Source organism: Streptomyces sp. NBC_01537, assembly GCF_045040445.1.
Taxonomy (GTDB): domain Bacteria; phylum Actinomycetota; class Actinomycetes; order Streptomycetales; family Streptomycetaceae; genus Actinacidiphila.
In genome coordinates this window covers 6,749,970-7,211,342 of sequence record NZ_CP109392.1, presented here as the reverse complement: position 1 = coordinate 7,211,342, position 461,373 = coordinate 6,749,970, and the positions used below count along the sequence as shown (strand labels likewise).

Here is a 461,373-nt window from a genome sequence, read left to right as displayed (position 1 = left end):
GTCGCACCGGGGTGGCACCGATGTGCCAGATCTGCGACATGCCGTACCGGTACGGGTACGGGCCGTGGCCACACCTGCACGATCATATTCCGCGCTCGCGATGATGATTACGTAGTGAGGTTGCGTAGAAATACCTAATCTCCGACGGGCTTCTGGCCGGCAACTCCGCTCACGAGTCGCATCGGGCAGGCGCAAGCTCCATTCCGGACATCGAGCGGGCTGTCACCGTACGCGATGGAGCATGTACGAATTCCGAAGCTCCGCTCTAGCCTAACTGCCCGTGAGATATCGCCCGCGCTCCGCACATCGATGAAGCCGTCAGCCGCTGGTAGCCCGCCACAGGAAAGAAGTTGATGGCATGTCCGCCTTCAGACGACGCAAGGGCAACCTTCCTCGGCTGGCCCCCGAACTCGACGACATGGTCCTCGGTCAGGTCCGGCGACGCCTTGAGATGAGCTGGGCCCGGGGCGAACTCGATACCTCGGTCATCGCGTTGATGGAGAAGGTGATCCTGGACGCGGGGCAGGACTGGGACCGTAAGGCGCACCGCTTGGGGGTGCTCGCCCAGGCCGCCGGGCGGGCACTGCCAGGGATCTGGCGGCGTCAATCCCCGCAGGACCCCGGAGCACTCCTGCTCCACGCCTGGTCGGAGGTGGCGCACACGCGGGCGCAGGGAACGCACGTGGACCTGAGCGGCATCCGCGAGACCTGCCTGCGCGCGGCCGAGCTGACACCCGCCGACCCCACCCCCTGGATCGTGCTCCTGGCCGCGATGCGATGGGAGCGGGAACCCTACGGCGAGGTGGGGCCGGTCTGGCGGGAGGTCAAGGCCCGGGATCCGTGGAATCGGGAGGCGCATCTTCAGGCCCTGGGCTATCTGTCACCGGACGAGTGCGGTTCCACCGGACAGGTGCTGGACCTGCTCGACGGCATCCGTTCCGTGATGCCGGCCACGGCTCCCACGGTCGGTCTGGAAGTCACCGCGTTCGTCCACGGCTACCACCGTGCCGTTTCCGCCGGCGGCATGGCGGCGCTGAACGCCAGGGATTACTGGAGACGACCTGATGCGGCCTCGGCACTGAGCCGAGCAGCGCGTGACTGGCCGCTCCCCGGATTCCTCGGCCACGCGGCGGCACTGGCGGATCTCAACGTGCTGGCCTACGCGTTGGTCAAGGCCGCCCTGATGGACGAGGCCGCCGTCGTGCTGCGCGCCACGGACGGCATGGCAACGTCTTGGCCGTGGAGCGCGGAGGGAGACCCCTTGGAGCGCTTTTCGCACTGGCACGGCGCGATCTCCCGCGCCCGGCCCGCGACCAGCCGGCAATGACCACGCGGGTGGGCTTGACAGGATGGACAAGCCACCGCGCATGGGAAGTCGCCTTCGGCGACTTCGACCTCATGGGGGTCGGCTTCGCCGACGGGCTGCTGAGCGAGCGGGCCGACGGTCGGCGCCTGACTCGGTCGATGGCGACGAGGGGACCGAGGGGGCGGCGGCATGAGCGCGACGAGTGCCTGGGACCATCTCGACAGCGCCCGCGTGAAGAGGCTGGGGCAGCCAGCGATCGTAGTTGCCCTCCTTGACGTCTCGGACCCCACCGTCGCCGTCGTCACGGGCCACGCGTTGATCTACGCCTTCGTGGCCAGTCACCGGCGCATGGCGAACGTCGGATCTCAGATCGACTTCGAGGCCGACATCGCGGGGGCGCAGATCGACGGCATCTGGCAACCCGGCCAGCAGGAGTACGACCAGTTCGAACGTCTCCCTCGTGCCTAAGGAGTGGGGCGGCCACGTGCCGGTGCATTCACTGATCCAAGCGGCGTTTTCGTGTCCCCGGTGACCAACTGCCGGTCGATGAAGTGACCAACTACGAATCGTCGCGTGGCGGCGACCTGCGGTTTCACCTGTGGAGCTGGCCGGATACGGTTCGAGGTCATACCTGATGTGACCGCAGCCGATAGGTAGCCGTCCCGATCGATATTGGCCAGGTGGCCGTGGGGACGATCAGGGTGCGCAGGTTGCGGACAGCTCGGCATCGTTCTCCATGGCGATGTCACGGCCACGTTCACCCATGCCTCGGCCGCGTGGCGGATTCCACGCGGGGCGCCTGTGGTGTGCCATGACCAGATGCTGAGGAATCTTGACCTGAAGCGGCTCCGGCTCATCGCTCGTCGTCGAGACGCTCGGCGACCGACAGAGGGAGGCACCCATGAGTGGGAGCCGAGTCGCGGGAAGAGCGCGAGCCGGTCGCAGAAGTGGGCGTTTGTGGCCTCGACCCTGCCGGGGGTGGCTGCGCTGATTGCTGTGCTGTTCACCTGGATGCAGGTAGGGCAGGCCAGCAGGGAGTTGCGCATCTCGGAGCAGGGACAGATCACCAGCCGGTTCAACGCTGCGGTCACCAACCTGGGAGCGCAGTCCATGCATGTGCGCCTTGGTGGAATCTATGCCCTTGGCCGGATCATGCAGGACTCGTCACGCGATGAGCCTGCCGTCACGTCGGTGCTCTCGGCCTACGTTCGTGAGAGAGCGCCTCTGCCACCGAAGGGCTCACCGCGACGTGGCGGGAACGCCCAGCCGCCCGCGGACGTGGAAGCGGTACTCACCGTTTTGGCCAATCGCCAGGCCGTGAAGGTCCGTTTCTTGGCCGATCTGCACGCAGTCGACCTCCGCGATCTTCCTAACGAGGCCGTACCGGTCTTCACCGAGGACGTCCTGGCCAAACGCAACCTCCAGTATGTGAGCCTGGCTTCCTCCGACCTCCGTGACGCCAACCTGTCTGGCTACGACCTGCGTGGCGCGGACTTTGAGGAGGCGAATCTGGCCTACGCCACGGTGCTCGAGTCCGACCTCAGGGGGGCCTCTCTCAACCTGGCCAATCTGACTGACGCAGTCCTGGTCGGGTCGAACTTCACCGGCACGAACTTCGCGTTCGCTAACCTCCATGGGGTGGTTTTCAGCAAGGCTGACGAAAGCACTGGCAGTCAGCGCAATGCAGACCTCACTGACGCCCTCCTTTCGGACGCGAACCTGGCTGCAGCAGACCTGCGCGGCGTTCATCTCACTCGGGCGTTCCTGGATTCAGCCAACCTCACCAACGCCAACCTCGCCGGCGCCAGCCTCCGTGACGCGAATCTGAGCTACGTCCAGGACTACGCCGCGACCAGCGCCAAGGTCACTGGCACCAACCTGACTCGCGCCGACCTGCGAGGTGCGGACCTGCGAGGAGTGGACTTCAGTCACGCGGACCTGCGAGGCGCTGACCTGCGAGGCGCCAAATTCGCTGGTGCGCGTTGGAAGGGCGCGAAGGTGGACGGACAGACGCGAGGCCTACCTGCGTCAACCAGCGTCCGATGAGCCGTCGACTGCGCCGTTGGAATCCTGGCACGGAGACCCGGCGGACGGCGGCTACGGAGCCGTAGCGCGCGGCAGAGGTCCCGCCAGTGGGTTTCCTGCCTGCCTAGACCCGCCGTGTTGTGACTGAGCGCGCTATCTGTCACCCCAGCCACGACCTGGTGTTCTTCACCGTCGTGAGCACGGCTGCGTCACTGAGCCGTGACACGCTAGTTGGAACCTGGTCACGAGAGTTGGAACCAGTGCGGCTGGCGCCAACTAGGCTCATCCCCGTGTCCGATCCAGCCCCTGACCCTCGCGTGCAGTCCTTGATCAACCAGCTCCGGCCGGGGGCCGTGAGAACGGTGAGGGTCGCCGGGTTCGACGGAGCGGACGTCTTGGTGCAGCTCGTAGATGTCGAAGGTGAGAACGCCGAGATCGCTCGGATTCCTCGACAGGAGGCGTCGATGCGTCGGATGGAACATCCATCCGAGCTGTTTGAGGTCGGCCAGGAGATCAACGCCGAAGAGATCGGGCGTTGGCGCGAAGGTCAGCTTCACCTCTCCGCCAGGGCATGCGAGATTCCAGCCTTGCGGTCCTTCCTCCTCGCATTTGAACGAGGGCAGGTCGTCGCCGGGACGGTCTCCGAGGTTCACAACTTCGGGGTCTTCGTTCACGTCGATGGCGAACCGGACGGCCTCTGCACCGGCTTCATCCGGGTGCCGGACCTGACATGGGGCTGGATCAACCACCCTTCCGAGGCAGTCGAAGCAGGCCAGCGGATCACCACTGAGGTGATCATTGCCGAGACTCGAACCGGACAGGTCACGCTCTCGCTGAAGGCTCTGCAGGATGATCCACTCATTCGGTTTGCGGATCAGGTCGGCCGGGTCCTCACCGGGCCGATCATCAAGATCGTTCCTTTTGGTGTGTTCGTGCAGCTTGCTCCCGACGTTGTGGGGTTCCTTCACCTCTCAGAGCTGGCCGACGAGTCGGTCGAGACCCCTGACAAGCTCGTCGACGAGGGCGAGCTGATCACAGTGGAGGTCACCGAGGTCGACCTCCAGCGTCACCGGGTGCGGCTGAGCGCCGCCGGTGGAGCGGACAGAACCTAGCGAACTGGTGCCAAGAAGACTGTCAACTCGCGGTTGGTTGCAAGAAGCGTGACCACTGGGTGCCAACAAGCGTGTCCCACCGTCCACAAACCACCAGCTCGCCGAGCCTCGCTGGTTCCAACTAACGTGTCCAGGCTCAGCGGGTGAGCCGATGCACGATAGGTGTCACCAAGGCAGGCTTGTTGTCACCGACATCGACGTCGCAGCGTCGCGAAAGCCGGGCCCGGCGGTGCAAACCCGTCGGAAGCCGGGGAACTGATCTCCGATTGCGGGGCGTGAAAGGAAGTAGATCGCTCCCCTTCGGCAGCCGGTTGGGGGAGAACGTTGGTGATCGGGGGCGTTGTGGGCGGGCAAATACTGAGACGGGGCCGTCTGGTGGGCCTGGGTGCGTTGCTGCTGGTGGGCTCTGGGGCGGTGTGCCTGGGCATCGAGGTCGGCGTCGGCATCCTGCTGCACGTGACGCAGAGCGTCTGGGTGGCGCTGCTGGTGTATCCGGGGCTCTATTTCCTGGCGGTCTACCTCCTGTTCGTGATGGTGCCGAGTATTGAGGAGCCCAAGGGGTGGGCCATCCTGGCTGTGCTCGTGCTGCCCGTCAGCGCATTGGTCGTGATGCACGTGACCTACTCGGGCCTGGACCAGCGGGCGATGCACGCTCGGGGCCGGGAGGTGCGGGCGACGGTGACCGACGTGTACTGGGTCGATCAGGGGGCGGATGCCCCTCTCTTCGTTGCGGAGCTGACGGATCTGTCGGGACGGCTGGTACCGGGCAAGGTGTACGGAGCCAAGGTGAAGGTCGGCCAGACAGTCACCGTCACCGTGGACCCCAAGGGGAAGATCCCGCTGTCACTGGGCGGGCGCCCGACGGGTTCCGGGAAGCTTCTGGTGGCTGGCATCGCGGCGGGCGTGGAGATCCTGCTCCTGGCATGGGCGGCCTTCCGGGGCACCGCGGATCGACTGGCCGCGAAGACGACGCACAAGCCGAAGCGAACGCAGGAGCCCCAAGACGCTCCGGTATGACGTGCCCGCAGCACCTGCCTCGACGGCATCTCCACCGCTGCCGAAACCGTCGCCGCGACAGGCCACGGCGGCAACGTTCTGCGCCACCGCTGGCGGCGGGCCGCAGCCGATCGAAGGCGCAGTGCGGTTGGTGACAACCACCGTGCTGAACCTGCGGGCGGCGACAAGCAGCGCGCCGATCCGGTGACAACCACCGTGCTTCGTCCCTGCGAACCCACAGGTCAGTGCCGATCTTGGTGACACCTGTCGTGCGTCGGCACAGCGGGTCGGACACAATCAGGAGCTGTGTCCATACCTCCTGACCCTGCTGTCCTTTATCCCGACGTTGCGGCCTGCGGCAGTCTCGCCGTAGCGCTCCGGGTCGCGGCGGAAGGCTGCCTCGACTCCATTCCCGTCGAGTCGCCCGGCTCCGGTTCGCTGCTCCACGAGAGCGTCGCGAGCACCCTGCCGCACCGCGAGCCGCTGCAGATCAGCGCATGGAAACACGAGCGGCAGTGGTCGATCCGCGGCGAGGAGCCGTTCCAGGCCTCATGCCTCATCGACGGTGAGACGGACGACCTGGCCCAGATCGCCAGGGCGGCCCGGGCCTGGCACGACGGAGAGTCCCTCGGAGACATCCGCCGGGCGGCACCGTTCGTGCACCTGACCGGCCGCTTCGAGGTGCCCGACCTCGATCCCGTGCGTCTGGTGGAATCCGAGTGGCAGAGCATGCTCCAGCAGGCGCGCGAACTGGAGTACTCCTGGCAGGAGCAGTACCAAGCCCTGATCGAGGCGGCGTACGCTGAGCCGACTTTGCGCGCCCTCTACCCGTTCACGAGCCACTGGGCACTGCGCTTCTCGATCACCACCCGCCCGCGCCTGACTCTCGGCAGCCCGTGCCTGACCGCGGGCGGCGACGGCACGTACGGGGTGGGAAACGGCTTCATCACTCCGAACCTCGGTGTGTTCACCACGCCGCACGAAGCCATAGCACTGGCCGTGCACCATCTACCGGCCGGCCTCGGCCCGATCTCGCTCGGCCTGCCGCTCTAGTGCTCTGACCGGGAAGGTTCACCGGGTTGGCGGGTGCCGGACGACGTGGCGCTGATCGGCTTCGAGGACTCGCCGCTGACCAGCGTGCGGCAGCCGATGGCGGAGGTGGGCCGCACGCCAGCGCGAGTACTGCTGGAGGAGATAACCGCCTCCCGACGGCATGCGGTGCGGCGAGAGAACGGGTTCGGTGGGAGTGCGCGTAGGGCGGGGCTGGTACGTGCTCGGCCAGGCGCTGTCGTACCCCCGGTGTAGCGTCCAGGCCGGAGTCAGGTTCATGCTCGGCGGTTGACGGAGGCGCGGGGATGACGAGTACGACAGGCGAGCCCGTGGTGGTGGTGTCCCGGCGCATCGGTGCCCCGGCGGGAGACATCTTCCAGATCCTGACCGACCCCGGACGGCACCCGGACCTCGACGGCTCGGGGATGTTGCGCGGTGGCGTCTCCGACGCCGTGGTCTCGGGCGCAGGGGACGTCTTCGTGATGCGGATGCACTACGAGCGCTACGGCGACTACGAGATGAACAACCACGTCGTCGAGTACGAGCCGGGCCGCCGCATCGGCTGGGAGCCAAGGCCCGGTCGCGGGCACCCGGACGCCACGGCGCCCGGGGCCGTGTGGGGCCACCGGTGGATCTTCGTCCTGGTCCCGGACGGGGCCGGGGTGACGGTGGTGACCGAGATCTTCGACGGTTCGCGCATGCCGGAGGACAAACGCGCGGAAGTGGACAGCGGGCGCGCCTGGTGGCAGGCGCAGATGGCGAGCACTCTGGAACGCCTCGCCGAGCTGTGCGCCGCCCGGTGAACGCCGAACTCGACGCCCTCAAGGGCGCCCTGGACCGCCAGCGCGAGCACGTCCTCGGGATCCTCGCAGGGCTCTCGGAGGAGGATCTGCGGCGGCCGGTGCTGCCCAGCGGCTGGAACTGCCTGGCATTGCTGCGCCACCTCACCCTGGATGTCGAACGCTTCTGGTTCCCCGGGGTGATCGCGGGCGAATCGGATGTGGCCGGACAGCTCACGGCGGGCACGGAGGCGCACTGGTACGTACCCGAGGGGATGAGCGCCGAGGAGGTCTTCGCCGACTACCGGGCGGCCATCGCGCGCGCGGACGCCGTGCTTGCCGCCGCCGCGCCCGAACAGGAGCCCGCCGCCTGGCCCGTGGAGATCTGGCCGACCTGGCGGCTGCCTGACGTGCGGCACATCCTGATCCACGTGCTCACCGAAGTCGCCTGCCACAGCGGCCACTTGGACGCGGCGCGCGAACTGATCGACGGCACCACCTGGCTCGGCGGCAACCCCTACGCCGGCTAGTTCTGTGACCGTGAAGGTTCGCCGGGTTGGTGGTCGTGGCGGTTGGATGTGTGGCGATGTCCGATCCGACTGTTGGAGGTGCGGTGGCCGAGCCTGTCCGTGTGCGCAGACTGACCGATCAGGAAGGGCAGAAGCTGCAGCAGATCGTGCGTCGGGGCAGTACTAGTTCGGTGCGCTATCGACGCGCGATGATGCTGTTGGCCTCGGCCGGTGGCAGCACGGTCCCGGTCATCGCACGGCTGGTCCAGGCGGACGAGGACACCGTCCGCGACGTCATCCACCGCTTCAACGAAATCGGGCTGGCCTGCCTGGACCCCAGGTGGGCGGGAGGCCGTCCCCGCCTGCTCAGTGATGACGACGAGGACTTCGTCGTCCAGACGGCCACCACACGCCCGGCCAAGCTCGGCCAGCCCTTCACCCGCTGGTCGATCCGCAAGCTTCTGATCTACCTGACCCGTGTCCACGGCCGGGTCATCCGCATCGGCCGCGAGGCGTTACGCCGCCTGCTCGCCCGCCGCGGCGTCACCTTCCAGCGCACCAAGACATGGAAGGAGTCCCCCGATCCCGAGCGCGACGCCAAGCTCGACCGTATCGAGCACGTCCTGGACCGCTTCCCGGACCGGGTCTTCGCGTTTGACGAGTTCGGCCCGCTCGGGATTCGGCCCGCCGCGGGCTCGGCCTGGGCCGAGCAAGGGAGCCCCGACCGGTTGCCGGCCACCTACCACCGCACCCATGGAGTCCGCTACTTCCACGGCTGCTACTCGGTTGGCGACGACACGTTGTGGGGCGTGAACCGCCGCAAGAAGGGAGCCGTGAACACGCTGGCCGCGCTGAAGTCGATCCGCGCAGCCCGGCCCGACGGTGCCCCGATCTACGTGATCCTGGACAACCTGTCCGCGCACAAGGGCGCCGACATCCGGCGCTGGGCGAAGAAGAACCGCGTCGAACTGTGCTTCACCCCGACCTACGCGTCCTGGGCCAACCCGATCGAAGCCCACTTCGGACCGCTGCGGCAGTTCACCATCGCCAACTCCAACCACCTCAACCACACGGTTCAGACCCGGGCCCTGCACGCCTACCTGCGCTGGCGCAACGCCAACGCCCGCCACCGAGACGTCCTGGCCGCCGAACGCAAGGAACGCGCCCGCATCCGCAGTGAGAAGGGCGTCCGCTGGGGTGGACGAGCACAGGTAGCGGCCTGATCAATCGCTGATGCTCAAGGTCGCGCACTTTGTGACTCCGAGTTCGGACAGCACGCCCCGGAGTCGCTCCAGGGCCGAGGTCTTGTCCAAGCCCGCCGCAATTTCAAGGTCAAGATGACAGCGCCCCATGCCGCTGCCCGCGCCCGTGACCTCGCCGTCGACGCCGAATGCCGCTTCCAATGCCTCTTCGACCTCGTCACGGTCGATCGGCAGCCCCACGAAGACGATCTCTACGAACAACACGGTCCTCCGTCTCAACCCGGCGAACCATAGCGGTCACAGCACCAGCCAGCACGCGCCCCTACCCTAGTACGGCCATTCGGGGAGGCGCCGAAGTACGCCGGCGACAAGAACAACGACGTGAACCCGCCGCCGACATTGTCGTGCTGCTCGGTCTGCTGGCGGCCGGCGGGAAGTTCCCAGCGGGTGAGCAGGACTGTCGAAGAGGTACAAGCTCACGAGACTTCGCGCCCTGCCCAGGCTTCGCAGCCGGACCATCCAGATCATGCAGGGCAGCGGCCTCTTGCCGCAGGTCAGAACCCGCCGCTGCCAATCTCCGCCCTCGGGGCCGTGGCTACTTTCGTGGCTACGTACGTAGCCGTGCGACCCCGTTTGAACCGGTGCGGAACGGGTTCTGGCTAAGTCTCAGATTCGACAAAAAAAGAGCCCCTGACCAGCACTTTCACTGGTCAGGGGCTCTTGGAGGCAGACGAGTCGAGCTGTACGCCGGGTATTTTTGCCCCACCCTTTTGACCTGCACCTATGCGGATCGAACCGGCTGTGACCTGCTAGGACGGGTTGCAGAGGCGATCGGAGGCAATCAGAGGAAGTCGCTCTGATTCGACCCCGATCCGACCCTGACGCTCAGAGGCAATCAGAGCCAACCGCTCCGATTCGACCCCTGATCGTCGTCCCTGGTCAAGCCGCGATGGGGACGCCTGCCTCCCCGCGGAGCCAGGCATACGAAAGCCTCCAGGACGCCAATCCTGGAGGCTTCGCTGGCACCGATTGGAGGTCGGTCCGGACACCACCGCTGGTTTTAGCGGGCCTCGGCGGTGTCCACGTCCTTGCGAGACGACTCCACAGTGCCACACAGCACCCACCACACAGGCCCAACTCAACGGGTTTCTCACCCGCTCGGAGGACTGGGACTCCACCAGCTGCCTCGGGCTGCCGCCGATCTCATCCTGCTCGGGGACCTCACCGGCCGCTACGCGACGGGCAGCTACAGCAGGCTCGGCACCGACGGCCGAACACTCGTCCCGCGCCCGGACCGCCAGGGCGCCGCCGAGCACGGGCACCGGGTCACCGCAGCCATCGCCTGCCACGTCGCCCGCGCCGGCGGAACCCTGGACCAGCTCACGCACCTGCTGCTGCACCCGGACCACGAGGGCGGGCGGCACGCCCGCAGCATCGAACTGCGCTCCGGCCAAGCCCGGGCCCGCGACTACCTGCACCGGGTGTGGATCAGCGCCACGGCCGCGGTCGGCACCACCGTGGCGGTGGAATCCCGCCACCACTCGTACGAAGGCCTGGCCGCCCTGCGCGACCGCATCGAAACCACTCCCTGGTACGGCGAACGCGGCCGCAGCGCCCTGCGAGTCCTCCGGGCACACCTGAACTTCGCCGAGACCGCAGGCGGCCGTCTGCACCACGCCAGCGAACGGCAGACAGCCGAGGAAGCCGGGATCTCCCGACAGACCCTCCGCAACGCCTACGAAACCATCCTCAAACCCGGCGGATGGCTCCGCCGACTGCGGGTCGGGCACAGTCATGAGGGCTCCACCTGGTATCTCGGCGACGGCGATACCCACTCCGCTGGCCGTTTGCTGTCCCGTATCCAGACCACTCAGTTCCCCCCCAACCGGGACCTTGAGGAGTGGCCTCACCCTGCGACAGCCACGACGGCAGACATCGACTCCACCGTCATCAGCCGCTTGATGGCCCACGACGCCTTCGCCCACCACGGCCTCGGCAGTTCCGCCCTCGTGATCATCGGCGCGCTACAACTTCGGCCCGGCCAGACCGTGAGCGAGCTCGTCGCCTCTTCGTCGGTGTCCCGCGCCACCGCCTACCGCGCCCTGCAACGGCTCGCCGTCCACGGACTGACGCACCGCACTGGCCATATCTGGAGCCTGGCACCGCGAGCCCTGGAAGGCTTCGGCCAGACCGACACGGATGGCTCGCCCTCCCCCGGCATGACCCCGCGGGGCTGGGACGACGTCGCCGACCGCTGCGGCACAACTGGCACCGCCGCAGCGCGCAAAGCCCTGCACGCGCTTGAGCGGGCGGCGTACCGGGAGGCCTTGGCGCGCCGGGCCGAGCACCGTAGCAAGGCCGTGGTCATCGTCCACAACGGCCACCAGGTACTGGTACCCGCATCCCGCGCCGACGAGATCCCGTCCGAGTGGCACGCACCCGGTGGACAGATCCTCAACCCGGACACCGGGCGGATCGATCCGCAATGGCAGGTCGCCACCGACGGCCGCCTGATCCTAATCACCGCCAGCGACCAGCGCACCTACGACGAACTGGCCGCCGCCCACGCCCAAGCCCTCAGCGAATGGGAATCCGCCGTATGAACACAACCTCCCCTCCCCCGGGTACCGAAGCACGGCGCAAGCACGCGCTGGAGCTGCGCACCCGCTACGACGCCGGCGCCACAGTCGACGAACTGGCGCAGACCACGGGACTGTCCCACGGCACCATCGTGAACCGGCTGCACGCGGCGGGAACCACCATGCGCACGCCGCAAGAGACCCGCCGGCTGCGGCTCGACGAGAGCCAGGTGGCGGCCCGGCGCCGCCTCGCCGCCTCGCTACGTGTCCGCTACGAGGCCGGAGCGACGGTGGAAACCCTGACCGCCGGTTGCGGGCGCTCCGCGCGGACGGTGCGCCGTCTGCTCATCGAGGCCGGAGCCACCCTGCGCTCCCCGCACCAGACCCGTCAGCTCCGTGCCGACAAAGACGAAGTAGCACCCGCCAGCGACTCATGGACAGGCTCCGGACCCGTTACGAGGCCGGGGAGGTCGTCCCTGCACTGGCCGCTGACTGTGGCTGCTCCGTGAGCACGATCTACCGGCTGCTCCGCAAGGCCGGGACGACGATGCGGCCCCAGCACCAAACCGGTCCCGCGGCCCGTCGCGCCGCCCGGCCGCCGTAGCGGCCCTCGTCGTGCAGACCAGCACCGCCCACGCGTCCTGGCCGACAGCACTGCCGCGATCGGCTCAGTAGCGCCCCCGGCTCCCAACGGATGTGCTGACAAGCCTCCTTCCCCGAGGCAACACCACTAGCAGAGAGAGCAGAGAAATGATCATCGCGCACATCAGCCCGCGTACCGGCGGCAAAACCACCTCCGCCGGATGGCAGGCCCACGCCCTCCACGAGCGCGGCTACCCGGTCATCGCTTTCGAGGCCGACTACAGCAGGCAGCTCACGGAGTGGGACACCCAGGCCGACGGCTTCCCCTTCCCCGTCCAACAGCAAGCCTCCCCCCTGTTCTACAAGAACGTCCCGCCCACCATGGCCCCCGGTCAGATCGGTGTCGTGGACTGCGGTCATGCCGAGGACCACCGCACCATCGTCCAGTCCGTCCTACGCGTCGCCGACCTCGCCATCCTCAACACCGCCCCCACCGCCGCCGACATCGACCGCATCGAACGCCTCCCCATGCGCAAACTCATCAACGACATCGCCGTCCTACGCCCCGACAGCACCCCGCCACCCACCTGGGTACTGCTCAACCGCACCGTCGCCAACGCCAAAGCCACCAGCCAGTACCGCGACTACCTCCAAGAGGACGGCTGGAAGGTCTTCACCACCACCATCCCCCATCGGCAGATCTACGCCCAGTCCATGCTGGAACCCGTCACCGCCACCGGATCCGCCTACGACGAACTCGTCACCGAAATGATCGACCGCGGCCTCCTGCCCAAGCCAGGTGCCCGCTGATGAGCAGCAGCGACCGCACCGCCGCACTCCGCGCCCGGCGCTCTCAACAGCAGAGCACTCCGGCCAACCGACAGCCCGCCCCGCACCACCACGCCACGGGACGTCCGGCCGACCTGGTCATCACCTCCGACATGATCCCCAACCCGGTCCCCGTTGAGACCGCCGGCGACCTCACTCACGACGAGATCCACCAACTCGGTGTCTGCGAACAAGCCGTCGAGAACCTGGCCACCGCCACCTGGCTCGCCGGCAAGGCCCTGCAGGCCATCCGCGACCGCAAGCTCTACCGCCAGACCCACACCCGCTTCGACACCTACATCACCGAGCGCTGGGAAATCAGCGAACGCACCGCCTACCAAATGATCGAGGAATGGCCACTCGCCGAACGCCTCAACCAACTGTTGGGCAGGCCCACCACGGCTTCTCACACCCGAGCCCTCATCCAGGTCTCTGACCTATTCGGACTCGACGCGGCAGCCGACCTCTACCAACAACTCCAGGTCCGCGCCGGCGCAGAAGACCTCCGGCTCACGGCCACCATCGTCAGCCAGATCGCCAAGGCCATCATCGCCCGCACCGGCAGAAAGGCCGGAATCGTCGACTTCCGGGAAGCCACGCACGAGATCGTCGCCTCCAAAGCACTCACCCTCACGACAGCCCCGGCCCAGCCCCAACGCGCCCTCGCCGCAGCCTCCGAGAACCCAACCTCCCCGCCTACAGACAAGAACGCCCCGATGCCGGAGCCGGAGCCGGAGCCGACGAGTCTGCAAAATTTCGCAGACAATCACGGAACGGTAACGACACCTGATCACCCGACGCAGCACACCGCCGGACCACACCTCGCCTTCCCTGCCGGCCCGGCCCAAGAACCCGCAGCGACGCAGCCAGCCGACGGGACACGCGTCCTTGCCCTGCTTGAACGCATCGTTGCCCTCGCCGCAGCGATGGATAAGGAGGCCGCTCCTTTGGAAGCTCTCGCCACGATTGACTGGGAGCAGCCTTCCGACGCGCGAAGAGCGTTCAACCTGCGCCTGGAGGCGATTGCCGAGTTGAACAGCGCCATCGTCAGCTTGAAGAGAGCCGCGCCTTTCGACCAAATACACTGAACCTGCCCCCCATCCGTGCCGCCCGACCTCTGCGCCAGCCCGGCCAGCCCGTCCCATGAACCGGCCGGGCCGAGCGCTGCGACAAGCGGTCGGCGAGCAGATCAGTGACGGCTGCGGTGTAGACGTTTGCCGCGCCTATGGAGATGGCGGAGCCGGCCGCAAATCTGCTCGAGCGTGTCGTGCCTGCGCACGTAGAACCAGACCGGCCAGGGCGCGCTGGTGGGGTGGGAGCTTGCAGCGCCGGTCACCCTCACGGGTGACGATGAGCATGGTGACCCACTCGACCAGGGCGTGAGCCAGGTCGAGTGCGGTAGGACAGGGTGCCAACGAGGATCATGTGCCGGTGAGTTGAGATTTCGAATATCTCACCCACCGGCGCCGGAGTCTCGTGCGTTGCGGGCACCGACGACGTCACCCGACGAGTGGCCACGCTGAAAATACTCAAGGCACCCTGGCGACACAGGCAGATACGGTCCTGTCCTCCGCCGCACTCCGGCCCGACCGCCGAGCAGCAAAGGGACGGGGTTGGAGGGAGAAACCCGCCAGAGCTGGGACAGTCGAGTCTTCGACTTTAATCCTCGCGGCAAGCCCGGAGGACATGCCACTATGTGACTGCGCCACAATACCCGAGCCCGGAGGACTGCATTGACTTTTCCCAGCGACCGCCTGCATCACCTTGTCGGAGCGCTCACCCACATAACTTCTCGACTCTCCGACCATATCCAGAGAGTCGATCAAGGCAACGTTGCCGCAGTGGATGATCTCGCCGTGACGCTTCGATCCCTGATCGCGTCCGGACGGGGTAATTCAATACTGCAAACAACCTGCCGTAATTTCAAAACAGCTCAGCCGGAATTGCAAATTTCGCGACCCCCGGCTCATGGAAGCACCTATTTCTCCGTCGGGTCCATCCCAGTAGAAGAGCCCGGAGCCGTAGCGCACGGGGCAAGAACAGTCACTTTCTCTAAGTGGACCCAGGAACCAGTTCTGCGATTTGCCACGAAAAGCGGAACGATGACCTACAGTTGGGACAAATTCATCCGGGAGTACGCAAATAAGTGGGGTGGGGCACATCTTGACGCCTCCGTTCCCGACGAGCTGTGGGTGGTCGAGCGCCATGCTGCGGCTGGTCTCGTACTGAGCAACTACTTGCTTCGGACTGCCGGCGTGGCGGTATGGAATATGGCCCAGGAGACGCTTCGAGCCGTGCTGCCCTCTAGCCCGAGCAACAGCTGCCCGCCGGAGGACTACGCGAGAAGGGCCTACCAGGCACCCGGCTCAACCTCTCCCGCCCCGGAACACCGAAGAGAGCTAGGCCAAATTCAATGGCTCAGCCTATCCAAGTCCAACATGGATTTTGGTTGGTACGTTGATGGGTATAGCTCAAAGAATTCATTGCGACTTTCCTTTGGCGCGATCCCCTACGATGTCCACTATCGACCGCAACGAGAAGATGAAGCGATTGGCCAGGTACTGGATCCGGCTTTCGTATCGCCTTCACCTCAAGGTCCGCGCCATGAAGCTACACCCGCTAGGGTGCAGATCGAGGAAATGCGTACAGGCCAGGCTACGGGGATAATTCTGCCGATCCAAGTGTTGAATCATGATCCCAGCAATCCGCCATCGGTGACGTGAAGTGTCCAGCAAAGGTCAAACGGACTGCCACGAGGTCGCACCGGGGCCGCCGCTACCTCCGTACTCCTCGACTGAGAAGCCCTCGAATCCGCCCGCTTCTTCGCACTCGAGCACCTGCTGAAGGGCGGCCTCGGCTTCCGATGTTCGGAGGTTTGCAAAATAGGCCTTCGTCTCGGCGAGTCCCTGTCCGCAGAGCAGTTGGACATCGATCGAGCAGGCCGCGTCCATGCTTGCGGTCTTGGCTCTCCAGATGAGGAGTGTGTCATCGAGGGTGCTGCCGTTGAACAGTTGGACGCAGCAGAGCTTCATCAGCTCCGTGTCGCCCGCACCTTGGGAAGGTAGTTCATGCCCAGTCTGGACTCTCAGGAGCTCGCGCACCTCGTCGAGGTCGGTGCCCACGGGGTGGAGCCCGTAGCGGTCGATGCTCGCTTCCTCGTCCACAGTGCTCTTCCCTGTCTCTCGCTCTCAGCCGAGCACTCTAGCCTCGATCTTTCGTGACGGTTTGCCGGTTCATCTGGTGGGCCGTTTCGGCTTGTTGGGTGGGGTGCAGGCAGTCCAGTGGCCCGGCTGTCGCGTCGGGTGGGCGCCGGGTTCCACGGCTCCGGCGTGCGGGTTCTGGTAGCAGGGATGGGTTGTCGCTGCTGGTCAGCCGGGGTTCGGGAGAGCCTGCAGTCGCTCGATCGCGTCGGTGATCACGTCGGTCCAAGGCCAGTGCGTCGCGAATTTCAGGTGCCGGCGGCGGGCTGTGGTGACGAGCTGGGCGGCGGCGGAGAACAGACGGATCCGCAGGCGGCGGGGCTCCCAGAGCCGGGCCCGGCCGGTCAGGGCGAGCATCGGCATCCAGGCGAGCAGGTCCAGGGCGATCTGGACGATCTCCAGCCAGATCTGGTTCTGCGCGGTGTCGCGGAGGGCAGGTTGCGCAGGCCGGTGGCGCGGGCGGCGCGGATGCGGTCCTCGGCGCGGGCCCGCTGACGGTGGCGGAGTTCAAGTTCGGCGATCTGGCCGGTGGTGTTGGTGGCGAAGCAGGTCAGCCGCAGTCCGTCGGCGTCCATGAAGCGCAACTGGGCGCCGGGGTGCGGGCGTTCTTTGCGCACGATCAGCCGCATTCCCTTCGGCCAGCCCTTGAGGCAGTCGCCGTCGAGTTCGGCGACCCAGGCGCCGTCGCGGATCTCTCCGTCGGGTTCGGTGGCCGCCGTCCAGGCCGAGGCGGGAACCTTCAGGACGGCGTGGTGGACATGCTCGGTGATGGTCATGCCGACCGAGTACGACAGCCACCGGCCACGCTGGGTCAGCCAGGCCACGAACTCGTGCGTGCCGCCGCCGGAATCGGTCCGGATCAGGGTCTGACGTCCGCGCCGGTACTTCTTCGGCAGCTGGGCCAGGGCGAGTTGGGCGGTGGTGATGTGGTCGACGGCGGTGTTGCTGCCCGCGTTGCCGGGCCGCAGCAGGCCCGCGACCGGCTCTCCACTGCCGCCTCGGCCGTGGTCGACGAAGGCCATCAGCGGGTGGTGTCCGAACGTCTTCTTCCAGGTCGCGGCGGCGTCCTGTTTCTCGGAGTGGGCCAGGACGAGCACCCCGTCGATGTCCACGATCACCTGTCCGCCGGCGTCCGGTGCCGTTTGCCCGGCCAACTTCCAGACGTGTTCGCGGACATGGGCCCGTGTGGTGCGGATCGCCGCCAGGGCCTTTGGCCCGGCCGAGGCGAGGGCATCGACGAGGCGGGAGACGGTGGGATCGGAGGCCACCGGACCGAATACGGCCGGCTCGGCCCGCAGGATGCCCACATCGGCCAGGCAGTCCCCGCCGAGCGCGACCGCCAGGGCCACATCCAGCAGGATCTTCCCCGGATCGTGCACCGCCCGCCGCTTTCGCCACGGTGCCAGAGCCGCCGATATCGCCTGGTCCAGCCCGGTCTTGCGGGCCGTTTCCACCAGCAGGACGCCTCCCGCCTGCGAGACCACCGCCCGGCCACCACCCTCGACGCGGACACGCGGGTAGGACCCGATACGCTTCTTCACCTGGGAAGTGCCTCCGGCGGTGGCAGGAACAAGGACCTCGACAATCCTCATTCTTGCTGGTCAGAGGTACTTTTCGTTTATCTGACCACCCGTCGGACACCAGGCTTCATGAAAGCCCGAGGCTAGTGCTCTGACCGCATGGGTTCACCGGGTTGGCGGTCGGTGACGTCCATTCCGACCGCTTGCTGGTGTGGTCGGAATCCTGTGCGGGGTGCGCAAGCTGACCGCCTGCACAACCGCAGCGGGTACCCGGTGCGCTCATGCGGTCACAGTGCTAAAGGTGGATGAGGATCCGTCGTAGGGGATGCCCGAGGCACGTCCATGATGGAGGCCAGTTCCTCATCGCTCAGCCATGCCCGGTTCGGATACAAGGCCTCGATCCTGAACTGCGCGAACCCACCGGCCAGTCGTACACCAGCTCGTAGAGCGACGTCTCAGCGTCACAACAGGGAACCGTCAGCATGAGCGTTGAGAAGCTTTCGCTGTTGCGCTCCGAGACCCACCACCACCATGGTGCGCACTCCGCACCGCAGTGCGGGCAGGAAATCTTCTCCAGGTTAGCGCCGCAGACGACTACCTCAACGCTGACAACCATAGAGGGGGTGATACTGCGCAGACGGCAACACCACGCAAAGGATCTCGCAGTTTCGACCGACGGGGGGGATGGCTCATGGTTCTCACCGCGCACCGCCGGATCTGCAAATACCACGGAAGGTCGCGCGCCACCACGCTTACTCTACGACTCGCGGTCAAACGCGGAAACCACTGCGACCTGCGCAGGGGCTGCCGTAAGGGTTCTTGTGCGGATTGAGGGTGGTAGACGGGGTAGTTCGATCGAAGACCTTGTGACAATAGGCGCACTGAACGCGGTAGCGGGGGCTTGTGGGAGTGCGCCTCGCCCGGGGACGCGCACGGAAGCCACTGCCGAAGGTCGTGCGGTCGGCGAACTCTCCAGCTTTGGCCAGTTCGACCTCGTAGCGGGGCTCGAACTTCTCCTCGGTGGCTTCCAGGCCATCGACCTTGTAGTTGAGCAGTGCTTTGATGCCGGGTCCGGAGCGGCCGCCGGTCAGGTCGTACACGTAAAGGTATTCCTGGGCCACACCGTCCTTGCGGCGTATGAAGCGCAGTGAGTACGGCTCTACCATCCGCGCAGTACCGCTGTACGTCAGGCGAAGCAGTGTGCGGTTGGCTCCGGCCTCCATGATGGGAGTGCGCAGCTCGGCAGGAAAGAAGGCAAGGTGTCCGCGCTCGCCGTAGCGGAAGGTGGAAAACAGTGAGCCGAGCTCGTCCTTGAACCGTGCGACTGCCGTAGGGAAGTCCAGCAAGCTATCCGCAACGCAGATGATCTTATTCTCCCAGAAGTGGCGCATCGCGTCGAACGGCACAGCCAACAGCAACGACAGGGCAGCCGTGGGGCTTGACTCGAAGATGGTCTTCTTCAAGAACGTGGCGACAACGGCCCGCTTGTCTACGTCGATCTCGTTGTTGACGAAGATGGAGTACACGAGGTCGAACAGGTCGAAGGATGACCTGCGCTGCAGCAGACACTTGAGCTTGTCCGCGAGGCCCTCCTCCAGACTGACCGCGAGGACGTCGGCCGCGCAGTCGTCTCGGTCGCTGTACGGATGGATGAGCCGACGGCGCTGCGGCGGCAGGTAGAGGCGGCCGAACTCCGTGACGTCCATGCGCAGGCTGATGGTCACGTTGCGGCGGGCACCGTAGAAGTCCGTGAAGTAGAGCTTGTACTTGTAGACAGTCTTCGTCTTGTCGATGGCCTGCTCGCCAACCTGGCGGTTCCCTGAGGTGTCGAATACGATGCCGGTCCGCGCCTGGATAAAGCGGCAGACGTCGTTCAGCCCAGCCATGAGCTGATCGGCGTTCACGGCCTCGGGCGCTATGAAGTCCAAGTCGTCGGAGTAGCGGGTCGCACCGAAATAGGCCTTGCGAAATGCGTTGCCACCCTTGAGTACAAGACGGTCGGCAAAGGGGCTATCGCCGTACAACCCGGCCAGCAACCAGCCGAAGACATAGTCTCGTTGGACATTGGAGACGTGGACGCCAAGCGTGGCTGCCATCTCGTCGATCTCTTCGCGGCTGATCACCCGACCATTGTCGCCGACAGCGGAGTTGGGCGTCATACCGTTTCCGATCTCTACCGGACGCTGGCACGCCGCGGCAGCGGCAGTCGGACGTGCGCCGGTCCTTGAGGCGGTCACATCCGGCCCGAGACGTTCTGGATTCCGCTTCGGATAACCGCTCCCGCGTGTGCTGCTTCGATCTCATCTGCTCACCGGGGTTCGTCGTGGGAGTCTTCGGCGAGGTGTCCGTGGTGGCGGTACACCATTTCGTCGGGATGGCGTGTCACCCGAGCCAGCCGCCACGCCGCGTCGTAGGACATGCGTCGGGGTTCTTGAGCACGTAACCGCAGGGCTAAGAGGCTGGTTGCCGGGTCGAGCAGCCAGCGCAAGGCAGTGAGCCTCATCGAACTGCAGCCGTCTCAGCGGCTGAATCGAACTCTGCCTCGCCGGCATCGCTTTCGGGCGAGCCAGTTACTGCTGACTCATCCGATGCTGGCCAGGGAGCATCGCCCCATCCCATCTGTTCCAGGACGGTGCGCGCGGTGGTGGCGAAACGTGCGTGCTGTCCCGGGTCGTTGCCGAGTTTCTCCCAGAAGTACAGGAGGGTTTGGGCCATGCGTTCGGCCTTGGACTGTATGTCGTCAGCCGCGCCGACCAGCGGAAGGATCTTTTCCTTGAAGACGTCCCAGTTGAGGGATTCCAGATCGTCCAGGTGGCGGTCGAGCCACCAGATGCGCGTGGCGTCCGGCTTGTCGAAGACCGCCTGCCTGAATCGTTCTCGGCGTTCGTGCTCCTGCGCGATCTGTAGCGTCACCTCGCGTAAGGCGTCTTGGTATCTCTGGGCTCGGTCCGCGTCTTGCTCGGTGAGCATCAGGGTGATGCGTGCCTTCAGCCAGAGGCCAGGGGTGTCTTCAGCGTTGTGCCAGCAAGCTGCGGCGAGCGTGAGGCGTTCCTGTGCGGTGTTGAGCTGTTCGGGCATGTGAAGCTGGGTGATGCCGCGGCCGAGTTCGTCCAGGGCAAGTCGTGCGGCGGCTCGGGCGGCGGCTGTGCCACCGGCCTTGACGTGGGCGTGTGCCCGGTAGGTGAGTGTGCCGCGGGCGCAGAATCGGATTCCGGGTAGACGTGTGGGCCACTGGGCCCGGATCCGACTGCGCCGACGGCTCCACAACGGGCCGGGTCCATCGATCGTCAAGAGGCCGATGCCTCCTTGGACGCCTGGTAGCGGTTGGCGGCCTGCACCAGGACCTCCCGCCAGAACGGGTGGATAGCCGATTGTTCGGTCACCATGAGCCGGTCGAGACTCGAGCGGAGGCTGGGTGGGGTGAAGATGTCGGCGAGTGCGTCCACTACGGCTTCCCGGCGGTCGGGGTCCTCTTGGAATCGCTCATGCCATCGCGACAGTTGCGTGACGACCGCCTCCACGGCGTCGTCGGTGGAAAGCAGCTTCTGCCATGCGTGGATGATGCGCAGCCGGGCCTCGGGGTCGTGTGTGTCGTCCAGGATCAGGTCTGTTCCCTCGTCGCTGGAGACGAGGGCTAGAAAGGCTCCCAGAGTCTGGCGGCGCAGGGTCTCGTCGTCGTGGCGGTTTTCAGCGTCGCTGAGCCATTGGTCGACGGCCTTGCGCACCGCTTCCGGCCGTCGCAGGGTGAGCTGCCGGAAGGCGTGGATAACGGTCGCGGATCCGAACTCCTTGTGGCCTGCCGCCTTGCCGAGCCGTGTCAGCGCGAGGGCTGGCTGATGGATTCCCCAGGTGCCGCCGCAGATCTCGATGACGAGTTCCACTTTGTTGTCCGAAGGGGTCTTGGCATCCATCCACTGGCGCAGGCGATCCCTGACATAGCGGCCGAACTCGGCATCCCCGGCTGCTTCAGTCAGGGTTTCCACGGCCAGGATCCGTCGAGGGCCTTTGAGGTCACTCGCCAGCCCGTCGAGGATGGCCCGGTCGTGGCGGTGCACCGCCAGCTTCAACAGCGCAGTGGTGACCAAGCGGGCGTCCTCTTCCGGGACGGTCCGGTCTGCGGCGATGCCGATGGCCCACCTGCGCAGAAGTTCGTGCTGGGTGGGGAACTCGTCCCACAGGTGACGCAGGATGGCTGCGGGCAAGCCTTCCTTCGTCGTGTCGTGGAACGCCCGGTCCCCGTTGCAGGCGATTTCCGCGGCGTCCAGTCGGCTCGATGTGGTGGCGTCGGTCAGGACGTTGGCGGGTTTGCGTTCGAGGCCGAGTCGGGTCAGGAGGTCATCGGCTGCCCTGATGACGGAGCTGCGCTGTCCTCCGTCCAGGAGGGCGCCGGCCCAGACCGTGACCCGGGTGGACAGCAGCTGCGAGTCGTTCCCCCTCGCCCGATCCTTGCTGAGCAGGTTCTCGACTTCCGTGTGCCAGTCGCCGAACTCATCGACGATCTCCTGGATCTGCTCGGCGCCGGATGTCTGGATGAGACGGTCGGCCAGGCGCCACGCCGCGCGGGCGGACGGGTTGGCCTTCCAGATGTCAGCAAACTCTTTCCCGTCCAACCAAGCCACACGTTCGCCACGATGGTGCGCCTGGAGTTCCGCCGCGACGAGGGCCCTCGCCTCAGGAGATTCCAGCCGGACAGTGAAAGGCAGCGTGGGTTCGGCCCAGTGGCCGTACCAGTCAGCGGGCGTGGCCAGGATGACGAGGAAGGAGTCTTTCTTGCGCAGTTCCTCCCCGTGGCGGGCCAGGTCGGTGCCCAGCCGTTCGCTGGGCTGCTCCGGGAGGTCGGAGAGATCGAGAATGTATCCGGTCGCTGCCTCTTTCGGCAGCGGGCGGACCGAGGGCTTGGACCATTCCGGGTCGAGATCGAAGATGGCCGGCGAACTGTTTCTGACCGTACGCAGCAGGCGTACGGCCGCCGTTCTCCGGCCGGTGCCCAGGGCTGCGCAGAGCACGAGGATTCCGTATTCGTCCAGCTGTTTAGCAGCGGCTGCCCACTGGTCCGTGTTGCGGGGCGGGACAAACCGGCCGTCCTGGCTTGCCTTGTAGGCGGCGTCGGTCTCGGTGATGGGGGTGGGGATGGCTTGATCGCCGTTGAGGTGCAGGTTGTAGGCCTGGATGCCTTGCTCGCCGTAGTGACTGAAGTTCACCGAGTCGGGGGGCCGCTGGCCGTTCGGCTCGCCCGCTGGCGGTAGAGGCGAGCCTGCGGGCCCGTGGGGCTCGGTGAGCTGCGTCGATGGTGAGGTGGGCTCCGTTCGGTCCTGTCCGGCTTGCTCGTGGTCGATCACTGCTGCCCCCGTCCAGCACCGAAGTGGTTGTAGGCCTGGATGCCGTGCTCGCCGTGGTGGTTGAAGCTCACCGCGCCGGGGGTCGAGGAGTCCGCCTGAGGTGATGTTCCGGGCGCAGGGGCCTTCGGATGCTCAGTGACCGTGTCCGTGGCGTCGACCGGTTCGAAGATGTCCGGGTCCGCGAGCCTCCAGTCAAACCCGGGGATGTGGATCCAGGCAGGCTGCTGGAATTTCTTCACCTTCGCCAGGTGCCGGGTGAACTGGCTCGGCAGTACGTCGCCGTTGACGCAGCCGCTTTCGAAGACGTCCTCGTACACACGCTGCGAGATGATCACCACGGTGTTGGTGATCTCCGGGTTCGCGCGGTTCAGCACGGCCCGCAGCGCGTCGTCGTCCAGGAGTCTGTGGGTGTGCACCATCGGCACGCCCAGTCCGCTGGTCGGCAGTGGGCCGACGTGAATGCTGACCCGCAGTTGCAGGGGCGGGCCTGCCGGGGTTTCGGCACGTCGGCGGGCGAGAGCTGCCCGAAGGGCATCGGGGAAACAGCCGACCAGTGCGGGCAGGACTTCCGGGTCCACACCGGCGACGTAGCCGTCGCCGCTGTGCTGGCCGAACATGCGCCGCTCCCAGTGAGCACTCACGTTGCTGGCGCTGAGTGCGTGCGCCAGCAACGGCGGGATATCGGCGTTCACCTGCTGCATACCCTTGCTGTCCAGCGCACTGAAGTTCCGGGCATCCACGGCCAGGACGGCCCGATAGGGCCACAACGGCTCCCATGACGGCAGCACGTGCCACTCCTCTCGTCGCGTGTGTTTCGCCGCGGATCACGGCGAACGCCACCCTCGTAGAGAGGCAGGGACGAAATAGTCCAGCGTTGGACGGTACGGGCGTGCGGTGAGTCACACCGCGGGTGGTGTCGTCCTTGCTGCCGATGCCGCCGGGACCTCATGGCAGGGCAGGGAGGGAGTGTCCGTTCTCGGCCAAAATGCCATAAGTGGGTTTTCCGCCTGGTTGTTCTGCCCAGACTTCAGCCCGGGGCCGGCGAGTGAACGCCTGGATGACAGCTAGGGGGATGGCTTGATGGCGGTTGAGCCGACGGAGACTGCCTGGCGGATTCAGGCAGCTGTTGCGGATTGGACAGCCAAGGCTGATTCGAAGGCGTCGTTTGCTCTGACGATGCAGTCGACGGCGTTGGCTGTTTTGGGTCTGCTGGCGAGTTCCAGGCGAGCGGCTGGTGATCTCGACGACACCGTGCCGCAGATGTTGTTGTGGATGGGTGTCCTCCTCATGGTGGGCGGCGTGAGCTGCGCGGCCTGGGCAATCTCGCCCAACCTCCGCAAGGAGCGGCGAGGGCCGGAGAGCGACGACGATTTCCTGTATTTTGGGCATGTTCGGCACTTGGACCCGGCGGTCCTGGAAGCAGCGCTTCGGGACAAGGACCCATTACCGTCGTTGTCCCGGCAGGTGGTGGTGATGAGCGAGATCGCCTGGAACAAACACCGCCGAGTGCAGTGGTCGCTGATGTTGGCTGTCGCAGGATGTGCCGCATTCGGCTTGGCAACCGTCGTCGGATGACACACCCGGAGGGCACCGCGATGAACTTCCGCCCCCTGGCATCCACCGACGTATGGCGTGACTTGATCGACCGCGGACGTCGACGGATCTACCCCTGCAAATCCGTGCTACTCGCCCAGGGCGAGTCGCCCGACTGCGTGATCGCACTGATCGATGGCCTGGTAAAGGTCGTGCAGAGCAGTGAGTGCGGAGACGAGCTGACTCTGATGCTGCGTGGACCGGGCGAAATCCTCGGGGAAATGGGCGCCTTACTCGGTCGTCCACGCTCAGCCACCGTCACAGCAGTGCACCGCTGCACCACAGTAGTGCTGCCTTCTCATGCCTTCCGGGGCTACGTGGAGCGTCATAGCCTGGGGACGGTCATCTACCAGCTGACCGTGGAACGATTGAACAGCCATGAACGCCTGCGAGCAGACCTACTGCACCTGCCCCCTGCAGGACGCGTGGCCCGAGTAGTGAGCCACATCGCGGACGAAGTCGGCCACCCCCAGGGACCGACCGGCCTGCTCGTGGAGTTGGGCATGGCCCGGACGGAGCTGGCCACCATGGCGTCCATGAGCCGATCGTCAGCACTTGCGGCTCTCAGCGAGCTTCAGTCGGCCGGCATCCTCGCACTCGGTCGTCGACGCCTGATCATCAAAGACGTGGCCAGCCTCAGGGCCGTCGCCCGGGGCGAACAGATCCCCAACGGCATCGGCTGCAAGAACGGCACACCCGCGATGTGACCCGCCGCACGCGCGTACCGTCCAAGGCTGGACTATGTCGTCCCTGCCTCTCTACGAGGGTGGCGTTCGCCGTGATACGCGGCGAAACACACGTCATTTGATGAGAGGAGCGGCACACCATGGAGCCCAACTCGCCGCCGACGGAGCCGGCTAAGCCGCACGAGCCCGCACAAGCGCGGCCTCAGCCGGAGGACGGCGAGCCGAACGGGCAGCCGCAAGCCAGCACGGTGAACTTCAGGCACTCCGGGGAGCAGGGCATCCAGGCTTACAACCTGCACCTGAGCTGCGACCGAGTCTTCCCGGTACCCTTCACCGACACCAGTCCTGCCCTTCCAGCAAGCGAGGACGGCAGGTTCCACCCGCCGCGAAGCAGAGCTCAGGCAATCCCGTGTCTCCCCAGAGAACTGCGTCATCTGCTTGGGCGCGAGGCCGAGATCGCCGAAGGCTGCAGGCTGCTGGGAGAGCCGGTTGGTGACGGCATGTCGGCGGTCGTGGTGACCGGGCCGCCAGGCATCGGCAAGAGCGCCCTCGCCCTGCGGTTGTCGAAGCTCGCCGCAGACGCCTACCCGGACGGACAGTTCCACATCGATCTCGCCCTGTCTACCAGCGAGGGGAACTCCGCCGATCTGGTGCTGGGGCTCCTGCACACGCTGCATTCCGGAGGTGACCCGCTTCCTGAAAGACGTGCACAGCAACTGGCGCTGCTGCGCAGGACGCTGTCCCACCGCAGAGTGCTGCTGCTCGTTGACGACGTCGCCTCGGAAGAAGCGCTCCTCGAAGTCCTACGCATGGAGGGGCCCTTCGCCCTCGTGTGCACGAGTCGCGCAAAGCTCAGCGGGCTCACCGGCCTGGTTCGCCTCATCGAACTCGAACCGTTACCCGCGCAGCACAGCGAAGAACTGGTACGAGACGTTGCTGGCCCCAACCGACTTACTGACGCGCAAGTGTCCTCCCTGGCCGAAGCGTGTGCCGGACATCCGCTCGCCCTGCATATCGCAGCCGCTCACTTGGCACGCCGCTCCAAGATCAGTGTCGACCGCTACCTCAACGACATCACCAGCCCTGATCGCGGGGTGCGGGCCCTCAAGGCCGGTCAGACCACCCTGGAACCCGTACTCGAACGAAGCTTCGACGCCCTCGGTCCTGAACAAGCGGCCCTGTTCACCACGCTCGGCGCCCTGCCCCACATGTCACTCACCACGGACGTCATAGCTGCCGCCGCAGCCGCCTCATTGGAGGAACTCGATGACGACCGCATCGACGCGGTGACGGACCTGTTGGACTCGCTGTTCGAACTCAGCCTCATCGAGCAGATAGACGAGGATCGGTTTGTCCTGCATGAGATCCTGCATCGCTTTGCCCGCCTCAAGTCAGCCTCCACCTCAACGGAGCGCCGCGAAGCCATTATCCGCCAGACATGCCTCATGCTGGCCGTCCGGGCACGGTCCTCGACCGAGTCGATCGGTTTCATGGACAAGGAAGCAACGGTTCCTGCGCAGGGCAATGCGGACGCCCTGCGCACTCTGAACGCGGACCGCCCAGGAGCCGTTGCCATCACCGAAATGGCCCGGCAGCACGAGGTGTGGGAACCGCTGGTTCTCCTCGCTTCGGAGCTCACGGCCTTTCTGTGGCACGGGAGCCACTGGACCGATCTGGAACGCGTCTACCAGTGCGTGTTCGAAGCTGGCACCCGCGCCAGCAAGCCCGATTGGACGGCGACAGCTCAGCACAACCTGGCCACGGCTGCCAGCCATCTCGGAGACAGCCAGCGTGCCACCGACCTGTTGCAGCACAGTGCCAAGACAGCGCACGAGGCCAGCAATCCGCACCAGATGTTCCTGGCGCAGCTGGCACTGGGCACACTGCTCATCAACCTCGGACGCGCCCGGGACGCCATCCCGTTCCTGCGCCGTGGACTACCGTTCTGGCGAATCATCGACGATCGCCATGCTCTGGCCACTGCCCTGGGCAATCTCGGCCAGGCGCACATGGCCATCGGCCAGCTACGCCGGGCCGAACAGTACCTCCGCAACAGCAAGAACTTGTCCCAGGCGGGAAGCCCTGCCGACTTGTCCAACCGCGGGGCGATCGCTGCGCTGCTACGCCGCACGGGCCGGATGGCTGAGGCTGCCCAGGAGGCCTACCAGGACATCGAGCGCGCACGTGCCGTCGGCAGCCGGGAATGGGAAGCCAAGGCACTGACGGAACTCGCGGAAACACCTGTCGAGGAGCACCCGGACTCGGCGCCCGTCCAGCCTCTGGAGGCCGCGCTTGCCATCTACCGGGACACAGGCGACGTTCAAGGCCAGGTGCGGTCGCTGTTCCGGCTCGGTGATCGGGCGGCAGACCGGGCAGACATCCAGCAGGCTGCCGACTACTTCCGGGACTGCGCCAACCTGGCGTACCAGATCGGCGACTACGAGCACGCCGCGCGTTCACTTGGCTACCTAGCTACCTACCACGGAGGCATCGGCCAGCTCGACGAAGCAGAGGCGTACTTCGCGGACGCTCTGGACATGGCTCGACAGATTGGGAACCCCGGCGTACTGGCCGAGACGCTACAGAAGAGGGCCCAATACGTCTGGCATCTGGGTTATACCGGCCAAGCGGTCAGCCTTCTGACCGAGGCTGCCCGCCATCTGGAGACCACTGAAGAGAAACGCGCCCTGGCCCAGATCAGGGCAGCCCTGGGGGAAGCCCTGATCGTCTCGGGGCGATGGCAGGAGGGTGCCGAAACCCTGGAATCCGTCGTTTCCGTGATGTCTGACCACGCCTCCCCCGCCACCAAGGCCCGAGCCTTCCGTGCGCAGGCCGTCCTCTACTCACGCCGGGGCCTGCACTCGGAAGCCATGTCCACCATCACCAAGGCGCTCGACCAGTGCGAGCGTGCCGGCGACACCTCGGGGGTCCTGCAGTGCCGGATGGCTCTGGGCAACGTGCACGCCCGGAACGGGGAATGGACTGAAGCACTCGACCAATACGACAAAGCCGCCGAGCTTGCCGGAGAGAAGCGGGACCTTCACGTGGCTCTCACCGCCCGCAGCCAGGCCGCGGTGTGCCGACTCCGCAGCGGCGAGGATGAGCAGGCGGCCGCCGCGATGGCCAAGCTCATCCCACTGGCCGAGCAGTTGGGGATGCGATCCGCTCAGGCTGCCCTTCATTCCAACATGGGTGTCCACCACGCCAGCTCCGGTGACTACGAAAACGCAGCCACGGAATTCCGTACGGCCTTGTCCCTCAGCGAACAACTCGACGATAAACCGACGCGCGCCACATGTCTGCTCAACCTGGCTCGCGCCTGCCACAAGCTCGGCGACATCGACAGCTCCCGCACGAATGCCCACCAAGCCTTCGCTCTCCATCACGACCTCGGCGATTGGTCAAAGGCAAGCGAGGCACTGCTCCACCTGGGCGTGCTGCACCAGGAGACAACACTGGACGCCGGCGTGCCCACCTTCACGGAGCTGCTGGGTGAGGGGCAGCGAATCGACGACCGCGTCATAGAAGCCCTCCGAACCCGCGTCTACCGATCTGCCCAGGACTCCGTCGTCAGAGCAGAACCCCAGGGCGGTGCCGCGAACGCTCTCGTCAGCATGAGAAAGATCAATGCCTCCGACGTCGTACTGGAGGCACTGGCCGGGGTCGACCTCAAGCCACTCATCATCCGCCTCGGAAATTCGCGACAGACCTGTGCAGCCTGCAATCTCTTGATCGACGAGACCGGAGAAGCCGAACTTCTCTTCCTGCACCACCCACAGATGGTCCACGTCCTACTGCGGCTGGCACACCCTCACTGCGTCCTCTCCAGGGTGATCCAACTGAACGGACCCGTGCTTAAACAGCCGGGAGAGAGCGCCGAAGTCGAGTGCATCCTGTTCGGACAGGACAGAGCAGGGATCATCGCAGACTGCTATGGCGGATGGGCCTCACTCAACGGTGGCGCGGTCGAAGACCTCGTCCTCAAGAGCTACCTCGATGCGGGCTTCGCCAACCTGCAGAGCATGCTCACGCCGGAGGACGGTCGGCCGCTCGACTTCCGTGACATCCCAGCCGTCGACGGTGGCGGTGTCGCCGCACGTCTCGAAGACAACAGGCTCTCGATCACCGGCCCCCACGGCCCGCTCCTGCCCCCCATGCCACTCAACTTCTACCCCCATTGGTACGGGAAGGCGCTGGAGGGGTCGTTGATCGTCGTGCTGGGCAGGAATTTGCAGGGAATGACGGCCGACGATCCCTCCTACCTCCTACGTGCCATGGCCTTGGGCCAAGCGGCAGGCGCCACTGTGCCCCTGACCGTCGTACGGCCCGGCAGAAACAGCCCCTGCCCGTGCATGATGCGCACTGGGCGCAAGTTCAAGCACTGCTGCGGGAGGGGCCGCCGCTAGCCTCCCCGACTTGGCCGGGAATGTCACTGATCCGACGCAGCCTCATCGATCGTTGCGTGCTGAGGGTCATCGAACAGCCGGCCTGGAGAAACTTCCAGCCCTGAGGCGATGCGCAGGAGGGTCAGCACACTGGGGTTGCGTCGGCCGTGTTCGATGTAGATCAGGCCACGAAAACTCAATCCGCTGCGTTCGGCGAGTTGCTCCAAGCTATATCCGCGTTCCTCTCTGAGTCGGCGGATTTGCATACCAATGGACAGCAGCCGCGGATCGGGCAGCGATTGACTTTCAGACACACGGCGACTTGACCGCCGCAACAGCACGAGGACCATGAACAGCTGTGCATAATCACGGTCGGTAGTGGAGAGAATGTGACCAAGCGCACGGCGAGCAGGCCGGCAGGTATCCGGCCAAGCGACTGGCCAGCGACTTGGTGCGCATGTTGCGAATGAAGTACCCGCCAGGAGGCGAACACAGAGGCCACCCATCCGGCTTCGTCATGCCGCTCGGCCAGGCCCATGAACGGCAGCGCCCGTTGGGGGCAACAGATAAGCGAGTCTTCGACCCCGTAATGGAGGATGCGTGAGCACATCACACGTACCGTTTGACCGTTGGCACAAGCGGTATCCGAAGCCCAACCGCGGGGACACACCGTGCCGCTGCGGCACCAAGCAGCGCCCCCTGTATCCCTCGGCAGATCACGAGCGAGGACGCCGTTGGCAGGCACGTTACACGGATTCTGCCGGCACACAGTGTCGACCGGCATTCAAAACATGGCAAGAAGCCCTCGATCACTTGATTGACGCGCACACTAATTCACACGACAATACCCACTACGATCTCAACGCAGACCACGCGAACATCGAATCATTCGCAGCACAGATAATTGCGAGAAAGCGAAAGAGAAAGAAGAACGCGAATACGACAGACACCTACGAGAGTCATATCCGCAACCACATCGTTCCGTTCGCCGGGCGTCGCCTCGCACGGACGCTACGCCGTCGAGACTCCATGGCCTTCGTCGACTACCTGATCGACAAGCCCAGCGTCTCGCCCTACACCGCAGTCCAGATCTTCAAAACCTGGCGCATCCTCGTGAACTACATGGTGGATGAAGACGTTCCCCTGCCGCCCAATGTCGTCGCCCGGATCGATCTTCCTGAGATCGACGACCGCGTCACGGTCGCCCTGTCTGCCCAACAGGTCGCCGCAGCCGCTGAGGCAATGCGGATGGTCGCACCGCGATACGAGATGCTGGTATGGCTCGGAGCCTGTGCTGGGTTGCGCGAGGGCGAAGCCTTCGGGCTGAAACGTACGGGGGTGGTGTGGACGGAGGATCACCTCTACATCGAGGAGCAGAGGCAGCGCGGCAAGGCGGTGAGGCTCAAGACGAAGGCCAGTTTCGCGACATTGCCCGTGGACCACTTCCTGACCGAGCGCCTGGCTGAGCATGTCTCACACTTTTCCGGACCGGAGGCAGTCTCTCCACGCACCGAGCGACGGCGTCGGGCCTCCGGTTACGTCGAACCGCTGGACGAAGGTCTGATCGTCACGAACCGATTCGGGAGGCCGGTCCAGCGCAGCGACTTCCACCAGAAGTGGCGCAACGCCGTGAAGCTGGCCGGACTGCCGGAAGGCATCCGGTTCCACGATCTCAAGCACTTCTACACCTCCACGCTCGCTGCCTCCGGCAGACACGATCCGAAGACCGTTCAGGCGCTCTCACGACATGCCGAGTTCTCCGAGACCTGGGACACCTACGCGCATCCCCCGCTCGCTGTGGAGGGCGTGAAGGTGACGGTATTCAGTAACGCTTTCACGCCCGTCGAGACACCGAGAGTCTCATCGCTGGAGGAGACGTTTCCGGGACCGAGGGGCTCGTCGGGCTGTGTCCAGCCCGTTGCCGCAGACTCAAGGATCGCGACGCACTCCACGTGATGGGTCATCGGAACGACCTCACACAGAGGGGGGAACTGGAGAAAGGGCAGGTCAGCATTGGTTCGCAGTAGACTCACCTGCGGCGACACCTGCGATCTGTCATGGTCTTAACCACTATGGGACCCCACGGCGCTTCAGTGATGCGCTCAGTCCAAGGGTCGTGTGGGTTCAGGTGCCCACCCTGGTCCTAACGCCCTTCCGGTTCACCCTCTCGCCCCTAAAGCCGTGAGGCGGGAGAGAAGAAGTTGAGTGGACTCGAACCGGCACTACACAAGGCCGTCGTCGCTACTGGGAGCGCTCTGGGACTCTTCTGGGACTTCCGGCTGCATCAAGACGTCCTGGCGCGCTCGCCCTTCTCCCGCGTCAACACCGCACACTGGGACCGCACCCTCACCCGCACCCTCGACGAGGTCATCGGCCAGCAGTTCTCCACAGCTTCAGCAGTCCCGCCCAGCTCGGCCCCAGCAAAGGCACCTTCGAGCACCTCACGCGCCACTCGCGTCACACAGGACGGCCGCACAACCGAATAGGGCAGTACCCGTCAGAACAACATGCCCTACGAGGCCTGTGCGGCCGACCGTTTGAACACCTGCCGGCCGTGCCAGAACACGAACCTGGGATCGACGAGGGGCCGGCCGGGCCGGGGCGCAGCCAGAAGCTGCCCGTGCAGGGCATCGACGGCCTGTCCCGCCGGGCTGCGGGCCACGTACAGCCGGGAGACCTGAATCCGCAGATCGGGCATCAGCCCGAGGACGCCGAGATCGAAGAGCGTGTGGTGCAGGGAGCACAGTGCCAGGCCGTTGTTCACATCGTCCGGTCCGTCCTGGCTATGCCACCGCACGTGTGCGGCCTCCAGACCGACCGGGTGTCGGCCGAGAGCTCCGTCGTATCCGCACATCGCGCAGGCGTAGGCGTAGGCCTGAAGGACCTCCTCCGCGAACCCGGCCCGTCGCGCCCGGCGCTTCTTCGCCGACGGCCGGTAGACCGCGTCCTCCACATCGGCCAGGTCCAGACCCACGGCATCACAGATGGCCGCTTCCAGCCCGGGCGTGAAGTGCAGGTCCAGCAGCAGCCGGGCAGCCGCGGCGAGAGTGCCCGGATCGGCCAGCACCTTCTCGATCCGCGGATGCAGACGGCCGTGCGCACCCCGCGCGCGCAGCCACCCCCCACGCGCTGGTACGTCCGGACCGATGACGCTGCCATCGCGGCCCCGCAGCTCCCACAGATCGCGCTCCAGATACACGAACGGCATCGCCGCCCTCTCCCGGGCCCTCGACCGGCTCAGTACCGCTGGGCCGAAGTCGTTGATCAGGCGGCTGACCGGCTCCTCGGCCTCGTCGTACGCGACCGCCGTGCTTCCACAAGCGGCGAGCCGACCGAACAACCACAGCATGAGCAGCGGCTTGTGCGGGGCCCTGCGATTACCTATCTGCGCGCGCCGCAGCGTCGCCAAGGCGTTCATCAGTTCGTCACCCGTCACCCGGTTCACTCTGCCATCCGACGGGCAACGAGACGACGCCGGATACCTGGTACCCGATCGGCTGAATTTCGCGGGAGGCTTCGACACGGGTGGCGACGTAGAGCAGTGTGCTCTTGACCATGCGTCATACCAACTGATCCGCTTGGGTAGTCAGGTCGTCAACCTGGGGGGTTCTTTGTGCGCTGGTCGGATCCGCGTGCGCTGTTGCGGTCCAACAGCCGTGATGTGACAAGTCTCGGCCCCTCCTCCGTGCCCGCACGCGCGCAGCCACCCTGGAACCTCGGCGAACAGCACGAGGACTGTGGCGACTGGCACGGTCCCAATGGCCGGGTGGCCGAGATGGGGCTGGCGATGCCCGTCTGCACCGCGAGGACCGGGCAGGCCACGTCCGAAGCGAAGGCGCGCTCATGAGGTGGCGGCGGGGCATGGCGGTCGCCGTTGTCGCTGGGGGCGGCGCGGCGACAACGATGCTGATGGGTCTGGTCACGAACGCGGTGTCGGAGCAGTCGCACTGGCCTTCGTGGCTTGGCTGGCTGCAGCGCCACGCCTGGCTGTCGTTCATCCTGCTGGGAGTGGCTCTGGTCGGTCTGACAGCACTGCTCGCCGCCTTGGCAGAGCCCCGGACACCCGACAGCAGCCCGGATCCGGCCGTTCGCCCGAACGATGAATCGGGGCCGCCGGGTGCGGCCCTCGTCCTGCGTTCGCTGCCCCGGGATACCGCTGCGTTCACCGACCGCTCCGCGGAACTTGAGCGGTTGACGCGTTCGGTGGAAGCCTCGCAGGCCGGTGGGGAGTCGCTGCCCGTGCATGTGATCGACGGGATGCCCGGGGTCGGGAAGACGACATTCGCGGTGCATGCCGGGCATGTGCTCTCTGCACGGTTTCCCGACGGGCAGCTCTTCGTGAACCTGAATGGGCACACGCCGGGCCGCAGCCCGGTCCAGGCGACAGACGCCCTCGCCTCGCTCCTGGCAGCCATGGGAGTGCCCACCCAACGGATACCGGTCGGGGACGACCCCGGTGCGGTCACCGAGGCACGAGCCGCCTTGTGGCGGAGCCAGCTGGCCGACAAGAAAGCGCTGCTCATCCTTGACAACGCCGCCAGCTACCAACAGTTCGAGCCACTGCTCCCCGGCGGAACCGACTGCCTCGTCCTGGTGACCAGTCGCAAGCGTCTTGCGGCAAACGAAGAGGTGGTTCTGCCAGTCGAAGCCCTACCACCCGATCACGCCATCTCGCTGTTCAGACAGCTCAGCAGACGGCCAGCCGAAAGTTTCGACAGGACGGTACTGGAAGAATTGGTTCAGCTCTGCGGCTACCTGCCACTCGGGGTGTCACTTCTCGCCGCCCGACTGCGGCACCATCCGACCTGGAGCCCCGAGGACCTGCGCGGGCGCCTTCTGGCGGCCCGCGACCGGCTCGGGGAAATGCGCGCTGGAGAGCGCGCGGTGGCAGCAACGTTCGATCTCTCCTACACGGATCTTCCGTCCGAAAGGCAGCGGTTCTTCCGCCGGCTCGGCTTCTTCCCCGGAACAGACATTGACGCATATATCGGAGCCGCGCTTGACTCGAATACGTTGGCGGAGGCGCGCAGGCACCTCGATGCCCTCTATGACGACCACCTGATCGATGAAAACCCAGGGAACCGCTACCGGCTTCATGATCTCTTACGCGACTACGCCCGCGGTCTCGCCGACGAGGGGGACAGTATGGACCACGCTCAGGCCGTGGCGAACGTGTGCATCTACTACCTGGTCGCCCTCGCCAGCGCCAACAAACACCTCGTCCGTAGCGGCTCGGTCATGAGCGCTCCGCCATCGCCCGAGGCGCCCGTAGAGATTCCCACAATGGAGACACGCACCGTCGCCCTGGAATGGCTGGAGGACGAGCGGCCCAACGTGCTGGCCTGCATTGAGCAGGCGGACTCACTGGCAATGCACTCGATGGTCATCCGTCTCGCCGCGGCCATGGCCCCTTTTCTCCGGCAGGCAGGTCCCTGGGATCAAGCTGTCGACCTCCACCGCGCTGCCGCAGAAGCAGCCCGGCACACCGGCGACCGGCAGGCATTGGCCGATGCGCTCGCCGAGCTGGGAGTCGTACGTCGCTTCATGGCCTGTTACGCGGAAGCCGCCGAAATACTGAGCGAAGCAGTGACCCTCTACGACGCCGTCGGTGACCTGCGCGGCAAGGCCAATGCCCTGAACCAGGCAGGGATCGTCAGCTACATGACGGCAGACAACGAAGCAGCCGCCCAGGCACAGACGGACGCACTCGCGCTCTACCGAGGGCTCGGAGACCGGCTCGGGCAGGCCAACGCGCTGGCGGATCTCGGCATGGTGCGTCGGCAGACCAGCAGGTTCGACGCGGCGATGGAGACACAGAGCGAAGCCTTGTCGATCTACCGTGAACTGAACGACCGCTACGGGGAGGCGAATTCGCTGCGGGACCTCGGCGTCGTGCACTACCTCACGGGGCAATACGACCGAGCAGCCGAACGGCATCGCAAGGCGTACGACATCTACCGGGACCTCAACGACCGGGTTCACCAGGCCTACGCCCTCAACGAGATGGGCACGGTACGCCGGCTCACCGGCGACATCTCCGGCGCGCGCGAAGCCCACACCCAGGCACTCGACTACTACACCGAGCTCGGCGACCAGTTCGGGCGAGCCAACAGCATCCGGCACCTGGGCACACTTGAGCGGCTGGCAGGACAGGCACCGGAGGCGATCCGCGCCCAGGAGGAGGCGCTCGAGCTCTACCGAGACCTCGGCAGCCGCGGCGGCGAGGCAGACGCGCTGAGCGAACTGGGTGCGGCACGAGGTAGCGCTGGCGACACGGCCGGCGCCACGGACGCATTCGCGCAGAGCCTGGAGATCCTGCGGCAGCTCGGCGACCGGTGCGCGGAAGCAGAGGTCCTGAACCACTGGGGCAACTTGCTGCACAGCGACGGGGATCCCACCGCCGCACGGTCACGCTTCACTCAGGCGCTGGACATCGCGCAGGAGATCGGGTGTCCCCTGGAGGAAGCGCGCGCTCTGGAGGGCATCGGCCGCTGCGACCTGCTGGCGGACGAGCGCAGCCAAGCCGTGTCCTCGCTCCGCGCAGCGCTTGCCGTCTACGGCCGACTGGGCGTGACCGGCGCAGCCGCCGAGGTCGAGCGGCTGCTACTGGCGCAGGCCGGATGAGCCGGAGCATTTGTCGTGGTACCACGTCGACCGTGTCATCAGGTCAGGCACCGTGACCGGTTTCGGTATGCCGTCACGCCCGGCGCGGCTGATACGTTGCAAGCCGATCAGTCGCACCAACCATCCCCTGCGCCGTGCCGGTCGCCCGGCACGCACACAATGAGGAGCGTTGAATGCAACCACGCACGACTGTTCCCTCATCGCCCGACGCGGCACGTCCCGGACCGGCGGCCTCGAACACGGCGCACGGCTCCGTCGTCCTGGACCGGATCGCCGCCCGCGTGCAGCTCCGCCTGGCAGCCGAACGAACCGAGTCAAACGCCATCGGCGACGGCAGCCACGCGGCATCGCTCATCTGGCCATGGCCACTGTGATCCCTTCCGCTTGATGACGCCACCCCACACGCCCTTCCGAACATTCATCCTCAAGGTCGCGAACCGCTGCAACATCGACTGCGACTACTGCTACGTCTTCAACTCCAAGGATCAGGCGTGGCGGAACCTGCCCGCGCGAATGAGCCTGGACGTTGCCCGAGCGGCGGCCCTCAGAATCGCCGAGCATGCGACGACGTACGACCTCCGCGCCATTCACGTCGTGCTACACGGCGGCGAGCCGCTACTCGCCGGCCCGCGACACCTGTCGGACCTGCTTCGCACCTTCCAGGACGGCATTCCTCCGGACACAACCATCCGCTTCGAGCTCCAGACCAACGGGACGCTCCTGTCAGAGGCCTGGCTCGACCTCTTCGAGCAGTACGCAGTCACCGTGGGCGTCAGTCTCGACGGGCCGCCGGACGCCAACGACCGGCACCGCCTCACTCACACCTCCCGCTCCAGCGCCGCCTCGGCCGTACGGGGTATCCAGCTGCTGCGATCCAGGCCCCATCTGTTCGCCGGTCTGCTCGCCGTGGTCGACCTCGCCAACGATCCTGTAGAGGTCCACAACTACCTCGCGTCCTTCGAGCCACCAGTAATCGACTTCGGCCTGCCCCACGGCACCCACGACACGCCACCCCACCGCAATGACCCCGCAGCTCCCGAATACGGGCTTTGGATGAGCCGCGTCTACGACGCCTGGCTCGCCCAGCCCCAGTACAGCCACAGCATCCGCATGCTGGAGGACATCGTGGCCCTCACCTCCGGCGTTCGTGGCGCGGTAGAAACCCTCGGACTGGCCCCGCCAGCCAGCATCGTCATCGAATCCGACGGCACCATCGAGGGCGTGGACACCCTGCGCTCCGTCGAAACCGGCGCCTCCTGGCTGGGCCTCGACGTCTTCGACGAATCCTTCGACGCGGCCATCCACCACCCCAAACTCCTGCACCGGCAGCACGGCAAAGCCGCCCTCGCCGAGCAGTGCCAGGCTTGCCCGCTGGTGGAGGTGTGTGGCGGAGGCTACCTCCCGCACCGCTACAGCACAGCCCGCGGATACCAGAACCCTTCCGTCTACTGCGCCGACCTGGAGTACCTCATCCGACACGTCCAGACGTCGCTCCAGCAGCACGACTGGAACCCGCACACGCCTGCCCCAGCGGCCCCATAACCCAGCTGCACCACGACGATGGAAGCGCTCACCGGCGCAAACGCACAACGAACAACAGGAGACGCCGATGAGCGTGACGATCCGCCCCGCCGAAAAGAGCGACGTCCGGGCCGTTGCCGAACTGATCGAAGAGATCGAGCGCTTCTACGGATCAACCGGGATCCAGCCCCTCGACGAGCGCCAGTCCCAAGTGGAGGAGGCTCTCTTCGGCTCGCCACCGCTGGCCTCCGCCCTCCTGGTCCAGGACGAGACCGGAGACGTTATCGGCATCGCCGCCTATTCCTTCCTGTGGCCGGCAGCAGGGTCCTCCCACAGCCTCTTCCTCAAGGAGCTCTACGTCCGCAGCACCCTCCGTCGACAGGGGATCGGCGCCCGCCTCATGAACGAGCTCCGCAACATCGCTGCAGCACGGCCAGGATGCAGTCGCGTCGAGTGGATGACCGACCGCGACAACCCCATCGCCCGATCCTTCTACCGGACCCTTGGGTTCGCAGAGTTCGACGGCAAGATCGTCTACCGGGTCGACACCAGTGGACCGCGCCACCGGCCCACAGCGTGAGGCGTCGCGCCCAACTGGGCGGCCACGTCTTTTGTTCGAAGCCCCGGTCGCACACGCCAGGATGATCCGGCAGCGCAGCGCCCACGACTGCGGCGTCGACCGACGCCGCACCCACCCCTCCAGGGCAGCCCGCTCATCGTCCGACAACACCAACTCGGCCTTCGGCCGACCCGTCCGCGCCACAACAGCAGTCTAAAATTATGGACAGAATTCCTGACTCAGAAGACTAGAGGTGGTTGCAATACGTGCCCCTCGGGGGTGTTGCGATGGCCAAGTCGTATCGAACGGCGCATTCCAGCGATCATCGCAACACGGTGATCATTCCAGTGTTGCGACGAGCTCGACGAATGGCTCACCGTTCTGTCCCGCTCAGCCTCCATGCCCGTCACATCACCATTCACGGCCACCTCAAGGTCTGGCGCCGCCGCCAAGTCCAGGGCATCACTCTCCCCTACGACTAAGACGGCCTCCCCTCGGCGACCTCGTCCTCCTCTGGAACGCCGATGACCCCACCTTCATGGCCGTCGACCTCGGCACCTCCCTCGAACGCCTCGCCTGGACCCGCACCCGCCGCCCCTGGCACCATCTCGTCTTCGGCCCTCTTGCCGGAGCAGCCCCGCCCGCGACCTTGGATGCGATACGCACAGCCACGCTCCTGCTGGGCCATGGCATCACCTCAGCGCCTCACGGCGCGGGTAGCGTCACGCGCCGCATCCTTGGGGTGGCCTCTCGTCCAACCGCCGCCCTGGGCGTCAGCCGAGCCGTGCGAGAGTGCTACTCGTTCTGGAGCCATACGACCATCCTCCCGGTCCCTTAGCCCGTGGTCAGCCAGCAACTGGATACCGCTGCTTCTCGGCCCGCCTCGCCCTGTTGCTCACCGTCCATGAAGCAGGGACCGTCGCCGCGTCTGACCTCCCTGTAGGACAATCGATGCGATCGACGGTGCTGTTCCCGATGGGCGGGAGCTTGGTCTTTGGAGATCGGGTGTTCTGTCAGTGGCGTCTGTCACGCTGGGATACAACTGGCGACGTGGATCTCGGGCGGGACTCGGGCCCGTTCCGGGGTGCAGGGACGACAGGCGATCCGGGAGCAGGAAGTTGACGCGGGTGAGCATCGAAGAGGTCGACGAGGCGGACCAATTCGTACAGGACACGGCGGTGCCGACCGTCGGCCAGTTGGTTACGGTACGTAATCGGAATTGGGTCGCCACGGCGGTGGAGCGCTCCTCGATCGCGGTCGAGGAGCCGGGTAGTCCGCTGCTTGCCGAGGCGCAGCATCTGGTCTCCCTGGTTTCGGTGGACGGCGATTCCGGTGACGAGGAGTTGCGTGTCCTGTGGGAGCTTGAGCCCGGTGCTACGGCCCGTGAGCAGCATGCCCTGCCCTCCCCGGCGAGTGGGTTCGTCGACCCGGCGAAGTTGGACGCCTTCCTTGATGCGGTGCGCTGGGGTTCGGTGGCAACGGCGGACAAGACGCTGCTGCAGGCGCCGTTCCGCTCCGGGGTGAAGCCGGAGGACTATCAGCTGGACCCGGTGGTGCGGGCGCTGCAGATGCCGCGTACGAACCTGTTGATCGCGGATGACGTAGGTCTCGGTAAGACCATCGAGGCGGGTCTGGTGATGCAGGAGCTGATGCTGCGGCACCGGGCGCGGACGATGCTGATTGTGTGCCCGGCTTCGCTTACGCTGCAGTGGCGCGATGAGATGCGCGACAAGTTCGGCCTGGGTTTCAAGATCGTGGATGCGGAGCTTCTGAAGGAGCTGCGCAGGTCTCGCGGGCTGTACGCGAACCCGTGGACGCACTACCCGCGGTTGATCGTCTCGATCGACTGGCTCAAGCGGGAGCGGCCCATGGCGCTGCTGCGTTCGATCCTGCCGTCGGCGCCCCAATATCCGCGTGCCTTCGATCTCCTCGTCGTAGATGAGGTGCATACGTGCGCGCCTTCGGGGTCCGGGAAGTACGCGGTCGACTCGCAGCGCACCGACGCGATCAAGACTTTGGCCCCGCACACCGAGCACCGGCTGTTCCTGTCGGCGACCCCGCACAACGGCTACCTGGAATCGTTCACCGCCCTGCTGGCCCTGTTGGACGGCCACCGCTTCGCCCGCACCCTGGAGCCCTCGGAAGAGGCCAAGGCGCAGGTGATGGTGCGGCGACTCAAGCGGGATCTGCCGCCGAACTGGGACGGCAGCCCGCGCTTCCCGGAACGTGACCTGGACCATCCCCTGGAGGTCGTTTACGACGCCGCCACTCGGGACGCCTACGCGAAACTCGACCAGTACGCGCAGTCCCGCCGCGAGACGATCTCCGGGCAGCTGACCTTGAGGGGTGCCGCGCCGAGCCGGGCTGCGGACTTCGTCGTCACGCTGCTCAAGCGCCGCTTCCTGTCCAGCCCGAAGGCCTTTGCCAATACGGTGGAAACCCATCTGAAGACGATGCTCGCGCGGGAGCGGCACAACGAGGCCGAGCGGGACTACGACCGTGGCGCGTACACGGTGGCGGAGAAGGTCCTCGCCAAGATGATCGGGCAGTTGGAGGAGACGGCTGAGGACGACGCCGCTTTCGAGGAGACAGCGCAGGAGGCCCTTGCCACAGCCCGCCGGTTCGCCCCGGCGCTTTCCCCGGCCGAGCAGAAGCTGCTGGAGGACCTGCGCGACTGGGGGGACCGCAACTCGGAGAAGGCCGACGGCAAGTTCACCGCTTTCCTCGGCTGGCTGCGCGGCATTGTGCAGAGAAACGGAACTGATGGGGTGAGCGGCAGCTGGGACGGTGAGCGGGTCATCGTGTTCACCGAATACCGCGACACCCAGCGCTGGCTGCATGAACGGCTCATCAGCGCCGGTGTGCCGAACGAGGCGATCGCCCAGCTCTACGGCGGCCAGGACCGTGATGAGCGCGAGCGCGTCAAGAACGTCTTCCAGGACGACCCCGACATCGACCCAGTGCGGATCCTGCTCGCCACCGACTCCGCGAGCGAGGGCATCAACCTGCAGAACCACTGCCACCGGGTCCTGCACTGGGAAATCCCGTGGAACCCCAACCGTCTTGAGCAGCGCAACGGCCGAGTGGACCGGCATGGACAGACTGCGGCGAAGGTCGAGATCGTCCACTTCGTGCCCCAGGGCTGGGACCGGCAGCGCGAGGAGGACACCGGATTCACCGAGGGCACCTTGGAGGACGCGATGGCGTTCCTCGGCGTCGCAGTGCGTAAGGTCGAGCAGATCCGCACCGACCTCGGTAGTGCCGGAGAGGTGATCGCCAGCCAGGTCGAGCAGAAGATGCTCGGCAAGCGCTCCAGTTGGCAGACCACCGACAGGGAGATCCAGAGCCTGGCCGGCAAGGCCGTACTGAAGATCGAACGAAATCTGGCGCACGACCTTCAGCAGGCTCAGGAACAGCTCACCCGGACCCGCACCGAGCTGAACCTGAACCCGGACACGATCGAGCGGGTCGTACGCACTGCGCTCCGCCTGGCCCACAAGAAGGATCTGATCGAGACTCCGTCACCCAGGGGAGTCAAGGCGCGCTGCTTCAAGCTCCCGGAACTGAAGGAGGGGTGGGCGCAGGCACGCAACGACGGCCTGCGGCACCCGGTCAGCGGCAAGGAACGCCCCGTTACCTTCGACCAGGACTACGCCGGACGCACCGACGTCGTGCTGCTGCACCTGAATCACCGCCTGGTCGACCTGTGCCTGCGTCTGCTGCGCGCCGAACTGTGGTCCCAGGGCGAGCACGGCGCACATCTGACCCGCGTCACCGCACGGATCGTCCCCGGCGACCTGCTGCGCAACCCGGCGGTGATCGCACACGGCCGCGTCGTGCTCACAGGCAACCGCGGAGTGCGCCTGCACGAGCAGATCGCCCTGGCTGGCGGATCGATCGAGCACGGCAAACTGACCGTGGAGAAGAGCCCCGAGGTCCTGGAACACTGGCTCGCCGCCGCGTCGCAGGACGCGCCGCCGCCCGAATTCCTTGACCGGCTCACCGCGCTGTGGGGCGCGCTGGAGACCCCGCTCGGCAGAGCGCTGCAGACCGAGTCCAACAAGATCGCGCGAAAGCAGCGCAGAGTCCTGGACAAGCGCTGCGAGGAAGACGTCAAGGCGATGCAGTCGGTACTGACCGATCTGGAACGCAACATCCGCGAATCTCTGAACTCCAACCCGCTCTGGCGCCAGGACTCCCTGCTGACCCCTGATCCGGAACGCGAACAGCTCAAGAAGGACCACACGGAACTGGAGGCACGCCTCGCCGCCGTTCCCGAACAGCTCGTGTCCGAGGCAGCGGCTCTACGCCATCGGTACGCGGACCCGGTCGCGCGCCGCTTCCCCGTGGCGGTCACCTTCCTCATCCCCGCCTCCCTGACCGTAGCCACTCCTTCACACCAGGCAGGCCACTGATGCCGACGCGTACCCGCTTCCCGAAACCGGAGCAGCAGACCCCGATCGAGCAGCACGCGGAGTGGCTCAACCTGCTGCGCCCGGACGGGCCTTTCCTCACCGCGAAGATCCTCGCGGAGGCATTTCCACAGGGCCTTGACGTTGTCGACACCCCACTGCGCGCCCGCCTCCGGCAGGCGTGGGCCGAACTCCAAGCCGAACCGGCGACCCTGTGCAGCGCATGGCAACACCTGGTCCTGGAGGAACTGCTCGGCTACCGGGGCCAGGCACTGCGCCAAGGCTCGATGCTCCCCCGCGAACTGACCGACCACCCCGGCACAGCCCCCGACGCACTGCTGATGGGTCCGCCCGACCCGACCACCGGCCTGCCCGGCGCGGCCGAACGCGCCCTGATCTACCGCCGCCCCTGGGGCGAATCCCTCACCCGGGCCATGAAGGGCCTGCCATCGCTGGCCGAGCAGGCTGCCGAACTGTGCCGGCGCCGTGCCGTCTCCCTCGCGCTGCTCACCAACGGCACCCTGTGGGTCCTCGTCCACGCCCGACCCGGAGCGCCGACCTCCGTGGCGGTCTTTGACGCCGACACCTGGTTCGAAGAACCGCTGCTGCTGCGCGCCTTCACCTCACTGCTCGGGGTCCGCTGCGCCGCGATCGCGGCCAAGGACCGAGAGGGCAAGGACACCGATTCCCTCGCCGCCCTGTTCACCCGCACAGCCGACGACACCACCGCGGTCACCAAGACTCTCGGCAAGCAGGTACGCGCGGCTGTTGAACTCCTCGTCGCGGAACTCTCCCGCCTCGACCGCGAGGCCGACGGCACCGTGCTGGAGGGCGTCGCCCCGCGTACCGTCTACCGCGCCGCGCTGACCGTCATGATGCGCATCGTCTTCCTCCTCTACGCGGAGGAACAAGGTCTGCTCCCGGCCGACGACGAGCTGTACGCCGACTCGTACTCCGTCACGAAGCTCTACGACCGCCTCGACCAGGACGACGCCGACATCGCCGACCGCTGGAAGGCTGCCTGGCCCACGCTGCTCGCCACGTTCCGAGCCGTCCACGGCGGTGCCCGGCACCCGGACATGTGGATCCCCGCGTACGGCGGATCACTGTTCGACCCGAAACGGTTCGCATGGCTCGAACGGCTTAAAGTCACCGACCGCGTCGTCTTCGCCATGCTCGACGCACTGATCAAGCTCAAGCGCACCACGCCAGCAGGCAAGGTCACCTCGACGGAACGCCTGTCCTACAAGGGCCTTGACGTCGAACAGATCGGCCATGTCTACGAGGGCCTGCTCGAACACTCCGCCATTCGGCTCGACGAAACCCGCCTAGGACTCAAAGGCAAGGCCGGTGCTGACGCCAAGCTCGCTGACCTTGAAGCATGGAGCGCGGCGGGCCATCTTCAGGCCGAGACCGTCAAGCTCGCCGGACTGACGGCGAAGCAGTTCACCTCCGCGATCGTGACCGAGCCGACCGGTGCACAGATCGGCACGCTCGACGCTGCCTGCGACAACGACCCCGAGCTCGCCGCCCGAGTCCGGCCGTTTTACGGTCTGTTGCGCTCCGACCTGCGTGACGAGCCGGTTGTTCACCCTGCCGGGACGGTTATCGTCACCCAGGTCGGCGACCGGCGCGACTCCGGCACTCACTACACACCGCGCGCCCTCGCCGAAGAGATCGTCCTGTACACCCTCGACCCGCTGTGCTTCTCTCCCGGCCCCCCGGACGGCATCCCGCGACCCTCCGATGGGATCCAGCCGCCCGAGTGGCAAGTGCGTCCAGCGTCAGAACTCCTGGCACTCAAGGTCCTCGACCCCGCGATGGGTTCCGGCGCGTTCCTCGTCTCGGCATGCCGGTACCTGTCGGAGCGGGTCGTTGAGGCATGGGACCGTGATGGGCTGCCGGACAAGGTCAGCGCGCGTCTCGGCGAGCATCGCGAGGACCGTGACGCGAAACTCCTCGAAGCCCGTCGCATGGTCGCCGACCGCTGCCTCTACGGCGTCGACATCGACGAGATGGCGGTGGAACTCGCCAAGCTCTCACTGTGGTTGGTCACCCTCGCGAAGGGCCGTCCGTTCAACTTCGTCGACCACGCCCTGCGCTGCGGCGACTCCCTCATCGGTTGCTTGACGGCGGACCAGATCGAAGCCTTCCACCTCACCCCAAGCGAAGGCCATCGCCTCAACGCCCGCCTCAGCGGCGAAATCGACAAGATCACTGGTCCACTGCTCGCCCAGGCCGCGGAACTGCGCCGTGACATTGAGCAACACGAGGTCATCGACATCCGAGACGCTCGGGCGAAGGCTGCGAAGCTCGTCGAGGCCGAAGCGTTGACCGAACAGCTCCGCCTCGCTGCGGATGCTGTGGTCGCGGCGAAACTGTCCACCGCGACGACCAAGTCCGATGACGCATACGACAACCGTCTCGCTTCCATCGCCGAGCTCGTCGAACAGGCACTACTGGGAGACAAGGCCGCAGCGGCCGAGGCCCGTGCCATCGTCGACGGCTGGCTCCTCGGCCCCAACGGCGGGTCGCGCACTGTACCCCTGCGTCCCTTGCACTGGCCTCTCGAATTTCCCGAGATTATCGCTGATCCCCTTCGCGGAGGCCATCGATTCGACGCAGTGGTGGGGAACCCACCCTTCATCGGCGGCACTGAGATCAGTGGCCGAATTGGCAGGGACAATCTCAGCTACGTGGGACAGGTAGTCTCCGGTGGCTTCACTGCTGGGGGTCGCGCTGACCTCTGCACGTACTTCCTATTGCGCAACTTGCAACTGGCTCGGGGAAAGAGATTCGGGCTCATCATGGTCAACACGATCGCACAAGGAGATTCCCGAGAGGTCGGACTAGTTCGAGCTATCGGCACTGGATGGATGATCTACCGGGCAATCAAGTCAAATCCATGGCCTGGTGGAGCTGCCGTTCACGTATCGCTAGTTTGGATGAGCAAAGCCTTGGAGAGAGATCAAGTCGTACTTGACGGTGATTATGTTTCTGGAATTAATGCGAGTTTGACGAGGCCGTCGCGAGTAACTGGGGACCCTCGCAGCCTCAAAACATTCTCCGGGCAGTATTCCGAAGGCTGCAAGACCACTGGCACGGGATTCCTGATCGATCCTTCCGAAGTGCAAGCACTTATCGAAAGCAATGAACGGAACGAGGATGTCCTATTCCCGTATTTGAGCAGCAGTGAGATCAACAGTCGACCTGACATGTCGGCGACGCGATGGGCCATCGACTTTAATGATATGTCTGAGGATGAGGCGCGGAGGTATCCGGAACCCTTCGAAATCATCGTCGAGCGCGTCCGCCCAATGCGCCAGCGTCTGAAGTCCGACGGCAGCTTTCAGTTGCGAAAGCCACTGCCGCAACGGTGGTGGCAATATGGCGACAATCGGACCGCCATGCGTAAAGTAATCGCCAATTACGAGCGAGTGCTCGTAATTGGCACTCACACCAAGTATGGAATTCCATGCCTCGTTGCTAATGATCAGGTTTTCTCTAATCGATTGTTTGTATTCTATTCGGCTGATCAGTCGGCAATGCTTGCCCTTCTCACCAGCGCATGGCACTTCAACTGGTGGACAGTCAAGGGCGAGGCCACGTTGGTAGATCGACTCATCTACACCCCCTCCGACGGCTTCGACACGTTCCCGCAACCAGATCTCACCCCGCGCATCCGTGCCGCCGGCGAGGACCTGGATACTTACCGTCGTAGCGTGCAGCTGACGCGCACACCGCAGCTCGGCATGACCGACCTCTACAACGAGGTCCACAACCCGGCGAACCTCGACTCCGACATCCAGCGTCTGCGTGAGATCCACGTAGAGATCGACGAGGCCGTCACCGAGTCCTACCTCGCCCATCCCCTCGCGGCGCGGTTCAGTTGGACACCGCTCGTGCTGAACCACGGCTTCCATGACACTGTCCATGGCCTGCGGTGGACCGTAGACCCGGATGTCCAGATCGAGATGAACGACCGCCTGCTCGAACTCAACCATGCCCTCTACGCGGACGAAGTCCGCCGGGGTCTCCACAACAGGAAGGGTTCCGCCAAGCCCAAGAAGGCCGCCGCCCCCCAAGCGCCCCATGACCCGGGCGATGTGATCTGGTAGCGCCGTCCGCCACCGGAGGTCACGTGTAGCCCGCGCCTTGGCCGCGATCCGTCTGCTCTGTCAGCGCCTCGCCCTATCGTTGTGACCTATGAGCGATAAGTTGCCGTCCGCGACGTCGAACAGCCCGGTCCTGGCTGTCCCGTCCCCCGGCGTGGTACGTGACGAGCTGGCCGAGCTTGTCGTGCTGGACCTGCTTGGACCGGTGGGCGGCCACCTGGAGGAGGTCGCGGACTCCCCGACGGACTGGTACGTGCTCGGGCGGCTCGCACCGAACGGCACCACGATTGTGCCGGAGGAGCTGGACGCCTCGCTCGGCGACAGTGAGCTGCCAGCTGCGGATGAAGGTTCACCGGACGCGGACGCGCCGAATGTGCCGAGCTTGGCTCCGTCGTCGGTCGGTTTCACCGCGCGAGTGTGCGGCGACGCCGACCGTCTGGAGGTGACCGGACGATGGGCGCGTTATATCCGCTCGCATTCGACGGATCCAAGCATCGAGAAGCTGATCTGGCGACGCACCCCCCACACCGGCTGCGTCCCGGTCAAGCTGGTCGAGGGCCTGGTGGAAGCCGTTGTGCTCGATTCCGAGGACGAGAAGGTGGTGCTGCGCGGGCGGGTGCGCCGTTTCCACGACGATTGGCTGGTCACGCTGTTTCTGGTCAACGCGACCGAGACCGACTCCAACTCAGCGCTGCACTGGGTGTTCCAGGCCGAGCTCTCGGCGACCGGTGCGGACGGTGCGGCGGTGTTCCTGCCCCGGCATGAGCCCGGATCCGGTGGCGATGCCGTCGACCAGGGCGAGCAGCGACGGTTGGCGATGGCCTACCGGTTCAGCCCGGAATTCGCGGTGGGGCACGCGACCGGGGTGGGCGCGACGGCCAGCGGCACCGACCCGATGAGAGCGGTCGCGGTTCAGACGAAGGCCGCGCCGGAGTACGACATCGCGCAGACCGACGCGCCGTCGTTCGACAGCGATCCGGACCTGCCGGAGCTGGTGGACCTGTTGGTCGACATGAAGGAGCTGGGTGAGTGCGAGCCTCAGAGACTGCGGGCGGGGCTGGTGCCGCTGGTGGTCGGCTATCGGGCGTGGATCGAGCGGGCCGAGGCGCGGATCGGACAAGGCGGCCAGTATCTCGACGAGTACGCGGATCAGGCCAGGGAGGCGCTGACCGAGGCGAAGCGGGCGGCTGACCGGATCGAGGCGGGGATCGAGCTGGTGCTCGGTGACCCGGACGCCCTTGCCGCGTTCCGCTTCGCGAACAGTGCGATGCACTTGCAGCGTGTCCATACACGGGTCGCCGCTGCCCGGCGCCGTGATGGATCCCGTGACCCCGACGCGGTGTTCCGCGACGAGGACAAGCCGGTCAACCGCTCCTGGCGTCCGTTTCAGCTCGCGTTCCTGTTGCTGAACCTTCCCGCGCTGACCGATCCGGCGCACCCGGAGCGCGCCACGGGAGCCGATGCGGTGGCGGACCTGCTGTGGTTCCCCACCGGTGGCGGCAAGACGGAGGCGTACCTCGGCCTGACCGCCTACACCCTCGCCATCCGCAGGTTGCGGCCGGACCTCGGCGGTCTCGACGCGGGCCACGGGGTCGCCGTCCTGATGCGCTACACCCTGCGGCTGCTGACGATCCAGCAGTTCCAGCGTGCCACCGCGCTGATCTGCGCGTGCGAGGTCCTGCGCCGCAGGGACGAGCAGCGGTGGGGTGAAGAACCGTTCCGGATCGGCCTGTGGGTTGGGGGAAAGGTGTCCCCGAACACGACCGACAAGGCCGTGGACTGGGTCAAGGACGTCCGCCGGGCGAGCGGGAAACCCAATCAGAACTCCGGCACTCCCTATCAGCTCACCAGCTGCCCATGGTGCGGAACGAAGATCGAGAAGGGCCGGGACGTTGATGTCGACAAGACTCTTCGCCGCACCTTCCTGCGTTGCCCTGAGCTGTTCGGTTGCCCCTTCGGCGGCGGCGACCCGAACGGTGAGGGCTTGCCGGTCGTCGTCGTCGACGAGGAGATCTACCGACTGCTGCCGAGCCTGGTGATCGCGACCGTCGACAAGTTCGCGCAGCTGACCTGGAACGGGCGCACCCAGGCTCTGTTCGGACGTGCCTCGCGGCACTGCTCCCGGCACGGCTACGTCACCGCCCAGATCGCCGAGGAGGACTGGGAAGCCACCAGCCATCTCGCGGAAGGGCGCTATCGCGCCGCGACGCTCACCGCGGCCAGGCCGGTGCGTCCGCCGGACCTGATCGTGCAGGACGAACTCCACCTGATCTCCGGTCCGCTCGGCTCGCTGACCGGCCTGTACGAGGCCGCCGTGGACCGCCTTGCCACCTGGGAGTACGCGCCGGGCAAGACGGCGCGGCCGAAGGTGATCGCCTCGACGGCCACCGTGCGGCGCGCCGAGCGGCAGATTCATGCCCTGTTCGACCGGCGCACTGAGGTCTTCCCGCCGCAGGGCCTGGAGATCGGTGACAGTTTCTTCGCCAGGCAGCGGTCCACGGACTCGCATCCCGGCCGCCGTTACATCGGGATCTGCGCCCAGGGGGTGCGCACGAAGTCCACGATGATCCGGGTGTACGTCGCTGTGCTCGCCGCCGCGCAGACCGTGCACAAGAAGTACGGGCACAACCCGGTGACCGACCCCTATATGACCCTCGTTGGCTACTTCAACAGCCTGCGTGATCTGGGCGGCATGCGTCTGTCGGTCGAGGACGATGTCTCCACCCGACTGGAGCGGATCAACGAACGCGGCCTGTCGCGGCGTTACGACCTGCGGCTTGAGGAACTCACCTCGCGCCTGACCTCGGAGAAGATCCCGGACATCCTCCAGCAACTGGAGTACACCTTCCCCCGGGCGAACAAACTGACGCCGATCGACGTGCTCCTGGCCACCAATATGATCGCCGTCGGAGTGGACGTCTCCCGGCTCGGCGTCATGGTCGTTGCCAACCAGCCCAAGTCCACGGCCGAGTACATCCAGGCGACCAGCCGCGTCGGCCGTGCCGCCCCCGGCCTCGTCTTCACCGTGTTCAACTGGGCTCGCCCGCGTGACCTGTCCCACTACGAGACCTTCGAACACTTCCACGCCACCGTGTACCGACATGTCGAAGCGCTCTCGGTCACCCCGTTCGCGGAACGTGCCATAGACCGCGGCCTGACCGGGGTACTGGTGGCGCTGGCCCGCAACCTGGAGGCCGGCGACAACGGCAACCTCGGCGCGCAGACCTTCGATACGCACAGCAGCAAGGCCGACCACATCGTGCGCTACCTGGAGCGCCGCGCGGGCGAGGTCGCCACCGACCGGGCCGTCGCAACCCGGGTACGCGAGGAACTCGACAGCATCCTGGACCTGTGGGCGCGCGAACAGCGCCGCCCCGCCGCACGGCTCGCCTTCGACGCCAAGGGCAAGGCCGACGACATCGTCGGCCTGCTCCACAGCCCGGATTCCGGCCCGTGGAAGCGCACGACCTGTCCGACCTCGCTGCGCGAAGTCGAGCCGGGCATCCGGCTGGTACTGCGGACCGCACCGGGCAATGCCGACGACCACGAGCAGCACCCGTTCCTCCCGCGCCCGAACCCGGACGCCGACGGCGCCGGACACGAAGAGGACCCATCATGACCATCACCGCGCCCGGTTCGCGCCCGGCAAGCGACCTGCGAGTCGGGGAGCTGAGGCCCAGTCAACTGCTGCACACCTACGGTGTGGGCGCGGTCGCCGACCTCCCCAACCTCTCGGTGATGATCCTCGGGCTCGACGAGTGGGAGCTGGAGAAGGCCGCGATCGTGCCCGAGGAACGGCTCCTGGCGGCAGTGCGCAGCAAGCTCGGCGCCCAGGTGCAGAATCTGCGGATGCCGCCGTACACACCGGAGGACCCGAGCGATTTCACCGGTGCCTGGTCCCGGATCGGTGTGCCGGTCGCGGTGTTCCCGGGCTGGCTGCGCTGCACCGACAACCGGTGCAACCGGCTCGCCCCGGCCGACTCAGGACTCTTTCACCTGCTGCCCAACAGTGTCGCGCCCGACCAGACCCGCTTCGTCCACTCCTGTCGCGAGACCGGCCGCAAACGGCCGACCGCGGTGCCGGCCAGGTTCGTCTCCGCCTGTCCGGCCGGACACGTGGACGACTTCCCGTGGATGTACTTCGTCCACCGCGGTGCACCGTACGGGACGGACCACACACTGAAGCTCGTCGAGCGCGGCACCACCGGCGAGGCGGCGAACATCTTCGTCGAATGTTCCTGCGAGGTGAAAGCCCGGTCCATGGCCGAAGCGATCGGCACCCGCAGCGAGCAGGTACTCCCAGCCTGCCGGGGCCGGCACCCGCACCTGGGAACCTTCGAACCCTGCACCGAACAGACTCGGACTATGGCGCTGGGCGCGACGAACGGTTGGTTCGCCATGCAGCTGCGGGTCTTCTCCATCCCGCATGCCGACAATCCGGTGGACAGCGCCGTGGCCGAACACTGGGCCGGGCTGCGAGTGGTGGCGCAGCTGCCACGTGAGACCGCGCGCCTGGTCCTGCCCACCCAGGTGATGTGGCCACAGCTCGAACGCTTCGGCGCGGACGAGGTGTTGGACGCGATCGCCCGGCGTCAGGGCGAGAACCAGCCCAGCGCCGCCGAAGACACCGACGCACTGGACATCGCCGGACCGGAATGGCTCGCCTTCATCGGCAGCCCGCAGAACCACCCCGACTTCAGCGTCAGCAACGAGCCCGTCCCGGCCGCACACCGCAGCTGGCTCGGGCAGGTACGTCTGGTCAAGCGCTTGCGCGAGGTATCCGCCCTGTACGGGTTCAGCCGGATCGACGCGCCAGAATGGGGCTCCGCGACCAGCGGCGGCGAGGCCCTGGAGGAGAACCGCGCACCCCTGTCCAGTTCCGCGCCGATCTGGCTGCCATGCGCGGAAACCCGCGGCGAGGGGATCTTCCTGCGCTTCGACGAGAAGCGGGTCACCGCCTGGGAACAGGACCCGAACGTCATCCGACGCACCAGAACCCTGATGAAGGCACACCAGAAGTGGTGCGCCCAGCGTCGCACCGACGCGGACTGGCCGGGCATCCGCTATCTGCTGCTGCATACCTTCTCCCATGTCCTGATCAGAGAGTTCGCCCTTGAGTGCGGGTACGGCGCCTCTGGAATCGGCGAGCGGATCTACGCGCGCTCCGGTGCCGATCCAATGGCAGGGATCCTGCTGTACACCGCAGCCCCCGACAGCGAGGGCACCCTCGGCGGACTGGTCACCCTCGGCGGACAGAACCGACTCGGTACGTTGATCGACCAAGCGCTCGAAGCCGCGCGGCTGTGCGGCTCGGATCCCCTGTGCGCCGACCACGACCCAGTCGCCCACGGCCGCCTGCACGGTGCCGCCTGTCACGCCTGCCTGTTCGCCGCAGAAACGTCCTGCGAACGGGGCAACCACTTCCTCGATCGCGAACTGCTCGTCGAAACATTCAGCGGCCGACCGGGCGGGTTCTTCTGTGCATGAACGGCCACAACGCTCCCGAGACCGCGCCCAGCCTGCCCGAAGTACTCTCCAGTCTCGTCGCCACTCTCCCCGCGACGCACCTCGCTGCCTGGATCAACGTCCTGCGCACGGTGCCTACCCCCGACCGACGCACCGAATCCCGCCTCATCGCCGCGCACCCGGGCGTCGGACTCGGACCGCGCGCCAGCGTGCTGCTGTCCGCATGGCGCTCCACCGATCCACAACTGCCAGGATCCGCCCTGGCCCTGGCCCTCGAAACCGCCGGCCACCGATACGAGCAGGATCTCGCCACCCACCACGTGGAAATCGCCGTCTCAGGACCGGTGAGCGACGCGGTGCCGATCAGGCTCACCGCATCCGTCGCAATCCAGGTAATCCGGGCCGCCAGCACCACGCTCCTGGTCACCAGCTACGCCGCGTTCGGCATCCAGGAGATCGTCAGCGAGATCAGAGCAGCGGCGGACCGCGGCGTAAGCGTGGACCTGGTCCTGGAGACTGCCCACGCTTCCGGCGGCAGGCTGCACGGAGACAGCGACGGACGCACCGCGTTCCACGAACTGCGCTTCCACCCGGACGTGCACCTGTGGCAGTGGGCGAACGACGAACGACACGGCCCCGGCGGCCGACGCGGCAGCATGCACGCCAAGGTCATCGCCGCCGACCGGAACACCGCCTTACTCGGCAGCGCCAACCTCACCGACAACGCATACAGCGACAACCTGGAGATCGGTGCCGTCATCCGCGACCCCACCGCCGTCGCCAGTCTCGTCGATCACTTCATCAACCTGATGCACTCAACGGACGGCCCATTGATCCCACTGCCCTGGCAACCAGTCTCATAGGGTCGTGCGCCCTGGGTTGGTTCCGGATCAAAATGCGTTCCCGCAGCCCGCATGGTCTGCAGGCGACGGGCCCCGCTCTATCGCACAGTGCCCGGCGGATCACAACCGGTGGCGGGTGGGTAGGGTGCGAGTCTGTGACGGTTTCCGAGCAGGGGGCGGCGGCAGGTGGGGTGGCGTGAGGAGATAGTTGCAGCGCTGGGCGAATGGATCGCGATCGAGGGAGGCGCTGGAAAGCCAGCCCGCTGGCAGCGCATTGGAAGGGCGGTCCGCACGGGCGGACCCGGTACCTACGCGGTCGATCTGCGCGGCTCTGACATCGGACCTGACCAGCTCGACGCACTGAAACTCGCTGGCCCGGAGTCGGACAGCATCGAGGCAAATGGATTCTCCGTCTCCGAAGTCGTTCAGAACGGCTCGTTACTCACGCTGAAGGTCGCCGAGTTCGCAGACATCGTGGACCCGTACTTGTGGATGCTGAAGCAGCCGCCGACCTTCCTGATCGAGGCCCTTCGTGACGGCATCGCGGGGCTGGGCGAGGCCCCGCTGGCCAGCGCCCTGGCCGCCGGAACAATCGGAGGTGAGTCCTCGCAGGCGCCCGGACCCCCTGGCTTTCATCTTGCCCAGGGAGATGCATACCGCGCCTGTCTGGGCAAGGGCGTCCGGCTCGTGTGGGGGCCACCGGGCACAGGAAAGACGACCGTACTCAAACGCGCCATCGGCGACCTCATAGCCCGGGGCGACCGGGTGTTGCTGGTTTCCGCCACCAATGTCGCCGTCGACAACGCACTGCTCGGGGTGGTCAAGGAGCAGCGGCACGGCCCCGGTGACATCGTCCGGGTCGGGCCCCCGCAGCTGCGGGAGGTGGCCGACAACCCTGAGGTGTCGCTCCCGCTCATGGTGCGTGAACGCCTTGCCGAGACCGCCGAGCGCCGCCGCAGGATCGAGAGCGAACTCGTGGCGATCAGAGCCCGCACCGCGGAACTGGCAGCCGTGGGTGCCGAGCTCGTTGGCTTCGACCCCGCCGCGTACTTCGCCGCGCTGAAGCTGTTGCGCACCCCGGGCCAGGATTTGAAGTCGGCTACCACGAGGGCGGCTGACGCGGGCGCACTGCTGTCGGGGGCGATACAGGCGCTGCAGCGGACGGAGACAGCCGTGGAGGAGACGAGCTCGCGCGTCGCGGCGACGGAGCCCTCCCGCTTGCGATGGGCCCAAGTCGACGAGATGCGGACGGAACAGGCCCGGGTCCTCAAAGCAGCGGAAAGGAAGGAAGCCGCTGCCCTGCTGAGTACTGACCACTGCCTGGAACTGCAGGCGGCATTGCAGGAGCTGGAGGGCAAGGGCGCCATGGCCAGATGGCGCGCGAAAGAGAGCATGGAGCAGCTCCGGCGACAGCTGTATGACGCCGAACAGCAAGCCGCCCGCGAGCGCCGCGAGGCAGTGAACGCCCGCGTCACCGCCAACGCCCGCCACGGCACCCTTGATACGCAGCTGGCGGACCTGAGCGCCAACATCCCGTACACGCGCGAGCACATCAGCGGACTCGAAGCAGCACTCGACTCAGCACAGTCCGCCCAGGCGGCGGCCGAGCATCAGGTGCGCGCAGTCCGACGCGAGGCTGACCTACGCGAGCAGGCCGCGCGGAGCGCCCGGGAGGCGGACGCTCTGACAGCGCACGCCGAGCAAAGGGGCTGGCCGGCCCGTCACGCGAAGGCCGAACGACTGCGGCCTCTGGTAGCTGCCGACGGGAAACGGCGCTCCGAGCTGGAGAAGCAGTTTCAGCAGGTCCAAGAGGAGTACGAGCGGCTCGCCCGCAACGCCCAGGGCGAGATCATCAAGAGCGCCAAGCTGGTGGCCACCACCCTCGCCAGGTTCCGTACGAACAAGGCGGTCTTCGAGGGCCCCTACGACGTCGTCCTGGTCGACGAGGCAGGAGCCGCGACACTGCCAGAGGTAATCCTCGCCACAGCGAAGGCCGCCCGCGCCGCCGTGCTACTCGGGGACTTCATGCAGCTCGGGGCTGTCATCCCGTCGGCGCTCAAGGACCGTGACCGGCCGGACATCAAACGGTGGCTGCTCCCTGATGTCTTCCAACACTGTGGCATCAGCGACCCGGAGGACGCGGGGCGGCATCCGGCCTGCGTCACCCTGGTCGAGCAGCACCGTTTTGGCCCCGCGGTCATGCAGCTCGCCAACGAACTGGCCTACGGAGGTGTGCTGCAGGGCGGACGTCAGATTCTGGCGCCGAGACCGCCGGACGACCCCGAGATCGTCCTCGTCGACACTGACGGGCTGCACGAACTGGCGCGGGCCCACCTGACCGGCAGCCGCAAAGGCTGGTGGGCGGCCGGCTCGCTGATTTCCAGGGCTCTGGTCGAGCTGCACCGCGAGGGCGGCGAGGAGGCCGGCATCGTCACGCCGTACGGCGTGCAGGCTGAAGCCACCCTGGAAGCCCTCCGGGACGTCGAAGCCGAAGGCCGGCCGCTGGCCGAGGTCGGTACAGCGCATCGCTTCCAGGGGCGGGAGTTCCCCATCGTCATCTTCGACACCGTGGAGAGCGCGGACAGCCGCGAACTGTGGATGGCCCGCGCCCACCGTCAGCCGGGCGCAAACGAGTGGGAGCGCAACGGTGTCAGGCTCTTTAACGTCGCTGTGACCCGGGTTCAGACACGTCTGTACGTCATCGGCAGTGGGCAGCGGATTTCCGAGGCCAGGCGCGGCACGGCACTCGCGCATCTGGCCGCCATGGTCGGCACGCCCGGCGTGCGGCGCCTCCAGGCCAATCAGCTGATCACCCCGCCGCAGGCCCCCTGCCCCCAGCTCGGCGAATTCGGCTCCGCCCTCGCAGAGGTCCTCAGCCGACATGTGGAGGTCACAGACGTCGATGACGAGCTGGCCTTCTACACCACCTTCGAGGACCAGATCCGCGGGGCGAAGGCTTCCCTGTGGCTGTGGGCGCCGTGGGTGGCGAACAGGGTCCGCAGCATCCTCCCCCTGCTGCGGGACGCGGTGCAGCGCGGAGTACGGGTCACCGTCTTCATCCGTGACGACACCGACAACCTCCAGCGCAGACCTGCGAACCAGGATCTCATCGTGGATCTGCGAGCCGTGGTGCACACGGTCGTCCCTATCAACTTCATGCACCAGAAGGTCGTGGTGATCGACGAGCGGACGGTGATGCTCGGCAGCCTCAATGCGCTCTCGCAGAGCTGGACCCGGGAGGTGATGCTGACCATGCACGGCGCGTACTTCGCTCGCAAACTATTGGCCCAGCTCAACGCCGAGGTCTTCGCCCGCCCGCCTAAATGCGCCAGGTGCGGAGGCGCAAGCATCGAGATCCGGCGCCGCACGAACGGCAACTGGTTCTGGCGCTGCTACGACACCGTCTGCAAGACGACTCCGACCGGCAGGAGCGACGCCTGGAACCGTGACATCCGACTGAGGGGGACCGGTTGAGACGGCGCTCGGGCATGGCATGCCGGTACTCCTGCGATCGGCGGAGGCTGCGGTGGCCGGGTGGCGCGGCGCGCAAGGTCATCGATCCGGTAGCCGGGAGAGAGCACCCAAGGGGTGGCAGCAGAGGCCACGACGCTGGGTATGCCCTCCCTGTTCGCCTTCGAACTACTACAGACCGCTTTGGCGCTTCAGGGCATGGGTGCGCTGGTCGATTGCGTCTCGATCTACCGACGAGAACACGGAGGGCCCGGCAAGGAGCAGCACAGGTTTTTGGGCGATCGGCATGTCAGGCACTGACTGAGCTTGGCTGATCATGTGGTCGGTGCTATGCCGTATTCATGGGGACGGGACATGGCACCGGGGACTTCCATCGGGCACGGGAGCAGATGCGCCTGACTGCGGGTCAGTTATTCGAACAGGGTGGCCGGACGGACGCAGAGATCGCACGACTGCTGGGGGTGAGCGCGCAGGCGGTACACAACTGGCATCACGCCTGGACCGCAGGCGGTTCGGACGCCCTACGGGGGCACGGGATTGCCGGCGCGCAGTGCGCCCTGGATGATGTCCAGCGCCGGGACCTGCGGGAACTCCTTCGCCGGGGAGCCAAGGACTACGGCTTCTCCACCGACGGCTGGACCTTGGCTCGGGTCCGCCGGGTCATCATCGAACGGTTCTCGGTGGTCTACGACTCGCTGTCCTGATCTGGGACAACCTGGCACGCCACCACAGCCGCTGGATGCAGCGTTCCATCGACGGCCGGGACTGGCTGACGGTCCACTACCTGCCCGCCTACGCCCCCGACCTCAACCCCGTCGAGCAGGTCTGGTCCCACCTCAAGCGCACCGCCCTGACCAACCTCGCCGCCCTCACCCTCGACGAACTGACCAAAGCCGTTCGAACAGCACTACGCCGCATCCAGCACCACCCCGCCCTGCTGACTGCATTCCTCACCCACACCGGACTCGAAATCCAGCCAGCACCAACCCGATCAGCAAACCTCAGTCAGTCGTGGCGATGATTGCGCATTATCTCCAGGAATTTATCTCCGTCAACGTGCAGCATTAGTTGCTCGCGACTTGGTAGAGAAGATCGAGTATAGGCTTCCTTGCTTCTCAGGTTACTCATCTCTATGATTGCATCCATCGACCGCACGCCGTGTTCATAGCTTGGTACCGTCAAAAATGCCTGCAGAACTCCAGGGTCTACATCAAAACCAGCACCATCTTCCGCTATGCCCTTTTTCTTGAATAGCGAATATAGGATGAGCGCCCGCCGTAGGGACACAGATGCTTGAGGGCCACCACGAGATCCGGATGAGGCATTTATTCCATATATGTCTACGTAGCCCCGTAGGCGACTTAGGAAGTCATTGCCTTTAACACCCTCCCCCTGAGTTTCTTTCGCTGATTTCTTGAAGCTTTCGAATGTTTCACTAGTGCCTCCAGCGAATACAAATATGGAGGGGCCGATCAGATGAGTTTGCTCCTCCTGTTGAAACTTGCCATCCTGTATGGGGGCGAGGAAGTATCGCAGCCAGCCCAATGACTGCTTTCGCAATGGAGAGTCGAATTCATCCCACAGCACTAGGGGAACTTGACCGTCGAGGGCGATATCACGTACCTGATGAAGGGCTCCGATTAGCTCGGATGCTGAGTTAAGTTGTGAGAGGTTGAACTCCAGAGGAGTGAGAAGGCCATTCTCCCTATCCTCGCCCTTCATCCAAGGCTCAGCGAGTTGCTTAATGGCATAACCCTTGCCAGCTCCGGGGGCGCCGAAAACTGCAATCGCAAGCGGTTTGGCATCAAAGCGCGGATTCCTACAGTAAGTGTCGATTAGATTGTATATCTCATGAAGAGACTCGATTTCCTCATGGTCGACAGTAACTAGCTTGCCGAAGCATCCGACAGGTATGTAGTCTGGAAGCCCGGACTTCCCCTTTCGAGCGACCTTATGCCCGTCAAAATCAGACGCGGACAGTATCGGCGGATAGTCCTCCTTTTTGATTCGCGGCGGCCAATTCCTCTGCTCCGGAGGCGTTACACACAATTGACTATGCAGCTCATGTTCTTCCACCTTCTCGAAAGTAGTATCAAAGAAGGAGAAGTGTCGCGATTTTTCATTCGGATGGGGGACATTGAATCCCGTCTCGTAGATTTTTTGCATTGCGACAAGGCCCCGCTTTATTGCCCGCCCGTGATCCGGATTGCTTCCGTATTGTGTCAGCTCGCTGGCAACAGCAGCACAAAGCGCACTTCCATACCCGAACATCATGCCGTCGTTATGTGAATTGATCCACTCTCGCTCCATGAGTTCACGATTATAGACCAATTGCCAATTAAATGCATCTTCGCCCAGGTGCTCATCATGCTGGATTAGCATCACGCCACTAGGCCCAAAGGAAACAAAAAGACGCGGGCACGCCCTAAGCGTCCGTAGCTTTTCATGATTCCCGACCTCATATAGAACATCTTGCGCCGATTGGTCCCAAGACAGACCCCTGCCAATCTCCGCCTCCGCATCGCGCATCCTCGCCACAGAGGTAACGACGATCAGTTTTTCCTTCAGCCATCTTTCATTTGACTCAAGGAGCCTCCGCACCTTGTGCCAAAGCGTGCCGTCTTGGCCGTCCTTGAGGTCGTGACTCATCTTCAGTACAACCCACTTGCAGGAATCGCCTCTTGCCAGTTGGAGCACCTCACCCCAATGGCGTTCGTCTTCACGGAAGCCGAGGTTCGCATCATCAATGACGATGACACTGGCATTGTCATCATCATTGATCGGCGTGAATGTCAAATCTCCTGGCTTCGGTTGCTTGCTTTGGCGTCGGAAGCCCAAGAATTGATCAATACGAGAGACGCCAGAGTCATACTCGTGAAGGTTCGCAAACGAGTGATTGTATTGACTCTTGTAAGCAGTAATTCTGTCTTGTCTCGGAAGTGCCCGACACTTCACCTTTATATCTTGTCCCGCGTATTTCAAGGCCGCCCTGGTCAGTGCAGCCAACTGAAATACGCCACCAGCGTGCCAATACAGTCTGACGTCGACGTGGAGGCGCTCATCCGGACTTCGAGTGACGTACTTGCCCTCTGGCTTCACGGCCCAGTCAATGGTTTGATCGCCAGTCACCCATACGCTTTGGGTTGGGGTTATTGGAGCAAACGGAACTACCACGGACCCTCACCTACTCCAGGCTGGACTGGGAAAGGGAAACGCGCCACAGTGCACGCCCTACTTCCAGTCAACGATGCCTAGTACGGCCTGTCAACTCAGGACGTTGATGCAGCCGATGAGCAGTGTCCGCAGGCGGCGCGCCAGCTTATGCGTACTCAGCCATGATGAGAGCGTAGGGGTCTGAGGTTTGCTGATCGGGTTGGTGCTTGCTGGATTTCGAGTCCGGTGTGGGTGAGGAATGCAGTCAGCAGGGCGGGGTGGTGCTGGATGCGGCGTAGTGCTGTTCGAACGGCTTTGGTCAGTTCGTCGAGGGTGAGGGCGGCGAGGTTGGTCAGGGCGGTGCGCTTGAGGTGGGACCAGACCTGCTCGACGGGGTTGAGGTCGGGGGCGTAGGCGGGCAGGTAGTGGACCGTCAGCCAGTCCCGGCCGTCGATGGAACGCTGCATCCAGCGGCTGTGGTGGCGTGCCAGGTTGTCCCAGATCAGGACAGCGAGTCGTAGACCACCGAGAACCGTTCGATGATGACCCGGCGGACCCGAGCCAAGGTCCAGCCGTCGGTGGAGAAGCCGTAGTCCTTGGCTCCCCGGCGAAGGAGTTCCCGCAGGTCCCGGCGCTGGACATCATCCAGGGCGCACTGCGCGCCGGCAATCCCGTGCCCCCGTAGGGCGTCCGAACCGCCTGCGGTCCAGGCGTGATGCCAGTTGTGTACCGCCTGCGCGCTCACCCCCAGCAGTCGTGCGATCTCTGCGTCCGTCCGGCCACCCTGTTCGAATAACTGACCCGCAGTCAGGCGCATCTGCTCCCGTGCCCGATGGAAGTCCCCGGTGCCATGTCCCGTCCCCATGAATACGGCATAGCACCGACCACATGATCAGCCAAGCTCAGTCAGTGGATAAATGCCTCTGTTGACGCAGCTCAACCTGGCATAGGATCCGCATGGCGACCGTGAGTGTCTGTCGGCACTGCATTGCGCCGCTAAGGGGGGAAACACGCTCGATGTCAGCGGAGTTCGCTGGTGAGCCCGATTTCGAGACGCTTCGGCGCATCGAGCTAGAGCAGCGCGAACGGCGCCGTATCGCTCGGGAGAGCGGTGAGATACCGGGACTTCGCGCGCGCCGAAGGGCTGTCCTGCCGGTGGCCGTTGCCGCGCCTGTGCCCACGCCCGCGCCAGTGGAAGTGCCCGCGCGGATCGCCACGATCCTGGACCGTGTTGCCGAGCAAGTCGGTGAGCCAAACCTGTTTGCAAAGGCTTTGGCCAGTGCCGACAGGCGGACCGACCCTCTGTCCGTTATCGCTGAGACCATGCGGGAACACGTCTCCGGGCTTGCTCCACTCATCGCACTCGGCCACGTTGCCGACCTCACCGCAGCCGGGGTCCCCCTGCTCAGTGAGAACGCCTGGGAGCGCGCTGAAGCCGTCCTCACGGCTCGGCTCCCCGGGCCTCCGATGGATCCGATGCACCTTGATGCGTGGCAACTCCACCTGGAGGCCACGGAGGCGGCCGGGACACCTGCCGCGCTTTCCACTGAGGCGTGGCAGCGGCTCGTACACGCACTCCCTCTGCCCATCGTCGACGACCTCATCGACAACGGCACGCTCAGCGAGAAGGTGCACCCAGCCGACTGGCCTGACAGGGACGCCCGTACGCGCTACGTGGTCGCCCGACTGGCCCCCGACAAACTTGATGACCATGATGTCGAGGCGTTGGAATGGACTGACGAAGCGCGCAGACGTGTCGTGGCCTCCAACACGACCATCGCCCTGATCAACGGTCGGCACGACCAATGGAGTCTGCGTGCGGCGCTGTTGGAGGGGGAAATCACCGCACTCGACCACGTCCAGTCTTTTGCGGACGAGGACTTTCCCTTTGAAGTCGCCCAACTGGTCCGGGCTCTCCAGGCCATCCGACGCGGAACGCCTGTCGAGCGGCAACTCGGCAACGACCGGGGATTGTTCGGAGTGCTGGAGGACTGCGTACCGCAGGACCGGCTGATCTCCGGTCGGACTGCATTCCATTACTGGGCCGGGACTCGACGCATGTACCGGCTCCTTGACGAGGCCCACTGGGCGATGGCTGCGGAGCCTGTCACGGCCCCGGACGTGCTGCGCGGAGTCATCCAGCAGGCCACTGCGCTGCGCAACGAACAGGACAGCGCAACAGCCGGACGCGCCGACAGGGAAGCACGTGCCGTCATCGCGTATGTCTACTTTCTGACCGCTCGCCCAGGTGACCGCGACCGGCTCGACCAGGGTGTCGGGCTGCTCGAAGAGATTCTCAAACGTGGCGCTGGGAGGCGCACCGGGGTGGATCGCGAGAGCCGCCGCCGGATGAACCGTCTCAGCCAGTTGTTACAGGCTCTGCGCCACAAATCCAAGCCGCACGATGTACTCAATCCGTATCTGGCCCTGTCTGTCGAACACGGCTCGACCGAGTGGCCGCACGGCTGGCGGAACCTGCGCACCCAGGTCCCCACAGAGCAACTGGAGTACATCAACGCAGCCAAAGACCGTATCCGACGGCTGGAGACGGCCCGGCGACTCGGTAACGAGGCCGAAGAGCTGTATGAGCTGCCCCTCGACAAGCGCTTCCTGTGGGTTCCTCGCGACCAGTCACCGTTGCTTCAGCCCCGAGCGCACCCGTTGGAACGCCGCACAGACGCCAGCACTCCAGAAGACCAGCAGTGGACCGCCTCTGAGGCGGCCCGGGAAATCATCGACCGAGCGCCAGAACAATGAGGAACAACCGCTGATGGCCAAAGGGCAGAAGCAGCAGGGCACTCCGATTCCCCTCTTTCAGGGGCTTCGTGATCGGCCGAAGCCGCGCGTGACGCGGCCGGGCAGCGGCCCGGACCTCCCCAACAGGAGGACGGACAACCGTCTGCTTGGGACGGGTGCCGAGGATGGAGACGACGGTGCCAGTCACGACGGCGAACGCACCCACATGCCAAGCGACGCTCTGGCCGACCCAGAGGTGTTCTTCGAGAGGATCAGCGAAAAGCTTGCACTGCGGGTGGACAAGGCAGCGTCCAAGGCGGGTTTGAAGGCTTCCCAGGAACTCTCCCTGAAGCTCAGGGAAGAACTGGATGACGCTATTCGCGAGGCCATGTCCACGGCCGACAAGGTAGGCACTCTGGTGCGCCAGGCAGTCCAAGCGGCCGTCGACGATGCCCTCCGCACTGCCGTGCTGGAGGCGACACGCGTACGGGAGCAGCAACTCTCGCAACTCGCACTCATCGACCGCACTGCTGCCGCCGCACAAGACCTCGCAGCCGTGCGCTTGCGCATCGATGCGGAGCTGAAGCGGTCCGGTCTGGAGCGCGTCTTGACGCTGGACAACCTCGCGCCATTCGACGTCGTGAATCCCGGAGAGCACAGCGACAGCAGCGCGTTCGAGCTCCTTGTACCTGCATACGTTGAGACGTCGAGCGGCCGTGTCGTGCAGCGTGGCGAAGTACGACAACTTCCGATGGATCGCTCGGACGAGGTGAAGGACAACGCATGACGTTCGGCATCGACTTCGGTACCAGCAACTCGGTCGTCGCCCGGTGGACGGGCCACGGGACTGAGGTGATCCGGGTGGACAGTGAGGGGCTGCCTGCCGAGTGGAACCGGCCGGGCTTCGATGAGCTCTTCCCCTCCGTCGTCTCGCTGCGCGACCTGCAGAAGACCTTGTGTTTTGGGTGGTCTGCGAAGTGCGGCACCGCTGCGCCGCAGGACGCCGTAAAACGCATGCTCGCCTCCAAGCCCCGCGCCACAGACGACGAGGAAGAGCGTGTGCGGAGCACGCTGCCCGAAGAACATGAGGTCTGGTTGGGTGAGGAGCCCTACCGCAGCACGACGGTCGCCGCCGCCCTCTTCGACCAGATGCGGGCGGGCGTCCGTCGGAACCTGCGCGAGATGGACGAGGCGGTCGTCACCGTCCCTGCCAACGCGACCGGAGCGGCTCGCTACCGGACCCGCGCCGCCGCGCGCCTCGCCGGCATCAAGGTCAAGGCCCTCATTAACGAGCCGACCGCAGCCGCCATCAACTATGCACACGACTACCCAGGCGAGGGGTGCTTCCTCGTCTTCGACTGGGGCGGTGGCACGATTGACGTCACGGTGCTCGAACATTACGACGGTATCTTCGACGAGATCGCTTCCCGGGGCATCACAGCGCTGGGCGGCCTTGAGTTCGACGAAGCCCTGGTGCGGTTGGTCCTCCCGAAGCTTGGGCAGCGACCCGAGCATCTCACGCGCGCAGAAGCCCGCCGCTGGCGTCGCCATGTCGAACTCACCAAGATCGCGTTGTCCCATCCCGGCACCTCCGAAGTCCTCTTCGAACCTCCTGGCGGGCTGAGACCTGTCATCATCCACCGCGAAGAGTTCGAAGCAGCCGTGGAACCTCTCGTCCGGCAGGCACTGATCCCCTTGGAGGAATGTCTCCAAGATGTCGGGCTGTCCCCTGAGGCGCTCGATGCCGTACTGATGATCGGTGGCACGTCCCAGATTCCCCTGGTACGTCGGGAGGTCGAGCAGGCACTTGACCGCAAGGTCGTGGACGCTCGGCTATGCAACCCAATGACAGCCGTCGCCCGTGGTGCTGCCATCACGGCCGCCGAGATCGACGGGCTCGTGCCCGGAACCACGATCTCGGTCGCTGCCAGCCATGATCTGGGCCTGGCTTTCCAAGCTGGCGGTCGCCGCGGCTTCGCCACTCTGATCCCCCGATATTCGACCCTTCCTTCGCGAGGCAGCCGCAGCGCCATGCCGACCGTCCGTGGCGCCTCCAAGGTTGTCCTTGAAATCGTCGAGGGCGACAGCGCAAGGGCTGCGGACGACGAACGAACCTTTCCCCTGGCACGCCTCGAACTGCCAGTGCCGCAACCGGACGCCGATCCCACCGCCAACCTCTTCGACGTCGACTACCGCTACGACCGCAACGGCATCCTGAAAGTCCGGGTCGTTCTACGGCATGGCGGGCGCGAAATCCTCAACGAGGAACTCGACTGCTTCGGTCCTGACGGAACGCCGATCGAACGAGGACTCGACCGCGAGCTGGAGCGCTTGCTGCGACGCGTAACGGAGCCGGCCTACTCTCCTGGACCAGCGGTCACAGGTACGGCCAGCGACATCACGGCCGGAGGCCATGAGGCGGGGCCCCCTGCCATACCCTCCCTCGTCATCGACGGTAGAGGCATCATGACGGCGGGCCGGAGTGCAGCCTCGCCGCGCCCTCCGAGCTATGCGCTACTCGGCTCCGCACTCGCTGTAATCAGGAAACGATTCCCAGACCGTCGGCTGGTCACGGTCATCGGCACGGACGTTGCTGACATGGTCGAGCACCACGAGCGGGACATACTCGACCGAGCTATCGCAACAGGTCACGTGATCGCTGTGCCGTCCATGTCGGCACAGGCGGTCCTCAACGTCGCGGGTCAGCTCAGTGCCCCCGTCGTATCGATGGAGAACCTAATGCGGCTCCGCACGCCGTATCCATGGCTCGCCGAGAAAGGTCGCTTCATCCAGCTCGCGCGTGTGGAAAAGGAATGGCTGTTTCCCTGATCGGTCGGGGCAACCCGATCCCCTCCAAGCTTCATCACCCGTGCGGCCAGCTTCTGGGTCGCTCAATGGGTACGAGAGCCCGAGCTTGCGCGGAGTCGCTCTTTGACAGGACCGGGGCGAAGGGGTTGGGCCGCACTGCTCCAACGCGGAGCCGACCGTCACGTCGTCCAGGATTTCCACGGCATCAGACCGGCGGCGAGGAGACGCCGGGCCGCGGCGATGTTGAGGTGGTCGTAGAGGTGCTGCGGGCTGGCGAGCGATTCGCGCTGCGTGCGTATTCGGTCTGCCACCAGGATGCGGCCCAGGGACCGCAAAGAACGGCCCCATCCGACGAGCCGCCCGATCATGTTCTGGGGCTATGTCGGTGCCTGCGCATAGCGTTGTCCCTGTCCACCCCGAGAGCAGGGAGCAGGAATGTTCAATCGCGACGTGAACTACCCATGCGCTGTCGCCAGCTATGACGCCGAGGGGGTGGGCGCGGCCATCGACTGGTGCCGTGAGCACATGGAGGACGGTGACACGCTCACCGTGTGGACCAGCCTCCAGTCCAACCTGCGCAACTGTTCGGAGTTGGAACAGCTCGTAAACCGGCGCTCCAACGTTGAGCACATCACCGGCAGAGGTGGTGGGTTCATCCGTGGGAGCGGTCCTGTGATTATGGCCTGGCCGGACATGGCAGACATCGGGAAGCTGGTGCAGTACGGCGGCCATGGCATCCGGGGGCTTTGCATCATCACGTACAACGAAGATGAGATGAGGCCATGGGTGACAGCCGTGAGGCCTTCGATCCTGGGCGACGGCTCGGCGTGGGAAGAGTTGACGCCTGTGCTCGACTCTGTCGTCGTCGAGGCATTGAAGAGCCTCACGTTGACGGTCAATCACAACAACACCATCTCGGCGGGTTTCGAGAAGGACCTGGTCGTGAGCAGCCTCCTTGCGTTGCACGATGCCGGCCTACGGATGGACGGTGAGGCCATGCAGGGGTGGGCGCTCGCAAATGGGTGGTCGGGGAAGAACCCCGAGCGATTGGCCAAGTATGTGGAGGACATCAACGCAGGAAAGCGTCCGCGATGCAGCCGAGTGCTCCGTCCGGACTACGTCGACGATCTTCGACGCCGAGCCGCAGACGGCGCATAGGGCCGCTTACTTGACCTCCCGGTGCTGACGAATGAGTGCAAGTGATGAATGGCCCACGCGGCAGTGCAGCGGATCTGTGGCGACTTCCGCGTACGCATCTTGTAGCCCCCTGTGAAGGCCCGATGGGTCGCACTGATACTCGGCTACCAGGTACCAGCGCAGCGGATCAACACCGGATCATTCACCCACCCACAAATACATCGGAAGTGCCGAGGCGCCAGTGCTGCCGAGGCGTTTGATGGATCATCGGCGGTTGGGTGGTGCCGTTCTGCCGCTCTACATGTAGTAGGCGTAGCGAGTGGCGATTCGGGCGTCGGTCGGCACGTGCTTGAGAATGGAACCGACCCGGTAGGCGGTGCGCAGGGTGAGCGGGTCGCGTTCGTCGAGCTGGGCGTTGTTCCAGTTCATCTTGGACAGGGCGAGTATGTCGGTGCCGGCGACCAGCAGATCGGTGCCCTGCGATGCGGGCCGGATCAGCAGCGGCTGGGGGACGTACATACCGGGATAGGTACGGAAGTACGGCACCGAGCCGCGGGTGTACAGCAGCAGCGAGCGCGCGTCCAGCTTGACCGTGGTGCCGCGCAGCGGTGGGAGTTGCTCGGTGCGGTAGAGGTGTGGGGCGCCGCGCCGCTGAATCCACAGCATGTCGACATGGTCGATGTCGCGGTTGTCGGCGGCTTCGTGGAAGCCGCCGATCTCGCCGGGGGTGAAGTTCGAGGTCTTGTGCACGACGATGCGCGCGGGCTGGTGGCCGTGAGCGCTGCGGTACTCGGCCAGCGCGTCCAGCAGTAGCCGGCGGGCGTCGGGGAGCTCCAGGTGGGGCTGGAGGTCGTTCTTGGAGATCTGCGCGGTGCCGCCACGTACGACGACGCCGTCGCCGCGCTCGTTGAACACCTGGGCGACGGCGGTGTGCAGTTCCTGTCCGTTCGCGGTGCGGTAAAAGCTGACGCCGACGTAGCAGGTGGCCAGGTCGGAGCTGTGGCGCTGCATGCGCCAGGGTGTCCCGCCGGCCTTGTAGTACAGGGCGGTGTGCAGGTTCCAGGCCCTGGTGGCCTCGTCCTGCAGGGGCCGGGCGGCCTGCCCGCCGGTCCTGGCCGGGATCCCGGTCCAGGTCTCCTTGCGCATCAACTGCAGCGGCGCAGGCAGCGTGAGTGCGGTGGCTTTGAGCAGGTCGTGAAAATCACCTCCGGCCTGACGCTCGTCCTGCTCCTCCCCGTGTTCGGCCGCGCCCTCAGTCGACGGCGGGCGGTCTTCACGGTCGTTGAGCTCGTCGGGGCGGGCGCAGATCACGACCCGGCAGCGTCCGGTCTCGGCCAGCGACCGGGCGGCGTCGGAGTAGATTTCGACCGCCTCGGCAGTGGCGGATGCGATGTCGGCGCGGGTCAGGCGGCGCAGTTGGCGTTCGGGGATCTCGCGGACAAGGGCGTCGTCGAAGACGAGTTCGGCGCCGAAGGGGGAGTCAGCTCTGAAACCGGGAAACGGCTGGTGCAGGTTCTCCTGCCCGGGTTTCGTGTCTTTGGCGTCGATCCGATCCTGGCAGCGCTGCAGCCAGCGCCGGATGCCATCGACTGCCTGGGCTGGGCCGACCAGGGCGATCGGGATCTGGTGTGGCGCGGTCGGGGAGTCGGCGTCGGCAGGGCCGTACACGCTGATGCCATAGCGGGGGTCGATGTGCCGGTTTCCGGCGCGGAACTCCAGCTCCGGCTCGTGCAGCACGTGCGCTCTCATCGCGGCAGCTCCCACAGCCCCTCGGTCAGCCCGTTCACGCTCGGCTTCGGGGCGGGCTCTTGCGGAATCCAGACCGTCTCGTCGATCGCGGCATCGCAGTCCAGCTCCAGGAGCTGGCCGAACCGGATGCGCTCATCCCGGCTGTTGAACAGGGTGTCCTCGCCTTGCAGATAGTCGGCCCAGGCGCGCACGAGCTGGTAGACGGCGTTGTTGCGCTCGATGCGCTTGATCTTCTTGACGTACTCGGCGTCGTACAGCGAGTCGCGTCGGCCGTCGATGGTGAAGTGGTAAGTGGGGTTGATCTCCAGGAACCACTGCTCGGCCCAGCGGCGGAAGTACAGGCTGGCGGCGTAGTGACGACAAAAGCTGATCTTGGTTTCGTCGTCCTTGCCGAAGTACGGGGTGAAGAAGCTGCGCCCGCGGCTGCCTCGATAGCGGCCCTTGATTCTGCGGTTGGAGCGGTCCGGCGGGGCCTGCATGTAGACGACCTTCTTCTTGGGATGCCAGACCAGCTTGGGATGATGCGCGGAACGCAGAGTGAAGTTCAACAGGGACACAAAGCGCCGCTGGAGGTCGGGGTCCTCGGTGGTCGCCCAGGTCTCGGTCGGGACGGAGGTCACCGGCCCGTTGCACAGCACGGCCAGCGGGCCCTCGTCCAGTCGGCGCAGTGAGAAGATCCGCCCGGCGGCCAAGAGGAAGCCGCTCTCGAATTTGTTGCCGTTCGAGCGCATCCGCTCCCAGGCATCGCCCCGGTCGCGGCACGGCGTCGACGCCTCGTAGATAAGCGGGGCGAACTCCTCGACAGGGAGCAGGTTCGAGACCAGCCGCTCGCTTCCCTCAAGCCGCGGCAGCGGCTCCCCGACCGGCACGCCCAGGGCCGACAACTGGCTGAAGGCGTCGGGGTCGAAGCGGTCTGCGGTCTTGTTGAACTGGACGACACGCCGTGCCTTGCGTTCGGGGTCGGCGAACCATGTGTCGACACGCTTCCACCACGCCTGCTGGCTACGGAGGTCCACGCAGATCAGCACGACCGGTCGGCTGAGGCGAAGCCAGTAGGCGATGTGGTCGGCCTTACAGGTGAACTTGAATTCGGTCGCCGTCTCGCCTGCGAATCCGACCTCTGTGGCCTTCACCTGGGCTACGACGGCGACCCCGGTGACTTCCCTGTCCGTGTCCACGAACTCGATCTGTCCGTCGATCGCGAAGTCGCGACGGGTGTCGTTCCACACGTGGCCGACATCGGAGACGGCCTTGTCAACGAATGCCTCGCCCCGGTAGCCAGCCCGCTGCTGAACGCTGCGCTTCGGCATCCGATCACTGCTCCGACAACGGCACAGGCGTGTGCGCCGCAGCCCGGTTGTACCTGGTAGGCCGACGCCGTGCGCCTTTGTGCCCCGCCATGCAGTGATCCTTCGCTGTCAGCTGTGGTGCGAGTCAACCCAGCATAGGAGGGCCCACCGACAACTCCGGCTGAGCGGCCAGACGCCGGACAGCTCAGTGAGCTGGGGCCAGCCGTATGCGGCGACCTGGTGACAGAGAAGAGGGGGCAGACGAGTCGAGTCGTACGCCGGATTCTGTGGCCCGGTCGGCCTCGCGGCCGGCCGGCTGACGGCCATCCATCTAGGACCGGCGTTGCCACCGGCCTCCTGCGGTCTACCCGCGGACTCGGGCGGGCAGCCCTCAAATGTCCGCGCAGGGCCGCCTGACGGTGGCCCCTTCTTGACCTTGCTCCGGGTGGGGTTTACCTAGCTGCCCAGGTCACCCTGGGCACTGGTGGTCTCTTACACCACCGTTTCACCCTTACCGGAGGCCTCGCGGCCCCCGGCGGTTTACTTTCTGTGGCACTGTCCCGCGGGTCACCCCGGGTGGCCGTTAGCCACCACCCTGCCCTGTGGAGTCCGGACGTTCCTCGGCAGGACCTGGGTCCTAACGCGGCCGCCCGCTCGGCTCGTCTGCCGTGCTGACCATGGTAGCCGACCCTGCAGAGATCTTGATCTCGCCGCCGTGTCATCGTTCGGCCGGGCTGACGCCCACCCACTGCGCCGCCGGTCTTCGGCACCTGCCCAGGCTGCCGCCCGCGCTGGGGGGCCGGTCCGGACTATACGAAAAGTATCGTCACCCGCATGCCTCATCACGGGAGTTTATGCAGGTCACAGCCCCGCTACTGGGCGGTGACGCCACCGGGCACGAGGTCTGATTTTTTGTGGTCAAATTCGACCCCGATTCGCCCCGGACGAGAATGTCCACACCCAGAGACACGGTCTGACCTGCGTCAATTCCACACAAAGGACACTATTGGTGGTTACGCCGGGTTCTGTCGCCGGTCGGCCTCGCGGCCGGCCGGGAGACGGCCATCCATCTAGGACCGGCGTTGCCGCCGGCCTCCTGCGGTCTACCCGCGGACTCGGGCGGGCAGCCCTCGAACGTCCGCGCAGAGCCGCCCTGGGGCGGCTCCTTTTGACCTTGCTCCGGGTGGGGTTTACCTAGCTGCCCAGGTCACCCTGGGCACTGGTGGTCTCTTACACCACCGTTTCACCCTTACCGGGCGCCTCTCGGCCCCCGGCGGTCTGTTTTCTGTGGCACTGTCCCGCGGGTCACCCCGGGTGGGCGTTACCCACCACCCTGCCCTGTGGAGCCCGGACGTTCCTCGCCGGGACCGAAGTCCCGCCGCGGCCGCCCGCTCGGCTCGTCTGCCGTGTCGACCATGGTACCGGTCAGACGAAGTCGTCCGTCTCCAGCGCGAAGGAGAAGGGGGCAGGAAGATCGACCGGCTTGCCGAACGGCCGCCTGTCGGTCCGCTGGTAGTCGTTGCCCTCGGGTTCGCTGAACAGGACCACGGTCTCGTTCTCGCGGTCGATGAGCAGGTACAGCGGAACACCGCCCATGGCGTATCCGTGCCGCTTGGCCACGCGATCCCGCTCGGGTTTGCCCGACGTGACCTCGACGACCATGGCAATGCCGCCACAGTGCATCCACGTGTTGTCGTCGTCGAAGAGATCGAGCTCAAGGGGCGCGAAGGTGACGTCCGGGATCAGATGATTCTTCGGGCACAGATCGCCGCGCGGAACCTCCAGGCCACAGTTGCCGGAAAAGTCCATCTCAGTCACCGACTTGCGCAGCACCTGCCGGACGAAGCGACTGATGTTCTTCTCATGCCGTGGCGACGGCGGCGGACTCACGACGATCTCCCCCTCGATCAGCTCGGCCCGGAACCCCTCCGGGGTCCCCAGCGCCAAGAAGCCCTCCAGGAGCAGTTCCTCCTGCGAAAGCGGCTCGTGTGCCATGGCGGTCATCTCACGCCCCTTCCTGGTCCAGCCGCGAGCGTACGGATCAAGGGCTGCACTACCGGTCGGTAAAGAAGCCTCTCACCCGATCGTGGCACACCGCCGCTACGCGGGAGCGAAAAGCACCGCATGCCGCCCCACGTCCGCCTCCACCAGCCGCACCCGCAGCCGCTCGCCCAGCGGCAGGGGCCTCGCGCCACGCACCGGGGCGACCACGGCGGGGTCGGTGAGGTGGACGGTGCCGGACGCGGGGTCTGAGTCGTGGAGGTCGATGACGAAGGCGTCGAAGGTGCCGCCGAGGCGGTCGCGGAGGAGGAGGGCCTCGACGAGGTCGAGGCAGGCCCGCTCGGCGTCGTTGGCGTGGTGGGTGCCGGTGCGCATGGTGGCGGGGAGTCCGTCGAGGGCGGCGGCGGCCCAGTCGGGCGGGGGCTGGCCGGCGGCGGCTGCGAGGCAGAGCTCGGAGGCGTAGCGGTCGACGAGGCGGCGCAGCGGGGCGGTGCAGTGGGCGTACGGGGCGGCGACGGCGGCGTGGAGGGCCTGCGACGGGGGGTGGCCGGGGTGGAAGGGGGTGTAGTCGGCGCCCCGGAAGAGGGCGGTGGCCTCCTGGAGGAAGGCGGCGTGCGCGGGGAGACGGGGGTCGAGGGTGCGCAGCAGGTCGGCGTACGAGGTGTGGTGCGGCCAGTCGATGCGCAGGGCCTCGGCCACGCGCCGGAGGCGGGCCACCGCGCCCTGCGGGGCGAGCGGGAGGGTGCGCAGGATGCCGGTGCCGGAGCTGAGCATGAGGTCGGCGGCGGTCATGCCGGTGAGGAGGGAGATCTGGGCGTTCCAGGCGTCGGCGGCGAGCGGGGCGCGGTATTCGAGAACGTAGCCGCCGTCGGGGCGCTCGACGACCTCCTGTTCGGGGGCGTTGAGGGAGATGCCGCCGCGCTGCCGCTCCTGCTGCTCGCGCAGGAGGCCGATCGTACGGAGAAGGGCCACCGGCTCCTCCGCCGTGCCGCTGTCGATGGCGTGCTGGACACCCGCGTAGTCGTAGCGGGCGCGGCTGCGGACACGGGCCCGGCGTACGTCCGCGTCGGTCACCGCCCCGGCCGCGTCCAGGTCGATCCGCCAGAGCACGGCCGGCCGCTCCTGGCCGGGGAGGAGGCTGGCGGCTCCCTCGCTGAGGACGGGCGGGTGGAGGGGGACGCGGGTGTCGGGGAAGTAGAGGGTCGTGACGCGGCGGTGGGCCTCGGTGTCGATCGCCCCGCCGGGGGTGACGAAGGCGGCGACATCGGCGATGGCGTAGTGCACGCGGTAGCCGGTGCGCCCGGCGGTGTCGCGGCGCGCCAGGTGCATTGCCTGGTCCAGGTCCTTCGAGCCGGGCGGGTCGATCGTGAACAGCGGGATGTCCGTCGCGTCCGCCTCCGGCATCCGTGGGTCCGCCGCGGCGGCCTCCGCCTCGGCGAGCACGGCGGGCGGGAAGGTCTCCGGAATGCCGAGGCCCGTACGGAGGGTGCGCAGCGCGGCGCGCAGCTCGGTTCCGTCGGCGGCCTTCACGCTCATGTGGCGACGGGGCATGAGGCGAGCGTAAGCCGGGGCGCCGTTAGAGGCCTCGCGGATGGGTGGGGCGGGTGAAGGAGCGGGGTGAGGGGCAAGTCTGGCAAGGCGGAGGAGGGAGGCGACGCGGAGCGTCGTGGACCGACGACAACGCCGCCAGGCGCCGCCCATCGCCCCGCGACGCCGCCCCACCCATCCGCGAGGCCTCTATGCTGCATCGTCACCGATTGCGCCAGGCTGTGTGAGGGGAATCCGCTGTGCTCGTCCTGCTTCCGCCGTCCGAGGGCAAGGCCACCGGGGGCACCGGTCCGGCCGTGAAGCTCGACGCGCTCTCCCTGCCCGGGCTCACCGCGGCCCGGAGCGCGGTCCTGGAGGAACTCGTGGCCCTCTGCGACGGCGGCGACGAGGACAAGGCCGCCGCTGTCCTCGGGCTCAGCCCCGGCCTGCGGGGCGAGGTCGCCAAGAACGCGGGGCTGCGCGATGCCCCGACCCGGCCGGCGGGTGAGGTCTACACGGGGGTCCTCTACGACGCGCTCGGCCTCGCGACCCTGGGCGCAGCCGCGCGACGGCGGGCCGAGCAGTCGCTCGTCGTCTTCTCCGGGCTGTGGGGCGCCGTCCGGATCGGCGACGTGATCCCTTCGTACCGCTGCTCCATGGGCGTCAGGCTTCCCGCCCTGGGCGGACTGGGCGCGTACTGGCGGCCCTTCATGGCCGAGGTCATGCCGGAGGCGGCCGCCGACGGGCTGGTGCTCGACCTGCGGTCGGCGGCTTACGGGGCGGCCTGGAAGCCGGCGGGCGCGGTCGCCCGCCGGACCGCGACGGTGCGGGTGCTTCAGGCTCAGACCCGGAAGGTCGTCAGCCACTTCAACAAGGCGACGAAGGGACGGCTCGTGCGGGCCCTGCTGGAGGCCGGCGCGCGACCGAAGGATCCCGCCGAGCTGGCGGCCGCGCTGCGCGACCTCGGCTTTGTCGTCGAGGAAGCGGGCGCGGGCAGGCTGGACGTCCTCGTGGCCGACGTCCACTGACTCAGCCGAAGGTCACCGCAGGTGCGACGTGTCGTTCAGCAGCCGCACCGACGCGTTGCCGTCCCCGTAGTACGCCACCGCCGAAACCGCCGCGGCGGAAAGCTCCATCCGGAACAAGGACTCCGGCGGGGCCCCGAGCGCGAGCCGTACGAAGGTCTTGACCGGGGTGACGTGGGTGACGACGAGAACCGTCTGCCCGGCGTAGCTCGCGAGCAGCTTGTCGCGGGAGGCGGCGACCCGGCGGGCGACGGAGGCGAAGGACTCGCCGCCGGGAGGGGCGACCTTGGCGGAGGCGAGCCAGGCGTCCAGTTCGGCGGGGTAGCGGTCCTTGGTCTCGCCGAAGGTGAGGCCTTCCCAGGCGCCGAAGTCCGTTTCGCGGATGCCTTCGTCGATGTGCACGTCGAGACCGAGGCGCGTGGCGACGGCGGCGGCGGTCTGGCGGCACCGGGCGAGCGGGGAGCTGACGATGGCCTGGATGGTGCCGCGGGCAGCGAAGGCGTCGGCGGCGCGCTGTGCCTGCCAGTGGCCCTTCTCGGAGAGCTCGGGGTCGGTGCCGCCGCTGCCGGAGAAGCGCTTGGAGGGGGTGAGGGGGGTCTCGCCGTGGCGGAGGAGGACGAGGGTGGTGGGGGTGCCGAGGTCGCCGGACCAGCCTGCGGAGGTTTCTTCCTTGGCACCGGCAGGCTCAGCCGGGGCGGCGGAGCGGCCTGCCGCCAGGGCGGCCCGTGCCGACTCCGCGCCACGCGCCGCGGCCTCGCGCGCCGTGGCGCGGTCAGGGGCTCCGGCGGGGGCGGGGACCGTCAGGGCGGCGCGGGACTGGGAGGCCTCCCACTGCTTGCCCTTCTTGCCCGCGTCCATGGCCTCGTTGGCGAGGCGGTCGGCGTGCTTGTTCTTCTCGCGCGGGATCCACTCGTACGTGACCTGGCCGACGGGAAAGATGGTGCGGGCCTCCGCGGCGAGCGGACGCATGTCGGGGTGCTTGATCTTCCAGCGGCCGGACATCTGCTCGACGACGAGCTTGGAGTCCATGCGGACCCGGATCCGGGCCTCGGGGTCGAGGGCGTGGGCGGCCCGCAGCCCGGCGATGAGGCCCCGGTACTCGGCGACGTTGTTCGTGGCGGTGCCGATGTATTCGGCGGCCTCGGCCAGAGTCTCGCCGGTGGCCGGGTCGAGGACACAGGCGCCGTAGCCGGCGGGGCCCGGGTTGCCCCGGGAGCCGCCGTCGGCCTCGACGATGAACGAACGGGACGTACCGGTCACAGGCCGGACTCCGGGGTGCGGACCAGGATCCGGCTGCAGTTCTCGCAGCGGACGACGGAGTCGGCGGGGGCCGCCCGGACCTCGTTGATCTCGGTGATGTTGAGCTCCAGGCGGCAGCCCTCGCAGCGCTTCTGGTAGAGCTTGGCCGCGCCGACGCCGCCTGACTGGGTGCGGATCTTGTCGTAGAGCTTGAGCAGGTCGGCGGGGACGGCCCCGGCGATGACCTCACGCTCCTTGGCGGCCTTGAAACCGTCGGAGTCGAGCTCGGAGAGGGAGGCGTTCTTACGGGCCTCGGCCTCGGTGATCTTGGCCTGGAGGGAGTCGACCCGGCCGGTGAGCTCGGTGACGCGCTCCTGGAGGGACTCGCGGCGCTCCATGACCTCGAGGACGACGTCCTCCAGGTCGCTCTGGCGCTTGGCGAGGGAGACGATCTCGCGCTGGAGGTTCTCCAGGTCCTTCGGGGAGGACACGGCGCCGGAGTCGAGACGCTGCTGGTCGCGGACGGCGCGCTGGCGCACGAGGTCCACGTCCTGCTCGGCCTTGAGCTGCTCGCGGGCGGTGTCGCTCTCCTGGGTGGTGGCGGCGACCAGGAGGTCACGCTGCTGCGTGACGTCTGCGGTGAGGCGCTCGATCTCCTGGTGCTCCGGGAGGTTGCGGCGCTTGTGGTCCAGCTGCGCGATACGCGAGTCGAGGGCCTGGACTTCGAGGAGTCGGATCTGGTCGGCGGGCGCGGCGTTCAGCGGGGGGCTCCTGAGGTGGTGAGGGGTTCAGCGGGAAGTGCGTGTGCCGTCCAGGGGTCGGTGACCGTGCGCGACACATACGTGCGCAGGGCCCAGCCGTGCCGGTCGGAGATCTCGTCGAGCTGGGCGGCGGCCTGCTCGCACCAGGGCCACTCGGTGGCCCAGTGGGCGGCGTCGATCAGTGCCGGCGGCCCGGCCTGCTGGGCCTCGGACACCGGGTGGTGCCGCAGGTCGGCCGTCAGATAGGCGTCGACCCCGGCCTTGCGTACGTCGGCGAAGAGGCTGTCGCCGGAGCCGCCGCACACCGCGACCGTACGGACGAGCTGCTGCGGGTCGCCCGCGATGCGCAGCCCGGTGGCGGTGCTCGGCAGGCCGCGCGCGGCCCGGTCGGCGAACTCGGCCAGTGTCAGCGGGACATCGAGCTCGCCGATCCGGCCCAGGCCCCGGCGGCCGGCGGGATCCGTCGGGTCGGGGACGAGGGGGCCGGTGATGCGGAGCCCGACGGCGGCGGCCAGGGCGTCGGAGACGCCGGGGTCGGCGCGGTCGGCGTTCGTGTGGGCGACGTGCAGGGCGATGTCGTTCTTGATCAGGCCGTGTACCACCCGGCCCTTGAAGCCGGTGGCCGCGACCGTGGTCGTACCGCGCAGGTAGAGGGGGTGGTGGGTGACGAGCAGATCGGCGTCCAGCTTGATCGCCTCGTCGACGACCTCCTGGACCGGGTCGACCGCGAAGAGCACCCGGCTGACCTGGGCGTCCGGGTCTCCGCAGACCAGGCCGACCGCATCCCACTGCTCGGCCCGCTCCGGGGGCCAGAGGGCTTCGAGCGCGGCGATGACGTCGGACAGTGTGGGCACGGGTGGAAGGTTACCTCCGATCCCTTGCGGGGACTCAGTCGCGAGGTTCTGCAGGGGTTCAGGGGCTTTCAGCACACCCGGCTTCCGGACTCCGGCGGTTCGGGACAATCGCCACCCTTACGTGTGAAGCACACCAACTCATGTCGGTCGGGCGAAGGTGCGAAAACTAGCGTCTGGGGGCGGAGGTGAGCTCACACCATGACGACCTGCGCCACCGAGACCGCCACAGAGACCGTGCGGCGGGCGGGTTTCACGACATCCGCGGACGGCTCGTACGCCGCCTGCCTCACCACGGTCGGAGACGACGACAGCTGGTATCCGGAGCGCTGGACGCTCGACGGTCCCGAGCCCTACACCGTCCCCCTGCCCGGCAACCAGCCCGAGGACCCCAGCTCCCAGCTGGTGCCCCTGCCCGACGGCCGGGTGCTCATCCGCCGCCGCGTCGCCGACCGGCACGACTTCGCGCTCCTCTATCCCACCGGCCCCGGCACCGGCGAACTGCCGCTCGGCTCGCTGCGGGGGGAGGACGTACGGCTGCTGCCGCCGCCCGGCTCCGGCGACGGCGTACTCGCCCTGACGTACGACGGCACGGCCAGCGCCGTATGGCTCGTCCACTCCACGGACTCCACGGACTCCACGGCGAGCGGCGGCCCGGGCGAGGGCGGGCCGCGCAAGCTCGCCGAGATCCCCGGCCATTGCTACGGCGGCGCCTGGCTGGACCGTACGGGCCGGATGCTCGCCCTGGACCGCGAGGCGGAGAGCGGCGGGCCGGTGAAGACGGTCGCGGTCGACCTGCGGCGCGGCGGCGAGACCAGCCCGCTGCTGCAGATCACCGAGGACAGCGACGACCGGCTGCTGCTCGCCGAGCCCGACAGCGGTCTGCTCGTCGTGCGCAGCAACGCCCCCGGCGAGGACCGTCTCGGCTGGGGCGTCCTCGGCAGCCGGGACCCCGTGCGCTTCCCCGAGGCCCTGCGTCTCCCGGACTCCTTCCTCACCCCCTTCGCCGCCCAGCCCGGCCAGATCATCAGCCCCGAGGCCTGCGGCATCGCCCTCACCGCCGAGGGCCCGCACGGCACCTCCCTCGCCATCTGGCGCCCCGGGCAACGCCACGCCCTCTGGCTCACCGGCCCCCAGGGCTGGCTCCCCGGCGCCGGCCTCTGGACGGCCGGCGGGGTGCTCCGGCTGCCGTACGCCTGCGCGCACTGCCCGTGCGGGATCGTGGCGTACGAAGCGCCCGCGGCGGAGCCGGAGCCGGTGCCCGTGTTGCCGGACGAGCCGCAGCCCAGCGCCGTACTGCCGCTGCAAAAGGCCCCGCTCGCCGCGGCGGGTCCGGTTCCGGCGGGATCTTGAACTCCGATAAGATCACGCGGGGGCACCGTCGGGCTCGTTCGGTGAGCAATCGACGTGCGTGGATGTTTCGTTGGGCTCTGCCCTTTCCGCCGACCCCCGAGCGCAGCACCGGTAAGCGATCGACGGAGAGAATTCCCACCATGTCCGAACCCCGACACGACACCGCTGAGGACACGGCAGCCGCGGCCGCCGCGGCAGCGGGCCGCCACCGTGGTCCGTCCTCACCGGAAGACAACGAAACCCCCGCGCACGGCCGCCACCGCAGGGCCGCCGCGGAGTAGCAGAAACGATTCGTACATACGACAGACCGCGGTCGGCCGCGCCCGGGTCCTCCCGGCGCGGCCGTACGTGGCTACTCGTGCTTCAACGCCAGCACTTCCGTCGCGGCGAAGGTCTCCTTCGGGTCCCGGCCCTCGTAGTACGGCGTCAGCAGGTCGTCCAGCTCCTCGTACGTGAAGGCCTCCTTCGCCGTGTCGAACTTCGCCGCCACACGCGGCCTGTCGATCACCGCGACCATTCCGCCGTGCACCACGAACAGCTGCCCGTTCACCCGCCCGGCGCCCGGCCCGGCCAGATACCCCACGAGCGGCGCCACATGCTCCGGCGCCATCCTGTCCGCGTCCTCTTCCTGCAGGACCGCGAACACGTCCTCCGTCATGCGGGTGCGGGCCCGCGGGCAGATCGCGTTCGTCCGCACCCCGTACTTCGCGAGCGCCAGCGCCGTCGAGGTCGTCAGGCCGACGATGCCGCCCTTCGCGGCGGCGTAGTTCGGCTGCCCGGCGGAGCCCGCGAGGAAGGCCTCGGACGAGGTGTTGACGATGCGGCCGTAGACCGGCGCCCCGCCGGACGCCTTGGCGCGCTCGCGCCAGTGGGCGGCCGCGAAGCGGGTCGTGTTGAAGTGGCCCTTGAGGTGGACCCGGATGACGGAGTCCCACTCCGCCTCCGCCATCGAGAAGACCATGCGGTCCCGGAGTATGCCCGCGTTGTTGACCAGGATGTCCAGGGCGCCGTACGTCTCGACCGCGAGCCCGATCAGGGCTTCCGCCTCGGCGAAGTCGGCCACGTCCCCGTGATGGGCGATCGCCCTGCCGCCCGCCGCGCGGATCTCCTCGACCACGGTGTCGGCCGGCGCCGCCGACGCCTCGCCCGAGCCGTCGCGGCCCGGCTGCCCGAAGTCGTTGACCACGACATTCGCGCCGAGCCGCGCCAACTCCACCGCCTCTGCCCGGCCGAGGCCGCGGCCGGCGCCGGTGACGATTGCGGTTCTGCCGTGCAGGGGGGCGGTCATGGGGTTCCCTTCGGGGCCGGGGTCCGGGGGGCTCAGACGGTGATGCAGGTCCTGAGTGCCTCACCGGTCCGCATCTGGTGGATCGCCTCGTTGATCTCCTCCAGCCGGACGCGGTGCGTGATCAGCCCCTCCAGGTCGATCCGCCCGGCTCGCCAGAGCCGGATGACGCGGTCGTAGGAACGGCGCACATCGCCGCCCCCGTACAGCGACGGCAGTATCCGCTTCTCGTCGAAGAAGAGCTCGAACATGTTGACCTGGAGGAAGTCGTCCATGGCCCCGGCGCCCACGACGCACAGCGTGCCGCCGCGCCGGGTGGTCTCGTACGCCGTGCGGGCCGTGGCGGCGCGGCCGACGACCTCGAAGACGTAGTCGAAGCCCTCGCCGCCGGTGAGGCGGGCCTTCACCTCCGCGAGGTCCTCCGGGGCGACGGCGTCGGTGGCGCCGAAGCGCAGCGCGGCGTCCCGCCGCCCCTCGACGGGGTCGATTCCGACGATCTCGGCGGCGCCGGCGGCCCGGGCGCCCTGGATGGCGCTGATGCCGACGCCGCCGCAGCCGATCACGGCGACGGAGGAACCGGGCTCGACCCGCGCGGTGTTCAGGGCCGCGCCGATGCCGGTGGTCACGCCGCAGCCGATGAGGGCGGCGATCTCGTACGGGACGTCGTCGGGGATCGGCACCGCGCAGGGGGCGGCGACGACGACCTCCTCGGCGAAGGTGCCGGTGCCGGCGAAGCCGAAGACATCCGCGCCGCCCGTACGGCGGAAGTTGGGCGTGCCGGCGTTGACGAAGCCGGCCAGGCACAGATGCGACTGGCCGCGCCGGCAGGCGGCGCACGCACCGCACGCGGGAAGCCAGCAGACGAGGACGCGGTCCCCCACCTTGAGGTTTTCCACCCCCTCCCCGACCTCCACGATGTCGCCGGCGCCCTCGTGCCCGGGCACGAAGGGCGCGGGCTGCGGGAGGACGCCGCTCATGGCGGAGAGGTCGGAGTGGCAGAGCCCGGTGGCACGGATGCGTATCCGCACCCGGCCGGGGCCGAAGCCGACCGCTTCCATGTCGTCGACGACTTCGAGCTTGTCCTGGCCGATCTCCTGCTGCAGAGCTGCGCGCATGTCTTACGGCTCCCTACTCGACTTCCTCTACGGACATGTCGGCGAGGACCGGCGCGTCGTCCCGTTCGACGGCCGTGGCCGTCACCCGGATACGTCCACGTCCGCCGGTCCGCCACATACGGATGCGCATCGTCTCCCCCGGGAAGAAGACCCCGGCGAAACGGGTGGCACAGACCCGCACCCGCGCCGGATCGCCGCCCAGCAGCGTGTCGACGACGGCCTTGAGCACGATCCCGTACGAGCACAGCCCGTGCAGGATCGGCCGGTCGAACCCGGCCCGCTTGGCGAACTCCGGGTCGGCGTGCAGCGGGTTCCAGTCGCCGGACAGCCGGTACAGCAGCGCCTGGTCCTCGCGGGTGGCCTGCAGCACCTCGAGCTCCGGGGCGCCCTCGGGGGCCGGTTCCCGTACGGAGGAACCGCGCCCGCCGCCGAAGCCGCCCTCGCCCCGGACGAAGATCTCGGTGTCGGAGGTCCACAACGGACCGTCCGCGTCCGTCACTTCACTGCGCAGTACGATCACGGCCGCCTTGCCCTTGTCATGGACGGCGGCGATCCGCGAGGCCTGAACCGCCGTGCCCTCCACCGGAATCGGGCGGTGCAGCTCGATGCGCTGGCCGCCGTGCAGAACCGCGGCCAGGTCCACGTCGATGCCGGGCATGGACAGCCCGCCGGCCGCCGCCAGTGCCCCGCCCGCGACCGTGCAGAAGCTCGGCAGGACCTGCAGCCCGGGCCCTTCGAGGGCGTACCGCAGTTCGGTCGCGCCGATGCCGAGGTGGTAGAGCAGGACGTCCTTGAATCCCCAGGAGAGCTCGGTGCTGCGGGGCTCGGCGGCGAGGGCCTTGGCGACATCGATGGGCATGTCCGGGACGGCTCCTTCTAGAACGCGTTCTAGTGTGGCGGTGGTCTCCTGTATAACGCATCGCCCATGCGCCGGGAAGAGTTGACGCACCATCAGCTACGGCATCGGCCCCCGGACCGGTGACATTTGTCCCGCCGAGTCGCTGACATTCGCATCTGCCCTGGCCAGCGCCCCACTTCATACGATGACGGCAGTCGTTCGAACGGGGAGGAACAGCATGAGGAACTTCGAAGAGGAGATCGAGAATCTCAAGCCGCCCAACAAGTTCACCTTTCTGCCGTGGCTGCTGATGGGCGCCGGGGGCTTCTCCAACATCTTCACCGGGCGGGCCCCGATGCCCTGGCTCGGCGGCATCGGGCTGCTGGCCTTCAACTCCCTCTACGTCGGCATCGTCTTCACGACCTTCGACAGGCGACGCGACAAGGACAGCACGCTCCCCCAGCGCATGTGGGTGGGGCTCGCCGCCGTCACCTTCGCCCTCGCGATCGGCTACGGCCACAGCTGGCTGCTGCTCTTCCCGCTGCTCTCGCTCGCCCTCGGCGTCGCGTCGCGCACCCGCCGGATGGGCACGCTCCTGTTCCCGCTCAGCATCGCCGCCGGGGTCGTCGCGGCCTTCCGCTCCGACGACCCGTGGGACGCCCTGTCGGTGGGCTACGGCACGATGATCTCCGGCCTGGTCACGATCACGATCCTCACCCTCTTCGGCGCCATCTCCCAGTTGAAGGCCACGCGCCAGGAGCTGGCCCGGCACGCGGTCGCCGAGGAGCGGCTCCGCTTCTCCCGCGACCTGCACGATCTGCTCGGCCACACCCTCTCCGTCATCGTGGTCAAGTCCGAGGCCGCCCGCCGCCTCGCCCCGCGCGACCTCGACGCCGCCCTCGCCCAGGTCGCCGACATCGAGGCCGTCGGCCGCCAGGCCCTCACCGAGATCCGCGAGGCCGTCACCGGCTACCGCGAGGGCAGCCTCGCCACCGAGCTGGACCGGGCGCGCTCGGCTCTCGCCGCCGCCGGCATCGAGGCGGTCGTGGAGGAGTCCGGGCCGCCACTGCCCTCCCAGACGGAGGCGCTGCTGGGCTGGGTCGTACGGGAGGGGGCCACCAATGTGATCCGGCACGGTGGCGGGGCGACGGTCTGCCGCATCCGCGTCACCGGGGCGGACTGCCGCGTACGGCTGGAGATCACGGACGACGGCAGCGGCGTAGGCTGCGAAACCCCGGGCTCCGGACTGAAGGGTCTCGGCGAACGCCTGGCCGCGGCGGGCGGCTCCCTGGACGCGGGCCCGGCACCCCGGCCCCGCCAGGGCTTCCGGGTCACAGCCGAACTGCCGCTGGAGGAGGGCCACACCTCGTGATCCGAGTGCTTCTCGCCGAGGACCAGGGCATGATGCGCGGCGCCCTCTCCCTCCTCCTCGACCTGGAGGACGACATCGAGGTCGTCGCCCAGATCGGCGCCGGCGACCGCATCGTCCCCGAGGCCCTCGCCGTACGCCCCGACGTCGCCCTCCTCGACATCGAACTCCCCGGCCGCAGCGGCCTGGACGCCGCCGCCGAACTCCGCGACAGCCTCCCCGGCTGCAAGGTCCTCATCCTCACCACCTTCGGCCGCCCCGGCTACCTCCGGCGCGCCATGGAGGCCGGCGCCTCCGGCTTCCTCGTCAAGGACGGCCCCGTCGAGGACCTCGCCACCGCCATCCGCCGCGTCCTCGCCGGCGAGCGCGTCATCGACCCCGCCCTCGCAGCCGCCGCCCTCAGCTCCGGCCCCAACCCCCTCACCCCCCGCGAGCAGGACGTCCTCAACGCCGCCGCCGACGGGGCCACCGTCGCCGACATCGCCGCCAAGGTCCACCTCTCCGAATCGACCGTACGCAACTACCTCTCCGCCGCCATCGGCAAGACCTCCGCCCGCAACCGCATGGAGGCCCTGCGCACGGCCCGCCACAACGGCTGGCTGTGAGCCCGGCAGGCACGGGAGACGCACGTCACATCCGTACGTGTCACATCGTGCCGAGCCGTTCCGTCAGGGGTGTGTAGTCACCGACAACGGCAGAGGAGCTCACCATGACCATGGGTGCCCGTTTGAACATCTTCGGCAGCCCCACCGCGGGCAAGTTCCTGAAGCACATCGTCTCGGCAGGCAAGGTGCTCTCGGACTCGGCACTGCCTCTCGCGACGCAGGAGCTGGTGAAGATCCGCGCGAGCCAGATCAACGGCTGCGGTTTCTGCACCGACATGCACACCAAGGAGGCCACGCACGCCGGTGAGACCTCGGTGCGCCTCAACCTGGTCGCGGTGTGGCGCGAGGCCACCGTCTTCACCGAAGCCGAGCGCGCCGCCCTGGAACTGGCGGAGCAGGGCACCCGCATCGCGGATGCCGCCGGCGGGGTCACGGACGAGGCCTGGGAGAACGCCGCCAAGCACTACGACGAGGAGCAGCTCGCCGCGCTGGTGTCCCTGATCGCCGTCATCAACGCCTTCAACCGGCTGAACGTCATCGTCCAGCAGCCCGCCGGCGACTACCAGCCCGGCCAGTTCGGATAGCCGGAGCGCCGTGGCGAGAGCGGCTGCGTGTCCCAAACCGACCGCGACGATCTGCTCTCCGACGTGGGCGACGAGCGTCAGGCGCTCCGGCACGGCGAGGTTCTGGCGGAAGCGCTCCGGCCCGTGTTCGCGGGGCCAGTTGACGTTGACGCCGCCTGGGTCACGGGTTCCGGCGTCTTCGGCGAACGGGCCCGCACTGCACTCGACGAGGCCCGGCAGGTCTCGTTCCTCGGCTCGGCGGATCCCGACCGGGGGCAGCCGGAGATCGATGAAGGGCACGCTGTCACCCGGCAGCACGTACCGATCGGACTCGACGAATCCCTGCGCCAGGGCGAATCGCAGGCCGTCCTCATTCGACTCCAGGACGACCGTCTCGATACGTCGGCGCCGAGTTCGAGGGCCTGGGCGAGCCCTCGGGCGTAGAGCCGGCCGCCGAAGCCCTGGCGGCGGTGAGGGGGAGCACGCGGGCGATGACGGTGGTGCAGCCGATGAGGACGTCGCCGAGGTAGGCGACCTCCAGGTGGTTGCGCCGGGCGCGCTCACGCACGTCGTCGAGGGAGAGGACGGAGGAGGGGGCGGGGACGATCAGGTTGTGGACGTGTTGCCAGCCTGTGAGCAGGGCGGCGGCGTCGCCGTCCACCGGCTCGATGCGAAGGTCGGGCACGGCATCAGGAAACCCTTGGGCGGCAGGGGCGTCAACCGGAATCAGCGGGCCGCGCGGGGCCCGGGCACCGGCCCCGTGCGGAACGCCGCCGCACCTGTACGGCACGATGAGCAGCATGACCGCACCCTCCCCCGCCGCACCCTCCCCTGCCGTACTGGCCGCCTTCGAATCGGCGAAGGGCTTCATGCCGGCCCACGAGGGCCTCGCCCTCTACGCCGCCGCCGACGACGCGGCCCGGCGCCTGCCCGGCCTGCCGCTGCTGGAGGTCGGCACGTACTGCGGCCGCTCGACGATCCTGCTGGCGGCCGTGGCACAGGAGGGCAAGACGCTCGCCGTCACCGTCGACCACCACCGCGGGAGCGAGGAGCAGCAGCCCGGCTGGGAGTACCACGACCAGGACCTGGTCGACCCGGCCGTCGGCCTCATGGACACCCTCCCCACCTTCCGCCGCGCCCTGCACGCCGCCGGGCTGGAGGACCACGTCCTCGCCCTGGTCGGCCGCTCCCCGCAGGCCGCCGCCGTCTGGGGGAAGCCGCTCGCCCTCGTGTTCATCGACGGCGGCCACACGGACGAGCACGCCACGAACGACTACGAGGGCTGGGCCCCGCACGTCGCGCCCGACGGCCTCCTCGTCATCCACGACGTCTTCGCCGACCCGGCCGACGGCGGCCAGGCCCCGTACCGCATCTACCGGCGGGCCCTGGCCTCCGGCGCCTTCACGGAACTCTCCGTGACCGGCTCGTTGCACATCCTGCGCCGTACGGGCCCGGGGATCTGAGCCGGGCCCAGGGCCTGTCCGGACGATCATGAATGGCCCCTGCGCCGCCGCCGTGACATCAGCCGCTGGCGCGGCGGGCGGCACCTCGCCGCGTTGCCGGAGTGCCCGCAGGAAGCCACCCTGCGGGCATTCCGGCGCCTTGCGATGCACCGCACCAGACGACGCCGCTGTGACATCAGCCGCTGACGCGGCGGGCGCCCCTGATGGCCCGGACAGGCCCTAGCATCGCTGACATGTTCAGCAACAAATCGGGCGTGCTCGCGATCGCTGTGGCCGCGCTGCTGCCGACGTGCTTCGCGGGCTGGCTGGTCTGGGACTCGCTGCGCGGCCCCGGGGGCGGGGACGAGCCGCAGCGGGTGCTGCCCCTGCCGTCGGTTTCCGCGTCCACGTCGGCGTCCACGTCCACACGTACGGACGGCAAGGCCGCGGCCGGAACAGCCACGCCGTCCGCGCTCCCCCTCACCGGCAAGGTCATCGTCCTCGACCCCGGCCACAACCCGACCGACCGCGACCACACCGCCGAGATCAACCGCCTCGTCGACATCGGCAACGGGCGCAAGGCCTGCGACACCACCGGCACGGCCACGAAGGCCGGTTACACGGAGGCCGCCTTCACCCTCGACGTCGTCCACCGCGCCCGGGCCCTGCTCACCGCGCGCGGCGCGACCGTCAAGCTCACCCACGACACCGGCGGCCCCGCGTTCGGGCCGTGCATCGACGAGCGCGCCCGCATCGGCAACGAGGCCGGGGCCGACGCCGCGATCTCCGTCCACGCGGACGGCTCCGCGACGGGCAACCGCGGCTTCCACGTCATCCTCCCGGCCTCCATCCACGAGGGCATCGCCGACACCCGCTCGATCGTGGCGCCCTCGCGGCGCCTCGGCACCGCGGTCAGGCAGCACTTCGCGGACGCGACCGGCTCCGCCCCCGCCAACTACCTGGCCGGCGGGACAGGCCTGGTCACCCGCAGCGACCTGGGCGGGCTCAACCTCACCACCATCCCCAAGGTCTTCATCGAGTGCGGCAACATGCGCGACCCGAAGGACGCCGCCGAGCTCACCGACCCGGCATGGCGGCAGAGCGCGGCGGAGGGCATCGCGGACGGCATCACGGCGTTTCTGCGCGGCAAGACGTGAGCAGGCGGTAGAGGGTCGGTCCCGATCGTGTACCAGACGCAATCCCCGCCTGACCGGCCCTTGATCGCACCCGTACGATGGGGCTTCGCCCCGCGTCTGGCCGGCTGACCGACGACTGACGACTGACTAAGGACCCCACTGGTGAATATCCGCTCCCTCACCCGAGGAGACGGCGCGGTGATCGGCGCAGCGGTGCTGCTGCTGATCGCCTCGTTCCTGACGTTCTACAGCGCCAAGGGCTGCACCGTGGACGGCTGTGGCGTCAACGCCTGGAAGACCGAGCTGTTCCCGCTGTTGCCGTCCGTGCACCTGCTCGGGATCATCGCCGCCGGTCTGACCATCGCCTCGCGCTTCCAGCCCGAGGGGCGCAAGGTGCTCGGGGTCGCCCTGAACCAGTGGGGTGCTGTGCTGGCGATCGCCGCCACCTGGGATGCACTGTGGTCTCTGTTCAACGGCAACGACGCCTGGGAGTTCGGCGCCGGCGCCTACCTGTCGTTCGTCGCCGCCGCCGCGCTGGCCGCCGTCTCCGTGCTGAGCCTTCAGGGCCTGGCCGCCTTCAAGGCCCCGCTCCTGCCCGCCCCGCGCCCGCAGCCGCAGCCCCAGCCCGGCATGTACGGCCAGCAGCCCTACCCCGGCATGGGCGGCCCCCAGCCCCAGCAGCCCGGCGGCTACGGCTACCCTGCCCCCGGCGCGCCCGAGCACTCCTACGGCGGCCAGCCCCAGCCGCACCCCTACGGTGCCCCCGCCCCGCAGCCGCAGCCGCAGCCCATGCAGGCCGCCCCCCAGCCCGGCCCCGCGGCCCCCGCCGCCCCCGAGTTCGCCGCCTTCTGGTTCGCCGTCCCCGTCGCCCGCCCCCTCTTCGCCGAGGACGGCTCCCCTTCCCCCATCGCCGAACTCACCCCCGGCACCTGGTACCTCGCCGTCGACCAGCGCGGTCCCGCCCTCATCGCCCAGACCCAGGACGGCCGCCGCGGCGTCCTCCAGGACACCAGCGGCATCCAGCGCGGCTGAACCACCACCGCCGCCGCCCACCAGCAGCCGGCCGACGGCCCCACCCCTTCCCGGGCGGGGCCGTTGCCGTTGCCGCCACCGACCGCCGGACGGAGTCCGGCGCAGCCGCCCGAAGCAAGCGAAGCGCCCGCGAGGGCGGCAAAAAGAGGATTCTGCACGAGCGGCATCCAGCGCGGCTGAACCACCACCACCGCCGCCCACCAGCAGCCGGCCGACGGCCCCGCCCCTTCCCGGGCGGGGCCGTTGCCGTTGCCGCCAGAGGCCCCTGGGGCCGTTGCTGCGCAAGGGGCGGGGCCGGAGTGGCCGATTCCTGACTGGTCGTCACACCGTGGACTCGTCACCCTGTGCGCATGGCCGAACCTCACTGTTCCAAATGCTGTCCGGTAAAGCCGCCGGCACCTCCTGCGCCGTTTGTCCCGCCGATCGGCGTGTACCTGTGGGGTGCCGCGACGGTGGTCGGGGTGGTGGGCGGGTGGGTCCTGATCGTGTGGATGGGAAGCGTCATCTGGCCATGAGGCCGGAGGGGCCGTACAGTCCTCCCGTGGATCGAATCTGACGCATCGTCAGAACGGTGGAGGGAGGGGACCCGGCATGCGGCTCGGCCTGGCACTGGGCTACTGGGGGCGCTCCCCCGCCCGCGATCACGTCGCGCTCGCGCAGACCGCGGAGCGCCTGGGGTACGACTCCGTGTGGACGGCGGAGGCCTGGGGCTCGGACGTCTTCACGCCGCTGACATGGATCGCGGCGCACACCAGCCGTATCAGACTCGGCACGGGGATCGCGCAGATGGCGGCCCGCTCCCCCACCGCCACGGCGATGCACGCGCTGACCCTGGACCACCTCTCCGGGGGCCGGGTGATGCTCGGCCTCGGGCTGTCGGGCCCGCAGGTGGTGGAGGGGTGGTACGGACGGCCGTTTCCGGCCAGCCCGCTCACCGCGACGCGCGAGTACGTAAACGTGCTACGCCAAGTGCTGCGCCGGGAGGGGCCGGTGGAGCTGGACGGCCGCTTCCACAGCCATCCGTACGGCGGCGAGGACGGAACCGGTCTCGGCAAGCCGCTGAAGTCGATCACGCACCCGCTGCGCGCCGATCTGCCGGTCCTGCTGGGCGCGGAGGGCCCCAGGAACATCGCGCAGACCACCCGGATCGCGGACGGCTGGCTGCCGCTGTACTGGTCGCCGTTCCGCAGCGCCGCCATGTACGGGGCGACCCTCGACGCCGCCCCGAAGGACTTCATGGTCGCGCCCATGGTCCGGGCGAAGGTCTGCGAGGACCCGGCGGAGGGCCTGATGACCGTCAAGGCGATGCTCGCCTTCTACATCGGCGGCATGGGCGCCCGCAGCCGCAACTTCCACGCCGACCTGATGGCCCGAATGGGCTACGAGGACGCGGCCCGGCGCGTCCAGGAACTGTTCTTCGACGGACACCGCATGGACGCCGTCCAGGCCGTCCCGGACGCCTTCGCCGACGAGATCTCGCTCGTCGGCCCCCGCGAACGCATCGCCGAACGCCTGGAGGCCTGGCAGTCCGGCCCCGTCACCGACCTGCTCGTGACCGCCCCCGACCACGAGACCCTGCACGTGCTCGCGGAGCTCAATCGCCGGACGGGCTGAGTTCAGCCGCGCAGCTGGGACAGCGACGGCACCTGGTTGGTCACTTCCGCCCCGGCCTGCTTGCCGGCCGACTTCACGTTGTTGACGGCGTCCTGGTAGCTGTTGACGACGTCGCCCGTCGAGTCGCCGTTCTTGAGCTTGGCCGGCAGGCCCTTGAGCGCGTCGATCGCGCCGGTGAGCGGGGCGATCAGCTTCGACAGTGTCGGGTCGCCCTTCGCGTTCGCGGCCGCGTGCTTGAGCCGGTTGTACGCGAAGGTGCCCGCGAGGCCCGCCTTGACCAGAGCGAAGGTCCGCCCGTCGGCGCCCTTCTTGAACTTGCCGTTGCGGTAGGGCTTGACGATCCACTGGTACGTGGCGCCCGCCGCGAGCCCGGCGTTGGCGACGAAGCGGGTCTTGGCGAGCTTCTGCTTCTGGACCGAGGAGGTCGGGCTGGCGGCACCGCTGCCACTGCCGCTGATGTCGGTGGAGGAATCACTGCCGCACGCGGGCAGGACGAGGAGAGCGCCCGCGAGCAGGAACGCGGTGAGGAAGCGGCGCAGGGGCATGGCTGCTCTCCAGTGGGGCTCGTGTGGGGCTCGGGCGACGGCGCGAAGGGCACAACGCTCGAATCCTCACCCCGCCGACGGCACCCGGCCACCCGGGCGGGGTTTTGATTCGCCCATCCGGGCAACCCGCTGTCCATGTCCAGATACGGCGGCAAACCGGCCGCGTCGGTGATCGCCATCCTCGCCGACGCCGCAGCCTTCATCCTCGCACTGTGGATCTTCCTGCATGTCTTCGACGCCAACACGGGGAACAGCGCTGTCGACTTCGTCCACCGCACGGCGAACTGGCTCTCCAGTTGGGCCCACGACCTGTTCCGCGCACACGCGGACTGGCTACGCACCCTGCTCAACTACGGCCTGCCCGCAGTGATCTACCTCTTCGTGGGGCACGCCCTCGCGAACCGATTCAACAAGGCGTAAGCCGTAAGGCCTCAGCAGCAGCCGGTCTCGTCCGGCTCCAGCCCGACCGGGAGGCGGTCGCCGCCGAAGACCGCGGTGGTCGCCTCGTCGCCGCCCAGCGCGGCGACGGCCAGGAGAACGGCGCCCGCGGTCCAGGTGGTCCGCTCGGCGGGCCACACGGCCTCGTCGTCGAAGACGTAGCCGGTCCAGTACATGCCGTCGTCGGCCCGCAGGTGCTGGATGTCGGCGAGGATCTGGACGGCGCGGTCGGACTCGCCCATCGCCCAGAGCGCGAGGGCGAGTTCGGCGCTCTCGCCGCCGGTGACCCAGGGGTTGGGGACGACGCAGCGCACGCCCAGCCCCGGCACGACGAAGCGGTCCCAGCCGGAGTCGATGCGCCGCTCGGCGGCGGCGCCGCGCAGGACGCCGCCGAGGACCGGGTAGTACCAGTCCATCGAGTAGCGGTCCTTGTCGAGGAAGAGCTCGGGGTGGTGGCGTACGGCGTGGCCGAGGGTGCCGACCGCGAGCTCCCAGTCGGGCTGCGGGTCCTCGCGGGTGTCGGCGGCGGCCAGCGCGCAGCGCAGCGCCTGGTAGATGGAGGAGGAGCCGGTGAGCAGGGCTTCCGGCGCGAAGGTGCCGTCGTCCTCGCGCTTCCAGGCGATCTGGCCGCCGGGGAGCTGCAGCGCGAGTACGTACTCGACGGCCGCGTAGAGGGTGGGCCACAGGCGGTCCAGGAAGGCGTCGTCGCCGGTGGACAGGTAGTGGTGCCAGACTCCGACCGCTATGTAGGCGCAGAAGTTGGTCTCGCGGCCGCGGTCGCCGGGCTCGCCGTCCTGGCCGTCGGCGTACAGATACGAGGCGTACCAGGAGCCGTCCGGGTTCTGGCGGTCGGCGAGCCAGCGGTAGGCGGCGTCGGCCCGCTCGTGCTCGCCGGCGGCGTCGAGCGCCATGGCCGCCTCGATGTGGTCCCAGGGGTCGAGGTGGCCGCCGGTGAACCAGGGGATGGCCCCGTCGGGGCGCTGGATCGCGGCGATGCCGGCGACGGTCTGGGCCGCCTGTTCGGCGGAAAGCACCCCGGGGAGAGTGAGGTGCTCGGTGCGCTCGGGGAAGCTCACGCGCTCGCCCCGGTCACCTTCGAGGGGTGCGGCTTGGTGGCGTACGCGACGAAGCTCTTGCCGATGAGCGGGTTGAGCGCGTTCTCGGCGAGGCGGGTGGCCAGCGGTTTCTTCATGATGTCCCAGACCAGGAGCTTGTGGTAGAGCTTCACCGGCAGTGCCTGGTCGTTGTCGACGCCGACCGCGCACTTGATCCACCAGTACGGGGAGTGCAGGCCGTGCGCGTGGTGCGTGCCGTACGGGTTGAGCCCCGCCTCGCGGATCCGGCCGAGCAGTTCGTCGGCGCGGTAGATACGGATGTGGCCGCCCTCGACCTCGTGGTACGCGTCCGACAGCGCCCAGCAGATCTTCTCGGGGCCGTAGCGCGGCACGGTGATGGCGATCAGCCCGCCGGGCCGCAGGACCCGGACCATCTCCGCGAGCACGCCCTTGTCGTCGTGGATGTGCTCCATGACCTCGGAGATGATCACGCGGTCGAAGCTGTCGTCGGGGAAGGGCAGTTGGAGCGCGTTGCCCTCCATCGCGACGGCCGAGGCGGTGGCCGGGGCCTCGCCGGCCTCCTTCATGGCCGCGAACCACTTGGCGACCTCGCGGATCTCCTCGCCGTTCTGGTCGAGGGCGACGACATCGGCACCGCGCCGGTAGCACTCGAAGGCGTGGCGGCCCGCGCCACAGCCCAGGTCCAGGACCCGGTCGCCCGGGGCGAGCGGGAAACGGGAGAAGTCGACGGTCAGCACGGGAAGGGCTCTCTCTTATCCGGCGATGGGGGCGGCGGTACGTACAGCGGCGGCGGGGTGGCCGCCCTGGGCGGCGATCGCGGCCCGGTAGTGCTCGGCGGTGCCGATGGCGGCCTGCCGCCAGGTGAAGCGGGCCAGTACGCGCTCGCGCCCGGCCAGGCCCAGGCGGCGGCGCAACTCCCGGCCCCCGTCGGGGTCGAGCAGCCGGCCCAGCGCGCCCGCGAGGGCTCCCGCGTCACCCGGGGGCACGGCGAGGCAGGTCTCACCGTCGGGTCCGGCGACCTCGGGGATCGCACCGCCGGTGGTGGCGACCAGCGGGGTGGCGGTGGCCATCGCCTCGGCGGCGGGCAGTGAGAACCCCTCGTACAGGCTCGGTACGCAGGCGACCTGGGCGGAGCGGACGAGGTCGACGAGCTCGGCGTCGCTGATGCCCTTGACGAAGTCGACGGCGCCCACGAGCCCGTACCGCTCTATCGCGGCGGCCACCGGCCCGTCGTCGGCGCGCTTGCCGACGACCACGAGGTGGGCGTCGGGCTGCTCGGTGCGGAGCTTGGCCAGCGCTTCTATGAGGTGGATCAGGCCCTTGAGCGGCACATCCGCGCTGGAGGTGGTGACGATCCGGCCCGGCACCTCGGCCACGGCCGGGTCGGGCGAGAACAGGTCGGTGTCCGCACCGATGTGCACGACATGGATCCGGTCCCCTGCCACGTCCAGGTGGTCGATGATCTCCTGCCGCGAGGTCCCGGAGACGGTGAGCACGGACGGCAGCCGGCGGGCGACCCGCTTCTGCATCCGCGTGAAGCCGTACCAGCGGCGGACCGACGCACGGCGCCGCCAGCCCTGCGCGGCGTCCAGCTCCAGCTGCCGGTCGACGGTGATGGGGTGGTGGATCGTCGTGACCAGCGGCGTATCGAAGCCCAACTGCCCGTATCCGAGCGTCTGGTTGTCGTGGACGACGTCGAACTCGCCACTGCGGGCGGCCAGATGGCGGCGCGCCCGCAGGGAGAAGGTCAGCGGCTCGGGGAAGCCGCCGGTCCACATCGTGGCCACTTCCAGCGCGTCGATCCAGTCCCGGTACTCGCCGGGCCCCGGGGTGCGGAAGGGGTCCGGCTGCCGGTAGAGGTCGAGGCTGGGCAGCTCGGTGAGGACGACACCGTCATCCAGTACGGGATAGGGCTGCGCCCCGATGACCTCGACACTGTGGCCCAGCCGGGCGAGCTCGCGGGACAGATGGCGTACGTAGACACCCTGGCCCCCGCAGAAGGGGTTGCCCTTGTAGCTGAGCAGCGCGATCCGGAGCGGCCTGGCCTCTGCGGTCACTCACGGCCCCCTTCTCACTGCACTTCAGCCGGAGCGTAGCCGGTCGCGCTAATCTAGAACAAGTTTCAGACCGGATGGTCCGAACCACGAATCTACCGGCCCGTAGCCCCGCCCACAGAGCCGGACCAGGTGATTCGCACCACGGCGCGGGCCCTGCCATCATGCAGCCTGCGAGCAGCACGTGATCACGGAACGGGGGACCGGCAGGCATGACAACGAGCCCCAGACCGTCCAGCCCACGGCCGTCCATCTCCACCGCCCCGCCGCTCACCGAGCGCCAGGAGGCCAGGCGCAGCCGCATCCTCCACACCAGTGCCCAGCTCGCCTGCCGCGGCGGCTTCGACGCAGTGCAGATGCGCGAGGTCGCCGAGCAGTCCAACGTCGCCCTCGGCACCCTCTACCGCTACTTCCCCTCCAAGATCCATCTACTCGTCGCCACCATGCAGGATCAGCTCGGCCACCTCCACGAGGCGCTGCGCAAGCACCCGCCCGCCGCCGCCACCCCCGCCGACCGCGTCGCCGACACCCTCATGCGCGCCTTCCGCGCCATGCAGCGCGAGCCCCACCTCGCCGACGCCATGGTCCGCGCCCTCACCTTCGCCGACCGCTCCGTCAGCCCCGAGGTCGACACCGTCTCCCGCCTCACCACCGCGATCATCCTCGACGCGATGGGACTGGACGCCCCGCCCACCGCCGAGCAGCTCTCCGCCGTCCGCGTCATCGAGCACACCTGGCACTCCGCCCTGGTCACCTGGCTCTCCGGCCGCGCCTCCATCGCCCAGGTCAAGATCGACATCGAGACCGTCTGCCGCCTCATCGACCTGACGGCCGAGGACCGCCCGCAGACCTGAGCGTCCTCCGGACGTGTCCTCAAGCGCCGGACGGGCTGAATTCATTGACTCCGGCCCGTAATCGGTTCGACAGCCCGTAGGGCCCTTCGGCAACATCCCGTCATGGACCCCCGCTTCTGGCCGCTGTACGGCCTTCGCATCACCACCCCCCGCCTCGAACTGCGCCTCCCCGGTCTCGACCTGCTCGACGACCTCGCCTCCGTCGCCGCCGACGGCGTCCACGACCCGGCCGAGATGCCGTTCTCGCTCCCCTGGACCGACGCGGCACCGGAGGACGTCGGCCGGGCCATCTTCCAGCACGTCCTGCGCACGGTCGCCGAGTGGCAGCCCCAGAAGTGGTGCCTCAGCCTCGCCGTCCTGCGCGACGGCAAAGTCGTGGGCCGCCAGGACCTCTTCGCGACAGACTTCGCCGTCACCCGCCAGGCCGAAACCGGCTCCTGGCTGGGCCTCGCCCACCAAGGCCACGGCATCGGCACCGAAATGCGCGCCGCCGTCCTTCACCTCGCCTTCGCCGAGCTCGACGCCGACTGGGCCGTCTCCGACGCCATGCTCGACAACCCCCGCTCCCTCGGCGTCTCCCGCCACCTCGGCTACCGCCCCGACGGGCTCGCCCTCGCCTCCGCACGGGGTCAGTCCCGCACCTTGCAGCGGCTCCGGCTGAGCCGGGCCGAGTGGGAGGCGCACCGGACGGTGCCGGTGGAGGTGGCGGGGCTGGACGAGGGGTGCCGGGGGCTGTTCGGGCAGACTCGGTCGGATCGGTCGGATTGGTCGGATTGGTCGGAGCAGGCCGGGGTCACCGCGTAGCCGCGTCGCGGAGGGCGTCGAGGAGGCCGCGGAGGGCGGGCTGGGCGAGGGACACCTCGCGTACGGCGGCGTGGATGGAGCGTAGGGGTTCCGGGTTGCGGACGGGGCGGACGGCGACGCCGGGGTGGCGGGTGCCGGTGCCGAGGGTGAGGCGTGGCATCAGGCCGATCCCGAGGCCGGCGGCGACGAAGCCCTGGGCGGTCGCGTAGTCCTCGCTCCGTACGACGAAGTCCGGGCTGAAGCCGGCGGCGGCGCAGGCGTCGAGCACGGGGTCGAGGCAGGGGCCGGGCGGTTCGCTGCCGACCCAGGGTTCGGCGGCGAGGTCGGTCAGGTCGAGGATCCGCTTCGCGGCGAGGGGGTGGCCCAGGGGGATAACCGCGCGGAAGGGGTCGTCGAGGAGGTGGACGAGGCGGGTGCCCTCGCCGAGCGCGGCGGCATCCGCGTCGCGGGGGCGGACGACGAGGGCGAGGTCGGCGTGGCTCTGTTCCGCCGCCGCCCCGGCAGGGTGGTCTTCCGCGTCGTTGAGCTTGAGATCGATCCGTACGCCCGGGTATTCGCGGCGGAGCCGGGCGACGGCGGGCGCGACGAGCGTGGCGCCCGCCGTGGTGAAGTAGCGGATCGCCAGCAGGCCGATACGGCCCGCCCGCAGGTCGGCCAACGCGGTCTCCGCTTCGGCGACGTTCTGGCTGATGACGGCCGCGTGCTCGGTGAGCAGCCGCCCGGCGGCCGTCGGCCGCACGCCCCGGCCGACCCGTTCGAGCAGGGCGGTCCCGGCCTGCTTCTCCAGCGCCGCCACCTGCTGGCTGACGGCGGAGGGCGTGTAGCCCAGGTTCGCCGCCGCGGCGGTCACGGAGCCACTGGTCACGACGGCCCGTAGGACCTGCATGCGTCTGACATCAAGCATGTAGGAGAGCTTAAAGGTTGGTGCGGTTTCTTTTGCTTGTCCTGTCGGGTTGCTCTGCGGCACGGTTCATTCGGGATGACCAACGGCCAAGGAGATGAAGAGCGTTGATACGTGTGGGCGTGCTCGCCCTGCTCTGGGGATCGACCTTTCTGTGGATCAAGCTCGCTCTCGACGGGCTGTCACCCGTCCAGGTCACCCTCATCCGCTGCGCGCTGGGCGCGATCACCCTGATCGTGTTGTGCTGTGCGGCCGGTCAACGCCTCCCGCGCGGCCGCGCGATCTGGGGTCACGTCATCGTGGCCGCCCTCTTCTGCAACGCCCTGCCGTTCGCCGCGTTCAGCATCGGTGAGCAGAGCGTCGACTCCGGAACGGCCGGCGTTCTCAACGCGACAACTCCCCTGTGGTCCTTGGCCGTCGGCATCGCCAACGGCACGGAACGCGGACTCCGCCCGGTCAGGCTGGGCGGGCTCCTGCTCGGATTCGGCGGCACGGTGCTGATCTTCGCCCCCTGGCACCGGACCGGGATCCTGAGCTGGGGCGCCCTCGCGATCCTCGCGGCCGCGGCCAGCTACGCGGTGGCGTTCGCGTACATGGGGCGCCATCTCGTCGGGACCGGCACCCCGACAATCTCCCTGGCCGCCGCCCAGCTCATCGCCGCGACGGGACTGACCGCGCTGACACTCCCGGCCGGCGGCCTGACGGCGGTGCGGCCCGGACCGACGGCCCTGATCGCGGCCGCAGTACTCGGCGTCTTCGCCACCGGGGTCACCTTCTACCTCACGTACCGGATCATCGCGGACGAAGGCGCGACCAACGCCGCCACCGTGGGATACCTGCTGCCGGTGGTCTCGGTGGCGCTGGGGGCCGTGGTGCTGGACGAGGAGCTCAGCCTCCGGGTCATCGGCGGAATGGCGGTCGTACTCATCGGAGTCGGCATGACGCGCCGGCCGAAACCGGCACCAGAGCCAGCACTGAAGCTGAGCTGAGCTGAACGGACGATGCAGACCAACTCCCCCTGGCGGGCGCCCGACTTCCGCACCCTGTTCACCGCCACCGCCCTCAGCCAGCTCGGCACCAACATCGGCTACGTGGCCGTCCCCCTCATCGCCGTATCCGCTCTGGACGCCGGTCCCGGCCAGGTCGGGGCGCTCGCCACACTGAGCACCGCCGCATTCCTGCTCATCGGGCTGCCGGCCGGGGCGTGGCTGGACCGGATGCGCCAGCGCCGGGTCCTGATCGCCGCCGACCTGGCCCGGGCCGCGCTGTTCGGTTCCGTCCCGCTGGCCTGGTGGCTGGACGCCCTGACCCTGGGCCAGCTGTACGCGGTCGTGCTGCTCAGCGGCTGCGCCACGGTCTTCGCCGACGTGGGCGCGCAGAGCGTGCTGCCGCAACTGGTCGGCCGCGACGGCCTCGTCCAGGCGAACGCCGCCGTGGTCAGCCTCATGGCCGCCGGCAACGTGGCAGGCCGGGGCGCGGGCGGCGGGCTCGTCCAACTGCTCACGGCCCCGGTCGCCGTGGCCTGCACCGCGGTCAGCCACCTGGCCTCGGCCCTCCGCCTCACCGCCCTGCGCGCCACGCCGCCCCCACCCCCGCCCCTCCCCGGGCAGCGCACCCCGCTGCGAGCCCAGATCGCGGAGGGCCTGCGCCACGTCTTCGGCACCAGGGAACTACGGGCCCTCGTGCTCACCGCCTCCCTCAACAACCTCGGCTCCCAGATCATCAACACCATGCTCCCGGTGCTCTTCGTCCGCGAACTCGGTCTCTCCGCAGGCGTCCTGGGCCTCTTCTGGGCAGCCGGCGGCGCCGGTCTCTTCCTCGGCGCCCGCTGCGCCCGCCCCGTCGCCGACCGCCTCGGCCACGGCCGCACCCTCGGCCTCGCCGGCCTGTGCATGGCGCCGTCGGCGCTGCTCGTTCCGCTGGTCGACCGTGGGCCGTGGCTGCTCCTCGCCGGGACCGGCTGGCTGCTCTGCCTGTTCAAGACGGGAATGGACAACGTCCTCGGCGTAAGCCTGCGCCAGCGGATGACCCCCGACGCCCTTCTCGGCCGCATGAACGCCACCTTCCGCTTCCTCCTCACCGGAGCCCTCGCGATCGGCGCCGCCCTCTCCGGCCTCATCGGCCAGCTGGCCACCGTCCACACCGCGCTCTGGACCGGCGGCGGAATCCTGGCCGTCGCCTTCCTGCCCGTCTTCCTCTCCCCGGTCCGTACGCACCGCGAACTGCCGCAGCAGGCCGTCGCCTTCCGGTGAGGCACGGCCTACGATTCCGTGGCCGCGTACCGCCAGAAGTCCCGCATCACGGCGGGCGGGGTCGGTCCGGTCATCTGCAGCTGCGTGAGCAGCACGGATACGGTGCCGGTGGAGGGCACGATGTGCCCCGCCGTGCCGGTGCCCCCGACCCAGCCGTAGCGTCCCGGCACATTCCAGGGGTCCACGGCCGCTACGTCCACCGAGCCGCCGAAACCCCAGCCCTGGCCCTCCAGGAACAGGCGGCCGGCCTCCCGCTGGGCCTGCGTCAGGTGGTCGGTCGTCATCTGCCGCACCGACGCGGGCGACAGCAGCGCCCGGCCGTTCACGGTCCCCCCGGCGAGCAGCATCCGCCCGAAGGCGTGCCAGTCGTCGGCGGTCGACACCAGCCCACCGGCGCCGGACGCGAACGCCGGGAGGCCGCTGCTCCACTGCCCGTCGGGGGCGTCGACCAGCTCGGTACCGCCGTCCGCTGTGGGGCGGTAGCAGCTGGTGAACCGGTGCCGCTTGCCGGCCGGCACCTCGAATCCGGTGTCGGCCATGCCCAGCGGCTCGAACAGCCGCTCAGCCAGAAACTCGGGCAGCGTCCGGCCTGAGACCCTGGCGATCAGCACGCCCTGGATGTCGGAACAGGTGTTGTACAGCCACGCCTCTCCCGGCTGGTGCAGAAGCGGAATGCGGGACAGCGTCGCCATCCATTCGTCCGGCTCCGGGACGAGCTGCGGGTCCAGGACGAACTTCTGCAGCTCGCTGAACAGCAGCGCCACCGCCGGCAGCGAGAAGTCGGCCGGAAATCCGTACCCGGCGCGGAAAGTGAGCAGATCCTCCACCGTGATCGCCCTGGCAGCCGGCACGACATCCCCGACCGGACCGTCCGGCGTACGCACGACCCCCGGCGACCCCAGCTCCGGCAGCCACTCCCCCACCGGGTCCTCCAGCCCGATCCGGCCCTCCTCGACCAGCATCATCACCGCCGCCGCGACGACCGGCTTCGTCATCGAAGCGATCCGGAAGATCGAGTCCCTTGCCATCGGCGACGCCCCCTCCGCATCCGCCGACCCGACGACCTCCACCTCGACCCGATCCCCCCGCGCCACCAGGCCCACCGCCCCCGGCGCCGATCCCTTGCCGACGTGCGTCTCCAGGACGTCCTTCAGTTCGGTCATCGCCCGTGCCCACCTTCGCTGACTCTGCGGCTCTACGTATCCGGTCAGAGGTAAGACTCCCGGCCCCGCCCGGAATCATCGGTCCCACCGACCAACTTGAGAACCACCTCGTCGATCTCCTCGCCCCGCGCGTTCGCGAACCCCCGCTCATGGCCCGTCACCACGAACCCGCACTTCTCCAGAACCCGGATCGACCCCCCGTTGTCCGCCGCCGCCCGCGCATACAGCGGACGCTCCCCCACAACACCCAGCAGCCCCCGCAGCGCGGCCGTAGCCGCCCCCCGCCCCCAGTACTCCCGCCCGATCCAGTACGTGACCTCCCGCTCCTCCGGCGGACCGAACACCGCCACATGCCCGACGATCTCCCCGCTCCCGCCGACGACGGTCCGCATGACGACCGCCATGTCTGCGCGGTTCCGCGCCCAGTGGGCCTCGAACCAGCCGCGGTCCGCCGGGTCCTTGGCGGTGAACGCCGCCATCCAGATCCCCTCGGGGTCGTTCGACTGGGCGTAGAAGACGGGCAGGTCGCCGTCTCTCACTTCTCGTAGCGTCACATCCATCAGTGCCTCCCGGGTGTGGTGATGGCCACAGGGCCACCTCAGTATCAAACCGGATTGCACTGACAGGACCCCGCATGGATCGTGGCTGTCCGGAGGTGATGAGGATGACCGGCATCGTCCTGGAACTCTCGGCCCGTGACCTGACGCCTGGCGACCTGGCGTCGTGCGGCTGGTCGGGGTCGGCGCTTCATCTGGAGTCTGTCGCCGAGCAGTTGAGGCGCGCCGGGTTCGGCGAGGTCGACTACCTGGCGATCTGTCCTCCGTCGGGGATACCTGTGGCGATCGGCGGCGTGGACTACCAGGTCCGGGAGGGAGCCGGCCTGCTGTGGCAGTTGTCGGTGCATCCGGCGTTGCAGTCGTGCGGGATCGGGACGGTCCTCATCGGGGCTGCGGAGCTGCGTATCAGGTCCCGTGGTCTCCGGCAGGCGGAACTCGGTGTGGAGGAGAGCAATCCCCGGGCGCGGGCGCTGTATGAGCGACTCGGGTACGTCGCGTACGGACGCGGCGCCGAGGCATGGGACGAGCTGGACTCGGACGGCTCGATTCGCCGCCACGAGACAATGTGCACGTGGATGCGCAAGGAGCTGGGACAGAGACCGTGAGAGCGACCAGCTTTGAGTACGTCTGTCTCGCGCGGCATGGTCAGACCGAGTGGAACCAGCAGGGCAGACGCCAAGGGCACCTGGACTCCCCGCTCACCCCCGCCGGTCTGCTGCAGGCGGAGCGCAACGCCGACCTGATCGCCTCGCTCCCCGTGGACAGGGTGTTCAGCAGCCCGCTCGGCAGGGCGCGGGCCACGGCCGGCATCATCGCGGCGCGGATCGGGTTGCCGGTCGAGGTCGTCGAGGAGCTGCGGGAGGTCCATCACGGCCGGATCGCGGGCCTGACGGACGCCGAGATCGAGCGGGACTTCCCGCATGTGGCGGCCGGCCGGGCCCGGGACAAATACGGCTACCGCTTTCCGGAGGGGGAGAGTTACGCCGATGCCGACCGGCGGGCCGGGGAGGCGTTGAGGCGGATCGAGGCGACCGGGGCTCGACGGCCGCTGGTGGTGTCACATGAAATGGTCGGCCGGATGCTGCTGCGGAACCTGGTGGGCCTGGATGTTGGGACCGCGCTCGCGTGGAAGCACCCGCACGATGTTGTGTGCAGGGTCCGGGTCGGTGAAGCGCGATACGAATGCCTTCCGGCCGAGGACAGGACGACGACAGGAGAGACGCCTTGAACCCATCGCCCTTCGACGCGTTGCTGTGCGACATCGACGGCGTTCTGCGCCTGTGGGACCCGGCCGTGATGCCCGGGCTGGACCGGGCGTACGGCCTGCCGCCCGGGACTTTGGCCGGGGCGGCCTGGCGGGCGGAGCGGGTACTGCCGGCGGTGACGGGGGCGGTGACGGATGAGGAGTGGCGGGCGGCGATCGCGGAGGATCTGGCCGAGGCATGCGGGTCGTTGGGCAGGGCCGGGGCGCTGGTGGCCGACTGGACGGCCCGGGGCGGCCGGATCGATGACGAGGTGCTGGGCCTGCTGACGGCCGCGCGGGAGCGGATGCCCGTGGTGCTGGTGTCGAACGGGACCACGCGGCTGGAGGCCGATCTGGCGGCACTGGGGGTGGCCGGGGCGGTGGATGCCGTGGTCAATTCGGCGCGGGTCGGGGTGGCGAAGCCGGAGGCGGCGATATACCGGCATGCCGCCGAGGTTGCGGGAGTTGACGTGTCGCGGTGCCTGTTCGTCGACGACCTTGAGGAGAACGCCATCGGGGCGAGGGCGGTCGGAATGACCGGGCTGCACTATCGGCAGGTACGGGATCTGGCAAAGGTGCTGGTGGCACCGGATCGCGGGAATTGACGACGCGGTGAGCGGCGACGCGGTGAGGCCCGATGTCCTCTTCTAGTACTGGGGAAATCACCCGTCCAATCCCCTCCAACTCCCCACGTCGCTCATTTAGGTGACGGGGTGGCAGGTCTTCGGACAAACGGTGTACGGTCGCGCCAACAACACCACACAGACGACGGCCCCCGGCCGGGACGGACATCCCGATCGAGGGCCTGATCATCAGGAAGCAGCAACTTCCCAATGACTTCAGCGCAGTCTAGCGCGCGCGTTTCCGCGCGCTCGGGCGTCCAGCACGTCCGCCATCGTCATGCCGAACGCTTCACCGTCGTCGGCAACCACCTCGCCCAGAACCGCAGGCTGTCGCTGGTCGCGATCGGCATCGCGGTCCACATCCAGTCGCTCCCCGATGGGGTGCCCGTCGGCATCCGTGAGTTGACGGCACGCTTCCACGAGGGCGAGGTCGCCATCGCTCGCGCCCTGCGGGAGCTGGAAGCCGAGGGCTACCTCGAGCGCGAGCGCCTGCGGCTGCCCGACGGCCGGATGGTGACCCGTACGACCTACTTCGAGCGGCCGGGCGCGGCCCCGGCAGCCGTACGAAAGACGACGCCCCGAACCGACCGCGCCCGTCGAGCCGGTCGCTTCCGCCGTACTGGGCAGGCTGCGGCTGCGGGACGAGCGGATGGTGCTGTCGGAGCGCTCCGTACGGCGGCTCGCGCCCGGCGTGAGTACGTGGCTGCAGCGCGGGGTCACCCCGGACCGGATCTCGGCGACGCTCTGCGGCTCGCTGTCGAACGGAGAGATCTCCAGCCCGGAGCGGCTGGTGGAATGGCGGCTCAAGGAGCTGATGCCGCCCGCACTGCCGACCGCACTGCGCGGTCCCGCAGGACCGCCCCCGGGGCCCGCACGGCCGGATCCGATGCAGTGCTGCCAGGGATGCGATCGCGGCTTCAGGGCACCGGGGCCGGGGTACTGCCGCGGCTGCCGGGAGGCGGAAGCCGCCGCTTAGCTTCGTCACTTTCAGCAGGCAAATCGTCACCCATTTGAGCTAACACTCATGTTACTAACTTCAATGTTAGTAACATGAGTGTTAGCATGCACCCATGGCTGATTTTGTCGGCAGGCAGCGTGAGCTGGAACTCCTCTCGCTGGAGCTGGGGCGCGTGGCATCGGGAATCGGCGCAGAGCGTCCCGGTCGCTGCCTCCTGTTGCGCGGTCGACGCCGGGTGGGCAAGTCCCGACTGGTGGAGACATTCGTGGAGCGGTCCGGCGCACCGTTCCTGTTCTTTGCCGCCACGGGAGCCTCCATGGCCGCAGACCTGCGACGGTTGGCCCAGGACGCGCGGTCGTCCACACTCCCGGCGGGAAATCTGCTGAGTGCAGCACGTCCGGAGAGCTGGGACGCGGCATTCGAAGTTCTCGCAGCGGCATTGCCCGATGATCGTCCGAGCGTGGTCGTGCTGGACGAAGCACCGTATCTGATGGACCCGGAGCAGGCGTTCGAGGGAATGCTCCAGCGGGCCTGGGACCGTGAGCTCGAAAAGAAGCCGGTACTCCTGGTCCTCATCGGATCGGACCTGTCCATGATGGAGGCGCTGAACGACTACGAGCGCCCGTTCCACCAGCGAGGGCGGGAGATGGTGGTGGGGCCGCTCAGCCCGGCCGAGGTCTCCGAGATGCTCGATCTGGATGCGGCGCAGGCGATCGACGCCGCCTTGGTCACTGGCGGGCTTCCGCTGATCTGCGCGGACTGGGCGCCTGGCGCCGGGCTCTGGGACTTCCTCTCGGCGTCACTCAGCAATCCTGTGTCGGCGCTGCTGGTCTCCGCCGAAAGGTCACTGGCCGCGGAGTTCCCGCAGCATGTCCAGGCACGTGCGGTATTGAGCGCAATCGGCAGCGGCGAGCGCACCTTCTCCAACATCGCGCGAGCAGCCGGCGGCCTGGCGGCCACACCGCTACAGCGCTCGCTTGAGGTACTCGGCGACAAGCGTGTGGTGGCGGGAGAGCTGCCGATCTCCACAAACCCGTCCAAGGATCGTCGTTACCGCGTCATGGACCCCTATCTCCGCTTCTGGCTGCGCTTTCTCCAGCCGTACATGAACGAGATCGAACGAGGCCGCTCGGATCTCACCCTGGACCGCATCCGGGAAGGCTGGACCAGTTGGCGAGGGCGGGCGGTGGAGCCGCTTGTGCGTGAGGCTCTCGCGCGGCTGCTCCCGGACGATCAACTGCCGGGCGCCCGAGCTGTCGGCGGCTACTGGACACGGACGAATGACGTCGAGATTGACATCGTCGGTGCGGACCGGGCACCGGTCGCCAAGGAGTTGTTGTTCGTCGGGTCGATCAAGTGGCTGGAGAGGGATCCGTTCGACCGTCATGATCTGGCCGCCCTGCACCGGCAGCGGACAGCCCTCACCGCAGAGCCGGTGCCTCTGGTCGCGGTGTCCCGCAGCGGTGTCTCCTGCGACGGCTTGGACGCTGTCTACGACCCGGACGACCTGCTCCAGGCCTGGCATAGATGACACCCGTGAGTCGGAGTGCGGCCTCAGGGCGCCGGGGCCGGGGCGCCGGGGCCGGTTGCGGTCAGCTGCAACCAGGAGGCCAGGTCCCGCAGTTCGTGGTGCACCGCCTCGGTCGTCTCCGGCTTGAACGGGACGTCCTCGTGGACGGCGTGCACAACCAGGGTGCCGGTCTTGCGGTCCGCCACGGCGTCCACCTTTCCGACGAGGCTGTCGTTGTGCAGGACCGGCAGGGCGAAATAGCCCCAGCGCCGCTTGGCCTTGGGCTTGTACATCTCCAGTACGTATTCGTACCCGAACAGCTCCATGAGCCGGCTCCGATCGTGCACCAGCCGGTCGAACGGCGACAGCAGAGCGGTGCGCCCTGAGAACGGCTGCCCGATCGCGGCAGGGTCCACCCGCCAGGTACCGGGGATGCCCTCCACGGTGGCCACTTCCCCCGCCTCGCCGACCTCTCCCGGTTCGCTCGGGGAGCCGACCGCGTTCTCGCGGACGATGCCCAGCGAGCGCAGCCGCCTCTCGTGCCGCAGCCGGCGTGCCTCCTCCGGCGTCACCTCGGGCGTACCGGCCGGATACACCCTGCCGGCCAGATCCCACAGCCGCTGCCGCCCACGGCGGCCGGCGATGGCGACCTCGCCGCGCATCATGAGGAACTCCAGCATCTGCGTGACGTTGCGGTTGTTGGTCCACCCTGTGGACGGCCACGCCACCACGCTGGTGTCCGGGATGTCCCGCGACAGCAACGGACCGGAGCCGCCGAGCCGTTCGAGGACGTCCCGGCGGAACGAGTCGTTCTGCCGCAGCCACTCCTGCTCCCTCTTCCGGCTGGGCCAGATCCTCATGCCCGGGAGGAGGAACACCAGATCGTCCGCCGGACGCACCATCGCGTTGTGCTCGATGAGCATGCGGCTCTGCTCCAGGGCCTGCCGGAGCTGCTCCGGCCGGTACGAGGACCCGAGCCGGCTCCAGGCGATGAGGTCCGCGCTCGGTGCCACGGCGGCCGTCGGGTCGATCTGCAGCAGCGTCAACTGGCCTATCACCGCCAGCAGATCGGTCGGTCGCGGGGCATCCAGCAGTTGGGCGCGAACGGCGATGCGCCGCGCCTCCGCCAGGTCGAGTCGATGTTCCACCATGCGCCGAAACTACCGAACACAAGGCTCGGCCACGGACAGTTCCAGCGCTGTTGGCGGAACTGTCCGTGGCCGCACGGGAAGCCGGGGCCTCAGGGTCTAGCCGACCCGCTGGATGAGAGCTCGGCGGATCAGGAACTTGCCGGGTTCGCGGACCTGTTCGAAGGCGGCGTTGTTGAGGAGGGCGCAGCTGCCGGAGACCGAGGTGACGGTGACGGTGATGGATTTGTTGTTGTCGAGGTTGGTCACCTTGAGGCGGGTGCCCTGCGGGAACTGGTTGCTGGAGGCTGCCGGGGCTCCGGATTCGCCGGAGAGGGTGACGGTGGAGCCGGGGCAGACGACGGATCCGGCGGCGGGGGCGGCCGTGGTGGGGGCGGCCTTGGTGGGGGCGGGCACAGCCTTGGTGGGGGTGGCCACGGCTGAGGGGGTCGCGGCTGGGGCGGCGGAGCCGGCGGTGCAGCCGGAGGCTCGTTGTTGGAGGCCGATCTGGGCGATGACGGCTTCGCGGTTGGCTATGCGGGCGGCGGATTGGGCGTCGGGGTGGGCCTTCTGATCGGCGATGAAGTTCTGGTTGTTGCGCAGCGCGGTGTCCAGGCCGTCGCAGACGACCGACGCGGCGTTGCCGGTGCCGGTGGTGACGAATGCGATGCCGCCGACCAGCGCGGCGGCGCCGATGAGTGCCGCCGCCTTCTTCCGGGGGCTCAGTGTCCTCTTCCGCGTCATGTGCGACTCGGTTCCTCTCGTGTGACCAGCCTTGGGAGTTCCTTGCTGCGAGCCAGTACGGGGCTTCGCGGAGGATCTCCCAACCGGATGGCCTGCTTGAGGTGGGCTTAAGGACGCCTTGAGGCGGAATCGGACCGAACGGGGCGAGCCGGGTTACTCCTCCGGGGGGAAGACCGGCTCGCCGGTGCCGAGGAGGGTGATGGCGATGGCTTCGACGGGGCAGCCTTCCGCCGCCGCCAGCAGGGTCTCGGCGGCGGGGGCGTCCGGCTCGACGGGGTTGGACTGGCGGGCGGCGTCGAGCTTGAAGCCTTCGGGGGCGGCGTTGACGCACATGCCGGAGCCGATGCAGACCGTGCGGTCGACCTCGATGTGCCAGCGGTCGGCGGTCATGAGGCGGTGGGGGCGGTCGGCCCCACGTAGCCGGGCGGGAGCTGGATCATCTTGTGTTCGAGGAATTCGGAGTAGCCCTCGGGGCCGAATTCGCGGCCCAGGCCGGAGGACTTGTAGCCGCCGAAGGGGCCGAGCATGTCGAGGGCGAAGGTGTTGACGCAGTAGGTGCCGGTGCGGATCTGGCGGGCCACCTCGATGCCGTGCTCGACGTCGGCCGCCCAGACGCTGCCGGAGAGGCCGTAGTCGGAGTCGTTGGCGATGCGGACGGCGTCGGGCTCGTCGTCGTAGGGGAGGAGGCAGATGACGGGGCCGAAGATCTCCTCGCGGGCGATACGCATGGTGTTGGAGACCTCGCCGAAGAGGGTGGGCTCGACGTACCAGCCGGTGGGCCGGCCGGCCGGGCGGCCGCCTCCTGTAAGGACTTTGGCGCCTTCCTGCTGGCCTAGGGCGATGTAGTCGAGGGAGCGCCGGCGCTGGCGGGCGGCGACGAGGGGGCCGACCTGGGTGGCGGGGTCGAGGGGGTCGCCGACGACGAGGGCGGAGGCGGCGGCGGCGAAGGCGTCGGCGATCTCGTCGTAGCGGGAGCGGGGGGCGAGGATGCGGGTCTGGGCCACGCAGGCCTGGCCGTTGTTCATCCAGGCGGCGCCGACGATGCCGGGGACGGCGGCCGCGAGGTCCGCGTCGGGGAGGATGATGGCGGCGGACTTGCCGCCGAGTTCCAGGGTGACGCGGGTGAGGTTGCGGGAGGCGACCTCCATGACGCGCTTGCCGGCGGCCACGGAGCCGGTGAAGGAGACCTTGTCGATGCCGGGGTGGCCGACCAGGTATTCGCTGACCTCGCGGTCGGCGGGGAGGACGGACAGGACGCCGTCGGGGAGGCCGGCCTCGCGGGCGATGTCGGCGAGGAGGTAGGAGTCCAGCGGGGCTTCGGGGGACGGCTTGAGGATCACCGTGCAGCCGGAGAGCAGCGCCGGGGCGAGCTTGGCGGCGGCGGTGAACTGCGGGACGTTCCAGGGGATGACGGCGGCCACGACGCCGACCGGCTCGCGCCGGATGACCAGCGGCCACATGACGCCGGGGCGGCGCTCCTCGTAGGGGAAGTCGGTGGCGACGCGGATGGCGGCGTCCCAGACCATGACGGCGGCCAGGGCCTGGCCCATGACGGCCCAGGAGTAGGGGGAGCCGTTCTGGAGGCTGATGAGGCGGGCGATCTCCTCGTAGCGGGCGGCGACGGCGTCCTTGATGCGGGTGACGACGGCGATGCGTTCGGCCAGCGGTGTGCTCGGCCACTCGCCGCGGCCCTCGTCGAAGGCCTGGCGGGCGGTGGCCACGGCCCGGTCGACGTCGGCGCGGGAGGCGTGCGGGACACGGCCGATGACCTGCTCGGTGTGGGGGGATACGACCTCGATGGTGCCGCCGTCCTCCAGGGGATCGACGAGCGCTCCGCCGATGACAAGCTGTCCGTGTTCGATGAGCTCGGTCATGACCTCGGCATCCTCTCTGACGCCTCTGACAGTCTCCGGCAGCCTCTGACAGGCCGTCAGAAATTGACCCTGCTGCAGAACTGATACCAGTTCTAGTTATGGTGGGCAATGCGTACGACGCGACGAGAGGGGATCCCATGACGGACCACGGCGACCACGGCGGCGGCATCCACAGCATCAAGGTCCCGATCCCCGACAACCCCCTCGGTCATACGCTCGTCTACGTCATGGACACCGACCGCGGCCCCGTCCTCATCGACACCGGCTGGGACGACCCCGCCTCCTACGACGCCCTCACCCGCGGCCTCACCGCCCTCGGCACGTCCGTCGCCGACATCCACGGCGTCCTCGTCACCCACCACCACCCCGACCACCACGGCCTCTCCGGCCGGGTCCGGGAGGACTCCGGCGCCTGGATCGCCATGCACGCCGCCGACATCGACGTCGTCCGGCGCATCCAGGCCGCCGATCCCGGTGTCTGGCTCAGCACTCTGCTCGCCAAGCTCGTCGCCGCCGGCGCCCCCGAGGCCCACCTCGCCCCCCTGCGCAAAGCCAGGGCCTCCGGCCGGACGCGTACGCTGCCCGGCATGCGGTCCGCGCTCCCCGACCGGGAGATCGTGCCCGGGGAGCGCCTGCCGCTCGCCGGGCGGCGACTGCGGGCCGTCTGGACTCCGGGGCACACCCCGGGGCACGTATGCCTCTACGACGAGGACGCTCGGCGGTTGTTCTCCGGGGACCATCTGCTGCCTGAGATCACCCCGCACATCGGGCTCTACGAGGACCCCGAGGACGCCACGGTCACCGATCCGCTCGGCGACTACCTGGACTCCCTGGAACGGATCGGCCGCCTTCACCTGGTGGAGGTGCTGCCCGCCCACCAGTACGCCTTCGCCGATGCCGGTGGGCGGGTCGCCGAGCTGCTCGCGCACCACGCGGAGCGGCTGGCGGCGCTTCGGGAGCTCATCACCGAGGTGGCGCTCACCCCCTGGCAGCTCGCGGAGCTGATGGAGTGGAACCGCCCCTGGGAGCAGATCCCTTACGGGTCCCGCAACATCGCCGTCAGCGAGGCCGAGGCCCACGTGCGCCGGCTCGTCAAGGCGGGCCTGGCCGAGCCGGTGCCGGGGTCGGACCCGGTCGCGTATCGCGCGGCGTGACCGGTTTCTCCGGCGGCCGGATCCGATGAACAGAGAGACGAGCATGTCGCATCCCGAGCAACCCCTGGTGGAGTACTTCTTCATCATCGCCTTCAGCTACCGCGAGAACGATGCCGAGACCTTCTCCGGCACATTCACGCCCACCCCGGGCATGACCAGGTACGACGTCTACAACCGGATCCACGCCGATCACCTGCAGCGGATGCCCTCACTCATCCGGCGCAGCTGCAAGGTGACCTTCTTCTCGCTGGAGCCCAATCAGCTGGGCTGAGAGACGCCCACCCTCAGAGCCGCTGCAGGATCGTGCCCGTCGCCAGCGCGCCGCCCGCGCACATCGTGATGAGGGCGAACTCCTTGTTCGTACGCTCCAGTTCGTGCAGGGCCGTCGTGATCAGCCGGGCTCCCGTCGCGCCGACCGGGTGCCCCAGGGCGATCGCGCCGCCATTGACGTTGACCTTGGCGAGGTCCTGGTCGAAGACCTGGGCCCAGGACAGGACGACCGAGGCGAAGGCCTCGTTGATCTCGACGAGGTCGATGTCGTTGAGGGACATGCCGGCCTTGCCGAGGACGGCCTTGGTGGCGTCGATGGGGCCGTCGAGGTGGTAGTGCGGGTCGGCGCCGACGAGGGCCTGGGCGACGATGCGGGCGCGCGGCTTGAGCCGCAGGGCGCGGGCCATGCGCTTGGAGGCCCACATCACGGCGGCGGCGCCGTCGGAGATCTGGGAGGAGTTGCCGGCGGTGTGGACGGCGGTGGGCATGATGGGCTTGAGGCCGGCGAGGCCCTCGGGGGTGGTGTCGCGGGGGCCCTGGTCGCGGTCGACGAGGCGCCACATGCCCTGTCCGGCGAGCTGTTCGTCCTCGGTGGTGGGGACCTGGACGGCGAAGATCTCGCGCTTGTAGCGCTCCTCGGCCCAGGCGCGGGCGGCGCGTTCCTGGGAGATGAGCCCGAGGCGGTCGACGTTCTCACGGGTGAGGCCGCGGCGGCGGGCGATGCGCTCGGCGGCCTCGAACTGGTTGGGGAGGTCGACGTTCCATTCGTCGGGGAAGGGCTTGCCGGGGCCGTGCTTGGAGCCGCTGCCGAGCGGCACGCGGCTCATGGCTTCGACACCGCAGCCGATGCCGATGTCGATGACGCCGGCGGCGATCATGTTGGCGACCATGTGGTTGGCCTGCTGTGAGGAGCCGCACTGACAGTCGACGGTCGTCGAGGCGGTCTCGTAGGGAAGGCCCATGGCGAGCCACGCGTTGCGCGCGGGGTTCATGGACTGCTCGCCGGCGTGGGTGACGGTGCCGCCGACTATCTGCTCGACGGCGTCGGGCTGGATGCCGGTGCGGCCCAGCAGTTCGCGGTAGGTCTCGCCCAGCAGGTAGGCGGGATGGAGGTTGGCGAGCGCGCCTCCGCGCTTGCCGATGGGGGTGCGTACAGCTTCGACGATGACGGGTTCTGCGGCCATGAGACCTCGTCCTCTCCTCGGCCGAGGGGCGTCCCGGCGCCCGCGGCAGAACTAGTACGCGTTCTAGTTCCACCTGCAGTCTGCTTACCGGGGGTACGGACACGCAAGGGTCGTGCACGCAATCGGCGACGCAATCAGCCACGCGTCAACCGCACAATCGGCGGCGTCAGTTGTCTTGCGGGTTGCGGGGGCCGTTATTACCGTCGAGGCGAATGAATCTGATGGATCGTCAGACTTGGAGCGTCGATGTCCACCTGCCCCGCGCTTCCCGACGGCTTCGACCTCACCGACCCGGACATCTACCAGCACCGCGTCCCGCTTCCCGAGCTCGCCGAGCTGCGGCAGACCGCCCAGGTGTGGTGGGTCCAGCAGCCGCACGGCGTGGCCGGCTTCGGCGACGACGGCTACTGGGCGGTGACCCGGCACGCCGACGTCAAGGCCGTGTCCGTGGCCCCGGAGGTCTTCTCCTCCCGTGCCAACACCGCGATCATCCGCTTCAACGAGCACATGAAGCGCGACCGGATCGAGGCCCAGCGGCTGAGCATCCTCAACCAGGACCCGCCCGAGCACACCGGGCTGCGCCAGATCGTCCAGCGCGGCTTCACCCCACGCGCCATCCGCGCCCTGGAGGACGCACTGCGCGAGCGCGCGGCGCGGATCGTGGCCGGCGCGGCGACCCGCGAGGGCGGCAACTTCGTCACCGAAATCGCCGCCGAGCTGCCGCTCCAGGCCATCGCGGATCTGCTCGGCGTCCCGCAGGAGGACCGGGCCAAGATCTTCGACTGGTCCAACACCATGGTCGGCTACGACGATCCCGAACTCGCCGTCACCGAGGAGATCGGCACCAACGCCGCCATCGAGCTGATCTCGTACGCCATGAACATGGCCGCCGAGCGCCGGGCCTGCCCCGCCCAGGACATCGTCACCAAGCTCATCGCAGCCGAGGACGAGGGCAATCTGTCGGACGACGAGTTCGGCTTCTTCGTTCTGACCCTGGCCGTGGCCGGCAACGAGACCACCCGCAACGCGATCACCCACGGGATGCACGCCTTCCTCACCCACCCCGAGCAGTGGGAACGCTTCCGGGCCGAGCGGCCTGCCACCACCGCCGACGAGATCGTCCGCTGGGCCACCCCCATCACGTCCTTCCAGCGCACCGCCACCCGCGACACCGAGCTGTGCGGCGCGCAGATCAAGGCCGGAGACCGGGTGGGGCTCTTCTACGCCTCCGCCAACAACGACCCCGAGGTCTTCGACCGGCCCGAGGTCTTCGACATCACCCGCGATCCCAATCCCCACCTGGGCTTCGGCGGCGGCGGCCCGCACTTCTGCCTCGGCGCCAGCCTCGCCCGGATGGAGATCGGCCTGATCTTCGACGCGATCGCCGACACCCTGCCGGGCATCCGGCTCGTCGGCGAGCCACGGCGGCTGCGGTCGGCGTGGATCAACGGGGTGAAGGAGCTGCAGGTCAGGTACGCGTAGGGCTTTCAGCCCGTACGGCTGTCAGCCCGTACGGCTGTCAGCCGGGGAGGCGGACCCGGAACCAGGCGCCGCGGCCGAAGCGTTCGAGTGTCACGGTGCCCCCGTGGGCGGCGGCGACGGCGGCGACGATGCTGAGCCCGAGCCCGCTGCCCGCCGCCGCGGTGCTTTCGCCCCGTACGAAGCGGTCGAAGATCTTGGGGAACAGCTCGGGCGGCACGCCGGGCCCGTCGTCGATCACCTCGATGACCCGGTAGCCGCCTTCCTCCGTGCCCAGGGCCAGGGTCGTCGTGGTGCCCTCGGGGGTGTGCAGGCGGGAGTTGGCCAGCAGATTGACGATGACCTGGTGGAGCCAGAGCGGGTCGCCGGTCACGGTGTGCTTGCCGGGCGCGACGATCAGCCGCACCTGGCGCCCGGGGTGGATGTCGCGCACGACGGCGACCGCGTCGCGGCAGAGCTGGGGCAGATCGACGCTCCGGCGTTCGAGCGGCTGACGGAGGTCGAGGCGGGTGAGCAGGGCGAGCTCGTTGATGAGCGAGGCCATCCGCTCGGTCTCGGCCGCCGCCTGCGCGAGCGCTTCCTCGGGCGGGCCGCCGAGCTGCACGAGCTGGATGTAGCAGGAGACGGTGGTCAGCGCATTGCGCAGCTCGTGCCCCGCCGTGGCCAGGAACTCCCGCAGTTGGCGCTCGGACTCCTGCCGCTCCCAGGCCTGCCGGCGGAAGACCAGCCCGATGCCGGCTGCCGCGACGGCGAGCAGCGGCAGCCCGAAACAGGCCTCGACCTCAAGCAGTTGATGGGCGGTCAGCGGCGCGGCAGCGGTCAGCAGGGTTTCGGTGCCGGCGCCGAGGATGACCAGGCCGGCGGCCAGGAGAAGACCGGCCGCCGGCCAGAAACATCTTCGCTTCCAGCCGGTCAGTTCCACGGCAAGAAGATCCTTTGTGGGCAATATCTGTCAGAGTGCTCCAGCTAAGGAGCACATCCTGGCACATACGGATCAGTAACTACAGATCTACCCAGAGGAAACAGGAACCGACTCACCGCTTGGCGGCTGCCGCCCGTACGTCGTCGAGCAGGGCGTACATCGTCGCGCCCGGGCAGTCCGTCGCCATCCAGTCGCGGTGGCCGCCGACCGTGGTGACGTCCTTCTGCACGCCGTTGACCGGGTTGGTGTACGTCACCTCGGCCTGCGGGTCGAGCCCGTGGAAGCGGGCCAGCACCGAGATCAGCCGCGTGAGCGACCGCTTGGCGGCGGCGGTCGGCCCCTGGTCGATGAGGGTGCCGAGCAGGGCGATGCCCAGGTTGCCGGAGTTGTAGCCGCCCGTGTGGAAGGCGGTCACGACCTTGCCGTCGGCGTTGTGGGCGGGGATGCCGTCGTCGCCCGAGTAGCGGCCCTCGTAGATCCGGCCGGCCTCGTCGATCAGGAAGTGGTAGCCGATGTCACCCCAGTCGTTGGTGATCGCGTGGTACTCGTAGATCGCCCGGACCGTCGCCGCCGGGTCCGGGTCGTCATTCGGGGTGTCGGTGTGGTGGACGGTCAGCACCTGCGCCGGGTAGTACGCCGTCGGCGTGTTCTCCGTACCGTCGGCCTTGAACCGCTTCGACTCGTCCGCGCCCCACGCCGCCCGCGACAGATACTCCACCCCGCGCACCCGCGTCGGGTCCGACGGAACCTCGCAGGTCCGCTTCTTCCCGTCCGTCGTATCGATCGCCAGCGACCGCACATCCGTCACCCCGGACGACGCCTTCACCTCGTACGCGGTGACATCCCCGGCCGCCACCAGCGCCGTTCCCAGCGTGCCGTCGTCCGCCGCCGCGCTCGCGCAGCCGCCGACCACGTCCTGCCACGCGCCCTCGGCGAGCTTGATCGCGGTCCCGTCCTGCTCCCCGGCCCACCGCAGCCCCACATAGCTGATGGGGAAGGCGGCGGTGGCGGCCCCGGCGCCATCGGCCGCCTGCGCCCGGGTCGCCGGGAACTTCTCGGTCGTCGTACCGGCACCGGCACCGGTGTCCGCGCTGCCGGACGCACCGGAAGAGTCGGGCTCGGTGGCCGCGAACACCACCGGCGTCAGAGCCGCACCGACGGCCACCGCACCGGCCGCGCCGATCACTCCCCGACGCGACATCCGCGACTTCGCGCGGTGGGCAGGAGAGGGGGGTGTGGAGGGATTGGACATGGAGGTGACCTTCCGGTTCCTTGCATCTCGCTACGCGCCCGGCGACAGCGTCAATGTCGACATCCGCGTCAGCCCATGGGCGCTTGAACTATCAATCGACCCTATCGCCCCTTCCGTAACACCCACGCCACAAAGTGAGCCGAAGATGTGAAGAACCCATGGGTCCGGTCAGCCCTTCGAAACCGTCCACCGCGTCGACGCCGCCCACGCCTCTGCGACCTCGACCACCAGATCCACCACCGGGTCCTTGACGTCCACATACGCGTCCAGACCGGCCACCGACTCCGCCAGCACCGCCTTGAAGCGCGCATACGCCGGCACCGCCCCCGGATGCGCCCGGAACCAGTCCCGGAACAGCAGCCGCTCGTTCGGTGAACCCGCCCTCCGCACATGAAGATTGACGTCCAGCCCGGCCCCCTCCGCCGCGGCCTCCGCCCCGCGCCGCCGCCAGTAGCGCTTCACCCAGCGCTCCGGGTCGTCGTCCCGCCCGGCGGGCACGTGATCGCGCTCGTACGGCAGCCGCTCGAAGCCCCGCTCCGCCAGGGGCCGCGCGAAAGCGCCCGCCGCCTCGTCCAGGTCCGCGACGCTCACCTGGAGGTCCAGCACCGGCTTGGCGGCCATACCCGGGATCGACGTACTGCCGATGTGCTCGGCGCGCAGCGCCAACGTCCCGAGGGCTGCGCGCAGTTCGGCGAGCAGCGCGGCCGCCTGCGGCTGCCAGGCGGGGTCGTGGGCCACCACCACGACCGGGACGACGGGGCGGGGATCAGGCGCGTCGGAGGTCATTCCGCCGATATTACGTACCGGCCCGCCCGCCCCGCCCGGCACAATGACGCGATGGACATCCGGACCGCCCGCCCCGACGAACTCCCCCTCCTCCAGGACATCGAGCGAGCCGCCGGATCCTGCTTCCGCAACATCGGCATGCCCGAGATCGCCGACGACGATCCCCTCCCCCTCCACGAACTCGCCCGCTACCAGCGCGCCGGCACCGCCTGGGTCGCCGACGACCACACCGGGACCCCGGTCGCCTACCTCCTCGCCGAACCCGAGCCCGTCGACGGCAACCTCCACATCGAGCAGGTCTCGGTCCACCCCCGCCACGCCCACCGCCGCATCGGCCGCGCCCTCATCGACCACCTCGCCCACCATGGGGCCGCCCCGGCCGTCCCCGCCCTGACCCTGACCACCTTCGCCGAGGTCCCCTGGAACGCCCCCTACTACGCCCGCTGCGGCTTCCGCATCCTCGCCGACGACGCCCTCTCCCCCGGCCTGCGCGCCATCCGCCGCCGCGAGGCCGCGCACGGCCTGGAGCGGTGGCCGAGGGTGTGCATGCGCAGGGGGATCGCGTACTGAGCCGCCGTCTCCAGCGTCTTCCGGCCGTGTGGTGCGAAGAAGGTTTGTGGACAGAGGTCAAGCCCGTGCGCGGGCGGGTACCTCCCGGGCGAGAGCGATCGCGACGGCACCGAGAAGGCTCCCAGTGGTCCAGCGTTGCCACTTGGCCCATGCCGGGCGGCTCTTGAGCAGGCTGGCGATTGATCCAGCCGCGAGCACGATCAGCGCGTTCACGGTGAGGCCTACTGCGATCTGCACAGCGCCGAGAGTGAACCCTTGGGCCGTGGTGTGGCCGCGTGCGGGATCGATGAACTGCGGGATGAGCGCGAGGTACAGGATGGCGACCTTCGGGTTGAGCAGGTTGGTGATCAGCCCCATCCGCAGCAGCCTGCAGTGCGAGTCGCGCTGGAGGCTGCGTGGCTCGAACAACCCGCGTCCTCCCTGCCTGAGCGCCTGCCAGGCCAGGAATGCGAGGTAGGCCGCGCCGACAGCTTTAAGACCGATGTACAGCCATGGGACGGCAACGAAGACCACCGCCAACCCCACGTTGGCCAAAGTCATGTACACGAGGAAGCCCACTGCAGTCCCAACCAGCGAGACAAGCCCAGCCACGCGGCCCTGGCTGACGCTCCGAGACACCAGATACACCATGTTCGGGCCCGGCGTCAGTGCCATTCCCAGTTCGACCAGGGCCATTCCGCCGGCTGCCGCCGATGAGATCATCACACACGTCACCATGTCAGACGCGGCGCAACAGGCGTCACCCGGCATCCTCGCTCCCTTGCGTGCAGAGAGGTTGTCCATGATCACGTAAATCGGGGACCGCCTACGCCTGCCAGGCGGTTCGACTTGCCCGACTTATACGCCAGCTGCACCTAACCGTACATGACCAGTCGCACAGAGTTACGTGTATGCTGTTGATTGAGTCCGTTGTTCTTAAACAAGGAGGCTTCCATGAGCCTGACCACCATCGACCTCGATGACGAGGCCCTGCGGGAAGCCATGCGCGTCTCCGGAATAAGGACGAAGAAGGAGGCCGTCAACACCGCTCTGCGTGAATTCGCAGCCCGCCACCAGCGGATCGAAGCGATCGAGCGTTACGCGGCCCTGGCCCAGGACTGGGACTACGAGGGCTGGAAGCTTCGGCATGACGCGGACAAGGGCCGCGGCACACCGCAGTGATTCGCTATCTCATCGATTCATCGGCCCTTTGGCGCATCCAACGGGACAAGGATCTCCGCACAGCCTGGACCGAGGCGATCAGCAGCGGCGTGATCGGCTCATGCCAGCCTCAACGAACCGAATTCCGCAGGTCGGCCCGCAACCGGGCTGAGTTCGACGCGATGACCGAACTGTTCGCCGATCTCTACCCGGACGTCGCCGTTCCGAAGTCCGCCTGGCGCTGGACGGAGACCGCTCAGTATCGACTGTCACAGCTCGAAGCACATCAAGCCCTTTCAGCACTCGACCTGATCATCGCGGCCACCGCGGCCCACTATGACCTGGTTGTCCTGCACGACGACACCGACTTCGTCACCCTTGCGGGTGCCGTCCAGGACTTGCGGGAGCGCAACATTCACGACGCCCCCGCCTGAGCCGAAGCAACGCTCCGCTCCGCTTACCAGGCCCGCCAGTAGACGCTGCCGTCCGGGTGGCGGGTGAGCCAGCCACCCTCCACGAGATAGCGGCGCAGGGCCGAGAAGTCCTCGTGGACCGTGAGCAGCGCGTCGTTGATCTCCCGCTCGCTGTAGTCCCGGCCGGGCTCGAAGAGGGTCTCCGCCAGGTACGCGAGGAGCTGCTCGCGGCGCGCGGCCTTGCGCGGGATGGCCGTCAGCCGTCCCCGGGAGAAGAGCGCGGACACCTCGTGGGTGCCGGTTGCTGCGGCGGGCATGGTTTCTCCTCGCGGGGTCGGGGTTGTCACCCTCGGAGCGTGTCACAGCGGCCCCGCCGCGAGCATCGCAATTTCCCGTGTCCGGGACCCCGCGGGGCACCGTCCGCTCGCGGGCATGCGAGGCTGGGCACATGTCTGTTGTGAAGATCAATGTGCTGACTGTGCCGGCCGAACAGCGGGAGATCCTGGAGAAGCGGTTCGCGTCCCGCGCCGGGTCCGTGGAGGGCTCGGACGGCTTCGAGTGGTTCGAGCTGCTGCGCCCGGTGGAGGGCACCGACCAGTACCTGGTGTACACGCGGTGGCGCAGCGAGGAGGACTTCCAGGGATGGATGTCCGGCTCCATGCAGGCCGCGCACCGCGGGTCCGGGGACGCCAAGCCCGCCGCGAGCGGCTCCAGCCTGTGGTCGTTCGAGGTCGTGCAGTCGACGGGGCCGAAGCAGGACTGAAGGGACGCTCCGACGACCGCGACCAGGACGCCGAGCTGGAGCGGCTGCTCGCTCTCTCGTGGGTGAGCCCCGGCATCATGGTCGTCGGTAGGTTCATACGCGAGAGGACGAGTGCGACGGGTGTCTGGCGGCGGACAGGCGGCTTTGACGGCGCTGTGGCAGCAGCGTTGGCCCAGTTGCCCTCCGGTTGGGTACAAGCTCCGTGACCCGTATCGGGATGTCTGGGTACGTTTTCACAGCCTGCCGGAGTCGAAGCGGTACGCGGAGGACGAGAGCGAGTACACCGTTGTCCTGGAGCGTTACAACACCGTCCTCGATGAGTTGTTCGCTGGTGCGGATGTGTATGTGATCACTCCGCTCTGGACGACCGAAGCTGGGGTTCCGTCATTCCAACCCGTCGCGGGGTACTGGCGGAGCCTGCTGGTGGAGGACGATCCTGACCCTGAGTTCCGCACGCACTGCCACCTCTTCGCCACCCAGCGGCCCTGGCGGCATGGCTGCATCGACGAGTTGCTCCGAGACATCGCCGACGACAAGGTGGCGGGAGTCCTCATCACCGACACCCGGATGCAGCGCATCCACCACCCCTACGACGGTGGCGCCGATGTCTTCCTCGCCACGTCCGAGGAACGGGACCGGATGCGCGATCGGCATGCCGACTGGCTTTCCAGTCATACGTCGGGCCTCTGACCAGCTCGGATCACCGCCCCACTCAGAATGGTGGCACGCCTCAATGATTCCCAACGGCGTGCCGGCAGGGCGGGGTTCTTGGCGCGCATTGCCTGGGGGCTGGAGTGCTCTGCCGCACTTTCCTTGTGGGCTGGGGGTCAGGCCGGTACGCCGGAGCCTCGCTTGATGAGGGCGTCGAAGGCGCGGGCGGGCAGGAGCCGACTGATCAGGATCAGAGGGCCGGCGCCGAAGCCGACGCGGTAGCGGATGCGCGGGCGGCGGGTCGTGGCGGCCTTGGTCACCGCGTCCGCGATCACGGAAGGGGGAGAGGTCATCCGGGCCCCCTCCTGGGAGCTGCTTTCCAGGGACTTCGCCATGGCCTTGGCCTGCTCGGCGTAGGGGCCGTGACCGGAGGTGGCACGCAGCTTGTCGGCTGCGATCCCGCCCCACTCGGTATGGATCGAGCCGGGCTCGATGAGGACGACGTTGATGTCGAACCGCTTCAGTTCGAGCCGGAGCGCGTCGCTGAGCCCTTCCACGGCGAACTTGCTGGCGTGGTACCAGGCGCCCATCGGGGTGGCGAAGCGCCCGCCCATGGAGCTGATGTTGACGATCGTGCCGCTGCGCCGGGTGCGCATGTGGGGCAGCACGAGCTGGGTGAGGTGGGCCAGGCCGAAGAGGTTGACGTCGATCTGGGCACGGGCCTCGTCCAGGGGGACGTCCTCCAGAGCTCCGTAGGAGCCGTATCCGGCGTTGTTGACCAAGACGTCGATACGCCCCTCGTCTTCGATGATCCTGCCGATCGCGTCCTTCGCCGAAGTGCCATCGGTGACGTCCAGGGCCAGCGTGCGTACGCCCGCGGCGGCGAGCGCGCCCATGCGGTCGACGCGGCGCGCGGCGCCGTAAACGATGAATCCCGCCTTCTGCAACCGGAGTGCGGTGGACTCACCGATACCGGAGGAGGCTCCTGTGACCAGTGCAACCTTGTTCGACATGAAAGTTCCCTTGTTCGTGTCAGGCCCGGCGTGCGGGCCGTCGGCCGGACGGGCTTCGCGTTGCCACAAACATAAGAGACCGTCGGTCTGAACACAAGAGGACGGCGGTCTGTAATCAAGAGACTGCCAGTCTGTAGACTCCGGACATGACCACCTTCCAGCGGGCAAGGAGTGAGGAACAACGCTTGGTGCGAAGGCAGAGCATCCTGCAGACCGCCGCAGCGATGCTCGCCGAGATGCCGGTCTCCGCGATGAGCCTCAACGAGCTGAGCCGCCGCGTCGGGCTCGCCAAGTCCAACGTGCTGCGCTACTTCGAAACACGTGAAGCCGTGCTGCTCGACCTGCTCGACCAGAGCGCCCGTGACTTCCTGACAGAAGCGGGCGAACAGCTTCGCTCACTGATCGACGCGCGCGACCCTCTGGACGCCAGGATCGAAGCCGCGGCATCCGGACTGGCCGCATCCTTCGCTGCCCGACCGATGCTGTGTGAACTGCTCAGTGCACAGGCCGGCGTACTGGAGCACAACATCTCCATCGAGGTCGCGACCCGACACAAGGAAGGCGCCCGCGACAGCCTGCTCGGATTTGCCGAGTTGCTGCGGCGCCTCTTTCCCGAGCTCGACCAACCGCGTTCCCAACAGGGCGCCAACCTGATCATCATCATGATCTGCGGCCTGTGGACCCACACACACCCCGCGCCCGCGGTGCGCGCCGTCTATGACGCCGACCCGAGCTTCGCGTTCATGGACTCGAACTTCCCGGACGCCCTGCACCAGACGTTGTACGTACTGCTCACGGGTCTACTCGTCCGTAGCTGACACACCCAGGGGGCAGCGGAGCTCCGGGCGGGATCAGAGGAAGAACGCGACGATGCCCAGCGCGGTGACGACGGCGACCGCGCCGAGCCCGATCAGGACCAGTTCGCCGGCGCCGCGGCGGTGGCGTCGGCGGGCTCTGCCGGGCGGCGTGGTCGGCGCTTCGGCGGCGGGCGCGGGGGCGAAGGCGGCCGGGACGGCGACGGCGGTGACGGGGGCGACGGGGGCGTCGTCCGGCAACGACCGCAGCATGCGGTGCAGTTCGGCCAGTTCGGGCCGCGCGGCCGGGTCCTTGTCCAGGCAGCGCCCGACGATGCTCCGGAGCGGTTCGGGGACCGTGTGCAGGGCCGGAGGCTCGTACATCACCTGGTAGCCGGTCATGTACGGGCTCTCGGCGTCGAAGGGACCGGTGCCGCTGGCCGCGTACGCCAGGAGTGACCCGAGGGAGAAGATGTCCGAGGCCGGGGTGACGCCGCGCGGGGAGCGCAGTTGCTCGGGGGACATGAAGGGCGGGGTGCCGATCACCCGGCCGGTGACGGTGAGCGCCTGGTTGTCGGCGGCGCGCGAGATGCCGAAGTCGATGACGCGCGGGCCGTCCTGGGCCATCAGGACGTTGGCCGGTTTCAGGTCCCGGTGCACCATCCCGGCCTGGTGGATGTCGCGCAGCGCCTCGCTGAGCCCGAGCGCCAGTGTGCGCAGCGCCGCCCCGCTCAGCGGGCCGTCCTTCGCCACGAGTTCGGCCAGGGTCGGGCCGGGGACGTACAGGGTGGCCATCCAGGGCCGCTCGGCTTCCGGGTCGGCGTCCACGACCGGAGCGGTGAACGCCCCGCTCACCGCGCGCGCGGCCGCGATCTCCTGTCGGAAGCGGGTGCGGAACTCCTCGTCCTCGGCGAACTGCGCGTGCACGAACTTGACCGCGACCTGCCGCCCGGATGCCGAGCAGCCCAGGTACACGACCCCCATGCCGCCCGAACCCAGCCGGTCCACCAGCGCGTAGCCGCCTATGGATTCCGGATCACCCGCAGTCAGCGGCATCGCCGATCCTGCCTCCCGTGAGCCCGTTGGAACGGGGCCAGCTTAGGGGTCCCCTAGGGGCGCCTGCCCTGTGGGTCTTCCTGCCGCTGAAATTCGAGGCTCAGTACCGGCCCGGAGGGCTCGGGCCGCGGCCGACGGGGCGTGCGGAAGACCGGCAGACGGTGGCGCTCTACGGCGTCGCGCGGCAGGGTCAGCCCGAAGTGCCGCTCCACGGCCTTCAGCATGCGTATGCCTCGGGTGGAGGCGTCCGATGCGAATGCCCCGGACTCGTTCAGCGCGGCGTCCAGGAGACCGGGCTGAGCACCGCCCTGCTCCAGGCCTTGCGCGGTGGCGGTCAGCGCGCACAGTGTCCGTTCCTGCTCGTCCACGTACACGAAGTGCAGCGGGGCGATGGAGGACTCCCGCCAGAGCGTGACCCCCGGGATGGGGTTCACGGCCGCGTCACCGGCCCGGTCGGTGGTGTTCTCGATGGCGAAACTCCAGCCGTTTCCGCACGTGCCGGCCCTCAGGCAGCCCCGCTCCTGCCCGTCGGCGAGTCTCATCACGGCCCGGGAGGCGGCGACCGACGGCGGCATGACCGTCCCGGGGTCGGCGCCGATCCTGAGGACCAGTTCCCTGGCGTCCATGCCGTGGGCGAAGGTCACGAGGTAGGGAGGCCTGCCCCACGAGGTGGACTCCAGCAGCCAGGCGATGCCGTCCTCGGAGCGCCCGGCCGTCCCGAGCTCCACCGGGCTGCCGGGACGGGGGGTGCGGAGTATCCGCCCGGCCCGTTCCGGCGTGACCAGCGGGCCCAGGAACGGATCCGCGAGCAGTTCGACCGGGATCACATGGCTGTGGCTCGACGGGCGCCACGCGGGCAGCGCCTCCGTCGCGAGGACGCGCCAGGCCCCTTCCGGATCGCCCCGGATCGCCAGCTCCCGCGCCCGCGCGGCGGCCTCGCCCTCCAGCGGGCGCAAGGTCCCGTCCGCGATCCGCCGCCGGTGGTCGTCCAGGATCCGGTCCGTCTCCTGGTACCCGTGGCGCCCCTGCTCGGCGAGCATCGCCAGCACCGGCAGTACGCCCCGCTCCCGGAACGCGTCCGACTCGGGCAGCAGCTTCCGGGCCTCCGGCAGCAGGTACGTGTTGCCCTGAAGCACCCGCACCTGGAACAGATACACCCCGGCCTGCGCCCGCCCGAACTCCTGGGCCTCCTTGAGCGCGGCCACCGCGTCGTCCAGCCTCCCCGCCAGCAGGTCGGCCCGTGCCTGTTCGACCTGGGCGTCGATGCGCCGGGTCGTGGCGTTCTCCGGGGTGCGCATGCGGTGGAACTCCTGGAAGTTCGCGTACATCAGGTCGGCGAACGACTCGTACCGCTTCGGCCCCTCGCCCCGCCAGCTCGCGTAGCTGTACGCCGCCCACTCCCCCTCGGCGTTGACGTCCCCCGGGTCGAGCAGGAACCAGGTCAGGTCCCCCTCCAAGGAGACCTGGACCGCCCTGCCCCACCTCCCCGCGCGGTGAACCGCCTCGTCCTCCGGGTCCTCCCCCTCCTCCGCCAGGTCTTCCTGCTCGAACTCGTCGAGCATCTCGAAAAGGAAGTCCGTCATGTCCCTGAGCAGCCCCACGCTCCCGGTCGAGCAGAGCTCACTCACGAACTCCCCCGCCCAGCGCCACCCGTTGCTGGCCTCCAGGAACCGCCGGTACGACGGGGGAAGCCGCAGCCCGAGGCGCGTCTCGACCGCCGCGATCTCGTCCTGGGTCGCCGGCTCGCAGCCGAGCCAGCCGTGGCGTACGGACTCGTCGTCGAGGTCGCGCACGGCGATCCGCTCATCGCTCCACGTCCGAAGGAAGGAGGTCCAGTCGGGGATCTTTGTCATGCACCGCATCCTGCCGCAGCCCTCTGACAGTCACCGGTTCGGGGGCTGAGCGGCTCAGCGGTAGGGATCGGTGATCTCGCGCAGGCTGGTGAGCGCACGCCGCAGCTGACTCGCGCCCTGCTTGCCCAGGTGCCGGGTCCACTCGGCCTCGACCTCCGCCTCGGCCACCCTCGCGACCGCCACCGCGGCCTCGCCCCGCTCGGCGATCCGCACCAGCCGGGCCCGGGCGTCGGTGGGGTCCGGCACGCGGCGGACGTAGCCGGCGCGCTCCAGCTGGTCGACCAGGAATCCGGCGGTCTGCTTGGTGACGCGGGACTGCTCGGCCAGTTCGGTGACCCGTGTGCCGTCCGGGCCGATCCGGGCGAACACCCGGCCCTGTGCGGGCGTGAGGTCGTCGTAGCCGGCCGCGGCCAGGGCCTCCAGCACGCGGGCCTCGACGGCCCGGTAGGCGATGAAGCACAGCAGACCGAGGTTCGGCTCGTCCTCGCCCATGCGTCCCGCGCCCCCTTGACTTAGACAGTCTCTCTGACCAATATTAGTCAGGGAATCGTATCAAATCGTAGCGGCGACAGGAGACCGTCATGAACCGCGACGAAAACCGCGACGAGGTATGGCAGACGATCGACGCCGAGCGGCTCAGCCTCGCGGACCTCCTCGACGACCTGACCCCTCGGGAGTGGGAGGCCCCCTCCCTCTGCACCGGCTGGCGCGTGCGCGATGTCGCGGCGCACCTCACCCTCTCCCACATCGGTGTGGCGACCACGATCCTCGCGGCGGTCCGCGCCCGCGGGAACTTCAACCGCATGATCCGTGACACCGCCCTGCGACAGGCCGAACTGCCCGTCGACCGGTACGCCGTCCTGCTGCGCGGCATGGCCGGATCACGCCGGACGGCTCCCGGCGTCACCTACCTGGAACCGCTCATCGACATCCTCGTCCACGGCCAGGACATCGCCGTGCCGCTGACCCGCACCCGCCCCATGCCCGCACAGGCCGCGGCCACCGCCGCAACCCGGGTCTGGGCCATAGGGTTTCCGTTCCAGGCCCGGCGCAGGCTCAGCGGCCTCCAGCTCTCCGCGACCGACCACCCCTGGTCAGCCGGACAGGGCCTCCGGATCGAAGGCCCTGTCTCGGCGCTCCTGCTTCTCGTCACCGGCCGCTGCCAAGCCGCTCTGCCCCGGCTCTCCGGCCCCGGCCTCCCCGAACTCGAGGCCCGGCTGTCCCGGCCGACGGTTCCTCGCTGACTCAGATCCGCAGCAACTGCTGGACCAGATCGCGGTACTGGCGCAGCACGATCCGCAGGTCCTCGGTCTCGGCGCCGTCGGCGCCCTTGTCCCCATTGCCCTGCCAAGTGGAACGCAGGCTCTGGCGGCGCTCCTTGATGCCCTCGGCAAGGCGGGCGGTGGCCTCGTCCAGGACCCGGTCGGCCTCCTGGACCGCGTGGCGCGGCTCGTCGACGAAGCCGCCGACGGCCTGCTGCAGGCTGCGGGTGAGCTTCTCGCTCTCGCCCTCGGCCATCAGGGCGGCGGCATTCCCACGGGGGGCCTGAGGGGCCTGGGAAGCCTGCGGTGCCTGAGGAACCTGCGGGGCCCGGGCCACGGGGGCCTGCCTGGCGGGTTCCGGCCGCGCGGTTTCCTGCCGCGCGGCTTCCGGCCTCGCGGCTTCCGGCCTGGCAGTTTCCTGCTTCGCGGGTTCCTGCCGCGCGGGGGCCGACCTGGCCGTTTCCTGCCTGGCCGCTTCCTGCTTCGCGGGTTCCGGCTTGCGTACCGAGACGGGGTCCTGCCGGCGTACGTCTTCGTGCTGTTCGCTCATCGGGTACTCCTCGACGGGAGGTGGATGCGGCCTGTGCGGAGCTTGCCGGGTATCCCGGGCTTGCCCGGAGCGGCGCCGTTCTTCGCGGCCTGCTGGTCCTGGGGGCCGGGCTTGACGAGGTCGTCGAAGAGCCCACGGGCGCGTACGAGGGCCAGGCGCAGCTCTTCGGTCGAGGCGGTCGAGTCCTCGCCGTCCGTCGCCTGGCCGCCGGCGGCGGCGGCCTCACGGATCTCGCGGTAGGACTGGACGTGTTGGGGCCGGTGCACGGACAGGGCGTCGATCTGCTCGCCGCTCTGCGCGTCCGGGTAGCCGCGTTCCTGAACGAGCCGGTCGAGGAGGGTCTCGGCCTCGCCGACCGCGCTGGCGGGCGAGTCGACGAACCGCTCCTGGATGCCGGTCCATTCGGCGGCGTAGCGCTCCCGGTCCTGCCAGGTGAGCGGCCGGAACTCGATCTTGCCGTGCCGCTTCAGCCGCTCCTGCAGTTCCTTGCGCGCGGCGGCCTTGTCACCGCCGTGCCGCGCGACGACGCGCTCGTACTCGGGGCCGAAGCGCCGCCGCAGGCCGCCCGGTCCGGTGCCGGAGCCTTTACCGATACCGGGCGGCTGTACGAAGCCGAGCCCGACAGCGACGACGAGCGCCAGGACGATGATGATGGCGGCGATGACTATGCCGGTTGTCATGGAGTGCCTCCAAGGGCTGCCGACTCATCACATCGGGTTACCCCTGACGCTCCGTTCAAACGCTGACCACGTCAGGCAGTTGCCTCTCCGGGCTTGTATCTGACGGAGGCGGGCCGGCCCGCCGGCCGGTCCGTGTCTCCGCCGCACAGCTCGCCGGCGAGCCTGCTGAGCAACGCCGCGAGATCCGCGTGCCGGTCGGGGTCCCAGTCGCCGAGCAGGTCGGAGAGCACCTTGCGGCGGGCCTCGGTGAGCAGGGCGACGATCTCCTGGCCGCGCTCGGTCAGGACCAGCGGATTGCCCTCACGGCGGGCGAGATGCTTCTCCTCGACCTCGACGGCCGCCCGTTCGATGACATCGCGGGGCACGGTGGTGGTCAGGGCCAGGTCGACCGGATCGGCCGACCCGGTCCTGGCGATCCGCAGCAGCAGCCAGCTGGAGCCGGGGAGGATGTCGAGCCCGGCCATCCTGGTGATGCGTACGTACAGATCGCGCCGCGCCTCCCGGCTGCCGAGGACGGTGAGGCCGCGCGCGATCTCGTCCAGCGACGAGCGCTCGACCGGCATCGCACCGATCGTCTCGCTCCCGTCCGGCACGGTCACCGAGCCGCGCAGCGGCTCCTCCTTCAGGAACCAGGCGAGCGCGAAGGCGACCAGGCACACCGGCACCGCGTAGATGAAGACACTGGTGATGGAGGCCGAGTACGCGTGCAGCACGGCAGGCCGCAGCGCTGCCGGGAGTTGCTCCACCGCGCGCGGGTCGGAGGTGATCGTGGCCGGGCTGAAGCCGGCCGGGAGAGACTGGCCCGCGAGCGCCGAACCGATCTTGTCGCCGAGGGTGTTGGAGAAGATGGTGCCGAAGATCGAGACGCCGAAGGAGGCGCCGATGGACCGGAAGAAGGTCGCGCCGGAGGTCGCCGCGCCCAGGTCCTCGTAGCCCACGGCGTTCTGCACGGCGAGGATCAGCACCTGCATCACCAGGCCGAGCCCGAGGCCGAACACGACGAAGTACATGCTCATCACCCAGGTGGTGGTGAACTCGTCCAGCCGGTGCAGCAGCAACAGCCCGATGACGGTGACCGCCGTGCCGAGGATCGGGAAGATCTTGTAGTGGCCCGTACGCGAGACGATCTGCCCGGACACGGTCGACGCCACCAGCATGCCGATCACCATCGGGATCATGTGCACGCCGGACAGCGTCGGCGAATAGCCGTGCACCACCTGCAGGAAGGTCGGCAGGAACGTCATCGTGCCGAACATCGAGAAGCCGATGACGAACGAGATCACCGAGCACAGCCAGAACGTGCGGTTACGGAACAGATGCAGCGGCAGCACCGGCTCCTGCGCCCGCCGCTCGATCCCGACGAACGCCACCACCAGCACCCCGCCCAGCACCGCCAGCCCGATGACCTGCGCCGAGCCCCAGGCCCAGGTCGTGCCGCCCAGGGAGGTCATCAGGACGAGCGAGGTCGCGGCGGCCGCGACCACCGCCATGCCGACGTAGTCGATGCGGTGGGCGGTACGGCGTACCGGGATGTGCAGCACGGCCGCGATGACGGCGAGCGCGACGACGCCGACCGGCAGGTTGATGTAGAACACCCACCGCCAGCTGAGGTTGTCCACGAACAGCCCACCCAGCAGCGGCCCCAGGACGCTCGACGCCCCGAACACCGCCCCGAACACGCCCTGGTAGCGGCCCCGGTCGCGCGGCGGCACGATATCGCCGACGATCGCCATCGACAGTGCGATCAGCCCGCCGCCGCCCAGCCCCTGCAGCGCGCGGAAGGCGATGAGCTGGCCCATGTTCTGGGAGAGGCCGCACAGCGCCGAGCCGATCAGGAAGATCACGATCACGGACTGGAAGAGCTTCTTCCGCCCGTACATGTCGCCGAGCTTCCCCCACAGCGGGGTCGCGGCGGTGGACGCGAGCAGATACGCCGTCACCACCCACGACAGGTGCTCCAGGCCGCCCAAATCGCTGGCGATGGTCGGCAGCGCGGTCGACACGATCGTCTGGTCCAGCGCCGCCAGCAGCATGCCGAGGGCGAGCGCGCCGATCGCCACGTTCACGCTGCGCTTGGCGGCGCCGGGGCTGCCCGGGGCGCCGGGGGTCGTGTCCTGGGCCTGCGCCTGGGCCATACCGCGCTCCTCGCCTCGGTTTTCCAGGCTCAATATTCACACTGATCACCACTATTGGCGCCTTTTGTACGGCCACTTGTGCGGGTCCTGCAGGGGGTGAAACTGTGCTGCGTATGTGAAGGTCTGCATAATCAGCCGATGGCTATGGCTGATGACACGTGCGGCATATGCAACGCCCCCGCGGAGACCGACGGCGGACTGCCGGGCTGCGGGTGCGCCGCGCGCGCGGCCATACGCGAGGACGCGGTCGCCGAGGCCGCGGACTTCCACCCGCTGCGGATCCGGCCCTACGTCTCGGGCCCGAGCACGGACGAGGTGCCCGCGCCGGAGCCGGAGCCCGTGCCGGAGCCCGATACCGCGGCGACGGTGCCGCTGCCCCTCGCACTGCCGGTCCCCGTCACCGTTGCCGCTCCCGTCGTACGGAGCCTGGGGCCGGGGCCGGGCGAGCCCGAGGAGGACGGCCCGCGGCGGCGACGGGCGCCCGTGGTGGTCGCCGCGGCCGTCACGGCCACCGCCGTCGTCGCCGGCGCCGTCGTGCTCGCCGTCCAGCTCCTCGGCCGCCCCGACCCGGCCGAGCGCGTCCTCCCCGACGACCAGACCTCCACCGCCGAGCTCGTCCTCCCCTCCGCCACCCGCTCCACGCCCGCCTCCGCCGGCTCCCCCTCCCCCACCGCGAGCGCCTCGCCCTCCGCCTCCGCGTCCCCCTCGGCCACGGTGTCCCGGTCCGCCTCCGCCACCGCCTCGCGTTCCTCCTCCCCGTCATCCGCCTCGTCCACCACCTCCGCCGCCCGCTCCTCCCGCCCCTCCGCCAGCACCTCCACCGCCCCCGTCCTCAGCCCGGGCGACTACGGCCCCGAAGTCGTCGAACTCCAGGAACGCCTCCGCCAGGTCCTCCTCTACTCCGGCGTCGCCGACGGCCACTACACCACCGAGGTCCGCGACTCCGTCTCCCGCTACCAGTCCATCTACAACGTCGAGGGCGACCCGGACGGCGTCTACGGTGCGAATACGCGGGCGTCGCTGGAGTCCCGTACGACGGAGCCGTAACCTACGGCTGCCAGAATCACACCGTGGCAGCGACAGCCCCCTTCGGCCCAACGGAATTCACCCTCGTCCTCCTCCGCCGCATGGCGGACCACCAGCCCGCCCTCGTGGAGGACGCGCTGCGCACCCTCGGCGTCACCCACGCCGACCTCCGGGAAGCGAACCGCCGATGGCAGGCCTGGTCGCACGCCCGGGGAGCCCCGAAGGGCGAACGCCGCTACCGGATCGTCCTGGGCCCGCCCGAAGCCGAGCAGACCCGCCGCATCGGCGACCTGACGTGCCGGGCCCCGTACTGGCCCGTCCCGCTCTGGCCGACGCTGCGCTTCGAGATCCTCTGCGCGCCCCAGGGCGGGGCGACGTGGAACGAGTGGCTGATCCGCGCCCCCGGCGAGCCGGGCCCCCAGCCGCGTACGGCCGCCGACCTGACCCCCTGGTCGTGCACGGTCGACGAGGTCGCCCGGGCGTTCGCGCCGGTCGTCCCGATGGAGGGCGACGCGCCGACCCGCTGGCGGCTGGGTTTCACCGACCCGGCGGACGGGCGGGAGCGCGTCGCGCACTTCACTTACGGGCTGCTGCAGTACGTGGACGGCAGGTAGCCGCGGAGCGAACACCTCGTCCCGAGGGCCGGACCCCCTGGCGTAAAGCGTCCAGGGTTTTGTATCGTGTAGGAACAAAGTGGTTCCGCCCGTTTCCCCTGACCGGCGGGCGGGGCCACTGAGTACTTACCGGAGGAGCACGCATGCCGTTGACCGCCCGCGCCCTGTTGCTGGACATGGACGGCACGCTCGTGAACTCCGACGCCGTGGTCGAGCGCTGCTGGCGCGGCTGGGCAGCACGGCACGGGCTGGACGGCAACGCTGTCATCGCCGTCGTCCACGGCCGCCAGGGGCACGCCACGATGGCGGTGCTGCTGCCGGAGCGCCCGATGGAGCAGAACTACGCGGAGAACCGCGAGCTGCTCGCCCAGGAGACCGCCGACATCGACGGCGTCGTGCCGATCCCCGGCGCCCCGGCCTTCATGGCCGCGCTGCGGACCCAGCGCCTGCCGCACGCGCTCGTGACGTCCGCCGACGACGCCCTCGCCCGGACCCGTATGCGGGCCGCCGGGCTCCCGCTGCCGGACGTCATGGTGACGGCCGAGCGCGTCAGTGCCAGCAAGCCGGACCCGGAGGGCTTCCTCAAGGGCGCCGCCGAACTCGGCTTCGGGCCCGAGGACTGCATCGTGTTCGAGGACTCCGAGGTGGGCATAGCCGCCGGCCGCGCCGCCGGTATGCGCGTCGTCGGCGTCGGCCCCCGCGCGGCCGCGCACGGCCCGACCGCGCACGTGGACTCCCTGGAGCAGATCCGGATCGAGGCCACCACGGACGGCAGCCTCGTCCTACACATCGGCTAGGGCCGAGCCCCGAAGGGGCGCGTGGGGGTCCCCCCGGCCGAAGGCTGGGGGAGAACGGAGCGACCGGCCCACCGCGGTCCGCAGGTTGGTCCGCAGCGTCAGCCCGCGATCGCCTCGTACAGGCTGAAGCCAGCGAGCACGAGCATCACACCGGCCGCGATCTTCGTGATCAACGCAAGCGGGACCCGCTTCATCAACAGCCGCCCGCCGAAGATCCCGAGCCCCGCCACCGCCCACAGGGCGAGCACCGCACCCAGCCCGACCGCGACCGGGTCGTCGTAGCGGGCGGCGAGATTCGCGGTCATGATCTGCGTGAGGTCGCCGAACTCCGCGACCAGGATCAGCATGAAGCCGCTGCCCGCCACCTTCCAGAAGCTGTGGTCGGCGGGCTCGCGGACACCTTCCTCCTCGTCGTCCTTCTTGAGCAGCAGCATGGCCGCGCCCGCGAGGAAGAGCAGGCCGACGACGCCCTGGACCCAGCGGTGCGGGAGCAGCGCCAGGACGCTGCCGGCCGCGATGGCCAAGGCGACGTGGACGACGAAGGCCGCGGCGACACCGGCGAAGACGTACGAGGCGCGATAGCGCGTACCGAGCATGAGGCCGGCCAGCGCGGTCTTGTCGGGAAGCTCTGCGAGGAAGACGACGCCGAAGACGATGGCGGCGACGGTGAAGCTGAACACGGGATGGGGTCCTCATCGGTCGGGCTGCCGTGCCGATGGGCGAATGGGGTCGCTTCGGCACAGCAGCGTTGAACACTGCGGCCGAAGGTCTCGCTGGCGGACGTAGGAAAAAATCCGCCTCCGGGCGCCGGGTTGATCAGGATCAGATCGAGATCAACCAGTATGTCGACGGTCCGGCGACGAGCTACTCCCCTTCAGAACGCTCTCAGTCTACCTGTCCACCTGCCACGTCAGCCGTCCCCGGGCGACCAGCTCCAGCACCACCGCCACCGCCACCGCCTGCACGGCGAGCAGTGCGACCAGCACGAAGAGCTGAACCGCCCCCGCCATCACGGGAGATGCCCCGCCCAGCAGCATGCCGACGAACGCCCCCGGCAGCGTGACCAGGCCCACAGTGCGGGTCTGGTCCAGGCCCGGGACGAGGGCCGTGGAGGCGGCCGGGCGGGCGATCTCCATCCGCGCGTCGCGGTCGGTGAAGCCGAGGGCGAGGGCTGCCTCGACCTCGCCGTGCCGGGTGTGCAGCTCCTCCAGTGCGCGCCGGCCGCCCAGCACCGTGGCGGTGAGTGCGCCGCCGATGAGGATTCCGGCGACGGGGACGAGGGCGATGCCGTCGGCCGGTACCAGGCCGGTGATCACCAGCAGTACGACGACGGGCAGCGCGCCCGCCGCGATGGGCACCGCCGCCCAGCGCCAGGAGGGGTCGCGGGTGATGCGGCGGCCGGCGGTGCGGGCGGCGACCGTATACATCAGGACAACGAAGCCGATCAGGGCCGCCTGATGGTGGACCACCCAGCCGATGACGAAGGAGACGGCCGCGAGCTGGGCGGTGGCGCGAAGCCCGGCGAGCGCGATGGCGCGGGCGTAGTCCTCGCGGCCGTCGGAGAGCCGGGCGTACGCGGCGACGGCGACGGCCGCGATGAGCAGCGCGGCAAGGATGACGCCGAGGGTGCGGTCGACCGGCAGCAGGGTGGCGGAGGCGGATACCGCCAGGCCGGAGGGGTTGCGCTCGGGGACGCGTACGGGGACGGCGAGGAGAAGCACGCCGCCACCCTAGGACGGCGGGCCGAAAAGCCCCGGGAACGGCTGGATTTGGGGGTACGCGCCCCCTCGACATGACGTGTACATGTCGTCAATCTGTTACCTGCCGCTTGCTCCCCGGAAACGCGGCGGCGACAGGATTTACCTTGGCTTTACCGCCAACATTCCCCCACATCAAGGGAGTTCGCAATGTCCCGTAAGGACAGCGCATTGATGCGGCGCGGTATCTACGCGCGTCGACGGGTCGGTTTCATAGCCGCCCTCTCCGCACTCATCGCTCTGATCGGCCTCTTCGGCCCGTCCACCCAGGCCCAGGCCGCGCTCCCCACGCCGGTCAGCGCCGCCACCGCCCGCACCTACCTCGCCTCGCTCACCGTCGCGACCGAGGTCAGGACCGGCTACGACCGCGACCTGTTCCCCCACTGGATCACCATCAGCGGCACCTGCAACACCCGTGAGACGGTCCTGAAGCGCGACGGCACGAACGTCGTCACAAGCTCCGCCTGCGCCGCCACCAGCGGCAGCTGGTACTCGGTGTACGACGGCGCCACCTGGACCGCCGCCTCCGACCTCGACATCGACCACCTCGTCCCGCTCGCCGAGGCCTGGGACTCCGGTGCCCGCAACTGGACCACCGCCCAGCGCCAGGCCTTCGCCAACGACCTCACCCGCCCGCAGCTGATCGCGGTCACGGACAACGTCAACCAGTCCAAGAGCGACCAGGACCCGGCCGAGTGGATGCCCCCGCGCACGGCCTACTACTGCACCTACGTGCGGGCCTGGGTCCAGGTGAAGTACTACTACGGCCTGTCGGTCGACAGCGCCGAGAAGTCCGCGCTCACCAGCTACCTCGCGAGCTGCTGACCGCTCCTGCCTCACTCCCGTGAGGGGCTCGGCGAACTCCCTTGATACCTCCCCCCACAAGAGCCCCCCACGGGAACCCTGCCTCCCCTCCGTCCGTCCGTAGTCTTACGAACCGCGACTGCGACCGCGCCGGAGGGGAGGCACACCCGCAATGGCCCCCGCAACCCTGCGCCTCGGCCCGCTGCTCAGGTACGCCGACAGCCACACCGCCACCGTATGGATCGAGGCCGACCGGCCCCGCGAGGCCGAGGTCGTCTGCGACAGCGGAGCCCACGGCACAGCCCGCACCTGGCAGATCGCCGGCCACCACTACGCCGTCGTCACCGTCACCGGACTGCGCCCCGGCACCAGCACCCCGTACCGCGTGCTCCTGGACGGGCAGCAGGTCTGGCCGCTGCCCGGCTCGCCCTTCCCGCCCAGCACCATCCACGCCCCCGGCGAGGAACCCGAGACCCTGCGCGTGACGTTCGGCTCCTGCCGCTGGGCCGCCCCGCCCGCCGACGGCCACGACCCGGTCGGCCCCGACGCGCTCGACACCCTCGCCCGGCAGGTCGCCGACGGCACCGCCGCCCGCCCCGACGCCCTCCTCCTGCTCGGTGACCAGGTCTACGCCGACGAGACCTCCGCCGCCACCCGCGCCTGGCTCGCCAAGCGCCGCGACCTCAGCGAGCCGCCCTGGGACCAGGTCGCCGACTACGAGGAATACGCCCATCTCTACTACGAGTCCTGGCTCGACCCCGAGATCCGCTGGCTGCTGTCCACCGTCCCCAGCTGCATGATCTTCGACGACCACGACGTCATCGACGACTGGAACACCTCCCACGCCTGGCGCTCCGACATCCGCGCGACCCCCTGGTGGCAGGAACGTATCGTCAGCGGCCTCACCTCCTACTGGGTCCACCAGCACCTGGGCAACCTCACCCCCGCCGAGCTGGCCACCGACCCCCTCTACGCCGCCGTATGCTCCACCGCCGACGGCACGGAAGCGCTGCGCGCCTTCGCCGCCCGCGCCGACACCGACCCGACCTCGGTGCGCTGGAGCTACCGCCGCGACTTCGGCCGCGTACGCCTGCTCATGGTCGACTCCCGCGCCGCCCGCGTCCTGGACGAGGACGCCCGCGCCATGCTCGACCCCGCCGAACACGACTGGCTCAGCCAACAGGCCCACCCCGACGGCACCTTCGACCACCTCCTCATCGGCACCTCGCTGCCCTGGCTCCTCCCCCACGCCGTCCACCACGCCGAGGAATGGTCCTCCGCCCTCACCCGCGGCGAACGGGGCCTGCCCTGGATCCCGCGCGGCGAACGCCTCCGCCAGGCAGCCGACCTGGAGCACTGGTCGGCCTTCCGCCACTCCTTCGACGCCCTGGCCGAGCTCTTCACCCGGATCGCCGCCTCCCCCCAGGCCCCCGCCACGATCTGTGTCCTGTCAGGCGACGTCCACCACGCCTACACCGCCGAGGCCCACTCCCCGACCCGTCAGCCGGGATCCCGTCTCCTCCAGCTCACCTGCTCCCCCATCCACAACACCGTCCCCTCCTACATGCGTCTCGCCTTCCGCATCGCCTGGAGCGCCCCCGGCCGCCTCCTCGGCCGCGCCCTCTCCCGCCACGGCCGCGTCCCCCCGCCCCGCATCACCTGGCGCCGCACCGGCGGCCCCTGGTTCGGCAACCAGCTCATGACCCTCACCCTGCGAGGCCGCGCCGCCCGCCTCCGCCTCGACCAGGCCCGCGGCCCCGGCTTCCGTACGCCTCTCGACGCCGACCTCACCACCCCGGAGGCTCCTTGACCGACACCTGGGACACCATCGCCGACTGGTACGCCGCCCGCATCCGCACCGGCTCCCCCATGCACGCCTTCGCCCGCGACCTCCACGGCCACCACGCCCTGGACCTCGGCTGGCCATCGGCATCGACCCCTCACCCCGGATGATCGGCCACGCCCAGGCCGCCCATCCCACGGGCGCCCATTCCCCGGGCGCCCGCTACGTGGTCGACGACGCCCAGACCCTCGCCACCGTCCCCACCGCCACCGTGGACCGGGTCACCGCCGGACTCTCCCTCAACAACGTCCCCGACCTCCCCGCCGCGTTGACCGCGGTCCGCCGAGTCCTCCGCCCCTGGGGCCACCTGGTCCTCACCGTCCCGCGCCCCTGCTTCGAGGCGCCCCACGCCGGCTGGACCACCGACGACAACGGCACCCCAGACGCAGCGCTGGCGGCAGACCGGCCCAACCGGGCCGGTCTGCCGCCGTTCCTGCTCGTGCGCGCTTGCTGGGCCTACTGCGCGTAGAAGGTCGCGTCGCCCTGGGCGGTGGTGGTGCTGACGGCCTGCACATACAGCAGGTAGTTGTAGTGGCGGATGTAGCGCCCCGCGTAGTTGTAGGACTCGTAGGAGATTCCGGCGGAGTCGGCGAGTCCGGCACGCTGGTAGAAGCTGGCGTCACTCGCGAACGTCGAGGTGCTGTCGTTCTTCTCCACCCAGACCTCGAAGTTCTTGTGCCGCAGGTAGTAGCCCGGGTAGTTGGCCGACTCCAGCGAGACCGTGCCGGTGCCCGCCAGGCCGGTGACGACGCGGAACTGCGAGTCGGCGAGGTTGGTGACGTTCGCCTCGATCTTCGCGCGGAACTCCCAGTGCCGGATGAACCGGTCGGGGTAGTTGTAGGAGGAGAAGCGCTGCGGGGTGACGCCGTCGGCGACCGGGATGCCGAAGTTGGGGGTGCCGTCGGCGTTCCAGTACAGCTTCTGTACGCGGGTGCGGCGGTTGGGGTCGTTCAGCGGGTCGCCGGTGATGTCCTTGTAGCTGCGGTCGTGGTAGACGAGGATGTCGGACTTCCCGTCCTCCGAGACCGTGAAGGAGTTGTGGCCCGGGCCGTACTGCGAGGTCGCGTCACTGGTCTTGAAGACGGGCTGCGAACCCTTCGTCCAGGACGCCGGGTCGAGCAGGTCGGCGGAGGCGGACGCGGTGAGCATGCCCAGGCAGTAGTTGGCGTCGGTGGCGCTGGCCGAATAGGTCATGAAGACCTTGCCGCCGTGCTGGATGACCGCCGGGCCTTCGTTGACCTTGTAGCCGATCGTCTCCCAGGACAGCGTTGGCTGCGATATCTCGACCGGGGTGCCGCTGAGGGTCCAGGGGTTTGCCATCTTGGCGATGAACAGGCTGGTGTTGTTGTCCTCGGACGGATTGCGCTGCGCCCAGGCGAGGTAGCGGACGCCGTTCACCGCGAAGGTGGTGGCGTCGAGCGAGAAGGAGGACACCGGGGTGGCGATCTGGCCCTTCTCGGTCCATGTGCCGGTCAGCGGGTTCGCGGCGTCGGTCTCCAGGACGTACATCCGGATCGCCCATACGTCGCTGGTCGACCCGGCGGCGAAGTACACGTACCACTTGCCGTCGATGTAGTGGACCTCCGGCGCCCAGATGTGAGCGCCCATCACACCGCTGGCGTGCTTGGTCCAGATGGTGGTCTCCGGGGCCGTGGACAGGCCCTGGATGGTGGTGGCCCGGCGCAGCACGATGCGGTCGTACTCCGGCACGGTCGCGGTGAAGTAGTAGTAGCCGTCGGTGTGCTTGTAGATGAACGGATCGGCGCGCTGCGCGGCGATCGGGTTGGTGTAGGTCACGGCAGGAGAGTCCGGGACGGTTGCGTGAGCGGTGCCGACTGCGAGCGATGCGGTCAGGACGACCGTCACGGCCATGATCAGTCGGATGATGAGGCGCCTCAAAACTGCTCCTGTCCGTAATTTCGAACGAGGTTCGTAACTTCGGTCAGAAGATAGGTGTATGCCATGCGCCCGTCAACAGTTCGGACACGCCCTCTTTACGCGCCCGTAAACCGGGGCAGGAAAGGCACATGTCGCAACGGAAGCGGGTGGCGGTACTGGTGGGCTTCGTGGCCGCTCTGTTCGCGGGCGCCATTGCGACGCTCGTCATGAACGTGCCGCACCTCGCCTACGCCGCGCGCTGGGAAGGGACTCCGGGTGTGTTCGTCGTCCGGTCCTGCGCCCAGGTCGGAGAAGCCAAGGGGAGCCACACCGAATGTGACGGGACTTTCCGGTCCGATGACGGCACGACGGTGGATCCGGGCGCGACGATATCCCAGCCGCTCACCGCAGGTGCGACCGTTCCGGTCCAACTCACCTCGGGCGGCGGCTACGTACTCGTGGGAGTCGCCTCCTTCTGCGGCTGGCTGACCATGGTGCTGTTCGGATTGACGCTGACCGCCTGCGCCGTGACGGCCGCCCTGGCCGCCACCGGCCGCACCCTCTTCCGGGCGGCCTGGCCGGCGGTCCTGTCAGTCCCGGCAGCCGCCGCGCTGGCCTCCGCCCTGGTCGGCGCGATCGCGGAGGCCGTGACGTAATGCCCCACAGCCTGCGGCCGCAGACCTCAGGCCTCAGGCCGCGCAGAACTCGTTTCCCTCCGGGTCCCGCATCACCCACCAGTGCCCCGCCGGCCCCCTGTCCACCTCCCGGACCCGGGTCGCCCCCAGCGCCTGCAGCCGGGCCACCAGCCCGTCAAGCTTCCCCGGCTCGGAATGGACGTCGATGTGCAGCCGGTTCTTGACGGTCTTGTCCTCCGGCACCTCCTGGAACAGCACCCGGCGGCCCCGCCCGATGCCGCTGATCTCGTCGAACGGATCCTCCGGGTGCCGGATCGCCGCATAGCCCCGGAAGATCCGACGGCCCCTGTGTTCGGTGACCGCGTCCTCGCCGACCTGCCCGGCCGCCAGCAGACGCTCGATGAGCGCGCCGGGGTCCTCCACCTCGTACTCCAGCGCGGCAGCCCAGAAATCCGCGAGCGCGGGCGCGTCCTGGGCGTCGATGACAAGCTTCCAGTTCAGTGCCATACGAGGCACCGTAGACGGAGAAGGCACGGTGGAGGCAGCAATGAACTGCCCTGACATGTCGCGCGGTGCGCGCCTGGCCGCCCACGGCGCCGCCTCCACGTCCCTGGCCCTGTGCGGCGATCGCCGGCTGCGCGAACTCCTGGACGCGGACTTCGACCCGCGCGTTACGCTCGCTTGACGGGCGCTCCATGCAGCCGCGTTGGTGACGCTACCCCGCGTTCTTGGTGTTCCTCGGTTGCCAAGCCGCTTCTTGACCCTCACACCGTGTCAGGCGGTCAGCTCGGAGACATCATGTTCACCATCGGAGACTTCGCCCGGCACGGCCGCGTCTCAGTCCGGATGCTGCGTCACTACGACGCGACCGGCCTGCTGCGCCCGGCCCACGTCGACCCCGCCAGCGGCTACCGCTACTACAGCGCTGCCCAGCTCGCCCGCCTCAACCGGATCATCGCGCTCAAGGACCTCGGATTCACCCTCCAGCAGGTGCAGGACATCGTGGACGAGAAGGTCAGCGCCGAGGAACTGCGCGGCATGCTGCGGCTGCGGCGGGCCGAACTGGAGACCGCCATGGCTGCCGCAGGAGCACGGCTGGTCCAGGTCGAGGCGAGGCTCCGAGCGATCGAGAGCGAGGGGCACATGCCCACGAACGACGTTGTCATCAAGAGCGTCCCCACCGTCCGGGTGGCGGAGCTGACCGCAACCGCCGCGAGTTTCGAGCCCGAGGACATCGGCCCGGTCATCGGGCCGCTCTACGACGAGTTGTTCCGGCGCCTGGGCTCGGCGGGCATCACCCCCACGGGCCCCGGTGTCGCCTACTACGAGGACGCCCCGGAGGGCGGCGGCAGGATCAGCGTCCACGCCGCCGTCCAGGTCTCCGCCCCTCTCCAGGACGGCGCCTTCCGAATCCTCGACCTGCCGCCCCTGGACCAGGCGGCGACCATCGTGCACCGCGGCTCGATGGACACCGTGCTCCCCACCGCCCAGACCCTGGCCCGCTGGACCGACGCCAACGGCTACCAGTCGACGGGATACCCCCGCGAGATCAACCTGGAGTGCCCCGAGAACCGCGACGACTGGGTGACGGAACTACAGGCACCGGTGACCCGGGCCTGATCAATCGCGCCCCCAGCCTGACCGATGAGCACCTTCGGGCAGCGGGAGACCGCAACGGTGTCCCGCTGCCCACGGTGAGGCGGCGGCAGCCGAACAGCCAGGCGGTCGACCCCTCCACGGATCAGCGGCTTGAGGGCCGGGCAGAACAAAATGCCCCCGGCTTTGATCGCCGAGGGCATTTGCGCCGGTCAAGGTGGGCGTGGACGGTCTCGAACCGCCGACCCTCGCTTTGTAAGAGCGATGCTCTACCGCTGAGCTACACGCCCCTGAACACGAGTGGTCACTTTACCCTGCCATACCCCCTGCTCACCAAACCGATACCCGTGCCCGTCACCGCCTGATCCCCCACACCGTGACGCGCCACAGCGCCTCGACGACGATCGAGCGGCTCATCTTGCTGACCCCGTGCTCGCGCTCGACGAAGGTGATCGGGACCTCGGTGACGGTGAAGCCGCGCTGGACGGCGCGGCGGAGGAGGTCGACCTGGAAGCAGTAGCCCTGGGACTGGACCTCGTCGAGGCCGAGGCCGCGGAGGGTGCGGGCGCGGAAGGCGCGGAAGCCGCCGGTGATGTCGCGGACGGGGAGGCGGAGCATGAGGCGGGAGTAGGTGGAGCCGCCGCGGGAGAGGAACTGGCGGGATTTGGGCCAGTTGACGACGGCGCCGCCGGAGACCCAGCGGGAGCCGAGGACGAGGTCGGACCAGTGGAGGGCGGCGAGGAGGCGGGGGAGCTCTTCGGGGCGGTGGGAGCCGTCGGCGTCCATTTCCACCAGGACGTCGTAGTCGCGGTCGAGGCCCCAGCGGAAGCCGGCGAGGTAGGCGGCGCCGAGGCCGCCCTTGCCGGGGCGGTGGAGTACGTGGATGCGGCCGTCGGGGTCCTCGGAGGCGAGCTCGTCGGCGATCTTGCCGGTGCCGTCGGGGCTGTTGTCGTCGGCGATGAGGAGGTCGGCCTCAGGAACGGCGGCGCGGAGCCGGGCGGTCACGGCGGCGATGTTGCCCGACTCGTTGTAGGTGGGAACGATCACCAGGACACGGCCCGGAGCTGAGAATTCACTGGTCATTAACTGGATGGCCTTTTCTGGCGTGGAACGTCATCTCCCGACCCTGCATCTTCAACTACACAGAGGTAGTTGACGGCCATCAGGTTGCCCCGGAGGACCACCCCGCATGAGCAGGACGGCTGAAATCGCCCCCATTCCGGCCATGGTTCCCGCGGCGAGACCGCAACCCTCCCCCGAGGCCGGTCCCGGCCTGTCGTCCCCGTCCCAGTTGCACCGGGGTATGACGCTGCTGGGCGTCATCAGCTTGTTCATAGGCACCCGTGGCGTGTGGACGGCGGCGATGGGCGCTTTCCCGCCCATCGCCGCCGTCATATCCGTCGCGTACGCCGCCATCCTGGCGACCGGCGTGCTCGCCCTGTCCGTGCGCGGCCGGGCCGCCCTCGCCCGGGTGGATCTGGCGGTGCTGCTCACCGGGATCGTGCTGGCGCTGTGCGGCTTCGCCATGTCCCACAGCGCGAGCGACGAGGGTGTGCTCACCGCGCAGGCCGCGCACGAGATCCTGCACGGCCGGCCGATCTACGGGCAGCCCTGGCCCTGGCTGTTCCAGGACGGGCATGTCGCCATCACGCAGACCATGTCCGGCGGCGTCGACTACACCTACGGGTACCCGCCGCTGGTCCCGCTGCTCACGGCTCCGGTGTACGCCGTGGTGGGCAGCGCCCTCGCCGCGACCATGGTCAGTACCGGCGCGCTCCTCGCGGGCACCGTGCTGCTGTGGTTCAAGGTCCCGGTCGCCTGGCGCTCCGCGGTAACCGCCGTGTGCCTCGGCTTCGGGCTGCTGCCCCAATACGCCCGCATCGGCTACCCGGCGATGACCGCCTTCGCGCTCCTGGTACCGGTCGTCGTGGGCTGGCCGTCGATCGGCGCGGGCGGGCGCCTCGGCCGCCCGGGGCTGCTGCGCGCGGCGTGCCTGGGTGCGGCCTGCGCGGCCCAGCAACTGCCGTGGTTCCTCACGCCGTTCCTGCTGGTGGGTCTGTACGCGGTGCGCCGGGGCGAGCTAGGGCCTGTCCGGTCGATCTTGCCCGGGTCCGCGACGCCTGGCGCGGCACCTCGCGGCGTTGCCGAAACGCCCGCAGGAAACCACCCTGCGGACGCTCCGGCGCCTTGCGATGCACCACACCAGACGCCCCGGCCTGTCCGACCAAGATCGACCGGACAGACCCTGGGCCACCGCCAGGCACTCGCCCTGGTCGCCCGTTTCCTGGGGACGGCCGCCGCCACCTGGCTGGCCATCAACGCGTACTTCATCGTCCAGGCCCCCCACGCATGGCTGGAGGGGGTGGCCCTGCCTCTCACGCAGGGCGCCTTCATCCACGGCCAGGGCATCGTCGGCATCTCGTACTACTTCACCCACGGCAGCAGCCGGCTGGCCTTCTACTCCTACGCGAGCATGCTGCTGCTGTGCGGACTGCTCGCGCTGTTCGCCGTGTTCATACGCCGCCTCGGCCCGGCTGCGGCCGTTCTGCCCTGGTGCGTCTTCTACTTCGCGACGCGTTCCCAGGACGGCTACTACGTGATGATGACCCCGCTGTGGCTCGCCGCGGCGGCCACCGCCCCGACCGCCGCCTTCGCCACCGCCTGGCGTCCGCGCCCGCCCCTGCGCTCGTGGTCCCGTCTGCCGGTGCGGGCCGCGCTGGCGGCCGGGCTGCTGGCGCCGTCGTTCCTGTGCGTCGGGGTCGCGGCCGCCTCGCCGCCGCCGTTGCGGATGCGGATCACCGCCGAGCACCTCCACGGCACGGCGCCCCAGGCCCTGACCCTGCTCGCCGTCGATGTCACCAACCCCACGGACTCCGTCCTGACCCCGCACTTCGTGGTGAGCATCGGCCAGGGCACGTCCGCCTTCTGGAAGGTCCGGTCGGGCCCGTCGGGCATCGCCGCGCACGGGACCGCCCACTACGTACTGCTGCCGCCCGAGGGCCCGTTCAAGCTTCCGCGCCAGGCCCGCAAGCATGTGCGGCTCCGCGCGTTCACGCCCGAGCCGGCGACCCTGACGAGCATCGAGATCCCGCACGCGGGAGTGAGGTGAGGTGAATCAGAGCGCTTCGGCGACCGCGGCCCGGTCGGTGGTCGCCTGCGCCGGCAGGTTCACGGCGATGACGGTGGACGCCACGCCGCGGGTGCTGTTGCGCTCGCGCTGGAAGACGTACGCGGCGACGGAGCCGGAGGCGATGAGGGCGAGCAGGGACAGGCCGGTGCCGAGCCAGGTGGCGCCGAGCCACTGGCCGCCGAGGTAGCCGAGGCCGACGCTGTACACGGCCCAGGTGAGGCCGGCGAGGGCGGACCAGGGCAGGAATTCCTTGGCGCGGCGGTGGGCGGCGCCCGCGCTGAGGCTGACGACCGAGCGGCCGGCGGGGGCGAAGCGGGCGAGGATGACGAGGGCGCCGCCGCCGTGGGCGAGGACGGCGCCGAGCCGTTCCTGCGCGGTGGACAGCCGCCGGGACTGGGCGAGGTGCTGGTCGAGCCAGTCGCCGCCGCGCCAGGCGAGGCGGTAGGCGGCGATGTCGCCGAGGATCGAGGCGGCGGCGGCGCAGGCCAGGAGGATGGCGATGTCGATGAGTTCGCCGCCGGCGGAGGCCGACCCGGCGGTGGCTGCGGAGATCAGCAGCATGCCGCTGGGGAGCACCGGCAGGAAGACGTCGAGGACGATCGAGACGGCGACGAGCGGGTAGATCCACGGCCCGTGCAGCAAGGAGGTCAGTCCCTCGAGCACTGTGCCTCCCTGTCCGGCGAATGAGCGGTGCGGATCACTCATCCGCTCCGCCGTACAGCGTACGCTTCGGATGTTTCCCCAGGCGGTCCGGGGCCGCCGTGGCGGGAGTGACGTTCCGCTCATGATGAATCCCCGGGATGGGGAATAACCAAAGGGACGGTGGAGGCCACCCGAAAGGTTGCCTCCACCGCCCCTTCAGAACGGCACGCCGGACGACACGTCAGGTGCCGCGTCGGGCGATGCGCCGGACGAAGCGTCAGACCGCGCTGGGCTCACGCTCGGCCGGCGCTCCGCGCCCCGCCGCCACGCGGGCGCCGAGCAGGCCGTCGAGCGCCCAGCCGCCGGGGCCGGCGACGACGACCAGCAGGAAGGCCCAGGCGTAGATGGCGGCGAGTTCGCCGCCGTTCTGGATGGGCCACAGGGCGTGGGCGGCGTGCACGTCGAAGTACGCGTACGCCATGGAGCCGGAGGCGATCAGCGCCGCGATGCGGGTGCCGAGGCCGAGCAGCACCAGGGTGCCGCCGACGAGCTGGATGACGGCCGCGTACCAGCCGGGCCAGGTGCCGGCCGGGATGGAGCCGCCGCCCATCGCGCCGCCGAGGACGCCGAAGAGCGAGGCGGCGCCGTGGCAGGCGAAGAGCAGGCCGATGACAACCCGGAAGAGGGCGAGAACGTGGGGCTTGGCCGATTCGGCCAGAGTTGAAATGGGCATGACAATAATGCTCCTTCGGTCAGGTGGGGGACGAACCGATGAAGCCAAGACCCTAGGCAGCCTTCCTTAAACCTGCAACTTTCAAGAATTTTCAGGAATCGATTTCCGCCAGCGGAAACACACCCGTAACGACCTGCCGAAAGGCCGTCCGCAGCGCCGCCCGCGCCACTGCGTCCGTGTCGGCCAGCGTCACCGAATTGACCCCCGGCCGGGCCCCGGCCGCCGTCACCCAGTGCACTCCCTCGGTCGGCACGCCCACCGCGAAGCGGCGCGGATGGGCCCGCCCGGCCCGGTCGATCAGCCGGTACGGGCTCTCCGTGACGTCCAGCCCGCCGGTCTCGTAGGCGCCGACCCGGTGCGGACGGCACTCACCGCGCTCCAGCAGCCGCGCGAGCAGCGGATCGGCGGTCCGCCGCAGATCGGGCTCCGGCAGCCGGGCCTCGACCAGGGCGGTCACCCGCACCCGCGAGTCCGGCACGTCCGGGGACTCGGCGGTGAAGTACGGCCCCGGCCCGGCCTCCACCGCCAGCCGGGGCCCGACCACCTCGACCACCCCGGCCTCGACCAGGGCCTCCAGCTCCTCGATACGGCGGCGCGGCGGGCCGATCGACAGAAAGGCGTTGAGCGGGGTGTACCAGCGGTCGAGGTGGTCGCGGTGCGAATCGCCGGTCAGGCCCGCGTGGTCCACCACCAGCCGCAGCTCGTTGCGCAGGTCGCGCAGGACGTCCAGGGCCGCCTTGAGCGGGCCGCCGACATTGCCGAGCCGGGCCTGCTCCGCGTCCTGGCGCAGGTGGGCGAGCAGCCAGCCGCGATGCGCGTCCCGGTCGGCGAATCCGGCGCCCCGGTGCGGGCGGGCGAGGCGCGCCCAGTCCCAGCGCTCGGCGGCCGGGATCCCGAACTCGTCCAGTACGGCGGCCTCTTCGGGACCGCCGTGAGTGGTGAGCAGATAGCGCTCGCGAAAGCCCTCGGGGTCGGCCAGCAGCGTCGCGTAGTAGACCGTCTCGGCCTCCTTGGCGACCAGCGGCCACACGTCCTGCAGAAAGTCGGGGCAGTCACCGGACTCGGCGCGCTTGCGCAGGGCCTCTATGACGTCAACGGTGAGCAGAAGCGGCTGGTGGCGGCCGTGCGCGCCCTTCTCGTTGTCGCCGCGCGCGTGGTAGGGGACGCCGCGCCGCGATCCGGCCAGAATGCGGGGCTCGCGGCCGGAGGGGACGTACGTGAGCCGGTCGTCGTCGCCCGCGGGACGGAAGGCGCCACCACGGCCGGTGGTCAGCAGCGCCATGTGGTCGAAGAAGTTGAGGCCGAGGCCGCGCAGCAGGACCGGCTCGCCGGGGCGGACGACGTCGGGGCCCAGGTCCAGGTCGGCGGGGTTGGCGGGCGGGAAGTAGTGCAGGCCGTGGGCGGCGGCGTGGCGGGCGAGCTGCTCCTCCTGGGCGGTCGGCGCGACCGGGAGGTGGCCCTGGGCGAGCACGACCGCGTCCAGGCCGCGCAGGATCCGGCCGTCGTCGAGCTCCAGCAGCTGGCGGCCGTACGCGTCGTCCTCCAGCCGCACCGCCTCGGTGCGGTGCACGATGATGTCGACGCCGTCGGGGGCGGTCCGCTGGATTCGGCCGAATACCCACTCCAGGTAGTGGCCGTAGAAGGCCCGGCTCGGATAGTCGTCCGGGCCCAGGGCGGCCGCCTCCGCCCGCACCGACGGCTCATAGCCGGCGGCCGCGGTGTCGGAGCGGGCGAGGGCGGCGGCCCACGCGTACAGGCTCGGCCCGGGGCGGATCGGGCCCTCGCACCGCAGGCTCTCGTCGGTGAACAGGGTCACCTGCGAGGAGACGGTGTTCATCAGCAGCTCGCGCGGCTGCACGGTGCGCCACACCCGCCCCGGCCCGGGCGGCGCCGCGTCCAGCACATGCGCGGTCAGGCGCGCGCCGGGCGCCAGCAGGCCGGGGGCGGCCGCGCAGACCCGCTCCAGCACGCTGGTGCCGCGCGGACCGGCGCCGACGATGGCTATGGCATGACGTGGCTGGGCTGCGGCTCCGGACACGGTGGGGGTCTCCCGGGGGCAGATGCGGCTGCGGGTGCGGGTGCGGTGCGCCGAACATCATCCCGTGCGGGTGGCCCGTGTCCATGCCGGGGCCGGTTGTCCACATCCGGTGTGGGACGGATCACGCCACGTCGGCGGCGCCCTTCGCAGGCTCAGCGGGCTCCGCGGACACCGAGGACAGCGGAGCGGCGGGCGTCACCGGCTGCGCGGGGGTCTCGTCGTCGGTCTTCATCGCGCGCGCCTCGGACTTCAGGATCCGCATCGACTTGCCGAGGCCGCGGGCGGCTTCCGGGAGCTTCTTGGAGCCGAAGAGCAGGACGCAGACCAGGGCGACCAGGGCCAGGTGCCAGGGCTCGAGTCCGTTGCGGAGCATAGGGGCCTCCCGTGGCCGCTTGGTGTCGTTATTCGTTGGTGCCGTCGTCCAGTGTCACCGGTGGCCGGGGCAGAGCCGCCCCTGGACGACCAAAACCTCGGCAAAGGAAACCTCTGGGACGGGGGCGCACTGAGGGGCGCACGGGAGCGGTGGGAATTCACCGGGGGTTCTTCGCCGCCGCATGCTCACTCTTTTGAGTGAGTGCCGGACCCGGGCCGACTGGGTAGCGTCCAACTGGGCGGAATCCAGGAGGATTTACCGCCTCGAAGTAGCTATGGGGAGGACTGCACATGTCGGTTGAGTCAGGTATCGCGCCGGAGACCGGGGCAGAGGAAACGCCGCCCCAGCAGGCTCTCGGTACTGCCGCGGCGCGGAATCTGTCGACCACGACGAAATCCGCTCCGCAGATGCAGGGAATCAGCTCACGGTGGCTGCTGAAAGTTCTGCCGTGGGTCCAGGTCGCGGGCGGCACCTACCGGGTAAACCGGCGGCTCAGCTATTCGGTGGGAGACGGCCGGGTCGATTTCATCCAGACCGGCGCCGAGGTACGGGTGATTCCGGCGGAGCTCGGCGAGCTGCCGCTGCTGCGCGGTTTCGACGACCCGGGCGTGCTCAGCGCGCTGGCGGACCGGTTCGTACAGCGTGAATTCGCCCCGGGCGAAGTGATCGTGGAAGAGGGCCGGCCGTCCGACCAGGTGTTCCTGATCGCCCACGGCAAGGTCGACAAGCTGGCCACCGGCAAGTACGACGGCCAGGCCGTGGTCGGATTCCTCGCGGACGGCGGCCACTTCGGCGACGAGTCGCTGGCCTCCTCCGACGGCGCCTGGGGCTTCACCGCCAAGGCGGCCACCGCCGTCACCCTGCTCGCCCTCCCCCGCCAGGCCTTCGACGCCGTGGCGGGCCAGTCGGACGCGCTGCGGGCGCACGTCGCCGAGTACCTCAACGGAGGCGGGCAGGCCCAGGACAAATACGGCCAGGCCGAGATCGCGCTCTCCGCCGGCCACGTGGGCGAGGCGCAACTGCCGGGCACCTTCGTCGACTACGAGACCCACCCGCGCGAGTACGAGCTGAGCGTGGGCCAGACCGTGCTGCGGGTGCACAGCCGGGTCGCCGACCTGTACAACCAGCCGTACAACCAGGTCGAGCAGCAGCTGAAGCTCACCATCGAGGCGCTGCGCGAGCGGCAGGAGCACGAGCTCATCAACCACCGGGAATTCGGCCTGCTGCACAATGCGGACTATTCCCAGCGGATCAACACGCACGCCGGCCCGCCGACCCCGGACGACCTGGACTCGCTGATCAGCCGTCGCCGCAACACACAGTTCCTGCTGGCGCACCCGAAGGCGATCGCCGCGATCGGCCGTGAGTTCAACAGCCGGGGCCTCTATCCGGATCACGTGGATTTCCAGGGCCACTCGATCCCGGCCTGGCGTGGAATTCCGATCCTCCCGTGCAACAAGATCCCCATCACGAAGGAGAACACGAGCTCGATCATCGCGCTCCGCACCGGCGAGGACAACCAGGGCGTCATCGGCCTGCACCAGACCGGAATTCCGGACGAATACGAGCCGAGCCTGTCGGTGCGCTTCATGGGAATCAACGAAAAGGCGATCATCTCGTATCTCGTCAGCGCCTACTACTCGGCCGCCGTGCTAGTCCCCGACGCGCTCGGAGTGCTGGAGAACGTGGAGATCGCCCGCTGGAGCTGACCCACCATGCCCGCTCGCCCGGCCGGCGCCCCGGCGCCGGCCGGGCCGCGCCGCCCCGCCCGATGTATTCGTACGCCCCGGGTGGGAGACTGGAGCGGACAACCAGCGGTGGCGGAGCGGGAGAGAGCGACTGTGACGACGGCACGCTCGTGGTGGCGGCGCGGCGACAACCTGCGGGCCGACGCCCAGGCCGCGAAGGATGCCGCCGCCGAGGCGTTCTACGAGCTCGACACCGCCCAGCGCGACCTCGTGATCTCGATCGAGACGATCAGCGCCGCCGACAACTCCCCCGCCGCCCAGCGCGTCCGCGCCGACTTCCGGGCCCTCGGCGAGCGCATCGACCAGGTCAGCGGCGCCTACATCGCCGCCGTGGACGCCCACGACCTGGACCGCGACGAACTGGAGGCCGCCGAGGCCTCCCGCGCCCGCGCCGACCTCACCCGGGCCAAGGACGACCTGGTACGCGCCAAGGCCGACCTCGACCGTTTCGCCCAGGGCCTCGGCCCCCTCCTCGGCAAGGCCGAGACCCAGCTCGCCCGCCTCGCCCCCGCCGTCGAGCGGGCCCGCCAGGCCCTGCTCGCCGCAAGCAACGCGCTGGACGCCGTACGGGCCTCCGGCCTCAAGGCCGACGACCTCGCGGCGCGGCTGGCGGCGCTGTCACCGGAGCTGACCAAGCTCAACCAGGGCGCGGGCGCACACGGCGTACAGCCCACCATCCAGCGGGCCGACGAGGTACTGCGCGCAGCCGAGGCCATCCGCGCCGAGGCCGACCGGCTGCCGGAGCGGGCCCGCGAGATCGACAAGCGGCTGGTGTCCCTGCGCACCCGCACCCAGGCGCTGGCCACCCGCGCCGAGGGCGTGGACCCGGTCCTGAGCGAGCTGCGCAGACGCTTCAGCCTCGCCTGCTGGGAGGACCTGCAGCACGTGCCGGCCCACGCGGACGGCGTGATCGCCCAGGCCGGGCAGAAGCTCGCCGAGGCCGCCCGCGCCCGCGACGAGCAGCGCTGGCCGGACGCCACGTCACTGCTGAGCACCGCCCGCGCGCTGCTCGACGAGCTCGACGGGGCCGTCTCCGCCGCCGGTGACCGGCTCCGCCGCCTCAACGAGGTCAGCAAGGACCCCGGCGCCGAGATCGACAAGACCCGCTTCGCCATCCGCGACGCCCAGCGCCTCGCCATGCAGGGCCGCAACACCCCCGAGCCCCGCCACGCCCGCCCCCTCGACGACGCCGTGGCCCGCCTCGACCGCGCCGTCACCGCGCTGGAGGGCCGCCACCCCGACTACTGGCACTTCCTCACCGAGACCGCCGCCGTGCGCGAGACGGCGGCCCGGGTCGTCGCCGACATCCGCGGCGAGCGAGCGGCGCACCACTAGCTCTTATGAGCAGCAGCCTCCGCCACAGCAGCCGCCACCGCCGCTCGGCTGGGGCGCGGCGGACGCCGAGCCGCCGACGGCCACCGTGGAAAGCAGCTTGACCGTGTCCTCGTGCCCGTCGGGGCACGTCGCGGGGGCGGAGGACTCGGCCATCGGACGGTTCAGCTCGAAGGTGCTGCCACAGGACTTGCAGCGGTACTCGTAACGGGGCATGCAGTCACCTTAAGGGCGCTTGCGGGCGAGTGTGAGCCCGTCGGCGACAGTGAGCAGCACGGCCTCGACGCGGTCGTCGGCGTGCACCCGCTCGTTGAAGGCCTGGATGCCGGCGGTCGCGCCCGTGGCCGCCGGGTCCAGGACGCGGCCGTGGAAGAGCGTGTTGTCGGCCACGATCATCCCGCCGGGGCGCATCCTCGGGACCAGTTCCTCCCAGTAGTTGACGTAGTTCTCCTTGTCCGCGTCCAGATACACGAGGTCGACCACCGGGTCCGCCGGCAGCGCCCGCAGCGTCTCCAGCGCCGGGCCGATCCGCAGGTCGATCCGGTCGTCCACCCCGGCCTTCGCCCAGGCCTGACGCCCGTACGCGGTCCACTCCTCCGAGATGTCGCAGGCGATCAGCTCGCCGTCGGCCGGGAGTGCCTGCGCCATCGACAGGGCCGAGAAGCCGGTGAACGTACCGACCTCCACGATCCGGCGCGCCCCGATCAGCCGCACCAGAAAGGCCAGCAGCGGTCCCTGCTCCTCCGCGGACTGCATGGTCGCGTCCTCCCCCAGCCGGGCGTGTGTCACCTCGACCAGTTCCCGCTGCACCGGGTCCAGGGGCGGATTGTGCTTGAGCATGTATGCGTACAGCTCAGGTGTGAGCGTCGGATTCTTCATCTCGTGCACGGTGTCTCCCTTTCGGGCCCTAGCGCGGTGACCGGAATGGTTTGCCGGGTCCGTCCGGCTTCCGGTTCCGTCCTCAATCGCCGGACGGGCTGAATTCAGCCCGTCCGGCGATTGAGGACAAAGCACAGCCGGCGGGCTGCGCAACCCGGCGAACGTTCCCGGCCACAGCACTAGCTCCTAAGGTGGCGGTATGTCCGTCGAAGTGGATCACGCCATCGCCCTCGTCCCCGGCATCCCTGCCCGGCGCGCTCTCCTCGGCCTTGCCGGCGCCCCCGCCGCCGGCAAGTCCACCCTCGCCCGGTCCCTGGTCGACGCGGTCAACGCCCGCCTCGGCCCGGACACCGCCGCCTACGTCCCGATGGACGGCTTCCATCTTTCCAACAACCAGCTGGACCGGCTCGGCCTTCGCGACCGCAAAGGTGCCCCGGACACCTTCGACATCGACGGCTACGTCTCGCTCCTGCGGCGCCTGCGCGCCTGGCACGGCCGACCGGTCTACGCGCCGGACTTCGACCGCAGCCTGGACGAGCCCGTCGCCGCCGCGATCGTCGTGCCGGCATCAACGCAGCTCGTCGTGACGGAGGGCAACTACCTGGCCGACGGCGGGCCGGGGTGGGGGGAGGTGCGGGATCTGCTGGACGAGCTGTGGTTCGTCGAGGCACCGGCGTCACTGCGGGAGCGGCGGCTGCTGGAACGGCACGTCCAGGGGGGCCGTACGGAGGCCGAGGCGCAGGCCTTCATCGCTTCCAGCGAGCGGCCCAATGCGGCGCGCGTCGAGGCGACGCGCGCCGCGTGCGGGCGGGTCGTGCGGCCCGCGTAGGGGCCCTCAGGCCTCGGCCACCGCCAGCATCCGCCGGAGCATCTCCTCGCCCGCCGCCACGCCGGCGACGGCGAGCGGCTCGACATGCGGCGCGGCCCAGCCGCTGTCGGCGAGTTCGCCGTGGCCGGGCCGCCAGCCCGCGTGCGCTGCCATCAGCAGATCCGCGTCGAGCAGCGAATCCCCCGCCGCGAGGACGTGGTCGGCGCCGGTGCGGCGGACGACCTCCTCCAGGGCCGCGCTCTTGGTGAGCGGCTTGGGGACGGCGTAGATCTTGCGCCCCTGCAGGGAGACCGTCCAGCCGCGCTCGTCCGCCCAGCCGGAGAACTCCTTGACCCAGGCCTCGGAGATCAGGCCGCGCTCGACGACCAGGTAGACGAACAGGTCCTCGGCGACGCGCTCCTTGCGCAGCCATGCCGGATCGGCGGTCCGCGTCAGGTGCTCGCGCACCTCGGCCAGGGGCACCGAGCCGTCGGCGAGGCGGCGCCGCATCTCGGCGTTCCAGTCGTGGTCGGTGTGCCCCTTGACGAGGATGTGGCCGCCGTTGGCGCAGATGGCGAAGCGCGGAATCGGCCCGGGGAGGTTGATGCGCCGGTACTGCTTGCGCGTGCGCGTCGTGGCGGGGACGAACTCCGCGGCGACGGCGAGCCGTTGGACGAGGCCGGCCGCGGTCTCGGTCATGAAGGACAGCGGGCGCGCCTCGTTGACCTCGACGCAGAGCAGCCGGGGGGCGTACTCGTCGGGCATGCTCAGGGCGAGCGCGGAGGGGGAGTAGATGAGGGTGCGGTCGAGGTCGCTGGCGACCAGGACACGCTTGAGATTCGTAGTCGTCACTTCGCCGCTACCGCCTTGCCGTCCGTGCCGGTCGCGCCCCGCGTGAAGCGGGGGTGGATGAGCCCGACGCAGGAGTAGGGCAGGCCGTCCACCTCCTCCACGGGGACGCCGCGCTGCTCGGCGAGCAGGCGTACATGGTCCAGGTCGGCGCCGGCGCCGCGCTGGGCGAGGATCTTCCAGGGGACGCGGCGCAGCAGCACTCGCGTGGTCTCCCCGACCCCCGGTTTGACGAGGTTGACGTCCCCGATGCCGTACTCCTCGCTGATCCGCTCGACCGCCGCCCAGCCCTCCCAGGTGGGGCTGCGGTCGGCGCCCTGCAGCGCCTTGACGTCGTACGCGACCTCGTCGCCGACCTCCGCGAAGCGGGCCTGGACGGTGTCCAGGAAGAGCCCGGAGACATCGGCGCCGGCCAGCTCGCGGTAGAACTTCGCGCCGTGGAAGTCGTCCGGCCCGATCAGGTCGGCGCGCAGCACGGTGCGGGAGATCAGCCCGGACACGGTCGAGTTGAGGCACGCGGAGGGGATCAGGAAGTCGTCCCGGGTGCCGTAGGTGCGTACGCAGCCGCCGGGGTCGGCGAGCACGGCGATCTCCGGGTCGAAGCTCCCGTACGGCTTGACGGCCTCGGCCAGCTCGCGGGTGATCGCGCCCTTGCCGGTCCAGCCGTCCACGAAGACCACCTGCGCGGGGTCGTGGTGCTCGGCGAGCCAGCGCAGCGCCGTGGTGTCTATGCCGCGGCCCCGCACGATCGAGACGGCGTAGTGCGGCAGCTCCAGGCCGTGCGCGTGCCGCGCCCAGCGGCGCATCAGCACGCCGACCGGGGTTCCGGCCCGGGCCAGCGACACCAGCACCACGTCCGGGCCCCGCTCGGCCAGCACCAGCTCGGTCACCGCGCCGACCGCCCGCGCCATCCGGCCCGCCGAGGTGTCCAGCGCGGCCCTGAACAGGGCCTGGTACTCCGCAGTGGGCTGGTACTCGACCGGCAGCGACTCCGCGTAGTGCGCGCCCCCGCTCTGGATCGCCTCCTCCCGCTCCTCCGTCGGCGCCTCCAGCTCCGCCTCCGACAGGTCCTTCAGCAGCCAGCCGACCTCCTCCGGCGCGTAGGAGGAGAAGGCGGGGCCGCGCAGGGGGGAGGGGAGCGCGCTGGGCGTGCTGGGGGTGTACGAGGGCACCACGGCGAGCAGCAGCCTTTCTGTGTGTCCGGCGAGCCGCGCGAGCAGCCCGTCCGGGGCGTGCAGGGCGGGGGTGTCCCCCGCCGAGTCCACGACGGCGACGATCGCGTCGAAGCCGCCGCCCGCGACGTTGTACGCGTAGCGTTCGCCGTCGCCGTCGGCCGGATGGTCGTGGTCAGGGAAGACGATACGTGTGCGGATCGCGTACCCCGGATCGTCCACGGCCAGCACGGGCGACCGCGTGGTCGTGGAGAACCGGACGTCCGCCCCGCCTCCCACGGCCTCCTCCAGGGCGTGCGCGAGCCGCAGCGGGGCGTACATCAGCTCCTCGTTGCCGAGGACGAGAACGCGGGTCGCGTTCCGCGGGAGCGCGGCGGCGAGGCTGGCCGCCATGGCGGGCAGCGCGGCGTCCAGCCGTGTGCGGTGCGCCGGGGTGAAGCCGTGGCGGCCGCCGTCCGGGAGGCCGGCCGGCCAGCCGAGGTCGACAAACTCAGCCCGTCCGGCGTTTGAGGACTGGGGGTCTGGGGGCGAAGCCCCCAGTGGGGTCCGGGGCGAAGCCCCGGTTTCGGGAAGGGGCGGGGTGGGGGAAAGCCCCTCGTGGGCGGCCACCAGCTCCTGGCCCCGCTCCAGCACGCCGTCCGGCAGGACAACCGTGCCCGAGCCCAGCGCGATGAGATCGACCCGCGCACCCAGCTCCGCCGCGAAGTCCCGCAACCGACCCCGGTCCGCCTCCGACCGCATATCGACGAGCGCCACCACCACGTACCGCTCGCGCGGGTACCGCGCATGCAGGTCGGTGATCGTGTTGAGCACCGTGTTGCCGGTCGAGAACTCGTCGTCGACCAGGACCAGCGGCCCGTCCCCCGCCAGCAAGGCCGGGTCCTCGGGGAGGAGCAGGTGCGAGGTGGCGTGGCTGTGGCTCTCTTCGAAGCCGCCCGCCGTGGGGACGCCGTCGACCGGGCGCCGGGTGGAGTGCAGGTAGGGGGCGAGGCCGAGGCCGTCGGCGACGGCGTGGCCGAGCCCGGTCGCGGTCTCGGCGTAGCCGAGGACGACGGAACGGGCGGCGGCGTCGTCCCCCAGCAGAGCCCGCACCCGCACGCCCAGGCCGTGCCCGGCGCCGTAGATGACGGCGGGCCGCTGGGGGACGTGCTTGCCGAGCACGTTCGACACCAGCAGGTGGGCCCGCTTGGGGTTACGGCGCAGGGCGAGGCCGAGGAGCTCGCGGATGCCGTCTCCGCTCAGCTCGATGCCGAGGCGGTCGGCGACCCACTGGCCACTCCAAACGCCCGTCACGCGGGCACGCACGCAGACAGCAGCTCCACGAAGCCGATCTCGTCGCGGGCCACGCCGAAGACCTCGGCGCGCCGCAGGGTGCGCTCGGCCCAGGCGCGGTGCGGCTTCACCTCGTTCATTTTGTTGGTGTAGGCCGAACGGAGGACGCCGCCGCCGCTGCGGTCCTCGTGGAGGATGTCGACGGCGTCGCTCCACTCCTCGTGCGAGACGACGTTGAGCGCGTGCACCGGCAGGACGTGCGAGGGGTGGATGCAGGTCTTGCCCTGAAGACCGTTGGTCCGGTCGAGCTCGATCTCGCGCAGCAGCCCGTCCATGTCGTGCTGGATCAGCGACTGGCGCAGGTCGACCGCCTCGGGGACGAAGGGGCTGTGGCGCAGCAGGGGCTTGAACATGCGCTCGGAGTGCTTGAAGTACTCCCACACCGGACCGGTGATCGTGAAGCCGGTGCCGTCGGCCCGCCCCAGCACATTGACCAGGTCGGCGATGACCGAGGCGACGATCCGGACGTCGTACGCGGTCATGTCGGGCGAGCGGCGCAGCCCGTATGCGGAGCAGAAGTCGGTGACGCCGAGCCGCAGGGCCAGCACCCGCTCGCGGTACTTGTCGACGGTGCGCGAGATGCCGTACAGGGTCTCGGTGCGGGTCTCCAGGTGGAGCAGCTGCGGGGACTCCAGCACCGGCATGGCGAAGAGCCGCCGGCCGCAGGCGACCTCGGCGGCGGTGAGGGCTTCGAGGAAGGGGACGCCGGTCTCCTCGGTGAATTTGGGGAGCACGAATCCGGACAGCAGCCGGACGTCGTCGCCGAGGCGGCGGACGAGGTCGGTGATCTGCTCGGGGGTGCGGACGCGGATGAACAGCAGCGGCAGCTGGTCGCGGTCGGCCCGGGCGGCGAGGTCGGCGAACTGGCGGACGAGGTTCTCCTCGGCGCCTTCGACCTCGCGGTCGTCGATGGAGTCCTCCAGGCACAGCACCATGGACACGACGCCCCGCGCGGCCTGCTTCAGGACGGCGTCGGCGAGGGTGGTCCGGGTGGCCGGGCTGTAGAGGGTCGCTCCCAGGGCCACGGCGAGCGTGCGCGCGGGCGAGTCGGAGGTGAATTCCTGCGGCTCGCGGTGGAACAGCTCATCCCGTACGTCTGGCGCGAGGTGCCCGAAGTGGCGCATGCGTGTCCCCGTGTGAGTGGTGGAGTGATGGGTGTCGTCCCCTGACGCCATCTGGCCGATTATCGTACGTGTGGGTATACGACCTGCGTTCCCGTCGTGCGTGAAAATCAGGTAACCCCCTCGCGTCCTCAGCGTGTCGCCGTGACACACAGCCCGCCGCGTTGTGGCCACGCCGCCCGAAAGGGCAGGATGACCGGCATGACGCACGCGATGGTGAAGGGCTCGAACATCCCCCTGAAGGCATCAGGGGTGCGCGCGGTGCTGCGCTGGAGCTCCGGCACCGGCGGGCCGGATGTCGACGCGTCGGCGCTGCTGCTCGGCCCGGAAGGGCGGGTCCGCTCGGACGCCGACTTCGTCTTCTACAACCAGCCCAGGCACCCGTCCGGCGTGGCCCGTCATCTGCCGAAGCAGAGCGTCATCGGAGGCTTCACCGACAGCGTAGAGGTGGATCTGTCCGCGCTCGACCCGAGCGTGGACCGGGTGGCGATCTGCGCCTCGGCGGAGGACAGCCCGTTCGGCCTGGTCTCGGACCTGCGGCTGACACTCTACGGAAGCGGCGGCGACGGCGAGGCCCTGGCGCTGTTCGACGTCGTGCCCGACACCGGCAGCGAGACGGCGCTGATCTGCGGGGAGCTGTACCGGCGGGGCGACGGGTGGAAGTTCCGCGCCCTCGGCCAGGGGTATGTGAACGGGCTGGTCGGCCTCGCCACCGAGTTCGGCATCTCCGTGGACGAGGACGGCACGGCCGGCCCCGCGCCCGACGCCTCCCCCGACTCCGAGCCGACCTCCGTGCCGCAGCCGGTGCCGCAGCAGGCAGAGCCCGAGCCCGACGGCTATCCGCTGGCCGCGCCCACCCTGGCCGCCACCCAGCCGGCCGCCCCCGCCTACGGCTACCCGCCCGCCGCCGCCCCGACGGTCCCGGCAGCGGCCTACGGCTACCCCCAGCAGGCCCCCGCCACCGTCCCGGCGCCCGCATACGGCTACCCGCACCAGCAGCTCGCCTCGCCGACCGCCTTCAAGCTGCCCCCGCAGGGCCCGCAGTTCCAGGAGCGCCGCTAAGGCCTGGCGCCCGTCTTGTAGCCCCGGCCCCACTGCAGGCCCCAGCCGTAGAGCCGGTCGAGCTCGGCCTGGAAGCCGTAGACGTACTTGACCTCGCGGCGCACCGTCAGCTCACCCTTCTTGTTCTCGATCAGGACGACCGCGCAGGAACGGGCCTGCGGCTCGCGCTCGGTGAGCGGGATCTCGATGCGGGGGCCGGAGGTCGGGAAGATATCAACCTTGGCGTGGGTGCGGTCGAAAGCGGGCGTGCCGTCGTAGATGTAGACGAAGACCAGCAGCCGCTTGAACTCCTCCCGCTTGTCGAAGTTGATGTAGAGCGTCTCGCCGGAGGAGCCGCCGAAGCGGTCGTCGCCGCTCATCTGTATGTACGGGGGCGCGTCCAGGTCGCCCAGGAAGTCACCGAGCGGCTGTACGACCCCCTTGGTGCCGTCGGCCAGCTCGTACAGGCAGGCCAGGTCGAGGTCGACGTTGACCATGGCGGGCCCGGCGGCCTGCACCGCCTCGGGCTTGAAGAGCTGGAGCTGGCGGCGCAGCCAGGAGCCCTGGCGCTGGTCCCAGGCGCCGTCGGAGGGGCGCATGGACCAGGACAGGTTGATCCGCAGGTTGCCGGTGGCGGCGCCCTGCTTGCTCAGGGACACCACCGGATGCCGCCTGGTCAGCTCGACGGTGTGCGCGTTCGCGACGTCGAACTGAGCGGCGCCGCTGGGCCGTAGAAAGCCCGGGAACTTCCACATAACGTTCCACCCTCCCCTGGACGCGAACCGCCCCCTGCCGGTCGTCGGCAGGGGGCGGCGAGTCTGCTCGATCAGAGTCCCAGACTCCGGATCAGACTCCGGAAGTGACTTCCGCCTTGTCGTTCGACTGTCCTGAGCTTTCCCCTTCACGCCGGTTTCGCACCACCGACGACCAGTAGGAAGCACCGATCAGGACGACACCGACGAGGCCGGTGATGACCTCGTTGATCTCGAACTTGATGGTGACCAGGAGAATGCCCGCCAGGGCGCCGATCGCGTAGTGCGCGCCGTGCTCCAGGTACACGTAGTCGTCCAGGGTGCCCTGGCGGACCAGGTAGACGGTGAGGGACCGGATGTACATCGCGCCGATGCCGAGACCGAGGGCCATCTCGAAGATGTCGTTGGTGATGGCGAAGGCGCCGATGACGCCGTCGAAGGAGAAGGACGCGTCGATGACCTCGAGGTAGAGGAACATGAAGAACGCGGCCTTGCCGGCCAGGCCCACGGCGGACGCGCCCGGGCTCGTGCCGCCGCCCTTGGCGATCTCGGCGACCGTCTCGTCGGCCTCGTCCTCGCCCTCTTCCAGGCGGTCCTCGAAGTAGCTGGAGATGCCGCCCACGACCAGGTACGTGATCAGACCCGCCACGCCGGACAGCAGCACCGTGGCGCTCTTGTCACCGCCGTGGTGGGCCACATCGGTGGCGAGGGTCATGGAGGTGACCAGCAGGGCGGTCAGCGCGATGACGACCGAGAGCATGTCCAGCTTGCCCAGCTTGGCGAGCGGCTTCTCCAGCCAGGAGAGCCACTGGTGCTCGCGCTCCTCGAAGATGAAGTCGAGGAAGATCATCAGCAGGAAGATGCCACCGAAGGCGGCGATCGCCGGGTGGGCGCTGGTGACGAGGCTCTCGTACTGCTCCTTGTCGTTGATCGCGAGCTGGACGGCCTCCCACGGGCTGAGCTTCGCGGTGATCGCGACGATCACGACGGGGAAGACCAGCCGCATGCCGAAGACGGCGATCAGAACACCGATGGTCAGGAAGATCTTCTGCCAGTAGGCGTTCATCTTCCGCAGGATGCCCGCGTTGATCACGGCGTTGTCGAAGGAGAGCGAGATCTCCAGTACGGAGAGGATCGCCACGATGGCGAGCCCCTCAGCGCCCCAGAGGACGCCGGCCAAGGCCAGGCCGGCGGCTGTGATGCCGAACGACCAGCCGAATGTTCTCAGGAGCACTGGTAACCCATTCCCATTGCGGTTGCGGCTTTACGAAACGTTGACCCCGAAGTCTAGGGCGATGCCTCGAAGCCCCGACGCGTACCCCTGGCCGACTGCACGGAACTTCCACTCGCCGTTGTAGCGGTAGAGCTCACCGAAGATCATCGCAGTCTCGCTGGAGGCGTCCTCGGAGAGGTCGTAGCGCGCCAACTCGGCCTGGTCGGCCTGGTTGACCACCCGGATGAAGGCGTTGCTGACCTGGCCGAAGGTCTGGCCGCGGCTGTCGGCCTCATGGATCGAGACCGGGAAGACGATCTTGTCGACGCCCGCCGGCACCTGGCTGAGGTCGACCAGGATCGACTCGTCGTCGCCCTCGCCGTCACCGGTGAGGTTGTCGCCGGTGTGCTCGACCGAGCCGTCGGGGCTCTTGAGGTTGTTGTAGAAGACGAAGTACTCGTCGCCGAGCACCCGTCCCGATGCGCACAGCAGGGCGCTGGCGTCGAGATCGAAGTCGGCTCCGGTGGTGGAGCGCGCGTCCCAGCCGAGTCCGATCATCACCTGGGTGAGATTGGGTGCGGCCTTGGTGAGGGAGACATTGCCCCCCTTGGCGAGCGTGACGCCCATGTCTTCTCTTTCCTCCCCGGCTGGCGTACGGCACCGCGCCGGATGCGCGGCGCCGTACGGGTGAATCAGACGTTGACGCCGAAGTCCTGCGCGATGCCGCGCAGACCGGACGCGTACCCCTGCCCGATGGCCCGGAACTTCCACTCCGCGCCGTGCCGGTAGAGCTCGCCGAAGACCATCGCGGTCTCCGTCGAGGCGTCCTCGGTGAGGTCGTAGCGGGCCAGCTCCTTGTTGTCGGCCTGGTTCACCACGCGGATGTAGGCGTTGCGGACCTGGCCGAAGGACTGCTGGCGGGCCTCGGCCTCGTAGATCGACACCGGGAACACGATCTTGGCGACATCGGCCGGGACCCCGGCCAGATTCACCTTGATCGCCTCGTCGTCGCCCTCGCCCTCACCGGTGGTGTTGTCACCGGTGTGCTCGACGGAGCCGTCGGGGCTCTTGAGGTTGTTGAAGAACACGAAGTGCTGGTCGGAGATGACCTTGCCCTCGGTGCCGGCGAGCAGCGCACTGGCGTCGAGGTCGAAGTCCGTGCCCGTGGTCGTGCGGGCATCCCAGCCGAGGCCGACGAGGACGGCCGTCAGGTTGGGGGCCTCCTTCGTCAGCGATACGTTGCCACCCTTGCTGAGGCTGACTCCCACGGGTCCTCCCGATTGTTCGCATTGCCGGTTCCATCCGGTCTTCAACCGGATCAACGCCCTGAGCCTAGTGAGCGGTTCCCGCCTGTTACAGCGCTTCGAGCGCCTTGGCGTACTCGCTCAGGTCACGGGCGTCCGGCAGCCCGTTGACGATGGTCCAGCGGACCACGCCCTCCTTGTCGATGACGAAGGTGCCGCGCACCGCGCAGCCCTTGTCCTCGGCGAAGACGCCGTAGGCGCGCGAGGCCTCGCCGTGCGGCCAGAAGTCGGAGAGCAGCGGGTAGTCCAGGCCCTCCTTCTCGGCGAAGACCCGCAGGGTGAACGGGGAGTCGTTGGAGACCGCGAGCAGCTGCACATCGTCGTTCTGGAAGCTGGGCAGCTCGTCGCGCAGGGCGCACAGCTCGCCCGTGCAGACACCCGTGAAGGCGAAGGGATAGAACAGCAGTACGACGCTCTTCTCGCCGCGGAAGTCGGAGAGCCGAACGGTCTGGCCGTGCTGGTTCTTCAGCTCGAAGTCCGGAGCCTTGTCGCCTACGGCGATCGTCATGGGAACACCTTTCTGGTGACGGGGCCGGGGCCCGTCGGGCGCAGCCAGTCTGCCACCGGCCCCGGGCGCGACACAGCGCGCCCCCGGCGGCCGGGAGGCCGTCGGGGGCGGTTTGTCCATCGGGTGTGGAGGCGGAGCCTACTTTTTGCCCGCCCGAGCCGTCTTGGGGGTGACCAGGCGACTGGCGGTCCAGTCCTTGGTCACATTGAGGCTGCTCGTCTGAGCCAGGCCGGCGGTCTGCGCGGCCTCTCCGATGTCACTCGGCTCGACGTGTCCGTCGCGGCCGGTCTTCGGGGTCATGAGCCAGATCTGGGCACCGTCGTCGACGGCGGACGTGGCGTCGACCAGGGCGTCGGTCAGGTCGCCGTCGTCGTCGCGGAACCACAGGATGACGGCGTCAACAACGTCGTCGTAGTCCTCGTCAGCGAGCTCTTCGCCCGTGATCTCCTCGATACCCTCGCGGAGCTCCTGGTCGACGTCATCGTCGTAACCCAGCTCCTGGACCACCTGTCCGGGCTCGAAACCAAGCCGGCCAGCCGGGTTGGTCCGCTCCTCCGCGTGGTCCGCGGTCGCGCTCACGTTTTGCCTCCTGTCATGGGGGATACCTTCCCGCCACTGCGCGGGTTATTGGCGGTAGTCCACACGGGCGCGGCGGATCGCGCAAGTACCCGACCACCCATCACGCCCATACGTTGACGTGTCACCGCAACCCGCACCTTGAATCGTGACGCAGATCACGGCGGTTTGCCAGGGTTCACCCCGAATCAGTCCCAGGGTCGGTCGTACGTCCGACTGGGCGTAAAGTTCGGTGGGGCCTGGCCGCACCAGGCCCCGGGCCGACCGGCTCACCAGCGCCACGCAAAGAGCACCGAGGACTCTGTAAGGGGTCTGTCTCAGTACGTGGCTGTTACCGCTCAGTAGAGATGACGTTTTCGAGTGACGCGGTACACGATGGAGGCGGCGCGACCCAGCAGAGCAAGACCTAGTAGCGAAGGAACAGCGTGGCTTCCGGATCCGATCGCAACCCGATCATCATTGGTGGCCTTCCCAGCCAGGTCCCGGATTTCGATCCCGAGGAGACGGCGGAATGGCTCGACTCGCTTGACGCCGCTATCGACGAGCGCGGACGCGAGCGCGCCCGCTACCTGATGCTGCGCCTCATCGAGCGCGCCCGCGAAAAGCGCGTGGCCGTGCCCGAGATGCGCAGCACGGACTACGTGAACACCATCGCGACCAAGGACGAGCCGTTCTTCCCCGGCAACGAGGAGATCGAGCGCAAGGTCCTGAACGCGACCCGCTGGAACGCGGCGGTCATGGTGTCCCGTGCCCAGCGGCCCGGTATCGGCGTCGGCGGCCACATCGCCACGTTCGCCTCCTCCGCCTCCCTGTACGACGTGGGCTTCAACCACTTCTTCCGGGGCAAGGACGGCGGCGACGGCGGCGACCAGATCTTCTTCCAGGGGCACGCCTCGCCGGGCGTCTACGCCCGCGCGTTCCTCCTGGACCGGCTGAGCGAGCAGCAGCTCGACGCCTTCCGGCAGGAGAAGTCCAAGGCCCCCTACGGCCTGTCCTCGTACCCCCACCCGCGCCTCATGCCGGACTTCTGGGAGTTCCCGACCGTCTCCATGGGCCTCGGCCCCCTCGGGGCGATCTACCAGGCCCGGATGAACCGCTACATGCAGGCGCGCGGCATCGCCGACACCTCGCAGTCGCATGTGTGGGCCTACCTCGGCGACGGCGAGATGGACGAGCCCGAGTCCCTCGGACAGCTCTCCCTGGCCGCCCGCGAGGGCCTGGACAACCTCACCTTCGTCGTCAACTGCAACCTGCAGCGGCTCGACGGCCCGGTGCGCGGCAACGGCAAGATCATCCAGGAGCTGGAGTCCCAGTTCCGGGGCGCCGGCTGGAACGTCATCAAGCTCATCTGGGACCGCAGCTGGGACCCGCTGCTCGCCCAGGACCGCGACGGCGTGCTGGTCAACAAGCTCAACACCACGCCCGACGGCCAGTTCCAGACGTACGCCACCGAGACCGGCGCGTACATCCGCCAGCACTTCTTCGGCGACGACCAGCGGCTGCGCGGCATGGTCGAGGGCCTCACCGACGACCAGATCCTGCACCTGGGCCGCGGCGGTCACGACCACAAGAAGATCTACGCGGCGTACAAGGCGGCCAAGGAGCACAAGGGGCAGCCGACCGTCATCCTGGCCCAGACCGTCAAGGGCTGGACCCTCGGGCCGAACTTCGAGGGCCGCAACGCGACCCACCAGATGAAGAAGCTCACCACCGACGACCTCAAGCGCTTCCGGGACCGGCTGCACATCCCCATCACGGACAAGCAGCTCGAAGAGGGCTACCCGCCCTACTACCACCCCGGCGCGAAGTCCGAGGAAATCCAGTACATGCACGACCGCCGCGCCGGCCTCGGCGGCTACGTGCCCACCCGCGTGGTGCGCGCCAAGCCTCTCAACCTCCCGGACGAGAAGGCCTACGCCGCCACCAAGAAGGGCTCCGGCACCCAGTCGATCGCCACCACCATGGCCTTCGTCCGGCTGCTCAAGGACCTCATGCGGGACAAGGAGATCGGCAAGCGCTTCGTGCCGATCGCCCCCGACGAGTACCGCACCTTCGGCATGGACTCGCTGTTCCCGTCCGCCAAGATCTACAACCCGCTCGGCCAGCAGTACGAGGCCGTGGACCGCGAGCTGCTCCTGGCGTACAAGGAGTCCCCGACCGGCCAGATGCTGCACGACGGCATCTCCGAGGCGGGCTGTACGGCCTCGCTGATCGCCGCGGGCTCCGCGTACGCCACCCACGGCGAGCCGCTGATCCCGATCTACGTCTTCTACTCGATGTTCGGCTTCCAGCGCACGGGTGACCAGTTCTGGCAGATGGGTGACCAGCTGGCGCGCGGCTTCGTGCTCGGCGCCACGGCGGGCCGTACGACCCTGACCGGTGAAGGCCTCCAGCACGCCGACGGCCACTCGCACCTGCTCGCCTCGACCAACCCGGCGGTCGTCGCCTACGACCCCGCCTTCGGGTTCGAGATCGCGCACATCGTCAAGGACGGCCTGCGCCGGATGTACGGCGAGAACAGCGAGGACGTCTTCTACTACCTCACCGTCTACAACGAGCCGATCGTGCACCCCGCGGAGCCGGCCGACGTCGACGCCGAGGGCATCCTCAAGGGCATCTACAAGTACCGCTCCGGCGACGCCGGGGCCATCCCCGCGCAGATCCTCGCGTCGGGTGTGGCGGTGCCGTGGGCCCTGGACGCGCAGAAGATCCTCGCCGAGGAGTGGAACGTACGGGCCGACGTCTGGTCCGCCACCTCCTGGAACGAGCTGCGGCGCGACGCCGTAGAGACCGAGACCCACAACCTCCTCCACCCGGAGGAGGAGCAGCGCGTGCCCTACGTCACACGCAAGCTCGCAGGCTCCGAAGGTCCCTTCGTCGCCGTCTCCGACTGGATGCGGGCCGTACCCGACCAGATCTCCCGCTGGGTCCCGGGCACCTACCAGTCCCTGGGCGCGGACGGCTTCGGCTTCGCCGACACCCGTGGCGCGGCCCGGCGCTTCTTCCACATCGACGCGCAGTCGGTGGTCCTCGGCGTCCTCACGGAGCTCGCCAAGGACGGCAAGATCGACCGGTCCGTGCTCAAGCAGGCGATCGACCGCTACCAGCTGCTCGACGTCTCCGCGGCGGACCCCGGCGCGGCCGGCGGCGACGCGTAGCCGTCGCCCACGCCGTCAGCCACGGCCGGGCCCCTGCCGCACCACGCGGCGGGGGCCCGGCCGTTCGGTTGCGGGGATCGCTACCAGCCGGCGTTCGTGAGCCAGAGCAGCGCTATGAGCGTGTCGATCGCGCCCAGAATCAGCGCGACGACGGCGGGTATCGGCTTGCGGCCGCTCCTGCCGCGCCCCATGCCGAGCCAGCCGCAGAGGACGGCGATCGGGCCGAGGACGATGCCTAGGACGAAGAATCCGGCGAGTGCGCAGATGACTCCGACGATGGCCAGGGTTCCGGTGTCGGAACGGGTACTGGTGGGCGGGCGGGCCGGCATGGCACCTCCTTGGGTGTCAAAGGTTCACCAGAGCATTTGCCCCTAACTCTGGTCGACAATCTGGAACGCCCGGATCGTGTGCCGGGACTCCGGAACCCAGGTGCCCGAGGGGAAGGTCACGAAGTCTCCTTCCGTGGCGCACTCGCGGCTCTGATAGGTCGTCACGAGCTTCCTGGTCCGGTTGACGAAGGACTTCGCGGAGGTCCCCTCGGGCAGCGGGACGCAGGAATTGACGTCGGTGTCGGCCAGCTCGTGGACCGTACGGGAACCGCCGTAGCCGGGCTTCGCCCACAGGCACAGCTCGCCGGGCGAGCAGTCGCCCGAGGCGGGGGCGGCGGCGGCCGGGGCCGCGCAGGCGAGGACGAGGACGGCGGCGGTGGCGGCGGTCAGAACGTGACGCATGGTGGATCACTCCCCGTTGTGGTTTCTCAGGTACGTGATCAGCTTCGCCGTCCCGTACGCCCGGGAAAAGGGGGTTCAACCGCTTTCATCCTGATAGGGAATTGACAAACGGGCCCGGCCGAACCCGCCCCGAACCCGCCCGAACCCCGTCGCAGGACCCGACGGGACGCCATTACCACCCGCGGCGACGGCAGGAGCCATCCCCCGAACGAGTGGGCGGAATCGCACCGTTTCAAACGTGACTTGGGTCACCCCCGGGCCGGGAGGGCCTCCGCGTCTCTTAGGCTGGCCGGTACGCGTTTCCTCCGGGGAGCGGCCTCGTTGGGCCTCGTACCTCCTGGACGGACACCCCCACATCACAACGCGAGGCGGAAATCCTTGGGCTTTGTCGACGAGCGCTTCAGCTCGCCCTCCCTGCGTGCCCTGCTGGCGCTGGCCGTGGTGTTCGTCATGCTGGCGACCACCGGATGGACGGCCCTGCACAGTTCGAGGGCCGGTTCCGACCCGAGAGCCACCGCCCTGGCGGCCTGGCTCAAGGACTCGGTGGGGGGTAGAAGCCTGCCGCGCCCGGAGGCCGGCGCTGACGCCGTCGCGCACTTCTTCGCCACGCTCTCGCCCGCGCAGCGCCAGCGGCTCGCCGTGCGGTATCCGCTGGTCGTGGGGAACCTCAACGGCGCGCCGGTCTCCCTGCGCTACGCGGCGAACCGCCACGCGCTCGCGGCGGCCGAGATCCGGGAGACCCAGCGCTCGCACAGCGACCTGCTGACATTCGAGGGCCGCCAGGACGCGGCCAGCCGTGCCGACCGCTACGCCTCGCTGCTGAGCGGCGACCGGCAGATCCTCGCCTTCGACCCCACCGGACGCGGCCGGGTGGCCGAGGTCTTCGGTGACCTCGCCGCCGCCGACCGGGTCTCGGTCATCGTCCCCGGCGTGGACACCGACATCCTGAGCTTCGAGCGCACCGTCCAGGAGTACCGGGCCCCGGTCGGCATGGCGTCCGCGCTCTACACCGCCGAGCGGACCGTGCGGCCGTCCGCGCACACCGCGGTCATCGCCTGGGCCGACTACACCACGCCGTCCGGCGTCGGCCTGGACGCCTCGACCGGCGAACTGGCCGAGGCCGGTGCGAAGCGGCTCAACGCCCTGCTCACCGCGCTCCCGGCGCGCTCCCAGGTCTCGCTCTTCTGCCACTCGTACGGTTCCGTGCTGTGCGGCGTGGCCGCGTCCCACCTGCCGGCCTCGGTCACCGACGTGGCCGTCTTCGGCAGCCCCGGCATGCGCGCCGAACACGCCGCGGACCTGCACACCACCGCGCGCGTCTGGGCCACCCGGGACTCCACCGACTGGATCGGCGACGTCCCCCACCTGGAATTCGCCGGCCTCGGCCACGGCGCCGACCCCGTCTCCCGCGCCTTCGGCGCCCGCGTCATCGCGGCGACGGGCGCCCAAGGGCATGCGGGGTACTTCCAGCAGGGGACGGCCAGCCTGGCCAACTTCACGCGGATAGCGCTGGGGGCGTACGGCTCGGTGACCTGCGCCAGTGGCTCTGCGTGTACGGCTTAGGGCCTACTCGCGCGCCGTCGACGTCGACGACATGTCCGGGTAGCGGTCGCCCGCGACCTGGTCGGCGATCTGGTCCAGCCACTCCAGTTCCAGCTCGTTGAGCTCGATACGGGTCGCCGCCGCGTTCTCGCGGACGCGCTCCGCCTTGCGGGTGCCGGGGATGGGGACCACCGTCAGCCCGTGTGCGTGGGCGCGGCTGTGGACCCAGGCCAGGGCGATCTGGCCGAGGGTGGCGTCGTGGGCCTTGGCGGCCTTGCGTACGGGGTCGAGGAGATCCGCGTTGCGCTTGGCGTTCTCGCCGGTGAAGCGGGGCTGGAACTGGCGGAAGTCGGTGCCGGACAGGTCGGCGGCGGCATCCTGGAAGGCGCCGGTGAGGAAGCCGCGGCCGAGCGGGGAGTAGGGCACGACGGCGACGCCCAGTTCGGCGGCGGCGGCGACGAGGGAGATCTCGACGTCGCGGCTGAAGAGCGACCACTCGGACTGGACGGCGGCGATCGGGTGCACGGCGTGCGCCTCGCGCAGCTCCGCGCCGGTGACCTCGGACAGGCCCAGGTACTTCACCTTGCCCTCCGCGACGAGCTCGACCATCGCGCCGACCGACTCGGCGAAGGGGACGGCAGGGTCGCGGCGGTGCATGTAGTAGAGGTCGATGACATCGACGCCGAGCCGCCGGAGGCTGGCCTCGACGGCCTGCCGGATGTAGGCGGGGTCGTTGCTGACGGCCCGGTAGTGGGGGTCTTCGGCCTTGCGGACGATGCCGAACTTGGTCGCGAGGGTTATCTCGTCGCGGTGGGCGCGGACGAAGGGGGCGATGAACTCCTCGTTGGCCCCGGAGCCGTAGACGTCGGCGGTGTCGAAGAGGGTGACGCCCGCGTCGAGGGCGGCCTCCAGGGTGGCGCGGGCGGCGGCCTCGTCGGTGTCGCCGTAGAACTCGCTCATGCCCATGCAGCCGAGCCCCTGGATGCCCACGACGGGCCCTGCGGTGCCGAGGACAGCGGTGCTGATCTTGTCGTTGCTCATGGGGTCAGGCCCTTTCCGTATACATGTCGATCTTGTGGTCAAGGACCGCGAGGGTGTCCTGGAGCTCCGCGATCCGGCGCAGCACATCGGTCCGGGTCCCCTCCAGCAGCGCCCGGCGGTCGTCGTACGTCTGGTCACCGAGCCGCACCAGCTCGGCGTAGCGGACCATGTCCGCGACCGGCATCCCGGTCAGCCGCAGCTTGCCGACGAAGCCCAGCCAGTCCAGGTCGCGGTTGGTGAACCGCCGCTGCCCTGTGTGCGAGCGGTCGACGTGCGGCATCAGCCCGATCCGCTCGTACCAGCGCAGGGTGTGCGCGGTGAGCCCGGTGACCTCGGCCACCTCGCTGATCGTGTAGCGGTCTCTGCCGTCCGGGAGCGGGTGCGCCGTATCGTCCTCGCAGCTGCTCACGTTGCCGGGCTTGCTCTTCGCCACCTGCGTCACGGTCATGGCGTCAACGCTAGAACGTTGGAGTGCACTCGAAGCAAGCGGGTTTGCGTCAGCGAACGGCAGGTAATGTGCGGGCATGCCCGAGAATCCGGCCCCAGCGACCCCACCAGCCCCATCGGCCCCGTCGGCCACGCCCGAGCGGGACCGGCTGCTGCGGCTCACCGCCGACTACGTACTGGAGCACGGGGTCGCCGAGCTGAGCCTGCGGCGACTGGGGCAGGCGATCGGGACCAACAACCGGATGCTGCTGTACTACTTCGGCTCCAAGGAGGAGCTGATCCTGGCGGCGCTGAACGAGGCGAGCCGGAGCTTTCCCGTGCTCGCGCGCGCCTTCGCGATCCTGGATGACCGGCGGCAGCCGCTGGCCGACCGGATCACCACCGCCTGGGAGGCCGTCGCCGACGACGGGAACCTGCCCTTCCACCGCACCTTCTTCGAGGTCCTCGGCCTGGCCGCCCACCAGCGCGGCCGCTTCGACGCCTTCCTGGACTCCGTCGGCACCGACTGGCGCCGCCACGCCGCCGCCTGCCTGCGCCGCGACGGCGTCCCCGGCCCGGCCGCCGACGACCTGGCACGGGAACTCGTCGCGGTGTGGCGCGGCCTGCAACTCGACCTGATCACCTCCGGGGACCGGGCCGGCACCGACCGCGCCAACGCCGCCGTGGCGGCGTCCATCGCGGAGCGGGCGGAGGCGTACGGCAAGCCGGTCACGAACGACCCTGGCGGACCTTGATCTGCGTGGTCCCAGCGCGTCACCACGATGCCGACCGAAACGGGCGGTATTTTCCCCATATGTCCGCCAGCGCCTTCGTCACGGCCACGCCCACGCCCACGCCCACGCCGCACAAGCCGCGTCTGCTGTACGACGCCTGTCCACTGTGCTCCGCCCCCGAGATCTCCGTACTGCGCCACGGCGACTGCTCACACCACCTGCTCTACAAGCCGGTGGTCGCGCCGATCATGGTCTGGATGCGCTGCTCCGCCTGCGAACATGTCTTCACCGACGGCTACTTCTCGGACGAGGTCTCGGCGGAGGTCTTCTCCTCGACCAACCCGGGCCAGCAGCCGGGCGCGGAGTTCGAGCAGAGCCGCTATATCTCCGCGCGCATCGTGGAGCGCGTCACCCGCTATGCCGCGGACGGCCGCTGGCTCGACGTCGGCTTCGGCAACGGCTCGCTGCTGTTCACCGCGGAAGAGTGGGGTTACGAGCCCGAAGGCCTGGATCTGCGGCCTTCGACGGCCCGGGGACTGAGCGAACTCGGCATCGAGGCCCGCTGCGCCGACCTCACGACGCTCGACGCTCCGGGCCGGTACTCCGTGATCAGTCTGGCCGACGTGCTGGAGCACATGCCGTACCCGGGTGAGGGCCTGGTCGCCGCGCACCGTTTGCTGCGGGAGGACGGCGTGATCTTCGCATCGATGCCCCACTACGGCTGTGCGGTCTGGCGCCTGCTCGATGCGGGCAACGTCAACCCGTACTGGGGAGAGCTGGAGCACTTCCACAACTTCAGCCGCCGGCGCCTCTACGCACTGCTGGAAGAGCACGGCTTCGAGCCCCTGCACTACGCGGTCAGCGAACGCTACCGGGTGTGCATGGAGGTCATCGCCCGCCGCGTCTAGGCCCTGTCCGGATTTACCTGGGGGGAGGAGTCACAGGGATCCTCGGTACGACGATGTCCAGCGGGCCGTCCGGGATCGCCACGGCGTCCGTGCTCCAGCCCCAGATGGAACAGACCTTGCGGTTCGGGTCGCTGTGGCCGTCCCTGCCGTGCAGGACACGGTAGTTGTCGACGCACATCATCTCTCCGGCCTCGACCCGGAACATCGGGCCGGTGTCACGGGCGGCGACGACCGCGCTCTCCCAGCGGCGTACGAAGGCCCAGTGCGCGGCCTCGTGGGCCGTTCCCTCGACCGGCGCCTGCCAGGGGTGGAAGCGGCCCTGGAGGCGGCCGGAGGGGGTGCGGCGGGCGATGGGGGCGTAGGTGCCCTGCGGGTAGTTCGGCTCGGAGTGGTCGATGTCGACGGTGCGGCAGAAGTCGGCGAGGTCGGCGTGCTCGGGGTCGGCGGCCAGCAGGTCGAGCAGCCGGGCAGTGTCGATGAGGAAGGAGTCGCCGCCCACCGCGGCGGGGCGCTCGCACCACAGGAAGAGGTGGTCGGGCGCGTAGTCGCCGAAGGCGAAGCCGTCGTTGTGGGCGATCATCCGCTCCTCGGAGGTACCGAAGTCGCGCTTGCGGCCGTGCTTGTCGGCCGGCTGGGCGTCCACCACCATCGCCTCGCGCCGGTTGTTCGCCTTGGTCGCCTCGAACTGCGTGCCGATCCGGACACTTCTGTCGCCCATGACCTGCGCGCCGAAGGCCACGGCCGCCGCCTCGTCGGCCAGCCCCGTGACGATGGCGGCGCCCTCGCGGGCCATGACCTGCCTGGCCTCGTCCGCGCCGGACACCCTGCGGGGGATGAAGCTCGCCGAACTCACGTCCATCACTGCGCCTCCTCGGTCTTCGTGAACCAACCGTTGAACCGATCGGTTCATTCACCATAGGCGGGCCGTGTTTCGTGCCGGTATCGCCACCGTTAGGCTCGCTGGCATGCACAGCCTGAGCCCCATCGACCTGAGCCTGATCGAGACATGGCCCGTCCCCCACGCGGCGGCGGCCGTCGTCCGCCGGGACGGCACCGTGGCGGGCACCCACGGCCCCGCCGACCGGCCCTTCCGGCTGGCCTCGGTCACCAAGCCGCTCACGGCCTACGCCGCGCTCGTCGCGTACGAGGAAGGCGTCTACGAACTGGACGACCCGGCGGGCCCCGAGGGCTCGACGATGCGGCACCTGCTCTCGCACACCTCCGGCCTCGCCTTCGACGAGCCCCGGGTCATGGCCGCCCCCGGCACCCGGCGGCTCTACTCCAACGCGGGCTTCGAGGCCCTCGCCGACCACATCGCCAAGGCCACCGAGATCCCCTTCGGGGAGTATCTGCGACTGGCCGTCCTGGAGCCGCTGGGCATGGCCGCCACCTCCCTGACCGGCTCCCCGGCCGCCGGCGGCGTCTCCACCGCCGGCGACCTCGCGGCCTTCACCGCCGAGCTGCAGGCCCCGCGGCTGATCCACCCCTCGACCCTGGCCGAGGCCACGTCGGTGGTCTTCCCCGGCCTCAAGGGCGTCCTGCCGGGTTACGGGCACCAGAACCCCAACGACTGGGGGCTGGGATTCGAGCTGCGCGACTCCAAGTCCCCGCACTGGACGGGATCCTTGTCCTCCCCCCGTACGTACGGGCACTTCGGCCAGTCCGGCACCTTCCTGTGGGTGGACCCGGAGGCGGGCGCGGCCTGCGTCGCCCTGACGGACCGTGACTTCGGGGAGTGGGCACAGCCGTTGTGGCCGGCGTTCACGGACGCGGTGCTCGGGGAACTACGCTCGGCCTGAGACTCAGCGCTCGTCGAGGGCCGCCACGATGCCGTCCCACAGGCGGCTGCGGGCCGTCAGGCTCCGTACGGCCGCATCGGCGCACTGGTCCCACTTGGCGTCGTCGTCGCCGCACAGGTCGGCGACCATCTGCATGGCCATCGGGGTGTGCTCCTCGCCGTCGACCTCGATGTGCCGGGCCAGGTAGTCGCAGAAGACGGGGAACCGTTCGGCGTTGCCCTCGACCTTGATGACCTGGTCGAACATCTCGGGGATGAGGTCCTCGCGTCCGAAGGCGAACGCCGCGGCCTGGCTGTGGACCGGGGCGTCGGCGATGGTCTTGAAAGTCGACTTGACGAACTCGGCGGCGGGGAAGGGCACTTGGGCGGCCCGCAGGGCCCGGTGCACATCGGTCCCGGCGGCGAGCAGCCGGAGGAAGGTGTCGATGGGGGCGGTGTTCGCGCCCGCCTCGGTCATGCCGCTGCGGTAGAGCTCGAAGTGGCTCGTGAAACCGCCGCCCAGCTCGTCGCTCTCCTCGACCAGGACGATGTCGTTGATCAGCCGCCGGCTCGTCGCCGACCCGCGCGGCACCCAGGGGACGTCCACGCAGGTCAGGTTCCGCTGCAGGGACTTGAGCAGGGACATGAAGTCCCACACCGCGAAGACATGGTGTTCCATGAAGGTCGCCATCTCGGCCCGGCTGCTTATCCGGTGGTAAATCGGGTGGGCGGTCACTTCTTTGCGGGCCGACTCGATCGCGGTGCGCGTCCGGTCGATGCCTTCGTGTACCTGGTCCCAGTCGTACCTGGACATGGATCTCCTTACTTCGATTCCCGGAGCCTTTTGATCACATGATCGATCACGCGGCTCCGGCCAATCGTGGTGCGGTTGCGAACCGATGGTGCCGCTTTTCTCGCACACTCAGCAAGTCATTCCGGAAATCCGGGAATAGCCGCAGGACAAAAGAGCGCGAGGAGCGGCAGAATGCATCAAAGCTGCGCGTACCGGACACTTGAGCGATTTTTTCGAAACCCTTGACAGGCGACTGTTCACATCATCCTGCGCAGGTCAGAGGGGACTACCGGAAGAAACCTGTGCCCTGATCCACAGAAAACTTTCACAATCGTCGAACGGATGAGGCAGCATCTCCGTATTCACCGATGTCCGGAGCCGGAAGGAGGTCGTCGGCGCAGTGCCCAGGGAACCTGTGACCGTCACCATCGCCTACCGGGTGGCACCGGGACGCGAGGCCGAGTTCCACTCCTGGGCGACCACCCTGCTGAGCGTGATAGCCCAGGTCCCGGGCTATCTGGGCGGCGGGATCCTGGCGTCCGGGGAGACCGGGGCCGAGTGGCATCTCATCCATCGTTTCGACGACGACGACAACGCGCGGGCCTGGGAGATTTCCGCGGCGAGAACGCAGTTGGCGGCTCGCGCCGACCAAATAGCCGAGGAGACCGGACGCCGTGGCATATCCGGCCTGAAATCATGGTTCGACGGCCCGGAAACCCCGGTGGCGGCCCCACCGCCGGCACCGCAACCGCCGCCGAAATGGAAGTTGTGGTTCGTGAACATGAGTGCCGTCTTCCCACCGGTTCTCATATTCAACCTGACGGTGATTCCTTACCTCAGCAGCGTGAATCCACTCCTCCGTACCCTGGCTCTGTGCCTGACCGTGACAGCCATTGTCACCTGGGTACTCATGCCGCGCTTGCAGCGCTTTCTCAAGAAATGGCTGTACCCACCGCTCCAGGCGTTCCGCGGGCGGCACAAGCGCCGAGCCGCATAGGAACGGAAAGCAAGAAAAGGAGGTGGGCCGGGTGAAGACTCTGCTCATCGACAATTACGACTCGTACACGTACAACCTGTTCCAGCTGATCGCCGAGGTCAACGGCGAGGAGCCGGTCGTGGTCCTCAACGACGCGCCGCCGGGCCCGGAACTGGATCTGCGCGGCTTCGACAACATCGTGGTGTCCCCGGGGCCCGGACACCCGGCCGAGCCGCGTGACTTCGGGATCGGCACGACGCTGCTGGCCCGGTCCGGCATACCGGTACTGGGGGTGTGCCTCGGGCACCAGGGCATCGCGGTGGGCGAACGGGCCCGGGTGGCGGCTGCGCCGCGGCCCCGGCACGGCCATCTGTCGAGGATCAGGCACGACGGCCGCGAACTGTTCCAGGGGCTGCCGCAGAACTTCACCGCGGTGCGCTACCACTCGCTGTCCGTGCAGAGCCCGCTGCCGCGGACCCTGGAGGCCACCGCCTGGGCCGAGGACGGCGTGCTGATGGGCCTGCGGCACCGCAGCCGGCCGATGTGGGGCGTGCAGTTCCACCCCGAGTCCGTCCTCACCGAGTTCGGCCACCGGATGCTCGCCAACTTCCGGGACCTGACGGCGGCCCGGCGCCGCCCCCGTTCCCGGACCCGCCCGGCGGCCCCGGCCCCGAACGCGCCCCCGCGCGTGCCGGTGCCCGCGCCCCTGCCCGCGCCCGGCGGCTACCGTCTGCACTCCAGGGTGATCGACACCGCCGTGGACACGGAAGCGGCCTTCACCCGGATGTGCGGTGACTCGCCCCGCGCCTTCTGGCTGGACAGCTCCCGGGTCGAGGCCGGGCAGTCCCGCTTCTCGTTCTTCGGTGACGACACGGGCCCCCTGGCCGAGTTCGTACGCTACGACGTCCGGACCGGCACCAGCGAGATCGAGCGGACCGGGCGCCCGGTGCGGCGGATCCGACGAGGCAGCGTCTTCGACTACCTGAAACGGCAGTTGGCGCTGCGCAAGGTGAACGCCCCCGGTCTCCCCTTCGACTTCACCGGCGGTTACGTCGGCTACTTCGGCTACGAGCTCAAGGCCGACTGCGGCTCCCCCAACCGCCACCACGCCGAAACCCCCGACGCCTGCTGGCTCTTCGCCGACCGGCTGATCGCCGTGGACCACCAGGAGGGCGCCACCTACGCCGTCTGCCTCGCCGAGGACACCCCCCAGGGCGCCGGCGAAGCCGCCGACTGGCTCGACAGCGCGGTGGCCAGGCTGAGTTTCGTACCGGCCGCCCCCTCGCCCGCCGCCCCGGCGCCCGCCGCGCAGGACCTCGGCGCCGCCGAACCGTGGCTGGTCCGCGACCGGGCCGCCTATGTGGCCGACATCGAGTCCTGCCAACGCGAGCTGAAGGCCGGCGTCAGCTACGAGATCTGCCTCACCAACGCCGCCCGGCTGCCCGCGCCCAGCGACAGCTACGACTACTACCGGGTGCTGCGCCGCTACAACCCGGCGCCCTACGCCGCCTATCTGAAGTTCCAGGACGTGGATGTGGCCTGCTCCTCCCCCGAGCGGTTCCTGCGGATCACCCCGGACGGCACCGCCGAGGCCAAGCCCATCAAGGGCACCGCGCCGCGCAGCTCGCAGCCGGAGGAGGACGCCCGGCTGCGGGACTCCCTCGCCGCCGATGAGAAGACCCGGGCCGAGAACCTGATGATCGTCGACCTGCTCCGCAACGACCTGGGCCGGGTCTGCGAGACCGCGACGGTGAAGGTGCCCCGCTTAATGGCGACCGAGACCTACGCCACCGTGCACCAGCTGGTCTCCACCGTCACGGGCAAGCTGCGCAAGGGCACCGGCGCGGTGGACGCGGTGCGCGCCTGCTTCCCCGGCGGCTCGATGACCGGCGCGCCGAAGCTGCGCACGATGGAGATCATCGACTCGCTGGAGACCGAGGCGCGCGGGGTCTACTCCGGCGCGATCGGCTATCTGAGCTGCAACGGCGCCGCCGACCTCAACATCGTCATCCGCACCGCCGTCTTCAGCGGCGGCCGGATGCACCTCGGCGCGGGCGGCGCCATCGTCCTGGACTCGGACCCGGACGCGGAGTACGACGAGATGCTGCTCAAGACCGCCGCCCCGATGCGCGCCTACCAGGACCACACGGTCCTGGGCAACGTCCCGGAGGCCGTCCGGTGACCCCCCGGACCACGACCACGACCACGCTGAGCCCCACGCCCGCTTCCGCCGCCTCCCCCGCCTCCCCCTCACGGCGTACGTCCGGGAACCTGGCCGCCGACCTCGCCGCACTGGCCGAGAGCCGGGGCTGGGCCACCCGCCCGGCCTTCCACGAGGGCCACCAGGTCACCACCCACGGCGAGGTGCACGACCTCGCAGCCCGCGCCGCCACCGTCCTGGCCGCCCACGGTGTGGGCCCCGGCGACCGCGTACTGCTCGCGCTCCCCGACTCCATCGCCTGGGTGACCGCCTTCCTCGCCACCGCGCGGTTAGGCGCAACCGCCGTCCTGGCCAACCCCGAACTACCCCAGGCGGACCACGAGTTCATGGCCGAGGACGCCTCCGTCGGGCTGGCCGTGACCGGCCCCGGCCTGGAGGAACGGTTCGCCCCCGGCCGCCGCCTCGGCGCCGACGAACTGCTCGCGCTCGCCCGCGCCGCCGCCCCGGCCGACCCCCATCCGGCCGGGCCGCGCACCCCGCTGTACGTGCAGTACACCTCCGGAACCACCGGCCGCCCCAAGGGCGTTGTGCACTGCCACGGCGACCCGGCGGCGTACCACGAGCTCATCGGCAGGCAGCTGCTGGGGATCCGGCCCGACGACGTCACCCTGTCGGTGTCCAAGCTCTTCTTCGCCTACGGCTTCGGCAACGCCTTCGTCTTCCCGCTCTTCTCCGGCTCCTCCGCCGTCCTGGTGGACCGCAGGCCCTCCCCCGCCGCCGTGGACGAACTGGTCGCCCGGCACCGGGTGACCCTGCTCTACTCCGTGCCGTCCGCCTACGCCGCCCTGGTGGCCGACCGGGCCCTCGGGCACGCCGCCTGCTTCGCCTCCGTACGCGCCGCCGTCTCCGCCGGGGAGGGCATGCCCGCCGGGCTCGGGGAACGGGTCACCGACCTGCTCGGCGCGCCCGTCCTGGAGCAGATCGGCTCGACCGAGGCCGGCCACGCCTTCTGCGCGAACAGCCTGGCCCACAACATCCCGGGCACCGTCGGCCGCCCGGTGCCCGGCTTCGAGGTGGAGCTGCGGGACCGCGCCGGGAACCCGGTGCCCAGCGGCGCCGAGGGCGAACTGTGGGTCAAGGGCCCGACGCTGACCCCCGGGTATCTGAACCTGCCGGAGGAGACCGCCCGAGCGCTGTCCGGCGGCTGGCTCAACACCCGGGACCGAGCCCGCCGCGAGCCGGACGGCGCCTACCGGCACCTGGGCCGGACCGACGACATGGAGATGACCGGCGGCATCACGGTCTCACCGCTGGAGGTGGAGGACGTGCTGCGCGGCCATCCGGCGGTGCACGAGGTCGCCGTCGCGGCCGTCACCGACGGCCAGGGCGCCACCCGGCTGTGGGCGTTCGTGGTCACCGGATCGACTGACGATTCGACCGGCATCGAGCCCGAGCTGATCGCGCTCGCCCGCAAGCACCTGGCCTCCTTCAAAGTGCCCCGGACCGTACGCGTCGTGCCGTCCCTCCCCCGCACCCCCACCGGCAAGCTCCGCCGACACCTGGTCCGCCAGGGCGCCTGGTGAACCCCCTAGGAAGGACCGGTCACATGCGACAGCCCCTGTCCCTCTCCCTGCCCCTGCTCCCCGAGCGCGGGTTCTACCTGGGCCTGATGTTCCACCAGGCCGCATCCCGGCACGGCTCCGTCCCCGTCACCCTGGACCGGCCGCTGGACGTACGCCCCGAAGCAGGCCTCGCCCTCGGCTACGCCGAACTGGCCGGACTGGTCGACGACCTGGCCGCGCGGCTGTGGGCGGCCGGGATCCGGCCCTCCGAACGGGTGGCCGTCCACAAGTCGGACAACTTCGACATCGTTCTGCTGACCTGCGCGCTCTCCCGCATCGGCGCGGTCCCGGCGCTGCTCTCGCCCGGCCTGGCCGGCCCGGTCGTCGGCGAGCTGCTCGGCCGGCTGCGGCAGCCCTGGCTGATCACCGACCGGGCCAAGCTGGAGGGGCCACTGGCCGGGGCCGGCGTCCCCGGTCTCGTACGGGAGGTGCTGAGCGTGGACGACGCGCAGGGCGCCGTACCGCTGGACAAGTACGCCGGCGCCCCGCCGCACGGGCCGGTGCGGCTGCACCCCCGCGAACCCTCGCTGATCACCCACAGCTCGGGGACCACCGGCATCCCCAAGCTCGCCGTGCACTGCGCGAACACCATGTGGAACCGCCTGGTCCCGCAGAAGGCGATGGGCTGGCCGACCCGTGGCGAGACCGCCGCGCTGCACATGTCCTTCGTCCACTCCCGCTTCTACCATCTGCTCGGCGTGCTCCTGCACTTCGGCAGCCCGCTGCTGATGCTCGTCGACCCGGACCCGGCGAGCGCCGGACCGCTGCTCGCCGAGCACCGCCCCGGCATCGTCGAGACCCACCCCAACACCTTCGTCCTGTGGGAGGAGCTGGCCGACGCGCCCGGCCGACCGCTGTCCCAGGTCCGCTCGTACGGCAGCACCTTCGACGCGATCCACCCGCGCACCGTCCAGCGGCTGCTCGGCGCCTCCCGCAGGCGCTCGCCGTGGCTCATCCAGCTGTACGGGCAGAGCGAGACCGGGCCGGTCGCCTTCCAGGTGTACTCGCGCCGCAGCGCCGCGAAGGCGGACGGCCGCCGGGTGGGCACCGCCATTCCCGGCTTCACCCGCGTGCGGATCGCCGACGCGGCCGGGAAGCGCGCCAAGTCCGGCAAGCCCGGCCGCATCGAGGCCCGTACCAGGGGCCGGATCCTCACCTACTTCGGCGCCCAGGAGACCTACGACGCCCAACTGGGCGACGGCTGGTGGCAGATGGGCGACATGGGCTACCAGAGCCGTTGGGGCGGGCTCTATCTGATCGACCGTGAGATAGACCAGATCGATTCGGTGGACAGCAATCTGGAGGTCGAGGACATCCTGATGACCCGCCTCGACGAGCTGCGCGAGGTGATCATCGTGCCCGGCGCGGACCGGGAGCCGGTGCCGGTGGTGTGCGTACGGGGCGACCGGCCGCTGGACAACCGCCGCTGGCACGAGGCCACCGCGGATCTGCCGCTGATGTCCGCCCCGCTGCAGTGGCGCTTCGACGACCTGCCGAGGACCTCCACCTGGAAGATCAAGCGGGTCGAGATCACCCGAATGCTCACCGAGGGCGCCCTCCCCGCCGCCCGGTTCGGGGTCTGACGTGACCGACGCGAACGGCGTACTGGTGGCCGGGGCCGGGCCGGTGGGCATGGCGGCGGCCCTCGCCCTGCGGGCCCACGGCCTGCCGGTCACCGTCCTGGAGGCCGATCCGCAGGGCCGCGAACGGCCGGGCAGCCGGGCCCTGTTCGTGCATCGCGAGACGCTGCGGCTGCTCGACGCGATGCGGCCCGGCCTCGCCGCCGAGATCACCTCGTACGGGCAGACCTGGCACACCAACCGCACCCTGTACCGGGGCCGCGAGGTCTACGCCCGCACCTTCCCGCCGCCGCCCTCCTCGGGGCCGCCGTTCACCAGCCTGCGGCAGGTGGACACCGAGCGGTTCCTGCTCGCCGCGTGCGCCGACGCCGGGGTGGCCTTCGAGTGGGGCGCCAAGGTGACCGGCGTACGGATCAAGGACACCGGGGTGGTGCTCACAGCCAGGGACGGCCGCGAGTGGGCCGGCAGCCATGTCATCGCGGCCGACGGCGCCCGCTCGGCGGTCCGGCACGACCTGGGCATCGCCATGGACGGCATCCGCGCGGAGGGGTTCCATGTGGTGGTCGATGTGGCCGGCGTTCCGGGAGCCGAAGCGCCGGTCGAGCGGGTCTTTCACTACGAACACCCCGGCATGGGCGGCCGCAGCGTGATGCGGGTGCCCTTCACCGGGGGCTTCCAGATCGACCTCCAGTGCCGCGACGACGACTCGCCCGACTCCTACGGCACCGAGGAGGCCGTACGCCGCTGGCTCCCCCGCGTCGTGGACGACCTGAAGGCCGACGACATCGCCGACCGTGTGCTGTGGGTGTCGACGTACCGCTTCCTGCGCGCCGTCGCCGCCCGGTTCAGCGACCCGCGCCACCGCGTGCTCCTCGTCGGCGAGGCCGCCCACCTCTTCCCGCCCTTCGGCGCCCGGGGGATGAACAGCGGCATCGCAGACGCCGCTGCCGCCGCCTCGGCCGTCGCCGAGTCGCTCGCCGCCGGGACCACCACGGCGGTCGCCGAGTTCGCCGAGACCCGCCGGGCCGCCGCCCTCTTCAACAGCGCCGCCGCCGGCACCGCCCTGGCCCATCTGCGCCCCCAGCGCCGTATCGTCCGGGCCAAGCAGCGCGCCGCCGCCACCCTCGCCCCCGTACTCCCCTGGTGCGGGGCCTGGCTGGAGCACGCCCCGTACGGACCCCGGCACGGCTCGCCCGCGAGCGTGGGCCGCAAGTACTGAGAGGAGGCCCCCATGACAACAACCTCGACAACGACCTCGGAACAGCTCCTGGCCTGGGACCCCGCCCACGGCCTGACCACCACCGACCCGGGATCCGAAGGGCCCTTCCTCGCCGCCGACTCCTGGCTCATCCGCGACGGCCGCGTCCGAGCCCTCCCCCGGCACCGCGAGCGCTTCCTGCGCGCCTGCGCCGAGGCAGGCGGCCCGCCCGCCGCCCAACTCTCCGCCTTCTGGCGCGAGATGACCGCCGCCCTGCCCCGCGCCGACGGCACCTGGTTCCCGCGCGTCGAGCTCGCGGCCGCGCGCACCGCCGGCCGCCGCCCCCAACTGCGGCTGCGGCTGCGCCCCGCGCCTCCCCTCGCCCCCGCCGTACGCGTATGGGGCGCCGGCCAGCCCGACCCCCGCACACTCCCCCGCCGCAAAGGCCCCGACCTCGGCACCCTCGCCGGCGTACGCCGCCGGGCCTCCACCCAGGGCCAGGGCGCCGACGAGGCCGTACTCACCACCGCCTCCGGCCTGATCCTGGAGGCCGCGAACTCCAGCATCCTGTGGTGGGAGGACGACACCACCCTCTGCCTCCCCGCCCCCGAACTCCCCGTCCTCCCCGGCGTCACCACCGGCCTCCTCCAAGCCCGCGCCCGCCGCTCCGGCATCCGGCTCCTCCACCGCCGCTGCACCCTCGACGACCTCGACGGCCACGAGGTGTGGCTCGTCAACGCCCTCCACGGAATCCGCCCCGTCACCGACTGGACCGACCGCCCCATAACCGCCGGGCCCGCCCCACGCGCCGCCGAATGGCAGGCCTGGCTCACCGGAATTTCCGAGCCGCTGCCAGGAGGCTGAATACCGCCCCCATAAGCTATAAGCAGAATCGCGCCGGGTCGAAACGAATCGACCCGGCGCGATATTCGATTTCCTCGCCCCGGTTCAGGAATCCTTCGGAACCGGCTGATAATTTCCCGGCACCATTCGCGTGGCGATAGCGATACGGTTGTACGCGTTGATCACCGTCGCCGCCCAGATCAGCGCCGCCACCTGCTCCTCGTCGAACACCTCGGCCGCCGCCCCGTACACCGCGTCCGGCACCCGCCCGTCGCTCACCAGCGTCACCGCCTCGGTCAACGCCAGTGCCGCGCGCTCCCGTTCGGTGAAGAACGGGGTCTCACGCCACGCGTTCAGCGCGTAGACGCGCTGCTCGGTCTCCCCCTTCGCGCGAGCGTCCTTCGTATGCATGTCGAGGCAGAAGGCACAGCCATTGATCTGCGACGCCCGGATCCGGATAAGCTCCAGCAGCTCCGGCTCGACTTTTGCATCACTTGCCGCCTCAACTGCGGCGGTGTGCAGCGCGCCCATCGCGCCGGATACGTTCGGGGTGACTTTCTTGAGTGCTACGCGGGGTGCGGGTTCATTAGTAGCCATGCGTTCACCCTATTACCGCAATAGCGTGCGACGGGACCGAATACCGAAACCGAGCGGTCGTGGGCTACGCTGGCATCCCATGGCAATAAGCACCGCACTGTGGTCCTTCGCCCTGGTAGTAGGGCTCCTCACGCTCACCCCCGGACTCGACACCGCCCTCATCCTGCGGACGTCGGTCCTTGGCCGACGGAGGAGGGCCTGGGGAGTCGTCCTGGGCATTCAGACGGGAACGCTCCTGTGGGGCGCTCTCACATCCCTGGGTGTAACCGCACTTCTCACGGCCTCCCATGTCGCCTACGCGGCCCTGCGTTGGGCAGGTGCCGCCTACCTGGTGTGGATGGGTGCGCGCATGCTCTGGGCCACCCTCAAAGGGCAACCCGCGCCGGACACGGATGAGGTAGCAGTTCTCTCCGGCGTGGACTCGATGGGCGGCGGCTGGCGCCAGGGAGCGCTCACCAACCTCCTGAACCCGAAGATGGGCGCGTTCTACGTCGCCGTTCTGCCTCAGTTCATCCCTCCCGGGACGAATCACTTCAGCATGGGGCTCCTGTTCACCGCCGTACACATCGCCGTGGGCCTCGTCTGGTCGACCGTGCTGATCGGCTGCGCCCGCCTCCTGCACGGCTGGCTGCGCAAGCCACAGGCGCGCCGCCTGCTGGACCGGCTCACCGGGACCGTCATCGCAGCGTTCGGGATCCGTCTGGCCTTCAGCGACTGAGAGTCCGCGAGTCCGAACGTGGATACCGAAGGGTTGGAGTGACCCGCACAGTGTCGACATCATCCGAGTTCCGTGGCTTCGACGTGGTGTGGCGGGGTTACGACCGCCATCAAGTGGACCGCTACCTCAAAGCCCTGCCCCAGGCCGACTCACCGGCGGCCCCGCCAACGTTCCAGGTCACGCTGAGGGGCTATGACCGCCAGCAGGTTGACGCGCGAATCGCGGATCTTCTCCAGGGCGGAGGCGCCAGTGCGTAACCCTGTCGCCCTGTCCGCCGCCCCCGGCTCAACCAACAGGATCACGATCTGAGTGTGCCGGCTCCCCAGCCGGCACTGCCGCCGGCCCGCCCGATCGCCGTGCTGGCAAGATGGCGGCATGGAACGTGTGCTTGGAATCGGTGGATACTTCACGCGGGCCGCTGACCCGGCGGCCCTGGGCGCGTGGTATCGCGATTGCCTGGGCCTGGACGCCGATGAGAACGGCCTGTGGCGTCAGGGAGCCGGGCCGACGGTGTTCGCCACCTTCGAGTCCGAGACCGACTACTTCGGATCCCGCGCCCAGCAGACCATGCTCAACTTCCGGGTCCGCGACCTGGATGCGATGCTCGCGCAACTGCGCGACAAGGGAGCGGACGTGGCCGAAGAGACGCAGGACATGGAGGGTGTCGGCCGATTCGGCTGGGTCACCGATCCCGAGGGCACTCGGGTCGAGCTGTGGCAGCCCGCCTGACCGCGTCTTCACGCAGGCGGTGACGTGCTGATGGCCCATTGATCGCTCTCGCCCGCACCGGCAGGAACCGGTGAACCATCCCCGGTCAGAGCGCCAGACGCCACGGTGGACTCGCGCTACAGCTCCGCCAGCGCCAGCGGGATCTCGCCGCACTGACGCAGCCGTGCCGCACCGAAGCGCGGCCCTTTGAGCAGCGCGCCCGCCAGATGCCGGGCGTCCGTGGACGCCGCCACGCGGCCACGGGCGTTGACGAGGGCGGCGGGGCCGGGGAGCCGTCGGAGCAGGGGGAGGACGGCGGCCTCGAAGTGGCGGAGGTAGACGTCGGCGGCGGCGACGCCGAGGAAGCGGCCGTTGAAGTGCACCGGCACGGAGAGGGTGAGGCTGTACTCGTCGGAGCAGAGGTAGTCGACGTACGGCCCGGCGCAGGCGCGCTCGCCGGTCTCCCGCGGGATGGCGAACCAGTCCCAGTGGGTGTAGTCGGAGTAGGCGGATGTGTTCGGGTCCAGGTCGAGGAGCAGGGGCCGAAGGTCGCCGTCGCGGGTGGTCTGCCACCACTCCAGCCAGGCGGGGACGTCGCAGAGGAGGCCGGGTTCGGCGATGAAGCCGATGCCGGAGACGAGGCCGCGGTGCCGGCGGAGGCGGTCGTGGAGGAGGGGGCGGAGGGCGGCCAGGTCGGCGGTGCCCAGGTCCTCCGGGTCCCGGTCCCGTACGGCGGCGAGGGCGGCGGTGCGGTCGCGGACCTCGGCGACGGCGGCGAAGACGTCTTCGAGGGTGTCGCGCACGCGGGCGACCACATCCATTACGTCGACGGAGTCCATGACATCCACGGCGGTTGCCCCCTAGCCGGAAGTCAGCCCGAGTCGGTGAGGCGCAGCTCGACCAGACGCTCCATCGCGTCCTGCACACGCCGCTCGGCCAGGGACCTGGACTGCTCGGAGTCGCCGTCGAGCACTGCGCGCAGGAGGGCGCGGTGCAGTTGGGCGACCGCCGGGTGGTGGTCGTCGTCGCCGAGTGCGAGACAGATTAGCGGGCCGAGGTCCGCCTGGATACGGATCTCTTCCTTGGTGAGACGGGCGGACTGGGCGGCGGCGGCGAGTTCGACGTTGATGCGGCCGTAGATCCGGCCCCGGGCCGTCGGATCGGCTTCCGCCTCGTACTCGTCGAGGGAGCGCAGCAGCGCGCCGAGGTCTTCGGGTTCGGTGCGCTCGGCGGCGAGGCGGGCGGCGGTGCCGGAGACGGCGGACCAGTGGTCGGCGAGGTCGCGCAGCTCCTCGGTGCTCCAGTCGGCGAGGCGGGAGGCCCGTGGCTGGCCGGGGGTGGTGACGAAGCTGCCGCCGCCACGGCCCCGGCGGGTGGTGACGAGGCCCTGCTGCCGAAGGGCCATCAGGGCCTCGCGGAGGGTGACGGTGGAGACGCCGAGGCGGGTGGCGAGTTCGGTCTCGCCGGGGAGTTGTTCACCGTCGGCGAGGAGGCCGAGCTCGATGGCGTCGCCGAGCCGGCGGACGACTGCGTCGACGCGGGCCAGGTTGTCGACAGGGGCGAAGACCGCGTGCAGGGCGCCACCCGAAAGTTTGCTCACCAGCACACCTTCTCACTTGGCGAAAGCTTTACCTCGGCCGGATCTTGTTCTTTGAACTATAACTTCATATGTTTTAGCTCAACGCCCGACCGCAGAGAAAGGTTCCCGCCCGTGGATGTGGTTCCGGTTCCCGTGGCCATACGCCTGCACGGCCTGCGCAAGTCCTTCGGCCAGGCGGAGGCGGTCGCCGGGGTCGACCTCGACATCGGCGACGGCGAGTTCTTCTCGATGCTCGGCCCCTCCGGCTCCGGCAAGACCACCGTGCTGCGCATGATCGCCGGCTTCGAGGCCCCGACGGCCGGCACCATCGAGCTGGCCGGCCAGGACGTCACCCGCCTCGCGCCCTTCGAGCGGGACGTCAACACCGTCTTCCAGGACTACGCCCTCTTCCCCCACATGACGGTCGAGCAGAACATCGCGTACGGGCTGAAAATCCGGAAGGTGCCCAGGGCGGAGCGGATGGAACGCGCCCGCGACGCCCTCGCCTCCGTGCGGCTCGAAGGCTTCGGCAGCCGCCGCCCGTCCCAGCTCTCGGGCGGCCAGCGGCAGCGGGTCGCCCTCGCGCGGGCCCTGGTCAACCGGCCCAAGGTGCTGCTGCTGGACGAGCCGCTGGGCGCGCTGGACCTGAAGCTGCGCGAGCAGATGCAGGTGGAGCTGAAGGCACTGCAGCGGGAGGTCGGCATCACCTTCGTCTTCGTCACCCACGACCAGGACGAGGCGCTGAGCATGAGCGACCGGATCGCCGTCTTCAACGGCGGCCGGATCGAGCAGGTCGGGACACCCGCCGAGGTGTACGAACGCCCGGCCACACCCTTTGTCGCGGGCTTCGTCGGCACGTCCAACCTGTTGACGGACGAGGACGGGACGACGTACAGCATCCGCCCGGAGAAGATCCGCCTCCTCAGGCAGGACGACAAGTGCCCCGCCGACGCAGACGCCAACGCCAACGCAGACGCCAACGCCAACGCCAACGCCACGGGCACCGTCGCCGAGGTCGTCTACCTCGGCGACTCCACCCGCTTCCTGGTCGACCTCGACGGCGGCGGCCGCCTCACCGCCCTCCAGCAGAACCTGGAGACCTCCTCCGAGGAGACCGCCGCCTACCGCGGCACCCGCGTCCGCCTCCAGTGGCAGCGCCGCCACAACGTCCCCGTACCGATGCCCGAATCGGAGTCCACGTGCGCCTGACCCGTACCGTCATCGCCTGTGCCGTGCTGGCCCTGGCCGGCACCAGTGCCTGCAGTTCATCGAGCACCACCACCGACAGCTCCAACGGCACCTTCACCCCGCCCAAGCTCACCGCCCAGAAGTCCCTCGGCGAGACCGAGGGCGAGGTCGACCTCATCGCCTGGGCGGGCTACGCCGAGGACGGCTCCAACGACAAGTCCGTGGACTGGGTCACCCCGTTCGAGAAGCAGACCGGCTGCAAGGTCAACACCAAGGTCGCCGGCACCTCGGACGAGATGGTCAGCCTGATGAAGACCGGCCAGTACGACGCCGTCTCCGCCTCCGGCGACGCCTCGCTGCGGCTGATCGCGTCCGGCGACGCGGCGCCCGTCAACACCGCGCTCGTCCCCAACTACGCGAACATTTTCTCCAGCCTCAAGCTCCAGAAGTGGAACTCCGTCAACGGGGTCGCCTACGGCATCCCGCACGGCCGCGGCGCCAACCTCCTGATGTACCGCACCGACAAGGTCTCCCCGGCCCCCACCTCCTGGTCGGCGGTCTTCGACGACGCGTCGACGTACAAGGGCCATGTCACCGCGTACGACTCGGCCATCTACATCGCCGACGCCGCCCTGTACCTGATGAAGACCAAGCCGGCGCTGGGCATCAAGGATCCGTACGCCCTGGACAGCAAGCAGTTCGACGCGGCCGTGGCCCTGCTCAAGGCGCAGAACGCCGACATCGGCGAGTACTGGAGCGACTACCTGAAGGAGATCTCCGCCTTCAAGAGCGGCGACTCCGTCATCGGCACCACCTGGCAGGTCATCGCCAACCTCGCCCAGAGCGAGAAGGTCAAGGTCAAGGCGGTCCTCCCGGCCGAGGGCGCGACCGGCTGGTCCGACACCTGGATGGTCTCCGCGAAGGCCAAGCACCCCAACTGCGCTTACAAGTGGCTGGACTGGATCGTCTCCCCCAAGGTCAACGCCCAGGTCGCCGAGTGGTTCGGCGAGGCCCCGGCCGACTCCAAGTCCTGCGACCACACCGCCGACAAGAGCTTCTGCACCACGTACCACGCCGCCGACGAGTCGTACTGGAAGCAGATCCACTTCTGGAACACCCCCATCCCGCAGTGCCTGGACGACCGTACGGATGTGAAGTGCGTGCCGTACGCCAAGTGGGTACAGGCCTGGACCGAGATCAAGGGCTGACCCCTCCACATGCTCAAGCAAACCTTCGGGCGGCGGGCGGCGGGCATCCTGCACCGCCGCCCGCGGCTGCGGCTGTCCCTGCTGCTGACCGCCCCGCTGCTGTGGCTCGTACTGGCCTATCTGGGCTCGCTGGCCGCGCTCTTCCTCTCCGCCTTCTGGACCACGGATCCCTTCACCTCCGACGTGGTGAAGATCTGGAGCACGGACAACTTCCGTACGCTCCTCACCACTTCGGTCTACCGCGATGTCGCCCTGCGCAGCCTCGGCGTCGCGGTGGCCGTGACCCTCATCGACGTGGTCATCGCTTTCCCGATCGCCTTCTACACCGCCCGGGTCGCCCGACCGCGGCACCGCCCGCTGCTGGTGGTCGCCATCCTCACCCCGCTGTGGGCGAGTTACCTGGTCAAGGCGTACGCCTGGCGGATCCTGCTGTCCGAAGGCGGGCCGCTGGACTGGGCGTTGAAGCCGCTCGGGCTGAGCGGCCCGGGCTACGGGCTACCCGCCGTGATCATGGTGCTGGCGTATCTGTGGCTGCCGTACATGATCCTGCCGATCCACGCCGGGCTCGAGCAGCTGCCCGCCAACCTGCTCGACGCGTCGGCGGACCTGGGCGCCAGGACCTGGCGGACCTTCCGGTCCGTCGTCCTGCCGATGGTCTTCCCCTCCATCGCGGCGGGGTCGGTCTTCACGTTCTCGCTCAGCCTGGGCGACTACATCGCCGTGCAGATCGTCGGCGGCAAGACCCAGCTGATCGGCAACCTCGTCTACTCCAACATCACCCTCGACCTGCCGCTTGCCGCTGCGCTGGGCACGGTGCCGGTCGTGATCATCGTCCTGTACCTGCTCGCCGTGCGGCGCAGCGGCGCGCTCGCCGCGCTTTGAGCGCGGTGGCGTGCAAGGTCCGTGCGCCAGCTGCAGACCGTGGCCGGCTGGTCGCGCAGTTCCCCGCGCCCCTACCGGCGCACCGTCGTCCACGAAGGACCGTCATGCATCTGTCCCGCCCGGCACGTGTCCTGCTGCGCACCGCCGCAGGCCTGGGGTTCGCCGTGATCTACGTCCCCCTGCTCCTGGTCCTGCTCAACTCCTTCAACGCAGATCGCGGGTTCGGGTGGCCACCCGCAGGCCTGACCCTGCGGTGGTGGGGGGCCGCATGGCACAGCTCGGGCGCGCGGGACGCGCTGGGGACCTCGGTCAAGGCGGGGCTGGGTGCCACCGGCATCGCGCTGGTCCTGGGGACGCTGATCGCGTTCGCCGTGCAGCGGTACCGCTTCTTCGGCCGCGAGGCGCTGTCCTTCGTCGTCGTGCTGCCCATCGCGCTGCCGGGCATCATCACCGGCATCGCGCTCAACACGGCCTTCCGTGCGGTGCTGGAACCGCTGGGCGTCGGGCTCGGCCTGTTCACGGTCATCGTCGGCCATGCCACCTTCTGCGTCGTCGTGGTCTTCAACAACGTGATCGCCCGGCTGCGCCGCACTTCCGGCTCGTACGAGGAAGCCGCCATGGACCTGGGCGCCGACACCTTCCAGGTCTTCCGCGACGTCACCTTCCCCCTCGTACGGTCCGCGCTGCTCGCAGGCGGGCTGCTGGCCTTCGCGCTGTCCTTCGACGAGATCGTGGTGACGACCTTCACCGCCGGGCCCGGTGTCCAGACCCTGCCCATCTGGATCTTCTCCAACATGGCCCGGCCCCAGCAGGCGCCGGTGGTCAATGTGGTCGCCGCCGTGCTGATCCTGCTGTCGGTCATCCCCATCTACCTCGCGCAGCGGTTGTCCGCCGACGCCGTCACGCCGGGGTCACGCCGCCGCTCCCAGTGAAGGGCCTCCGCACCCGCGTGCCGAGGACCGCTCCCGATGAGGCAGGCTTGTCCTGTGGCAAAACCCTCTCCGCACGATCACGATCACGATCACGCCCCGGACCCGGTCCGCGGCCATCCGCACGCGGCGACGCTGCGCCGGCTGGAGAAGTCCTCCGGGCGCCTCGCCCAGAACGCGATCGCGCGGATGGACGAGCAGCTGCCCTGGTACCGGGCGATGCCGCCGGAGAACCGGTCGTGGATCGGGCTGGTCGCCCAGGCCGGTGTGGCCGCCTTCACGGAGTGGTTCCGGCACCCGGAGACGCCCCGGGCGATCAGTACGGACGTGTTCGGGACCGCGCCCCGCGAGTTGACCAGGGCGATCTCGCTGCGGCAGACCGTGGAGATGGTCCGTACGACCATGGCGGTGTGCGAGGAGGCCATCGACGAGGTCGCCGCGCCCGGTGACGAGGCGATCCTGCGCGAGGCGCTCCTGGTCTACGCCCGGGAGATCGCCTTCGCGACGGCCCAGGTGTACGCGCAGGCGGCCGAGGCCCGGGGCGCCTGGGACGCCCGGCTCGAATCGCTGGTCGTCAACTCGGTGCTGTCCGGCGAGGCCGACGAGGGCGTGCTGTCGCGGGCGGCGGCGCTGGGCTGGGGGTCACCGGACCGGATCGTGGTGCTGCTCGGAACGGCGCCGAACGGGGACAGCGAGCTGACGGTCGAGGCGATCCGGCGCGCGGCCCGGCATGCGAAGCTCCAGGTCCTGACCGGGGTGCTGGGTGACAAGCTGATCGTGGTGGCGGGCGGCGACGGGGATCCGATGAAGGTGGCGAAGTCCCTGATCGGGCCGTTCGCCGCCGGGCCTGTGGTGGCCGGGCCGGTGGTCGGGGACCTGCTGTCGGCGACGAAGTCGGCGCAGGCGGCGGCGGCCGGGCTGAAGGCGTGCGCCGCCTGGCCGGACGCGCCGCGGCCGGTGCTGGCGGACGATCTGCTTCCGGAGCGGGCGATGGCCGGGGACCGGGCGGCCCGCGAGCAACTGGTGGAGGAGATCTACAGCCCGCTGGAGGAAGCCGGTTCAGCGCTGCTCGAGACGCTCTCTGTCTACCTGGAGCAGGCTTCCTCCCTGGAGGGCGCCGCACGAATGCTGTTCGTTCACCCCAACACCGTCCGCTACCGGCTCCGACGTGTGACAGACGTCACCGGATGGTCACCCTCGGATGTGCGCTCGGCGTTCACTCTGCGTATCGCCCTGATCCTCGGACGACTCTCCGACTCCGGTCAGACACCCTGAGTACCAGCAAGGCTTTTGTGGGACACCAACAAATCACCCGTCGGTTCTTGGTCCCTGTCCCCACGGGCGTGGACCACCTCGCACACGAGAGAGTGAAAAGGTGCTCGTAATCGTCGCTCCCGGCCAGGGCGCTCAGACCCCCGGCTTCCTGACTCCCTGGCTCGAACTCCCCGGTGTCGCGGACCGCCTCACAGGCTGGTCCGACGCCGCCGGGCTCGACCTTGCCCGTTACGGCACGAAGGCCGACGCGGACGAGATCCGCGACACCGCCGTGGCCCAGCCGCTGCTGGTGGCCGCCGGCCTGCTGGCCGCGCGCGAGCTGTTCCCGGACGAGCTCGCGGCCCGCCGCGTCGTCGGCGCGGTGGCCGGTCACAGCGTCGGCGAGATCACGGCGGCGGCCGCCGCGGGGGTCTTCGACGCCAACACTGCCCTGCGCCTGGTCGCGGCCCGCGGCCGCGCGATGGCCAAGGCCGCCGCCATCACCGAGACCGGCATGTCCGCCGTCCTCGGCGGCGACCCGGAGGCCGTCGTGGCGCACCTGGCGGGCCTCGGCCTCACCCCGGCGAACATCAACGGCGCCGGCCAGATCGTCGCGGCCGGTACGACCGAGCAGCTCGCGGCCCTCACCGAGAACAAGCCGGAGAAGGCCCGGGTCATCCCGCTGAAGGTGGCGGGCGCGTTCCACACCGAGCACATGGCCCCGGCGGTCGCCGAACTGGAGGCCCTCGTACCGGGTCTGACGATCGGCGATCCGGGTACCCGTTATGTGTCGAACACCGACGGCCAGGTCGTCGGCAGCGGCACGGAGATCGTCCGGCGGCTGGTCGCCCAGGTGTCCAACCCGGTCCGCTGGGACCTGTGCATGGAGACCTTCCAGCAGCTCGGCGTCACCGCGCTCGTCGAGGTGCTCCCGGGCGGCACGCTGACCGGCCTGGCCAAGCGCGCACTGCCCGGCGTGAAGACGCTGGCCGTGAAGACCCCCGACGACCTCGAAGCGGCCCGCGCGATCATCGCCGAGCACGGCACCCACGAATAGGAGCCCCCGCAGACATGACCGCGCAGCGTCAGCCCGCGAAGATCAAGCCCAGCCAGGGATCGCCGTACGCACGCATCATGGGCGTCGGCGGCTACCGCCCGACCCGGGTGGTGCCCAACGAGGTCATCCTGGAGCACATCGAGTCCAGCGACGAGTGGATCCGCTCCCGTTCCGGCATCGTGTCCCGGCACTGGGCGAGCCCGGAGGAGACCGTCGCCGAGATGTCGATCGCGGCGGCCGGAAAGGCGCTGGCCGACGCGGGGATCGCGGCCGAGGACATCGAGGGCGTGATCGTCGCCACCGTCTCCGACTTCAAGCAGACCCCGGCGGTCGCCACCGAGATCGCACACCGGATCGGGGCCGGCAAGCCGGCCGCGTTCAACGTGTCGGCGGGCTGCGCGGGCTTCGGCTACGGGCTGACCCTCGCCAAGGGCATGGTCGTCGAGGGCAGCGCCAAGTACGTGCTGGTCATCGGCGTGGAGCGGCTGAGCGACCTCACCGACCGGGAGGACCGGGCCACGGCCTTCCTCTTCGGCGACGGCGCGGGCGCGGTCATCGTCGGCCCGTCCGACGTACCGGCCATCGGGCCGACGGTGTGGGGTTCCGAGGGCGACAAGTCCGAGACGATCAAGCAGACCGTCAACTGGGACACCTTCCGGACCGCCGAAGTCTCGGAGCTTCCGCACGACTCGCACGGCAAGGTGAAGTTCCCGGCGCTCACCCAGGAGGGCCAGGCGGTCTTCCGCTGGGCGGTCTTCGAGATGGCCAAGGTCGCCCAGCAGGCGCTGGACGCCGCCGGGATCACCGCCGACCAGCTCGACGCGTTCATCCCGCACCAGGCCAACATGCGGATCATCGACTCGATGATCAAGGCCCTCAAACTGCCCGAGCACGTCGCGGTCGCCCGCGACGTGGAGACCACCGGCAACACCTCGGCCGCCTCCATCCCCCTCGCGATGGAGAAGCTGCTCGCGACCGGTCAGGCCAAGAGCGGTGACACGGCCCTGGTCATCGGCTTCGGGGCGGGTCTCGTCTACGCCGCAACTGTCGTTACCCTCCCCTAGTCACACCTCGTACGAGCGGCGCCGCAAACCGCACGCCGCACAGTCCCCAGCAACACATCAAGGAGCGCCAGATGGCCGACAAGGAAGAGATCCTCGAGGGTCTCGCCAACATCGTCAACGAGATCGCGGGTATCCCGGTCGAGGACGTCGAGCTGGACAAGTCCTTCACCGACGACCTGGACGTCGACTCGCTGTCCATGGTCGAGGTCGTCGTGGCCGCGGAGGAGTCCTTCGACGTCAAGATCCCGGACGACGACGTGAAGAACCTCAAGACCGTCGGCGACGCCGTCGACTACATCCTCAAGGCCCAGGCGGCCTAACGACCTGGGGGGCAATAGGGAGCGGCGTCGCGACGACCGGCACGGCCGCTCGCGGCGTTGCCGAAACGCCCTAGTAGCTCCGCTACGAGGACCTTCCGGCGCCTTGCGATCGACCGCACCGGACGCCGCTCCTCGATCCACTCCCTATTGCCCCCCAGGTCGTAAGCAAGACCGGACGACGCGTCTGTCGCCCGCCCTTCTAGACGTGGAGAGACAATTCCTGTGAGCCCGACCAATCGCACCGTGGTCGTCACCGGTATCGGCGCAACCACTCCGCTGGGCGGGGACAGCGCGTCGACCTGGGACGGCCTGATCGCCGGCCGTTCCGGCATCACCCCCCTCGCCCAGGACTGGGCGGCCGAGCTGCCGGTCCGTATCGCCGGCCAGATCGCCGTCGAGCCGACCGAGGTGCTGCCCCGCCCGCTGGCCCGCAAGCTGGACCGCTCGGCGCAGTTCGCCCTGATCGCCGCCCGCGAGGCCTGGGCCGACGCCGGCTTCACCGCCAAGGCCGGCGAGGACAGCTCCGTCGACGCCGACCGCCTCGGCGCGGTCGTCGCCTCCGGCATCGGCGGCGTCACCACCCTGCTCAACCAGTACGACGTGCTCAAGGAGCAGGGCGTACGCCGCGTCTCCCCGCACACCGTGCCCATGCTCATGCCCAACAGCCCGTCCGCGAACGTCGGTCTGGAGATCAACGCCCGCGCCGGGGTCCACTCCCTGGTCTCCGCCTGCGCCTCCGGCGCCGAGGCGGTCGGCTACGCCATCGAGATGATCCGCACCGGCCGCGCCGACGTGGTCGTGGCCGGCGGCACCGAGGCGGCCATCCACCCGCTGCCGATCGTCGCCTTCGCCAACATGATGGCGATGTCCAAGAACAACGACGACCCGCAGGGCGCCTCCCGTCCGTACGACAAGGGCCGCGACGGCTTCGTACTGGGCGAGGGAGCCGGCGTCATCGTCCTGGAGTCCGCCGAGCACGCCGCCAAGCGCGGCGCCAAGGTCTACTGCGAGGCCATCGGCCAGGGCCTGTCCGCCGACAGCCACCACATCGCCCAGCCCGAGCCCACGGGGCGCGGCATCGCCGCCGCGATGGAGCAGCTGCTCGCCGCCACCGACATCAAGCCGGCCGAGATCGCCCACCTCAACGCCCACGCGACCTCCACCCCCCAGGGTGACGTCGCGGAGGTCAAGGCGCTGCGCAAGGTCCTCGGCGACGACCTGGACCACGTCGCCATCTCCGCCACCAAGTCCATGACCGGCCACCTCCTCGGCGGCGCCGGCGGCATCGAGACCGTCGCCACGGTGCTCGCGCTGCGGAACCGGCTGGCTCCCCCGACCATCAACCTCGTCGACCTCGACGACGAGGTCGACCCCGGTCTCGTCTCCGCCGAGGCCCGGGCGCTGCCCGAGGGCCCGATCGTCGGCATCAACAACTCCTTCGGCTTCGGCGGCCACAACGTGGTTCTGGCCTTCCGTACGGTCTAGGCACGGCAAGAAGCGCCGGACGGGCTGATTTCAGCCCGTCCGGCGCTCTTTGGTTTCGGGACGGGGCGGGGTGGGGGATTCACCCGATCGGTCGGTTTGGCCCATTTGGCCGCATGATGGCGCACCGACCTGCGTAATCTCCCCGTCGTGAATCGATGGTTATGGGGAGGGGCCGCCGCCGCGGCAATCGCACTGTGCCCGGCGGGAGCGGCTACGGCAACGGCCGATGACGACGCGACAGGTGGCGGGCGCGCACCGGTCGTACAGGTGGATCCGGTCAGCGGCCGGGTCGTGATCGAGACAGGGGGTGGGGCGATTCGCGTGGAGGCGGGCCGCGACGGCAGCGGCGGGATCAGCGCGACAGTGACGCAACGACACTGCCCACGCTACGAGACGACCGTGAGCGGCTCGGTGACGGTCGCCGGGGTCCAGGCCTCGGTGAGCCGGCAGAGCCCCTGCGCACCGCCACCGCCGAAGTGCACGCCGACACCCACGCCGACGCCCACCCCGACACCGGCACCCACCCCGAAGCCGACGCCCAAGCCCACCCCGAAACCGACACCCCCACCGAGACCGACCCCCACGCCGGTGCGGCCCGTGCAGCATGTCGCCCCGAAGCCGACACCGACGCCGAAGCCGACGCCGCCGCCCAAGCCAAAACCCAAGCCGACACCGACACCCACACCGACACCGAGCGCCACAGCGCGCCCGCACGTGCTCGCGTACGCCGGGCCGCCTTCCAGCCCGCCGCACGAGGGCGCGTCGCTGGTGACCCTGACCCTGCTCATCACGGCGCCCGCCATTCTGGCGGTGGCCGCGCTGCGCCCGCAGGGGCGCCGGCGTGCTCACTGATCCCGTGGAGGATTGATGTCCGAATGGCTTGTGCTGGCGATCGGAATGGCGATCGCCTGCGTGGTGGTCCTGGCCATCGTCTCGCTCAACCACCGCCGGGTCGGCGACGATGACGACCCGTCGGAGACCCCCGACGTCATCGAATACATGACGATGATGATCGGCGTGATCTACGCCATCGTGATCGGCCTCGCCATCGCCGGTGTCTGGGAGGCGCGCGGTGCCGCCCAGGACGACGCCCGCCGCGAGGCGCAGGCGCTGCACGAGATCAGCGAGCGCGTGCAGGTGTATCCGGCGGCAGTACGCGACCGGACGCGCGCCGACATCGACTCGTACGTCACCTACGTGGTCCGCAAGGAGTGGCCACACATGATCTCGGACGGCGAGCTCACCCCGCGCGGCGCGGTGCTGCTCGACAAGGTGCGGCGCGATGTCACCGACTTCGTGCCGAAGACCGATCTGGCCAACCAGGCGTACCAGCCGGTCGTCGACCAGGTGGGCATCGTGGACGACGCGCGCAATGCCAGGGAGCAGAACGCGTCGCCGACGATGCCGGGAATGGTGTGGTTCGGGCTCGTAGCCGGAGCGCTGGTGGCGGTCGGGCTGATCTTCACACTGCAGATCCGGCGCTCACGGCGCGAGTTGCTGCTCGCCGGGCTCTACAGCGCCCTGCTGGCCTTCCTGCTCTTCCTGATCTGGGACCTGGACGCGCCCTTCGGGCATTCGGCGGCCGACTCGACGGGTGCCTTCCTGGCCCTGTTCCCCCAGGCGTAGGCGCTTCTGACGGCTCGTGAACAGTGCGGACCGTGGCCGGCTCGTCGCGACGCCACGGTCCGCACTGTGGCACTCGCTCACACGACCTGGTGAAGCCACCGCACAGGCGCGCCCTCGCCCGCGTAGCGGAAGGGCTCGAGCTCGTCGTCCCAGGGCTTGCCGAGCAGCTTGGCGACCTCGGCCTCGAGGTCCGCCTCGCCGGTGCGGGCGCGCAGGAGCGCGGCGCGCAGGCGGTCCTCGGGGATGAGGATGTCGCCGTGCATGCCGGTGACGGCGTGGAAGATGCCGAGTTCGGGGGTGCTGCTGTAGCGCTCGCCCTCGGCGGTGGCGCAGGGCTCGGCCGTGACCTCGAAGCGCAGCAGGTGCCAGCCGCGCAGGGCGGACGCGAGTCTCGACGCGGTGCCGACCTGGCCCTGCCAGGAGAACTCGGCCCGCCAGGTGCCCGGGGAGGCGGGCTGGCGGATCCAGTCGAGGTTCACGCGCACGCCGAGGACGCCCGCGACGGCCCATTCGATGTGCGGGCACAGCGCGCGCGGTGCGGAGTGCACGTACAGAACTCCACGTGTCGTCACCGGGACCTCCAGTGTGGGACGAGGTTCGCCTTCCCCAGCGGCCTCAGGCCCGTACCGAAGCGATCCGGGACATCATTCTGCATTCGGTTGTCAGGGAAAAAGCTACCGTGCCGCGTCATCGGACGGGTGACGTACTGTCGGGCTCACCGATATGTCACCCGGTCGACCGAGAGGGGAACCGTCGATGCGACGCGTCCTGACCACCGCCGTCGCCGCGATGGCGCTGCTGGTCGGCTGCTCGGCCGGGGCATCGCCGAACGGGAGTTCACCGGCGACAACCCGCCAGGCCGCGCCGAAAACCACCGCGAAGCCCACCCCGAGGCCCACCCCAACGTGGGACACGACGCCCGCCACCATCGCGGCCCTCGGCGACTCCATCACCCGTGGATTCGACGCCTGTTCGCTGCTGAAGGACTGCCCCGACGCCTCCTGGGTGACCGCCTTCGCCAAGCGCACGCACTCCACGAGCAGCTCGAACCTGGCCCGCAGCGGGGCCGTCATGGCCGACCTGGAGGGCCAGGTGCAGGAGGCGGCGGCGCGGAAACCGGCCCAGGTGACCATCCTCATGGGCGCCAATGACGCCTGCCGGGCGGGCACCGGCGCCATGACCCCGGTGGCCGGATACCGCCGGGAGTTCGAGGCGGCGATGCGGACCCTGCACCGCCGCCTCCCCAAGGCGCAGATCCTCGTGGCCAGCGTCCCGGACCTGCGGCGCCTGTGGTCCGTCGGCAAGGACAATCCGCTCGCCCTGCGGGTCTGGCAGCTCGGCATCTGTCCGTCGATGCTGGGCGACGCGGATTCCACGACTCCTGCCGCCCAGCATCGGCGCACGGCCGTACGGGACCGGGTGGTCGCGTACAACAAGGTGCTCGCGGACGTCTGCGGTGCCTACGACCGCTGCCGCACCGACGGCGGCGCGGTCTTCGGCTACCGCTTCACGGCGGACGAGCTGAGCACCTGGGACTGGTTCCACCCGAGCAGGCGCGGCCAGGAGCAGCTCGCCCGGGTGGTCTATGAGGCGTTCACCTCCAGCAGGGTCACCGAGTAGGGCTGGAAGGTGTACGAGAAGGAGGTGCCGAGGCCGGTCAGCCTCGCCGCCACCGGGACGATCGCCTCGGGGTCGGTGAGGGTGTTGGTGGCGGTCCGGGACGCGCCGGTGATGACGGTGGCCCGGCCCCTGGCGGCGACGCGCGACACGCCGTCGATCTCGATGGCCGCGGTGCGGGCGGCGGCGCCGGTGTTGACCACGGCCGCATAGAGCCGGCCGGTCCCGGTGTCCCGGGTGATGACGGCGTTCAGGCCGGGGAGGGCGCGGACGGTGGCGGGGACGACGACATCGCCCTGGCCGGTGCGCAGCAGCTGCTGGGCGTAGTAGCTCGGGGAGCCGTAGCTGGTCAGGGCGTCGTAGGCGATCAGGTTGGTCGACCAGACGACGTTGTTGACGTTGGCGAAGAGCGGGGCGTAGGACTCCATCAGCACCTGGTCGGAGTTGCGGATGAGGCCGACCAGCCAGGAGGCGTCGCCGAGCGCGGCGTTGAGGTCGGGGGTGGGCCTGCCCTCCTGGGCGGCCCATTCGCCGACGAAGACCTTGGTAGAGGCGCGGTCGCGCGTGTCGTACTTGTGGGAGGCCTGCTGGAAGGCGGCGGCGGTCGGGTAGTAGTGCTCGTCGATGAGGTCGGGGGTGCGGCTGGTGACCGTCGTGGTGGCGATGAGCTTGAGCTCGGGGTACGCGGCCTTGATGGCGTCGTGGAAGGCGGTGTAGCGCTCGTCGTAGGAGCCCGAGCGGTCGAACCAGTCCTCGTTGCCGATCTCGACGTACTTCAGCTGGAAGGGCTTGGGGTGGCCGTGTGCGGCCCGCAGGGCGCCCCAGGTGGTGGAGGTGTCGCCGGTGATGTACTCGATCTCGTCGAGGGCGTCCTGGACGAAGGGGGCGAGGTCGTCGCCGGTGACGTAGCCGCCGTGCAGGGCGTAGCCCGCGAAGACGCAGAGCAGCGGCATCATGCAGAGGTCCTCGCACCACTGGAGGTACTCCAGCAGGCCGAGGCCGTCGGTGGACCAGTAGCCCCAGGCGTCGTCGGGGTGGCCGGGGCGCTGCTCGACGGGGCCGATGGTCTTCTTCCAGTCGAAGCGGGTGGCGATGGTGTTGCCTTCGAGGAAGTTGCCGCCGGGGAAGCGCAGGAACTTCGGGCTCAGGGCGGCGAGCTTTTCCATGAGGTCGACGCGCATGCCGTTCGGCCGGTTCTTGTACGTCGGCGGGAAGAGCGAGACGTTGCTGAACCAGACCGTGCCGGAGGCGGCGGCCGTGGTGACGGTCAGCGCGGCGGCGGCGGTGACCGGGGCGGCGGAGGTCGTGCGGAGCCTCAGCTCGTACTTCTTCCACTCGGCGCCGACGGCCCGGACGGTGCCGGAGGCGTGGACCGCGCCGTCGGTGCCCGTGATGGCGACGGTGAGCGGTGCGGTGGCGTCGGTGGTCGCCCTGGCCCACAGGGAGGCGCGGTAGGTGGTGGAGGGGCGTACGGGGATGCCCCAGAAGCCCTCGTTGGAGATGCCGTCGCCAGGGGCGGAGACGGTCAGGGCGAGGGACTGGGTGAGGGCGGTGTTGAGCGGGGCGCCGGTGTCGATGGCGATCGCGCCGCTGCCCAGCGCGGTCCAGTGCAGCGGGGTCGTGGCGGCCATGAAGCTGCGGTTGTTGACGAGTTCGGCGTAGATGCCGCCCTCGCCGGAGTGGTTGATGTCCTCGAACATCAGGCCGTTCAGCTCGGGGCTGACGGTGATGCCCGGGTTGCCCGCGTCGATGAGGAAGGCGGGGGTGGTGTCCCCGACCGGGACTCCGGCGAGGGTGGCGACCTGCTCGGCGGTCAGCGCGCTGTCGAAGACGTGGACGTCGTCGATGAGGCCGTGCACCTGGTCGACCTGGGAGCCGCCGTAGAGGCCCCTTCCTACCGCCGTCGCGCCGGTCGCCTTCCAGCGGGAGGTGAAGGGGGCCTCGCCCTCCAGGACGCCGTTGACGTAGAGGCGTACGACTCCGGCGGCGACATCGTCGACGCCGACGAGGTGGTACCAGGTGCCGGCGCTGGGGGCGAAGCCGGCGCCCGCGATGGCGGCGCTCGCGTTGGCCGAGGTGGCGTCGGCGGGCAGCCGGGTGAAGGCGAACGTGCCGGTGTCGTCGCGGAGTTGGAAGTAGAAGCCGCTGACCGCGCTGCCGTCGGTACTGACGAAGGTCTGGTAGCCGCCGAGCGAGCCGAGCTTCACCCACGCGGCCACGCTGAAGCTCGCCGTGGTGTCCACCACCGGCCCGGCCATCGAGGCGTTGCCGCCCGCCGTGACGTCCAGGCTGTACGCGCCCGCCTTGGCCTCGCCCCAGGCGGCGGCCCCGCGCAGGGTGAGGGTGTGGCCGGCTCCGGAGTCGTCGGCGGCGGTGGTGCCGGCGCCCTCGTCGAAGGCCCAGTGGGCGACGGGGGCGGGCAGGGCGGTGTCGGCGGCGGCGCTGGGCAGGGCGAGGCCCGTGCTGAGCTTCAGGCCCTCCATGAGAGGTAAGACACCGAGCGCGGTGATGACGGCGCGGCGGCCGACGGCGCCTCTTCCATTCTCCACTTTGTCCTGATTTGATCGGTAATCCGCCATGAAAAGCTCCTCAACTCGACGTCCCGTTCGAGATATCAGACGCTGTGCGAAATTTCGTCCGGAAGAGCATGAGGCCACCCCCGCCACCCCGTCAACACCTGAAACAAGCCGTAAGCCGAGCCGTCATCCGCGGGCCGATCCGTTACCTATGCAACCGTTGACATTGCCGCGAGCGCGTTATTACGTTCCCTTCAGCATTTCGAACGCGTTACGAAATCTCGAACGAGATCGTAAGGGGACATCTTCCGTGCGCATCACCGGCATCAGCACCCACGTCGTCGGCACTCCGTGGCGCAATCTCACCTACGTCCTGGTGCACACCGACGAAGGTCTCACCGGCGTGGGCGAGACCCGCATGCTCGGCCACACCGACGCGCTGATCGGCTACCTGCGGGAAGCTGAGGCCAACCACATAACCGGATCCGACCCCTTCGCGGTAGAGGACCTGGTCAAGCGAATGAAGTACGGCGACTACGGCCGGGCGGGCGAGATCGTCATGTCCGGCATCGCCGTGATCGAGATGGCCTGCTGGGACATCAAGGGCAAGGCACTCGGCGTCCCCGTCTGGCAGCTCCTCGGCGGACACGCGCATGACAAGATCAAGGCGTACGCCAACGGCTGGTACACCACCGAGCGCACCCCGGAGGCGTACCACAAGGCCGCCTCGGCGGTCATCGAGCGCGGCTACAAGGCCCTCAAGATCGACCCCTTCGGCACGGGTCACTTCGAGCTCGACCACGCCTCCACGCTCTACTCCGTCTCCCTCATCGAGGCCGTCCGGGACGCGATCGGCCCGGACACCGAGCTGATGCTGGAGATGCACGGCCGCTTCAGCCCCTCCACGGCCGTCCGGCTCGCCAAGGAGCTCGCCCCCTTCAAGCCCGCCTGGCTGGAGGAGCCGGTCCCGCCGGAGAACCTGGCCGCCCTCGCCAAGGTCGCCGGCAAGGTGGACCTGCCGGTCGCGACCGGCGAGCGCATCCACGACCGGATCGAGTTCCGCGAGCTCTTCGAGTCCCAGGCCGTGGACATCATCCAGCCGGACGTCGGCCACATCGGCGGCATCCTGGAGACCCGCAAGCTGGCGGCCACCGCCGAGACGCACTACGTGCTGGTCGCCCCGCACAACGTGGGCGGGTCCGTTCTGACCGCCGCCTCGCTGCAGGTCGGGTTCTGCACCCCGAACTTCAAGATCCTTGAGCACTTCAACGACTTCGCCGACTCCGACATCAAGAAGATCGTGAAGGGCGCGCCCCAGGTCGTGGACGGCTACTTCGAGCGGTCCGACGCCCCCGGACTGGGCGTGGAGTTCGATGTCGAGGCCGCCGCGGAGTTCCCGCAGCAGCAGGCCCGCTTCGATCTGTGGGCCGACGGCTGGGAGCAGCGCAAGCCTAAGGCGGTGCGGTGACGGGGCTCTTTTCAGGACGGGCTAAGTTTGCCCACCGGGTGCGCACAACTCACCCGCGCCCGGCAACGGCCCCGTACCGACCACTGAACGGAAAGACAACGTGACCGCCACAGAGCTCGCCCTCGTCCTGGACGCACCCGGCGCCCACCGCCTGGTCGAGCGCGAGCAGACCGCACCGGGCCCGGGCGAGGCGCGCGTACGCGTGCACGCCTCCGGGATCTGCGGGAGCGACCGCGAGATCTACCAGGGCAACCGCCCGGAGGGCTACGTCCGCTACCCCGTCACGCCCGGCCACGAGTGGTCCGGGACGGTGGAGGCCGTCGGCGCGGGCGTACCGGCGAGCCTGATCAACCGCAAGGTCGTCGGCGAGGGCTTCCGCAACTGCCAGGTCTGCGATCGCTGTCACGCCGGGGAGACCACCCTGTGCGGCGCGGGCTACGAGGAGACGGGCTTCACGCAGCCCGGGGCGATGGCCGACACGCTCACGCTCCCCGCCCGCCTGCTGCACCCGCTCCCGGACGACGCCGACCTCACCGAGGCCGCCCTGCTGGAGCCGGCCGCCTGTATCGCGGCGGCCGTGCTGAAGGCGAACGCCCAGCCGGGCGAGCGGGTGGCCGTGGTCGGCACCGGAACGCTCGGCATGCTGGCGGTGCAGTTCCTGGCGGCGATCTCGCCGGCCGAGCTGCTGGTGGTCGGCACCCGGCCGGACCGCGAACAGCTGAGCTACGAATTCGGGGCGACCGAGTTCCGTACCCGGGAGCACCTGGACACCGCGGAGAACCGCTATGACGTGGTGATCGAGACGGCCGGTTCGGCCTCCGCGGCCCAGACCTCCGCCTCGCTGGTGCGTCGCGGCGGCCGGCTGGTGCTGACCGGCATCCCGGCAGCCGGCGCGGTCGGCCTGGACCCCACGGACCTGGTCGTGCGGCAGCTGACCGTGCACACGGTGTTCGGGGCGGCCCCGGACGCGTGGGCGCACGCCGTACGGGTCTTCGGGGCGGGTCTGCTGACCCCCGCCCCGCTGATCACGCACCGGTTGCCGCTGGCCGAGTTCGCCACCGCGATCGATCTGGTCGGCAGCGGGGACCCGAAGGTCGGCAAGGTCCTGCTGCTGCCCTCGGGCGGCAGCGCATGACGGCCGTCCCGCCCCCGGGCATTTTCTTGTACGCACCCTCCCGGACGACGTCCGGAATCTCGAACATTGGAGCACCGTGACCGACGAACAGACTCCCGGACCCCGGCGTCCCGGCGAGTACGCCCTCGCCCTGCTCGGTCACGGCGCACCGGCGGACGACCCGGCGGACGCCTCCCCGCACCGCTTCCCGGACGGCGGCAGCTGGCGCACCGAGATCCCCTCCGTGGAGGGCCCCGAGGCCCTTGCCACGGTCCTGGAGGAGATCGAGCGCCTCGAACTGCCCGTCCACCGGATCAGCCAGGGCAGCGGCATCTGGATGCTCACCGACGCCGAGATCACCGAAATGGTGCAGGCGACCACCGAACGCGACATCGAGCTCTGCCTGTTCACGGGTCCGCGAGGCACCTGGGACATCGGCTCGGCCACCCGTACCCTCTCCGGCGGCGGCGGACTCCGGGCCCGAGGTCACGATCAGGTAGCGGGCTGCGTAGAAGATGCCCTGCGCGCTACGGCGCTTGGCGTACGCTGCCTACTCGTCGCCGACGAGGGAGTGTTGTGGCTGCTTCACCAGCTCCGGCAGCAGGGCGTGCTGCCGGCGGACACCACGTTCAAGGTGTCCGCACTGGTCGGCCCGGTGAACCCTGCGGCCTACGCGGTGTGGGAGCGGCTGGGCGGCGACTCCATCAACATCCCGTCGGACCTGACTCTCCAGCACCTCACGGAGATCCGCCGGGCGAGCGGGGCACCGATGGACTTCTACATCGAAGCCCCGGACGACCTCGGAGGATTCGTACGCATGTACGATGCGGCGGAGCTTATCCGGCGCGGTGCTCCGATCTACCTCAAGTTCGGCCTGAGCAAGGCGCCTGCCATCTACCCCTACGGGCGGCAGATGCGGGACGTCACGCTTCAGACCGCGCGCGAACGAGTCCGGCGCGGACGGCTCGTGCTGGACCTCCTGGCCCGGCACGGCGCTGACGGCGGGATGTCACCGCTCGGCTCCCGGCTGCCCGGACCGCTCAACAGGTTCCCCATTGACTCCTCTGCCACTCCGAACGGCAGTGAGACTGATCCACGCTTCACCCCCGAAAGGATCTAGCACCATGCGCATATCCAGAGGCGCTCTCCTGCGTTCCGCAGCGGCAGTAACCGTCACCCTCACCCTCGGCGCCGGCGCCACCGCCTGCGGCCAGGACTCCAGCTCCGACAGCAGTGACAGCGCCAAGGGCGGCACCATCGGCATCGCGATGCCGACCAAGGTCTCCGCGCGCTGGATCGCCGACGGCGCCAACATGAAGAAGCAGTTCGAGAAGCTGGGCTACAAGGTCGACCTGCAGTACGCGAACAACGACACCAGCCAGCAGGTCTCGCAGGTCCAGAACATGATCACCAAGGGCGAGAAGGCCCTGGTCATTGCCGCGATCGACGGCACCGCGATGAACGAGGTGCTGCAGAGCGCCGCCGACGCCAAGATCCCGGTCATCTCCTACGACCGCCTGATCCTGGGCACCAAGAACGTCGACTACTACGCGACGTTCGACAACTACAAGGTCGGCCAGCTCCAGGGCGGCTCCATCGTCGACGAGCTCGGCCTGAAGAGCGGCAAGGGCCCGTTCAACATCGAGCTGTTCGCCGGTTCCTCGGACGACAACAACACCAAGTACTTCTTCAACGGTGCGATGTCCGTCCTGCAGCCGTACATCACCTCCGGCAAGCTGGTCGTCAAGTCCAAGCAGACCGCGCTCAACCAGGTCACCACCCTGCGCTGGGACGGTGCCACCGCCCAGAAGCGCATGGACGACATCCTGAGCTCCAAGTACAGCTCGGGCAAGGTCGACGCGGTGCTCTCGCCCTACGACGGCATCTCCATCGGCATCCTCTCCTCGCTGAAGAACGCCGGCTACGGCACCGCGAAGAAGCCGCTGCCCGTCGTGTCCGGCCAGGACGCCGAGGTGCCCTCGGTCAAGTCGATCATCGCGGGTGAGCAGACCTCGACGATCTACAAGGACACCCGCGAGCTCGCCAAGGTCGCCGTCCAGATGGTGAACGCGAAGCTGACCGGCGGCAAGCCCGAGGTCAACGACACCAAGCAGTACAACAACGGCACGAAGGTCGTCCCGACCTACCTGCTGCAGCCGGTGCTCGTCACCAAGGACAACTACAAGTCGGTCCTGATCGACGGTGGCTACTACAAGGCCTCCGACCTGGCCTGACCGGCAGCACCCCCTGATCGGCGCCGGTGGCGGGCTACCTGACCAGCCCGCCACCGGCCGCCCTCCACCCCCAAGCTCAAGACCAGGAACGGATGCACCACCATGGGCGACCGTGCTCTCGACAAGCCCGTCGACAAGCCTGTCGGCAAGCCCGTCCTTGAGATGCGCTCCATCACCAAGACCTTCCCCGGGGTCAAGGCCCTCTCCGACGTGACGCTGTCCGTCGCCGAGGGCGAGATCCATGCCATCTGCGGTGAGAACGGGGCCGGCAAGTCGACCCTGATGAAGGTCCTCAGCGGCGTGTACCCACACGGCTCGTACGAGGGCGAGATCTACTTCCAGGGCGAACTCTGCGAGTTCAAGGACATCAGGGCGAGCGAGAACCGCGGCATCGTCATCATCCATCAGGAACTGGCCCTGGTCCCCTACCTCTCCATCGCCGAGAACATCTTCCTCGGCAACGAGCACGCCACCCGCGGCGTGATCAGCTGGAACGAGACTCTGCGGCACGCCAAGCAACTCCTCAAGCGCGTCGGGCTGCCCGACCAGCCCACCACCCGGATCGCCGACATCGGCGTGGGCAAGCAGCAGCTCGTGGAGATCGCCAAGGCGCTCTCCAAGGAGGTCAAACTGCTGATCCTCGACGAGCCGACGGCCGCGCTCAACGACGAGGACAGCCGCAAGCTCCTGGACCTCATCCTGGAGTTCAAGGCCGCGGGCATCTCCTGCATCATCATCTCGCACAAGCTCAACGAGATCGAGCGGGTCGCGGACTCCATCACCATCATTCGCGACGGGAAGACGATCGAAACCCTTTCCGTCTCGAAAGGTGAGGTCAACGAGGACCGCATCATCCGCGGCATGGTCGGCCGCGACCTCGAACACCGCTTCCCCGAGCGCGAGGCGTACGCCGGCAAGGACGCGGACCAGGTCGCCTTCGCGGTGCAGGACTGGACCGTCCACCACCCCATCGACCAGCACCGCAAGGTCGTCGACGGGGTCTCGATCGAGGTACGCCGCGGCGAGATCATCGGCCTCGCCGGCCTCATGGGCGCCGGCCGCACCGAGCTCGCGATGAGCGTGTTCGGCCGCAGCTACGGGCGGGACGTCTCCGGCACCGTCTTCAAGGACGGCGAGGAGATCCGTACCAGGACCGTGCCCGAGGCCATCGACCACGGCATCGCGTATGTGACCGAGGACCGCAAGGCCCTGGGTCTCAACCTGATCGACACCATCAGCCGCAACATCTCACTCTCCGCGCTCGGGAAGGTCGCCAAGAACGGCGTCATCAACGAGAACGAGGAGACGAGGGTCGCGCAGGGCTTCCGCAAGACGATGAACATCAAGGCGCCGACGGTCTTCGAGGGCGTCGACAAGCTCAGCGGCGGCAACCAGCAGAAGGTCGTCCTCAGCAAGTGGATCTTCTCCGACCCTGATGTGCTGATCCTCGACGAGCCGACCCGGGGCATCGACATCGGCGCCAAGTCCGAGATCTACGCGGTGATCAACCAGCTCGCCGCCGAGGGCAAGGCCGTCGTCTTCATCTCCTCCGAACTGCCCGAACTGCTCGGGATGTGCGACCGGATCTACACGATGTCCTCCGGCCGTCTCACCGGCGAGATCGCCCGGCAGGACGCCACGCAGGAACTACTGATGCGCCACATGACCATGGACAAGAACAGCAAGGAAGTAGGGGCCGGATCATGAGCAGCCCGGTGGGTACGACCGTCACGAAGGACACGCCGCCGGGCGGCAACCCCAAGGACGGCAACAGCGGCAGCGGCTGGGCGGAGGTCCTGCTCCAGGCCATGCGCGGCAATCTGCGCCAGTACGGAATGATCGTCGCGCTCGCGCTGATCATCGTGCTGTTCGCGATCTGGACCGACGGAACGACGGTCACGCCGACCAACGTCACGAACATCATCACGCAGAACGGCTACGTCTTCATCCTGGCCATCGGCATGATGATCGTCATCATCGCCGGGCACATCGACCTGTCGGTGGGTTCGCTGGCCGCGTTCACCGGGGCCGTAGCCGGTGTGCTGATGATCAATCACCACATGGCCTGGCCGCTCGCGATGGCGATCTCGCTGGCCATCGGCGCGGTGGCCGGTGCCTGGCAGGGCTTCTGGGTCGCGTACATCGGTGTGCCGTCCTTCATCGTCACCCTGGCCGGCATGCTGATCTTCCGCGGCGGCACCGAGATCCTGCTGAAGGGCCAGTCCCTGGCCCCCATGCCGGAGGGCTTCACCAAGATCACCAGCGGCTACCTGCCGACGGTCGGCCCGAACACGAACTACCACAACCTCACCCTGCTGCTGGGCGCGGCCCTGATCGCCTGGACGGTCTTCTCGGAGTGGCGCAGCCGCCGCCAGCAGGCCGCGTACGACCTGGACGTCCTGCCCTTCGGACTGTTCGTCCTGAAGTGCGTGGCCATCGGCGCGGCGATCATCGCCTTCACCATGACGCTGGCCAGCGACCAGGGCTACCCGATCCTGCTGCTCATCCTGGCGGGCCTGCTGATCGTCTTCGGCTTCGTGATGCGCAACACCGTCATCGGCCGGCATGTCTACGCCCTCGGTGGCAACCAGTCCGCCGCCAAGCTGTCCGGCGTCAAGAACAAGCGCGTCGTCTTCCTGATCTTCGTCAACATGGGCGTCCTCGCCGCCCTGGCCGGCCTGGTGGCCGCCGCCCGTCTGCAGTCCGCCACCCCGGGCGCCGGCGTCAACTACGAGCTGGAGGCCATCTCCGCGGCCTTCATCGGCGGCGCGTCCTCCAGCGGCGGCGTCGGCACCGTCCTGGGTGCCATCATCGGTGGTCTGGTGCTGGGCGTGCTCAACAACGGCATGTCCATCCTCAGCGTCGGCAGCGACTGGCAGCAGGTCATCAAGGGCCTGGTGCTGCTGGCGGCGGTCGGCTTCGACATCTACAACAAGCGCAAGGCCGGTTCCTGATCTTGAAAGAGTCCGTCTTGAAGGAGCACAGCGGGTCGCTGGACGACGGGACCAAGGTCGACATCTGGACGGTGTCGAACGGCGGCATCACGCTGAAGGTCCTGTCGTACGGCGGCATCGTCCAGTCCCTGGAGGTACCCGACCGGGAGGGCCGCACGGCCAACGTCTCGCTCGGCTTCCCCAGCCTCGCGGACTACGTGGACCGCAGCCCGTACTTCGGCGCCCTCATCGGGCGCTACGGCAACCGCATCGCGGGCGCGGCCTTCACGCTGGACGGCGCCTCCTACGCACTGCCGACCGACGGCGGGCCCAACAGCCTGCACGGCGGCGACCAGGGCTTCGACAAGCACGTCTGGGCCGTGGAGCCCTTCACGTCAGGGACGGACACCGGGCTGGTGCTGCGCCGCACCAGCCCGGACGGCGAGATGGGCTACCCCGGCACGCTGGAGGTCGAGGCGGTCTACACCCTCACGGCCGATGGCCGGTGGCGGATCGACTACACCGCCACCACCGACCGTCCCACCGTCGTCAACCTCACCAACCACACCTACTTCAACCTCGCCGGCGCGGGCACCGGCCCCGTCCAGGACCACCTGGTCGAGCTTGCCGCCGCCCGCTACACCCCGGTCGACGCCACCCTCATCCCCACCGGCGAGCTGGCCCCCGTCGCCGGCACGCCCTACGACTTCCGGCAGGCCAGGGCCGTGGGCGCACAGGCCGTCGACCACAACTTCGTCCTCGACTCGGGCATCACGGACGAGCCCGCTCACGCGGCCACGGTCACCGAGCCGACCTCGGGGCGCGTCATGGCGATCGCCACCACCGAGCCCGGCGTCCAGTTCTACACCGGCGACCACCTCGACGGCCGCCCCCACGGCCCCCGCGACGGCTTCTGCCTGGAGACCCAGCACTTCCCGGACTCCCCGAACCAGCCCTCGTTCCCGACAACGGTCCTGCGGCCCGGGGAGACGTACCGCTCGGCGACGGTGCACACCTTCAGCACCTGCTGAGCCCCCTTACAAGGCGGGGGTGGCCGGGATTTTCACCCGGCCACCCCCGCCTGTCCAATTCCAGGGGCCGTTACGGGCAATTCCTCTGGGCCGTTGGTGAACTGTCTGGGCCACCCGGATGTTACCGGCGGGAAGCGTGAATAACCCGGGGTACCCATCCGGTCGATAAAGCCGAGATAAAGCCTCGGCTTCCCCATCGACGAGGAGTACCCGCATGCGTTCTGTCGACAGGACCCGTCACCGCCGACTGCTGACCACCAGCGTCCTCGCACCTCTGGTCGTCGCACTCACGGGCATATCCGTTCCGGCCATGGCCACGCCCCACGACACCGACCCGATCGCCACCGCGGCCACCCCCGCCGACACCGCCCAGTCCGCCGCCGGCGGCGACCACTGCCGCCGCAGCTTCGAGGCCCGCCCGAGGCCCTGCGTCATCGGCATCCCCGGCCCGCAGGGGCCTCAGGGGCCTCAGGGCATCCAAGGCCCGCCGGGTGAGCAGGGTGAGCAAGGTGAGAAGGGTGAGCAAGGCGAGAAGGGCGAGCAAGGCGAGAAGGGCGACAAGGGGGATCAGGGTATCCCCGGCACTCCGGGAGGGTGCTTCGAAATCGACGCGATTGCCGGCTCGAGTTCTGAGGAATTCGCCATCGCAGTCATCAACGGCGTCGCGTGGGGCGGCCGCCGGGACGACACCCCCAACCCGGACGACTACGTCTGGCAGAACCTCGCGACCCACACCGGCTACCCGGGTGCTCGCATCGTCTGCTCCGGCGGGGTGAGCTTCCACGGAAACGAGCTGACGTTCAAGGTACTCACCACGACCAACCTCGTATACGAGACCGCATGCAGCGTCGCGGGACAGGCTCTCACTTGCAACGACACCTGGCACAGCCTCGGGCCGGTGAGCTAGCGCCTGACGGTGCGGCTACGGACGGGTGCGGCCACCGGTGACTCCCATCGGTGGCCGCGCCCTCCGCGTCACCGCCCCTCACCGTCACCACATTCCTCACCCTCGACGGCGTCGGGTACCAGGGAGCATGAGCGATCCAGGGACAGGTTCCGGCAGACCCCAGCGCGACCGCCTGGATCCAGGTCAGCAACCGGCCGACTCAGGCTCCGTGGCACTGACGGCCACCGGCGACCGCCGGTGGCCGTGTTCCGCCTTCACCCCGGATTTGCCACCGCGGCGGTCACAGTCCCAGGTAGTGCGACACGGCGTGCTCGATCTCGGCCATCCCATCGCGGTCCAGATAGTGCAGCGGACCGGGTCATCGTCCCGGCGATCTCCAGTTCAGGACGGAAAACAGCAGCCTGATCACCGGTGGACGTGGGGACAATCATGACCACGCTCCAGGGCATGCGCTCGGACTCAGTACGAGGCCGCAACTTCGTCCTCGACTCGGGCATCACGGCCGAGCCCGGCGTCCAGTTCTACACCGGCGACCACCTCGACGGCCGCCCCCACGACCCCCGCGACGGCTTCTGCCTGGAGACCCAGCCCTTCCCGGACTCCCCGAACCAGCCGTCGTTCCCGACAACGGTCCTCCAGCCGGGCGAGACCTACCGTTCGGCCACGGTGCACACCTTCAGCACGAGCTGAGCCCCACCGCTCATCGAGGCGGGGGTGGCCGGGATTCTCACCCGGCCACCCCCGCCTGTCCAATTCCAGGGGCTGTTACGGGTAATGGGCACTGCGCCGTCCGGAAATCCACACCTTGCGCCGACCAGGCGAATGATGACTTTCGTTGTCCGTGGCTGACGCCGTGCGACACCGCGGCGGCGTTATGACTGTTCCGTGACGACTCTCACCCGCCCTGCCCATGCCGCAGAGGCTCAGCCCGAGGATTCGAGGCGACGAGTCTTTGCAGCACCGGCCGGCCTGTGGCTGTGGCCCGCGCCGGCGACACCGGCATTCGCGGTGTTCGGGATCAACGGCCCGCAGCTGGGCACGGACAAGCTGGCCACCTGGGACGTGGGCCGGCCATGAGCGGAACCGCGGCTCTTGTGGCGTTGATCGGGCGGCAGTTCTTCAGGCGGCGTGCCGGGCTATGCGGCGGGATGCCCTTCGCCCTGATTCCCGTCGTGAGCCAGTTCGGTCGGGAGGCTCGCCTCAGCGGTCTGACCGTCTCGCTTCTGCAGCGCAAGCCGTAGCGCCTGCCTTCCCTTTCGGTATGCACATCACGGATCTGGACGGTGCCTGTGAAATCAACGGTCTGCCTGAACATGATCGTCAAGGACGAGGCCCCGGTCATCCGACGCTGCCTCGAATCCGTACGCCCTTTGATCGACAGCTGGGTCATCCTGGACACAGGCTCGACCGACGGCACCCAGGACGTCATCCGTGACGTCTTCAGCGATCTGCCCGGCACCCTCCACGAAAGCCCCTGGAAGGGATTCGACGGGAGCCGCAGCGAAGCGATCGACCTCGCGCGCGCCGAGGCGGACTATCTGCTGTTCATCGACGCCGACGACCTGATGGAGGTGGAGCCCGGCCTTCGCCTGCCACAGCTGACTCACGACGCCTACAGAATCGCGCTGCACGACGGGCCGATCATCCACTGGCGTCCCGCCCTGGTCTCAACCCGGCTGCCCTGGCGCTACGTCGGCGTCCTCCACGAGTACATCGACTGCGGGACGCCGTACAGCCTCGGGACGCTCAAAGGCGCCAACATCCTCTCGGTGGGGGGCGGGGCACGCCTGAGGGAAGGCCAGCGGAAGAAGTACCTGCGCGATGCCGAGGTCCTCGAGCAAGGCCTGATCAAGGAACCTGACAACTCCCGCTACGTCTTCTATCTGGCCCAGACCTGGCGCGACGCCGAAGAGCCGGAGAAATCACTTGCCGCCTACGACCGCCGAGCAGGTATGGGCGGCTTCGCCGAGGAGGTCTTCTGCGCCCACCTCTATGCCGCACGGCTCGCGGCAAGCCTCAACCGGCCGCCGGCCGAGGTGATGGACCGCTACCTTCGGGCACACGAAAGCCGCCCCTCACGCGCGGAAGCGCTCGGTGACCTAGCACGCCACTGCCGCGTCAACGGCCCGCGCTGGCCACTCGCGTACATGTTCGCGCGGCAAGCAGTACAGATCCCGTATCCGAGCGACATCCTGTTCGTCGAGTTCGACTGGTACGACTGGCGCGCACTCGACGAACTTGCCGTGGCCGCCTACTGGGTCGGAGAGTACGAGGAGTCGATGGCATGCGGCGAACGCCTTCTCCAGGGCGGCAAGCTGCCCGCCGACCAGCGCGAGCGCGTGATCCGCAACCTCGAATTCGCACAACTCAAGCTTGACGCCAAGGATCTCGTGGACGCCTGATCTGCCCCCCCTGGCCGACTGTGCCCCCTGGACGACTGTGCGAGGGGCGCAGGAGCCGGCCCTGGCAACGGAGCGCGGTGGCTTCGTCGCCAGGGCCGGCAGCGGGGCGTCAGCGGACGTCCGCGTCGTGCCGCTGCGTCACGGGCCGGTGCACTCCGCGTAAGCCGTGAGCTCGGCGGGGATGACGGTACCAAGACCGCCAACGGGGACGAACGCCGTCGCAGTCCACACATTGGGAGCGGTCATATGCGATCCGGTGACCACCCACAGGACGGGGCCGAGGGCGTTCGTACCGACGAGCCGGAACCCGCCTCCCAGCATTACGCCTGAAGTGCACGAGGCGCTCGCTGTGACCGTCGTACCCGTACCTGTCGCCGGCTTAGTTTCGCCCACTTGCTCGTGGGTGGTGGTCGGACCCGTGGGACCCGTGGGGCCGGTCGGACCCGTGGGGCCGGTCGGGCCGGTCGGACCCGTGGGGCCGGTCGGACCCGTGGCACCGTCGACACCGTTCGTACCATTCGTACCCGTCGTACCCGTCGGACCCGTGGGGCCGGTCGGGCCGGTCGGGCCGGTCGGGCCCGTGGCACCATCAACACCGTTCGTACCATTCGTACCGGTCGTACCCGTCGGACCCGTGGGGCCGGTCGGGCCGGTCGGGCCGGTCGGACCCGTGGCACCGTCGACACCGTTCGTACCATTCGTACCGGTCGTACCCGTCGGGCCGGTCGGGCCGGTCGGACCGGTCGGACCGGTCGGACCCGTGGCACCGTCGACACCGTTCGTACCATTCGTACCCGTCGTACCCGTCGGGCCGGTCGGGCCCGTCGGGCCGGTCGGGCCCGTGGCACCATCAACACCGTTCGTACCGTTCGTACCGTTCGTACCCGTCGGACCCGTCGAACCCGTCGGACCCGTGGCACCCGTCGGACCGGCCACACCCTGGGGGCCGGTCGGACCCGTCGGGCCCTGTGGGCCGGTCGGACCCGCGGGGCCTACGTTGCCGTCGTGGCCTCCGTGGTCTCCGTGGTCTCCGTGATCCCCATGACCGCAGAGCCACGGCTGAGCGTGGCACGGGGTGCCAGTGGTCCTGGTCACCGTCTGGAGAGCCTGGTGCCCTCCGGTGACGGCGCTGGCCATTCCTACGCTTGCCGTGCCGGCGAAGATGGCAGTCGCCATGGTCACGCCACCGGTCAGGCCCCACAGCCTTTGACGGCGTGCCCGGTTGGCTATGGGGAGCCTGGATCGTTCACTCATCAGCGCACCTCGGTGAGGTAGGGAATTGAGAGCCGCCCCAGGTCTAGGGGCGGCGAACTCATCGTCACCTTGTGAATATGAGCACGCACGCTGAGTGATCCATTCGAGTCGGCTGTCCGGCGGAGCCGCGATGAGTTCTGGTCCCGAGTGCAGTCCCAGCTAGTGAAAGGCAGTCGGACCGACCATCCCGGAGGCACATCATGGCCGAGATCACCCTCACCACATTCCTCACCCTCGACGGGGTCATGCAGGCCCCCGGCGGCCCCTCCGAGGACCCCAGCGACGGGTTCGACCTGGGCGGATGGCTGGTGCCGTACGCCGACGACGAAACGGGCCGGTACGTGGCCGAGTGGTTCTCGGCGGCGGACGGCTTCCTGCTCGGACGGCGTACGTACGAGATCTTCGCGTCCTACTGGCCGCTCCAGACGGACGAGAACAACCCGGTGGCATCGGGCCTCAACAGGCTCCCGAAGTACGTGGCTTCCACGACCCTGGACAAGGCGGAGTGGAACAACTCCACCCTGATCGCCGGCGACGTCCCGGAGGCCGTGGCCGAGCTCAGGAAGAAGCCCGGTCGGGAGATCCAGATCCACGGCAGCGGCCGCCTGGCCCAGAGTCTGATGGCACATGACCTGATCGACGAGTACCGCCTGTGGATCTACCCCGTCGTGCTGGGCAAGGGGCGGCGGCTCTTCGCCGACGGCGCCGTCCCTGCGGCGATGAAGCTCGTGGACCACAAGCTGACGAGCACGGGCGTGGCCGTCCACGTCTACCGCCCGGCGGGGCGGCCGACATTCGGGAGCTTCTAGAGGCTCTATCGTTGGACGTATGGCGTCCGCTGAGCTGATCCGAATCGTCTCCCGCTCCTCCCCCATGGCCCTCGCCCAGGTCGAGCGCGTCCGCGCCGAACTGGCCGCGCTGCGGCCCGAGATCCGTACGGAGGTCGTGCCCGTCACGACCTCCGGGGACCGGTGGATGGGGGACCTGGCGAAGCTCGGCGGCAAGGGGGCGTTCACCAAGGAGGTGGACGCCGCCCTGCTGGCCGGGGAGGCCGATCTGGCCGTGCACTGCGTGAAGGACATCCCGGCCGACCGGCCGCTGCCCGCGGGCACCGTCTTCGCGGCGTTCCTCAAGCGCGACGACATCAGGGACGCCCTGATCCACCCGGGCGGGCTGACCCTGGACGAGCTTCCGGCGGGCACCCGCATTGGCACGTCGTCCGTGCGCCGGGTCGCGCAACTCGCGATCTCGCACCCGGAGTTGGAGTGCGTACCGATGCGCGGGAACGCCAACCGGCGGCTGGAGAAGCTCGAAGCGGGCGAGGCGGACGCGCTGCTGCTGGCGGCGTCCGGGCTGGAGCGGATCGGGGAGGCCGGGCGGATCAGCGAGATCCTGTCGGTGGAGACGATGTGCCCGCCGATCGGGGCCGGGGTGCTGGCGCTGCAGTGCCGCGAGGACGACACCGCCACCATCGACACCGTCTCCGCCCTCGGCGACACCGGCGCCTGGCGCGAGATCACCGCCGAGCGCATGTTGCTGCACGTCCTCCAGGGCCACTGCAACTCCCCCATCGCCGGCTACGCCCGCGCCGAGCGCGACGGCCGCCTCTCGCTGCGCGCCCGCGTCTTCACCCCGAACGGCAAGACCGTGCTGGACGCCCACGAATGGGCGGGCCCGCTGGACCCCGCGACCCTCGGCACATCCGTGGCCGTGGCGCTGCTGCGCCAGGGCGCACGCGAACTGATCGACGGCATCCCGCACTAGATGAATAAGTCCGATGTCTGATCTGGTGGTTCTTGAACTTCCCGTGCGGCGGGCTGTGATCATGGAGGGACTACGACGGAGGGAACTGCGCGTATGTCGTCCGGGTATGGCTTTCACCCGTTGTCTCTCGGTGTGAGGTTCGTGTTGGAGCTGGCGGCTCTGGTGTGCTTCGGGCTCTGGGCATGGGCTGTCGTGCCTGGTGCCCTGCGGTATGTCTGCGTGGTTGCCGTTCCCCTGATCGTGGCCGTGCTGTGGGGAGTCTTCGCCACCCCAGACGATGCATCCCGGTCCGGGGGGACGGTGATTGCGACACCTGGTCCGCTGCGGTTCCTGCTGGAGCTGACTGTGTTCTTCGGCGGTGCGGCGGCGTTGTACGCGGCGGGATCCCGCACTCTCGCCGTGATGCTCGCCGGTGTGCTGGTCGTGTACCACCTTCTGTCGTGGGACCGGGTCTTGTGGCTGGTCAGGCATTGAGTCCGCCCCAGCCGTATCAGGTTGGCGGTCCGTTCGGGAACACACAGAGGGTGTCCAAGATCGTTGCGTGACGAATGACCTGGACACTCTGCTGACCGCGCTGCACGTGAAGGTCGATGATGAGCTGGAAGCCAGCCGTTGGATGGGTAGGCCGCCGCAGCTGGCCGATGCCGAGCTGGTCACCCTCGCGGTCGCGCAGGCGCTGCTCGGCTTCCATTCCGAGACGCGCTGGTTGCGGTACGCGCACACGCACTTGGCCGCGATGTTCCCGTACCTGCCGCAGCAGTCCGGGTACAACAAGCGCCTCAAGGCGGCATTGCCACTGGTGAAGAAGGCGATACGGAACTCGCCGTGGACACGGACTTCTGGTTCGACAACCACTGGATCGTCGACTCGACACCAGTGCCGTGTGGGATGTCCCGGCCGACAGCGAAACGTTCGGCGATGGTGGGCTGGGCCGGATATGGGTATTGCGCGTCCCACTCCCGGTTCTTCTGGGGCCTACGCCTGTACCTGGTTTGCACGCCGGTTGGCACCCCGGAACGCGGCTCGTCGCTCAGCCGGTCCAGCCGGTCGCGCAAGAACCGGGCCCGCTACTTAGTCACCGTGTCCCGGTTGACGCCCAGCTGCGCGGCGACAGCGATGTTGCTGCCGCCCTCCTCGCAGGCCAGCACGATCCGTGCCCGCAGCGCCAGCCCCTGCGTGGTCGTCCGGCGCTTCGCCCACCCCTGCAACCTCAGCCGCTCAGCGTCCGATAAGACGAGCGGCTCCAGCCTGCTGTCACCCATGCCCTTCCAGCAGACCGCACACCACCACCCCCGTCACCGCCCAACACATGATCTGAAATGGAACACGACTCAAGTGGCGATGCGAGAACTCCAGACCGGATCACCAGGATCTCTCCGGCGGCATCTCCCTGAGACGCCGCGTAGATCCTGCCGAACAGCCCTGGGCCGCGCCCCATGCGGCCTGCTGTCCCACCTGCCCCGCCGCCGACGGAGGAGCGGGACGCGAACCCGCGGTCGCCGCCGCCCTCGAAGTCGAACGCGGCCACACCAGCCCTCCCGGGCTCAGATGCGGCCAGGCCCGCGCCCGGACCGGGGGTATCACTGTGACCTCCTGGCGTCCGGCCGCCCTGGATTTCGTCATCGCGAACGCAGCGGGACCGTCCGGGAAGAGGTCCGCGCGAGGTGAGGTTCTAGCCAGGACGGGTGAAGACCGGTATGTCAGATTTCCATCGTTATGCATGTTCCCCATACTTTGGGCGTTCCCACTCGACGTAAGGCTGGGACATGGCCCTCATTCACCCCTCCGTTTCCCCCGACCGGGCAGCCACCGATAGCCCACACCCCCCGAGCCCCCCCGAAGCGGACCGATGGCCCCTGCGCGCCGTATGGCTATGGCCCGCGCTCGCCACGTTCGCTTGCGCGGCCTACGGCATGACCACGCCGCTGCTGTGGGAAGACGAGCTCAACTCCTGGGACGTCGCGTCCCGGAGCACCGGAGAACTGCTGGGGACAGTGCGGCATGTCGACGCGGTACTGGGCACGTACTACCTTTTCCTGCATGGCTGGATGGCGCTCTTGGGCGACTCCGTCTTCGCCTTGCGGCTGCCCTCAGCGCTGGCCATGGCAGGTGCCGCGGCATGCGCGGCGCTGTGCGGGCGGCGGCTGTTCGGCCGCCGGGCCGGGCTGGCCGGGGGGCTGCTGTTCGCACTGATTCCGGCGGTCACCCGGTACGCACACGAAGCACGCCCCTACGCACTGGTGGTCTGCGCCGTGTCCCTGTCGACACTCATGCTGCTGCGGGCCCTGGAGTGGCCGGAGCGACGGCGGCACTGGGCGGTGTACTCACTCTGCCTGATCGCCGCAGGCCTGCTGCACCTGCTGGCCCTCACGGCTCTGACCGGGCAGGCAGTGGCCGCCGTGGCCCTGCGGGGGCGGGCCTCACGCCGTGCGCTGTGGAGCTTCGGCCTCGCGGTCACGGCCGCCGTGCTCGCGGTGCTCCCCATCGCCTTGCTCGGCTATACGCAGGCAGGGCGGCAGATCTCCTGGATCCCCCATCCGAATCTCCGGGGCCTGGTGGATGTGTGGCCGCAACTCTTCGGGTCCGCGCTGGCCGCCGGCGTGGTGCTGGCCCTGGCAGCGCTACCCTGGCAGGGACACCGCAGCGCCACGCGGTCCGCGCTCGCCCTCGCGGTACTGCCCACCCTCCTGTTGTGGACGATCTCGCACGGAGAGAGGTCATACTTCTTTCACCGCTACTTGCTGTTTACCCTTCCGGCCTGGGTGATCCTTGCCGGCGCGGGTCTGGCGCTCGCTCGGTCCAGGGCTGTGACCGCGTGGGTCCTGGTGGCGCTGGCCTTCCTCATGCTCCCCGGTCAAGCAGCACTACGGCAGCCGTTCGCGCACTTCAATAGCGGTCTGGACTACTCAGGTGCCGCGCGGGTCATCGAAAAGTACCACTTGCCCGGGGACGCGGTGGTCTACGACCGCGGCGAAGACCAGTGGCGGATGCTCGACGTGGGCGTGCGCTACTACCTGTCTGGCCGGCTGCGCATGCGCGATGTCTTCCTGGGCCGCTCCGCTGCCGACAGCAATGACCTCCAGCCCAAGGAGTGCCTATCACCGGCCCGCTGCGTACACGACGAACCCCGCGTCTGGCTCGTCGTCCCGGGTACCTCCGCCGACCCCTTCGCAGACCTCCCCGCAGCCCAGCGAAAGGCTCTCTTCGCCCGCTACACGGCCACGGGCACGGAACGCGTTCAGGGAATCATGGTTGCCCTCCTCCAGCGCCATGCCTGATGAACGCGCCTCGGAAGATAGCGGTTCAGGCCGACCGGGGCCATCACCTCGCCCGCTGAGGACAGTCCCTGCGGACCGCGCCTGGCAGCGAGGGCGGGGCGGCGACTGAGAGAAAATCAGTGTGATTTTCTCTCAGTCGCCGCCCCGCGTCGAGTTGCTCGGATTCGATGCCGGGATTCCCATCCGATCCCGTCACAGGTGGGAGCCACCGTGAGGGACTCAAAAGAATCTCTGAGAATTACTCAGAAAAAGCGCCGAAGAGGCCTTATCCGTATCGCCTCACCGATATGCCGAACCCATTTCGGCTCCTAATATGTGAGCGTCCTCGAACCTCACATACAGGGAGCCCGCAATGCGTTCCGCTTCGTTCAAAGCCGCTGCCGTAGCCACCATCGCCGCCACCGCGCTCTTCGCGGGCGCCGCGTCCGCATCGGCGGCCGGGGCCGACGCCACGCACGTCAAGAAGACCTCGAAGAAGAGCAAGGGCGTCTCGGTTCTGCTGACCGACTTCCGGGGCGGCAACCTGGCCGTCACGGTGGACGCCACCGGCAAGAAGTCCACGAAGCACACCTGGGCCCTGTACGTGGACGGCCGCAAGGTCGCCGCCAAGTCCTACCTGGACAAGGACAAGTCGAAGACCTGGGTCATCAAGAACCTGCCCACCGGAGATGTGAAGCTCAGCGCCCCGGCCGCCACGGGCCAGGTCACCACGGTCGCGCTCGACGTGAAGTAGTCCCGTCCCCCGTAATGCTCCGGGCGGGCCGGTGAACTTCCCCCCGTATCCCACCGGCCCGCCCGGATCCCGCCCAATTCAGCTCGATTCAGCCGTCAGCGCGCGGTGTAGATGAAGCCGATCTTGTCGACCTCGTCGCCCGCCCGGCCGTGGAATCCTGCGATCTGCCAGCCCGAGGGCGCGGTGCGGGTCACGCAGTCCGAGGTGGTGCTGCCCCCGGCGAGCGTGTTGCCGAGGTTCGTCGTGAACTTCGCGTAGAAGATCCGCGTGTGGCTGCTGTAGACGCCCTCGCAGAGGGTCGCGGAGGTGACGTACTCGCCGCTGCCGAGGGTGAGGGAGTACGCCGTACCGCCCGTGCCGCCGTGGGTGAGGGTGGTGCCGTTGGCGAGCGTCAGGCCGATCTGGTCGACCCGGGAGCCGCTGCGCAGCGAGATCTTGGTGGCGCGGGCGGCGGCCGGGACGCTGTCGATGTCCTGGAAGTAGTCGCCGTGCGGGCCGCCGAACTGGTCGCTGAGCTGGAAGGCGGAGTTGCGGGACCAGGAGAACTTGACGGTGATCGGGTCGTGGTCGGAGAGCATGAGCCCGTCCGAGGTGAGGAACGAGGAGTGCTCGTTGTTGTAGTAGGTGGCGTCGAGGTTGACGAGCTTGCTGCTGCGGTAGAGGACCTTGTCCACGACCTCGCAGGTGTTGGGCACGGTGGTCCCGGTCTGGTCGCAGACCAGCGCGTCGCTGCCCTTGGCGGGGGCGGTGCCGCCGCGGATGAGCTTGACCCAGGCGTCGGTGAGGCCGTTGTTGGCGGCGAACTCGGCGATGGTGTCGGCGGCGCGGGTGTAGCGGGTGTTGGTGTCGCCCATGACGACGACCGCGTTGCCGGCCGAGTGGGTGCCGATGAAGGTGGTCAGCTGGGCGAGGTTGTCGGCGCGGGAGGCCTCGTCGCCGTCGTTGGTGCCGGCGTTGGTGTGCAGGTTGTAGAAGTCGACGTAGACGCCCTCGGAGAGGCGCTCGCGCATGAAGCTGAAGCCCTTGGGGGTCAGGCAGTCGCCCGAGTCGATCTGGCAGGAGTTCCAGCCGACGCGCTCGAAGTCGTCGCCGTCCCAGGCGTAGTTGGAGACGGTGTTGAGGCCGCTGCCGATGCCGGCGCCGCCGCTGGTGGCGGTGCGGTAGGGGTGGGTGTCGGTGGCGTAGATGTAGGCGTGGTAGTTGAAGTCCTCCTGCATGTTGACGATGTCGTACGGAGCGATCCGCTGGCCTATCGCCGTGGAGCTGGTGTCGCGGGGGGTGCTGGCGCTGGAGAGGCTCTCCGGGAGGCCGGCGACGTTGTACGTCAGCACGTTGAAGGTGCCGCTGTCGGCCGCGGCAGCGGGGGTGGCGCCGGTGAGCAGGAGGCCGGTGAGGGCGAAGGTGCCCGCGGCGAGGCCGCCGAGCAGTCTGCGCAGCATCGTCATGAGGGGGGACTCTCTCTGTCGGGGGTGCCTGTGGTGCCTGGGGGTGTAGCCGGTGGCAGCAAGGTGGCAGCCGGGGGCAGCAGCAAACCCTGTTCGGAGCATGCCAACGCACAGCAAACGCTTGCCGGACCATCGCCGTCAACGGTGGGAACACCAGTCTTTACCGATCGGTAACTCCCCCAGCCTCCTACGGAATCCACAGGTCAGTGAGGCGGCACTCACAGACCGCGTCGCTAGCGTCCGTGACCATGACAGATAACCCCAAACACAAAGCCGGAAGCACCATCAGCCGCCGCCGGGTGGTTGTCGGAGGTTCCGCCGCGGCCGCCGTGGCCGGTCTGGCTGTGACCGGCGCGGCGTTCGCGGACACCACGACCTCCGAGAAGACCACGGCGGACGCCACCGCGACCGCCACCTCCACCAGCGACGCCTGCTACACCCTCACCGCCGAGGTGACCGAGGGCCCCTACTCCCTCGACGGAGCACTGGTCCGCCGCAACATCAGCGAGGACAAGCCCGGCGTCGAGATCAAGTACACCTTCACCGTCCTGGACGTCGCCAACGACTGCGAGCCGCTGAACAACGCGCTCGTCGAGCTCTGGCACTGCGACCACCTCGGTGAGTACTCCGGCTTCGTGGGCGGCAACGGCCACACCGAGGACGACAACGGCACCTTCCTGCGCGGCGGTTACGTCACCGACAGCGACGGCAAGGTGCACATCACCTCGATCTGGCCCGGCCACTACGTCTCCCGTGCCGTCCACGTCCACATGCGCGTGCACATCGGCCAGACCCTCGAGGACGGCACCTACAGCGGCGGCACCATCTGCCACACCGGCCAGCTCTTCTTCGACCCGGACATCAACGCCACCGTCCAGGCGCTGTCCCCGTACTCGGAGAACACCACCGAGGAGACCCTGCTCGCCGACGACTCCGTCTACGACGACGCCGGCGTGAGCTCGGGTCTGCTGACCATCAAGGCGAAAGGCAAGAAGGCCAAGAACGGTTACACGGCCTGCATCACCGTCGGCGTGGACTCCACCGCGACCAGCACGGGCGGCGGCGGAACCCCGCCCAGCGGCGGCCCCACCGGCGAGCCGCCGTCCGGCGCGCCGACGGACACCGCGAGCGCCAGCGCGAGTGCGAGCGAGTCCAGCTGAGCGAGCGACGAGCTGAAGACCCCTCAAAACCGCCTGACCTCGGTCGAATAAGGACGCGATAAGGAGGAGAAGGCGGCACTGTAGCCGATCCGTGCTTCCCCTGTCTCCCAATTGCAACATGCACCCCACGTGTGGGTGACTATGGTGCACCCTCTTGATCGGAGGGCGGGGGAAGTAACGGGTCGTGCGTTTCGCAGCACGGTCCTTGACCTTGGAGGTCCCGCCGTGACTGTTGCAGTCGGCAATGCCGCTAATGCCGCCAGCGCTGTTGAGCTCTTCCGCTCCAGCACCGCACACAGCCCGTCGTTCTTCGCGCTGGACCGCGCCACCGGCGGCAACAGCAACATCGTGGACTTCTGCATCCCGTGCAACCCGTACTTCCCCACGCCCGCGATGTTCGAACGTCTCAGCGGGCGGCTGCGCGACATACTCACGTACTACCCCAGCGGCGCGGACACCACCATCCAGGAGCTGAGCAGCACCCTGGGGCTCAACCCCCAGACCGTCGCGATGGGCAACGGCTCGACCGAACTCATCACCTGGATCGACCACTTGCTGGTCCGCGAGAGCCTGGCCATCCCGATCCCCACCTTCGGCCGCTGGACCGACCAGCCGATGGAGACCGGCAAGCGCGTCGACATGTTCCTGCTCCCGGAACAGAACGGCTTCGCCCTCGACCCGGCCGCGTTCATCTCCTTCATACGCGCCCGCGGCTCCCGTACCGCCGTCATCTGCAACCCCAACAACCCCGACGGCGGCTACCTCCCCCGGCACGCGGTCATCGCCATGCTCGACGCCCTGTCCGACCTCGATCTCGTGGTCGTCGACGAGTCGTTCATGGACTTCGTCGACGCCGAGTCCTTCCCCAGCGTCGCCGACGAGGCCGCGCTGCGGCCGAATGTCGTCGTCCTGCGCAGCCTCGGCAAGAACTTCGGCCTCCACGGCATCCGCTTCGGCTACATGGTCGCCAACCCGGCCATCGCCGGGAAGATCCGCAAGGCCGTCCCGAAGTGGAACCTCAACTCCTTCGCCGAAGTCGTCGTCTTCATGATCAAGGAGTATCGCCAGGAGTACGCGGCCAGCCTGCGCATGCTCAGCCGCGACCGCCAGGAGATGATCTGGCAGCTCGCCGCCCTGCCCGGCATGACCGTCTATCCCTCCCAGGGCAACTTCGTCTTCGTCAAGCTCCCCGACGGCGTCGAGGGCGGCCTGCTGCGCGACCGCCTCCTGGCCGAACACGGCGTCCTCACCCGCGAATGCGGCAACAAGCTCGGCAGCAGCAGCCGCTTCATGCGCCTGGTCGTCCGCTCCCAGCCCGACGTCCAGCGCCTGCTCACCGGGCTGAGCACGGTGCTGTACGGCAGCACCTGGTACGCCGCCCCGCCCAGTATGGGCGGCCAGACCCAGCTGGTCCCCCCGGCCCAGGCCCCGGAGCAGCCCAGCACCCCCCTGGCCCCCGCCCCCGCCCCCGAGCCCGCCGCCCTGTACGCCGCCCAGCCGCAGCCCGAGCCCGTCGCCGCCCGCTACCCGACCCAGCCCCCGCAGCAGGAGCAGGCGACGCCGATGTACGCCGCCCAGGTCGTCGGCCAGCCCCAGTCGCAGGCCCAGCTCCAGCCGCAGTACCAGGCCCAGTACGCCGAGCCGCAGGGCCAGCCCCAGTACGCCGTCCAGCAGCAGCAACAACCGCAGCAGATCCAGCAGGCCCAGCCGCAGCAGCAGGCCCAGCAGCCCCAGCAGGCGGCCTACGCCCAGCCACAGCAGCAGGCCCAGGCCCAAGCCCAGCCACAGGTCCAGCAGCAAATGCCCCCACAAGCACAGCCCCAGCCCCAGGTGCGGGTCCAGCAGCCGCAGGCGCAGTCGCAGCGGCGGGCCCCGGGCCAGCCGAGCGCCGCCTACGCCCAGGACCCCCAGGCGCAGGTGCAGCCCGCCACCCAGTCGTCCGTCCAGGAGACCGCCGTCTTCTACCCCGACGCCGCCGCCGATGTCCCGCCCGCCTTCCTCCCCGCCCAGCGCAGCAGCGCCACATCCGGCCCGCGCCCCGCCCTCTACTGGCAGGACGCGTAGCCTGGCCGCATGGCCGCAGCCCCGCGATTCACCCTCAGGACAGTCGTTCTGGACTGCCCTGACGCGCATGTCCTCGCGGACTTCTACGGCCGCCTCCTGGGCTGGCCGGTGACCGAAAGCGAGCCGGGCTGGGTCCTGATGCGCTGCCCCGACGGCGGCACCGGCCTGTCCTTCCAGTCCGAGGCGGCGTACGTGCCGCCGGCCTGGCCCGAACAGCCCGGCGCGCAGCAGAAGATGCTGCACCTGGACATCCGCGTCGAGGACCTGGACGCCGCCGTGGCGCACGCGGTGACCGTGGGCGCGCGGCCGGCCGCCTTCCAGCCGCAGGAGGACGTCCGGGTCCTGTTCGACCCGGCGGGGCACCCCTTCTGTCTCTTCGAGGACGGATCGTCAACTTCGGGTTGACGATCCGAGGAGCGTCAACCTAAGGTTGTCGCATGACGAATCAGATCCGGCTCGACGACCTCATCGACGCCATCAAGAAGGTCCACACCGACGCTCTCGACCAGCTCTCGGACGCCGTCATCGCCGCCGACCACCTCGGCGACGTGGCCGACCACCTCATCGGCCACTTCGTCGACCAGGCCCGCCGTTCCGGCGCCTCCTGGACCGACATCGGCCGCAGCATGGGCGTCAGCAAGCAGGCCGCCCAGAAGCGCTTCGTCCCCAAGGCCCCCGGCGAGCTCTCCGAGAACGACCTCGACCCGAGCCAGGGGTTCAGCCGCTTCACCCCGCGCGCCCGCAAGGTCGTCGTGGCCGCCCAGGAGGAAGCCCGTACGGCGAGCAACGCCGAGATCACCCCCGAGCACCTCGTCCTCGGCCTCCTAAGCCAGCCCGACGGCCTCGGCGCCAAGGCGATCCTCGCCCAGGGCGTCACCTTCGACACCGTCCGCCGGACCGTCACCCTCCCGCCGGCCGCCGAGCAGTTGCCCGCGCTCATCCCCTTCGACCAGGGGGCCAAGAAGGCGCTCGAACTCACCTTCCGCGAGGCCCTGCGCATGGGGCACAACTACGTCGGCACCGAGCACATGCTGCTCGCCCTGCTGGAACAGGAGGACGGCACCGGAGTGCTCGCCGACCTGGGCATCGACAAGGCGGCCGTCTCGGAAAACGTCACCAGCGCGCTGGCGGCTCTCAGCGACTAGGGCTTACGGAAGAGCGCCGTCCAGAGGAAGGACTCGCCGAAGTACGGGGATTCGGGCGGCTCCTCGCGCATACGGCGCAGTTCCACCTCCGTCAGGTCGGAGAAGATCCAGCGCAGCGAGTCTGACCCGTCGCGCCCGCGGCGAAGCATGTGAGGGCGAGGTGGCCGCCGGTCAGGATGAGCCTGGCGGTGGGCGTAGGGCTGGTTTACTTTGGCCCGCTGCGCAGGCGGCCAACGACCCGTGACCGGGGGGATCTCCCCCACCCCGCCCCTTCCCGAAACCGGGGGGGCAAGCCCCCGGACCCCCTGAACGCCCTGCGGGCGTGTCCTCAAACGCCGGACGGGCTGAAGCTTGCCGTCCGGCCGGGAGGGGACACGCCGGGGTTCTCCCGCAGGCGACGAGCGAGGATCCCGGACACAAACCAGGCCGACCAGAGTCGCGAGCGCCGAGGAGAGATCCCCGGTGGTGGCACCGACCCCCAGGCCAACCCAGCCCGTCCGGCGATTGAGGACGGAACCAGCAACCCCGACCGACGGCACCGAAACCGCACCGGCGCAGGCGGCCTTCCCGGCGGCGTCCAGGGAGGTCTCTGAACCAGGGCCGGACGGGCTGAAACCCAGGCCCCCAGGAGCCGCCGACGCCGGAATTCAGCCAGATCGCGCCTCCCACGAAACACACAGTCCGCTGATATGTAATCCACAGCTTTCGTCCCTACGTTTCCGTGTCCATGACAGACACCCCCACACCACAGGACGCGGCGCACAGCCGCCGCAGCATCCTCGCCGCCGGCACCACGGCGGCCGCAGTCATCGGCCTCGGAGCCGCCGGTCTCACCTCCGCGTCAGCGGGAGCCGCCGAGGCGGCCCCAGCGGCCCCAGCGGCCGCGGCAGCCGCGGAGGCCGCTCCGGCGGCGGCCGCGGCCGTGTGCACGCTGTTCTCCGAGGTCACCGAGGGCCCCTACTACCTCGATGTCGCGCTCGTCCGGTCGGACGTGACGGAGAGCAAGGCGGGCCTGAAGCTCACGCTCAACCTCACGGTCGTCGACAGCAGCACGTGCGCGGTCCTGCCCAACGCCCTGGTCGAGATCTGGCACGCGGACGCGCTCGGCGAGTACTCCGGGTTCGTCGGCGCCAACGGCCACAGCGAGGCGGACGACGGCACCTTCCTCCGGGGCGGCGTGCTGACCAACTCCAGCGGCCTGGCGACGATCACCACGATCTACCCGGGCTGGTACCGGGGCCGGGCCATCCACATCCACCTCAAGGTGCACACCGGCGTCACCGTCTCCAACGGCAAGTACACCGGCGGGACGGTGGTCAACACCGGCCAGCTGTTCTTCGACGAGACGGTGACCACAGCAGTCGCCAAGGTCTCCCCGTACTCCACGAACACGGTCACCCGCACCACGCTCAGCCAGGACACCATCTACGGCGGCGGAGGCGCCCAGGACGGCCTGCTGACCCTCAGCGGCTCCACCAGCGCCGGCTACACCGGGACGCTGACGCTCGGCGTGGACACGTAAGCACCCAGCGCCCCTAATCCTTACGGAGGTTGGGCAGCCCCGGAGCCGTTACCGGCTCCGGGGTTTCCTCCTGCGCCGGCAGCAGATCCCGTACGAGGAGGGTCGCGCCGGCCACCGCCCCCGGCATCGCGAACACGGCGAGCAGCGGCACCAGGAAGAGCAGCACCAGCGGCACACCGAAGCCGAGGGTGAGCATCATCCGCCCGCGCAGCAGCCGCAGGCGCTCGCGCAGCGGCACCGCCCGGCGCTGGAAGGCGACCGCCGTGAGCTCCAGGGCGAGAAAGAACCCGGAGACGCAGAAGCCGACGACGGGCACGACGGTCTGGCCGACGAAGGGGATGAAGCCCAGGGCGAAGAGCGCGATGCCCCACGCCACCACGCGCACCAGCACCCGCAGGCTGTCCCGCAGCGACAGCCACAGCTCCCGCCACAGCGGTATGTCGGGGGCGTCCGGGGCGCCGCCCTCCGTCACGTCGACCCGCTCGGCGAGGGACTCGTAGAAGGGCTGGCCGACCAGCAGGGTCACCGCGGCGAAGGTGAGCACCGCGAGCAGCAGGCCGCCGCCGAAGAGCACGGCGGTGAGCAGGCCGCGGAAGAGGCCCTGCCAGGGAGAGCTCCAGCCGTCGGCGAAGGGCGTGGCCCAGGTGGTGGCGTCGTCGGCCCAGAAGGCGAGCACGACGAGGGCGGCCGCGTAGCCGACGAGGGTGATCAGGGCGGGCAGCAGTCCGAAGCCGAACCACCGGCCGTGCCGGAGGACCCAGCGCTGGCCGTCCGCCAGGTGTCGTATGCCTGCCGCAAGATCTCGCATAGGCCAAAAGGGTAGCGGCCGGGGAGCCGCAGCCCGATCGCGGTGGCGGCCAGCGCCGCGACCGAATCCGCAGGGCCCTCCGCACACCGCCTGAACCTGCTTCGGGCTTTTCTGTGAGTTCCCCCATGCGACTGCAATACGCGTCCCTCACAACGGAATTGGCGCGGCAAAGCAGCGGTCTGCATTGCCGGGAACCCCTTGTTGTCGCGCACACCTCAAGTCATGGTCATCACAGCCGACAAGCCAACGCACCCGCACCGCCCCTGCCCCAACCCACTCCCAGGAGGCAGTACGTTGCGCACCACACCCCCCACCAGACGGTTCCGCCGCGTCGGCGCGGCCGTCATCGCCACGGCAGCGCTTGTCCTCACCGCCTTCGGTTCCGCCGGCCCGGCCGACGCGAAGACCACGGTCGCCAAGGTCACCCCCAGCGTCACCTGGGCCAAGGCATGTTCGACCCCCAAGGCCGGCTACGCGGCCTGCAACGCCAAGCGCGTCACCGGCGGCGTCACCGAGTACATGGCGGACAAGGCGTTCAAGAAGGGCGTCACCCCCAAGGCCGCCGACGCCACCACCCCCTCCGGCTTCGGGCCGACGAACCTGTGGTCCGCGTACGGCCTGACCTCGGCCGCCGCGTCCAAGGGCTCCGGTGAGACGATCGCCATCGTCGACGCCTACAACGACCCCAACGCCGAGGCGGACCTGGCCGTTTACCGCTCGTACTACGGTCTGTCGGCCTGCACGACGGCCAACGGCTGCTTCAAGAAGGTGAGCCAGACCGGCTCCACCACCTCCCTCCCGTCCGGCAACACCGGCTGGGCCGAGGAGATCTCCCTCGACCTCGACATGGCCAGCGCGATCTGCCCGCTGTGCAACATCACTCTGGTCGAGGCGACCTCCGCCAGCTACGCCAACCTCGGCACGGCTGAGAACGAGGCCGTGGCGCTCGGCGCGAAGTTCGTCTCCAACAGCTACGGCGGCTCGGAGTCCTCCGCCGAGACCTCCTACGACACCAGCTACTACAAGCACGCCGGCGTCGCGATCACCGTCTCCTCCGGTGACTCCGCCTACGGCACCGAGTACCCGGCCACGTCCCAGTACGTCACCGCCGTCGGCGGCACCAAGCTGGCGACCTCCTCCACCACCCGCGGCTGGACCGAGACGGTCTGGAAGACCAGCAGCACCGAGGGCACCGGCTCCGGCTGCTCCTCGTACGAGACCAAGCCGAGCTGGCAGACCGACACCAGCTGCACCAAGCGCATGGAGGCCGATGTCTCCGCCGTCGCGGACCCGGCCACCGGTGTCTCGGTCTACGACTCCTACGGCGTCACGGCCGGCTGGTACACCTTCGGCGGCACCAGCGTCTCCGCCCCGATCATCGCCGGCGTCTACGCCCTGGCCGGCACCCCGACCAGCGGCACCTACCCCGCGCAGTACCCCTACGACTACGCGGGCACCTCGTCCCTCAACGACGTGACCAGCGGCAACAACGGCAGCTGCACCGTGTCCTACTACTGCACCGCCGCCACCGGCTACGACGGCCCGACCGGCTGGGGCACCCCCGAGGGGATCGCGGCCTTCGCGCCCTGACCCTGGCTCTGACCCGAAACGCGAATCAGGGCGGGTCCCTACCGAAAGGTGGGGGCCCGCCTCCTCGTGTCCTCTCCGACTAGGGCCTGTCCGGTGGATCTCCGTGGCGTCGCGTGCCCTGGCACCAGCGCTCGCGGCGTTGCCGAAACGCCCACAGGAAACCACCCTGTGGGCGCTCCGGCGCCTTGCGATCACAGGCACCAGACCCCGCTCCTTCACCCACGGAGATCCACCGGACAGGCCCTAGACGACGGTCTCGCAGGTCGTGGGGCCCGCCCCCTCGTCGGGGAGACAGACGTCGGCGTCGGCCTCACCGTCGACGGTGCCGGTGTTGGCGCCGGTGAAGATCACATCGCCGCCGGCCCCGCCGAGGATCTTGCCGGCGTTGTCGTCCACGTCGATGATGTCGCCCTCGCTGCCTCCGATGATGACTCCGGTGGCGAGGTTGTCGCCGTCCACATCGATGAGGTCGGCGCCGGCGCCGCCGTCGATGGTGCCGGCGTTGTTGCCGTCCACATCGATGAGGTCGGTGCCGCCGCCTCCGGTGACGGTGGTGCCCAGGTTGACACCGTTGTCGCACTCGATGTCGTCGACCGCGTCGGTGCCGGCGATGGTGGTGCCGGTGACCTCCACGTCGTTCACGGTGCAGGTGGTGGGGACAGGGGCCATGGCCCCGTTGCCTGCGGCGGCGAAGGCGGCCGAACCGGTGAGTGCCGAGGCGGCGAGCAGGGCCGTCATGGCGCATATGCGGATAACACGGATACGGATCATGGATCGAGCGTCAGCCCGCTGTCTCCGGCCCGCAATCGCAGCCGTCCAACCTGGTGAACGGCTGCGATCGGACGACACGTCAGGCGAGCCGGATCACGTTCCACGACAGCGGCTTGAGCGTGGCACGCAGCGTGCCGTCCTCGCCGATGGCCGTGCCGTCCACCGGGTGGGGGGTGACGCGGTCCGGGTTCTCCAGGCTGTTGACGGCATCCGGATCGTCGTCGGCGAGTACGGAGTGCTCGACGACCCGGCCGGCCGACAGACCGCGCAGGCCGATCTCCAGGGGGAGGGATTCGGTCTGGCTGCGGTTGACGGCGAAGACGGTGACCGCGCCCGTCGCGTCGTCGATGACGGCGGTGGCGTGCAGCAGCGGCACCTCGCCGAAGGCCTGGGTCTCGTGCACGGGGCTGTCGACGTTGACCTGCAGGACGCGGCCGCGGCCGTAGCGGCTGGCCTGGGCGAAGGGGTAGAAGGTGGTCTGCCGCCAGGCCGGGCCGCCGGGCTCGGTCATGATCGGGGCGATGACGTTGACGAGCTGCGCGAGGCAGGCGACGGTGACGCGGTCGGCGTGCCGGAGCAGGGCGATCAGCAGCGAGCCGAAGACGACGGCGTCGGTGACGGAGTAGACGTCCTCCAGGATGCGCGGGGCCTCCTGCCAGTCCTCGACCTGGTGCGGGTTGGGCCGGCTCTGGTACCAGACGTTCCACTCGTCGAAGGAGAGGTCGATCTTCTTCTTCGACTTCAGGCGGGCACCGACGTGGTCGCAGGTGGCGACGACGTTCTCGATGAAGGACTCCATGTCCACGGCCGAGGCCAGGAAGGAGTCGCGGTCGCCGTCCTTCTCCTCGTAGTAGGCGTGCAGCGAGATGTAGTCGACCAGGTCGTATGTGTGCTGCAGCACCGTCGCCTCCCAGGCGGCGAAGGTGGGCATGTTCTGGGCGCTGCTGCCGCAGGCGACCAGCTTGAGGTCGTCCGCCCAGTCCTGCTGGCGCATGGCGCGGGCGGTCTCGGCTGCGACCCGGCCGTACTCGTCGGCGGTCTTGTGGCCGGTCTGCCAGGGGCCGTCCATCTCGTTGCCGAGGCACCACAGGCGGATGCCGAAGGGGTCCTTGTCGCCGTGCGCGACGCGCTGGTCGGACAGCGCGGTGCCGGACGGGTGGTTGGCGTACTCCTGGAGGTCCAGCGCCTCCTGGACTCCTCTGGTCCCGAGGTTGACGGCGAGCATCGGCTCGCCGTCGATCTTCCGCAGGAAGTCGATGAACTCGCTCAGCCCGAACCGGTTGGTCTCGGTGGACTTCCAGGCCAGGTCGAGCCGGCGCGGCCGCTCGTCCTTCGGGCCGACGCTGTCCTCCCACTTGAAGCCGGACACGAAGTTGCCGCCGGGATAGCGGATGGCGGTGGTCCCGAGCTCCCGGACCAGCTCCAGGACGTCCTGGCGCAGGCCCTCCGCGTCGGCGGTGGGGTGGCCCGGCTCGTAGATGCCGGTGTAGACGCAGCGGCCGAGGTGCTCGACGAAGGACCCGAACAGGCGCGGGTCGACGTCACCTACGGAGAAGGCGGGGTCGAGGGCGAAACGAGCAGCGGTGCGGGACATGACTGCCTTTCAGGGAGTGCTGGTGCCACGGGGGTTGACGTTCCTTGCGACCGCCAATAACGTTCCGGCGGATTTACGGAAAAGTTCCGGAAGTTTTTCAGAAGGGAAGCTTCTGTGTACAGATCCATGCTCGCCGCACTCGCGGTCACGGCAACGCTCCTGACGGCCGCCCCGGCCACGGCACAGCCGGCCACCGGCACGGTCGACTTCTCCCACCGCCTCCAGTCCATCGACGGCTTCGGCTTCTCCCAGGCCTTCCAGCGCGCCTCCCTCATCCACGGCGCGCAGGGCCTCACGCCGGAGCACGGGCGCGAGGTCCTCGACCTCCTCCTGAGCACCCGCACCGGCGCCGGCCTGAGCATCCTCCGCCTCGGCATCGGCTCCTCCACCGACACCGTCTACGACCACATGCCCACCATCGAGCCCACCGATCCCGGCGGCCCCGACGCCACCCCCACGTACGTCTGGGACGGCGACGACGGCGGCCAGGTCTGGCTCGCCCAGGAAGCCAGGGCCTACGGCGTCAAGCGCTTCTACGCCGACGCCTGGTCCGCCCCCGCCTTCATGAAGGACAACGGCAGCGACACCAACGGCGGCACCCTGCTGCCCGAGTGGCGCCCCGCCTACGCGGCCTACCTCCGGCAGTACGCGGCCTTCTACGCCCAGGAGGGCATCCGCATCACCGACCTCGGCTTCACCAACGAGCCGGATCTCGCCACCTCCTACGCCTCCATGCGGTTCACCCCCGACCAGGCCGTCGCCATGGTCAAGGCCCTCGGCCCCGCCCTCCACGGCACCGGCATCAAGATCGCCTGCTGCGACGCCGCCGGCTGGGACCAGCAAGCCCCCTTCTCCACCGCGATCGAAGCGGACCCGGTGGCCGACCACTACGTGGCCACCCACACCGGCCACCCCTACGTCTCCGACTCCACCTATCCGCTCCCCACCGACAACCCCGTCTGGATGTCCGAATGGAGCCCCAACGGCTCCACCTGGAACGAGGCCTGGGACGACGGCTCCGCCTACGACGGCATCTCCGTCGCCCAGCAGATCGACCGCACCCTCACCGATGCCGGCGCCTCGGCCTACGTCTACTGGTTCGGCGCCTCCCTCGGCGCCACCCGCGGCCTCATCCAGCTCGACGGCGCCGACTACCACGTCTCCAAGCGGCTCTGGGCGCTTGCCGCCTACAGCCGCTTCATCCGGCCGGGCGCGGTACGGGTTGCCGCGGACGCGGCGGACCCGGCGGTCCAGGTCAGCGCATTCCGCAACCACGACGGCAGCCGTGTGATCGAGCTCCTCAACACCGGTACGGACGCGGTCTCCTCGACGTACGCAGTGGGCGACAGCGGTCACGGCTCCGTCTACCTCACGGACGGCACGCACTCCGTCGCCCGCGTCGGCGCCGCCACGCCGCGCGGCGGGCGGCTCGCCGTCCAGTTGCCGGCCCGCTCGCTGACGACGGTCGTGCTCCGGTAGGGAGGTCCCCCACCCCGCCCCTTCCCGAAACCGGGCTCCGCCCGGACCCGCTGGGGCTCCGCCCCAGACCCCGGTCCTCAAACGCCGGACGGGCTGAATTTTCAGCCTGTCCGGCGTTTGAGGACACGCCCGAAGGGCGTTCAGGGGTCCAGGGGCAGCGCCCCTGGTTTCGGGAAGGGGCGGGGTGGGGGAAAGAACCACTCGGCCGTCAGCCGCCACCCCACCCACCCCCACCGTTCGGTATTTCGAATACTGGCCGTAACTTCGAACGGAACATAAGCTCGGGAGCGTTTGCCCGTCAACGCCTCGGACAGGATTCAACACATGCGCACATGGGGCGACATCACCCTCCGCTTTCCGACCGCCGACCCGAGCACCGGCGCGCCCGGCCTCGAACTCCTCCCCACCGCCTTCGCGCACCGCGCGCAACCGCCCCGCTCCCGCATCGACGAGCCCGCCGCCCGCCACCACCCCGACACCGGCCCCGCCCGGAGCGTCGAGCCCCTGGCATCCGCGGCCCGCGCGGGCGACCCGCTGCACGAGCCCTTCGCCGGGGCCCGGACACTGCGCAGGAGCGCCACCGAGTCGGCGCTGCGCCTGCGCTCGCAGCAGACGGACGACGACAACGCCGTCACCACCGAGCTCGCCACCGGGGACGGGCTCGCGCTGGTCCACCGCATCACCCGGCACGACGGCTTCGTACGCATCCGTACGACCGCCGTGAACGAGGGCGACCAGCCGCTCACCCTGGACCTGCTCACGTCCTTCACCCTCACCGGCATCACCCCCTTCGCCGCCGACGACGCGCCCGCCCCCGGCCGCCTGGTCGTCCACCGCATCCGTTCAGCGTGGAGCGCGGAGGCACGCCCGGTGTCGGACCCGGTCGAGCGGCTCGGGCTGGAGCGGCCGTACGTCAACATCGGCACGGTCGCCGAACGCTTCGGGTGTGCCGGGAGCATGCCGGCGGCCGGCTGGATGCCGTTCGTGGCGGTGGAGGACACCGAGGCGGGGGTGATCTGGGGCGCGCAGCTCGCGGCGGGCGGGCCCTGGCAGCTGGAGCTGATCCGGGGCCGGGACGGGCTGGCCATCAGCGGCGGACCGGCGGACCGGGACCTCGGCGGCGGTCGCATCGTGCTCGGGCCGGGCGAGTCCTACGAGGCCCCGGAGGCCGTGGTGTCCGTCGTCCAGGGCGGACTGGACGAGCTCTGTGCCCGTCTCACCGCCGCCCAGTCCGGCCACCCGCGCCCCGGCCTGGAACGCGGGCTGCCCATCCAGTTCAACGAGTACGCCACCACCTGGGGCAATCCCACCCACGACCGGGTCCTGGCCCTCGCGGACCGCCTCCAGGGCACTGGGGTGCGCTACTTCACCGTCGACTGCGGCTGGTTCAGCGACCCGGGCAGCAACTGGTGGAGCAGCCACGGCGACTGGGAGCCCAGCACCGTTCGCTTCCCCGGCGGGCTGGCGGCCACGGCCCGCGCACTGCGCGAGCGCGGCTTCGTACCGGGGCTGTGGTGGGAGCCGGAGACGACCGGCGAGCTGTCGAAGGCGTACGCGGACCCGGAGCCGCATGTGCACCGCGACGGGGCCCCGGTCCATGTCTCCGCCCGCCGTTTCCTGGACCTGCGGCGGCCCGAGGTCACCGAACCGCTGCTGGACCGGATGGCCGCCGTCCTCAAGGACTTCGGCTATCTGAAGATCGACTACAACGCGAATCTCGTCGCCGAGGGCGCGGTCGTACGCGAAGTCACCGCCGCCTCCCAGGACTTCATCCGCGCCCTGTCGGCCCGCCTCCCGCACCTCGTCATCGAGAACTGCTCCGGTGGCGGCCACCGCATCTCCCCCGCCTACGCCGCCCTCACCGCCGTATCCTCCGGCTCCGACGCCTTCGAGGCCCGCGAGGCCCCGGTCATCGCGGCCAATCTGCAGCGCGTACTGCTCCCCCGCCAGTCCCTGGTCTGGGCCACCGTCCGCGCCGAAGACACCGAATCCGACCTCGTCTACAAGCTCGCCGCCGGCTTCCTCGGCCGCCTCTGCCTGTCCGGCGACCCGGATCTCCTCGACGAAGCCGGCTGGCAGCGCGTCACCGAGGCCCTGACCCTGTACCAGCGCGCTGCCCCCGTCATCGACGCCGGTATCTCCCACCACAGCGGTACGCGCCCGGCCGACGCCATGCGCAACCCCACCGGCTGGCAGTCCGTCCTGCGCGTCTCGGCCGACGGCACGCAGGCCCTCGCGGTGCTGCACGCCTTCGCCGACCCGGGCGGCTCCCCGACGGTCGACCTGCCGCCCGGCCACTGGACGGTGTCGGGCGCTCTCGGCTCGCCACTGTCCGTGGCCGGGACCCGGCTGCGGTGGCAGTCACCGCAGCCGTGGTCCGGGGCGGTCGCGTTGCTCTCATGCTGACCGGGCCCACAGTGCGGCCTGTGGCCGGCTGGTCGCGCAGTTCCCCGCGCCCCTTTCGGGGCGCCGTCAGAGCCGTCGGCCGGCCAGGAGCCGCCAGAGACCCGTGCCCCGAAGGGGCGCGGGGAACTGCGCGAGCAACCCACCACGGGCCGCAGGTCGGCGGAGTGCTCAACTCACGTGCACCCACTGGGCCTGCGACGGAACCCCCTTCGCGTTCGTGACGAAGAGCATGTACCAGCCGCTGGGCACCAGCGTCGGGTCGTCCGGGATCTTGACCGACAGCGCGTCGCCCTTACGCGTCACGGTCAGCTCGATCGAGCGCTGCTCGACATCCGTGGCGTGCGTGACCGCGCTCGGCCGCATCAGCCGGGCCTTGGCGACCGCCGAGGGATCGGCGGCGTCGAGCCGGGCCGTGTCGCCGCGCCCGACCGACAGCGCGCGCCGGGCCAGACGCGGCCGGGCGGACCGGTCACCGAACAGATAGGGCGGCGTGTAGACCTCGATGCGCTGCTCGAAGACGCCGGGCTGGGTGTCGTCCTTGTCGGCGAAGAGCGGGTTGGAGCCGAAGACCGCGATCCGGCCGTCGGGCAGGAGCAGCGCCTCGGAGTGGTAGTCCCGGCCCACCGTCGGGGCCGCCGCCTCGTGGAAGGAGTTGGTCGCCGGGTCGTAGAACTGGGCCTTGAGGATGTCGCTGGCCTTCTTGCCCCGGTAGTCGTGCGAGCCACCACTGGTGAAGACGGTGTCGTCCGGGGTGAGCACGGCGTTCAGGTACCGCGTCCCCTCCGGCAGTTCGGGTCCGTCCATGTAGACCGGCTTCTTCGCCTTGAGGTCGACGACCGCCGTGCGCGCCGTGGACGCGTGGGACTCGCCGACGCCTCCCCCGCCGAGCAGCATGACCCGCTGCCGCTGCGCCGGGGGCAGGAGCACCGAGGCCGAGGTCTCGGTCCGGTCGGCCTGGCTCAGCCCGGGCACGGGGGCGAAGGTGTTCTTCTCCAGGTTCCAGATGCCGGGGACGCGGCCCTGGTCGGCGGGGCCGTAGCCGGCGTTGGAGCCGGAGTAGAAGAGGTCGCCGCCCTGGGTGAGGAAGAGCGCGGGGTAGGTGGGGAAGTAGCGGTCGGGGCCCTTGGACCACTTACGGGTCTTCGGGTCGAAGATCTCGTTCTTGCCGGGGATGATCTCGCCCATGTCGTCCAGGCCGGACACGGCCAGCACTCGGCCGTCCTTGAGCGTCACCAGGGTCGGGTACCAGCGGGCCTCGGCCATGGAGTCGACGGTGATGTAGCGCTCGGCGACGGGATCGAACTCGTACGCCTCCCGCAGCCCCTGGAAGTCCTTCTTGTCCAGGCCGAGCTTGGCGGCGAGCCCGTAGACGTTGTCCGCGTCCTTGCCCTCGAGGCCGGCGATCGCGTACTGGTCGGCGGTGTTGCTGATGCCCTTCTCGCCCCGGACGGTCGCCTCCACGTAGACCCGGGCCTGGCTCGCGGTGACCTTGACGGCGGCCTTGCGCTTGGCCTTGGGCGCGTAGACCTTCTTGGTGGCGCGCGGCACCAGGACGTCGAACAGCGAGCGGTACGCCCGCCCCGAGGCGCCCACGAAGACCGTGCCCTTGCGCAGCAGCCGGGGCTTGTCCGGGTCCTCGTTCTTGATCAGCATGGCGCCGCCCGCCCGGGTGACGTCGCCGCCCAGCTTCTCGTAGCGGGCGGTGCCGCCGGCCACCAGCAGCCTGCCGTCGGGCAGCTGGGCGTGGCCGGAGCAGAACATGTCCTTCGGGGTGTCGACCTCCTTGAAGGAGTTGTCCGCCGGGTCCCACAGGACGCTCTGGAACCTGCCCGCGTCGAAGTTGCGCTGGTCGTTGCCGGAGCCCGCGATCAGCAGCACCTTGCCGGTGTGCAGCAGGGCCGCGTGAATGGCGTTGATCCGGAACTGTTTTGGCACGTCCAGCAGGTCCCAGTGGCCGTACAGCGCCTTGTACCTGGGCTGGTTGATCTTGTACTGGTGGTATTGGCGCTCGGCGAACCCGACCGCCGCCGGGGCGTTGAGCCCGGCCAGGGCGACGAGCGCGGTCGCACCGAGCGCGGTCTTGCGGAGCTGCGGGCTGGGGCGGTACCTCACGGGGGGCTTCCTTTACGAGGGCTACGCGTGGCTGTGCTGGTCGAGCGGGTGAGACTGCTGCTGGGACTGGGGCTGGGACTGCTGCTGGGACTGGGGCTGGGACTGCTGCTGGGCCTGAGGCTGGGGCTGGGACTGCTGCTGGGCCTGGGCGGCGTGGCCTGCCTTCTTCGCGCGGCGGGCGCGGATCCGGCCGCGCAGCTCCGTCCACTGCCAGGCGACGACCGGGGCGAGGGTGATGACCAGGGCCAGCGCCGCCCAGGTGCGCATCGCGACATGGGTGTGGCCGAGGAAGAAGGAGGCGACGAGCGAGCTCCCGAACACGGCCGCCCAGAAGAGGTGGATCCGGAAGGTCATGAGCCGGTCCGGGCTGGCCGAGTCGCCCTTCGGGGTGACCACGAAGCCGGAGCGGCGGCGCAGCACAGCCTCCGCGAACGACCGGGTGTACAGCGGCGCCGACAGTGCGGACATCACCATGCCGGCCGCGCCCGACGATCCCTCGGGCTCGTGGGGGCTGACGTTGTGCCGCCGGTTCCACATGTAGAGGCCGATCTGGAGCGCGGCGGCGTCGCTGTAGAGCATGAGCCAGAGGGAGGACTCGATGTGCACCCCGGAGGCCCCCAGCACCAGGAAGAGGGTGCCGGACAGGGCTCCGAGGATCCAGTTGACGGCGGACATCGGGTAATAGGTGACCATCAGGGCGTAGTTGAGGAAGCGGCCGGGCGACAGGGTGAACGGCGCCTTCCAGAACTGCTTGATCACCGTTTCGTACGTGCCCCGGCTCCAGCGCAGCTGCTGGCTGAAGAAGTCGGTCCAGGAGGTCGGGCCCTCGCCGACGGCGAGCACGTCCGGGGTGTAGACCGAGCGCCAGCGCTGCCCGGAGGCGGGGTTGCGGGTGCCGTGGATCTCCAGGCCGGTGGCCATGTCCTCGGTGATCGAGTCGTAGAGGCCGCCGATCTGCTTGAGGACGGAGATCCGGACCGCGTTGTTGGTGCCGACGAACATGGGCGAGCCGTAGGCGTTGCCGGCTCGCTGGATGAGCGCGTGGAAGAGGAACTGCTGGCTCTCGGCGGCCTTGGTGACGGTGGCGTCGTAGTTGCCGTAGACCTGGGGGCCGACGACGAAGGCGACGTCGGGGTCGCGGAAGTAGCCGAGCATCCGCTCCAGGAAGTTGGGCAGCGGGATGTGGTCGGTGTCGACGCAGGCCATGAACTCGTAGCCGTCACCGTGCGCGTCCAGCCAGGCGTTGTAGTTGCCGTGCTTGGTCCTCGCCCGGAAGGAGCCGGTGGGCTGGTTCCACTTCTCGACGCCCTTGCGGCTGAAGTGGTGCACACCGAGGCGGTCGCACATCCGCTTGACCTCGGGGTCGTCGCCCTCGTCGAGCAGCCAGACGTCCAGCGGGCCGTCGTGCCGCAGCTGCACGGCGCCCTCCAGGGTGGCGCGGACCATGGACAGCGGTTCACTGCTCGGTACGAAGCTGGTCAGGAAGGCCACCTTGGTGCCGGACTCGGCGGTGACCGGCACCGGGTCGCGGGCGACGAGGGTGGCGTGCGCGTTGGACACGACGGTGATCACCCGGAAGAGCTCGATGACCCCGATCGACACCAGCATCACGGTGTCGGCGACGGTCGCCCACTGCGGCACGTACTGGCGGTGCACCCAGTGCTGCGGCTGCATCAGCCACACCAGGAGCAGCACCGAGACCACCGGGGCGGCGGACAGCAGCAGCGCGGTGCGCACCCTGTGCTGCCCCTCGGCGAGCAGGCTGCGGTACTGGACGCGATAGGTCTGACCGGGCTTCAGCTCGGGCTCGGTGAGCGGCCCGGCAAGGTGGCTGAAGCGTTCGTAGTCGTACGCGGGCGTGGCACCGGCCCCCTGGTCGGCGGCTCCGGCGGCCTGCAACGCGGGTGCCGGCACGATCGTGGGCTGGTGGTCGGTGGTCGGCCGGGTGCTGCTCGGCGTGATCGTCACGACACCCCCGTAGGCGTAGTGAAGGGAGGGAGGGAGGAGGAAGGAAGGGTGGGAAGCACGAAGCGAGTTCCGATAACTGACCAAAATGTGATGATTATTCGATCGGCGTACAGAAGCTAACAAATCGTGCTTATCGTTTAACGGACAGACAGATCTTCGGCGTGGCGTACGGGCCATTGCTGAGGGGTGGCGACGGCCGATACGATTCGTTCGCAATACCGGTCAAGTTCCGGGATCTCGAACATCCGGACCGGAAGAACTCGAACACGTCGTCGGAGAGAAGCAGCGATGGGACGCCTGGTACCAGCCGTGACCCGAGCCCTGGACATCCTGGAGCTCTTCCTCGAAGGTGACGGGACCCTGTCCGCGCCCGAGATCACCCGCAGGCTCGGCCTGCCGCGCACCACGGTGCACGAGCTCGTCACCACGCTCGCTGCCCGCAACTATCTCGTGCCGCTGCCCGGACAGCCAGGCCGTTACCGCCTCGGCGTGCGTCCCTACCAGCTCGGCAGCCGCTACTCCGAGCAGCTGGACCTCGCCGCCGAGGGCCAGCAGGTGGCCCGCACCGTCGCCGAGACCTGCGACGAGACGGTGCATGTCGCCCTGCTCGAAGGCACCGACGTCATCTACATCGCCAAGGTCGACAGCACCCACGCGGTCCGCATGGTCTCCGCCGCCGGCCGCCGGCTGCCCGCGCACTGCACCTCCGTCGGCAAGATGCTGCTCGCCTCGCTCCCCGCCGCCACGCTCGACGCCCGGCTGCCGCACGACGCTCCGCTGCGCGCGATGACCCCGCACACCATCACCTCGCCGCAGGAGCTGCGCAGCCAGCTCGCCGCGATCCGGGAGCGCGGCATCGCGATAGAGCAGCGCGAGTCCAATCCGGACGTCTCCTGCATCGCCGCGCCCGTACGGGACTCCGCCGGGCAGGTCGTGGCCGCGCTCAGCATCTCCGTGCCGATGATCCGCTGGAGCGACGAACGGCGGGCCGAGCTGGAGGAGCTGGCGGCCAAGGGCGCCGCCGACCTGTCCGAGCGGCTCGGCCACCGGGTGCGTGCCCTGTGAGCGATCTGGAGCTCGCCTTCAAGGCCGACGCGATACTCGGCGAGGGCCCCAGCTGGGACCCGGTCACGGCCCGGCTGATCTGGCTGGACATCCTGGGCTCGCGCGTCCACTGGTTCGACCCCGCCACCGGCCGGGACACCGTGATGGCCACCGAGCAGCACGTCGGCGCCGCCAAACCGCGCGCCGGCGGCGGCATCGTGGCCAACCTCCGGGACGGCGTGGGGCTCTACGACGCCGACGGCGCCTTCCGCTGGCTGCACCTCGAGCCGGTCCCCGGCCGCCGGGCCAACGACGCCGCCGTGGACGCCGCCGGCACCCTGTGGGCCGGCACGATGCGCTACGACGAGGCCCCCGGCGGCGGCACCCTCGCCCGCTTCCTCCCGGACGGCACCGTGGTCCCGGTCCTGGACGACGTCGCCGTCAGCAACGGCACCGACTGGAGCCCCGACGGCACCCTCATGTACTACGTGGACAGCCCCACCCGGCGCGTCGACGTCTTCGACGTGGACCCCGGCACCGGCGAGGTCCGCAAGCGCCGCCCCTTCGCGGAGATCGAGGATGGCGCCGGCTTCCCCGACGGCCTCACCGTCGACGCCGAAGGCTGCGTATGGGTGGCCCTGTGGGGCGGCGGGGCGGTGCGCCGCTACACGCCCGACGGCAAGCTCGACCGCGTGGTGGAGGTCCCCGCACAGCAGACGACGGCCTGCGCCTTCGGCGGGCCGCGGCTGACCGACCTCTACATCACCACGGCGACCATCGGTCTGGACGCGCTTGCGCTCGCCGGCCAGCCGCTGGCCGGATCGCTGCTGGTGCTGCCCGATGCGGGGCAAGGTGTGCCGGATGTTCCTTTTGCGGGGTGAAACCCTTACGTCACGGGCTTCACGACATCCTCACGGGATCGTGAAAACTTCTTAGGCTTGTATTACGGGTACCTCACATAGTCTGCCCGGATCATGGATTACTGCTCCGCCTGTCAACGTCACATCAACGGCGCCCTGTGCTGCCCCGGGTGCGGCACCCCCGCGAGTGAGCTCGGGGCGAGTGCCGCCTCCGACGCGCCCGTACCCAAGGGCGACGGTGCGGACAGCGGTACGCAGAGCGGTGCCGACGCGGTCGCCGTCGAGGGCGGCGGCCGGGCGGCACGGCGGCGGGGCGAGCAGCGCGGCGGCAGGGGCACCCGGCGGGCGCGGGGCCGGGGCAGGTCGCGGCTGCTGCTCGGCACTGCCGTGGGCGCGGGCCTCGTACTGGCCATCGGCGTGAGCGTCGCCGAACTGCCCATCGTGACCTACGTGACCGGCACCGCCGACTCGCACGACTCACAGGACAGCGCGAGCAGCACCACTACCAGCCCCAGTCCCTCCCCGGGCGCCACCGGCACCTCGGCCGATCCGCTCTCCGACGTCTCGGCGTCGCCCTCCGCGAGCGGCAAGAAGACCTCCTCGGCCTCCGCCAGCGCCTCGCCGACCGACTCCGCGACGGCCACCGCTTCCGGCAACATCTCCACCGCCCCCGGCACGACCGCCCCCGCGGCCACGGCCAGCGCGACCGGCAGCTCCACCCCGACGGCCTCCTCGTCCCCCTCCCCAGCACCCTCGCCCTCGGCGACCTGCACGCGCGTGCTGTGGTGGTGCAGTTAGAGCACCATCCGCCGCAGCAGGTCGCGCAGCGACCTCCGCTCCTCCGCGCTCAGCGCGGCGAGCGGCTCCCGCGCGAAGTTCAGCGACCCGCGCAGGCCCTCCGCCGTCCGCAGGCCCTCCTCCGTCGCCGCGGCCAGCTTGACCCGCCGGTCGGCCGGGTCCGGGCGGCGCTCCGCGAGGCCCCGGGCCTCCAGGCGGTCCACGATGCCGGTGACATTGGACGGCTCGCACTTCAGCTGCCTGGCGATGCCCCGCATGGGCATCGGCTCGCGCGCGAGCAGCGTCAGCACGCCCGCCTGGGCGCCGGTGAGCTGGTGCTCGGCGGCGGCCACCTCGTATTCCTCGTGGTAGCGGGCCACGATGGTGCCGATGAGGTCGACGACCTCGCGGGTGAGCGGATCACTGGGACTGGCCATGGCCCGATCGTAGCGATTTATTTGACAACATGAAACATCAAGGTTCATGGTTAGTTAAGAACCTCAAGCTTTTACCTCCTCCTGAAAAGGTCACCCCCCCATGCCGAAGAGCCGTGAATGGCACCTGGTCGCCCGCCCCCACGGGTGGCCGACGCCCGAGGACTTCGCGCTGGTCGAGACCGAGCCCGGCGAGCCCGGCCCGGGCGAGATCCTGGTGCGCAACCTCTACGTCTCCGTCGACCCGTACATGCGCGGCCGGATGAACGACGCGAAGTCCTACGCCGCCCCCTACGAGCTCAACCAGCCCCTGCAGGGCGGCGCCGTCGGCGAGGTCGTCGCTTCGGGCGCGGAGGGCTTCGCCCCCGGCGACCACGTGCTGCACTTCGCGGGCTGGCGCGAGTACGCCGTGGTCAACGCCAAGACCTCGGTCAAGGTGGACGGCTCGCTCGCCCCGCTCAGCACCTACCTCGGCGTCCTCGGCATGACCGGCCTCACCGCCTACGCGGGCCTGCTGCGGGTCGGCGGCTTCAAGGAGGGCGACGCCGTCTTCGTCTCCGGCGCGGCCGGCGCGGTCGGTGGCCAGGTCGGCCAGATCGCCAAGCTCAAGGGCGCCTCCCGGGTCATCGGCTCCGCCGGCTCCGACGAGAAGGTCAAGCTCCTGATCGAGGAGTACGGCTTCGACGCGGCCTTCAACTACAAGAACGGTCCCGTCGCCGAGCAGCTCGCACAGGCCGCCCCCGACGGCATCGACGTCTACTTCGACAACGTCGGCGGCGAGCACCTCGAGGCCGCGATCGGCGCGCTCAACCTGCGCGGCCGCGCCGTCATCTGCGGCATGATCGCCCAGTACAACGCCACGGAGCCCACCCCGGGCCCGCGCAACATGGTGAAGATCCTGCAGAACCGCCTGCGCGTCGAGGGCGTCCTCGTCGGCGACCACTACGACCTGCAGCCGCAGTTCGTCCAGGAGGTCGGCGGCTGGGTGCGCGAGGGGAAGCTGCACTACCGCGAGACAGTGGTCGAGGGCATCGAGAACAACGTCGAGGCCTTCCTCGGCCTCCTGCGGGGCGAGAACACCGGCAAGATGATCGTCAAGCTCTGACTGAACGGTGGAATTGGGGGGCGGGCTCCGCGGAGCCCGCCCCCTCACTCCTTTTCGCTGGTCAGGAGCCTTGCGAAATCCCGCATGGACCGGGTCATGTCCACCGACTCCGGGTCGTGCAGCCACTGCACCTGGAGGCCGTCCATGACGGCGACGAGCAGCGGGGCGGCCTGCTCGGGAGTGAGGCCGCCGGGGAGCACGTCTCCGTACTCGGCTCGCAGCGACTCGACCGCGTTCTCGCGGACCCAGCGGTAGCGGTCCTTGAAGTACTCCTGGGCGGGGTGGTCCTCGGTGACGCTGTCACCGGCGAGGACGGTGAAGACCTGGACGATGCCGGGGCGGGTGGAGTTGTACTCGACCAGGTTGATCAGCATTTCCATCGGCCAGACGGTGCTCCCGGTGAGAGCGGCGGACGCCATGTCCCACTGGTCGCGGATCTCCAGCACCGCTATGAGCAGCGCTTCCTTCGTGGGGAAGTAGTGCAGCAGCCCCTGCTGGGTGAGGCCCACGCGCTCGGCGACGGCGGCCAGGGAGGCCCCCCGGTAGCCGCGTTCGGAGATGACTTCGAGGGCGGCCTGGATGATCTCCGCCTTACGGTCCTCGTTGCGCGTGGCTCGGCCCAGTCCGCGTACGGGGTGGTCGTTGGCTGTCACAGGCCAAGAGCCTAGCCCGCGTGTTCAGCTTGTGAAGATTCATGGATAACAAAACAACAACAAGACCTACCGATCATCAGGTCCATGGGTTGAGGATGTCGCACAGGTAACAGGGACATTCACCAGGGAGTTGATCCCCAATGACCGACTTCGAGCGCGCGACCGCCGTGGAGGCCGCCCTCAGCAAGCTCGACCTGGACGCCAAGGCACGGCTGCTCGGCGGACAGGACATGTGGTCCCTGCCCGCACTGCCCGAGATCGGTCTCGGCTCCCTGGTGATGTCCGACGGGCCGATCGGTGTGCGCGGTGTCCGCTGGACGGCCGACGACCCGTCCGTCGCACTGCCCAGCCCCACCGCGCTGGCCGCCACCTGGGACCCGGCGCTGGCCCGCCGCGCGGGGCACCTGCTCGCCCAGGAGGCCCGCCGCAAGGGCGTGCACGTGCTGCTCGCCCCGACCGTCAACCTGCACCGATCCCCGCTCGGCGGCCGGCACTTCGAGGCGTACTCCGAGGACCCGCTGCTGACCGGCGCCATCGGCAGCGGCTACGTCGCCGGTGTCCAGGCGGGCGGCGTCGGCACCACCGTCAAGCACTTCGTGGCCAACGACGCCGAGACCGAGCGCTTCACCGTCAACAACGTCGTCGGCGAGCGCGCCCTGCGCGAGCTGTACCTCGCCCCCTTCGAGGCCATCGTCAAGAACGCCCACCCCTGGGGCATCATGGCCGCCTACAACTCCGTCAACGGCCACACCATGACCGAGCACCGTTACCTCCAGAACGAGGTGCTGCGCGGCGAGTGGGGCTTCGACGGCTACATCGTCTCCGACTGGATGGCCGCCCGCGACACCGTCGGCGACATCCTCGGCGGCCTCGACGTCGCCATGCCCGGCCCCGAGACCGTCTACGGCGAGGCCCTCGCCGCGGCCGTGCGGGAAGGCCTGGTCGAGGAGTCCGTCGTGGACGAGGCGGTACGCAACGTGCTGCGGCTCGCCGCCCGCGTGGGCATCCTCGACAGCGCCCCCGCCGCCGTCGCCGAGGCCGACCGCCCGGCCGGCATCGACGGCGACGCCCTCGCCCGCGAGATCGCCCGCCGCTCCTTCGTCCTGGTACGCAACCAGGGCGCCGCGCTCCCGCTCGCTCCCGCGAAGACCGGCAAGGTCGCCCTCATCGGCACGGCCGCACGCGAGGCCCGCGTGCTGGGCGGCGGCTCGGCCCAGGTGTTCCCCGGCCACATCACCTCCCCGCTCGACGGCCTCACCGCCGCCCTCCCCCAGGGCGCCCTGACGTACTCCGTCGGCGCCGACCCCAGCGAGGAACTGGGCGCCGCCGGCGAGGGCTTCGGCCTGCGCGCGATCTGCCGCGACGCCCAGGGCAACGTCATCGGCTCCTCCACGGTGCCCGGCGGCCAGGTTCAGTGGATGGGCAACGACCTGCCCGAGGGCGTCACCTACGACGCGCTGTTCAGCGTCGAGATCACCGGCACCTTCACCCCGCGCGAGTCCGGCGCCCACCACTTCGGCACCCGGGGCCTCGGCGGCTTCCGGCTCGTCGTGGACGGCCAGGTGGTCTTCGACGGCGAGCAGGGCATGGGCTCGGAGACCGACCCCTTCGAGGCGTTCTTCGGCGCCCCCGTCGAGCGCGGCCGGGTCACGCTGGAGGCCGGGCGGCCGGTCGAGGTCTCCCTCTTCCACGTCGTCTTCAAGATCGAGGAGATCCCGATCAAGGCCGTCGCCTTCTCCCTCGTCCACGGCGGCCCCCGGCGCGACCCGGACGAGCTCATCGCCGAGGCCGTCGAGGCCGCGCGCGCCGCCGACACCGCGATCGTGGTCGTCGCCACCACCGAGCGCGTCGAGTCCGAGGGCTTCGACCGCAAGGACCTCAGGCTTCCCGGCCGCCAGGACGACCTCGTCCGGGCCGTCGCCGCCGCCAACCCCGACACGGTCGTCGTCGTCAACTCCGGCTCCCCCGTGGAGCTGCCCTGGCGGGACGACGTGGCGGCGATTCTCCTGAGCTGGTTCCCCGGCCAGGAGGCGGGCGCCGCTCTGGCCGACGTCCTCCTCGGCGCCGAGGAGCCGGGCGGGCGGCTGCCCACCACCTGGCCCGTCGCCTTCGAGGACGTCCCCGTCACCCGGGTCACCCCCGTCGACGGCGAACTCTCCTACGACGAGGGCGTCTTCATCGGCTACCGCGCCTGGGACCGGGCCGGCCGCACCCCCGCCTACCCCTTCGGCCACGGCCTCGGCTACACCGACTGGGCCTACGAGTCCATCGACGTCGACCCCGCCGCCACCACCGCCCGCGTCCGCGTCCGCAACGCCGGCTCCCGGCGCGGCCGCGAAGTCGTCCAGCTCTACGTCGCCCCGCTGGGCGACACCGCCGACCGCCCCGCCCGCTGGCTCGCCGGCTTCACCTCCATCGAGCTCGACCCCGGCGCCACGGCCGAGGTCGTCATCGACCTCCCCCGCCGCGCCTTCCAGATCTGGGACGAGTCCGCGCGGGGCTGGGCCACGATCGCGGGCGACTACGTGGTCGAGGCGGCCCGCAGCGTCGCCGACCGTCGGGTCGGCGCGCGGGTCCGGGTTGGGGAGTGAGCCGGCGGCCGATGATCACGCAGTGAGCGAGGCGCGCGCCAGGTCGAGCGCGTACGAGGCCCACCAGTGCCCCGCCGGCGGAGCGCCGCGGCACGCGCCGTCGGACTCGCCGGGCCGTTTGACCCACAGGTACGCGTCGATGAGCGGACTGCCCGTGGCAACGGTCGGCGGCTGCCCGAGCGCCCGGTGCGGCGGGTTGCACCAGGCCTCGCTGTCGCCCTGCGCGAGCCAGGGCCCGTTGCCGTTGCGGCTGGTGTCGATGACGTAGTGGACGCCGCCGAGCTTGCGCGAGAGCTGGTCCCCGTACGCGCGGCTGACCTCGGTGGTCTGGAAGTTGGAGACGTTCAGGGCGAAGCCGTCCGCGTCGCGGACCCCGGCCTGCCAGAGGGCCTCGACGAGGACTGTCTGGTCGGGGATCCACCCCGCGTTGCCGGCGTCGAGATAGACCTTCGTTCGGGGGAGCGCCTTGAGCGCCTTGACGGCCTCACCGAGAAGCTCGAGCCGGTCGCCCTCCAGTTCTGCGCCCTCACAGCCGGCCACCAGCTGGGCGACGGCGTCCGGCTCAAGGATCACCAGCGCCTTGCGGTCCTCGATGCCCGCCGCGAGCCGCCGGATCCAGCGCCGGTAGGCGGACGCGCTGGAGGCCCCGCCGGCGGAGTAGTAGCCGCAGTCGCGGTGCGGGATGTCGTAGGCGGCGATGACGGGGATGCGGTCCTGGTAGGCCGCGGCGACGGTGATCCGGCGGACCTCGGGCTCGGGGTCGCGGTCGCCGACCCAGGTGGCGGTGGGCTGGCCGGCGATACGGCGCAGCAGCGCGGCGTCGCTCTCCCGCCCGCGCGCCTCCCAGGCCGCGGCCTGGCGGGCGGCCCGGGTGTCCGGATTCACCCAGAACGGGGATTCGGACACGCCACCGCCAGGAGCCTGCCCGGGTGCCGGCTCCGGATCCGGTCCCGGAGCCGCCGCCCAGCCGGAGGAGAGCAGGGCGGCCGCGGACAAGGCGGTGACAAGAGAACTCAACATGTGACTCACCGTCACATACAGGAGAGGTGACGGCACGTCACAAGGACTATTCGGGTGACACCCGCCGGGCAGGCGCATCCGGGGAATGCCCCGGTCGTTGTTCAGGGTCCCCTACGTGATCAACGAAAGGCACGATCGTGAACCGTATCTCCAAGGCCGCCGTCCTGACCGCTGCCGCCGGCGCGGCCGTTGTCGGCTCCGCGGGCGGAGCCCTGGCCGACTCCAACGCGGCCGCGGCCGCGGTCGGCTCCCCCGGCGTGCTCAGCGGCAACGTCATCCAGGTCCCGGTCCACGTGCCGATCAACCTGTGCGGCAACACTCTCAACTTCCTCGCCCTGCTCAACCCGGCGATCGGCAACACCTGCGTCAACGCGGACGGCAAGCACCACCAGCACTGAGCTCGAACACCGCGAGGCCGCCGGAGAGGGTCCTCTCCCCGGCGGCCTTCGGTATGTTCACAGCCGTCTGTTCACAGCCCGTTCGTGTAGGCGAACAGCCGCGCCGTGCCGTACCCCCCGTCGATCGGGACGTTGCGGGTCGCGTTGCCCGAGAGCCACTTCGACAGGGTGGCGAAGTCCGCGTCCCCGTAGGTGTCCTTGTAGAGCGCGGCGATCCCGGTGACATGCGGGGCGGCCATGGCGGTGCCGTCCATGGAGCGGAACGTGCCGTTGAGGTACGAGGACAGGATGTCCTGGCCCGGCGCGTGGATGTCCACGCAGGAGCCCCAGTTGCTGAACCACGACCTGCGGTCGGTCTCGTCGATGGCCCCGACGGAGAAGGCTCCCGGCGAACTGGCCGGGGACACGAAGCAGGCGTTCACATTCTCGTTGCCCGCCGCGACGACGGGGAAGACCCCGGCCTTCGCCAGGCCCTCAACCGCCCGGTTCGCAGCCGGCGACCAGCGTCCGGAGACCGACAGATTGGCCACCGCGGGCTTGCGCGCATGGCCGGCCACCCAGTCGATCCCGGCGATGACCGCGGAGTTCGTCGTGCGCGACGAGCACGGGAACACCCGCACCGACACCAGCCGCGCCTTGCGGGCCACCCCGGTGTAGCTGCCGCCGACGACGCCCGCCACGTGCGTGCCGTGGCCGTTGCAGTCCGCGCCGCCATGGCCGTCATGGATCGCGTCGAAGCCGGGCACGGCCCGCCCCCCGAAGTCCGGGTGCGTGTACTCGATACCGCTGTCGATGATGTACGCCGTCACCTTGGCGCCGGTGGCCTTCACGGAGAACCCGGTGCCGCCCATGGTCCGCTGGTTGATCCGGGACAGCCCCCAGGGCACGAAGCCGCCCATCCGCTGCTTCACTGCGGGCGCTGCGGGCACGGCGGGCACGGCGGGCACGGCGGTCGGTGCCGCTGCAGGCGCCGCTGCCGGTGCCGCGGACGTCTCGGCGTCGGGCGGGTCCGGCGGCTCCAGGTCGTTGTCGGACGGGGCGTCCTCCACCTCCGGGATGGCGACCACCGTGTCCCGCTCCACCTCGTCGACGCCCGGGTCGGCACGCAACCGCGCGACCTGGGCGGCGGTGAGCCTGGCGGCGAAGCCCGGCAGTGCGTGCTCGTACACGTACAGCGGTTTGATGCCGAGCTGCTTCAGCAGCGCGTCCGGGGCCGTGCCGGCGGTCATGGTGACGATGTACTGGCCGGCGGCATCCGCGACGGGTGCGGGATCGGCCGACGCGGCGGCCGGTGAGAGGGCTGTGACGGTCATCAGAGCGGCGGCGGCCGCCCATCTCGGGGACACACGCATACGTAAGGCTCCTTGTCCGGGCGGCATCTGATCACCCCCCAGATTCTGGGTATCAGGAGCTACTCCGGACGGCGCGGCCCCGGGGGCCATGCGGGTGATGCGGCGCATCCGGGCCGTAAAGCCGTCGTTGACCACCACGATCCCCCGATCACGATCAACGAAAGGAACGGCTCGTGAAGCGTCTCACCCAGGCCGTAGCACTGACCGTCGCGGCCGGTGCCGCGGTCCTCGGCACCGCCGGCGGAGCCATGGCTCACGACGGCCACAGCGGCGGAGCGTCGGCCGAAGCCAAGGCGGTCGGCTCCCCGGGCGTGCTCAGCGGCAACGTCATCCAGGTGCCGGTGGACGTGCCGATCAACATCTGCGGCAACAGCATCGGCCTCATCCACCTGCTGAACCCGACCACCGGGAACGTCTGCGTCAACGGCAGCGGCCACGACCACGACCACGGCCACGACAACCACCACTAAGCCCGCACGCACGGAGGCCGCCGGGGCGCATCGCTCCCCGGCGGCCTCCGGCATGTCCGGCTCTCTGGGAGCCCTATTCGGATTCGGTGACCGCCGCCACCTTGTTGAGCGCCCCGGCCACCGCGTTCCTCGCCATCTCGCCCGGCTTCGTCCGATTGGCCGACAGAATGCCGAACGGCCCGAAGTCGAGCTGCTGGTCCCCCGCCTTACCGCCCAACGGAGGAAGGTTCACCGGCTGCTGGGGCGGCGACACCGTGTCCCTGATCTGCCCGGGGACCGTACGCACCTGGGGCGGCAGGGCCTTGATGACCGTCTTCGAGTCGGCGACGACGCTGCTCGGCAGGTCCCCCTCGGCCGCCGCTGCCGGCGTCGCGCCGGTGGCCGACGCGGCACCCGCGCACATCGCGAGAAGGACGGCGCTCGCTCCCTTGGAGATGTTCATGGTTTCCCCAACGACACGGACCGGTGGGGGCGCCAGGGCCAACCGGGTGAAGCTTCGCATCCGTCGCATACGCCTCTCGTTGTCCAGACCGATCGATCTACGAAAGGAAGACCTTGTGAAGCGTCTCTCGAAGGCCGCAGTGCTGACCGTCGCCGCGGGTGCCGCCGTTCTCGGCACCGCCGGCGGAGCCGTCGCCCACGACGGCCACGGCCACGGCTCTTCGGCCGATGCGATTGCCGCCGGCTCCCCGGGTGTCGTCAGCGGCAATGTCATCCAGGTCCCGATCCACGTGCCGATCAACCTGTGCGGCAACACCGTCAACGGCCTCGCCCTGCTCAACCCGGCCATCGGCAACACCTGCGTCAACGCCTGACCCTCACTTCAACACCCCAGGAGCAACACCCCATGCTGAAGAAGACCCTCGCCGTCGCCGCCCTCGCCGTCGCCAGCGCCGGTGCCGCCGTGGCCGTGGCCCCCGCCGCCCAGGCCTCCGACACCTCCGGTGGCGACTACTCGCAGAACGTCAACGTCCTGCCCCACCTCTGCGTCGACGTGAAGGACGTCGCCAACGGCATCGGCCTGGCCGGCGTTCCCGTGCAGGCGCTCAACGAGTTCGGTGGCCAGCAGTGCAACGAGAAGTCCAAGATCGTGGACAACCACAAGTCGCCGCTGTCCGACGTTGCCGACATCGGCGCCTACCAGCACTGAGCGAACAGGACCCCTTCAGGCGGCCGTCCCGCAGCAGCGGGGCGGCCGCCCTCCTGTGTCCGTACGACACGACAAACGACACGAGGACAGCGAAGAGCCCGGTCTCCCACGAAGCAACCGTGGGAGACCGGGCTCAGAGCCGGCGACCGGCGCGAGGTGCGCGTCAGTCCTGGTAGGCGCCGATGTCGAGGAGGTCCGACAGCGGCGACTTGTGGTTGTCCTTGATCTTGGACTTCTCGTTGCACTGCTGGCCACCGAACTCGTTGAGAATCGGAACCGGCACGCCGACCGCGCCAACGCCGTTCAGAACGTACTTCACGTCCACGCAGGGGTGCGGAATCAGGTTGGTGTTCTGCGAGTAGCTGCCACCGGAGGTGTCGGAGGCCATGGCGGCCGGGGCGATGGCACCCGCGGCGCCAGTGGCGGCGACGGCGAGCGAAGCGCAGGCAAGAGCCTTCTTCAGCATGGGTTTCAATCTCCTCTGAGGTTCGACGGCGTCAGCTCCGGACGCCGACACCAGGTGAAACGCGACAGAGGAGAGGACGTGACGGTTATTGCCGCATGAAGCCTGTTCTTTCACCCTCTGGCTGGATATAACCCGTCTTATACGAATGCACCCAGTACGACCGCGCTGTTGAAGCCGCCCGTCCCCCGGGCCACCACCAGCGCCGTACGCAGCCGCTCGGGCCGGGTCCGCCGGGTGACCAGCCGGATCCCGTACCGCTCCCGGCTGGCGTCCGCGTCGCCCCCGGCCGTCGGGGGCACGACGCCGGAGCGCAGGGCAAGCGCGGCCGCCGCCACATCGAGCGCGCCGGCGCCGGAAGTCAGCCTGCCGACCGCCGACTTGGGGACGCTGACCGGCAGCTCGCCCAGCCGGGGGCCGAAGACCTTCCGCAGGGCCGCCGCCTCGGCCGCGTCGCCGGCCGGGTCGCCGGCGCCGTCGGCGAAGACCACGTCCACGTCGTCCGGGTCCCGGCCGGCCCGGTCCAGGGCGGCGGTGATCGCATTCGCGAGCTGGACTCCGTCCGGGGCGGGGTCGGTGTGGTGGTGGGCGTCGTGCGTGGCGGCGTGGCCGAGCAGCTCGGCGTAGATCCGGGCGCCGCGCAGGGCGGCGTGCGAACGCTCCTCCAGGACCATCAGCGCGCCGCCCTCGCCGGGCACGAAACCGGCAGCGTCCGGGCTGAAGGGCAGGTAGGCGCGGCCGGGGTCCTGGCCGCGATAGACCGTGTGCAGGGTGCTCTGGCAGGTGAGCGCGAACGGGGACAGCGGGGCCTCGGTGCCGCCGACCAGGACGGCCTTGCTGCCCCGGCGCAGCAGGCGCCAGGCCTGCTTGAGGGCGTCGAGGCCGCCTGCGCCGTCCGCCGAGACGACGCCACAGCCGCCGGTGAGGTTGTGCCGGATGGAGAGCTGGCCGGTGCTGGCGGCGTAGAACCAGGCGATCGACTGGTAGGCGCTGACCTTGCTGGGGTGCTCGGCCCACAGGGCCTGCTCCTCCTTCTGGCCGAACTCGTTGCCGCCCGAGCCGCCGGCGGTGACCACCGAGAGCTGGAAGGGCAGCTGCTCGGCGGGGTTGAGGGCGGCGTCGGCGAGCGCCATCTCGGCCGCCGCCATCGCGAACCAGCTCCAGCGGTCGGTCTGGACCCGCAGCTTGTTGGTCATCCACTCGGCGGGCTCGAAGCCGGTGACCTCCCCGGCCACCCGGATCGGGGAACGGGTGGCGTCGGGGCGGACCAAGCGGCGCAGGCCGCTGCGGCCGCCGAGGGTGGAGCGCCAGTACGGCACGGTGCCGATGCCGGTCGGGGCGACGACGCCGACGCCTGTGAGGACTGCCCTGTTCGTCATGCGGAGGCCTCCTGGTCGTCCACGGCCGAGAAGACCATCGCCGACTGGAAGCCGCCGAAGCCGCTGCCCACCGACAGGGCGTGCCGCACCTGCTGTTCGCGGGCGAAGACGGGCGTGTAGTCGAGGTCGCACTCGGGGTCGGGGTGGACGAGGTTGGCGGTGGGCGGGATGACGCCCCGGTCGACGGCGAGCGCGCAGGCGGCCATCTCCAGCGAGCCGATCGCGCCGAGGGAGTGGCCGATGACGGACTTGATGGAGCTGATGGCCACCTTGTAGGCGTGCTCGCCCAGGGCCCGCTTGTAGGCGGCGGTCTCGTGGCGGTCGTTCTGTGTGGTGCCGGAGCCGTGGGCGCTGATGTAGTCCAGCTGGTCGGGGCGGACCCCGGCCTCGCACATCGCGGAGATGATGGCCTCGCCGAGCTCGTAGCCGTCGGGGCGCAGACCGGTCATGTGGAAGGCGTTGGCCCGGTTGTCGAAGCCGCGCACCTCGCAGTAGATGTGCGCCCCGCGCTCGACGGCGTGGCCGAGGTCCTCCAGGACCAGGACGGCGCAGCCCTCGCCGAGGACGAAGCCGCTGCGCTCCCGGTCGAAGGGGGTCGAGGCCTGCGCGGGGTCCTCGCCGCCGGTGGTGGTGGCCCGGATGGCGTCGAAGCAGGCCACGGTGATCGGGGAGATGGGCGCGTCGGAGGCACCGGCGAGCATGATGTCGGCCTCGCCGTCCCGCATGGCCTGGAAGGCGTAGCCGATGGCGTCGATGCCGGAGGTGCAGCCGGTGGAGACCACGCCGCAGGGGCCGTGCAGCCCGTATCGCAGCGATATCTCGCTGGCGGCCGAGGAGGGGTGCATGGCCCGGTAGAGGAAGGGCATGCCGTGGCCGGGGTCGACCTCCCAGTGGCGGCCGGCGTCGCTGGCGACGACGTACTCGTCCTCCAGGGTGACGGTGGCGCCGACCGCCGTGCCGAGGCTGACGCCGATCCGGTCCGGGTCCTCCTCCTCGACGCGCAGACCGCTGTCGCCCAGCGCCTCGGCCGAGGCGGCCAGGGCGAACTGGGCGAAGCGGTCGTTGCGCCGGATCTCCTGCGGGGTCAGCCCGGCCGCGACGGGGTCGAAGTCGCACTCGGCGGCGATCCGCGAGCGGTACTCGGCGGGGTCGAAGCGGGTGATCCGGCGGATCGCCGGGCGGCCGCCGGTGATCCGCGCCCAGAACGCCTCGCGCCCCACGCCCCCGGGCGCGACCGCTCCCACGCCCGTGACCACGACCCGGCGTGTCACCGGTCGACCAGCTCGCGTACGACCTTCGCCGCCGCCTCTTCCCTGGTCTCGGTGTCCACATGGCCGAGGTCCGGGCGCGGCGCGAGCGGGCTGAGGAAGAACACCCCACGGGCGGGGGCGCCGTTCTCGTTGACGACCCGGTGCCGGACATTGCGCGGGACGAGCAGCGCCTCGTCGGCGCGGACGACATGCGGCACCCCGTCGAGGTCGATCCGCAGCTCGCCGTCCACGACCACCAGATACTCCTGGGAGTACGGGTGGTAGTGCTCGGCCACCGCCTCACCGGGGCCCAGCAGCACGATGCCGCAGAAGCCGTCGGTGGTGCCCACCGAGCCGGGGGTGAGCAGGGTGCGCAGATCACCGCCGCGCCGGTTGTCGGCCTTGACGTCGGTGATGTGGACGGCGCGGGTGCGACGGGCCTCCAGGCGGTCCTTGATGAGCTGGAGCTGCACCTTGGAGTTGCCGTTGATGCGGTGCCGCATGCCCTCGTCGTCCACGGGCGCGTCTGGCTTCATCCGGAAGTCCTGGACCCAGCGCATCCGGGTCTGCTCGGGGCCGAGCTCCTCGTACTGCCAGAAGATGTTCATGAACTCGAAGGGGCCGGTCTCCACGCGGCGGGCGCGCACCGTGCGGGAGGCCAGGTCGGTGGTGCGTTCGGAGACCCAGGACCAGACGCGGCCCTTCTCGTCGGGGTGCATGGCCAGCCGGAAGGTGACCGTGCTGCCCTCGTGGCTCAGGATCTCGGCCTCGGCGTATTCGCTGAAGAGGTCGGGCCAGGCGGCCACGTCGTTCGTGCGGGTCCAGACATAGGTGAACGGGGCGTCGATGACGATCTCGTTCTCGGTGTGCGCGGTCATCGTGCCGCCACCTCGCCCTCGACCATGAGGCGCAGCTGCGTGGGGGTCGTCTCGGGGGTAAGTCGTTCCTCCACGTCGACGCCCCAGCGCTCCACGACGCGCGCGGCGATCTCGGTGCGGGCCAGCGAGTCCAGGTCGAGGTCCCGGAAGGAGTCCTCGAAGACCCCGGGGCCGACGGGCGGCTCGGCGCCGACGGCGAGCAGCAGCGTGGCCAGGTCGCTGTCACTGAACTGAGTATCGGTCACAGACGTCACGGGTACCTCCAACAACCAGACGGCCGATTAATCACACAAACGGTCCCCACAGTTGGGGGCACCGTCACGCGACGGCCGCCGGGTCCACCCGGACGGGGGCATCACTCGATGGCGGCCTCGGGGTCATGGGCGAAGACATTGAGCAGGTCTCCCACGAAGTGGCTCGCCTCCGCCGGGTGACGGAAGTGCCCGGTGGGATTGATGGTGTACCGATTGCGCCGGCCGACCCGAACCTTCGTCAGATACCCGCCGGCCACCAGGTCCGCGACGATCCCCTGCGCCGCCCGCTCGGTGATACCGGCGTGCACGGCCACGTCCCGCAGCCGGGCGTCCGGCTGCCGGGCCAGCTCAAGGAGGACGCGGGCATGGTTCGTCAGAAACGTCCAGCGGCCGTTGGCCTCGGGGGCGGGGTCCTGCTCGGGGTCGGGGTCAGGGGTCGTCATGCTCTCCCTCGTACGTTCTGCGAACTGGTTCTACGAACCGCGATTGCCGAAATTTATTTCACGTATCCGTTGACATGTTACTCCTCCGGCGCGACGATCGAAAGGTGATAGCACCCGCTGCACATGACAGCGCCGAAGCGCGCGCCCTGTCCAAGGTGATGTTCGCCCGGATGAGGGAGCTCGAAGAGGGCACGCACGAGTACCAGTACGTGCGCAACACCCTCATCGAGCTCAACCTGACCCTGGTGCGGTTCGCCGCACGCCGCTTCCAGTCCCGCAACTCGCAGATCGACGACATCATGCAGGTCGGCACGATCGGGCTGATCAAGGCGGTGGACCGCTTCGACATCCAGCGTGGGGTGGAGTTCACCAGCTTCGCCCTGCCGACCATCGTCGGAGAGATGAAACGCTTCTTCCGCGACACCAGCTGGGCCGCGCATGTGCCGCGCCGGCTGCAGGAGGCCCGGATCGACATCGCCCGGGCCACCGAGTCGCTCGGCAAGCAGCTCGGCCGCGATCCGACCACCCCCGAACTCGCCGCCGCGCTGCAGGTCACCGAGGCCGAGATCACCGAGGCCCGGACCGCCACGGACAACGCCTACACCGCGTCCTCCCTGGACGCCACGGTCGACGAGGACGGCGTCGAGAGCAGCCTCACCGCGCATCTCGGGCGCATGGACCCGTCCCTGGAACGGGTGGACGACCTCGTCAGCCTCAAGCCGCTGATAGCCGGGCTCGACGAGCGCGACCGCATGATCCTGTCACTGCGCTTCGGCGCGGAACTCACCCAGACCGAGATCGCCGACCGGATCGGGGTCTCACAGATGCATGTGTGCCGGATCCTGAAGCGGATTCTGTCGACCCTGCGGGACGGCCTGCTGGCCGAGGCACCCGCAACCGCATCCACCGGTCTGACGGTTCAGCCCACCAACTGACGGGCCAGCTCCGCCGCCGCCTCATGAATGGCCAGCTCCAGCGCGCCCGCCGAATACAGCACCCCGCTGCCGTCGGGCGGCACCAGCCACTGAATGGCCCCGCTGCCCCGCGCCGGGGCCGGCACCACGATCCAGGCTCCCTTGCCCGCGTAGCGGATCCCGGTGCCGATCCAGCGGCTCGACGGGTCCGGGGGCAGGAAGAAACCGATCCGCCGGGCGCCGAAGTCGGCGAGCGTGGGCCCGGGTTCGCACTGCGGGATGCACAGCAGGATGTCGAGGGCCAGCAGCCCCAGGTCCTCCGGGAGGATCAGCACATCCCAGAACCGCCCGGCTGCCAGCAGCACGGTGCCGTTCTCGCCGTGTTCCCATGCCCTTTTGCACTCACGCGGATCGAAAGCGGCCGCAGCGAGCCACTCCACCGCCCTCTTCGAAGCGACAGCAACCATGCCGTCCATGCTGGTCGGCCGTTTGCGCACTTGGGAAGGGTGGCGGACCGTGGCGTAAACGCCCTGCGGCTCCGGCTCAGCTCCGGCTCAGCGGTCCTTCTTCTTGATCCGCCCCCGCTCCAGCGCCATCAGCCACTCCAGCTGCTCCAGTTCACGCTGGGCACCCTTGCGACTGTCCACCTTCGCGGAGTCCTGCGCGATCTCCGTGAAGTACCCGACCACCTCGCCGGCGACGGCGCTCTGGTCGTGCGGATACGCCGACTTCAGCAGCTCACGACAGACATCGGACACGCTGTCCTTGCTCACCTTGCCAACCGGCATCACTAACCGCCCACCCGCCTGCATTTCGGGCAACGCTCGTCCACCGCCAGCGGCCACAGCACCCGCTTGGCGGCGTCCTCAGCGAAAGCCATCGATTCCGAGGCCTTGCGATCATTCACCTGATCGCAGTTGAGAAACATCACTACTACTTGTTCCCAGTGATCTTGAGCTTCATCCCAGCCCCCTGGATGTATCTTGGCGAAGTCCAGGTCGAATTCAAGGTCGTCCGGATCGCCGTCCGGATCGCCCAGGCTCCGGATCCTGGTCACCGGCACTCGCGCCCTCACCCGTCACCCCTTCCCCCGTCGCCGCCCGAACCCGGGCCCGGGCCGGGCAGTTCACGGCGTATGAGATCCACGATCTCGTCGTACGTCGCCTTCCTCCGTGCGGTGATCCCGGCCGAGACGATGTGCCCCGCGACCGCCCCGATCAGGGAGGGGACCCCGAGCCAGCCGACCAGCGAGAGCACCCACGTCGCGGCGTTGTTCCCGCTGGAGCGAGGGGACTCGATGCCCAGCAGCACGTCGTACGAATCGCCCCAGCCGATCATGACCCCGCTGACCACGAACGCCGCCGCGACCCCGAGAAAGATCGGTCCGCCCCTGAACACCAGCCAGTACGGGAGCTGACCCAACTGTGCTCTTGATCGCCAGACATTGCGAGCCAGCTGTCTCGGCTTCAACCGGGCCGGAGGCGGAGGTAAGGACGATCTCCGCGACCGATCGGTTGAGTCGGACGTGGCTGTCACACAAATGACGATAACCATTGCGCCCCGTGAGCCGCAGGAACTTTTGCGCAAAGTTTCCAGGCTCTGCACGGATCTGCACGGCTCAACTAGGGGGTGTCTGGCGGATCTCCGTGGGGAAGGAGCGGCCCGCCGCGCCAGCGGCTGGTGCCAGGGCACGCGACGCCACGGAGATCCGCCAGACACCCCCTAAGGGATCCAGCCGCGCTCGCGGGCGGCGCGTACGGCCGTGTGGCGGTTCCCGGCGGAGAGCTTTGCGGCGGCGGAGGACAGGTAGTTGCGGACGGTGCCCGGGGAGAGCGAGGCGCGGCGGGCGATGTCGGCTATCGGGGCGCCGTCGGCGGCGAGTTCGAGGAGTTCGGTCTCGCGGGCTGTGAGGGGGGAGGCGCCGGCGCTGATGGCGTCGGCGGCGAGTTCGGGGTCGACGTAACGGCCTCCTGCATGGACGGTACGGATGATCTCGGCGAGCCGCTCGGCGGACACGGTCTTGGGCACGAAGCCGCGTACGCCGGCGGCCAGCGCCCGCTTGAGGTGGCCGGGGCGGCCGTGGCCGGTGACGATCATCGTGCGGCAGGCGGGGAGCCGGTCCCGCAGGGCGGTGGCGACGGCGACGCCGTCGGCCGCTCCCGGGCCGCCGGGCATCTGCAGGTCCAGGACGGCGATGTCGGGGAGGTGGGCCAGGGCCATGGCGATCGCCTCGGGGCCGGAGGCGGCCTCGGCGACGACCAGGAGATCGTCCTCGTAGGAGAGCAGGGCGGCCAGCGCACCCCGGATGAGGTGCTCGTCGTCGGCCAGGAGAACCCGGATCATACGGTCGCCGTGAGGAGGAAGGAGCCCGGCCCCGGCTCGGCGGTCAGGGTGCCGCCCTGGGCGGCCAGCCGTTCGCGCAGTCCGGCCAGGCCGGAGCCGCCGGTGCCGTCCCCGGCGGGCTCGGGGACACCGTCGTTCTCGACGGCGAGGACCACCGAGGGCCCGACGGACAGCCGGATGGTGCAGCGCTTCGCCTCGCTGTGCCGCAGGACATTGGTCGTGGCCTCGCGAACGACCCAGGCCAGGGCCGCCTGTACGCCGGGCGGCAGCGCGCTCCCGTTGTCCCCCTCGGCCCGGCCGTCGACACCGGCCGCCCGCAGTACGGACAGCGCCCCGGCCAGCTCGACCGCGAGGTCCGCCCGGCGGTAGCCGCGTACGACATCGCGCACCTCGCGCTGCGACTCCTGCGCGATCCGCTGCACCTCGATCATCTGCTCCAACGCCTCCGGCTGTCCCCGGCGGGCCAGTTGCACGGCCAGCTCGCTTTTGAGGGCGATCACCGCCAGGTTGCTCCCCATCACATCGTGCAGGTCCCGCCCGAACCTCAGCCGTTCCTCCGCCACCGCGAGCCGCGACTGCAGCTCGCGGGCCGCGTCCAGGTCCCAGACGGTGCGCACCAGCCAGGCGGACAAGCCGCAGGTGATCACCCACGCGACACTGCTCATGAGCACCACGAAAGCCATCGGGAAGGCCTCCTTGGCCGGCAGCCCCAGCGCCGCGGCCACCGCCGCCGTGCCGACAGCGGTGCCGAGCACCGCGTACAGCATCCGGCGCGTGCGGCGGATGACCAGGACCACCGCGCCCAGGCCGAAGGAGGTGAAGCAGACCACGGGAATCGGCACATCCGCGGCGTCCGGAACGGCGCCGGCCGCGCGCAGCGCCAGCGTCGCCACGGCGCCGCCCGCGGACAGCGCGGCCACGGCGACGAGCAGCCGGTCCGGCCGGGCACGGCGGCCCAGGATCCAGTCCAGGGCGCGGCCCGACAGCACCGCGCACAGCACGGCGTGGACTGCCACCAGCCCGGTCGTGCCGACGCGGAACCAGGCCGGGATGCCGGGCTGGCTGGTCACGAGGACGACCGCCCCGACCTCCAGCAGCGCGAAGGAGTGGAAGGACCACCGCATGTACAGCTCGATCCGGGCGGCATCGCTACGCCGGTCCCACCAGCCGGTCAGCCTGGACATCCCCATCCCCCCATGTCTCCTCGCCCGTCATCGGCCCTCATCGGCGCGGTTCCCAGCGGAACCACCGGCGTACAGCAAACACGGCCAGCGCCGTCCAGACCACCGCCATGCCCAGCGCTTTGAGCACCTCGTACGCTCCCGCCTCCGGGCCGCCGAGCCAGCCGGCTCGTACGAGCGTCATCACCGGGGACAGCGGCAGCAGTTCGCACAGCTCGCCCACGATGTGCGGCAGTTCGTCCAGCGGGATGACCAGCCCCGAGCCGACCAGGGAGGCCAGCACCAGCGGCATCGTGGTGATCTGCGCCAGCTCCACGTTCCGCGTGAAGACCGTGGACGCGGCGGCCAGCGCCGCCATCATGACCAGGCCCAACCCCAGTCCGCCCAGCAGCAGATCCGGCCTGCGGGGCACGCCGAGGTCCAGCAGCAGCGCGCCCGAGGCCACCAGCACCGCGCACTGCGCCAGCGCCAGCGACACCGCGGGCAGGGCGCTCCCGGCCAGGATCTCCAGATCGGTCGGCTCGCCGCTGCGCAGCCGCTTGAGGACCAGTTCCTCGCGCCGGGCGACGTAGGCGGTCACCAGGTTGTAGTAGACGACGAAGACCAGGACGAAGCCGATGCCGCCGCTCATCGAGAGCTCGTCGGCGCCCTCGAACTGCATCGCCGTCGGGCGTATCGCCGCCACCATGGCGGCCGGCAGCAGCAGCGCGGTGGCCATGGCCGTACGGTTCCGCCACAGCAGGGTGAGCTCGGCCCGCCCCAGGGCGGCCATCGTCGAAGTCGAGAGGGACGAGAGGGACGTCATGACCGGACACCTCCGTCCACGATCGCCAGGAAGGCCTCCTCCAACGACGCCTCCCGCGCGTCCAGCCGTTCCAGCCGTACGTCGTTGTCCGCCGCCCAGCGCAGCAGCGCCGTCAACCTCTCCTGCATCCGGTCCGTGTGCAGCACGACCCGCCCCTCCTGCTCCTCGTATCCGTATTCCTCGCGCCACTTGACGGGCAGATCGCCGGGCGACCAGCCGTCCGGCAGCCCGAAGGCGATCCGGGCCGGGCGCCCGCCCGCCACCTCGGCGGGGGTTCCGGTGGCCACGATCCGGCCGTCCCGCATGATGGCCAGCCGGTCGGCGAGCGCCTCGGCCTCCTCCAGGTAGTGCGTGGTCAGCAGCACGGTCGTGCCGTCCGCGCGCAGCTCCCGCACCAACTCCCAGGTGTCCCGGCGCCCTTCGGCGTCCAGCCCGGTCGTCGGCTCGTCCAGGAACAGCACCTCGGGCCGTCCCAGCAGCGCCAGCCCCAGGTCCAGCCGCCGCCGTTCGCCTCCCGACAGCTGCTTGGTCCGCACCCCGCGCCGGGCCGCCAGCCCCACCATCGCGAGGGCCTCGTCCACCGGCCGGGCCCCGTTCACGCAGCCCGCCCACATCCGGGCCGTCTCCCCGACCGTCAGCTCCGCCGGGAAGCCCCCTTCCTGCAGCATCACGCCGATCCTCGGCCGCACCCGGGCCCGTTCGGCGTACGGATCCCGGCCGAGGACCCTCACCATGCCCCCGCTCGGCCGGGCCAGCCCCTCCAGCAGCTCGACCGTGGAGGTCTTCCCCGCCCCGTTGGTCCCCAGCAGCGCGAACAGCTCGCCGCGCGCCACCTCGAAGGACACTCCCCGTACTGCCTCGAAGCCGCCCCCGGACCCGCCCCCGTAACTGCGGCGCACTCCGGCTGCCTCGATCACGCTCTCCCCGCTGTCCATGTCCATGGATCCAGCGTCCGGCCTCGCGAGCGCCCGGGACGGTGCGCGCTGTCACCGACTTCGATGACAAATGTCATCTCCGCGGTGTAGCCGATCCGTGACCGTTCGTCACAGCCACGGACTTTGCCATCTCTTTACAACCGGTTCCATCGCTGCCTCGTCTCTTGGCTCGATCCGTAACCCGGCCCGGCCGACAACCCGGGCCGACCGACGAAAGAGAGCGATCATGCGCCGAACTGTCCTTACGGCCACGGCACTCGCGGCCACCGCCATCCTGGCGAGCGCCGTGCCCGCGTTCGCCGACGGGACGTCCCCCAGCCCGGTCCCCTCGGTCGCGGCGACCGCCTCCCCGTCCACCGCCCCGACCACGGACTCGTCCGCGGACGCGACCACCGCCCCGTCAGCCGTCCCGTCCGCCTCCCCGACCCAGGTCGGCCGCGTGCCGAACGGGGCGCCGAACACCGGTGTGGTGCCGGTGACCGGGCAGTCCGGGTCCGGGTCCCAGGAGGGGCTGATCGGCGGGGGCGCCGCCGCGCTGCTCGTCCTGGGCGGCTCGGCCGTGTTCGTCGTGCGCCGCCGGCGGGCGACCGGGGCATGACCGCGCCCTCCAGGCGCGCCTTCGCCACCGCGGCGATGGCCTCACTGCTGGTGGGTTGCGGCAGCCAGGCCACGACCGCACGGCCCAGCGGCACGGCCACTCCCACGCTCACACCGGCGTCGGCGTCGGCATCGGGGTCCGCCTCGCCCAGGTCAACGGCACCGCGCGCCCTCGCGCGTTCGGTCCCGGTCAGGCTGCAGATCCCGGCCATCGGGGTCGACACCCCGGTCATGCGGCTCGGGCTGGCCGCGGACGGCACTGTGCAGGTGCCGCCGATCGAGGCGAACTCCCCGGCGGGCTGGTACAAGTACTCGCCGACACCGGGCCAGGTCGGCCCGTCGGTGCTCCTCGCCCATGTCACGGTCGGCGCCTACGGCGACGGGGTCTTCCGTCACCTCGCGCGACTGCGGCAGGGCGACCGGATCGTGGCGCGCCTGGAGAACGGCACGGCCGCGGAGTTCGCCGTCAGCACCGTACGCACGGTCGCCAAGGCGCACTTCCCCGCGAAGGCGGTCTACGGGGACGTGGACCGCCCGGAGTTGCGGCTCATCACCTGCGGCGGCCCCCGTACCGGTGACGGATACCGCGACAACGTGGTCGTCTTCGCCGCGCTGACCCGGACGGGCTGAATTCGGTTCCCGGGCCGTTGGACGTACGCCGACCGGCCCGGGATCCTTCCCTACGAGTGCTTCACGACCATGGAGAGCGTTGAAACGGTCCCGCGACAAGGCAGCGTCCGAGCTGTTCGCCGCCCTCTACCCACGTCTCGCCGGCTGGTGCCGCCGGCTCGTCGACGACGACGAAACGGCACATGAGGTCGCCTCGGAGGCGTTCACCCGGCTCTGGGCCCGCTGGACCTCGGTCGAGGAGCCCCGCGGCTTCCTCTACGTCACGGCGGCCAACCTCGTGCGTGACCACTGGCGCAAGCTGGAGCGCGAACGCAGAGCCATGCGCCGCGCGACCAATGAGGCCGCCGTCCGCCCGCCGGACGAGCAGGCCGACCCGTCGGTGCGGCTGCTCGTACAGTCGCTGCCGGAACGGCTGCGCGTCCCGATCCTGCTGCACTACTACGCTGACATGCCGATCCGGGAGGTGTCCGTGTTGACCGGGCGCAAGGAAGGAACCATCAAGGCCGACCTCCACGCGGCCCGAGAACTGCTCCGCGCCGACCTGAGGAGAAGCCTTGACCACACACTCTGACGACGGCCCGGACCTCGAACACGACGACGACCTCCTCGCCTTCCTCCTGCGGCCCGCCCCCGAACACCTCGGCCCGCCCTCCGGCCGCTACGAGGCGATCCGCCGCACCGCCGCCCGCCGCCGGATGCTCCGCGCCGCCGCCGGGGTCGGGGCGTCGTGCGCCGTCGCCGCCCTCATCGCGCTGCCCGTCCACCTGCTGACGGCGCCCCCGGCGACCCCCTCCCCGGCGATCCCGCTTGCCCCGCCGTCCGCGAGCGCTCCCCCGGCCATGCCCACCCCCTCGGCGTCTCCCTCGAGGGCGTCCTCGGGGACGCCCGAGCCCAGCACCGCGCCCAGCACGGCACCCCGTACCCAACGGCCCTCTTCGGCGGGGACCACGCGGGACGTCCAGCCGTCGGCATCGGAATCATCGGCCCCGGATACGTCGGTCGGCACGCCGTCGGCGACCGCCGGCTGACCTCGACTGCGCGATGGGACATATGACAATCTGATCCTTCCCGCCACAGAGCGATCATGGTAAGCAGCGTCGCTAGGGCCCTGGGCCCGGGGAACAACACGTCTCTACCAGGTGAATGGTGGTGTGATGGGGCGTCCCGAGCGGCCGGTGGATCCCGAGGCCGGAGCTGTGCAGCGGCTGGCCCATGAGTTGCGGGTGCTGCGGAGCGGGGCCGGCTCACCGGCGTACCGGGCGATGGCGCAGCGGGCGCACTTCTCGGCGGCGACGCTGGCGCAGGCGGCGGCCGGCGAGCGGCTGCCGTCGCTGGCGGTGGTGCTGGCGTACGCGCGGGCGTGCGGGGCGGCGGACCCGGCGGAGTGGGAGCTGCGCTGGAAGACGGCGGCCGAGGAATCGGCGGCCGAGGAGGCGGCGGCACGGCAGGCGAGTGAGGAGCAGCCGCCCTATCGGGGGCTGGTGCGGTTCGAGCCGGGGGATCAGGGGCTGTTCTTCGGGCGGGAGCGGCTGGTCGGGGAGCTGCTGGAGCTGGTGCACGGGCACCGGCTGGCCGTGGTGTTCGGGGCGTCGGGGAGCGGGAAGTCCTCCCTGCTGCGGGCCGGGCTGGTGCCGCGGCTTCAGCAGAGCATCCAGGAGCTGGGCTGCGCGGCGGTGCTCCGGGTGCTCGCCCCGGGAGCCACCCCGGCGGCGACCCATGGCCGGCTGCTGGCCCCGGGCGAGGGCGAGCCGGACAGCTGGGTGGTGGTCGACCAGTTCGAGGAGATCTTCACGCTGTGCCGGGACCGGGCGGAGCGGGCGCGGTTCATCGACATGCTGCTGGCCGCCCGGGAGCCCGGGAGCCGGCTGCGGGTGGTGATCGCGGTACGGGCGGACTTCTACGGCCGGTGCGCGGAGCACCGGGGGCTCGTGGAGGCGCTGCGCAAGGCCCATTTGCTGGTCGGGCCGATGACGCCGGCGGAGCTGCGGGAGGCGGTCGTCAAGCCGGCGGCGGCGGCCGGGCTGCTGGTGGAGCGGGAGCTGACGGCGCGGATCGTGCAGGAGGTCGTCGACCAGCCGGGGGCGCTGCCGATGCTTTCGCACGCCCTGCTGGAGACCTGGCAGCGACGGCGGGGCCGGACCCTGACGATGGCCGCGTACGAGGCGGCGGGCGGCGTGCACGGCGCGATCGCCGCCACCGCCGAGCGGGTGTACGGCGAGCTGTCGCCCGCCCAGGCCCTCAAGGCCCAGCAGGTGCTGCTGCGGCTGATCGAGCCGGGCCAGGGCGCGGCGGACACCCGGCGTCCGGCCCGTCGCCTCGAACTGGAGGCGTGGGGCGATCCCGAGGTGCCGGTGGTCGTCGAACGGCTGGCGCGCGCCCGGCTGCTGACCGTGGACGCCCAGGTCGTGGAACTCGCGCATGAGTCCCTGGTCACCGGCTGGCCCCGGCTGAGCGACTGGATCGAGGAGGACCGCGAGTGGCTGCGTCACCACCGGCGGCTCAACGAGGCCGCCCTCACCTGGCTGGAGCTCGGCCGCGACGCCGACACCCTGTACCGGGGCCCCCGGCTGGACCGGTACGAGGAGCTGTTCCTGCGGGACGGGCGGGAGAACTGGCTGAACGCCACGGAGCGGGCCTTCCTGACCGCCGCCCTCGACGTCCGCGACAGTGAGCGCCGGGCCGCCGCCCGGACCGCCCGCAGGTCACGGCGGCTGGTCACCGCGCTCTCCGCCGCTCTGGCCGTGTCGCTGACGGTCGGTGCGGTCGCCTGGCAGCAGCACCGGAACAGCACGCGGGACCACACCGAGACGGCCGCCCGCCGGGTGGCCGCGGTCGCCGACTCCATGCGGTCCACCGATCCCCGGACCGCGATGCAGCTCAGCGCCGCCGCCTGGCGGACGGCCCCGCTCACCGAGACCCGCTCCGCCCTGCTCGGTGCTCTCGCCCAGCCGCAGCTGGACGCCTTCGTCGTCAGCCCCTCCGGGGCGGACTCCCGGCGCTTCCTCGCCGCCTCCGGCCATACGTTGCTGGGCTCGGACGGCGACACCTGGCGGACCTGGGACGTCGCCTCGCACCGCCGCACGGCCTCTGGCCGGCTGCCGGCGGACTCGACCCCGCTCGCGGTCGGCCCGGACGCCCGCGTCCTCGTGCTCCAGGCAGCCGACGGCCAGCGGCTGTGGGACACGTCCACCGGGAAGTGGACCGGCCCCGCCAAGGCTCTGTCGATGTCCGACCTACTCGGCTTCGGACCCAGCGGCCGCAGCTACCTGCTGCACGCCGCCGACAGCGACCGGGCGCAGCTGCGTTCCACAGCCGGCGACCGGCTGCTGTACGAGTTCCCCGACAGCGACGCGGACCTGGCCGCGAGCGCGGACGACCGGCTGGTCGCCGTCTGCTCCCACGGCCGCTCGCCCGCCGTGTGGGACCTCGCCGCCCACCGCACCGTCCACGGCGCCTGGGAAGGCGTCCACGGCATCTGCGACGACGAGTACGAGCTGCTCCAGTTCGACGCCGGCGACCGGCTCACCGCCATGACCAGCACCGGCGTACGCGCCTGGGACACCGCCTCCGGCCGGCAGCTCGCCGACATCGCCTACCCGGACGTGCAGTACGCCAGCTTCAGCCAGGACGGCCGGTTCCTGGCGGCCACCGGCCACAACGAGATCCGGGTGTGGCGGCTGTCGGCGCCCGAGGCCCCCGTCTTCCGCCACTCCCTGGACGGCCAGCACCTCTACGGCGGCCTCGCCTGGGATCCCGGCCGCCCGATCCTGCGCTACCTCGAAGGGTGCACCGTCCACACCCTGGACCTCACGACCGCCGTCACCTCCCGATGGCGCGGCCACGCGCTGGACAACGCGCTGCTCAGCCCCGACGGATCCACCCTCGCCACCGCCGAGCGCTCCGGCAGCCACTACCGCTTCCAGCTGCTCGACACCCGCGACGGGCGCCTGCTCCGGGAGCTGCCCGCCCCGCCGTTCCCGGTCTCCAGGGACCGGTCCCAGCCCGTGGTGCCGGCGTACACCATGTCCCTGATGGCCTTCAGCCCCGACGGCAAGGCGCTCGCCTACGGCGTGTCCACCCCCGGCTGGGACGCCGTGCCCCAGCGAATCGTCCTGTGGAACCTCACCCGCGACCGCGAACAGACGTCGGTGGACCTCGCATCGACCTCGTCCACCGGGCCGGTGATCGCGGTCGCCCTCGGTCCCGGCGGACGTAAGCTGCTGGCCGCGCGGACGCAGAGCGGCATCGAGATGCGCAACGAAGTGTGGGACACCGCGCACCGGCGCAGAACGGCCGTGATCAAGAACTTCGACAGCAACGCGATGGCCGTCCGGTCCGACGGCCGGCTGCTCATCGGCAACGGGAACTCGGCCCTGCTGCCCTCCGGGACGGTCACCGGGGCCGGGGGCGGCCTCAGCCTGGGCTCGGAGATCGGCGCCCTCGCGTTCAGCCCCGACGGCGCCCACATGGCCTTCGGCGACCTCACCGGCCGCGTCGAACTCTGGGACGGAAACCTGCGCCACCTCGCGGGAATCCTGCCCAGCGTCTTCCCCGCACCGCTGGACGACACCCCCGAGGCCGTCAGCGCCATCGCCTTCAGTCCCGACGGCCGCACCCTCGCCGTCGGCGGCGACGCCGGCACCCTGCAGCTCTGGGACACCAGCACCCGACGGCCCCTCGGCGGCCCCCTGCCGACCCCCGGCGAGGGCATCCGTTCCCTCGCCTTCAGCTCCGACAGCGGCACGCTCTACGCCGCCGGCAACCACGTCCCGCTCCAGCGCTATTCCATCACCGCCGCCCACGCCCTCACCCGGGTCTGCGCACGGGCCGGCACAACGCTCAGCCCGGCCCGATGGCGTACGTACATCCCCGACGCGCCCTACCGCGACATCTGCCCGCGTACCGCCGAGTAACCCTATGCGCGGCTTTGTCTGAGGTGATGGAAGGGGCTGTTTAGACAACTTGCCGGCGGCCAGCCTTGGTCCAGGACATCCCTTGACCAAAGGTGCCTCAGACGTGACCCAAGAGCTTCGTTCCTCCGTGCTGGTGGTGGACGACGAGATCAGCGTCTCCGCTGTGCTCGTCACGGCCCTGCGCTTCCTCGGCTTCGACGCGCACACCGTGGCGACGGGGGCGGAGGCGATCGAAGCCGTACGCCACAGACGGCCCGACGCGGTCCTGCTGGACATGATGCTTCCGGACGTGGACGGCGCCGAGGTCTGCCGGCGGCTCCGCGCGGCGGGGAACAACACCCCGGTGCTCTTCCTCAGCGCCCGCGCGGCCGTGGAGGACAAGTGCCACGCGCTGGCGATGGGCGGCGACGACTACGTCACCAAGCCCTTCGACCTCACCGAGGTCAGCGCCCGGATCCACGCGCTCATCCGCCGCGCCCAGGGGGCGGGCTACGGCGTGGCCTCCTCCTCCCGGCTGCGCGCGGGCGGGATCGAGCTGGACCAGGACAGCCGGGAGGCCTGGCTGCGCGGCGAGGCGATGCCGCTGTCGCCCACCGAGTTCGAGCTGCTGAGGATGCTCATGCAGAACGCGGGCCAGGTGATCACCAAGGCGCAGATCCTGGACGGCGTCTGGAAATACGACTTCCAGGGCGAGTCCGGAGTCGTGGAGACCTACGTCTACTACCTGCGGCGCAAGCTCGGCGACTCCGGCCGGTCCTTGATCCGCACCGTGCGCGGTGTGGGCTACATGATGTACGCCGACGGGGCGGAGAACTGAACAACGAGTCCGCAGGCCCCTGCACTGCGACCTGCGGACCCGCGACCATGTCGGCCCTAGCCGATCCAGAGGCCGTACTCGCCCCAGTTCTTCGCGTCGTTGTACGAGATGAGCCTGGGCTCCCAGCGCCATCCGGTGCTGGGCTTGCGGTGGTGGAACTCGACCGACTGCCCGGCCTTCCACCAGTAGCCGCTCGCCGTGGTGCAGCCCTTCGGCGCGATCTCCCAGAACTGTGAGCCGCCCCAGTCGCCGTACTGGTTCTCACCGACGAAGTAGAACTTCACCGTCTCGGTGGACCCGCTGCAGACCCTGAGGGTCACGAACTTGTCGCTGGCGGCGTAGGCCGTTCCGGGAACCGCCAGGCCGCCGAGGAGGGCGGCCAAGGAGAGCGCCGCTATGGCGAGCTTGCGTCTGAGAGTGCGCATTGGACTACCACCTTCTTGCTTGTTCTTGTGTGTCTGGTCTGGTGGGATGCGGGTTCAGCGCAGCAGGCCCTTGGAGCGCAGCCAGGTCCTGGCGGCTTTCCCGGGGGCCTCGCCTGCGTTGACGGATGAGGTGAGCGCCGCCAGTTGGGCGGTCGTCAGCAGGGTGTTGACGCGGGCCAGGGCGTTTCTGCCGGGCAGGTCCACCGCAGGGGCGCTGATCAGCGGGAAGACATGCTCGGGCGGGATGGACGACTTGGGGTCGGTGAGCACGACCAGGCCGTCCCGGGCGATCGCGGGGTCGGTGCCGCGCAGCACCAGCACGTCCGCCGTCTTCGATGTCCCGGCAGTGGTGAGGGAGACGCCGTACGCCTTCTTCAGGGACGAGACCGACGGGGCGTCGGGATCGCCGGAAGCGGAGCCGCCGAGGGTCAGGTGGCCGCCGGCCTTGGCGAGGTCGGTCAGGTCGGCGGGGCTGTTCAGCTTGTGGCGCTTGGCGGTCGCCCCGGTGACCGCGAGGACGATCCCGCGCTGCGCGGCGGCCGCCGGCAGCGCGACGATCCCCGGGGGCAGCGCCATGCTCAGCGTCGCCTCCATGTTGCCGGGCATGGTCTGGCCGCCCGGCATCGCGCGCAGCAGGGTGCTCTCATAGGCGGGCGCGATGCTGATCTTTCCGTCCACCACGGCCTGGGCGGTGTCGATGGCTGACGCGTACGGGGCGCTCGCCGTCTTCACCTCCTCCCCGGCGGCGGTGAGGAGTTCGCCGTAGAGCGCCGCCACGACCCGGCTCTCCGCGGAGCTGTCGGTGCCGATCACGGTCGGCCCCTGACGGTCCGCGTAGCCGCTGTGCGTGCCTTCGGTGGTCCCGCTCGCGCAGCCGGAAAGAACGAAGAACGAGCAGACGGCGAGAGCGACGATTCGGAGCGGGGGGCGAATTCCGGACATCACGGATTACCACTTTGCTGTGAGGCGCACGGTTTCACGCGACCGGCGGATCGCGTGAAACCGCACGCTGTACGGGGTGGTGGCTGATTCAGCAGTGCGCGCCGCGTTCGGACGAGGTCATCGCCCGGTCCTTGAAGTTGACGTAGCCGTAGCTGGGGTTGTCCTTGTTGAAGCCGGACTCCTGGTAGTCGTAGACGTACCAGACATAGTGGTCGTAGTACTTGTTCTTGAACTGGATCTCCCACCACCCCTTTGCCTGCTGCTTCGAGGTGCCGCGTTCGAGCCAGCCGACGTGTCCCGACGGGATGTTGACCGTGTTGGACTCGACGTCGGTGTGGGAGTTCTCCCAGGTGTGGCTGTAGCTGGCCGTGACAGAGACCTCGAAGACCTTGGCGAACGTGTAACCCGCCGTGACCGAGACGCCCACCGTGTTGCCGGCGGTGGTCGTGTCCGACCAGTCGACCCGGTGCTGGTTGGTCTGGCTACCGCAGTTGAACGCGGTACTGCCGACCTGGTGCTTCGGTCCGGTGTAGCCCCAGTAGCTCTGCGGGCGGAACTTGCAGAAGCTGGCCCAGTTGCAGGCCTTCAGCAGCTCGGCACTGGTGGGGGAGCTGGCGGCGAACGCCTGGGGGACCGTGAGCAGCGAGGCGCCCACGGTAAGGGCGGCGAGTGTGCCGGCGGTGCGGGAGAAGCGCTTGCCGGATTCGTGCTTGCGACGCGCGAATACCATTTTTCACTCCATCGAGAGGGGGACCACGGCGGAAGGAGCGGCCGGTGCGCATAACTATCGGCCTGGAATCGCGGGCCGGTCAATAGGGAATAAGAAAAGCGTGAAGTTAATTCCAAGTGAACCGGGACCGGGCATTTCAGGGAATGCCGAAAAGGCACTGCTCGAATTCAGGAATTCCTGAATTCAGGCAGCGCTGTGCGCGCGGCGTGGCCGAAGGGGATTCCACCCCTTGAAGGCATTGCCATCATTAGACAGCACACCCCGGCGGGGGTGATCAGTGTTCCATCAGAGAATGGCCCAGAATCCTCTCAGGGTTTCATCAGAGTGAGATCAGAGCGCGATCGGGGAGGCGGACCCTGAACCAGGCGCCGCGCTCGGAGGGTTCGATCCGTACCGTGCCGCCGTGGGATTCCACGATGGCCGCGACGACGCTCAGCCCCAGCCCGGTGCCCGAGTGGGGTACGCCGTGGTCCTGGGCCTGGTGCGGCAGCCGCTCGACCTGGAAGAAGCGTTCGAAGACGCACTCGTGGAACTCCTGCGGGATGCCCGGCCCGTCGTCGATGACGTCGATGACCTGCCAGGGACCGTCGCGCAGCAGCTCGACCCTGACGCTCGCTTCCGGTGGCGTGTGGGAGCGGACGTTGTACAGCAGGTTGATGAGCACCTGACGCAGCCGGTTCGGGTCGCCCCGTACCTCGTGCGCGTCGAGCTGGACGGTGTAGCTGATGACGCGCTCCGGGGCGCACACCCGGGCATCGGCCACCACCTCCGAGCAGAGCCTGGCCAGGTCGACGCGGACGCGCTCCAGGGGCCGGCCGTGGTCGAGCCGGGCCAGCAGCAGGAGCTCGTCGATCAGCAGGGTCATCCTGGCCGCCTCCTGCTGGACGCGCTCCATGGCCGCGTCCAGCTCAACGGGGCTCTCCAGGGCTCCCAGGCGCACGAGCTGCGCGTAGCCGCTGATGGTGGTCAGGGGTGTGCGCAGTTCGTGGCTCGCGGCGGTGAGGAACTCGCGCAGCCGTTCCTCGGCCTTCCCGCGCCGGTTGAACTCCTCCTCGACGAGCGTCACCATGGCGCGCAGACCGGCCGGTGTGCGGCAGGTCTCGGCAGGCGGATCCCCGGCCGGGCTGGACGCCGGTGCGGCCATGGATCAGACGTCCTTCGTAGCGGCCGCGTCGGCCCGCAGCAGATAGCCCGCCCCGCGCACCGTCCTGATCAGGGTCTGCCCGGTGTCGCCCAGCTTGCGCCGCAGGTAGTAGATGTACGTTTCGACGATTCCGGACTCCCCCTGGAAGCTGTAGCCCCAGACGTTGTCCAGGATCTGCGCCTTGGAGATCACCTGGTCGGTGTGCTCCATGAGGTACTTCAGCAGCGCGTACTCGGTGGCCGAAAGCTGGACCGGCTGCCCGTGCCGCCACACGTCCCGGGTGTCCTGGTCCAGTTCCACCCAGGCCGCGCGCAGGCGGCGCGGGGAGGGCTGCTGCCGGCCCTTGCCCGCGCGCCGGAGCAGCGCGTGGATGCGGGCCACCACCTCGTTGAGGTCGAAGGGCTTGGTGACGTAGTCGTCCCCGCCCATGGCCAGGCCGTGGATCTTGTCCTCCAGTGAGTCGCGCGAGGTGAGAAAGAGCACGGGGGTCTCCACACCGGCCTCCCGCAGCCGCCGGCAGACCTCGAAGCCGTCCATGTCGGGGAGCATGACGTCCAGGAGGACGACATCGGGCGCCTGCTCCGGCAATTCCGCGCAGGCCTGTCCGCCGGAGGAGGCGGTCAGGGTCTCGAAGCCGAGAAAACGCAGTCCCATGGTGAGCACGGCCATGACGCTTCTGTCGTCCTCGACGATGAGCACGCGCGGCCGGGGACTCGCAGAGGGAACAGGGGGAACAGCCCACGGGCGCCCGCGGTCAAGGTCGTTGATCGGCATAGTCCCTCGTGGTGCCCGGCGGTCCCCTCTGATGTTCGATTCTGTGGGCGGTCGTTGAGACAGGGGAAGCCGGTCGGCGACTTGTCAGAGAAATTCGGACGGCACCGCGCTCACGGGCACTGCCGCGCTCGCGGGCACTGTGCGCCTGCACTCTGATGGAACTCCCATGGTGTGCAGATGCTGCTGTGATGGGCGTGCTGTTGGGTTGTGCATCACCGCGTTCCCCCTGAACGAAGGGCACCGACCGCCCATGCAGCCTCGCCTCGCCCGGACCGCGCCCCCTCCCCTTCGATCGATGTCTCCCGGATTCGCCGCGGCCGCGGCCTCGGCCTGGGCCGCCTTCGGGATCCAGGCCATCGGCCAGACCGGCCACGTACTGGACGCAGCGCCCGCCGAGGACCCGCAGCGGGCCCTGTGGCTCGCTCTGAAGATCCGGGAAGCCCACCGCGACCGGGTGTGGGTCTCGGTCGCCTGGCGACCGCGGGAGGACCTGGCCGGCGCCGTACGGGAGGTCGAGGACGTCCTGAAGGCGGTGTGCGCGCTGAAGCGGCGGCCCGGGGTCTATCGGCTCGACGACGTCGCCGTGGAGTGCGCGGTGGCGAACAGCCCCGAGGTGTCCCGGCACCTGGCGAAGCTGATCCTGCCGGTGGTCACCCAGCCGGATCTGCTGAAGACCCTGGAGGCACTGATCGCCGCGGACGGCAACCGCGCCCGGGCCGCCTCCGAGCTCATCATCCACCGCAGCACCATCGACTACCGGCTCCGGCGGATCGAGTACCTCACCGGCCACTCGCCGACTCAGGTGCGCGGACTGCAGACCCTGTGCACGGCGCTCGCGGCGTACGCCATGCTCGGCGTGCCCGAGTACGCCGGCTCCCGGGGGTCCGTCGAGGTCCAGGCATGACAACACATCCTCTGCCCTTGAGCACAGCCGGTTTTCACCCTCCGTTCGCCGCCCCTGAGGGCGATCCGGAGGAAGCCCGCCGGGCACTCAGCTGGGAGATCTTCTCGGCCTTCACCGAGGTGATCTCCGGTGAGGGCGAATGGAGCGAGCAGACCGCCGCCCGGATCCGCGCCGAGGGCGAGGCGTGGGCGTCGCGCGGGGAATCCATCGACGACCTGCTCGCCGAGGTCCGGACCATGACCCAGCGTCTGCTGGACCGGATCCTCGGCGGCCGCAACAGCCCCGACGCCCTGTCCCGCGAGGTCATGGCGCTCCGGCTCGGCGACGCCGGCCGACGCGTCGCCAACGAGCTGAGCGCCGGCTTCCTCCGGGACCGCTCGGCGACCGCCCCTCCCCCGCCGGGACACCGGATCCCCGCCGGGCCCGCCGCGCGGCAGTCCGCGGCGGCCTACGCCGTCATGGCCGTCAAGGCACCCGGCTGCGGCGCGACGGACGTCGACGGCATCTTCCGGCGCCACGCCGGTCCCGATGTGGTCGTCCTGCGCTGCACGGACGGTGTCTACGTCCTCGTGCCCGCCGAAGGCCAGCAGGAGGCCGCCGACCTGGCCCGCCGGGCCCACCCCGATCTGGAGGGCGACGCCTGGATCGCGGTCCACTGGCAGCCACTCTCGGAGACCCGGGACGACCAGACCGTCGCCGACGACATCTGCGCGACCATCCTCGCCGTAGCCCTCGCCTCCCCGCCGGGGGTCTACGAACTCGACGACGTCCTCCCTCAGTACGCCGCCGCCCGGACGCCCACCGTCCTCCGGCGGCTCCTCCAGATCATCGAACCCCTGCTGGAACAGCCCGTGCTGTGGGAAACCCTCGTCGCGCTCATCGCCGCGGACGGCTCCCGCACCCGCGCCTGCGACGGTCTCGGCATCCACCCCGACACCCTCGACCTGCGCCTGCGGCAGATCACCCGGCACACCGGCCAGCCCACCGACACCCTCGGCGGCCTGAACACCCTCGGCGCGGCCCTCACCGTCCAGGCGCTTTCGGGCGGCACACAGCCGTCGGCCGGCCCGCGCTGACGCGGGTCAACTACCGCTGCCGACACGGGTTGAAACCTCTCCGCAACACGCTTGACAGATTCACGCGGGCGCAACCAAACTCGCAGCCCAGTCGACCGTGTTAGCGCAAACATCGAGAAGGTGCAGCCGCCATGCCCATCCGCACGCTGGTCAACGCCGCCGTAGCCGTAGCCAGCGCCGCCGCTCTGTGCGCCGGCCTCCAGCCCTCCGCCTCGGCCGCCACGCCGGCCGCGCCCGCCTCCGCGCCGGCACCGAACACCAGCCAGTTCAAAGGCGTGAACTGGGCCGATCCCCGCGACAACTTCGCGAACGACCCGGTGGTGCTGTCCGGGCTGTCCCTCTCCGACGACTACGCCACCACGTACAGCAAGGCGAGCCGCATCATCGCCGCCTTCCGCGCCAACCTCGGCGCCAACACCGTCCGGCTCCCGATCAACCCCTACACCGTCAACGGCTCGTACTGGCACTCCTACCGGGCCGTCATCGACGCCGCCACCCGGCAGAACTTCAAGGTGATCGTCTCCTACTGGGAAGGCACGGACGCCGAGAAGGACGGCCTGATCGACGACACCACCACCTACTGGCCCATGTGGACCACCGTCACCCGCGCCTACGCCAAGAACAAGCGGGTCTACTTCGAGCCGATGAACGAACCGCACGGCTACACCCCCGCCGAGTGGGCGGACGTCGCCGCCCAGTGGATCCAGACCTTCCCCGCCGTCCCGCGCAACCGCATATTCGTCAGCGGCAGCGGCTACAACGACAGCGTCGTCTCGGTCTGCGCCGACCCCCGCCTGAAGGGCACCTATCTCTCCCTTCACCACTACGGCTTCTGGGGCAACCGCACGTACGACGAGTGGACCACCGACCTCAAGGCCCGCCTGGGCGACTGCGCCTGGCGCACCGTGGCCGACGAGTTCGGCGCCTCCATGACCACCGGCCTGAACTACAACGGACCCAACACCGGGAACAACGAGATCTCGTTCATCCAGGCCGACACCGACCTCTTCCGCAAACTGCACATGGGCTCGGTCTACTGGCCGGGCCTGCGCACCGGCGACACGTACAGCATGGAGACCCTCACCGGCACCACCGCCAAGCCCTGGCTGGCGACCACCAACCCCTCCGGCGCCGACCGGCTCGCCTGGGCCTGGGGCTTCTGAGCGAATCCGTTGTGCCCTCCGGCCCCGGCGCGCCCGCGCCGGGGCCGGTCCTGTGAGAAATTCCGGGAGAGCTGTCGATTCGGCCGTCCGTCGTTCGACGCACGGGTGAGAACAGGAACAGCGAACCCAAGGAGCACGGCCATGCCCAAGCTGCGCGTACACAACCTCACCGTCACGCTGGACGGGTTCGCCGCCGGTCCGGACCAGCGCCTGGAGCGCCCGCTCGGCGAGGGCTTCGAGGACATGCACGAGTGGATGTTCGCCGCGATGCGGGACCTCGCCGACGGCAAGCCGGGAATCGACGTCGAGTACGTCGAGCGCAGTGAGGAGAACATCGGCGCCACGATCATGGGCCGCAACATGTTCGGGCCCCAGCGCGGACCGTGGCAGGACGAGTCGTGGCAGGGCTGGTGGGGGGACAATCCGCCGTACCACAACGACGTGTTCGTGCACACGCACCACCTGCGGCCGTCACTGGTGATGGAGGGCGGGACCACCTTCCACTTCACCGACCAGCCCATCGAGGCGGTGCTGGAGCGGGCCTTCGACGCGGCCGCGGGCAAGGACGTACGCATCGGCGGGGGTCCGGCCACCGTCCAGCAGTATCTGCGCGCCGGGCTCATCGACGAGCTGCACCTGGCCATCGTCCCGCGGCTACTCGGCCGTGGCGAGCGCCTGCTCGACAATGTGGGCGACGGGATCGACGGCTACCGGGTCGCCGGGCTGGTCAGCTCGCCGGCCGCCACGCATGCCCGGCTGGTCCGCCGCTGACGTCAGGGGGCTGTGCCGGGCTCCGAAGCTTCGACGAGGGCGGCCGTGCCCGGCTCCAGCGCCTGTTCGGTCCAGATGGTCTTGCCGTTCGCCGCGTGGCGGGTGCCCCAGCGGGTGGTGAGCTGGGCGACCAGGAGCAGGCCTCGGCCGCCCTCGTCGAAGATCCGGGCCCGGCGCAGGTGCGGCGAGGTGGAGCTGCCGTCGGAGACCTCGCAGATGAGCGTGCGGTCGTAGATCAGGCGGAGCTGGATCGGATCGGCCCCGTAGCGGATGGCGTTGGTGACCAGTTCGCTGACGACCAGTTCGGTGACGAAACCGGCCTCCACCAGGCCCCAGGCGTCGAGCTGCTCGGCGGCGAGCCTGCGGGCATCGGCGACGACCGTGACGTCGGAGGGCAGATCCCATACGCGGACGTGGTCGGCGTCCAGCGCCCTGGTGCGCGCCAGCACGAGGGCGACGTCGTCGCGGGGGTCCTCCGGCAGCAGGGTGGTGAGCACCCGGTCGCAGCAGCTCTCCAGCGAGGCTTCCTGGTCGGCCAGCACCTGGCGCAGCCGGGTGATCCCGAGGTCCGGATCGTGGCCGGCGCCGTAGGACTCCACCAGTCCGTCCGAGAAGAGCGCGATGAGGCTGCCCTCCGGCAGCACCCGCTCGGTGGCCTCGAAGGGCAGCCCGCCCACGCCCAGCACCGGCCCGGCGCTGAGCTGCAGCACCTCCGTCGTGCCGTCCGGCAGGACCACGACGGGAGGAGGGTGGCCCGCGCTGGCGGCGGCCAGCGTGCGCGACACCGGATCGTAGACGGCGTACAGGCACGTCGCCCCGGTCTCCCCGGTCTCCCCGGTGTCGGAGTCCGCGTCGTCCTCGTCGCCGCCGCCGAGCCTGAGGACCAGGTCGTCCAGGTGTGCCAGGAGCTCGTCCGGCGGCAGGTCGACGTCGGCGAGGGTCTGCACGGCGGTGCGCAGCCTGCCCATGGTCGCCGAGGCCTGGATCCCGTGGCCGACCACGTCGCCCACGACCAGGCCGACCCGCGCCCCCGAGAGCGGGATGATGTCGAACCAGTCGCCGCCGATGCCGGCCCGCGAGTCCGCGGGCAGATAGCGGCAGGCCACGTCCGCCGCGGACTGCCGGGTCGGCCCGTGCGGCAGCAGGCTCTTCTGCAGGGCGAGCGCGGTGATGCGCTCACGGGTGTACCGGCGGGCGTTGTCCACGCACACGGCCGCCCTGCTGGCGAGTTCCCTGGCCAGCAGGAAGTCGTCCTGGTTGAAGGCATCGGGCCGGCTGCGCAGCAGTACCGCGACCCCCAGCGTGGTGCCGCGGGCCATCAGGGGCACCGCCATCAGCGAGGTGACGACGACACCGCGCAGCTTCTCCGCCCGCGCCGGCACCCCGGCGATCCACCGGTCGAAGTCCGGGTCCCCGCTCCCGCTGAGCACGGCCTGCCCGGAGTGCAACGCCCTGGCGGCCGGCGAGTACGGAGGGTAGGCGTCGGTCGCGCCCAGTCCGATCACGGCCTCGGGGGTCCCCTGCTGGGTGGACATGTGTGCCGCCCGGCGCAGCACGACGGTCGCGTCCAGCGGCCCGGTCGCGGGCTCCTCGCCGTGCATGACGGCCTCCAGCAGGTCCACACTGGCGAAGTCCGCGAACCGGGGAACCACCAGCTCGGCGAGCTCCTGCGCCGTACGGCCCAGGTCCAGGCTCATCCCGATCCGGACCGCCGCCTCGTCCAGCACCGCCAGGCGCTGCCGCGCCCAGTGCTGCTCGCTGCTGTCGAACCCGGCCATTCCGACCGCGCAGACCTCGCCCGACGCGTCCCTGATCGGCCACAGCTCCAGATTCCACGCATGCTCCCGGATCCCGGACGGCGCCCGCGTGAAGCTCTCGTAATGCGTGGCCTTCCCGGTCGCGGCCACATCGCGCAGCGCCCGCAGCGTGCCGAGCTGATCCACATCCTCGGGCAGGCCGTACGGGAAGGGGTGGCCGCGCAGGACGTCCTCGCCGAGCCCCATCACCTCGCAGGCCACGTCGTTCAGCCGCACATACCGCTGCTCCGTGTCGAACACGGACATCGAGAACGAGGCCTGCCGGAAGGCGTGCTCCACGAGCGCGCCCTCGTCGTCGTCCCAGCGTGCGGGGCCCATGTGATCAGTGTCACCCCGCACCGGGCCGCCAACAACCCGGGCGGCCGGCCCGCGGCGGTGACCGGACGGCTTTGCGTTCGCTCGTACAACCTGCGCGGTACCTGAACGGTCTGCAACTCCTACCGAACGCTCCGTTGACCAAAACGAGCGTTCGGCTTTACCTGACGTTCATGACTGGTTGACCGGTCGCCATGGGCGTGTGGTCCCCGGTCACGCAGCCCGGTTGAGCCAGGTCGTCACACCTGGAAGCTCTTGGCATGTTCGGGTCAAATCTGCGAGGCTTCCGAGAGCTGTCCCCCCGACCCCGGGGGGACACCGAGCAGGCCGGAACCCCGGCCGCCTCAAAGGAGTTTCGTGTGAGACCGATCCCCCACAAGGTCCTCGTCGCGAGCGCACTTGCCGTCACCGCGTTGGCCGCGGCCTCGCTCCCCGTCCCCTCGGCGGCGGCCGCGCCGCCCACGGCCCCGCTGGCGGCCGCCGCCTGCACCCCGGCCCAGGTGGTCACCAACGGCGACTTCGAGAGCGGCACTTCGCCCTGGAGCCAGTCGTCGACCACCGTGATCACCAGCCGCACCGGCCAGAGCGCCCACGGCGGCACCAGCTTCGCCTGGCTGAACGGTGTCGGCAGTACGCACACCGACACGCTCTCCCAGAGCGTCACGATCCCGTCCGGGTGCAGCACCGCCACCCTCACCTTCTGGCTGCACATCGACACCGCCGAGACGACCTCGTCCACCGCGTACGACAAGCTGACGGCGAAGATCGGCACCACGACGCTGGCGACGTACTCGAACCTCAACAAGGCCACCGGCTACGCGCAGAAGTCGTTCGACGTGTCGGCGTTCGCGGGCCAGACCGTGAGCCTCGCCTTCACCGGCACCGAGGACTCCAGCCTCCAGACGAGCTTCGTCCTCGACGACATCGCCCTCAACACCTCGGGGGACACGACCACCCCGCCCGCGGACTCCACACGTACCCCGGCCGCACCCTCGTACACCGTCAGCCTCAGCAGCAACACGAGCGGCACGGTGTGGACCGGCCACGAGAGCGCGACCTTCACCAACGCCTCCTCCACCGCGCTCAGCGAGGTGTACCTGAGGCTGTGGGACAACTACCACGGCACCTGCTCCGCCATGCCGATCACGGTCAGCAACGTCACCGGTGGCACCGCGGGCGCCCTCTCGGTCGCCTGCACGGCCCTGCAGATCGCCCTGCCGACCCCGCTGGCGCAGGGGCAGAGCGCCACGATCGGCTTCGACCTGGGCATCACCGTGCCCAGCGGCGCCGACCGGTTCGGCTACGACGGCGCGTTCAGCATGATCGGCAACGCCCTGCCCGTACTGGCGGTCAAGGACGGATCGGGCTGGCACCTTGACCCGTACACCAACAACGGCGAGTCGTTCTACTCCCTGGCCGCCGACTTCAAGGTGACCCTCGACCACCCGACCACCCTGCTGGTGCCCGCCACCGGCGCCTCGGTCGACGCCGCAGGTTCCAGCGGACGTACGATCACCACCGCCACCGCCTCCAAGGTCCGCGACTTCGCCTGGGCGGCCGGACCCTTCACCAAGATCTCCGGCACTTCGACCGCCGGCACACCCATCAACGTCTACTCCGTCTCGGGCATCAGCTCGGCCAACGCACAGTCCATGCTCACCACCGCCAAGACCGCCGTGGACGCCCACGCGGCACGCTTCGGCGCCTACCCCTACGGCGAGCTGGACGCCGTGATCGACAACAACTTCTGGTTCGGCGGCATGGAGTACCCCGGATTCGTCCTCGACCTGGTCAGCACCACGGCGCTCACCCACGAGATCGGTCACCAGTGGTTCTACGGGATCGTCGGCGACGACGAGTACAACAGCCCCTGGCTGGATGAGTCGTTCACCGACTACGCCACCGACCTCGCGCTGGGCAAGACCGGCACCAGCTGCTGGAGCAGCGTCTCGTGGGCCTCGACGGCGGAGAACATCACCAACTCGATGGCCTACTGGGACGCCCACTCGTCCCGGTACTCCACCGTCGTCTACGGCTACGGCAAGTGCGCCCTGCACGACCTGCGGCGTCTCCTGGGCGACACCGTCATGGCCAAACTGCTCAAGGACTACGCCACTTCGCACTGGTACGGCGTCTCGACCACGGCCGAGTTCAAGGCGGCCGCCCAGGCCGCCACGACCACGGACCTGACCTCGTTCTGGACCACGCACCGCATCGTCGGCTGACCTGCTCACCCGCTCACCCGCTGACCGATGACAGCTCGGTCAGCGGGTGAGTTTCACCGCGCGCACGTACATCCAGCGCAGCAGCCCGCCGGTGACGACCACGCTGGTGAGTGCCGCAGCCTCCGCTGCCGCCGGGGTCCCGCGGTGCAGCGCCAGCATGAACGGGACGGCCAGCAGCGCGAGCGCGGTGAGCGGCCCGGCCAGATACCAGATCAGGAACTGGACGGGCCCTGTGCCGCCGGCCGGGGACTGGGACGGGGCCATCAGCAGATGGAGCTTGCTCGCTCCCCGGCAGGCGTTGACCAGGCCCGCCGCCACGAGGGCGGGGACGGCCACGGGCGCGAGGACGGCTCGCGCCGGACCGCCCAGCGGAAGGATCACGGCTGCCGCCGCGCACGAGATGAGCAGGGCGACCGCTCCTGGCACGATCGCGTGGCGCAGCATCAGACCCGCGAAGGGATACGGCGCCCACGATGCGCGGCGGGTGTCGTCGGTCTCCACGCGGGCGGATTCCAGGAGCTGGGCCACCGCCCAGTAGCCGAGGGCCAGCGCCGCGAGAAGAGCGGCGACGGCGGTACCGCCGTGGGCGTTGACCGCGAGCCCCGCCGCCGGAACGGCGATCGCGGTCAGCACCACCGACCTGGCCACCGCGCCGGGCGCGCGAAGCAGCGCGACGCAGTCACGCCACGGCACGGCCAGGGCGGCACGGCGCGGCGCGCGCAGACGGAACCGCACGGGCCGCTCACCGCCCGCCGCCCCGGCGGCGACCTGGCGCGCGGCGCGCAGTTCGACCGTGAGCAGCGCGCTCATGACCCCGGACGCCGTACGCGAACGCTGCCGGACCGCCGCGAGCGGCAGGGCGCCGCCCACGGCCCGGTACGCGCGCACCAGGCAGGCGCAGGTGAGCGCCACCAGAAGACCGGCGGCGACCGGGCCGCCGGGTACCGCGGCCGGTGTGGGGGACAGCGCCGCGATCCCCGCCCAGCCCCAGGGACCGGACCACAGCTCGATCCGTTCGAGCCACGGCACGGCGTGCCCATCGGCGGCGAGCACGCTCTGCCCGGCGAGGGCGAGGAACAGCCCGCAGGCGTACGGCGTCAGCGAGCGCACCCATCGCGCGACCCGCGGACCGGTCTCGACCTCGACGCCGAGCGCGGTGGCGAGCAGCGGCAGGCACGCCCCGCCGACGAGACACCAGGCGAAGGCCGCGAGCGGCCCGACCCGGACCGTCAGCCCCAGCGTGACCGTGCCGATCGCGGCGGCCAGGACCCCGAGGCTCAGCGCGACCGCGCAGGACACCCACAACCACGGCCGCAGCACCCGCCCGACCCGTACCGGTTGCGCCAGCAGCCAGTCGACGCTCTCGCGCGGCGGGACCACCGGCCCGCGCCACAGCGCGTCACGGGCGCCGAGCAGCAGGCATCCCAGGGCGAGCGCGCACAGGCCTGCGGGCATCGCCGCCAGGATCGCCGGGCCGTGGCCGGTGTAGTCGGCGCCCATCGAGGCTTCCAGGAACAGGCCCATGCTGGGCATGACGCCCCAGACGACGGTGATGAGCAGCACGCAGTAGACGGCGTAGGCGATCTGACCGGCCCGCTTGCGCCGGTGCGGTGCGCGCAGCTCGCGCAGGAGCCGCAGCGTCTCGTCGGTCCACTCGTCCTCCCCGGACCAGTGGGCCGCCCGTTCCTCTGCCTCATGCTCGCCAAGCCGGGTGTCGGCGCTCACCCGGCCTCGCCCCCGATGGCGTACCCGTCGGCCAGTACGTCCTCGGGCGTGCCGTCCGCGACGATCTCGCCCTCGCGCAGCACCAGCACCCGGTCGGCGGCAGCGCGGGCGAGTTCCGCGTCGTGAGTGACGAGCAGCACGCCCACCCCCTCGGCGGTCTCCGCGCCGATCACGTCGGCCAGCCGGCGGCGGGCGCCGGGGTCCAGCCGCTGCTCGGGCTCGTCGAGCAGCAGCAGATCCCGTGGGCGTACGAGTGCGGACGCGAGCAGCAGCGACTGCAACTGCCCGGACGACAGCGCGGAGGGCAGGGCGTCGGAATGCGCGCTGAGCAGGCGCTCGGCGAGCACATGGTCGATCCATTCCTCCGCACCGTCCACCCCGTGGGCGACCGCCACGAGCTGGAGGTGCTCACGAACGGTGAGATCCGGGTAGCAGGCCGTGGTGTCCCCGACGACGGCCACCCGGGCCCGGACCCGGGGGTCGTTCTCGTCCATGGGCAGGCCGTCGAAGGTGACGGTGCCCGTTGTCGGGGTGTCCCGGCCGGCGGCTATCCGCAGGAGCGTGGACTTGCCGGATCCGTTGTGGCCGAGCAGCGCGGCGCACTCCCCCGCGTTCAGCGAGAGATCGAGGGGGTGCAGGACCTTCCGGCGGCCGTAGGTGCGGCTGACGCCGTTCAATCGCAGTAGCGGTACGGGGGCGGGTACGGGCACGGACCGGACTCCTCAAGGCCACGGACAACGGCGGGCTCGGGCCATTGTGCATGACCGCCGCAGGTCACACGGGCGACCGCAGGATGAGCAGGCTGATCTCGCTCGGTGCGAAGATCCGGAACGGCGGTCCCCAGTAGCCCGCACCGCGGCTGGTGTAGAGCTGGGTCCGGCCGCTGTGGCGGCTGAGGCCCTGCACCACGGGCTGGTCGAGTCGTACCAGGAAGTTGAACGGCCAGATCTGCCCGCCGTGGGTGTGGCCGGAGACCTGGAGGTCGACGCCGGCGGCAACCGCCTGGGCCACCTGCTTGGGCTGGTGGGCCACCAGGAGGACCGGCAGATCGGGGGCGGCGCCCGCGAGGGCGGCGTGGACGTCGGCGCGGTGCCCGGCCAGGCCGGAAGAGGCGGCGGTGCGGTCGTCCACGCCCGCGAGGATGAGCCGGTCGCCGCCGCGTTCGACGATGAGGTGGCGGTTGTGCAGCGACTCCCAGCCGAGCCTGGCCATGTGGTCGAGCCAGCCCTGGGCCTCACCGATGTACTCGTGGTTGCCGGTGACGTACACCCTGGCCAGGCGCGGCCGGACCGTCCCCAGTGGCGCGACCTGCTCCCGGCGCCTGGCGATCGAGCCGTCGGCGATGTCGCCGGCGTGGCAGACGATGTCGGGGTCCAGGGCGTTGACGGCGTCCGCGACCCGCGCCGACCACCTGGCCCGGTCGATGGGCCCGTAGTGGGTGTCGGCCAGAACGACCACCCGGGTCCCGTCCAGCCCGGGGCCCAGCCGGGGAAGCGTGACCTCGGTCCGCCGGACCCGGGGCAGCCGCATGGCCTCGGCGTAGCCCCACACCAGCAGCACCACGGCGATCACCGCCACCCCGAGGGCCACGCCCCTGGCCGCTTCCCGGCCCCCGGCCCCGGCGGCGGCCAGGGCGAGCCGCAGTACACCGCCGATGGCCGACCAGGCGAAGAGCACCCAGATCACGCCGAGGATGGTGTCGCCCGTACGAGCCGCCCAGTCCAGCTGCCGGTGGCCGTGGCCCAGGACCATCGCCACCGGGAAGGCGAGCAGCGTGGCCCCGAACAGCACACTCCCGCTCACCACGACCGGCGACGGCCACCCCGTGCCGGACGCCAGCAGCACCCACCACGGCAGAAAGAACAGCAGCCCCAGCACGGTGAGGAAGACGAGCCCGCCGATCCACCGGCGCCGCGCCCCCGCGGTCTCTCGCGCGGCGGGTTCCGCCGGCGGGTCCGCGGACTCCTGTCCCACGGTTTCCGTCGACTGATCGTCCAGCGCCATCCGTACCCCCACATCCGCTCGTGACGAGGTGAATCACTCCATCCTCGCACTGCCGTGCCGGCTCAGGTCAGGCCGTCCGCACCGACTGGCTTTCGTTGAGCCGGAGGTAGATCCGTTCCGGAGTCAGGGGCAGCGCACGGTAGCGAAGGCCCGTGGCGTCGTGGAGCGCGTTCGCCAGCGCGGGGGCCACCGGGTTGATGCAGCATTCCGCCATTCCCTTGGACCGCATGGGCCCGACGGAATCCGCCGAGTTCACCAGGAGCAGCTCGGTGCGGGGGATATCGGCGTAGGTGGGGATGCGGTAATTGCGGAGGTTGGGGTTGGTCATGACGCCGTTCGCGTCGACGTGATAATTCTCGGTCAGCGTGAAACCGATTCCCTGGGCGACACCGCCTTCCACCTGTCCCCGGACCTGCGCGGGGTTGATGAGCACGGCGGCGTCGGTCGCCTGGACGCTGTGAAGAACACGGATCTCCCCCGTCACCCGATGGACGGCTATCCGGAACCCCTGCGTATTGGAGACGACGCTTCGGGGCGATCCATATGCCTTACGGGCGGCGGTGAATCGAATTCCGCGCGCCCGGGCCAATTCGACGAGCTCGGCCAGCGAAACGCGCTGGTCGCCGCAGACGACATCCTCGTCGTCCATCGAGCACATCACGACATGGACGCCCGTGTGGGCGGCGGCGAACTCCAGGATGCGGTCGCGCACGGCGTTGGCAGCCCGAAGCACCGCGTTGCCCGCCACGAAAAGGCCCGCGCTCGCGAAGGCGCCGGTGTCGAATCCCGTGCGGTCGGTGTCGGACTGCACCAGGCGAATCCGCGACGGCGTCGTGCCCAGCTGGTTTGCCGCGATCTGGACATGCGCGGTCGACGTACCCTCGCCGAACTCGACCGTTCCGACGGCCAGCTCGTACACGAGATCGTCGCCCAGCGTGAGCCAGGCCTCTGAGACGTGTTCGGTCGGGGGCGCCGTCTCGTGCAGTGAACTCGCGACGCCGGTCCCGACGAGCCATCCGGGGCCGGGGGACGCCTCATCGGCGGTGCGGGCCAGGGCGTCACCCACCAGATCGATGCACTTCGCGAGCCCGTCCTCGGTGAACACCACGTCGTCGGGGCCGTCGTCCAGGGCTACCAGCGGATCCCCCGGTCGCACGATGTTGCGTCGCCGAAGTTCGAGCGGATCGATGTGCAGCGCGCGTGCCAGCTCGTCCATCGCGGATTCCACGGCGAACGCCGGCTGCGTCATCCCGTAACCGCGCAGCGCCCCGCTCGGAACGGTGTTGGTGTAGACGGAGAACGCGTCGTACTTCTTGTTGGGGCAGCGGTAGATCATGACGGCGGCGCCGCCCGCGTACAGCGTTTCGCCGCCGTGGTTTCCGTAGGCGCCGGTGTTCGACACATTGCGGACCTGGAACGCCGTGAGCGTTCCGTCCGCCTTCGCACCGAGTTTGACCGTCAACGCCATGGGATGCCGTGGCGAAGCGGTGGTGAACTCCTCCTCGCGGGTGTACTCGAAGCAGACAGGCCGCCCGGTGTCCAGGGTCGCGAGCGCGACCAGATCCTCCGAGATCACTTCCTGTTTGCCGCCGAAACCGCCGCCGACGCGTTTGCAGAACACGCGGAGCTGATCCGGGCGCAGCGCGAAAAGATACGCCAGTTTCACCTTGGCGATCGACGGCGACTGTGAACTGGTACGGACGTTCAGACGGCCGTTCTCCATCCAGGCGATCGAGCCGTGGGTCTCAAGATGCGCGTGCTGCACTCGTGGTGAGGAGTATGTGCCTTCGTGGATGACGTCGGCTTCATCGAACCCCGCGTCGATGTCGCCGATATGTGAATGGATCTCCAGCAGGATGTTCCGTACGGGATCGCGGACGAAGGGATCGTGCGCGCCGTGCAGTTGTGGCGCCCCCTCGGCCATTGCCTCTTCGGGGTCGAACACCGCCGGAATTTTCTCGTACTCCACGACGACCCTTCGGCAGCCCTCCTCTGCCGCCCCGACCGTGTCGGCCAGGACCGCGACGACGCGCTGGCCGACGAAGCGGACCGTGTCGTCGAGGATGCGGGTGTCGTCCGGATCGACCAGATGGTCGGTGTGGATGGCCGTGGTGAAATGCCTGCGCGGCACGTCTTCCCAGGTGTAGACCCGGTGCACGCCGGGGACCGCGAGTGCGGCGGTCTTGTCGATCGAGACGATCCGGGCGTGCGCATGCGGTGAGTGCAGCACCTTGAGGTGCAGCATGCCCTCGATGCGGGTGTCCATCGTGAACTCGGCGCGTCCGGTCACCACATCGTCGGCCGCCGGCGCACCGACACTCGTCCCGACGGCCTTTCCCGGCAGCGGTGTCTCCACACCGACGACGCCCTTCACCGCATCCTCGATGCCCCGATAGCCGGTGCAGCGGCACAGGTTGCCCTTCAACGCCCGTGGCAGGTCCGCTTTCTGGGCCTCGGTGAACGTAGCCGACGTCATGATCATCCCCGCGGTGCAGAAACCGCACTGGAACCCCGGTGCGTCGCGGAACTGTCGCTGCATCGGATGCAGGTCGCCGGGTGATCCGAGGCCTTCGATCGTCGTCACCTCACGACCGTCCGCCCGGAATGCGGGGGTGATGCAGCTGTGTACGGGACTGCCGTCCAGCCACACCGTGCACGCGCCGCAATCGCCCGCGTCACAGCCCTTCTTGACGCCATGGTGGCCGAGCGAGCGGAGGAAGGTGCGCAGGCACTGGCCGGGGTCCGGTTCCTCGTCGAAGGTCCTGCCGTTCACGACGTATGCCATGTCGGGTCCCCATCTGTGAGTTCGCGGCGAATCTCCTCGGCGAAGTGCTTCGTCAGGTGACGACGGTGGTCGGGGGTCCCATTGGGATCGGCGAACCAGACAGGGGCGGGGATGGCCTCGATGCTCTCCCGCAGAGTCCGGGCATCGGGCATGGCGTCGAAAGCGAAGCGCACCGGCCGTGTGGTGCCGGCCGTGACCGTGAGCAGCAGGTCGCTCGTCCCCGGCGTTTGCGTACCGATGAGGAATACCGTCGAGCGGCCGAGGCGGGTCAGCGTGAAACGGCGATGCACGGTGCGTTTCCTCAGGGCACGCGCCGGAATGTCGATGCGCCGCAGGATTTCCCCGGGAGCAAGAATGTTCCGGTTGTCGCCGGTCACGAAGTCGAGGGCGTCGACGATGCGCGAGGACCCGTCGGGGGCCCACAATTCGTACGCTGCCTCCAGCGCGACCGTCAGCGTGATCATCGGGCCGGCGGGCAGGGACATGCAGATATTGCCTCCGACGGTCGCCGAGTTCCAGACCTTGAACGAGGACAAGAACGCCTCGCAGCTTTTCGCGACAAGGGCGCCGGCGTTCCAGTCGTGCGGCGGCGCAAAGGCATACAGGTCGTGGATGGTGCACGTCGCACCGATGCCGAGGCCCGCGTCGCTCGGGACGAGGGGATCCCAGCGCAGTGTCGTCAGGTCGATCAGGCGGCGCAGGCCCGGCTGATCCGTGGAGTACAGCCACGTTCCGCCTGCGAGCCAGGCGTCGCCTTCGCGCCAGTCCATGCCCGGCCGGGCGGACGGTCGCCGGATGACTTCGGTGACGGTGTTGAGATCCATGGCTGTTCTCCCTCACGGCGGTAAGACCGGCGGGCGTATGGACTCGCCTCAAGGATATCGCGCGTCCCTGGTCACCGCTGATCGAGGAGGCCCACCTCGTCCGGCCCGGAAGCGGTTCGGAAGCGGATCGGCTCTGGCCACGGAAGCGGAGGGGCTGGTGGCATCAGAGGTGTCAACCAGCCTTGGAGTACCTCATGGACGACCCAGCCCTGCGGCCTCCCGTAGCGAGACCCGACACCGCATCGGGCCCGCCGATGCCCTACCGCGATGCGGGGTTGATTCCCCCCGCCGGGCCCGCCCGCACCTGGGGGCTCACCGTCATCGGCGTACCGCTGCTGCTCGTCCTGCTCCTGGGTCTGGCCGGCAGCCTGACGCACGATGACTCCGGCTCGGCCGGTGCGGCCGGGCCCTACTCGGGCCTCGGGACCGAGGCATCGGCCTGGCCGGAGACCTCGCCGGCAACGGCGTACCCCTCCGCCACTCCCGATACGGGACTGCCGGGGGATGTTTTCAGCGCCTCACCGGAGTCAACCACCGCCTCCGCCTCCGCGTCCCCGTCCCCGTCCGCGGAACCGCAGGCGGTCGTCGTCGCCTACTTCGAGGCGATCAACAACCGTGACTACCAGACAGCCTGGGATCTGGGCGGCAAGAACCTGGACGACGACTACGCCACGTTCGCCTCGGGCTTCGCCACCACCCAGCGGGACACCATCAGCGTCGTGTCCGTACAGGGGACCGACGTGCGGCTGATCCTCGACGCCCTGTCGACGGACGGCACATCGCGCTCGTACGACGCCACCTACACCGTCCGCGACGGTGAGATCACCAGCGGCAGGGCAACCCCGACCACCTGACCACCCGGGCGCACCAGGAGAACCGTCGTGACCACACAGGCACTGCATCCACACCCTCCCGGCCCGCCGCCCGAGGCGCCCCGGGGCCCCCGCGAGTACGCGCGGACCAAGGCCACCCGCCTGCTGTCCGCGGGCACTTACCTCGACCGCGGCTATCGCCGGGCCGTCATCCGCGAACTGCTGAAGAACCGCTTCCGGGTGGTCGCGCCGTCGTACGGCTACGACGCCGTGTCGGTGCTCGCGCACGCTCTCGCGGCCCGCCGGTTGCGCCGCATCCAGTTGAGCGTGGCCATCGGGTCGGGCGTCCTGCTCCTGATCCTGATGAACAGCGGCACGCTGGGCTTCCTCACCTGCGTACTGCTCCTGTGCTGGGTGCTGTGGGGCGCGGCCTATCTGCGCCGGGTCGTCACCCTGCAGATCCTGATGACCCGCCTGAAGGAGTCCGGCCCCAACGGGGGCTTTGACGGCTCCTACCCGGCCAACGGCAGCCTCACCGACGCCTTGATCCGCAAGATCGACCATGAGCAGTCCGCCGGCAGCGGCCTGGTCTTCTACGCCGGCTACCGGCCCTTCGTCGGCGCCGGTGAGCCCCTGCGCGACTGGTCGAACGCCCAACTGCTGCTCGGCGCGCCCAGGACCCGGCTCGCCATGCGCAAGGACGTCGACGGGTCCGGGCCCGACCTGGACACCGTGGAGCGCAGGGCCGTCATCCCGTTCAGCGTCCACGACATCACCGGCTATGTCGCCACCCGGATGGCCGGGGAACTGCGCGAGGAGGCCCGCCGGGACGAGCGCATCGAGGGGCTGACCATCGAGCAGCGCCGCTTCACCACGGCGATCCGGACGAACGACCGGACGCGCGGCGCGGGGTGGTCCGAGCTGCCCGGCGCGGACGACCTCCCGGGCATCCACTGGCAGGAGGACTACGACTCGGCCCGCGAGTACCTGTGCGTGCGCGTCGGGTCGTGGAACGAAGAGCTGGTGACCTCGATCTTCGTGGGGTTCGACCTCAAGGGCGACACCCTGCACACCGAGTTCTACACGTACGTCCTCGGGCCGCTCCTGCAGGACTTCCACCTCGTCGACCGGCTGCCCGACGCGTTCGACCGCCGCCTGGCCCTGCGAGTGGCGTGGGACATGGCCAGGGCCGTACCGCGCTGGTGCCTGGCGCTGCCTCTGCTGCCGCTGCGGGTCCTCCCCGAGCGCTTCCTGCCGCGGCGGCTGGGCCGGCTGGTGCGCCCCGGGCGGGGCGAGCGGACCGCCATCGGGTTCACCGCGGAGAGCACCGCGGTCGACAGGAGCGAATTCCGCCTGGGCCGCTATGTGACCAAGGCGGTCGACTGCGGCGCGCTGACAAGCGTCCGGGAAATGGCCACCAGCGACACCTACCACCATTTCTTCCAGCAGTCCGACGCCGTGAAGTACATGCAGGTCGTCGAGCGCCATCTGCTCCAGAACATCCGTACGTTCCTGAGTGACCACAACGTGGATCTCGCCGACCACGACCGTGCGCAGACCAACATCCTCTTCGGGGACAACAACCAGAACGTCTTCGGCGGGGAGAACAAGAACTTCGGCTACAACTACCAGCCCGCGGGCACCAACTCACCGAGCAGCCCAGGAGCACAGCCATCATGAGCGAGAGCAACAGGTTCGGGGACAACAACCAGAACATCATGGGCGGGAAGAACCAGGGCTTCGGCTACAACTACCATGCGGCGCCCGCCGCCGAGCCGCAGGCGCCCGGTGCGTCCGGCCAGGCGTCCGGGCAGGCCTCCGCCGAACACGGCCGCAGCCGCAGCGTCTTCGTCGTGCACGGCCGGGACGAAGAAGTACGGCAGTCGATGTTCGCGCTGCTGCGCCGGCTCGACCTGCGCCCACTGGAGTGGGAGGAACTGGTCCGGGCCACCGGCAGCACCGCGCCCTACCTCGGTGAAGTGGTCAGGAACGCGCCGTCCCAGGCGCAGGCGGCCCTGGTCCTGCTCACCCCGGACGATGTCGCCAAGCTCCACCCGCACCTGCTCGGCGACGCCGAGCCGGCCGACGAGACCCAGCTGACCGGCCAGCCCCGGCAGAACGTGCTGATCGAACTGGGCATGGTGCTGATGGCCTACCCCGAGCGGACCGTCATCGTCGAGGTCGGCCGGCTGCGGCACGTCGCCGACACCGCGGGCCTCAACGTCATCCGCTTCGACGGCACGGAGGCCGCCCTCGCGAAGATCGCCGCGCGGCTGAAGCTGGCCGGCTGTCTGCTCGACGACAGCCGGCCGGACTGGCGCGAGACCTGGCACTTCCGGAACCTGTCCGCGTACCGGCGTCTCGCCCCCTGATCGACTGCGGGCGACCGCGTGGTCCCGGCTCACGTGTCGTCCAGCCCCGACGCGAGAGCGCTCAGGAAGGCCGCCATCTCACGCATGTTGATCCGTTCCAGGTCGGCGGGCCGCACCACCACCCGCAGTTCCCGGCAGACCGCGCTCTCGCGTGACCGGGCGACGAACGACATCAGGATCAACCGCAGCAGGCTGTCCTGGTCGAGGTGGTCGAGCCGGGACAGTCCCGATCCGACCAGCGGCATGGCCACCCGCCCCATCTGGGCGTGCCGGTGCATCGCGTCCCACAGGCGGCTGAGGGCCGACCAGAGGTCCTCCGTACTGGAGGCGGCCACGCAGTCGTTGCCGATGCGGCTGTACGCGACGCCGAACACCAGTTGCGGACGGGTGCCCAGGACCGCCACGGTGCCCACCGGATACCGGTCCAGCTTGCCCAGCGGCTTGCGGTCCCGGTCCTCCCGCGCGACCGGTGCGACCGCGGCGAGCGCCGCGCTCAGCTCCGCGTCCAGGCGCTGTACGTCGCCGCCGTAGCGCCGGGCCAGCAACTGTGCCTGCACGCTGTCGCCGTTGATGACCGCGCCGCCGGCCGAAGCGGTGTCGAAGGTGTCGCAGAACCCGACGACGAGATGCGCCGACTCGTCGAACACGTCTCCCGACTCGACCACCACCGTCATGTCGGGCCGCCGGAACACCTGCTGCACCTGCGCCACCGGACGGGCCCGGCCCAGCCCCCAGGCCAGGCATGCCGCCGCCGACGCCACGGTGACCGCGCCGGGAACGGCAAAGCTGCGCGGAAGGAATTGCCCGGCGAACTGCAGGACCGCGGATATCCCGCCGAATGCCGCCATCGTGCTGCGGACGAAAACCTGCCGGGCGCGCCGCGAGCCGCACATCCGCCGCGGAAATCGCACGAGTATTCGCAAACGAGCCCGGGAACGCGCCCGGAATTCTCCTCGACGCCGTATTGCATCCAGCTCACCGGAATCACCCAAAGGCATGCTTTCCCCAAGGCATCATGATATTCTGCCCATCACTTGCGGAGCGGAGTGATGCGGCGGGGGGCGGCGCAGGTGGGTAAAGCAAAGGCGCGCATCCAGGTGAAAGTACTGGGGCCGGTCGGCCTCGAAATCGACGGAGTTCCGGTCCGGCTGACACCGCTGACGACCCGGCTGCTGGTTCGTCTGGTGGCCGCCGAGGGTGAAGCCGTGCCGGTACGGCAACTGCGCCGCGACGTATGGGGGCTGGCCGACGAGCCACGCCATCTGGCCCAGCGCAACCGCAACGAGGTGCAAAAACGCGTCCTGGAACTGCGGCGCGCCCTCGACCCCGGCCAGGACGGCAGCGCCGCCCGCGTCCTGCGCACCGAGCAGCAGGTCACCGTACACGGACCCGAGACCGCCTACCGCCTGGTGCTGCAGCCCGACGAACTGGACAGCGCACGGTTCACCACGGTCGTCGGCAGCGCCCTCCTCGCCCCGCCCGCCACGGCCGCCCACGGTCTCGCCGAGGCACTGTCCCTGGTACGCGGCCGGCCGCTGGCCGAGGTCAACGGCGAGGGCTTCGCGGCCCCCTTCATTCGCCGCCTCACCACCCTGCAGGACTCCGCCCGCCGTGAACTGGTCCGCGTCCAGGCCGATCTGGGCCGCCCCGACCTCGCGCTGCCGGTCGCCGAGCTGATCGCCCGCGACCACCCCGACGACCCCGAGGCGGCGCGCACCCTCGACGCCCTGCGGGCCGCGCTCCGCGCGCGCCACGGCGCCGAACTGCTCCGCCACAGCGTGCCGCTGCCCGGCCAGCGGGCAGACGTCGTCATCGTCCGCGGCGACCTTTTCGAGCAGACGGACTCCAACCTGGTGGTCGGTTTCACCGACACCTTCGACACCGAGACCGACCAGGACATCGTCATCAGCCGCGAAAGCGTGCAGAGCCAGCTCGTCGACCGCCTCTTCGCCGGGCGGCGCCGCCTGCTGGACGAGAAGCTCCGGACCGGGCTGCGCACGGTGGAGGCCGTCGGCACCGAGAGCGCCCGGACCAAGCCCCGCGGCCGGCGCGTCCGCTACCCGGTGGGCACGACCGTCGCCGTACCCGTCGACGGCCGCCGGGTGTTCGCCACCGCCTACTCGCGGCTCGGCAACGACCTGGTGGCCAGGTCCGGTCACGAGGATCTGCGGCTGAGCCTGGACAACCTCTGGGCCTCGGTGGCCGTGCACGGGCTGTTCAAACCGGTCGCCGTCCCGCTCATCGGCTCCGGGCTCGCCCGCGTCACCGACCTCGACCACGGCCAGCTCGCGGCCCTGATCGTCGACTCGTTCATCGGCGCCTGCCGCCGGTACCCCGCGCTCACGCCCGAACTGCGCATCGTCGTCCGCCCGGAGGACCTGGCCAGAACCGATCTCTCCCCGGTCGAGAAGCGCTTCCGCGAGCTGGAACCGGTACCGGGTCCGGACCACGGGCAGTGACCAGGGGCGGTACGGGTCGTACGCCCGACGCGAGGCCGGGCGGCTCCTGGCCTCCGCCCCCCGGTCCGGTGGGTTCCTCCGCATCTTTCGGCCCCCGTGCGGCATCATCCCGCCGTTCGCGCGGCCTGCCACCGCCGCCCGGCCTCACCCGATCAGTGGACCGCTCCCGGTGCTTCCGCCGGTAGGGGCCGTCCGCTTCCGGTCCGCTTCCGATTCCGAGGACGACTCCCACCCGAACCCGTCCGGGTCGGTGAAAGGCCCGGCATCGCCACCGATCGTGAGCCGGTGCGATCCGGTGCCGTCGGGAGAGACGCCGGCGTCCTTGGCAAGGGCACGGCGCCTGTACAGCGCCAGCTTGACGGGACTCGACCCGGCGGCGAACTCGACGTACATGCGGCCGAACCTCTTCGCCACCGCAAGGCCCTGGCAGACGTAGAACCGCTTGCTCGCGACCACGTCCGCGGCTCCCAGCAGGAGCACGATCTCGTCGACCTCCCGGGTGGCAGGGCCGGTGTCCTTTTTCGCCGAGGTCGCGACCTTCCAGATCGTCCCGTCCGGGGCGACACCGCCGTAGCCCCAGAGCGACTTCGCGGCGGGCTTGAGCGGTGTGGCGCCGGCGTCGAGGGCGGCGTCGATGAGGCTGTTGACGTTGGCCGGCTGGGACACCGTGAGCGCCATTGTGAACCCGCGGAAGCCGGTGGTGGGTGCCTCCGAGGCCCGCAGGCGTATCTGCGTGTCCAGCCCGAAGGCGGCGGTGTAGAAGCAGTCGGCGGCCGTGGGGGTCGGCCACGTCGAGGGTGACTGATTCGATGGATGCCATGCTCATCACGCTAGTTGCGGCTCGGCGACCGGCGCTTCTTGATTCCTGACCGGTGTCGGGCAGGCGCTGGGCGGCATGCCGGTCCGTTCGGTGACGTCGACGTCGCCACTGCGCAGCAGCGCCGTCGCGCGCTCGAGGTCGTTCAGGCGCTGCGCGGCGATGCGTGCGCGCGCCCATGCGGGGTGACACATGAGAGAACCCCTTTCCAGGTGACGGCTCAGCGAAGCTCCTGGATGCGGACCATGTTGCCCGCGGGATCGCGGAAGGCGCAGTCGCGGATGCCGTACGGCTGCTCAGTCGGCTCCTGGACGACCTCGGCGTCACCGGCCTGCACCTTCTCGAAGGTGTCGTCGAGGTCCCGGGTGGCCAGCAGGATCCAGCCGTAGGTGCCCTTGGCCATCATCTCGGCGATGGTGCGGCGCTCGTCCTCGGTGACCCCGGGGTCGGCGGCCGGCGGCGCCAGGAGGATGGACGTGCCGGGCTGGCCGACGGGGCCGACCGTGATCCAGCGCATCTTGCCCTGTCCGACGTCGCTGCGGACCTCGAAGCCGAGGGTGTCGCGGTAGAAGGCCACGGACGCGTCCGGGTCGTCATGCGGGAGGACGGTCGTGTGAATGGTGATGTCCATGTCGTCACGCTAGCCGCGGCCCACTGGCCGCGCTTCTCGTTTCCTGATCGATCCGGCCCCCGACGCGAGGGCGCGTTCCGTCCACGCCGAGAGAGCCCGGTATCCGCCCGGATACGTCACGATCGGTGCCGCCAGGACGGGGGCCGCCACCTGGGGGAAGGGCGCCCAGCCACAGGACGAAGGACTTGCGGCGGATCGACGAACCCATCGGCGAGCAGGTCTGCCGTCATCTCTGCCCGCGCAGCGCGTCACGCAGCCAGCGGTACGAGGCCTTCGGCGTCCGCTCCTGCGTCGCGAAGTCCACGTGGACCAGTCCGAAGCGGCGTGCGAAGCCTTCCGCCCACTCGAAGTTGTCCAGCAGCGACCAGACGAAGTAGCCGCGTACGTCGATCCCGGACTCCACAGCCCGGTGCAGTGCCCGTATATGGCCGTCCAGGTAGTCGATGCGCTGCTGGTCGTCCAGGCCCGGGTAGCTGCAGCCGTTCTCGGTGATCACCACGGGCGGGAGCCGGTCGCCGTAGCGCTGCCCGAAGCCCACCAGCAGTTCGGTGAGGGCTTCGGGGACCACCGGCCAGCCGAAGTCCGTGACCGGGACGCCCTCGATCTCCTGTACGGAGAAGGGGAGTTCGGCCGGGATGGCGACGCCGCCGAACTCGGCGTCCTCGCCCGTGGGCGCGCCCACCCTGGTCGGGGCGTAGAAGTTGATCCCGTACCAGTCGAGCGGCTCGGCGATGACCTTCAGGTCGGCCTCCACGTCGCCCGGCATCAACTCCCCGAGGCCGGACGGGTATTCGCCCAGCAGCAGGGGATCCGCGAAGAGGCGGTTGAGCAGCAGGTCGTAGAAGTCGGCCGCCTCCACGTCCGCCGCCTCGCCGGAGGCGGGCCAGGTCGGGCCGTGCGAGTTGGCGATGCCGATGTCCGTGGCACCGGCCGCGCGCAGGGCCCGTACGGCGAGGCCGTGGGCCAGCAGCTGGTGGTGCGCGACCGGCAGGGCGTCGAAGACCAGCCGCTTGCCGGGGGCGTGCGTGCCCAGCGCATGGCCCAGCAGGGTGTGCTCGGCGGGTTCGTTGAGGGTGATCCACTTCTTCACGCGGTCGCCGAGCCGCTCGGCGACGACCGCCGCGTACTCGGCGAACCGGGACGCCGTGTCGCGCTGCAACCAGCCGCCCGCCTCTTCCAGGGCCAGCGGCAGGTCCCAGTGGAAGAGCGTGGGCACGGGCCGCACCCCGGCCGCGCACAGCTCGTCCACGAGCCGGTCGTAGAAGTCGAGATCCCCCGACCGCACGCGCGGCCAGGACACCGAGAAGCGGTACGCGTCCACGCCCAGCTCGCGCAGGAGCGCCACGTCCTGCGGGTACCGGTGGTAGTGGTCGCAGGCCACCGCCGCCGTCGAGCCGTCCTTCACCCGCCCGGGCTCGGCCGTGAAGGCGTCCCACACGGAGGGCTCGCGCTGGTCGGCCGCCCCCTCGATCTGATGGGCCGAGGTCGAGACGCCCCACAGGAAGCCGTCCGGGAACTGAGGTATCGGGTCCGTCGCCATGCGCGCGATCATCCTTACCGTCGGTAAGGTATGTCAACGGCCGTGCGTGACGGGTGTGTTACGGCGGGGCCGTTCGCAGAGCCGTGAGGCAGGTCACCACTGGTGGTGGATCTGCGGACGGATCAGTTCGTCGTAGACCTCTCGTACGGCGTGGTGGGTGTCCTGGTCCAGCGGTGCCAGCGCGGCCGCGGCGGCGTTCGCGTGTGCCTGCCCGGCGTTGCGCGCGCCCGGGATGACCACGCTCACCGCCTCCTGGTCGACGATCCAGCGCAGCGCGAACTGAGCCAGCGTCACACCCTCGGGCACCAGCGGACGCAGCCGCCGCACCGCCTCCAGCCCGGTCGCGTAGTCCACGCCCGAAAAGGTCTCCCCCACGTCGAAGGACTCGCCGCGCCGGTTGTAGGTGCGGTGGTCGTCCGCGCCGAAGACGGTCGCGGCCGTGTACTTCCCCGACAGCAGCCCGCTGGCCAACGGCACGCGCGCAACGACGCCGACCCCTGCCCGCGCCGCAATCGGCAGCACCTGCTCCAGCGGCTTGAGGCGGAATGCGTTCAGGACGAGCTGGATCGTCGCGAGGTTCGGGCGGCGGAGAGCGGCCAGCGCCTGCTCGCAGGTGCGGACGCTGACTCCGTACGCCGCGATGGTCCCGTCCTCGACCAGCGCGTCGAGGGCGTCGAACACCTCGTCGCTCGCATACACCGGGCCCGGCGGGCAGTGCAGTTGCACCAGATCGAGCCGCTCGACGCCGAGGCTGCGCCGCGAACGGTCGGTCCACGCACGGAAGTTGGCGGCGTTGTAGTTCTCCGGTATCTGGGCCGCCCGCCGGCCCATCTTGGTCGCCACGGTCGGTGCCTTGGTGCCCGTCCGGGCGAGCGACCGCAGGAGTTCGCCGATGATCTGCTCGCTTCGTCCGTCCCCGTACTCGTCGGCGGTGTCGATGAAGTCCACGCCCGACTCGAGCGCCGCGTGCAGTGTCCCGAGGGCGTCCGCCTCGTCCGTCCGCCCCCAGTCCGCGCCGCCGAGCTGCCAGGCCCCGAGCCCGATCACCCCGACCTGCCTGTCCGTACGCCCCAGCGTCCTCTTCTCCATGATCACGACTCTAGGGCCTGGTCGCTTCGCCCGGGCCTGGACCTCGATGTCTCAGCTTCGTGGGTGGTCCGCAGGTGGCTGGGTGACGGTGGGGCCGCCACGGTGGGGAACAGCGACGTAGTGTGCGGGTGGCTGGGGCAGCGATTCGACGCCCTGGCGCAGATGCTGCAAGCGTGGATTGCCTCGGCACCCCAGGTGCCGGGGTCGAGATGGCGGGAGTCGAACTCTGCGGCCTGGGGCGTTGGCGGCTGGAGCAGGGGGAACTGAGGCCGGAGCCTGTAGTTGCCGTAGACCGAACGCGTACTGACCGTGCTGCGCTTCAGGCTCGCGCAGTGGGTCAACTCGTAGGGGAACCAGTGCAGTCGGCGCGAGGTGTAAGGGCTGAACTCCTCCAGGCTCTCCATGGCGCCGATCTCCGGCGGGATGCGGACGAGATTGCTGCCGTAGAGCACCAGATGCCGTACCGCCTTGAGCTTGGCGACGCTCGGCGGCAGCGTGATGATCTGCCGCCGTTTCCCTGCGGGGAGCTCGACCAGCGGCTTGAACACCTCGCGCCCGTCGGCAGCCGCCTCTTCGATCAACGCGAGGAGGTGCCGCCACCCCGGTGCCGCGGTGTCCTGACGTTCGGGGTGGAAGCCCACGCTCGGTCCGGCACAGTGCCGGCTGGGCCCACGGCGTTGGCCCAGTGATTCGAGAACAGACGCGGCCCCTCACCCTCACCCGTGTTCCCAGCTCAGCCGCCAGCGCCGGCGGAGGCTCCGCAAGGGCGGGGCCTGTCTGCCAGAATCGCCGCATGGCTGAGCACGACACCGACCGCGGCTATCTGCTGGACAATCGGCAGTCGGAGGCGGGTATCCGGTTCGGCGCCCTCGCCGAACTGTTCGACCCGGTGACGTTCCGGCATGTCGACCGACTAGGGATCCGTGCCGGGATGCGGTGCTGGGAGGTCGGCGCCGGCGGGCCCTCCGTACCCCTCGGGCTGGCCGAACGAGTCGCCCCGACGGGTGCGGTGATCGCCACCGACATCGACGTGTCCTGGACGAGGGACATCGCCGGCGGCGTGATCGAGGTGCTGTCCCACGACGTGGCGGCCGATCCGCCGCCGCCCGGCGGTTTCGATCTCGTGCACGCCCGGCTGGTCCTGGTGCACGTCGCCGACCGCGCCGAGGCACTGCGCCGGATGGTCCAGGCGCTGCGGCCCGGCGGCCGGCTCCTCCTGGAGGACGCCGACCCCACGTTGCAGCCGCTGCTGTGCCCGGACGAGTCGGGGCCCGAACAGCGACTCGCCAACCGGCTGCGGTCCGGCTTCCGCGCCCTGATGGCGGCGCGCGGCGCAGACCTCGCGTACGGGCGGACCCTGCCCAGAGTGCTGCGCGAGGCCGGTCTGGACGAGGTGCAGGCGGACGCGTACTTCCCGATCACCTCGCCGGCATGCGCCGTGCTCGAGGACGCCACGGTGCGGCAGATCCGCCACCGCCTGGTGGGCGAAGGGCTTGCCACCGACGAGGAGATCGACCGTCACCTGGCGAACGTCGCCACCGGGCGGCTCGACCTGGCCACCGCCCCGATGATCTCCGCATGGGGACGCCGCCCTTAGGGCCTCGCCCCCACACGCGCTCTGTCGCCGCGGGTGCGTGAGCGGAAGGTGCGGCGGTAGGTGTCCGGGGGTACGCCGACTGTGCGGTTGAAGTGCCGGCGCAGCGTCGTGGCGGTGCCCATGCCGGCTGCCGCCGCGATGGTGTCGACGCTGTCGTCGGTGGTCTCCAGCAACTCCTGGGCGTGGCGGATCCGCTGGGTCAGCAGCCATTGCAGTGGGGTGGTGCCGGTCACCGATCTGAAGTGGCGGCCCAGGTTGCGCGAGCTCATCCGCGCCTGGCGGGCCAGGTCCTCCACGGTGAGCGGGTGGTCCAGCCGTTCGATCACCCAGGGGAAGAGTTCGGCGAGCGGGTGGTTGTCCGGGGCGGGCACCGGGGTGGTGACGAACTGGGCCTGGCCGCCGTCCCGGTGCGGCGGCACGACCAGGTGGCGGGCGACGGTGTTGGCGATCGACGAGCCGTGGTCGAGGCGGACCAGGTGCAGGCACAGGTCCATGGCGGCGGCTTTACCGGCGGAGGTGAGGACGCTGCCGTTGTCCACGTAGAGGACGTCCGGGTCGACCGTGACCTGGGGGTAGCGGGCGGCGAGGGCTCGGGTGTGGGCCCAGTGCGTGGTGGCGCGCTTCCCATCCAGCAGGCCGGCGGCGGCCAGTACGAACGCGCCGGTGCAGAGGGAGGCCACGCGGGCGCCGGCATCGTGGGCCGCGCGCACGGCGTCGACCAGGTCGGCGGGTGGGGCCTGGTCGATGTCGGCCCAGCCGGGGACGATCACGGTGTCGGCGCGCGTGAGCCGGTCGAGGCCGTGGTCGGGCTCCAGCCGGAAGCGGCCGGCTCGCACGGCGGCCGGCCCGCAGAGGGCGATGTCGTACCAGGGGCCGGTCACGGCGGCCGGGGCGGAGCCGAAGACCTCGCAGGCCAGGGCCAGTTCGAAGTGCAGCATCCCGTCGGTGACGGCCAGTGCGACAGTGTCCATGTCCGGAATTGTACGGGGCATGGCGTTCCGGACACTCGTGTGGGGCCCCCGCCCTCGAAAGGATGTCCGTAACGGATCGCGGCAGATCAGCGGCAGATCATGTGAGCGCGGAGGAGAACCCATGGGGTCGGGGCAGGCAGTTGCGGTGTTCGGCGCGTACGGTCACACCGGACGTTTCGTGGTGGCACAGCTGCGGGAGCGCGGGTTCGTCCCGGTTCTCTCCGGCCGGGACGCCGACAAGCTGAAGGAACTGGCGGCATCCCAGCCCGGACCCGGACTGGACGTCCGCCCGGCGTCGGTCGACGATCCGGCTTCGCTCGACCACGCACTGGCCGGTGCGGCGGCTGTGGTCAATTGCGCCGGGCCCTTCGCCACGACGGCCGCGCCCGTGATCGAGGCGGCACTGCGCGCCGGGATCCCGTACGTGGACGTGGCGGCCGAGATCGAGGCCAACGCCGATACGTTCGCGCACTTCACGGACCGCGCCCGAGCCGCAGGAGTGGTGATCGTCCCCGCGATGGCCTTCTACGGCGGCCTCGGCGACCTGCTGACCACCGCCGCGATGGGCGACTGGACAGCGGCCGACGAGGCGCACATCGCGTACGGGCTGAGCAGTTGGCACCCCACCGCCGGGACGCGCGCGGCAGGCGCGGTTTCCCGGGAGCGGCGGGGCGGCCGGCGCGTCCGCTACACGAAGGGGCAGTTGGAGTACTGCCAGGACGCCCCGCCGACCCTCACGTGGCCGTTCCCCGACCCGATGGGCCCGCGGGCCGTCATCGGGGAGTACTCGATGGCTGACGTGGTCACCGTGCCCAGCCACCTCGACGTCCCCGAGGTGCGCTGCTACATGACCGACGTGGCGGCCAAGGAGCTCTCGGCCTCGGACACACCGGCGCCGAGCCCGGTCGACGAGCGTGGGCGGTCCGCGCAGACCTTCCTCGTCGATGTCGTCGTACGCTCCGGCGGCACTGAACGGCGGGCTGTGGCGAGGGGCCGGGACATCTACGCCGTCACCGCGCCGCTCGTGGTGGAAGCGGTCGACCGCATCCTCACGGGACGGACCAGGACGGTCGGTGTCGCCTCCGCCGGCGAGATCTTCGACGCGCCCGGCTTCCTCCGCGCGCTGTCCCCGCACGTCTCTTTTGAACTGCGCCCGTAGCGGGCGATGGGCCCGCTACACCGACGGCCGGCCCGGAGCCGCGGTCGAGCTTCGCACCACCAGCCGGGACCCGACGCGGATGAGGCGGCCGGCGTCCTCCGGCTCGGGGCCGCCCTCGTCGGGGCGGCTGTCGGGGCGGCTGTCGATGCGGCGCAGCAGCTGCTCCGCGGCGAGCTCACCGAGGTCGCGGGCGCCGTTGTCGACGACGGTGATCGGCGGGTGCCAGTACGGGAACCAGGGCGCCGCCTCGTGGCATACGAGGGAGAGCTGCTCCGGCACCCGGACGCCGAGCTGGACCAGGGCCCCGAGAGTCCCGAACGTCGCCTCGTGGTTGGCGCTGTAGAGCGCGGTGGGCGGGCTGTCCGAGGCCATCAGCCGCGTGACCGCTTCCGCACCGAACGACATGGTGTACGGGCCGCGCTCGCACAGGGCGGGATCGGGTTCGAGTCCGGCGGCGGCCAGAGCCGCGGCGAATCCCGCGTACCGGTCCCTTCCGGAGTCGACGGTGGGCGGGCCGCCGATGAAGGCGATGTTCCGGTGCCCGAGGTCGAGCAGGTGCCGGACGGCCAGTTCGGCGCCTTCCCGGTCGCCGGCCATCACGGAGTCGCCGGGGGCGTCGTCGGGCGAGCGCATCAGGTTGACCACGGGGATACCGGCCGCGCTCACCTGCCGGACCGTCGCGGTGTTGGCGCCCGTGCCCACGATGACCAGGCCGTCGATGCGGTGGTCCAGCAGCATGTCCAGGTAGCGGCGTTCGCGCACCGGGTCGGCGTCGGTGACGCACAGCAGTACCTGGTAGCCGCATTCGTCCAGCCGCTGCTGGAGCACCTCGGTGATGGTGTGGAAAGAGGCGTTGACCAGGTTGGTGATCACCAGCCCTATGAGGTTGCTGCGCCGGGTGCGCAGCCCGCTGGCGATCCGGTTCGGACGGTAGCCGAGGCGTTCCGCCGCGGACTGCACCGCCCGCCGCGTCTGCGCGCTGACCCGGCTGGAGCCGCTCAACACCCGTGAGGCCGTGCTCTTGGAGACCCCTGCCGCGTCGGCCACCTGGTCCAAGGTGACTGCCACCGGTCCACCCCCGATCATGAAATCGATCCCATGGACCCCTTCTCACTCCCGGGGCCGTGGTCGCCATCATGTCAGACGCCGCGAAGTCAGTGGCGTAAACAGTTCGTTTCAGCAGCACATTCACGCCAAATCGAGGTTGACCCCCACCGGACCGGATGCGACCGTGCTGTGGAATCGATCCCACAAGGTGTCGGCCGGCCTCCGATTGGAGCTCACCATGAACACTCCGGGCGCCGTCTCCTGGCGCGGCTACTGGCCGGCCGCACCCACGCCGTTCGCCGCCGACGGCTCGCTCGACGAGAGCGCCTGGCGCGCACTGCTGCGGTTGTACGCGGAACACGGCGTACACGGAGTGCTGGTGAACGGCACGACCGGCGAATGGTTCTCCCAGACCCCCGAGGAGCGCCGCAGGGTCGCCGAGATCGCGGTCGCCGAACTCTCCGGCCGGGTGCCGGTGGTGATCGGCTGCGGCGCGTTCACCGCGGCCGAGTGCGTACGGTACGGCGAGCACGCCCGCTCCATCGGCGCCGACGGCATCCTCACCACTCCCCCGCCGTACGCGCATCCGAGCCAGGAGGAGATCTACGCCTTCTACCGCACCCTCGCGGAGGCGGTGGACCTGCCGCTCATGGTCTACAACTGGCCCCGCGGCACCGCGGTCGACATCACCGTCGACACACTGACCAGGCTGGCCGGGCTCGACACCGTGGTGGCCGTCAAGGACAGCTCCGGCGACGAACTGAAGGTCGCGGACACCTGCGCGGCCCTGGCCGGCCGGGTCCAGGTCTTCGGCCGCTTCATCCACCGCCGGGGCATGGCCGTCATGGCCGAGTTCGGCGGCGCGGGAAACATCGACGGCGGCGGGCTGGGCGCGCCGTTCGCCGTTCCCTTCTACGAGGCCTTCTGGGCCGGTGACATGGACCGGGCCCGGGAATGGTCCGCCCGCTACGAACGGCTTGTGAGCCTGCTGGTCAACGGCGACTACAGCTCCCGATTCGCCTCACCCACCTCGCAGCTCAAAGCCGCAATGCGGCTGCTCGGGCAGCCCGGGGGGCACGTACGCCCCCCGCTGCTCCCGCTGGAGGACCCGTCCGTGCTGCTCCGCCTGTCGGCGGCGCTCGACGAGGCCGGGCTGCACCCCTCTTCCTCCACTGCCGAAAGGTGAACCGACCGTGCGCACTCTGAGAATCGCGGCCTCCGCCGCCCTGCTGCTGACGGTGGCCGCATGCGGCAGCCAGTCCTCCTCCTCTTCTTCTGCCTCCTCGTCGTCCTCCGCCTGCACGCCCAAGCTCGGCAAGGCCGACCTGGTCAAGGCGGGCACGCTGACGATCTCGACCAACGCGACCCTGCCGCCCATGCAGTACCTGGACGCCTCCGGCAACATCATCGGCATGCGGGTCGAGCTCGGCGACGAGATCGCCAAGCTGCTCTGCCTCACCCCGAAGTTCGTCAACATCCCCTTCGACGCGCAGATCCCCGGCGTGCAGTCGGGCCGCTGGGACATGATCAACACCGGCATGTTCTACACGCCGGAGCGCGCCAAGACCATCAAGCTGCTGCCCTACGAGATCCAGGGCGTCGCCGTCTCCGTGGCCAAGGGCAACCCGAAGAAGATCACCTCCGAGGACGACCTGTCCGGTAAGTCCATCGCCGTCGAGGCCCCCGGCTACGAGTTCGACACCCTCACCGCGCTCAACGCCAAGCTCAAGGCCGCCGGCAAGCCGACCGTCACCATCCGCACCTTCACCACCACCGCCGACGCCTACCAGGCGCTCGCCGCGGGCCAGGTCGAAGGGGTGGCCATCGTCGAGGCGGTCACCAGCTATTACCAGAAGGGCGGCACCTTCGAGACGGCGGTCAAGGGCATCAACCCCGCGCCGCTCGCTCTCGGCTTCGGCAAGCAGAAGGCCGGAGACGCGGTGGCCGGCGCGCTGAACACCCTCCGTGACAACGGCTACCTGGCCACCCTGTTCAAGAAGTACAACGTCACCGCCTACTCCGGCGCACTCAAGGTGACCACCGGCGCGATCAGCGCCAAGTAGCCGCCACCTCACCCACGACGGAAAGGGCGAGAGCCATGTGGTCCTGGGAAGCCTTCTTCTCCTTCCTCCACAACCCCATGATCCTCCAGGGAGCCTGGACGACGATCTGGCTGACCGCGGTCAGCATGGCGCTCGCCCTTCCGCTCGCCGTGCTCGTGGCCCTGGGCAGAGCGTCCCGAATCGTTCCGGTCCGGCTGGTCACAGGCTTCTACGTGTGGCTGATGCGCGGCACGCCCCTGCTGGTCCAGCTGGTCATCATCTACACCGGACTGCCCCAGCTGGGGCTGCGCCTCGGCGTGATCAGCTCGGCCCTGACCGGCCTGGTCCTCAACGAGGCGGCCTATCTGTCGGAGATCGTCCGCGCCGGGGTGCTGTCGGTCCCGCGCGGCCAGTCCGAGGCGGCTCGCGCCCTGGGCATGCCGCCCTGGCGGGTGTTCAGGGTGGTGGTCATGCCGCAGGCGCTGCGGGTGATGGTCCCGCCACTCGGCAACAGCTTCAACGGCCTGCTCAAGACCACCACGCTCGTTTCGGTGATCTCCGTCGAAGAACTGCTGCGCCGCACCCAGTTCGCCGTACAGACCAACTTCCGGGTCCTGGAGGGCCTCACCGCGGCGGCCCTGTACTACCTGGCGATGACCACCCTGTGGGGGCTGGTCCAGCGATGGCTGGAGGCCCGCGTAGGCCGCGGGCACCAGACCGGGCCGACCACCGCCCGCCGTATCAAGAGCGCCGCCGCGCCGGCACTCGAATTGGAGACCCGATGAGCATCGAGACGGTCGTCGAAGCGCACCAGGTCCGCAAGTCCTACGGCGACGTCGAGGTGCTCAAGGGCATCGACCTCACCGTCCTGCGGGGCGAGGTCGTCCTCGTGCTGGGCCCGTCGGGCGGCGGCAAGAGCACCTTCCTGCGCACCCTGAACCACCTGGAGACCCCCGACTCTGGCACCGTCCGCATCTGCGGCGAGCGGATCGGCTACGGCGAGCGGGGCGCCCTGCGGGAAGGCCGGATCGCCGTCCAACGGCGGCGTACCGGGATGGTGTTCCAGCAGTTCAACCTGTTCCCGAACATGACCGCGCTGGACAATGTCGCCTCCGGCCCGGTGCACGTGAACGGCGTCCCCAAATCCGAAGCCCGCGCTGCGGCAAGCGAGTTGCTGGCGATGGTGGGCCTGGCCGACAAGACCGGCTCCTACCCCGCCCAGCTCTCCGGCGGCCAGCAGCAGCGGGTGGCCATCGCCCGCGCCCTGGCCATGCGCCCGGAACTGCTGCTCTTCGACGAACCCACCTCGGCCCTCGACCCCGAGATGGTCGGCGAGGTCCTCGACGTCATGGTCCGGCTCCGCGAGGAGGGCATGACCATGATCGTCGTCAGCCACGAGATGGGCTTCGCCCGCGCGGCGGCCGACCGGGTCGTGTTCATCAGCGACGGCCTGGTCGTGGAGGACAAGGCCCCGGACCTCTTCTTCTCCGCGCCGGAGCACGAGCGCACCCGCCAGTTCCTGGACCGGATCCTGTGAACCTCGTACTTCCTCCACCCCCCATGAACCCTGTGAGCACCACCATGAGCACACGCCCTCTGCCGGAGACCGTCACCGTCACCATCGACGGCACTCCCAGCCAGGCCTGGGCGGGCCAGTCCGTGACCGCCGTCCTGGTCTCGGCCGGCATCTGGCCGCTGCGCCGCAACCCGGTCAACGGCCAGCTGCGCGGCCCGTTCTGCGGGATGGGCGTCTGCCTGGAGTGCGAGGTGACGATCGACGGCCGCCCGGGCTCCCGCAGTTGCACCGCGCACGTCACCGACGGCATGGACATCCGGACGGCGACACATGGCTGACGTCATCGAGGAGTCGGAGACGGACGTCGCGGTGGTCGGCGGCGGGCCCGCCGGACTGCACGCGGCGCTGGTCCTCGCCCGGGGCGGCCTGAACGTCGTACTGCTCGACGAGTCCGACACCCTCGGCGGCCAGTACTACAAGCGCAGGCCCGCACAACTCGCCGCCGCCTTCGGCGACTTCCGCCCACGCGGCACCGAGCTGATCCGCGAGGTACGGGACGCGGGCGTCGACTGCCGCACCGGCACCCTCGTCTGGGGCGCTGAGGACGCCGGACGCACCCTCTTCACCTCCGACGTCCACACGGGCGCCCTCGGGCGGGTGCGCGCCCGGGCCACGCTCGCCGCCACGGGCGCGTACGAACGCTCCCTGCCCTTCCCGGGGTGGACGCTGCCGGGCGTGGTGACCCCCGGGCTCGCCCTACATCTGGCCACCATGGACCGGGTACCGGTCGGCAGCCGGGTCGTGCTGTCCGGGACCGGGCCGTTCCTGCTCCCCGTCGCCTGCGCCCTGCTGGAGGTGGGCGCCGGGATCGAGGCGCTGATCGAGCTGAACCACCCGTACCGCCCCCGGGCCGCCTCGGTTGCCGGCGCGCTGCGGCAGCCCGCCCGGCTCGCGGAGGCCGCACGCTATCTGCTGACCCTCGCCCGGCACGGCGTACGCGTCGAGCAGGGCGCGCGCGTGCTGGCCGCGTACGGCGACACCCAGGTCACCGCCGTGGACATCGCCGGAGCCGACGGCGGCGTCCGGCGGGTGGAGACGGACGCGCTGTGCGTGGGCTTCGGCTTCCGCCCCAGTACCGAACTGCCCCGGCTGCTGGGCTGCCGCACCCAGGCGGACCCGACGGGCACGGAACAGCTTCCGGTCGTGGACGCGGACGGCGCGACCTCGGTGGACGGGCTGTACGTCGCCGGGGACTGCGCCGGCATCGCGGGCGTGCACGCGGCAGGCGTACGAGGGCGGCTCGCCGCCCACGCGATCCTGCGCCGGCTGGCACCCGAACGCACGCCCGTGCGGATGGCCGGCCTCCGCCGCCGGGCCCGCGCCCTGGACCGGTTCGCGGCGCTGTCCGACCGGCTCTACCCGCTGCCCGCCGACGCCGTCGCGGACATCCCCGACGCCACCCAGGTGTGCCGCTGCGAGGGGGTCACCGCCGGGGAGATCCGGCAGGCCGTCGCCACCGGCTGGAACGACCTGCACGGCACCAAGGCCGCCACCCGGGCCGGCATGGGCCCGTGCCAGGGCCGCGAGTGCGGCCACATCGTCGCGGCGCTGGCCGCGCCCGCGCCGGGCACTGCGGACTGCTTCGCCGCCCGTATGCCGCTGCGACCGCTGCCCATGGCCGCGACGGTCGAAGGGCAGGAGGTCCGGTGACTCAGCCCGACGTCATCGTCGTCGGGGCCGGGATCCTCGGCGCCAGCGCCGCCTTCCACCTCGCCGAACGCGGTTACCGCGTCGTGGTGCTGGAGCGCGGCGCGCCCAACCGGGAAGGGTCCGGCACCACGGCCGGCAACCTCCACATCCAGGCCATCCACACCCGGCGTCCCGGCCAGGAGGTCCCGGTCGACAGCGCGCGGCTGCTGCCGCTCCAGCTCCGGGCGTCCGGCCACTGGTCGCGGATCGAGGATCAGCTCGACGCGGACGTGGAACTGCGGCGCGGGGGCGGCTTCATGGTCGCCGAAACCGCCGTTCAGGAACAGGAGTTGCGGGAGAAGCACGAGTGGGAACGCCACGCGGGCATCCCCACCGAGGTGCTCACCGGCGACGAGGCCCGCAAGCAACTGCCCCTGCTCTCGGACCGCGTACGCGCCGCCAGTTGGTGCCCGCTCGACGGATACGCCAACCCGCTCCTGATCACCCCCGCCTATCTGACCGCAGCCCGCCGCCTCGGCGCCGAACTGCACGCCTTCACCCCGGTGACCGACATCCGGCGGGTCGGCGACGATTACAAGGTGCTCTCGGGCGACCGGAGTTGGACGGCACCCGTGGTCGTCAACACGGCCGGACCGTGGATCACCGAGATCTCCGCACTGGCCGGAATCCACATCCAGATGTCACCGGTCGCGATCCAGATGCACGTGACCGTGCGGGTGCCGCCGGTGATGCACCACCTGGTTCAGCACATCGGCGAGGGAATGTCGGTCAAGCAGGTCAGCGCCGGCAACCTGCTGATCGGCGGCGGCTGGCCCGCCGCCGAGCTGGACATGGCGGGCCGCAGCACCGTCAGCCTGCCCAGCATGGCCGGCAACCTCGCCCAGGCCGGACGGATCCTGCCGTTCCTCGGCGGGCTGCGGCTGCTGCGCATGTGGGCCGGGCCGCTGGCCGCGACCCCGGACGAGATGCCGGTGATCGGCGAAGTCCCCGGCCACCCCGGGTTCTTCGTCGCGGGCGGCACCTACGCCTTCACCCTCGCCCCGGTGTGGGGCGACACGCTGTGCCGCCAGATCGCGGGGGAACCCCCGGCCGACCCGGTGGACGACCTCGGCCCCGGCCGCCTGCTGTACGACGCCACCACTTCCGTATCGCCCTGAAAGGCACTCCCCCATGACCCTGAAGATGTTCGTCAACGGCCAGGCGATGTCCGGAGGCAGCCTCAACCACGCGCTGCGCGACGCCCGCCTGCTCGGCCCCGCCCGCACCGCCCCCGCGTACCGCTTCTTCTCCGTACGCGACGAGTTCCCCGGCCTGCACCCGGTCACGGAAGGCGGCGCGGCGATCGCCGGCGAGGTGTACGAGGTCAGCTACGAGGTGCTGCGCGAGCGACTGCTGCCCGAGGAGCCCGCGGAGCTCGAACTGGGCGTCATCGCCCTGGAGGACGGATCGGGCTCCTTCTCCATGCGCATGCGTGAGTCCGCGCTCACCGCCCCCGGCGTCGTCGACATCACCGCCCACGGCGGCTGGCACGCCTACCTGGCGCGGTGACCGGAATGGTTCGCCGGGTCCGTCCGGCTCCCGGTTCCGTCCTCAATCGCCGGACGGGCTGAATTCAGCCCGTCCGGCGATTGAGGACAAGCGCAGCCGACGGGCTGCGCAACCCGACGAACCGTTCGCGGCCACCGCACCAGCCACCCTCTGACCCTCGTCCCCCTTACCGGAGGTCTGCCATGTCCCGTCCCGAACCGATCGAACCCGTCGACCTCGTCGTCCGAGGCGGCACCGTGGTCAACGCCGACTGGCAGGGCGCCGCGGACGTCCTGGTCGGCGGCGGAAAAGTGCTGGGGGTGGTGGAACCGGGTGCGTACCGCTCCGCGCAGCGGCCCGGCATCACCGAGATCGACGCCGCCGGGCGGCTGGTGCTGCCCGGCGGGGTGGACCCGCACTGCCATGTCGGCTTCACCTCGGGGGACTTCACCTCCCTCGACGACTACCGGCAGGCCACCACCGCCGCCGTCTTCGGCGGGACGACCACGATCGTCGACTTCGCCATCCCCCGTCCCGGGCAGAACCCGGCCGACGTCGCCGCCGCCCAGCGCGCCAAGGCGGGGCAGGGGCTGTGCGACAGCGCACTGCACGCCTGCGTGGTCCAGTGGGACGACACCGTGCCGGAACAGCTGCGGGCGCTGACCGCCGACGGCATCGTCACGGTCAAGATGTTCACCACCTATCGCGGCGAGACCATGGCCGACGAGAAGACCATCCTCAATGTGATGACCACACTGCGTGACCTCGGTGGCATGGTCGTCATCCACTGCGAGGCCGACCACATCATCTCCGACGTCCAGGAACGCGGCGAGGCCGCCGGCGCGATCAGCGCCTGCCACCACGCCGGCACCAGGCCGGAACTGGCCGAGAACGCCTCGGTCGCCGAGATCCTCGCCATCGCCGAATCGGTCGCGGCCCCGGTGTACTTCGTCCACCAGTCCACACCCGAGGCCGTCGACCTGGTGGCGCGCGCCCGCGGCAGGGGCGTACGGGCCTTCACCGAGACCGTCGCCCACCACCTCGTCCTCGACGACACCGCCTACGCGGGCCCGCATCCGGAGCGGTTCGTGTGCTGCCCCCCGCTGCGGGGCGCCGACACCGTCGCCGGGCTGCGCTCGCGGGTGCTGATGGGCCAGGTCGCCACCATCGGCAGCGACCACTGCTGCTACGACACGGCCCAGAAGCAGTCGGTGAGCCACGACGTACGGGCGATGCCCAACGGCCTGCCGGGAGTGGAGACCCGCATGCCGGTGATCTTCAGCGAACTGGTGGTCAAGGGCGGCCTGCCCGCCGGCCGCTTCGTCGAGGTCATGTGCGCCAACCCCGCCAGGCTCAACGGCCTCTACCCCCGCAAGGGCGTCATCGCGCCCGGCTCCGACGCGGACCTGGTCGTGTGGGACCCCACCGCCACCCGGGTCGTCCGCAGCACCGGCCTCCACATGGCCACCGACTACACCCCGTACGAGGGCATGCCCGTCACCGGCTGGCCGGAGACCGTCGTCGTGGGCGGCCGTCCCGTCGTGCAGGCGGGCCGCCTGACGGACGCCGAACCCCGCGGCCGTCATCTGCGCTCGGGACCGCTGAGCCGGTCCCTGGTCTGCTGAGCCCGCGTCCTGCAAGCGTCCTGTATTTCAGCGTCCAGCCTCCCGTGCCGCGATCTCCAGCAGGGCGGTCAGGCGTACGGGCGCCACTTCGAGCAGGGAGATCACGGTGCTCGCCCGGACCATGCCGTCGATCTCCAGGATCTCGCTGGTGATCCGGTGCAGGTCCTGGGTGTCCCGCGCGACGACCTTCGCCAGTAGGTCGGCGTCGCCGGTCGTGGAGTGCGCCTCGATGACCTCCGGGACCAGGCGGATCCCCTCCAGCGCGGCCGACGCGTCGGTCTGGCGGACCGACAGCGACATGAAGGCGGTCAGCGTGTAGCCGAAAGCGGCGGGGTCGAGGCGTCGGCTGAACTCCTTGAGGGTGCCGTCCTCGGTGAGCCGACGCAGCCGGGCGTGCACCGTGTTCCGGGCGAGGCCGAGTGTTCTCGACAGCGCGAGGACGGTCGCGTCCGGCTGGTCGTCCAGGGCGAGGAGAATCCTGGCGTCCACGGCATCGATGTGCTTCATATTGAGCATTCTGCTTCATCTCTTGGATTTGAGTAAGCAGAAGTACCAGCCGATTTCACCTCTGTTGCGCATATGCCCCTTACCGCTTGAGTATCCGTCCCATGACCGACGCCTCCCCCAGTGCCCTGACCGTTGCCCGCGGAGTCCGGACCGTCTCCGTGGCCGAGTATCTTGCGCGCCGCCTTCACGAAGCGGGCATCGACCATCTGTTCGGCGTCCCCGGGGACTTCAACCTGACGCTCCTGGACGGCATCGCCGAGACCGGGCTGCTCAAGTGGATCGGTTCCCCCAACGAACTCGGCGCCGGCTACGCGGCGGATGCCTACGCGCGCCGACGCGGCCTCGCCGCCCTGGTGACGACGTACGGCGTCGGGGAACTCAGCTGCCTGAACGCGGTCGCGGGCAGTGCGGCCGAGAACGTCCCCGTGCTGCAGATCACCGGCGCCCCGAGGACGACGGCCGCCGCCGCGCGCGCCCTGGTGCACCACACTCTGGCCGACGGCGACTTCTCCCGCTTCGAGCGGGCATTCGCCGAGGTCACCGTGGCGCAGGAGGTCCTGACCCCCGAGCATGCCGCGGCGCAGATCGACGCCGTCATCGGCACCGTCGTCGCAGCGAAGAAGCCCGGGTACCTGAGCATCCCGGCGGATCTCGCCGATGCCCGGATCGACGCCGAGCCGCTGAGGACACCCCTCCTGCCCGCACGCGCCGACGCCTTCGACACCGCAGCTTTTGAGGGTGCCGCCAGGCGGCTGCTGGCGACAGCGCAGCGGCCGGTGATGGTGGTCGGACACATCGCGGCACGCTTCCGGCTCGCGCCCGGCATCACGGCTCTCGCGGAGGCCGGGGCGATCCCCGTCGTCGTCCTGCCCTCGGCCAAGGGACACATCGACGAGACGCACCCGCTCTACGCCGGTGTCTACGCCGGCACCCTGATCGACCAGGCCACCGCGGACCTGGTCGAGTCGGCCGACGCCGTCATCCACCTGGGCGTGGTCATGAGCGATGTGCTCTCCGGCCTCTTCACCCATCGCCCCTTCGACGCCGTGTCGATCAAGGTCGATGCCGAGGAGGCCGGCGTCGGCGACGAGACGTTCGGGCTCATACCCTTCCCGGAAGCGTTGCGCGCGCTGCGTCGCGCGGTGGACGGGACGTCCACGACACTCGCCCGCTCCTTCGCGCGCAAGCCCGACGTCCCGCTCTCCCCGGTCGCGGGGGCGCCACTCGACCAGGCGGGCTTCTGGTCCGCGATGCAGCGGTGGCTGCCGGCCGGCACGACACTCCTGGCCGACATCGGTACGTCGTACTGGGGCGCGCTCTCCCTCACCCTGCCCCCGGGAACGGAACTCGTGGGCCAGCCGATCTGGAACTCCATCGGCTACGCGCTGCCCGCCACGCTCGGGCAGGGCCTGGCCGACCGCACGCGCAGGCCCGTCCTGGTGACCGGCGACGGCGCGGCACAGATGACGATCCAGGAGATCGGCACGATCGCGGCCCAAGGGCTCTCCCCCGTCATGATCCTTCTCAACAACGCCGGTTACACCATCGAGCGCGCGATCCAGAGCCCCGACGCCCCGTACAACGACATCGCGCCCTGGGACTGGTGCGCCCTGGTGACGGCCCTGACCGCCGGCTCCGCCTCGACGTTCCGCGTCGGGACCCCGGCCGAGCTCGAAGAGGCCCTCGCCGCGGCCGAATCGCAGCCCGCGACGCTGACCTTCATCGACGTCGTACTCGACCGCCACGACGCTCCGCCGCTCCTTCGCGCGCTGACAGAGAGGTCCTGACCCGATGCATTCCCTCCACGCCCGCCCTGCCCTCGGCAAGGCCGTGGCCGGCCTTCCGCCCTATGTCGCGGGCCGCCGCGCGCAGAACGCGCTCACCGCGGCACTGGCGTCCAACGAGAGTCACTACGAACCGCTGCCGTCGGTCCTGGAGAGCGTTCGATCCACGGCGCTGCTGATGAACCGGTACCCCGACACGGCCTCCACCGAGCTGCGACAGCGCCTCGCGGAGCATCTCGCGGTGACCGCGGACGAACTGGCCGTCGGTCCTGGCAGCGTCGGTGTGCTCCAGCAGATCATCACGAGCTTCTGCGACCCCGGTGACGAAGTGGTCTTCGCCTGGCGGTCCTTCGAGGCCTACCCGATCCTGACGGCCCTCGCCGGCGCCCGCCCGGTCCCCGTTCCGCTCCTTCCCGACGAGAACCACGACCTCGACGCCATGGCCGCCGCGATCACCGGGCACACCCGCGTGATCCTTCTCTGCACCCCCAACAACCCCACCGGAACACCGATCGCCTCCCGCGCGCTGCAGGCGTTCCTCACCCGCGTACCCGCCGACGTGCTCGTGGTCATCGACGAGGCCTACGTCGAGTACGCCACCGGCCCCGACCCGGTCGACTCGCTCGCGCTGTACCGCCGCCACCCCAACGTCTGCGTGCTGCGCACCTTCTCCAAGGCGTACGGACTGGCCGGCCTGCGCGTCGGATACGCCGTCGCGGCACCGGAACTGGCGGACGGACTGCGGCGTGCGGCCCTGCCGTTCGCCGTCAGTGCCCTCGCTCAGCGGGCCGCTGTCGCGTCACTGGACGCGGCACACGAGATGGCAGAACGCGTGCACGGGGTCGTCGCGGAGCGAGAGCGCCTCCTCGCCGCCCTGAGAGCGCAGGGCTGGCAAGTGCCCGACAGCCGGGCGAACTTCCTCTGGCTGCGCACCGACGCCGCCCTTCACAGCGAACTCCTGCACGCGTTCACGACCGCCGACACCCTCGTCCGCTCCAATGCCGGCGACGGCATCCGCGTATCTCTCGCCGACGCGGCGACGAACGACCGGGTCCTGAACATCCTCGGCGACCGCACTGCTTTCGGGTAGCTCGCCCCTCTCACACCGGGCCCTACTAGGTCACGCATGCCGCTCTGCAAGGTGGCGCACAGCCGGCGCCGGTAGGACGTGTGTACGCATCACTACGGGGCCGGACTTGGGAGGCAGAACGTGGGGCATCGTGCCACGAGCGGCGGCAAAACGGGCGGCCGGCGCAGGAGGCGCGAAATAGCGTCCTTGGCGCGGGCCGCGATGCTCGTGATCGTACTTCCGCTCGTGGGCGTCGGCACCTTACTGGCCGCGCGTCAGCAGCAGAACCGCTTATCGGCAGGTGTGGCGGCGGAAGCCCAGGCGGCGGACAAGCAGTCGGCGTCGGCGACGGCGTCAGCGACGGCCGGGCAGGCAGCGACGGGACGTCCGTCGTCCGCGACGCCCTCGGCATCCGCGTCCGTGGTGGCGCGGTCGGGGTACGGGCTGGCCTCGGCGGGCACGACCGCTCCGGCTTCCTCCGCCTCCGCCACTCCTTCCGGCACGGCCACGGCCGCGGCCTCGACCGCCGTGCCCGCGACCGGCCCCGGTACCTTCCGTACGGCCCAGGTCACGGGCACCACGGCCGGCGCGGGCACCGTCCACACCTACAAGGTCGAAGTCGAGAAGGGCATCGAACTCCCGGCCGACCAGGCCGCCGAAGCGATCGAGGTGATCCTCGCCGACACGCGCGGCTGGACGGCCGACGGCACGGACGGCTTCCGGCTGATCTCCTCGGGGACCGCCGAGTTCACGGTGAAGATCGCCACGCCGGGCACGGTCGACAAGCTCTGTGGCGCCCATGCCATCAAGACGTACGGCAATCTGAACTGCAAGGCCGGCACGACCGTCGTCGTCAACCTCCGGCGCTGGATCGAGGGCTCGCCCCAGTTCGACGGCCCGATCAGCGACTACCGGGCACTGATCATCAACTACGAGGTCGGGCTGATCCTCGGCCGCGGCCAGGTGACCTGCCCCGGGAAGGGGAAGCTCGCGCCCGTGATGATGCAGCAGATCAAGGGACTGAAGGGCTGCGTCGCCAATGCCTGGCCTTACGACTCCCAGGGCGGCTACATCACCGGGCCCAGCGTGTCGTAGCTCCGTGGCCGGGCACCGCACATCAGGTCACGAGCCGGAGGACTTCGGCCAGGCCGCGGTCGCCGGTGCGCTGTTCGGCCGGGAGGATGTAGGCGCGCAGGCCGCAGGCGGTGGCGCCACCGTCCCGGGTGGGATTGTCGCCGACCATGAGGGTGGCCCGGGGGTCGGCGCCGAGGTCCGCGCATGCCTTGAGGAACAGGTGGGGGTCGGGCTTTTCCCGGCCGAGCTCGTAGGAGATGACGCATCCGTCGATCAGGCTGTCCAGCCCCTGGTGGGTCAGGTGGATCCGCAGGTCCCAGGCGAAGTCGCTGACGATGCCGACGCGCAGTCCGCGGGCCCGAAGAGCGCGCAGCGTGGGTTCGGTGTCGGGGTAGGGCAGCCAGGCGTCGGGCGCGGTGAGTTCGCGGTAGGCCGTCTCCTCCACGCCGCGCAGGAAGTCCACGCGCTCCCACCATCCCCGCATGGCCAGGCGATGCCGCTCGCGGGAGAGGTCCCGGCCTTCCTGGAGGGCGGCGACGTCGGGCAGCTGGAAGGCCCGTCGCAACTGCTGGGAGATCTCGGCCACGGCGTCGGGCTCGTTCAGCCGGGCGAGGCGGCCGGAGGCCGCGCCGACCCGGTGCAGCCACGCCTCCAGATCGATCATCTGGAAGATCGTGTTGCTGAAGTCGAACAGCACGGCTTCCACCTGCGGCACCGGAGCGGCCATGTCGCCAGGGGTGGGGCGGTAGGTGCTGGGGGTTTCGAACAGAGCCTGAATCACGGGGAAGGATCTCCGGGGTCGACTGCCTCTATGGGGACACCGAAGCCGCGGATGGCCGCGATCTCGGCGTCGGGGGTGCCGGTGTCGGTGATGACCGCCTGGTAGTCGGCCACAGTGCCGTACGCGTGGGTGGCGGTCTTGCCGAATTTCGAATGGTCCACGAGGAGCAGGGCGCGCTCGGCGGAGGCGAGCATGGCCAGCTTGACCTCGGCGTACTCGCTCAAGGGATGGAAGAGCCGGCCGTCCAGGACGGCGGTGGCGGACATCAGGGCCAGATCGGCGTGGATCCGGGACAGGGTGCGGGTGACCGAGGGACCCGTGCAGGAATTGAAGTCGCTGTGATAGCGCCCGCCGAGCAGCGTGACGTCCACACCCGGGGCGGAGCCCAGGTGCTGCGCCAGGCCGACCGAGTTGGTGACGACGGTGAGCTGGTTCAGCTGCGCGAGGGCGGGGGCCAGGGGGTAGAGGGTGGTCGAGTCGTCGATGAGTACGGTGCTGCCCGGCTTGATCCGGCCGACGACGGCCGCGCACAGCGCGGTCTTGGCCGCTATGGCGGCGTTCTCACGGAAACGGGTGGCGGTTTCCATGGTGAGAGCGGGGAAGGCGATGGCCCGGCCGCGTTCCTTGCGGAGCAGGTGGCGATGGGCGAGGTCGTCGAGGTCACGGTGCATCGTCATCAGGCTGACGTCGAAGCGGGTGGCGAGGTCGTCGATGCGCGTCTCGCCGTGTTCGACGACCTGCCGCAGAACGGCCTGACGCCGTTCCTCGACAGCGGCCTGCGACAGCCGTGTCCTGGCGGTCACTGCGGCCCTCCTTTGCTGGTACGTACCGGGTGCCTTCGACCTCGAAGTTTCCCACACGGGCCACGAGGCCCTGGGAAACGTCCACGCCCGTCCCTAGGGCACGTCAACGGTGACCAGCACCTTGACGTGTTCCGGGGCGAGCGAGGCGGTGAAGGCCTTGGCCGCCTCCTCCAGGGGAAACGTGGCGGTGACGATCTCGTCGGTGTCGACGGCGCCGGAGGCGATCAGAGAGATCGCGGTGCGGTAGTCGTCGGCGGTGTACATCAGGGTGCCTTCGATGCGGATCTCGCGGTCCTGGACCAGGTCCAGGCGGATGGGCGTGGTGCCGGCGGCTCCGACGCCGACGACGATGATCGTGCCGCCCTTGGTGACCAGGTCGATGGCCTGGGCCATGGACTGCTCGCGCGCCACACAGTCGAAGATCACGTCGGCCGGTCCGCCGAGTGCGGCGTGGGCCTGTGCGGTCAGGTCGGGGGCGTCGGCCGGCAGGGCCGCGTCGGCGCCGAGGCGCAGGGCGCGGTCCCGCTTGTCCGGCAGGAGGTCGGTGACGGCGATCTTCGCGGCGCCCGCTTGCCGGGCGGCGGCCAGGACGAACAGGCCGATGGGCCCCGCGCCGAGGACGACCACGCTGCGCCCGGTGAGGTCGCCGGACTTGGCCACGGCGTGCACCGGGGTTGCCAGCGGCTCCACGAGGGCGGCCTCTATGTCGGTCATACCCTCGGGGACCCGGTGGACGCGGTCGGCGGGGATGGTGAACAGGTCCGTCATGGCGCCGGGGGTCTGGCAGCCGAAGACCTTCAGCTCCTGGCAGATGTTGTACCGGCCCGAGCGGCACTGGGGGCACTGCCCGCAGAAGAGGTTGGGCTCGATGATCACCCGGTCGCCCGGGGCGAACGCCTCGGCGCCGTTGCCCGTGCCCACGGCGGCGACGACGCCGACCGCCTCGTGCCCGGGACGGTAGGGCAGGGACATGAACGGATGATGGCCGAGTGCCGCGTGCGTGTCGGAACCGCAGACACCCACCACCGTGGTGCGGACGAGGAGTTCGCCGTCACCGGCCACCGGCGCGGGAATCTGCTCGACGGTGATGTCGTCGATCGACCGGACGAGTACGCGGCGGATCTGCTGGGGCATGGGGTGGTGCTCCGTTCAAGTGTGGTCGGGCGGGGAGGCGTACCGCGGCGTCTACGCGCCCGTGAGGCCGGGCTGGATCTGGATCTTGCGGCCGATGCCCGCCTGGAATCGGGTGACCGCGTCCGGGAACGCCGTCAGGGGGAGGCGGTCGCTGATGAAGAAGTCCGGGTCGATGACGCCGGTGGCGAAGAGGTCGGCGGCGCGTTCGAAGCTGTGCAGGACGGCCATGGAGCCGGTGATGGTGATCTCCTGGTTGTAGATCCTGTACGGCTCGATGGTCGCCCGGGCGGCGTAGTCGGCCACGCCGAACTGCAGGTAGGTGCCGCCCTTGCCGACCCGCCCGAGGGCGTCCTGGATGGCCTTGGCGTTGCCGGTGGCGTCGATGACCAGGTCCCAGCCGTACGGCGGCCGGGGCAGCTCGTCCGCGGACGCGGCACCTGCGGAGCAGCCCAGCAGGCGTGCCGCCGCGAGGCGTTCGGCGTTGATGTCGACGACGTCGACGCTCGCGGCGCCGGTGGCCTTGGCGAGCTGGAGCATCATCAGGCCCATGGTCCCGGCGCCGTAGATCAGCACGCGGGAGGCCAGGCGGGCGCGCAGGATGTCGTAACCGCGCACGGCGCAGGACAGCGGTTCGATCAGCGCCGCGTCCTGGGTGCGTACGCCGTCGGGCAGGACCGCGCAGTTGGCGACCGGGGCGGCCACGAACTCGGCGGCGGCCCCGGGGTGGGTGACGCCGATGGCGCCCCACCGTTCGCACAGGTTGTTGTGGCCGATGCGGCAGTAGTGGCACTCGAAGCAGTACAGCGACGGGTCGACCGCGACCCGGGCGCCGACGGCGAGTTCGGTGACGGCGGAGCCGATCGCGACGACGTCGCCGGCGAATTCGTGGCCGGGGATGATGGGCAGCTTCGGTGCGAACTCGCCCTGGAGGATGTGCAGGTCGGTGCCGCACAGTCCGCAGGCCGACACCTCGACGACGACCTCGCGCGGTCCGGGGGCCGGATCGTCGACGGTGGAGATCTCGACGGAGCCGGGCTGGGTGATGACGGCTGCCCTCACTTGACTGCTCCTAGGGACAGGCCGCGGACGAGTTTGTCCTGGGCGGCGAAGCCGGCGATGAGGACGGGGAGGGAGACGAGGGTGGCGGCGGCGCAGAGCCGGGCGAGGAAGAGGCCTTCGTTGGTGATGAAGCCGACGAGGAAGACCGGTGCGGTGGAGGCCTGGGTGGCGGTGAGGTTGACGGCGAACATGAATTCGTTCCAGCTGAAGATGAAGCAGATCAGCGAGGTGGCGGCGAGTCCGGGCATGGCCACTGGTGCGACGACCCGCCACAGCACGGTGAGCAGGCCCGCGCCGTCGACTTCGGCGGCTTCCAGGATTTCCTTGGGGACTTCGGCGAGGAAGGAGCGCATCATCCAGACCGCGATCGGGAGGTTCATGGCGGTGTAGAGGATGACCAGTGTCCACACGTTGTCCAGCATTCCGGCGTCCTTGACGATCAGGTAGACCGGCAGGAGGGCCGCGATGGCGGGGAGGAATTTGGTGGACAGGAAGAAGAACATCACGTCGGTCCACTTCTCGACCGGCTTGATGGACAGTGCGTAGGCCGCCGGTACCGCCAGGGCGAGTACCAGCAGCGTGGACAGGATGCTGGCCATGGCCGAGTTGAGGAGGAAGGGGGTGATGTCCCGGCTGAACAGCAGCTTGTACTGGTCGAGGGTGAGCGCGGCCAAGGGGGTCGGGGGGTTGGTCGCGGCGTCGGCCTCCTGGTGGAAGGAGGTCAGCACCATCCACGCCACCGGCGCGAAGAACGCCAGCGTGGCCAGCCAGATGACGAAGGTCCACAGGGGCGAGAGCTTCGGTGAAGCACCGTGGTCGTCCTTGCGGCGCAGGATCTTCTTCAGCCTGGTCCCGGGGGCGCCGGCTACGGCGTGGGCGGTCACTTGGATACCTCCTCGCGGAACAGCGACGCGATGGTGCGCAGGGCGAAGGTCGCGATGACGATCGAGCCGAGGACGACGACGACACCGGCGGCGGCTGCTTCGCCGTACTCGTATTTGCGGAACATGGTCAGGTAGATCTCGTAGGGCAGGTTGGTGGTTTCCGAGCCGGGGCCGCCCTGGGTGATGGTGTAGACGGAGTCGAAGGTCTGCACCACGTAGATCGTGCCGAGCAGGACGCCCAGCTCGATGTACTGCCGCAGGTGCGGCAGGGTGATGTGGCGGAAGGTCTGCAGGGCGGTGGCGCCGTCGACGCGGGCTGCTTCCAGGACGTCGCCGGGCTGTGCCTGCAGGCCGGCCAGGAGGATGAGCATCATGAACGGCGTCCACTGCCAGACCAGGGAGACGACCACGGCGGGCATGGGGAAGGTGGAGACCCAGTCGACGGTGGGGCCGTTGTCGGCTCCGAAGAGCCGGTAGATCGCGTTGAGGGTGCCGTTGAGCAGTCCGTAGTCGGGGTTGTAGATGGCGTGCTTCCACAGCAGTGCGGCCGCGACGGGCATGACGAGGAAGGGGGCGATGAGCAGGGTGCGGGCCAGGCCGCGGCCGATGAAGCGGCGGTCCAGCAGCAGGGCCAGGCCCAGTCCCAGGAGCACGCTGATCAGGACCACCGAGGCGGTGAGCACGATGGTGTTGAGGACGGCGGTGCGCAGGCGGTCGTCGGTGAAGACGAACTTGAAGTTGGACAGGCCCACGAAGTGGCGGTCGCCGGGTTTGAGGATGTTCCACTGGAAGGTGGAGATGACCAGCGTGGCCACGAAGGGCAGCTGGGTGACGACGATGGTGAAGATCAGCGCCGGCAGCAGCGGAACACGCCGCCGCCACTTGCGGATGCCGGCGGATGTCGGCCTGCGGGTGCGCAGCGGTGCCGCCTTGGGTGTATCGATGAGCGTGGTCATGGACTTTCCTCTGCCGGGGACGGCCGGGGTCGGTGGAGTGGTGCCGGTGCCCGGCCGGCCCTCGGGGGGCCGGCCGGGCACGGAAGGTCACTTCTGGTAGGTCTTGGCGACGTCCTCGGCGAGCTTCTGGCCGTCGTCCAGGGCCTTGTCCACGGTGGTCTTGCCGGCGATTGCGGCGGAGATCTCCTGCGTCACCTTGGTCCCGAGGTCCTGGAATTCGGGGATGGCGACGAACTGGATACCGACCGTGGGCCTGGGCTGGACGCCCGGGTTGGTCGGGTCGGCCTGCTCGATGGACTTCAACGTGATGTCACCGAAGGACCCGGCGGCCTTCTTGTACTGCGGGATGGCATAGGTGCTGGCCCGCTTACCGGCCGGAACGCGCGCCCAGCCGAGCTTCTCTCCGACGAGCTTCTCGTACTTCTTGCTGGACGCCCACAGCATGAACTTCGAGGCCGCATCCGCCTTCTTGGTGGTCTTGGGCATCGCCCAGGCCCAGCTCCAGAGCCAGCCGCTGCTCTTGGTCGCAACGGTGGGCGCGTAGGCGTAGCCGACGTGACCGGCGATCTTGCTGGAGGCGGGGTCTTCCAGCGACCCGGCGGCGCTGGTCGCGTCGTACCACATCGCGACCTTCTTCTGGCTCAGCGCGTTCAGGCACTCGGTGAAGCCGGACTGCGCAGCACCCGCCTCGCCGTGCTGCTTGACCAGGTTGACGTAGAACTCGGTGGCCTTCTTGAAGCCCCCGGTGTTGACCTGGGCCTTCCAGTCCCTGGTGAACCAGGTGCCACCGAAGGTGTTGACCACCGACGTCAGCGGCGCGCCGAGCTCGCCCCAGCCGGGCAGACCGCGCAGGCAGATGCCCTTCATGCCGGCCTCGGCACCGTCGACCTTGGCCGCGATGTCGGCGACCTGCTGCCAGGTCGGATGCTCGGGCACCGTGACGCCCTTGGCCTTCATGACGTCCTTGTTGTACATCAGCATCGAGGACTCGCCGTAGAACGGCAGCGCGTACAGCTTGCCGTCCGAGCCGGACAGCGAGCTGACCATCGGCTTGAGCAGATCGGCCTTGTCGAAGCTGGAGTCCTTGTCGGCGTAGGACCCCAGCTCGTGCAGCCAGCCGCTCTTCTCCCAGATCGGCACCTCGTAGGCGCCGATGGTGGCCACGTCGTACTGACCGGCCTTGGTCGCGATGTCCTGGGTGACCTTGTCGCGCAGCTCGTTCTCGGGAAGGATCGTGAAGTTGACCTTGATACCGGTGTCCTTCGTGAACGTGTCCTTCGTCAGCTTCGCGATGTCCTCCATCTGCGGATTGCCGACCATCAGCACGTTGATGCTCTTGCCCCCGCTGCTGCTGCCGCCGCCTCCGGCGCCGGCACAACCGGTGGCAAGGACGCCGACAGCGACAACGCCGGCAATGAGGGTCTGTCTGGTCGATGGCATGGCGAAGGACCTCTCTCCGTTGAGTGGGTTGGAAGATCACCAGCTGTGTCAGGAGCTCCACGGCAACCTGGAGATGAAGTGGATCTTCCGTGTTCAGGGTTGTGCAGGGGTGTGGGGTGGGCGCAGTCGTCCTCGAGGGGAGGGGCGTGAAAGCTGCTGGGAGAATTGTTAGCAGAAGCTGTCGGCCCTGTTAACACTTCTTGCGAGATATTTCTCAGGAACCTATGGTTGGGCCACCTCGACGGAGGACGTATGGCAGCGGTCAGCCTCCGCCCGCTCCACCCGCTCCACCTGCGACCCCACCCCCTGCCATGGAGACCAGATGATCACTGTTGTCGGAGAGAGCCTTGTCGACGTAGTACGCCCGGCCGGGGCGACGCAGGACCGCAGCGCGCACCCCGGCGGCTCCCCGGCCAATGTCTCGGTCGGCCTCGGCCGCCTCGGAGCGCCGGTCACGCTGATCACCCAGTTCGGCGACGACGACCATGGCCGGCTGCTCCGCGACCACCTGACCGCCTCGGGCGTTGTGGTGCGGCTAGTGCCCGGCAGCCCGGTCACCAGCACGGCGACGGCCGTCCTCGACGGACACGGCGCGGCAAGCTACACCTTCCGCCTCACCTGGGATCCTCAGGCGCTGCCCGACCCGGCGGACGGAACGAGATGTCTGCACACCGGATCGCTCGCCACATCACTGGACCCGGGCGCCGAAGCCGTTGAAGAGCTGCTTGTCCGGCAGCGCGCCGCGGGTACCGTCACCATCAGCCTGGATCCCAACATCCGCCCCGCGCTGCTGCCTTCCCAGGAGCTGGCCCGTTCCCGCACCGAGCGCCAGGTCGCCCTGGCCGACATCGTCAAGGTCAGCGAAGAGGACCTGGACTGGCTGTACCCCGGCCGCGACCCGCAGGACATCGCCACGTCCTGGCAGCGCACCGGTCCGGCCCTGGTCGTGGTGACACTCGGCGGAGCGGGCAGCCTGGCCGTCACCCAAACCGGTATCGCCCACCGGACCGCCCCCGCGATCCAGGTCGCCGACACCGTCGGGGCAGGCGACTCCTTCAGCGCCGGCATGCTGCACTGGCTGTATACCGCCGGTCTCCTCGGCGGCGATCGCCGCGAGGCCCTGCGCGCCATCAGCCACCAGGACGTCATGCGGCTGCTCGGCACGGCGACGACAGCGGCCGCCATCACCTGCACTCGCCCCGGCGCCAACCCCCCGACGCTGCAGGAGCTGCGTGCCCGCGACGGGCAGTCGACAGCGACCGTCGGGGATTAGGGCCTGTCCCGGGGCCTGTCCTGGGACAGGCCCCGCCGCGACGGAGCCGGGCCGCTGCTCTCCCGCACGATGAGCTCCGGCTCGGCCCACAGGGGCAGGGCCGGGGCGGTTTCGGGCTCAAGGAGCCGGTGGAGCAGGCCGAAGCAGCCCCGACCGAGGCCTTCGAAGTCGAGGCGGACGGTGGTCAGGGCGGGGTGTGCGTAGGCGGCATGGGGGGCGTCATCGAAGCCCACGACGCTCAGGTCCCCCGGCACGTCACGGCCCGCCTCCCTGGCCGCGCGCAGTACGCCGAGGGCCAGGTCGTCGTTGCCGCAGAGCACGGCCGTGACCGACGGGTCGGCCAGCAGCGAGCGGGCGATGAGGTAGCCGGAGCGGGGGCTCCAGCCGGCGTCCAGCGGCTCCGGGAGGGGCCTGCCGGCCGCCCGCAGGGCGTCGCGCCAGCCCTCGGTGCGCTGCCCGATGCGGGTGGTGGAGGAAGGGATCGCCAGATAGTGCACGGTCTCGTGGCCGAGGCCGAGGAGATAACGGGTGGCCTGAGCGGCGGCGGCCCGGTCGTCCAGCCAGAGCTCGGGCCGGTCGCCGGGGCGGCCGTCCTCGGGCCGTTCCACCGCCGCCGCTGCCGGGAACCCGGCGGGGAGTGCCTGCCATGCCCGTACGCCCGCCGCGTCGAAGGCGATCACCAGCACCGCCTCCCCCGGCCGGCTGACCCGGGCCGCGACATCCGCGGGCTGCTGGGCCGAGCCGATGTCGAGCACGCTGATCCCGACCGTGAAGTCGGCCGCCCTCGCCGCCTCCTCGATACCCTTCAGGGTCGCCGAGGCACCGTACAGGGAGGTGTCGGAGGTCAGTACGGTCACCGAGCGCACCGCACCGCCGGCCAGCGCCCGGGCCATCCGGTTGGGCGTGTAGCCCATCTCGGCGATGACCTCCAGGACCCGGGCCCGGGTCGACTCCTTGACCCGGGGGTGGCCGTTGACGACCCGGGAGACGGTCTGGTGGGAAACGCCCGCCTCCCTGGCGACGTCCCGGATGCTCACGGCGGTCGCCGGAGCCTGCGGTCCCCCGCCGGAGCGGGGGGCGGGGGTCGCTTCCTGCATGGTGGGGACGGCTCTCCGCTCGGAGTCGGGATCGACGGCCATACCGTAACCCGCCGGCGGTGACGAGCTCCTCCGGCTACTCCGAGCCGAGCCGCGTGACCAGTTCGTCCGCGACGGGACGCCAGGAGAAAGTTCCACGTGAAGTATTGCGAGAACGGAATGTTACCGTTCACACTACCCCTGCGTCACCGACACGTTAACGCCCGATATCGGTGGCGTGCAGAGGGTCCGCGTGCGGGGTCGGCCTTACAGCTTCCCTGGTAAACGCCTTGCTGTGCCTTCTGCCGCCCTACCGCCTGTCCGCCGAGCTCCATGGAGACAGGATTGTGAACGGTAACATTTTCGCGCCCGCCGCTCGTAAGGAAAGGGTTGCTTCCATGTCATCAGGGAGAACCGCCTTGACCCGCTGGACAAGACCCGTCGCCGTGCAGGCGCTGGTCCTCAGCCTGGCTCTCGCCGGGCTCGTGGCCATCGGGGGTGGCCGGACACCGTCGGCGGACCTCGGCCGGACCGAGCCTGTCGCGGTGACCACCAACCAGGTCGCGGTTCCGTCGGCACCGATGGGCTGGGCCTCCTGGAACACCTTCGCCAGCAGCATCGACTACAACACGATCAAGGCCCAGGCCGACGCCCTCGTCTCGTCCGGCATGGCCGCCGCCGGCTACAACTACGTCAATATCGACGACGGCTGGTGGCAGGGCGCCCGCGACAGCAACGGCAAGATCGTCACCGACGAGAGCCTGTTCCCCGGCGGCATGAAGGCCATGGCCGACTACATCCACAGCAAGGGCCTGAAGGCGGGCATCTACACCGACGCGGGCGCAAACGGCTGCGGCTACTACTACCCCACCACCAGAGCCGCGGCGCCCAACACCGGCAGCGAGGGCCACTACCAGCAGGACATGCAGACGTTCCAGGAGTGGGGCTACGACTTCGTCAAGATCGACTGGTGCGGCGGCAACGCCGAGGGCCTCGACCAGGAGACCACGTACAAGGCGATCAGCGCCGCCAACGATGCCGCGGCGGCGACCACCGGCCACAAGCTGGTCCTGTCGTTCTGCGAGTGGGGCACCGGCAACCCCTGGAACTGGGGCGCGGGCACGGCCCCGATGTGGCGCACCAGCACCGACATCCTCTTCTGGGGCAACAGCCCGTCCACGGCCAACATGCTGGCCAACTTCGACAAGACGCTGCACCCCTCGTCCCAGCACACCGGGTACTACAACGACCCGGACATGCTGATGGTCGGCATCAGCGGCTTCACCGCCGCCCAGAACCGCACGCACATGGGCCTGTGGGCGATCTCCGGCGCTCCGCTCATAGCCGGCAACAACCTCACCACCATGAGCTCCACCACCGCGTCGATCCTCAAGAACTCCGAGGTCATCGCCATCGACCAGGACGCCCGCGGCCTCCAGGGCGTCAAGGTCGCCGAGGACACCACCGGCCTGCAGGTCTACAGCAAGGTCCTGTCCGGCACCGGCAAGCGGGCCGTCCTGCTGCTCAACCGCACCTCGGCCGCCGCCAACATCACCGCCCGCTGGGCCGACCTGGGCCTGACCACGGCCTCCGCCTCCGTACGCAACGTATGGACGGCGACCGACGCGGGCAGTTTCGGAACCGGCTACACCGCCGGCGTCCCGGCCGGCGAAGCGGTGCTGCTCACCGTCTCCGGCACCGAAGCCTCCGGCACCACCTACGAGGCGGAGTCCTCGTCCAACACCCTGGCCGGCGCCGCCGCCGGCGCCACCTGCGCGAACTGCTCCAACGGCTCGCTGGTCGGCTATATCGGCAACGGCTCCGCCAACACCCTGACGTTCAACGGCATCAGCGCCTCAGCCTCCGGCGTGAAGCTCGCCACCATCGCCTACGTCAACGGCGACAGCACCGCCCGTACGGCGACGCTCCAGGTCAACGGCCAGCAGCCCACGGTGGTCTCGTTCCCGCCGACCGGCTCCTGGACCACTCCCGGCACCGTCTCCGTGCTGGTCGGTATGGCCAAGGGCTCCAACACCATGAAGTTCTCCAACAGCGGCGGCTGGGCGCCCAACCTCGACGCCGTCTTCCTTCAGGGCATCGCGGGCACCAACGGCAACGAGATCGTCGGCGCCGCCTCCAGCCGCTGCCTCGACATCGCCAAGAACTCGATCATCAACGCCACCCAGCTCGCCCTCTGGGACTGCGTCGGCGGACACAACCAGACCTTCACGTCCACGTCGCGCGGCGAGCTCGTGGTCTACGGCAACAAGTGCCTCGACGCCGACAACAACGGCACCACCGACGGCACGAAGGTCATCATCTGGGACTGCACCGGCGGCACCAACCAGAAGTGGACCGTCAACTCCAACGGCACCATCACCAACAACCTGTCCGGCCTCTGCCTGGACGCCGTCAGCAACGGCACCGCCAACGGGACCAAGATCGACCTGTGGACGTGCAACAGCGGGACCAACCAGCAGTGGACGCTCAACTGACGGATTGACGCCCGCCGCCATTCGTTCCCTGTCCGCGGACGGACCGGATTCTCCGGTCCGTCCGCGTGGTGCTACCGCGGGGACGAGGCAGGCCGGCCGTCCTGCATACGGCGGTTGACCTCGCCCAGGCCGTCGGCGATGGTCGTGAGCTGCTGCGGAGTGAGTACGTCGATGAGCAGCTCCCGGACGAGCGCGACATGGCCCGGGGCCGCTCGCTCCAGCATGCGCCGGCCGTCGTCGGTGATGACCGCGTAGACCGCGCGCACATCGCTGGGGCAGCAGCGGCGGCGCACCAGTCCGGCCTTCTCCATCTGGGTGATCTGATACGTCAGGCCGCTCTTGGAGTTGTACAGCGCGTCGGCGAGCCCGCTCATGCGCACCTCGCGGTCCGGTGCCGAGTCGAGGCGGACGAGGATCTCGTACTGCAGGTGCGTGATGCCCACGTCCTCCTTGAGCTGCTGGTCCAGACGCCGGTTGATGAGCGCCCCGGCGCCGATGAAGGCGTACCAGGCTCGCGTCTCTTCCTTGTGCAACCACTGCGGTTGGGCCATGCCCCCACAGTACATCGCACGTTCAAATTCGAACCCTGGCGACGACATCGGGCACCGTTGTCAAATTTGAATCCTGCGACGGCACCCAGGGCTGACGCTCACGCGGGAGGCCGGACCAGATGCTCGTCGTCTGCACCGCCGAACCCGGTTCGGCCACCGCCCGGCTCCGGCCGATCCTGGCCGGCTGGGACGTCAAGGCCTTCCCGTCCATCGAGCCGGGACCCGTTTGTCGTCGGCGGTCCCGATGAGCCCTCCGCGTTCCCGGGCGACGGCCCTCTGGGAAGCTGGGGCCATGTCTGGACTCCTTATCACCGAACTCACCGAGCTCGTCGACGGCCTCCTCGAAGGACCCCGGCCGCTTCCCCTCATCGTCGCCGGCGATCCCGTCCTCCGGCGTCCCGCCGCCACCTACGAGGGGCAGCTCGGCGACGAGCGCCTCGGCAGGCTCGTGGTCGCCCTGCGCGAGGCCATGCACGCCGCGCCCGGCGTCGGGCTCGCGGCGCCGCAGGTCGGCGTCCCGCTGCGGCTCGCCGTCATCGAGGACCCGGCCGAGGTGACGGACGAGGTACGGCAGGCGCGCGGCCGCGTGCCCCAGCCGTTCCGCGTCCTGGTCAACCCCGCGTACGAGCCCGTAGGACCGCGAAGGGCCGCCTTCTACGAGGGCTGCCTCAGCGTTCCCGGCTGGCAGGCCGTCGTCGCCCGCCACGAAACGGTGCGCCTGCGCGGGCAGGACGACAGCGGGAACGCGATCGACGAGGAGTTCACCGGCTGGCCCGCCAGGATCGTCCAGCACGAGACCGACCACCTCGCCGGCACGCTCTACCTCGACCTCGCCGAGCCCCGTTCCCTGACCGGTGCACAGGCCTTCGCCGAACGCTGGTCGCAGCCCACACCCGAAACAGCCGCGGCCGAACTCGGCTTCACCTTGCCGCAGTGACCCCGTCGCTCCGCCGGCCGGGCTGCCCGGTGGCCGTGAAGATCCGGTCCAGGTGGTAGCGCAGTACCTCGATGGCCGCCTCCGGCCCCCGCTGGCCCACGAGGATGCTCGTCCCCATGGTCGCCGTCATGGCGAGGAGGCTGATCGCCTCCGTGCGCGCGTCGATGTCGCCGTCGGCCAGACCGGCCTCCTGGGCTTGCCGGAGCAGGCCGGTCAGGGCGTTTTCGGCGGCGTCGGGGTTGTCGATGAAGGGCTGGGCGGCGAGCGCCTCGTCGGTCACGGACAGGATCGAGTACGAGCTGTAGAGGAGGTGGAAGGTCCGGCTTTCCTCGTCGGTCGGGAGGGAGGCCAGGAGGAGCGCCTCGATGGTCGCGCGCGGGCCCGGGTCGGGACCGGCGGCGCGGAGGCGGGCGCCCACGCGTGCGGTGAAGCGGTCGGTCAGGTGCTGGAGCCCGTAGAAGAGCAGTTTCTCCTTGGTCTGGAAGTAGTACTGCACGAGCCGGAGTGACACTGCGGCCTCGGCCGCCACGTCGCGCATGCCGACCGCGTGCAGTCCGCGCCGTCCGGCGACCCGGATGAGCGCCTCGGCGATCTGGGCGCGCCGTTCGTCGTGGTCCACGCGCTTTGGCATGGGTCGTGTCTCCGCCCGTCTGTGGTGAGTTCGCCGGCCGGCTCCCCGACGTCCTTCATGATACTGCCGTATCAACATCATGGTACGGTCGTATCACGAAGAACGGATCTCCCCGGAGGTGCCTCCGTGCCCGAGAACACGACCCGAACCCGCCCGCGACGCGACATCGGCCACTACGTGAACGACGCCTTGCGCGACCGGTACTTCGCCGCCTGTGACGTCCTCTACGCACTGGGTGCGCCCGCCCGCTCCGAGACGGACGTGGAGACGAGCTTCGGCACCACGCACGTCTACCGGTACGGCCCCGCGGACCCCGCGGACCCCGCTGACGAGTCCCGTACGCCGGTCGTCCTGATCCACGGTTCCGGTGGCTGCTCCGCCCAGTGGTACCCCAACACCCCCGCGCTCAGTGCCGAACGCCCCGTGTACGCGCTCGACACCCCCGGCGACCCCGGCCGCAGCGTCCAGCGCGAGCCGATGTGGCAGCCGGAGCACGCGGCCCAGTGGCTCGACGAGGCGCTCGACGCGCTCGCCCTCGACCGGGTCCACCTCGTCGGTTCCTCATACGGCGGCTGGCTGGTGCTCAACCAGGCGCACCGCAGGCCCGGCAGGCTCGCCTCGGTCACCCTGCTCGACCCCGGCGGCCTGGAGAAGGTGGGCCTGCGCTTCTTCGTCTGGATCTTCGTCAGCTTCTTCGCGACCTTCGCCCCCAAGGCACTGCGCCCGCCTCTCGCCTCCTGGCTGGAGCAGCCGGTACTCGTCGTTCCCGAGCTGCGCGCGTGGATCCGGGCGAGCGTCCGGGCCTTCCGGATACGCCGCCCCGCGCCGCTGCCGCTGACCGAGGACGAACTGCGTACCATCCGCACCCCGCTCTACCTCGTCCTCGGCAAACGAAGCCTGCTCGTGCACCCGAAGCGGCAACTGGAGCGCGTGCCGCGCCTGATCCCCGGGGCCCGCGCCGAGATCGTCGCCGACACAGGCCACGGCCCCGCGATCGACCACCCCGACCTGCTCAACGCCCGGATGCTGAGCTTCATGGAGGACATCGACTCCCTCGCCCCGACCGGATGATCGACCTCGAATAGGGACCACCGTTCCGTCACACACCCAGATGGGTGATCCGGGGTGTGATGATCAGGACCCGACGGCGGGTGCGGGCCGGGGGCGGAAACTGGCCACAAGGATGTAGAGGCTGACGACCAGAGCCCACATGGGGAAGACCAGCTCGGACCAGGCGATGCTGCCCGTCACGAGGAGCAGCGTCAGGGCGACGAGATAGCCCAGGAAGGAAAGCCAGCGCGGAAGGACTCCGAGCCGGTGCCCGATGTTGGAGGTCGAGAAGGTGAATACCGCGGCCATGCGCATGGAGTAGGTCGTCAGAAGACTGAAGGTGAAGTCACGGCCGAAGGACCACAGTTGCAGCTGGGAGCCGTCCGCGGACGCATCGGCCGTGACCAGTAGGCCTCCGGCCGACGCCGCGGCCCCGAACAATGTCGCCACGAACAGCAGACCGCTGCCGAGGAAGACCGTGGCGAAGAACTTGTCCTCCGCCTCTCCGATCCGTGCGCGCACAGCGCCCATGAACCAGAGGAAGAAGATGCCCGCGAAGGGAATGAGGTTGAGCGCCGTCTGCACCGTTCGCCGACGCGAGGGGTCAGTGGCCCAGCTGCCGCCCACGCTGCCGGACTCGTCCGGGATCGCCAGACGGACCAGAATGATGGCCGCAGCGAGCAGCAAGGCGAAGATGATCCCCACCAGTCCCGCGGCTCGTGGCGTGCGCAGTGCCTGAAGCTTCCTCTCCATGCGCGGTCCTACGCCTCCTCTCCCTGCCGATGGGTCACCCGGAGGACGACTAGGGCCTGTCCGCCCGGACAGGCCCTAGGACCAGCAAGCACCCGTAGGCGTCGATGTGCCACTGGGACTGTCCATGCGGGTGACGGACCACCGGAAGCCGGGCTGCGCTCACGGCTTCGCCGGCGCCGAGTCCCAGGGGCCGCGGGTCCAGCCGTCGAGGTCGTAGTCGTCCAGGCACTCCTGGACGAAGCCCTCGTACCGCGCGACCGCGCCTCGGGCGGTGGCCCATTTCAGGGCGTCGAGGCGGACCTGCTCGCCGTTGCCGGAGTAATTGCGCTCGTACAGTTCGTGCCGTCCGCCGAACTCGCTGCCGATGGCGTCCCAGACCAGCTTGAACAGCTTGATCCGGTCGTGGGCCGAGGTGTCGGAACCACGGTAGAACCGGTCGACGAGCGGCCGCAGTTCTGGGTGGTCCAGGTCCCGGGCCGCGGAGGGGACGACCAGGGGTGAGCCGCCGAGGACGGTCTCGAACAGCTCGTGCACCCGGTCCCAGACCTGGGCGTTGTACATGCGCATCGTGGAGGCGTACTCGAGCTTGGGCAGCATGATGCCGTCGGTGCCGGGTTCGGGGTCGGTGGCCATCGCGGTGGTCAGGCCCCACACCATGTTGCGCATGGTGACCAGCTCTCCTACGGCGGCCTGGACACCCCGGAAGGCGTCGGTGCCGTTGGAGCGGGTCGCCCGGGACAACAGGCCCGCCATGAGCTCCAGTTTGACGGCCAGCCGGGTGCCGGACTGGAAGTTGTAGAGGTTGGCGAAGCCGGAGCGGGCGTAGAAGCCGGTGGCCCGTTCGATGTCGCGGTGGACGAGGACGTCCTCCCAGGGGATGAGCGCCCGGTCCAGGATGAGCACGGCGTCGTTCTCGTCGAAGCGGCTGGACAGCGGGGCGTCGAAGGGCAGCCCGGCGCGGGCGGCATAGGGAGTGCGGCAGATGAGCTTGACGCCCGGGTTCTCCATCCGGGCGAAGAAGACGACCGCGAAGTCCTCGCCGTGGCCGGGGGTCAGGGCGGCGGACGCGACGGGGGCGACGAAGCTCGCGTTGGTGATCGCCGAGCCGGTGGCGAGCATCTTGGCGCCGGAGACCACGATCCCGGCGTCGGTCTCCCGCTCTACGTGCACGAACACGTCACGCATGTCGTGGATGGCCTGCTTGCGGTCGGTGGGCGGGTTGATGATGACGTGGTTGAGGTACAGGCCCTTGGCGGTGAACTCCCGGTACCAATTGCGGGCGTTGGGCGCGAAATCGCCGTAGAAGTCGGCGTTGGCGGCCAGGCCCGACATGAACGCGGCCTTGTAGTCGGGGGTGCGGCCGAGGAAGCCGTAGCCCATGCGGGACCAGGCCGCGATCGCCTCCCGGGCGGCCAGCAGGTCGGCCGGGGAACGGCTCGGTTGGAAGTCCGGCATCTACGGTCATCTGCGCCATCGGTGAGGCGGGCAGCATCACCAAGGCCGCCGCTCAGCTCGGCACGGCCCAGCCGACCCTCACCGCCCAGCTCCGCCGCATCGAACGGCTACTGGGCGGCCCGCTGTTCGTCCGCACCAGACAGGGCGCCGCACCCACCGCGCTGGGCGAGTTCGTACTGGCCAAGGCGCGCTCGGTGATCGCCTCCTTCGACGCACTCCAGCGCGAGGCGGCCGCCCACGTCGGCTTCATGGGCGGCCGCAGGCCATTGCGCTACGCCGCCAATCCCGGACCTCTCATGGTGGGCCTCCTGGACGGACTGCAGAGCGTCTTCCCCGACACCGAGGTCACCCTGCGCACCGAGACCCACGTGAGCACCGTGCTCGGCCTCGTCGCCAGCGGCCAGCAGGACCTGGCCGCCGTGGTGGAGTACGCCCGCGACGACGGGCCGCCCCTGCCGCCCGAGGTGGACACGTTCACCGTCGCCACCGAGCCCGCGTTCGTCCTGCTGCCCGCGGGGCATCCGCTGGCCTCCCGGCCCTGCGTCGGCATCGGCCAGTTGCGGGATGCCCGCTGGGTGCTCCCGGTCAGCCAGGGCAGCGGCATGATGGAGGCCTTCACCGCGCTCTGCGCCGCGCAGGGGTTCACCGCGACGGTACGGCACGAGGCCGAAGCCTCCGCCGCCCGTGAACTCATCGCCGCCGGCCAGGCCGTCGGCCTCGGCCAGGCCACCTTTGGCAGCACCCCGGGCGTGGTCCCGCGCCCGCTGGCCGGCTCACCCCCGCGCATCCGGCACGTCCTGGTCTGGCGCCGCGGCAGCGCCCTGGCCCGGTGCCTGCCGGCCATCGCCGAGCGGGCCGAGCGCGCCTACGCGGACGCGGTCGCGCGCAGCCCGCACTACCTGGCCTGGCTCGCGGAGCACGCAGCCTTCCAGTGACCGGGGCCGGCTACTTCGCCGTCCCCGCCGACGAGCGGCGGATCGGGTAGATGTCCGAGATCAGCCTCGTGTGAATGTCGGACTGCACGCGAAAATAGCTGTACGTAGGCTGCGCTCCGGTCCCCCAGGTCCCCGTCCCCCAGGTCAGCCGTACCAGGCTCCACAGGTGGCCCGAACCGCTGCTGTCGTACTTGACGGCCCAGGCGGTCGGCGCGTTCTGCGCGCGCAGCACGCCGTCCGCCTGATTGCGGCGCTCCCACGCCAAAAGGGTTCGCTGCAGGCCGGCGGTGAAGTAGTGGTTCCGCAGGTCAGTGGCGAGGCGGCGGCCACGGCTTCCGTCGTAAACGGCATCGATGTACGCGCCGTAGAAGTCCGCGACCCGGTCGATCGTCGTCACAGGGGTCCCCTTCTTGACCACGGGGTTCTGTGTGGCCGACGACGAGGGGCTCGGCGGTGGCTCCTGCGCGACTGCCGGGGCGGTGAGCGCCGCCACGGCAAGGGCGGCGGCCAGGACGGTGCGGCGGACTCTGCGGGTGCTGGCCATGGGCGATCGATAACCTCTCATATGCAGGAATGAGCGAATCCGCCCATTAGATGACACCTCATCCTGTATGAATGGTTACGTCCTCACCCGTTGTACACGCTGTCGAACCACCGACAGTCCTACGAAAGGCCCAACGCGCTGCCCGCAAGCCACTGGTCCCAGGGGAGGTTCCAGTCGCCGTAGCCGTTGCCGGGGGCGACGGTGTCCTTGGAGTTGACGACGCGGACGATGTCACCGGGGATGACCTCGTCGAAGAAGCTCCGGGCGGTGCCGTCGGTGGAGAGGCCGACGCAGCCGTGGGTGACGTTCCGGCGGCCGGCGTAGCGGTCGGCCTTGGGGTTCTCGTGGAGGTAGGTGCCGGAGGTGGTGAGGTGGACGGCGTAGTTGTAGTAGCCCTGGTAGGCGTCGCCGTAGCCGACGGTGCGAGAGTCCATGAAGACGCGGCGCTGCTTGTCGGAGACGACCATGGTGCCGTTCCAGGTGTCCATTCCGGGTGCGCCTGCGGTGATGGGGACGCGGCGGGTGACACCGGCCTTGACCACGGTCATGGTGTGGGTGGCGACGTTCACGGTGGCGACCAGTGAACGGCCGACAGTGAAGTGGCGGGCAGCGGCTGAGCCCGCCCGGAGAGTGATGGCGGTGCCGGGGGCCCAGGGGGTGCGGGGGCGGTAGTCGAGGCGCTGGCCGTCCAGAAGGTTGCGGTCCTTTATCCAGCTCCAGGCGCCCGTGACCTGCGGGGCGGTGGTCACGGTCAAGGACCGCTCGACGGCGGCCCGTTCGGCGCTCGCGACGGGGCGGTCGAAGGTGAGCGATATCGGCATGCCGACGCCGACCGTCCGGCCGTCGGCGATGTTGACGTGTACGCCCTTGAGGGCCGCGGGCTCCGGTGTGGGCGTGGGCGTCGGCGTAGGTGTCGGCGTAGCCGTACGTGCGGGCGGGGACGCCGGTGTGGAGGTCGCCGGCGCCGGGCTCGCGCCGGCCACCGGCTTCGCGCAGGCCGCGAGCGCGAGCGCGCAAGCGGCCGCCGCTGTCCAGGCCCGGGCCGCGTGACGAATCCTGACTCCCGTGGTCATCGGGTTCCCCCCTCGTTGTGCTTCGATGTACGCGACCTGTACGCACGGCGGGGCAAGCCGGGTTGCATGCGATGGCGGGAATTTTCGGGGGCGGCGGGACATGACGGAGGACGAGTTCGACGCGTTCTACGCGTCCGCGTTCCCGCGGCTGGTGGGCCAGTTGTTCGCCATGACCGGTGACCACGGCGAGGCGCAGGATGTCGTGCAGGAGGCGTTCGTACGGGCCTGGGACCGGCGGAGCGACTTCCTCGCCGACGAGGCGCCGGAGGCGTGGATCCGTACGGTGGCCACCCGGCTGGCCGTGAGCCGCTGGCGCCGGGCGCGGCGCTGGCTGGAGCTCGTACGGCGTACGCCGCCGGAGGCGCACACGCCCGGGCCGGGCCCGGAACACGCCGCCCTGGTCGAGGCGTTGCGGCAGCTGCCGGAGGCGCAGCGGATGGCGGTCGTGCTGCACCATCTGTGCGACCTGAGCGTGGAGCAGGTAGCCTCCGAGACCGGCGCCCCCGTCGGGACCGTCAAGGCCCGGCTGGCGCGCGGCCGGGCGGCGCTCGCCGGCCACTTGGGGGAGAAGGAGGACGGCCGTGTCCGATGACCGCGACCTCACCACCGCGCTGCGGGATGTCGCCGACGCCCACCAGACGCCCCCGCAGGTCCCCGGCACCGAGATCCGCCGCCGGGCGGCCTGGCGCAGGCGCCGACGGCACGGGGCCCTCGCCGGAACCGCCGCCGCCGTCGTGGCCACCGTCGTCCTCGGCTTCACCACCGGCCTCGGCGGCGGCACCGGGCAGCGTCCGGCTGCGGCGGCTTCGGGCACCACGCCCTCGACCCGGCCCGCCGCCACGGTCGACCTCTCCCGGCGGCTGCTCACCATCGCCGGCCGCGAGCTGCCCGTCTCGTCGGGCACCTTCCAGTACCCCACGCCGACCGGGCTGATGACCGTGACCGCCAAGTTCCCCACGAAGGCCATGGACAGCGCGGCGCTCGGCCTCGCCGGCGCATACGACGTCACGCTGCCGTGGGTCGTCGAACTGCGCACGGCCGACGGGCGTACGAACTACGTCCTCGCTCTGACGTACGACGAGACCGCACCCGGCAAGAGCGATGTCACGCACGGCTGGATCGGGCTGCGGACGGCCGACGCCAAGTGGCTGTACGCGAGGGTGAAACCCGGCATGGTGCTCAGCGTCGGCTAGGACCTGTCAGCGCCATGGGCTGCGTTGCACCGGCGGCGGCTGAGCCGCGCAGCAGTTCGGTCAGGTCATGGGGCTGCGCTTGCTCACCGGTTGGAGCCGCTGCTGCGATCCGGTCCAGGCGGAAGCCCCGGCCGGCCCTCCGTGTGCGGCACCAGGCGATGAGGTACCACCGGCCGTCGGCGGTGAGCAGTCCGGCCGGTTCCACCACGCGGTCGCTTTCGCGTCCTGCCGCATCGACGTAGGACAGCCGCAGCACCGTGTTTGTGGTGAGGGCCTGTTCCACAGCGGTGCGGACCGCGGAGTCGGTCCGCGACGGCAGCGCAACGATTCGTGAGGCGAGTTCCTGAGCCACTGCCGAGGCGGGACCGGTCATCGAGGCCACGATCTTCTGGGCTGCCGTGCGGGCCGCACCGGCAAACGGGGTGGAGGCGTTGGCCGCGGCGAGCGCGGTGGCCAGCGCCGAAGCCTCATCGGCGGTGAACCGGATCGGGGGCATGGTCATCTCCGGGTCGATCGACCAGCCCCCGCCTCGCCCGGGTGTGGTGCGCACCGGGACACCGGCTTCCATCAGCGTCTGAAGGTCGCGCTGCACCGTGCGCGTGCTGACCTCGAATCGTGCGGCGAGCGCCGCGACCGTCAGCGGCCGCGGCGCCGCCGCGCGCAACTCTTCGACCAGCGCATAGAGCCGAGCAGTGCGGTTCATGATGCCGACGCTACCGTCAGTCAGGCTGTGGCCAGGAAGTCCCGCTCACGCCGCAGTTCCCGCTCGGTGATGGTCAGGGGGAACAAGGTGAAGCCGTGCATCGCGCCGGCGACGACGCCCAGCTGCACGGGCGCTCCTGCCGTCTGCCACCGTTGGGCCAGAAACAGTGAGTCGTCCAGCAGCGGATCCTCGGTGCCGACGACGATCCGGGCGGGGGGCAGGCCGACCAGGTCGGCGAACAGGGGCGAGACCTCAGGGTCGCGGCGCTGCTCCGCCCCCATCTCCGGTGTGAACAGCTCATAGCTGCCCCGCAGCGTGTCTGTATTGCTCAGCAGCCGCTTGGATCCAAACAATCGCTGGCTCGGTGTCATCGACAGGTCGTACGGGCCAAAGAGCAGGTGGGCCGCCCGGAACGCGCCAGTGATGCCGCGCCGGTCGCGAAGGCGCAGCAGCGTGATGACGCTCAGGTGGGCGCCGGCCGATTCGCCACCGATCAGCAGCCGTTGGGTACCGAACTCGGCTGCGGCGTGGTCCACGAGCCACCGGGCGGCGGCTTCGCAGTCGTCGGGCGCGGCGGGGAACGGGTGTTCCGGCGCGAGGCGGTACTCGATACTCACCACGGCCAGCCGTGCCTGCTCGGCAAGGTGCCACAGCCTCGCATCCTGGCCGCCCGCCGAGCCGAACGCCCAGCCACCTCCGTGTATGTGCAGGTATACGCCTTCGACGCGCTCCGGCACGAACGTCCGGACTGTCACCCCGCCCGCAACGACGTGGTCCTGGCCCTGCGGCAGTCTCACCGGCGGCGTGTTGCCACCGAGCCGGTTGCGCCGCAGGGCTGCCAGCACGGTTGCGTCCGGCGTTTCCCCGCGAGTCGGGCGGCTCGCGGCGGTGGCCTCGAATTGCTTGTTGAATGCCAGGGTCTCGGCGAGGCAGTCCTCATCGGTGATCGTCATGCCGTCGACAGTCGCCCCTGTCCGCGACAACGTCCTGTCACCGTTTCCTGGTGAGCTGCGTCACAGCTCTGTCGGGCGTAGCCCTGCACTTCAGAGGTGAGTCGTCGCGCCGGGAGCCGCTCCAGCCTCGCTGCGACAGCCGGGCACCCCACGCCGCCACCTGCGGTTACCGCCAGAGCCAACGGACGAAAGCGATGAAGCCAACCCCCCAGATGGCGAAGAACCCCAGCACCATGAGGATCACTCCAGCGCCGGCGAGCCCATCGGCGAACGAGCTCCTCTCGTCTTCCGGTGCGTCGTCGCGATCCAGAGGGATCGTGCTCCAGTCGACGGGTCGGCCGACGTAGTCCGAGCTGGCTTTGCGTACGGCCGCCAGCTGTTGGGCTGCGAACGCGGTATTGGCGAGGGACTCAGGCGCGCGCCACGCCAGTGCCCGCATCCGCTGAAGCGGCGTGGAATACCGCTCCTCGAAGGCGGAAGTCTCCGACGGATCCCGGTCCACTTCGAGGTACATCCACCGCCCGGCTTGCGCCGGCTCGCCGAACAACCGGTAGACCTCGCCCAGACGGCGCCGCAACAGAAGGTCCTGAGGGAAGGAGGTCACCAGGCCGCGCAGACGCTGCCGCGCCATGGGGACCCGCCCCGCGGCAAGATCCGCGTCCACGCGCGCGAGAGTATCGATGAGGCCCATGGCTGCATGATCACTCATCGTCGCTCGATCACGTGACAGGTCTATTGACCCCCGGAGCGCCGAGCAAAACCACTCGACCGTCTTCACAAAGGTACAAGCGACGCCCGCTCCGGGTGACGCCGATGAGCGGGGCGGAAGGGAACAGCCCGGATGTGACGGCGCAGGTGACGGCCGTCCGAGGCTACGTCGTCGAAGCCGCGAGCAGCGGAGTGCCTTTGCCCACGGACGGAGACAGCTCCGAGGCGACCCGCCGACGGCCTTCTGGGGCGCCTGGCTCGACTCGTGGGAGACCGTGGATCCCTCGCTCTGCCCTACCCGTGGTACAGGACGCGGACGACGATCGCGTCGGCCGGCAGCTCATCGAGGTAGGCGTTGAAGCAGCGGCGCGGTTCCAGGCCCGCGATACCGCGCCATTGGCCGTCCAGGGTCAGCAGGGCACTGGTGGGCAGGACGGCCGAGGCCCGCTCCTCCACGTAGGCGGCGAGGTCGTCGCCGATGCCGCCCACCGGGTAGCTTCCGATCCGATCACGCAGGTCGGGTCGTTCGTCGTGGAGAGCCTTGAGAACGGCCTGGCCGAGGTACTCCTCGTGAACGCGGCGGGGCGGGTAGGCGGGGTCTCCCCGGTGCTTCTCCCAGAAGAAGTCCAGCGGGCGGGCGGCGGGGTGGCGGGCTGCGAAATCGTGCCAGTCGTGGAAGTCGCGGGCGGCCGCGGCGGCCGCGGGCCGGCGGGCGGCGTCGAAGTCCAGGAGCCCTCGGGGGCCGCCGTCGCAGGTGCCGGGCGGGAAGACGCGGGGCAGGCCTTGTAGATCCAGCTCGCCCCTGATGAGGCAGGGGTCATCTTCGGACCCGGTGAGCACGGGGAATTCACAACCACGGCCGTCGATCTGCCAGTAGTCCCACTCGCCCATCCACAAGGGGTCGTCGGGGACGTCCTCGCGGTTGTAGTCGTAGGGAGCCATGGCCGCGCTGATGGCCTCGTGGACCTCCTCCCTACCGCAGGAGGGAAGGCACACCGTCACGTTTTCTTTCGCCATGGGAGCTCTGACTGCTTCTCTCTGGTTTTCCGGTACTTCCCAGGTCGGCGACTGGGGGCCACAGGGGTGCCACCGTACCGACGACGACTCGTCACCGGGCGTTGGCCGCCGGCGAGGGGCGGGGATGGTGGTAGGTGGGTTCCGGATCACTCGGTGTCGAGGCCGTCGACCAGGCGGTTGAGGAAACGGGTGAACGTGGCTTCGGGAGTGAGGAGGCGTCCGGGGGCGGAGAGGGCTTGGGCCAGCTCTGGGTGGTGGCCGTCCGTGGCGACAGCGGCGAGGTAGCGGGCTTCGGCTGCGGCCCGGTCGGGTGATTGTGCGGCTGTGGCCTGCGCGATTTCGTAGGTGACGTGCCCTGCTACGAATGCGGTGAGCTGCGCGAAGACCTCCAGGTTCGCTGCGCCGTCCAGTCCGGTGGGTCGCAGGGCGGCAAGTGCTCGTTCCAGGAAAGCCAGGGTGTTGGGGCCGAGCGTCCGGCGGGTGGACAGGGCGCCGGGCAGCCAGGGGTGCCGCAGCATGAGGGCACGCTGGAGGTGGGCGATGGTTTTCAGGTCGGCGCGCCAGTCGCCGGTGGGTGCGTCCGTCGTCGGCAGTTCGCCGCTGACGTGGTCGACCATCAGTTCCAGCAGCGTCTCCTTGTCGGGGGCGTAGCTGTAGAGCGACATGACACCGGCTCCGACCTGTGAGGCGACCCGCCGCATGGTGACCGCGTCAAGCCCTTCGGTGTCCGCCAGGGCGACGGCTGCCACTGTGATCACCTCGCGGCTGAAGGCGGGCCTGCGCCCCCTGCGGGGCGCGGTTGGGCTCAGCCAGAGCTGCTGGGGGTCGACGCCCCTGGCGCCGGACAGGCCATCACGCGTCACGATCTCGGTAAGCCCCTTCTCCTCGCTGCGGCACTTGTGGAAGTCATCCAAGCATCCACTATTCTCGTACACCGTACGAGAATAGTGGAGGGGAATGATGACGTCACCTACGCACGACGCTGCGTTGAACCCGGCCTGGCCACCACCTTCGGGGAAGCCGCCGTTGTCCTCGCGGATGATGAGAGCGATCTGGCGCAATCTCCCGGCCAAACGGCACGAAGTCGGGTGGGAGCCGGGGCTGGTGGCTCCGGCCGCTGACGGCAGCCCGTTGATCACGGATCACTACTTTCCTCGCGCAGAGGGCGACTTTCCCACCCTTGTCGTGCGCTCTCCGTACGGCAGGGGCCTGCCGTGGTCACCCATGTACGGCATGCTCTTCGCCGAACAGGGCTTCCACGTGGTCCTGCAGAGCTGCCGCGGCACCGGCGGATCAGGCGGTCAGTTCGATCTGTGGCGCAACGAGGCCGCGGACGGCCAGGCCACGGTGTCCTGGCTCAGAGACCAGCCCTGGTTCAACGGAATACTGGGCACGGTCGGCCCCAGTTACCTGGGTTATGTGCAGTGGGCGCTCGCTCTGGACCCGCCGCCGGAACTGAAGGCGATGGTGGTGCAGGTGGGTCTGCACGATCCCTACGCCCTGTTCCACGCAGACGGTGCACTCCGCCTGGAGAACGCCCTCCTCGTCGGCCTCGGCATGACGTACCAGCACCGGGGGATGGCGCCGTTTGTGAGAGCGACACTGCGCCTGCAGCGCCGACTGCGCGGAATCATCACCGCGCAGCCGCTGCGCGGGGCGCACGTGTCAGCCCTTGGGCGCGAAGTGCCCTGGCTGGACGACGTGATGACACACCCGGATGCCAACGATCCGTACTGGGTCGGCGCCTCCCCGGGAGAGGCAGCGGAACGGCTGAGCGTGCCCACCAGCCTGATCACCGGGTGGCACGATGCACTGGTCGACCAGACCTTCGAGCAGTACGCCCGGCTTCGTCAGGCCGGATGCGAGACCGCCCTGCTCGTCGGCCCCTGGACACACACCTCCGCACTTCAACAGGGCTGGCCCGAGGTGTTCGCCGAGAGCCTCGCCTGGCTGCGCGCGCACCTGTGCGCCGACCCCTCCGGCCTGCGCCCCACCGGAGTACGCATCCACATCGGCGGCGAAAACGCGTGGCAGGACCTCGATGACTGGCCGCTGTCTCCGGCCGCCACGTCATGGTTCCCCGCCCCGGACGGGTATCTCACCCAGCAGACCCCCACGGACATCACACCGCTGACGTCCTTCCGTTACGACCCCGCGGCCCCCACCCCGTCGCTCGGTGGCCCGCTCCTCTCCCCGAATGCCGGACCTCGCGACAACAGCGCCCTGGAGGCCCGAGAGGACGTTCTGACGTTCACCGGCCCGCCGCTGGCCGAGCCCGTGGACGTCCTCGGCCCGGTCTCCGCGCGGCTGAGTATCTCAACGGACACCGGATACGCCGACGTCTTCACCCGCCTGTGCGACGTGGACGCACAAGGGCGTTCCACCAACGTCTGTGACGGGCTGGCTCAGCTGAGGACGGTTGGGCAGGCGCCTTCGGAGGTCACCGTCTCGATGAGCTTCACGGCCTACCGCTTCGCCGCTGGCCACCGTATTCGCTGGCAGATCAGCGGAGGCGCCCATCCGCGCTACGCCCGCAATCCCGGCACCGGGGAGTCGTCGGTCGACGCCAAGAAATTCACACCGACAGGAATCACCCTCCACACAGGCTCAGCACTGATGCTTCCCCGGGGTGCCCAGGCTGCGCAGTCCTTCGGCGTTCAGCAGCCCGAAGCATAGACACATAGACAGCGGGGCGGGGCGAGGCGGGCCACGTCCTCGTCCGGGACGTCGTGCTCGCGCTCGCCGGCGGGCAGCGCCCGTAGTTGGGCGACGGCGGCGTCCACGTAGCGGGTCGTCCACGGCGCCGCGGCGTTGAGGACGTTGAGGACCGGCCCGAGCGAGCCGAACTGGTCCTCCTGACCAGTCCGGTACGGCTGCATGATCTGCCCGCGCTTGCCCTGGCAGATATCCCGGGCCAGCTTGTGGCGGGACTCCTGGACGGTCAGCTGCCGGTTCATCTGTCGCCGGTAGGTGTCGTCTGCCGGGTCGACGACACGCAGCAGGTGCAGGGTCTTGCCGATCCGCCCGTACTCCGCGAACGCCTGCCCAGCGGGGTGGGTCGTCCGTCCTGGCCCCCTCCCGGTACGAACCCGGCGACAAGCAACTCTGTGACCAACAGACGGCGATCACCAAACTGTTCGGCGTGACCGGCGCCGCCCTGTGGCGCTTCCACCGGACGGCGGTCCCGCACCGCAGTCGTCACCGCCCGTGATGACCGGCTCCCGCTGACACCGGGGACGGGGCGGATCGCGTCAGGTTTCCCTGCCCTTAGCAGGTGAGGGGCCGAGGGCACCTGAGCAGCTGATCATGCGTGGCACCATCGGGCTTCCGAACATCATGAACGGGTCACCGGGTCCCTTGGGGCGAGAGCGCATGCCTCAGCACGTACCCATCGGCGCACACCCGGATTCGCTCGCAAGCCCCGGGGACAACGTGGTCCCCGGCTCCCCGGCCGGGGACCACCTGCGCGGCTGACCAGCGACGTTGCGAGCAGCCGAGCCCTAGGCGCACCGAAAGGAACCTCATGCCCGAGGCAGCAGTCGTCATGGCCCGGTGTGCCCAACAGCTACTGGGCGCGCCCCTTCCCTTGCGGATTCGCGCGTGGGACGGCAGTGTCGCCGGGCCTGCGGACGGCCCCGAACTCGTCCTGCGTGACCGCACGGCTCTGCGGCACCTGCTGTGGCAGCCCGACGACCTCGGTCTGGCCCGGGGCTGGGTCACCGGAGACCTGGAGGTCGAGGGCGACCTGTACGACGTACTGGACCGCCTCTCGCAGGTGCTGTGGGACCGTGACAGCCGGCAGAGCCCCGACGAGGGCAAGGAGGACGAGCTCCAACGAGGGGCCAGGACCGCCGGACGGGTCGTGGCGGCGATGTCCGCGCTGCGCGAGGTGCTGCCCCTGGTCGGCAACCCGCTGCCGCCGCCGCGCCCTGCCGAGGAGGTCCCGCCTCGTCGGGGCCCGGCGCACACCCTGCGCCGGGACAGGGCCGCGATCAGCCACCACTACGACGCCGGCAACGACTTCTACGCCCTGATGCTGGGCCCGTCCCTGGTCTACTCGTGCGCGTACTGGGAAACCGGGCCCGACGCACCGGGCGCGACCCTGGAGCAGGCGCAAGCCGCCAAACTCGACCTGGTGTGCCGCAAACTCGCCCTCGAAAAGGGCGGACGGCTCCTGGACGTGGGCTGCGGCTGGGGATCGATGGCGCTGCACGCCGCCCAGCACCACGGGGTGGACGTGGTGGGCGTGACCATCTCCACCGAGCAGGCACAGTTGGCCCGCGAACGCGTCGCCCGGGCCGGGCTGTCCGACCGGATCGAGATCCGGGTGCAGGACTACCGGGAGGTCACCGACGGCCCCTACGACGCGGTCTCCTCGATCGGCATGGCCGAGCACGTGGGAACGGCCGGCTACCGCAGGTACGCCCGGCAGTTGCACGACCTGCTGCGGCCCGGCGGGCGCCTGCTCAACCACCAGATCGCCCGCCGCCCGATCCCCGGCGAGAAGGACTACCGGCTCAACGGCTTCATCGACCGGTACGTCTTCCCCGACGGGGAACTGACGCCGGTGGGCGCGACCGTCGGGCTTCTGGAGGAAGCCGGCTTCGAGGTCCGCGACGTCCAGGCGCTGCGCGAGCACTACGCAGTGACCCTGCGTTCCTGGGTGACCCGGCTGGAGGAGAACTGGGACGAGGCGGTACGCCTCGTCGGACCGGCACGGGCCCGGATCTGGCGTCTTTACATGGCAGCCTCGGCGGTGGGCTTCGAACGGAACACGATGGGCGTGAACCAGGTGCTGGCCGTGCGGGCGGCCGATGACGGAGCCTCCGGAATGCGCTGGGCACGCGACGGCGACCTGTGGTGACACCACGGCAGGGGCGGAGGCGCCTCCGGACCGTCCGGAGGCGCCTCCGCCGGATCTGGCCGGTGCCGGTGCAGGCGGTGACGGGGGCGACGCCACCGTGGGTGTTGAGGCGCTGGATGTAGGAGACGCCCGCGAAGACCCCGGTGCCACGAGTGGCGGTGGACTGCAGGAGGAGCTCGGGGATGGTGCCGGTCTTGGGAGAGTTGGCGACGGCGGTGGCATTGACGGCACTGCCGTCCACCGTGGACACCCGGACGGGGCCGCGGGAGTGGAGGGGCGACGGGGCGGTGGGAGCCGTCGTTCTCGGCCCAGAGGGTGGCGGCGGGCTCCAGCAACTTCCAGGCGCCATCGGTGCAGATGTAGGTCTGGACACCCTCGGCGGAGAAGAGACCGGTGAGCCGGTTGCCGTCGGGGACCTTCAGCGCGGCAGGAGCGTCGACGCCGGCGTGGGCGGGCTGTAAGGCTGCGGCCTGGCCGACCGTGGCGCCTGAGAGAACGAGTGGCGGGTGTGGCGGCCCGGGACGGTTCCGCCCCGGGCCGCCCAGGGGGTCAGCCCCAGGTGTTGCTGAGTTTCGCGGCGTAGCCCTTCGTGTACCCCGTCAGGTTGGGGTGGAAGATCGCGGTGAGGTCGGTCAGGTCGACACCGTTGATCCACGGGTCGGAGCCGCAGGCCTCGTGGCCGCTGAACTGCTTCCGCATGTCGAGGAAGTAGACGCTCGCGGAGACCGTCGCGGCCAGGGTGCCCTCCGCCAGAGCGTCGGCGAACCCGTTCATGTAGGTGCGCTTGGCGGAGCTGAGGTCGATCGCGCCGCACGATCCGGTCGTGGAGAGCACCTGCGGATAGCCGAGGACGAGTATCAGTGCCCGTGGTGAGCGGGCCTTGATGTCGGCGTACAGGCCGGCGAGCTCCGTCACCAGCTGGTTCCTGGCGTAGTACGACATCCACAGCGTGGCCGTCTTGCAGTAGCTGTCGCTCTGGGTGAGGCACGCCTCCACCACCGATGCGAACTGGGCGTCATTGCCGCCCACCGTGATGGTGACGAGGTTGGTCGTGGAGCTCAGGGCGGACAACTGGTTGTTTCGCACGTCCGCGATGGTCGCACCGCTGCAGGTGGCGTCCTTCAACGTGTACTTGGGGTGAGCGGCCGCCCACAGGTGGGGATAGTTGTTCGGGCTCCGCAGACAGTCGCCGCTGGAGGCGTCGTACGGGGCCGCGCCGACCCCGGACGCGTACGAATCCCCGAGCGCGACGTACTCCGCTTCCGTCGCCGCCTGGGCGGGGCTGCTCGCCACCGCCCCCGCGAATGCCAGTACAACGGCAGCGATTGCCGAAGTCAGTTTGCGCATGAACATCCTTCTGGATCGTGCTGTCCGAATCGAAGCCCGATGCTGCCACGCATGATCAGTTGCTCCGGTGTCCTCGGCCCCTCGCCTGCTAAGGGCAGGGAAACCTGACGCGATCCGCCCCGTCCGCGGTGTCAGCGGGAGCCGGTGATCACGGCGGTGACGAGTTCGGTGCGGGAGCGCAGTCCGGTGCGTGTGAACAGCCGGGACAGGCGCTGGGCGACCGCGTCCTCGCTGAGTCGCAGCACGGTGGCGATCTGGCGGTTGGTGAGCCCTTCTGCGATCAGGGTGGCCAGCAGGTGCTCGTTCTCGGAGGTGGCCTGCTTGCGGCCGGGGCCGGTGAGTCCGGCCTCGCGCATGGCGGTCCTGGTGTGGAAGCGCCACAGGGCGGCGCCGGTCACGCCGAACAGTTCGTACGCCTCGTGCAGCAGCGTGGCCGGGCCCGCGCCCGCGTGGGCGGCCGCCACGAGGGTGATCGCCGTCTCGAACGGCAGGCCGCGGGAGCGGGCCAGGCCCACCGCCTCACCGAGATACCCGCGCGCGGTGCCGGAGGCGTCCTGCCGCAGAACCCGCGCCGACGCCACCAGATACCGCAGCCGCGTCCGCTCGCTGCCCGTCCGGTCGGCGATCCGCCCCAGGCGTTCCAGACAGGTCAGCGCCTCGGCGGTGCGCCCCGCCTCGGCACGCACCTCGGCGAGCAGGGCCCACAGTTCATCGGTGTTGTGGACCTGTCCGCTCGCGCCGGCCCCGTCCAGTCCGCGGATCAGCGTCCGCTCGGCACCGTCCAGGTCGCCGAGGGTCCGCAGCACCTCCGCCTCGGCGAGGTTCAGCGAATACTGCGGCGGGCCCTCTTCCGGGCCGCGCGCGTTCTCCAGCACCTGGAGGGCGGTCGTGGTACGGCCCCTGGCGAGGAGGATGACCGCGGTCCGCGCGGGCAGCAGCTGACTGTCCGACGCGGGAACCTGGGCCTCGCTGTTGGCCAGCAGCCGGCGAGCCGACTCCATCGCCTCGTCCCACCGGCCCGCGAGGTGGTCCCAGAGGAAGCGGCTGAGCGGGGGCAGGATCTCGACGGTCAGCCCGCGGGAGTCCAGCAGCGCCTTGGCCGCCGGCAGGTCCCAGGCGTTGGCCAGCTCGTCGAACATCGCCATGGCGAGCGCGTAGTCGGCGTCGGGGAGCAGCTCCGGCGCCTTCTGCATGGCCAGCGCGCGGCGGAAACGCTCCGGCCGGCCCAGCGCCAGTTCCGCCACCGCGCTGAAGACCTCGGGCTTCGCACGGGCGTGCGGGCTGGTGTTCCACACCGGTTCCGCCCGGGAGAGCACCTCCAGTGCCTCCTGCCATCTCCCCAGCCGGCACAGGGCGAGGCCCTGTCCGGTCACCCTGGCCAGGGCGGGCAGCGGCAGTTCGTCCCACCAGGGTGCCGTCGCCTGCCGGGACAGCGTCGGCCAGTTCATCTCGTTGGCCGTCGCCGCCACCAGAAGGCAGGCGTTCTGCTGCAGCGCCAGCGGGGTCAGCGCTTCCCCCGGGTTGCGCAGCAACGCTTCCGCGATGGTCCGCCCGGTCCGGTAGTCGCCCGCCATGTAGGCGGCGCCGGCGTACCGCTGGAGGACCGGATCGCGGGCGGCGGGCTGCTCGATCAGTTGGGCGGCGGCCCGGAACCACCGGAGCATCCCCAGGCCCTCGAGGTCGGGCTGCACCCGTTCGGCAGCGGCCATCAGCTCGGCCACCGCGCGTGAACGGTCGACCAGGGCGCCCGCGTCCGCGATCCGGTCCGGCAGGTAGGTCCGCGCGTCCGCCTCGTCGAGCAGGGCGTCCGCCGCGTCCGGGGTCGCCCACAGCGCCTCCACCGCGACGGCGGACAGCCGGCTGCGTTCCATCGGCCTCAGCCGTTCCCGGACGGTGTGTTCCGTCAGCGGAAGGCGGAAAGTCCAGCCCCGCCCGCCTCGAACCGCGGTGCCGTCCGGGCCGGGCAGTTCGTCGACGATCCCCGCCTCGACCAGGCGGCACAGACCGTCGCGGACGGCTTCGGTGGGCAACCCGGTCGCCGCCGCGATCATTGCCAGGACCGGCCGGCCGAGCGGCCACAGGATGCTCAGCGCCGCTGCCACCGCGCGACACGGCTCGCCCAGCGCGTCCAGCGCCGCGACGAACCGGTCGCCCTCCGGCAGTACCGGAATCGGCGTCCTCGAGTTGAGAAAGGCGTGGCCGTCGGCGACCCGGATCTCGCCCTGCCGCGTCCAGCCGGTGAGCAGGGCGTCGACCGCCCCGGGGACCCCGCGGGTGAACTGGCGTACCCGCCGGGCCAGGGCGGCGTCGGGCGTCGCCTGCAACCGCCGCGCCACCAGCGCCGTGACGTCTTCCGGGCCCAGGCGGGGCAGTACCACCGTGCCTGCCCCCGCGACGCCTGCCAGCCGTTCCACGGCCCCGCCGTGCCCTGCCGCCGAGACCACCAGCCGGACCTCGGGCGCGAGCCGCGGGAAATCGATCCGGCAGAGCAGGGCCAGGGATTCGGCATCGGAATGCTGGGCGTCGTCGATCAGCACCGCTGCGGGCGCGGACCGGGCGAGCGCGGCGCGGAGCAGTTCGTCCATCGCCGTCCGGTCGCGCCTGTCGACGGCGGACAGTGCCTGCGCGACCGGCTGTCCTGGCGGCCGCTGCTGCTCCGCGGCGGACCGGTGCTCCTCCAGCGCCATGACGAGCCGCAGCGCCAGCAGCAGCGGCCGTTCACCGTCGCCCGGAACACAGACCACCGGGAACACGGCGGTCCCCTGCGCACGCAGCCGGTCACCGACGGCCTGTACGAACGCGCTGCGCCCCGCTCCCCGTTCGCCCCGCACCAGCACCGGACGCGGGCCGTCCGGGTCGGTCAGGAAGCCATGGGTCTCGTCCGACTCGCGCTCGCGGCCGAGCAGGCAGTCGTTCGTACGGTCCACGCCCACGGCCGTACCGCGGCGGGCCGGCTCGGTCTTGCCCGAGCGCGTAGCCACCATCCCGTGTGTCCCTTTTCGGTGACATGCACCCGGCGGGCGTTGAGCACTGCCGTCTCCGGCTGACCCCGCGCCTGGGTTCTCCGTTCCTGTGCTGACATTATGACCGTCGCCGCGGGAAGGCCCGTTCGCATCCGGGGGAACGAGGACGAGCGAGGAGTCGTCGTGCAGCAGCAACATGCACCTGTCATCGGCAGGGACGGCGAAGTCCGCGAAGTGGTGGCCGCCCTGTGCGCCACCGGTGCCTCGGCGCGTGTCCTGCTGATCACCGCCGATGCCGGTATGGGCAAGACCGCTGTGGTGGAGCAGGCGCGGCGTGCGGCGGCTCAGAAGGGCGCCAGAGTTCTGCGGCTCGGCTGGGAAGGCGCCGAGCACACCGCCGACGTGACCCTCGTCGCCGACGCGGGCCTCGGCCTGGTCGTCAAGAACCTCGACAGCTGCCCGCTGCGTCTCAGCGCTGTCCGCCGGGCGCAGTTGCGTGCCGCGGAGCAGGACGGTGAGGTGGCTGAGCTGTCAGCGCTTTCCGCCTTCGGCGAGGCACTGGCGGAGGCGTCCCGCCAGGCCCCCTTCGCGTTGCTCGTCGACGGCGTCGAGCGCATGCCGCGGGGCGTCGCCGAGGCTTGGGGGCTGCTGCTGCGGGTTTTCCGCCCATGGGGCGTACCGGTGGTGATGGCCGGCCGGCCGGGGCCCGCGGCGGACGCCGGCCGCTCGCAGCTGACGGCCGCGGCCGACCAGGGGCTCGAACTGCCGCCGTTGCAGCCGGCCGACGTCGCCGCGCTCGTCGCCGCACGAGTCGCCGGGCGGTTCGGCCGTCCGGCCGAACCCGCGCTGGTGGACGCCGTGTCGCGTGCGCTGGGCACACTGGCGGGCAACCCCCGGGCAGTGCTGTCGGTGGTTGACTCGCTGGATGAGCGCGACCTGCTGGAACTCGACGGCCGGCTGTGCCTGACGGTCCCGGAGCGACGGCTGCGGTTGACCACGGAGCCGGCCGAGCTGCTCCGGCTCGGCTGGCCCGACGCGACTCCGGACCCCGAGACCGTCGAGGCGGCGATCGTCTCCGCTCGCGTGCTGGACCACGCCGAAGTGCGGTTCGACGACGTGCTCAAACTGAGGCCGTCGGCCGACGCCCGGACCATCGAGCGCAAGCTGGACCGGCTGGTCGCCGACCGGGTGCTGACCGTGGACCAGGACGGCCGTCTGTCGTTCGCCGTCCCGGCGCTCGGGGCGGCCTTGCGGACCCTGCCCACCTGGCGCGACGTGCAAGGGGTGTACGCCCGGTTCGTCACCCCGGTGACGGACCGGCTGGGGGCCGAGGCCACGGGCAGCGCTTACCCCCGGCTGGCCGATCACGCCGCAGCCGCCGGCCGCCGGCTGGATGACGGGCTGGCGGTACCACTGCTGCTGGCCGCGGCCCGCGAGGACGCCAGGGCCGACCGGCTCGCGTCGGTCCGCGCCTACTCCTCGGCGCTTCGCCGGCTGGCGCCGCAGGACCGGCGGACGCCCGGCGTGCTCCACGAGGCGAGCAGCCTGAGCCTGCGGCACGGCGACCACTCCGGGCTCCTGGCGATCGGCGAGCCGCTGTTCGCCTGCCTGGACGCGCCGCACGCCCAGGGGGCCGAGAACGCGGACGGCCTGGAGACCGTCACCAGCGCATGGGTTCTGGCGGCACTTCACGAGCACCGGTCCCCGTACGCCGATGACGCCGACCCCCGGTACCGCGAGGCACTGGAACGGCTGCCCGCCGCGGCCGCGCCGGCGGCGCTCGGCGGTCTCTACGGCATCGGACCGGTGACACCCCGGCCGGGCTCCGCTGCGCACCCCGCCCCGCACCCCGCCTCGGGCACCGGTCCGGCGCGCCGCTCCGGGCCGTTGCCCTCGCCCGCCGAGTTGCGCCTGCTGGCCGCCGCGGTGGGCAGCCACGCCGAGCTGCGGCGGGCACGGCAGACCCTGCCGCCCGACGCGATCGGCGAGCGGTCCCTGGACCGGCTGCGCGACGCCGCCGCCTACGGAGACCTGGCCGGTGCTTTCGCCGCCGTCCTCGGTGACCGGTATGTCGCTGCGGGGGACAGCACCGCCACCCGGTACCGGGCCATGCTGCGTGACTACCTGGCAGGGGACTGGGACGCCGCGCTGGCGGCTGCCCGTCGCATAGAGGTGCGGAGCCGGTCCGACGGCACGGCAGGCGCCGCCCAGTTGGCGCGGGCCCTGGCCGCCGAGATCCACTGCTCGCGCGGGGACGTCGTACGTGCCCGCGCGTGGCTCGAGCTGATCCCCGACACCGTCACCCATCCGCTGGTGGCGCGGGCGTCGCTGGGCGTCCGGTATTGGTCGGGCGGGGTGGAGGAGGCGCTTGAGGGGGCGTGGCACGACGTGCGGCAGGCGCGAAAGAGCGGCCTGCTCGCCGGTGTGGAGCGGGTGCTGCTGCGCATCCTTACGCTCGCCGCGCTGGAGGACAGACCGCAGGCGGTCCGTCAGGCCCTGGAGCAGCTGGAGGAACTGCACGAGGAGGCGGCCGCACCCATGACCCATGAGGCGGTATTGATCGGACGGGGCCTGGCGCACCACGACGTGGAAAGCGCGCTGACCGGCTACCGGTTGGTGAACCGCCGAGGCGACGTTCACCTGAGCGTGGTTTGCTGCCAGTCCCTGACGCGCGTCGTCGAGGATCCCCGGCCGTGGCTCACCGAGGGGGCACGGAACGCGCACAGACTCGGCATGGGGCGGCCCTTCCGCATGGCGGTCACCCGTGCCGCGCAGCAGCGAAACGTTTCTTTGCCCAGGCTCCGCGCAGCCAGGGAGAAGCTGACCGAACTGGACGTCGAGCTGGTGCGCATGGTGAGTGACGGAGCGACCAACCGGCAGATCGCCGTGGGCCTCGCCTGCAGCGAGAAGACCGTGGAGCAGCGGCTGACACGGCTGTTCCAACGCACAGGGTGCCGCTCCCGGGCGGAGCTGGCCGCTGCCTGGCTGGACGGGAGCCTGGCCCGGCTCGGGCTGCTGCCCGACGATGCGGCGGGCACGGGCACGAGCTCCGGCGCCAGGTCCGGTCGGCCTCGCCCCGCCGGTCCGGCCGGCCGTTGACCCGTCAGGGTGGTCACATGCGACCGCCCTACCGGGACCTTCGCCGCCCCTGTGCAACAGCTGTGTCCCGGGAATATGGCGGAACAGCCGCAAACCCTGGCACAGCGACTCCCGCTGCTACGTTCGCCAATGGATCACCAAGAGGATCGGCCACCGCGGCCGTCCCTGGCAGGGGAGGACCCATGGCCGACGAACACTCAATGAGCCGTAGCAGACCGGGACATCGCGCGGCAGTCGCGGCGGTCCTGCTCACCGCGCTCGGCACGGCCGCGCTGACCGGCTGCGGCGGCTCCGGGAAGGCCACCGCGACGCAGGACAAGGCAACCGGTACCGCCGCGCCTTCCGCCGGCCTCGGCGCGGCGACAACCGCCCCGCCGACGGCGTCCGCCACGACGGCCCCCACCACGACCCCCACAACCCCCACGGCCAAGGCAGCCGCCAAGACATCGGCCGCGTCGGCGGCCGACGGGGGCTCCGGCGCAACACCCGGCTGCGACCACAAGATGCCGATCTCACCGGACGAGGTCGCCGTGTACCGCTACACGCCCGAAGGCGGCAGCCTCAACCTGATCGTGAAGGCGGTGCCTGGGGCTGCCCCGACCCCGACACCGACGGCCCGGCGTTCGAGACGACCGGCAAGGAGTACGACCTGCCGCTCGACCAGGCCGCCTACATCACCGCCACCAACCCGATCACCGAAAGCAGCGAGAACCAGCACATCGGCGTGCAGGAGCTTCTCGACTGGCTGGAGGCCCATCCCAACTCCGGCCTGGTCTTCAAGTACCACGCCACGGCGGACGGAACGGTCGACAAGCTCGAACAGGAATTCACCCCTTAGCCCCCACGGTCATCCCAGCCACCTAGGGCCTGTCTTGTGGATCTCCGTGGGGAAGGAGCGGCCCGCCGCGCCAGCGGCTGATGTCTCTGCGGCGCCTGTGATCGCAAGGCGGAGGAGGGAAGCGACGCGGAGCGTCGTTGACCGACGACAACGCCGCGAGCGCTGGTGCCAGGGCACGCGACGCCACGGCCATGCCGCGCCAGCGGCACATGGACCGCAGCCACAAGACAGGCCCTAGGGACTGTCCGACTCACCGACCAGGCTGCGCAGGCACGTCAGCCCCGTCCCTTCACCGGCCACTCCGCCGCAGGCCAGAGGGGGTAGGTGACCTTCCGAGCGGAGCGGCGTGGGTCCTTTGAGGATCTTGACGGCCCTTGCCGATCCACGCTCACCTTGACGTATTCCCAGGTCAAAGGGGGTGCAGCAGGCTGCTGCTTCCCGACCCTTGTCAGTCTGCGCCTCTCTTTGTGCCCTACCTGCGTCCCGAACGCGTCCCGGATGGACAGCCCAGCCGGCTCAGCGCCCGTCTCCCCTGCGAGGCGTGGGGCGCCCAGCGCGGTGCCGACCGGATTTACGCGTCGACTCCGGCCCAGCGCCCTGATCCATCCGCGAAACGGGCGGCGAACGGGCACGCTCAGCGGGAGTAGCGGGCAGCGGTCTCCCACCCCCTGGGGCCTCCACCGCCTCGTCCAGGGGATCCGGACTCGAAAAAACGGGCACAATCGGTCATGAAGTACTTAACGCCGAACCTGGTCAGCCGGTCGGCCTGCTTGTAGAAATAGTCACCGAACGCCCGAACGGGCAGGGCTTCGGGAATCTGCTGGTGCGGGCACACCGCGCGGAGCCGTGGAACGGAGGTGTCGCCGTGGACACCGAGGAGCGAAGACGCCGGATTCTGGATACGGCACGCCGTACCGGATCCGTGGACGTCGGAAAGCTCGCTGCTGACCTCGGGGTCTCCAAGGAGACCGTGAGGCGCGATCTGAACGTACTGGAGGAGCACGGGCTGGTGCGCCGTACCCACGGCGGTGCCAGTCCCGTGGAGAGTGCGGGCTTCGAGACCACGCTCGCCTTCCGGACCACCATGCACGTCCCCGAGAAGTCCCGGATCGCGACCGCTGCGGCCGAACTGCTCGGGGATGCCGAGACCGTGTTCATCGACGAGGGCTACACCCCGCAGCTCATCGCCGCCGCCCTGCCCCGAGACCGGCCACTGACCGTGGTCACGTCCTCGCTGGCCACCGCTGGTGACCTGGCCTCCGCCGAGAGCATCACGGTGCTACTGCTCGGCGGCCGGGTGCGTGGCGGGACGCTGGCCACGGTCGACCACTGGGCGACCCGCATGCTGTCCGGCTTCGTCATCGACCTGGCGTACGTCGGCGCGAACGGCATCTCCCGCGAGTACGGACTCACCACCCCCGACCCTGCGGTCAGCGCACTGAAGGCCGAGGTCATGAGAGTCGCCAGGCGCCGGGTGTTCTCCGGGGTCCATACGAAGTTCGGCGCCGTGAGCTTCTGTCGCTTCGCAGAGGTCACCGAGTTCGAGGCGATCGTCACCGACACCGGGCTGCCCGCCTCCGAGGCACACCGCTACTCACTGCTGGGCCCCGAGGTCATCCGGGCCTGAGCCGCGGTTCAACCCCATATCCCACCCTTACGCCACCCCCCGCAAGCCCGGGGGCCTGGTTCCTCACGCCCTCGAAACATCCCCTGGAGTCAGTCATGCGCGCACGAAGAATGACCCATGTCCTCATCACGGCCGCAACCGCCGGCTCGCTGCTGGTCGCCTGCAGCGGAGCAGGCGGCTCGTCAAGCTCCGGCGGAGGCAAGAGCATCAACGTGCTGATGGTCGGCAATCCGCAGATGGAGGACATCGCGAAGCTGACGAAGGACACGTTCACGAAGGACACCGGTATCAAGGTCAACTTCACGATCCTTCCCGAGAACGAGCTGCGCGACAAGGTCACCCAGGACATCGCGACCAAGGCCGGTCAGTACGACGTCGCCACCATCGGCGCCTACGAGGTGCCCATCTGGGAGAAGAACGGCTGGCTGCACGAGCTGGGGTCCTACGCCGACAAGGACACGAGCTTCGACAAGGCCGACCTGCTCAAGCCGATGGTGCAGTCGCTGTCCGGCTCGGACGGCAAGCTGTACGCGCTGCCGTTCTACGGCGAGTCCTCGATGCTGATGTACAACAAGGACGTCATGAAGGCCAAGGGCGTCACGGTGCCCGAGCATCCGACCTGGCAGCAGATCGCCGACATCGCGGCCAAGGTCGACGGTGCCGAGGCCGGCATGCGCGGCATCTGCCTGCGCGGCCTGCCCGGCTGGGGCGAGCTCGGGGCCCCGCTCACCACCGTGGTCAACACCTTCGGCGGCACCTGGTTCACCAAGGACTGGAAAGCGCAGGTCAACAGTGCGGCGTTCAAGAAGGCCACGAACTTCTACGTCAACCTGGTCAAGCAGCACGGCGAGGCGGGGGCTGCGCAGTCCGGCTTCACCGAGTGCCTGAACGCGCTGAGCCAGAAGAAGGTCGCGATGTGGTACGACGCGACCAGCGCCGCCGGGTCGCTGGAAGACCCCGCCTCCAGCAAGATCGCCGGCCACGTCGGCTACGCCTACGCACCCACCGTCGAGACCAAGAGCAGCGGCTGGCTCTGGAGCTGGGCCTGGGCCATGCCCAAGACCACCAAGAACGCCGACGCCGCCTCGAAGTTCATGCTCTGGGCGTCCAGCAAGAAGTACGAGAAGCTCGTCGGAGAGAAGCTCGGCTGGGCGCGCGTCCCGGCCGGCAAGCGGACCAGCACGTACGCCATCCCCGAGTACCAGAAGGCCGCCGCGTCGTTCGGTGACATCACTCTGAAGTCCATCGAAGGGGCCGACCCGACCAATCCGGGTGTCCAGCCCAGGCCGACCGTGGGCGTCCAGTTCGTGGCCATCCCCGAGTTCCAGGACCTGGGAACGAAGGTGACGCAGGAGATCTCCGCGGCCATCGCCGGCAAGACCAGCGTGGACAAGGCGCTGGACGACGGCCAGAAGCTCGCCGAGGACGTCGCCAAGAACTACCAGTGACCGTCACTGCCCGGCCGGCCCCCGGGGCCGGCCGGGCACCGCTTCCCCCACCCTGGCCGTCATCGGCAGAGGAACCCTCATGACCACGCTCACCGCACCCCCCAAGACAGCACCACCACCCGCCAGCCGCTCGCGCACATCCGCCGGCATCCGCAAGTGGCGGCGGCGTGTTCCGCTGCTGCCGGCGCTGATCTTCACCATCGTCGTCACCCAGCTGCCCTTCGTGGCCACGCTGGTCATCTCCACCTTCCAGTGGAACATCCTCAAACCCGGCGACCGCCACTTCGTGGGCCTGTCCAACTTCAAGTTCGTCTTCACCGACGACCGCCTGCGCACCGCCGTCCTCAACACCATCGTGCTCACCGCCTCGGTGGTCCTGATCAGCGTGCTCCTGGGACTGGGCCTGGCCCTGCTGCTGGACCGCCGCTTCATCGGCCGCGGCCTGGCCCGCACCCTGCTCATCGCCCCCTTCCTCGTCATGCCCGTCGCGGCCGCACTGCTGTGGAAGCACGCCATCTACAACCCCGACTACGGACTGCTCAACGGCACCCTCAACGCGATCTACCGGCTCTTCGGAGCCGACAACGGCCCCACCGTCGACTGGGTCTCCACCTTCCCCATGCCCGCCGTGGTCGTCTCCCTGGTCTGGCAGTGGACGCCGTTCATGATGCTCATCCTCCTGGCCGGCCTGCAGGCACAGCCCGGCGACGTCCTGGAAGCAGCCCGCGTCGACGGCGCCACCGCCCTGCAGACCTTCCGCCACATCACCCTGCCCCACCTGCGGCAGTACATCGAGCTGGGCGTCCTGCTCGGCACGATCTACGTCGTGCAGACCTTCGACTCCGTCTACACCATCACCCAGGGCGGCCCCGGCTCGGAAACCACCAACCTGCCCTACGAGATCTACCTGACCATGTTCCGCAAATACGAATACGGCGAAGCAGCCGCCGCCGGCGTCGTCGTCGTCCTCGGCTCGATCGTCATCGCGACCTTCGCCCTGCGCACCATCGCGTCACTGTTCCGCGAGGAGGCATCCAAGTGACCGCCCACGCCGTAGCCGGCGCCCCCGGGACCAGGCTCAAGAAGATCCTGCGCCGCAAGGACGACCACGGCGCTTCACCGAAGCTCTCGCCCCTGTGGACCTTCGTCATCTGGCTGGCCACCCTGGCGTTCTTCGCGCCGGTGGCGTGGATGGTGCTGACCTCCTTCCACCAGGAGGCCGACGCCGCGACCAACCCCCCGACCCCCTTGGCCGCGCTCACCCTCGACCAGTACAAGCTGCTGTTCAGCCGGGACATCACCCCCTTCCTCCTCAACTCGGCCATGGCCAGCATCCTGTCCACGCTGCTGGTACTCGCCCTGGCGGTACCGGCGGCCTACGCACTGTCCATCAAGCCGGTCGAGAAGTGGACCGACGTGATGTTCTTCTTCCTGTCCACCAAATTCCTCCCCGCCATCGCGGCCCTCCTGCCGGTCTACCTGATCGTCAAGGACGCCGGAATGCTGGACAACGTGTGGACACTGGTCATCCTCTACACCGCCATGAACCTCCCGATCGCGGTCTGGATGATGCGCTCCTTCCTCGCCGAAGTCCCCAAGGAAATCCTGGAAGCCGCCGAAGTCGACGGCGCGGGCCTGCTCACCGTGCTGTGGCGGGTCGTCGCACCAGTGGCCATGCCCGGACTCGCCGCCACCTCGCTGATCTGCTTCATCTTCAGCTGGAACGAATTCATGTTCGCCGTCAACCTCACCGCCACCCAGGCCTCCACCGCACCGGTCTTCCTCGTCGGCTTCATCACCAACGAAGGCCTCTTCCTCGCCCGGCTCTGCGCCGCCGCCACCCTCGTCTCCCTCCCCGTCCTCATCGCCGGCTTCGCCGCCCAGGACAAACTCGTCCGCGGCCTGTCCCTAGGAGCAGTCAAGTGAAAGCAGCCGTCATCGAAGCGCCCGGCAAGGTCACCGTCACCACGGTGCCCGACCCCACTCCCGGACCGCGCGAGGTCGTGGTCGATGTGGCGGCTTGCGGACTGTGCGGGACCGATCTGCACATTCTGCAGGGCGAGTTCGCACCGACCCTGCCCGTCGTGCCGGGCCACGAGTTCGCCGGCGAGGTCGTGGGCCTCGGCAGCGAGGTCACCGAACTCGCGATCGGCGACCGGGTCGCTGTGGACCCCTCGCTGTACTGCAACGAGTGCCGCTATTGCCGGGCCGGCCGCAACAACCTCTGCGACCGGTGGCAGGCGATCGGAGTGACCGTGGCCGGCGGCGCCGCCGAGTACGCCGTGGCGCCCGTCGCCAACTGCGTACGGCTGCCCGACCACGTGGACGTCCAGGACGCGGCACTGATCGAACCGCTGTCCTGCGCCGTGCGCGGCTACGACGTGCTCAACAGCAGGCTCGGCTCCCGCGTGCTGATCTACGGCAGCGGCACGATGGGCCTGATGATGCTGGAGCTCGCCAAGCGCACCGGAGCCGCCTCGGTGGACGTCGTCGACGTCAACCTCGAGCGGCTTGCGACGGCCGAGAAACTGGGCTGTTCCCAAGCAGCCATCTCGGCCGACGAGTTGGGGCGGCCGGCCGGCTGGGACGTGGTGGTCGACGCGACCGGCAACGCCGCCGCCATCCAGGACGGCCTGGAACGCGTCGCCAAGGCCGGAACGTTCCTCCAGTTCGGGGTCTCCGACTACGCGACAACGGCCACCATCTCGCCGTACCGCATCTACAACCAGGAGATCACCATCACCGGCTCCATGGCCGTCCTGCACAGCTTCGAACGCGCCGCCGACCTCTTCGCCACCGGCGTGCTCGATCCGCAGGTGTTCATCAGCCACCGGATGCCGCTGACCCAGTACCCGCAGGCACTGGAGCAGTTCGCAGCCGGTCGGGGACGCAAGATCGTCGTACTGCCCTGACCTCGGCCCCCGGCCGGGAGTTCCGGGATCCCGAGACGGAGACTTCGGGCTCAGCGGCATCGGGCGGTCCGCTTCAGTACGCGAGAACAACCACATGAGGCACGTTTTCGCAGGTCAGACATGTTAATCGATGCCAGTCCTGTGCGGTGCTTGTCGATCCCGTTCCTATCCTTGCGGCCCCTGTATGGCCCCTGAGGATCCTTGAGGGCTGGTGGAGCCGGTTGCAAACCGGCCCTGCAGTAGGCGGGCGCACCCAGGAGGAATCAGCGAAGTACCGTGCCCCCGTCGACGTTGACGACCTGTCCGTTGATCCAGGACCCCTCGTCGGAGAGCAGATAGGCAACCATGCTGGAGATGTCGCCGGCCTGGCCGTGGCGGGTGCTGCGGGTCCGTGCGAGCTTGGCCTGCAGCATCTCGGGCGGCGCTCCCTCCCGGATCTCGGGAGTCAGGATCAGGCCGGGGGTGACGGCGTTGGCGCGGATGCCCTGCTTGCCCCAGCGCGAGGCCACATGGCGGGCGAGGGCGTTGATCCCTGCCTTGGTCGCGGCGTAGGCGGGGCGCTCGGGCTCGCCGGTGAACGAGGCGATGGAGGAGGTGTAGACGATCGCCCCGCCGCCGCGTGCGAGCAGCTCGGGGATGGCGTGCCGGCTGACCAACATGTGGCCGCGCAGGTTGACGGCAACGGTGCGGTCCCACACCGCGAGGTCGATGTCGACCACATCGGTATCCTTGCGCACCGAGCCCATGTCACCGGCGTTGATGTGCACGGCGTCCAGTCCCCCGTAGGTCCGCACCGTCGCGGCGACCAACTCCTGGACGGAGGCGTCGTCCGCGATGTCGAACTGCACGGCGACCGCCTCGGCGCCGGAGTCGCCGATGGCACCCGCCGTCTGCTCGGCTCCGGCCAGATTCAGATCACCGACCACCACCCGGGCACCTTCCTGGGCCAGCCGCTGTGCCGAGGCTGCGCCAAGCCCGGTGGCGGCGCCCGCGACCAGGACAACCTTGCCCTTCAACCCCTGCATGACGCTCTCCCCCTGCTTTCGACGAGTTGACAGAACGATGTTCGCATCCATTGAGAACTCTATTCTCCGTAAAGGCAAGTCTGCGAGGCCAGGGGAAGCCGGGTTGCAGAGGCTCGACAGCGCGGATGTGCCGTCCTGACGTGGCGGAAGGGACCGTCGATGAAAGCTCGTCCTGCCCTGACCGAGGGGCCGTGGTCGCCACCGCCTACATCCTGGGCGTCAGCACCCGCCGGGTGGAGAAACTCGCCGAGTCCCCCGGCGTCACCCAACTGTCGAAGTCCCAGGTCAGCGCGATGGCAAAGCACCTGGACGAACAGGTGGCGGCCTCCCGCAACCGGCCCCTGGATGCATGAACCCGAGGGCTCAGCGGCAGGGAGTTGCCGGGGCTCAGCTCATGAAGGTGCCCGAGCCCTCGGAGAAGGCTCTGCGTGAAGATGACCCCGTTGCCCATGCGGTCCACCACGTAGCCTGTTCCCCGTGCCAGCCTCCCGCCTGCGTCGCGTCGCCGTCCTTGTGCTGGAGGGTGCGAAGCCGCTCGATGTCGGCATTCCCGCGCAGGTGTTCACGACCCGCGCGAGCATGCCGTACGAGGTGCGGGTGTGCGGCGCGGCACCCGGTCTCGTGACCGGCGGCGACGGCCTGTCGTACCACGCCGCCCACGGCCTCGACGCGCTTGTGTGGGCCGACATCGTCTTCATCCCCGGCTACCGGTTCCCGGACCGCGACGCCCCGCCGCAGGCCGTCGTCGACGCGCTGATCGCCGCCCACAATCGGGCCGCGCGGCTCGCCGCCATCTCGACGGGCGCCTTCGCGCTCGCCGCCACGGGCCTGCTCGACGGAAAGCGCGCCACGACGCACTGGCATTACACGCGGGCGCTTGCGGCGAAGCATCCACTCGTGCAGGTCGACGAGAACGTTCTGTTCGTCGACGAGGGCAGCGTGCTGACGTCGGCCGGCGCCGCCTCGGGCATCGACCTGTGCCTGCACATCCTGCGCGGCGACCTCGGGGTGGCCGCGTCGAACCACGCGGCCCGGCGCCTGGTCGCGGCCCCCTACCGCAGCGGCGGTCAGGCGCAGTACGTGCCGCGCAGCGTGCCCGAGCCGCTCGGCGAGCGGTTCGCCGCCACCCGCGAGTGGGCACTTCACCGGCTCGGCGAGCCCCTCACCCTCGAGGCGCTCGCCCGGCATGCGGTCGTATCGCCACGCACCTTCTCGCGCCGCTTCGTCGAAGACACCGGGTACACACCGATGCAGTGGGTCATGCGTGCCCGCATCGACGTGGCCCGTGAGCTGCTCGAACGTTCGGAGCGGAGCGTCGAGCAGATCGCCGCCGACGTCGGTCTGGGCACCGGTACGAATCTGAGGCGGCACTTCCAGCTCATCCTCGGCACGACGCCGAGCGAGTACCGGCGCACCTTCACCCGGGGCGAGTAGCCCGCTGCCACTTGGCGAGATCCTTGTGAACCGTGGCGATCACGCCACTGTCACCGGCGGATGCAGCGCGCGAACCTGGATGGCGAACCCGAAGGGACACCACTCATGACTCGCATCGCCATCAACGGATTCGGCCGCATCGGACGCAACGCGCTGCGCGCACTGCTCGAACGCGACAGCGACCTCGAGGTCGTCGCCGTCAACGACCTCACGGAGCCCGCCGCCCTCGCGCGGCTGCTCGCCTACGACACGACGGCCGGCCGGCTCGGTCGCCCGGTGGACGTCGACGGGGACGCCCTCGTCGTCGACGGCCGTCGCATCACGGTGCTCGCCGAGCGCGAACCGGCGCAGCTGCCGTGGGCCGAACTCGGCGTGGACATCGTGCTCGAGTCGACCGGCCGCTTCACGTCGGCCAAGGCCGCCCGTGCCCACCTCGACGCGGGCGCGAAGAAGGTGCTCGTCAGCGCGCCGTCGGACGGCGCCGATGTCACGCTCGCGTTCGGGGTCAACACCGACGCGTACGACCCGGCCGTGCACACGATCATCTCGAACGCCTCGTGCACGACCAACGCCCTCGCGCCGCTGGCCGCGGTGCTCGACGGGCTCGCGGGCATCGAGCACGGCTTCATGACGACGGTGCACGCCTACACGCAGGAGCAGAACCTGCAGGACGGTCCGCACCGCGACGCCCGCCGGGCCCGTGCCGCCGCTGTCAACATCGTGCCGACCACGACGGGTGCCGCCAAGGCGATCGGCCTCGTGCTGCCGAACCTCGAGGGCAAACTGTCGGGCGACTCGATCCGCGTGCCCGTTCCGGTGGGCTCGATCGTCGAACTCAACACGACCGTCGCCCGCGACGTGACGCGCGAGGACGTGCTGGCGGCGTACCGCGCCGCGGCGCAGGGGCCGCTCGCCGGCATCCTCGAGTACTCGGACGACCCGCTGGTGTCGTCCGACATCACAGGCAATCCGGCCTCGTCGATCTTCGACTCGGATCTCACCCGCGTCGACGGCCGCCACGTCAAGGTGGTCGCCTGGTACGACAACGAGTGGGGCTTCTCGAACCGCGTGATCGACACGCTCGAGCTCCTCGCCACCTCTCTCACTCCGGTGATTGAGCAGGCCGCCGAATAACCACGCCGGCGTCGAGGATCATCAGCAACCCGGCTGCCCGCAGCGCCTTCTGCAGGGCCGCGAAGTTGCCGACATTCGTGTCGAACTGCGAGGTGAACTTCGGTGTCCCAATAGGGACGCCGTCTCCGTCGGTCACCAGCCACGGAACGTCCCCGCCCGCGCGGCAACGGTTCGCGGACCGGTGGAGCCAGGTCAACCGCCGCCTCGCCGGGGCCCGCCGCGCACACCGCCGGCCGGGCGACCCCCGGCCGGCTGTAAGTCCTGAGTGCTGACGACGTGGCCTAAGCCCTGTCCGGGCGATCATGGCCGGGCCGTGCCTGATCGCCCGGACAGGGCCTAGCAGATGCCGGTGAGCTTGGTGTCGCTGTACGGGGTGCTGTCGGAGGAAGTGGTGACGATGTGGCAGCCGGGCTGGACGTCGTCGACGCGCAGGAAACCGTTGTCGTAGGTGGCGGCGACGCTGCTGCCGTCCATGAAGACGCTGGTCGTACCCTCGGTGCCGCCGGGCAGGTACACCGAGGAACTGGTGTTGGCCGGGACGTTCACGCTGATGTCGACGCGACCGCCGCTGGTGGTGTCGAAGGCCGCGCCGATGGTGCCGTGGCCGGTGGGCACCGTGACGTTGGCCCAGGTGACCGAGGTGGGCTGGGGCTTGACCTGGAAGGTCGCAAAGCCCGGGGTGGTGGACCGGATGCCGAACATGTCCTGGGGGATGTTGAAGGCGGGGGCCGCCGCCCAGGGGTGTGAGTAGGTGGTGTTGGACTTCTGCGAGAGGTCCCAGGCCTCCATGGTGGCGCCCGCCCCCGCGTTGATCATGTTCATCCAGCTGTTGGTCCCGGTCGAGGTCAGCAGGGTGTACGCGAGGTCCGGCCGGTTGCCCTCGTACAGGGCCTGGATGAGGAAGCCGGCGCAGTAGACGCTGCACGCCATACCGCGGGTGCCCAGGTAGGTGGCCACCTGCGCGGCCTGCGAGGAGCTGGCGAGGCCGAACGCGGTGGCGAAGGCGCTGGCCTGGACGGCGTAGTGGTTGATCACGGTGCCGTCGTTGTTCAGTCCGTCACGGTAGGCGCCCGTGGATGAGTCCCACATGTTCGCGTTGACCGCGGTCTTGATGGCGGCGGCCTTGGCCGTGTACGTAGCGGCGTCCGAGGTCTTGCCCAGCGCGGTGGCGATGTCTGCCATGTCCGCGTAGGAGCGGTAGGCGATGGCGTTGATGACGGTGTTGTAGGAGGTGAAGACGTAGCCGTCGCGCTGCGAGGAGGGCCAGTCGACGATGTCGCAGTCGGTGCAGCTGCTCGCGCCGCTGCTGCCGGTGGTCTTGTGGATCAGGCCGGTCGAGGAGTCATACCACGCGTCGGGGAGCTTGCCCTGAAGGGTGGTGTAGGCGGCGGACAGCGGCACGGTGCTGCCGGTGGCCTCGTAGCTGTCGTGCAGGGCCAGGATCGTGTACATCGGCCACTCGGTGGGCCAGGTCCGGTTGGAGAGCAGGAGGCTCAGCGAGTAGTCGCCCAGCGCCGAGTCGCCGCCGGTGTAGAGGTTGCCCAGGAGCTGGAGGTAGGAGTCGGCCTCGTAGTAGCCGCGCTCACGCTCCCAGGAGTCGACGTAGAGGTTCTGGTTGCCGGTCTCGATGGTGTTGCGGGACAGCGCCCAGACCTTGTTGAGGGTGCTGTCGGAGGAGTTGAAGACGCCGGCCGACTCGTCGAACGGGTACAGGTACGCCTCCGCCGTGAAGTCGGCGGCGGTCAGGCCGGTGGGGGCGCCGATGACCTGGACGTACCGGAAGACGCGCAGGCCCCAGGTCTCCAGTTGCTGGCTGCCGGCCTTCAGGACCCACTTGTCCTGGTAGGTGTTGCCGGCCGAGGTCTGGTACTTGACGGTGTTGGTGCCGGAGGTGACCTGGCCGTAGCGGATGTCCACCACCTGTCCGGCGGTGCCGCTCAGGGTCAGGGACAGGCCGCCGATCCAGGTGCGGCCGTAGTCGATGAAGTAGTTGCCGCTGGAGTACTCGGTGACCGAGGCGGGGGTCTGGGACGTCTGCCTGACCTTGGCGGTCGGCGTGGGCTGCAGGTTGCTGAAGGAGCTCTTGGTGACCGCCGACGGCCAGGCGGCGGCGCTGAAGGCAGCCGTGGCGAAACCGAACGGGTAGCGGCGGGCGTCGAAGTTCTCCTTGGGCGCCGTGTAGTAGCTGGTGCCGATGGAGCCGACGCTCGGCAGGATCCGCGTGCCGTCCAGGGCCTTCCAGCCGGCTCCGGTGCCGTACGTCTTGCTGGTGCCGTCGGTGTACCGGACCACCAGCTGCGCCAGGAATCGCTGGTCACTGGTGGTGTAGGCGAGTGCGCCGATGGTGTTGGCGGCGCCCGCGTTCAGCAGGGAGGTCACGTCGTAACCGTCGTAGCGGGTCTCGGAGCCGACCGGCCGGGTGGGGCCGACGCCGACGAAGCTGCCGTTGACCCACAGCTTGTAGACGAACTGGCGTGCCGGGGTGGTGGAGGCTCCGGTGGCGTACAGGTGGGCCCAGGCGATGGACTTGCCGGAGGCCAGGTTCGTGGTGCCGCGCAGGAACGTCCAGCTGGGTACGGTCAGCAGTCCGGTGCCGCAGTTCTTGCTGGTGCCGATGACCAGGGCGGCGCTGGTGATGGTGCCGCAGCTGAAGTCGGCGTTGGATGAGTCGCTGAAGTCGTTGCTGTACAGAGAGCTGCCATTGGGGTCGGTAACGGTGATGTCGTCGAAGGTGGCCTGCTCGGTGCTGCCGGTACGGAAACCGATGCCGCCGGAGGAGTAGGTCGCGTCGGTGGTGGTGTCGACCAGGGTCCAGGTGGTGTCGGCGGACGCCTTCAGATAGGTCGTGAAGGTCGAGCCGGAGGCCACGATCCGGAAGTTGTAGGTCGAGCCGGTGGTCAAAGTGATCGGCAGCGCCACGGCGGTCTTGAGAGCCGTGAACGTTCCGCTCTTCTGGACCTGCGGGGCGAGGGTGTTCACGCCGCCGCCCTTGAACTGCCACAGGTAGAAGTTGCTGGTGTCCTTCTCACGGAAGGTGACGCTGGCGATGTTGGCGGTGATGACGAAGCTGCCCTGGAAGGTGTAGTCCGTCCAGGCAGTGGGCAGCCCGGTGACGCAGTTCTTGGCCTTGTCGACGAACAGGGCGCCGCCGGTGATGGTGCCGCAACTGAAGTCGGCATTGTCGGAGTCGCTGAAGTCATTGCTGTAGAGGGAGTTGGCGCTGGAGTCGGTGACCGTGATGTCGTCGAAGGTGGCCTGCTCGGTCAGGCCCGTGCGGAAGCCGATGCCGCCTGAGTTGAAGGTGGCGTCGGTGGTGGTGTCGACCAGGGTCCAGGTGGTGTCGGCGGACGCCTTCAGATACGTGGTGAAGGTCGAGCCGGAGGTCACGATCCGGAAGTTGTAGGTCGAGCCGGTGGTCAAAGTGATCGGCAGCGCCACGGCGGTCTTGAGAGCCGTGAACGTTCCGCTCTTCTGGACCTGCGGGGCGAGGGTGTTCACGCCGCCGCCCTTGAACTGCCACAGGTAGTAGTTGCTGGTGTCCTGCGCACGGAAGGTGACGCTGGCGTACTTGGCGTTGATGACGAAGCTGCCCTGGAAGGTGTAGTCCGTCCAGGCGGTGGGGGCGCCGCTCCAGATGGGGGTCGCCGCGGACCAGGTGGTGCCGGGCCCCGTACCGAAGGCTGCGGCGGCCGACCAGGCGGAGGCGGCGCCCGAGGTGTCCCAGGTGCGGACCCGCCAGTAGTAGCCGGAGGAGGCGGTCAGGGTCGCGCCGGCATACGTCACGTTGCCGTCGGTGGTGGAGGTGACCTGGCCCGAGTCCCACACGTCCGGCGTCCCGGTCAGGGCCGAGGACGTGGTGGCGACCTGTATCTGGTAGGCGCTCTGCCGGTCGCCGCCGACATGCCAGCCGAGGAGCGGCGCGGACCCGGGGGCGACGTCGGCGGGGGCAGCCAGCCCGCCGACGGTCAGGGCCGTGGGCGCGGCGGTGGAGGCCTGCGCCGAGGGCAGCAGTACGGTCACTCCGCCGACGAGGGCGAGCACCGTGGTGAGCAGGGCCGCGAGCAGAAACCGCCCGCCTGTGGATCTTCGGTGGGACGGTGCGATGGGCATCATGGCGCGGTTCCTTGATACGTTTCAATCACGGAAGCCGGGGCTCCCCGGCCAGGGGGGGTGTGAGGTGGCTGACATACTGAAACGGGACATCCGAGGCTGTCAACACTTTCGCAACATGGCGTTCATCTTCAGCTGACCCGCGTCGGCGGGATCAGCGACTGGGGGGCCGACGACGGCCACCGGAAGGTGGGCCGGCTCCTGGCCGCGGGCCACCGCCCCAGGCTGCCGGGCAGTCGAGTCGATCCTCGAAGAGGATCCTTGGAACAGCCCCGGGAACGCCGCAGCGCACCGGGTGCCCATGCTCCTGCGCGAGCGGGACTCCCTCGGACCGCCGAGCGTCCGACCCTTCCCGGGGCGGGCCGCAGCGACGCACCGGCCGAACCCCCGACGACACCGCTTGGCCACGAGTTCGTAACGAGGCGTTGACAGGGATGCCGCCGGTGGCGCAATCTCATCCCGCAATCAGTTGCCAAAACGATTGGGCACACCATGGGCAAGCGGGTCGGGATCAAGGATGTGGCGGCGGCAGCCGACGTCTCGGTCACGACCGTCTCCCACATCCTCAACAATGTCGAGGGCAAGCGGATCAATCCGGAGACCCGGCAGCGGGTCCTGGAGGCGGCCCGGCGGCTGGGGTACGCGCCGAACGGCCTGGCGCGCGGGCTGCGTCTGAAGCGTTCGAACACGGTGGGCTTCGTCAGCGACGAGATCGCCACGACGCCGTACGCCGGGCGGATCATCCTGGGGGCCCAGGAGGCGGCAGCCGAGCAGGGCCTGCTGCTGCTCATGCTGAACACCGGGGGCAATCCGGAGCTGGAACGCAAGGAGATCGACCTGCTGTTGCAGCGGCAGGTCGACGGTGTGCTGTACGCGTCGATGTTCCACCGGGTCGTGGAGGTCCCGGACGGCCTTCGCTCGGTGCCGACCGTACTGCTGGACGCGCGCTCGGACGACCTCACCGTGCCGTCGGTGGTGCCGGACGAGGTCCTCGGCGGCTACACGGCGGTGCGCGAACTGCTCGACCACGGCCACCGCCGGATCGGCTTCGTCAACAACCTGGACGACATCCCGGCCACTCACGGACGGCTGAAGGGCTACCGGGCCGCCCTCGCCGAGGCCGCCATCGCCGATGACCCGGACCTGGTGGTGACGGAAACAGCCGACTCCGCCGGAGGGTACCGGGCGGCGCGCCGGCTCCTGGAGGGGGTGGCGCGGCCCACCGCGTTGTTCTGCTTCAACGACAGGATGGCGATGGGCGCCTACCGGGCGGCTGCCGAGCTGGGGCTGTCCATCCCGGCGGACCTGTCGGTCATCGGATTCGACAACCAGGAGCTGATCTGCGAGGGCGTGTTCCCCAAGCTGACCACGGTCGCCCTGCCGCACTACGAGATGGGGGCACGGGCGATCACCCAGTTGCTCGCCCTCATCGAAGCACCGGGCCCGATCGCGGGCCCGGCCGCGCAAGAGATGCTGCCCTGCCCGCTCGTGGCACGGGCTTCGGTCGCTCCGCCGCCCCGACTCTGACCTCGGGACGGCGGAGCACCACCGAAACAAGCGGCCGTCATCACCGGCCGCCCGGCACGGTCTGGCTGGACCGTGCCCAGTGAGATGGAGGAACCTCGTGGAATCGAGAACCAGGCGCCTCGCGGTGTCGAGTGTAGCCGCCCTCAGCGCGGCCATGCTGATCGCGGGCTGTGCAGGCGGCAGCACCGGCTCGGGCGCGGGCGCCGACGGCAACACGCTGACCCTGTGGACCCACAACGCCGGCAACGCCACCGAGTACGCGGTCGTCAAGCAGGTCGTCAAGGACTTCAACGCCAGCCAGAGCAAGTACAAGGTCAAGATCCAGGCGTTTCCGCAGGGCGCCTACAACGACTCGGTGGTGGCCGCGGCCGCGGCCAAGAAGCTGCCCTGCCTGCTCGACTCCGACGGGCCCAACGTGCCGAACTGGGCATTGGGCGGATACCTGGCCCCGCTGGACCTGTCCAAGGGCAAGGTCGCGGTGTCGGACCAGCTGGCCAGCACGGTCGGCACGTACAAGGGCAAGGTCTACTCGTTCGGCTTCTACGACGTGGCGCTGACCATGTTCGCCCGCAAGTCGGTCCTGAAGAAGTACGACATCCGCATCCCCACCGTCGACACGCCCTGGACCAAGAGCGAATTCGCCGCGGCGCTGGCCAAGCTCAAGGCGAGCGGCAAGTTCACCTACCCGCTGGACCTGGCCACCGGTAACGCCGGTGAGTGGTGGCCGTACGCCTACTCCCCGATGTTGCAGAGCTTCGGCGGCGACCTCGTCGACCGCTCGACGTACAAGACCGCCAAGGGCGCGCTGAACGGCACGAAGGCCGTCGAGTGGGGCAAGTGGTTCCGCTCGCTGGTCACCGACAAGTACATGGCGCAGAAGTCCGGGAGCAGCCCCAACAACGACTTCCTCAACGGCAAGACCGCCATCGAGTGGGACGGCAGCTGGGACGGCGCGACCAACGCCAAGAAGCTCGGCAGCGATCTGGCGGTGATTCCGCCGGTCGACTTCGGCTCCGGGCCGAAGATCGGCGGCGCGTCCTGGCAGTGGGGCATGAGCTCCTCCTGCTCCAACAAGGCCGGGGCGCTGGCCTATCTGAACTTCTCCCGGCAGACGAAGTACTTCGTGGACTTCGCCAAGTCCACCGGCACCATTCCGGCCACCGACGCGGCAGCCGCCCAGGTGCCCGGCTACCAGCCGGGCGGGCAGTTCAACATCTTCGTCAAGGAAGCACAGAAGTTCGCGGTGGTCCGGCCCGTCACCCCGGCCTACCCCTACATCTCCACCGTGTTCACCAAGGCGGCGCAGGACATCGTGGCCGGCGCCGATGTCAAGGGCACTCTGGACCAGGCCGTCAGCCAGATCGACAACAACCTGTCGACCAACGACTACGACGCCGGCTGACCGCATCCAACCGTCCCGGCGGAGGCGTGCCTCCCCCTCCGCCTCCGCCGGGGCACGTTCCTGCCCGGAGGTCTCATGACCACCATGATGTCCACCCATACCGGCACCGACGCCGATGCCCGTCCGCGACCGGTGAAGCGTCCGGCGCGGATGCGCGCACGACGCCGGGAAAGCCTCACCGCCCTGGGCATGGTGAGCCCCGCGGTGTTCCTGCTGCTGCTCTTCTTCGTCATCCCGGTGACGCTGGCGTTCGCGCTGGCGTTCACCAACGCCCGGCTGATCTCCCCCACCCCGGCGCACTTCACGGGCCTGCAGAATTTCCGGATCCTGCTGCACGACCCGCTGTTCTACAAGTCGCTCCGGAACACGTTCTACTTCGCCGTCGTGGTCGTCCCGCTACAGGGCGGACTGGCCCTCGTGCTGGCGCTGCTGGTCAACGGCAAGGTGAGGGGCGTCAACTTCTTCCGCACCGTCTACTTCATCCCGGTCGTCACCTCGATGGTCGTGGTGTCCATCCTGTGGACCTTCATGTACCGGCAGACCGGGCTGATCAACCACCTCATCTCCGCGCTCACCTTCGGGCATGTGCACGGACCGGACTGGCTGAACAACCCGTCCACGGCCATGCCGGCCATCATCTTCATGTCCGTGTGGCAAGGCGTCGGCTTCCACATGATCATCTGGCTGGCCGGACTGCAGACCATCCCGGCGGACCTCTACGAGGCCGCCGACATCGACGGGGCCGGCCGCTGGGCGCGGTTCCTCTACGTGACCTGGCCCGGCCTGCGCGCCACCCGGACCTTCGTGCTCATCACCATCACCATCGCCGCATTCAGCCTGTTCACGCAGGTCAGCGTGATGACCCAGGGCGGACCGCTGGACTCCACCACCACGGTCGTCTACCAGGCCGTCCAAACCGGCTACGCACAGCAGCAGACCTCCTACGCCTCGGCGATCTCGCTGGCCTTCTTCGTCCTGGTGCTGACCGTCTCCCTCGTACAGCGCTTCCTCACCCGAGAGAGGGACTGACGTGACCACCGCATCCCCGACCCCGCCGCGTACGGACCGCCGCCCGGCATCGGTGCTTCGTGTGCTGGGAATCCAGGCGGCGCGCGTCATCCTGGCGCTGTTCTTCGCCTTCCCGATCATCTTCATGCTGGTGTCGTCCTTCAAGCCCGACCAGCAGATCTTCGGCGACCTGGGCAGCATCAAGGCGTTCCTGCCCGTCGGGCACCTGTCGCTGGCCAACTACGCCGGAGTGTTCGACCGGGTGCCCGCGGCGCGGTTCCTGCTCAACTCCGTCGGCGTCTCGGTGATCACCGTCGTGCTCGGCATCGTCGTCAACAGCCTTGCCGCCTTCGCCCTGTCCCGGATGCGCTGGCGCGGCAAGAAGGTCGTGCTCTCCGCACTGATCGCGACCCTCATCGTGCCGTTCGAGACCTTCGCCCTGCCGATGGTCTGGTGGGTCAACAAGCTCCCCTGGCTCCAGATGAACGGGTTCCACCTCACCCTCACCGAGGGCTGGCTGGACACCTACCAGGTGCAGATCCTGCCCTTCATCGCCAACGCCTTCTCCATCTTCCTGTTCCACCAGTACTTCCAGAGCATCCCCAAGGAACTCGACGAAGCGGCGGTCATCGACGGAGCCGGCTGGTTCGGCATCTACCGGCGCATCGTCATGCCGCTGTCCGGCCCGGCGATCGCCACCGTGGCCATCCTGACCTTCCTGCCGGCCTGGAACTCCTACCTGTGGCCGCTGATGGTCATCCAGAGCGAGGACCTGCGGCCGGTCATGGTCGGCATCCAGTACTTCTTCCAGCTCGACGTCTCCTGGGGCCAGATCATGGCCTACGCCTCCATGATCACCGTGCCGGTACTCGCACTGTTCCTGGCCTTCCAGCGGTCCTTCATCAACAGCATCGCCTCCAGCGGCGTCAAAGGCTGACCCCGGCGCGACCCCCACCGCACCCGCGCCCCGGTTGCGCCCCTCTCCTCATGCCGCGCTGTGTGCGCACCCCCCGAAAGGCATTCGTGTGTCCGCGTCGCCCGTCGACCCCCACCTGCCCGCCGTCCACCTGCGGCCGCCCCGGAACTGGATCAACGACCCCAACGGGCTGGTCTTCCACGACGGCCACTACCACGTGTTCTTCCAGTACAACCCGCACGGCCCCGAGCACGCGGACGTCCACTGGGGCCACTTCCGCAGCCCCGACCTGCTCCACTGGGAACTCCTCCCGGTCGCCCTCGCCCCCACCCCCGGCGGGGACGACGCCGACGGCTGCTTCTCCGGCAACGCGATCTCCCACGGCGAGCGGCTCACAGCCTTCTACTCCGCGTACCGCACCGACCGCTGGTGGCAACCGGTGACCACCGCCGCATCAGAAGACGGCGGACGCACCTGGACCAAGCGGCCGGAGCTCCTCATACCGGAGCCGCCGACCGGGACGACCATGTACCGGGACCCCTACGTATGGCGGCAGGACGGCCGGTGGCGGATGCTGGTCGGCGCGGCACTCGACGACGGCCGGGGCGCGGCCCTGCTGTACGAGTCCGATGACCTGGACGACTGGGAGTACCTCGGCCCGTTCCATACCGGCCCGGCAACGCACGGCGAGGCGGCCGGCTCAGGCTGGGAGTGCCCGCAGTACGCCACTTTCGGCGAACACGGCGCGCTGATCGTCAGCGACTGGGACCCGCAGGACGGGCCCCGCAGCGTCATCGTCCATTCGGGCCGGGAGGAGCACGGCCGGTTCTCGGCCTCCGCCCCGATGCCACTCGACCACGGGCCGGACTTCTACGCTCCCGCGTTGCTCCGGGCTCCGGACGGCCGATGGCTGCTGTGGGGCTGGGCATGGGAAGCCCGGGACGCCGACTGGGTGCGCGAGGCCGGCTGGGCGGGCATCCTCACGCTTCCGCGCGAGGTCACCCTCACCGACGGACGATCGGTGTGCCAGCAGCCCGCCCGTGAACTCCTCGGCCTGCGCAGCGCCCAGCTCCTGGACGCCACCGGCCGTGCCCGGACAACGCCGACGACGCTCGGGGAGGTCAGCCGCACCTTCGACCTCACCGCACAGCTCACACCCGCGACGGGTCGGCCTGGCGGTCTCCGGCTGATCACCTCGGCCGACGGAACCGAGTATTTGGACATCACCGTCGACTCCGACGCCGGCGTCGTGGCCGTCGACCGCTCCCACGCCTCCCACGCCCCCCGAGCAGCGGGCGGCACGTACCGCATCCCCTGCCCGGCGGCCCGCTCCGGTGCACCCATTGAGCTGCGCCTGGTGGTCGACCGGTCAGTCGTCGAAGTCTTCCTCAGTACGGGAGAAGCCCTGACACTGCGCTTCTACCCGGTCTCCGATGCCCCCTGGCTGCTGCAGGCCCGATCCGTCGACTTCACCGTGCAGGCCTGGGAACTCGCCGCACGGGAAGCGCTCACCCCCTGCCTGGCAGCCCACAGCGCCCACCGAGCTTGAACCGACTCACGCAGAAGGAGCACCATGTCCGCTTCTCTCCGTCCGCGCCACAGACTCCTCGCAGCACTCGCCGTCGTGTCCGGGATGGCCCTGCTCGCCGCCTCGCCGGCCACCGCCGGCACTCTCTACCACGAGCAGTACCGCCCCCAGTTCCACTTCACCCCGGCCGAGAACTGGATGAACGACCCCAACGGCCTGATCTGGTACAAGGGGCAGTACCACCTGTTCTTCCAGTACAACCCGTCCGGCAACAGCTGGGGCAACATGTCCTGGGGACACGCCGTCAGCACCGACCTGGTGCACTGGAAGCAGCTCCCGGTAGCCGTCCCGCAGGACGACCAGGAGATGATCTTCTCCGGCAGTGTGGTGCTGGACAAGAACAACACCACCGGCATCGGCACCAGGAAGAACCCCCCGCTGGTCGCCATCTACACGAGCTACCAGAAGGCCACCGGCATCCAGGAACAGGCCCTCGCCTACAGCACCGACGGCGGCACCAAGTGGACCAAGTACTCCGGTAACCCGGTCCTGGACATCAACTCCCCCAACTTCCGCGACCCCAAGGTCTTCTGGTACGCCCCCACGCGCAGCTGGCTGATGGCCGTCGCCCTCTCCGACCAGCACAAGATCTCCTTCTACAGCTCCCCCGACCTCAAGCACTGGACCCACCAGAGCGACTTCGGCCCGACCGGCGCCACCGGCGGGGCGTGGGAGTGCCCGGACCTGTTCCCGCTGCCCGTGGACGGCGACCCGCGCAAGACCAAGTGGGTCCTGGCGGTCAACCTCAACCCCGGCTCCATCGCCGGCGGCTCCGGTGCCCAGTACTTCGTCGGCGACTTCAACGGCAAGAAGTTCACCGCCGACGACACCGGCGCCTACACCCCGCCCAGCGGCACCGTCCTGCAGGACTTCGAGTCCGGCTCGTACGCGAACTGGACGAACACCGGCACCGCCTTCGGGACCGGACCGGCGACCGGGGCGGTGGACGGCCAGGGAGCGGTCACCGGTTTCGACGGCCAGGACTTCGCCAACAGCTTCCACGGCGGTGACGCCTCCACCGGCACCCTGACCTCGGCCGGGTTCACGGTGACCAGCGACTACCTCAACTTCAAGATCGGCGGCGGCACCCACCCGTACGACTCCGACGCCGTCCTGGGCGACGAGCCGGCACCCACCGGCGAAGTCCTCGCCGACTTCGAGGACAGCACCTACACCAGCCCCATCGGGGGCTGGACCACCACCGGCGACGCCTTCGGCACCGGACCGGCCCAGGGCACCCTCCCCAACCAGCAGCAGGTCTCCGGCTACCTCGGCAACGGACTGGCCAACTCCTACCTGGACGGCGACGCCACCACGGGCACCCTGACCTCACCGACCTTCACCGTCGACAAGAAGTACCTCGACTTCCTCATCGGCGGCGGCTACCACGCCGCCAGCTCCGACACCCCCACCGCGGTCGAGCTCCTCGTCGACGGCAAAGTGGTGCGTTCCGCCACCGGCGCCAACGTCGAGGCTCTGAACTGGGCCTCCTGGGACCTGTCCGACCTGCAGGGCAAGCAGGCCCAGATCAAGGTCGTCGACGCCAACACCGGGGGCTGGGGACACCTCAACCTCGACCAGGTCGTCCTCTCCGACACCCAGGCCAAACCCATGTCCACCGAGACCGGCGTCAACCTGCTCGTCGACGGCAAGGTCGTGGACAGCGCCACCGGCTCCAACTCCGAGAACCTGGACTGGGCCTCCTTCAACACCGCCGCCTACAAGGGCAAGCAGGCCCGGATCCAGATCGTCGACGCCAACACCGCCGGCTGGGGACACATCCTCGCCGACCAGTTCACCGCCGCCGACAAGCCCGCACTGTCCACCACCCAGAGCGCCCACTGGCTCGACTACGGCCAGGACTTCTACGCGGCCAACACCTACAACGACGCCCCCGGCGGACGCCGCGTCATGACCGCCTGGATGAACGACTGGAACTACGCCGGGAACATCCCCACCAGCCCCTGGCGCAGCGCCGACACCTTCCCCCGCCAGCTCTCGCTGCGGACCGTGAACGGCAAGACCCAGCTGATCCAGCAGCCGGTCGGCGAACTGAAGACCCTGCGCGGCGCCGGCGTCCGCATCCCGACCACCACTGTCACGGACACCACCACCCCGCTGCGCGTGCACGGCAGCACCCTGGAGATCCAGGCCGACCTCACCGCGCGCACCGCCACCCGCTTCGGCCTGGACGTCCGCACCGGCTCCGGACAGCGCACCCGGATCGGCTACGACACCAGCACCGGCGAGGTGTACCTGGACCGCACCGCCTCAGGCGCCGTCGACTTCGACCCCACCTTCTCCAGCACCGAGCACGCCCCGCTCGCTCTCCACGGCAAGGCCCTGCACCTGCACGTCCTCGTCGACGCCTCCTCGGTCGAGGTCTACGCCGAGAACGCGCGCGGCGAACAGGTCGTCCTCACCGACCAGATCTTCCCGGACCCCTCCAGCACCGGTGTCGACGTCTTCGCTGAGAACGGCACCGCCACCCTCAGCCGCATGCACGCGTGGCAGCTGAAGTCCATCTGGCGGTAACGCGTCCCGCGCGGTCCGCAGACATCGTTGACGGGCTGCACACGTTTCCAGCGGTCTGGTGCCACGCAAGGGGGCAGAATGCCCAGGCATGCGAGATAGGCCGACGGGCTCGAGCGAGACCGCACTGATCCGGGCACTGGCCGACGGCTGGGCCATCGAGCCCCGGTCGGTCGAGTACCTGCCGGTGGGCGCGGGCAGCTATCACTGGTCGGCGGTCGAACGGCACGGGACGGCGTGGTTCGTCAAGGCCGACGACCTCGGTGTCGACGCCACCGAGTGCGATGACGCGTTCGGCCGGCTCGGCCGGTCGTTGAGCACCGCGCTGGCCCTGAGGCACGACGCCGGGCTCGACTTCGTCCTCGCGCCGGTCCCGGCCGTGACCGGCGCAGTGGTGTGGCGGCTCGCTCCGCGGTACGCCCTCTCGGTGTTCCCGATGATCGCGGGCGCCGCCGGGCAGTTCGGGGTACACCGGCCCCAGGATCGGGCCGAGGTGATAGACCTTCTGGCCGAGTTGCATCGGGCCACCCCGGTGGTGGCGGACACCGCTTTGCGCACAGATCTGGTGCTGCCCGGCCGGGACCGGCTGCACGAGGCGCTGGGTGACCTCGACCAGGAATGGACCGGCGGGCCTTTGGCCGAGCCGGGCCGCCAGGTGCTGGCCGCGCACGCCGGACGCGTCCAAGGGTGGCTCGCCGACTTCGACCGGTACGTCGACACGGTCCGTGGCACCGAGGCGAAGTGGGTGGTCACACACGGCGAACCGCATCCCGGCAACATCATGCGATCCCCGGCCGGACCGTGGCTCATCGACTGGGGCACCGTGCAGATCGCTCCACCGGAACGAGACCTGTGGATGCTCACCACCGCCCTGGCCGACCTGCTCGGGGAGGAGCCAGCCCGCGGCGAGAACAAGGTCCTGGCGCGCTACACCCAGCTCACCGGCCGCATCGCCACGCCGGCCGGCATCGCGCTGTATCGGATGTGGTGGACGCTCGCCGACATCGCCATCTTCGTCGACGAGCTGCGTCGGCCGCACGGCACCGGCGAGGACATCGCCGCGGCGTTGACCTGTCTCACCGGCTATCTCGAATCCAGCCGGAACTTCCAGTAGTGACAGCGACCGGCTTCCGGACACGCAGCCCGGCCGGGCAGTCCTCCATGCCGTCGACCGCCGGCTCCTGTCTTCACCAGCGCGGTGAGCTGATCGCGGCTGTGTTCGGTGAGGCCGGCCCCAGTGATCTCCGAACGTCCAACATCCACACATCGCTTCGAGCGACGGTTCGCCTGCCGAAGCAGCGCGTGTGCGGCCGGGCCGGGGGCGCCGGCCCCCGGCCCTTCGCATCGCGTCACAGCCGGCCCGACACCGCCGCCTGAGAATTTCCGCCCTCGCCCGCCAGGTCGGCGCCGTCGGCGAAGGTGAGGTCCGTCGCTTCCAGGGGCGCGTGGGCGGACAGGTGGGGGCGCGGACGGGCGGTGGGCGGGTCGGCGCCCATGCGCTCGCAGGTGAGCGCGGAGACGAGGACCGCGTCGTCCACGGCGGACGCCAGCATGGCCGGAGCGACGGTCGCGACGGCCTGCGGGGTGTGCAGCCCGCGCCGGAGCAGAGCGCCGAGCAGTCCCGCGGTAAAGGCGTCTCCCGCTCCCACGGTGTCCACCACCGCGACCTTCCGGCCGGGACGGCTGAAGCTTCCCGCGTCAGCGTGGAAGGCGTGGGCACCGTCGGCACCGTCGGTGACCACCACGAGGAGCGCGCCGAGGTCCAGCCAGCGGGCGGCGATCCGCTCGATGGGAGTGTCCGGGTAGAGCCACTCGGCGTCTTCGCGGCTGGCCTTGACGATGTGGGCGACGCCGACGCTGCGTTCGACAGACTGCCTGCCGCGTGCCGGGTCGCCCATCAGCGCGGGGCGGACGTTGGGGTCGTAGCTGATCAGGGCCGTACCGTGGGCGTGCAGCCGCTGGACGGCGGAATGGATGTGCTCGCTGCCCGGCGGCGTCCAGGAGGCGACCGAGCCGAAGTGCAGGACGGCGGTGTCCGGCGGGATGCGGGTGGTCTCGGCCTGCGTCCACTGCCAGTCGGCGGTGCCGTCCAGGTAGAAGTCGTAAGTGGCACGCCCCTCCGCGTCCATGGATACGACGGCCAGCGTGGTCGGCTCGGTAGCGTGCGGGGAGGACGTCAGGTCGACCCCCTCGGCGGCGGCGTGGGCGCGCAGTATCCGGCCGAAGGTGTTGCCGGCCAGCCGGGCCATGAGCGCGGTGTGATGTCCCAGCCGGGCGAGACCGACGGCGACGTTGAAGGGGCTGCCGCCGGGCCGGGCGCGGTAGTCGCCGGGGGCTCCGAGCTGGACCATGTCGATGAGGGCTTCGCCGATCACGGTCACGGCCGGGGGCTGCCCCGTTGTTTGAGTCGGTTCAGTCATGGCGGGGTCCTCTGGCTGCGATCTCGCCGGAGCCCCGCTGGATCAGCCGGGTCGGCACGGTGACGGTACGGGTGGGTGACTGGTCGCCGTCCAGCCTGCTGAAGAGGGTTTCGGCCGCGGTTCTGCCCATCCGCTCGATGTCCTGGGCGATGACGGAGACACCGGGGCTGAGCATGTCGGCGAGGGGGAAGTCGTCGAAGCCCATGTGGGCCACGGTGTTCTGCAGGCCGAGGGTGCGCAGCGCGCGGCTGGCTCCGACGGTGACCAGGTTCTGACTGGTGAACAGTGCGGTCGGGGGGTCCGGCAGCGACAGGATCTGCTCGGTGGCGGCGATGGCGGCCTGCTCGCTGGGCCCTTCGTGGCGGATGATCGCGTCGTCGGTCTCGATGTGCGCGAGTTCCAGGGCGTGCCGGTAGCCGTCGAAGCGCTGGGCGGCGGTCGGGATGGACGCCTGGTCGCCGAGGTAGGCGATCCGGCGGTGGCCGGCCTTGAGCAGGTGGTTGACGGCGGTGATGGCGCCATGCCGGTTGTCGGCGACGACGGCGTCCGCGTCGAGGAGGTTGGGCTCGCGGTCGACGAAGACCATACAGGTGCCCGAGCGCTGTTCGCTGATCAGGTAGCTGTGGTCGCGTCCCGCCGGCACGATCACCAGCCCGTCGACCCGCCGGTCGATGAGCGCGCGGGCCAGTTCCCGTTCCCGGGCGGGGTCTTCGTCCAGGCTGCCGATCAGCACGAGCACGCCGCGCTCGCGCGCCACGTTCTCGACGGTGCGGGTCAGAGCGGCCGAGAAGGGGTTCGCCGCGTCTTCGACGAGCATCCCGATCGTCGCCGTCCGGCCGTCCCCGCGGCGCAGGCTGCTGGCGGTCAGGTTGGGCCGGTAGCCGAGCTTGTCGGCCGCATCGCGGACCCGAACGACAATCGCCGGATCGACGGTGGGAACCCCGTTGACCACGCGCGACACCGTTTTGGTGGCTACGCCGGCCAGCGCCGCGACCTCACGCATGGTGGGGCGGCTGCGGCGCTGCGACGGTAGCGACTCGCTCTGAGTCATCGTTGTCTCCCAGCAGTTCTGCGTTACCGACTCGTTGCGGATGCATGTCTACCAGTCCCTTGACGCACTCGTCCATGGGGGTCCAGTATCCCGTCGGGTCAACGTTGTCCCAGCGTCGGCGACGACGGTTCGGGAAAGGGCTTAAGCATGAACTTCTCAACCAGCCACGTGTCGGGCCGCAGTAGTCGGCGCACCCGGGCGGCAGCGATCGGCGTCACGGTGTGTCTCGGGGCCACCCTCGCCGCGTGCGGCTCCAGCGGGAGTACGGCATCGTCCGGCAGCGGCGACAAGGTCGGCGTCTCGCTCATCCTCAAGACGCTCAGCAACCCGTACTTCGTGAGCATGGAGAAGGACGCCAAGGCCCAGGCCACCAAGGAGAAGGTGAACCTGACGGTGGCGGCGGGCACGTCGGACGGCGACACCCAGACCCAGATCACCGCCATCGACAACGCCATATCGCGCGGCGACAAGGGCATCCTGATCACCACCAACGGCGACGCGGTGAACACCGCGCTGAACCGCGCCAAGCAGGCCGGTCTCTTCGTGATCGCCCTGGACACCGCCCCGAACCCGGCGAGCGTCGCCGACATCACCTACGCCACCGACAACGAGCAGGCGGGCAAGCTCGTCGGCCAGGCCGCGGCGGCGACGCTGGACGGCAAGCCTGCGGTCATCGCCATGCTCGACCTGTTCAACAACCAGGTCGTGTCCGTCGACATCAACCGCGACCACGGCTTCCTCGAGGGCCTGGGCATCGACCCGGGCAGCAAGACCGAGAACGGCAAGGAGGCCAAGTCCGGCAAGTACACCGGCGGCAAGGGCAGCACCTATACCGTCGCCTGTCACCAGCCCACGCAGGGCGCCATCGACGGCGGCCGCACCGCGATGGAGAACTGCCTGTCGGCCAACCCGGACATCAACGTCGTCTACGCGATCAACGAGCCGGCCGGTGAGGGCGCGTACAACGCGCTCAAGGCGGCGGGCAAGGAGAAGAGCGTCAAGATCTTCGCGATCGACGGCAGCTGCTCGGGCCTGAAGAACGTCACCAGCGGCAAGTTCACCGCCGACGCCGTGCAGTACCCCGGCAAGATGGCGGCCCTCGGCGTCACCTCGATCGCGAAGCTGGCCCGTGGCGGCAGCAAGCCGAGTGTGACCAACGGCAAGTCGTTCTACGACACCGGAACCGCGCTGGTGGCCGCCGAGTCCATCGACGGCCTGACCGTCCAGTCGCCGAGCCAGGCCGCCTCCGCCTGCTGGGGCAGCTGACACTTCCCGAACGGGTGCGGCGCCGGTACGGCACCGGCACCGCACCCGTACCCGCACCCGCACGAGCCCACGAGCCCGTACGAGGGAAAGACCCGGAAGGACCCCCTGTGACCACCCACGTGGACAGTGAAGCCACACCGGCACCGGCCGAGGAGTTTCTCAACCGGCCCGCCACCCTCAGCCAGCGCATCCACTCGGTGCTGCACCGGCAGCCGGCCCTCAGCCCGGCGATCGTCCTGGTACTCGCCGCCGTGGTGTTCTCCCTGGTCAACGACCGCTTCTACCAGCTGCAGAACCTCTCGCTGATCGCCCAGCAGGTCGCCGTCGTCGGCACGCTGGCCGTCGGCCAGACGCTGATCATCCTCACCGCCGGCATCGACCTGTCCATCGGCGCGGTCATGGTGCTCTCCTCGCTGCTGATGTCGAAGCTCGTCGCGGACAGCCACCTGCCGGGCGTGGTGGCGCTGCTCGCCGGTGCGGTCATCGCCATCGCGGCGCAGGCCGTCAACGGGTTCCTGGTGACGAAGGTCAAGCTGCCGCCGTTCATCGTCACCCTCGGCACCCTCAGCATCTTCACGGCGATCACCCTGATCTACGCCAAGGGCCAGGTCGTGTCCCTGCAGCCGGGCAACCTCCTCATGTGGAGCGCCGACACGGTCTCCGTCGGGCAGTTGAACCTGACCACCGGCGTCCTGCTCATGATCGCCCTGTACGCGGTGGTCGGCTACGCGCTGCGCTACACCGCCTGGGGGCGCCACCTGTACGCGGTGGGCGACGACATCGAGGCCGCGCGTCTGGCCGGCATCTCGGTCAACCGGGTGCTGCTGAGCGCCTACATGGTGGCCGGCTTCACCATCGCGGTGGCTGCCTGGATCCTGGTCGGCCGGGTCGGCGGTGGTGACCCCAACAGCGGTCTCAACGCCAACCTGCAGTCCATCACCGCCGTCGTGATCGGCGGCACCAGCCTGTTCGGCGGACGCGGCGTGGTGCTCGGCTCGCTGGTGGGCGCACTGATCGTCCAGGTCTTCGTCAACGGCCTCGCACTGGCCGGGATCGACCCGAACTACCAAGTCCTCACAGTCGGCGTCCTGGTGATCGCGGCTGTCTCCGTCGACCAGTGGATCCGGAGTGTGAAGTCGTGACGACCACCACCGCAACCGCACCTGTGCTGCAGGCCAAGGGCCTGGTCAAGGTCTTCGGCAGGGTTGTCGGCCTGTCCGACGTCGACCTCACCCTCCACCCCGGAGAGGTCCTGGCGGTCATCGGCGACAACGGCGCCGGCAAGTCGACGCTGATCAAGTGTCTTTCCGGGGCCCTCGTCCCGGACCAGGGCAGCCTCTTCGTCGACGGCAGCGAAGTGCAGTTCAAGCGACCCCAGGACGCCCGCGAGGCCGGCATCGAGACGGTCTACCAGACCCTGGCCGTGTCCCCGGCGCTGGACATTGCCAGCAACCTGTTCCTGGCGCGGGAGATCCGCCGCAAGGGCGTGCTCGGTTCGGTGTTCCGGATGCTCGACACCGGCGAGATGAAGCGGCAGGCCGCGGACAACATCAAGCGGCTGGGCATCAGCACACTGCAGAACATCAACCAGGCGGTGGAGACGCTGTCCGGCGGTCAGCGGCAGTCGGTCGCCGTGGCCCGGGCGGGCGCGTTCGGCGGCCGGGTCGTCATCCTCGACGAGCCGACGGCCGCCCTCGGGGTGCGGGAGACCGGACAGGTGCTCAAGCTCGTCCGCGACCTGCGCGACCAGGGCCTGGGCGTCATCCTGATCAGCCACAACATGCCCAACGTCTTCGAGGTCGCCGACCGCATCCACATCCAGCGGCTCGGCGCCTGCGCGGGAGTGATCACCCCGCAGTCGCACTCGATGGAAGACGCCGTCGCGATCATGACCGGGGCGAAGAAGCTCGCCCCGGAAGCCGGCTGAGAGCCGGGGCCGGGATGACCGACACATACCGGATCGTCGAGGGCCGGACCGCCGAGGGCAGCCTCGGCGGCGAACCCACCGTGGCCGTCTCCGCGCCGGACGGTTCGGCGCGCGTCATCCTGGCCCTGCGCGGGGCGACACTGCTGAGCTGGCAGGTCAGGCGCGGAGCAGCGGGGGAGGCCCGGCTGACGGAGCTGACGGAGCTGACGGAGCTGACGGACGGCTACCGTGACGAGGCGGAACTGCTGTCGCAGGACGGCGTACGGGCGGGGCTGCTGGCCCCGTTCCCCAACCGCGTCGCCGACGGCCGCTACCGCTTCCGCGAGCGCGAACACGACCTGCTGCCCGGCCGCCACGGGGACCGCACGGTCTACCACGGGTTCGCCCGCGAGGCGCCGTTCGAACTCGTCGACGCCACCGCCACGGCCGACTCCGCGCGGCTGCTGCTGCGCAGCACGCACATCAGGCCGGGCCGGTACCCCGGCTACCCGTTCGCCGTCGACCTCGCGGTGGAGTACACCGTAAGCGCCCGCGAGCTGGGCATCGAGATGCGGGCGACGAACGTGGGCGACACCACCGCCCCTTACGCGGCGGGCTGGCACCCCTACTTCACCCTGTCACGGCCTATCGACGACCTGGTCCTGCGGATCCCCGCGCACACCCTGATCCGCACCGACGCCTCCCTCATCCCGCTGCACGGCGACAGCGCCCTGCTCCCTCTGGAGCACTGCCCCGACCTGGACTACCGGGCGCCGAGACCGCTGGGCGGCACCGTCATCGACGCCTGCTTCGCGGACCTGTCCCCAGGGCCCGGCGGCCGGGCCGAGACCGTGCTGAGTGACCCGGCGACCGGTGACGAGCTGAGGGTGTGGCAGTACGGCGGCTACATGCACGTGTTCACCGGAGACACCCTGGCACGGGACCGGCGCGCCTCCATCGCTCTGGAACCCGTCGAGGCGCTCACCAACGCCTTCAACCGCCCGGACCACGCCGCCGCCCTGTCCCTGGAGCCCCGCCAGCAGCGGAAATTCCGCTTCGGTGTCAGGTACGCGTCCCCGGGAAGCTGACACCGGCGATCGCAGGTCCCCGAGCTCGGCAGCCGAAGTCCGCAAGCCCCTGCTCGGTCCCTGCGTCACCAGCTCCCCGCAGTCAGGACGTCGTTGCGCACTTCGGCGCACTCCGCCTCAATCGTGGAAGCCCTTTCAGGATGCGTCCGTCGCCACAATTCGAGGGTGTATGCAAGATCATTCTCCGCCGACGCAGGGCTGAGGGCTCGCAAAGAACTGGCCGACCTCCCACGCAGCGTGGTGGAAGCCCTCTGCGATCACCCGTGACTCGTCCTGCTGGTCCATCCCAAGGCGTCCGCGCTCCCCTCGCGCTCCCGTCTTCGCAGCACGTGACGCATCCTGCCAACCCCTACTCGACCGTCCCTGACGATCCTGGGAGGGAGGGTGACTGTTGTTGCCGTCCCGCTGGGCCACAAGCGGCTGGACGACGCGCTACGCGATCGTCGTAAGCGGCACCTGGACGACCTGTACGTCGCCGTCGCCCAGGTGCAGCAGGCCCCGGCCGGGCTGGATCGCCGCGCCGGTCTGCGACCGCTGGAGCCGGACGCCGATCAGGTCCGCGTCCGACAGGTTCTGTGGGGACAGCAGCAGGCCGCGGCGGGCCCTCTTGGCCTCCACCTGCCAGCCGGAGAAGCCGCCGCACACCTCGTCCGCGTCGCCGGCCAGCACCAGGCCGACGTCCGCGCCTGCCGACCTGCGCAGTACGGAAGTGAACACATCTCCCGCCTCGCAGGTCCGCAGCAGTTCGGCGTCGTCCACCAGGATCACACCGAAGCCGCCGAGCCGTCCGATCGCAGCCCTCAGCTCCTCAGCCGTGATGTCGCCGCCCTCGAAGCAGCCGGCCACCCCGGCGGCGGCCGCGAGCATCCGTAATGGCGACGGACGGGGCGCGGCGATGATCACCTTGGTTCCGGCGGTCAGGAACGACCGTGCCATGGTCAGCAGCGTCGAGCTGCGCCCCGAGCGCGGCGGGCCGGCGACGACGAAAGCCGGGCTGCCCTGGGCCAGGTCCGGGCCCAGGGCGTTGAGTTGGTCGCCGCCGACGGCGGCCATGGCCCACAGCCGGCCGTGATCGGCGTCGCGGAGTTCCCAGGCGTCCGCGAAGTCGATCCGGCCCGGCAGTACGTCCACCCGGAACGGCCGGCGGGCTCGCGGCACCGCCGCGTCGCGTCGCTTCGCCGCCTCGCCGATGGCGGCGAGCGCCGCGGCCTGGGACTGGCCGCTGGTGTCCTCCGCCAGCAGGGCGATCTGGGTCTCGATCTGCCCGGCGGAGTGGAAGGCACGGCCTGCCGGAAGATTCTGCGGGATCTTCCGCGGATTCAGCCCGATCAGGCTGAGGTCGGACGGGTCGCTGAGCCGCAGAGCGATCTTGTTCTCGGTCAGTGTGGAGATCCGGCCGATCAGCAGGGTGCGGTCGCCCGAGGTGATCACATGGATGCCGACGGACGCGCCCTCGCGCATCAGCCGGAAGACGGTGTCGGTGAGCTGGCCGGAGTTCAGGTCGCCCAGTGCGGCGGTGAAGCCCTCCCAGCGGTCGATCAGCAGCACGATGTGCGGCAGTCTCTCCTCCTCGGCGACGCCGGTGCGCTGCTCGCCCAGATCGGTGAAACCGCGCTCGCCGAGCAGCCCCATGCGTCGCTGCGCCTCGTCGGCGAGCTTGCCGATCAGCCGGACGGCGCGGTCGGTCTCGGTGCCGCGCACCACCGCGCCGCAGTGCGGCAGCGAGTTGAGGGCGAGCAGCGCACCGTTGCCGCAGTCCAGGGCGTAGAGGTGCACATCGGCGCAGCTGTTGTGGCGTGCGAGCGAGCCGGCCATGGTGCGCAGAATCTGCGAGCGTCCGGTGCCCGGCGCGCCCGCGATCATCAGGTGACCGAAGCCGGTCAGATCGATCGCCGCGACGCGGCGTGCCTGCTCGCCGGGCAGGTCGTCCACCGCGTAGGGGGCCGGGACCAGGCCGTCGCGGGACGGCGCTGCCGGCGTGCCGAGCTCGTCCAGGACGGTCGTCTCGGGAAGCTCCGGGAGCCAGGGGCTGTGCTGCGGCGGGATACCGAGCTGCGTGTTCGCCTCGTTGACCGCGTCGACCAGGACGGCGAGGTCGGTCAGCAGGTCGGCCTCGTCCTGTCGTCGGCCCACGGGCCGTTCGGGGGCGGGCCGGCCGACGGCGTCCCACGCCAACGGCACGATCCACGGCGTGGCGGTGGAGGTGGCCACCTGGCCGGGTCGGCTGCCGCCGACCCGGCCCGACTGAAAGGGAACCAGCGAGGACGCCCCGAGACGCACGTACGCACGTCCCGGCGTGCTCTTGGCGATGTGGCCGGAGTCCGGGGCGTCGATGACGTCCTGGCTCTCGGAGGCGTCAGTGACGCGCAGTGCGATCCGCAGGTTGGTGTTGGCGCGGATCTCGGGCGAGACCACACCGGACGGCCGCTGGGTGGCCAGGATCAGATGGATGCCGAGCGAGCGGCCCCGCTGCGCGATGTTGACCAGGCCGGTGACGAAGTCCGGCAGCTCCCGGGCCATCGAGGCGAACTCGTCGATCACGATGAGCAGTCGTGGCATCGGCGCGAGCGAGGAATCGCGGCGCATCGCGATGAGGTAGTCCTCCAGGTCCTTCGTCCCTGCCCCGGCCAGGATGTGCTCACGGCGCCTCAGTTCCGCACCGAGCGACTCCAGGGCACGCTCCACCAGGTGTGTGTCGAGGTCGGTGACCATGCCGACGGTGTGCGGAAGCTTCACGCAGTCCTTGAACGCGGCGCCGCCCTTGTAGTCGACGAGCACGAAGGTCATGGCGTCCGGCCGGTTCGCCACCGCGAGCGAGGCCACGATGGTCTGCAGCAGCTCCGACTTACCGGCACCAGTGGTGCCCGCGACCAGGCCGTGCGGGCCGTCACGCACCAGGTCGATGGAGAACGGCCCGTCGAACGACGCACCCACAACGGCGGTCGTGCTCCGCCCGCCCATGGTCCACAGTGCCGAGATCGCACCGGAGGTCGGCGGTTCCATCCCGATCAGATCGAGCAGGCGGCAGGCATCGGGGAGCGCCCCGCCCTCGTCGCTGCTCACATCCCGCATCGGGGCCATGGCGCGGGCCACCTGCTCGCACCACTGGGGGCTCACACAGTCCGGGCGCACCGACACCACCGGCTCCTGGCCGGCCTGGGAGACCTGCAACAGCCCGAAGTGGTCCTCCTCGACGAGTGCGCGGCACTCCTCCGGGAGCAGACGTCGGTCCGCGTCGAGGCAGATGAGGTGAATGCCGACGCGCGGCCCCTCACGCAGGATCTGGGTCAGCCCGGGCAGGGCCCGCAGCCTGCGCGAGCCGTCCAGGACGACGAGCACGGACGGACCGCCCCAGGCCTGGTTCTGGCCGCCGCCCGCCTCGCGCCACGCGTCCTGCCGGGCGGCCACAGCGGCGAGCAGCTCGCTGATCCGGCGCGCCACGCTGTCCGTGTCGGTGCCCAGCAGCGCGACGGCGCTCTGGCCCTCCCGGGCGCGGGCGTGCGGAAGCCAGCGCACCCACTCCCAGCAGTGCCGTCCGCTCGGATCGGTCAGGACACACACGGACAGGTCGGCCGGGCTGTGCAGGACCGCGGCCTGCGCGACGAGCCAGCGACCGATGGCCCGGGGCAGCTCGCCGCGGCCCGCGACCCCCAGCACGCCATGGGTGCGCAGCGCCACGGTGACGGGCACGTGGTCGATCCTGCGGGCCTCGGCCCGCTTGTGCTCCTCCTTGTTCGGGTCGTCGACCTCGACCTCGGAGGGCAAGGCCCCGGTGCCGACCCGGAGCAGACCGTGGTCGTCGTCGCTGAGGCGGCGCTCCCACAGCCGCTGTCCCGGCCCGGTCGCGGTGACGAACAACTCGGCCGGGTCGGGCCCGCCGTCGCGGCGCGCTCCGGTCTCCGCGGCGATGGCCCTGCGGGCCTGGCGTTCGATGGACGCCTTCTGCTTCTCGTACTCGACGAGGGTCTCTCGAAACGACTTCTTGCCGTTCTTGCGGTCGTAGAAGTAGTTGCCGACCAGAGCGATCGGACCGAGCAGTGCGAGCAGCAGGAAGGTCATCCTGCCCATGACCAGCGCCATGGCCACTGAGCCGACGAGCGGAGTGAGGGCCATCACCCAGGGCAGGGGGCGGGCATCGGGCTGCCTGGGCTCGGGCGGCAGCTGGAACTTCGTCCTGCGCGGGGGCGGTGTGATCCGCGGTGGACGGTTGTAGTCGAGGCCGGTGCCGTCCTCGGAGGGCCTGAGCGCGGTGTCGGGGAACGCGGGCGTGCGCACCTCCAGCAGGGAGTGGCCGAGGGACACCACGCTGCGGGGCCGCCAGGGGCGGGCTTCGGCGAGCTGCTCGCCGTCGACGGACGCCGTACTGCCGAAGACCGGGCGCACGGTCACATCACCGTTCACGGCGACATCGACCTCCAGGGCCGAGTGCGGCAGCGCGGTGTCCGCCAGCCGGATCCAGGCGTCGGGCCCGCTGCCGACCACGGCCACGCCCGGCCCGAGCCGGTGCACACCGCCCGCGTCGGGGCCGCCCACGACGCGTACCTCGACCAAGCCCTGCGCCTGCGGGGGCGGGCACGCGGCCGGCGTACTGAGGCTGACCAGCGCTCCGTCACGGACCGGAGAGGCCTCAAGCGGCACTTCGGGATCGAGCCGGAAGCCGTTGATGTGCAGGGCCGGTGGGCCCTGCCCGTCGTCGGGCCTGCCGAGGCGGTGCGCGATCTCCGCGGCGAGTGCCCCCACGGACGCGGCGGGATCGGCGTCGACCAGCACATCCGCGTGATCGTCGTGGGCGGGATCGATGACGCTGAGCTGCAGTTCCAATGCCGTTCCCCCTGAGGCCTCGGCGCCTGGGCCGCTATTTCTCTCCCGAGCACTGTCTCGTGCGACAGCGCCGCTGTGCGCAGTAATGATGCAACAGAGGCCGAACAAAGCCACGGGCCGGAACTGGATCGCAGCATTCTGTCGTCATACAGTGTCCTACTGGCGTTGCCGGGCAAGGCAGTTGAGGCACAGGTGCGCACGTTCGGGGGGAATGCCGTATGGGGCGACCGGCGGACTGGCACGTGTTGGACCTGGACAAGGATCCGACCCCCGGGGACCCGGTCCAGGTCGAGAATCTCGCCCGACGCATCCACGGGTTCGCCGACGATGTCGGCACCGCCCTGCGCTCCATACGCGGGCTGTCCGGGGACAGCGCAGTGCAGACCTGGACTGGCCTGTCCGGGGACGAGTACCGCCGGCAATTCGACGACCTGCCCGGCGAACTGGACAAGCTGGAGCGCTCCTACCGCCTGTGCGGGGACGCGTTGGCCACGTACTGGCCCAAGCTCCAACAGGCCCAGGGCGATGCCGACCGCGCACTGGAGCAGGGCCGCCAAGCACGCGCGGACCTGAACACCGCTCAGTCCCACCTGAATTCGGCGAACGACTGGGTGGACCGGGCCAACGCCCAGTCCCAGCAGTACCAGCAGTCGGGCAGCCGGCCGGAGGTCCCGCCCCCGACGCCGGACCAGGTCCGCGCCGCCACCCGCAACGCCAACGAGGCCCAGGCCTCCCAGCGCTCCGCCCAGTCCGCGGTCGGCTCCGCCCAGGCCATGCTGGACGCGGCCAAGCAACTGGCCGAGGAGGCACGCGGACTGCGCGACAACGCGGCGCACACCGCCAAGCGCGCGATAGACGACGCCTCCGACGCCGGCATCCAGAACAAGGCGTGGTACGAGAAGGCCGTCGACTGGGTGGCCGACCACTGGGACGAGATCGTCGCCGTCTGCAAGGTCGTCGTCGCCGTCCTCGGCGTCATCGTCATGATCATCGGCGGCCCCCTCGCCTGGCTCGTCCTCGCCGCCGCCCTCGTCGTCCTCGCCGACACCCTCATGAAGTACGCCGACGGCAAAGCCTCCCTGTGGGACGTGTTATTCGCCGCCCTCGACTGCATCCCGGGCTTCAAGGGCCTGACGACGGCCGGTGGCCTGCTGAAGATGGCCAAGGGTGGACTGCCCGCCATCAAGGGCGGCCTCGGCGCCATGAGCAAGGCATTGCGCGGCCTCGGGAACGGCCTGCGCCGGGAGGCCGACGACCTGGGCAGAGCGGCACGGAAATTCAACGAACGGCCGAAGTGCAACGACCCGGTGGACCCGGTCACTGGTGAAGTAATCATGCAGCAGGCCGATGTCGTCCTCCCCGGCGCGATGCCCCTGGTACTCCAGCGCACCCATATCTCCTCGTACCGCACCGGCCGGTGGTTCGGCCCGTCGTGGGCCTCCACGCTCGACCAACGACTGGAGATCGACGCCGAAGGTGTCTGCTACGCAGGCGCGGACGGCTCGACGCTGATCTACCCGGTTCCCGAGCCAGATCGCGACGTCTACCCGATCGAAGGTGAGCGCTGGCCGCTGAGCTGGGATGACACCCCAGGCGGCGACATCCGCATCACCTCCCGTGCCACAGGGTGCACCCTGCACTTCTTCCCGCTGGGCGGCGGGCGGCTACCGGAGACCGAGATCATGACGCTCCCTCTCCGGGCGATCTCCGACCGCAACGGCAACCGCGTCGAGTTCGACTACGACGGCAACGGAGCGCCCACCGAGATCCGGCACAGCGGCGGCTACCGCATCAGTGTCGAGACCCACGACGGGCGGGTAACCGGCCTTTACCTGCGCGACGATCCGGAGCAGTTGCTGCTCGTCCGCTACGGTTACGACAAGGGCGGGCGCCTCACCGAGATCACCAACTCATCCGGTCTGCCGCTGCACCTCAGCTACGATCCGGTCGGCCAACTGACCGGGTGGAAGGACCGCAACGGCACCAACTACCAGTACCTCTACGACGAGGACGGGCGCTGCGTCCGCGTCACCGGCTCCGACGACTTCCTCAGCGGCACTTTGGAGTACGACGCTGAGCACCGCATCACCGTTGCCGTCAACTCGCTCGGCCACGCCACCACATTCGCGTACAACGAGGCCCACCAAGTCGTCCGCGTGACCGATCCACTCGGCCATACCACGATCACCGAGCGGGACCGCTACAACCGGCTGCTCTCCGAAACGGACCCGCTCGGCCGTACCACCCGATACCGGTACGACGACGAACATGAATTCCCTGTAAACGTCACCCGCCCCGACGGCACAGTGGCAAGCGTCGAGTACAACGATCTGCTCCTGCCGGTGACCTCCATTGAACCGGACGGCAGCCGGTGGCAATGGACCTACGACGAGCGTGGCAACCGGACCTCCAGCACCGACGCACTCGGCAACACAACGACCTTCACCTATGACCAGCGTGGCAACATGACCAGCGTCGTGGATGCTCAGGATGTCGCCCAGTTGCGCCTGGGGTGCGACGAGGCCGGCCTGCCCATGGCGAGCACTGACGCATACGGCGCAACGCGGCGCTACACCCGGGACGTCTTCGGCCGGATCACCAAAATCACCGGCCCGCTCGGCGAAACCACCGAACTCGCCTGGACGACGGAAGGGTTACTCACCCGGCGCGTCCTTCCGAATGGGGCCACCGACCTATGGACGTACGACGGCGAAGGCAACCTGCTCGAGCACCGCAGCCCCACCGGACTCACTACGCGGTACGAAACCACGCGCTTCGACCTCCTGTCCGCCCGCACCAGCCCCGATGGCACACGCTGTGAGTACTCCTACGACACCGAGCAGCACCTGCTCGCGGTCACCAACTCCCAAGGGCTCACCTGGAAGTACGAGTACGACGCGGCGGGTCGCCTCATCAGCGAGACCGACTTCAACGGACGCACCGTCTCCTACAGCTATGACCCCGCAGGTCAACTCACGGAGCGCACGAACGGCGCAGGACAAACCATCCATTTCATCCGCGATCTCCTCGGGGACATCATCGAGCGGCGCTGGGGCGAAGGCTCCACCTCGCACGTCGCCTCGTACGAGTACGACGCGCTCAGCCGCCTGGTGCGCGCCGTCAACGACGACGCAGACCTGGTCCGCGAGTACGACACGGTGGGTCGCCTCGTCAGCGAGACGTGCAACGGCCGTACGGTCCTCTCGCGATACGACGGGATCGGCCGCCGTGTCGAGCGCGTGGCCCCCAGCGGGGTGCGCAGCACCTGGGAGTACGACCACGCCAACCGCGTCATTGCCCTGCACAGCGGGAACCGCTCCTTGGATTTCGTGTACGACTCGGCAGGACGCGAAATCGAGCGCCGCCTCGGTGATGCCGCCATCCTGAGCCAGGGCTGGGACTCCGGCAGCCGTCTCGAAGCCCAGAGCATCATTAACGCGGGGCCCACCACGCGCCTGCTGCAGCAGCGCAATTACACCTACGACGACAACGGCTTCCTTGCCGCGATCGACGAGCTGACCACGGGTTCACGGCGGTTCACCACCGACGCTGCCGGCCGCGTATGCGCGGTGACGGGCACCGGCTGGGCCGAGAGCTACACCTACGACGCCCTAGGCAATCTTTCCCGCGCCGTCCTTCCGCCCCTCGCGGACAGCGGGGACGACGGCGAGCACACCTATTCCGGCACGCTGGTGCGCCGCGCGGGACGCACCAGCTATCGGCATGACCGCCAGGGGCGCGTCGTCCGGCGCTCGCGCAAGCTGCTCTCCGGCGGTTCGAAGTCCTGGCAGTACACCTGGGATGCCGAGGACCGGCTCACCGACGTCATTACGCCGGACGGCAGCCGGTGGCACTACCTGTACGACCCGCTCGGCCGCCGTACCGCCAAGCAGAGGCTCGCCGAGGACGGGACGACCGTCCTGGAGCAGACGGATTTTGTGTGGGACCGCGCGCAGCTCGCCGAGCAGGCCCGCTCGGACCTCGGATCCGGGAACCTCTATACCACCACCTGGGACTGGACCCCCGGTGGCCCCGCGCCGCTCACGCAGACCGACAGGTCCCGGTCTCCGTCCCCGTCCGGGTTCCCGCTCCATGACGCCGACCAGAATGACATCGACGAGCGCTTCTACGCCATCGTCACCGATTTGGTGGGCAGCCCTGCCGAGCTGATCGACGAAAGCGGCGGGGTGGCATGGCTGCGGAGGACGACGCTGTGGGGCACCCCGCTCGACGCACCGCCGGAAGACGTCGACTGTCCGCTGCGATTCCCGGGCCAGTACCACGACGCCGAGACCGGACTGCATTACAACTTCCGCCGCTATTACGAGCCGGAGACTGCCCGCTACCTGAGCCCGGACCCCCTGGGGCTGGAACCGGCACCCAACCACCACGCTTATGTCGGCAATCCGCTGATGTGGACGGACCCGCTGGGGCTGGCGCCGTGCTTCACCCAGGTCGACTACAACTCCACGGAGCTGGGCAACCTGGCGTTCCTGAGGCGTTTCCAGAACGGACAGCAGATCCTTGGGGCGAAGTACAACGTCGCGGTCGCCCACGTCCCGGGCTGGAACCACCCGGTCACCGGCGACTTCATCTACGGGATCAATAGAGAAGGCGGCCTGCATGCCGAGATGGACATCCTCCGGCAAATAGACGCGCACCCCAACTTGTCGGTCGAAGACATCAAGTCGTTGTACTCCGAACGACAGCCGTGCGCGGAGTTGAAGGGAGGAGAACCTTGCCGACCAGTGCTCTCGGACAGACTGGCCAACACCGACGCCAAGATCGAGTATTCCTTCCCTTATCACAGCAAGGAGCAGGACATTGGGATGGCATACCAAAGCCTGCTGGGCGAAATCTCGCGTCACGCGCAGAACAACGGCTATTCCCACTTGACCTGGTGACGGTAGGCTCCGGCGCATGCTCAATCCAGCGGACCAGGCAACAGTGATCGAATGGCGCAGGCTGGCCCAGGGGGCCCGGAACGTGCTCGCCGGAGCCGGACTGCCCCTCCAGGCCGATGTCGACCAACGATTCCAATTCGGGGCCCGGATCATCGTGGACGAGTTCGAGGGCACGGGCGGCGTGTTCGTCGGCTGGCAGCCACACTTCCATGTCGTGGCTGCGGCGCTGGAGAGCTACAAGCAGCACGAGCAGAACGCGCCGGCAGTCCGCCATTTCAACACGGTGTGCCGGGCGATGCGCGACGCGATGGCTCAGATCCTCGAATCGGCCGGCTATCGGGTCGAAGACAGCGGCGAGGACTTTCCCGACGGGCTGCGGGTCCTGTCCGGGCCAGAATTGCCGAGGGAGAAGAAGAGCTGATGCCTGACCGTCTGGCCGTAGACCTCGTCGGCCTGGAGGCGTTCGCCTCGCAGCTGAAGTCGATCAGGGAGCGGATGAACGGGACCCGGTCCCTGTTCAACGACTACGAGGGCGACCTGGGATCCGGGGAGGTCGCGGGCGCACTGAACGGCTTCGAGCACAACTGGAAGGACGGCCGCGCGGACATCGACGGCCATCTCGACGGGCTGGCCAGGATGGCCGAGCAGGTCGTGCAGGAGATCCGGAAAGTGGACGACGACGTAGCCAAGCAGCTTGAGCAGTCCGTGGAGGGTGGGCAGCAGGCGTGAGCAGGGTACGGACGACGACGCTCGAGCGCGGGGGCTTCAGCATCACGGTGCCGGCGTCGTGGTGGGAGTTCGACATCCGGCCGGAGAGCCGGGACGACACCATCCGGCGGCTGGTCAACGACCGTGTCCGCAAGGTCCCCGAGCTCGCCGATTACCGGTCCGTCATCACCAGGTTCCTGCGGTCGGCGGCCCGCGACGCCTACGACAGCGGGGCGGTGTACTGCGGCTGCATGGCGCAGGGCTTCGACGGCGTGCCGATCTCCGCGCAGGTGACGGTCTCGGTGGTCGGCGCGCGGACGTCCGAGGGGGAGATCCTGCCCACCGCGCCCGAAGCCATCGCCGGGTCGCTGCGGGAGAAGGTCGCGCGGCGGGAGAACGACACCTGGCGCAAGGTCACCATGGTCGCGATCCCCGAAGTCGGCCAGGCAGCACGGACGTACGGGATCGAGGACGTGGAGCTCCCGGACAGCACGAAGACCGTACGCGTCGTGCTCATGCAGACGTTCATCCCGCTTCCGGGAACCGGGGACGCGGTCGCCCTCGTCTCTGGCAGCAGCCCGGTACTCGATCTCGCGGATGCCTTCTTCGATGTCTTCGACGCGGTGACGTCCACATTCCGCTTCGTGACGTAGAGAGCCGCAACGAGTGGATGCGGGCGGGCAGACTCCGTCGATAAGCTGACTGACCGAAAGATTCCGATCGGTAGATCACTGACATATCGGAGCCACGGGGGAAGCCCTGCGGCGTTCGTACTCAACGAGAGGCGAGGCTCACCATGGGCCAGAACGTCAGCGTCACCTATCAGGACATGCAGGAAGCCGCCAAGCAGCTCCGCAGTGGCCAGGCCGAGATCCAGGAGAAGCTCGGCCAGTTGCAGAAACTCGTCCAGAACCTGGTGAACGGCGGCTTCGTCACGGACCGCGCATCGAAGCAGTTCGACCAGTCCTACAACGAGTTCAGCACAGGTGCCACGAAGACCATCGAGGGTCTCGACGGCATGGGCCAGTACCTGGAGAGCGCCGCCTCGGCCTTCCAGCAGGCGGACGAGCAGCTCGCCAAGGGCCTGCAGGGCTGACTTCCTGCCTGGCGACCGGGATGCCGGCCCTGCGGCACCACAGGTCGGCACCCCGGGCCTCACCGCCGCCAGGAGGCCTCGTCGGGCTGCCGGCCAACGGGCTTGTGCGACCCCGTGACATCCGGGGAGACTTCCATGAACAGACGTCCAGAGTGGGAACCGGGGTTCGGGTGGCGCGGGTTGTATGTGTGCACGGCGTCGGCCAGCAGTTCAAGGGCGAGCGGGTGCTGCACGCACAGTGGTGCCCCGCGCTCCGGGACGGCGTGGATCGGGCGGGCGGCGCGCTCGGGCCGGACGACGTGCGGTGCGTCTTCTACGGTGACGTGTTCCGCTCGCCCGGCAGACCGCTCTCCGTCGGCGTGCCCCTGTTCACGGCCGCCGACGTGGACAAGGGGTTCGAACAAGAGCTGCTGCTGGCCTGGTGGGCGGAGGCTGCCCGGACCGACCCCGGGGTGGTCGATCCGGATGCCCGCACCTTGGCACGAACACCACGAGGCGTTCAGGCCGCGCTGCGCGCTCTGAGCGCATCCCGGTTCTTCTCGGGTCTTGCCATCCGCATGTTGATCTTCGATCTGAAGCAGGTCCGTCTGTATCTCATGGACGAGGACGTGCGGAATGAGATCCAGGGCCGACTGGCAGCCGCGGTGGACGAGGAGACCCGAGTGGTCGTGGGGCACTCACTGGGGTCGGTGGTCGCTTACGAGGGCTTGGCGGCCAACAAGACGTGGCCGGTGCGGAGCCTGGTGACGCTCGGCTCGCCGCTCGGTGTGTCGTTCATCCACGAACGGCTGGCGGAGCGGCGGCCAGGAACCTGGCCGGGCTCCGTCGAGGAATGGACGAACATCGCGGACTCCGGCGATGTCGTGGCCCTGCACAAGGCACTTGCCGGGCGCTTCGGCCAACCGGGCAGGCAGGTAAACGATGTCGCAGTGCACAACGGTGCACACGCGCACGACGTCCGGCCTTATCTGACCTCCGCGGAGACGGGTCGCGCGGTCCTGTCCGGCCTGCGATGAACAACGGGCGCCGTCTGCTGCTGACCACGGCGGTGACCCGCTATGCCCGCAATCCGGAGTGGGACCGCCCGGAGCTGGCCGACGACGTGCAGCGGATGGCCGAACTCTTCACCGAGGACTTCGGCTACCGGCACGTTCCCGTGTTGGGACTCAGTCCTACGGCCGATCAGCTACGCGACGGGCTACGCGACTTCTGTACGGCTCCCGACCGCCGCCCGGACGACTACGTGGTGCTGTACATTGCCGGCCACGGCGAGTTCCTCGATGACCGGGAATCCCACAAGGAGCACGTGCTGCTCGCCTCGGACGCCGATCCCCGGGACCTGCGGCACCGCGCCGTGAAGACGGCTCACCTCGCCGAGTGGATCCTGGCAGGCACTGCGGTCCGGCGGCTTCTGCTCATGCTGGACACCTGTTATTCGGGCGGTGGGGGCGGCGACGCCGCCCGCGAGGCCCTGCTGTCGCTGTCCGATGTGGCGGGCGGTCCCGCCGCCGGCTCCGAGGGGGGCGGTGTGGTCCTGGTGACCGCGACCCGCCCCAACCAGATGGCCCGGCCCGGCGCGTTCACCACGGCGTTCGCGCGTGCCGCGCGCCATCTGGCGAGCGGCGGCTACGCCCAGCCGCAGCTGCGGGTCGACTCCATCCTGAACGTACTCAGTCAGGACGAGGCGACGCCGGAGGGCCAGACCGCCACCTGCCACCTTCTCGGGCTGGAGGGCGAGCATCCCGCGTTTCTGCCGAACCCGCGCTTCCAGCGTGAGTTGGTCGACCTGGACCTGATGCTCCAGGACCAGCTGCGACAAGCCGCCCTGCGAGCCGAGGAACTGCGCAACCGGTTCGTTCCCGCGACACAGTGGTTCACCGGTCGGCACCGGGCCTTGACCGAACTGGCGCGGTGGCTCGGCCACCCTGGCGACGACGGTCGGGCGCGGGTGGTGACGGGCAATCCGGGCTCGGGCAAGACCGCGCTGCTCGGGTTGATCGCCGCTCTCAGCGATGCCGAGCGGCGACCGACCGTGCCGCGTAGGGACCTGCCGGACGTGATCCCGGACGAAGGCACGATCGACGCAGCGGTCTATGCCGGGAATCTGTCCACCAGCGAGGTTCTGGCGGCGATCGCAGCCGCCGCCGAGGTCAAGGCCGACAACGTGCGCGACCTGCTGGACGCCCTGGACGGCAGGGAGCGCCCGCTGACGGTCCTTGTCGACGCCCTCGACGAGGCCATCGACCCGGACGGCCTGATCGTCTCACTGCTCCGCCCGCTCCTCACCCATGGGAAGGGAAGGATCAGGCTGCTCCTGGGCACTCGTCCCCATCTGCTCCCCATGTTGCGCACACCGACCGTGACGCTCGACCTCGACGACGAGAGCTACGCGGATCCGGACAGCCTCCGCCTCTACACCCGGCGGGTACTCATCGAGTCGCGGCCGGGAAGCCCGTACCGGAACGCGGACGCCACAGCAGTGGAGGCGGTGGCCACCGCGATCGCCGAGGCAGCGCAGACGTCGTTCCTCGTCGCCCGGATCGCCGCTCAGACCCACGCCGCGCTCCCCACCCTGCAGGACCCGACCGACCGGGCCTGGCGGGACGGTCTCCCCCGTCTGGCCGGCGAAGCCATGCGCGCCGACCTGAAGCTACGGCTCGGCAAACGGGAGTTGCGGCGCGTCAGGGAGCTGCTCCTGCCACTCGCCTACGCCCAGGGAGCAGGACTGCCGTGGGAGGACATCTGGCCCCGGCTGGCCACCGCTCTCGCCCGCGACGTCACGTACACCAACGAGGACCTGCTCTGGCTCCGCCGCACCGCCGGCTCCTACATCGTGGAGACACGCGTCGGAGGTGAGTCGGCCTACCGGCTCTACCACCAGGCACTTGGCGAGCACCTGCGCGACGGCCGTGACCGCACCGACGACCAGCGCGACCTGTCCGAAGCCCTTCGCGAGCACGCCGTCGGCGTCTTCGGGGCCGCATACGGATGGCAGCGGGCCCATCGCTACATACGGACGCATCTGATCACCCATGCCGCCCAAGGTCAGCAGATCGACGATCTGCTGACCGACCCTCACTTCCTCCTTGCGGCCGAGCGCCCCCAACTGCTGGCCGCGCTGCCGGGCGCGCGCGGGCTGGACGCCTACTCCGCAGCTGCCGCCTACCGCCAGGCAGTGCATCATCTGCGCGGAAAGCCTCCCGAGGAGCACGCCGCCTATCTGGAAGCGGCCGCGCACTGTGCCGGCGCCCACGCACTGGCCGAGGCTCTGGCATCGAGCGGTCTCGCCCGGCCCTGGTCGGTCCGCTGGGCCTCCTGGCGGCCGGCGCCGCCGCACCGCTCACTCACCGGCCATACGGCAAACGTGGTGTCGGTCGCGATGGGGCAGGCGGGAGGGCATCCGAGAGTCGCCAGTGGGAGCTCCGACGGCCTTGTACGAGTGTGGGACCTGGCCACGCGTTCCGAGAACGTGAAGTTCGCCGGTCACAGGGGCCAGGTATGCGTCGCACTGGGCGAAGTGGAGGGACGATCCGTTGTGGTCAGCGGCGGATACGATCGCACCGTACGGATCTGGGACCTCGCCACCGGCCAGGCTGTGGGTGAGCCGCTCACCGGGCATGACAACTACATCTCGGCCGTCGCGCTGGGCGAACTGCACGGACAGCCCATCGCCGTCAGCGGCAGCTTCGACGGCACCTTACGAGTGTGGGACCTCCGCAACAGGCAGGCTGTGGGTGAGCCGCTCACCGGGCATGACAACTACATCTCGGCCGTCGCGCTGGGCGAACTGCACGGACAGCCCATCGCCGTCAGCGGCAGCTACGACGGCACCTTACGGGTGTGGGACCTGGAAACCGGATCCACCTCCACCGTACTGAGCGGTCACACCAGCTATGTGTCGGCCGTGGCGCTGGGAGAGCTGGACAGACGACCCGTCGTGGTCAGCGGCAGCGATGACCGGACCCTTCGTGTCTGGGACCCGACGACCGGAGAAACGGTGGGAGAGCCGTTCACCGGACACACCGGCCGCGTCGAGTCCGTTGCGCCGGCCGAGTTCGACGGCCAGTCCCTGGTGGTCAGCGGAAGCTACGACGACACCGTGCGGGTGTGGGACCTCGCCACCGGCCGGCCGTGGGGCAAACCGTTCGGCGGTCACGACGGCCGCGTGCAATCGGTGGCGGTCGGCGAGCTGGACGGCTGGGCCGTGGTGGCCAGCGGAGGTGACGACCACACGGTACGGATCTGGGACCTGACCGCCGGGCTGGCCGCCGGCAAACCGTTCACCGGCCACACCAACCGGGTGTCATCCGTGGCGCTGGGTGACCTGGAAGGAAAGCCGGTGGTGGTCAGCGGCAGTGCCGACCACACGGTGCGGGTGTGGGACCTCGCCACCGGGCAGCCCATGGGCATGCCGCTCACCGGCCATCGGGGCTGGGTCATCGCGGTGGCCACGGGCACCTTCGACGGAACACCCATCGCGGTGAGCTGTGGAGAGGACCACACCGTGCGGGTGTGGAACCTCCTCACCGGGCAGCCCACGTGCGAACCTCTCACCGATCACTCCGGTTACGTCTCCTGCGTCGCGCTCGGAGAGTGGAACGGCAGGCCCATCGTGGTGGCGGGCGCCAAGCGCACGGTGCTCTTCTGGGATCCGCGCACGGGTGCGCCCGTCAGTGGGCCGTCCATTCGCCACGACGGCTACGTCTCCGCGGTGGCGGTCGGTGTGGCCGAGGGACGCTGCCTCGTCGTCAGCGGCAGCCACGACCGTTCCGTCCGGGTGTGGGATCTCGACACGGGGCAAGCGGTCGGCGAACCGTTCACCGGCCATGACGGCCTGGTGGAATCGGTGGCTCTGGGAGAGCTGAACGGACGGACGGTGGTGGTCAGCGGCAGCACGGACAACACCGTGCGGGTATGGGACCTGGCCACCGGCAAAGCGCTGGGCGACCCGCTCGCAGGCCACGCGGGCCGTGTGCGGTCTGTGGCGCTCGGCGAGCTGGACGGCGCGCCCGTGGTGGTGAGTGGGGGCTTGGACGACACGATTCGGGTATGGGACCTGGCCACCGGCAAACCGGTGCGCGAGCCGCTCGCCGGGAACGCCGGGCATGTGCTCTCCGTCGCCGTCGGTGTACTACGAGGGCGGCCCGTGGTGGTCAGCGGCAACGCCGACCACAGCATCCAGGTGCGGGAAATTTCCGCAACCCCCGTCATGAGTCCGTGGCCCGCCGGAGAACCGGCGGAAGAGGTCACCGGGCACACCGACACCGTTTCGGCCGTCGCGGCGTCGGCCGTCCACGACGGGTCGATGGCCGTCAGCGGCGGCCACGACTGCACTGTGCGCGTCTGGGACCTTGCCACGGGAACGCCGGTGGGCGAGCCGCTCACCGGGCACACCGACTGGATCATGTCAGTGGCGATCGGCTGTCCGTACGACGTCCCCATCGCCGTCAGCGCGGGCGACCGAAGCGTTCGGATCTGGAACCTGGCCACAGGAGAGCCATTGGGGGAACCACTGGCCGGCCACACCAGCTATGTCTCCGCCGTGGCAGTGGCCGAGGCCGGCGTGGGCGTGCCCCTGGTACTCAGCGGCAGCTACGACAACACTGTCCGCCGATGGGACCCCGCTACGGGTGCCGCCGTGGGCGAGCCGCTCACCGGGCACACCGACTGGATCACGGCACTGACAACGAGCCGGCTGAGCGACGTCCCTGTCGCCGTCAGTGGCAGCGCCGACGGCACCGCCCGGATCTGGGACCTGGCAACAGGCCGGCCGGTGGGCGAGCCGCTCGCGGGCCACAGCGGCCATGTGACCGCCGTGACGGTGACCGGGCCGGGCCGCGGTCTGGCCGTCCTCACCGGTGGCGAGGACGGCAACGTCCTGGTGTGGGATGTGCGGCATCCGGCTGATGAGTCGGTTGCCGGCCTCCACCGGCGCGGACCGGCCGACCCGGTGGTCCTGCTGTCCCGCGACGCCCCGGTCACGGCGTTGGCCTTCTCCCAGGAACGGAAGATCGTCGCCGTCGGCACCGGCTCAGAGGTGGTGCTCATCAGAATCGGCGAAACCTACCGACAGGAGATCGAACTCGAGTCACATGTCCTTGGCCTCGCCTTCGGTCCTGGCAGCATGCTCGTCGTGGCCACGGAGCAGGGACTGGTAACCGTCAGCCTTGACGCCCGGAAGGCGATCGACAGGCCCTAGATCGCCCGGACAGGGCCTAAGGCCTGTCCGGCGGAGCTGAACCGCCGGCCGAGCGCTACGGCCCGTCCGTCTTGCAGAGCGGTTGGGACGGCGCGAACCGGATCGCGCCGTCCATCGACACCACCGTCAGGACGGTGTAGCAGGTGTCGTCGGTGACCGACCCGGCGGAGATGAAGACCGCCTGCTCCGAGACGTTCGCCGACTTCTGGATGGGCCGGTCCGCGCCCGGCGGGCGTGCCTGGACGAGGTAGCCGATGACGCCCGCGCTCTGTTTCGGGACCTGCCAGGCGATCTGGACGTTGCCCTCTGCCTTGGTCGCCGTCACGTTACGCGGCATCAGCTCGGCCAGTTGGGCGGCGGGGACCTCCTTGCCGGTCTCGGTCGCGGTCGGCGACGGGTCCTTGCCAGGCCGCTCGGTGGCCGCGCTGCCGCCGCGCAGCGCCAGCGTCACCGTCATCGCCGCCACCGCGAAGACCACGGCGACGACACCCGCCCCGACGAGCCCCCGGCGGACCCGCCGACGGGACTCGTCGCGCGCCCGCTCGCCCGGCTCCTCGGCCGCTGCCTCCTCCTCGGGGGTGAGGTCGTCCGCCGGGTCCCAGCCGGGCAGCGGCAGTTGCGGCGCGGGCTCGGGTTCAAGGGACGGGACTCGGGCCGCGTGCGAGGCGGGCAGCAGAAGCCTCAGCACGCGGTGCACCTCGGTCAGCGGCGGGCGGCGCTCCGGGTCGGCGGACATCATCCGCCGGACCAGGGTGAGGAGCGGTTCCGGGACATCCGGTCGGCGCGGCGGTGGCAACTCGCCGCGCAGCACCTCCTGGTAGAGCGCCGACCAGCTGGTGCGGCCGGCGTCGCTGTGGGCGGCCTCGCCGTTGAGCAGTGCGTACAGCGTGGCGCCGAGGCCGTAGACGTCGGCCGCCGGGCCCGGGTTCTCCCAGCCGAAGAGCTCGCGAGGGGCGTACATCGGGTCGAAGACCGCGCCGAGGCCGGGGTCGCAGCGCTGGAGGATGCGGGCGATGCCGTGGTCGGCGAGGAGAGCGTCGCCGGTGTCGTCGAAGAGGATGTTCGCGGGACGTACGTCGAGATGCAGTACCCCGCGGCGGTGCGCGGAGTGCAGGGCGAGGGCCAGACGCAGGCCGATGACCACGACCTCGTCAACGGGGTACGGGCCGAAAGCGGCCATCCGGGCCTGGGCGTTGACGCCGCGGTGGAACGGTTCGGCAAGGTAGGGCCGGTGGTCGGAGGTGAAACCGGCGTCGCTGACGGCCACCGAGCAGGGGTGCTTGGCGGCGACGGCCGCGGAGAGCAGCTCGGAGTGGATCGCCAGGCGGCGGGCCTCGTCCTGGACGACCACGTGGAGGATCTTGACGGCGACCTCGGCACCGGTGGCGCGCTCGTTGCACATGAACACCGTGCTGTGACGGCCCGTGGCGACCTGGTGCAGGGACTCGTAGTCGGCGACCGGCGGCTGGAGGACCGGTCCCGCCGACTGCGCCGTACCGCCGCCGGACCACTCCGCCATCGGGCTCACTCCCGTTCCTCCCTGTCGGCCTGACTCCGTGTCACGCTACCCGCCGTTGCCCGGACCCGTCCCGGGTCACGCACGGCGGCGCACGGCAGAGAGCCGCAGTGTGCGGATCAGTCGTGTGCGACGGGGGACCGTGCGAAGGACGGTCCTCTCGATCGCGTCGCAGTGCGCCCATGCCGCATTCGCGGACGCCGGGTCCGGGATGCGGCCCGCATAGCCCACCTCGTTGACCAGTCCGGCCAGCATCGGCAGATGTTCACCCGCGGCTCCGCCCAGGCGGGACGAGCCGAAGGCGGCGACCTCCTCCGCTGTATGTGCGCCCGTGGCCGGGAGGCCGATCTCCGTGAGCCGCTCGACGATCTGCTGCCACGCGCCGAGCACCCTGCGACCCGCGTCCGGGTCCTTGCGCCGCCGGGCCCGTCGCCGGTACGGGACCCACAGCGCGTACAGCAGGTAGGCCGTGCCGAGGACGGCCAGTGCCACAGGGGCGTAGACCCATGCCGGGAGACCGGATCCGGAGGCTCCCCCTGCGGTCGTCTTCTCGGCGCCCGGCTTGTGCGGCGCCGTTGACGGCCGCGACCCCTCGCTGATCCGCTGGTCGTCATCCTGCCGTTCCTTCGACTGGCCGGCGGGAGCGACCGAGGAACCGCCCTGTGAAGCCTTTCCGGGCGTCGGGTAGAACGGGACCCAGCCGATCCCCTTGAACTCCACCTCGGGCCAGGCCAGTACGTCCTGGCCCCGCACCTGCCAGCTGCCGCCGGCGGTTCGCTTGCCGGCGCGGAAACCCACCACCACCCGTGTCGGCAGGCCCAGCGTGCGGGCCAGCACCGCGAACGACGCCGCGAACTGCTCGGACGTGCCGCGCTTGCCGTCCGTCAGGAAGAACTCCAGGTTCCGGTAGGTGTGACCGGGCAGCGCCTCGGGGTCGTACCGATAGTTCGTACTGAGCCACTTGGCCAGCTGTACCGCCTGCTGATACGGGTAGGTGCTGCCCTGGGTCGCGCGCTCGGCGACCTTCCGGAAGGAGGTCACGGTCGCGATCGGCCTACCGGCCGGGTCCGTGCGGGGCAGTGCGACGAGCCGCGGGTCGTCGGCCACGGCCGCGTACCCCAGCCGGTCGTCGTCGTACAACGGGACCTGCGAGGTCGCCGTGTACGTGAGACCGCTCGGGATCCGTCGGCCGGTGGACAGCACCCCGCTGTCCGGGTCGACGGAGAGGGCCGTCCCCTCGGGCACGCTGACGCCCGCGGGCCGGTCGGCGACCGGCAGCCAGATGCCCGGCAGCGACTGCACGGTGAAGCGCTGCTGGAGCTTCTTCGTACGGCCCGGGTCGACGCCCTTCTCTGCCGGGACCCGGCCGCCGGTCCGGGTCAGCTCGGCGCTGCTGGACCAGGTCGTCCCGTTGTACGTGTCGAGGACCGCGAGCCGGTAATTCCCTGCGTCGCCCGCGCCGTCGGTCCGTACGGTGAAGACCTTCGCATCGCCGTCGCGCAGCCAGGCCGCGACCTGGTCCAACGGACTGGTCGACTCCGGCCGCACGGTGGGCGGCGTGACCACGTCGCGCGGATCGTACGGTGCGCCGAGCCCGGGGACGTACGGGCCGAGCAGCCCGGCGACCAGCCCGAGAACGGCCACGACCGGCAGCCCCAGCAGCACCCCTCGCAGCGAGAGCCGTGCCCGCGAGCGCACCAGCACGAGCAGCGCGGTGGCCCCGGCGAGAGCTCCGACCACCGGGTATGACGACCCGGGGCCGTCCACGCCGAGCACCTGCGGGAACCCGAAGGCGAGCACCGCCGGCAGCGCGGGCAGCAGCGGCGCACGGGTCCGCAGGGCGAGCTCCGCGGAGGTGAACGCGGCCAGCCACACGACGGCGTGCGGCAGCACCAGCAGTTCCGGGTCGCCGGGCGCGGGCAGGATGGTGGACAGCAGCGCGTGCGGAGCGTCGAGCAGCGCGGACCACGTGGCGCGGAGCGCGGGCCCGGTCGGCAGTCCGCCGCCCGCCTCGCGGAACAGGGTGGCGCTGACGACGGCGATCCACGCGACGACGGTCAGCAGCACGGAGGGCCAGAGCGCGGTGGTCGGACGGCCCGCACCGCGCGCCTGAACCCCCGCCGGGCCGGAGGCGGCCGGGCGGCGCCCGCGGCCGAGCAGCCCCGACAGCACAACCGACAGGATGATCGGGCCGAGCACGGCCACAGCCAGCACCGGGAGCAGGTCGGCCGGAGCGAAGATCCGGGCGAACCCGTAGCCCGCGGCACCGGTCAGCACGGCCACCGGCAGCAGCGACCAGAGCCGGCGGGCCCGGCTCAGCCCGGCGACCGCGTCGTTCGCCCGCGTGACCGCAGGCCGCTCCGCCGGGCCGGGCGCGGTGGGGGCGGGCGCGGCCCAGTCCCAGCGGGGCCCGTCGCCCTGCGGCGGCAGGGGGGCCGTGCGGGTGGCACGGGTGGGGGTGCTCATCGCACTGCCTCCCAGCGCCACCCGGCCAGCAGTGCGTCCAGGGACGCGATGTGCAGCTGCGGTACGTCGGTGCCCGAGCCTGTGATGTCGGGCGCGGCCGCCGTGGCGGCGCCGATGCGCAGCATCGTCACCCGCTCGAAGCGGCGCCGTACCCGCCCCAGGGCGCTCAGGCCGTCGGTGTCGCCGGTGCCGGTGACAACGACCAGGGCGCCGCCGCCCCGGTGGTGCTCCAGGCCGTCGAAGGCGGCGGCGGCAGATTTCACGTCCGACTGGCGGACGAGCGCGAGCCGGTCGAGGAGAGCTTCACCGTCATTGCCGGAGCCCTCGGTGTGCAGCACCGGACCGGCCTCACTGACCAGGTGTACGGGGAAGTTGGAACGTGCGGCCGCGTACGCGATGGAGGCCGCGCAGTCCACGGCCAGCTCGAAGTCGTCCTCCGAGGCGTAGGCCGACTGACGGGTGTCGAGGACGAGCGTGGTGTGCGGCAGCGACACATCGACCATCTGACGGACCATAAGCGTGCCGGTACGGGCCGTCGACCGCCAGTGCACCCGCCGCAGGTCGTCACCGAGTACGTACTCGCGCAATGCGTGGAAGGTCAGCGATCCGTCGTCCGCGGTATCCGAGGTCGGGCCCTCCACATGGTGCGCCTGTCCGGACGGCAGCACCGGCAGCAGACAGATCCGGGGCCGTACGACCAGGATGTCGGAGGCGCCGTACGAGCGGATACGGCGGGCCAGCCCGAGGGGGTCGGTACGTTCCACCCGCAGCGGTCCTACCGGTACCCGGCCGCGCCGGGCGGTCGGCAGGGCGTACCGCAGATCGTGCGCAGCGCCCGCGCGCAGCAGCGGCACGTCCACGGTGACCTGCTGGTCCCCGCACCTGTCGGTGACGCGCAGCCCCCGCCGGGTCCGGCGGCCGGTGTTGGTCAGCGCCACCACCCCTTCGGCCGGATCGCCACGGCCCACCTTGCGCGGCGCGATCCGCCGCTCGGCACCCAGCTGCGGCCGGGGCAGCGTCCACGCAGTGGCCATGACGACGGCGATCACGCAGGCCGCCCCCAGCGCCACGGCCTCGCCGTACCCGAACGCGTAACCGGTGGCGATCAGCGCCGCCCCGCCCGCCGTCGCTCCCCACCCCGTGGACGACAGCATCAGACCCGCGCCCCGCCGCCCTGCGGGACCGGCACCGTGGCCAGCACCTCGGCGATCACATCAGCGCTGGTGCGGCCGCTCAGCTCGGCCTCCGGAGTAAGGATCAGCCGGTGCGCGAGGACGTGGCCGGCAAGTGCCTTGACGTCCTCCGGAACCGCGTACACACGTGACTGCGAGGCCGCGCGCACCCGGATCGCACGCAGCAGGGCGATGGAACCGCGCGGCGAGGCACCGAGCCGTACGTCCGGCAACGAGCGGGTCGCCGCCACCACCCGCACCAGGTAGTCGTACAGCGGCTCGGCCACCTGCACCTGGGACGCCACCTGGATGAAGCCCGCGACGTGCTGGGCGGTGGCGATGGTCGACAGTGACTCCGGCGTGGTGCTGGCGGCGGCCCCGGTGAGCACCGCCACCTCGGAGGCGTGGTCGGGGTAGCCGACGGTGACCCGCATCAGGAAGCGGTCGAGCTGTGCCTCGGGCAGCTGGTAAGTGCCGCCCATGTCGACCGAGTTCTGGGTGGCCAGCACCATGAACGGGCGGGGAACCGGATGCGTCTTCCCGTCGGCGGTGACGCGGCGCTCCTCCATGACCTCCAGCAGCGCGGACTGCGTCTTGGGCGAGGCGCGGTTGATCTCGTCGCCGAGCACGATGTTCGCGAAGACCGGGCCGGGCAGGAACTCGAACGTACCGGTGTTCTGCCGGTAGACGGTGACGCCGGTGATGTCGGACGGCAGAAGGTCGGGGGTGAACTGGACACGCGCGAAGCCGGCCTCGATGGAGGAGGCCAGGCAGCGGGCGAGCGTGGTCTTGCCGGTGCCGGGCACATCCTCGATGAGGAGGTGGCCCTCGGCGAACAGGCAGGTCAGCGCCAGCTCGACGGTGTCGCGCTTGCCCTTCACCACCCGCTCGATGTTGTCCCCCAGGGCGTGGAAGCACTGGGCGAACTGCGAGAAGCCGTCGTTGCGGGGAAAAGTCATGTGCAGTCCCAGACGTCGTTGTCGAAGCGCGAGTCGAGATAGATGTCGGCGACATAGCCGTTGACGCCCCGGTAGCTGATCTTTCCCCAGATGGCGCTGGTCTGATGGGTGAACGGGTGGGTCACCGACTGGCCCGTCGTCTTGCAGTGGACGGTGACCGCGGGGGTGCTGTTGCCCGGGATCTGCCCCGCCTTGCCGTTGGAGGTGCTGGGCCCGGAGCGGATGTAGAGCGGATTGTTGTCGTTGTCGTTGTGCACGATGTTCTTCAGCTTGTCCGGAGGCGTCAGGTTGAGCGTCCCGCCCGCCGCCCCGCCCGAGCCGGCGGCGTTGCTCGCCGTCACCGACACCGCGTAGGTGTTGCTGTTCTGCAGGTTCGTGTACGTGTAGGTGGTGGCGGTCGTCGTTTGAGTCCCGCCCGGCCCGCTGACGGTGTATGTCACCGAGGCGTCGGCACCCGACGGGGCCTGCCAGTTCAGCGTGCCACCGTGCCCTGTCTGTGCCGGTGTCACGGTGAGGCCCTGCGGCGCTCCCGGCGCGATGCACGGCCGCACCGGGGCCGAAGGCTGGGACTCCTTGCTGGGCGCGCCGGCCGCGTACTCGGCGACCACGGTGTAGCTGTACTGCTTGTCGCAGGACCCCCCCTTCACCTCGAAGGTGAACGAACCGTCGGGGCCGAGTTCGTCCGGAGTGGCGGTCTGGCCGTCCGCCAGTCCCCTCAGTACGTAGCGCGTCGGTGTCACGCCGGACGCCGCAGCGAAGGTGATGGTGATGGTGCCGTTTCCGGACTGCGCCTGAGGCGTGCCGGGGGCCGCCGGCTCGGGGCAGCCGGCCTCCCACGCGACGTCGCAGTTCCTGCTCGGGCTCGGGCTCGGGCTCGGGCTCGGACTCGCTGAGGGCTTCTGCGTCGTCGGCATGGGCCCGGGGGCCGACGGTTTCGGCTGCCCGCCCCCTCCGGCCGTTGCCGACGGCCCCGGTGCCGGTGCCGCCGTCTGCGGCGGACCCTGCGAGGCGGGCGCCGCGGTCGGGACGCTCTCGTCGACCGGTTTGTCGCCGGGCTTCCGCGCCGACGGCACGTCCGTCCGGTACTTCCCGATGTGCCTGACCTTGCCGGTGGTGTTGATCACCGCTGCGGCCGCATTGTCCTGGTCGTTCACCCACAGCAGGCCGTTGCGTACGAAGAGTTCGAGCTTGCCGGCCTTCTTGGTCACCACGACCGGGTCGGCGAGCTCCGCGGCGGCGGTGTCGTAGACCAGCAGCCTGCCGACGGATTCGTCAGGTATGTAGACCTTCTTGCCGAGCACCTGCGGTGCTCCGAAGCTGCGGCCCTTGGCCCCGAGCGGGGCGGTGGTCGTATGACCGCTGCGGATGTCCACCAGCGTCAAGGTCCCGCTGTCCCGGGCGAGTACCGGTACGAGGGAACCTTCCGTGCTCGCCGGCACCAGGATGTCGGCGGGGGCCGAGTCGTCGATCCCCCCGTCGAGATTGAAGCTGTCCTGAGCGCCCGTGACCGACAGCACCCTCATGACAGCGGCGGTCCGGTCGGTCACCACAGGCTGACCGTCGGCCAGCGTCAGCACGAGGTCGTGCCCGCCCGTGGCCACCTTGACCGCCGTGCTCCTCCGCCCCTCCACGAAGGGCACCACCGTGCCCTTGCCCGGCACGGGAACCCACAACGTCCCCTGCGGGTCCACCACCGCGGCTCCGAGCTTCCCGTCCAGCTTCACGGCCGGCCCCTCAGCGATGGTCTTCGCCGGGTCGATCCGCTGCACCGTGCCCTTCGCGGGGTCGATGACATACGCGTACGCACCACCGGAAACGAGTTGCAGACCCGTGGCGCCATAGTCCGCGGACTGCTCGGCGGTCAGCTGCGACGCGTCGATCCGTACGATCCGGCCGGTCTCCTTGTCCAGCACCAGGATGGTCTTGCCGTCCTGCGAAACCGAGACCGGGTGACCTTCCATGCCGGGAGGCAGCGTGACCTTTCCGTCCACATCACCGGTGAGGCCATTGGCGTGCGCGACCTCGCCCTTCTCACTGCTGGCCAGCCAGGCGCCGATGTCGGCGAGACTGGGCAGCGAGCCGGACGCCCCGACCCCGACGGCAAGCGAGGTGCCGATCAGTGCTGCCACCGCACCGACCGCGATGTAGCCCGTCACGCGGTTGCGAGTCGGTCGCACCATCGCCCAAACAGCTGCGGCCAGCGTCACGCAGCGCTCCCTGAGGCCCGGGCGATCGGGCTCGGGCATCGAGAAACCCTCGGTGAGACTGCGCGGTCGCAGACCTAAGCTCCCGTTATCACCCGCCATCGATCCCCCTGGGAAATGGCACAACCGTGCGTGCTAGAAGGCTAGCTGGCCGCTGAATCCGTGTCAGCGTCAGAAGGAGCTTGTGATGATGGCGTGACGTTCCCGGCGCGGAACCGCAAGGGCGCGCTCAAACCCGCCTACCGACCGCATGCCGATCCGGCACCCTCCCGGCATCGACACGCCGCACTGCATTCCTGGGCTCGGACTCTCCCGCAGCTTCTACGCCGAAGCCGTGCGTCCCTTGCTGGACGACACCGACCCAGGGATAGCGAACTCCGCGGCCCAACTCGGCGCGGGCTCGTCGACCGCACCTCGTTCGCTCCGACGCGCCAGCGGGGAGCCCCACCAGCACACTTCGATCCATCGCGGACGGGCATCGATGCGGATGACCTCGCCGGGAGCGACAGCGTTGGCGGTCTCTTCCGCTTAGATGCACGTCGGATCAGATACTGAACCAGCTCGCACGTGCACCTGTTTGGCGGTCACCGATCCCGCAGTAAGCACAGTCGACCTATCGTAGTCGGCATACTCGGACGCCCACTTGACTGCTGGCCGGCCGCGCCGCCAGACAGCCACCGATGCGACTGCAGCCACGACCGCAGCCCCCGAACCGATCCAAGTGGCCCAGTTCTCCAACTTGCATTGGTCAGGATCCGTAGCGCGGCACCGCAGAGAGCCGGCGTGGATCACGCCCTTTGTCGACGACGGCCGAGAAGTGGTTCTGGATCACTTGCCGTGCCAGAGCCACGGGGAGGGGCACCGAAACCGCGATCACCGAGTAACGGGTCCGTCGGTTTCCCTGTCGCGACGAGGCGTGTCCGCGCGCGACGTTCGTCGAACAGATCAGCGGGCTGACCTCCGCTGCGGACGACGACGTGTGGGTCTGCAGACGGTCTTGCAGCTGCTGGCTCCGATGCGTCGGCCGGGGGACACTTTCTGGGTTCCGATGTCCTCACATCGTCCCCACATCACGGCTCTATCGCCGCACGGGTCACCTGCCGCGACTCGCACCAGCTATGCGTCCGACGCATCCGTGCAGGTCAGATGAGCATCAGCCGACGCAGACCGCAGAGGCACCAAAGTCGCGAGCAGCGGATCCGACTCCGTTCGACCGAAGTTGACGATCCGACACCCCACGAGGAGCGTTTCCGCAGGTCAGGGCCATGCCGGAGTGGGGCGGGTGGGACTCGAACCCACGACCGACGGATTATGAGTCCTTTGAGGATCTTGGCGGTCCTTGCCGATCAATGCTCATCCATAACGTTTTTGCTGGTCAGAAGGAGTGAGGAGCGTCGGCCCTCGTTCGTCTTTGTCGGTCTGTTCCTATCCTTGAGTCCCGAACGCGTCCCGAACACGCTCAGGATGGACGGGCTGAAGGGTCGTGAAGGTCGATCCCGCCGGTTCAGGAGAGGGTCTCGAACTCGCCAAATCCTGTAGCTGCACACCGGGCAGAAGAGGTCCCTGGCCCGCGGTGACGCCGGCCAGGGACCTCTTGACGCGATCGGCCTACGTCAGCCGTCGGACTCCGACGACGGGAGGTAGGCGCCCGGCACGTCGTTGGGCGCGTAGATCTTGCTGTCGCCGGGGTACGGCTTGGTCCAGTTGTGCGTCTGGTACCAGGTGTAGCGGTTCATCTGCGCGGGGTTCGCGTAGTCGGGCACGGCGTTCGGGCCGGTCAGCCGCTGGTGCGACGCCCAGGTCTGCCACTGCGCCGCGACCTTCTTCTCGGCCGCCGGCACCGTGACGGATGTCGGTGCGGCCGCCGCCTCGGTGTCCTGGGCCGCCGGGATGTCCGAGCCGCAGGACGGCTGGGGGCTCACGCCGAGGGTCAGCGAGGTCCGGTTGGGCACCGCCGTGAACGGCGTGTCGTCCGCCTTCCGGGTGAACGCCCCGTACATCGGGGTGGCCGCGCTGTCGAGCTGGTTCATCGGGTGGATCCCGAGGATCTGCTCGATGGTGCGGACCATCGTGATCTGCGAGTAGTAGTGGTCGTCGACGGTGCCGTGCTCGGCGTACGGGCTGATGACCTGGACCGGAGCGCGGTGGCCGTCGACGTGGTCGAGGCCGGCCTGGGAGTCGTCCTCGACGACGAAGATCGCCGAGTCCTTCCAGTACTTGCTGTGCGTGATCTCGTCGACCATCCTGCCGACCGCGAGGTCGTTGTCGGCGACCTCGGCGGCCGCGTTCGCCGGGCCGCCGGTGTGGTCGTTGGAGAACCAGAACATGTTCAGGTTCGCCGGTCCGTTCTTCTCGAAGTCCTGCTTCCAGATCTGTTCCTTGTAGATGTCCGGAACGGTGAGGTCGAACATCGGGAAGCCCTGCACCGACACGTCGTTGAGCGAGGGGATCGCCGAGCCCGTCTTGATGGGGAAGGCGGTCTGCGCCCCGGTCGCGGCCATGTTCTTGCTGTCGCAGTACAGGTTCTGCCAGGTCGCGCCGGACGGCTTGGTCTCCAGCGACTGGAACTCGCCGAAGTCCTTGACGGTCTTGCCGGCCGCCTGTGCGCCGGTCCAGATGAAGCCGGTCTTCTGGTGGCCGAGGGCGTCGTTCTCGGTGTCGTAGCTGCGCGTGTACTCGCCGGCCGAGGATTCGGTGTACTCCGGATTGTCGGACTGCATCAGCCAGTTGTGGCCCTCGGCGGAGTTCGTGCCGATGTCGTAGAAGTTGTCGTACAGCCCGAACTGCTGGGCCAGCGCGTGCTGGTTGGGCGTCACGTTCTCGCCGAACTGCGTGAGCGAGGAGTTGCCGTTGCCCTGCGGGAGGTCACCGAAGACCTGGTCGTAGGTGCGGTTCTCCTTGACGAGCAGGAAGACGTGCTTGATCGTCGAGGGGTCGCCGATGCGCGTCGGGACCGGGACGGCCTTCGTGTGGCTCTTGCCGTTGGCCGTCTTGACCGAGCCGGCCGTCCAGCCGTTCTGCTTGAAGACCTTGGCCGTCTGGGACTTGACGACGAGGTCGCTCGGCAGCGTGAACCGGGTCAGGCTCGACGTCGTGTCATGGGTGTTGTGGCCGGCGCTGTCGGGGCGGAGCGCGTCGATGCCACGGGTGTTGGTGACGACCACCTGCTTGCCGACGGTGGTGATCCCCGAGGGGAAGTAGTCCGTCGGGAGCAGGCCGACGTAACGGGCGGGCTGCTGCGGGGAGGTGTAACGGTAGACGGCGACCGCGTTGGCGCGACCGAGCGTGACCAGCAGACGGCCGTCGTCGGTGAGCGTCACCGCGTTGGGCTCGTAGCCGACCGACGCCTCCGGCCACGGCTGGGTGGCGATGGTCTGGACGACCTTGTCCTTGCGGGTGTCGATGACCGACACGTTGTTGTCGGCGGTGTTGGTGACGAACACCGCCCCCTTCTTGGCGTACACCGCGGTCGGGTGCAGACCGACGTCGATGGTGCCGACGGCGGCGGACGGGGCCGCGGTGTCGATGACGCTGACCGTGCCGGTGGTGCTGGCACCGGTGTCGGGGTCGGCGGGCACATCGGTGCCGTAGGAGTTGATGGTGGTGTCGCCGGCCTTGGCCGGGCGCCCGCCCTCATTGCTGACGTACAGCTTGCCGCCGACCAGAGCGATGCCGCGCGGGGCGTTGCCGACGGCCCAGCTCTGCTCGATGGTTCCGGTCGCCGCGTCTATCGCGACCACCCGGTTCTGGCCGTTGACCGCGGAGTACACGGTGGAGCCGTCGGCCGAGAACACCGCCGCGCCCACCAGGGCGTGCTTGGAGCCGTCGGCCGCGATCGGTACGGCCGTCGGGTCGGCGAGGGTGCCGTCCGCGTTGACGGTGAACTTGGTGTAGCCGTCGGCCTGGCCCAGCCACAGCTGCTTGCCGTCGGGCGAGTACGTCGGGCCTTCCTGGCCGACAGAGCCGCTGCTGATCCGCAGGTCGTCCGTCGCGTTGGTGCCGACCTTCTGCTTGACCTGACCGGTCGTGAGGTCCATGACGACCAGCGACGCGTCACCGTCGGCGACCGAGGCCGCGAGGTGGGTGCCGTCCGGGCTGACCGTCGACGACATGATCTTGCCGTCGTTGACGACGGTGCGGGTGCCGTACGGGTTGATGTACTGGTCGCTGGAGATGACCTGGCCGTTGGCGGTGGTCTGGCCGACCTGCTGGGTGCCGAACTGGTACGTCGAGGCGACCGCGGTGCCCGTGACGCCGAGGGCGACGGCGATGCCCGTCGTCACCAGCAGGGTCCGGCGGCCGACGTGTCTGCCGAAGAGGTTGACCTTCTTCTTCTCGTTGATCCGACGCTGGCGGGTTACCTGCACGGAACTGTCCCTTCAGTGGGTGTCGAGCAACTCGACGTTGCCGTCGAACTGCCACAGCGGATTCGGGGCGTCTCCGGTCGAAGTCCGCACCAGGAAGTAGCCGTTGACTTCCTTGGGACCGTCGCCATCCGCCACGAACCGACCGTCCGAGGTGATGTCGAGCTGGTAGATGGCCGTCCCCGCGACCGCGACCCCGGGGAGATGCCAGGTCACGACGCAGCGCCAGTCGTTGCCCGCCCCCTCCTGGGCGGCCTGGCCGTCGCTCTTGGTGCACGCCGCCGTGGTCCGCAGCTGGGCCTCGGTGACGGCGGGGCGGTGGAGTTGCCGGGTCTGCAGGCGGTAGAGGTGGGCGAACACCGTGGCGAGGGACCGCTGGACCTTGTCCTGCCCGATTCCGGAACCCATGGACGGGGTCGCCACGGCGACGACCGCGACCGTGAGGGCGACCAGTCCGGCCAGCGGCAGGAGGCCGATGGTGATCGCGCGGCGCCCGGAGCCGTCGTAGGTCACGTTGGTGAAGTCGCGCCGCAGGAAGAGCAGGTACGCCAGCGCGGTCGCGGTCACGGCCCACACCAGGCTGACCACGATGCCGATCAGGAGCGGGCCGACCTGGGCCGGGCCGGTGAACAGACCGCTCCAGGCGATGAAGGCGTAGCTGGGCAGGGCGACGCGTACGGCGACGGGCAGCGGCAGCATCTGGGCGAGCTGCATCCCGAGTGCGACGAGCGCGGGCAGCAGCAGCCCCATCGGGGACCGCCCCAGCACGACCGACCCGAGCAGTCCGATCGCAGCGAGGGCCAGGGTCGGGGCGAGTACGCAGACCCAGGCGAGCAGGACCCTGCCGGCGGAGTCCGCCGGCGCCAGCAGGTGGCCGTCGAGGCCGACCAGCGGCTGGTTGCCGACCGCCGCAACCCCACCGGCCGCGCTGGAACCCGCCATCCCCGCCACGAGCAGCAGGATGACGGTGACGCTGGCCAGTGCCTTCGCCACGAAGATCCGTCGAGGCGACCGAACCGCCACCAGCAGGTGGCGCCAGGTGCCGAGCCGGTCCTCGGAGGCGAACACGTCGCCGGCCACCACCGAGGTCAGCAGCGGGAGCGCCCAGGTGCCCGCGAAACCGAGCATCACCAGCGGTCCGGCCCACCCCGTGGCGTGCATCCAGCGACCGAAGAGGGTGTCGGAGGGGAGCGTGCTCTGCTGGCTCACCCCGGCGACGAAGAGCGCCGGAGCGATCCAGCAGGCGAGGACCAGCAAGCGGATCCGCCATTGCGAGACCAGCTTGACCAGTTCGAAGCGGTAGCCGCGCGCCACCGAGACGGGGCGGGCCGCGGCAACGTTGTCATCGGCGATGGTCGCGGTCGCGGTCATCGGCCTGCCTCCTGCTGCTCGGTGAGGGCGAGGAACGCGGCCTCGAGCGGCGACACCACCGGTGCGAGCTCGCGCACCGAGATGCCCGCGTGCACGAGCCGCACCACCAGTTCGTCGAGGGCGGGCACCAGCGCGCGCACCACGAGGACCCCGGCGTCGTACCGTGCCCCCGCGTCGTCGACGACCCGGATCCCGGCCGTGCCGGCAGCCAGCCCGCGGGCGGCCTGCGGGTCGGAGGTGCGCAGCCGATAGTCGAGTTCACGGCTCTCGGCGGCCAGCTTGCTCAGCGGGCCGGAGAAGACGACCCGCCCGGTGGCGACGATGGTGACCTCGGAGCACAACGCCTCCAGGTCGTCCATGCGATGGCTCGAGAGCACGACGCTGGTGCCGTCCGCCGCGAGCCTGGTGAGGACACCGTGTACGTGCTTCTTCCCGGCCGGGTCGAGGCCGTTGGAGGGTTCGTCGAGCACGAGCAGCCGTGGCCTGGTGAGCAGGGCGGCGGCGAGCCCGAGCCGCTGACGCATCCCGAGGGAGAAGCCGCGGGCCCGGTCGTCGGCGACATCGGTGAGCCCGACCTCGTCGAGCACATCGTCGATCCCCGTCGTCCGCGCGTCCCGGCCACGCAGAGCGGCCAGCGCGGCGAGGTTCTGCCTGGCGGTGAGCGACGGGTAGAGACCCGGCCCGTCCACGAAGCCGGCCACACCGTCGGGAGCGGCGATCCCCCGCCCGACCGGCGTACCCAGGATCTCAAGGCCGCCGCCGTCGGCGACGGCCAGGCCCAGCAGGAGGCCGAGCAATGTCGTCTTTCCGGCGCCGTTCGGTCCGACCAAGCCGTGGATCTGCCCCTGCGCCACATCCAGATCGACGCCGTCGAGTGCGACGACGTCGCCGAAACACTTGGTGATCCCACGAGCCCGGACTGCGAGGAGTGTGTCCATGGGTCCTCCCTTCAAGGCCCACAGGAAACTAAGGGACAACGCACAGCGCGGGCAGGGAAAGCCAGTTGAACGCTCGCGGAACGGAAGACGACCTATTTCCGCAGAACCAATGGGCAGTCAACAACCGTCAATATTTCGACCAGCAACTTCTCAATAGCCGGATCGCAGAGTGCACCGAGTCATCAGACACTTGCGATCGCAACGTCGCCGCTGGCTGGATCCTGATCACGACAAGGCGTCCGCAAGTCCGTGTGCACGAAGTAGGCAGCACCACGCCGGACTTGGGCGCAAGCCGTCGCCATAGGCGGCGCGTCCCTCAGCAGGAACCGTGCCGTGCGCCCCCGGCCGCGCGCCTTGCCCTCGGCGACCCGTAAACCACGACCGACGGATTATGAGTCCTTCGAGGATCTAGGCGGCTCTTGCCGACCAACGCTCATTCTTGACGTTTCACAGGTCGGATGAGTTGATCCAGGCCGGTGCTCGCGTACCCCCGCACGCACCCGGAACTCCCCACGTTCTCCAGGAGCCAGCCTGCGCAAGAAGATTGGCATGGCCGTGATCTGGGAACCGCCCTCCTCACCGTCGTCGCGACCGGCAGCGCCCGGAGTCACGGCTACACCAACCTCCCCGCCAGCCGTCAGGCGCTCTGTGCCAACGGCACCGTCACCAACTGCGGTGACATCCGTACGAACCGCAGAGCGTGGAAGGGCCCAAGGGCTTTCCCACGTCAGGGCCCGCCGACGGCACGATATGCGCCGGCGGCAACAGCCGGTTCGCGCAGCTGGACGCCCCGCGCGGCGGCGCGTGGCCTGCCACGAAGGTGACCGGCGGCCAGAGTTACAGCTTTACCTGGCGCTTCACGGCGTCCCACGCCACCACGGACTTCCGGTACTACATCACCAAGTCCGGCTACGACCCGGCCAAGCCGCTCACCCGCGCCAGCCTGGAGTCGCAGCCCTTCCTGACCGTCCCCTACAACGGCGCGCGCCCGGGCACCACCGCCGTCCACCAGGGCCCGATCCCGACCGGGAAGACCGGCAAGCACCTCATCCTCGCCGTGTGGACGATCGCCGACACGAGCAACGCCTTCTACTCCTGCTCGGACGTGCAGTTCTGACGCTTCACGACGCGTAGAGCCGAGCCTCCGACGCCTGTCCGGCGGGCCAGCCGGTGTTGGCGGTGAAGACCAGCCGTACGTATCGCGCGGTCGCGCCGGTGTCCGTCCCGGGGGTGCTCCCGGGCGAGGTGGTCCCGGGTGCGGGCGGCGGTCTCCTCGTCGGGCAGGGCGAAGGAGACGGCGATGCGCGGACGGCCGGCGCGTACGAAGTGGGTGCAGGCGAACACGCCGTCGCCGAGGGAGAGTTCGGCGGCGATGTACTGAATGACACCTCAGGTGTTGTCCGTGCCCCAGGCTGCGGGGCCCCGGGAGATCAGTCCGGTCTCGTATGCGAAGACGACCGCCTGGGCGCGGCTGTTCAGCGTGAGCTTGCTCATGCAGTGGTTGACGTGTGTCTTGATGGTCGCTGTGCTGAGCACGAGTCGCTGGGCGATGTCGGAGTTGGACATGCCCGCTCCGACCAGCCCGAGGACTTCCAACTCCCTGGGAGTCAGCGTTTCCAGCCCGGAATGCGGCTCGGGCGCGGCCGGGCGGGGAGTGTAGGTCTCGATGAGCCCTTTGATCACTGAGGCGCTGAACAGCATGTCGCCGGCGTGCACGGTGTCGATGGCGGCGAGCAGCCGGTCCGGTGGGGTGTCTTTGAGCAAGAAGCCGCAGGCGCCGACCTTCAGCGCGCCGTAGACGTACTCGTCGAGGTCGAAGGTCGTCAGAACGAGAATCCTGGGGAGCGGGGGCGCAGCCTGGGCGAGGATGCGCTCAGTGGCGGTGATCCCGCTGATCCCCGGCATCCGGATGTCCATCAGGATCACGTCGGGTCCGGTCTGCGCGGCCATCTCGATCGCCTCCTCGCCGTCCCGCGCCTCGCCGAGGACCTCGATTCCCGGTGCGGCCCGCAGGAGTGCGACCAGTCCTGAACGGATGAGGAACTGGTCGTCCACGACGAGCACTGTGGGCATGCGTGTGTTCCGCCTTCCTCGCGGCTGCCCGGCCGAGAGCCGAGACACTTTCCTCACCTGTCGCGGGGCACGGGGACGGTCAGTGCGACCTCGAACCCGCCCTGCGGGACGGGGCCGGCGGTCACCGTCCCACCGTAGATACCGGCCCGCTCACGCATGCCGATCAAACCATGGCCGGCGGGCCCCGCGGCCGTGCCGACGGGAATTGCCTCCTGTCCGTCGTCGGACACACGGACGCGGACCGCGTCTTCGTCGTAGTGCACCGTGACGCTCGCGTTCGCCGCCGGCGCGTGCTTCATGACGTTGGTCAGAGCTTCCTGGATGACCCGGAAGACACACAGATCGACGCCTGGCGGCAGAGCGAACGGGGCGCCCGTGATCCGGACGTCGACGGGGACGCCCGCGGCGGTGACACGCCGGGCCAACTGGTCCAGCCGCCCGGGTCCGGGGGTCGCGGTGGGGTCGCCCGCACCCTCCTGGGCACGCTCGGTCCCTTCCCTGAGCACGACCAGCATGCGGCGCATCTCCGCCATGGCCTCGTGGGCGCTGCCCGCGATGGTATCCAGCGCTTCGCGGGCCGTCCTCGGATCGGAGGTGAAGACGTATCCGGCCAGGCCGGTCTGCACAGAGATCGCGGACACGTGGTGGGCGATCACGTCGTGCAGTTCACGGGCTATGCTCATGCGCTCGGCCATGACGGCCCGCTGTGCCTTCTCCTCCTGCTCCAGGCGCAGTTGCTCGCTGAGCACAGCGAGCCGCTCGCCGCGCTCCGCGAGCCGACGGGACCGGTCGCCGGTCACCCACAGGACAGCCACCGTCACGGTCACGAAGACCACACTCTGCGGGCCGATCCCGGGCTCGGCAAGCCGCGTACCCCACAGCAGCACGAGCAGCGATGCGGCGGCGCACTTCGCCACGACCCTGCGCGGGCACTGCGCCGCGACGGTGTAGAACGCCAGGCCCAGTCCGCAGACGACGACCACGTGGTAATAACCCAGGGTCATGTAGCACAGCGTGCAGGCCGCCGTGCTGACGAGCACGGTCAGAGGAGCCCGGCGGCGCACCGCCAGCGGAAGATAGACCAGGGCGACCAGCACATAGGCCCATACATCGGTTTGCCGCCAGTAGCCCTGCGAGTTCGGCCAGTTGCGCAGCATCGTGCCCATGATGCCGACCGACACCACCGCGTAGACGATATCTGCCACCTGTGGGAAGGCCTGGCGAACCGTCCCGCCCCACGTGCGCTGCGCGAACATCGTCCGAGCGTAGGTCCCAAGCGATCGCTCCACCCCGCTTTCCACCACAGCTACACCTCAGGTTGTACACCGCCAACCGGTCCGGGCGGGCTCCCGGCACTCGCTGGGCGACTGGGCCAACTGGGTGGCCCTCCTGGAGCTGCAGGCCGTCAAGCGGCGAAGGCCGATGTGCGCTCTTCCCTGGCCGGAGGTCAGCTTGCACGACTCGTGGTTCCGGATCTCCGCGCAAATCAACGAGCACTGTGGGCAGGCGTGGTGTCGCCTTCCTCGCGGCTACCCGGCCGGGAGCCGAGACGCTGGTTCACCTGTCGCGGGGCACGGGGACGGTCAGTGCGACCTCGAACCCGCCCTGCGGGCCCGGGCCGGCGGTCACCGTCCCGCCGTAGATACCGGCCCGCTCACGCATGCCGATCAAACCATGGCCGGCGGGCCCCGCGGCCGTGCCGACGGGAATTGCCTCCTGTCCGTCATCGGCCACCCGGACGCGGACCGCGGCCTCGTCGTAGTGCACCGTGACGCTCGCGTTCGCCGCCGGCGCGTGCTTCATGACGTTGGTCAGAGCTTCCTGGATGACCCGGTAGACACACAGGTCGGCGCCTGGCGGCAGAGCGAACGGGGCGCCCGTGATCCGGACGTCGACGGGGACGCCCGCGGCTTGGACGCGCCGGGCCAGCTGGTCCAGCCGCCCGAGCCCGGGGGTCGCGGTGTGGTCGCCCGCTCCTTCCTCCTCCTGGGCACGCTCGGTCCCTTCCCTGAGCACGACCAGCATGCGGCGCATCTCCGCCATGGCCTCGTGGGCGCTGCCCTCGATGATCTCCAGCGCCTCACGGGCCGTCCTCGGATCGGAGGTGAAGACGTATCCGGCCAGACCGGTCTGCACAGAGATCACGGACACGTGGTGGGCGACCACGTCGTGCAGTTCACGGGCTATCTTCATGCGCTCGGCCATGACGGCCCGCTGGGCCTTCTCCTCCTGCTCCAGGCGCAGTTGCTCGGTGAGAACCGCGAGGCGCTCGCCGCGCTCCGCGAGCCGGCGGGACCGGTCGCCGGTCACCCAGGCGACGGCGACCATCACGATCACGAAGGCCACACTGAACGGGCCGTTCCCGGGCTCGGCGAGCCGCGCGCCCCACAGCAGCACGAGCAGCGATGCGGCGGCGCACTTCGCAGCGACCCTGCGCGGGCACTGCGCCGCGACGGTGTAGAGCGCCAGGCCCAGTCCGCTGACAACGACCACGTGGTAGTAGGCCAGGGTGAAGTAACACAGCACGCAGGCCGCCGTGCCGATGAGCACGGTCAGGGGAGCCCGGCGGCGCACGGCCAGCGGAAGATAGACCAGGGCGATCAGCACGTAGGCCCATACATCGGTTTGCCGCCAGTAGCCGTGCGGGTCGGGCAGGTTGCGCAGCGCGGTGCTCGAGATCCAGACCGACACCACCGCGTAGACGATGTCCGCCACCTGTGGGAAGGCCTGGCGAACCGCCCCGCTCCACATGCGCTGCGCGAACATCGTCCGAGCGTAGGCCCCAAGCGATCGCTCCACCCCGCTTTCCACCACAGCTACACCCCTGGGGGTAGACCAGCAACCACCCTGGTTGCAGGCGCAGTTCAACCCATGGTTGGGCGAGAAAGAACAGCCCCACCGTTGTGCTGTCGGGCATGGTGCAGGCGATCGCCCTGGTGCCGGCCGGCCGGGCCGGCGCGCGACTTGCCGCAGTGCTCCACATCGTCCGCACGGCAGCCGCCCGCCGACAGCCCTCGCTCCGGTGACCCCGAACGGGCCCGCGCCACGCTGGGGACTGCCCGCGTCCTGACCACGTCAAGCGGCAGAAGCGCCTGCAGCGGCGCCGAATCGAACGGGTCGCTACAGTCCCTGGGCCGCCATTGCGGTGAGGATCGCCGAGGCGGGGTCGGTGCCCGCGACCACGACCGTGGGGATTCCGGGTGCGGAGGGTGCCCGGGAAGGCGCGTCAGGGGCGGCAAGGTGGCAGATGAGCCGCATTGCGGGCAGCCTGTCCAGCAGGCCGCGCTCCAGTTCGCCGGACGGCTCACCGGCGTGGTCGCCGCAGACCACCAGAACTTCCGGTCGAGGCAGGGGCCGGGCCCGTAGGGGCGCCGTCCGGGCCATTGTGTCCAGCGCCATGCGGAGCCGTTGCAGGGGCGGTGCGACCGTCAGATCGGTTGCCGCGGTGAGCCGTCGCCACTGGCCGGGTGTGAATACCCCGGCGCGCTGGTCATCGGTCATCGCCGGCAGCAGTCGCGTCTTCGACCGGTGGACAGGCCGGGACGTCGCGGGACGGGTCGGGTCGGGCCGTGCATGCCGTAGCCGACCTCTTCGGCGGCCACCGCCCAGAAGCTCTCGCCGTCGGCCGCAGCGGGATCGATCACGCGGATCCGGGCCGGCAGATCCCTGCCGATGGCCTCCCACCGGTCGTCGTCGGCGTCCGGGGCGGGTACGGCGGCGGTGTAGCGGCGGGCACATTCCACCAGCATGGCCGGGGAACTGTTGAGCACGGACTCCCCGTCCTCGTCGAGCAGCAGGACCGTGCCGCTGTCGCGGTCGACGACGATCGCGGTAACCCCCGGATCATCGGCGATCACCGGCCGTCCGGCTCGCAGTCGGTACGGCGGGCCTGCCCAGGTGCCGGGGTAGGGAACGAGGAGTTCACCGGCCATGACAGGGGCCATCACCTTCGCGATCTCCTGATCCTCCGGAGCCGTCCTACGGCCCTGGCGGTCCGTCCATGAGTTACCGGACGGCATGTCCGCCGCACCCGCGAGACGTAAGCCCGCGTCACCCGCCCCGGCGTCAACCGATCGTGGTGGTCGTGCTACCGCGGGAGTTGCAGAGCCGTCCCGGCTACCGCCGTGGTGGGACGGCAACCTCAACCTCCCACCGGACGACCGTGCGCCCCCGCTTCCGTAACTTCGTCAGCACCGCGCAGTCAACCGAAACGGGAAACGGAAGGCACCAGACATGTCGTTCACTGAGAGTGCAGAGAGTGCAGCCACCGTGGCTACGGCACGAACCACCACGTGGGCACGTTCGCTCAGAAGGCTCGCCACGGTCGTCGGCCTTGCCGCCATGGTCGCCGCCGGCGGCGCGGTCTTCGCGTCGCCCGCGTCGGCGGGTACCCACTGCGACAGCGGCTACCACTGTCTGTTCTGGAACGGCTTCAACTCTGCCAGGCACATCTACTTCAACAGCGACCCGAAATTCACGGACGACTACTTCAACAGCACCGCCTACGGCACCGACGGTTACGGCCGGGTCGTGAACGACAACGCCTTCTCGGCCAGCAACTCCAGCAGCGGCGGCTACTACAGCAAGTACTACCTGGACATCAACAGCGGGGGCGGGATGCTCTTCTGCGTCAAGCCCGGCAGCCAGGTCCAGCAACTGACCGACACCCTTTACGCCAGTTCCCTGGCGCTCAGCACGACGAATCCGGGCAGCTGCTACTGACCCCCACCAGCGCCACGGGTCCGGCGGCCACGGTCCGCCGGACCCTCCCGACCGAGGAGGAAAAGACTGTGGTGTCACGCAAGACCGTCGTTCTCGCACTCGTCCTCATGGTCGCCGGTGGCGCCTGGGCATTCGCCGACCGGTCCGGGGAGCCCGTGTCCGCCGCCCGTCAGCAGGCAGCCACCGCAGACGAACTGAGCGCCCGCCTGCCCCTCTACCGCCTCCTCCACGCGCCGACCGACGCCCAGTGGCGGATCGACGAGGCACAACGGCAACTCACCATCGCGTGCATGACAAAGCTCGGCTTCCGCTACCGGCCCGCCCCGGCCCCGAAGCCGTCCGGGACCGCTGCCGAGCACCCGACACCGTTCGGCCTGGAGACCCTCACCCCTGCCGGCACCTCCGCTGCCGAAGACGGCCCGTCGGAGGTGCCGCAGAGCAAGGAGTTCAACCGCGCCCTCTACGGCGATCCCGACAAGCTGATCTCCGCCCATGGCAAGCTGATCAAAGTCAGCCGGCCCGCCGACGGCTGTCAGGCCGAGGCGGAGAAACGGCTGCTCGGAGACGAGCGCCTGCAATGGCTGCAACTGGACATCCAGCTCGGCGAGGGGGAGCAAGAGGCTCGGAAACAACTGAACAACGACCCCGCCTTCCGTGCCGCGAACGCCCGCTGGGCGCAGTGCATGCACGAGGCCGGATTCCAGCAGAAGGACCCCCTGAGCCTGCTCTACGGCCTGCCCCGCGACACGGACCTCAGCACGAACTCCGCCGCCCACGCCGATGTGCGCTGCAAGGGCGACACGGACTACCTGCGCGTCTCCTACACCCGGCTCAACGCAGTCCAGCAGACATGGCTCACCAAGCACGCGAGCACGCTCACCGCCTGGAACTCGCTCCAGCGCCGACAGAACGCCGCCGCCCGCCAAGTGCTCCACGCCCAGTAGCCGACAGTGCTCTGCTTGAGCCTCCGGGAGCCGCGCGGCCCGGCTGGAGGGGACCGGCGAATTCGTCGACGGTCAGGCACTCGCCCCCGAGGGGACGTTCGTCCGCTACGACGGTGAGGGGCACCCGCCGGTCGCCGACGGCCCGTTCGCCGAGACCAAGGACCTCATCGCCGGCTGGATGATGATCGATGTCGACAGTTACGAACGCGCCATCGAGCTGACCGGGGAACTGTCGGCCGCCCCCGGGGCAGGCGGGAAGCCGATCCACGAATGGCTCGAACTGCGCCCTCCGCGTCGCCACCGGACCGGCCGCCGAGCGGCAAGGGCGGACGGCAGCGACGTCGTACCCGTCCGGGGACGCCGCCGCCACGGTCTCGTCGACCGCGAAGGTGTCGGCCTTGTCCAGGTGGTGGAACGCCTGGACCCGTCCCCCCTTGGTGGACACCAGCCGTGGCGTCCAGGCCGCCTCCTGCACGGCCTGCCACGGATCGGTCAGCTCGATCTGCTCGACGCCCTCCGGAGCGACCAGAAAGGCCACCGTCCTGCCCTGGAGTGAGATGAACATGCATCCGCACCCTCCTTCCGGATGCGATCGATCGTTCGTCGTTGGCCGCCTTGCCGGACAGCCCGGGCCCAAACGTCAGTCCGCGGGGCGCGGCCCGTCCCGGTCGGCGTCGTGCCTGGCGATGACGGCCAGCAGGCCGGCGACGGTCGATCCGGCGTCGGCGGGATGCCGCAGGAGGGTGCCGGTGGCGACGTGGTACTGGTTGGAGCGCCCCTGGCGGATGTGGGTGAGGTATCCGTCGGCTTCCAGGTCGGAGATGATCTTCTGGACGGCCCTCTCGGTGAGCAGGCAGTGCTGCGCGATGTCACGTACGCGGATACCGGGGTCCTGGGCGATCGCGCCGAGTACCCGGGCGTGATTCGTCAGGAACGTCCACCCCATGCGTTGTTGTGGCACTTCAGCCATACCTCGACCGTACGCCCTGTAATTCACGCAAGCAAAAACACGATTTTTAATTCATGTATCCCTTGACGTGTGACGAGGTGCGGGTGGACGCTGACGAGTGATATCCGTGGCCACGAGTTGGGAGCCCCCATCATGTGCACCCCCGGAACCTCTCAGCCGACGGAGTACGCCTGCGAGTCCTTGTCGGTACGCCTGTACCGAACCGGCGGCCGCACGGTCGCCCGCGTCTCGGGCGAGGCAGACCTCGAAGGCGCCCGGACGCTGGAGCGGGCGCTGGAGCATGCGCTCGCCTTCCCCGGCGGACTGGACCTCGACCTGGCCGCAGTCCGGTTCTGCGACTGCTCGGGGCTCAACGTCCTGCTGCGCGTACGCCAGCACGCCGAAGCCACCGGAACCACGGTCACCCTGCGGGCCGCCGCCCCCTGCGTGGAACGCCTGCTCGCCCTGACCGACACCCGCGCCCTGTTCACGGCGGCCATCCCCGAACCTGTCGTCGAACCCGTCACCGAACACAGCCGGCACCCGGACGAGGTCCACTTCACCGGCCTGGCCACCGGTGTCCACGCAAGAGCGGACCGGCCCGAGCGGCTCCTGGTCACCTTGCAGGACGGCAGGCACGTCGTGACCGCCGCGGTCACCCCGGAACAGTCGGCGCGCATCACCGCCGTCACGGCCCAGAGTCTCGTCCCGCCCGCCCGGGCCGGCGGCCCGTTCCTCGTGCGCTGTCTCGGCCGCCCCGTACCCGTATACCTGCTGGAAACCCCCGACGGGTCGGCGTTCGCGCACCCCGGCATCCAGCGGCAGGATCCTGCCGCTCCCGCCGCCTGAGCCAGAAGCGAGACGGCCGGCCGCGCACGTCGTGTGCGCGGCCGGCCGCTTTCGGTGGGTTCACCGGGTTCAGTGGCGGAAGGTGTCCTTGCCCTTCTCGACGGTCTGCTTGGCGTCGCCCTTGACCTGCTCCGCCTTGCCCTCCGTCTCCAGACCCTTGTCGCCCGTCGCCTTGCCCGCTGCCTCCTTCGCCCTGCCCTTCATGGTCTGACCCGCGTTCCTGGCCTTCTTTCCGGCACTCATGTGTCTGTCTCCTTCCGGTTCCCGTTCCGATTCCGGTTCCGGGACTCATACAGATGACGGCCGAGCAGCGCGCCCCCGAAGACGACGAAGCCAACGCCGATCAGCCAGGACTGCACGATGAGGACGGTCCCCACGGAGCCGTAGCTCACCGCGTTCGTGACAATCAGTGGCGAGAAGACCTGCGAGGAGAACCAGCGCAGCCCCACCAGCCCGAGCATGGTCAGCACGGCTCCGGGCAGTGCCGCCCACCGGTCGATACGGCCGCCGAGCAGAAAGCGCTGGCCCCACCAGAAGAACAGCAGACCGAAGACGAGGGTGAGGACGATGCGAGCGCCGTTCTGCTGCCATCCGCGACGCAGTACGGTCCCGCTCTGCGCCTCGGCGAACAGGTACGCCGTCAGGGCCGCCAGCCACACCGCGCGGCGCCACACGCTGTGCCACGGACTGGCCGGCAGCTCCCAGATCTTCTGGTAGCCGGTCTCCACGCTCGCGGCGAAGGTCAGCCCGAACACCGCGAGAGCCAGCAGACTGAACGCGCTCGTCGCGCTCACCACCCGGGCCGGCGCGGCGAACAGTTCCCGTACGGCCGCAGAAGGCCGCGGCAACAGGCCCATACCGTCGATCACCCACTGCGCGAAGCCGGTGCGCTGGAACGGGGGCGCCGCCGCGGCGATCACGATCAGCAACGGCACCAGCGTGACGAATCCGAGGGCGGCGAAGCCCATGGAACGCTGCAACAGCTCAAGCTCGCCGCCCTGCCGCCACACCCGCCCCACCGTCGAGCCCCGCCACACCCGCCGCAGACCCGAGACGCCCGCCATCGCGTCCAGCCCCTCTCCCGTGTCGCCGATCAGCCGGGGAGACGCGGCCACGCCACGTTCCCGTCTCACCGCCGCGCCCCTCGATGAACTCCGTGAAGCGACGCAGATCGCCCTTGGCCCGGCGGTCCAGGACGCCGGTCATGTCGGCGGCCTTCTCCCGCGTGTGGCCCTCGTCCAGTTGCTGGAAGGTCACGACACCCATCTGCTCCACGTCACGGACACCGTGCGCCACGCGACGCGTTCGTCACCCAGTGGTTGTGACGGGGGTCGAGCTGGGTCACCCGCTCCACTCCCTGCATGAAATTCGGGAATTCCTCGAACTGGGTCCACTGGTTGTACGCCGCGTGGACCGGGACATCGACGTCCACGAATTCCTTGATCTTGCTCATCGGATGCCTCCCTGTCGTGGCCCGTGGCCCTTGGCCCGTGGCCCTTGGTCTGGTCAGGCGCTGAGGAGACGGTCGAAGAAGGACCGGTACTGCCGCAGGGCTATCCGCAGGTCCTCGGTGACGACCTCCTCGCCGCGGTGCCACTGCCCTTCGAGGCCGTGCTTGTGGTCGGCGAAGGTGGTGGCGAGCAGCTGCATGACCTCGGCGACGAGGCTGTCCGCCGCGCGCACGGAGCTCTGGGGGTCATCGACGAATCCCTGCTGGATCTCCTGCCACCGCAGGCGGAGGTCGTCGGCCTGCTTGGGTTCGAGGAGCGGCGCGGCATCGTCGGGCACCGGCCCGGGCGCGGACCTGTCGTCCCGGTCCCTGTCGGTGGTCCGGGCCGCGGTCCGGTCGTCGTCCTGTGTTGTCTCGGTCTGGGCGATGTCCTCGGTGGACAGGCCCCCTTGGGTGGGTTCGGCAGTCTCGTCGCGTCCGAACGCGGGCTCTCCGGGCTCTCGTCGCATGTCCTTCACCTCGATTACGTGCTCAACGTGCTCAACGGCTGCCGCTCGAAGCGGTGTCGTCCTTCAGCAGTTCTTCGAACAGCGCCCGGTAGTGGACCATCGCGCTGCGCAGTTCCTCGGTCGACGTGTCGCGCTCGCCCGTGCGTCCGTTGATCTCGTGGGCGAGGCGGTAGTGCTTCAGTGTTTCGGCGTGCTCCACGGAGAGATCGCGCTTCTGCTGCTCATATCCCTCGGTCGGGTAGCCGCGTTCGCTCATCAGCGTCATCACCAGCTGGTCCGCCTCGCTCACAGCCTGGTCGGGGTCGTCCACGAAGTGCTCCTGGACGCCGGTCCATTCCCGGGCGTACCGGCTCCGGACGGTCTGGGGCAGCGGCCTGATATCCAGGTCCTCGTGCCGCTGCTCCCTCGCACTCAGCTCACGCTCGGCCGCTCGGCGGCTGTGCTTCGCCTTGACCGTGCGGTCGTACTCGGGCCCGAACCGCTCCCGCAGCTGACGGCGCCGGAGCATGGTCCGCAGGGCCAACGCGATCAGGACCACGACGACGACGGCGGCGGCGGCGGCGATGACGATGGCGAGGGTTGTCGACGACATCGCATCCTCCATTCCTTGGCAGCAGGCCTTTTCCGGCAAATGCGCCGTCGGCCTGACATTCACCGCGTACCCAGAACATGCGACCGAAACCGATACCCCGGCCGACGTACGCGGCCAGGGGGCCGGGCGCCGGAAGGAAGCCACGCACCGCTAGGGCCTGGCCGACCCGGCCGTCCAGCTTCCAGCCGAGGCAACCCTTGACCGCGCAAGGCGCGCTCCGGCGGGGCGCCTCCCGCTTCGTCCGCCGTCCCGAGGAGACCGACGCGACCGCGTCCCATCTTGCGGAGCCCGAGCGTCAGCAAATACTTGGCTAGCCACATGTTTCCTGTTACGTTGATTATGTGGCCAGCCACATAAGTGGGTGGTGACACGAGAGGAGTCGTCATGAAAGCCATCCTGTTCGACCGTTTCGGAGGCACGGAAGTGCTGCGCGAGGCGGACATCGAGGTCCCGCAGCCCGGCCCCGGGCAGATCCGCGTACGTGTCAAGGCGGCCGGTCTGAACGCGCTGGACGGCAAGATCCGCTCCGGGGCCCTGGAGGCCAGGTTCCCGACGCCGCTGCCCGCCATCCCCGGTGGGGAGCTCGCCGGCGTCGTGGACGCCCTGGGTGAGGGCGTGCAGGACGTGAAGGTGGGCGATGAGGTGCTGGGCTGGTCGGACACCGGCTCGTACGCCCAGTACGCGCTGGCCACCACCGTGGCCCCCAAGCCCGCCGGCCTCGACTGGCAGCACGCGGTCGCGCTGCCGGTGGCGGGCGAGACGGCCGAGCGGGTCCTGAACCTGCTCGGCGTCACCGCCGGGGAGACCGTACTGATGCACGGCGCGGCCGGAGCGGTCGGCACCCTGGCGGTCCAGCTCGCCACGGCCCGCGGGGCGCGTGTCATCGGCACCGCCGGCCCCGCCAATCAGGACTACCTCACCTCGCTCGGCGCCACCGCGACCGTTTACGGCGAGGGCCTGGTCGAGCGGGTCCGGGCACTCGCCCCCGACGGCGTGGACGCGGTGTTCGACCTGGCCGGAAAGGGCGCCCTGGAGGACTCCACCACCCTGCGCGGCGGCACCGAGCGCATCGTCACCATCGCCGACTTCAGCGCGTACCAGCTCGGCATCACCTTCTCCAGCGGCTCCCCGGAACGCTCGGCCGCCGGCCTGGCCGCCCTGGCCCAGGACGCCGCGACCGGCAAGGTTGTCACCACCGTCACCGCCTACCCGCTCGACCAGGCCGCCACGGCCCAGCAGGTCAGCGATGCCGGTCATGTCCGGGGCAAGATCGTCCTCACCCTCGACTGATCACGCCCGCCCCTTCTTCCGCCACGCCCCCGCTTTCCCGATCACCACCTGTTCATCACCGCACCGAAGGACCACTCATGCTGAAGGCCCTGTGGACACCGACCACCGTCGGTGACATCTCTCTCCCGCACCGCCTGGTCATGGCCCCCATGACCCGTGACCGCTCCACACCTGAAGGCGTACCGACCGAGCTGAACGCCGAGTACTACGCCCAGAGAGCCTCGCACGCGCTCATCATCACCGAGGGAACCCAGCCCTCCACCGACGGCCAGGGCTACCTCCTCACCCCCGGCATCCACAATGACGTTCAGATCGCCGGGTGGCGCAAGGTCACCGACGCCGTGCACGCGGCCGACGGCCGCATCGTCATCCAGCTGATGCACACCGGACGCATCGCCCACCCCGACAACACCCCCCACGGGCGCCAGCCTGTCGCCCCTTCGGCGATCCGGCCGCAGGGCGCGATGTTCACCGCGTCCGGGCCCCAGGAGATGCCGGCACCCCGTGCTCTGTCGACGCAGGAGGTCGCGGCGACCGTCGAGGACTTCCGCCGCGCCGCAGCGGCTGCCGTCGCGGCAGGCGCCGACGGCGTGGAAATCCACGCCGCCAACGGCTACCTGGTGCACCAGTTCCTGTCCGACAACACCAACCAGCGCACCGACCGCTACGGCGGTTCCCTCGACAACCGCATCCGCTTCGCCGTCGAGGTGGCCGCTGCCGTGGCCGACGAGATCGGCGCCGACCGCACCGGCCTGCGCATCTCCCCCGGCAACCCCTACAACGACATCGCCGAGGCCGACACCGCCGAGCTGTATCCGGCACTCCTGCGCGCCCTCAGCCCGCTCGGCCTCGCCTACCTCCACGTCATGCACGCGGGCGACGAGGAGCTGCTGGGCACCCTGCGCGCGCTGTGGCCGACCACGCTGATCCTCAACCGGGCCGGCACCGACCTGCCCACCCGCGCCAAGGACGTCGACAACGGCACGGCCGACCTCGTCTCCGTCGGCGCCCTCGCGCTCGCCAACCCGGACCTGGTCGAGCGGCTACGCTCTGACGCGCCGCTGAACACCCCCGACCCGGCGACCTTCTACGGCGGCGGAGTGGCCGGCTACACCGACTACCCCACCCACACCGTCTGAGGAACCGCACCATGCCCGCCCACACACCCCCCATCCCCACTACGGCCAGCGAGGGGCAGATGAGCTATGCGATTTTCCAGCTCGCTCGCGCTCACCGGGCCCGCGCCGCCGCCATGCTCCGCGAGATGGACCTGCATCCCGGACAGGAGCTGCTGCTGATGCACCTCCTTGACCGGGACGGCCAGACTCAGTCCGAGCTGCTCGAAAGCGTCGGCCTGGACCACTCCACCGTCTCCAAGTCCCTACGCCGCATGCAGGACACCGGCCTGCTCATCCGCGAGCCGGCCGAACACGACCGGCGCGTCCTGGTCGTCCACCTCACCGACAAGGGCCGTGCCATGCGCGAGCCCCTGGCAGCCATGTGGCGGGCCCTGGAGGAGACCTCCGCGCTGAACCTGTCGGCGCAGCAGGCAGAGTCCTTCGTCCGTATCGCCTATGCCATCGCCGACGCGATCAACAGCCGTGCTCTTCCGCGGGAAGAGTCCGAGTAACTCCCCTCGGCTTGCACCCCGGTTCCAGCCTGGAGTGCGAATCGTTTCCGGCGCTCCTGCGAAGTGGACAGTGCTGCAGCGCACTCGGCCCACGAAGGCCCGTGCTGAACGGAGCCAGGCTCCCCGACTGTCGCAAGAAGCCCGGTGAGCCGAGCCGGCGGATGTGGCGGAACCCGCCCGCTCACCCCCGTACGTCAGGGAGAACGGGGTGAGCGGGGCCCCCGCGTCCGGGGCAAGCAGGACGGAACTCCTTCGGGGGGACAGGGCAACACCCCGCAGGGCCGGCGAGCCTTTCCCCGTCGCCGGCCCGGCCGCACATCGAGGACGGACGCATCACCCGCGGCCCACAGGCCCGCCTCCTGAGCGACCGGGCCGACGGCGCCCACGTCCGCGGCCACCGCTGCCCCGCCCACCTAATCCCCCCACCACTGACCTGATGGAAAGTGAGACCCCCATGACCACCACCCTCCCCGTCCTCGTCGTCGGCGCGACCGGCTCCCTCGGCGGCAAGGTCGTCGACGAACTGCTGGGGCGCGGTAAGAACGTCCGCGCCCTGGTCCGGCGGACCACCGACGCGAGCAGGCTCGAAAGGCGGGGTGTCGAGATCGCCCGCGGCGACATGCTCGACCTCGACTCGCTCGTCGCCGCCATGAACGGCGCCGATGCCGTCATCACCACCGCTGCCGGCTACACCCGCGGCGGCAAGAACGCGCACGACATCGACACCGTCGGCAACGCCAACCTCGCCGAGGCCGCCCACCGCACCGGCATCCGGCGGTTCGTCCTGACCAGCATCCTCACCAGCGACCAGACGCCCCATGTCCCGCACTTCTGGCACAAGAAGATCGCCGAGGACAAGCTCGAACAGCTCGGCGTCCCGTTCGTCGCACTGCGCCCGGGGGCGTTCCTCGACCAGATCGCGACCATGGCGGGCAACCCGATCGACAAGGGCCGCCTGATGTGGATCGGCAAGACCACCGTCCCGCTGACCTTCGTCCACACCTCCGACCTCGCGGCGTACCTGGCGGCCGCCGTCGACGCCGAGGCCGAGGCCGACAACGGTGAGCGCATCGACATCGGCTGGGACCGTCCGGTCAGCATGCGCGAGATGGCCGACCTGATGAGCCACCGGGCCGGAAAGAAGATCAAGGTGTGGACTGTCCCCTCCGCCGTCGCCCGCGCCGCAGGAGCCGTCGCCGGCCGCTTCATGCCCCTGGTCAAGGACATGGCCGCGATGTTCGGCTGGTTCGACAGCGGCCGCTACGTCGCCGACCCCCGTCGCCAGGAGCAGCTGTTCGGCCCCGCCCCCACCGCCGAGGACGCCCTCGGCCGGTACACCGACGAGCTGGGCATGGCGCAGCACCGGTGACGGGCCCGCATGCCGGTCCCCCCGCCCGGGCGGGGGTCCAACGAGAGAGGGTCGAGTAACGCACCAGGCGACGCGAGCGCATCAGCCGGCTCGGCGTCCTTTCCACCATCGCGTTGCCGAACCTGTGCGCGAGGCAGTCACACGACAGGGACGGCGAGTTGGACTCCACGCACGCGAGCGCGAAAGACTGCGGCAACAGGGTCTCCTGGTGATCGGTTTGGTTCGCACCCCCGAACTGCCAAGAGGCCCTGCTGTCATGCGCCGTCTCTCGCGCGCTCGCCCGATCAGGAACCCTGTTCGACCAGACCAGCCCCGTGATCGATACGCGGATGGCGTCTCAGTTGTGCTGCTCGGCATCCAGCAGTGCGAGGGCGTTGTGGATGCCCTGTTCGAGGAGTTCGTCGGCGAGTTGCCGGTCGGTCAGGGCGCGGGAGAGCTGCAGCGTCCCGGCCAGCATGCCGAGGAGGCTGAGTGACCTCAGACGCGCCGACGGCGGGTCGTGGGGTGCCAGGCGGGCGGCGAAGCCGTCGATGAGGACCAGTGCGCCGTCGGTGTACGCCTGCCTAGTGGGATCCGTGGAGCGTCCGATCTCGTGGAGAAGTACCAGCGAATCATCTGCTCGAGTCCGGCACGGCCGGGCGCCGCCTGCGCGACGATGGACCTTCGGGAACATCAGAGGTGCCAGTGATGTCGGGTACAGCAGAGACATTCGGGCAGAATCGGCACCCTTGCGGACCGCCAGGGTGTCAGGGAGTCATCCGGTTGAATTTGCGCACGGACTTGTCGAAGGTCCGGGCGGGGAGGATGCGGCGCAGCACTTTGAGGCGTGGGGCAAGCGAGCCGGCGGGATAGCTCAGTTTCGGCTTCCGGTCGGTCGCTGCCGCGACGACCACCTTGGCGATGACGGCGGGATCATCGCCACCCCTCAGCCCCTCCTGTATCACCTCGTCGTAGATGGCCCGCTGGTGGGCGTATACCGGCATAGGGGTGTCGGCCTGTACCGAATTCGCGTCGAACGAGGTGTTGAGGGGGCCGGGCTGGACGCGCAGGACCCGAACGCCATGCTCGCGGATCTCGTGGTCCAGGGACTCGGTATAGCCCTCGACCGCATGCTTGGTCGCGATGTAGACGGACATGAAGGGGTTGCCGACGAACCCGCCCAAGGAGGAGATGTTGATGACGCGTCCGCGGCCCCGGCCGCGCATGTGCGGCAGGACGGCCTTGGTCATGCGCATGAGGCCGAAGACGTTCACATCGAACACGCGCTGCGCCTGGGCGACGGAGATTTCCTCGGCAGCGCCGTCGATGCCGAGCCCGGCATTGTTGACCAGGACGTCGATCCGCCCGAACCGTTCGATCACCTGCTGGACGACGCTGCTCACCGAGTCGTCGCTGGTCACGTCGAGGGCGAGGAACGTCACACCGCCGCTAGGAGTGCTCCCCGACGTCTTCCGGCTCGTCCCGACCACGTCGAACCCCGCCTCGGCGAGTGCGTGCGCTGTCGCCTTGCCGAGACCCGAGGACGCGCCCGTCACGAGTGCCACCGGCCGATTTGATGTCATCACGGACTCCCTGGATTTTGAATTACGTTCGTATGTCTTACGTTCGTACGACCATACGGGGATCGTCGGTCGCTGGCAAGTGGTCACGTCCGGCGATCCGAGAAAGATCCGGGAAACGTGGCGTGCGGTACGGGAAAGACCACGAGCGGACGACGAGCGGTTGACCGAGACGGCCGGTCCTCGCATCACCCGAGGCGGCAAGCGAACGGTTCGGGATCACAACGGGTGGCGCAGGGGGCACCACCGGGTACAGCTGGTGGTGCAGTCCCGGCTGTCGCTGTGGACGACGGACCGGTGGTTTGAGGCGCTGCCGCTGCGCGGGGGTCTCTTCCCCGTTCGGTCCCCTCCCGTCCCGTCTCTCCCGGCACGCATCGCCAATCCCCTGGCGCTCAGCGCGAAGGGAAATCGGCCTCCCCGCCGCCAGGGTTGTCCCAAGTCCCGAGCGGGAGGCCCTGCCCTCCCCCACTTCCAGCAGACCGAGCACCGATGGCGCCAGCCACCTCCACGAGCCAGATGAACGGACGAACCACGCCCACCTCTCCCGCCGCCGACCGGAGTTCATGCCCACCCACCCGAACCAAACGCTCACGTTCGGAAAGCGGATGGCGTCTCAACTGAGCCCCGCCCACCTGGCCTGGATCGACCTCGCCCCCTCGCGATCACCGAGCGAGGAGTAGGCCCGTTGGCGCCCGGACCAGCCTGTCCAACCTCAGGGCAGCACACGAGAGGTCGTCGGTTGGTTCCTGTCCTTGCGGTCCCTCCCTGGTCCCTGACGCTCCCTGAGAGACCTGCCCGGTACGAACTCCTGGACGTCAATCCAGCTCAGCGGACGCGATCGAACCACGGCGCAGCGGATTTCCCTTCCAATGCGCAGAGGCTCCACCCCGGTATTTGGCATTGGAGCCTCTGCGGCCGTTCTCGCAGGCCAGGACAGTCTGGACGGTGGGCTATGAGTGCCATGGCTTCGATCAGCTCGATGGTGCGGCCCACCACCATCGGGATACCTCATACATCCGGCATAGCGAACCCCGCGTCAGCCGTCACCAGGCGAAGAACCCCCACCGTTAAAGATCTCTAGTGGTAGCCGAGTCGAAAAAGGTTGCCGCTCCCGGCGGATAATTGTCCGCCGGAGGGACTCCTCGGCACCGACATCATGATCCTTCGAGCACGAGCCGCTGCGGCGGTACACGCTGGCGTCCGGCGCAGTGACCACTACGCGGTACCGCGACCGGCGCGTGGTGCACCTCGACGGGCTACGCAGGCGACGGCCGGTACGAAAGCGGCCGCAGCAGCAGCCAGGCTCCCGGTGAGCCCGCCGTCCGCCGCCGTCCGCCGTCCGCCGTGGGGACTCACTGCCGAGGTATCTCGCACCGCAGACGCCCCGGGAGTGGGCCTAGGCTGTTGTCAGGGCCCGAGAAACAGGGGAAACAAGGGATCATGGCGATTGGGGACAAGCCCATGTCCAGACGGCCCCGGCCGTCGATGGCGGATGTCGCCCGTCACGCCGGTGTCGCACCGCAGACGGTTTCGCGCGTGTCCAACGGCCACACCAACGTCGACCCAGCGACCAGGCAGCGGGTCGTCGAGTCGATGCAGGCATTGGGCTACCGGCCGAACGGAGCCGCACGCGCGCTCAAAAGCGGTCGGTTCAACACGATCGGTGTCATCACCTTCACGCTCAGGACGTTCGGAAACACGCGCACGCTCGACGCCATTGCCAGGGAAGCCGCACGCGCCAAGTACGCCGTCACCCTCATCCCCGTGCCGGACCCGACCATGGGCAGGGTTTCCGGTGCCTACGACCGACTCAGCGAGGCGGCCGTCGACGGAGTGATCCTCGTCTTCGAGGCACATCTCCTGGACGATGCGGAGTTCAGCCTTCCACCAGGGGTTCCGATGGTGGTCGTCGACTCCGACACCGGCCCCGGTTACACCGTGGTGGACACCGATCAGACACAGGGCGCCCGTCAGGCAACGGAACACCTGCTGGAACTCGGCCACCAGCAGGTATGGCACATCGCCGGACCCCCGACCTCGTTCTCTGCAGCCCATCGGGTCGAGTCCTGGCGGCGCACCCTGCAGTCTGCCGGCATCGTCCCGCCCCCGGTGCTGTACGGCGACTGGACCACCCGATCCGGATATCAGCACGGGTTGACTCTGGGGCGAAGGCCGGAGGTCACGGCGATCTTCGCCGCGAACGACCATATGGCGCTCGGTGTCATGCGTGCCCTGCACGAGCTCGGCCGCCGGATTCCCGACGACGTCAGCGTGGTGGGGTTCGACGACATGGAGGAGACCCAGGCCTTCTGGCCACCGCTGACCACCGTGCGGCAGGACTTCGCCGCGGTCGGCCGGCTCAGTCTTCAGAAGCTGCTGAGCAAGATCGGCCGCACTGGGCCCGACCTGATCGACAAGACCTTGGTCCCGACCCGGCTGGTGGTCCGCGCGAGCACCGGAGCGCCGCCGCCCTCACCGGAAGGCGAGGCGCGGCGGCGCTGACCCGTACGGACCCGGCGAGGGTACTCGCAGGGCCCGCACGGTTCGGATCAGTGGTCGAGGGGAACAGGCCCCGGAGTCAGCTTCTGGCCCACTGCTGGTTGCTGCTTCCGTTGCAGTACCAGACATCGACCGCCGTGCCGTTGCCGGTGCCCGCTCCGGCTGCGTCCAGGCAGAGCGCCGGGTTCGCGGCGCTGGTCACACTGAGGTCCGCGTTCACGTTCCACTGTTGTGCCGCCGCGCCGGTGCAGTCGGTGATGACCACGGGGTCTCCCGCCGTGGCTCCGGTGCCTCCCACCGTCATGCACTTGTTGCCGTAGACGGTGAGTTGTTTGTCCGCGTTCCAGTTCCAGGACTGGTTGCCGCCGGCGTTGCAGTCCCAGAGGTCGAGTTGGGTGCCGTTGGCCGTGCTGAAGCCGGGCACGTCGACGCAGCGGTCGGAGCCCACTCCGCGCAGGACCTCGCCGGGAGGCGCGGGCGGCAGGTCGTTCACCGGCGGGGTCTTGCCGAAGCCGTAGCCCCAGCGCAGCAGGGCGACTCCGGTGGCGCTGTTGTCCACCAGGTTGCCCTCGGAGTCCAGCGACTCGATCGAATAGGCGTCGCCGAACCTCAGCCCCGGCCAGTACACCAGTCCCATCCCCTTGCTGCGGGCGGTGTTGGCCACGGCCGCGAGATACGAGGTGTAGATGTTGCCGTTCCACGCGCCGTAGTTCAGACCGATGGTCATCGGGGAGCCGGCCTCGTCGATGATGGTCCGGCCGGCGTACTTGCCGATCCGGGCTTCGAGGTCGGCGACCCAGTCGGCCTGCTGGGTGTAGCTGGCCCAGAAGCCGTAGAAGTGCTGCGACAGCAGCGTTCCCCGCAGTTCGGGGGCCGCGCCGACACCGGTGACATTGTCGTTGTAGCCGGTACCGCTGATCACAACCCGGCCGCGCGGGACGTCCTTGTGCTGGGCCAGCCAGCCGCTGGTGACGGACACCCACTGGTCCAGGGTGTAGCCGTGCGGCTCGTTCATGGGCTCGAAGTAGACCCGCGGGTTGTGCTTGTACTCCCGCACCACGGTGTTCCACATCTTTTCCCAGGCGGCCGTGTCGTCGACCAGGCCGTCCTTGCTGGTGTCGGCCTCCCAGTAGCTGACGATGACCTTGTCACCGTAGGCCGTGGCCGCGTCGATCGTTGCCCGGTACGACTTCCACCAGGTGGTGCCGACGCTTGCCGGGTTGATCGGCAGTCGCAGCGTGTTGGCGCCCAGGTTCTTCCTGAAGCCGCGCACCATGTGACCCGTGGTTCGGTACACGGTGCGGTAGTCGTCGGTCACCGACAGCCCGCTGGGCACCACGGCGTCACTGGCGTAGTTGTCCCGCGGGTCTGCCCAGTTCACCCCTCGGAAGTCACTGGTACCGCCCTTCGGCCCAGGCTTCGCCGGCGCGTGCGAGGCGGCTGACGTCTCGGCGGCCGACTGGGCGACGGCGGGGGTGGGGGCGGTCAGGAACATGAGTGTCGCGCCGAAGCCGGCCATGATCACGCTGGCCAGTCTTATCGGCCTCGTCGGAGTCTTGGTCATGTCGTCTCCAGTGACGGGAATCGCGGTGGGCGGAGTGCGGGTTCGTCACCTGAGTCGAGGCAGTGATGAACCAGGGTCCGTATACAGACATGCGGGCCCGTGAAACCGGCCATGGTTACGTAACCATGGCCGGACACTCGCACGGCGGCCGCACCGGTGACAAGACCTGTGACGGTTCCGAATACGACAGAACTTCGAGGCTGACAGCACCAAGTCGATGCGTGGGAGTTCCGGCTGTCAGGGGTAAGGGCATGAACCCCCCTGACGGGATCCTGTCCTCAGTGCACGTTCTCCGAGCAGTCCCGAGCACATCAGGGTTCGTCCCGAGCGGCCCACTCCCGGATGAGTGCGATGGTCCGCTCCGGGCGCTCCTCATGCAGGTAGTGCCCGGTGGCGGGCCAGTGGTCGACGCGGGAGCCGGGTACGTGCAGGTGACGGCGCTCCCACTCGGCGGCTTCCGCCGAGGTCCAGACGGTCAGAGCGGGCCGGGTGCGGCGGCGCAGGTACGCCTCGCTGTGCGGGCGGATGCCGACCGCGCCCGGGTCGGTGTACATGCCCGCGTACGCCTGGGCGATGACATGGTCCGGGGTGCCGAGCACCGTCCGGATGTGCGCGGTGCGCAGGCCGGGCGGGGCCTGGGGCGAGAAGGCCCCGGCCACGAACGAGGCGGCCTCGCGGGCACCGTTCTCGCGGTAGGCGGCCAGTCGCAGGGGGATGTCGTCCAGCTCGGCGCCGTGCGCGCCGTGGGCAGGGTCGAGGGCGATGACGGAGCGTACGCGGTCCGGGTGGCCGATGGCGAGCAGGTTGACGACCTGGACGCCCATGGAATGGCCGACGGCGATGACCGGACCGATCCCCAGACACGTGATGAGCGCCATCAGGTCATGGGCCATCGCCGCCGGAGTGTTGTCCTCGTCCGGGACGGGGGAACGGCCGTGCCCGCGCAGGTCGGGGACGATGACGCGGTGCTCGGCGGCCAGTACTTCGGCGTGCGGCGACCACTCGCGTCCATCGCCGCCCCAGCCGTGGACCAGCAGCAGGGCGGGTGCGCCGGAGGGTCCGAGGACGGTGTGGAAGAGGTCCACGGCGGTGGTCACCCCGTCACCTCCTCGTACGTGGCGTAGGCGAAGTCGGCGTGCACGCCCGCGCCGTCGAGATCCTGTACCCACAGGCCGAGCATTGCGCCGGTGAAGCCCAGGACCCGCAGCTGGCCGTCGTGGAACTCGTCGGCGGCCTCGTCCGACAGCACGGTGGCGTCCAGTGCGAGCGGCAGGGCGCGCGGGCCGCTGCCGGCGTCGTACGAGAAGCGCAGCACGGGTCCGTCGAGCTCGGCCCGCAGCACGACGGGCGCGCCGGGGGCGAGCGGCACCCGGGCAGGGCGGGCGGTGAGGGCGCCCTGCTCGCAGCTGAGGACCTTGAGGACCGGGCTGCCGTCGTCCTCGGCGGTGACGTACAGGTAGTGCCAGTTGCGGGTGTTGTAGTACGCGGTGACGCCCGCCAGGTGGTCCGGCGTGCGGGGGTCGAAGGTCACCCGGGTCTCGAACGAGCAGCGAGCGGACGTGACCCGGCGGGCGACCAGGCTCGGGGACCGGCGGCCGACCGGGGACTGGCCGCCCCGGATGCGCAGGGAGCCGGGGCGTTCGGTGAGGCTGAGCCAGTCCTCCCCGGCGGGGCGGCGCAGCGTGGACCAGTCGGGGCCGAGCACGGGCGCGTCGAAACGGTCGGCCGCGGGCCGCGCCGGGAACGGGGCGGGCGTCAGGCCGGGGCCCGGGACGGTGACTGCGGGGATGCCGCCCGTGATGCGCGGCCAGCCGTCCTCGGTCCAGGTCACGGGCTGGAGGGCGGTCTCCCGGCCCAGGACGCAGCGGCCGCGCTCGGTGTAGGGGCGGGCGGTGATGTGGGCCGCGTACCACTGACCGGACGGGGTCTCCACCAGCGAGCAGTGGCCGGCTTTCTGCAGCTCCAGCTTCGGGTCGTGGCGGGCGGTGAGCAGCGGCCCGGCCGGGTCCGGCTCGTACGGGCCGAAGAGGTCGCGGGACCGGGCGACGGCGGCTCCGTGCTCGTAGCCGGTGCCGCCCTCGGCGTGCACGAGGTAGTACCAGCCGTTCCGGCGGTAGAGGTGCGGGCCCTCGGCGACGCCTGCGGCCGTGCCCACGGTGATCGTCCGGGGCCTCCCGAGGAGCTTGCGCGACGTACGGTCGTACTCCTGCAGCTCGATCCCGGCGAAGGACTCCTTCTCCGGCCGCCAGTCGAAGCGCATGTTCAGCAGCCAGCTGCTGCCGTCGTCGTCGTGGAACAGCGAGACGTCGAAACCCCGGCCGTGCAGCGGCACCGGGTCGGACCACGGGCCCTCGATCGAGGGCGCCGTGGTCACGAAGTTCGGCAGGTCCTTCCAGCCTTCCGCGTAGGTGTCCACCACCGTGAAGACCAGGTGGAACAGCCCGTCCGCGTAGGACAGCCCCGGCGCCCAGATCCCGCCGGAGTCGGGGACCCCGGCCAGGTCGAGCAGCCGGCGGCTGTCCAGGGCGCCGCCCAGCGCACGCCAGTTGACCAGGTCCCGGGAGTGGTGCAGACGCACTCCCGGGTACCACTCGAAGGTCGACGTGGCGATGTAGTAGTCCTCGTCGCCGACCCGCAGGATCACCGGGTCGGGCTCGAAGCCGCGCAGGACGGGATTGTGGATCACGTGGCGTCGTCCGATCAGAGGTCGGGGGTCAGAGGGAGAACAGCAGGGTGCCGAAGCCGGGATGGTCGCACTGGAACGGCGCGCCCTCCGGCCGGAGGCCGGCTGCCACCTGTGCCGTGTACGGTGCGGACTTGCCGGCCCGCTTGACGTAGTGGTTGTACGCCATCTCGTAGATGGACCGGAAGGTGCCGCGCCCGGTGGTGGCCAGGGCCGACCAGTGCCAGTTGCATCGCCCGAAGGTGGCGTCGTACGGGACGGTGTTTCCGAGGTTGTACTTCGCCGTGTACTCGAAGCCCGACAGCAGCAGCGAGGTGGACGCCCCGTACATGTCGAGGCCCTGGATCCAGCCGGTCTGGCAGATCTCGGCGAGCGAGCCCAGGATCAGCTGGGTGTGCGCCTGGTCGCGGCCGGACTCGCAGCACTGGCCGGTGCCGGACTGGATGAGTTTGGTCAGCCCGCAGCAGCTGTTGGTGTAGAACGCGTTGTACGCGTCGTTGAAGAGGGTGAGGTTGTTGCAGGCCACGGCGATCTGCAGCATGCCCTTGAGGCCCATCAGTCCGTAGCCGCCGTCACCGTAGATGTTGATGAGCGGCACGAAGATGTTCTCGAACATCGCGACGGTGGCCGCGAGTTCGGAGAGCGACCAACTGCCCGACGGGCCGGTGTAGTGCATGATCTCGACGGCGGCGGCCAGTTTGGCACCGTAGATCCCGGCTGCGAGCTCCGCGTCGGCGCCGTTGATGGTCTGGAGCGCGCCCGTCCAGGACTTGATGATCTCCAGCGCCTTGGAGGCGTGTGCGGTGTCGCCGGTGATGTACCACATGACGGCGTTCTGGTACGCGGCGTTGCAGTCGTACCACAGGTCGATGTTGCCGTCTTCCGGGCTGGTGCCCCGGGTGACGGTCGCCCGGCCGCCCGCGACCACGTACGAGGACGACGAGAAGAAGTCGGCCGCGAAGACGTTGTAGCCCTCGATCCAGGGTGAGGCTCCGGCGGCGACCTTGGTACGCATCCGGTTGAGGTCGGCGAGGCTGTGCAGCACGCCGGGGTGGGTCAGCGAGGTCAGGCCCGAGGTGACGGCGGCGGCACTCGTCGCCCCGGCCAGGCCTGCGGCGCCCGCGATCCCGGCCACGCCGGCGCCGATCGCGGTGAGTTTCAGCAGGCGGCGCCGACTGGGCGGGGCGGAGGGGCCGTACGGGTCGGCGGGGGCCAGGAGTTCGGAGGTGAGAGGGGGCGGGAAACTCTGCGGCTCGTTCATGGGGTTCCTTGTCGACTCGACGCTGAGTGCGGTGAAGGGAACGGGACCAGGGGGAACGGGATGGGGCAGCGGTCAGATCCGGCGGAGGACGAGCGTGCTGCGCGGGCCGACCTTGGGGCGAACGCCGGCGCCGACGGTCCTGCCGGTGGCCAGGTCACGGGCGGGGCCGAAGTCCTGGCGGGCGGGGAGGGTGAAGACCTTGTCGGTGCTGGTGTTCATGGCGATCAGGTAGTCGCCGTACTCGCAGTAGTAGAAGGGGGCCTTACCGACGAGCATGGTCTCGACGCCGTCGAAGTGGACGCCGAGGGTCGGGTCCGGGACGTCGGCCGGGACGGGGGCGAGGTTGTAGACGTCGCCCTCCTGGGACTGGTGGAGGGTGTCGCCGGGCGGGGGGAAACCGCCGGGCGGGATGCCGCCGGCGCCCGGGTCGTTGATGGCGTAGTCCCACAGGATCCAGTCGCGGGCGGTGAAGGTGTCGTCGGTGGTGCCCGCCGAGTGCTGGCGGATCGTCGCCGACCGCTGGTCGACGGGGGTGACGTGGTGGACGCGGGCGTAGTTGTTGACGCCCTGGCGGGCCCGCCAGTAGAGCGAGGCGAAGAGCACCTCCTGGCCGTGCTTGATCGCGACGGCGCCGTTCTCCTCGTCGGTGAAGACGAAGTCGGGGCTGTCCCAGCCGGTGGGCAGCCGGTTGGGGCGGGCGGCGAGCGTCTGGAAGTCGTCCCAGTCGCGGGAGACCAAGCGCAGTGCGTTGAGGCCGACCCGGGTCCAGTTGTAGGTGGCGATCAGCTGGAGCTGCGGGTAGAGCTGGCCGTCGTCCACCATCTCCTGGGTCCAGCCGACGAGGTCGGGGTCCTTGAAGACGGCGGCGGACATCAGCGGGTGGGAGTCCCAGGCGGTACGGGAGGCGTAGGCGATCGCGCCGGGGTAGACCTCGTTGCGCCAGCCGATGACGGTCTCGGTCCGGGAGACCCGGGCGTTGTCGCCGTCCACGTCCACGACCCGGAAGCGTCCGCGCGCCTTGACCATCTTGATCATCTGCTCGCGCAGCTCGGGGGCCTCCTGGCCGCTGTGGCCCCGGGTCACCGACTCGTACATCATGACCAGCCAGTCGGTGACCTCGCCGTAGCTGCCGACGTAGCCCAGCTCGCGGGTCAGACCCGCCTTGGTGACCTGGTAGTAGTCGGCGCCCAGCGGCTTGGCCGGGTTGCCGTCCGCGTCCTCGGGGCCGAGGTAGGGCACCATGCCGATGGACTGGTAGAGGTAGTCGCGGGCCTTGGCCTCAGGCAGGGCGAGGTCCGGGTCGAGCAGCCCCAGGCCGCGGTTGGCCTGGTAGATGCCGATGGCGCAGATCTGGGCCTGGTTGGAGTAGTGCGGGAAGTGCTGCCGCCAGTAGTCGCGGCTGGTCTGCAGCATCGTCTTGTACGCCGCCCGGCGCACCGGCTGTTCCGCGGCATCGGCGGCCGGGGCGATGAGGTCGATGTCGTCGAACCAGGCGCTGCCGGGGCCGGCCAGGCGCAGATGGAACTCGACCTGGGTGGCGCCGTCGGGGGTCGCGATGTCGAGGGAGACGTACTCCCAGTCATGGGTGCCGGTGGTGGCGTACTGCTTGTGGTCGCTCCCGACCAGGCTGCCGCTCGCGTTGTAGAACAGCGGGTCGATGTGGGCGCCGAGGCCGGTGACGCCGTCGGTCCTGATCCACGCGCCATAGGTGTAGGTGCCCGAACCGACCTGGATCTTGGGGGTGGCGTAGACGTAGCTGTAGCCGCCGGAGCCGGTCGCGGTGAGCTTCAGGGAAGCGGAGCCGGAGCGGGAGACGGTGGTGTCCCGGGCCCAGGTGCCGACGGAGGCCCAGCTGGGCTTGGCCCAGTGGTCGGGGGTGGCGCCGCCGCTCTCGAAGCCGGGATTGCGCAGTTCGGTGGGCTTGACGAGGGTGACGGAGTCGAACCAGGCGCTGCCGGGGCCGGTCAGGCGCAGGTGGAGCTCCATCTGGGTGGCGCCGCTCGGGGTCGCCAGGTCGACGGAGACGTACTCCCAGTCATGGGTGCCGGTGGTCGAGAACACCTTGTGGTCGCTGCCGACCAGAGTGCCGCTCGCGTCGAAGAACAGCGGGTCGATGTGGGCACCCGCGCCGGTGACGCCGTCGGTCCTGATCCAGGCGCCGTAGGTGTAGGTGCCGGAGCCGACCTTGGTCCTGGGGGTGGAGTAGACGTAGCTGTAGCCGCTCGCGGCTGTGGCGGTGAGTTTCAGGGAGGCCGAGCCGGTGCGCGAGACCGTGGTGTCACGGGCCCAGGTGCCGCCGCCGCCGGAGGCCCAGCTGGGCACGGCCCAGGAGGTGGGAGTGGCGCCGCCGTCCTCGAAGCCGGCGTTGGCTATCTCGTACGGGGAGCCGGTGACCTTCGAGTCGAGCCGGTCACCGAGGTGCTCCCAGAGCAGGTCCAGGCACAGCCCGACCCGGCCGAAGCCCTGCCACTGCTGGTCCGAGCCGGTGAGCACGGCCGCGTCGGACTGCCAGGCCATATAACGGCCGTCGATTGCCTGCAGCACACGCTCGACGGCGGCGTCCTGCTGATAGGCGGGGCTGCCGGACCACAGATAGCCCTCGGCGAGCGACTGCATCGCCCAGCCGTCCATAGCGGCGGGAGTGGCGGTGGTCAGGTAATTCGTCTGTTCCTTCTGGACCCGGGCCTTGACGGCATCAAGCACCTCCGCGCCGGTGGTACGCGCCACGGGTACCGGAGCCACACCCTGGACCTCGCCCCCGGGCGGGACGAAGCAGGGGTCGGTGTGGGTGTAGAGGCGGTAGATGCCACGCGAGGGCGTGGTCTGGTTGCGGTACAGCTGGGCCTGGTTCTGGCCGTAGGACCAGATGCGGCCCATCGAGCGGATCTCCAGGCTCACTGTCTCCTTGCCCGCGGTGAGCTTCTCCGGCAGCGGCAGGGTGTGGAAGAAGAAGCGGCCCGGGGTGCGGGGCGAGGTGTCGAGGATGTCGAGGCTGTCGACCGCGCCCTCGTCCTGGTAGCCGATCTGAAGGCCCTCGCAGAAGAGCTGCAGCCGCCAGTTGTTGGAGCCGAAGCCCGCCTCGGTGGCGGTGGAGTCGTGGTCGTCGCCCCAGAGCCGGACCGTCACGTATGTGGTGCCGGTGGGGCTGACCTTGACGTCGAAGGTGAGCGTGCCGCCCCAGAACGAAGCCGTGTCGGTGGGGTTGAGCACCCGGGCGCTCTGGCCGAGACCGCCGGTGACGGTGTCGGAGAGCGTGGCGTCGAGGTTGTGTGCGGACTCGGAGGCCGAGTCACCGAAGATAACGATGTCAAGGAGCTCGCAGGCGGCTGCCGAGGCGTTTGATGCGGCCGCGGAGCCCGGTTCGACGGGCGTGACAGCGGCGGCGGGTGCGCTGCCCAGCCAGCCGAGGCCGACTGCGGCGCCGGTGGATCCTGCGTACTTCAGAACCTCACGTCGTCGTGGGGCCGTGGACATGACTGTGCCTTTCGTCGGGTTTTCGCGAAAGCTATTTGACGCTGCCGACCAGCACGCCGCTGCGCCAGTACTTCTGCAGGGCGAACATGAAGACGGCGAGCGGGATGATCGACAGCAGGGACCCGGTCAGGACCAGGGTGTTCATGTTGATGCCGGACTGGGACTGCTTCTCCCACGCGAACAGCCCGAGGGTGACGGGGAAGGAGCGTTCGCCGTTGAGCATGAACAGGGGAAGGAAGAAGTTGTTCCAGATGCCGACGAAGTCGAGCATGAAGATGGTGATGGCCCCCGTGGTCATCAGCTTCAGCGAGATCGACCAGAAGGTCCGCAGCTCGCCCGCACCGTCGATCCGGGCCGCCTCCAGCAGTTCGGCCGGCACCGAACTGTCGGCGTAGACCTTCCCGAGGTAGACCCCGAACGGGTTGACGAAGTACGGGATCAGCACCGACCACATGGTGTTGGTGAGCCCGATCTGGGCGAACAGCAGATACAGCGGCAGGGCCAGCAGCGTGCCGGGCAGCAGGGAGGCACCGACGATGGTGCCGAAGATCGCGCTCCGGCCCCGGAAGTCGAACTTGGCCAGGCCGTAGCCGGCCGCCACCGAGATCAGCGTGGAGCCGAGCGCGCCGACACCGGAGTAGAGGATCGAGTTGCCGATCCAGCGGACGAAGAGGTGGTCGTGGTAGGCCCAGATCTCACGGAGGTTGTCCATGAAGTGGTTGGCGGAGAACCACAGGCCGAAGGTCGAGTAGAGGTCGGTCTGGTTCTTGGTGCTGGACACCAGCAGGAACCAGGTCGGCGCGAGGGAGTACAGCACGAACAGGACCAGCAGGCCGGTGGTGACGGCCTTCGCACGCAGGCTCGGGGCCATGGGGCTGCGGGGTGCGGCGGACTTGACGGCGGTGCTCACTTGGCCCCCCGGTTCGTGAAGCGGAAGTACGCGAGGGCGAGGACGCCGGTGACCAGCGCCAGGATCAGGGACTGGGCGGCGGCGTACTGGTACTCGCCGGTCTGGAAGGCCTTGTAGTAGATCGCGAGCATCGGGGTGAAGTCGGTGTTGATCGACTCCGGTGCCACCTGCCGCAGGATCAGCGGCTCACCGAAGAGCTGGAGCCGGGCGATCACCGAGAACATGCCGGTCAGGACCAGGATCCCGGTGATGTTGGGCACCTTCACCGACCAGGCGATCCGCCACTCCCCGGCGCCGTCCAGATGCGCGGCCTCGTACATCTCGCGGGGCAGCGACTGCAGCGCGGCGGAGATCAGGATCATGTTGAACCCGATGCCCTGCCAAGTGAGCACATTGCCCAGCGCCAGGTAGGTGGTGAAGCCGCCGAAGAAGTCGAAGTCCGCCCCGGCCCGGCCCAGTACGTCGTGGATCGGGCTGCCGGTCGGGCTGTAGAGGAACAGCCAGATCAGCGTGGAGACCACGGTCGGGATGACGTAGGGGATCAGCAGCGCCGAGCGGAAGAACCGCACCGCGCGGGCGGCGACGCTGTCCAGCAGCAGGGCCATCAGCAGGGAGATGCCCAGCATCACCGGGATCTGGATCGCCCCCAGCAGCACCACCCGCACGATGCTCGACCAGAACGAGGTGTCGGAGAACGTGTCGGTGAAGTTGGCGAGCCCGGTGAAGACCGTCCGGGTCGGGCCGAAGCCCAGGCCGGAGCTCTTCTTCTGGTACAGGCTCTGGTAGACGGCGTAGCCGATGGGAATGACGTACGTCGCCAGGAAGCCGACCAGGAAGGGCAGCGTGAACAGCAGCCCTTTGTACGCTCCCCGCGCTCGTGCGGGGCGGGGGCGCTTGCCGGCCCGCCCGGGCGCGGGGGCGGGGGGCGCGACGCTGCTGCGTCGCAGGGCGGTTGACACGGATCTCTCCTACGGTCGGGTGCTGTTCGTCGAGCCGGCGTCGCGGGCGGCGCCGCCTCAGCTCGCGGCGCTCGCGTTGACGCCCTTGCTCTTGAGGTCGGCCAGCGTCCACGACTGGAGGTGGGTCAGCATGTCCTTGACGGTCATCTCCTTCTTGATGACCTTGCCCCAGTCCTTCTGCATCTCCGCGAACATGTCGGCGTAGTCGGGGCCGTACTGCCACTGGTCGCCCACCCGGGATGCGGCGGTGGTGATGATCTGGGCGCTGTCGGACTTTCCGTTGAACATCTCGGTCGGGATGATCTTGTCGACGTACGGGGTGACGTCCTTGAGCGCGGGGAACAGCCCGGACTTGGACTTGGGGTCGGTCAGCGTGGTGACCGACTCCTTGCTGCCGCTCAGCCAGGCCGCGAACTGTGCGGCGCGGTCCGGGTACTTGCAGCCCTTCAGCACGGCGGTGGTGTCGAAGAAGCTGGAGGTCCGGGGGGTGGCCGTGTCGAACAGCGGGGCGTCGGCGAGCTGCCACTTGCCCCGGGACTTCGGGAAGTTGGTGTTGTAGATCGGCAACTGCCAGGTCGAGGTCGTCATCAGGATCGTCTTGCCGAGGTCCCAGGTCTTGAAGACGCCCGGGTCGGCGTAGGAGGCGTTGGAGGCGAGGTTGTTGTCGACGAGTTGCTGGACCACGTCACCGGCCTTGAGGGCCTCAGGGGTGGTGAAGCCGATCTTCCACTGGTTGCCGTCCACCTTGTACCAGGAGGCACCGGCCTGCCAGGACAGGTCGACCAGGGTGCTCGGGTCCTCGCCTGCCATGTTGAAGATCTTGATGTTCTTGTTCTTCTTCTGGATCGCGATACCGTCCGCGATCAGCTCCGCCCAGGTCGCCGGGGCCTTGCTGATCCCGTACTTCTGGAACAGATCCGCGCGGTACGCGGTGAACAGCGGGGACGAGCCCATCGGGATGCCGTACGTCGTGCCGCCCGGGCTGACCGAGTTCCACGCCGCGGTCGTGTACGCGCTCTTGTACGGGGCGGCTGTCTTGCTGATGTCGGTCAGCAGGCCGTCGGCGGCGAACGTCGCCAGGTCCTGCCCGTCCATCTTGGACAGACACGGCGCGGTGCCGGCCTTCACCGCCGCGCGCAGCTTCTGGTAAACGGTGTCACCCGCCTCCATCGAGAACTCCACCTGCGTCTCGGGGTGCGCCTTGTTCCAGGTCTTGACCTGTGCCTCGACGCCCTCGGTCCAGCTCCAGAACTGCAGCTTGACCTTGCCGCTCGTGCTGGGCGAGGAGGAAGCCGCGTCGTCGCCTCCGCTCGAACACGCGCCCAGCAGCAGGGAGAGCGCGGCTGCGGCGGCGGCTCCGGTGACGGCTCTCTTGCGGAACTTGCTCATGGTGGGTCCTCCGGGGGCAGGCGCTGCTTGGTGCCACAGTGCAGTAACCGTTTGCCGTGGACCGTAGGACGAAACCAGCCGTTGCGACAAGAGGCTGCGGCTTGTTTGTTTCGACGATCTCTCATCGAGGTTACCCCGTGGCAACCATGAGCTGCGGAGATGGCGTTGGGTATCGGTTTGGACATGAGGTGGGCCTCCGCATGAGCATTGACCGGAGCGCGAAGGCATCACTAACTTAGAATACGTTTTCTAGCTGTTGCCCGCCCTTTCCTCGTCCTTCCCCCTTCCGTGCCGAAGCAGGAGAACCATGCCCTCCGCACCAATGCCCACAGCCCTGTTCGCCATGGATCCGGTCCACTTGCCCGAACTCTTCCCCCCTTCCGTGCTGGCCCGCCTCCGCGAGCTGGTAAGGATCGATCCCGAGCTCGTCGTCCAGGACTTCACCGACCCGGCCGCCGCTGCGGCCCTGGCCGGGGCCGAAATCCTCATCACCGGCTGGGGCTGCCCCCGCGTGGACGACGACGTCCTCGCCGCCGCCCCCCGGCTGCGCCGTGTCCTCCACGCGGCCGGGAGCGTGCGCAGTCTCCTCGGCGAGGCGGTCTGGGAGCGCGGCATCACCGTCTCCAGCGCAGTCCACGCCAACGCGCTCCCCGTCGCCGAATACGCCCTCGCCGCGATCCTTCTCGCCGGCAAGGACGCCTTCGCACTGCGCGAGCGTTTCCGCGCCGAAGCGGTCTACCCGGCCCCCGGCGACTACGCCCACGTCGGCAACCTCGGCCGCCGCCTCGGCGTCATCGGCGCCTCGCGGGTCGGCCGCCGGCTCCTGGAACTGCTGCGGCCCTTCGACTTCTCCGTTTCGCTCTACGACCCCTACGTCGGCCCGGCCGAGGCCGCCGCCCTCGGCGCGGTGCCGCTCCCGCTCGACGAACTGCTCCGCAGCAGCGACATCGTCAGCCTCCACGCCCCCGACATCCCCGAGACCTACCGCATGCTCGACCGCGAGCGGCTGGCTCTGATCCCCCACGGCGGGGTCCTCGTCAACACCTCTCGCGGTGCGCTCGTCGACCACGACGCGCTCACCGACGAGCTGGTCAGCGGGCGGCTCGGCGCGATCCTGGACGTCACCGAGCCCGAGCCGCTTCCCCGGTCCTCCCCGCTGTACCGGTTGCCCAACGTCTTCCTCACCCCGCACATCGCCGGTTCCCTCGGCAATGAGCTCGAACGACTCGGCGGCACAGTGGTCGAGGAGCTGGCCCGGGAAGCGGCGGGGCTGCCGCCGGCCCACGAGGTCCGCCATGCGGACCTGGCCCGGGCGGCGTGACGCGGGGGCCCTGTACGGGCCCCCGTAGAGACGCGCCCCAACCGGGCAGCACAGTAAACGATTCCTGACGGGAAGGCGGGTTCTTGCCGTCGAAGGGGGGCACAAGACGGCTGTGGATGCAGTAACGTCGGACCGCGTGACGGACCACGGAACCCCGACCCAGCCCGCGCCCGCCGCCAAACGCAGCCGTAGACGGAGCGGCGGGGTTGCGGGGGACGGCCGCCCGAGCACTATTCGTGATGTCGCCGCCCAGGCGGGCGTGTCGGTGGCAACCGTTTCCCGGGTGCTCGCCGGGAACTACCCGGTGGCGGCCGCGACAAAGGCCCGGGTGATGGCGGCGGTCGAGGCGCTGCACTACGTCGTCAACGTCCATGCCAAGGCGCTGTCCGGGAGCGTCGCGGGCCCGATCGCGCTGGTCATCCAGGACATCACGGGGCCGTCGTTCGCCCATGTCGCGGCCGGTGTGGAGCAGGAGGCCTCCGACCGGGGCCGGCTCAGCCTGGTGTGCGCCACCCATGGCGACCTGGACCGCGAGGACGACCTCGTCCAGCTCATGCGGCAGCAGCACGCGGGTGCGGTCCTCCTGGTCGGCGGCGTCAACCCCGACGAGGAGTACCACCGGCGCATGGCCGACTACGCCAGGGCCCTTGACGCCGTCGGCTCCCGCCTGGTGCTGGTCGGCCGTCCGCCGTTGCCCGCCGGGGTGCCCGTCACCGTCGTCGCGTACGACGACCGGGGCGGCGCGTTCCAGGCCGTCAGCCATCTGGTCGCCGCAGGGCACCGCCGGATCCTTTTCCTCGCCGGCCAGTCCCTGGTGAGCAGCGTCGAAGCCCGCCGCTCCGGCTACCGCGACGCGCTGCGCGCCCACGGCGTCCCCACGGCCGACGAACTCGACGTCCCCGGCGCCTACACCCGCATCTCCGGCTACCAGCGGATCCGCGCCGCCCTCCGGGCGGGCCTCGACTTCACCGCCGTCTTCGCCAGCACCGACATGGTCGCCGTCGGCGCCCTCGCAGCTCTCCGCGAGGCCGGCCTCGACGTCCCCGGCGACATCTCCCTCGTCGGCTTCGACGACGTCCCCTTCGCCGCAGACCTCACCCCCGCCCTCACCACGGTCCGCGTTCCCTTCGAGGACCTCGGCCGCACCGCCGTACGCCTGGCGCTCCAGCGCGAGGACCGGCCCGCCGCCGACGACCACGTCGTCCTCAGCACCCAGCTCGTGATCCGGCAGTCGGTCCGGACGCTGGACTGACCGGCGCAACTGGCCGCTCCTGGAGGCCGATGCGGGCCGACGTCTCACCGGTTGACGGTCTTCTGCTGCTGGGCCGCGCACCGCTCGCCCTTGATCAGGGGCCGCCCACGGACGCGAGGCGGCCAGTTGCGCGACGCGGGCCCGTAGTTGTGCTTACGCGGTGGGCGCCAGCAGGGAGCGGATCACCAGGGCGTTGAGGTTCACCAGCCGCGCGCGGCGGCGGTGCACCGGAGCAGGAGAACACTGGGCCGACTCGCGAGGCCGACTCCCCGGCCCGGCCCACCGGAACCGCTGCAACCGCCTCTGGGTCCCTGCGTTCCCACGAGGTTCCCATCCGGCTCTCGCGGCACCTCATGACAGCCACACGGACCGCGTGAGCTGGGGCCTGCTCCGTCTTCCCAGGTCCGCGCCTCCGGTCGCAGGACGCAACCGCGTTGAACTGCGACAACAGGGTTCACTAGGGCCTGTCCGGGCGATCATGGGCGGACCAGGCGTCGTCTGGCGCGGCGCATCGCAAGGCGCCGGAATGCCCGCAGACTGGTTCGTCTGTGGGCTTTTCGGCAACGCCGCGAGGTGCTGTGCCAGGCGGCGAAGGGACCGTTCATGATCGCCCGGACAGGCCCTAGTCCCGGCGTGAGGAACGGCGGCGTCACGAGAGCAGCGGGGCGAGCCGCGCGGCGTGGTCGTGGAGGAGGGCGATCAGGCCGGAGTTGGGTTCGTCGATGCGGTCGGGCGGACCGCAGAGGGCCAGTCCGGCGACAAGGACGCCGGTCGTGGGGCTGCGTACGGGAACCGCGAGGCAGCCGCGGTCCGGGCGGAGTTCTCCGTGCTGGCGGGCGATCGCGGTATCCGATACCGCTGAGAGTTCACGGTCGAGGCTGGCATGGTCGGTGATGGTGCGCGGGGTGAAACGCCGCAGTTCCCGTGCGTCGGCGCGGTAGGTGGGTGCCTGTTCGGCGAGTAGTAGTTTGCCGAGCGAGGAGACATGCGGATAGCGGGCCAGGAGGGCTTCCTCGGTGGGCGGATGGTCGGGGTCGGGGTCGGTAATGGCGAGGCGGCCGGTGGTGAACGTAGCCAGGTGGACGCCCCAGCGCACTTGGTGGCGAAGTTCGGCGACGACGGCGCGGGCAGCGGTGCACGGCTGTGGCACCTGCGGTACAGAAAGCCGGCCGGCTCGGCGCCCGAGGGCGAAGCCCCGCAGGTCGGGGAGGCGGACGAGGTATTCCTCGGCGACCAGCAGGTTGAGCAGGCGGTAGGTGGTCGCGGGCGGCAGCCCGAGGGCGGCGGAGATCTCCTTGGCGGTCACTCCGGGGCCGGCGGCCACCACCTCCTCCAGCACCGACAGCGCGTTACGCATCGCGTGGGGCTGGCGGCCGGAGGGGGAGCCGGGGTCGGATCTCATCCGCGCCGTTCCGTGGCGATGTCCGGGCCGCCGCCGAGCAGGTCGGCGAAGGAGGTCTCGTCGTACACTCCGATGCCTGCGAGGTGGTCGGGGCGGCGCAGCCGCAGCCACCCGTACCAGACAAGCCCCGCCCCGGTCAGCAGGGCGAACACCACCGCGTACGAGTCCCCTACCACCGACGCGGCGAACGCCGCCAGCGCCGCCACCAGGACGGGCACGACGACCAGCACGGCGGCCACCGGCCCCGGGGTCGACTCGCCGATGCGGCGCAGGAAGAACGGCACTGCCAGGCAGACCAGCAGATACGCGAGGAGGTAGCCGACCGTGGCCGCCTGGAGCAGCAGTCCCAGCGCCTGCTCGGGCCTGACGCCCGCGGCTAGGACCACCAGCGGCACCGCGGTCGTCACCGGCAGCGCCAGCATGACGGCGCCGTACGGGGTGCGGTACGTGCGGTGGGTACGGCGCAGCCCGCGCGGGGCGATGCCTTCGCTGCCCATGGAGAACAGCACCCGCACCAGGGCGTTCGCGGTCGCCAGGGCGCAGGCGAAGAAGGAGGTGGCGATGCCCGCATCGAGCAGCGGCGAGATCCAGGGCAGTTGCTGGGCGGAGGCCAGTACGCCGAGCGGGTCGGCCTGTCCGGCCAGTCCCGTCGGCACGGCCGTGAATCCCAGCACCTGGACGGCGGCCGCGCAGATGAACATCACCCCGGCAGCGCCGGCTGTCCACTGCACCGCGCGGGGGACGGTCCGGAAGGGCCGGCGGGCCTCGACCCCCAAGGCCGCCGCGGACTCGAACCCGACGAACGCCCCGAGCGCGGGCAGCACCCCCGCCGCCACACCGCCGATGCCGGCCCCGCCGCCCCCGTACGCTTCCAAAGCGTGCGTTCCGGCCGGCCACGAGACCCCGCGGCTGAGCAGGACGCCGAAGACCGCCAGGATCAGGGCGATCGACACCCCTTCGACAAGCAGGACCACCCGGGCGGACAGCCGGATGCCCCGGACCGAGAAAAACGCCGCCGCGACACCCAGCAGGACGATCACGGCTGCCACGACCGCCCCCGACGCGGCAGGTGCCCCGACCCTGGCCAGCAACGCCAGAAGGTGCACCGCACTGCCGGTGAGCGCCGCGGAGACCAGCAGTCCGTAGCCGGCCAGGAGCGCGCCGCCGCAGGCGAAGCCGGCGACGGGCCCGAGCCCCTTGGCGGCGAGGCTGTACAGCGAGCCGGCTGCGGCCATCCGCCGGGTGAACTGGCCGATACAAGCGCCGATGAGCAGCGCGACGACGGTCGCGGCCACGAAGGACCAGACCACCCCGGACCCGGCGTTGACCGCCACCATCGCCGGTGTGGTGGCCATCGCCGCAGCGGGAGCCGTGGCCGACACCGACTGGGCGAACACCTGGACCGGTCCGAGATTGCGCCGGTGCAGACCCGGCAGGCGAGGTCCGGGGCGCACGCCGGCCGCCCTGGCGGCAGCCGCTGCGGCCTGCTCCGGATATGTCGTCATGAGCGGCACCGTAAACCGTCTCGCTGACTCCGGACGTATCCGGCATATGACCGGCGTATTTCGGCGAACGAGAATCCCCGCCCGGCGCTTCTCCGCGTGCGGGAAAGGGACCCGAGGCCTTCCCGACACAAGTGGCGAGTGTTTGACGCACGGGTGACCACCCGGCAACGACGGTCGCCCAGTCTTTCGGCAGCCCCACCCCTCCCCTCGTCCCCTGTCCGGATCCTTCACCTTTCCTGGAGGTGCGATGTCCACTGAACGGGCTCCGGCCCTGACCGGCTCCCTCGGCGTCGGCTCGATCGTCTTCATGGTGGTGGCCGCCGCCGCGCCGCTCACCGTCATCAGTGGGGTCGTGCCGCTCGGCATCCTGCTGGGCGACGGCGCCGCCTTCCCCGCCACATTCGTGATCTGCTGCGTCGTCCTGCTGCTCTTCGCGGTCGGGTACAGCGCCATGAGCCGCCATGTGCCGCAGGCCGGTGCCTTCTACGCATACGTACAGGAGGCGCTGGGCCGGACCGCCGGGCAGGGAGCGGCGTATCTGGCCCTGACCACGTACAGCGTGATCCAGCTGGCGGTATACGGCTACCTGGGCGCGGTGACCGACGGGCTGGTGCGCGGTCACGGAGGCCCGGCGCTCCCGTGGTGGCTGTGGGCGGGCGCCGCGGCGGCGGCCGTCGGGGTACTCGGCTACCGGCACATCGAGCTGAGCGGCAAGGTGCTCGGCGTGCTGCTGCTGGGCGAGGTGGGCATTGTCCTCGTACTCGACGCAGTGGTCACCGCTCGCGGCGGCGGCCCGTCGGGTCTGTCGACAGCTTTCCTGCAGCCGGAGCGCATCGGCTCCGGGTCACTGGGCATCGGCATCGTCTTCGCCATCGCCAGCTACCTCGGTTTCGAGGCCACCGCCGTCTTCCGGGACGAGGCCCACGATCCGCAGCGCACGATCCCGCGCGCCACCTATCTGTCGCTGCTGCTGATCGGCGGCTTCTACACCCTGTCCAGCTGGGCGGTGGTGTCGGCCTGGGGAGACGACCAGGCGGTCAAGGCGGCCGGCGCGGACCCGAGCGGCATGCTGATCACCACGATCACCCGCTACCTCGGCACGGCCGCCGGCGATGTCGCCCAGGTCCTGCTGCTGAGCAGCCTGTTCGCCGCCCTGCTCTCCTTCCACAACGTGCTCGCCCGCTACGGCTTCGCGCTGGGCAACTCCGGTGCCCTGCCCCGCATATGTGGCGGCCGCCACGAACGGCACGGCTCCCCCCACGCGGCCTCGCTGCTCCAGTCGGCGAGCGCGGTGATCCTGGTGGCCGTGTGCGCGGCGGCGGGCCTGGATCCGGTCACCCAGGTCTTCGCGTGGATGTCCGGCACCGCGACCCTGGGCGCCCTGCTGCTCATGGGCCTGACCTGCCTCTCGGTCATCGTCTTCTTCCGCCGTACCCGGCTGGACCGCCGCCCGTGGCAGACGCTGCTCGCGCCCGGCCTCGGGCTGCTGGGCCTGTGCCTGTGCCTGTGGCTGGTGGCCACGAACTTTCCGCTGCTCATCGGCGGCTCGACCGCCCTGGCGGTGACCATCGGAGCCCTGCCGCCGACGCTCTTCGCGATCGGTGCGGTGCTGGCCCTCGTACGGAGCCGACGCACCGAACCCGCTACTTCCGCGCAGCCCGTGCCCATGCCCGTAAACGAAGCCGTCTGAACTCCCTCGATACGGAGACCGCCATGAACACGACTACGACCGTGAGTACGACCACGAACACCACTCATCCCCTCGGTCCCGTAACCGAGGACGAGATCCGGCAGGTCAAGGACACCTTGGCAGCGGCCGGACTGCTGACGGAGAGCGTCCGGTTCGCATTCTGCGGCCTGGAGGAGCCGGGCAAGGCCGCCGTGCTGGCCTTCGCTCCGGGTGACCCGGTGGACCGCTGCTTCCGCGTCCTGCTCCTGGACCTGGCGGGCGGCGCCTCCCGCGACGTGATCGTCTCGGCGACCCGCCGCGCCGTGGACCGGGTTACCGTCTTGGACCCGAAGGCCGACGGACAACTGCCGGTCATCGACACCGAGTTCGAGCTGGTCGAGGAGATCGTGCTGGCCAGCGCCGAATGGTGCGACGCACTCAAGCGGCGTGGTCTCGATCCCGCGACGGTGCGCACCGTTCCCCTGTCGGCGGGCGTGTACGACGACTATCCGGACGAAGCGGGCCACCGGATCGTACGGGCCCTGGGCTTCCAGCAACTCCACGACAAGGACCACCCCTGGGCGCACCCGGTGGACGGGCTGGTGGCCTTCGTGGACCTCACCCGCCGCGAGGTGATCCGGATCGTTGACGACCGCGAGCTGCCGGTCCCGGCCGATCCTGGCAACTTCGACGACCCCAAGCAGACGGGCCCGCAGCGCACCACACTCAAGCCGATCGAGATCACCCAGCCCGAAGGCCCCAGTTTCACCCTCGACGGCAACCTGCTGACCTGGCAGAACTGGAGCCTGCGGGTAGGCTTCAACGAACGTGAGGGTCTGACGCTCCATCAACTGTCCTTCGCTGACCGGCCAATCATCTATCGCGCCTCCATCGCCGAGATGGTTGTCCCCTACGCCGACCCCTCCCCCGTGCGCTTCTGGCAGAACTACTTCGACGCCGGCGAGTACATGTTCGCCCGTTACACCAACTCCCTGGAACTGGGCTGCGACTGCCTCGGTGAGATCGCGTACATGGACGCCGTGATCGCCGACGACGCCGGCGACCCGCGCACCATCCGTAACGCCATCTGCATCCACGAGGAGGACTACGGCGTCCTGTGGAAGCACAGCGACATGTTCACCGGGTCGCACGAGACCCGCCGCCAGCGCCGCCTGGTCGTCTCCTTCTTCACCACCATCGGCAACTACGACTACGGCTTCTACTGGTACCTCTACCTCGACGGCACCATCCAGTGCGAGGCCAAGGCGACCGGCGTCGTTTTCACCTCCGCCTACCCCGCCGAGGGCCACGACTTCGCCACTCAGATCGCCCCCGGCCTCGGAGCGCCCTTCCACCAGCATCTGTTCTCAGCCCGCCTGGACATGATGGTCGACGGCCCGCTCAACGCCGTCGACGAGGTCGAGGCCCTGCCGGTTCCGGTCAGCGCCGCCAACCCCTACGGCAACGCCTTCCGCGAATCCCGCACCCGCCTCGCCACCGAGGCACAGGCCCAGCGGCAGGCCGACAACGCCCACGCCCGCGTCTGGCAGGTCGTCAACCCCGGCAAGCGCAACCGGCTCGGCCGCAACACCGGCTACGCCCTCTACCCCGAAGGCCAGCCCACGCTGCTCGCCGACTCCAGCTCCTCCGTCCACGCCCGCGCCGCCTTCGCCACCCGCCACCTGTGGGTCACCGCCTACGACCCGGCCGAGCGTTACCCGGCCGGCGACTTCGTCAACCAACACCCCGGCGGCGCCGGCCTGCCCGCCTGGACCGCCGCCGACCGCGACCTGGACGGCGCCGACATCGTCCTGTGGCACACCTTCGGCCTCACCCACTTCCCCCGCCCCGAGGACTGGCCCGTCATGCCCGTCGACTACGCCGGCTTCACCCTCAAGCCGGTCGGCTTCTTCGACCGCAACCCCACCCTCGACGTCCCGCCCGCCACCAGCGGGCACTGCCACGGTCGAGGCTGACCCGAATGGGCCCTTGGGCCGCCGGGCTGTGCGTGCTCGGCGCCTTCTGCAGCGTGGCGGCTCACCCGCGCCGCCCGCTGCGGACCCACATCCCGCACCTGGTCATGGCGGGCGCCATGCTCGCCATGAACGCCCCGCGGGCCAACCGCCTCGGACCGCTCGGGTGGTCCCTGGTGTTCCTCCTGCTCGCCGGCACCACGCTGCACAGCGCGGCACGCGGGAACCTCCCGGTCCCGTTCCAACTGCGTGCGGCCAACGACGTCACCGGCATGGCATGTCTCGTCATAACCATGCTCACGCCGCACGGGAACGCCGGAACCGGCAACTCCATGCCGGACATGGCGGACGCGCACCACTGGCCCTGGCTGCCTTTCCTGCTCATGGTGTTCTGGACAACCGGCAGGCTCCTCCTCCTCGTACAGCAGATACCACGCACCGGCCCGGCCGACCAGCGATCCCCTCTCCGGCTCCTCGCGTACACGGGCGAGCTGGCCATGGTCGCTTCAATGGGCCTGATGGCAGCCTGACCGTCCGGCGCGCCCGGCCCCGCCACGGGAAACGCCGGGTCTCCCGCAAGGGTGCGCCCGGCGTTTCGCCGTACGCCTTGTGGGTCGAACGCGGGCACCGATTGCCCACCGAGACCCGTGCGCTTCCGGAAAATCTTCGAAAATTTCCATGAGATCGATCTCGAAATAGATCTTGGGAGAGTGGGTTTCAGTGATCATCCCCAACTAGATCGATCAGAGGTGGTTACTTGACCAGGACAAATGTTGCTTCAAGGAAGTCCTCAGCTCAGGAAGTTATCGTAATTATCTCCGGAAACTATTGACAGTTGACGGGGTCAGACCAACACTGTCGCCGTTGGCAGAGCTCAACCACTGTTGATCCGGGTCGCCGGCGTGACCCGGTCCTCCGGTCGCCGAGCGCACGACGACCGGCAAGCCCCGCCGTGTTGCGCGACGCCGAGCGGTCGCCGTCATCGTCTGTTCAGCGACAACCTCGCAGGGTCGTGTCACGCTGCCTGGCCCCCACCGGCCTCCCAAGGACGAGGAGGAAGCACACACATGAAGGACGCACCCGTACACCCGACGAGCCGCAGGCGCAGCCGCTTCGGGCCGCTCAGCCGTTTCAGGCTGCTCATCAGCAGTGCCTGCACCACCGTGCTGGTCGCTGTGGCCGCGCTGGCCCTGCCCGGCACCGCCAGTGCCGACACGGTCATCACCTCGAACCAAACCGGCACCAACAACGGCTACTACTACTCGTTCTGGACCGACGGTGGCGGGTCGGTCTCCATGAACCTGGGCTCCGGTGGCAACTACAGCACCTCATGGAGCAACACCGGGAACTTCGTTCTCGGCAAGGGCTGGAGCACCGGCGGACGCCGGAGTGTGACCTACTCGGGCACCTTCAACCCGTCCGGCAACGCCTACCTGGCTCTCTACGGGTGGACGACCAACCCGCTCGTGGAGTACTACATCGTCGACAACTGGGGCACTTACCGGCCCACGGGGACGTACATGGGCGCCGTCACCAGCGACGGCGGTACGTACGACATCTACAAGACGACGCGGTACAACGCCCCCTCCATCGAGGGCACTCGCACCTTCGACCAGTACTGGAGCGTCCGGCAGTCGAAGAGGACCGGCGGAACCATTACCACCGGCAACCACTTCGACGCCTGGGCCAGGGCCGGAATGAACCTGGGCACGTTCAACTACATGATCCTCGCGACCGAGGGATACCAGAGCACCGGGAACTCCAACATAACCGTGGGGGACGCCGGTTCGGGCGGCGGCAGTGGCGGTAGCGGCTGCACCGCGACTCTGTCCGCGGGCCAGCAGTGGAGCGACCGGTACAACCTCAACGTCTCGGTCAGCGGCTCCAGCAACTGGACCGTCACGATGAACGTGCCGTCCCCGGCGAAGATCCTCTCCACCTGGAACATCAGCGCCGCCTATCCCAGTGCGCAAGTGCTGACCGCCAAACCCAACGGCAACGGCAACGACTGGGGTGCCACCATCCAGACGAACGGCAACTGGACCTGGCCGACGGTCTCCTGCAGCACGACCTGACCCCCGCACCCCACCCAGGCTGGAGGAGCCCGCATGAGAACCGGAACACGTCTCTCGATACGCCCCCCGCACCCCTTACGGCCGCTGCTCGCGAAACTGGCCGTCGTCGCGATGGCCGCCACGAGCACCCTCACCGTCAACACCGTCGACGCCGCCCCGGCGCAGGCCGCCACCTGCAACGGGTACGTCGGGCTCACCTTCGACGACGGTCCGTCCACCAACACAACGGCTCTGCTCAACGCGCTCACGCAGAACGGGCTGCGGGCCACGATGTTCAACCAGGGCCAGTACGCCGCCGCCAACCCGTCCCTGGTCAGCGCCCAGGTGAACGCCGGCATGTGGGTCGGCAACCACAGCTTCACCCACCCGCATCTGACCCAGCTCGGTCAGTCGCAGATCGACTCGGAGATCTCCCGGACCCAGCAGGCCATAGCCAACGCGGGCGGCGGCACCCCGGTGCTGTTCCGCCCGCCGTATGGCGAGACCAACTCGACGGTGAAGGCGGTCGAGGCCAAGTACGGTCTGACCGAGATCATCTGGGACGTCGACTCGCAGGACTGGAACGGCGCGAGTACCGACGCGATCGTGCAGGCCGCCTCCCGGCTCACCAGCGGCCAGGTCATCCTCATGCACGACTGGTCCGCCAACACGCTCGCCGCGATTCCACGCATCGCGCAGGGCCTGGCCGGTCGCGGCCTGTGCACCGGCAAGATCTCCTCACAGACCGGCCGCGCCGTGGCCCCCGACGACAGCGGTGGCGGCACCGGCAGTTGCACCGCGACCCTGTCCGCGGGCCAGCAGTGGAGCGACCGGTACAACCTCAACGTCTCGGTCACCGGTTCCAGCAGCTGGACGGTCACGATGAACGTCCCCTCCCCCGAGAAGATCACCGCCACCTGGAACATCAGCGCCAGCTATCCCAGCGCCCAGGTACTGACCGCCAAACCCAACGGCAGCGGCAACAACTTCGGCGTCACCATCCAGCACAACGGCAACTGGACCTGGCCGACGGCCTCCTGCAGCACGAGCTGACCCCCGAGCACCCGGAAACACCGCGCCTGTGGCGCGGTGGCCCATGGCCGCCGCGCCACTACGCCGTTCCCACCTGTAGAGGCACCCACGCGCACGGTCGTCGTCGACCGGGGTTGTGCGGCCGGGCAGGGCGGTAGGGGTGACCGACAAGGGCGGGCACCGAGGGATGGGGGCACCGGTGAACCCTGTGCGCTACCGGGACAGGGCAGGCGGAGGCGTCGGCTCCGTGACCAGTGGGAACGCCGCTCGTGCGGCGACGGCGCCATGTTCGAGAGGCTCTACGACTGGACAGCCTTCGCCGTCGGCGTCAAGGACCAGGACCCGGCCGACACTTTCACCCACTGGCTTGTGCTGCGTCGCTCACCGCACCCCAACCGGCGCGGCAAGAACGGCGAACTCCACTGCGAGGTCGCCTATTTCCTCGTCCACGCACCCGAAGACACCACGGTCTGCGAGATCATCGCGCGGGCCGGCGGCCGCTGGCAGATCGAGGAGGACAGACCGAGCCCGACGATCACGTCAGCAGCGTCCGCGGCCAGCGTCGACAGGTCGTACTCGCCGTCGGACTTCCCCGACCTGCCGGTGTCCCGGTGGTCACAACGCACCACGAAGTACCCGTCCGCGGCGATCAGCCGGCACAGCTCGTCGGGCGACACGATGCCCGGCGCCGTGCCGCCCATCACCAGCAGCACCGCCGGATCGCGGCGGCTGCCGAACGTCTCCGTCCACAGTCGCAGACCGTCCTGCGTCGCGATTGGCCTCTCCATCGGGTTCCGTCTTTCCCTTGGTAGGGTGTGGTGGACCGCTGATCATCCGTCCTGGGGGAACAGAATGATCCGCGCACGCACGGCACTTGTCCTGGTTGATCTGCAACGGTGGATCGTCGACATGCCGTGGCAGCCGGTCGGCGGCGATGTCGTGATCGACGCCTGCGGAAAGCTGCGCGAGCACTTCGCGAGCACCGGCTTCTCGACCGTCGTCCTCGTCCGGTACGTACGAGCTGACGGCGCCGACGGCGGCATCGACGCCGCCCCCAACCAGTTGGTCGCCGGTCTTGAACCGCGTACCGGCGAACACCTGGTGACCAAGCACGGCCTCGACGCCTTCGAGGGCACCGACCTCCACGACCGCCTGCGCCGCGAAGGTGTCACCCAGGTCGTGGTCGCCGGTCTGTCCACCGCGCACGGTGTCGCGGCCACTGCCGCGACGGCGCTGCGGCTGGGCTACGAAGTGGTCGTCGTCTCCGACGCCACCGCCAGCGTGGACGAGGCGCAGCACCGCGAGGCGCTCGACCGGCTCACCGCGCTCGGCGCG

General features: G+C 69.6%; 400 protein-coding genes, 1 tRNA gene, 2 other RNA genes and 16 pseudogenes (1 of these 419 cut by a window edge). 223 read left to right on the top strand and 196 right to left on the bottom strand.

Features of this window, described 5'->3' with window-relative positions; translation table 11 throughout:
- Positions 1-358: 358 nt before the first annotated feature.
- The 10 genes from OG607_RS33185 to OG607_RS33140 all read left to right on the top strand — a co-directional run bounded on the left by OG607_RS33185 (position 359) and on the right by OG607_RS33140 (position 9,000).
- Positions 359-1,327: a hypothetical protein gene (locus tag OG607_RS33185; protein WP_405731246.1), complete on the top strand. Its 969-nt coding sequence runs from the start codon at positions 359-361 to the stop codon at positions 1,325-1,327.
- A 168-nt stretch (positions 1,328-1,495) separates the two neighbouring features.
- A complete protein-coding gene (locus tag OG607_RS33180; protein ID WP_405731244.1) occupies positions 1,496-1,774 on the top strand; it encodes a hypothetical protein in 279 nt (92 codons plus the stop codon).
- A 510-nt stretch (positions 1,775-2,284) separates the two neighbouring features.
- Positions 2,285-3,352: a pentapeptide repeat-containing protein gene (locus OG607_RS33175; RefSeq protein ID WP_405731242.1), complete on the top strand. Its 1,068-nt coding sequence runs from the start codon at positions 2,285-2,287 to the stop codon at positions 3,350-3,352.
- A gap of 377 nt (positions 3,353-3,729) precedes the next feature.
- Complete coding sequence (locus OG607_RS33170; protein WP_405737209.1) at positions 3,730-4,443, top strand: S1 RNA-binding domain-containing protein; 714 nt, start codon at positions 3,730-3,732, stop codon at positions 4,441-4,443.
- A 375-nt stretch (positions 4,444-4,818) separates the two neighbouring features.
- On the top strand, positions 4,819-5,460 hold the full coding sequence (locus OG607_RS33165) for a hypothetical protein (protein WP_405731240.1): 642 nt from the start codon (positions 4,819-4,821) through the stop codon (positions 5,458-5,460).
- Between the two features lie 285 nt (positions 5,461-5,745).
- The gene (locus OG607_RS33160) at positions 5,746-6,492 is read left to right on the top strand and encodes a DUF6193 family natural product biosynthesis protein (protein ID WP_405731238.1); all 747 of its coding nucleotides are present in this window, start codon (positions 5,746-5,748) and stop codon (positions 6,490-6,492) included.
- A gap of 33 nt (positions 6,493-6,525) precedes the next feature.
- Positions 6,526-6,744 carry a substrate-binding domain-containing protein gene (locus OG607_RS33155; protein WP_405731236.1) on the top strand — a complete coding sequence of 73 codons (219 nt, stop codon included), beginning with the start codon at positions 6,526-6,528 and terminating at the stop codon, positions 6,742-6,744.
- A 50-nt stretch (positions 6,745-6,794) separates the two neighbouring features.
- Positions 6,795-7,292, top strand: coding sequence for an SRPBCC family protein (locus OG607_RS33150; RefSeq protein WP_405731234.1), 498 nt, complete (start codon positions 6,795-6,797; stop codon positions 7,290-7,292).
- On the top strand, positions 7,289-7,798 hold the full coding sequence (locus OG607_RS33145; protein ID WP_405737207.1) for a DinB family protein: 510 nt from the start codon (positions 7,289-7,291) through the stop codon (positions 7,796-7,798). The genes OG607_RS33150 and OG607_RS33145 overlap by 4 nt, the downstream gene beginning before the upstream one ends.
- An 83-nt stretch (positions 7,799-7,881) precedes the next feature.
- Complete coding sequence (locus OG607_RS33140) at positions 7,882-9,000, top strand: IS630 family transposase (protein ID WP_405731232.1); 1,119 nt, start codon at positions 7,882-7,884, stop codon at positions 8,998-9,000.
- On the opposite strand, the gene OG607_RS33135 is transcribed toward OG607_RS33140, so the two are convergent.
- A complete protein-coding gene (locus OG607_RS33135; protein ID WP_405731230.1) occupies positions 9,001-9,243 on the bottom strand; it encodes a hypothetical protein in 243 nt (80 codons plus the stop codon).
- Between the two features lie 842 nt (positions 9,244-10,085).
- Here OG607_RS33135 and OG607_RS33130 point away from each other — a divergent pair.
- The 5 genes from OG607_RS33130 to OG607_RS33110 all read left to right on the top strand — a co-directional run bounded on the left by OG607_RS33130 (position 10,086) and on the right by OG607_RS33110 (position 14,056).
- Entirely contained in the window at positions 10,086-11,582 is a 1,497-nt protein-coding gene (locus OG607_RS33130) for a helix-turn-helix domain-containing protein (protein WP_405731228.1), read from the top strand.
- Positions 11,579-12,067, top strand: a complete 489-nt coding sequence (locus OG607_RS33125; RefSeq protein WP_405731226.1) for a helix-turn-helix domain-containing protein — start codon at positions 11,579-11,581, stop codon at positions 12,065-12,067. Before OG607_RS33130 ends, OG607_RS33125 begins: the two co-directional genes overlap by 4 nt.
- Complete coding sequence (locus OG607_RS33120) at positions 11,992-12,162, top strand: helix-turn-helix domain-containing protein (protein ID WP_405731224.1); 171 nt, start codon at positions 11,992-11,994, stop codon at positions 12,160-12,162. Before OG607_RS33125 ends, OG607_RS33120 begins: the two co-directional genes overlap by 76 nt.
- A 146-nt stretch (positions 12,163-12,308) precedes the next feature.
- On the top strand, positions 12,309-12,950 hold the full coding sequence (locus OG607_RS33115) for a plasmid partition protein (protein WP_405731222.1): 642 nt from the start codon (positions 12,309-12,311) through the stop codon (positions 12,948-12,950).
- The gene (locus OG607_RS33110) at positions 12,950-14,056 is read left to right on the top strand and encodes a hypothetical protein (RefSeq protein ID WP_405731220.1); all 1,107 of its coding nucleotides are present in this window, start codon (positions 12,950-12,952) and stop codon (positions 14,054-14,056) included. The genes OG607_RS33115 and OG607_RS33110 overlap by 1 nt, the downstream gene beginning before the upstream one ends.
- 85 nt (positions 14,057-14,141) lie before the next feature.
- On the opposite strand, the pseudogene OG607_RS33105 reads toward OG607_RS33110, so the two are convergent.
- Positions 14,142-14,383, bottom strand: a pseudogene (locus tag OG607_RS33105) (transposase family protein); the annotation flags it as partial.
- Positions 14,384-14,809: 426 nt separating this feature from the next.
- Between OG607_RS33105 and OG607_RS33100 the strand changes: the two are divergent.
- Positions 14,810-15,691, top strand: a complete 882-nt coding sequence (locus OG607_RS33100) for a hypothetical protein (protein ID WP_405731218.1) — start codon at positions 14,810-14,812, stop codon at positions 15,689-15,691.
- A 15-nt stretch (positions 15,692-15,706) separates the two neighbouring features.
- Here OG607_RS33100 and OG607_RS33095 read toward each other — a convergent pair whose 3' ends face one another.
- The 6 genes and pseudogenes from OG607_RS33095 to OG607_RS33070 all read right to left on the bottom strand — a co-directional run bounded on the left by OG607_RS33095 (position 15,707) and on the right by OG607_RS33070 (position 23,815).
- Positions 15,707-16,132 (bottom strand): hypothetical protein, encoded by a 426-nt coding sequence (locus OG607_RS33095; protein WP_405731216.1) that lies wholly within the window; start codon positions 16,130-16,132, stop codon positions 15,707-15,709.
- 204 nt (positions 16,133-16,336) lie between these two features.
- A pseudogene (locus tag OG607_RS33090) lies at positions 16,337-17,709 on the bottom strand (IS1380 family transposase).
- Positions 17,710-18,458: 749 nt separating this feature from the next.
- A complete protein-coding gene (locus OG607_RS33085; protein ID WP_405731214.1) occupies positions 18,459-19,847 on the bottom strand; it encodes a nucleotidyl transferase AbiEii/AbiGii toxin family protein in 1,389 nt (462 codons plus the stop codon).
- 340 nt (positions 19,848-20,187) lie between these two features.
- Positions 20,188-20,766, bottom strand: a complete 579-nt coding sequence (locus OG607_RS33080) for a hypothetical protein (RefSeq protein ID WP_405731213.1) — start codon at positions 20,764-20,766, stop codon at positions 20,188-20,190.
- Positions 20,767-20,975: 209 nt separating this feature from the next.
- Positions 20,976-23,027, bottom strand: coding sequence for a hypothetical protein (locus OG607_RS33075; RefSeq protein ID WP_405731211.1), 2,052 nt, complete (start codon positions 23,025-23,027; stop codon positions 20,976-20,978).
- Complete coding sequence (locus OG607_RS33070; RefSeq protein WP_405731209.1) at positions 23,024-23,815, bottom strand: hypothetical protein; 792 nt, start codon at positions 23,813-23,815, stop codon at positions 23,024-23,026. Before OG607_RS33070 ends, OG607_RS33075 begins: the two co-directional genes overlap by 4 nt.
- Positions 23,816-24,107: 292 nt before the next feature.
- Between OG607_RS33070 and OG607_RS33065 the strand changes: the two genes are divergently transcribed.
- The 3 genes from OG607_RS33065 to OG607_RS33055 all read left to right on the top strand — a co-directional run bounded on the left by OG607_RS33065 (position 24,108) and on the right by OG607_RS33055 (position 29,712).
- Entirely contained in the window at positions 24,108-24,602 is a 495-nt protein-coding gene (locus OG607_RS33065) for a Pycsar system effector family protein (RefSeq protein WP_405731208.1), read from the top strand.
- Between the two features lie 20 nt (positions 24,603-24,622).
- A complete protein-coding gene (locus tag OG607_RS33060) occupies positions 24,623-25,327 on the top strand; it encodes a Crp/Fnr family transcriptional regulator (protein WP_405731207.1) in 705 nt (234 codons plus the stop codon).
- A gap of 119 nt (positions 25,328-25,446) precedes the next feature.
- Positions 25,447-29,712 carry a tetratricopeptide repeat protein gene (locus tag OG607_RS33055; RefSeq protein WP_405731205.1) on the top strand — a complete coding sequence of 1,422 codons (4,266 nt, stop codon included), beginning with the start codon at positions 25,447-25,449 and terminating at the stop codon, positions 29,710-29,712.
- Positions 29,713-29,735: 23 nt separating this feature from the next.
- Here the strand turns inward: OG607_RS33055 and OG607_RS33050 are convergent, their stop codons facing one another.
- Complete coding sequence (locus OG607_RS33050; protein ID WP_405731203.1) at positions 29,736-30,041, bottom strand: helix-turn-helix domain-containing protein; 306 nt, start codon at positions 30,039-30,041, stop codon at positions 29,736-29,738.
- Positions 30,042-30,504: 463 nt separating this feature from the next.
- On the opposite strand from OG607_RS33050, the gene OG607_RS33045 reads away from it, so the two are divergent.
- Together OG607_RS33045 and OG607_RS33040 are read left to right on the top strand one after the other, a co-directional pair.
- Entirely contained in the window at positions 30,505-31,647 is a 1,143-nt protein-coding gene (locus OG607_RS33045) for a tyrosine-type recombinase/integrase (protein ID WP_405731201.1), read from the top strand.
- 245 nt (positions 31,648-31,892) lie between these two features.
- Positions 31,893-32,177, top strand: a complete 285-nt coding sequence (locus OG607_RS33040) for a hypothetical protein (protein ID WP_405731200.1) — start codon at positions 31,893-31,895, stop codon at positions 32,175-32,177.
- Between the two features lie 26 nt (positions 32,178-32,203).
- On the opposite strand, the gene OG607_RS33035 is transcribed toward OG607_RS33040, so the two are convergent.
- Positions 32,204-33,127 (bottom strand): phosphorothioated DNA-binding restriction endonuclease, encoded by a 924-nt coding sequence (locus tag OG607_RS33035; RefSeq protein ID WP_405731198.1) that lies wholly within the window; start codon positions 33,125-33,127, stop codon positions 32,204-32,206.
- A gap of 425 nt (positions 33,128-33,552) precedes the next feature.
- Between OG607_RS33035 and haaT the strand changes: the two genes are divergently transcribed.
- The 12 genes from haaT (at position 33,553) to OG607_RS32975 (ending at position 57,722) form a co-directional block, all read left to right on the top strand.
- Positions 33,553-36,315, top strand: a complete 2,763-nt coding sequence (haaT, locus tag OG607_RS33030; protein ID WP_405731196.1) for a cyclophane-containing RiPP biosynthesis TPR protein HaaT — start codon at positions 33,553-33,555, stop codon at positions 36,313-36,315.
- Between the two features lie 173 nt (positions 36,316-36,488).
- Complete coding sequence (gene haaA, locus OG607_RS33025; RefSeq protein ID WP_405731194.1) at positions 36,489-36,689, top strand: HaaA family cyclophane-containing RiPP peptide; 201 nt, start codon at positions 36,489-36,491, stop codon at positions 36,687-36,689.
- A 13-nt stretch (positions 36,690-36,702) separates the two neighbouring features.
- A complete protein-coding gene (locus OG607_RS33020) occupies positions 36,703-37,857 on the top strand; it encodes an FxsB family cyclophane-forming radical SAM/SPASM peptide maturase (RefSeq protein WP_405731192.1) in 1,155 nt (384 codons plus the stop codon).
- A gap of 67 nt (positions 37,858-37,924) precedes the next feature.
- Positions 37,925-38,416, top strand: coding sequence for a cyclophane-containing RiPP N-acetyltransferase HaaN (gene haaN, locus OG607_RS33015; RefSeq protein WP_405731190.1), 492 nt, complete (start codon positions 37,925-37,927; stop codon positions 38,414-38,416).
- Between the two features lie 1,106 nt (positions 38,417-39,522).
- Positions 39,523-42,810: a DISARM system SNF2-like helicase DrmD gene (drmD, locus tag OG607_RS33010; RefSeq protein ID WP_405731188.1), complete on the top strand. Its 3,288-nt coding sequence runs from the start codon at positions 39,523-39,525 to the stop codon at positions 42,808-42,810.
- A complete protein-coding gene (locus OG607_RS33005; RefSeq protein ID WP_405731186.1) occupies positions 42,810-46,925 on the top strand; it encodes an Eco57I restriction-modification methylase domain-containing protein in 4,116 nt (1,371 codons plus the stop codon). Before drmD ends, OG607_RS33005 begins: the two co-directional genes overlap by 1 nt.
- An 88-nt stretch (positions 46,926-47,013) precedes the next feature.
- A complete protein-coding gene (gene drmA, locus OG607_RS33000; protein WP_405731184.1) occupies positions 47,014-50,541 on the top strand; it encodes a DISARM system helicase DrmA in 3,528 nt (1,175 codons plus the stop codon).
- Positions 50,538-52,409 (top strand): DrmB family protein, encoded by a 1,872-nt coding sequence (gene drmB, locus OG607_RS32995; protein WP_405731182.1) that lies wholly within the window; start codon positions 50,538-50,540, stop codon positions 52,407-52,409. The genes drmA and drmB overlap by 4 nt, the downstream gene beginning before the upstream one ends.
- Entirely contained in the window at positions 52,406-53,251 is an 846-nt protein-coding gene (drmC, locus tag OG607_RS32990; RefSeq protein ID WP_405731180.1) for a DISARM system phospholipase D-like protein DrmC, read from the top strand. Before drmB ends, drmC begins: the two co-directional genes overlap by 4 nt.
- Before the next feature lie 165 nt (positions 53,252-53,416).
- Entirely contained in the window at positions 53,417-56,704 is a 3,288-nt protein-coding gene (locus tag OG607_RS32985) for an AAA domain-containing protein (RefSeq protein ID WP_405731178.1), read from the top strand.
- A gap of 338 nt (positions 56,705-57,042) precedes the next feature.
- Positions 57,043-57,405, top strand: a complete 363-nt coding sequence (locus tag OG607_RS32980) for a helix-turn-helix domain-containing protein (protein ID WP_405731177.1) — start codon at positions 57,043-57,045, stop codon at positions 57,403-57,405.
- A gap of 35 nt (positions 57,406-57,440) precedes the next feature.
- A complete protein-coding gene (locus OG607_RS32975; RefSeq protein ID WP_405731175.1) occupies positions 57,441-57,722 on the top strand; it encodes a transposase in 282 nt (93 codons plus the stop codon).
- Here OG607_RS32975 and OG607_RS32970 read toward each other — a convergent pair.
- From OG607_RS32970 to OG607_RS32960, 3 genes are all read right to left on the bottom strand, one after another.
- A complete protein-coding gene (locus tag OG607_RS32970) occupies positions 57,707-59,830 on the bottom strand; it encodes a hypothetical protein (protein WP_405731173.1) in 2,124 nt (707 codons plus the stop codon). The two genes, OG607_RS32975 and OG607_RS32970, sit on opposite strands and share 16 nt — an antisense overlap.
- Positions 59,831-60,030: 200 nt before the next feature.
- The gene (locus OG607_RS32965; protein WP_405731171.1) at positions 60,031-60,321 is read right to left on the bottom strand and encodes a transposase; all 291 of its coding nucleotides are present in this window, start codon (positions 60,319-60,321) and stop codon (positions 60,031-60,033) included.
- A gap of 35 nt (positions 60,322-60,356) precedes the next feature.
- Positions 60,357-60,671, bottom strand: coding sequence for a helix-turn-helix domain-containing protein (locus OG607_RS32960; RefSeq protein ID WP_405731169.1), 315 nt, complete (start codon positions 60,669-60,671; stop codon positions 60,357-60,359).
- Positions 60,672-60,871: 200 nt separating this feature from the next.
- Between OG607_RS32960 and OG607_RS32955 the strand changes: the two genes are divergently transcribed.
- Genes OG607_RS32955 through OG607_RS32945 form a run of 3 tightly spaced genes read left to right on the top strand, consistent with a single transcriptional unit; the run spans position 60,872 to position 65,419 of the window.
- The gene (locus OG607_RS32955; RefSeq protein WP_405731167.1) at positions 60,872-62,611 is read left to right on the top strand and encodes a hypothetical protein; all 1,740 of its coding nucleotides are present in this window, start codon (positions 60,872-60,874) and stop codon (positions 62,609-62,611) included.
- Positions 62,612-62,624: 13 nt separating this feature from the next.
- Positions 62,625-63,377, top strand: coding sequence for a hypothetical protein (locus tag OG607_RS32950; protein ID WP_405731166.1), 753 nt, complete (start codon positions 62,625-62,627; stop codon positions 63,375-63,377).
- Positions 63,374-65,419 (top strand): Hsp70 family protein, encoded by a 2,046-nt coding sequence (locus OG607_RS32945; protein ID WP_405731164.1) that lies wholly within the window; start codon positions 63,374-63,376, stop codon positions 65,417-65,419. Before OG607_RS32950 ends, OG607_RS32945 begins: the two co-directional genes overlap by 4 nt.
- Positions 65,420-65,577: 158 nt before the next feature.
- On the opposite strand, the gene OG607_RS32940 is transcribed toward OG607_RS32945, so the two are convergent.
- Entirely contained in the window at positions 65,578-65,709 is a 132-nt protein-coding gene (locus OG607_RS32940; protein ID WP_405731162.1) for a hypothetical protein, read from the bottom strand.
- A gap of 124 nt (positions 65,710-65,833) precedes the next feature.
- On the opposite strand from OG607_RS32940, the gene OG607_RS32935 reads away from it, so the two are divergent.
- On the top strand, positions 65,834-66,556 hold the full coding sequence (locus OG607_RS32935) for a hypothetical protein (RefSeq protein WP_405731160.1): 723 nt from the start codon (positions 65,834-65,836) through the stop codon (positions 66,554-66,556).
- Positions 66,557-66,832: 276 nt separating this feature from the next.
- Here the strand turns inward: OG607_RS32935 and OG607_RS32930 are convergent, their stop codons facing one another.
- The 6 genes from OG607_RS32930 to OG607_RS32905 form a co-directional block, all read right to left on the bottom strand.
- Positions 66,833-68,284: an argonaute/piwi family protein gene (locus OG607_RS32930; RefSeq protein WP_405731158.1), complete on the bottom strand. Its 1,452-nt coding sequence runs from the start codon at positions 68,282-68,284 to the stop codon at positions 66,833-66,835.
- Positions 68,281-69,594, bottom strand: a complete 1,314-nt coding sequence (locus tag OG607_RS32925) for a DUF4365 domain-containing protein (protein ID WP_405731156.1) — start codon at positions 69,592-69,594, stop codon at positions 68,281-68,283. The genes OG607_RS32930 and OG607_RS32925 overlap by 4 nt, the downstream gene beginning before the upstream one ends.
- A gap of 237 nt (positions 69,595-69,831) precedes the next feature.
- Positions 69,832-70,235: RNase P RNA component class A (rnpB, locus tag OG607_RS32920), an RNA gene on the bottom strand.
- Between the two features lie 394 nt (positions 70,236-70,629).
- An RNA gene (gene rnpB, locus OG607_RS32915) (RNase P RNA component class A) lies at positions 70,630-70,962 on the bottom strand.
- Between the two features lie 36 nt (positions 70,963-70,998).
- The gene (locus OG607_RS32910; protein ID WP_405731154.1) at positions 70,999-71,577 is read right to left on the bottom strand and encodes a Uma2 family endonuclease; all 579 of its coding nucleotides are present in this window, start codon (positions 71,575-71,577) and stop codon (positions 70,999-71,001) included.
- Positions 71,578-71,673: 96 nt separating this feature from the next.
- The gene (locus OG607_RS32905) at positions 71,674-73,125 is read right to left on the bottom strand and encodes an RNB domain-containing ribonuclease (RefSeq protein ID WP_405731152.1); all 1,452 of its coding nucleotides are present in this window, start codon (positions 73,123-73,125) and stop codon (positions 71,674-71,676) included.
- A 236-nt stretch (positions 73,126-73,361) separates the two neighbouring features.
- Between OG607_RS32905 and yaaA the strand changes: the two genes are divergently transcribed.
- Positions 73,362-74,129 carry a peroxide stress protein YaaA gene (gene yaaA / locus OG607_RS32900; RefSeq protein ID WP_405731150.1) on the top strand — a complete coding sequence of 256 codons (768 nt, stop codon included), beginning with the start codon at positions 73,362-73,364 and terminating at the stop codon, positions 74,127-74,129.
- Between the two features lie 12 nt (positions 74,130-74,141).
- Here yaaA and OG607_RS32895 read toward each other — a convergent pair whose 3' ends face one another.
- The 3 genes from OG607_RS32895 to OG607_RS32885 are packed head-to-tail and all read right to left on the bottom strand — an operon-like array spanning position 74,142 to position 76,980.
- Positions 74,142-75,386, bottom strand: coding sequence for a bifunctional RNase H/acid phosphatase (locus OG607_RS32895; protein WP_405731148.1), 1,245 nt, complete (start codon positions 75,384-75,386; stop codon positions 74,142-74,144).
- Entirely contained in the window at positions 75,383-76,126 is a 744-nt protein-coding gene (locus OG607_RS32890) for a zinc ribbon domain-containing protein (protein ID WP_405737204.1), read from the bottom strand. The genes OG607_RS32895 and OG607_RS32890 overlap by 4 nt, the downstream gene beginning before the upstream one ends.
- Positions 76,123-76,980: a Nif3-like dinuclear metal center hexameric protein gene (locus tag OG607_RS32885; RefSeq protein WP_405731146.1), complete on the bottom strand. Its 858-nt coding sequence runs from the start codon at positions 76,978-76,980 to the stop codon at positions 76,123-76,125. The genes OG607_RS32890 and OG607_RS32885 overlap by 4 nt, the downstream gene beginning before the upstream one ends.
- 198 nt (positions 76,981-77,178) lie before the next feature.
- Between OG607_RS32885 and OG607_RS32880 the strand changes: the two genes are divergently transcribed.
- Positions 77,179-78,330, top strand: a complete 1,152-nt coding sequence (locus tag OG607_RS32880; protein ID WP_405731144.1) for a hypothetical protein — start codon at positions 77,179-77,181, stop codon at positions 78,328-78,330.
- Between the two features lie 140 nt (positions 78,331-78,470).
- A complete protein-coding gene (locus OG607_RS32875) occupies positions 78,471-78,611 on the top strand; it encodes a hypothetical protein (RefSeq protein WP_405731142.1) in 141 nt (46 codons plus the stop codon).
- Positions 78,612-78,682: 71 nt separating this feature from the next.
- Here OG607_RS32875 and OG607_RS32870 read toward each other — a convergent pair whose 3' ends face one another.
- From OG607_RS32870 to OG607_RS32860, 3 genes are read right to left on the bottom strand one after another with little or no spacing between them, the layout of a single operon-like run.
- Positions 78,683-79,618 (bottom strand): 3-oxoacyl-ACP reductase, encoded by a 936-nt coding sequence (locus tag OG607_RS32870; RefSeq protein ID WP_405731140.1) that lies wholly within the window; start codon positions 79,616-79,618, stop codon positions 78,683-78,685.
- Positions 79,619-79,650: 32 nt separating this feature from the next.
- Positions 79,651-80,730 (bottom strand): Zn-dependent alcohol dehydrogenase, encoded by a 1,080-nt coding sequence (locus OG607_RS32865; protein ID WP_405731138.1) that lies wholly within the window; start codon positions 80,728-80,730, stop codon positions 79,651-79,653.
- Positions 80,731-80,743: 13 nt separating this feature from the next.
- Complete coding sequence (locus OG607_RS32860) at positions 80,744-81,589, bottom strand: MaoC/PaaZ C-terminal domain-containing protein (RefSeq protein WP_405731136.1); 846 nt, start codon at positions 81,587-81,589, stop codon at positions 80,744-80,746.
- A 217-nt stretch (positions 81,590-81,806) separates the two neighbouring features.
- On the opposite strand from OG607_RS32860, the gene OG607_RS32855 reads away from it, so the two are divergent.
- The 3 genes from OG607_RS32855 to OG607_RS32845 all read left to right on the top strand — a co-directional run bounded on the left by OG607_RS32855 (position 81,807) and on the right by OG607_RS32845 (position 84,126).
- Positions 81,807-82,940: a sensor histidine kinase gene (locus OG607_RS32855; RefSeq protein WP_405731134.1), complete on the top strand. Its 1,134-nt coding sequence runs from the start codon at positions 81,807-81,809 to the stop codon at positions 82,938-82,940.
- Positions 82,937-83,542, top strand: a complete 606-nt coding sequence (locus OG607_RS32850; RefSeq protein WP_405731132.1) for a DNA-binding response regulator — start codon at positions 82,937-82,939, stop codon at positions 83,540-83,542. The genes OG607_RS32855 and OG607_RS32850 overlap by 4 nt, the downstream gene beginning before the upstream one ends.
- Before the next feature lie 110 nt (positions 83,543-83,652).
- Positions 83,653-84,126, top strand: coding sequence for a carboxymuconolactone decarboxylase family protein (locus OG607_RS32845; RefSeq protein ID WP_405737201.1), 474 nt, complete (start codon positions 83,653-83,655; stop codon positions 84,124-84,126).
- A gap of 255 nt (positions 84,127-84,381) precedes the next feature.
- Here the strand turns inward: OG607_RS32845 and OG607_RS32840 are convergent.
- Positions 84,382-84,790, bottom strand: a pseudogene (locus OG607_RS32840) (GNAT family N-acetyltransferase); the annotation flags it as partial.
- Between the two features lie 115 nt (positions 84,791-84,905).
- Here OG607_RS32840 and OG607_RS32835 point away from each other — a divergent pair.
- From OG607_RS32835 to OG607_RS32820, 4 genes are all read left to right on the top strand, one after another.
- Positions 84,906-85,568 carry a class I SAM-dependent methyltransferase gene (locus tag OG607_RS32835; RefSeq protein WP_405731130.1) on the top strand — a complete coding sequence of 221 codons (663 nt, stop codon included), beginning with the start codon at positions 84,906-84,908 and terminating at the stop codon, positions 85,566-85,568.
- A 233-nt stretch (positions 85,569-85,801) separates the two neighbouring features.
- Complete coding sequence (locus OG607_RS32830; RefSeq protein WP_405731128.1) at positions 85,802-86,704, top strand: N-acetylmuramoyl-L-alanine amidase; 903 nt, start codon at positions 85,802-85,804, stop codon at positions 86,702-86,704.
- A 141-nt stretch (positions 86,705-86,845) separates the two neighbouring features.
- A complete protein-coding gene (locus OG607_RS32825) occupies positions 86,846-87,715 on the top strand; it encodes a hypothetical protein (protein ID WP_405731127.1) in 870 nt (289 codons plus the stop codon).
- Between the two features lie 591 nt (positions 87,716-88,306).
- Positions 88,307-89,329, top strand: coding sequence for an LLM class F420-dependent oxidoreductase (locus OG607_RS32820; protein ID WP_405731125.1), 1,023 nt, complete (start codon positions 88,307-88,309; stop codon positions 89,327-89,329).
- Between the two features lie 2 nt (positions 89,330-89,331).
- Here the strand turns inward: OG607_RS32820 and OG607_RS32815 are convergent, their stop codons facing one another.
- Positions 89,332-89,874 (bottom strand): hypothetical protein, encoded by a 543-nt coding sequence (locus OG607_RS32815; RefSeq protein ID WP_405731123.1) that lies wholly within the window; start codon positions 89,872-89,874, stop codon positions 89,332-89,334.
- Positions 89,875-90,009: 135 nt separating this feature from the next.
- Between OG607_RS32815 and OG607_RS32810 the strand changes: the two genes are divergently transcribed.
- On the top strand, positions 90,010-90,294 hold the full coding sequence (locus OG607_RS32810; RefSeq protein WP_329318586.1) for a hypothetical protein: 285 nt from the start codon (positions 90,010-90,012) through the stop codon (positions 90,292-90,294).
- 11 nt (positions 90,295-90,305) lie between these two features.
- On the opposite strand, the gene OG607_RS32805 is transcribed toward OG607_RS32810, so the two are convergent.
- The 3 genes from OG607_RS32805 to OG607_RS32795 are packed head-to-tail and all read right to left on the bottom strand — an operon-like array spanning position 90,306 to position 93,445.
- A complete protein-coding gene (locus OG607_RS32805) occupies positions 90,306-91,388 on the bottom strand; it encodes a prenyltransferase (protein ID WP_405731121.1) in 1,083 nt (360 codons plus the stop codon).
- Entirely contained in the window at positions 91,385-92,125 is a 741-nt protein-coding gene (locus OG607_RS32800; protein ID WP_405731120.1) for a methyltransferase domain-containing protein, read from the bottom strand. The genes OG607_RS32805 and OG607_RS32800 overlap by 4 nt, the downstream gene beginning before the upstream one ends.
- A 15-nt stretch (positions 92,126-92,140) precedes the next feature.
- Complete coding sequence (locus OG607_RS32795; RefSeq protein ID WP_405731118.1) at positions 92,141-93,445, bottom strand: glycosyltransferase family 4 protein; 1,305 nt, start codon at positions 93,443-93,445, stop codon at positions 92,141-92,143.
- Positions 93,446-93,654: 209 nt separating this feature from the next.
- Here OG607_RS32795 and OG607_RS32790 point away from each other — a divergent pair, with 209 nt between their 5' ends.
- Positions 93,655-94,296: a TetR family transcriptional regulator gene (locus OG607_RS32790; protein WP_405731116.1), complete on the top strand. Its 642-nt coding sequence runs from the start codon at positions 93,655-93,657 to the stop codon at positions 94,294-94,296.
- Between the two features lie 102 nt (positions 94,297-94,398).
- Positions 94,399-95,100 carry a GNAT family N-acetyltransferase gene (locus OG607_RS32785; protein WP_405731114.1) on the top strand — a complete coding sequence of 234 codons (702 nt, stop codon included), beginning with the start codon at positions 94,399-94,401 and terminating at the stop codon, positions 95,098-95,100.
- Here the strand turns inward: OG607_RS32785 and OG607_RS32780 are convergent.
- The gene (locus tag OG607_RS32780) at positions 95,090-96,004 is read right to left on the bottom strand and encodes a LysR family transcriptional regulator (protein WP_405731112.1); all 915 of its coding nucleotides are present in this window, start codon (positions 96,002-96,004) and stop codon (positions 95,090-95,092) included. The genes OG607_RS32785 and OG607_RS32780 overlap by 11 nt on opposite strands.
- Before the next feature lie 107 nt (positions 96,005-96,111).
- Between OG607_RS32780 and OG607_RS32775 the strand changes: the two genes are divergently transcribed.
- Positions 96,112-96,990 (top strand): DMT family transporter, encoded by an 879-nt coding sequence (locus tag OG607_RS32775; protein WP_405737199.1) that lies wholly within the window; start codon positions 96,112-96,114, stop codon positions 96,988-96,990.
- A gap of 12 nt (positions 96,991-97,002) precedes the next feature.
- Positions 97,003-98,253 (top strand): MFS transporter, encoded by a 1,251-nt coding sequence (locus OG607_RS32770; protein WP_405731110.1) that lies wholly within the window; start codon positions 97,003-97,005, stop codon positions 98,251-98,253.
- An 8-nt stretch (positions 98,254-98,261) separates the two neighbouring features.
- Here OG607_RS32770 and OG607_RS32765 read toward each other — a convergent pair whose 3' ends face one another.
- Both OG607_RS32765 and OG607_RS32760 read right to left on the bottom strand, forming a co-directional pair.
- Positions 98,262-99,416 (bottom strand): serine hydrolase domain-containing protein, encoded by a 1,155-nt coding sequence (locus OG607_RS32765; protein ID WP_405731108.1) that lies wholly within the window; start codon positions 99,414-99,416, stop codon positions 98,262-98,264.
- Between the two features lie 44 nt (positions 99,417-99,460).
- Positions 99,461-99,976 carry a GNAT family N-acetyltransferase gene (locus OG607_RS32760; RefSeq protein WP_405731106.1) on the bottom strand — a complete coding sequence of 172 codons (516 nt, stop codon included), beginning with the start codon at positions 99,974-99,976 and terminating at the stop codon, positions 99,461-99,463.
- 104 nt (positions 99,977-100,080) lie between these two features.
- On the opposite strand from OG607_RS32760, the gene OG607_RS32755 reads away from it, so the two are divergent.
- Genes OG607_RS32755 through OG607_RS32745 form a run of 3 tightly spaced genes read left to right on the top strand, consistent with a single transcriptional unit; the run spans position 100,081 to position 101,821 of the window.
- Positions 100,081-100,578 (top strand): GNAT family N-acetyltransferase, encoded by a 498-nt coding sequence (locus tag OG607_RS32755; RefSeq protein WP_405731104.1) that lies wholly within the window; start codon positions 100,081-100,083, stop codon positions 100,576-100,578.
- Complete coding sequence (locus OG607_RS32750) at positions 100,575-101,201, top strand: histidine phosphatase family protein (protein WP_405731102.1); 627 nt, start codon at positions 100,575-100,577, stop codon at positions 101,199-101,201. Before OG607_RS32755 ends, OG607_RS32750 begins: the two co-directional genes overlap by 4 nt.
- Positions 101,198-101,821 (top strand): HAD family hydrolase, encoded by a 624-nt coding sequence (locus OG607_RS32745; protein ID WP_405731100.1) that lies wholly within the window; start codon positions 101,198-101,200, stop codon positions 101,819-101,821. Before OG607_RS32750 ends, OG607_RS32745 begins: the two co-directional genes overlap by 4 nt.
- A 234-nt stretch (positions 101,822-102,055) precedes the next feature.
- On the opposite strand, the gene OG607_RS32740 is transcribed toward OG607_RS32745, so the two are convergent.
- Complete coding sequence (locus OG607_RS32740; protein ID WP_405731098.1) at positions 102,056-102,646, bottom strand: hypothetical protein; 591 nt, start codon at positions 102,644-102,646, stop codon at positions 102,056-102,058.
- 263 nt (positions 102,647-102,909) lie between these two features.
- Between OG607_RS32740 and OG607_RS32735 the strand changes: the two genes are divergently transcribed.
- Positions 102,910-104,328 carry an ATP-binding protein gene (locus OG607_RS32735; protein WP_405731096.1) on the top strand — a complete coding sequence of 473 codons (1,419 nt, stop codon included), beginning with the start codon at positions 102,910-102,912 and terminating at the stop codon, positions 104,326-104,328.
- A 23-nt stretch (positions 104,329-104,351) separates the two neighbouring features.
- On the opposite strand, the gene OG607_RS32730 is transcribed toward OG607_RS32735, so the two are convergent.
- From OG607_RS32730 to OG607_RS32715, 4 genes are all read right to left on the bottom strand, one after another.
- Positions 104,352-105,458 (bottom strand): DNA glycosylase AlkZ-like family protein, encoded by a 1,107-nt coding sequence (locus OG607_RS32730; RefSeq protein ID WP_405731094.1) that lies wholly within the window; start codon positions 105,456-105,458, stop codon positions 104,352-104,354.
- 96 nt (positions 105,459-105,554) lie between these two features.
- Positions 105,555-106,178: a hypothetical protein gene (locus OG607_RS32725; RefSeq protein WP_405731092.1), complete on the bottom strand. Its 624-nt coding sequence runs from the start codon at positions 106,176-106,178 to the stop codon at positions 105,555-105,557.
- Positions 106,179-106,331: 153 nt separating this feature from the next.
- The gene (locus OG607_RS32720; RefSeq protein WP_405731090.1) at positions 106,332-106,568 is read right to left on the bottom strand and encodes a ferredoxin; all 237 of its coding nucleotides are present in this window, start codon (positions 106,566-106,568) and stop codon (positions 106,332-106,334) included.
- Positions 106,565-108,052 (bottom strand): aldehyde dehydrogenase, encoded by a 1,488-nt coding sequence (locus tag OG607_RS32715; RefSeq protein WP_405731088.1) that lies wholly within the window; start codon positions 108,050-108,052, stop codon positions 106,565-106,567. Before OG607_RS32715 ends, OG607_RS32720 begins: the two co-directional genes overlap by 4 nt.
- A 137-nt stretch (positions 108,053-108,189) precedes the next feature.
- On the opposite strand from OG607_RS32715, the gene OG607_RS32710 reads away from it, so the two are divergent.
- Complete coding sequence (locus tag OG607_RS32710; RefSeq protein WP_405731086.1) at positions 108,190-109,206, top strand: MBL fold metallo-hydrolase; 1,017 nt, start codon at positions 108,190-108,192, stop codon at positions 109,204-109,206.
- A 43-nt stretch (positions 109,207-109,249) separates the two neighbouring features.
- A complete protein-coding gene (locus OG607_RS32705; protein WP_405731084.1) occupies positions 109,250-109,477 on the top strand; it encodes a hypothetical protein in 228 nt (75 codons plus the stop codon).
- A 13-nt stretch (positions 109,478-109,490) separates the two neighbouring features.
- Here OG607_RS32705 and OG607_RS32700 read toward each other — a convergent pair whose 3' ends face one another.
- Positions 109,491-110,660 (bottom strand): steroid 3-ketoacyl-CoA thiolase, encoded by a 1,170-nt coding sequence (locus OG607_RS32700; protein WP_405731082.1) that lies wholly within the window; start codon positions 110,658-110,660, stop codon positions 109,491-109,493.
- Between the two features lie 246 nt (positions 110,661-110,906).
- Here OG607_RS32700 and OG607_RS32695 point away from each other — a divergent pair, with 246 nt between their 5' ends.
- Positions 110,907-112,142, top strand: coding sequence for a cytochrome P450 (locus OG607_RS32695; protein ID WP_405731080.1), 1,236 nt, complete (start codon positions 110,907-110,909; stop codon positions 112,140-112,142).
- Positions 112,143-112,179: 37 nt separating this feature from the next.
- On the opposite strand, the gene OG607_RS32690 is transcribed toward OG607_RS32695, so the two are convergent.
- The 3 genes from OG607_RS32690 to OG607_RS32680 all read right to left on the bottom strand — a co-directional run bounded on the left by OG607_RS32690 (position 112,180) and on the right by OG607_RS32680 (position 115,099).
- Positions 112,180-113,061, bottom strand: coding sequence for a sensor histidine kinase (locus OG607_RS32690; RefSeq protein WP_405731078.1), 882 nt, complete (start codon positions 113,059-113,061; stop codon positions 112,180-112,182).
- A gap of 112 nt (positions 113,062-113,173) precedes the next feature.
- Positions 113,174-114,262, bottom strand: coding sequence for a peptidoglycan recognition family protein (locus tag OG607_RS32685; protein ID WP_405731076.1), 1,089 nt, complete (start codon positions 114,260-114,262; stop codon positions 113,174-113,176).
- Between the two features lie 219 nt (positions 114,263-114,481).
- Positions 114,482-115,099 (bottom strand): GrpB family protein, encoded by a 618-nt coding sequence (locus OG607_RS32680; RefSeq protein WP_405731074.1) that lies wholly within the window; start codon positions 115,097-115,099, stop codon positions 114,482-114,484.
- 51 nt (positions 115,100-115,150) lie between these two features.
- Here OG607_RS32680 and OG607_RS32675 point away from each other — a divergent pair, with 51 nt between their 5' ends.
- The gene (locus OG607_RS32675; RefSeq protein WP_405731072.1) at positions 115,151-115,669 is read left to right on the top strand and encodes a GNAT family N-acetyltransferase; all 519 of its coding nucleotides are present in this window, start codon (positions 115,151-115,153) and stop codon (positions 115,667-115,669) included.
- A 57-nt stretch (positions 115,670-115,726) separates the two neighbouring features.
- On the opposite strand, the gene OG607_RS32670 is transcribed toward OG607_RS32675, so the two are convergent.
- Positions 115,727-116,371, bottom strand: a complete 645-nt coding sequence (locus OG607_RS32670) for a LysE family translocator (RefSeq protein WP_405737197.1) — start codon at positions 116,369-116,371, stop codon at positions 115,727-115,729.
- A gap of 231 nt (positions 116,372-116,602) precedes the next feature.
- On the opposite strand from OG607_RS32670, the gene OG607_RS32665 reads away from it, so the two are divergent.
- Together OG607_RS32665 and OG607_RS32660 are read left to right on the top strand one after the other, a co-directional pair.
- On the top strand, positions 116,603-116,830 hold the full coding sequence (locus OG607_RS32665; RefSeq protein ID WP_405731070.1) for a type II toxin-antitoxin system VapB family antitoxin: 228 nt from the start codon (positions 116,603-116,605) through the stop codon (positions 116,828-116,830).
- Positions 116,827-117,243, top strand: coding sequence for a PIN domain-containing protein (locus tag OG607_RS32660; RefSeq protein ID WP_405731068.1), 417 nt, complete (start codon positions 116,827-116,829; stop codon positions 117,241-117,243). Before OG607_RS32665 ends, OG607_RS32660 begins: the two co-directional genes overlap by 4 nt.
- 23 nt (positions 117,244-117,266) lie before the next feature.
- Here the strand turns inward: OG607_RS32660 and OG607_RS32655 are convergent, their stop codons facing one another.
- Positions 117,267-117,539 carry a DUF2087 domain-containing protein gene (locus OG607_RS32655; protein WP_405731066.1) on the bottom strand — a complete coding sequence of 91 codons (273 nt, stop codon included), beginning with the start codon at positions 117,537-117,539 and terminating at the stop codon, positions 117,267-117,269.
- Between the two features lie 131 nt (positions 117,540-117,670).
- Between OG607_RS32655 and OG607_RS32650 the strand changes: the two genes are divergently transcribed.
- Entirely contained in the window at positions 117,671-117,985 is a 315-nt protein-coding gene (locus tag OG607_RS32650; RefSeq protein WP_405731064.1) for an antibiotic biosynthesis monooxygenase family protein, read from the top strand.
- A gap of 120 nt (positions 117,986-118,105) precedes the next feature.
- Positions 118,106-118,675 carry a hypothetical protein gene (locus tag OG607_RS32645; protein ID WP_405731062.1) on the top strand — a complete coding sequence of 190 codons (570 nt, stop codon included), beginning with the start codon at positions 118,106-118,108 and terminating at the stop codon, positions 118,673-118,675.
- A 137-nt stretch (positions 118,676-118,812) separates the two neighbouring features.
- On the opposite strand, the gene OG607_RS32640 is transcribed toward OG607_RS32645, so the two are convergent.
- On the bottom strand, positions 118,813-119,649 hold the full coding sequence (locus OG607_RS32640) for an oxidoreductase (protein WP_405731060.1): 837 nt from the start codon (positions 119,647-119,649) through the stop codon (positions 118,813-118,815).
- 146 nt (positions 119,650-119,795) lie between these two features.
- On the opposite strand from OG607_RS32640, the gene OG607_RS32635 reads away from it, so the two are divergent.
- The gene (locus tag OG607_RS32635; RefSeq protein ID WP_405731058.1) at positions 119,796-120,467 is read left to right on the top strand and encodes a TetR family transcriptional regulator; all 672 of its coding nucleotides are present in this window, start codon (positions 119,796-119,798) and stop codon (positions 120,465-120,467) included.
- 51 nt (positions 120,468-120,518) lie between these two features.
- Here OG607_RS32635 and OG607_RS32630 read toward each other — a convergent pair.
- The 3 genes and pseudogenes from OG607_RS32630 to OG607_RS32620 form a co-directional block, all read right to left on the bottom strand.
- Positions 120,519-121,499 (bottom strand): annotated as a pseudogene (locus tag OG607_RS32630) (serine/threonine-protein kinase); the annotation flags it as partial.
- A 53-nt stretch (positions 121,500-121,552) separates the two neighbouring features.
- On the bottom strand, positions 121,553-123,352 hold the full coding sequence (locus OG607_RS32625) for an SMI1/KNR4 family protein (protein ID WP_405731056.1): 1,800 nt from the start codon (positions 123,350-123,352) through the stop codon (positions 121,553-121,555).
- Positions 123,353-123,406: 54 nt separating this feature from the next.
- Positions 123,407-123,844, bottom strand: a complete 438-nt coding sequence (locus tag OG607_RS32620; RefSeq protein WP_405731054.1) for a MarR family winged helix-turn-helix transcriptional regulator — start codon at positions 123,842-123,844, stop codon at positions 123,407-123,409.
- Positions 123,845-123,933: 89 nt separating this feature from the next.
- Here OG607_RS32620 and OG607_RS32615 point away from each other — a divergent pair, with 89 nt between their 5' ends.
- Positions 123,934-124,596, top strand: a complete 663-nt coding sequence (locus OG607_RS32615) for a maleylpyruvate isomerase family mycothiol-dependent enzyme (RefSeq protein ID WP_405731052.1) — start codon at positions 123,934-123,936, stop codon at positions 124,594-124,596.
- Between the two features lies 1 nt (position 124,597).
- On the opposite strand, the gene OG607_RS32610 is transcribed toward OG607_RS32615, so the two are convergent.
- The 3 genes from OG607_RS32610 to OG607_RS32600 form a co-directional block, all read right to left on the bottom strand.
- Complete coding sequence (locus OG607_RS32610; protein WP_405731050.1) at positions 124,598-125,164, bottom strand: hypothetical protein; 567 nt, start codon at positions 125,162-125,164, stop codon at positions 124,598-124,600.
- Complete coding sequence (locus tag OG607_RS32605) at positions 125,161-125,844, bottom strand: hypothetical protein (protein WP_405731048.1); 684 nt, start codon at positions 125,842-125,844, stop codon at positions 125,161-125,163. The genes OG607_RS32610 and OG607_RS32605 overlap by 4 nt, the downstream gene beginning before the upstream one ends.
- Before the next feature lie 71 nt (positions 125,845-125,915).
- A complete protein-coding gene (locus OG607_RS32600) occupies positions 125,916-127,979 on the bottom strand; it encodes a DHA2 family efflux MFS transporter permease subunit (RefSeq protein ID WP_405731046.1) in 2,064 nt (687 codons plus the stop codon).
- A gap of 138 nt (positions 127,980-128,117) precedes the next feature.
- Between OG607_RS32600 and OG607_RS32595 the strand changes: the two genes are divergently transcribed.
- The 3 genes from OG607_RS32595 (at position 128,118) to OG607_RS32585 (ending at position 130,416) form a co-directional block, all read left to right on the top strand.
- A complete protein-coding gene (locus OG607_RS32595; protein ID WP_405731044.1) occupies positions 128,118-129,026 on the top strand; it encodes a peptidoglycan-binding protein in 909 nt (302 codons plus the stop codon).
- Positions 129,027-129,106: 80 nt separating this feature from the next.
- Positions 129,107-129,619, top strand: a complete 513-nt coding sequence (locus tag OG607_RS32590; protein WP_405737194.1) for a hypothetical protein — start codon at positions 129,107-129,109, stop codon at positions 129,617-129,619.
- Positions 129,620-129,762: 143 nt separating this feature from the next.
- A complete protein-coding gene (locus OG607_RS32585) occupies positions 129,763-130,416 on the top strand; it encodes an HAD-IA family hydrolase (RefSeq protein ID WP_405731042.1) in 654 nt (217 codons plus the stop codon).
- Between the two features lie 98 nt (positions 130,417-130,514).
- On the opposite strand, the gene OG607_RS32580 is transcribed toward OG607_RS32585, so the two are convergent.
- Together OG607_RS32580 and OG607_RS32575 are read right to left on the bottom strand one after the other, a co-directional pair.
- Entirely contained in the window at positions 130,515-131,096 is a 582-nt protein-coding gene (locus tag OG607_RS32580; protein WP_405731040.1) for a TMEM165/GDT1 family protein, read from the bottom strand.
- Positions 131,097-131,306: 210 nt separating this feature from the next.
- Positions 131,307-132,086 carry an ABC transporter permease gene (locus OG607_RS32575; RefSeq protein ID WP_405737193.1) on the bottom strand — a complete coding sequence of 260 codons (780 nt, stop codon included), beginning with the start codon at positions 132,084-132,086 and terminating at the stop codon, positions 131,307-131,309.
- A gap of 261 nt (positions 132,087-132,347) precedes the next feature.
- Here OG607_RS32575 and OG607_RS32570 point away from each other — a divergent pair, with 261 nt between their 5' ends.
- The 4 genes from OG607_RS32570 to OG607_RS32555 all read left to right on the top strand — a co-directional run bounded on the left by OG607_RS32570 (position 132,348) and on the right by OG607_RS32555 (position 135,289).
- Positions 132,348-132,998, top strand: a complete 651-nt coding sequence (locus OG607_RS32570) for an HNH endonuclease family protein (protein WP_405737191.1) — start codon at positions 132,348-132,350, stop codon at positions 132,996-132,998.
- A 151-nt stretch (positions 132,999-133,149) separates the two neighbouring features.
- Positions 133,150-134,787, top strand: a complete 1,638-nt coding sequence (locus OG607_RS32565) for an alkaline phosphatase D family protein (RefSeq protein WP_405731038.1) — start codon at positions 133,150-133,152, stop codon at positions 134,785-134,787.
- Positions 134,784-134,930 carry a hypothetical protein gene (locus OG607_RS32560; RefSeq protein WP_405731036.1) on the top strand — a complete coding sequence of 49 codons (147 nt, stop codon included), beginning with the start codon at positions 134,784-134,786 and terminating at the stop codon, positions 134,928-134,930. The genes OG607_RS32565 and OG607_RS32560 overlap by 4 nt, the downstream gene beginning before the upstream one ends.
- Complete coding sequence (locus tag OG607_RS32555) at positions 134,927-135,289, top strand: class I SAM-dependent methyltransferase (protein ID WP_405731034.1); 363 nt, start codon at positions 134,927-134,929, stop codon at positions 135,287-135,289. The genes OG607_RS32560 and OG607_RS32555 overlap by 4 nt, the downstream gene beginning before the upstream one ends.
- Here OG607_RS32555 and OG607_RS32550 read toward each other — a convergent pair.
- Positions 135,277-136,719, bottom strand: coding sequence for a family 43 glycosylhydrolase (locus OG607_RS32550; RefSeq protein WP_405731032.1), 1,443 nt, complete (start codon positions 136,717-136,719; stop codon positions 135,277-135,279). The two genes, OG607_RS32555 and OG607_RS32550, sit on opposite strands and share 13 nt — an antisense overlap.
- A gap of 128 nt (positions 136,720-136,847) precedes the next feature.
- Here OG607_RS32550 and OG607_RS32545 point away from each other — a divergent pair, with 128 nt between their 5' ends.
- A complete protein-coding gene (locus tag OG607_RS32545) occupies positions 136,848-137,354 on the top strand; it encodes a hypothetical protein (RefSeq protein WP_405731031.1) in 507 nt (168 codons plus the stop codon).
- A 33-nt stretch (positions 137,355-137,387) separates the two neighbouring features.
- Here the strand turns inward: OG607_RS32545 and OG607_RS32540 are convergent, their stop codons facing one another.
- Complete coding sequence (locus OG607_RS32540; RefSeq protein WP_405731029.1) at positions 137,388-137,840, bottom strand: VOC family protein; 453 nt, start codon at positions 137,838-137,840, stop codon at positions 137,388-137,390.
- Between the two features lie 40 nt (positions 137,841-137,880).
- Between OG607_RS32540 and OG607_RS32535 the strand changes: the two genes are divergently transcribed.
- Together OG607_RS32535 and OG607_RS32530 are read left to right on the top strand one after the other, a co-directional pair.
- A complete protein-coding gene (locus OG607_RS32535) occupies positions 137,881-138,018 on the top strand; it encodes a hypothetical protein (protein ID WP_405731027.1) in 138 nt (45 codons plus the stop codon).
- 113 nt (positions 138,019-138,131) lie between these two features.
- A complete protein-coding gene (locus tag OG607_RS32530; RefSeq protein WP_405731025.1) occupies positions 138,132-138,953 on the top strand; it encodes a MerR family transcriptional regulator in 822 nt (273 codons plus the stop codon).
- Between the two features lie 194 nt (positions 138,954-139,147).
- Here the strand turns inward: OG607_RS32530 and OG607_RS32525 are convergent.
- Positions 139,148-139,219: transfer RNA gene (locus OG607_RS32525), tRNA-Val, on the bottom strand.
- Positions 139,220-139,283: 64 nt separating this feature from the next.
- Positions 139,284-140,012 carry a polyprenol monophosphomannose synthase gene (locus OG607_RS32520; protein WP_405731023.1) on the bottom strand — a complete coding sequence of 243 codons (729 nt, stop codon included), beginning with the start codon at positions 140,010-140,012 and terminating at the stop codon, positions 139,284-139,286.
- 106 nt (positions 140,013-140,118) lie between these two features.
- Here OG607_RS32520 and OG607_RS32515 point away from each other — a divergent pair, with 106 nt between their 5' ends.
- The gene (locus OG607_RS32515) at positions 140,119-142,038 is read left to right on the top strand and encodes a hypothetical protein (protein ID WP_405731021.1); all 1,920 of its coding nucleotides are present in this window, start codon (positions 140,119-140,121) and stop codon (positions 142,036-142,038) included.
- A 6-nt stretch (positions 142,039-142,044) separates the two neighbouring features.
- Here the strand turns inward: OG607_RS32515 and OG607_RS32510 are convergent, their stop codons facing one another.
- From OG607_RS32510 to tatA, 4 genes are all read right to left on the bottom strand, one after another.
- A complete protein-coding gene (locus OG607_RS32510) occupies positions 142,045-142,722 on the bottom strand; it encodes a DedA family protein (protein WP_405731019.1) in 678 nt (225 codons plus the stop codon).
- A 256-nt stretch (positions 142,723-142,978) separates the two neighbouring features.
- Positions 142,979-143,434: a DoxX family protein gene (locus OG607_RS32505; protein ID WP_405731017.1), complete on the bottom strand. Its 456-nt coding sequence runs from the start codon at positions 143,432-143,434 to the stop codon at positions 142,979-142,981.
- 91 nt (positions 143,435-143,525) lie between these two features.
- Positions 143,526-145,472: an FAD/NAD(P)-binding protein gene (locus OG607_RS32500; protein ID WP_405731015.1), complete on the bottom strand. Its 1,947-nt coding sequence runs from the start codon at positions 145,470-145,472 to the stop codon at positions 143,526-143,528.
- Between the two features lie 121 nt (positions 145,473-145,593).
- Positions 145,594-145,845: a Sec-independent protein translocase subunit TatA gene (tatA, locus tag OG607_RS32495; protein WP_405731013.1), complete on the bottom strand. Its 252-nt coding sequence runs from the start codon at positions 145,843-145,845 to the stop codon at positions 145,594-145,596.
- 290 nt (positions 145,846-146,135) lie between these two features.
- On the opposite strand from tatA, the gene OG607_RS32490 reads away from it, so the two are divergent.
- Both OG607_RS32490 and OG607_RS32485 read left to right on the top strand, forming a co-directional pair.
- Positions 146,136-147,554, top strand: coding sequence for a family 2B encapsulin nanocompartment shell protein (locus tag OG607_RS32490; protein WP_405731011.1), 1,419 nt, complete (start codon positions 146,136-146,138; stop codon positions 147,552-147,554).
- Positions 147,555-147,686: 132 nt separating this feature from the next.
- The gene (locus OG607_RS32485) at positions 147,687-148,928 is read left to right on the top strand and encodes a hypothetical protein (protein WP_405731009.1); all 1,242 of its coding nucleotides are present in this window, start codon (positions 147,687-147,689) and stop codon (positions 148,926-148,928) included.
- A gap of 3 nt (positions 148,929-148,931) precedes the next feature.
- On the opposite strand, the gene OG607_RS32480 is transcribed toward OG607_RS32485, so the two are convergent.
- Together OG607_RS32480 and OG607_RS32475 are read right to left on the bottom strand one after the other, a co-directional pair.
- On the bottom strand, positions 148,932-149,141 hold the full coding sequence (locus tag OG607_RS32480; RefSeq protein WP_405731007.1) for a zinc ribbon domain-containing protein: 210 nt from the start codon (positions 149,139-149,141) through the stop codon (positions 148,932-148,934).
- A 9-nt stretch (positions 149,142-149,150) separates the two neighbouring features.
- The gene (locus tag OG607_RS32475) at positions 149,151-149,804 is read right to left on the bottom strand and encodes an O-methyltransferase (RefSeq protein WP_405731005.1); all 654 of its coding nucleotides are present in this window, start codon (positions 149,802-149,804) and stop codon (positions 149,151-149,153) included.
- A 199-nt stretch (positions 149,805-150,003) separates the two neighbouring features.
- On the opposite strand from OG607_RS32475, the gene OG607_RS32470 reads away from it, so the two are divergent.
- Entirely contained in the window at positions 150,004-150,633 is a 630-nt protein-coding gene (locus tag OG607_RS32470) for a nucleoside/nucleotide kinase family protein (protein ID WP_405731003.1), read from the top strand.
- Between the two features lie 6 nt (positions 150,634-150,639).
- On the opposite strand, the gene OG607_RS32465 is transcribed toward OG607_RS32470, so the two are convergent.
- The 3 genes from OG607_RS32465 to OG607_RS32455 are packed head-to-tail and all read right to left on the bottom strand — an operon-like array spanning position 150,640 to position 155,089.
- Positions 150,640-151,464, bottom strand: coding sequence for an HAD family hydrolase (locus OG607_RS32465; RefSeq protein ID WP_405731001.1), 825 nt, complete (start codon positions 151,462-151,464; stop codon positions 150,640-150,642).
- Complete coding sequence (locus OG607_RS32460; protein WP_405730999.1) at positions 151,461-153,938, bottom strand: phosphoribosyltransferase; 2,478 nt, start codon at positions 153,936-153,938, stop codon at positions 151,461-151,463. Before OG607_RS32460 ends, OG607_RS32465 begins: the two co-directional genes overlap by 4 nt.
- A complete protein-coding gene (locus tag OG607_RS32455; protein ID WP_405730997.1) occupies positions 153,923-155,089 on the bottom strand; it encodes an HpcH/HpaI aldolase/citrate lyase family protein in 1,167 nt (388 codons plus the stop codon). The genes OG607_RS32460 and OG607_RS32455 overlap by 16 nt, the downstream gene beginning before the upstream one ends.
- A gap of 198 nt (positions 155,090-155,287) precedes the next feature.
- Between OG607_RS32455 and OG607_RS32450 the strand changes: the two genes are divergently transcribed.
- Positions 155,288-156,148 (top strand): TerD family protein, encoded by an 861-nt coding sequence (locus OG607_RS32450; RefSeq protein WP_405730995.1) that lies wholly within the window; start codon positions 155,288-155,290, stop codon positions 156,146-156,148.
- On the opposite strand, the gene OG607_RS32445 is transcribed toward OG607_RS32450, so the two are convergent.
- The 6 genes from OG607_RS32445 to OG607_RS32420 all read right to left on the bottom strand — a co-directional run bounded on the left by OG607_RS32445 (position 156,145) and on the right by OG607_RS32420 (position 160,483).
- The gene (locus tag OG607_RS32445; protein ID WP_405730993.1) at positions 156,145-156,882 is read right to left on the bottom strand and encodes a Tellurium resistance; all 738 of its coding nucleotides are present in this window, start codon (positions 156,880-156,882) and stop codon (positions 156,145-156,147) included. The genes OG607_RS32450 and OG607_RS32445 overlap by 4 nt on opposite strands.
- Before the next feature lie 91 nt (positions 156,883-156,973).
- Positions 156,974-158,113, bottom strand: coding sequence for a DUF475 domain-containing protein (locus tag OG607_RS32440; protein WP_405730991.1), 1,140 nt, complete (start codon positions 158,111-158,113; stop codon positions 156,974-156,976).
- A 30-nt stretch (positions 158,114-158,143) separates the two neighbouring features.
- Complete coding sequence (locus OG607_RS32435; RefSeq protein WP_405730990.1) at positions 158,144-158,719, bottom strand: TerD family protein; 576 nt, start codon at positions 158,717-158,719, stop codon at positions 158,144-158,146.
- A gap of 65 nt (positions 158,720-158,784) precedes the next feature.
- Positions 158,785-159,360 carry a TerD family protein gene (locus OG607_RS32430; protein WP_405730988.1) on the bottom strand — a complete coding sequence of 192 codons (576 nt, stop codon included), beginning with the start codon at positions 159,358-159,360 and terminating at the stop codon, positions 158,785-158,787.
- 85 nt (positions 159,361-159,445) lie between these two features.
- Positions 159,446-159,904: a peroxiredoxin gene (locus OG607_RS32425; RefSeq protein ID WP_405730986.1), complete on the bottom strand. Its 459-nt coding sequence runs from the start codon at positions 159,902-159,904 to the stop codon at positions 159,446-159,448.
- A 138-nt stretch (positions 159,905-160,042) separates the two neighbouring features.
- Positions 160,043-160,483 carry a DUF3052 domain-containing protein gene (locus OG607_RS32420; protein ID WP_329318486.1) on the bottom strand — a complete coding sequence of 147 codons (441 nt, stop codon included), beginning with the start codon at positions 160,481-160,483 and terminating at the stop codon, positions 160,043-160,045.
- A 422-nt stretch (positions 160,484-160,905) separates the two neighbouring features.
- Between OG607_RS32420 and aceE the strand changes: the two genes are divergently transcribed.
- On the top strand, positions 160,906-163,638 hold the full coding sequence (aceE, locus tag OG607_RS32415; protein WP_405730984.1) for a pyruvate dehydrogenase (acetyl-transferring), homodimeric type: 2,733 nt from the start codon (positions 160,906-160,908) through the stop codon (positions 163,636-163,638).
- An 80-nt stretch (positions 163,639-163,718) separates the two neighbouring features.
- Here the strand turns inward: aceE and OG607_RS32410 are convergent, their stop codons facing one another.
- Together OG607_RS32410 and OG607_RS32405 are read right to left on the bottom strand one after the other, a co-directional pair.
- Entirely contained in the window at positions 163,719-163,967 is a 249-nt protein-coding gene (locus OG607_RS32410) for a small hydrophobic protein (protein ID WP_405730982.1), read from the bottom strand.
- Positions 163,968-164,009: 42 nt separating this feature from the next.
- The gene (locus OG607_RS32405) at positions 164,010-164,369 is read right to left on the bottom strand and encodes a peptidase inhibitor family I36 protein (RefSeq protein WP_405730980.1); all 360 of its coding nucleotides are present in this window, start codon (positions 164,367-164,369) and stop codon (positions 164,010-164,012) included.
- A 378-nt stretch (positions 164,370-164,747) separates the two neighbouring features.
- Between OG607_RS32405 and OG607_RS32400 the strand changes: the two genes are divergently transcribed.
- Positions 164,748-165,932, top strand: a complete 1,185-nt coding sequence (locus tag OG607_RS32400; RefSeq protein WP_405730978.1) for an alpha/beta hydrolase — start codon at positions 164,748-164,750, stop codon at positions 165,930-165,932.
- A gap of 3 nt (positions 165,933-165,935) precedes the next feature.
- Here OG607_RS32400 and OG607_RS32395 read toward each other — a convergent pair whose 3' ends face one another.
- Both OG607_RS32395 and OG607_RS32390 read right to left on the bottom strand, forming a co-directional pair.
- Entirely contained in the window at positions 165,936-166,952 is a 1,017-nt protein-coding gene (locus tag OG607_RS32395; RefSeq protein ID WP_405730976.1) for an aldo/keto reductase, read from the bottom strand.
- A gap of 4 nt (positions 166,953-166,956) precedes the next feature.
- Entirely contained in the window at positions 166,957-167,400 is a 444-nt protein-coding gene (locus tag OG607_RS32390; protein ID WP_405730974.1) for a MerR family transcriptional regulator, read from the bottom strand.
- Positions 167,401-167,476: 76 nt separating this feature from the next.
- Between OG607_RS32390 and OG607_RS32385 the strand changes: the two genes are divergently transcribed.
- Positions 167,477-168,133: a TetR/AcrR family transcriptional regulator gene (locus OG607_RS32385; protein WP_405730972.1), complete on the top strand. Its 657-nt coding sequence runs from the start codon at positions 167,477-167,479 to the stop codon at positions 168,131-168,133.
- 59 nt (positions 168,134-168,192) lie between these two features.
- Positions 168,193-169,020 (top strand): class I SAM-dependent methyltransferase, encoded by an 828-nt coding sequence (locus OG607_RS32380; protein ID WP_405730970.1) that lies wholly within the window; start codon positions 168,193-168,195, stop codon positions 169,018-169,020.
- A gap of 13 nt (positions 169,021-169,033) precedes the next feature.
- On the opposite strand, the gene OG607_RS32375 is transcribed toward OG607_RS32380, so the two are convergent.
- Positions 169,034-169,879, bottom strand: a complete 846-nt coding sequence (locus OG607_RS32375) for a TauD/TfdA family dioxygenase (protein WP_405730968.1) — start codon at positions 169,877-169,879, stop codon at positions 169,034-169,036.
- Positions 169,880-169,985: 106 nt separating this feature from the next.
- On the opposite strand from OG607_RS32375, the gene OG607_RS32370 reads away from it, so the two are divergent.
- Positions 169,986-170,819 (top strand): serine hydrolase domain-containing protein, encoded by an 834-nt coding sequence (locus OG607_RS32370; RefSeq protein WP_405730966.1) that lies wholly within the window; start codon positions 169,986-169,988, stop codon positions 170,817-170,819.
- 3 nt (positions 170,820-170,822) lie between these two features.
- Here the strand turns inward: OG607_RS32370 and OG607_RS32365 are convergent, their stop codons facing one another.
- Positions 170,823-171,611: a DUF3050 domain-containing protein gene (locus OG607_RS32365; RefSeq protein WP_405730964.1), complete on the bottom strand. Its 789-nt coding sequence runs from the start codon at positions 171,609-171,611 to the stop codon at positions 170,823-170,825.
- A 394-nt stretch (positions 171,612-172,005) separates the two neighbouring features.
- On the opposite strand from OG607_RS32365, the gene OG607_RS32360 reads away from it, so the two are divergent.
- The 6 genes from OG607_RS32360 to OG607_RS32335 are packed head-to-tail and all read left to right on the top strand — an operon-like array spanning position 172,006 to position 179,991.
- Positions 172,006-172,587, top strand: coding sequence for an antibiotic biosynthesis monooxygenase (locus OG607_RS32360; protein WP_405730962.1), 582 nt, complete (start codon positions 172,006-172,008; stop codon positions 172,585-172,587).
- A gap of 31 nt (positions 172,588-172,618) precedes the next feature.
- Positions 172,619-174,748, top strand: coding sequence for an aminodeoxychorismate synthase component I (pabB, locus tag OG607_RS32355; protein WP_405730960.1), 2,130 nt, complete (start codon positions 172,619-172,621; stop codon positions 174,746-174,748).
- Positions 174,745-176,310 carry an AMP-binding protein gene (locus OG607_RS32350; RefSeq protein ID WP_405730958.1) on the top strand — a complete coding sequence of 522 codons (1,566 nt, stop codon included), beginning with the start codon at positions 174,745-174,747 and terminating at the stop codon, positions 176,308-176,310. Before pabB ends, OG607_RS32350 begins: the two co-directional genes overlap by 4 nt.
- A 23-nt stretch (positions 176,311-176,333) precedes the next feature.
- Positions 176,334-177,932, top strand: a complete 1,599-nt coding sequence (locus tag OG607_RS32345; RefSeq protein WP_405730956.1) for a class I adenylate-forming enzyme family protein — start codon at positions 176,334-176,336, stop codon at positions 177,930-177,932.
- Position 177,933: 1 nt separating this feature from the next.
- Entirely contained in the window at positions 177,934-179,148 is a 1,215-nt protein-coding gene (locus OG607_RS32340; protein ID WP_405730954.1) for an FAD-dependent monooxygenase, read from the top strand.
- A 12-nt stretch (positions 179,149-179,160) separates the two neighbouring features.
- Entirely contained in the window at positions 179,161-179,991 is an 831-nt protein-coding gene (locus tag OG607_RS32335) for an aminotransferase class IV (protein ID WP_405730952.1), read from the top strand.
- 84 nt (positions 179,992-180,075) lie between these two features.
- On the opposite strand, the gene OG607_RS32330 is transcribed toward OG607_RS32335, so the two are convergent.
- Positions 180,076-180,567: a carboxymuconolactone decarboxylase family protein gene (locus OG607_RS32330; protein WP_405730950.1), complete on the bottom strand. Its 492-nt coding sequence runs from the start codon at positions 180,565-180,567 to the stop codon at positions 180,076-180,078.
- A 79-nt stretch (positions 180,568-180,646) separates the two neighbouring features.
- On the opposite strand from OG607_RS32330, the gene OG607_RS32325 reads away from it, so the two are divergent.
- Together OG607_RS32325 and OG607_RS32320 are read left to right on the top strand one after the other, a co-directional pair.
- Positions 180,647-181,285 carry a LysE family translocator gene (locus tag OG607_RS32325; RefSeq protein ID WP_405730948.1) on the top strand — a complete coding sequence of 213 codons (639 nt, stop codon included), beginning with the start codon at positions 180,647-180,649 and terminating at the stop codon, positions 181,283-181,285.
- A 375-nt stretch (positions 181,286-181,660) separates the two neighbouring features.
- Entirely contained in the window at positions 181,661-182,014 is a 354-nt protein-coding gene (locus tag OG607_RS32320; protein WP_405730946.1) for a VOC family protein, read from the top strand.
- Between the two features lie 116 nt (positions 182,015-182,130).
- On the opposite strand, the gene OG607_RS32315 is transcribed toward OG607_RS32320, so the two are convergent.
- Both OG607_RS32315 and OG607_RS32310 read right to left on the bottom strand, forming a co-directional pair.
- Positions 182,131-182,832: a cache domain-containing protein gene (locus tag OG607_RS32315; protein ID WP_405730944.1), complete on the bottom strand. Its 702-nt coding sequence runs from the start codon at positions 182,830-182,832 to the stop codon at positions 182,131-182,133.
- A 32-nt stretch (positions 182,833-182,864) separates the two neighbouring features.
- Positions 182,865-183,593, bottom strand: coding sequence for a FadR/GntR family transcriptional regulator (locus OG607_RS32310; protein WP_405730942.1), 729 nt, complete (start codon positions 183,591-183,593; stop codon positions 182,865-182,867).
- A gap of 111 nt (positions 183,594-183,704) precedes the next feature.
- Here OG607_RS32310 and OG607_RS32305 point away from each other — a divergent pair, with 111 nt between their 5' ends.
- From OG607_RS32305 to fabF, 9 genes are all read left to right on the top strand, one after another.
- A complete protein-coding gene (locus OG607_RS32305) occupies positions 183,705-184,781 on the top strand; it encodes an ABC transporter ATP-binding protein (RefSeq protein WP_405730940.1) in 1,077 nt (358 codons plus the stop codon).
- Entirely contained in the window at positions 184,772-185,968 is a 1,197-nt protein-coding gene (locus OG607_RS32300) for an ABC transporter substrate-binding protein (RefSeq protein ID WP_405730938.1), read from the top strand. The genes OG607_RS32305 and OG607_RS32300 overlap by 10 nt, the downstream gene beginning before the upstream one ends.
- A gap of 9 nt (positions 185,969-185,977) precedes the next feature.
- Positions 185,978-186,850 (top strand): ABC transporter permease, encoded by an 873-nt coding sequence (locus OG607_RS32295; protein ID WP_405730936.1) that lies wholly within the window; start codon positions 185,978-185,980, stop codon positions 186,848-186,850.
- A gap of 104 nt (positions 186,851-186,954) precedes the next feature.
- Positions 186,955-187,782 (top strand): ABC transporter permease, encoded by an 828-nt coding sequence (locus OG607_RS32290; protein ID WP_405730934.1) that lies wholly within the window; start codon positions 186,955-186,957, stop codon positions 187,780-187,782.
- Positions 187,783-187,836: 54 nt separating this feature from the next.
- On the top strand, positions 187,837-189,054 hold the full coding sequence (locus OG607_RS32285; RefSeq protein WP_405730932.1) for a PucR family transcriptional regulator: 1,218 nt from the start codon (positions 187,837-187,839) through the stop codon (positions 189,052-189,054).
- 100 nt (positions 189,055-189,154) lie between these two features.
- Positions 189,155-190,090: an ACP S-malonyltransferase gene (locus OG607_RS32280; RefSeq protein ID WP_405730930.1), complete on the top strand. Its 936-nt coding sequence runs from the start codon at positions 189,155-189,157 to the stop codon at positions 190,088-190,090.
- Between the two features lie 14 nt (positions 190,091-190,104).
- Entirely contained in the window at positions 190,105-191,154 is a 1,050-nt protein-coding gene (locus OG607_RS32275) for a ketoacyl-ACP synthase III (protein ID WP_405730928.1), read from the top strand.
- A gap of 71 nt (positions 191,155-191,225) precedes the next feature.
- Positions 191,226-191,474 (top strand): acyl carrier protein, encoded by a 249-nt coding sequence (locus OG607_RS32270; protein ID WP_329318445.1) that lies wholly within the window; start codon positions 191,226-191,228, stop codon positions 191,472-191,474.
- Positions 191,475-191,696: 222 nt separating this feature from the next.
- Positions 191,697-192,959 carry a beta-ketoacyl-ACP synthase II gene (gene fabF, locus OG607_RS32265; protein WP_405730926.1) on the top strand — a complete coding sequence of 421 codons (1,263 nt, stop codon included), beginning with the start codon at positions 191,697-191,699 and terminating at the stop codon, positions 192,957-192,959.
- 386 nt (positions 192,960-193,345) lie between these two features.
- Here fabF and OG607_RS32260 read toward each other — a convergent pair whose 3' ends face one another.
- Complete coding sequence (locus tag OG607_RS32260; protein WP_405730924.1) at positions 193,346-193,747, bottom strand: hypothetical protein; 402 nt, start codon at positions 193,745-193,747, stop codon at positions 193,346-193,348.
- Between the two features lie 79 nt (positions 193,748-193,826).
- Here OG607_RS32260 and OG607_RS32255 point away from each other — a divergent pair, with 79 nt between their 5' ends.
- The gene (locus tag OG607_RS32255) at positions 193,827-194,585 is read left to right on the top strand and encodes a hypothetical protein (RefSeq protein ID WP_405730922.1); all 759 of its coding nucleotides are present in this window, start codon (positions 193,827-193,829) and stop codon (positions 194,583-194,585) included.
- A 77-nt stretch (positions 194,586-194,662) separates the two neighbouring features.
- Here OG607_RS32255 and OG607_RS32250 read toward each other — a convergent pair whose 3' ends face one another.
- Positions 194,663-195,157, bottom strand: coding sequence for a DUF3145 domain-containing protein (locus tag OG607_RS32250; RefSeq protein WP_329318439.1), 495 nt, complete (start codon positions 195,155-195,157; stop codon positions 194,663-194,665).
- Positions 195,158-195,341: 184 nt separating this feature from the next.
- Here OG607_RS32250 and OG607_RS32245 point away from each other — a divergent pair, with 184 nt between their 5' ends.
- Entirely contained in the window at positions 195,342-196,205 is an 864-nt protein-coding gene (locus OG607_RS32245) for a GDSL-type esterase/lipase family protein (protein ID WP_405730919.1), read from the top strand.
- Here the strand turns inward: OG607_RS32245 and OG607_RS32240 are convergent.
- Entirely contained in the window at positions 196,169-198,751 is a 2,583-nt protein-coding gene (locus OG607_RS32240) for a LamG-like jellyroll fold domain-containing protein (protein ID WP_405730917.1), read from the bottom strand. The genes OG607_RS32245 and OG607_RS32240 overlap by 37 nt on opposite strands.
- Positions 198,752-199,028: 277 nt before the next feature.
- On the opposite strand from OG607_RS32240, the gene OG607_RS32235 reads away from it, so the two are divergent.
- From OG607_RS32235 to OG607_RS32175, 13 genes and pseudogenes are all read left to right on the top strand, one after another.
- The gene (locus OG607_RS32235; protein ID WP_405730916.1) at positions 199,029-200,186 is read left to right on the top strand and encodes a mandelate racemase/muconate lactonizing enzyme family protein; all 1,158 of its coding nucleotides are present in this window, start codon (positions 199,029-199,031) and stop codon (positions 200,184-200,186) included.
- 100 nt (positions 200,187-200,286) lie between these two features.
- The gene (locus tag OG607_RS32230; RefSeq protein WP_405730914.1) at positions 200,287-201,321 is read left to right on the top strand and encodes a zinc-binding dehydrogenase; all 1,035 of its coding nucleotides are present in this window, start codon (positions 200,287-200,289) and stop codon (positions 201,319-201,321) included.
- Between the two features lie 76 nt (positions 201,322-201,397).
- Positions 201,398-202,420 carry a hypothetical protein gene (locus OG607_RS32225; protein WP_405730912.1) on the top strand — a complete coding sequence of 341 codons (1,023 nt, stop codon included), beginning with the start codon at positions 201,398-201,400 and terminating at the stop codon, positions 202,418-202,420.
- Between the two features lie 4 nt (positions 202,421-202,424).
- A complete protein-coding gene (chvE, locus tag OG607_RS32220; RefSeq protein ID WP_405730910.1) occupies positions 202,425-203,534 on the top strand; it encodes a multiple monosaccharide ABC transporter substrate-binding protein in 1,110 nt (369 codons plus the stop codon).
- Between the two features lie 102 nt (positions 203,535-203,636).
- Complete coding sequence (gene mmsA / locus OG607_RS32215) at positions 203,637-205,241, top strand: multiple monosaccharide ABC transporter ATP-binding protein (protein WP_405730908.1); 1,605 nt, start codon at positions 203,637-203,639, stop codon at positions 205,239-205,241.
- Positions 205,238-206,488, top strand: coding sequence for a multiple monosaccharide ABC transporter permease (gene mmsB / locus OG607_RS32210; RefSeq protein ID WP_405730906.1), 1,251 nt, complete (start codon positions 205,238-205,240; stop codon positions 206,486-206,488). The genes mmsA and mmsB overlap by 4 nt, the downstream gene beginning before the upstream one ends.
- A gap of 17 nt (positions 206,489-206,505) precedes the next feature.
- A complete protein-coding gene (locus OG607_RS32205; protein ID WP_405730904.1) occupies positions 206,506-207,498 on the top strand; it encodes an aldose epimerase family protein in 993 nt (330 codons plus the stop codon).
- Between the two features lie 214 nt (positions 207,499-207,712).
- Entirely contained in the window at positions 207,713-208,405 is a 693-nt protein-coding gene (locus tag OG607_RS32200) for a hypothetical protein (protein WP_405730902.1), read from the top strand.
- Between the two features lie 474 nt (positions 208,406-208,879).
- Positions 208,880-209,095 (top strand): annotated as a pseudogene (locus OG607_RS32195) (galactose-1-epimerase); the annotation flags it as partial.
- Positions 209,096-209,688: 593 nt separating this feature from the next.
- Entirely contained in the window at positions 209,689-210,807 is a 1,119-nt protein-coding gene (locus OG607_RS32190; protein WP_405730900.1) for a glycosyltransferase, read from the top strand.
- Positions 210,808-212,261: 1,454 nt separating this feature from the next.
- Positions 212,262-212,870: a dihydrofolate reductase family protein gene (locus OG607_RS32185; protein WP_405730898.1), complete on the top strand. Its 609-nt coding sequence runs from the start codon at positions 212,262-212,264 to the stop codon at positions 212,868-212,870.
- A gap of 19 nt (positions 212,871-212,889) precedes the next feature.
- Positions 212,890-213,825 (top strand): hydroxymethylbilane synthase, encoded by a 936-nt coding sequence (gene hemC, locus OG607_RS32180; protein WP_405730896.1) that lies wholly within the window; start codon positions 212,890-212,892, stop codon positions 213,823-213,825.
- Positions 213,826-213,918: 93 nt separating this feature from the next.
- Positions 213,919-214,299 carry a YrdB family protein gene (locus tag OG607_RS32175; protein WP_405730894.1) on the top strand — a complete coding sequence of 127 codons (381 nt, stop codon included), beginning with the start codon at positions 213,919-213,921 and terminating at the stop codon, positions 214,297-214,299.
- A 16-nt stretch (positions 214,300-214,315) separates the two neighbouring features.
- Here the strand turns inward: OG607_RS32175 and OG607_RS32170 are convergent, their stop codons facing one another.
- Positions 214,316-214,516: a hypothetical protein gene (locus OG607_RS32170; RefSeq protein WP_405730892.1), complete on the bottom strand. Its 201-nt coding sequence runs from the start codon at positions 214,514-214,516 to the stop codon at positions 214,316-214,318.
- Here OG607_RS32170 and OG607_RS32165 point away from each other — a divergent pair.
- A pseudogene (locus OG607_RS32165) lies at positions 214,442-214,839 on the top strand (IS982 family transposase); the annotation flags it as partial. The gene OG607_RS32170 and the pseudogene OG607_RS32165 overlap by 75 nt on opposite strands.
- A gap of 53 nt (positions 214,840-214,892) precedes the next feature.
- Here the strand turns inward: OG607_RS32165 and OG607_RS32160 are convergent.
- Entirely contained in the window at positions 214,893-215,087 is a 195-nt protein-coding gene (locus tag OG607_RS32160) for a helix-turn-helix domain-containing protein (RefSeq protein ID WP_405730890.1), read from the bottom strand.
- Positions 215,088-215,738: 651 nt separating this feature from the next.
- On the opposite strand from OG607_RS32160, the gene OG607_RS32155 reads away from it, so the two are divergent.
- A complete protein-coding gene (locus OG607_RS32155; protein ID WP_405730888.1) occupies positions 215,739-217,103 on the top strand; it encodes a glycosyltransferase family 39 protein in 1,365 nt (454 codons plus the stop codon).
- Positions 217,104-217,455: 352 nt separating this feature from the next.
- On the top strand, positions 217,456-217,836 hold the full coding sequence (locus OG607_RS32150; protein ID WP_405730886.1) for a hypothetical protein: 381 nt from the start codon (positions 217,456-217,458) through the stop codon (positions 217,834-217,836).
- A 95-nt stretch (positions 217,837-217,931) separates the two neighbouring features.
- On the opposite strand, the gene OG607_RS32145 is transcribed toward OG607_RS32150, so the two are convergent.
- Positions 217,932-219,272, bottom strand: coding sequence for a jacalin-like lectin (locus tag OG607_RS32145; protein WP_405737188.1), 1,341 nt, complete (start codon positions 219,270-219,272; stop codon positions 217,932-217,934).
- Positions 219,273-219,529: 257 nt separating this feature from the next.
- Here OG607_RS32145 and OG607_RS32140 point away from each other — a divergent pair, with 257 nt between their 5' ends.
- The 4 genes from OG607_RS32140 to OG607_RS32125 all read left to right on the top strand — a co-directional run bounded on the left by OG607_RS32140 (position 219,530) and on the right by OG607_RS32125 (position 223,650).
- Entirely contained in the window at positions 219,530-220,441 is a 912-nt protein-coding gene (locus OG607_RS32140; RefSeq protein WP_405730884.1) for an intradiol ring-cleavage dioxygenase, read from the top strand.
- Positions 220,442-220,666: 225 nt separating this feature from the next.
- Positions 220,667-222,505, top strand: a complete 1,839-nt coding sequence (locus OG607_RS32135) for a pyridoxal phosphate-dependent aminotransferase (RefSeq protein ID WP_405730882.1) — start codon at positions 220,667-220,669, stop codon at positions 222,503-222,505.
- 9 nt (positions 222,506-222,514) lie between these two features.
- Positions 222,515-222,910 carry a VOC family protein gene (locus OG607_RS32130; RefSeq protein ID WP_405730880.1) on the top strand — a complete coding sequence of 132 codons (396 nt, stop codon included), beginning with the start codon at positions 222,515-222,517 and terminating at the stop codon, positions 222,908-222,910.
- A gap of 32 nt (positions 222,911-222,942) precedes the next feature.
- Positions 222,943-223,650, top strand: a complete 708-nt coding sequence (locus OG607_RS32125; protein WP_405730878.1) for a Clp protease N-terminal domain-containing protein — start codon at positions 222,943-222,945, stop codon at positions 223,648-223,650.
- On the opposite strand, the pseudogene OG607_RS32120 reads toward OG607_RS32125, so the two are convergent.
- Positions 223,647-223,834 (bottom strand): annotated as a pseudogene (locus OG607_RS32120) (SAM-dependent methyltransferase); the annotation flags it as partial. The gene OG607_RS32125 and the pseudogene OG607_RS32120 overlap by 4 nt on opposite strands.
- 543 nt (positions 223,835-224,377) lie before the next feature.
- On the opposite strand from OG607_RS32120, the gene OG607_RS32115 reads away from it, so the two are divergent.
- Complete coding sequence (locus OG607_RS32115) at positions 224,378-225,172, top strand: intradiol ring-cleavage dioxygenase (protein WP_405730876.1); 795 nt, start codon at positions 224,378-224,380, stop codon at positions 225,170-225,172.
- A gap of 13 nt (positions 225,173-225,185) precedes the next feature.
- Here the strand turns inward: OG607_RS32115 and OG607_RS32110 are convergent, their stop codons facing one another.
- Complete coding sequence (locus OG607_RS32110) at positions 225,186-225,980, bottom strand: EI24 domain-containing protein (RefSeq protein ID WP_405730874.1); 795 nt, start codon at positions 225,978-225,980, stop codon at positions 225,186-225,188.
- A 294-nt stretch (positions 225,981-226,274) separates the two neighbouring features.
- On the opposite strand from OG607_RS32110, the gene OG607_RS32105 reads away from it, so the two are divergent.
- Positions 226,275-227,570: a peptidase S8 gene (locus OG607_RS32105; RefSeq protein WP_405730872.1), complete on the top strand. Its 1,296-nt coding sequence runs from the start codon at positions 226,275-226,277 to the stop codon at positions 227,568-227,570.
- 243 nt (positions 227,571-227,813) lie between these two features.
- Here OG607_RS32105 and OG607_RS32100 read toward each other — a convergent pair whose 3' ends face one another.
- Positions 227,814-228,341 carry a hypothetical protein gene (locus tag OG607_RS32100; protein ID WP_405730870.1) on the bottom strand — a complete coding sequence of 176 codons (528 nt, stop codon included), beginning with the start codon at positions 228,339-228,341 and terminating at the stop codon, positions 227,814-227,816.
- A 79-nt stretch (positions 228,342-228,420) separates the two neighbouring features.
- On the bottom strand, positions 228,421-229,935 hold the full coding sequence (locus tag OG607_RS32095) for an alpha-N-arabinofuranosidase (RefSeq protein WP_405730868.1): 1,515 nt from the start codon (positions 229,933-229,935) through the stop codon (positions 228,421-228,423).
- A 114-nt stretch (positions 229,936-230,049) separates the two neighbouring features.
- Between OG607_RS32095 and OG607_RS32090 the strand changes: the two genes are divergently transcribed.
- Both OG607_RS32090 and OG607_RS32085 read left to right on the top strand, forming a co-directional pair.
- Positions 230,050-231,414 (top strand): glycoside hydrolase family 30 protein, encoded by a 1,365-nt coding sequence (locus OG607_RS32090; RefSeq protein WP_405730866.1) that lies wholly within the window; start codon positions 230,050-230,052, stop codon positions 231,412-231,414.
- 324 nt (positions 231,415-231,738) lie between these two features.
- Positions 231,739-233,820, top strand: a complete 2,082-nt coding sequence (locus tag OG607_RS32085) for an alpha-galactosidase (RefSeq protein ID WP_405730864.1) — start codon at positions 231,739-231,741, stop codon at positions 233,818-233,820.
- Positions 233,821-233,988: 168 nt separating this feature from the next.
- Here OG607_RS32085 and OG607_RS32080 read toward each other — a convergent pair whose 3' ends face one another.
- Both OG607_RS32080 and OG607_RS32075 read right to left on the bottom strand, forming a co-directional pair.
- Entirely contained in the window at positions 233,989-235,932 is a 1,944-nt protein-coding gene (locus OG607_RS32080; protein ID WP_405730862.1) for a galactose oxidase-like domain-containing protein, read from the bottom strand.
- Positions 235,933-235,953: 21 nt separating this feature from the next.
- On the bottom strand, positions 235,954-237,900 hold the full coding sequence (locus tag OG607_RS32075; protein ID WP_405730860.1) for a glycosyltransferase: 1,947 nt from the start codon (positions 237,898-237,900) through the stop codon (positions 235,954-235,956).
- Between the two features lie 288 nt (positions 237,901-238,188).
- Here OG607_RS32075 and OG607_RS32070 point away from each other — a divergent pair, with 288 nt between their 5' ends.
- From OG607_RS32070 to OG607_RS32060, 3 genes are all read left to right on the top strand, one after another.
- Positions 238,189-238,965, top strand: a complete 777-nt coding sequence (locus OG607_RS32070) for an IclR family transcriptional regulator (protein ID WP_405730858.1) — start codon at positions 238,189-238,191, stop codon at positions 238,963-238,965.
- A complete protein-coding gene (locus tag OG607_RS32065) occupies positions 238,962-239,825 on the top strand; it encodes an SMP-30/gluconolactonase/LRE family protein (protein WP_405730856.1) in 864 nt (287 codons plus the stop codon). Before OG607_RS32070 ends, OG607_RS32065 begins: the two co-directional genes overlap by 4 nt.
- Positions 239,826-239,918: 93 nt before the next feature.
- Positions 239,919-240,602, top strand: a complete 684-nt coding sequence (locus OG607_RS32060) for a hypothetical protein (protein ID WP_405730854.1) — start codon at positions 239,919-239,921, stop codon at positions 240,600-240,602.
- Here the strand turns inward: OG607_RS32060 and OG607_RS32055 are convergent.
- On the bottom strand, positions 240,599-241,018 hold the full coding sequence (locus OG607_RS32055) for a MarR family winged helix-turn-helix transcriptional regulator (RefSeq protein ID WP_405730852.1): 420 nt from the start codon (positions 241,016-241,018) through the stop codon (positions 240,599-240,601). The genes OG607_RS32060 and OG607_RS32055 overlap by 4 nt on opposite strands.
- 100 nt (positions 241,019-241,118) lie before the next feature.
- On the opposite strand from OG607_RS32055, the gene OG607_RS32050 reads away from it, so the two are divergent.
- A complete protein-coding gene (locus OG607_RS32050; protein ID WP_405730850.1) occupies positions 241,119-242,120 on the top strand; it encodes an NADP-dependent oxidoreductase in 1,002 nt (333 codons plus the stop codon).
- A 44-nt stretch (positions 242,121-242,164) separates the two neighbouring features.
- Here OG607_RS32050 and OG607_RS32045 read toward each other — a convergent pair whose 3' ends face one another.
- Positions 242,165-242,743: a TetR/AcrR family transcriptional regulator gene (locus tag OG607_RS32045; protein WP_405737186.1), complete on the bottom strand. Its 579-nt coding sequence runs from the start codon at positions 242,741-242,743 to the stop codon at positions 242,165-242,167.
- A 170-nt stretch (positions 242,744-242,913) separates the two neighbouring features.
- Between OG607_RS32045 and OG607_RS32040 the strand changes: the two genes are divergently transcribed.
- Complete coding sequence (locus OG607_RS32040; RefSeq protein WP_405730848.1) at positions 242,914-245,364, top strand: glycoside hydrolase family 3 protein; 2,451 nt, start codon at positions 242,914-242,916, stop codon at positions 245,362-245,364.
- Between the two features lie 15 nt (positions 245,365-245,379).
- Here OG607_RS32040 and OG607_RS32035 read toward each other — a convergent pair whose 3' ends face one another.
- On the bottom strand, positions 245,380-246,384 hold the full coding sequence (locus tag OG607_RS32035) for a glycoside hydrolase family 6 protein (RefSeq protein WP_405730846.1): 1,005 nt from the start codon (positions 246,382-246,384) through the stop codon (positions 245,380-245,382).
- A 137-nt stretch (positions 246,385-246,521) separates the two neighbouring features.
- Here OG607_RS32035 and OG607_RS32030 point away from each other — a divergent pair, with 137 nt between their 5' ends.
- Positions 246,522-246,782 (top strand): chaplin, encoded by a 261-nt coding sequence (locus OG607_RS32030; protein ID WP_405730844.1) that lies wholly within the window; start codon positions 246,522-246,524, stop codon positions 246,780-246,782.
- Between the two features lie 71 nt (positions 246,783-246,853).
- Here OG607_RS32030 and OG607_RS32025 read toward each other — a convergent pair whose 3' ends face one another.
- Positions 246,854-248,134 carry a S8 family peptidase gene (locus OG607_RS32025; protein WP_405730842.1) on the bottom strand — a complete coding sequence of 427 codons (1,281 nt, stop codon included), beginning with the start codon at positions 248,132-248,134 and terminating at the stop codon, positions 246,854-246,856.
- A gap of 173 nt (positions 248,135-248,307) precedes the next feature.
- Between OG607_RS32025 and OG607_RS32020 the strand changes: the two genes are divergently transcribed.
- Complete coding sequence (locus tag OG607_RS32020; RefSeq protein WP_405730841.1) at positions 248,308-248,604, top strand: chaplin; 297 nt, start codon at positions 248,308-248,310, stop codon at positions 248,602-248,604.
- Positions 248,605-248,677: 73 nt separating this feature from the next.
- Here OG607_RS32020 and OG607_RS32015 read toward each other — a convergent pair whose 3' ends face one another.
- Positions 248,678-249,046 carry a hypothetical protein gene (locus OG607_RS32015; RefSeq protein ID WP_405730839.1) on the bottom strand — a complete coding sequence of 123 codons (369 nt, stop codon included), beginning with the start codon at positions 249,044-249,046 and terminating at the stop codon, positions 248,678-248,680.
- Positions 249,047-249,161: 115 nt separating this feature from the next.
- On the opposite strand from OG607_RS32015, the gene OG607_RS32010 reads away from it, so the two are divergent.
- Together OG607_RS32010 and OG607_RS32005 are read left to right on the top strand one after the other, a co-directional pair.
- The gene (locus OG607_RS32010; protein WP_405730837.1) at positions 249,162-249,419 is read left to right on the top strand and encodes a chaplin; all 258 of its coding nucleotides are present in this window, start codon (positions 249,162-249,164) and stop codon (positions 249,417-249,419) included.
- A gap of 32 nt (positions 249,420-249,451) precedes the next feature.
- On the top strand, positions 249,452-249,754 hold the full coding sequence (locus OG607_RS32005; RefSeq protein WP_405730835.1) for a hypothetical protein: 303 nt from the start codon (positions 249,452-249,454) through the stop codon (positions 249,752-249,754).
- 163 nt (positions 249,755-249,917) lie between these two features.
- On the opposite strand, the gene OG607_RS32000 is transcribed toward OG607_RS32005, so the two are convergent.
- The 6 genes from OG607_RS32000 to OG607_RS31975 all read right to left on the bottom strand — a co-directional run bounded on the left by OG607_RS32000 (position 249,918) and on the right by OG607_RS31975 (position 254,421).
- On the bottom strand, positions 249,918-250,220 hold the full coding sequence (locus OG607_RS32000; RefSeq protein WP_405730833.1) for a hypothetical protein: 303 nt from the start codon (positions 250,218-250,220) through the stop codon (positions 249,918-249,920).
- A gap of 137 nt (positions 250,221-250,357) precedes the next feature.
- Positions 250,358-251,596 (bottom strand): beta-ketoacyl synthase N-terminal-like domain-containing protein, encoded by a 1,239-nt coding sequence (locus OG607_RS31995; RefSeq protein WP_405730831.1) that lies wholly within the window; start codon positions 251,594-251,596, stop codon positions 250,358-250,360.
- The gene (locus tag OG607_RS31990; RefSeq protein ID WP_405730830.1) at positions 251,593-252,867 is read right to left on the bottom strand and encodes a beta-ketoacyl-[acyl-carrier-protein] synthase family protein; all 1,275 of its coding nucleotides are present in this window, start codon (positions 252,865-252,867) and stop codon (positions 251,593-251,595) included. The genes OG607_RS31995 and OG607_RS31990 overlap by 4 nt, the downstream gene beginning before the upstream one ends.
- On the bottom strand, positions 252,864-253,724 hold the full coding sequence (locus OG607_RS31985; RefSeq protein ID WP_405730828.1) for a cupin domain-containing protein: 861 nt from the start codon (positions 253,722-253,724) through the stop codon (positions 252,864-252,866). Before OG607_RS31985 ends, OG607_RS31990 begins: the two co-directional genes overlap by 4 nt.
- Positions 253,721-253,969 carry a phosphopantetheine-binding protein gene (locus OG607_RS31980; RefSeq protein WP_405730826.1) on the bottom strand — a complete coding sequence of 83 codons (249 nt, stop codon included), beginning with the start codon at positions 253,967-253,969 and terminating at the stop codon, positions 253,721-253,723. The genes OG607_RS31985 and OG607_RS31980 overlap by 4 nt, the downstream gene beginning before the upstream one ends.
- A gap of 110 nt (positions 253,970-254,079) precedes the next feature.
- Positions 254,080-254,421: a helix-turn-helix transcriptional regulator gene (locus OG607_RS31975; protein WP_405730825.1), complete on the bottom strand. Its 342-nt coding sequence runs from the start codon at positions 254,419-254,421 to the stop codon at positions 254,080-254,082.
- 74 nt (positions 254,422-254,495) lie between these two features.
- On the opposite strand from OG607_RS31975, the gene OG607_RS31970 reads away from it, so the two are divergent.
- Entirely contained in the window at positions 254,496-255,356 is an 861-nt protein-coding gene (locus OG607_RS31970; protein ID WP_405730823.1) for a SigB/SigF/SigG family RNA polymerase sigma factor, read from the top strand.
- Here the strand turns inward: OG607_RS31970 and OG607_RS31965 are convergent.
- The 8 genes from OG607_RS31965 to OG607_RS31930 all read right to left on the bottom strand — a co-directional run bounded on the left by OG607_RS31965 (position 255,341) and on the right by OG607_RS31930 (position 260,599).
- Entirely contained in the window at positions 255,341-255,802 is a 462-nt protein-coding gene (locus OG607_RS31965) for a hypothetical protein (RefSeq protein ID WP_405730821.1), read from the bottom strand. The genes OG607_RS31970 and OG607_RS31965 overlap by 16 nt on opposite strands.
- A gap of 87 nt (positions 255,803-255,889) precedes the next feature.
- Positions 255,890-256,093 (bottom strand): hypothetical protein, encoded by a 204-nt coding sequence (locus OG607_RS31960; protein WP_405730819.1) that lies wholly within the window; start codon positions 256,091-256,093, stop codon positions 255,890-255,892.
- Positions 256,094-256,125: 32 nt separating this feature from the next.
- A complete protein-coding gene (locus tag OG607_RS31955) occupies positions 256,126-256,392 on the bottom strand; it encodes a DUF6313 family protein (RefSeq protein WP_405730817.1) in 267 nt (88 codons plus the stop codon).
- 14 nt (positions 256,393-256,406) lie between these two features.
- Positions 256,407-256,757 carry a DUF6313 family protein gene (locus tag OG607_RS31950; protein ID WP_405730815.1) on the bottom strand — a complete coding sequence of 117 codons (351 nt, stop codon included), beginning with the start codon at positions 256,755-256,757 and terminating at the stop codon, positions 256,407-256,409.
- A gap of 300 nt (positions 256,758-257,057) precedes the next feature.
- Positions 257,058-257,678, bottom strand: a complete 621-nt coding sequence (locus OG607_RS31945; RefSeq protein ID WP_405730813.1) for a response regulator — start codon at positions 257,676-257,678, stop codon at positions 257,058-257,060.
- Positions 257,675-258,868, bottom strand: coding sequence for a sensor histidine kinase (locus tag OG607_RS31940; protein WP_405730811.1), 1,194 nt, complete (start codon positions 258,866-258,868; stop codon positions 257,675-257,677). Before OG607_RS31940 ends, OG607_RS31945 begins: the two co-directional genes overlap by 4 nt.
- A gap of 31 nt (positions 258,869-258,899) precedes the next feature.
- On the bottom strand, positions 258,900-259,664 hold the full coding sequence (locus tag OG607_RS31935) for an ABC transporter permease (RefSeq protein ID WP_405730809.1): 765 nt from the start codon (positions 259,662-259,664) through the stop codon (positions 258,900-258,902).
- Positions 259,661-260,599, bottom strand: coding sequence for an ABC transporter ATP-binding protein (locus tag OG607_RS31930; protein ID WP_405737183.1), 939 nt, complete (start codon positions 260,597-260,599; stop codon positions 259,661-259,663). The genes OG607_RS31935 and OG607_RS31930 overlap by 4 nt, the downstream gene beginning before the upstream one ends.
- Before the next feature lie 226 nt (positions 260,600-260,825).
- On the opposite strand from OG607_RS31930, the gene OG607_RS31925 reads away from it, so the two are divergent.
- The 6 genes from OG607_RS31925 (at position 260,826) to OG607_RS31900 (ending at position 267,556) form a co-directional block, all read left to right on the top strand.
- Entirely contained in the window at positions 260,826-261,197 is a 372-nt protein-coding gene (locus OG607_RS31925; protein ID WP_405730807.1) for a sortase-dependent protein, read from the top strand.
- The gene (locus tag OG607_RS31920; RefSeq protein WP_405730805.1) at positions 261,194-261,826 is read left to right on the top strand and encodes a class F sortase; all 633 of its coding nucleotides are present in this window, start codon (positions 261,194-261,196) and stop codon (positions 261,824-261,826) included. The genes OG607_RS31925 and OG607_RS31920 overlap by 4 nt, the downstream gene beginning before the upstream one ends.
- A gap of 79 nt (positions 261,827-261,905) precedes the next feature.
- Positions 261,906-262,397, top strand: a complete 492-nt coding sequence (locus OG607_RS31915) for an RNA polymerase sigma factor (RefSeq protein ID WP_405730804.1) — start codon at positions 261,906-261,908, stop codon at positions 262,395-262,397.
- Entirely contained in the window at positions 262,381-262,854 is a 474-nt protein-coding gene (locus OG607_RS31910) for a hypothetical protein (RefSeq protein WP_405730802.1), read from the top strand. Before OG607_RS31915 ends, OG607_RS31910 begins: the two co-directional genes overlap by 17 nt.
- 126 nt (positions 262,855-262,980) lie before the next feature.
- Positions 262,981-266,739, top strand: coding sequence for a hypothetical protein (locus OG607_RS31905; RefSeq protein WP_405730800.1), 3,759 nt, complete (start codon positions 262,981-262,983; stop codon positions 266,737-266,739).
- A gap of 103 nt (positions 266,740-266,842) precedes the next feature.
- Positions 266,843-267,556, top strand: a complete 714-nt coding sequence (locus OG607_RS31900; RefSeq protein WP_405730798.1) for a response regulator transcription factor — start codon at positions 266,843-266,845, stop codon at positions 267,554-267,556.
- 56 nt (positions 267,557-267,612) lie between these two features.
- On the opposite strand, the gene OG607_RS31895 is transcribed toward OG607_RS31900, so the two are convergent.
- From OG607_RS31895 to OG607_RS31875, 5 genes are all read right to left on the bottom strand, one after another.
- The gene (locus tag OG607_RS31895) at positions 267,613-267,981 is read right to left on the bottom strand and encodes a hypothetical protein (protein ID WP_405730796.1); all 369 of its coding nucleotides are present in this window, start codon (positions 267,979-267,981) and stop codon (positions 267,613-267,615) included.
- A 54-nt stretch (positions 267,982-268,035) separates the two neighbouring features.
- Positions 268,036-268,923 carry a glycine betaine ABC transporter substrate-binding protein gene (locus OG607_RS31890; RefSeq protein ID WP_405730794.1) on the bottom strand — a complete coding sequence of 296 codons (888 nt, stop codon included), beginning with the start codon at positions 268,921-268,923 and terminating at the stop codon, positions 268,036-268,038.
- A gap of 88 nt (positions 268,924-269,011) precedes the next feature.
- The gene (locus tag OG607_RS31885) at positions 269,012-269,653 is read right to left on the bottom strand and encodes a hypothetical protein (protein WP_405730792.1); all 642 of its coding nucleotides are present in this window, start codon (positions 269,651-269,653) and stop codon (positions 269,012-269,014) included.
- Positions 269,654-269,972: 319 nt separating this feature from the next.
- Positions 269,973-270,797, bottom strand: coding sequence for a sensor histidine kinase (locus tag OG607_RS31880; RefSeq protein WP_405730791.1), 825 nt, complete (start codon positions 270,795-270,797; stop codon positions 269,973-269,975).
- A 3-nt stretch (positions 270,798-270,800) separates the two neighbouring features.
- Positions 270,801-271,496 (bottom strand): response regulator transcription factor, encoded by a 696-nt coding sequence (locus OG607_RS31875; RefSeq protein WP_405730789.1) that lies wholly within the window; start codon positions 271,494-271,496, stop codon positions 270,801-270,803.
- A 370-nt stretch (positions 271,497-271,866) separates the two neighbouring features.
- Between OG607_RS31875 and OG607_RS31870 the strand changes: the two genes are divergently transcribed.
- From OG607_RS31870 to OG607_RS31855, 4 genes are all read left to right on the top strand, one after another.
- Positions 271,867-272,475 carry a PucR family transcriptional regulator gene (locus OG607_RS31870; RefSeq protein ID WP_405730787.1) on the top strand — a complete coding sequence of 203 codons (609 nt, stop codon included), beginning with the start codon at positions 271,867-271,869 and terminating at the stop codon, positions 272,473-272,475.
- A gap of 17 nt (positions 272,476-272,492) precedes the next feature.
- Positions 272,493-273,551: a helix-turn-helix domain-containing protein gene (locus OG607_RS31865; protein ID WP_405730785.1), complete on the top strand. Its 1,059-nt coding sequence runs from the start codon at positions 272,493-272,495 to the stop codon at positions 273,549-273,551.
- 131 nt (positions 273,552-273,682) lie between these two features.
- Complete coding sequence (locus tag OG607_RS31860) at positions 273,683-274,714, top strand: cellulase family glycosylhydrolase (protein ID WP_405730783.1); 1,032 nt, start codon at positions 273,683-273,685, stop codon at positions 274,712-274,714.
- 141 nt (positions 274,715-274,855) lie between these two features.
- Positions 274,856-275,485 (top strand): dihydrofolate reductase family protein, encoded by a 630-nt coding sequence (locus OG607_RS31855; RefSeq protein ID WP_405730781.1) that lies wholly within the window; start codon positions 274,856-274,858, stop codon positions 275,483-275,485.
- A 2-nt stretch (positions 275,486-275,487) separates the two neighbouring features.
- Here OG607_RS31855 and OG607_RS31850 read toward each other — a convergent pair whose 3' ends face one another.
- Positions 275,488-277,620 (bottom strand): SpoIIE family protein phosphatase, encoded by a 2,133-nt coding sequence (locus tag OG607_RS31850; protein WP_405730779.1) that lies wholly within the window; start codon positions 277,618-277,620, stop codon positions 275,488-275,490.
- A 356-nt stretch (positions 277,621-277,976) separates the two neighbouring features.
- On the opposite strand from OG607_RS31850, the gene OG607_RS31845 reads away from it, so the two are divergent.
- Positions 277,977-279,842: a M1 family aminopeptidase gene (locus OG607_RS31845; protein ID WP_405730777.1), complete on the top strand. Its 1,866-nt coding sequence runs from the start codon at positions 277,977-277,979 to the stop codon at positions 279,840-279,842.
- A 39-nt stretch (positions 279,843-279,881) separates the two neighbouring features.
- Here the strand turns inward: OG607_RS31845 and OG607_RS31840 are convergent, their stop codons facing one another.
- The 5 genes from OG607_RS31840 to OG607_RS31820 all read right to left on the bottom strand — a co-directional run bounded on the left by OG607_RS31840 (position 279,882) and on the right by OG607_RS31820 (position 287,180).
- On the bottom strand, positions 279,882-281,567 hold the full coding sequence (locus OG607_RS31840; protein WP_405730775.1) for a hypothetical protein: 1,686 nt from the start codon (positions 281,565-281,567) through the stop codon (positions 279,882-279,884).
- On the bottom strand, positions 281,564-282,277 hold the full coding sequence (locus OG607_RS31835) for an ABC transporter ATP-binding protein (RefSeq protein ID WP_405730773.1): 714 nt from the start codon (positions 282,275-282,277) through the stop codon (positions 281,564-281,566). Before OG607_RS31835 ends, OG607_RS31840 begins: the two co-directional genes overlap by 4 nt.
- A 64-nt stretch (positions 282,278-282,341) precedes the next feature.
- Positions 282,342-283,571 carry a metallophosphoesterase gene (locus tag OG607_RS31830; RefSeq protein WP_405730771.1) on the bottom strand — a complete coding sequence of 410 codons (1,230 nt, stop codon included), beginning with the start codon at positions 283,569-283,571 and terminating at the stop codon, positions 282,342-282,344.
- Positions 283,572-283,638: 67 nt separating this feature from the next.
- Complete coding sequence (locus OG607_RS31825) at positions 283,639-286,356, bottom strand: molybdopterin-dependent oxidoreductase (protein ID WP_405730769.1); 2,718 nt, start codon at positions 286,354-286,356, stop codon at positions 283,639-283,641.
- Complete coding sequence (locus OG607_RS31820) at positions 286,341-287,180, bottom strand: FAD binding domain-containing protein (RefSeq protein ID WP_405730767.1); 840 nt, start codon at positions 287,178-287,180, stop codon at positions 286,341-286,343. The genes OG607_RS31825 and OG607_RS31820 overlap by 16 nt, the downstream gene beginning before the upstream one ends.
- A 194-nt stretch (positions 287,181-287,374) precedes the next feature.
- Here OG607_RS31820 and OG607_RS31815 point away from each other — a divergent pair, with 194 nt between their 5' ends.
- From OG607_RS31815 to OG607_RS31805, 3 genes are read left to right on the top strand one after another with little or no spacing between them, the layout of a single operon-like run.
- Entirely contained in the window at positions 287,375-288,034 is a 660-nt protein-coding gene (locus tag OG607_RS31815; protein WP_405730766.1) for a hypothetical protein, read from the top strand.
- Between the two features lie 42 nt (positions 288,035-288,076).
- On the top strand, positions 288,077-289,672 hold the full coding sequence (locus OG607_RS31810; protein ID WP_405737181.1) for a hypothetical protein: 1,596 nt from the start codon (positions 288,077-288,079) through the stop codon (positions 289,670-289,672).
- Positions 289,669-290,364, top strand: a complete 696-nt coding sequence (locus OG607_RS31805; protein WP_405730764.1) for a TIR domain-containing protein — start codon at positions 289,669-289,671, stop codon at positions 290,362-290,364. The genes OG607_RS31810 and OG607_RS31805 overlap by 4 nt, the downstream gene beginning before the upstream one ends.
- Positions 290,365-290,393: 29 nt before the next feature.
- Here OG607_RS31805 and OG607_RS31800 read toward each other — a convergent pair whose 3' ends face one another.
- On the bottom strand, positions 290,394-291,212 hold the full coding sequence (locus OG607_RS31800) for a macro domain-containing protein (protein ID WP_405730762.1): 819 nt from the start codon (positions 291,210-291,212) through the stop codon (positions 290,394-290,396).
- A gap of 249 nt (positions 291,213-291,461) precedes the next feature.
- On the opposite strand from OG607_RS31800, the gene OG607_RS31795 reads away from it, so the two are divergent.
- Positions 291,462-292,823, top strand: coding sequence for a macro domain-containing protein (locus tag OG607_RS31795; protein WP_405730760.1), 1,362 nt, complete (start codon positions 291,462-291,464; stop codon positions 292,821-292,823).
- 144 nt (positions 292,824-292,967) lie between these two features.
- On the opposite strand, the pseudogene OG607_RS31790 reads toward OG607_RS31795, so the two are convergent.
- The 6 genes and pseudogenes from OG607_RS31790 to OG607_RS31765 all read right to left on the bottom strand — a co-directional run bounded on the left by OG607_RS31790 (position 292,968) and on the right by OG607_RS31765 (position 297,541).
- A pseudogene (locus tag OG607_RS31790) lies at positions 292,968-293,643 on the bottom strand (glyoxalase).
- 5 nt (positions 293,644-293,648) lie between these two features.
- Positions 293,649-293,834: a hypothetical protein gene (locus tag OG607_RS31785; RefSeq protein ID WP_405730758.1), complete on the bottom strand. Its 186-nt coding sequence runs from the start codon at positions 293,832-293,834 to the stop codon at positions 293,649-293,651.
- Positions 293,835-293,860: 26 nt separating this feature from the next.
- Entirely contained in the window at positions 293,861-294,271 is a 411-nt protein-coding gene (locus tag OG607_RS31780) for a VOC family protein (RefSeq protein WP_405730756.1), read from the bottom strand.
- A 226-nt stretch (positions 294,272-294,497) separates the two neighbouring features.
- A complete protein-coding gene (locus OG607_RS31775) occupies positions 294,498-295,823 on the bottom strand; it encodes a GH1 family beta-glucosidase (protein WP_405730754.1) in 1,326 nt (441 codons plus the stop codon).
- 81 nt (positions 295,824-295,904) lie between these two features.
- Positions 295,905-296,900 carry an aldo/keto reductase gene (locus OG607_RS31770; protein WP_405730752.1) on the bottom strand — a complete coding sequence of 332 codons (996 nt, stop codon included), beginning with the start codon at positions 296,898-296,900 and terminating at the stop codon, positions 295,905-295,907.
- 2 nt (positions 296,901-296,902) lie between these two features.
- On the bottom strand, positions 296,903-297,541 hold the full coding sequence (locus OG607_RS31765) for a leucine-rich repeat domain-containing protein (protein ID WP_405730751.1): 639 nt from the start codon (positions 297,539-297,541) through the stop codon (positions 296,903-296,905).
- A gap of 152 nt (positions 297,542-297,693) precedes the next feature.
- On the opposite strand from OG607_RS31765, the gene OG607_RS31760 reads away from it, so the two are divergent.
- Entirely contained in the window at positions 297,694-298,497 is an 804-nt protein-coding gene (locus tag OG607_RS31760; RefSeq protein ID WP_405730749.1) for a class I SAM-dependent methyltransferase, read from the top strand.
- Here OG607_RS31760 and OG607_RS31755 read toward each other — a convergent pair.
- The gene (locus OG607_RS31755; RefSeq protein ID WP_405730747.1) at positions 298,494-299,468 is read right to left on the bottom strand and encodes a helix-turn-helix domain-containing protein; all 975 of its coding nucleotides are present in this window, start codon (positions 299,466-299,468) and stop codon (positions 298,494-298,496) included. The two genes, OG607_RS31760 and OG607_RS31755, sit on opposite strands and share 4 nt — an antisense overlap.
- Before the next feature lie 121 nt (positions 299,469-299,589).
- Here OG607_RS31755 and OG607_RS31750 point away from each other — a divergent pair, with 121 nt between their 5' ends.
- Positions 299,590-300,627: a saccharopine dehydrogenase family protein gene (locus tag OG607_RS31750; RefSeq protein ID WP_405730745.1), complete on the top strand. Its 1,038-nt coding sequence runs from the start codon at positions 299,590-299,592 to the stop codon at positions 300,625-300,627.
- A gap of 15 nt (positions 300,628-300,642) precedes the next feature.
- Here OG607_RS31750 and OG607_RS31745 read toward each other — a convergent pair whose 3' ends face one another.
- Positions 300,643-301,695, bottom strand: a complete 1,053-nt coding sequence (locus OG607_RS31745; protein ID WP_405730744.1) for a LacI family DNA-binding transcriptional regulator — start codon at positions 301,693-301,695, stop codon at positions 300,643-300,645.
- A 217-nt stretch (positions 301,696-301,912) separates the two neighbouring features.
- Here OG607_RS31745 and OG607_RS31740 point away from each other — a divergent pair, with 217 nt between their 5' ends.
- The 9 genes from OG607_RS31740 (at position 301,913) to hydA (ending at position 310,094) form a co-directional block, all read left to right on the top strand.
- Positions 301,913-302,860, top strand: a complete 948-nt coding sequence (locus OG607_RS31740; protein ID WP_405730742.1) for a dihydrodipicolinate synthase family protein — start codon at positions 301,913-301,915, stop codon at positions 302,858-302,860.
- 7 nt (positions 302,861-302,867) lie between these two features.
- Positions 302,868-303,737, top strand: a complete 870-nt coding sequence (locus OG607_RS31735; protein WP_405730740.1) for an ABC transporter substrate-binding protein — start codon at positions 302,868-302,870, stop codon at positions 303,735-303,737.
- A 35-nt stretch (positions 303,738-303,772) separates the two neighbouring features.
- Entirely contained in the window at positions 303,773-304,501 is a 729-nt protein-coding gene (locus OG607_RS31730; protein WP_405730738.1) for an amino acid ABC transporter permease, read from the top strand.
- The gene (locus tag OG607_RS31725) at positions 304,498-305,253 is read left to right on the top strand and encodes an amino acid ABC transporter ATP-binding protein (RefSeq protein ID WP_405730737.1); all 756 of its coding nucleotides are present in this window, start codon (positions 304,498-304,500) and stop codon (positions 305,251-305,253) included. Before OG607_RS31730 ends, OG607_RS31725 begins: the two co-directional genes overlap by 4 nt.
- 44 nt (positions 305,254-305,297) lie before the next feature.
- On the top strand, positions 305,298-305,570 hold the full coding sequence (locus OG607_RS31720) for a (2Fe-2S)-binding protein (RefSeq protein WP_405730735.1): 273 nt from the start codon (positions 305,298-305,300) through the stop codon (positions 305,568-305,570).
- A complete protein-coding gene (locus tag OG607_RS31715; protein WP_405730733.1) occupies positions 305,563-306,942 on the top strand; it encodes an FAD-dependent oxidoreductase in 1,380 nt (459 codons plus the stop codon). The genes OG607_RS31720 and OG607_RS31715 overlap by 8 nt, the downstream gene beginning before the upstream one ends.
- A complete protein-coding gene (locus OG607_RS31710) occupies positions 306,939-308,099 on the top strand; it encodes an NAD(P)/FAD-dependent oxidoreductase (protein ID WP_405730731.1) in 1,161 nt (386 codons plus the stop codon). Before OG607_RS31715 ends, OG607_RS31710 begins: the two co-directional genes overlap by 4 nt.
- Positions 308,100-308,112: 13 nt before the next feature.
- Positions 308,113-308,490 carry a gamma-glutamylcyclotransferase gene (locus OG607_RS31705; RefSeq protein WP_405730729.1) on the top strand — a complete coding sequence of 126 codons (378 nt, stop codon included), beginning with the start codon at positions 308,113-308,115 and terminating at the stop codon, positions 308,488-308,490.
- A 182-nt stretch (positions 308,491-308,672) separates the two neighbouring features.
- The gene (hydA, locus tag OG607_RS31700; RefSeq protein ID WP_405730727.1) at positions 308,673-310,094 is read left to right on the top strand and encodes a dihydropyrimidinase; all 1,422 of its coding nucleotides are present in this window, start codon (positions 308,673-308,675) and stop codon (positions 310,092-310,094) included.
- A gap of 27 nt (positions 310,095-310,121) precedes the next feature.
- Here the strand turns inward: hydA and OG607_RS31695 are convergent, their stop codons facing one another.
- Positions 310,122-310,601 carry an Lrp/AsnC family transcriptional regulator gene (locus OG607_RS31695; protein WP_405730725.1) on the bottom strand — a complete coding sequence of 160 codons (480 nt, stop codon included), beginning with the start codon at positions 310,599-310,601 and terminating at the stop codon, positions 310,122-310,124.
- A 101-nt stretch (positions 310,602-310,702) separates the two neighbouring features.
- Between OG607_RS31695 and OG607_RS31690 the strand changes: the two genes are divergently transcribed.
- The 3 genes from OG607_RS31690 (at position 310,703) to OG607_RS31680 (ending at position 314,549) form a co-directional block, all read left to right on the top strand.
- A complete protein-coding gene (locus OG607_RS31690; protein WP_405730723.1) occupies positions 310,703-312,388 on the top strand; it encodes an alpha-keto acid decarboxylase family protein in 1,686 nt (561 codons plus the stop codon).
- Between the two features lie 4 nt (positions 312,389-312,392).
- The gene (gene hisC, locus OG607_RS31685; protein ID WP_405730722.1) at positions 312,393-313,475 is read left to right on the top strand and encodes a histidinol-phosphate transaminase; all 1,083 of its coding nucleotides are present in this window, start codon (positions 312,393-312,395) and stop codon (positions 313,473-313,475) included.
- Positions 313,476-313,676: 201 nt separating this feature from the next.
- Positions 313,677-314,549 (top strand): DUF3152 domain-containing protein, encoded by an 873-nt coding sequence (locus tag OG607_RS31680; RefSeq protein ID WP_405730720.1) that lies wholly within the window; start codon positions 313,677-313,679, stop codon positions 314,547-314,549.
- Between the two features lie 22 nt (positions 314,550-314,571).
- Here the strand turns inward: OG607_RS31680 and OG607_RS31675 are convergent, their stop codons facing one another.
- The 7 genes from OG607_RS31675 to OG607_RS31645 all read right to left on the bottom strand — a co-directional run bounded on the left by OG607_RS31675 (position 314,572) and on the right by OG607_RS31645 (position 321,585).
- Positions 314,572-315,309, bottom strand: a complete 738-nt coding sequence (locus OG607_RS31675) for an HAD family hydrolase (RefSeq protein ID WP_405730718.1) — start codon at positions 315,307-315,309, stop codon at positions 314,572-314,574.
- Positions 315,306-316,112 (bottom strand): DeoR/GlpR family DNA-binding transcription regulator, encoded by an 807-nt coding sequence (locus OG607_RS31670; RefSeq protein ID WP_405730716.1) that lies wholly within the window; start codon positions 316,110-316,112, stop codon positions 315,306-315,308. The genes OG607_RS31675 and OG607_RS31670 overlap by 4 nt, the downstream gene beginning before the upstream one ends.
- Positions 316,113-316,205: 93 nt before the next feature.
- Positions 316,206-317,246 (bottom strand): zinc-binding dehydrogenase, encoded by a 1,041-nt coding sequence (locus OG607_RS31665; RefSeq protein ID WP_405730714.1) that lies wholly within the window; start codon positions 317,244-317,246, stop codon positions 316,206-316,208.
- A 51-nt stretch (positions 317,247-317,297) separates the two neighbouring features.
- Positions 317,298-318,305, bottom strand: a complete 1,008-nt coding sequence (locus tag OG607_RS31660) for a zinc-dependent alcohol dehydrogenase family protein (RefSeq protein ID WP_405730712.1) — start codon at positions 318,303-318,305, stop codon at positions 317,298-317,300.
- Positions 318,302-319,093: a carbohydrate ABC transporter permease gene (locus OG607_RS31655; RefSeq protein WP_405737173.1), complete on the bottom strand. Its 792-nt coding sequence runs from the start codon at positions 319,091-319,093 to the stop codon at positions 318,302-318,304. Before OG607_RS31655 ends, OG607_RS31660 begins: the two co-directional genes overlap by 4 nt.
- Positions 319,094-319,185: 92 nt before the next feature.
- Entirely contained in the window at positions 319,186-320,145 is a 960-nt protein-coding gene (locus OG607_RS31650) for a carbohydrate ABC transporter permease (protein ID WP_405730710.1), read from the bottom strand.
- An 87-nt stretch (positions 320,146-320,232) separates the two neighbouring features.
- On the bottom strand, positions 320,233-321,585 hold the full coding sequence (locus OG607_RS31645) for an ABC transporter substrate-binding protein (protein WP_405730708.1): 1,353 nt from the start codon (positions 321,583-321,585) through the stop codon (positions 320,233-320,235).
- Positions 321,586-321,907: 322 nt separating this feature from the next.
- Between OG607_RS31645 and OG607_RS31640 the strand changes: the two genes are divergently transcribed.
- Positions 321,908-322,858, top strand: coding sequence for a carbohydrate kinase (locus tag OG607_RS31640; RefSeq protein WP_405730706.1), 951 nt, complete (start codon positions 321,908-321,910; stop codon positions 322,856-322,858).
- Here the strand turns inward: OG607_RS31640 and OG607_RS31635 are convergent.
- Entirely contained in the window at positions 322,855-323,955 is a 1,101-nt protein-coding gene (locus OG607_RS31635) for a LacI family DNA-binding transcriptional regulator (protein WP_405737178.1), read from the bottom strand. The genes OG607_RS31640 and OG607_RS31635 overlap by 4 nt on opposite strands.
- A gap of 377 nt (positions 323,956-324,332) precedes the next feature.
- On the opposite strand from OG607_RS31635, the gene OG607_RS31630 reads away from it, so the two are divergent.
- Entirely contained in the window at positions 324,333-326,429 is a 2,097-nt protein-coding gene (locus OG607_RS31630) for an RICIN domain-containing protein (protein ID WP_405730704.1), read from the top strand.
- A 71-nt stretch (positions 326,430-326,500) separates the two neighbouring features.
- On the opposite strand, the gene OG607_RS31625 is transcribed toward OG607_RS31630, so the two are convergent.
- Positions 326,501-326,980, bottom strand: coding sequence for a MarR family winged helix-turn-helix transcriptional regulator (locus tag OG607_RS31625; protein ID WP_405730702.1), 480 nt, complete (start codon positions 326,978-326,980; stop codon positions 326,501-326,503).
- A gap of 292 nt (positions 326,981-327,272) precedes the next feature.
- Here OG607_RS31625 and OG607_RS31620 point away from each other — a divergent pair, with 292 nt between their 5' ends.
- A complete protein-coding gene (locus OG607_RS31620; RefSeq protein ID WP_405730700.1) occupies positions 327,273-327,917 on the top strand; it encodes a peptide deformylase in 645 nt (214 codons plus the stop codon).
- Here the strand turns inward: OG607_RS31620 and OG607_RS31615 are convergent.
- Entirely contained in the window at positions 327,901-328,548 is a 648-nt protein-coding gene (locus OG607_RS31615) for a TetR/AcrR family transcriptional regulator (RefSeq protein ID WP_405730698.1), read from the bottom strand. The genes OG607_RS31620 and OG607_RS31615 overlap by 17 nt on opposite strands.
- Positions 328,549-328,674: 126 nt before the next feature.
- On the opposite strand from OG607_RS31615, the gene OG607_RS31610 reads away from it, so the two are divergent.
- On the top strand, positions 328,675-329,619 hold the full coding sequence (locus OG607_RS31610) for an alpha/beta fold hydrolase (RefSeq protein ID WP_405730696.1): 945 nt from the start codon (positions 328,675-328,677) through the stop codon (positions 329,617-329,619).
- Between the two features lie 63 nt (positions 329,620-329,682).
- Here OG607_RS31610 and OG607_RS31605 read toward each other — a convergent pair whose 3' ends face one another.
- Positions 329,683-330,351 carry a hypothetical protein gene (locus OG607_RS31605; RefSeq protein ID WP_405730694.1) on the bottom strand — a complete coding sequence of 223 codons (669 nt, stop codon included), beginning with the start codon at positions 330,349-330,351 and terminating at the stop codon, positions 329,683-329,685.
- A 159-nt stretch (positions 330,352-330,510) separates the two neighbouring features.
- Positions 330,511-331,806, bottom strand: coding sequence for a 4-hydroxyphenylacetate 3-hydroxylase family protein (locus tag OG607_RS31600; RefSeq protein WP_405730692.1), 1,296 nt, complete (start codon positions 331,804-331,806; stop codon positions 330,511-330,513).
- A gap of 8 nt (positions 331,807-331,814) precedes the next feature.
- Between OG607_RS31600 and OG607_RS31595 the strand changes: the two are divergent.
- Together OG607_RS31595 and OG607_RS31590 are read left to right on the top strand one after the other, a co-directional pair.
- Positions 331,815-331,964, top strand: a pseudogene (locus OG607_RS31595) (LysR family transcriptional regulator); the annotation flags it as partial.
- Between the two features lie 36 nt (positions 331,965-332,000).
- On the top strand, positions 332,001-332,741 hold the full coding sequence (locus tag OG607_RS31590; RefSeq protein ID WP_405730690.1) for a LysR family substrate-binding domain-containing protein: 741 nt from the start codon (positions 332,001-332,003) through the stop codon (positions 332,739-332,741).
- Positions 332,742-332,751: 10 nt separating this feature from the next.
- On the opposite strand, the gene OG607_RS31585 is transcribed toward OG607_RS31590, so the two are convergent.
- Positions 332,752-333,285, bottom strand: coding sequence for a hypothetical protein (locus OG607_RS31585; protein ID WP_405730688.1), 534 nt, complete (start codon positions 333,283-333,285; stop codon positions 332,752-332,754).
- A gap of 119 nt (positions 333,286-333,404) precedes the next feature.
- A complete protein-coding gene (locus tag OG607_RS31580) occupies positions 333,405-334,358 on the bottom strand; it encodes a L,D-transpeptidase (protein WP_405730686.1) in 954 nt (317 codons plus the stop codon).
- Positions 334,359-334,458: 100 nt separating this feature from the next.
- Between OG607_RS31580 and OG607_RS31575 the strand changes: the two genes are divergently transcribed.
- Together OG607_RS31575 and OG607_RS31570 are read left to right on the top strand one after the other, a co-directional pair.
- Positions 334,459-334,950 (top strand): SigE family RNA polymerase sigma factor, encoded by a 492-nt coding sequence (locus tag OG607_RS31575; RefSeq protein WP_405730684.1) that lies wholly within the window; start codon positions 334,459-334,461, stop codon positions 334,948-334,950.
- A complete protein-coding gene (locus tag OG607_RS31570; RefSeq protein WP_405730682.1) occupies positions 334,940-335,551 on the top strand; it encodes a L,D-transpeptidase in 612 nt (203 codons plus the stop codon). The genes OG607_RS31575 and OG607_RS31570 overlap by 11 nt, the downstream gene beginning before the upstream one ends.
- On the opposite strand, the gene OG607_RS31565 is transcribed toward OG607_RS31570, so the two are convergent.
- From OG607_RS31565 to OG607_RS31545, 5 genes are all read right to left on the bottom strand, one after another.
- The gene (locus OG607_RS31565) at positions 335,538-336,254 is read right to left on the bottom strand and encodes a helix-turn-helix transcriptional regulator (RefSeq protein WP_405730680.1); all 717 of its coding nucleotides are present in this window, start codon (positions 336,252-336,254) and stop codon (positions 335,538-335,540) included. The genes OG607_RS31570 and OG607_RS31565 overlap by 14 nt on opposite strands.
- Positions 336,255-336,274: 20 nt before the next feature.
- A complete protein-coding gene (locus OG607_RS31560) occupies positions 336,275-337,207 on the bottom strand; it encodes an alpha/beta hydrolase (protein WP_405730678.1) in 933 nt (310 codons plus the stop codon).
- Positions 337,208-337,373: 166 nt separating this feature from the next.
- Positions 337,374-337,898, bottom strand: a complete 525-nt coding sequence (locus OG607_RS31555; RefSeq protein ID WP_405730676.1) for a DUF6584 family protein — start codon at positions 337,896-337,898, stop codon at positions 337,374-337,376.
- 311 nt (positions 337,899-338,209) lie between these two features.
- Positions 338,210-338,932 carry a hypothetical protein gene (locus OG607_RS31550; RefSeq protein WP_405730674.1) on the bottom strand — a complete coding sequence of 241 codons (723 nt, stop codon included), beginning with the start codon at positions 338,930-338,932 and terminating at the stop codon, positions 338,210-338,212.
- Positions 338,933-339,078: 146 nt separating this feature from the next.
- A complete protein-coding gene (locus tag OG607_RS31545) occupies positions 339,079-339,795 on the bottom strand; it encodes a TetR/AcrR family transcriptional regulator (RefSeq protein ID WP_405737176.1) in 717 nt (238 codons plus the stop codon).
- Positions 339,796-339,892: 97 nt separating this feature from the next.
- On the opposite strand from OG607_RS31545, the gene OG607_RS31540 reads away from it, so the two are divergent.
- Positions 339,893-341,608 carry a CocE/NonD family hydrolase gene (locus OG607_RS31540; protein WP_405730672.1) on the top strand — a complete coding sequence of 572 codons (1,716 nt, stop codon included), beginning with the start codon at positions 339,893-339,895 and terminating at the stop codon, positions 341,606-341,608.
- 17 nt (positions 341,609-341,625) lie between these two features.
- Here OG607_RS31540 and OG607_RS31535 read toward each other — a convergent pair.
- Positions 341,626-341,988, bottom strand: a pseudogene (locus tag OG607_RS31535) (Tn3 family transposase); the annotation flags it as partial.
- Between the two features lie 467 nt (positions 341,989-342,455).
- Here OG607_RS31535 and OG607_RS31530 point away from each other — a divergent pair.
- Positions 342,456-343,796, top strand: a complete 1,341-nt coding sequence (locus OG607_RS31530) for a class I SAM-dependent methyltransferase (protein ID WP_405730670.1) — start codon at positions 342,456-342,458, stop codon at positions 343,794-343,796.
- Between the two features lie 52 nt (positions 343,797-343,848).
- Here the strand turns inward: OG607_RS31530 and OG607_RS31525 are convergent.
- From OG607_RS31525 to OG607_RS31515, 3 genes and pseudogenes are all read right to left on the bottom strand, one after another.
- Positions 343,849-344,341: pseudogene (locus tag OG607_RS31525) on the bottom strand (DUF3455 domain-containing protein); the annotation flags it as partial.
- A 4-nt stretch (positions 344,342-344,345) separates the two neighbouring features.
- A complete protein-coding gene (locus tag OG607_RS31520; protein ID WP_405730668.1) occupies positions 344,346-345,143 on the bottom strand; it encodes an SGNH/GDSL hydrolase family protein in 798 nt (265 codons plus the stop codon).
- 131 nt (positions 345,144-345,274) lie between these two features.
- Entirely contained in the window at positions 345,275-348,127 is a 2,853-nt protein-coding gene (locus OG607_RS31515) for an AAA family ATPase (RefSeq protein ID WP_405730666.1), read from the bottom strand.
- A gap of 162 nt (positions 348,128-348,289) precedes the next feature.
- On the opposite strand from OG607_RS31515, the gene OG607_RS31510 reads away from it, so the two are divergent.
- The 6 genes from OG607_RS31510 to OG607_RS31485 all read left to right on the top strand — a co-directional run bounded on the left by OG607_RS31510 (position 348,290) and on the right by OG607_RS31485 (position 358,030).
- Positions 348,290-351,205: an AAA family ATPase gene (locus OG607_RS31510; protein WP_405730664.1), complete on the top strand. Its 2,916-nt coding sequence runs from the start codon at positions 348,290-348,292 to the stop codon at positions 351,203-351,205.
- Positions 351,206-352,908: 1,703 nt separating this feature from the next.
- Positions 352,909-353,670, top strand: a complete 762-nt coding sequence (locus OG607_RS31505) for a DeoR/GlpR family DNA-binding transcription regulator (RefSeq protein ID WP_405730662.1) — start codon at positions 352,909-352,911, stop codon at positions 353,668-353,670.
- A gap of 95 nt (positions 353,671-353,765) precedes the next feature.
- Positions 353,766-355,118: an ABC transporter substrate-binding protein gene (locus tag OG607_RS31500; protein WP_405730660.1), complete on the top strand. Its 1,353-nt coding sequence runs from the start codon at positions 353,766-353,768 to the stop codon at positions 355,116-355,118.
- 79 nt (positions 355,119-355,197) lie between these two features.
- On the top strand, positions 355,198-356,160 hold the full coding sequence (locus OG607_RS31495) for a carbohydrate ABC transporter permease (RefSeq protein ID WP_405730658.1): 963 nt from the start codon (positions 355,198-355,200) through the stop codon (positions 356,158-356,160).
- 92 nt (positions 356,161-356,252) lie between these two features.
- Positions 356,253-357,044 (top strand): carbohydrate ABC transporter permease, encoded by a 792-nt coding sequence (locus OG607_RS31490; protein ID WP_405737173.1) that lies wholly within the window; start codon positions 356,253-356,255, stop codon positions 357,042-357,044.
- Positions 357,041-358,030 carry a zinc-dependent alcohol dehydrogenase family protein gene (locus OG607_RS31485; RefSeq protein ID WP_405730656.1) on the top strand — a complete coding sequence of 330 codons (990 nt, stop codon included), beginning with the start codon at positions 357,041-357,043 and terminating at the stop codon, positions 358,028-358,030. The genes OG607_RS31490 and OG607_RS31485 overlap by 4 nt, the downstream gene beginning before the upstream one ends.
- Positions 358,031-358,293: 263 nt before the next feature.
- On the opposite strand, the gene OG607_RS31480 is transcribed toward OG607_RS31485, so the two are convergent.
- Positions 358,294-359,055: an SDR family NAD(P)-dependent oxidoreductase gene (locus OG607_RS31480; protein ID WP_405730654.1), complete on the bottom strand. Its 762-nt coding sequence runs from the start codon at positions 359,053-359,055 to the stop codon at positions 358,294-358,296.
- Positions 359,056-359,243: 188 nt separating this feature from the next.
- Here OG607_RS31480 and OG607_RS31475 point away from each other — a divergent pair.
- The 3 genes and pseudogenes from OG607_RS31475 to gap form a co-directional block, all read left to right on the top strand.
- A pseudogene (locus OG607_RS31475) lies at positions 359,244-359,405 on the top strand (transposase); the annotation flags it as partial.
- Positions 359,406-359,532: 127 nt separating this feature from the next.
- Complete coding sequence (locus tag OG607_RS31470; protein ID WP_405730652.1) at positions 359,533-360,489, top strand: GlxA family transcriptional regulator; 957 nt, start codon at positions 359,533-359,535, stop codon at positions 360,487-360,489.
- A gap of 105 nt (positions 360,490-360,594) precedes the next feature.
- The gene (gap, locus tag OG607_RS31465; RefSeq protein WP_405737171.1) at positions 360,595-361,623 is read left to right on the top strand and encodes a type I glyceraldehyde-3-phosphate dehydrogenase; all 1,029 of its coding nucleotides are present in this window, start codon (positions 360,595-360,597) and stop codon (positions 361,621-361,623) included.
- On the opposite strand, the gene OG607_RS31460 is transcribed toward gap, so the two are convergent.
- Positions 361,592-361,759, bottom strand: a complete 168-nt coding sequence (locus OG607_RS31460) for a hypothetical protein (RefSeq protein ID WP_405730650.1) — start codon at positions 361,757-361,759, stop codon at positions 361,592-361,594. The genes gap and OG607_RS31460 overlap by 32 nt on opposite strands.
- A 200-nt stretch (positions 361,760-361,959) precedes the next feature.
- Complete coding sequence (locus OG607_RS31455) at positions 361,960-365,736, bottom strand: family 78 glycoside hydrolase catalytic domain (protein WP_405730648.1); 3,777 nt, start codon at positions 365,734-365,736, stop codon at positions 361,960-361,962.
- A 489-nt stretch (positions 365,737-366,225) separates the two neighbouring features.
- Between OG607_RS31455 and OG607_RS31450 the strand changes: the two genes are divergently transcribed.
- The 7 genes from OG607_RS31450 to OG607_RS31420 all read left to right on the top strand — a co-directional run bounded on the left by OG607_RS31450 (position 366,226) and on the right by OG607_RS31420 (position 375,820).
- Positions 366,226-367,260 carry a LacI family DNA-binding transcriptional regulator gene (locus OG607_RS31450; RefSeq protein WP_405730646.1) on the top strand — a complete coding sequence of 345 codons (1,035 nt, stop codon included), beginning with the start codon at positions 366,226-366,228 and terminating at the stop codon, positions 367,258-367,260.
- A 124-nt stretch (positions 367,261-367,384) separates the two neighbouring features.
- A complete protein-coding gene (locus OG607_RS31445) occupies positions 367,385-368,662 on the top strand; it encodes an extracellular solute-binding protein (RefSeq protein ID WP_405730645.1) in 1,278 nt (425 codons plus the stop codon).
- 75 nt (positions 368,663-368,737) lie between these two features.
- Positions 368,738-369,691: a carbohydrate ABC transporter permease gene (locus OG607_RS31440; RefSeq protein WP_405730643.1), complete on the top strand. Its 954-nt coding sequence runs from the start codon at positions 368,738-368,740 to the stop codon at positions 369,689-369,691.
- Between the two features lies 1 nt (position 369,692).
- A complete protein-coding gene (locus OG607_RS31435; RefSeq protein ID WP_405730641.1) occupies positions 369,693-370,607 on the top strand; it encodes a carbohydrate ABC transporter permease in 915 nt (304 codons plus the stop codon).
- Between the two features lie 88 nt (positions 370,608-370,695).
- Entirely contained in the window at positions 370,696-372,135 is a 1,440-nt protein-coding gene (locus OG607_RS31430; RefSeq protein ID WP_405730639.1) for a glycoside hydrolase family 32 protein, read from the top strand.
- 24 nt (positions 372,136-372,159) lie between these two features.
- Positions 372,160-374,709 carry a GH32 C-terminal domain-containing protein gene (locus OG607_RS31425; RefSeq protein WP_405730637.1) on the top strand — a complete coding sequence of 850 codons (2,550 nt, stop codon included), beginning with the start codon at positions 372,160-372,162 and terminating at the stop codon, positions 374,707-374,709.
- Positions 374,710-374,797: 88 nt separating this feature from the next.
- Entirely contained in the window at positions 374,798-375,820 is a 1,023-nt protein-coding gene (locus OG607_RS31420; RefSeq protein WP_405730635.1) for a phosphotransferase, read from the top strand.
- A gap of 235 nt (positions 375,821-376,055) precedes the next feature.
- Here OG607_RS31420 and OG607_RS31415 read toward each other — a convergent pair whose 3' ends face one another.
- Together OG607_RS31415 and OG607_RS31410 are read right to left on the bottom strand one after the other, a co-directional pair.
- Positions 376,056-377,126 (bottom strand): carbohydrate kinase, encoded by a 1,071-nt coding sequence (locus OG607_RS31415; protein WP_405730633.1) that lies wholly within the window; start codon positions 377,124-377,126, stop codon positions 376,056-376,058.
- Positions 377,119-378,177 (bottom strand): LacI family DNA-binding transcriptional regulator, encoded by a 1,059-nt coding sequence (locus OG607_RS31410; protein WP_405730631.1) that lies wholly within the window; start codon positions 378,175-378,177, stop codon positions 377,119-377,121. The genes OG607_RS31415 and OG607_RS31410 overlap by 8 nt, the downstream gene beginning before the upstream one ends.
- A 147-nt stretch (positions 378,178-378,324) precedes the next feature.
- Between OG607_RS31410 and OG607_RS31405 the strand changes: the two genes are divergently transcribed.
- The 4 genes from OG607_RS31405 to OG607_RS31390 all read left to right on the top strand — a co-directional run bounded on the left by OG607_RS31405 (position 378,325) and on the right by OG607_RS31390 (position 382,437).
- Positions 378,325-379,443 (top strand): substrate-binding domain-containing protein, encoded by a 1,119-nt coding sequence (locus OG607_RS31405; protein WP_405730629.1) that lies wholly within the window; start codon positions 378,325-378,327, stop codon positions 379,441-379,443.
- Between the two features lie 107 nt (positions 379,444-379,550).
- Positions 379,551-380,585 (top strand): ABC transporter permease, encoded by a 1,035-nt coding sequence (locus OG607_RS31400; protein ID WP_405730627.1) that lies wholly within the window; start codon positions 379,551-379,553, stop codon positions 380,583-380,585.
- Entirely contained in the window at positions 380,582-381,370 is a 789-nt protein-coding gene (locus OG607_RS31395; RefSeq protein ID WP_405730625.1) for an ATP-binding cassette domain-containing protein, read from the top strand. The genes OG607_RS31400 and OG607_RS31395 overlap by 4 nt, the downstream gene beginning before the upstream one ends.
- 14 nt (positions 381,371-381,384) lie before the next feature.
- Positions 381,385-382,437 carry an aldose 1-epimerase gene (locus OG607_RS31390; protein ID WP_405730623.1) on the top strand — a complete coding sequence of 351 codons (1,053 nt, stop codon included), beginning with the start codon at positions 381,385-381,387 and terminating at the stop codon, positions 382,435-382,437.
- A 432-nt stretch (positions 382,438-382,869) separates the two neighbouring features.
- Here the strand turns inward: OG607_RS31390 and OG607_RS31385 are convergent, their stop codons facing one another.
- Positions 382,870-387,258, bottom strand: a complete 4,389-nt coding sequence (locus tag OG607_RS31385; RefSeq protein WP_405730621.1) for an FtsK/SpoIIIE domain-containing protein — start codon at positions 387,256-387,258, stop codon at positions 382,870-382,872.
- Between the two features lie 218 nt (positions 387,259-387,476).
- Here OG607_RS31385 and OG607_RS31380 point away from each other — a divergent pair, with 218 nt between their 5' ends.
- From OG607_RS31380 to OG607_RS31350, 7 genes are all read left to right on the top strand, one after another.
- Positions 387,477-392,162 carry a DUF6531 domain-containing protein gene (locus OG607_RS31380; RefSeq protein WP_405730620.1) on the top strand — a complete coding sequence of 1,562 codons (4,686 nt, stop codon included), beginning with the start codon at positions 387,477-387,479 and terminating at the stop codon, positions 392,160-392,162.
- 16 nt (positions 392,163-392,178) lie between these two features.
- The gene (locus tag OG607_RS31375) at positions 392,179-392,583 is read left to right on the top strand and encodes a hypothetical protein (protein ID WP_405730618.1); all 405 of its coding nucleotides are present in this window, start codon (positions 392,179-392,181) and stop codon (positions 392,581-392,583) included.
- Positions 392,583-392,891 (top strand): hypothetical protein, encoded by a 309-nt coding sequence (locus tag OG607_RS31370; protein WP_405730616.1) that lies wholly within the window; start codon positions 392,583-392,585, stop codon positions 392,889-392,891. Before OG607_RS31375 ends, OG607_RS31370 begins: the two co-directional genes overlap by 1 nt.
- Positions 392,888-393,523 carry a hypothetical protein gene (locus OG607_RS31365; protein WP_405730614.1) on the top strand — a complete coding sequence of 212 codons (636 nt, stop codon included), beginning with the start codon at positions 392,888-392,890 and terminating at the stop codon, positions 393,521-393,523. The genes OG607_RS31370 and OG607_RS31365 overlap by 4 nt, the downstream gene beginning before the upstream one ends.
- 143 nt (positions 393,524-393,666) lie before the next feature.
- The gene (locus OG607_RS31360) at positions 393,667-393,966 is read left to right on the top strand and encodes a WXG100 family type VII secretion target (protein ID WP_405730613.1); all 300 of its coding nucleotides are present in this window, start codon (positions 393,667-393,669) and stop codon (positions 393,964-393,966) included.
- Positions 393,967-394,136: 170 nt separating this feature from the next.
- Positions 394,137-394,982: a hypothetical protein gene (locus OG607_RS31355; protein ID WP_405730611.1), complete on the top strand. Its 846-nt coding sequence runs from the start codon at positions 394,137-394,139 to the stop codon at positions 394,980-394,982.
- On the top strand, positions 394,979-400,165 hold the full coding sequence (locus tag OG607_RS31350; RefSeq protein ID WP_405730609.1) for a caspase family protein: 5,187 nt from the start codon (positions 394,979-394,981) through the stop codon (positions 400,163-400,165). Before OG607_RS31355 ends, OG607_RS31350 begins: the two co-directional genes overlap by 4 nt.
- Positions 400,166-400,220: 55 nt before the next feature.
- Here the strand turns inward: OG607_RS31350 and OG607_RS31345 are convergent, their stop codons facing one another.
- From OG607_RS31345 to OG607_RS31310, 8 genes are all read right to left on the bottom strand, one after another.
- Positions 400,221-401,684 (bottom strand): serine/threonine-protein kinase, encoded by a 1,464-nt coding sequence (locus OG607_RS31345; RefSeq protein ID WP_405737169.1) that lies wholly within the window; start codon positions 401,682-401,684, stop codon positions 400,221-400,223.
- A gap of 75 nt (positions 401,685-401,759) precedes the next feature.
- The gene (locus OG607_RS31340) at positions 401,760-404,147 is read right to left on the bottom strand and encodes a DUF3488 and transglutaminase-like domain-containing protein (protein WP_405730607.1); all 2,388 of its coding nucleotides are present in this window, start codon (positions 404,145-404,147) and stop codon (positions 401,760-401,762) included.
- On the bottom strand, positions 404,144-405,301 hold the full coding sequence (locus tag OG607_RS31335; RefSeq protein ID WP_405730605.1) for a DUF58 domain-containing protein: 1,158 nt from the start codon (positions 405,299-405,301) through the stop codon (positions 404,144-404,146). The genes OG607_RS31340 and OG607_RS31335 overlap by 4 nt, the downstream gene beginning before the upstream one ends.
- Positions 405,301-406,278, bottom strand: coding sequence for an AAA family ATPase (locus OG607_RS31330; protein ID WP_405730603.1), 978 nt, complete (start codon positions 406,276-406,278; stop codon positions 405,301-405,303). Before OG607_RS31330 ends, OG607_RS31335 begins: the two co-directional genes overlap by 1 nt.
- Positions 406,275-408,485, bottom strand: coding sequence for a fibronectin type III domain-containing protein (locus OG607_RS31325; RefSeq protein ID WP_405730601.1), 2,211 nt, complete (start codon positions 408,483-408,485; stop codon positions 406,275-406,277). Before OG607_RS31325 ends, OG607_RS31330 begins: the two co-directional genes overlap by 4 nt.
- Before the next feature lie 1,610 nt (positions 408,486-410,095).
- Positions 410,096-412,849, bottom strand: a complete 2,754-nt coding sequence (locus OG607_RS31320) for an alkaline phosphatase family protein (protein ID WP_405730600.1) — start codon at positions 412,847-412,849, stop codon at positions 410,096-410,098.
- Between the two features lie 12 nt (positions 412,850-412,861).
- Positions 412,862-414,217: an ABC transporter permease gene (locus OG607_RS31315; protein ID WP_405730598.1), complete on the bottom strand. Its 1,356-nt coding sequence runs from the start codon at positions 414,215-414,217 to the stop codon at positions 412,862-412,864.
- Complete coding sequence (locus OG607_RS31310; protein ID WP_405730597.1) at positions 414,214-415,155, bottom strand: ABC transporter ATP-binding protein; 942 nt, start codon at positions 415,153-415,155, stop codon at positions 414,214-414,216. The genes OG607_RS31315 and OG607_RS31310 overlap by 4 nt, the downstream gene beginning before the upstream one ends.
- Before the next feature lie 560 nt (positions 415,156-415,715).
- Here OG607_RS31310 and OG607_RS31305 point away from each other — a divergent pair.
- Positions 415,716-416,272, top strand: a pseudogene (locus OG607_RS31305) (lytic polysaccharide monooxygenase).
- On the opposite strand, the gene OG607_RS31300 reads toward OG607_RS31305, so the two are convergent.
- The 6 genes from OG607_RS31300 to OG607_RS31275 all read right to left on the bottom strand — a co-directional run bounded on the left by OG607_RS31300 (position 416,245) and on the right by OG607_RS31275 (position 421,160).
- Positions 416,245-416,499, bottom strand: a complete 255-nt coding sequence (locus tag OG607_RS31300) for a hypothetical protein (protein ID WP_405730595.1) — start codon at positions 416,497-416,499, stop codon at positions 416,245-416,247. The pseudogene OG607_RS31305 and the gene OG607_RS31300 sit on opposite strands and share 28 nt — an antisense overlap.
- Positions 416,500-416,544: 45 nt before the next feature.
- Positions 416,545-417,228 carry a response regulator gene (locus tag OG607_RS31295; protein WP_405730593.1) on the bottom strand — a complete coding sequence of 228 codons (684 nt, stop codon included), beginning with the start codon at positions 417,226-417,228 and terminating at the stop codon, positions 416,545-416,547.
- 53 nt (positions 417,229-417,281) lie between these two features.
- A complete protein-coding gene (locus tag OG607_RS31290) occupies positions 417,282-418,484 on the bottom strand; it encodes a sensor histidine kinase (RefSeq protein ID WP_405730591.1) in 1,203 nt (400 codons plus the stop codon).
- A 301-nt stretch (positions 418,485-418,785) separates the two neighbouring features.
- Positions 418,786-419,994, bottom strand: a complete 1,209-nt coding sequence (locus tag OG607_RS31285) for a sensor histidine kinase (protein WP_405730589.1) — start codon at positions 419,992-419,994, stop codon at positions 418,786-418,788.
- A gap of 354 nt (positions 419,995-420,348) precedes the next feature.
- The gene (locus OG607_RS31280) at positions 420,349-420,729 is read right to left on the bottom strand and encodes a hypothetical protein (protein ID WP_405730587.1); all 381 of its coding nucleotides are present in this window, start codon (positions 420,727-420,729) and stop codon (positions 420,349-420,351) included.
- Complete coding sequence (locus tag OG607_RS31275) at positions 420,726-421,160, bottom strand: SUKH-4 family immunity protein (RefSeq protein ID WP_405730585.1); 435 nt, start codon at positions 421,158-421,160, stop codon at positions 420,726-420,728. Before OG607_RS31275 ends, OG607_RS31280 begins: the two co-directional genes overlap by 4 nt.
- Before the next feature lie 337 nt (positions 421,161-421,497).
- On the opposite strand from OG607_RS31275, the gene OG607_RS31270 reads away from it, so the two are divergent.
- The 3 genes and pseudogenes from OG607_RS31270 to OG607_RS31260 form a co-directional block, all read left to right on the top strand.
- Positions 421,498-421,950, top strand: a complete 453-nt coding sequence (locus OG607_RS31270) for a hypothetical protein (protein WP_405730583.1) — start codon at positions 421,498-421,500, stop codon at positions 421,948-421,950.
- Positions 421,951-422,018: 68 nt separating this feature from the next.
- Positions 422,019-422,894 carry a hypothetical protein gene (locus OG607_RS31265; protein ID WP_405730582.1) on the top strand — a complete coding sequence of 292 codons (876 nt, stop codon included), beginning with the start codon at positions 422,019-422,021 and terminating at the stop codon, positions 422,892-422,894.
- Positions 422,895-422,928: 34 nt separating this feature from the next.
- Positions 422,929-423,183: pseudogene (locus OG607_RS31260) on the top strand (YciI family protein); the annotation flags it as partial.
- A 51-nt stretch (positions 423,184-423,234) separates the two neighbouring features.
- Here OG607_RS31260 and OG607_RS31255 read toward each other — a convergent pair.
- Both OG607_RS31255 and OG607_RS31250 read right to left on the bottom strand, forming a co-directional pair.
- A pseudogene (locus tag OG607_RS31255) lies at positions 423,235-423,459 on the bottom strand (DJ-1/PfpI family protein); the annotation flags it as partial.
- 75 nt (positions 423,460-423,534) lie between these two features.
- On the bottom strand, positions 423,535-423,864 hold the full coding sequence (locus OG607_RS31250; protein WP_405730580.1) for a helix-turn-helix transcriptional regulator: 330 nt from the start codon (positions 423,862-423,864) through the stop codon (positions 423,535-423,537).
- Positions 423,865-423,996: 132 nt separating this feature from the next.
- On the opposite strand from OG607_RS31250, the gene OG607_RS31245 reads away from it, so the two are divergent.
- Entirely contained in the window at positions 423,997-424,692 is a 696-nt protein-coding gene (locus OG607_RS31245; RefSeq protein WP_405730578.1) for an STAS domain-containing protein, read from the top strand.
- Between the two features lie 69 nt (positions 424,693-424,761).
- On the opposite strand, the gene OG607_RS31240 is transcribed toward OG607_RS31245, so the two are convergent.
- The 5 genes and pseudogenes from OG607_RS31240 to OG607_RS31220 form a co-directional block, all read right to left on the bottom strand.
- Entirely contained in the window at positions 424,762-424,935 is a 174-nt protein-coding gene (locus tag OG607_RS31240) for a CsbD family protein (RefSeq protein ID WP_405730576.1), read from the bottom strand.
- The gene (locus OG607_RS31235; protein ID WP_405737166.1) at positions 424,932-425,660 is read right to left on the bottom strand and encodes a ribonuclease BN; all 729 of its coding nucleotides are present in this window, start codon (positions 425,658-425,660) and stop codon (positions 424,932-424,934) included. The genes OG607_RS31240 and OG607_RS31235 overlap by 4 nt, the downstream gene beginning before the upstream one ends.
- A gap of 16 nt (positions 425,661-425,676) precedes the next feature.
- Positions 425,677-426,145, bottom strand: a pseudogene (locus OG607_RS31230) (SRPBCC family protein).
- Between the two features lie 53 nt (positions 426,146-426,198).
- Positions 426,199-426,651 carry a hypothetical protein gene (locus tag OG607_RS31225; protein ID WP_405730574.1) on the bottom strand — a complete coding sequence of 151 codons (453 nt, stop codon included), beginning with the start codon at positions 426,649-426,651 and terminating at the stop codon, positions 426,199-426,201.
- 31 nt (positions 426,652-426,682) lie between these two features.
- On the bottom strand, positions 426,683-427,243 hold the full coding sequence (locus OG607_RS31220; protein ID WP_405730572.1) for a hypothetical protein: 561 nt from the start codon (positions 427,241-427,243) through the stop codon (positions 426,683-426,685).
- Positions 427,244-427,627: 384 nt separating this feature from the next.
- Between OG607_RS31220 and OG607_RS31215 the strand changes: the two genes are divergently transcribed.
- The 4 genes from OG607_RS31215 (at position 427,628) to OG607_RS31200 (ending at position 431,532) form a co-directional block, all read left to right on the top strand.
- Entirely contained in the window at positions 427,628-428,533 is a 906-nt protein-coding gene (locus tag OG607_RS31215) for an NADP-dependent oxidoreductase (protein WP_405730570.1), read from the top strand.
- Positions 428,534-428,610: 77 nt separating this feature from the next.
- The gene (locus tag OG607_RS31210; RefSeq protein WP_405730568.1) at positions 428,611-429,672 is read left to right on the top strand and encodes an alkene reductase; all 1,062 of its coding nucleotides are present in this window, start codon (positions 428,611-428,613) and stop codon (positions 429,670-429,672) included.
- An 11-nt stretch (positions 429,673-429,683) separates the two neighbouring features.
- Positions 429,684-430,163, top strand: a complete 480-nt coding sequence (locus OG607_RS31205; RefSeq protein WP_405730566.1) for a MarR family winged helix-turn-helix transcriptional regulator — start codon at positions 429,684-429,686, stop codon at positions 430,161-430,163.
- Between the two features lie 454 nt (positions 430,164-430,617).
- The gene (locus tag OG607_RS31200) at positions 430,618-431,532 is read left to right on the top strand and encodes an SDR family oxidoreductase (protein ID WP_405730564.1); all 915 of its coding nucleotides are present in this window, start codon (positions 430,618-430,620) and stop codon (positions 431,530-431,532) included.
- Between the two features lie 337 nt (positions 431,533-431,869).
- On the opposite strand, the gene OG607_RS31195 is transcribed toward OG607_RS31200, so the two are convergent.
- Complete coding sequence (locus tag OG607_RS31195) at positions 431,870-432,241, bottom strand: hypothetical protein (RefSeq protein WP_405730562.1); 372 nt, start codon at positions 432,239-432,241, stop codon at positions 431,870-431,872.
- 37 nt (positions 432,242-432,278) lie between these two features.
- The gene (locus OG607_RS31190) at positions 432,279-433,094 is read right to left on the bottom strand and encodes an oxidoreductase (RefSeq protein ID WP_405730560.1); all 816 of its coding nucleotides are present in this window, start codon (positions 433,092-433,094) and stop codon (positions 432,279-432,281) included.
- 1,482 nt (positions 433,095-434,576) lie between these two features.
- On the opposite strand from OG607_RS31190, the gene OG607_RS31185 reads away from it, so the two are divergent.
- Entirely contained in the window at positions 434,577-435,593 is a 1,017-nt protein-coding gene (locus tag OG607_RS31185; RefSeq protein ID WP_405730558.1) for a LacI family DNA-binding transcriptional regulator, read from the top strand.
- Between the two features lie 76 nt (positions 435,594-435,669).
- Here the strand turns inward: OG607_RS31185 and OG607_RS31180 are convergent, their stop codons facing one another.
- The 8 genes from OG607_RS31180 to OG607_RS31145 form a co-directional block, all read right to left on the bottom strand.
- Positions 435,670-437,154, bottom strand: coding sequence for a ricin-type beta-trefoil lectin domain protein (locus OG607_RS31180; RefSeq protein ID WP_405730556.1), 1,485 nt, complete (start codon positions 437,152-437,154; stop codon positions 435,670-435,672).
- A gap of 311 nt (positions 437,155-437,465) precedes the next feature.
- On the bottom strand, positions 437,466-438,251 hold the full coding sequence (locus tag OG607_RS31175) for an alpha/beta fold hydrolase (protein ID WP_405730554.1): 786 nt from the start codon (positions 438,249-438,251) through the stop codon (positions 437,466-437,468).
- Positions 438,248-439,840 (bottom strand): glycoside hydrolase family 43 protein, encoded by a 1,593-nt coding sequence (locus tag OG607_RS31170; protein ID WP_405730552.1) that lies wholly within the window; start codon positions 439,838-439,840, stop codon positions 438,248-438,250. The genes OG607_RS31175 and OG607_RS31170 overlap by 4 nt, the downstream gene beginning before the upstream one ends.
- Before the next feature lie 28 nt (positions 439,841-439,868).
- Positions 439,869-441,098, bottom strand: a complete 1,230-nt coding sequence (locus OG607_RS31165; RefSeq protein WP_405730550.1) for a hypothetical protein — start codon at positions 441,096-441,098, stop codon at positions 439,869-439,871.
- A gap of 72 nt (positions 441,099-441,170) precedes the next feature.
- Positions 441,171-444,572 (bottom strand): Tat pathway signal sequence domain protein, encoded by a 3,402-nt coding sequence (locus tag OG607_RS31160; RefSeq protein WP_405730548.1) that lies wholly within the window; start codon positions 444,570-444,572, stop codon positions 441,171-441,173.
- 31 nt (positions 444,573-444,603) lie between these two features.
- On the bottom strand, positions 444,604-445,443 hold the full coding sequence (locus tag OG607_RS31155) for a carbohydrate ABC transporter permease (protein ID WP_405737164.1): 840 nt from the start codon (positions 445,441-445,443) through the stop codon (positions 444,604-444,606).
- Between the two features lie 35 nt (positions 445,444-445,478).
- Positions 445,479-446,441: a carbohydrate ABC transporter permease gene (locus OG607_RS31150; protein ID WP_405730546.1), complete on the bottom strand. Its 963-nt coding sequence runs from the start codon at positions 446,439-446,441 to the stop codon at positions 445,479-445,481.
- 57 nt (positions 446,442-446,498) lie between these two features.
- On the bottom strand, positions 446,499-447,830 hold the full coding sequence (locus tag OG607_RS31145; RefSeq protein WP_405730544.1) for an ABC transporter substrate-binding protein: 1,332 nt from the start codon (positions 447,828-447,830) through the stop codon (positions 446,499-446,501).
- 307 nt (positions 447,831-448,137) lie between these two features.
- Here OG607_RS31145 and OG607_RS31140 point away from each other — a divergent pair, with 307 nt between their 5' ends.
- Positions 448,138-449,151, top strand: a complete 1,014-nt coding sequence (locus OG607_RS31140; RefSeq protein ID WP_405730543.1) for a hydroxyacid dehydrogenase — start codon at positions 448,138-448,140, stop codon at positions 449,149-449,151.
- A 232-nt stretch (positions 449,152-449,383) separates the two neighbouring features.
- Positions 449,384-450,403 (top strand): LacI family DNA-binding transcriptional regulator, encoded by a 1,020-nt coding sequence (locus OG607_RS31135; protein WP_405737161.1) that lies wholly within the window; start codon positions 449,384-449,386, stop codon positions 450,401-450,403.
- 649 nt (positions 450,404-451,052) lie between these two features.
- On the opposite strand, the gene OG607_RS31130 is transcribed toward OG607_RS31135, so the two are convergent.
- A complete protein-coding gene (locus OG607_RS31130; RefSeq protein ID WP_405730541.1) occupies positions 451,053-451,805 on the bottom strand; it encodes an IclR family transcriptional regulator in 753 nt (250 codons plus the stop codon).
- Positions 451,802-453,310, bottom strand: a complete 1,509-nt coding sequence (locus tag OG607_RS31125) for an APC family permease (protein WP_405730539.1) — start codon at positions 453,308-453,310, stop codon at positions 451,802-451,804. The genes OG607_RS31130 and OG607_RS31125 overlap by 4 nt, the downstream gene beginning before the upstream one ends.
- Before the next feature lie 247 nt (positions 453,311-453,557).
- Between OG607_RS31125 and OG607_RS31120 the strand changes: the two genes are divergently transcribed.
- The 6 genes from OG607_RS31120 to OG607_RS31095 form a co-directional block, all read left to right on the top strand.
- A complete protein-coding gene (locus tag OG607_RS31120; RefSeq protein WP_405730537.1) occupies positions 453,558-455,000 on the top strand; it encodes an APC family permease in 1,443 nt (480 codons plus the stop codon).
- A 23-nt stretch (positions 455,001-455,023) separates the two neighbouring features.
- Entirely contained in the window at positions 455,024-456,955 is a 1,932-nt protein-coding gene (locus tag OG607_RS31115) for a primary-amine oxidase (RefSeq protein WP_405730535.1), read from the top strand.
- Positions 456,956-456,960: 5 nt separating this feature from the next.
- Complete coding sequence (locus OG607_RS31110) at positions 456,961-457,482, top strand: DUF5134 domain-containing protein (protein WP_405730533.1); 522 nt, start codon at positions 456,961-456,963, stop codon at positions 457,480-457,482.
- Positions 457,483-458,019: 537 nt separating this feature from the next.
- Positions 458,020-459,027, top strand: coding sequence for a glycoside hydrolase family 11 protein (locus OG607_RS31105; protein ID WP_405730531.1), 1,008 nt, complete (start codon positions 458,020-458,022; stop codon positions 459,025-459,027).
- 33 nt (positions 459,028-459,060) lie between these two features.
- On the top strand, positions 459,061-460,059 hold the full coding sequence (locus tag OG607_RS31100) for a polysaccharide deacetylase family protein (protein ID WP_405730529.1): 999 nt from the start codon (positions 459,061-459,063) through the stop codon (positions 460,057-460,059).
- 264 nt (positions 460,060-460,323) lie between these two features.
- Positions 460,324-461,373 carry the 5' portion of an isochorismatase family protein gene (locus tag OG607_RS31095; protein ID WP_405730527.1) on the top strand. The gene runs 51 nt beyond the window's last position, so the window shows 1,050 of its 1,101 coding nt (coding positions 1-1,050); its start codon is at positions 460,324-460,326; its stop codon lies off the right edge, out of view.

Excerpts from the sequence above, each read along its gene's own strand:
- OG607_RS32330 (WP_405730950.1), bottom strand. The coding sequence starts at position 180,567 with ATGGCTACTAATGAACCCGCACCCCGCGTAGCACTCAAGAAAGTCACC.
- OG607_RS32700 (WP_405731082.1), bottom strand. The coding sequence starts at position 110,660 with ATGGCCGCAGAACCCGTCATCGTCGAAGCTGTACGCACCCCCATCGGC.
- OG607_RS31105 (WP_405730531.1), top strand. The coding sequence starts at position 458,020 with ATGAAGGACGCACCCGTACACCCGACGAGCCGCAGGCGCAGCCGCTTC.
- OG607_RS31500 (WP_405730660.1), top strand. The coding sequence starts at position 353,766 with ATGCGCGCACGAAGAATGACCCATGTCCTCATCACGGCCGCAACCGCC.
- OG607_RS32780 (WP_405731112.1), bottom strand. The coding sequence starts at position 96,004 with ATGCTTGATGTCAGACGCATGCAGGTCCTACGGGCCGTCGTGACCAGT.
- OG607_RS32455 (WP_405730997.1), bottom strand. The coding sequence starts at position 155,089 with ATGCGCCACTTCGGGCACCTCGCGCCAGACGTACGGGATGAGCTGTTC.
- OG607_RS31295 (WP_405730593.1), bottom strand. The coding sequence starts at position 417,228 with ATGCCCACAGTGCTCGTCGTGGACGACCAGTTCCTCATCCGTTCAGGA.
- OG607_RS31855 (WP_405730781.1), top strand. The coding sequence starts at position 274,856 with ATGCCCAAGCTGCGCGTACACAACCTCACCGTCACGCTGGACGGGTTC.
- OG607_RS31560 (WP_405730678.1), bottom strand. The coding sequence starts at position 337,207 with ATGACGATCACCGATGAGGACTGCCTCGCCGAGACCCTGGCATTCAAC.
- OG607_RS31615 (WP_405730698.1), bottom strand. The coding sequence starts at position 328,548 with ATGCCAAAGCGCGTGGACCACGACGAACGGCGCGCCCAGATCGCCGAG.
- OG607_RS32270 (WP_329318445.1), top strand. The coding sequence starts at position 191,226 with ATGGCCGACAAGGAAGAGATCCTCGAGGGTCTCGCCAACATCGTCAAC.
- OG607_RS32765 (WP_405731108.1), bottom strand. The coding sequence starts at position 99,416 with ATGACCGAACTGAAGGACGTCCTGGAGACGCACGTCGGCAAGGGATCG.
- OG607_RS31145 (WP_405730544.1), bottom strand. The coding sequence starts at position 447,830 with ATGAGCAAGTTCCGCAAGAGAGCCGTCACCGGAGCCGCCGCCGCAGCC.
- OG607_RS32910 (WP_405731154.1), bottom strand. The coding sequence starts at position 71,577 with ATGACCGCCATGGCACACGAGCCGCTTTCGCAGGAGGAACTGCTCCTG.
- OG607_RS31225 (WP_405730574.1), bottom strand. The coding sequence starts at position 426,651 with ATGCGACGAGAGCCCGGAGAGCCCGCGTTCGGACGCGACGAGACTGCC.
- OG607_RS31200 (WP_405730564.1), top strand. The coding sequence starts at position 430,618 with ATGACCACCACCCTCCCCGTCCTCGTCGTCGGCGCGACCGGCTCCCTC.
- OG607_RS31705 (WP_405730729.1), top strand. The coding sequence starts at position 308,113 with ATGACCCTGAAGATGTTCGTCAACGGCCAGGCGATGTCCGGAGGCAGC.
- OG607_RS31440 (WP_405730643.1), top strand. The coding sequence starts at position 368,738 with ATGACCACCATGATGTCCACCCATACCGGCACCGACGCCGATGCCCGT.
- OG607_RS32755 (WP_405731104.1), top strand. The coding sequence starts at position 100,081 with ATGACCGGCATCGTCCTGGAACTCTCGGCCCGTGACCTGACGCCTGGC.
- OG607_RS31330 (WP_405730603.1), bottom strand. The coding sequence starts at position 406,278 with ATGACTTTTCCCCGCAACGACGGCTTCTCGCAGTTCGCCCAGTGCTTC.
- OG607_RS32680 (WP_405731074.1), bottom strand. The coding sequence starts at position 115,099 with ATGACCTCCGACGCGCCTGATCCCCGCCCCGTCGTCCCGGTCGTGGTG.
- OG607_RS31905 (WP_405730800.1), top strand. The coding sequence starts at position 262,981 with ATGGGGCGTCCCGAGCGGCCGGTGGATCCCGAGGCCGGAGCTGTGCAG.
- OG607_RS32760 (WP_405731106.1), bottom strand. The coding sequence starts at position 99,976 with ATGGATGTGACGCTACGAGAAGTGAGAGACGGCGACCTGCCCGTCTTC.
- OG607_RS32070 (WP_405730858.1), top strand. The coding sequence starts at position 238,189 with ATGGGACGCCTGGTACCAGCCGTGACCCGAGCCCTGGACATCCTGGAG.
- OG607_RS32945 (WP_405731164.1), top strand. The coding sequence starts at position 63,374 with ATGACGTTCGGCATCGACTTCGGTACCAGCAACTCGGTCGTCGCCCGG.
- OG607_RS32170 (WP_405730892.1), bottom strand. The coding sequence starts at position 214,516 with ATGGAAGCCGAGCAGCGCCTGCGCGACCGCGAGGGTGACCAGCTCGGC.
- OG607_RS31770 (WP_405730752.1), bottom strand. The coding sequence starts at position 296,900 with ATGGAGAAGAGGACGCTGGGGCGTACGGACAGGCAGGTCGGGGTGATC.
- OG607_RS32905 (WP_405731152.1), bottom strand. The coding sequence starts at position 73,125 with ATGCCCCGTCGCCACATGAGCGTGAAGGCCGCCGACGGAACCGAGCTG.
- OG607_RS32515 (WP_405731021.1), top strand. The coding sequence starts at position 140,119 with ATGAGCAGGACGGCTGAAATCGCCCCCATTCCGGCCATGGTTCCCGCG.
- OG607_RS31935 (WP_405730809.1), bottom strand. The coding sequence starts at position 259,664 with ATGACGTCCCTCTCGTCCCTCTCGACTTCGACGATGGCCGCCCTGGGG.
- OG607_RS33185 (WP_405731246.1), top strand. The coding sequence starts at position 359 with ATGTCCGCCTTCAGACGACGCAAGGGCAACCTTCCTCGGCTGGCCCCC.
- OG607_RS31550 (WP_405730674.1), bottom strand. The coding sequence starts at position 338,932 with ATGGCGAAAGAAAACGTGACGGTGTGCCTTCCCTCCTGCGGTAGGGAG.
- hisC (WP_405730722.1), top strand. The coding sequence starts at position 312,393 with ATGCATTCCCTCCACGCCCGCCCTGCCCTCGGCAAGGCCGTGGCCGGC.
- OG607_RS32815 (WP_405731123.1), bottom strand. The coding sequence starts at position 89,874 with ATGCCCCTGCGCCGCTTCCTCACCGCGTTCCTGCTCGCGGGCGCTCTC.
- OG607_RS31315 (WP_405730598.1), bottom strand. The coding sequence starts at position 414,217 with ATGACCGCGACCGCGACCATCGCCGATGACAACGTTGCCGCGGCCCGC.
- OG607_RS32480 (WP_405731007.1), bottom strand. The coding sequence starts at position 149,141 with ATGCCCCGTTACGAGTACCGCTGCAAGTCCTGTGGCAGCACCTTCGAG.
- OG607_RS32810 (WP_329318586.1), top strand. The coding sequence starts at position 90,010 with ATGTCCAGATACGGCGGCAAACCGGCCGCGTCGGTGATCGCCATCCTC.
- OG607_RS32140 (WP_405730884.1), top strand. The coding sequence starts at position 219,530 with ATGACAGATAACCCCAAACACAAAGCCGGAAGCACCATCAGCCGCCGC.
- OG607_RS32130 (WP_405730880.1), top strand. The coding sequence starts at position 222,515 with ATGGCCGCAGCCCCGCGATTCACCCTCAGGACAGTCGTTCTGGACTGC.
- OG607_RS31390 (WP_405730623.1), top strand. The coding sequence starts at position 381,385 with ATGACCGACACATACCGGATCGTCGAGGGCCGGACCGCCGAGGGCAGC.
- OG607_RS32505 (WP_405731017.1), bottom strand. The coding sequence starts at position 143,434 with ATGCCCATTTCAACTCTGGCCGAATCGGCCAAGCCCCACGTTCTCGCC.
- OG607_RS31575 (WP_405730684.1), top strand. The coding sequence starts at position 334,459 with ATGACGGAGGACGAGTTCGACGCGTTCTACGCGTCCGCGTTCCCGCGG.
- OG607_RS32695 (WP_405731080.1), top strand. The coding sequence starts at position 110,907 with ATGTCCACCTGCCCCGCGCTTCCCGACGGCTTCGACCTCACCGACCCG.
- OG607_RS32930 (WP_405731158.1), bottom strand. The coding sequence starts at position 68,284 with ATGAGAGCGCACGTGCTGCACGAGCCGGAGCTGGAGTTCCGCGCCGGA.
- OG607_RS33055 (WP_405731205.1), top strand. The coding sequence starts at position 25,447 with ATGGAGCCCAACTCGCCGCCGACGGAGCCGGCTAAGCCGCACGAGCCC.
- OG607_RS31380 (WP_405730620.1), top strand. The coding sequence starts at position 387,477 with ATGGGGCGACCGGCGGACTGGCACGTGTTGGACCTGGACAAGGATCCG.
- OG607_RS32855 (WP_405731134.1), top strand. The coding sequence starts at position 81,807 with ATGAGGAACTTCGAAGAGGAGATCGAGAATCTCAAGCCGCCCAACAAG.
- OG607_RS31120 (WP_405730537.1), top strand. The coding sequence starts at position 453,558 with ATGTCCACTGAACGGGCTCCGGCCCTGACCGGCTCCCTCGGCGTCGGC.
- OG607_RS32405 (WP_405730980.1), bottom strand. The coding sequence starts at position 164,369 with ATGCGTCACGTTCTGACCGCCGCCACCGCCGCCGTCCTCGTCCTCGCC.
- OG607_RS32150 (WP_405730886.1), top strand. The coding sequence starts at position 217,456 with ATGCGTTCCGCTTCGTTCAAAGCCGCTGCCGTAGCCACCATCGCCGCC.
- OG607_RS33060 (WP_405731207.1), top strand. The coding sequence starts at position 24,623 with ATGAACTTCCGCCCCCTGGCATCCACCGACGTATGGCGTGACTTGATC.
- OG607_RS31290 (WP_405730591.1), bottom strand. The coding sequence starts at position 418,484 with ATGTTCGCGCAGCGCACGTGGGGCGGGACGGTTCGCCAGGCCTTCCCA.
- OG607_RS31830 (WP_405730771.1), bottom strand. The coding sequence starts at position 283,571 with ATGGCGCTGGACGATCAGTCGACGGAAACCGTGGGACAGGAGTCCGCG.
- OG607_RS31420 (WP_405730635.1), top strand. The coding sequence starts at position 374,798 with ATGCGAGATAGGCCGACGGGCTCGAGCGAGACCGCACTGATCCGGGCA.
- OG607_RS32790 (WP_405731116.1), top strand. The coding sequence starts at position 93,655 with ATGACAACGAGCCCCAGACCGTCCAGCCCACGGCCGTCCATCTCCACC.
- OG607_RS31130 (WP_405730541.1), bottom strand. The coding sequence starts at position 451,805 with ATGAGATCCGACCCCGGCTCCCCCTCCGGCCGCCAGCCCCACGCGATG.
- OG607_RS31645 (WP_405730708.1), bottom strand. The coding sequence starts at position 321,585 with ATGCCATCGACCAGACAGACCCTCATTGCCGGCGTTGTCGCTGTCGGC.
- OG607_RS32720 (WP_405731090.1), bottom strand. The coding sequence starts at position 106,568 with ATGACCGCCGACCGCTGGCACATCGAGGTCGACCGCACGGTCTGCATC.
- OG607_RS31160 (WP_405730548.1), bottom strand. The coding sequence starts at position 444,572 with ATGTCCACGGCCCCACGACGACGTGAGGTTCTGAAGTACGCAGGATCC.
- OG607_RS33110 (WP_405731220.1), top strand. The coding sequence starts at position 12,950 with ATGAGCAGCAGCGACCGCACCGCCGCACTCCGCGCCCGGCGCTCTCAA.
- OG607_RS32315 (WP_405730944.1), bottom strand. The coding sequence starts at position 182,832 with ATGGACTCCGTCGACGTAATGGATGTGGTCGCCCGCGTGCGCGACACC.
- OG607_RS31310 (WP_405730597.1), bottom strand. The coding sequence starts at position 415,155 with ATGGACACACTCCTCGCAGTCCGGGCTCGTGGGATCACCAAGTGTTTC.
- OG607_RS31585 (WP_405730688.1), bottom strand. The coding sequence starts at position 333,285 with ATGGCCAGCACCCGCAGAGTCCGCCGCACCGTCCTGGCCGCCGCCCTT.
- OG607_RS32735 (WP_405731096.1), top strand. The coding sequence starts at position 102,910 with ATGGCTGATTTTGTCGGCAGGCAGCGTGAGCTGGAACTCCTCTCGCTG.
- OG607_RS32615 (WP_405731052.1), top strand. The coding sequence starts at position 123,934 with ATGAACCGCGACGAAAACCGCGACGAGGTATGGCAGACGATCGACGCC.
- OG607_RS31235 (WP_405737166.1), bottom strand. The coding sequence starts at position 425,660 with ATGGGCTTCGCCGCCCTCGGATTCGTCACGCTGGTGCCGTTGCTGATC.
- drmA (WP_405731184.1), top strand. The coding sequence starts at position 47,014 with ATGAGCGATAAGTTGCCGTCCGCGACGTCGAACAGCCCGGTCCTGGCT.
- OG607_RS31850 (WP_405730779.1), bottom strand. The coding sequence starts at position 277,620 with ATGGGCCCCGCACGCTGGGACGACGACGAGGGCGCGCTCGTGGAGCAC.
- OG607_RS31815 (WP_405730766.1), top strand. The coding sequence starts at position 287,375 with ATGGACGACCCAGCCCTGCGGCCTCCCGTAGCGAGACCCGACACCGCA.
- OG607_RS32770 (WP_405731110.1), top strand. The coding sequence starts at position 97,003 with ATGCAGACCAACTCCCCCTGGCGGGCGCCCGACTTCCGCACCCTGTTC.
- OG607_RS32470 (WP_405731003.1), top strand. The coding sequence starts at position 150,004 with ATGTCCGTCGAAGTGGATCACGCCATCGCCCTCGTCCCCGGCATCCCT.
- OG607_RS31125 (WP_405730539.1), bottom strand. The coding sequence starts at position 453,310 with ATGACGACATATCCGGAGCAGGCCGCAGCGGCTGCCGCCAGGGCGGCC.
- OG607_RS31530 (WP_405730670.1), top strand. The coding sequence starts at position 342,456 with ATGCCCGAGGCAGCAGTCGTCATGGCCCGGTGTGCCCAACAGCTACTG.
- drmB (WP_405731182.1), top strand. The coding sequence starts at position 50,538 with ATGACCATCACCGCGCCCGGTTCGCGCCCGGCAAGCGACCTGCGAGTC.
- OG607_RS32535 (WP_405731027.1), top strand. The coding sequence starts at position 137,881 with ATGAACTGCCCTGACATGTCGCGCGGTGCGCGCCTGGCCGCCCACGGC.
- OG607_RS31515 (WP_405730666.1), bottom strand. The coding sequence starts at position 348,127 with ATGGTGGCTACGCGCTCGGGCAAGACCGAGCCGGCCCGCCGCGGTACG.
- OG607_RS32620 (WP_405731054.1), bottom strand. The coding sequence starts at position 123,844 with ATGGGCGAGGACGAGCCGAACCTCGGTCTGCTGTGCTTCATCGCCTAC.
- OG607_RS31425 (WP_405730637.1), top strand. The coding sequence starts at position 372,160 with ATGTCCGCTTCTCTCCGTCCGCGCCACAGACTCCTCGCAGCACTCGCC.
- OG607_RS32005 (WP_405730835.1), top strand. The coding sequence starts at position 249,452 with ATGCTGAAGAAGACCCTCGCCGTCGCCGCCCTCGCCGTCGCCAGCGCC.
- OG607_RS32040 (WP_405730848.1), top strand. The coding sequence starts at position 242,914 with ATGACCGACTTCGAGCGCGCGACCGCCGTGGAGGCCGCCCTCAGCAAG.
- OG607_RS31625 (WP_405730702.1), bottom strand. The coding sequence starts at position 326,980 with ATGGCCCAACCGCAGTGGTTGCACAAGGAAGAGACGCGAGCCTGGTAC.
- OG607_RS31985 (WP_405730828.1), bottom strand. The coding sequence starts at position 253,724 with ATGACCGCGCACACCGAGAACGAGATCGTCATCGACGCCCCGTTCACC.
- OG607_RS32530 (WP_405731025.1), top strand. The coding sequence starts at position 138,132 with ATGTTCACCATCGGAGACTTCGCCCGGCACGGCCGCGTCTCAGTCCGG.
- OG607_RS32570 (WP_405737191.1), top strand. The coding sequence starts at position 132,348 with ATGCGGCGCGGTATCTACGCGCGTCGACGGGTCGGTTTCATAGCCGCC.
- OG607_RS32370 (WP_405730966.1), top strand. The coding sequence starts at position 169,986 with ATGCACAGCCTGAGCCCCATCGACCTGAGCCTGATCGAGACATGGCCC.
- OG607_RS32055 (WP_405730852.1), bottom strand. The coding sequence starts at position 241,018 with ATGGCCAGTCCCAGTGATCCGCTCACCCGCGAGGTCGTCGACCTCATC.
- OG607_RS31360 (WP_405730613.1), top strand. The coding sequence starts at position 393,667 with ATGGGCCAGAACGTCAGCGTCACCTATCAGGACATGCAGGAAGCCGCC.
- OG607_RS31780 (WP_405730756.1), bottom strand. The coding sequence starts at position 294,271 with ATGGACATCACCATTCACACGACCGTCCTCCCGCATGACGACCCGGAC.
- OG607_RS32115 (WP_405730876.1), top strand. The coding sequence starts at position 224,378 with ATGACAGACACCCCCACACCACAGGACGCGGCGCACAGCCGCCGCAGC.
- OG607_RS32725 (WP_405731092.1), bottom strand. The coding sequence starts at position 106,178 with ATGACGCGGAAGAGGACACTGAGCCCCCGGAAGAAGGCGGCGGCACTC.
- OG607_RS31825 (WP_405730769.1), bottom strand. The coding sequence starts at position 286,356 with ATGGCATACGTCGTGAACGGCAGGACCTTCGACGAGGAACCGGACCCC.
- OG607_RS32955 (WP_405731167.1), top strand. The coding sequence starts at position 60,872 with ATGTCAGCGGAGTTCGCTGGTGAGCCCGATTTCGAGACGCTTCGGCGC.
- OG607_RS33125 (WP_405731226.1), top strand. The coding sequence starts at position 11,579 with ATGAACACAACCTCCCCTCCCCCGGGTACCGAAGCACGGCGCAAGCAC.
- tatA (WP_405731013.1), bottom strand. The coding sequence starts at position 145,845 with ATGCTCCGCAACGGACTCGAGCCCTGGCACCTGGCCCTGGTCGCCCTG.
- chvE (WP_405730910.1), top strand. The coding sequence starts at position 202,425 with ATGCGCATATCCAGAGGCGCTCTCCTGCGTTCCGCAGCGGCAGTAACC.
- OG607_RS31740 (WP_405730742.1), top strand. The coding sequence starts at position 301,913 with ATGAACACTCCGGGCGCCGTCTCCTGGCGCGGCTACTGGCCGGCCGCA.
- OG607_RS32275 (WP_405730928.1), top strand. The coding sequence starts at position 190,105 with ATGACCGCGCAGCGTCAGCCCGCGAAGATCAAGCCCAGCCAGGGATCG.
- OG607_RS32555 (WP_405731034.1), top strand. The coding sequence starts at position 134,927 with ATGATCGGCCACGCCCAGGCCGCCCATCCCACGGGCGCCCATTCCCCG.
- OG607_RS32175 (WP_405730894.1), top strand. The coding sequence starts at position 213,919 with ATGTCGTCCGGGTATGGCTTTCACCCGTTGTCTCTCGGTGTGAGGTTC.
- OG607_RS32875 (WP_405731142.1), top strand. The coding sequence starts at position 78,471 with ATGTCCGAACCCCGACACGACACCGCTGAGGACACGGCAGCCGCGGCC.
- OG607_RS32200 (WP_405730902.1), top strand. The coding sequence starts at position 207,713 with ATGCGTTCTGTCGACAGGACCCGTCACCGCCGACTGCTGACCACCAGC.
- OG607_RS32445 (WP_405730993.1), bottom strand. The coding sequence starts at position 156,882 with ATGTGGAAGTTCCCGGGCTTTCTACGGCCCAGCGGCGCCGCTCAGTTC.
- OG607_RS32635 (WP_405731058.1), top strand. The coding sequence starts at position 119,796 with ATGACCACCTTCCAGCGGGCAAGGAGTGAGGAACAACGCTTGGTGCGA.
- OG607_RS32320 (WP_405730946.1), top strand. The coding sequence starts at position 181,661 with ATGGAACGTGTGCTTGGAATCGGTGGATACTTCACGCGGGCCGCTGAC.
- OG607_RS32110 (WP_405730874.1), bottom strand. The coding sequence starts at position 225,980 with ATGCGAGATCTTGCGGCAGGCATACGACACCTGGCGGACGGCCAGCGC.
- OG607_RS31970 (WP_405730823.1), top strand. The coding sequence starts at position 254,496 with ATGTTACTCCTCCGGCGCGACGATCGAAAGGTGATAGCACCCGCTGCA.
- OG607_RS31930 (WP_405737183.1), bottom strand. The coding sequence starts at position 260,599 with ATGGACAGCGGGGAGAGCGTGATCGAGGCAGCCGGAGTGCGCCGCAGT.
- OG607_RS32880 (WP_405731144.1), top strand. The coding sequence starts at position 77,179 with ATGACGACCTGCGCCACCGAGACCGCCACAGAGACCGTGCGGCGGGCG.
- OG607_RS32960 (WP_405731169.1), bottom strand. The coding sequence starts at position 60,671 with ATGCGCCTGACTGCGGGTCAGTTATTCGAACAGGGTGGCCGGACGGAC.
- OG607_RS31690 (WP_405730723.1), top strand. The coding sequence starts at position 310,703 with ATGACCGACGCCTCCCCCAGTGCCCTGACCGTTGCCCGCGGAGTCCGG.
- OG607_RS32295 (WP_405730936.1), top strand. The coding sequence starts at position 185,978 with ATGCTCAAGCAAACCTTCGGGCGGCGGGCGGCGGGCATCCTGCACCGC.
- OG607_RS31335 (WP_405730605.1), bottom strand. The coding sequence starts at position 405,301 with ATGCTGTCGTCCACGGGGTGGGGAGCGACGGCGGGCGGGGCGGCGCTG.
- OG607_RS31480 (WP_405730654.1), bottom strand. The coding sequence starts at position 359,055 with ATGCAGGGGTTGAAGGGCAAGGTTGTCCTGGTCGCGGGCGCCGCCACC.
- OG607_RS31940 (WP_405730811.1), bottom strand. The coding sequence starts at position 258,868 with ATGGGGATGTCCAGGCTGACCGGCTGGTGGGACCGGCGTAGCGATGCC.
- OG607_RS31115 (WP_405730535.1), top strand. The coding sequence starts at position 455,024 with ATGAACACGACTACGACCGTGAGTACGACCACGAACACCACTCATCCC.
- OG607_RS31920 (WP_405730805.1), top strand. The coding sequence starts at position 261,194 with ATGACCGCGCCCTCCAGGCGCGCCTTCGCCACCGCGGCGATGGCCTCA.
- OG607_RS31375 (WP_405730618.1), top strand. The coding sequence starts at position 392,179 with ATGCTCAATCCAGCGGACCAGGCAACAGTGATCGAATGGCGCAGGCTG.
- OG607_RS32290 (WP_405730934.1), top strand. The coding sequence starts at position 186,955 with ATGCATCTGTCCCGCCCGGCACGTGTCCTGCTGCGCACCGCCGCAGGC.
- OG607_RS32160 (WP_405730890.1), bottom strand. The coding sequence starts at position 215,087 with ATGGGTGACAGCAGGCTGGAGCCGCTCGTCTTATCGGACGCTGAGCGG.
- OG607_RS32365 (WP_405730964.1), bottom strand. The coding sequence starts at position 171,611 with ATGTCCAGGTACGACTGGGACCAGGTACACGAAGGCATCGACCGGACG.
- OG607_RS32520 (WP_405731023.1), bottom strand. The coding sequence starts at position 140,012 with ATGACCAGTGAATTCTCAGCTCCGGGCCGTGTCCTGGTGATCGTTCCC.
- OG607_RS32820 (WP_405731125.1), top strand. The coding sequence starts at position 88,307 with ATGCGGCTCGGCCTGGCACTGGGCTACTGGGGGCGCTCCCCCGCCCGC.
- haaA (WP_405731194.1), top strand. The coding sequence starts at position 36,489 with ATGCAACCACGCACGACTGTTCCCTCATCGCCCGACGCGGCACGTCCC.
- OG607_RS31880 (WP_405730791.1), bottom strand. The coding sequence starts at position 270,797 with ATGGCCGCACCGGCGTCCAGCCCGGCCGGGGATCCGCCTGCCGAGACC.
- OG607_RS31895 (WP_405730796.1), bottom strand. The coding sequence starts at position 267,981 with ATGCGCACTCTCAGACGCAAGCTCGCCATAGCGGCGCTCTCCTTGGCC.
- haaT (WP_405731196.1), top strand. The coding sequence starts at position 33,553 with ATGGCGGTCGCCGTTGTCGCTGGGGGCGGCGCGGCGACAACGATGCTG.
- OG607_RS31805 (WP_405730764.1), top strand. The coding sequence starts at position 289,669 with ATGAGCGAGAGCAACAGGTTCGGGGACAACAACCAGAACATCATGGGC.
- OG607_RS31630 (WP_405730704.1), top strand. The coding sequence starts at position 324,333 with ATGTCATCAGGGAGAACCGCCTTGACCCGCTGGACAAGACCCGTCGCC.
- OG607_RS31340 (WP_405730607.1), bottom strand. The coding sequence starts at position 404,147 with ATGAGCACCCCCACCCGTGCCACCCGCACGGCCCCCCTGCCGCCGCAG.
- OG607_RS32730 (WP_405731094.1), bottom strand. The coding sequence starts at position 105,458 with ATGGTGGAACATCGACTCGACCTGGCGGAGGCGCGGCGCATCGCCGTT.
- OG607_RS31405 (WP_405730629.1), top strand. The coding sequence starts at position 378,325 with ATGAACTTCTCAACCAGCCACGTGTCGGGCCGCAGTAGTCGGCGCACC.
- OG607_RS32450 (WP_405730995.1), top strand. The coding sequence starts at position 155,288 with ATGACGCACGCGATGGTGAAGGGCTCGAACATCCCCCTGAAGGCATCA.
- OG607_RS32095 (WP_405730868.1), bottom strand. The coding sequence starts at position 229,935 with ATGTCCCGCACCGCTGCTCGTTTCGCCCTCGACCCCGCCTTCTCCGTA.
- OG607_RS31885 (WP_405730792.1), bottom strand. The coding sequence starts at position 269,653 with ATGGTATTCGCGCGTCGCAAGCACGAATCCGGCAAGCGCTTCTCCCGC.
- OG607_RS31925 (WP_405730807.1), top strand. The coding sequence starts at position 260,826 with ATGCGCCGAACTGTCCTTACGGCCACGGCACTCGCGGCCACCGCCATC.
- OG607_RS32625 (WP_405731056.1), bottom strand. The coding sequence starts at position 123,352 with ATGACAAAGATCCCCGACTGGACCTCCTTCCTTCGGACGTGGAGCGAT.
- OG607_RS31870 (WP_405730787.1), top strand. The coding sequence starts at position 271,867 with ATGTCTCCCGGATTCGCCGCGGCCGCGGCCTCGGCCTGGGCCGCCTTC.
- OG607_RS32085 (WP_405730864.1), top strand. The coding sequence starts at position 231,739 with ATGCGCACATGGGGCGACATCACCCTCCGCTTTCCGACCGCCGACCCG.
- OG607_RS31100 (WP_405730529.1), top strand. The coding sequence starts at position 459,061 with ATGAGAACCGGAACACGTCTCTCGATACGCCCCCCGCACCCCTTACGG.
- haaN (WP_405731190.1), top strand. The coding sequence starts at position 37,925 with ATGAGCGTGACGATCCGCCCCGCCGAAAAGAGCGACGTCCGGGCCGTT.
- OG607_RS31965 (WP_405730821.1), bottom strand. The coding sequence starts at position 255,802 with ATGGTTGCTGTCGCTTCGAAGAGGGCGGTGGAGTGGCTCGCTGCGGCC.
- OG607_RS32015 (WP_405730839.1), bottom strand. The coding sequence starts at position 249,046 with ATGAACATCTCCAAGGGAGCGAGCGCCGTCCTTCTCGCGATGTGCGCG.
- OG607_RS31665 (WP_405730714.1), bottom strand. The coding sequence starts at position 317,246 with ATGCCCCAGCAGATCCGCCGCGTACTCGTCCGGTCGATCGACGACATC.
- OG607_RS32345 (WP_405730956.1), top strand. The coding sequence starts at position 176,334 with ATGCGACAGCCCCTGTCCCTCTCCCTGCCCCTGCTCCCCGAGCGCGGG.
- OG607_RS32540 (WP_405731029.1), bottom strand. The coding sequence starts at position 137,840 with ATGGCACTGAACTGGAAGCTTGTCATCGACGCCCAGGACGCGCCCGCG.
- OG607_RS32475 (WP_405731005.1), bottom strand. The coding sequence starts at position 149,804 with ATGAAGAATCCGACGCTCACACCTGAGCTGTACGCATACATGCTCAAG.
- OG607_RS31605 (WP_405730694.1), bottom strand. The coding sequence starts at position 330,351 with ATGGAGAGGAAGCTTCAGGCACTGCGCACGCCACGAGCCGCGGGACTG.
- OG607_RS31775 (WP_405730754.1), bottom strand. The coding sequence starts at position 295,823 with ATGATCGCGCGCATGGCGACGGACCCGATACCTCAGTTCCCGGACGGC.
- OG607_RS31495 (WP_405730658.1), top strand. The coding sequence starts at position 355,198 with ATGACCACGCTCACCGCACCCCCCAAGACAGCACCACCACCCGCCAGC.
- OG607_RS31580 (WP_405730686.1), bottom strand. The coding sequence starts at position 334,358 with ATGACCACGGGAGTCAGGATTCGTCACGCGGCCCGGGCCTGGACAGCG.
- OG607_RS33085 (WP_405731214.1), bottom strand. The coding sequence starts at position 19,847 with ATGACGCCCAACTCCGCTGTCGGCGACAATGGTCGGGTGATCAGCCGC.
- gap (WP_405737171.1), top strand. The coding sequence starts at position 360,595 with ATGACTCGCATCGCCATCAACGGATTCGGCCGCATCGGACGCAACGCG.
- OG607_RS32375 (WP_405730968.1), bottom strand. The coding sequence starts at position 169,879 with ATGGACGTGAGTTCGGCGAGCTTCATCCCCCGCAGGGTGTCCGGCGCG.
- OG607_RS32845 (WP_405737201.1), top strand. The coding sequence starts at position 83,653 with ATGGGTGCCCGTTTGAACATCTTCGGCAGCCCCACCGCGGGCAAGTTC.
- OG607_RS32595 (WP_405731044.1), top strand. The coding sequence starts at position 128,118 with ATGGCTATGGCTGATGACACGTGCGGCATATGCAACGCCCCCGCGGAG.
- OG607_RS31250 (WP_405730580.1), bottom strand. The coding sequence starts at position 423,864 with ATGGCTGAAGTGCCACAACAACGCATGGGGTGGACGTTCCTGACGAAT.
- drmC (WP_405731180.1), top strand. The coding sequence starts at position 52,406 with ATGAACGGCCACAACGCTCCCGAGACCGCGCCCAGCCTGCCCGAAGTA.
- OG607_RS32590 (WP_405737194.1), top strand. The coding sequence starts at position 129,107 with ATGGCGGACCACCAGCCCGCCCTCGTGGAGGACGCGCTGCGCACCCTC.
- OG607_RS32605 (WP_405731048.1), bottom strand. The coding sequence starts at position 125,844 with ATGACAACCGGCATAGTCATCGCCGCCATCATCATCGTCCTGGCGCTC.
- OG607_RS32935 (WP_405731160.1), top strand. The coding sequence starts at position 65,834 with ATGTTCAATCGCGACGTGAACTACCCATGCGCTGTCGCCAGCTATGAC.
- OG607_RS32435 (WP_405730990.1), bottom strand. The coding sequence starts at position 158,719 with ATGGGCGTCACGCTCGCCAAGGGGGGCAATGTCTCCCTCACCAAGGCC.
- OG607_RS32545 (WP_405731031.1), top strand. The coding sequence starts at position 136,848 with ATGTCGCAACGGAAGCGGGTGGCGGTACTGGTGGGCTTCGTGGCCGCT.
- OG607_RS31750 (WP_405730745.1), top strand. The coding sequence starts at position 299,590 with ATGGGGTCGGGGCAGGCAGTTGCGGTGTTCGGCGCGTACGGTCACACC.
- OG607_RS31205 (WP_405730566.1), top strand. The coding sequence starts at position 429,684 with ATGCCCGCCCACACACCCCCCATCCCCACTACGGCCAGCGAGGGGCAG.
- OG607_RS32870 (WP_405731140.1), bottom strand. The coding sequence starts at position 79,618 with ATGACCGCCCCCCTGCACGGCAGAACCGCAATCGTCACCGGCGCCGGC.
- mmsB (WP_405730906.1), top strand. The coding sequence starts at position 205,238 with ATGAGCAGCCCGGTGGGTACGACCGTCACGAAGGACACGCCGCCGGGC.
- OG607_RS31140 (WP_405730543.1), top strand. The coding sequence starts at position 448,138 with ATGCCCTCCGCACCAATGCCCACAGCCCTGTTCGCCATGGATCCGGTC.
- OG607_RS32100 (WP_405730870.1), bottom strand. The coding sequence starts at position 228,341 with ATGATCCGTATCCGTGTTATCCGCATATGCGCCATGACGGCCCTGCTC.
- OG607_RS31635 (WP_405737178.1), bottom strand. The coding sequence starts at position 323,955 with ATGCAGGAAGCGACCCCCGCCCCCCGCTCCGGCGGGGGACCGCAGGCT.
- OG607_RS31620 (WP_405730700.1), top strand. The coding sequence starts at position 327,273 with ATGTCTGGACTCCTTATCACCGAACTCACCGAGCTCGTCGACGGCCTC.
- hemC (WP_405730896.1), top strand. The coding sequence starts at position 212,890 with ATGGCGTCCGCTGAGCTGATCCGAATCGTCTCCCGCTCCTCCCCCATG.
- OG607_RS32865 (WP_405731138.1), bottom strand. The coding sequence starts at position 80,730 with ATGCGCGCAGCTCTGCAGCAGGAGATCGGCCAGGACAAGCTCGAAGTC.
- OG607_RS33180 (WP_405731244.1), top strand. The coding sequence starts at position 1,496 with ATGAGCGCGACGAGTGCCTGGGACCATCTCGACAGCGCCCGCGTGAAG.
- OG607_RS32715 (WP_405731088.1), bottom strand. The coding sequence starts at position 108,052 with ATGACCGAGCTCATCGAACACGGACAGCTTGTCATCGGCGGAGCGCTC.
- OG607_RS32650 (WP_405731064.1), top strand. The coding sequence starts at position 117,671 with ATGTCTGTTGTGAAGATCAATGTGCTGACTGTGCCGGCCGAACAGCGG.
- OG607_RS31210 (WP_405730568.1), top strand. The coding sequence starts at position 428,611 with ATGCTGAAGGCCCTGTGGACACCGACCACCGTCGGTGACATCTCTCTC.
- OG607_RS31995 (WP_405730831.1), bottom strand. The coding sequence starts at position 251,596 with ATGACGAACAGGGCAGTCCTCACAGGCGTCGGCGTCGTCGCCCCGACC.
- OG607_RS33115 (WP_405731222.1), top strand. The coding sequence starts at position 12,309 with ATGATCATCGCGCACATCAGCCCGCGTACCGGCGGCAAAACCACCTCC.
- OG607_RS31945 (WP_405730813.1), bottom strand. The coding sequence starts at position 257,678 with ATGATCCGGGTTCTCCTGGCCGACGACGAGCACCTCATCCGGGGTGCG.
- OG607_RS32675 (WP_405731072.1), top strand. The coding sequence starts at position 115,151 with ATGGACATCCGGACCGCCCGCCCCGACGAACTCCCCCTCCTCCAGGAC.
- OG607_RS31760 (WP_405730749.1), top strand. The coding sequence starts at position 297,694 with ATGGCTGAGCACGACACCGACCGCGGCTATCTGCTGGACAATCGGCAG.
- OG607_RS31975 (WP_405730825.1), bottom strand. The coding sequence starts at position 254,421 with ATGACGACCCCTGACCCCGACCCCGAGCAGGACCCCGCCCCCGAGGCC.
- OG607_RS31800 (WP_405730762.1), bottom strand. The coding sequence starts at position 291,212 with ATGGCGGCATTCGGCGGGATATCCGCGGTCCTGCAGTTCGCCGGGCAA.
- OG607_RS32785 (WP_405731114.1), top strand. The coding sequence starts at position 94,399 with ATGGACCCCCGCTTCTGGCCGCTGTACGGCCTTCGCATCACCACCCCC.
- OG607_RS32185 (WP_405730898.1), top strand. The coding sequence starts at position 212,262 with ATGGCCGAGATCACCCTCACCACATTCCTCACCCTCGACGGGGTCATG.
- OG607_RS32390 (WP_405730974.1), bottom strand. The coding sequence starts at position 167,400 with ATGACCGTGACGCAGGTGGCGAAGAGCAAGCCCGGCAACGTGAGCAGC.
- OG607_RS32335 (WP_405730952.1), top strand. The coding sequence starts at position 179,161 with ATGACAACAACCTCGACAACGACCTCGGAACAGCTCCTGGCCTGGGAC.
- OG607_RS32245 (WP_405730919.1), top strand. The coding sequence starts at position 195,342 with ATGCGACGCGTCCTGACCACCGCCGTCGCCGCGATGGCGCTGCTGGTC.
- OG607_RS33080 (WP_405731213.1), bottom strand. The coding sequence starts at position 20,766 with ATGCCCGAACAGCTCAACACCGCACAGGAACGCCTCACGCTCGCCGCA.
- OG607_RS31410 (WP_405730631.1), bottom strand. The coding sequence starts at position 378,177 with ATGACTCAGAGCGAGTCGCTACCGTCGCAGCGCCGCAGCCGCCCCACC.
- OG607_RS31220 (WP_405730572.1), bottom strand. The coding sequence starts at position 427,243 with ATGTCGTCGACAACCCTCGCCATCGTCATCGCCGCCGCCGCCGCCGTC.
- OG607_RS31650 (WP_405730710.1), bottom strand. The coding sequence starts at position 320,145 with ATGACCACGCTCATCGATACACCCAAGGCGGCACCGCTGCGCACCCGC.
- OG607_RS33020 (WP_405731192.1), top strand. The coding sequence starts at position 36,703 with ATGACGCCACCCCACACGCCCTTCCGAACATTCATCCTCAAGGTCGCG.
- OG607_RS32325 (WP_405730948.1), top strand. The coding sequence starts at position 180,647 with ATGGCAATAAGCACCGCACTGTGGTCCTTCGCCCTGGTAGTAGGGCTC.
- OG607_RS31245 (WP_405730578.1), top strand. The coding sequence starts at position 423,997 with ATGTGCACCCCCGGAACCTCTCAGCCGACGGAGTACGCCTGCGAGTCC.
- OG607_RS32125 (WP_405730878.1), top strand. The coding sequence starts at position 222,943 with ATGACGAATCAGATCCGGCTCGACGACCTCATCGACGCCATCAAGAAG.
- OG607_RS32655 (WP_405731066.1), bottom strand. The coding sequence starts at position 117,539 with ATGCCCGCCGCAGCAACCGGCACCCACGAGGTGTCCGCGCTCTTCTCC.
- OG607_RS32665 (WP_405731070.1), top strand. The coding sequence starts at position 116,603 with ATGAGCCTGACCACCATCGACCTCGATGACGAGGCCCTGCGGGAAGCC.
- OG607_RS32640 (WP_405731060.1), bottom strand. The coding sequence starts at position 119,649 with ATGTCGAACAAGGTTGCACTGGTCACAGGAGCCTCCTCCGGTATCGGT.
- OG607_RS31345 (WP_405737169.1), bottom strand. The coding sequence starts at position 401,684 with ATGGCGGAGTGGTCCGGCGGCGGTACGGCGCAGTCGGCGGGACCGGTC.
- OG607_RS32410 (WP_405730982.1), bottom strand. The coding sequence starts at position 163,967 with ATGCCGGCCCGCCCGCCCACCAGTACCCGTTCCGACACCGGAACCCTG.
- OG607_RS32980 (WP_405731177.1), top strand. The coding sequence starts at position 57,043 with ATGGGGACGGGACATGGCACCGGGGACTTCCATCGGGCACGGGAGCAG.
- OG607_RS32000 (WP_405730833.1), bottom strand. The coding sequence starts at position 250,220 with ATGCTGAAGAAGGCTCTTGCCTGCGCTTCGCTCGCCGTCGCCGCCACT.
- OG607_RS31600 (WP_405730692.1), bottom strand. The coding sequence starts at position 331,806 with ATGCCGGACTTCCAACCGAGCCGTTCCCCGGCCGACCTGCTGGCCGCC.
- OG607_RS31755 (WP_405730747.1), bottom strand. The coding sequence starts at position 299,468 with ATGGACACTGTCGCACTGGCCGTCACCGACGGGATGCTGCACTTCGAA.
- OG607_RS32255 (WP_405730922.1), top strand. The coding sequence starts at position 193,827 with ATGTCCGAATGGCTTGTGCTGGCGATCGGAATGGCGATCGCCTGCGTG.
- OG607_RS31110 (WP_405730533.1), top strand. The coding sequence starts at position 456,961 with ATGGGCCCTTGGGCCGCCGGGCTGTGCGTGCTCGGCGCCTTCTGCAGC.
- OG607_RS31725 (WP_405730737.1), top strand. The coding sequence starts at position 304,498 with ATGAGCATCGAGACGGTCGTCGAAGCGCACCAGGTCCGCAAGTCCTAC.
- OG607_RS31715 (WP_405730733.1), top strand. The coding sequence starts at position 305,563 with ATGGCTGACGTCATCGAGGAGTCGGAGACGGACGTCGCGGTGGTCGGC.
- OG607_RS31520 (WP_405730668.1), bottom strand. The coding sequence starts at position 345,143 with ATGCGCAAACTGACTTCGGCAATCGCTGCCGTTGTACTGGCATTCGCG.
- OG607_RS32490 (WP_405731011.1), top strand. The coding sequence starts at position 146,136 with ATGTCGGTTGAGTCAGGTATCGCGCCGGAGACCGGGGCAGAGGAAACG.
- OG607_RS31195 (WP_405730562.1), bottom strand. The coding sequence starts at position 432,241 with ATGTCTCTGCTGTACCCGACATCACTGGCACCTCTGATGTTCCCGAAG.
- OG607_RS31215 (WP_405730570.1), top strand. The coding sequence starts at position 427,628 with ATGAAAGCCATCCTGTTCGACCGTTTCGGAGGCACGGAAGTGCTGCGC.
- OG607_RS31165 (WP_405730550.1), bottom strand. The coding sequence starts at position 441,098 with ATGAACGAGCCGCAGAGTTTCCCGCCCCCTCTCACCTCCGAACTCCTG.
- OG607_RS32860 (WP_405731136.1), bottom strand. The coding sequence starts at position 81,589 with ATGCCCATCGATGTCGCCAAGGCCCTCGCCGCCGAGCCCCGCAGCACC.
- OG607_RS32050 (WP_405730850.1), top strand. The coding sequence starts at position 241,119 with ATGCCGAAGAGCCGTGAATGGCACCTGGTCGCCCGCCCCCACGGGTGG.
- OG607_RS32965 (WP_405731171.1), bottom strand. The coding sequence starts at position 60,321 with ATGCAGCGTTCCATCGACGGCCGGGACTGGCTGACGGTCCACTACCTG.
- OG607_RS31240 (WP_405730576.1), bottom strand. The coding sequence starts at position 424,935 with ATGAGTGCCGGAAAGAAGGCCAGGAACGCGGGTCAGACCATGAAGGGC.
- OG607_RS31695 (WP_405730725.1), bottom strand. The coding sequence starts at position 310,601 with ATGAAGCACATCGATGCCGTGGACGCCAGGATTCTCCTCGCCCTGGAC.
- OG607_RS31370 (WP_405730616.1), top strand. The coding sequence starts at position 392,583 with ATGCCTGACCGTCTGGCCGTAGACCTCGTCGGCCTGGAGGCGTTCGCC.
- OG607_RS31415 (WP_405730633.1), bottom strand. The coding sequence starts at position 377,126 with ATGACTGAACCGACTCAAACAACGGGGCAGCCCCCGGCCGTGACCGTG.
- OG607_RS33150 (WP_405731234.1), top strand. The coding sequence starts at position 6,795 with ATGACGAGTACGACAGGCGAGCCCGTGGTGGTGGTGTCCCGGCGCATC.
- OG607_RS31455 (WP_405730648.1), bottom strand. The coding sequence starts at position 365,736 with ATGATGCCCATCGCACCGTCCCACCGAAGATCCACAGGCGGGCGGTTT.
- OG607_RS32260 (WP_405730924.1), bottom strand. The coding sequence starts at position 193,747 with ATGAGCAGGGTCAGGGTCACCAGCGACGCGCCCTCGTGCGGCGGGCTG.
- OG607_RS31680 (WP_405730720.1), top strand. The coding sequence starts at position 313,677 with ATGCTCGTGATCGTACTTCCGCTCGTGGGCGTCGGCACCTTACTGGCC.
- OG607_RS31860 (WP_405730783.1), top strand. The coding sequence starts at position 273,683 with ATGCCCATCCGCACGCTGGTCAACGCCGCCGTAGCCGTAGCCAGCGCC.
- OG607_RS31280 (WP_405730587.1), bottom strand. The coding sequence starts at position 420,729 with ATGACCGATGACCAGCGCGCCGGGGTATTCACACCCGGCCAGTGGCGA.
- OG607_RS31350 (WP_405730609.1), top strand. The coding sequence starts at position 394,979 with ATGAACAACGGGCGCCGTCTGCTGCTGACCACGGCGGTGACCCGCTAT.
- OG607_RS33065 (WP_405731208.1), top strand. The coding sequence starts at position 24,108 with ATGGCGGTTGAGCCGACGGAGACTGCCTGGCGGATTCAGGCAGCTGTT.
- OG607_RS32705 (WP_405731084.1), top strand. The coding sequence starts at position 109,250 with ATGTCGCATCCCGAGCAACCCCTGGTGGAGTACTTCTTCATCATCGCC.
- OG607_RS32600 (WP_405731046.1), bottom strand. The coding sequence starts at position 127,979 with ATGGCCCAGGCGCAGGCCCAGGACACGACCCCCGGCGCCCCGGGCAGC.
- OG607_RS31730 (WP_405730738.1), top strand. The coding sequence starts at position 303,773 with ATGTGGTCCTGGGAAGCCTTCTTCTCCTTCCTCCACAACCCCATGATC.
- hydA (WP_405730727.1), top strand. The coding sequence starts at position 308,673 with ATGTCCCGTCCCGAACCGATCGAACCCGTCGACCTCGTCGTCCGAGGC.
- OG607_RS32155 (WP_405730888.1), top strand. The coding sequence starts at position 215,739 with ATGACCACGCCGCTGCTGTGGGAAGACGAGCTCAACTCCTGGGACGTC.
- mmsA (WP_405730908.1), top strand. The coding sequence starts at position 203,637 with ATGGGCGACCGTGCTCTCGACAAGCCCGTCGACAAGCCTGTCGGCAAG.
- OG607_RS32425 (WP_405730986.1), bottom strand. The coding sequence starts at position 159,904 with ATGACGATCGCCGTAGGCGACAAGGCTCCGGACTTCGAGCTGAAGAAC.
- OG607_RS31190 (WP_405730560.1), bottom strand. The coding sequence starts at position 433,094 with ATGACATCAAATCGGCCGGTGGCACTCGTGACGGGCGCGTCCTCGGGT.
- OG607_RS32975 (WP_405731175.1), top strand. The coding sequence starts at position 57,441 with ATGCAGCGTTCCATCGACGGCCGGGACTGGCTGACGGTCCACTACCTG.
- OG607_RS31155 (WP_405737164.1), bottom strand. The coding sequence starts at position 445,443 with ATGGCCCCGAGCCTGCGTGCGAAGGCCGTCACCACCGGCCTGCTGGTC.
- OG607_RS32950 (WP_405731166.1), top strand. The coding sequence starts at position 62,625 with ATGGCCAAAGGGCAGAAGCAGCAGGGCACTCCGATTCCCCTCTTTCAG.
- OG607_RS31180 (WP_405730556.1), bottom strand. The coding sequence starts at position 437,154 with ATGACCAAGACTCCGACGAGGCCGATAAGACTGGCCAGCGTGATCATG.
- OG607_RS33050 (WP_405731203.1), bottom strand. The coding sequence starts at position 30,041 with ATGGTCCTCGTGCTGTTGCGGCGGTCAAGTCGCCGTGTGTCTGAAAGT.
- OG607_RS31720 (WP_405730735.1), top strand. The coding sequence starts at position 305,298 with ATGAGCACACGCCCTCTGCCGGAGACCGTCACCGTCACCATCGACGGC.
- OG607_RS31640 (WP_405730706.1), top strand. The coding sequence starts at position 321,908 with ATGATCACTGTTGTCGGAGAGAGCCTTGTCGACGTAGTACGCCCGGCC.
- OG607_RS32830 (WP_405731128.1), top strand. The coding sequence starts at position 85,802 with ATGTTCAGCAACAAATCGGGCGTGCTCGCGATCGCTGTGGCCGCGCTG.
- OG607_RS32025 (WP_405730842.1), bottom strand. The coding sequence starts at position 248,134 with ATGCGTGTGTCCCCGAGATGGGCGGCCGCCGCCGCTCTGATGACCGTC.
- OG607_RS32610 (WP_405731050.1), bottom strand. The coding sequence starts at position 125,164 with ATGAGCGAACAGCACGAAGACGTACGCCGGCAGGACCCCGTCTCGGTA.
- OG607_RS31275 (WP_405730585.1), bottom strand. The coding sequence starts at position 421,160 with ATGGCCGGTGAACTCCTCGTTCCCTACCCCGGCACCTGGGCAGGCCCG.
- OG607_RS31555 (WP_405730676.1), bottom strand. The coding sequence starts at position 337,898 with ATGGGCCTCATCGATACTCTCGCGCGCGTGGACGCGGATCTTGCCGCG.
- OG607_RS31185 (WP_405730558.1), top strand. The coding sequence starts at position 434,577 with ATGGCGGATGTCGCCCGTCACGCCGGTGTCGCACCGCAGACGGTTTCG.
- OG607_RS32585 (WP_405731042.1), top strand. The coding sequence starts at position 129,763 with ATGCCGTTGACCGCCCGCGCCCTGTTGCTGGACATGGACGGCACGCTC.
- OG607_RS32925 (WP_405731156.1), bottom strand. The coding sequence starts at position 69,594 with ATGCCGAAGCGCAGCGTTCAGCAGCGGGCTGGCTACCGGGGCGAGGCA.
- OG607_RS31450 (WP_405730646.1), top strand. The coding sequence starts at position 366,226 with ATGGGCAAGCGGGTCGGGATCAAGGATGTGGCGGCGGCAGCCGACGTC.
- OG607_RS32835 (WP_405731130.1), top strand. The coding sequence starts at position 84,906 with ATGACCGCACCCTCCCCCGCCGCACCCTCCCCTGCCGTACTGGCCGCC.
- OG607_RS31540 (WP_405730672.1), top strand. The coding sequence starts at position 339,893 with ATGACGTCACCTACGCACGACGCTGCGTTGAACCCGGCCTGGCCACCA.
- OG607_RS32670 (WP_405737197.1), bottom strand. The coding sequence starts at position 116,371 with ATGATCTCATCGGCGGCAGCCGGCGGAATGGCCCTGGTCGAACTGGGA.
- OG607_RS31565 (WP_405730680.1), bottom strand. The coding sequence starts at position 336,254 with ATGAACCGCACTGCTCGGCTCTATGCGCTGGTCGAAGAGTTGCGCGCG.
- OG607_RS33120 (WP_405731224.1), top strand. The coding sequence starts at position 11,992 with ATGGACAGGCTCCGGACCCGTTACGAGGCCGGGGAGGTCGTCCCTGCA.
- OG607_RS32380 (WP_405730970.1), top strand. The coding sequence starts at position 168,193 with ATGTCCGCCAGCGCCTTCGTCACGGCCACGCCCACGCCCACGCCCACG.
- OG607_RS32685 (WP_405731076.1), bottom strand. The coding sequence starts at position 114,262 with ATGTCGCGTCGGGGAGTGATCGGCGCGGCCGGTGCGGTGGCCGTCGGT.
- OG607_RS32565 (WP_405731038.1), top strand. The coding sequence starts at position 133,150 with ATGGCCCCCGCAACCCTGCGCCTCGGCCCGCTGCTCAGGTACGCCGAC.
- OG607_RS31285 (WP_405730589.1), bottom strand. The coding sequence starts at position 419,994 with ATGTTCGCGCAGCGCATGTGGAGCGGGGCGGTTCGCCAGGCCTTCCCA.
- OG607_RS32710 (WP_405731086.1), top strand. The coding sequence starts at position 108,190 with ATGACGGACCACGGCGACCACGGCGGCGGCATCCACAGCATCAAGGTC.
- OG607_RS31785 (WP_405730758.1), bottom strand. The coding sequence starts at position 293,834 with ATGTGTCACCCCGCATGGGCGCGCGCACGCATCGCCGCGCAGCGCCTG.
- OG607_RS32385 (WP_405730972.1), top strand. The coding sequence starts at position 167,477 with ATGCCCGAGAATCCGGCCCCAGCGACCCCACCAGCCCCATCGGCCCCG.
- OG607_RS31820 (WP_405730767.1), bottom strand. The coding sequence starts at position 287,180 with ATGGATCTCAACACCGTCACCGAAGTCATCCGGCGACCGTCCGCCCGG.
- OG607_RS32060 (WP_405730854.1), top strand. The coding sequence starts at position 239,919 with ATGGATTACTGCTCCGCCTGTCAACGTCACATCAACGGCGCCCTGTGC.
- OG607_RS33005 (WP_405731186.1), top strand. The coding sequence starts at position 42,810 with ATGCCGACGCGTACCCGCTTCCCGAAACCGGAGCAGCAGACCCCGATC.
- OG607_RS32035 (WP_405730846.1), bottom strand. The coding sequence starts at position 246,384 with ATGTTGAGTTCTCTTGTCACCGCCTTGTCCGCGGCCGCCCTGCTCTCC.
- OG607_RS31890 (WP_405730794.1), bottom strand. The coding sequence starts at position 268,923 with ATGTCCGGAATTCGCCCCCCGCTCCGAATCGTCGCTCTCGCCGTCTGC.
- OG607_RS32395 (WP_405730976.1), bottom strand. The coding sequence starts at position 166,952 with ATGAGCAACGACAAGATCAGCACCGCTGTCCTCGGCACCGCAGGGCCC.